Origin of the sequence: Roseococcus pinisoli (assembly GCF_018413645.1) — a bacterium.
Classification (GTDB): Bacteria; Pseudomonadota; Alphaproteobacteria; order Acetobacterales; family Acetobacteraceae; genus Roseococcus; species Roseococcus pinisoli.
The window spans coordinates 272,399-723,294 of sequence record NZ_JAHCDA010000002.1; the positions used below are offsets into that span (position 1 = coordinate 272,399).

A 450,896-nucleotide genomic window follows, 5' to 3' on the forward strand; every position below is an offset into this window, starting at 1 on the left:
GGGCATCGGGCTGGCCTGGCTGCGGGCCCAGAGCCCCCGTTGCGCGCGGCGCGTCGTCGTCGTCATCGGCACCAACGACCTGCGCGGCATCGATCCCTATTCGGCGGAGGCCTATCCGGCGCGTCTCGCCGCCATCATGAGCCGCTGGCAGACGCAGCAGATCATCTGGGCGACGCCCGGCTGCTTCCCCTACGATCAGAGCCTCGAGCGCGGCAGCGAGGCGCTTGATCGCGCGCTGACGCGGGAGCCGCTGGTCCGCGTGGGCTCGGGGCGCGACTACATGCGGGTGCATTCCGGCCGGACCGCCCGCTGCAGCTATCTTTCCGGCGACGGCATCCATCCCACGGGCGCGGGCTACCGCGCCTGGTGGGCGGGCCTGTCCCACACGATCGGGCCGGCGCCCGAGGGCGAGACCGCTCCGGAGGCCCGGACGCTGCAGGTGGCTTCGGCGAGGCCCAGCCGGGCCCGGACGACGCCGCGCCTTGTGTGGCAGGGGAGCGCCACGCCGCCGCGTGCCGGCACGCGGGAGGCTCGGACCACCCGGCAAGGCAGGGCGGTGCAGCAGGCCCGGACGACGGGCCAGCGGCAGGCGGCGCGCCAGGCCCAGGCGACACGCCCCACCCGGACGGTGCGTCAGGCGCAGACAACCCGCCGGACAGCTGCTGTGGGGCAGGCCCGTGCCGTCCAGCAGACGCGACCCGTGCGGCTGGCCCGTCCCGCATCTTCGGCGCATGGCGCCCGAGAGGCGCGGACGGCCGCCCAGCTCCGCGCGACGCGTGATGCGCAGGCCATTCGGCGGCCGGCGACGCGCCTGACCGCCGCGACGCCCACCCGGCGGACCTGAGGGGCCGCGCCCCTTTCATCTCGCCTCCGGATCGGACAGGCTTCGCGGAACCGCGCGCGCAGACGCCCGGCCGAGGAGATGCCGCCATGAAACTCGCCCGCCGACAGTCCTTGGCGCTGGCCGCGCTGACGCCCGTCGCCCTGGGCGCACCCGCGCTGGCCCAGGCGCCATGGCCCGCCCGCCCCATCCGGATGGTCATCCCCTATCCGCCCGGCGGCGCCAGCGACATCATCGCGCGCCTGCTCGCCCCGCACCTGACCGAGCTGCTGGGCCAGACTCTGGTGGTCGAGAACCGGCCCGGCGCCAACGGCTTCATCGCCGCCGAGCATGTCGCGCGCAGCGCGCCCGACGGATACACGCTGCTCATGGGCAATGCGGGCCCGAACGGGACGGGGCCGGCGCTCTACGGCAGCCGCACGCCCTATGATCCGGTGCGCGACTTCTCGGCGATCATGGCGGTCTCGGTGGTGCCGCTGATCATGGGCGTCCATCCTTCGGTGCCGGCGCGCAACTTTCAGGAATTCCTGGTCCATGCGCGGGAGAAGGGCGAGGGGTTCAGCTACGGCACCGCAGGCGTGGGCTCGGCGGGGCATATGGGCATGGAGCTGTTGAAGTCGCTGACCGGCCTCACGATGCAGCACGTGCCTTATCGCGGCAGCGCGCCGCTCACTTCGGACCTCATCGCCGGCGTCCTGCCGCTGAGCTGCGACACCGCGCCGGTGCTCCTGCCGCATGCGGCGGCGGGGCGGGTGCGGGCGGTCGCCGCGACATCGGCGCGGCGCATCGCCGAGGCGCCGGAGCTGGGCGCGGTGGCCGAGACGGTGCCGGGTTTCGAATCCGTCAGCTGGGGCGGGGTGATGGGGCCGGCCCAGCTTCCGCCGGCCGTCGTGGCGCGCCTCAACACGGCGCTGCGGACCTCGATGGAACGTATTGGGCCGCAGTTGTCGAGCCAGGGCATCCAGCCGCAGAGCGGCACGCCCGAGGAATTCGCCGCCTATGTGGCGGCGGAGGTCGGCAAGTGGACCGAGGTCGTGCGGAAGATGGAGCTGCGGCCCGAATAGGCCGCAGCTTCCGATATCAGCGCGGCGGGCTGTGCTCGTCGCGCATATGGCCGTGCTTCTGCATGTCCGGCATGAAGAGCACCGCGATCAGCGCCACCGCCATCATGGCCACCACATACCAGGCGAAGCCGCCTTCGTTGCCGGCCGCCTTGAAGCGCAGCGCCACGTATTCCGCCGTGCCGCCGAACAGCGCATTGGCGATGGCGTAGGAGAGGCCGACGCCCAGCGCGCGGATCTCGGCCGGGAAGAGCTCGGCCTTCAGCACGCCGCTGATCGAGGTGTAGCAGCTCACGATCGCGAGCGCGCAGAGTAACAGAATGCCTGCCATCGTGGCACTCGAGGCCGTGCCCAGCGCGGCCAGCAGCGGTACCGTCGTCAGGATGCCGCCGATGCAGAAGACGAAGAGCAGGTTGCGCCGCCCGAAGCGGTCGGAGATCGCGCCGAGGATGGGCTGCATGCCCATGTAGATCAGCAGCACCACGGCCATCAGGATGCTGACCGTCTTCACCGGCAGGCCGGCCGTATTGACCAGGTATTTCTGCATGTAGGTCGTGAAGGTGTAGAAGGCGAGCGAGCCGCCGGCCGTCAGTCCCATCACGGTCAGCAGCGCACGCGGATGCTTCATCAGCGCGCGCATGGTGCCGGCTTCCTTGTTCGCGCGGCTCTCGGCCGTCGTCGTCTCGTGCAGCGAACGCCGCAGATAGAGCGCCACCACCGCCGCCAGCGCGCCGATCGCGAAGGGGATGCGCCAGCCCCAGGCGCGCATCTCCGCCTCGGTCAGCGTGAATTCCAGGATGACGATGACCAGCACGGCGAGGAGCTGGCCGCCGATCAGCGTCACATACTGGAAAGAGGCGTAGAAGCCGCGGTTCTTGGAGGTCGCGACCTCGCTCATATAGGTCGCGGATGTGCCGTACTCGCCGCCGACCGACAGGCCCTGCGCCATGCGCGCCACCAGCAGCACGATCGGCGCCGCGATGCCGATGGTCTCGTAGGTCGGGATGATCGCGATGAGGAGGGAGCCGCCGCACATCAGGATGACGGAGGCGAGCATCGAGAACTTCCGCCCCATCCGGTCGCCGAGCCGGCCGAAGAGCCAGCCGCCGAGCGGCCGCATCAGGAAGCCAATGGCGAAGACCGCGGCAGTGTTCAGGAGCTGAACGGTGCTGTCCCCGGCGGGGAAGAAGGCATGCGCGAAATAGAGCGCGGTGAAGGCATAGGCGTAGAAGTCGTACCACTCCACGAGATTGCCGGAAGCCGCGCCGACGATGGCGCGGATGCGCTGGCGCATCTCGTGGGGACTGCCGGCAACGATGCCGCTGTTGCTCATGGGAAAATCTCCGTGGGGCGGGCCCTTCTTCCCAATACGTTACGATCCCTGAAGTTGCGCGCAAGAAACAGATCGGCGTCGCAACGCTTGCGCAGGCGGCGGCGGTAAGAAGCGTTACCGGAAAAGAAATGGACCGGGGCTGGGAATCACGCGAGCACGCGCCTCTGATTACAAGACGTTAGTATGACGGGAGGAAAGCGCGCATGCGCAAGTTGAGGATGACCGCGGGCCTGGTGGCCTTCGGCATGGTGATGGGAATCGCAGGGCCTGGCCCGCTCACCCAGGTGGCGCAGGCGCAGTCGCCCGTCACGATGATCGTGCCCTATCCGCCGGGTGGTGCGACGGACCTGATGGCGCGCCTCGTGCAGCCTGAGCTTTCTGCGGCGCTCGGCGCCACGGTGGTCATCAAGAATTCGGCCGGCGCCAATGGCACCGTGGGCGCGATGGAGATGGCGCGCTCCCGCCCCGACGGGACGACGATCCTGTTCACCACCGGCACCTCGCTGGTGCTGACGCCGCACACCCGTGGCGCGCCCTTCCGGCAGGACCAGTTCATCCCGGTCTGCCAGACCTCCGCGGCCCTCGTGGTCATGATGACGCCGCAGAATTCCGGGCTGCGGACCCTGCAGGACGTCGTGGCGCGCGCGCGCCAGGATGCGGGCGCCTTCCCCTATGCCAGCACCGGTCCGGGCGGCACGCCGCACATCACCATGGTGTCGCTGGAGCGGATGACCGGGATCTCGATGAACCACATCCCGTTCCGCGGTTCGGGCGAGGTGATGCAGGCTCTGGCGGCGAACCAGGTGCAGCTCTTCACCGACCAGGGCAACCTCGTTCGCCAGTATCACCTCCACCCGATCGCCGTCTTCAGCGAGACCCGGCGGCCGGAATTCCCGGACACGCCCACGATGCGTGAGCTGGGCCACGACCTCGTCTTCACGATCTGGTCCGGCATCTACCTGCCGGCCGGCACGCCGGATGCGATTGTCGACCGCATTTCCGAAGGCTGCCTCAGGACGATGGCCGCGCCGGCCGTGGTCGAGGGGCTGCGGCGCATGGACATGCCCATCCAGGCCCGCGGCCGCGCCGAGTTCAGCGCCTTCCACGCCGCGGAATACGAGCGCTTCGGCCGCCTCGTGGAACAGTTCAACCTGCGGGTGAACTGAACGTCCGCTAAAGGGACTCCGCGACGGCGAGCAATGGCACCAGCGCGGGGTTCTCCGCCGACTTCCTCCAGACCAGGCCGTGGCGCAGCCCGGGCCGGTCCGGGGGAAGCGGCCTGAAGACGACGCCCTGGAATTCCAGCCGCTCGTCCTGGCGCGGCATGATGGCCACGCCGGTGCCACCCGCGACGAGGCAAAGCAGCGTCTTGGGCTCGGTCGATTCCTCCACGATGTTCGGAATGAAGCCCGCGTGCCGGCATTCGAGATCCATCGCCTTGCGCAGGTAGAAGCCCTGATCGCGCGGAAGCGCGACGAAGGGCTCGCCGGCCAGGTCCGCGACCGTCAGGTTGGCCGCCTGGGCGAGGGGATGCAGATCGGACAGCACGATCGCGAGCTCGCTTTCCACGAAGTCACGGCATTCCAGGTCATCGCCCTCGACGGGCAGGAAGCACAGCGCCGCATCGAGGCGGCGCGAACGCAATTCCTTCAGCAAGTCGCCCTGGACGCCGGGGCCGTGGATATCGACGCGCACTTCCGGCCGGGACTGGCGGAAGGCGCGGATCAGGCGCGGCAGACTATGGGCGCTGGCATGGCCGGTATAGCCGATCGCCAGCGTGCCCGCGTCGCCGCGGGCATGGCGCCGCGCCGCCCTGATGCCCTCATCGAGTGCCGCGAAGACGGCGGGCAGGGCCTCCTGCAGCGCGCGCCCCGCGGGCGTCAGCTCGACGTGGCGCGTGGTGCGCAGGAAGAGCGCGGCGCCGATCTCGGCCTCGAGCTCCTGGATGCGGCGCGTGAGGGGCGGGGCCGCGATATTCAGGCGATGGGCGGCACGCGCGAAATTGCCTTCCTCGGCCACTGCGAGGAAGCTTCTCAACTGCTTCAGGTCCAACGTCTCTTTCCCCCGGCCCGCTTCGCCCGCTTCCGCCGCCGGGGCGGAGATCGTATGGCAATTTCAGAACACGAGCCGCGATTCTGACGGCCGGAAAGGAGATGTCCATGCCCGACGCCCATGAGGGCCTGCGTCCTGCGGCGCAGCTTCCGCCCGTGCCGGCGCTGGACGAGGCCGGGCTGCGCCTGCGCCGGCTCTTCCCGCATTACGACGTCATGGAGCAGCGGGCGCGGCAGCGCGTGCCGCGCTTCGCCTATGACTATGCCGCCGGCGGCGTCGGCCACGGCGCGCCCAACGTGGTGCGCAACCGCGAGGCGATGGATGCGGTGCAGATCCTGCCGCGCTACGGCCTGGACGTCTCGGCCATCGACACGCGCGTCACGCTCTTCGGCCAGGATTACGCCATGCCGGTCGGCGTCGCGCCCATGGGCAATCCCGGCGTGGTCTGGCCCGGCACGGGCGATATCCTGGCCCGCGCGGCGCAGAAGGCGGGGCTGGCCTATATCGGCTCCACCGTCGCGAATGAGAGCATCGAGACCTTCGGCCGGATCGCGCCCGACGCCTATTGGTTCCAGCTCTACCCCATGCCGGCCGAGGAACACCGGCGCTCCTTCGACATGGTGCGGCGCGCGGAGGCCGTGGGGGCGAAGGTGCTGGTGGTGACGCTGGACGTGCCCTGCCGCCCGAAGCGCGTGGGCGACATCGCCAACGGCCTGGAGGTGCCCTTCCGCTGGCGCGCCCGCACGCTGCGCGACATCGCGCTCTCGCCGCAATGGGCGATCGAGACGCTGCGGCGCGGCCGCCCCGCCTTCGAGACGCTGCGGCAATACGTGCCCGAGGGCTCGTCGATCTTCGACATCGCGGCCTTCGGGCAGCGGCAGATGGGCCAGGCCATCACCTGGGAATGGATCGCGCGGCTGCGCGAGATCTGGCCGCGCGCGATGGTGGTGAAGGGGATCATGCACCCCGATGACGCCGAGCGCGCGGTGGAGATCGGCTGCGACGGCGTGCTGGTCTCCAACCATGGCGGCCGCCAGTTCGATGCGGCCCCAGCCTCCATCGACGTGCTGCCCGCGATCGTGGAGCGCGTGGGTGGGCGGGCCAAGGTCCTCTACGACGGATCGATCCGCTCGGGGCTCGACGTGTTGCGGGCGCTGGCGAGCGGTGCCGACTTCACCTTCGCCGCGCGGGCCTTCCTGTGGTCGGTGGCCGCGATCGGCGAGGCGGGCGGCGACCATGCGACCGCCTCCTTCCGGGAGGAGCTGCGCAGCTCGATGGGGCAGGCGGGGCTGACGACGATCGAGGAAGCGAAGCGGGCGCCTCTCTTCCGGTAATCGCCGAAGCCGCCGAAGGGGAGTATGTCCTGGGCCGGCCGCGATGGGACGGCGAAGGATTCCAGGATGCTCAGATCCATCGGGCTCGCGGGCTTCGGCCTCGCGATCCTTTCGGCGCCGCCGGCGCAGGCCCTGGAAGCGAGCTATTGCGGCGGGCGCATCGTGGCCGAGCGCTTCGCCACCCGGGTCGTGCCGGGTCCTGGCGGCAGGGCCAGCTATTCGGTGCTGCTGCGGAACACGCAGGAGCGCAGCCAGGACTTCCGGCTGGTCGTCACCGGCAGCTTCATCGGCCGCCCGGCCCCGGCGACGCAGACGCTCCTGGCCGGCGGAAGCAGGACCGTCGCCCTGGGCTACACGCCGAACATGCCCGGCGTCGCGCCGATGCGGGGCGATCAGATCGCGCAGATGACCCGCCTGGCCTGCCTCTGAGGCGGGTCGGTCGTGAAGATTGTTTCACCATGCGGGAGCTTCCGGCGAGGATGAACCGACCTTAGGAACGCGGCTCGAATTCAGCCGCCATGGTCCGCTTCTTCCGGGAATCCCCATCGATGTTCCGCTTCGTCGTCCTGGCCGGATCGGTGCTTGCCGCAGCGATGCCGGCGCATGCGCAGGTGGCGACCTATTGTGCCGGCGCGCTGCAGGCCGTGCAGTTCCACACGCAGCCGGACCCTGACGGCACGGGACGCGCCGTCCATTCGGTCAGGCTCCGCAACAGGTCGGGGCGGGACCAGAGCTTCTCGATCGTGGTGACGGCGCCCTTCCTCGGCCGCCCGACGCCCAGGCTCCGTCACCTGCCGCCGGGCGCGATGGTGGTGGTCCCTCTCGGCCAGCAGGTGATCCAGCCGAACCAGACGCCGCTGCGCGGCAACGAACTGGCCGAGGTGGTGCGGGTTACCTGCCGCTAGGCAGAACGCATTTCCTGATGCCGGGCGTTTCCGTCCGGCCGGAAAACGCTCCGAGGGTCAGTCAGCCTGCATGCCGATGCGCTGGATGACCGGTGCCCAGCGCTCGGCATCCTCGCGGATCTTCACGGCCAGCGCATTGGCATCCGCGATGACGGGATCAATCCCCAGCGCCGACAGGCGCTCGCGCACCTCAGCCTGGGCCAGGACCTGGCTGACGGCCTGGTTGATGCGGGTGACGATTTCGGTGGGCGTGCCCTTGGGCGCGACGATCCCGTGCCAGCCCGCCACATCCACGCCGCTGAGCCCGGCCTCGATCAGCGTCGGCACCTCGGGTAGCGCCTGGGTGCGGCTGCCCGTCGAGACGGCGAGGCCCCGGAGCCGGCCGGCCTGCACATGCTGCGCCACCGCGCCGATATTGATCATGACGCCCTGCAGCGAGCCGCCCAGCAGGTCGTTCACGGCCAGCGCGCCGCCGCGATAGGGGGCATGGGTCCAGTTGGTCTCCGTCGCCTGCTTGGCCAATTCGGTCAGCAGGTGGGAGAGGCTGCCATTGCCTGGCGTGCCGATCGCGGTGGGCGCGTTGCGGCTCAGCTCGACGAACTGGGCGAAGGTGGTGGCCGGGAAATCCGCGCGCACCACCAGGATCTGCGGCACCGAGGTCGCCTGGGCGATGGGCGCGAAATCCTCCACCGGGTCGAAGGACAGGCGACGGAAGAGCGACTTGTTGATCGAGAGGCTGTCCGACCCGCCCAGCAGCGTCAGCCCATCCGCCCGCGAGCGGGCGACGAGCTCGTAGCCGATATTGCTGCCGGCGCCGGGATGGTTCTCGACGACGATCTGCGTGCCCAGCAGCGGGCCCAGATGGCGCGCGACCAGACGGCCGACAACGTCCTGGCTGCCGCCCGCGGCGACGGGGACGACCAGGCGGATGGGGCGCTCGCTTTGCGCCAGGGCAGGGGTGGCGAGGGCGGTGGCAGCGGGGGCGGCAAGAAATTGACGGCGATTCATCGTGGTATTCTCCAAGGCTATTGTTCAGACCGGGGCGCAAATATCCCCGCGACATCGCGCATGACTGCCTTGTTGAAATACGATCATGTATGGTGATATGAATTGATCGATTCGAAACGTCAATGTAGAATTGGCGTGGATGCCCCGCGGCATTTTGCATTGTCCCTCTGCGCGGCACGCATTGCTGCGGACAAGCTATCTGTTTCACGTTTTCGTGGGGCTGATATCCTGGCGACATGAACGCGATCCACAGCTCTCCCGCCCGCGGCCTGCTCGGCTCCATCGGCGAAACGCCCCTCATCCGCCTGGCGCGCGCGAGCGCGGCCACGGGCTGTGAGATCCTGGGCAAAGCGGAATTCATGAACCCCGGCGGTTCCGTGAAGGACCGCGCCGGCCTCGCCATCATCGAGGGCGCCATCGCCAAGGGGCAGCTGAAGCCTGGAGGGGTCATCGTGGAGGGCACGGCCGGCAATACGGGCATCGGCCTCACGCTGGTGGGCAATGCGCTCGGCTATCGCAGCATCATCGTGATGCCGGAGACCCAGAGCCAAGAGAAGATCGACTTCCTGCGCATGATCGGCGCGGACCTTCGGCTCATCCCGGCCAAGCCGTACAAGGACCCGGGCAACTACGTGCATGTCTCGCGCCGCCTCGCCGAGGAGCTGAATGCCGAGAAGCCCGGCAGCGCCGTCTGGGCGAACCAGTTCGACAATCTCGACAATCGCGAGGGCCACCGGCAGACCACGGGCGCCGAGATCCTGCGCCAGGCCGGCGGCCGGGTGGACGCCTTCACCTGCGCCTGCGGCACCGGCGGCACGCTGGCCGGCGTCGCCTTCGCGCTGAAGGAGGCCGATCCCACCACGCGCATCGTGCTGGCCGATCCGCTCGGTTCCGCGCTGTATTCCTGGAAGAAGACCGGCACGCCGGTGATGAGCGAGGGCGGCTCCGTCACCGAGGGCATCGGCCAGTCCCGCGTGCCGGAGAACCTGCTGGGCGCGCCGATCGACGATGCGCTGCAGGTGACGGACGAGGAAGCGCTCGAGCAGATCTTCGACCTGACGCTGAACGAAGGCCTCTGCGTCGGCGGCAGCGCCGGCATCAACGTGGCGGCGGCCGTGAAGCTGGCGCGCGAGCTGGGCCCTGGCCACCGCATCGTGACCATCCTTTGCGACGGCGGCGCGCGCTATCAGTCGAAGCTGTTCAATCCGGAGTTCCTGCGCGGCAAGGGCCTGCCCGTTCCGCCCTGGCTGGCGTGAGCCTGGAGATCGTCGAGCTGGGCCGCTCCATCCGGGAGCGTGACCCGGCGCGGCCCTCCTGGCCCGAGGTGATCTTCTCCTATCCCGGCCTGCATGCCGTGCTTTGGCATCGGGTGGCGCATCGGCTCTGGAGCTGGGGCCTGCGCGGATGGGGGCGCTTCTTCTCCCATCTCGGGCGCATGCTGACGGGGATCGAGATCCACCCGGGCGCGCGCATCGGGCGGCGGCTCTTCATCGACCATGGCATGGGCGTGGTGATCGGCGAGACCGCGACCGTCGGCGACGACGTGACCATCTATCACGGCGTGACGCTGGGCGGCCTCTCGCTGAAGCCCGGCAAGCGCCATCCGGACGTGCTGGACGGCGCGGTGATCGGCGCGGGCGCGCAGGTGCTGGGGCCGATCACGGTCGGTCGCGGGGCGCGGGTCGGGGCCAATGCGGTGGCGGTGGCCTCGGTGCCCGACGGCGTGACGGTGACCGGCATCCCCGCGCGGCCGAGCGGGCCCGGGGCACCGCGCACGGCGGGCTATGGCCTGCCGGCGACCCTGGTCGACCCGGTGGGCGAGCGGCTGGCGGCGCTGGAGGCGGAGACGCGCGCGCTGCGCGAGGCCCTGTCGGCGCGTCGGCCGGGTTGAGGCCCGCCCTTCAGCGCCGGAGGAAACGGCAGAGGCGCGACAGTAGGCCGGTCTTCTCCGGCAGGGGGAAGGGATCCCAGGCGCTGTAGCCGCGCAAGCTTTCGGGCAGCGTCGCGATGACCTCGTCCGGTCCTTCGATGTCCCAGATGAGGACGCAGCAGCCGCAGCCCAGCTGATCCGAGACATGGGTAAGGCGGCCTTCCGCCGCCGCCAGCCAGGCTTCCGCGGCCTTGGCCTCGCCGGGCTCGTTCACGTCGGCGATGATGGTGGCGCGCCGCACCCTCAGGGGCCATTCGGCTTGTGATGGCCGCCGGATTCCGGAAAGTAGGGAAGGCGGGATCCAGGCATGCCGGCAGGCTAGGCCGCGCCGGCGCTACGGGGGAAGACAGGATGGCGGGTCATATCGGAATCGTGGGCTGCTCGGCCGAGGGCGCGGCGCTCTGCTACCGCACCATCTGCGTCGAGGGCGCCGAGTTCTTCGGGCCGCATGGGCATCCCGAGGTCTCCCTGCACACGCATTCCCTGGCCGATTACGTGACGGCGCTGGAGGCCGGCGACCTCGAGGGCGTGGGGCGGCTGATGCTCTCCTCGGCGGAGAAGCTGGCGCGCGCGGGCGCCGATTTCCTCATCTGCCCGGACAACACCATCCATCAGGCGATGGGCTTCGTTCGGCCACGCTCCCCGCTGCCCTGGCTGCACATCGCCGAGGTCGTGGCCGAGGAAGCGGCGCGGCGCGAATTCTCCCGCATCGGCATCACCGGGACGACCTGGCTGGTCGACAGCGCGGTCTATCCCGAGGCGTTTTCCGCGCGCGGGCTGGAGTATCGGCGCCCCCTCGACGCGGAGCGCGACGAGATCGGCCGGATCATCATGGAGGAGCTGGTGCGCTCGCGCTTCACGGCCGGGCAGGTTCCGTATTTCCAGCAGGTGATGGCGCGCATGAAGGGCGAGGGCTGCGACGCGGTGGTGCTGGGCTGCACGGAGATTCCGCTCATCATGGACGATACGAACTCGCCGCTGCCGACACTGGATTCCACGCGGCTGCTGGCCCGGGCCGCGCTGCGCCGGGCGACCGCGGCATGAGCGACGCCCTGGCCCGGCTGCGCGAATTGCCCCGTGTGCCCCTCGCGCATCTGCCGACGCGGATGGAGGCCATGCCGCGCCTCGGCGCCCATCTCGGCCTCGCCGGGCTGCACGTGAAGCGCGACGACACCACGGGCCTCGGCCTCGGCGGCAACAAGGTGCGCAAGCTGGAATTCGATCTCGCGGCGGCGCTGGCGGCCGAGGCGGATTGCGTCGTCTGCGGCGGGGTCGTGCAGTCCAACACGGCGCGGCAGGTGGCGGCGGCCTGCGCGAAGCTCGGCATCGAATGCCATCTCGGCATCATGCGCGGGCGCCTCGCGCGCACGGAGCCGGGTTACGAGGAAACCGGCAATATCCTGCTGGACCGGCTTTACGGCGCCGTCATCCACGACATTCCCTGGGACGAGGACCGCAACCGGCGGCTGCGCCTGATCGTCGAGGAGCTGCGCGCGGCGGGGCGCCGGCCCTACCTCGTGCCCTATGGCGCCTCGGACGCGCTAGGAGCGATGGGCTATGTCCTCGCCGCCGAGGAGATCGTGCGCGACTGCCCCGACGTCGCCTGGATCGTCCATGGCAGCGGCAGCGCCGGCACCCAGGCCGGGCTCGTGGCCGGCCTGCTGGCGCTGGGCCATCCGGCGCGCGTCATCGGCATCGACGTGGACGCCCAGCCGGAGCGCGTGGAGGCAGACGTCTGCCGCGTGGGGCGCGAGGCGGCGGGGCTGCTCGGCGTGGGGGATCGCTGGTCGGACGAGCTGGTCGAGGTGGCGGTGGGCTGGAGCGCCGGCGCCTATGGCCAGGCCGATGCGACGACCGAGGAGGCGATCCGCCTCGCCGCGCGGCTGGAAGCGCTGGCCCTCGACCCCGTCTATTCGGGCAAGGGCATGGCCGGGCTGATCGGCCTGGCGCGGGCAGGGCGCTTCGCGGCCGGCGGTCCCGTCGTGTGGATCCATACCGGGGGCAGCCCCGGCATCTTCGCCTATCCGGAAACGATGGCGCGGCTCTCGGCCTGAGGCCGGGGCCGCGCCGCCGGCTCAGTCGATGGCGATGACGAGCTTGCCGAAGTTCTTCCCCTTCAGCAGGCCGATGAAGGCTTCCGGCGCGTTCGGGAGACCCTGCACCACGTCCTCCTTCCAGACGAGCTTCTTGCTCTTCATCAGCCCCAGCACCTCGGCGCGGAACTGCGGGTAGAGCTGCCAGCCCTTGTCGCTGACGATGAAGCCCTGGATGCGCAGCCGCTTGCGCACCACGGGGCCGAGATTCGGCCCGGCAGGCGCGCCCTTCGCGTCGGCGCCCGGGGCCTGGTTGTACTGCGCGATCATGCCGCACATCACCATGCGCCCGAAGTCGCGGAAGCGCGGGAAGACCGCTTCCTGCACATGGCCGCCGACATTCTCCCAATAGACGTCGATGCCCTCGGGGCAGGCAGCGTCGAGCTGCGCATCGAGGTCGCCGCGATGGTCGAGGCAGGCGTCGAAGCCGAGCTCGTCCTTCACGAAGGCGCATTTCGCCGCGCCGCCGGCGATGCCGATCACGCGCGCGCCGCGCGCCTTGGCGATCTGGCCGGCCACCTGGCCCACCGCGCCGGAGGCCGCGCTGATGACGACCGTCTCGCCCGCCTTCGGCTCGCCGATCTCCTCCAGCCCGTACCAGGCCGTCAGCCCCGGCATGCCGAGCACGCCGAGATTGGCCGAGAGCGGCGCCTCCGCCGGATCCACCTTGCGCAGGCGCGCGGCCTCGACGGCGCAGAAGCGCTGCCAGCCATAGCCGCCCATCACCGTGTCGCCGGCCTTGAAGTCCGGATGGTTGGAGGCCACGACCTCGCCGACCGTCATGCCCTCCATCACCGCGCCGAGCTCGACGGGCTTTGAATAGCTCTTCGCGTCGCTCATCCGGCCGCGCATATAGGGGTCGAGGCTGAGGAAGCGCGCGCGCACCAGCACCTCACCCGGGCCGGGGGACGGCACGGCCGTCTCCACGATCTCGAAATCGTCGGCCACCGGTTCGCCCACGGGGCGCCGGCGCAGCAGGACCTGGAGATTCTTTTCGCTCATGGGGCGCATCCTTCGTCGGTGAGCAGCGTGCGGACCATCTCTTCGGACACCCCGCTCTCGGTGAATACATCGCCGGGCGCGCGCAGCAGCACGAAGCGCATCGCGCCGTCCCGGGCCTTCTTGTCCGCGCGCATGCGCGCCATCAGCCGGCCGATGGAGAAGCGGCGAGGCAGGTCGGCGATCCGCACCGGCAGGCCGACCTCGCGCAGATGCTCGCGCACCCGGCCCGGCATCTCCTGCGAGCAGAGCCCGAGGCGCGCGGAAAGCTCGGTCGCGAGACCGAGGCCGATCGCCACCGCCTCGCCATGCAGCAGCTGGCCGCTATAGCCGCACTCAGCCTCCAGCGCGTGGCCGAAGGTGTGGCCCAGGTTGAGCAGGGCCCGGCCGCCCTCGGCCTTGGTCTCGAACTCGTCCTCGGTAACGACGGCGGATTTCAGCTTGCAGCTTTCCAGCACCGCATGGGCCAGCGCCTCGGGATCGCCCTTCATCGCGCGCGGCCCGTCCGTCTCGCACCAGTCCCAGAGCGGGCCCTGCAGCAGTCCATGCTTAGCGACCTCGGCCCAGCCGGCGCGCAGCTCGCGGATCGGCAGCGTGCGCAGCACGGAGGTATCGGCCAGCACCAGCTTCGGCTGATGGAAGGCGCCGACCAGGTTCTTGCCCTGCGAGGTGTTGATGCCCGTCTTGCCGCCGACCGAGCTGTCGACCTGGGCGAGCAGGGTGGTCGGGCACTGCACGAAGGGCAGGCCGCGCAGCACCGAGGCGGCCGCGTAGCCCGCCAGGTCGCCGACGACGCCGCCGCCCAGCGCCAGCACCGCCAGCCGCCGATCGGCCTTGGCGGAAAGGGTCTGGTCCACCACGCGCTCGAAATGCTGGAAGGATTTACTGGCCTCGCCCGGCGGCACGAGGATTTCCGCCGCCACGGTGAAGCCCGCATCGGCCAGTGATTCGCGCAGCGTGGGCAGGTGCAGCGGCGCCACGGACTGGTCGCTGACGATGACGACGCGCCGGCCCTCCAGCCGCTGCGCCATCTCGGCGCCGGCGCGTCGCAGCACGCCCTCGCCGATCACGATGTCGTAGGCCTTCTGCGAGAGCGCGACGCGCAGGCGCTCGGGCGGCCGATGGGCCGCGATGGCGTCGGCCGCGCGGCGGGTGGTCACGTCGGGATGTTCGTCGGAACAGAGAAGGGTCACATCGGCCTCAGCATAGGCGGGGTGGCGCGCGGTCATCAGGCGCTCCAGCACCTCGCGCGGATCGGCATTCACGAACATCGGCCGGTGGTCCCGGCCGACGACACGGCGCAGGAGAGTGGAAAGCCGGCATTTCAGCCAAACGGAGGTCGCCCCCGATTCGCGCACGACGCAGCGCGTGCTCGAATCGGCGAAGGCGCCGCCGCCGGTGGCCAGCACCAGCGGCTCGGACCCGTTCAGCAGGCGCGAAATGACGCGCCTTTCCCCCTCGCGGAAATGCGCCTCGCCGTAGCGTGCGAAGATCTCGGAGATGGGAATGCCCGCGGCCGCCTCGATCTCGGTATCGGCGTCGCGGAAGGGGATGCCCCAATGGGCGGCCAGGCGGCGGCCGATGGAGGACTTTCCGGCGCCGGGCATGCCGACGAGCACGACGCTGCCCTTCGGCTGGCGTTGCGGGATGCTGGAAGCGGTTTCGGGCTGGGCGAGGTTGCGTGACACGGTCCGCAAAGGTAGCACAGCCTCCCATCAGCGCGAGGGGACGCCTTACTCCATGTTCCGACGGCCGCTTCTCACTCTTCTCTTCATCCTTGTCGTGATCGGCGGGCTCGGGCTGCTGGCGCTCGGCGCCTTCCCGCCCGCGGTGAACACGGTGCCGGTTGAACGGACCCTGCCCAACGACCGCTTCCAGGTGCGGTGAGCCCCTATCTCGAATCCTTCCTGGAGATGATGTCCGCCGAACGCGGCGCCTCTCCCAATACCCTGCTCGCCTATCGGGCCGACCTGGTCGACGCGCTCGGATATCTCGGCGCGGGGGCCGAGAAGGCGGGGCCCGACGAGCTGCGCGCCTGGCTCGCGACCCAGGCGGGCTTCTCGGCGCGCACCCAGGCGCGGCGGCTTTCGTCGCTGCGGCAATTCTATCGCTTCATCGCCCGCGAGGGCCTGCGCACCGACGACCCGACCGAGCTGCTCGACAGCCCCAAGGCGCCGGCCTCGCTTCCCAAGGCGTTGAGCGAGGCCGACATCGCGCAGCTCATCGAGGGCGCGTCGAAGCTGCCCACGGCGCAATCCGCCATCGCGACCGCCGCCATCGAGCTGCTTTACGCTTCGGGTCTGCGCGTGACGGAGCTGGTCACGCTGCCGGCCGGCATGCTGCGCGCGGAGGAGCCGCTGGTGACCGTGCGCGGCAAGGGCCAGAAGGAGCGACTGGTTCCGATCTCGCGCCGGGCGCGGGAGGCGGCCGCCGCGGCACAGGCCACGCTGAAGCCGCTGGGGAAGGGCAGGGTGACCGCGCGGAAATGGCTGCTGCCCTCGCGCGGCGCCAATGGCCATCTGACGCGCCAGGGCGTGGGGCTGCTGCTGAAGCAGGCGGCGCTGGCCGGGGGGCTGGACCCCGCCAAGGTGAGCCCGCACGTGCTGCGCCATTCCTTCGCGACGCATCTCCTTTCGCGGGGCGCCGACCTGCGGGCGCTGCAGACCCTGCTTGGCCACGCCGATATCGCGACGACGCAGATCTACACGCGCGTCCTCGAGGAGCGGCTGCGCGCGGTGGTCGAGGAGCACCATCCGCTGGCGCGAGGCTGAGCCCGCCGGCCGATCCGATACCGCCCCACGTGTTTCGGCTTGCGCCCCGGCTTTCCCGGGAGGCAGGCTTCGCCTGATGCTGCTTCCCGTGCTCCTGGCCATCGGCGCCATTGTCTTTGCCGCTGGCCTCGGCGTCGCGATCTACCGCCTGTCGCACCGTTTCTGGCCGGCCACCGACCGGGACGGGATGGACCTCACCTCGGTCATCATCGTCCGCATCGGCATCCTGCACGCGCTGATCGTGGCGCTCGCCTTCACCGAGGTGAAGCAGAACGAGATGCATGCGCGCCAGCTCGTGGCCGAGGAGGCCGTGACGGTGGCCAATGTCTTCTACGACCTGGAGCGGTTCAACGAGGCAGTGACCTTGCCGGCGCGGCAGCTCGTGGTCCGCTATGCGCGCGACGTCGTCCATGGCGACTGGCCGGAGCTCGCGGCGCGCGGGCGGCTCAGCGAGCAGGCCTGGACCAGCTGGCGCGTGCTGCTCGAATCCGTGCTGGCCCTGGAGCCGCGGGACCGGCGGCAGAACCTCATCCATGCGCGAATGCTGGAAAACACCTGGAAGCTGGAGGAGCAGCGGCAGCGGCGAGGCTCGGACGCCCATGCCGCGCCGCATCCGGTCTTCTGGTTCACCTCGATCGCCGGGCTGATGGTCATCTGCGCCTGCCTCGCGCCCTATCCGGCGCGCCGCTCGACCGAGCTGCTGGTCGCGGCCTTCTCCGGCTTCACCGGCGTGGTGGTCTATTTCGCCTACGACGTGACGACGCCGTTCAACGGGCTATGGCCCCTGACGCCGGCCGGCCTGCTGGATTTCCTTCAGCAGGCCCGACCCGCCGCGGTGCTGGCGGGGCTCTGAGCCCCGCGCCGGCTCAGCCGAGGCTGGCGCTGATCAGCTCCCGCACGCGCGCGGCCGCTTCCGCGCCCTTGATGGAATCGCGCCACATGGCCTCGGCCACGCGCTGGTGGATGGCGACGGCTTCCTCGGCGGCGGTGATGCCGGCGACGCCCGAGGAGACGGAAGGAGGCGTGTCGGCCGGTATGGGCGCCGTCACGACATGCGCGCGCTCCCGCCCGCGCAGGACCATGAACGGCGCGGAAGGCTGGGGGCCGGTCGCCAAGCCGAGCTGGAGGCCGATCGGCACGCTTTCCATCAACACGGCCATTGCCTCCGCCTCCTGCTGGGCGGCTATGCGGGCCCGGGCGCGCGTCGCCTCCGGGACGGGAAGGCCGGCGCCCACGCCCTCGGTCAGCAGGGTCCGCAGGGCGGCCTCGCCCAGCACGGCGATGATGGTCGGCCGCTTCTGGGCATAGAGCCGCTTGCGCGAGGTCAGGGCGCCAAGACCCTGTTCGACCTGGGAGATGGCGGCGGCGCGCTCGGGGCCGGCCGGGACGGACTGAGTCCAGGCTTCCGCCACGGCGCCCTCCATCGCTTCGCCCGTCAGGGGCCAGCAATAGGCGCCGCCGACGAGGAGGATCTGGTCGGCCTGCTCCTCGAGGCCGCGCAGGCGTTCCTGGAAGGCGGCGGGTCGGGCGAAATACTCGATGCCGATGCCGAGCAATGACAGCGGCGAGACCTTGAGGAGTTCGGCGAGACGGCGAATGGTCTCGAGCTTGATGACCTCGCCCTTCTCGTAGCGGTACAGGGCAGCCCGCGAAACGCCGAGTCGCGCGGCGATTTCTTCGGCGCGCATCCCCGATTCCATCCGATAGGCCCGCAATTGCTGCCCGATATCGGCGAATTTCATATATTCAGCCCCGTTGCCTGCCTCAATACTGCGAAGATACAACCCTGAGGCGGTACATCTATCGACACGACATCATAGTATCGAGATCGATCCTCGCCCCACAAGACTTGGATCAAAAATCGTCACGCCGATTGGATACCCCACCGATTCAATTCGTCCTAGGCTCCCCAGCCATGGATCAAGACCTTCATACAACCGTCACCGGTTGGCGCCGCCACCTCCACGCAAACCCCGGCCTCACGCTGGATGAGGGCGAGACAGCCGCCTTCGTGGTCGAGAAGCTGAAGTCTCTCGGCGTCACCGAGATCGCGACCGATGTGGGCGGCCACGGCGTCGTCGCCACGCTGCGGCGGGAGGCCAGCGGCGTCGGCGGCAACCGGAGCGTCGGCCTGCGCGCCGACATGGACGCCCTGCCGATCCAGGAGGCGGACGAGACCCTGCCGCATCGCAGCCGCAAGCCGGGCGTGATGCATGCCTGCGGGCATGACGGCCACACGGCCGCCCTGCTGGGTGCCGCGGCGCTGCTCCAGGCCGACAAGTCCTGGGCGGGCACGGTCCAGCTGGTCTTCCAGCCGGCGGAAGAGGGCGGCAACGGCGCCCGCAAGATGATCGCCGACGGGCTGTTCAAGCGCTTCCCGATGGATCGCATCTTTGGCTGGCACAACTGGCCGAGCCTCGAGGCCGGCACGATCGCCGTGCATGAAAGCGCCGTGATGGCCGCCGGTGCGCGCTTCGACATCACCTTCGACGGCCATGCCGGCCACGCCGCCCTGCCGCACATGACCAAGGACCCCATGCTGGGCGCCGGTCATGCCATCGTCGCCCTGCAGTCGATCATCGGCCGCAACGTCGATCCGATGAAGGCCGGCGTGGTCAGCGTCACCATGGCCGCCGTCGGCGAGGCGCAGAACCAGGTGCCGGCCCGCGCGATCCTGAAGGGCACGGCCCGCTGGCTGGACGCCGCGGTGGGCGACCTGATCGAGGCGCGCATGAACGAGATCGCGCAGGGCATCGCCCTGGCCTTCGGCCTGACGGCCAAGGTCAACTTCAACCGGGGCGTGCCCGTCACGGCCAATCATCCGGCCGAGCGCGAGACCGCGGCGGAAGCGGCGGCGACCGTGACCCGCGTCACCCGCGACCTCCTGCCGGCCATGACCGGCGAGGACTTCTCCTGGTTCCTGCACGAGGTGCCCGGCGCCTTCGTCTGGATCGGCAATGGCCCCGCAGAGGGCGGCCGCGAGCTTCACCACCCGTCGTATGACTTCAACGACGCAATATTGCCCGCCGCCTCCGGCTTCCTCGCTGCCGTGGCGAAGCGGGCGCTTGGAGACGGCCCAACATGACGAACATCTCCCGCCTTCGCGGCTTCATCCAGGACATGACCAGGCTGGCCGGCGAAAACCCGGCCGAGGAGCGCTGGCTGGAGGAGGGGGCCGCGCTGCTGCGCGGCCTCGTCTCGCATGACGACTGGCTGCCGGCGGCCCTTGCCGAGCCCGGTCCGAGCTACCGGCAGTACCTCCTGCACTGCGACCCGCTCGAGCGCTTCAGCGTCGTCAGCTTCGTCTGGGGCATCGGCCAGCGCACGCCGGTTCATAACCACAAGGTCTGGGGCCTGGTCGGCATGCTGCGCGGCTCCGAGGTCAGCGTGACGATGCATCCGGAGCCGGGTGGCCCCATGCGGACGGGCGAGGTGGATCACCTCAAGCCCGGCGAGGTGGTGGGTGTCGGCTCCGGCGAGGAGGACATCCACTGGGTGGAGAATGCGGTGGCCGACAAGCCGTCCATCTCCATCCATGTCTATGGCGGCAATATCGGCGCGATCGAGCGCCATACCTTCAATCCCGAGACGAGCGCGCGGAAGCGCTTCGTCTCCGGCTATACGAATGCCGAGGTCCCCAATCTCTGGGACCGTTCGGCCGAGATGGCCTGAGCGATCGCTCGCGGGACCGGATGGTTCAGGCCGTCCGGTCCCGCTGCCTTGGCCATCCGATCTGGGCAGCCCCTGTTCCCGTCTTCAGCACGAATCAAAAACGCGATCGTCGCCCGACGATCGCGTTTTGAAACCGTGGATGCGGTTGATCGTTAACGAGGCGAGCGGGGCGCCTGGGCCACGCGGACCGGCTGGCCGGTGCGGGCAGAGACGGCGGTGCCCTGGGTGCGACGGGCGGCGGTGCGGTTGGCGGTCTGGGTGCGCGCCGGGCGGGCGGCCTGGGCCTGGCGGGACGTGCCGCGGGCGCCGTGGCTGATGGTGGTGCGGGTCGAATAGGTGACGGGGCGGACCATGTCGTCCACGCCAGCCATATAGCTGCTGGCCGGGCGGTTATGGATGAAGCCGTCGGTCGGATACTCGCGGCCGAAATTCTCCGAGGTCCAGCCCACCTGCACGCGCACGCGGGTCCAGGAATTGTCGTCCGAGACGTCCATCACGCGGACATTGCGCATCACGGTGCCGCGGCGGATGCCGGGGCCGCCCCAGTTGGCGTGGTCGATCTCGATCATGCGGGGCTGGACGATGCGGGAGACGACCGCCACGTGGCCCATGCGCATGCCGCCCGAGCTGCGGAAGGAAAGCACCGAGCCGACCTGCGGGCGCTGGCCGCGGGCATACTGGCCGGCCGAATTAGCCCACCAGTCACCGCCGTTGCCGGAGATCTGCATGCCGGTGATCGAGCGGGCGTAGGGAACGCAGGAGATCCCGCCACCGCCGCCAGCGCGGGCACGGGACTGACGGGTGTTGCGGGCGGCGCCGCGCGGGGACTGATTGGCGGAGCTGCGCGCTTCGGAGCGGGTGTCACCACGGGCGGCTTCGGCTTGCGGAACGAAAGGAGCAGCAACAAGCAGGAGGCCCATGGCGATCACGGTGATCCGAAGTCGCATGCAGTCGTCTCCTGGTGCGGTGCCCAAAAAAGAAAATCGGCGGGGCGTGCAACCGGGTATCCAGGCCCCCGGCGCAGGTCGCAACCACGGAAAGCGATACATGGCGAAACCTGCCGTGATTCGTTGATATAGACCCTGACCTAAACGAAAAATCAGGACGAAAATCCCAGTTTCGACCCCGGATCGATACTGGGCCACAGTGTTGCGGCAAATCTGCCACAGGGGATTCCCAGGTGATTCTCGGATGCCGCCAGCAACATTCCGGAACGACGGGCGGGGTGGCGAGGCAAGCCGCAACGAAAAAGGGCGCCGGGCAGTGATGCCCGGCGCCCCTCATTCGTCATATTCGCAGATTACTGTTCTGTGAATACCGATTACTTGCAGGCGGTGACCATAATCTCGACCAGGTGGCGCGGATCGGCCATGTTGGCCTGCACGCAGGCGCGCGCCGGACGGCCGGCATCGCCCAGCCACTCCACCCACACCTTGTTCATCGCCTCGCGGTCGCGGATGTCCTTCAGCCAGATCTGGGCCTGGAGGAGGCGCGTCGTGTCGGTGCCGTTCGCCTCGAGCAGGGCGTTGATCTTGGCGACGACCTGCTTGGTCTGGCCGGTGATGTCCTGGCTCAGGTCATCGGCGGTGATGCCGGCACAGAAGACGAAGTTGTGGTACTCGACCGCGCTGCTGAGGATCTGGTTGCTGCCGGTACGGTTGATCTTGCTCATCGCTTCCTTCTTCTCCTGCTTTAGGATGGTCAGTGGTGTAGCGGCTCAGGCCGGGACCGCATAGGCGCTGCCCGAGGCGGCGGCCCCGATCATCGTCTCGAAAACGGCCACGCCATGGATCGCCTCGTCGAGGGGCAGGGGGTATTCCGGCCCGCCGGCCACGGCCGCCGCGAAGGCCTCCAGCTCGGCCCGCTCGATATCGGTGACGGGATAGTCGCGCGTCCATTCCTCCCCGCCCTCGCGGGCGCGGAAGAAGAGCTGCTCGTGGCCGCGCAGCTCCACCAGCCCGTCCGAGCCGAAGAGCGCGCAGCGCCAGTAGCGCGTCGCGGCGCCGAGCGTCGCGAAGGTGCAGGTGGCGCCGCTCTCTAGCGTGGCGAGCATCGCCGTCGTGTCGTCGATCGTGTCCAGCACGCGGGCCTTGCTCAGCACCCGCACATCCTGGAAGCGGCCGGCCAGGCTGATGATCAGGTCGATCATGTGGATGCCCATGCCGCCCATGCCGCCGAGCGGGCTTTCCGCACGATCCGCACGCCAGCCGCCCGGCTGGAAGGTGAAGCCGCCGGGGCCGCTGAACTGGCCCTCGACATGCAGCAGCGTGCCGAGCTTGCCGGAGGCGAGGATGGACTTCATCTCGGCCACCGCCGGCAGGAAGCGGCGGTTGTGGCCGAGCGCCATCACCACGCCCGCCTTCCGGCAGGCGTCGACCGCGGCCTGGGCACTGGCCTGGGTGAGCGTGAAGGGCTTCTCGACGAAGACGTGCTTGCCGGCCGCGGCGGCGGCGATCACCTGCTCGGCATGCTGCGCGTGCGGCGTGGCCAGCACGATCGCGCCGATGGAGCGATCGGCCAGGATGGGCTCCAGCCCGTCATGCAGGGTGATGCCCTTCTCTGCCGCGTAGCCGCGGGCCTTGTCCGGCGTTCCGGTGCAGCCGGCGACGAAGCGGATGCCGCTGCCGTTCTTTCCCTGCACGCTGTCGACCAGCGTGCGGCCCCAGCGGCCCATTCCGATAATCGCGGCGTCGAGCATCACGTACCTCCGGCTTCAGATGGATGTTCAAGATGTTTGGCCCAGGCGCGCATATGCATCAGGCCCCAGACGGAAACCCCCATGGCGAGGAAGGCGACGGCGAGCGTGGGCAGCCGCATGCCGAAGGCCTCGCCCGACAGGCCCAGGACGAGCGCGCCGAGGGCAGGGCAAGCCCGGGTGATCAGGCCCCAGAGTGCCAGCGTCCTGCCGCGCATGCGGGTCAGCGCGGCCGATTGCACGAGCGTCTGCGTCGAGATGCCATGCGCGCTCGAACAGGCGCCGTAAAGCGCGCCGCAGAGCACCGCGAAGGGGAAGTAGCTCGTCGCCACGAAGGCCACGAGCACCACCGCCTGCGCGGCCGCCGCCATGACGGCGATGCGCGTCGTGCCCGTCAGCCGCCCGCGCGAGGCGACCATGATGCCGCTCATCAGCGCGCCCACCCCGATCGCGCCCGTCAGCAGGGCAAGGCCGCCGGGGCCCTGGTGGAACAGCCGCTCGACGAAGGGCGGCAGCACTTCCTGGACGCCACGCAATAGGATGGCGGTGATGCCGGCGAAGGTCAGGATGGGGCCGATCCCGGGATGGGCCGCGGCATACCGGATGCCCTCCAGCATCTCGGAGAGCAGCGAACCCTCCGGCGGATGGCCGCGCCGGTGGATGGGATTGATCCGGAGCATCGGCAGCGTCAGCGTCGCGACCGTATAGGCCACGACGTTGCAGAGGATGGCGGGCACCACGCCCCAGACCGCGACCATCGGCCCCGCGACGGCGGGCCCGAGGAAGCGGGCCACGTTGAAGCAGAGCGAGTTGCAGGCGACGGCGGCCGGCAGGTCCGCCCGGGGAACCAGGCCGGGCATGACGGCCTGCCGCGCGGGCTGGGCGAAGCTCTGGGCGATGCCGCCCATCAGTTCGAAGGCGATCAGCGCCATCACGCTGATATGGCCCGTCGCCGTCAGGGTGGCGGTGCACAGGGCGGCGGCCGCGACCGCCAGCTGGGCGATCATGGTCAGCTTCACGCGGTCCATGCGGTCGGCGACGGCACCGGCGATGGGGCTGAAGATGACGGCCGGCGCCAGGTCCGCGAAGGCGACCATGCCGACCCAGAAGGCGGAGCCGCTGAGCTCCCAGGCGAGCCACATCACCGCGATGCGGTGCATCCACAGCCCGCTCCAGGCTGTCAGGCTCGCGGTGAAGAAGATCCTGGCGTCGCGATGGGAAAGGGCGCGAGTGATCGCGCCGAAAGGTCCCAGGTCAGGACCTCGGCCGGGTTCCGGCGGGGGGCGGGGCGCTGCGGGGGGCAGGCTGCGGCATGCTGGCCTGGGTATTGGCGCGGATGCATTCCTGCACCTCGCGGTCGAACTGGAAGCGGCGGCCCAGGCGGTCGGTCTGCATGGCCTGGCTGGCCGAGACGGTTTCCGAGCCGAGGCGGCTGTCGCGTTCGTCCTCGCGCATCAGCTGGCCGCGATCCTGGCGCTGGATGCGCCGCGCCGTTTCCTCCCGGCAGGCCTGCGCGACCTGCGGATTGGTGCGGATGGAGTCGCCGGGATCCGCCTGGCGGATGAGCGGCGTGTTGTTACAGGCGGACAGGAGGAGAAGGGGTAGGAGAAGGGCTGCGGCGCGCGACATGGTTCGGCTTTCGTCAGGCGGGCGGGACGGCCCTGGGAAGACTGCGCGCCAACATGGCACGCATCGCCGCTTCGTCGAAGCGTCCCGTCGCATCGAGAGGTGCACAGGCTGCCGCGGCGAGCAGCGCCGGCTGGAATTCCGCCCCATCCGGGCCGATCGTGAACATCCCCCGCGTCCAGGAAGCACGGCCCAGAAGCTCCACCAGCGCGAGGAGCCGGAGGCAGAGCGCCAGCCCCGGCAGCGAATCGACTCCGGAATGACGCGACATGGCTTCCGCCCAGCTCGCCGCATCGGGGTCGTTCAGCGCGATCTCGACGCCGTCGGCGAAGGCCAGCAGCCGCGCGGGGCCCCACAGCCCGGCCGCGGCGGCCGAGCGCGCGACCTCCCAGGCGATCTCCAGCGCCGCCGGCGCCACGGCCGGCAGGCTTTCGGCCGCGACGTCGATCTCATGGCGCAGGGCGCCGGTCGGAAGTTCGATGGTGGTGATGCTCACCCCCTGAATGTCGTGCTTCGACCCGCGGCTGGACAGGGCCTCAATGTCCCGGTCCGGGAATGGCGCCCGGCTTGTCGTGCAGGCCCAGCCGGTCGACCAGGCTGCGGCTCGCCTCGTTCAGCCCGATGATCTCGACCGGCACGCCATGGTGGCGGAACTTCAGCACCACGCGGTCCAGCGCATTCACCGCCGTCAGGTCCCAGAAATGCGCGGCATGCACATCGATCACGACGCGCGACGGTTCCTCGCGGAAGTCGAAGCCGGCGATGAAGGCCTCGGCCGTCGCGAAGAAGATCTGGCCGGTGACGCGATAGCGCCGCGCGCCCTCCCGCAGCTCCGAGCTCACGGAGAAGAAGCGCGACACCTTCTGCGCGAAGAACAGGCCGCTCAAGACCACGCCGACCAGCACGCCCTGCGCGAGGTCATGCGTCCAGACGACGGTGGCGACGGTCGCGACCATGACGATGCTGGAACTGGTCGGATGCGTCACGAGGCTCTTCAAGGAGGCCCAGCGGAAGGTGTTGATCGAGACCATGACCATCACGGCGACCAGCGCGCCCATCGGGATCCGCGCGACCCAGGGGCCCAGCACCACGCAGAGGAAGAGCAGCAGCGCCCCCGCCCAAAGGCAGGACAGCCGGCCCCGCCCGCCGGAGGAAACGTTGATCACCGACTGGCCGATCATGGCGCAGCCGGCCATGCCGCCGAAGAAGCCGGTGACGAAGTTCGCGATGCCCTGGCCGCGGCATTCGCGGTTCTTGTCGGAGCCCGTATCGGTCATCTCGTCGACGATGGCCGCCGTCATCAGGCTCTCCAGCAGGCCGACCATGGCGAGGGTGAGCGAATAGGGCAGGATGATGCGCAGCGTCTCGAGGGTGAGCGGCACGTCGGGCAGGGCGAAGGCGGGGAATTCCGAGGGCAGCGCGCCCATGTCGCCGACCGTCCGCAGATCGAGGCCGAAGCCCAGGCACAGCGCCGTCATCGCCACGATGGCGACGAGCGGCGAGGGGACCGCCTTCGTCAGCCGCGGCAGGAGGTAGATGATGGCGAGGCTGCCCGCGACCATGGCGTAGGTGCCCCAGCCGCGGCCGATGAGCTCAGGCAGCTGCGCCATGAAGATCAGGATGGCGAGCGCGTTCACGAAGCCCGTGATCACCGAGCGCGAGACGAAGCGCATGAAGTCGCCCAGCCGCAAGAGGCCAGCGGCGAACTGGATCACGCCCGTCAGCACCGTCGCGGCCAGCATGAAGCCGATGCCGTGATCGCGCACGAGCGAGACGAGGACCACCGCCATCGCCGCCGTCGCGGCCGAGATCATGGCCGGGCGGCCGCCGGCGATGGCCGTGATCACCGCGATGCAGAAGGAGGCGTAGAGGCCGAACTTCGGATCGACGCCGGCGATGATGGAGAAGGCGATGGCTTCCGGGATCAGGGCGAGCGCGACGACGGTGCCGGCCAGGAGGTCGCGCGTGATATGCGGCGACCACTCGGCGCGAAGGCGGGAGAGGGACATGTGTGAAATTTCGGGAAGGAGCCGATCGGGCGAGACAGGTCGGGCCCACGTCGCCTGGGGACGCGCGGGCGGGGTCTTGCGGTCGGCGCCCCTCAGGGCGGCGTGGGCCGGGTGTGGTTCACGATCACGCAACGACCCTAGGCGCCGCAGGTCCATGCCGCAACCTCGCGCGGCGCCGGGGAGAGAGTATATGAACCGCGCGGAGCGCCCGCGCCCGGGCGGCCTGCGACGACCGCGGCAAAGGGGAAGCACCCGATGAACCATTCGACGACGCGCCGGCTATTGACGGCCGGGCTGGCCGGTCTGGCCGCGACGCCGGCACTGGCGGCCGGAAATCCCCTGGCCGCGCTGGAGCGCCGCGACGGCGGGCGGCTGCATGTCTTCGCGCTGGACACCGGCTCGGGCCGCAACCTGGCGCACCGCTCCACGGATCGCGTGCTGATGTGCAGCACCTTCAAGGCCCTGCTGGCCGCCGCTGTTCTGGCGCGCGTCGATGCGGGGCAGGAGGCGCTGAACCGCCGCGTGCCCATCCGCCCGGAGGATCTGCTGGAATACGCTCCCGTCGCGCGGGCGCATGCCGCCGCGGGTGGGGCCTCGGTCGAGGTGCTGGCCGAGGGGATGGTCGGGCTCAGCGACAACACGGCCGCGAACCTGCTGCTGCCCTCGGTCGGTGATCCGGCCGGGCTGACGCGCTGGCTGCGAGGCATCGGCGATCCCCTCACGCGGCTGGATCGCAACGAGCCGGGGCTGAACCATCCCTCCGGCGAGCTCGACACCACGACGCCACGCCGGATGGCGGAGACGCTGGGCGCGATCCTGCTGGGGCCGGTGCTGGCCGCGCCCTCGCGTGAGCGGCTGGAAGGCTGGATGGCCGCGAGCCCGACCGGCCGTGCCCGTCTGCGCGCGGGAATGCCGGAGGGATGGCGCGTGGCGGACAAGACGGGCACCGGCGGCAGCTGGGCCAATGTGGTGGCGCTGGTGCGGCCGCCGGGCCGCGCGCCGGTCCTCGTATCGTCCTTCTACGACGTTTCGAACGTCCCGGCCGCGAAGCGCGACGGCGTGCATCGCGAGGTGGGGCGGATCGTCGCGGAATGGCTGGGCTGACGGGCCTCCGGCCGGTTCCCGCGCCGGAGATTTGGTCCTAGCCTCCGCGGCCATGACCGATCCCACGACGCTCTCCGCCTCCGAAGCCGCCGCGCGCGTCGCCGCCGGCAAGCTCAGCGCCACGGCCCTCGCCGAGGCCATGCTGGACCGCATCGCCGCGCGCGAGCCGGTCGTGCGCGCCTTCACGCATCTCGATCCCACGCTGATGCGCCAGCAGGCGGCCAGCGTGGACGCGGCCATCAAGGCGGGGCGGAAGCCGCGGCTGGCCGGGCTCTTCCTCGGCGTGAAGGACGTGCTCGATACCTGGGACCAGCCCTCGGAATACGGCTCGCCCATCTGGGCCGGCCATCGCCCGAAGAGCGATGCGTCCTGCGTCGCCCTCGCGCGGCGCGCCGGCGCGGTGCTGGCCAAGACCGTCACGACGGAATTCGCGACGCGCCGCCCGGGCCCGACCACCAATCCGCACAATCCCGGCCACACGCCCGGCGGCTCCTCCTCCGGCTCGGCCGCGGGCGTGGGCGCGGGGATGCTGCACCTGGCCTTTGCCACGCAGACGGCCGGCTCGATCATCCGGCCCGCGGCCTTCTGCGGCGTCGTGGGCTTCAAGCCGAGCTGGGGCACGCTCCAGCGCATCGGCATGAAGGTGATGAGCGAGAGCCTGGACACCATCGGCCTCATGGGGCGCAGCGTGGCCGACGTGGCGCTGGGCATGACGGCGTTGACGGGGCTGGACCACGGCCCCGCCCGGCCCGGCAAGCCGCCGCGCCTCGCGCTGATCCTCGGCCCGACCGCGCATCTGGCCGCGCCCGAGACGCTGGCGCTGATGGACCGCGTGGTGGAGGCCGCCCGTGCCAAGGGGGCGACGGTCACGCCCGTCGAGCTCGGCGAGCCCTTCAAGGAAGCGCTGGCGCTGCATCCGCACGTCATGAACATGGAAAGCGCCGAGGCGCTGGGCTGGGAGCTGGACCATGCGCGGGACGGGCTCAGCCCCATCCTGAACGAGCGCATGAGCTGGGCGCAGGGCGAGCCCCACGCGAAGCTGGCCGAGGGCCGTGCCGCCTTCGCCGCCGCGCAGGCGGCCTTCGCCGCGGCGGTCGCGGGCTACGACGCCGTGCTGACGCCCTCCGCCCCCGGCGAGGCGCCGGCGGGCATCGCCGCCACGGGCGAGCCGCACTTCAACACCCTCTGGACGCTGCTGCACACGCCGGCCGTGACGGTGCCGGCCGGCACGGGTCCCAAGGGCCTGCCGCTCGGCGCGCAGATCGTGGCGCCGCGCGGGCAGGACCTCGCGGCGCTCACCTGGGCGGAATGGTTGCATGAGGCCATCCATGCCTAGGATCCTCATCGCCGGCGGCGGGATCGGCGGGCTGACGACGGCGCTCGCCCTCCAGGCCGCGGGCTTCGAGCCCCATGTCTTCGAGGCGGTGGCCGAGCTGCGGCCGCTGGGCGTCGGCATCAACCTGCTGCCCCATGCCGTGCGCGAGCTGACCGAGCTCGGCCTCGACGAGGCGCTGGCCGGCATCGGCGTCGCGACGCGGGAGCTGCGCTACGTCAGCGCCCATGGGCAGGAAATCTGGCGCGAGGATCGCGGCCGCGCGGCGGGCTATCGCTGGCCGCAATACAGCGTGCATCGCGGCGCCCTGCAGATGCTGCTGGCCGAGGTGTGCCGCGCGCGCGGCATCCCCGTCCTCGCCGGTCATCGCGTCACGCATTTCAAGCAGGATGCCGACCGGGTCACGGCGCATTTCGAGGGCGGCGCCAGTGCGGAAGGCGCGGCGCTGATCGGGGCGGACGGCATTCATTCCGCCGTGCGCGCGCATTTCGCCCCGGGCGAGGGCGCGCCGTCCTGGCAGGGGGCCATCCTCTGGCGCGGGACGACGGTGGCCGCGCCCTTCCTGACGGGCGCGACCATGGTCCAGGCCGGGCATCACGACCAGAAGTTCGTCTGCTACCCGATCCGCCACCTGCCCGACGGGCGGGTGCTGACCAACTGGATCGCGGAGCGGCGCGTCGATCCCTCGCAGGGCTTCCAGCGCGAGGACTGGAACCGCGAGGCGGATCGCGGTCGCTTCCTGCCGCATTACGAATCCTGGAATTGGGGCTGGCTCGACGTGCCGGGCCTGATCCGCGGCGCCGAGCGCGTGCTGGAATACCCGATGGTGGACCGCGACCCGCTGGACCGCTGGACCGACGGTCGCGTCACGCTGCTGGGCGACGCGGCGCATCCCATGTACCCGATCGGCTCCAACGGCGCGTCCCAGGCGATCCTGGATGCCCGGCAGCTGGCGCTGCACCTGGCGCGGGAGGGGCTCCCGGATGGGTTGCTGGCCTACGAGGAGGCGCGGCGCCCGCCCACGGCGAAGCTGACCCTGGCCAATCGTGCGCTCGGCCCGGATCTCATCCTCGAGGAGGTGCATCGCCGCGCGCCGGGCGGCTTCGCCGACCTGGATGCGGTGATCAGCCGCCAGGAGCTCGAGGAGACCTCGGCCAACTACAAGAAGCTCGCCGGCTTCGATCCCGCGCTGCTCAACGAGCGGGAGAGCTGGTCGGTGCGCTGAGCCAGTTCCGCGCGGCCGCCAGATCCTCGCGGAAACGGATCGTCTCCTGCTCGCGCGCCCGGGCATCGGGCAGGCGCAGCAGGTAGGAGGGGTGGACGGTCGCGAGCATGGCCGGGCCGGCGGGCAGGGCCTGCACGCGCCCGCGCAGATCGGCCAGCTTCTGCGCGCGCCCCGTGAGCGCCAGGACGGCAGTGCGGCCCATCGCGACGACCAGCCGCGGCCGTACCAGCGCCATCTCCTGTCCGAGCCACCAGCGGCACTGCTCCACCTCCGCGCTGTTCGGCGACTGGTGGAGGCGGCGCTTGCCGCGCAGCTCGTATTTGAAGTGCTTCACCGCATTGGTGACATAGGCCGTTCCACGATCGATCCCGGCGTGGCGCATCGCCTCGTCGAAGACCTGACCGGCGGGGCCGACGAAGGGGCGGCCCTGGAGATCCTCGTGATCGCCCGGCTGCTCGCCCACGATCATGAGCTCCGCCCGGTCCGGCCCTTCGCCGAAGACGGTCTGGGTCGCGTGGCAATGCAGCGGGCAGCGCGTGCAGCTGCGCGCTTCCTCCCGGAGGCCGGCGAGGCCTTCGGCGGTGGAGGTCGGCTCGGCCGTGGCCCGGGCCTGGAGACGCTCGTGGAAGAGCGGCGGCCGCCGCATTTCCTGCTCCGCCATCGCCGCCACCCGCGCCGGGGTCTGAGCGATGAGGTCGGGGATCAGCGCGGCCTCCGGCAGGTTGGCCCAGTACTTCTTCGGCATCTCCGACAGCATCGCCTTCACCTTCAGCCGGGCCGGATTGAAGATGTTCGCGTAGTAGGTAAGCCACAGCTCGTCGGTCGGGTCGGCGAGGTCCGGCTTGCGCGCCGGCTCCTCGCTGACGCTGAGGGTGCCGTCGGTCAGTGAGGCCGAGCCCCGCGGCGTCAGGATCATCCAGTCCATGTCGCCGAAGCGCCGCGCGAAGAAGGGCGCGGTATGCGCGACGATGTGATGCTCCGGCTCGAACCAGGCGATGAAGCGCCGGCGCGCGCCTTCCGCCTGCGGCGCCTCGCGGAAGCGGACGAAGGCCGTCATCTTATGCGCGTCGCGCCGAACGGCTTTCTCAAGTCGCCGCGCCGCCACGACGTCGGCATCCATTGCGTCCGAGAGGAGATGCCGCTCGGCCTGCAGCCGCGCGATGAGGCGATAGAGCAGCCCGAAGCGCGCCGGATCGGAATGGCAGATCACGGCTTCCGCCAGTTCGAGGAAGGCGGGCGGGACGCGGGGCGGCGGCATGACGGGCGGGGGAGGCGCCGTGTTCTCCTCCAGCAGCGAGGCTCCGGCATCGCCGGCCCGCCAATCCACCTCCTGCGGCGGGATGCCGCCCAGCAGCAGGTCTCGCGCCGCGTCCCGCCATCCGGCGAAATCGGCAGCGCCGCCGAGCCGGACCGTGTGCCTCACAGCAGGGTCAGCTGCTCAGGGGGTGGACGCAGAAGGGCGCCGAGATCGTCGCGGTCGATGAGCGTGAGCGGCGTCCAATCCGCCGTCACGATGAAGGGCCGCACCTTGGCCAGGGAGACGCGCAGCCGGCCCAGATCCTCCAGTCGGATGCGCCGATGCCGCCGGGTCGCGAGGATGGCCGCCACCGCCTTGGTGCCGAAGCCGGGCACGCGCAGCAGCATCTCGCGCGCCGCCCGGTTCACGTCGACCGGGAAGTCCTCGCGATGGGCCAGCGCCCAGGCCAGCTTGGGATCGAGGTCGAGGTCCAGCATGCCGTCCGGGCGTGCCGCCGTGATCTCCTCGATCCCGAAGCCGTAGAAGCGGAAGAGCCAATCGGCCTGGTACAGCCGGTGCTCGCGCATCAAGGGCGGCTTCTGCGGCGGCAGGCGCGAGGAGGCGTCGGGGATGGGGCTGAAGCCCGAATAGTAGACGCGCCTGAGGCCGTAGCTCCCGTAGAGCCGTCCGCTGGTGGCGAGGATGGTCGCGTCGTTCGCCTCGTCGGCGCCCACGATCATCTGCGTGGACTGGCCGGCCGGCGCGAAGCGCTGGCGCTTCCTCGTGCGCATCGTCGGCTCGCTCGCTTCCTCGATCTTCGTGCGCAGCGCCGCCATGGCGCGGCGGATGCCCTGGGGGCGCTTCTCCGGCGCGAGGCTCGCGAGCCCCGCATCGGTCGGCATCTCGACATTGATCGAGAGGCGGTCGGCGTAAAGGCCGGCCTCCTCAATGAGGGCGGGCGAGGCCTCGGGGATGGATTTGAGGTGGATGTAGCCGCGGAAGCCGTGCGTCGTGCGGAGCTCGCGCACCACCCGCACCATCTCCTCCATCGTGTGGTCGGAGGAGCGGATGATCCCGGAGGAAAGGAACAGCCCCTCGATGTAGTTGCGCCGGTAGAATTCCAGCGTCAGCCAGACGACCTCCTCCGGCGTGAAGCGCGCGCGCTCCACATTGCTGGAGGAGCGGTTGATGCAATAGGCGCAGTCGTAGATGCAGAAGTTGGTCAGCAGGACCTTCAGCAGCGAGATGCAGCGGCCGTCCGGCGCATAGGCGTGGCAGATGCCCGATCCCTCGGTCGAGCCCAGGCCGCCGGATTTCGAGGAATCGCGCCGCTCGGTGCCGCTGGAGGCACAGGAGGCGTCGTACTTTGCCGCGTCCGAAAGGATCGCGAGCCGTTCCCGCAGCGAGCGTGGCATGATCGATGTTTACTATATGTTCTGCGCCGCGCCGGCAAGAATCATCTCACTTCGGCGAGATCCTGCCGGGGCGGGGAGGCGCGCTTGGCATGCCCCGTCGATAGGCGATGCCGAGCTCGGCGAGCTGGCCGGGGCGCAGGCTGTTCAGCTCCAGCATGCGGCCGGGCGAAGCCTCGGTGAGGACGCCGATCTGGAAGTCGTTCAGGCCAAGCTGGCCGAGATAGGCGCCGACCAGCGCATTGCCTGAACTGCTGACGCGCCCGGCGCCGCGCCCGCGCGGCGGCGCTGTGGATGCGGCGTGGAATCCGACCCGCGCTCCCTCGCCAAGCCAGCGCTCCTCGCCGGCGAGCCAGATGAGGCCGCAGGCGGAAAAGCAGATGGACCGGTTCGGTACGACGGTCTGGAGCCCTCGCGCGCGGATCAGCCGGCCGATGGCAACGCCCGACTGGATGATGCCGCCGGGGCTGTCGAGAAAGACCAGCGGCCTTGCGCCCGCCTGGGCCAGCGCCAGGGGAAAGGCGGCCTCGGTCTCCTCCATGATGGGCCCGGAGATGACGATGATGTTGCGGCCCGCGAAGCGCTCGATCGAGACGCGGGGCGCCTCCGGCGGCGGCGAGGGCGGCACGGCGCCGGCCACCTTCGGCAGGACGAGCAGGAGGAGCGCGACGGCGAGACGCATGGCGGCAGGATAGAGCAGGCCGGTGTGCGCCGCACACCCTCCCTTTTGGCGGACCCGTAGGGGGTGGATTGGCTATCGGCGCCGCATGGTGAGCGGCGCGCATTCCTCCGGCCCGGAAACCCGGGCGGCGAAGGTGTCGCCGGAGACGGTGCCCGTCATCGACACCGGCTGGCCGCGCTGCGGCGTGGCAGTGGCGCCGTCCGAGGCGAGGCGGATGGAGCCGTTCTGCTGCCGCTCCCCGCGCAGGCGGTAACGGCTGCGCGGGTTCGCGGGCGCGCCGGGCGAAGGGGTGACGTCGAATTTCACCAGGAAGCGATTGCCCTCGTCGCGCACGGACATGCGGGCGTTGACGCTGGGGAAGCCCTTGCCGCACTGGATCTGACCGACCCAGATACCGCCGAAGCCCCCCGGCGCGCCGACGGCCGCCGTGCTGGCGGGTGCTGTGCCCGGGGAGGAGGGCAGGGCCATGGCGGTTTGGCGGACCGAAACGCCGTTCTGCTCGAACTGGTTCGGCTTCACCACGACCATCTGGTTGGGCGGGGCGGAGGTGAAGAGGCGAATAGCGCCGTCATTATAGCCGAGGCGGCTGAGATAGGCGCCGATCACCGCATTGCCCGCGCTGCTGACCATGCCCGGGCCGCCCTGCTGCGCCACATAGGCGGCGTGGAAGCCGATGGCGGCGCGCTGCCCGATATGCCGCTCGGTGCCGGCGAGCCAGATCAGCGAACAGGCGGAGAAGCAGCGGGCGCGGTCCGGCACATAGGTCTGGAGCCGGTTCTCCCGGATGAGACGGCCGATGCTCAGGGCCGGCACCAGGGAGCCGCCATCGCTGCTCAGCACCACGCGGGCCCCGCGATTGGCCGAGACGGCCGACCTGAAGGCGCTTTCCGTCTCGGGCGCGATGCGGCCGGAGACCACGATGCTGGCAACATTGCCCGCGCGCGCGACGTAGACCTGGGCCGGGGGCGTCTGGGCCTGGGTGGTCTGGGCCTGGGTACTCTGGGCAAGGGTCACGGTGGGCGCCAAGCTGGCCAGCAGGCCGCCCAGGACGAGGCGAGGCATTTGCATGCCTCAAAAGGTATGTCCTTGACGGCGGATGGAGCAAGGGGTGGGAAGGATTCGGCGATGAAATGCGCGGTGATTGGGCTCGGCAGCATGGGCGGCGGGGCTGCGGCCAGCGCGCTGCGGGCGGGCCTCGACGTGACGGGCGTGGACCCGAGCGAGGCGGCGCGGGGAGCCTTCGGCAACCGGGCCGTGGCCCGCGGCGCCGACCTCGAGGAGGGTCAGGCGGCGGTGCTGGTGCTGACGGTGAATGCGGCGCAGGCGCGGGCGGCGCTGTTCGGCGAAAGCGGTGCTGCGCAGCGCCTCGCGCCGGGCGGCGTCGTGGTGTGCTCGGCGACCATGGCGCCGGCGGAGGCGCGGCTGCTGGCGGCGGAAGCGGCGGAGCGCGGGCTGCTCTACCTCGATGCCCCGGTCTCGGGCGGCGCCGTGGCGGCGCGCGAGGGGCGGATGACGGTGATGGCCAGCGGTTCCGACGCCGCCTTTGCCGCGGCCAGGCCTCTGCTCGATGCGGTGGCGGGAAAGGTGTGGAGCCTCGGCGCGGAACCGGGGCAGGGGGCGGCGATGAAGGTCGTGCACCAGCTCCTGGCCGGCGTGCACATCGCCGCGGCGGCGGAGGCCATGGCGCTGGCCCTGCGCGCCGGGCTGGATCCGCACACGGTCTATGACGTGGTGAACGGGGCGGCGGGCGCTTCCTGGATGTTCAAGAACCGCATGGCGCATGTGCTGGCCGGCGACGACACGCCGCTCTCGGCTGGGGACATCTTCGTGAAGGACCTTGGCCTGGTCGAGACGATGGCCCGCGAGGCGTCCCTGCCGGTGCCGCTGGCGGCGCAGGCGCTGCAGCTCTTCGTGGCGCAGCGGGCGATCGGGCAGGGCGGCCGCGACGACGCCTTCGTGCTGCGCGTCTGGCAGGCGATCGCCGGCTTCGCGCTGCCTGGCGAGGAAGGGGGCGCCGCGCCAAGGACCGATCCGCAGGCCTGAGGCGAGCGGGCTGGGTGCGCGGGCAGGCATCCTGCTCGGCGCCTTGGCCCGTCGAGGGGGCGGCTCACAGGGCTGCGGGGAAGCGTTCCGGGCTCTCCCGGAGAAGAGAACAAAACATGAAAAACCGCTTGTGGACGGCAGATGTTCGTGTTTTGATCTCTCCTATGAGCACGACATTCTCCTATGATGACCTGCACATCCAGCCGAGGCCGCGGCTCACCCGCATGGCGGCACGGCGGCCGCTATCCCTGGTGATACAACTCCCTCTGGCGGCCGCTGCGGGCTTCATTCTCGCCTGGGCCTTGGCGCGCTTCCTCATCGGTTGATCCGCGCGAAGCGCGCAGGTGCTCGAGGAAGCGCGGGGGGCTTGCTGGGCGCACAGCTTTGTCAGCGCTGAAGCGCTTTGTGCACCGTGATGAGGCCGATCCCAGCCTTGTCGTGATAACGCGATCCGACGATACGCCTCGCTTGGCGGGGCTTTGCGCCCGGACCATCTAGGTCAGCGGCGGAGCGGCTCAATCCCGTCGCTGTGCTAACAGGCTGATCTCGTTCCGTTTCCTCGACACATGCCTGATTTTATGGAAGTTGCGCGTCACGTCGGCAGCTCTGCGTGAGTGGTGCGGAGAGCGCCGGCACCACACGCGGTACTTCTTCTGATGATTCGATCTTTCGGCGGGGCTGATCGGGACGCGAGGCGTCCCGCACCGCGTTCAGCGGCAGCCCAGCTCACCACCATGGCAGGCGAAGCGGCCGCTCGCCATCAGTGTCGATTCCTCGATGTCCTTGTCGACCAGGACGAAACCGACGCCCATGGCGGGGCCGGAGGGGTCGGCCAGGCCCGGAACCTCGTCGGCCTCGCTCTCCGAGGTCGCCATGACCTCCAGGAAGACGCCCTCGCGCGTGTCGGGGCGCCAGCGACGGCGCCAGACATTGCGCGGCATGCCGCGGATCTGTTCCGCCCAGCTCTCCGTCTGCAGGGGCGGGCCCAGGCCCAGCGCTACCGTGCGGAAGATCTCCGTCACGCTGCTCCGGCCGGGCAGCCGCTCGAAGGCTTCGATACGGCTCACCCGCCCGCCGCGCATCGGGTCGCTGGTGAAGACCACGCGAATCGCGCTGCAGACCATGGAAGCCGCGCGGGGCAGGCAATCATCATCCTCGGGCACGGCGATGACCACGCGGCTCATCCCATTGGGCAGCGGCTGCGCGGCTTCAACGTGAAGGCCGCCGGCAGAGATCAGCACCGCCATCGCATCAGGTTCCGGGCCATCGAGTTCCAGGCGCCGCGCGATCTCGAAGAGACGCAGCGAGGGCAGGCCCGACACCGCGGAACTGCCCGTGACCGCCGGGCTCGTGGCCGTCTGGGCGGTAGCCAGGGCGGGCAGAAGGCCCAGCGCACCCATGACGGTGAATTCCGCCAGCCGAAGCGTTCTGGAAAGCGTTCTCATGCTCATCCTCTGAGACTAGGGGAAAGCCGCGGCGATTTCACGGCAGGGGCCGCTTCTGGCTCCCATGCGCCGATATACGGGCTCGCCTGATGCGTCATCTGCGGCGCCGGAGCGTGGTGGGCGGCGGCCTGGGGGCTGTGGCCGGGCTTTCGGCGGCTTCCCTGAATGCGGCCATCGAGCAGGATTGGGCCGCCTTCGAGCGCCGCTTCGTACTGCCCGAGGGACGCGTGGTGGACACCGGCAACCGCAATGTCTCCCATTCGGAAGGCCAGGGCTACGGCCTCTACGCCGCTGCCCGGGCGAATGACCGGAACAGCTTCGAGCGGATCCTCACCTGGACGCTCTCGAATCTTCGCCGGTCGCGGGACGCCCTCTTCGCCTGGCGCTGGCAGCCGGACACCACGCCGCATGTCACCGACCTCAACAACGCGACCGATGGCGATCTCTTCATCGCCTGGGCCCTGCTGACGGCGGCGGAGCGCTGGAACAGCTCGACCTATCGCGACATGGGCCGCGCGGTGGCGCGCGACGTGCTGCGGCTCTGCGTGGAGCAGGTCGGGCCGCGGCGAATCCTGCTGCCTGGGGTCTATGGCTTCAAGAGCCAGCGGCGGGTGGTGGTGAACCCCTCCTACTACTCCTTCCGCGCCCTGCAGGACCTCGCGCGTCATATGCCGGACCCTGCCTGGGCGCAGCTCGAACTGGATGGGCTGGAGCTCCTGCGGGACAGCCGGTTCGGCATGTGGCAGCTGCCGCCGGACTGGCTGGAACTGCCGCGCGCTGGCGGCCGGCCGCTCATGGCCGACGGTTGGCCGAAGCGGTTCTCCTACGATGCCATCCGCATCCCGCTGCATCTCTGCTGGGGTGGCCACAGGCAGGAGGCCACGCTCGCCGCCTCGGCCGATTTCTGGTTCAGCCGTCGCCATCGCGAGATCCCGGCCTGGACGGATCTGATGACCAACGTCGTGGCCCCCTATCCGGCCCCGCCTGGCACGCGCGCGATCGCGCGGCTGGTGGCGGCGGCGCTCGCGGGCCGGGGGGATATCGCCCTCCTCCCTTCGGTCGCCAGCGCGCCCGATTACTATTCCGCCGCCCTGGTCAGCCAGGCGCGCCTGGCCTGGCAGGATGTCGAGCTGGGAGGCGAGGGGCCCTAAAGTTCCCCCGCCGGCACTCAGTCGGCCAGCTCGATCCAGACGGGCGCGTGGTCGGAAGGGCTCTCCTCCGATCGCGCCGCCAGGTCCACGCCAGAGGTCACGAGCCGTTCCGCGAGCTCCGCCGAAAGCAGCGCATGGTCGATGCGCAGGCCGCGATTCTGCTCGAAGGCAGCGCCGTAGTCCCAATAGGTGAAAGGTGCGTCCTTGGGATGCAGCGCGTGCAGCGCGTCCGTCAGGCCGAGATGGGTGAGGGCCCGCCAGCGCGCGCGCGATTCCGGGTGGACCAGCGCGTCGGTCGGCGGCAGCGCGCCGGGCGCGAGATCGTGATCGGTGGGACAGACATTGTAGTCGCCGAGGATCGCCAACGGCTCGAAGGCGTCCAGATGCTCGCTGGCCCAGCCGCGCAGCCGGTCCATCCAGCGCCATTTATAGGCCATGCCCTCGGCGCCGCCGCTATTGCCGTTGGGCAGGTAGATGCCGGCAGCGACCATGCCCTCCTTCCGGACGGCGACGAAGCGAGCATGCGTGTCCTCGTCCTCGCCGGGAAGCGCCTCGGCGAGCAACTCGAAGGGCCCGCGCGAGACAACGGCCACGCCGTTGCGCCCGCCATGCTGGCCGATGGCCTTGTAGCTGTATCCCTCGACCTCGAGTGCCGGGAATTCCTCGTCCTTGCATTTCGTCTCCTGCAGGAAGACGAGGTCCGGTTCGTGCCGCTCGAGGAAGCGGCGCAGATGCGGCATCCGGCGGCGGATGGAATTCACGTTGAAGGTGGCGAGGCGCATGGCCCCTTGTGGCGTCCGGTCAGGCCGAGGGCAAGCGCGCCCTCGGGGTCAGACCGCGAAGCTGACGCCGCAGCCGCAGCCGCTCGTCGCCTGCGGGTTGCGGACGACGAAATGCGAGCCGATCAGCGCCTCGTGCCAGTCGAGCTCCGAACCGGCGAGGAAATCGAGCGAGACGGCGTCCACGAATACGTTCGTGCCCTCGACCGTGACCACGAGGTCGTCCTCGGCGGCGCTGTCCGCCAGGTCGAAGCCATATTGCAGGCCCGAGCATCCGCCCGCCGAGACGCTGACCCGGAGGCCTGCCTCCGGCCGGCCCTGGCGGTCGGCTATGGCGGCGATCTCCTCGGCTGCGCGGGGCGTGACGTGGAAGGCGCGAGTCTGCTGGGTGCCGTCGGGCATGGGGGTCTCCTTACCTCGCAATGTAGGGCCGCCCTTTCAGGATTTCCACCGGCGCCCGCGCCTGATACCCCGTGAGGCATGCCATCGACTCCCGAGCGCCCGCAGTCCCGCCCCCTGGCCCCCTGGGCCGTGAGCACCACCCGGGGCCGTCTGTATCCCGAGCCGGAGGATCCCACGCGCAGCCCCTGGCAGCGCGACCGGGACCGGATCATCCATTCCCGGGCCTTCCGCCGCCTGCAGTACAAGACGCAGGTCTTCGTCTTCCATGAGGGCGACCATTTCCGCACCCGGCTGACCCACAGCATCGAGGTGGCCCAGATCGCCCGCAGCCTGGCGCGCCGGATGATGCTGGACGAGGACCTGGCCGAGGCCCTGGCCCTGGCGCATGACGTGGGCCACCCGCCCTTCGGCCATGCCGGCGAGGAGGCGCTCGACACCGCCATGCGCCCCAAGGGCCGCTTCGACCACAATGCCCAGAGCCTCAAGCAGGTGACGCTGCTGGAGCGCCGCTACGCCGCCTTCGACGGGCTGAACCTCACCTGGGAAACCCTGGAAGGGCTGGCCAAGCACAACGGCCCGGTGCGCCGCCCGGGCGCCTATCTGGTGCAGTACAACGCGCTCCACGACCTCGAGCTCTCGACGCATGCCAGCGTGGAGGCCCAGGTCGCGGCGCTCGCGGACGACATCGCCTATAACAACCACGACCTCGAGGACGGCATCCGCGCCGGGCTCTTCCGGCTGGAGGAGGTGGCGGAGCTCTCGCTGCCGGGCCGGGCGCTGGCGCGGGCGCGGGCCGCCCATCCGGACATGCCCGCGGGACGCGCTGCCCCGGAGATGGTGCGCCGCGTCATCTCCGAGATGGTCGACGACGTCGCGGTCGAGTCGGAGCGGCGCCTCGCGGTCCTGGCGCCGCGCTCGGCACAGGATGTCCGCATGGCGTCGCAGCCGGTCGTGGCCTTTAGCGAGGGGATGACGAAGGACAATGCCGATGTCCGGGCCTTCCTGCGGGAACGCATGTACCGGCATTTCCGCGTGAACCGCGCCACCCAGAAGTCGAAGCGCGCCTTGCAGATCGTCTTCCAGCTTCTGCATGGCGGGCCGCAGATGCTGCCCGACGAATGGCGGGCCCGGGCTGGCGACGCCGGGACGCCCCAGGCGGCCGAGACGGTCTGCGACTATATCGCCGGCATGACCGATCGTTTCGCGCTGGAAGAATATCGCCGGCTCACTGACCCGCATGTCGGGGGGTGAGAAGCGGCGGGCCTGAAACGGAAAGGGGCTGAAACAAAAACCGCCCGCGTGCCGGTTGGCAGCGGGCGGTTCAGGCGTGGTCGCGCCCCTTGCGGGGCGCGTCCGGCTTAGCGGTTCGGCTGGACGACCGGGTTGACGCCCGGGGCGAGCGTGCCCGGAGCCGTCGGGGCCACGTTGCGCTGGCCGCGGCGGCCGGCGACGGCACCCTGCGGCGCCTGCTGGCCGGGCTGCACATAGGTGATGATCGGGCGGCCATTGGTGTCCGTGCCCGTGATGACCGGCGTGCCGGCGGGGGCGAGGTCACCCTGGCCCTGGCCGATATGGGCCACGACGGGACGGCCATTATCGGTGCCGATGATGACCGGCGTGCCGGCCGAGGTCGCCGGGCTGATACGCGGGCCAAGCGTCACGAGCTGATCCGTGCCGTTGATGTTCATGCGGATCGCCGTGCCCGGGGGCGTATTGCGGACGGCCGACGCCGGCGCGTAAGCGACGACCCGACCCGTGTTGTCCAGCAGGGGGTGCATCTCCGTAAAGCCCTGCTGGCCCGTCGTCGTTTCACATGCCGCGAGAGCAAGCATGGCGCCCATCGCGAGAAGCGGCTTCATTTTCGACATCAGTTCGGCTCCCAAACCCTGCACAGCAGCGGACGTGACGGCTGCAGGCTCACACCGCCCATCCATAATAACCTACCCCTGGAGGGTAACATCAACATTGCACTAGGGAATAGCAGTGTTAACCCAAGGCTGTGCTTCGCGTGCCAATGATGTGTCTATCTTGCCCCATGTGATATTATAGGCACAGTCGGCCTGTCGATAACGCGCGGGCTACTCCCGTCGCAGGACCTTGTCGGTGAACCAACTCGCCACCGGCTGCGGCCGGAAGGAGGCCCGCAACGCCGTCTCGTCATACTCGGTCGTGAGCCAGGTCTCGAAGTCGATGCCCCGGGCCTCGGCCTCCGCATAAAGCTCGAAGAAGGCGTCCAGGATGCCGGTCCGTGCCGCGGCGACATGGCCGTGGCGCAGAGTGAGCTCACGGGCGGCCGTCGCGGCGTCTCGCCCTTCCAGGAGATGCCAGATGCCGGCGGCGAGGCCCGTCCGGTCGGCGCCGGACTTGCAATGGATCAGGATCGGCTGCGGCAGGGAGCGGTAGAGCTGGATCAGCCGCAGCAGGCGGTCCTTATGCGGGGCGCCCCGGCTTTCGAAGGGCTGGTCCGCATGGACGAGGCCCAGCCGCGCGGCCTCCTCGCGGCCTAGGGAGTCCGAGCCGCAATCCTGCCGGTGGCCACGCAGGTTGATGACGCTCTTGATCCCATGCCGCCGCACCGCCTCGGCGAGCTGCCAGGGCAGGGGGTGGTTGGAGCGGTAGAGCCGGCCGCTCTCCACCACGCCCCAGTTGCGCCAGGGAATGCGCAGGAAGGCGTGGTCGACGAAGAGCGAGTTGAGCCAGGTGGTCATGCCCCGCGATGTGGACGCCCGGGCTCCGGATGGCAACGGTTCAGGCAAGTGGGCTGCGTCCCGAAAGCCGGGGACCCTTGGAAGGCTTAGGCCGAGGGACGCTTCGACCAAAAGGCGGTCGGCGCCCCCTGGCGACCCTCAGGGCCCGGTGGCCCGGCATCCTGGCGACGCCAGGCACGCGGAGTGCGGGCCTGGCGTCCGAGGAAATCAAAAAACCACCACGCTCCGGATGCTCTCGCCCGAATGCATCAGGTCGAAGCCCTCGTTGATCTTCTCGAGGGGCATCACATGGGTGATGAGCGGATCGATCTGGATCTTCCCCTCCATGTACCAGTCGACGATCTTCGGCACCTCGGTGCGGCCACGCACGCCGCCGAAGGCCGTGCCGCGCCAGTTGCGGCCCGTGACCAGCTGGAAGGGCCGCGTCGAGATCTCCTGCCCGGCCGCCGCCACGCCGATGATGATGGAGGTGCCCCAGCCGCGATGGGTGCATTCCAGCGCCTGGCGCATGACGTTGGTGTTGCCGATGCATTCGAAGCTGAAATCGGCCCCGCCATCGGTGAGGTCCTGGATGGCCTGCACCACCTTGTCGCGCCCGACCTCGTCGGGGTTCACGAAATGGGTCATGCCGAAGCGGCGCGCCATCTCCTGCCGGGCGGGGTTGATGTCCACGCCGATGATCTTGTCGGCGCCGACCATGCGGGCGCCCTGGATCACGTTGAGGCCGATGCCGCCCAGCCCGAAGACCACGACGCTGGCGCCCGGCCAGACCTTGGCGGTGTTGGTGACGGCGCCGATGCCCGTCGTCACGCCGCAGCCGATGTAGCAGATCTTCTCGAAGGGCGCGTCCTCGCGGACCTTGGCGAGCGCGATCTCGGGCAGGACCGTGAAGTTCGCGAAGGTCGAGCAGCCCATGTAGTGCATGACCTGGGCACCATCGCAGCTGAAGCGGCTGGTGCCGTCCGGCATCACGCCCTTGCCCTGGGTGGCGCGGATCGAGGTGCAGAGGTTGCTGCGCTGGCTGAGGCAGGTTTTGCACTGCCGGCATTCCGGCGTGTAGAGCGGGATCACGTGGTCGCCGGGCTTGAGCGAGGTCACGCCCGCGCCGATCTCGCGCACGATGCCCGCGCCCTCATGGCCGAGGATGGCGGGGAACACGCCCTCGGGGTCGAGGCCCGAAAGCGTATAGGCGTCGGTGTGGCAAAGGCCCGTGGCCATGACCTCGACGAGGACCTCGCCGGGCCGCGGCCCGGAGATATCGACCTCGCCGATGGTGAGGGGCTTGCCGGCCTCGAAGGCGATGGCGGCACGGGTCTTCATGGCATGGCTTCCGTCTTCATGCCGGGGAACCTGCCGTCAAAAGCGTAGCGTCTCAAGCCCGTGGTCCGGATCGGGCCGCCGGTGTCGATTCGCCCGCCGGGGCGGGCGAATCGCGAACAGGATCAATCGAGGCGAGCGCCGGCGATGCGGACCATCTCCTGCCAGAGCGGCCGCTCGCGCCGTGCCCGCTCCCAGACGCCGTCGGGAGCCGAGCCGAGCGCGATGGCACCGGTCCGCAGGAAGCGGGCCTTCACGTCCGGATCGTTGGCGATCTGCTGCATGGCCTGCGAGGCCTTCTCCACGATCGCCGCCGGCACGCCCGCCGGGAAGGCCATGGCGCACCAGGAGTTCACGACGAAGTCGGGCACGCCCGCCTCTGCCATGGTCGGAACATCGGGCAGCGCCGGGTGGCGTTCGGCACCCGTGACCGCGAAGGCGCGCATGCGGCCCTCCTGCACGACGGGCACATAGCTCGCGAGGTTGTCGATCGCGAAGGTGAGGTCGCCCGAGAGCATGGCCGGGATGATCTGCGCCGCGCCGCGGAACGGCACGTGCTGGCCGTCGATGCGCTGGCGGTCGCAGAAGAGCGCGCCGCAGAGCTGCGCGGTGGTGCCCACGCCCGGGCTGCCGAAGCTGACGCCCTGGGGACGCGCCCGGGCCCATTCGATGAACTCCCTCAGATTCGTGGAGGGCACGTACTGGCTGGGGGCCACCACCACATTGGGCAGCTGCCAGTGCATGGAGATCGGCTGGAAGTCCTTGTCCCAGTCGAAGGGCAGGCGGCTGTAGAGGTAGTTGGCGATGGACCAGACGCCGAGCGTCAGCGGACCCATGGTGTAGCCGTCCGCCGGCGACTTCGCGATCGCCTCGGCGCCGATGTTCCCGCCGGCGCCCGGGCGATTCTCGATGACGAAGGACTGGCCGAGGCGCGTGGAGAGCTGCTCGCAGAGAAGGCGGCACAGGACGTCGGTGCTGCCGCCCGGGGGCCAGGGCACGATCACGCGAACCGGACGGTCGGGCCACTGGGACTGGGCGCGGGCGGTGGAGATAAGGGTGGGGGCGGCGAGGCCGGCGGCCAGAACATGGCGGCGAGTGGTCATTCTAGATCATTTCCCTGGACGTTTTCGTATTCCAGGCACGATGCCGCAACTATGACGGGAGGGCGAGAGGGCAAATGGAATCGTTGCGCGCCCCCGGGCCCGCCCCGCCGGCGCACGCCTGTGGGCGCCTGACGGGCCCTCGTCGTTGCCACAAATTTGCCCCGGAGCGGGCCAAGGCCTGCCTCAAGGCAGGCCCAGAAGGACATGCCTTCAAGGAGTAATCAGGTGATGTTCGCTCGGCTTATGCAACGGCTCAGGCACTGGATCGGGTACCGTCCCGAGCGGCGCTACATGCGCGGCTCCGCGCGCTGAGCTTTTTGCGCCGGGCCGCTACCAAGCGGCTTCCGGCGGCAGCGACATCAGGATCGCCTCGACATTGCCCCCCGTCTTGAGGCCGAAGACCGTTCCGCGGTCGTGCAGCAAATTGAATTCTGCGTAACGGCCGCGCCGCAGGAGCTGGTGCTGCCGCTCCTCGGGGGTCCAGGCCTCGTGCATCCGCTTCGCGACGATGGCCGGGTAGGCATCGAGGAAGGCAAGCCCGACATCCTTGGTAAAGGCGAAATCCGCCTCGATTCCGTGCCCGGGCGTGCGGTCACCCAGCCAGTCGTAGAAGATGCCGCCCAGGCCCCGGGTTTCCTTACGGTGCGGGAGGTAGAAGTACTCGTCGCACCACTGCTTGAAGCGTGGGTAGTAGGTGGGATCGTGCGCATCGCAGGCGCGCTGGAAGGCCGCGTGGAAGAAGGCGGCGTCCTCCAGGCTCTCCGGCGCCGTCACGTTCATCGGCGTGATGTCGCCCCCGCCACCGAACCAGGCCTTCCGCGTGACGATGAAGCGCGTGTTCATGTGGGCCGTGGGCACCCGGGGCGAGCGGGGATGGGCCACGAGCGAGACGCCGGTGGCCATGAAGCGCGGATCCTCGTCCGCCCCCGGGATATGACTCCGGAACTCGGGGGAGAATTCGCCGTGGACGGTCGAGATATTCACGCCGACCTTCTCGAACACGCGGCCGCGCATCACGCCCATCGTGCCGCCGCCACCTTCGGGCCGCTTCCAGCTCGTATAGGTGAACCGGCCGGCGGGCAGATCGGCATGGGGGCCGGAGGCCAGGGCGTCCTCGTTCGATTCGAACGCCGCGCAGAGCCGGTCGCGAAGCTGGGTGAACCAGGCCTCCGCGGTCGAGGCGAGGGGATGATCCAGGGGGAGGGGGGCGGCTTCTGTCATGGTTCCCCAGCATCGCACCGTGCGCCGCCGGCCGCGAGAGGGGTGGATCGGCCGGGAGAATCCGGGCGTCCGGCCGGGACGTCGGCGCCGGGGTCCCTGGAGGGCCTTGAATAGCCAAGCCACGGAGCCAATTGCGCGTTCTGAAGCGTGAGCGCGGTTGCCACATTCCCAAACCGACCGTAATAGGCACGGAAGCCTCCGGGGACCTGGGCGACGTGTGCCCAAAGCCCCGGGGATCAAGGGTTTCATCCGAAACTTCGACGGATGGGCAGAGAGGTGACCTGAATGGCTGACGCGCTGGCAACGCCTGGGACGCACGGGGACCACCCGGGCGCCACCAAGCGGGATTTCCTCAAGCTCTCGGCGGCGGCCTTCGCCGCTGTGGGCACCGGTGCCATCGTTTGGCCCTTCATCTCCCAGCTTGCCCCGGCCCGCGACGTTCTCGCGCTGGCCAGCACGGATGTCGACATCGGGCCGATCACGGTCGGTCAGGCCGTCACCGTGATGTGGCGCGGCAAGCCGGTCTTCGTGCGTCATCGCACGGAAGAGGAAGTGGCCGCCGCCCGCGCTGTGCCGATGAGCGACCTGAAGGATCCCGCCACGGACGAATCCCGCGTGCAGCGCGGGCCCTGGCTGATCGTCGTTGGCGTGTGCACGCATCTGGGCTGCATCCCGCTGGGCCAGAAGCCGACCGACCCGAAGGGTGACTACGGCGGCTGGTTCTGCCCCTGCCACGGCAGCCACTACGATACCTCCGCGCGCATCCGGAAGGGGCCTGCTCCCCTCAACCTGCCGGTGCCCGCCTATGCGTTCACCTCCGACAGCGCCATTCGCATCGGCTGAACCGGTCCGGGCGGCCGGCATGACGCCGCGCCGCCCACGTCGCAACTTCTAGAGGACGAGCAACATGGCCGGCGGCCTGCACGACTCTCAGTTCACAAACCCGGTAGTCCGCTGGATCGACCAGCGCATGCCGGTGTTCACCATGGTGCAGAAGGAATACGGCGTTTTCCCGACGCCGCGTAACTTCAACTACTTCTGGAACTTCGGCGCGCTCGCCATGATCAATCTCGTGATCATGATCGTGACCGGCATCGTCCTCGCGATGCATTACACGCCGCATGTGACCATGGCCTTCGACAGCGTCGAGCGCATCATGCGCGACGTGAACTTCGGCTGGCTGATCCGCTACGCCCATGCGAACGGCGCCTCGATGTTCTTCATCGTGGTCTACGTCCACATCTGGCGCGGCATGTACTACGGCTCCTTCAAGGCGCCGCGCGAGCTGCTGTGGATGCTGGGCGTCGCGATCTTCCTGCTGATGATGGCGACGGCGTTCATGGGCTACGTGCTGCCCTGGGGCCAGATGTCCTTCTGGGGCGCCACCGTCATCACGAACCTGTTCAGCGCCATACCCGTGGTCGGCGACACCATCGTGACCTACCTGTGGGGCGGCTTCTCGGTCGACAACCCGACGCTGAATCGCTTCTTCTCGCTGCACTACCTGCTGCCCTTCGTGATCACGGGCGTGGTGTTCCTGCACATCGCGGCCCTGCACATCACGGGCTCGAACAACCCGCTCGGCATCGAGCCGAAGGGTCCGCAGGACACGCTTCCGTTCCACCCGTACTACACGATCAAGGACAGCGTCGGCATCGTCGTCTACCTCATGGTCTTCGCCGCGCTGGTGTTCTTCGCGCCGAACTACCTGGGCCACGCGGACAACTACATCCCCGCGAACCCGATGGTGACGCCGCCGCACATCGTGCCGGAGTGGTACTTCCTGCCCTTCTACGCGATCCTTCGCGCGGTGCCGGATAAGCTCGGCGGCGTGCTGCTGATGGGCGGCTCGATCGTGCTGCTGTTCTTCCTGCCCTGGCTCGACTCTTCCAAGGTGCGGTCGCTGCGGTTCCGTCCGATCTCGCGGATCCTGTTCCTTCTCTGGACGGTGAACTTCTTCGTCCTGATGTGGTGCGGCGGTAAGCCGGCCGAGCAGCCCTACGTGCTGATCAGCCAGATCTCGACCCTGCTCTACTTCGCCTACTTCCTGGTGGCGCTCCCGCTGCTCGGTCGCTTCGAGCGCACGCTGCCGCTGCCGGAGAGCATCTCCGTCGCGGTCCTGGGCAAGAAGGCCCATGGCGGCGGCCATTCGGGCGGCGGACCCCTCCCGGGCGGTGCCACCGCCAAGCCGATGGAAAAGGCCTGAACCATGTTCAAGATCCAGGTCGCCTCCCTAAAGGCCGCTGCCGTCGCCGCGACGCTGCTCTTCGCCGGTCCGGCGTTGGCGGCGGAGGGCCACGGCCCGCAGATCCCCGATGCGGGCTTCAGCTTCGCCCGCCTCTTCGGCACCTATGACCGGGCGGCCGCGCAGCGCGGCTTCCAGGTCTACAAGGAGGTCTGCTCGAACTGCCACTCCATGCGGCAGATGTATTACCGTAACCTGACCGAGCTCGGCCTGAGCGCGGACCAGGTGCGCAACATCGCGGCGAGCTTCCAGATCACGGATGGCCCGAACGACGAGGGCGCGATGTTCGAGCGCGCCGGCCGCGTCTCGGACCACTTCCGCCGGCCCTTCCCGAACGACAACGCCGCGCGTTCCGCCAATGGCGGCGCGCTGCCGCCCGACCTGTCGGTCATCACCAAGGCCCGCGAGAACGGCGCGAACTACCTCTACGCGCTGCTGACCGGCTACCGCGACGCGCCGGCCGGAGTCACGGTGATGGAGGGGATGCACTACAACGAGTACTTCCCAGGCCATCAGATCGCCATGGGCCCGCCGCTCAGCGACGGGCAGGTGGATTTCGGTGCCGGCGTCCCGAACACCGTCGAGGCGATGGCACGCGACGTGACGACGTTCATGGCCTGGGCTTCCGAGCCCGAGCTGGAGACGCGGCGCGCGATGGGCGTGAAGATCCTGATCTTCCTCAGCATCCTGGGCGTCCTCGCCTATCTGACGAAGCGCCGGATCTGGGCCGACGCGCACTGAGCGTCGCCGGACTGTCATCGCCGGGGCGATTTGAACCGGCGGCCAGCTGATCTAGACCCTGGGGGGCGCCATGCAGCGCCCCCTTTTCGCATTTTGGAGATTGCAGCGTGAGCGAGATCGTCGAACCCGTGATCGGCCTCATCGGCGGTTCCGGCCTCTATGACATCGAGGGGCTCGAGGACCGTCAGTGGCGCCGCGTGGCCACGCCCTGGGGCGAGCCCTCGGACGAGCTGCTTTTCGGCCGGCTGGCCGGGATCAGCTGCGTCTTTCTGCCCCGCCACGGCCGCGGCCACCCCACGCCGCCCTCCGCCCTGAACTTCCGGGCGAACATCGACGCGCTGAAGCGCTCGGGCGTGACGGACATCATCTCACTCTCGGCCGTCGGTTCCCTGCAGGAGAACCTGCCGCCGGGCCATTTCGTGATCGTCGACCAGTTCATCGACCGCACCTTCGCGCGGGAGAAGTCCTTCTTCGGCCCGGGCTGCGTGGCGCATGTCAGCCTGGCCCATCCGACCTGCCCACGCCTGTCCGACGCCATCGAGGCCTCGGGCCGCGAGCTCGGCCTCGAGATGACGCGCGGCGGCACCTACCTGGCGATGGAAGGGCCGCAGTTCAGCACCAAGGCCGAGAGCCTGCTCTACCGGCAGTGGGGCTGCCACGTGATCGGCATGACCAACATGCCGGAGGCCAAGCTCGCCCGCGAGGCCGAGATTTGCTACGCGAGCGTCGCCATGGTGACCGACTTCGACTGCTGGCACCCGGACCATGACCACGTCACGGTCGACCAGGTGGTGAAGGTCCTCTTCTCCAATGCCGACAAGGCGAAGAGCCTGGTGAAGGCGCTGATCCCGCGTGTCGGCGTCGCGCGCGGCCCGTGCCCTGCGGGCTGTGACCGCGCGCTGGACCACGCCCTCATCACGGCGCCCGACAGCCGCGATCCCGAGATGCTGCGCAAGCTGGACGCGGTCGCGGGCCGCATCCTGAAGGCGGCCTGAGGCAAGGCCTCCCTTGGCGTCGTGCTCCACTTCGGAGCACGGCGTCGGCTAGGTCGGTGACAGGATTTTCCGAAGCTGACGAAGAGGCCGGGTGAGGCGCCAGGATCGGCTGTTCCGAAGCGCGAGGAGCTCGTCCGAAAGCTCGATGTTCTTCAGCTGTGCGGAGCTGAGAAGGGATTCCGTTTTCCCAACCGCGGCTAATTGCCGTTCGAGATCCGCGATCCGGCCTCGGCTCTGATCCAGCTCGGCGGCGCGAAGTTCCAAGAGGGGCCTGATTTCCTCAGCCGCGGTCAATTGACGCTCGAGATCTGCGACGCGCCCATGATTTTCATTCAGTTCGGCGAGGCGAAGTTCCAAGAGAGCCTTGGTTTCAGACGTTTCGGCGCGGCGAAGTTCCAAGAGAGCCTTGGTTTCAGACATTTCGGCGACCGAGGCGACGTAGTGCGCCTTCCATTTCTCGATTTCGCCCGCCATCCATTCCTGTTCTTCCTGCCAAAACCACCGCTTGTCATAAGGCAAACGCGGCAGGGCTGCCTTGAGGAACTTCCGCAGCGCGCCCTGATGCGCGGTGGCGGAGACCGGTGAATCAGCAGATTCCTGCAGAATATCCCCGTAAATCTCTTCGAACCGATCGAGCTGTGCATCGAGCGAGGCGACCTCGCGCACCCTGGCGCTGACCTGGGCGACCTCTGCCGGGTCGCAGGCCTGTATCTCCTTGATGAGATCATCGGTCGAGACCGGTCGGGTGAAGGCTGGGCCTGCGAAGTTGCACCGTCTGAACCAGTCAAAGTTCCGGGGCGTGACAAGGCCGGCCATTCCGGCTTCTCCGCAGAGAATGACCGCGCAACCGCAGGCCATGGCCTCGAGCGCCGATCGTCCGGTCGCGAAGACGATGTCGTGCGCGAGAAGCTCGACCTCCGGCGTGTCTGTCATGCGGTCGCCGCCACGGCCCAGGGAGGTCAGGGGAAGGCCGAGATTGGAGGCCGCCTCACGAATGAAGGGCTGGTGGAGACCGCCGCCATGAAACGCCAACAGGCGGGGAGCCATATCGGGCCAGGGTCGCTGCCTCGGGCCGAAGCGCCGCAGATCGACCGCGTTGGGGATGAGGGCAACCCGCTCCGCCGGCAGGCCGTTCTGCGATACCAATTGACTGACGATGGTTTCGTTGACGCCGGCGTGAAGCCGAATCTGCGGAAAAACCGGAGGTTGCTCCACCCAAAAGCGCCAGGAGTGGCACACATACAGCGCAGCGGTGCCGGGAAAGCGGATGATGGCTTCGGCCGTCGGGATGAAGTGGTGGCCGTGGATGATGTCGGGAACCTCGGTCACCGCCTCCAGGTCATCGACGACGGTGATGCCGCTTTCCCGGATCGTCCGGGCAAAGTCGCCCAGCCGGGGAGAGTAGACGATCGGGCGATGTCCTCTGGCCAGCAGCCCCTGGGCCACCTCCCGCACGACACACTCCGTGCCGCCGGGACCGTCCAGCCAGACATTTGTCAGCAGAACGGTGAGCGGTGGGTTGCCGGCGCTTCGCCTCTCGGCATTCGAATTGTGCAACATTATTGCTCTTAAGTATTGGTCAATAAATCCCTGCGCAATCCATGCGATGCCATTTTTGGATCGTTATAATCGCTTTGTCCGATATGCATTCGTGGTCACCGTCGTTCCGGCAACGCCGCAAGGATGGCTTGCGCCATCGGCGTCACGAGAAGATCGTCCGTTTCCACGCTCAGCCGCCGGCGCCAATTCGGGCGCTCCCGATCCGTACCGGGCAGGTTCACGGCGATGCGCTCACCGGCCAGGTCTTCGGCTTGGACAAGCAGCATCAGGCTGGGCGTCGCCGCCACGAAGGCATGGATGGCGCCAGCCAGCTCAGGAGGCAGGGGACCTTCCCCTGGGGCCGGGAGTTCGATGCCGGCGGCATGCAGGGCCGCGAAAAGCCGCTGGCGCTCCGCGTCGCGTTCCTGGCGGGCGGCTTCGGCCCAATCCCGATCCACCATGCCCAGCGCTTCGCGCTCGGCGATGTCGGTCATCTCCCACCAGCCGGCCAGCGTGGGCAGGTCATGGGTGGAGACGCAGGCGGCGGCCAGGGCTGGATACCGCGACGGGGGTGTGAAGGCAGCACCTTCGCGCTCGAACCAGAGAACGCGGTAGGAGAGAGCGCGCGCATCGTGCAGCGCCTCGCGCAGGCCTGCAGGCACGGTGCCCAGATCCTCGCCGACCACCGTGCAGCTGGCCCGATGCGATTCCAGTGCGATCTCCCCCAGCCACGCCTGGAAGGGCTGATCAAGATAGCAGCCCTCGGCCGCGGTGGCCCCGTCCGGAACCAGGAAGAGGCGCTTCAGCCCCAGCACATGGTCGATCCGCAGGGCCGTCGCGTGGCGCATATTGGCGCGAATGAGCGCGCCGAAGGCCGCGTGCCCCTGCGCCTCGGAAGCGAGCGGATCCGGCGGCGGCACGCCCCAGACCTGCCCGGCCGGGCCGAGCGGGTCCGGCGGTGCCCCGATGGAGAGGTCGGGCAGGAAGGCCATCTCGCCCGACCAGAGCTCGGCCCCATCCGGCGCGGTGCCGACGGCGAGGTCGCGATATAGGCCAGCGCCGGCAGAGGCAGCCTCGGCCAGCTGGCGGTCGGCCACGAATTGCAGCCAGGCGTGGAAGCCGACGGCCTCCGCCTCCGCCGCGCAGAAGGCTTCCACCCCGCTGTCGTGGCCATGGCGCAGGCCGGCGGGCCAGCGGCGGGCATCCCCATGTCCCAGCCGCTCCGCCAGGGCGCCGAAGGCGGCGAAGCGCTCCAGCGCTGCACCACCCTCAAGGCGGAAGGCGGCGAAGGCCGGGTCGGTGCGATCGAAGCGTGCCCAGGCAGCCTGCAGCGCAGCGCGCTTGGCGCGCCAGACGGCGGGGTAGTCGATCCAGGGTGAGGCCCGCAGCGCGGCGAAATCATCCGCACCGCCGAGCCGCGACACATCGATCAGCATCGGCTCGAGGAAGCGGCGGTCCGAGGGCTGGTAGGGGCTGGCACGCTCCCGATCCGTGAGGGGAAGGGCATGCGGCGGGCTGATGCCCAGCCACAGCGCGCTCTCCCGGTCCGCCCGCCGCGCGAGCTCGGCGATGGCGGTGAAGTCGCCCATGCCCTGGTCGGCGGCGTGGCGCAGGGAATAGCTCTGCGCGGTGACGCCGAAATGGCGCTGGCCGGCTTCCATCGACGGCGGCAGGAAGCAGGCTGGCGGCGCTACGGTGATCCGGCAAAGCGCCTCCCCAAGCCGCAGCTCATGTCGCCCCGTGGGCAGGATCGGAAGGGGGACACGCCCGCCTTCCGCCTCGGCGCTCCATTCGATCCGGCCGCCATCCTCCAGCGTCAGCCCGAATTCGAGCCGCGCTGGAATACTCTCGCCGAGGGCGATCTCCGCAGGCGATCCGACCCGAACGGCGAGATGGGCGGGAAGCGAGGGGCGTTGCTGGCGGCGGACGAGGCTGTCGCGCGCCTGGCTCGATGTCTCGGCCGGCAGGCCCAGCGTGCCCAGGATATGGCGCAGCGTGCCCTCGGGCACCTGATGCTCGCGGCTTTCCAGATCGCGCCAGACAGGCGCCAACCCGGCGGCCCTGGCGAGCCGGGCGAGCAGTTCGGGATCGGGGGCCGAAGCGCTGCGCGGCGCGACCGGTACCTCTGCCAGCAGTGCCACCGAACGCGGCGCCAGATCGCTGATCGCCGCGGCCTCGGGACGAGCGCTATCGGCCAGGAGCTGCCAGCGGAAACCCCATCGGGGCGAGGGCATGCGCAGGGCCAGCGCATCATCGCCCCCGTTGACGGCAACGAGCACCCGGTCGCCGGCGCTATGAAGCAGCGCCACGAGTGCGCGTGAGCCATCCCAGTCCTCGGGGGCGATAGGGTGGCCGGCGGGATGCAGCCAGGCCACGTCGGGCAGGCTGCTCTCCTCCGTCGCGCGGCCGGTGAGCGCGACCGTTGCGTGCAGGGCCGGATGCGCCCGCCTGGCCGCGATCAGCCGCGCGGTGAAGTCGACGAGGCCCTGGTCCATCCCCTCCCAGTCGAACCAGGACAAAGCATTGTCCTGGACATAGGCATTGTTGTTGCCGCCCTGGCTGCGCCCGGCCTCGTCGCCCATCGAGATCATGGGCAGGCCCCTCGCGGCGAGCAGCGTGGCGAGCAGTGCCCTGACGTCCTGCCTGCGTCCGGTCTCGATCGCGGGATCGTCGCTCGGACCCTCGACGCCGCGGTTCCAGGAATGGTTGTCGGTGGTGCCGTCCCGGTTCTCCTCGCCATTGGCGAGGTTGTGGCGCTGCTCGTGGCTCACGAGGTCGCGCAGCGTGAAGCCGTCATGCGCGGTGACGTAGTTCAGGCTGTCGGCCACGCGATCGCCGAAGATGTCGTCCGAGCCGGCGAGCCTCGTCCCCAGCGGACCCAGGCCGCCGCTTTCCGCCCCGCGCCAGAAGCGGCGGACGTCGTCGCGGAAGCGGTCGTTCCATTCGGGCCAGCCGGGCGGAAACTGGCCGAGCTGATAACCGCCCGGCCCCGGATCCCAGGGCTCGGCAATGAGGCGGCGGGTCCGCAGGATGGGATCCTGTCGCATCGCGGCCAGCAGCGGCGCATGCGGGTCGAAGCCCGCCGGCCGACGCCCCAGCGTCGTCGCCAGATCGAGGCGGAAGCCGTCCACGCCCGCCTGCTCGGCCCAATGGCGCAGCGCATCCATGGCGAGGCGCAACGGCCAGGGGCGGTCCAGTGCCAGCGTGTTGCCGCAGCCGGTGTCGTCGACGTAATGGCCGTCATGCAGCCGGTACCAGGCTTCGTGACCGAGGCCGCGAAGCGAGAGGGTGGGCCCCAGCGCGTCGCCCTCGCCGCTGTGGTTCAGCACGATGTCGAGCACGACGCCGATCCCCGCCGCCCGCAGCGCGGTCACGGCGGCACGGACCTCGGCCATGCCGCCCGGCGCCAGGCGTGGGTCGGGCGCGAGCCAGCAGATGGAGTTGTAGCCCCAGTAATTCGTCAGCCCGAGCGGGCCGAGATGCCGCTCATCCACCCAGGCGGCGGTGGGCATCAGCTCCACCGTGGTGACGCCAAGCCGGAGCAGATGCGCGATGGCGGCCGGATGCGCGAGGCCGGCGAAGGTGCCTCTTATCGCCTCGGGGATATCCGGATGGCGCACGGTGAAGCCACGCACATGCAGCTCGTAGATCACCTCGGGGCGGGGCGGGAAGGGTTGCCAGTCCTGTACGGGCAAGGGCGCCTGGACCACCGCGTGGACGAGGTGTGGGCCGCTATCGGCCGTATCGGGTTCACCGGCCGTGTCGAAGGCGCTGGGATGGAGCCTAAGCGGGGCTTCCAGAGCGCGCGCCCAGGGGTCGAGCAGGAGCTTGGCCGGGTTGAAGCGCGCGGCCCACGGGCCCTCCGCCCGCAGCCCATAGCGCGTGCCTTCACGCAGGCCGGGGATGTGCCCGTGGAAGACGTCGCCTTGCCGATGCGGCAGAGGGTGGCGCGCGACCTCGCGGTCCCCCTCGAAGACGCAAAAGGTCAGGCGCGTGGCGCCGGGGGCGGGGATGGCGACCTCCACCCCCTTCGGGCCGGGCGTGACGCCTAGGGCGCGCATCGGCCCGCCGCCTCAGCCACGCCCTGCCACCATCTCGCGGAAGATGGCCGCGTACTTCGTCGCTGAGCGTGTCCAGGACACGTCCTGTGCCATGGCATTGGCCTGGACCTGCCGCATCAGCGCGGGCTCGCGGTAGACGCCGATGGCCCGCTCGATCGCGGCCGACAGCATCTCGTGGCCGACGGGCGCGAAGTTGAAGCCGGTCCCCACGCCCGAAGCGAGCGCCATCTCATTCGCATCCACCACGCTGTCCGCAAGGCCGCCCACATGCGCGACAACCGGCGGCGCGCCGTAGCGCAGTGCACAGAGCTGACCCAGGCCACAGGGCTCGAAGCGCGACGGCATCAGGACGAAGTCCGCCCCGCCGTAGCAGAGGCGGGCGAGGCCCTCGTCGAAGCCGACATAGCTGCCGACGCGGCCGGTCTGCGCGGCGGTGGCGCCATGCACGCGGTTCTCCAGCGCCCGCTCCCCGCTGCCGAGGACGGCGAGCTGCCCACCCTGGTCGAGAATGGCCGGCAGCGCCTCCAGGATGAGGTCGACGCCCTTCTGCCAGGCAAGCCGGCCGATGAAGACGAAGAGCGGCGCGTCGGGCGCAGCGGCGAGGCCCATGCGCTTCTGCAGCTCGGCCTTGTTCCGGGCACGCGCGGCGGCAGCGGTCTTTGCCTCGAAGCGCGCCGGCAGATGGGCGTCGGCGGAGGGGTCCCATTCGGCGGTGTCGAGGCCGTTGAGGATGCCGCTCAGCGCGCCGCCGCGGCCGCGCAGCAGCCCGTCGAGCCCCATGCCCCATTGCGGCGTGCGGATCTCGGCCGCGTAGCCAGGCGAGACGGTCGAGACGCGATCGGCGAACCAGATGCCGGATTTGAGGTAGCCGACCATGCCGAAATACTCGAGGCCTTCCGTCCGGAAGGCCGCCGCCGGCAGGCCCAGCAGCCCGAAGACATCGGCCGGGAACTGCCCCTGGAAGGCGAGGTTGTGGATGGTGAAGAGCGTCGGGACATTGGAGCCCGAGAAGCGGAGATAGGCGGGCGCCAGGCCGGCCTGCCAGTCATGCGCATGGACGGCGTCGAACCCCGCCATCGCGCCCAGCCCCGGCACCGCCTGCGCGACCGCGCGGCCGAGTGCGGCGAAGCGCATGGCGTTGTCCGGCCAGTCGCCGCCCGTGGGCGAGAGATAGGGCGAGCCGGAGCGCGCGAAGAAATGCGGCGCGTCGAGCACCAGCAGGTCCCGCCCCGCGGCTTGCGCGCGCACGAGCCGCGCCGGCGCGCCGAAGAGGTCGGCCACCGTCTCGCTGGCCTCCACCGGGCCGAGCGCGGCCATGACGGCGGGATAGCCGGGCAGCATGGTCGTGACCGCGATGCCCTCCGGCGCCAGCGCGCCGGGCAGGGCGCCGACCACATCGGCCAGCCCCCCCGTCTTCACGAAGGGAAAGCCCTCCGAGGCCACGGCCAGCACGCGCAGCGGTGCGGAGGGCGCCGCCGCGGCCTTCTTCGGCGCTACGCTCATGCCAGCCGGTCGAGCATCGCCTGGGTGATCAGGCACACGCCTTTTTCCGAGACGCGGAAGCGGCGGGAATCCTCTGCGGGATCCTCGCCGATCACCATGCCTTCGGGGATGCGCACGCCGCGGTCCACCACGACCTTCGTCAGCCGCGCGCCGCGCCCGACATCCACATTCGGCAGCAGCACCGCGCCATCGACCTTGGCGTAGGAATGCAGGTGCACGCCCGTGAAGAGCAGCGAGCGATGCGCCGAGGCGCCCGAGACGATGCAGCCGCCCGAGACCAGCGAGGAGATGGTCTCGCCGCGCCGGCCCGCCTCGTCATGGACGAACTTCGCCGGCGGCACGACCTCGCCATAGGTCCAGATGGGCCAGCTCTTATCGAAGAGATCGAGCGGCGGGATGATGTCGGTGAGGTCGATATTCGCCTCCCAATAGGCATCGACCGTGCCGACGTCGCGCCAGTAGGGCGCCTCCTCCATGCTGGAGCGCACGCAGCTCCGCTCGAAGCGATGGGCCGCGACGCGGCCGTTCTGCACCAGCCAGGGGATGATGTCCTTGCCGAAGTCGCGGCTGGAATTCGGGTCCGCCGCGTCGCGCTTCAGCTGCTCGATCAGGAACTTCGTCTCGAAGACGTAGATGCCCATGGAGGCGAGCGCGAGATCGGGGCGGTCCGGAATGCCGGGCGGGTCCTTGGGCTTCTCGACGAAGTCCACCACCCAGCTCGACGCATCGACATGAATGACGCCGAAGCCCGTGGCCTCCATGCGCGGCACCGCCATGCAGGAGACGGTGCAATCCGCCCCCTGATCGACATGCTGCTGGAGCATGCGCTCGTAGTCCATCTTGTAGATGTGGTCGCCCGCCAGGATGACCATGTGCTTCGGCGCCAGGTCCTCGATGATGTCGATGTTCTGGAACACCGCATCGGCTGTGCCGAGGTACCAGGACTGCTCTGATACGCGCTGGCTGGCGGGCAGGATGTCGAAGCTCTCGTTCCGCTCGTGCCGGAGGAAGTTCCAACCGCGCTGGAGATGGCGGATGAGGCTGTGCGCTTTGTACTGGGTCGCGACGGCCACGCGGCGGATGCCGGAATTGATGGCGTTGGACAGCGCGAAGTCGATGATGCGCGACTTGCCGCCGAAGAAGACGGCGGGCTTGGCGCGCTTGTCGGTGAGTTCCATGAGGCGGGAACCTCGCCCTCCCGCCAGCACGAAGGCCATGGCGGTGCGGGCGAGGGGAGCGGGCGCAAGGGCGCTGTCAGGCATGCGATTCCTCCGGGAGGACGTTCCGGGCCTCCCCTGGCTGGGGGACGAGATAGACGGTGGCAAGCGGCGGCAAAAGGACCCGCGCCGAAGCGGGCTGACCGAAGGCAGGCTCGGCGGCGGCCATCACGACACCGCCGTTTCCAAGGCCGGATCCTCCGTATTCCTGGGCGTCCGTATTGAGCACCTCCCGCCAGGGCCCGGCATGGGGCAGGCCGATCAGCGTCTCAACCCGGGGCACGGGCGTGAAGTTGCAGAGTACCGCAACAGGCGGGCCACCCCGCTCATCGAAGCGCAGCCAGGTGAGGACGGAGCGCTGCGTGTCGTCGGCATCGATCCAGGCGAAGCCGCTGGCCTCGCCGTCGAGCTCGTGCAGCGCCGCGATCTGCCGGTGCAGGCGATTGAGGTCGCGCACCAGGGAGCGGACGCCCTGGTGGCGCGGGTATTGCAGCAGCCGCCAGTCGAGCTCGCGCGTCTCGGACCATTCGCGCCATTGCCCGAACTCCTGGCCCATGAAAAGCAGCTTCTTGCCGGGATGCCCCCACATGAAGCCGAAATAGGCGCGCAGATTGGCGAAGCGCTGCCAGTCGTCGCCGGGCATGCGGCCCAGGATGGTCCCCTTCCCGTGCACGACCTCGTCATGGCTGAGCGGCAGCACGAAATTCTCGTTGAAGGCATAGACCAGCCCGAAATTCATGAGCCGATGATGCCAGCGCCGGTGCAGCGGGTCCTTGGCGACGTAGCGCAGGGTGTCGTTCATCCACCCCATGTTCCACTTGAAGCCGAAGCCCAGGCCGCCCTCGGCCACGGGCGCGGAGACGCCCGTCCAGTCCGTGGCTTCCTCGGCGATCATCAGCGCGCCCGGCGCCCTCTCCGCGATCATCGCATTGGTGCGGCGCAGGAAGCCCACGGCGTCGCGGTTGTCGTTGCCGCCATCCTCGTTGGGCGCCCATTCGCCGGGGGCGCGCGAATAGTCGAGATGGATCATCGAGGAGACGGCATCCACCCGCAGCGCATCCGCGTGGAAGCGGTCGAGCCAGAAGAGGGCGTTGGAAGCGAGGAAGGCCTCCACCTCCTTGCGCCCGTAGTCATAGATCGCGGTCTTCCAGTCCGGATGATAGCCGCGCCGCGGATCGGGATGCTCGTAGAGCGCGGTGCCGTCGAAATGCGCCAGGCCGTGCGCATCTTCGGGGAAATGCGCGGGCACCCAGTCGAGGATGACGCCGATGCCGGCGGTATGGGCGGCGTCGATGAAGCGGGCGAGGCCCAGCGGGTCACCCAGCCGCGCGGTGACCGCGAACATGCCGATGGGCTGATAGCCCCAGGAGCCGTCCAGCGGATGCTCCATCACCGGCATGAACTCGATATGCGTGAAGCCCATCTCCTTCACGTAGGGGATGAGGTCGGCGGCGAGCTCGTCCCAATGCCAGAAGCGGCCGTCGGGATGGCGCTTCCAGGAAGGGGCGTGGACCTCGTAGATCGCCATCGGCTCGCGGCGGAAATCCTTCGCTGCCCTTGCCTCCATCCAGGCGGCATCGGTCCATTCGAAGCCGTCGATCCGGGCGACGATGCTGGCATTGGCGGGCCGCAGCTCGGCCGCGAAGCCGACCGGATCGGCCTTGAGCGGCAGGACCGTGCCCTGGGCGCCCAGGATCTCGTATTTGTAGGCCGCGCCCTCGCCGAGGCCGGGCAGGAAGAGCTCCCAGATCCCGGAATCCACGCGGCGGCGCATGGGATGGAGGCGGCCATCCCAGCGATTGAAGGCGCCCACCACCGAGACGCGTCGTGCATCGGGTGCCCAGACGGCGAAGCGCACGCCCTCGGCGCCCTCATGCTCCAGCAGATGTGCGCCCAGCCGCTCATGCAGGTGCCGATGCGTGCCCTCGATCAGCAGATGATCGTCGAGCGGGCCGAGCGAAGGGCCGAAGGCGTAGGGATCGAGGATGTCCATCTGGCCGCCGCCTTCGCGGAGGCGCAGCCGGTAGGGGGCGGGCAGGGCGGTGCCAGGCCGCCGTCCCTCGAAGAAGGCGGTGGCGCCGCGCCGTTCCAGGGGAAGGACCTTGCCGTCGTCGAAGACGGCCTCCACGGCCTCGGCGCCGGGCCGAAGGGCGCGGATGGCAAGGCCACCCTCAACCTCGTGCGGGCCCAGCACCGCGAAGGGATCGCCATGGCGGGCTTCCAGCAGGGCCGCCGCGTCCTCCTCGCTTGTTCGCCAGGCCTCGGGCATCGGGCTATCCCGGCACCGGTACTTGCCAGATCTCCTGCGCGTATTCCGCGATGGTGCGATCGGACGAGAACCAGCCCATCCCGGCCGTGTTCAGGATGGCGGAGCGGCCCCATTCGGCCGGCCGTGCCCAGCGCTGCGCGACCTTGCGCTGCATGTCGTAGTAGCTGTCGAAATCCGCGGTCACCATGAAGTGATCATTGTCGCGCAGCATCTGGACGAGATCGCGGTAGCGGCCGGGATCGTCGGGCGAGAAGACGCCGGAAGACAGGGCTTCCAGCGCCTGCTGCAGCCGCGGCGACTGGTCGATGGAATCCTGGCCGCGCCAGCCTTCAGCCCGGCGCTGCGCCACCTGGTCGGTGGTGAGGCCGAAGATGAAGATGTTCTCGTCGCCCACATGCTCGTGGATCTCGACATTGGCGCCGTCCATCGTGCCGATGGTGAGCGCGCCGTTGAGCGCCAGCTTCATGTTGCCGGTGCCCGACGCCTCCATGCCCGCCGTCGAGATCTGCTCGGACAGGTCGCAGGCGGGCACGATCATCTCCGCCAGGGAGACGTTGTAGTTCGGCAGGAAGGCCACCTTCAGCCGGTCGCGGATCGCGGGATCGCGATTGACCCGGCGCGCAATGTCGTGCGCGAGCTTGATGATCAGCTTGGCGCGGTGATAGCTCGCCGCCGCCTTGCCGGCGAAGATCTTCACGCGCGGCACGTAATCGCGCTGCGGCTGGGCGTGCATCTCGTTGTAGAGCGCCACCGTCTCCAGCAGGTTCAGCAGCTGGCGCTTGTATTCGTGGATACGCTTGATCTGCACGTCGAAGAGCGCGCCGGGATCCACGCGGAGGTTGATCTCGCGGCGGATCAGCGCGGCGAGCGCCTCCTTGTTCGTCCGCTTCACGGCGGCGAAGCGCTGCTGGAAGGTGGTGTCGGTGGCGAGGGGGCGCAGCGCGGAAAGCGCCGCGGGGCGGTCGAGGAAATCGGGCCCGATGCTCTCCACCAGCAGTTCCGTCAGGCACGGGTTGCACTGCTGCAGCCAGCGCCGGAAGGTGATGCCGTTGGTCTTGTTGGTGATGCGCCCCGGGAAGAGCGTGTCGAAGTCGTGGAAGACCGTCTTCTTCAGCAGGTCCGAATGGAGCGCTGAGACGCCGTTCACCTTGTGCGAGCCGACGAAGGCGAGGTTGCCCATGCGCACACGCCGGCCATGCCCTTCCTCGATGAGCGACACCGAGGCCAGCAGGCCGAGGTCGCCCGGATGCGACGCGGCGACCGTGTCCAGATGGATGGCGTTGATCAGGTAGATGATCTGCATGTGGCGCGGCAGCAACCGCTCCATCAGCGAGACCGGCCAGGTCTCCAGCGCCTCGGGCAGGAGGGTATGGTTCGTGTAGGAGATGGTGGCCTGCGTGACGCGCCAGGCGTCGTTCCACTCCATGCCATGATCGTCGAGCAGCAGGCGCATCAGCTCCGCCACGACGATCGCCGGGTGGGTGTCGTTGAGCTGGATGGCGACGCGGTCGGGCAGTGTCTCGAGGCTGCCATAGACGCGGACATGGCGGCGGATGAGGTCCTGCAGCGCGGCGGAGCTGAAGAAGAACTCCTGCCGCAGCCGCAGCTCCTGCCCGGCGGGCGTGTCGTCCGAAGGATAGAGCAGCCGGGAGATGGCCTCCGCGCGCACGCGGTCGGACAGCGCGCCGATATGGTCGCCGCGGTTGAAGGCCTCGATCTGCAGCGGATCGGCCGCGCGGGCGGACCAGAGGCGCAGCGTGTTCACGTGCTTGCCGCGCCAGCCGACGACCGGCGTGTCATAGGCCACGGCAAGGACCGTCTCGGCCGGCTTCCAGACGTGATGCGGCTCGCCATCCTCGCCATTCACCTGCTCGACGGAGCCGCCGAAGCCGATGGGATGGGCGATCTCGGGCCGGGCGAATTCCCAGGGGTTGCCGAATTCTAGCCAGTTCTCGGGATATTCCTCCTGCCAGCCCTGCCGGATCACCTGGCGGAAGAGCCCGTGATCGTAGCGGATGCCGTAGCCGAAGGCGGGAATCTGCAGGCTGGCCAGACTCTCCATGAAGCAGGCGGCGAGGCGGCCGAGGCCGCCATTGCCCAGCGCCGCGTCGGGCTCGCTGGCGAAGACCTTCGCCGCGTCGACATCGAGCGAGGCAAGCGCCGCCTTCACCTCCGTCGTCAGCAGGAGGTTGGAGATATTCTCGCGCAGCAGCCGCCCGATCAGGAACTCCAGGGAGAGGTAGTAGACCTGCTTCTGGCCGTGCTCGTAGGTGGACCGCATGTCCTTGAGCCAGGGGGCGACGATCTGGTCGCGCACCGCCAGCGCCGTCGCGATGAACCAGTCGCGGTCCAGCGCGCCGGCCCGGCTCTTGCCGAGATCGTAGGTCAGCTTGCGCAGGATGGTGTCGTGCAGTGCCTCGCCGTCATGCGGGGAGGGCGGGATGTCGCCATGCAGGGCAGGGATGGGGGGCTTGTCGGCTTCGTTCACGGAAGTACCTCGGCTCTGTCCCGGCAATCTATCGGGCGAATGTGGCACGGTTTGCGCGGCGATCGAAGGATTCGGGCCGCCGCGCCGCCCTTGGGCTATCCGGAGAACTCCCGGAGGAATTCCTCCAGCTCCGGCCGGTGGGCGGTGGCGCCGTCACGCGCGCGGAGCGCGCCCGCGGCGCTGCTGAAGCGGATGGCCTGTTCCATCTCCATCCCCTCCGCCATCGCCAGCGCGAAGGCGCCGTGGAAGACGTCGCCGGCGCCCGTCGTGTCGCGCGGCTCGATGCGGAAGATGGGCGTCTCGCGGATCGTGTCCTCGCCGCGCAGGATCCAGAGGGTGCTCTTCTCGCCGCGGGTGACGGCGGCCATGCGCGTGGCGCCCTCGGAGACCGCCTTGCGCAGGGCATCGGGCGGGCGCGCGCCGGAGCCGTAATTGGTGAGGCCGGGGACGGAGAAGATCGCGTAGCGGACGCGCGGCACGAGGTCGAGCAGCAGGCGGGTCTCGCTGCGCTCGCCGTCCAGCACGGTCGGGATGTCGCGCTTCTCGGCCTCCTCCAGCGCCACATGGGCGCCTTCCGGCCAGCGCGGATCGCAGAGAACGGCCTTGGCCTCGGCCAGCATGCCGAGCGGCAGCCAGGACGGGTCGGTGCCCAGGCCGTCGCCGCGATAGCCCATGATGGCGCGCTCGCCGTAGCGGTCCACCAACACGGCGGAGACCGGGCTACGCGCCCCGGCGATCTGCCTCATTCCCGTGAGGTCGATCTCCTCGCTCCTGAGACCGTCGATCAGCAGATCCGCATTGGAATCGCCGCCAACGCGGCCCCAGAAGGCGGCGCGGCCGCCGAGGCGGGTCACCGCGATCGCCGCATTGGCGGCCATGCCGCCGACATTGAGGTGATAGGCCTTGGCCTGGGACTTTGAAGGGGGTTGGGGAACCTCATCCACCCGGAAGACGTGATCCGCGACGACATTCCCGAGGCAGACCACAAGGGGCTTGGATGTCTTCATCGGGTGGAGGGTAACCCATTTCTCCGTCGCGTTGAAACCGCGTCGGCTCTCCGCAGGCGGAGAGATCTGCTTCAATTTGAAGACATTGCGGGGATTTCCCGAAGCGCAACCTTCAATATTCGGCCAGGGCGGTGGAGTTGCCGGCCGCACGGCCGTGGCCAAAGATGCCGGAGACGGATGAAACCAAGAGAAGAGGAGCCCAGATGGCCGCGCCGCTGCACCCCGATTGCCAGGCCTTCCTGAACTTCGTCGCCGAGCTGGGCCGGCCCCGCTTCGAGGACATGGCCGCGCTGGACACACGAACCCTCTATGCCGCCGGCCGAAAGGTGCTGCAGCCGGCCTCACCGGATGTGGCCGAGGCACGCGATCTCGTCCTGCCCAGCGGCGTCGCGGCCCGCCTCTACCGGCCGATGGGCAGCACGGCGGGCGAGGCGTTGCCCTGCCTCGTCTTCGCGCATGGCGGCGGCTGGGTGGTCGGCGACCTCGACACGCACGACCACCCGGCACGGACGATCGCGAACCTCTCCGGCTGCGCGGTGCTGAGCGTCGACTACCGCCTGGCGCCGGAGCATCGCTTCCCCGCCGCGGTCGAAGATTTCGGCGAGGCGGTGCGCTATGCTGCCGCGAATGCCGTCGCGCTCGGCATCGATCCGGATCGCCTGGCCGTGGGCGGCGACAGCGCGGGCGGCAATCTCGCGGCGGTCGCGGCGCTCATGTCCCGCGACGGGAGCCTGCCGCCGCTGCGCTTCCAGATGCTCATCTACCCCGTCACCGAGATGGCGCAGACCCATGAGAGCTATGTGCGCTTCACCTCGGCCTCGGGCCTGCCGCTCACCGACGCCACCATGCGCTGGTTCCGCGACCACTATGCGCCGGAGTCCGCGAGCTGGAACGACTGGCGGGCCTCACCGCTGCGCGCGGCCAGCCTCTCGGGCACGGCGCCCGCCTTCGTGCTGACGGTGGGCCACGACCCGCTTTGCGACGAGGGGCGCGACTATGCCGCCCGGCTCGAGCGCGAGGGCGTGCGCGTCACGCATGTGCACGCGGCCGACATGCTGCACGGGGTGATGACCATGAGCGCGATCGTGAAGCCCGCGCTCGGCTACATGGAGATGGCCGCGCGCGCGCTGCGCGACGCCATGGGGTGACAACAACAAAGAAGGGAGACGACATGCGCTTCGAAGGAAAGGTCGCCGTGGTGACCGGTGCCGCCAACGGCATCGGGCTGGAGGCCGCGCAGGCCTTTGCGCGCGAGGGGGCGAAGGTGCTGCTGGTCGATCGCGACCAGGCCGGCGAAGCGCGGGCCGCCGAGCTCAGGGCCGAAGGGCTCAAGGCGCGCTTCCAGCAGGCCGACGTGACGAAGTCCGACGAGGTGCGCGCCTATGTTGAGGCCGCCGTCGCGGCCTGGGGCGGCATCCACTGCTTCTTCAACAATGCCGGTATCGAGGGGAAGGTCGCCGCCATCCATGAGCAGGACGAGGCGGATTTTGACCGGGTGATCGCCGTGAATGTCCGCGGCGTTTTCCTCGGCCTCAAATACGTGCTGCCGGTGATGATCCGCCAGGGTGGCGGCGCGGTGGTGAACACGGCCTCGACGGCGGCGCTGGTCGGCTCGGCCGGCATCTCGCCCTACACGGCGTCCAAGCATGCGGTGCTGGGGCTCACGCGCAGCGTCTCGGGCGAGGTGGCGCGCCAGGGGGTGCGGGTGAACGCCCTCTGCCCGGGCCCGACCGACACGCGGATGATCCATTCGCTGGAGGACCAGGCGACCGCGCGTGGCGCCAACGACGCCGCGGAGCGCTACCGCTCGGCCATCCCCCTCGGCCGCTACGCCACGGTGGAGGAGGTGGTGGCGATGGTGCTGTTCCTCTGCTCCGACGCGGCCACGGCCATCACGGGCGGGCAGTTCCAGGTCGATGGCGGACGTACCGCCTGTCCGGGCGGCAGCGCGCTGCGCTGAACCCGCCCGAGGCGGCAGGAGAGGGGGGTCGGCCCCTCTCCCCGTAACTCAGGGCTGCGGCACCTTTTCCAGGTAGCTCTGGAAGACGCCGACATGGTTGAAGGCCTCGTCGCTGCTGTCCGGCCAGAGCTCCGTGGAGCGGAAGCGCACGTCGTAGGTCGGCTCCATGGTCGCCTGCATCTGGTGGGCGCTGGCGTCAGGGAAGGGATAGGGCGGCGAGATTCCGACCACCACGCCCGTCTTGCCGCGGATATAGCCCGGCATGCGGTGGTGCCCCGAAACGAACTCGTACTTCACGCGCACCGTCTCGCCGATCTCGAAGGTCTGCGGCGGCGCGGCCATGCGCCCCGGGCCGATCGGCAAAGCGAGCGGAAAGCTGCCCTCGACCAGCGCCTCCAGCTCCTCCTTCGTGGTGATGCCCTTTTCCACGGCGAGGGTGGCGGCCGCCGTCAGCACGCGCTCGTAATAGGGCGCACTCATATAGTGGATCGGCGCCATGCGCTCGATGGCGTGGCGGTACTCGTCCATGTTGTAGATGTGGGTCTTCACCGAGATGGCCGAGAGCGCCCGGGCCAGCGGCTCCCAGGTTTCGTCATGGGGTTGCGCCGGGTAGGCGATGGTCCCGAAGCCCTGCTTGCCGCCGAGGTCGTGCATGCTGTCCATGGTTCAGCCCTTCACCTCGTCGAGGCGCGAGGCCCCGATCATGGAATCCTGCGTGACGATCGGCGCCAGCTTTTCGGCCGGCCATCCCGCGGTCGCCGGCGGCTGCACGGGCAGCACCATGTAGCGGGTGTCCGCCGTCGTGTCCCAGACGCGGATCTCGGTCGTGGCCGGCAGGTCGAGGCCCATCTCGCGCAGCGCCGTGCGGGACTCGCGGACCACGCGGGCGCGGTACTCCATGTCCTTGTACCAGTCGGGCGCGGCGCCGATGATCGTATAGGCGGTGCAGGAGCACAGCGTGCAGACGATCAGGTTGTGGATGTCCGGCGTGTTCTCCAGCACCACGAGCTGGCGGTGATGCTCCGGGAAGTCGAAGCCCATCTCGCGCGCGGCGGCAGTGCCGTCCTTCAGCATGCGTTCGCGGTATTCGGGATCGGTCCAGGCGCGGGCGACCATCTGCCCGCCATTGGAGGTGACCCACTCATCCTCGGCGTGCTCGGTGAATTCCTCGACGAAGCCGTCGGGAAGGATGCCCTTGCCCTTCAGCACGATCTCGAGGGCCGCGGTACGCTGCTCGATCGGGGCGGGCGGTTTGGGGGCGGTGGCGACCATGGCAGTTTCTCCTCTTTTATCGTTCGTATCCAGCAGGCTGGGTGAATCGCACAGCAAGGCGGCCGGGCCGAGGGCTGGCGAAGGCTTCAGCCAGGAAATGCACATCCCGAATACCTTGCCCCGGTGCACCCCGCCCGGATCCTGAAGGGGTTGCGACGGCGCCCGGGGCGCATCGGCAAGGGCAGGTCTCCTGGCTCGCGGGTCGTCGAGGCTGGCCCACCTTCCCGCGGCATCCGCCGCAGTGGCCCGCCCCAGAACCTGGGAGCGGAGGGGCCAGCGTCTCGCCGCTGACAGTTGCGGGGGCAGCTGCCGACTTGCCCGGGCGGAGGAGCATTCCTCCGGCGGACGCACGGCATTCCCTTTTCACCCGCTCGCGCGGGACCATTGCGCTCCCATGCTGGCAAGGCGGCGCCCGGGGCGCAAGGGCTCAGAGCGCGTGGCCGTCCCGCAGCACGGCGTGGCTGGCGGGGGTGGCCGCGCCGTCTGCCTCGTGCAGCACGAGGCCCGGCAGCACCTCGTCGGCGCCGCGGCCGCCCTTGCGGGCGCGGAGGAGGATGCGCTTGGCCGGAACGCCGGCCCGCGGCCAGAGCGGCAGCAGCCGCACCGAACCGCAGCCGGCCTCCCGCAGGCCCGCGACCGCCTCGGCCAGCCGCGCGGCGGGCAGCACCAGCGAGACCGTCCCCTTGTGCCGGACGGGGCGGGCGAGGGCGGCGATCCAGGCCGAAAGCGGCGCGTCCTCATGGGCCGCCTGCCGCCGCCCCGCATCCGGAGAGGCCGTGCCCGCGCTCCAGTAGGGAGGATTGGAGAGGGCATGGTGCATGGGCGGCAAGGCGGGCAGGGCGCGGCAATCCCCGGCCAGGATCCGGGCGTCCACACCGTTCAGGCCGGCATTCCGCTCGGCCAGGGCCGCCAGTTCGGGATCGCGCTCCACGGCGGTGACGGCGATGCCGGGCAGGCGCGCCGCGAGGCACAGGAAGGCCGCCCCGGTCCCGGCGCCGAATTCCAGCACCGATTCGCCGGCTCGCGCCGGAACGAAGGCCGCCAGCAGCACCGGGTCGATGGCCGCGCGGAAGCCATGGCGTGGCTGGAGCAGCCGCACCCGTCCCCCAAGCAGGGCATCCTCGGTGAGGTCGTCAGACACCCGCGTCCCGCAGCAGGCGTCGCGCCCGGCCGGCATGCTCGGCGGCGACGGCCAGCCGGCGCGGGAAGATCGACAGGCCAAGGCCTACGACATTGTGGTCGAGCTGCACCGCCTCGATCCCCGCATCCCGCAGCAAGGCCGCCAGGAATTGGATTCGAATGGGATCGGCGTCCTCGGCGACCACGTTCATCGCGGGAAATCCTTGATTTGCCTCGCCTTGCGGCCACATCTGCTGCTCGGGTATCCTGCATCGTCCCGGGCCGGGTCAAGTAGGCCGGACCCAAGGCGGACATGAACTTCAGGGGTTAGAGCGAGTGGCTGGTGCGATCGACGCGAAACGGGACGGCGCGCGGCAGAAGGATCATGGGGAAGGGGCCCTTACCCGACTCATGGACCTCGTCGCCGAGGACCTGTCCGCCTGCAACACGCTCATCGTCGAGCGCATGCACAGCCATGTCGCCCTCATCCCGCAGCTGGCGGCGCATATCGTCGCGGCCGGCGGGAAGCGGCTGCGGCCGCTGCTGACGCTCGCGGCTTCCCGCCTCTGCGGCTACGAGGGGGTTCGTCACGTCTCGCTCGCCGCCTGCGTGGAATTCATCCACACCGCGACGCTGCTGCATGACGACGTGGTGGACGAGAGCGAGCTGCGGCGGGGCCAGGCCAGCGCCAATGCGCTCTTCGGCAACAAGCCCTCCGTCCTCGTCGGCGATTTCCTCTTCGCCCGCGCCTTCCAGCTGATGATCGAGGATAAGAGCCTCGAGACACTGCGCATCCTGGCCGCGGCCTCGGCGACGCTGGCCGAGGGCGAGGTGCTGCAGCTCATCACCCAGAACGACCTCTCCACCACCGAGGCCCAGTATCTTGAGGTCATCGAGGGCAAGACGGCGGCGCTCTTCGCGGCCGCGACCCGCCTCGGCGCCGTGGTGGCCGACCGTCCGCAGGCCGAGGCGGAGGCGCTGGACGCCTATGGTCACAACCTCGGCATCGCCTTCCAGCTGGTGGACGACGCCCTCGACTACTCGGCCGAGCAGGCGAGCCTCGGCAAGACCGTGGGCGACGACTTCCGCGAGGGGAAGATGACCCTTCCGGTGCTGCTGGCCTTCCACGACGGCGACACGGCCGAGCAGGCCTTCTGGCGCCGGACCCTGGAGGAAGGCGAGCAGGGCGAGGCTGATCTTGGAGAGGCGCAGCGGCTGCTGGAGCGGCACAACGGTATCGGCCGCACGATCGACCGCGCCGAGACCTACGGCGAGGCGGCGATCCGGGCCCTCGACATCTTCCCGGCGAACGAGGCGAAGCTCGCGCTGATCGACGTTGTCCGCTTCTGCATCGACCGCGCGAGGTAGAGCCGTGCTCGTGGACCCCGATTGGCTGGCGGCGCGGCTCGGGGATCCTTCGGTCCGCGTCATCGACTGCAGCGTGGGGCTGGTGCCGCAGCCGGTCGGCGCCTCGCTGGTCACCAGCGGCCGCGATGCCTGGCGGGAGGGGCATGTCCCCGGGGCCGCCTATCTCCACATGACGGAAGACCTCTCCGCGCCGCGCGAGGGCCTGCCCTACAACCTGCCTCCGGCCGAGCGGATGACCGCGCTGTTGCAGGGTATCGGCATCAACCAGGACACGACCGTCGTGCTCTACGGCACGGGCTATCCGCCCGCCGTGACCCGCGCCTGGTGGGTGCTGAGGGCCTCCGGCGTGCGGGACGTCCGCATCCTGGACGGCGGGTGGCGGCGCTGGGTGAGCGAGGGCCATCCGGTCTCGACCGAGGCGCCGGTCTTCTCGCGCGGGGATTTCGTGGCCGGCACGGACCACCGCCTCCTCGCCGACCGGGAGACGGTCCGGCAGGCGCTCGGTGCCGCGGATGTGCTGCTGGTCAATGCGCTGTCGCCCCAGCAGTTCCAGGGCACGGGCGGCGCGCATTACGGCCGGCCGGGCCGCATTCCGGGCAGCGTGAACCTGCCGAGCGCCGAGTTGGTCGATCCCGCCACCCGGCGCTACCGGACGCCGGAGGAACTGCGGAAGATCTTCGTGGAGCTCGGCGCCTTCGATCATGGGCGCGTCATCGCCTATTGCGGCGGAGGCATCGCGGCCAGCGCCACAGTCTTCGCGCTGGCGCTCCTCGGCCACCCGGACGTGGCGCTCTACGACGCCTCGCTGCTGGAATGGTCCGCCGACGAGACCCTGCCGATGGAGGCCGGCTGAGGCCGGCCTCCGGCGCGCGGGTCAGTCCGCGCGGATATTGACGGCCTGGATGACGCGCAGCCAGTTCTCGCGATCGGCGGTCATGCGGCGCTGGAAGGTCGCCGTATCCTCGAAATGCGGCGTCATGCCGCCGGCCACGATGCGTTCGCGGACCGTCTCGTCGGCCAGCGCCTGGCGGATGCCGTCGGTCCACCGCGCCAGCGCCTCGGCGGGGATGTCGCGCCGCGCGCAGATGCCGAACCAGCCGACGACCTCGAGCCCGGGGACGCTCTCCGCCAGCGGCCGTGCCTCGGGGAAAATCGGCGAAGGCGTGCCATCAGCGATGCCCAGCAGGCGCAGGCGCCCACCCTGGATATGCCCTACCGCGTCGCCGAGGTTGGTCATGCTGAAGTCGATGCGGCCGGCGAGGATCTCCAGCATGGCCGGCGCCGCGCCGCGAAAGGAGATGTGCGAGATGTCCGTCCGGGTCAGCTGCTTCAGCAGCTCGCCCCCCAGGTGCTGCGCCGAGCCCACGCCGGGGCTCGCATAGGTGAGCTCGCCGGGGCGCCGCCGCGCCGCCTCCACGATGTCGTTGAGGCTGCGATAAGGGCTCTCCGCCCGGACCACGAGGCCGTAGCTGGACATGGTGACCACCGCGACGGGGCCCAGATCCGTGCCGGGGTCGACCGGCATCCGGGCGCCGAGGAGCTGCGGCGTGATGGTGGCCGTGCTCATCGGGCAGACAAAGGTCGTGTAGCCGTCGGCCGGGCTGTTCACCACGGCCTCGGCGCCCAGGACGCCGTTCACGCCCGTGCGGTTCTCCACGACGATGCGCTGGCCGAAGATCGTGCCGACGGCATCCGCCACTACGCGGCCCACGAAGTCGCTCGACCCGCCGGCGGCCGAGCCGCTGACGATGCGAAGAGGGCGATCGGGGAAGGCGGCGGCAGCGGGCGCCAGGCTCGCGGCGAGGACCGCCGCCGAGCAGATGAGAGTCTTGAACATTGTTTCCTCCGGTTGAGTGGGGACGCAGGACGTCCCGATGGCATGGCCCGAGCGACGCGGGTCGATCGGGCCTCAAGGCATGCCCGCCAGGGTGATTCGGCGCGCAAGCGCGCGATTCGCCTGACTGGGCAATAAGTTACCAGAGGAGCGGCGCGGGGTCGCATCGGGGGGCAGCCGTGGCGTCCGGAGAGCGCCAAGTTCCGCACGGTTGCATCGATTGCTGCATGTGGGACGGCCCGCCAAGGCTCGGGACACCCGACGCATCCATCCGTTGAACTGAGTCGATAGCCTTCCCAGAGGGCGGGAGCGACGTTGCGGTGCAAAGGTGCCCGGGACAGCTTCGCGCAGAAGTTCCTCCGGAGGCCCCATGACTCAGCTCGACCAGGTTCTCGCGCATATCGATGCCGATCTCGACGCCGCGCTCGATCGGCTTTTCGCCACGCTGCGCATCAAGTCCATCTCCACCGATCCCGCCTTTGCCGGCGATTGCCAGGCCTGCGCCGATTGGCACGTCGCCGACCTGGCCAGCATCGGCTTCGAGGCCAGCGCCCGGCCGACGCCGGGCCACCCCATCGTCGTGGCGCATGACCGCAAGACCGCGGGCCCCTCGGCGCTCTTCTACGGCCATTACGACGTCCAGCCGGTGGATCCGCTGGAGCTCTGGACGAAGGATCCCTTCGAGCCGGTGATCGAGACGCGCGAGGACGGCACCAAGGTCATCCGCGGCCGCGGCACCGCCGACGACAAGGGCCAGCTCATGACCTTCGTCGAGGCCTGCCGCGCCTGGAAGGCCGTCACCGGCAAGCTGCCCATCCCCGTCTCCATCATCCTGGAGGGCGAGGAGGAGAGCGGCGGCGTGAACCTGCCGCCCTTCCTGAAGTCCAACGCCGACGAGCTGAAGGCCGATATCGGCCTGATCTGCGACACCAACATGTGGGACGCGCAGACGCCCGCCATCACCACCATGCTGCGCGGCCTCTGCGGCGAGGAGGTGATCATCCACGCCGCCGACCGCGACCTGCATTCGGGCTTCTACGGCTCGGCCGCCGCCAATCCGAACCGGGTCCTGGCGAAGATCATCGCCGGCCTGCATGACGAGAACGACCGCGTGACGCTGCCGGGCTTCTATGACGGCGTGCCCGAGCTGCCCAACGCCCTGCGCGAGCAGTGGGACACGCTGGGCTTCGACGCCGGGCAGTTCCTGGGCGCCGTCGGCCTCTCGGTCCCGGCCGGCGAGAAGGGGCGGACGGCCCTGGAGATGGTCTGGTCGCGCCCGACCTGCGAGATCAACGGCATGGGCGGCGGCTATCAGGGCGCGGGCTTCAAGACCGTGATCCCGTCCATCGCCTCGGCGAAGATCTCCTTCCGCCTCGTCTTCGACCAGGACCCGCACGCCATCCGCAAGGCTTTCCGCGAGTACGTCCAGGCGAACCTGCCGGCGGATTGCCGCGCCGAGTTCCTCGAGCATGGGTCGGGCCAGGCCATCCGCTTCCCGATCGACGCGCCCGAGTTCGAAAAGGCCCGCCAGGCGCTGACCGACGAGTGGAACAAGCCCGGCGTCTTCATCGGCGGCGGCGGCTCCATCCCCGTGACGCACGAGCTCAAGAAGGCCCTGGGGATGGACGTGATCCTGGCCGGCTTCGGCCTGGAGGACGACCGCATCCACAGCCCCAACGAGAAGTACGACCTGGAGTGCTTCCGCAAGGGCATCCGCTCCTGGGCCCGCATCCTCGACGCCCTCTCGCGCTGATCCGCAACAAGACCCGAAACAAGAAGAAGACAGACCGATGAGCGACGCCGCCGCATCCAAGACCGCGATGCAGAAGATGCTTGATGTGGTGGAGCGCGTTGGGAACCGGGTGCCGCACCCGGTTCTCATCTTCGTGATCCTGATCGGGCTGGTGATCGGCCTTTCGGCGATCCTGGGGGGCATGGGGGTCAGCGTCTCCTACCCCCAGGTGAACCTGGAGACCGACCAGATTGAATACCTGACCACCTCGGCGCGGAGCCTGCTCACCGTCGAGGGCATCCGGTTCATGTTCACCGGGATCGTCCAGAACTTCATGAATTTCAACGCGGTGGGCGTCATCATCATCGCGATGGTGGGCGTCGGCGTCGCCGAGGAGGCGGGGCTCGTCAAGGCGCTGATCCGCAAGCTGGTCGTGGTCGCGCCGCCCAAGGCGCTGACCTATATCCTCGTCTTCGTCGGCATCGTCTCCAGCATCGCGGCCGATGCGGGCTACCTGGTGCTGATCCCGCTGGCGGCGGCGGCCTTCCTGAGCGTGGGCCGGCATCCGCTGGCCGGTCTGGCCGCGGCCTTCGCCGCCGTGGCCTCCGCCTTCCTGGTGAACGTGCTGATCGTCCCGGTGGACGGCATCCTGACCGAGATCACCAACGACGCCATCGCGCTGGTGAACCCGAACATCAAGATCGACCTCGCGGCCAATGTCTGGTTCTCCATCGCCTCGGTGGTGATGCTGACCGTGCTCATCGCCGTGATCACCGAGCGCGTGATCGAGCCGCGCCTGGGCACCTATACGGGCGACTACAAGCTGGAGGGCGATACCGGCCTTTCGGATGACGAAGGCCGCGGGCTGCGCTGGGCGCTCTACGGGCTGATCGGCGTCTTCGCCTTCCTGGCCCTGCTGACGCTCCCGCCCGGCGCGCCGCTGCGCAACCCGACGACGGGCGCGATCATCGGCAACTCGCCCTTCATGAACAGCCTGATCGTCTCGATCGCGCTGGTCTTCCTGGTCTGCGGCGTCGCCTACGGCAAGGGCGCGCGGACGATGAACACGACCAACGACGTGATCGGGGCCATGCAGAAGGCCATCGCGAGCCTCTCCGGCCTGATCCTGCTGCTGCTGGTCATCAGCCAGTTCATCGCCTTCTTCAACTACACCAACATGGCGACCCTGGCCGCCGTCTCGCTGGCCGAGGTGCTGACGCGGGCCAACCTCAACGCCATCTGGCTGCTGGTGGGCTTCGTCGTGGTGGTCTTCCTGCTCGACCTGATCATCACGGCGGCCATCGCCAAATGGGCCATCTTCGCGCCGATCTTCGTGCCGCTGCTCATGCAGCTCGGCATGTCGCCGGAGGCGGTGCTGGCGGCCTATCGCGTGGGCGATTCGCCGATGAACGCCATCACGCCGCTGAACGCCTATTTCGCGATGATCGTGACCTTCGCCATCAAGTATCAGAAGGACGCCGGCGTCGGCACCGTGATCGCGCTGATGCTGCCCTATGTGGTGGTGCTGAGCGTGGTCTGGACCTTCTTCCTGGTGGGTTGGTATCTGCTGGGCCTGCCTTGGGGATTGGGAGCCTGACCTCCGGCCCCGCCGGAGCGCCAGGTGGCGCGCCATGAGCGATATCACCATCACCTTCACCATCATCGGCGTGATGGTTCTGCTCTTCGTCTCCAACCGGGCGCCCATCGGCCCGGTGGCGCTGGCGGCCGCGCTGACGCTCTACTTCACCGGCATCCTCGACCATCATGAGGCGCTGGCGGGCTTCGGCGACACGACGGTGCTCTTCATCGCCTCCCTTTTCGTGGTGAGCGCCAGCCTGGACGCGACGGGCGTCACCGCCTGGGCCGGTAAGCTGCTGATCGCCCAGGCGGGGAAGAGCCGCCGGCGGCTGCTGATCCTCGCCATGCTCCTTGTGGGCTTCCTGACGGCGCTGATCGGCTCCAGCGGCGCGGTCTCGGCGCTCCTGCCGGTGCTCGTGCTGGTGGCGGTGCGACTGGGCTGGTCGCCCTCGCAGCTCATGATGCCGCTGGCCTTTGCCTCCTATTCGGGATCCATGCTCGTGCTGACGGGCAGCCTGGTGAACGTGCTGGTCTCGGACGCCGCCACGGAGGCCGGCATGCCTCCCTTTGGCTATTTCGAGGTGACGGCCGTCGGGCTGCCGCTGCTGGCCGGGACGATCGTCATCGTGGTCTTCCTCGGCGAGAAGCTGCTGCCGATGCGGGCAGGGCGGGGCATCCCGCAGGATCTCAGCCGGCATTCCGGCACGCTGGCCGAGCAGTACCAGGTCTTCGAGAGCATCCACCGCCTGGTGATCACGCCGGATTCGCCCTTCGTCGGCCAGCCGAGCCCGGCCATCGAGGCCGAGAACCGCCCGGGCCTCAGTCTCATCGCGGTCCGTCCCGGCGGGGGGCGGCCGCCCATCGCCAATCCGGTCCTTGCCGCGGGCGACGTCCTCTTCATGCGCGGCGAGGCCCAGACCATCGCCGACTTCGCCGCCGATAAGCGTCTCGAGAATGCCGAGCCCGCCCGGCACGCCGAGATCAGCGCCTCGCTCTTCAACCAGACGCACGGTTTTACCGAGGTGGTGCTGCCGCCGCGCTCCAACCTGATCGGCGATACGGTCTTCCCCGGAATGGTCACGCCGGCGGGTGACCTCATCATCCTCGGCATTCAGCGCCGCGGCGAAAATCAGGGCCCGGGCAAGGTCGTGCTGGCGGTCGGCGACACGCTGCTTATCCAGGGCCGCTGGGAAGCGCTGGAGAAGCATTCGGGCGATCACGACGTGCTGGTGGTGGCGGCACCTGAGGCCATCCGTGGCCAGGCCATCCCCCTCGGGACAGGGGCGGCGCGCGCCGTCACGATCCTGGTGATGATGGTCGTGGCCCTGGCGACGGGCGTCGTACCGAGCGTCGTCGCTGGCGTCACGGCCGCCTGCGCGGCCGTGCTGCTCGGCGTGCTGAAGGTCGAGCGCGCCTATCGCGCGATCAACTGGACGGCGCTGATCATGATCGCCTCGCTGATCCCGCTCTCCACCGCCATGCGCAAGACCGGCGCGGCCGAACTCATCGCCGATACGCTGGTCGGCCTGCTGGGCGAGGCGAGTCCCTACAAGATGCTGGCGGCCCTCTTCGTGCTGACGGCGCTCCTCGGCCAGCTCATCAGCAGCACGGCGACGGCGCTGATCCTCATCCCTGTCGCCATCGCGGCGGCGACGGAGATCGGCATCTCGCCTCGCACGGCGCTGGTCACGGTGGCCATCGCCGCCGCAGCTTCCTTCCTCACGCCCATCGCCTCCTCGGCCAGCCTGATGGTCCAGGGGCCAGGCGGCTATCGCTTCGGGGACTACTGGAAGCTCGGCCTGCCGCTCCTTGGCTGGTCCTTCCTGATCGCGACCTTCCTGGTCCCGGTCTTCTGGCCTTTCTGAACCCGGTTTCTTGAACAAGGGGCTGCCACATGGGCACCGACCTGATTCTCGTCCTTCTCCTCCTCGGCGCCGCAGTCGTCATGTTCGTGATGAACCGGCCGCGGATGGATGCCGTCGCCCTCATCATGATCGCGGTGCTGCCCTTCACGGGCGTCCTCACGATCAACGAGGCGCTGGCCGGATTCTCGGACGCCAATATCGTGCTGATCGCGGCCCTCTTCGTGATCGGCGAGGGCCTGGTGCGGACCGGCGTCGCCCGCCACATGGGGGACTGGCTGAACGCCAAGGCGGGTGACAGCCAGACCAAGATGCTGGTGCTGCTGATGCTGGCCTCGGGCGTCCTCGGCGCCTTCATGAGCTCGACGGCCGTGGTGGCCATCTTCATCCCGGTGGTGCTGCGGATCTGCCAGAACACCGGCACGGCCCCCAGCCAGCTCATGATGCCGCTCAGCATCGCGGCGCTCATGAGCGGCATGATGACGCTGGTGGCGACGGCGCCGAACCTCGTGGTGAATGCCGAGCTGATGCGCCAGGGCGGGACGGGCTTTGGCTTCTTCAGCTTCACGCCCTTTGGCCTGCCGATGCTGGTGATCGCCATCCTCTACATGCTCTTCGCACGCCGGCTGCTGCCGCGGGGGACCGTGCTCACGGGCGTGCTGGGGCAGGCGAACCTGCAGACCTGGGTGGCGCAGTATGGCCTGGCGCAGCGCGCCTACCGGGTGCGGATCATGGCGGACTCGCCGCTGATCGGCCAGAAGCTGGACGACCTGTCGCTGCGGAGCAGCGGCGTGAACCTGCTGGCCATCGAGATCGGCGGGCGCTTCTCCACCGAGGTCATCCGGCCGACCGCCTATACCGTGCTGGAGGCGGGGCAGATCATGCTGCTCGACGTCATCCTGCCGGATGTCGAGATCGAGGCCCTGCGCGAGAAGTTCGGCCTGCAGATCCTCCCGCTGGGCGACGGCGCCTATCTGACGGAGAGCTCGCAGGAGATCGGCATGGCGGAGGCCATCATCCCCGCCGATTCGCCGCTGCTGGGCCAGACGGTGCTGGATGCCCGGGTGCGCTCGGAATCGGGGCTCACGGTCATCGGCCTGCGGCGAGGCAAGCGGGTCTTCGACCAGGACCTGCTGGAGGAGAAGCTCAAGATCGGCGACACACTGCTGGTGACGGGCTTCTGGTCGGATATCCGCCGCCTGCAGTCCGGCACGGCGGAGCTGGTGCTGCTCAACCTCCCGGCCGAGATGGAAGAGGTCCTGCCGGCGGCCAGCAAGGCGCCCCATGCGGTGGCGATCCTGGCGCTGACGGTCGGCCTCATGATCAGCGGGCTGGTGCCCAACGTCCATGCGGCGCTGCTCGGCTGCCTGCTCATGGGCGCGCTCGGCTGCATCGACATGAACGCCGCCTATCGCAGCATCAGCTGGAAGAGCCTGATCCTGATCGTCGGCATGCTGCCCTTCTCCCTGGCCCTGCAGCGGACGGGGGGCGTGGAGCTCGCGGCGGATGCGGTGACGGCCATCGCCGGCAATGCCTCCCCGCGCATGGTGCTGGGGGTGCTGTTCCTGATCACGGCCATGCTGGGCCTGTTCATCTCCAACACGGCGACGGCGGTGCTGATGGCACCCGTGGCGCTGGCGGTGGCGCGGGACATGGGGGCCTCGCCCTATCCATTCGCCATGACGATCGCCCTGGCGGCCTCCACGGCCTTCATGACGCCCATCTCGTCGCCGGTGAATACGCTGGTGGTGGGGCCCGGCAACTACGGCTTCGGCGATTTCGTGAAGGTGGGCGTGCCGCTCAGCCTGATCGTGATGGCGGTCAGCCTGGTGCTGGTTCCCATCATCCTGCCGCTCTGATCGTCATGTCGGGAGGGGGGTGGAGGTCCGAGGCGGAATTGAACCGCCGTAGCAGGTTTTGCAGACCTGTGCCTAACCACTCGGCCATCGGACCATACCTGTCGCGGTGTATCGGGCTACTCGACGCATCGGTCAAGGCATGCCGCTTTCCGCTCCCGCTCCTGGGGCCTATAAACCGCCCCATCAGGATTAGGGTGAGTGAAGATGGCGCATAGCCTGGTGACCGAAACGCCGCTGGCGGAGATGCCGCGTGTGGAAGAGGACTTCGCGCTGGCGCGGCGCTTCATGCTGGACTGCCAGCTGACGCCCAACGGCATCACCGACCCGCTGCTGCTGGGCGCGATGGGCGAGATCCCGCGCGAGGCCTTCGTTCCCGAGGCGCTGCGCGCCCGGGTCTACGCCGATGACGCGGTTCCCCTGGGCGAGGGCCGTACCCTTCTGGCGCCGATGGTGCTGGCGAAGATGATCCAGCTGGCCCTGGTCCAGCCCGGCGAGCGCGCGCTCGTCCTCGCGGCCGGCACGGGTTACGGCGCGGCGGTGCTCGCGCGGATGGGCCTCATCGTCACCGGCGTCGAATCCGAGGCGGGCTTCGTCGAGGCGGCCAGGCAGGCCGTGGATTTCGCCCTGGAAGGCAACCGGCCGACCCTGGTGGAGGGCGATGCCAAGGCGGGCCAGCCCGCCGGGGCGCCCTATCGGGTCATCCTCATCGAGGGCGCGGTCGAGTCGCTGCCGAGGGAGCTGGCGTCCCAGCTCGGCGAGGGGGGGCGGCTGGTCGTCATCCTGCGCCGGCGCGGCGAGCCCGGCCGGATCGTGATGCTGCGCAAGCTGGGGGGTGGCCTCACCGAGGTGGTGGGGCCGGACGCCGTCGGTCCTCTGCTGCCCGATTTCGCGCCGCCGCCCGGTTTCGTGTTCTGACGACTTGCCGTCCCGGAGGCGCCTCCCATTTGCGGCGTGGCGCGACCTCCCGGGAGGTGGCTATAATCCCCCAAGCGGGAACGGAGTTAGACAAATGCACAAGGGCATGAGGTTCGCTCTCCTGTCGGCCACGGCGGTTTGTGGTGTGGCGAGCGCCATCCTGGCAGCCGCTCCGGCCTCCGCGCAGACGATGCAGGAGTCCCTGGCCTTCACCTACAACAACAACCCGACGCTGCTCGCCGCGCGCGCGCAGCTCCGGGCGGTGGATGAAGGCGTGCCCCAGGCCCTGGCGGGCTGGCGGCCGACCGTGGTGATGGCCGGCAATGCCGGCGCCGCCGACGTGCGGACCCGCAGCCAGCAACAGGTCTTCCGCCCCGACGGCAGCTTCTTCTGGCGCGACCCGGCCGGCCAGCTGTCGAACGGCGTCATCGGGCCCATCCCGAACACCATCCGCCAGGAGCGGACCTCGGCCTCGGCCACGGTCACGCTGACCCAGCCGATCTATCGCGGCGGCCGGACCGTGGCGCAGACCCGTCAGGCGGAGAACACGGTCCTGGCCCAACGGGCCCGCCTGCTCGCCGTCGAGCAGCAGGTGCTGGGCGATGCCGTCCAGGCCTATATCGGCGTGATCCAGAACGGCGAGCTGCTGCGCCTAAACATCAACAACGAGCAGGTGCTGGTGCGCCAGCTCCAGGCGACCAACGAGCGCTTCCGCGTCGGCGAGATCACCCGCACGGACGTCGCCCAGGCCGAGAGCCGCCTGGCCGGCGCCCGCGCCACGCGCACCAACTCCGAGGGCACGCTGCAGATCGCCCGCGCCACCTTCGAGCGCGTGGTGGGCGCGGCGCCCCAGCGGCTGACCAATCCCCAGCCGCTCGCGGTGCCGATCCGCAGCGCCGCCGAGGCGCAGGCCGTGGCCATCGCGAACAACCCGAACGTGGTGTCGGCCCTCTTCAACGCCGCCTCGGCGCGCGACAACATCGATGTCCAGATGTCGGTGCTGCTGCCCCAGGTCTCCGCCAATGCGCAGGCCTTCCGGCAGGACAACCAGGTATCCCCGCACACCCGCCAGACCGGCGGCCAGGCGACGATCAACCTCTCGGTGCCCATCTTCCAGGGCGGCGCGGAGCATTCGGCCGTTCGCCAGGCGCGGCAGCAGGCGCAGCAGAACATCACCCTGGTGGACGAGCAGCGCCGGCTCGCGGCCCAGAACGCCTCCCAGTCGTGGGAGAATCTGCGCAGCAACCGCTCGCAGGTCGACAGCGTCCGTGCCCAGATCCGTGCGGCCGAGATCGCCCTGGACGGCGTGCAGCGCGAGGCCATCGTCGGCAGCCGCACCACGCTGGACGTGCTGAACGCCGAGCAGGAGTTGCTGAACGCGCGCACGAGCCTCGTGAACGCCCTGGCCTCGGTGGTGACGGGCTCCTACGCCCTGGCGGCCTCGATCGGGCGCCTCACGGCCCAGGACCTTGGCCTCCCCGTCGAGCTCTACGACATGCGCGCCTACTACAACGCCGTGCGCAACCGCTGGGTGGGCCTGGGCGACTACTCCACCGTGGCCGTGCGGCGCTGACATGTCCGGCGCGAGCTCCCCGGGTGGGTCGGATCCGTCGATGGACGACATCCTGGCCTCGATCCGCAAGATCCTGAACGAGGACGAGGCGCCCGCGTCTCCCCTCGCGCCGGGGGCGGAGCCGCCGATCCAGCTTACCACCGAGATGATGATCTCGGCGCCGGAACAATTTCCGGCGGCGGCCCCTGCGGCCGCCCTGCCTATCCTCGAGATCAGCCCTGCTCCCCCGGCCGCGCAGCCGCCCCAGACGGAGGCGTCCTTCATGTCCCTGGCACCCGAGCCGCCGGCCTCTGGCCTCGTCGATCCTCTGGCCGCCGCTGCCGCCGCCTCCGCCTTCGGCCAGCTTTCCCGCCTCGCGCAGGATCGCGGCGCAGCCGTGACGCGGAATGGGCCCACGATCGAGGACGTGGTGCGGGAGGAGCTCCGGCCCATGCTGAAGGCCTGGCTGGACGCCCATCTGCCCGCCACGGTCGAGCGGCTGGTGCGCGCCGAGATCGAGCGGGTGATGTCCCGCCAGGGCTGATCTTGGCGACTTCGCGGAGCTGATTCGCGTCTTCCGGCCCCCAGGACCGGGAGGCGAGGGGCTTTGGGGACTTGACGCGCCGCTCGCCGCGTTCGACCTCTGGGCGATGCTCGACAAGGCCTTCGACCCCGCCTCCATGGAAGCCCGGCTCTATGCCGCTTCCGAAGCCTCCGGCGCCTTTGGTGCGCATCCGGAGAGCAATGCTCAGCCCTTCACCGTCGTGATTCCGCCGCCCAATGTCACGGGCAGCCTCCATATCGGACACGCGCTGAACAACACGTTGCAGGACGTGATGGTGCGCTACCGGCGCATGCAGGGGCGAGACGCCCTCTGGATGCCCGGTACCGACCATGCCGGCATCGCCACCCAGATGGTGGTCGAGCGCCTGCTCGGCACCCAGGGCAAGACCCGCAAGGAATTGGGCCGCGAGGCCTTCGTGGACCGCATCTGGGAATGGAAGGCCGAGAGCGGCGGCACCATCACCCGCCAGCTTCGTCGCCTGGGCGCCTCGCTCGACTGGCCGCGCGAGCGCTTCACCATGGATGCCGGCCTCTCCAAGGCCGTGGTCGAGGTCTTCGTGCGTTTGCACAAGGAAGGCCTGATCTACCGCGACACGCGCCTGGTGAACTGGGACCCCGTCTTCCAGACCGCGATCAGCGACCTCGAGGTCGAGAGCCGCGAGACCAAGGGCCAGATCTGGACGCTCCGCTATCCCGTCGAGGGCGAGCCGGGCCGCTACATCCTGGTCGCCACCACGCGTCCCGAGACCATGCTGGGTGACACGGCCGTGGCTGTGCACCCCGAGGACGAGCGCTTCAAGGACCTGATCGGCAAGAAGGCCATCGTGCCCCTGGTCGGCCGCGCCATCCCCATCGTGGCCGATACCTACAGTGACCCCGAGAAGGGCACGGGCGCGGTGAAGATCACCCCCGCGCACGACTTCAACGACTATGAGGTCGGCCGTCGGCACGACCTGCCCATGCCCTCCGTGCTGGATGCCGAGGCGCGCATCTGGCTCGACGAGATCGCGGGCGACCTGCGCGCCCTCGACGGTGTGGCCGAGCCGGACTTCGTGCGCTCCCTGGCGGGCGTGGACCGCTTCGAGGCGCGCAAGCGCATCGTGGCCGAGCTGGAGCGCCTCGAGCTCTTCGAGAAGGCTGAGGCCCACAGCAACACCGTCCCGCATGGCGACCGTTCGGGCGTGCCGATCGAGCCGCGGCTGACGCTGCAGTGGTATTGCGACGCCGCGACGCTGGCCAAGCCCGCCATCGAGGCGGTGGAGACCGGCAAGACCGAGTTCGTGCCCAAGCAGTGGGAGAACACCTTCTTCGCCTGGATGCGCGACATCCAGCCCTGGTGCATCTCGCGCCAGCTTTGGTGGGGCCATCGGATCCCGGCCTGGTACGGCCCGGAGGGCAGCATCTTCGTCGAGAAGGACGAAGAAACCGCCAAGGCCGCGGCCAAGGCGCAGTTTGGCCGCGACGTGGAGCTGACGCGCGACGAGGACGTGCTGGACACCTGGTTCAGCAGCGGCCTCTGGCCCTTCTCGACCCTGGGCTGGCCGGAGCAGACGCCGGAACTGGCGAAGTACTACCCGACCGACGTGCTGGTGACGGGCTTCGACATCATCTTCTTCTGGGTCGCCCGGATGATGATGTTCGGCATCCACATTATGGGCGAGGTCCCCTTCAAGCACGTGGTCATCCACGGCCTCGTGCGGGACGAGAAGGGCGCCAAGATGAGCAAGTCGAAGGGCAATGTCCTCGACCCGCTTGAGCTCATCGACGCCTATGGCGCCGACCCGGTGCGCTTCACGCTCTGCGCCCTGGCCTCGCCCGGACGCGACATCAAGCTCGCGAAGACGCGGATGGAGGGCTACCGCGCCTTCGCCACCAAGCTGTGGAACGCCGCGCGCTTCTGCGAGATGAACGAGATCGCAGCGCGCCCCGGCTGGGATCCGGCGACGGCGAAGAGCCCGCTGGCGCGCTGGATCCTCGACGGCGCCAATGCGGCCATCGCCGAGGCGACGGCGGCGCTCGACGCCTTCCGCTACGACGATTACGCGAACGCGCTCTACCGCTTCACCTGGAACAGCTTCTGCGACTGGTTCCTGGAATTCGCCAAGCCTGTCCTGAACGGGCCCGACGGCCCGGAGAAGGAGGAGGTGAGGGGAGCCGCGCAGCATGTGCTGGGCGTGATTCTGCGCCTGCTGCACCCGGTGATGCCCTTCATCACCGAGGAGCTCTGGACGCATCTGGGCTATGGCGGCGAGGCCAGCCTCATCACCGCGCCCTGGCCCGAGGCGACGGCCGTGAACGGCGCCGCCGAGGCGCGGGCCGAGCTGGACGGTGTGGTGCGCCTCATCTCCGAGGTGCGTGCCGTGCGCGCCGAGGTGAATGTGCCGCCCTCGATCAAGACCAAGCTGCTCGTGCAGGGCGCCTCGGCCGAGACGCTGGCCCGTGCCAACCGCTGGATCGACGCCATCGGGCGCCTCGCGCGCGTGACGGAGATCGAGGTGCTGGAGGGCGCGCCGCCCAAGGGCGTGGTCCAGGCCGTGGTGGGTGAGGCGACGCTGATGCTGCCGCTGGCCGAGGTGATCGATCTCGGTGCCGAACGCGCGCGCCTGAACAAGGACCGCGTGAAGGCCGAGGGCGAGGTCAAGAAGATCAACGCCAAGCTCGGCAACGCCGAGTTCATCGCCAAGGCAAAGCCGGAAGTGATCGAGGAGAACCGCGAGCGCCTCGCCGATGCGGAGGCCGAGATCGCACGGCTGGATGCGGCGTTGGCGCGTATCGCCGGCTGAGGCAAAGGGACGGCCCCCTCGCTTTCGGGGCCGTCCTGCGCTTTCCTCTGTGCCAACATAGAGGATGACGCCATGACCACCTGGGACAAGTCGCGCCTGCCGAGCCGCCATGTCAGCGTCGGTCCGGAGCGCGCGCCGCATCGCAGCTACTATTTCGCGATGGGCATGACGCGCGAGGAGATCGAGAGCCCTCTGGTCGGCGTCGCCTCCTGCTGGAATGAGGCGGCGCCCTGCAACATCGCACTCAGCCGCCAGGCGCAGGCGGCCAAGCGCGGCGTCACGGCCGCCGGCGCCGCGCCGCGCGAATTCACGACCATCACCGTCACCGACGGCATCGCCATGGGCCACCAGGGCATGAAGGCCTCGCTGGTCTCGCGCGAAGTCATCGCGGATTCCGTCGAGCTCACGATGCGCGGCCATTGCTACGACGCGCTGGTGGGCATCGCGGGCTGCGACAAGACGCTACCGGCCATGATGATGGTCATGCTGCGGCTGAACGTGCCGAGCGTCTTCCTCTATGGCGGCTCCATCATGCCCGGCCGCCATCACGGCCGCGACGTGACGGTCCTCGACGTCTTCGAGGCGGTGGGCCAGCACGGCGCCGGCAATATGTCCGACGAGGAGCTGCGGGAGCTCGAGGAGCATGCCTGCCCCGGGGCGGGCGCCTGCGGTGGGCAGTTCACCGCCAACACCATGGCCTGCATCTCCGAAGTGATCGGCCTGGCGCTGCCCTATTCGGCCGGCGCGCCCGCGCCCGACACGGAGCGTGACGAATACGCCTATCGCAGCGGCTATGCGGTGGTGGACCTCATCCGCAACCAGCTCCGTCCGCGCGACATCGTGACGCGCAAGGCACTGGAGAATGCGGCGGCGATCGTGGGCGCCACCGGCGGCTCCACCAATGCCGGCCTGCATCTGCCGGCGATCGCCAACGAGGTAGGCATCGACTTCCCGCTGGAAGAGGTCGCCTCGATCATGCGCAAGACACCACACATCGCCGACCTGAAACCGGGCGGGAAGTACGTGGCGCTGGACGTGCACCGTATCGGCGGCGTGCCGGTGATCATCAAGGCGCTGCTGGAAGGCGGGCTGCTGCACGGCGACTGCATGACCGTGACCGGCAAGACGCTGGCCGAAAACCATCGGGAAGTCGTCTTTCCGAAGGGGCAAGACGTGGTGCGCCCGGTCTCCAATCCGATCTCCCCGATCGGCGGCGTGGTGGCACTGAAGGGCAACCTCGCGGAAGAGGGCGCCATCGTGAAGATCGCCGGTATGGAGCGGCTGCGCTTCGAGGGCACGGCGCTCTGCTTCGACGGTGAGGAGGAGGCCTTCGCCGCCGTGGAGGCCCGCGCCTACAAGCCCGGCGACGTCATCGTCATTCGCTACGAGGGGCCAAAGGGCGGTCCGGGCATGCGCGAGATGCTGAGCACCACCAGCGCCATCTACGGCCAGGGCATGGGCGAGAAGGTGGCGCTCATTACCGACGGGCGCTTCTCGGGCGCTACGCGCGGCTTCTGCATCGGCCATGTCGGGCCGGAGGCGGCGGTGGGCGGCATGATCGGCCTGCTGAAGAATGGCGACCGCATCATCATCGATGCCGAGGCCGGGACGATCGACGTCGAACTGGACGAGGCCGAGATCGCGCGCCGCCGGGCCGAATGGAAGCCGCGCGGCCATAACTTCAATTCGGGCGCGCTGTGGAAATACGCGCAGACTGTGGGTCCCGCGCGAACGGGGGCCGTGACGCAGCCGGGCGCCCGGGCCGAGACGCATATCTACGCGGATATCTGAGCGCGCCTTAGCCGTGCATTAACCTTCGCGGATCCATCCTGACGGCAGATCAGGATTGGACCCGCAAAATGCTGGACGCGATCGCTCCTCTCGCCGGGCTGACCCCGGCCATGTCCCCCGCTGAACAACGGCTTCTGCGCGAGGCGGCGGCTGGCGCCGCCTCGGCCGTGGAATTTGGCTGCGGCGGCAGTACCGGATTGCTCCTCCAGGAGGTGCTCGGCCCGGTGGTCTCGGTGGAATCCGATCCGCGCTGGCTGTCCCGGTTGCGCGGTGAGCCCGATTGCGTCGAGGCCGCGGCCTCGGGCCGGTGGCATGGGCTCCATGCCGATCTCGGGCCGGTCGGCGCCTGGGGCTGGCCCCGCGACGCCGCCCGCCGGGCCGATGGAACCGTCTATTGGAACGCACCCTGGTCCCTCAGCCCGGCGCCCGCCTTCGTCCTGGTGGATGGCCGGTATCGCGTGGCCTGCGCGCTGGCTGCGCTACAGCGCCTGGCGCCCGAAGGGATCGTCGCCGTGCATGATTTCTGGGGGCGGGAGCATTACCGGCCCCTCCTGGATTTTGCCGAGCTGATCGGCACCACGGCGAGCCTCGTGCTGCTGGCCCCGAAACGGGGCGTGGAGCTGCCCGATCCGGCAGCCTTCTCCGGCGACGCGCGCTGAGCGCGGAAACGCGCTGGCCCTAAACCTTCCTTAACCTTCCGACGGCAAGGATGCGCATGCCCCCGGAATGCGGGGGTGGCCAAGAGGCAAAGGAAAAACCCCATGTCGCTGAATTCCGTGAACACCAATCTGGGCGCGATGGTGGCGCTCCAGTCGCTCAACAAGACCAGCGCCGAGCTTGAGGCGACGCAGAAGCGCATCTCGACCGGCTATCGCGTGGCCGATGCGCGGGACGACGGCGCGGCCTATGCGGTGGCTGAGCGCATCCGCGGCGACCTCGCCGCAACGACTTCGGCGAACCAGCAGCTCGGCGGCATCAAGGGCCTGCTCGACACGACGCGCACGGGCCTCGAGAACATCTCGAACGCGCTGAAGGATGTGAAGGCCACCATTGTGGCGCTGTCCGACGCCAATATCACCCCGAGCCAGCGCAGCCAGTACATGGCCTCCCTCAAGGAGAAGTTCAGCCAGATCGCGAACTTCGTGACGGACACGACCTATAACGGCCAGTCCATGCTGAACACGACCGCCGACGTCACGGCCACCGGCACCACGCTCGGCGAGATCAGGACGGTACGGAACGGGGAAGGGGCGTCCTACTCCTTCGCCAAGATCGCCTCCAAGGGCATCAACGGGCAGGCGGGCTTCAGCGCGCTGACGGGCCTGGGAATGACGACGAGCGGCGTCGCGGCGGGCGGGACCCTGGCGGCGGCGATCAGCAGTTTCGGGGCAGCCCTGACCACGGGCGGCGCCGTGAACATCGCCATCAACAACACGCTGACCGCGATGAACAACCTCGGCAGCTACAGCAAGTATGTCGACAGTCAGATCAACTTCAACAAGGCGAAGATGGACGCCCAGGAGGCGGGCATGGGTGCCTTGATCGACGCCGATCTGGCGAAGGAATCGGCGCGGCTGCAGTCGCTGCAGATCCGCCAGCAGCTGAGCAGCCAGGCCCTGGGGATCGCGAACCAGGCGCCGCAGGTCCTGCTGTCGCTCTTCCGCTGATCGATGGAAGCCGGGCTGGCAGAAGGCCGCCCGACCTCGCCGCGGAATTCAGAAGGCCGCTGATAGGCCCCCACCATGGAGGAGAGCCGAGCCATGTCGTTCGCCACGAATTCCGATGCGGCCGGAAGCTACCGTCGCCAACTGACGCCCAAGCAGATGGAGGCCGAGGTCTATGGCCGCACCACGCGCGCCCTGCGCGAGGCGGCGGGCACCGAGAACACGCTCGTCCGCGCCCGGGCCCTGGCCGATAATCGCCGTCTCTGGGACGCGGTGCTGAGCGCCGTGATCGATCCCGGCAATCGCCTTCCCGTGGCGCTTCGTGCGCAGATCGCGTCGCTGGCGCGCTCCGTTCTGCGTGAATGCGACCTGGAGGCGCCCGACATGGATCACCTCATCGACGTCAACGAGCAAATCGCCGCCGCGCTCTGGGCCTGAGGGCAGTTGGATGTCCACGCTCCCCACGACCAGGACGGCCGCAGATCCCGGTATCCTGGCCCGGCTCATCGACCGAAGCCGACGCGCGCTGGATGCGCGGCGGGCGCCGGAGGCCGTTCTCATGCTCGAGCGCGCGGTGGTGATGCCTGATGCCCCACCTGAGGCCTACGGCCTTCTGGCGGAAGCCTTGCTGCAGACCGGCCGCTCGGAGGAGGCGCTGCGGGCCGCCGATACGGCGCTCACCGCCCAGGCAGAAGATCCCGCGCTGCGCCTGCTGCGCGCACGGATCCGGCGCGAGGGAGGCGATATGCGAGGGGGGATGGACGATGCCGCCGCGGCGGTGATGAGCCAGCCCTCCAGCCTCGAAGCCAGAACGCTTCTTGCGATCTGCCTCTCGGAAGCCGGCTTGCATGATGAGGCGCTGCTCCTCTTCCATCAGGTGCTGACGGCGCAGCCGGCGAACGCTCTCGCGGCCGCGATGCTGGCCATGGCGCTGATGCGCTCCAACCGGCACGACGCGGCCGAGGAGGTCTACGCCCTGGCGGAATCCCTCTCCGGCAAGCCGCGCGGCCTCGTCGTGCTGCGGGCGCAGAATGCGATCCTCGGTGGTGAGGCGCAGTGCGCGGTGGTGATGCTGGAACAGGCGGTGGTCGCCGCGCCGGATAGCGGCATCTGGGCCATGCTGGGTCAGGCCTATCACCGGCTCGGCCTCATCGACGAAGCGGGTCACGCCTATGCGGAGGCCTCCGCGCTGGAGAAGGACAACGCCTATCTGCGCCATCTGGCAGTCGCCGTCGGCGGGCTTCCGCCCGAGGGCGACCGCGCGAGCGAGCGATACGTTATCGAGGTCTTCGATGGCTTCGCTGGAAGGTTTGAGGAATCGCTTTTCTCCCTCGGCTATCGGATTCCCGGCGTCATGCTTCGCATGCTTGAAGCACGCCATGAGCAAACCGGCCGGGGATCGGCGAAGCTCGGCGACGTGCTGGATCTCGGATGCGGAACGGGGCTGATGGGCGCCGCTCTTCATGACCTTCTGGGGGGACGTCTGGTCGGGATCGACCTCTCACCTCGGATGCTGGAAGTGGCGGGCGGGAAGGGCATCTATACCGAGCTGCGATGCGAAGATGTGGTCGCTGCCCTGCGATGGGACCGGACGACCTATCAGATCATCCTGATGGCCGACCTGCTTTGCTATTTCGGGGCGCTGGAGGAGGTATTCACCGCGGCTCGTTCCTGCCTCTCGCCTGACGGCATCCTTCTCTTCAGCATCGAGGCCGCCGAACCTGGGGCACGCTGGAGCCTCACGCGCAGCGGCCGATATCAGCAAAGCGAGGACTACATGCGTTCGGCGCTGATGCAGTCCGGCATGGTCCTGCTCGAATGCCGCGAGGAGATCCTGCGCTTCGAGAGTGGCGAGCCGGTGAGGGGCTTCGTCGTGCTGGCCGCGATGGCGCATTGAGATGAGCGCCCTGGCGGAATTCGATGCCGGGTTGGACGCACTCCGAGCGGGTCGGACGGAAGCCGCGATCCCGCTACTGGCCTCGGCGCTGGTCCAAGAGCCGGTGCATGCCCTGGCCGCCCTTAATCTCGGCATGGCGCTGATGGATCTGGGGCGTCTCGAAGATGCCGCGCCGCATTTGCGGCAGGCTGCTGCGGCATTGCCCCATGTGCCGGAAGTGCATTTCCGGCTTGGCCGCCTCGCGCATCTGCGTGGCGACGGTGAGGTTGCCCGAAAGGGCTACGACGCCGCGCTGGCGCGCGAGCCCGGCCATGTCGCGTCGCTGGCCGGCCTTGCCGTGCTGGAGCGCAGGGCGGGGGCCAAGGCGCGAGCGGAAGCCTTGATGGCCGAAGCGCTGCTGCATGCGCCGGAGGATAGCGGCCTGGAGCTCGAATACGCCCAGATCCTGCGCGAGACTGGTGCCGAAGACCGCGCGGCCGCGGTGGCGGAAGCGGTGATGGCGCGGGAGCCCGGACTAGGGCAGGCGGGTCTCGTCTGGGTCGATGCCTTGGTGGCCTCGCAGGGCGCAGCGGAGGCACGGCTACGCATCGAGGCAGCGTTGGCGCTGGACCCGCTTTCCGCCGCGCGCGTGGCCGGCTTGGCAAGCCTGATCGAAACCATGGAAGGCGGCGTCGCCGCCCTGCCGCACTGGCGCCTGGCCGAGGCGCTGGCCCCGGAGGACGGCCAGATCCTCAGCGGCCTCGGCCATTGCCTATGGCGCCAGCGCCTGCATCCGGAAGCCCTGGACCTCTTTCAGCGGGCGGTGCGGCTGCTGCCCAACGAGAGGAAGCTGCGTGTCGCGCTGGGGGACCAGCTGTTCCGTGTTCATCGTTTTGCCGAGGCGGCGACAACGCTGCAGGGCGCCATGAGGGATTGGGGAAGCGACTATCGCGCCCAGGCGACGCTGGGCCTCGTTCAGGTCTCGCAGGGCCTCCATGACGAGGCCATCGCCGCCGCGACGGCGGCAGGTGGCGAGAATGAGATGCTGCTGCGGCTCTGCGGTATCGGGCCATATCACCCGGAGCTGGCGGATGCGGCCATCCTGCGCGAGGTCGCGGATCACCTGCATGATGCCCTTTCCGGCGATCTGCCGCCGGCCGTTCTCCCGCCGCGTGAGCCACGGCCTCGATTGAGGGTCGGCTTCCTCTCCCCGCATTTCGGCACCCATCCGGTGGGATGGTTCACCCTGGCAGGTATCGAGCATCTGCCGCGAGACGGGTTCGAGGTCATCCTCCTGTCGCTCGGCGAAAGGGCAGGGCCTCACGCTCAACGCTTCCGCGACAGGGCCGATCGCTGGGTGGTGCTCGACCCTTCCCTGGGCGATCTGCCGCTGGTGGAGCGTCTGCGCGCCGAGGAGCTCGACGTTCTGGTCGAGCTGGGCGGCCATGGATTGGGGGGAAGGGTCCGCGCCTTGCGGCACCGTTGCGCGCCCGTGCAGATCAAATGGGTCGGCTCGCAATCGGCGAGCACCGGGGTGCCCAATATCGACTGGATGCTGACCGACCGGTGGGAGACGCCCGAAGGGTTCGAGCCGTACTACCTGGAGCGCCTCCTGCGCCTGCCTGACGGCTACGTCTGCTACGATCCGCCGGCCGCTGCGCCCGAGATCGCGCCGGCCCCCTGGCAGCGGCGGGGGTATGTCACCTTCGGCTGCTACAACAATCTGGCGAAGGTCACCTCGCGCGTCCTGGCCTGCTGGGCACGCATCCTTGAAGCCGTGCCGAGCAGCCGCCTGGTTCTCCGCACCCATGCGCTCGGCGATGCGCCGACACGGGAGGCCTTCGTCGCCAGAGCGGAGGCGCTGGGCCTGCCGCGGGAGCGGATGGATCTCCATGGCGCCATTCCGCATGCCGAGCTGCTGGCGGCCTATGGCGATATCGACATTTCCCTCGACCCCTTTCCGTACAATGGCGGCCTGACGGTCTGCGAATCCCTCTGGATGGGTGTTCCGGTCCTGACCCTGGTCGGCGGAAGCTTCGCGGCGCGCCACGCGCTCTCGCATCTTTCCAATGTCGGCCTGCCGGACTGGGTTACCTTCGACGAGCAGGAATATGTCGCGCAGGCCGTGGCCCGGGCCGCTGCGCCGGAAAAGCTGGCGACGCTGCGCGCCAGCTTGCGTGGGCGGGTCGCGGCGTCGCCTTTGTGCGATGCGCCCCGCTTCGGCCGAGGCCTCGCCGACGCTCTGCGCCGGGCCGCGCAAGCGGCTTTTGCTTGACCGGAGCCCGGCTTCGGGAAACTGCTGGGGGATGAGCAGAACCGAGATCGCCAGCCATCGCGGCGGCGCCTTCCTCTGGCCGGAGAACAGCCTCCTGGCCTTTCGCCATGCGCTGGGCTTGGCGGCCGAGCAGGTGGAGTTCGATGTGCACGCCAGCCGGGATGGCGAGCCCTTCGTGATCCACGATGCGACGCTGGACCGGACGAGTGACGGCGCCGGTCCGGTCGCCGCGCTGGAGGGCGCGGCATTGCGCCGCCATCGCCTGCGCGGCACGGGCGGCGAGGCGGTGCCGAGCCTGGAGGATGTCGTCGCCCTGATCGGCCCGTCTCCCCAGCGGCTGCGCATGGAAATCAAGGCCGGCGCGGACGGACGGCCCTATCCCGGCCTCGTCCGGCGCTGCGCCGAGGTGCTGGGCGACCGGGTGGCACGCACGGTCTTCATGAGCTTCGAGGCGGCGACGGTCGCGGAAGCGGCGGCACTGGGCGGTTTCGAGCAGCTGGTCTTCCTGGTCGAGACGCGGCCCCTACGCGGCATGCGACCGGTCGATCTCGTGGCGCTGAGCCGAAGCTGTGGCGCGACGGAGGTGGGTGTCCATGAAGGCATGGCCGACGAGGCGCTGCGGGACGCGCTTCGCGCGGCGGGCCTTCGGCTCTCCGTCTGGGGCGCCAATCACGCGCCGAGCATCGCGAGGGCCTTGGCCCTCGGCGTGGATGTGCTGGCGACGGATGATCCGCCCCTCGCCATCCAGATGCGGGAAGGCGCAATTTCATTGCGTTGACGGGTTCGGCCCGCCTAGCCTCCCGGTAACGAAAGAAACCGGGGAGGTCGCGCATTGCAGGAGGTGATCCTGGCCGTGGAGGGCGTGTCGCTTCGCTTCGGCGGCGTCCGCGCGCTCACCGATGTGAGCTTCGAGGTCCGGCGCGGCGAGGTCTTCTCCATCATCGGTCCGAACGGGGCCGGCAAGACCTCCATGGTCAATTGCATCTCTGGCCGCTACCGCCCGACGGAAGGCCGCATCTCCTTCGATGGCCAGGACATCACGCGGCTGCCTCCGAGCCGTCGCGCGCCGCTGGGCATCGGCCGGACCTTCCAGAACCTGGCGCTGTTCGGGCACATGACGGTGCTCGACAACATCATGGTCGGCCGCCACCACTTGCTGAAATCCGGCTTCCTGCGCGGGATGGTCTACTGGCTCGGCGGCGCGCAGACGGAGGAGATCGCACATCGCCGCGAAGTCGAGGACATCATCGACTTCCTGGAGATCCAGCACATCCGCAAGGAGCCGGCGGGCACGCTCTCCTACGGGTTGCGCAAACGGGTAGAACTGGCTCGCGCCATCGCCCTCAAGCCCCGGCTGATCCTGCTGGACGAGCCCATGGCCGGCATGAACCTCGAGGAGAAGGAGGACATGGCGCGCTTCATCCTCGAACTGAACCAGGAATGGGGCATGACGGTGCTCATGATCGAGCACGACATGGGCGTGGTGATGGACATCTCCTCGCGCGTGATGGTGCTCGATTTCGGTAAAAAAATCGCCGACGGCACGCCGGACGAGGTGCTGGCCCATCCGCAGGTTCGCCGCGCCTATCTCGGCGAGGATCTGGATGAAAGCGTGGAGGCCGCCGCGTGATGGCGCCGGATACCCTGCCACGGCTGCTCGCGCATAATGCGGAACGCTACGGCAGCGAGGTGGCGCTGCGCGAGAAGCGCTACGGCATCTGGCACAGCGTGACCTGGGCGCAGTACCAGGCGCGCACGCGCCTCTTCGCGCTGGGGCTACGACGGCTCGGCATGCAGCCGGGCGAGGTCATCGGCCTCATCGGCGACAATCGGCCGGACTGGGTGATGGGAGAGGTCGCGGCCCATGCGATCGGCTGTCGCAGCCTAGGCCTCTATCGGGACGCGCTGGAGGATGAGGTCGCCTGGCTGCTGGAGCATTCCGGTGCCAGCATCGTCTTCGCCGAGGATGAGGAGCAGGTGGACAAGCTGCTCGGCGCCTCGAACCGCCTGCCGGCGCTGCGCTATATTGTCTTCAGCGACCCGCGCGGGATGCGCAAGCTGGATGATCCACGGCTGCTCTCGGCGCAAGAGCTGGCGAAGATCGGCGCCTCGGAAGACCCCGCCGACTACGATGCGCTGCTGGCGGCCCAGGACCCCCAGGCCGTCGCCATTCTTTGCACCACCTCGGGCACCACGGCCCGGCCAAAGCTCGCCATGCTGAGCTCAGCCGCGCTGGTGGGGCATTGCCGCGCCTATCTGCGGGCCGACCCCAAGGGGCCGCAGGACGAATACGTCTCCGTGCTGCCGCTGCCCTGGATCATGGAGCAGATCTACGCGCTGGGCTGGAACCTCATCGCGCGCATGAAGGTCAACTTCGTCGAGGAGCCCGAGACGATGATGGCCGATTTCCGCGAGATCGGTCCCAGCTTCGTTCTCTTCGCCCCCCGCACCTGGGAGGCCCTGGCCGCGGAGGTGCGCGCGCGTGTGCTGGATGCGAGCCCGCTGAAGCGCCGGCTCTACGACGCCGGCATGAAGATGGGCCTCGCCGCGCTGGATAAGGGCGGCCGAAGTGCTGCGGCGGACCAGATCCTGTTCCGGGCGCTGCGCGATCGGCTCGGCTTCTCCAACCTCACCTCCGCCTCGACGGGCGGCGCGGCCCTGGGGCCGGAAACCTTCCGCTTTTTCCTCGCGCTCGGCGTGCCGCTGCGGCAGCTCTACGGCCAGACGGAGCTGCTCGGCGCCTATACGCTGCAGGAGAAGGGCAGGGGCGACTTCGACACCGTCGGCGTGCCCTTCGGCCCGGAGGTCGAGCTGCGGGTGAACGAGCCGGACGCCAATGGCGTGGGTGAGATCGTCACGCGGCACCCGCACATGTTCCAGGGCTATTTCGGCACGGCGGAGGTCGCCGATATGCGTGACGGCTGGATGCACACGGGCGATGCCGGATATTTCGACCGGCAGGGCCGCCTGGTCGTGATCGACCGCATCAAGGATATCGCGAGCACCTCCGGCGGCACGCGCTTCAGCCCACAATACATCGAGAACAAGCTGAAGTTCAGCCCCTATATCGCCGAGGCCGTGGTGCTGGGCGACGGCCGGCCGCACCTCGCAGCCATGATCTGCATCCGCTTCCCGATCGTCAGCAAATGGGCCGAGCGGCAGCGTATCGCCTTCACCACCTATACGGATCTCGCGGCGCGGCCGCAGGTCCAGGCGCTGCTTGCGGCCGAGGTCGCGCGGGTGAACGCCACCCTGCCGGAAGCCCAGCGCATCCGTGACTTCCTCCTTCTCTACAAGGAGCTGGACGCCGACGACGATGAGCTGACGCGCACGCGAAAGGTCCGGCGCGGCGTCATCAACCAGAAGTACGGCGACATCATCGAGGCCATCTACCGGGGCGAGGCCGCCATTCCGGTGGACACCACCATCAGCTTCCAGGACGGCACCAAGAGCCGCATCCGTACCACCCTCCTGGTCCAGCGCACCGAGAAGGAGGCCGCCTGATGGAATGGGCCCTGCTGCTGCAGCTGGTGTTGAACGGGCTGATCGTGGGCGCGCTCTACGGCGTTGTCGCGATGAGCTTTGTGCTGATCTACAAGGCCAGCCAGGTGGTGAACTTCGCCCAGGGCGAGTTCATGCTCATCGGCGCCTGGGTCTGCTGGTGGCTGCTGACGAAGTGGCAGCTGCCCTTTTGGATCGGCTTCCCGGTCTGCCTGGCCTTCATGACCATTTTCGGTGTCATCGTGCAGGTGGTGGTGCTGCGGCCCCTGATCGGCGAGCCGGTGATCAGCGTCATCATGGCGACCGTGGGCCTCTCCATCTTCTTCCAGGCGCTGATGAAGTGGATGTTCGGCGTCTTCGCGCAGCCTTTCCCGCCGATCTTCCCGGCCGAGCGCCTCTCACTCTTCGGCCTGCAGATCCAGAGCGTCTACCTGCTGTCCCTGGCGCTCTCGGCCGTGATCATGCTGGGCTTCTGGTGGTTCTTCACCTTCAGCAAGCACGGGCTGGCCATGCGGGCTACGGCCTTCGACCAGCAGGTGGCGCAGTCGCTGGGTGTGTCCGTCCCGAAGGTCTTCGCCATGTCCTGGGCGATCTCGGCGGTGGTGTCCGCGGTCGCCGGCGTCGTGGTGGGCGTGGTCTCCGGCGTGAGCTCCGGCCTCAGCTTCTACGGCATCAAGGTCTTTCCGGCGGTGATCCTGGGCGGGCTGGATTCCATCGTCGGCGGGATGCTGGGCGGGCTCATTGTCGGCGTGCTCGAGAATCTGGCGCAATATGTGGACGCCCAGTGGCTCAACTGGGGGAACATGACCAATATCGCGCCCTTCTACGCGCTGGTGCTGATCCTGCTGATCAAGCCCTATGGGCTCTTCGGCACCAAGAACATCGAGCGCGTCTGATGAGCATGACGCCGTCCGGCGACTTCCGCACCAGCTACGCGGCGGACATGACCATCTTCCCTACGCGTAACTCGCGCTTGGCGCTGCTGATCGGGCTGGCGGTGCTGCTCTGCGCGCCGCTGGTCCTCGGGCGCTACGAGCTTTCGCTGATGATCCAGATCGGCTTTCTGGGCATCGCCGCGCTGGGGCTGAACATCCTGGTGGGCTTCACCGGGCAGATCAGCATCGGCCATGCGGCCTTCTTCGGCTTCGGCGCCTTCGCTTCGGCCTGGCTGGTCGAGCACGGGGTGCCGGTGCCGCTGGCCATTCCGCTCGCGGGGGTGGCGACGGCGCTGGTCGGCCTCGTCTTCGGCCTGCCGGCGGCGCGGTTGAAGGGGCTCTACCTCGCCATCGCCACGCTGGCCGCTCAGTTCATCCTTGAGGACTTCTTCGCCCGGGCAAGATGGTTCACCGGCGGGGTGGCCGGCCGCATCACCGAACCCTTCACGCTGCTCGGCCTGCGCTTCGACCATGACGAGACCTATTTCTACGTGGTGGTCTTCTGGGTGGTGGTGATGTTCGTGGCCGCCGCCAACCTCATGCGCAGCCGCGACGGCCGGGCGCTGGTGGCGGTGCGCGACCACTACCTCAGCGCCGAGCTGATGGGCATCAACCTGGCCTATTACCGCACGCTCTCCTTCGGGATCGCAAGCTTCTATGCCGGCGTCGGCGGGGCGCTCTACGCGCACTACCTGCTTTTCGTGAGCGTCGAGGCCTTCAACATCCTCTTCTCCATCCAGTTCCTGGCGATGGTCATCATCGGCGGGCTGGGCTCCGTCATGGGCAGCCTGATGGGCGCGGCCTTTATGGTGCTGATGCCCGAGCTGGTGCAGAGCGCAGCCCAGGCGCTGGAGGGCGGGGCGATCGACCGCGCGCTGTCGCTCGGCGCCTCGATCAACTTCCTGCGGGAGATGGCGATAGGCGCCGCCATCATCCTCTTCCTGATCTTCGAGCCGGACGGCCTTGCCCGAAGATGGCGGCTGATGAAGGCCTATTGGAAGCTGTACCCCTACTCGCACTAAGAAAAACAAAACGGAGGCAACGGAAATGAGGACAACGATCCTTGCGGGCGCGGCGGCGCTGCTGATGACAGCGCCAGCCTTCGCACAGGCACCCTATCCCATCGGCCATATCGCGGATTACAGCGGCGCGACCTCCGATGTCGGCGTGCCCTATGGCCGTGGCGTCCAGGACGCGCTGGCCTGGGTGAACGCCAACCGCCGCATCGGCGGGCGCACCATGAACGTCATGACCATGGATTACGGTTATCAGGCGCAGAGGGCCATCGCGCAGTATCAGGCCTGGATGAGCCGCGAGCGCCCGGTCGCGATCCAGGGCTGGGGCACGGCGGACACCGAGGCGCTGACCACCTTCGTCACGCGCGACCGCGTGCCCTATATCTCCGGCTCCTACTCGGCCGCGCTGACGGATCCCACCGGCCGTGCGCCGCGCGCCGAGAAGGCGGCCCCATTCAACTTCTTCTACGGCCCGTCCTATTCGGACTCGCTGCGCGCCATGCTGATCTGGGCACAGCAGGACTGGCGGGCCCGCGGCCAGACGGGCCGCCCGCGCTATGTCCATATGGGGGCCAACCATCCCTATCCGAACTCGCCCAAGGCGGCAGGCGAGGCGCTGGCGACGGAACTCGGTTTCGACGTGATCCCCGCCATCCAATTCGCCCTGACGCCCGGCGACTACACGGCGCAGTGCCTGACCCTGAAGAACCAGGGCGCCAACTACGCCTATCTCGGCAACACGGCGGGCTCGAACATCTCCGTGCTGCGCGCCTGCCAGACGGTGGGGGTACAGGTGCAGTTCCTCGGCAATGTCTGGGGGATGGACGAGAATGCGATGAAGGCGGCGGGGGCGGCGGCCAATGGTGTCGTCTTCCCGGTTCGCACCTCGGCGGTCTGGGGCCAGGATGCGCCCGGCATGGCCAATATCCGCGCCATCTCGCGCATCAGCGACCAGGCGGGAACGGCCTATCGGCCCGTGCACTACCTGGCGGGCGTCTGTGCGGCGATGCTCATGGTGGAAGCCATGGAGACGGCGGCCGAGCGCGGGCAGGTCAACGGCGTCAGCATTCGAGATGGTTTCTACACCCGCCAGAACTGGGTGCCGAACGGTTTCGACGGCGTCTGCGCCCCGTCCAATTTCACGGCCGAGGACCATCGCGGCACGTTGTCCGTCGCCCTCTACCGCGCTGTCGTGAACGGCGACACGACGCAGGGCAGCGTGGATGACCTCATGCGCGCAGGTACCATGCGGCTGGAGCCGGTGACCACGATCAACCTCGACCGCCGGCGCGACTGGCTCGGCTGGTGAGCCAGGCGCAGCCCGCGCAGGAGGCGTCTGCGGCAGCCGGGGAGCTGCTGCTGCAGGTGAACAACATCGAGGTCGTCTACAATGACGTCATCCTCGTGCTGCGCGGGTTGTCGCTGGAGGTACCGAAGGGGCGGATCGTGGCCCTTCTCGGGGCCAATGGCGCGGGGAAGTCCACCACGCTCAAGGCCATCTCGGGCCTGCTGAAGACGGAGGAGGGCGAGGTCACGCGCGGCGAGATCCGCTTCGCCGGCGATCGCATCGACGGGATCGACCCGCACCTCATCGTCCGGCGCGGCATCTTCCAGGTGATGGAGGGGCGGCGGATCATCTCGGACATGACCTCCATCGAGAACCTGCGGCTCGGCGCCTTCACCCGCTCGGACGGAGAGGTGAAGCGCGATATCGAGATGGTCTTCGAGTATTTCCCGCGATTGAAGGAACGCACGGGCCTCGCCGGCTACCTCTCCGGTGGCGAGCAGCAGATGCTGGCGATCGGCCGCGCGCTGATGGCACGGCCCAAGCTCATCCTGATGGACGAGCCTTCCATGGGCCTCTCGCCGCTGCTGGTGAAGGAGGTCTTCTCCATCATCCGGCGGCTGAACCGTGACCTCGGCATCACCATCCTGCTGGTGGAGCAGAATGCGCGCATGGCGCTCTCCGTCGCCGATTACGGCTATGTGATGGAGCAGGGGAAGGTCGTGCTGGACGGCACGGCCTCCGCGCTGATGGACAATGAGGATGTGAAGGAATTCTACCTCGGCGGCCACGGCACCGAGCGGAAGAGCTTTCGCGACATCAAGAGCTACAAGCGGCGCAAGCGCTGGCTTTGAGGCGAGAGGGCGCCGCCCCCTCGCGCTCGATCAATAAACCCTCGGACCTTCGTCAGTCGCGGTAGTCCAGCCCGATATCCAGCACCGTCGCGCTGTGCGTGAGCCAGCCGATCGAGATCAGGTCCACCCCCGTCGCCGCCACGTCCGGCGCCGTCTCGGGCGTGATCCGGCCGGACGCCTCGGTGATCATGCGGCCGTCGACCAGCGCCACCGCCTCGCGCAGCATCGCCGGTCCCATATTGTCGAGCAGCACCGCGTCCAGCTTCAAGGTCAGCGCCTCCTCGAGTTGCGCCAGGCTGTCCACTTCCAGCTCGATCTTCACCATATGGCCGACATGCGCGCGGACGCGCTCCACTGCGGGCCGAATGCCACCGGCCATGGCGACGTGGTTGTCCTTGATCAGCACGGCGTCATCCAGGCCGAAGCGATGGTTGGAGCCACCGCCGACGCGCACCGCGTATTTCTGCACGGCCCGCAGGCCTGGCATGGTCTTGCGCGTGCAGCAGATGCTGGCCTTGGTGCCCTTCACCGCCGCGACGATGCGCGCGGTGGCGCTGGCGATGCCGCTGAGGTGGCAGAGGAAGTTGAGCGCCGTGCGCTCGGCGGTAAGCAATCCGCGCGCCGGACCGGACAGCGTGGCGATGACGTCGCCGGGGGCGAGGGGGCTGCCATCCGGCCGCTCGACCACCGCTTCGATGCGCGGATCGATCAGGCGGAAGGCCAGCAGGGCCAGATCGAGCCCCGCGATGACGCCCGGCTGCCGCGCGACCAGCGCGACGGTGGATCGCGCCTCGGCCGGAATCACGGCTTCCGTCGTCACATCGCCGGCGCGGCCGAGATCCTCGAGCAGCGCCATGCGCACGAGAGGTTCCAGCATGACCTGGGGCAGGGAAGAAAACGTCATGTCCGGGACCTCAGATGGCGAGCATGCGCTCGACGGCGCGGCGCGCGCGGTCGGCGATCTCGGGGGCGATGGTGACCTCGTGGCGCATTTCCTGCAGCGCGGCGCGGATGCCGGGCAGCGTGATGCGCTTCATGTGCGGGCAGAGATTGCAGGGCCGCACGAAGCCCACCTCGGGATACTGCGCGGCCAGGTTGTCGCTCATCGAGCATTCGGTGATGAGAGCGACGCTCGCGGGCCGCTTCTGCGCGACGAAGTCGTTCATCATCGCGGTCGAGCCGGCGAAGTCCGCCTCGGCCACCACGTCGGGCGGGCATTCCGGATGGGCGAGCACGATGACGCCCGGATGCCCTTCGCGCAGCTGGCGGATATCGGCCGGGGTGAAGCGCTCATGCACTTCGCAATGGCCGTTCCAGGTGATGACCTCGACGCCTGTCTCGCGTGCCACGTTCTGCGCCAGGTATTCATCCGGCAGCAGGATCACGCGCGGGACGCCCAGACCCTCCACAATCTTCCGGACATTCCCCGAGGTGCAGCAGATGTCGGACTCCGCCTTCACGGCGGCCGAGGTGTTCACGTAGGTCACGACCGGCACGCCGGGATGGGCCGCGCGCAGCCCCCGGATATCGGCCGGCGTGATGCTCTCGGCGAGCGAGCAGCCGGCCTCGGTATCGGGGATCAGCACGGTCTTGCTGGGGTTCAGCAGCTTCGCCGTCTCGGCCATGAAGTGAACGCCGGCCAGCAGGATGACATCGGCCTCGACCGACATCGCCTCGCGCGCCAGGGCCAGGCTGTCGCCCACGATGTCGGCGACGCAGTGGAAGATCTCCGGCGTCTGGTAGTTATGCGCGAGGATGACCGCGCGCCGTTGGCGCTTCAGCTCCAGGATGGCGTCGATCTCCTCGGCGAAGGAGGGCCATTCGATCGGTGGGATGACGTGGCGTACCCGCTCGTATAGCGGCGCCGTGCGCGCCTGCAGGGCGTTCATGGGCATGACTCCTCATTATGCTCTTTTAGAGCATTTCTGGGCCGCAGGACGGCCGGACGGGCGATCATCACCGCCTGCCAGTTATGCTAGAAGTGAGCATAAGATTGTCAAGGGATCGTCAAACGGCCGACGGGCGGCCGTTCAAACCATGCGTGAGATCGGCAGCGTGGTGCCGGTGATGGCGCGCTCCTGGAGCACACGCTCGCGGAAGCGGAAGAGCTTGGCCGGGCGGCCGCCCGTCTCGCTCGTGACCTCGCCGGTCTCCTCGACGAGCGACTGCTGCTCGACCAGGCGGCGGAAGTTCTGCTTGTGCAGCATCTGGCCGGCCAGCGCCTCCACCGCGCGCTGGAGTTGCAGCAGCGTGAAGCTCTCGGCCATCAGCTCGAAGACCACGGGCCGGTATTTGATCTTGGCCCGCAGACGCGCGATGCCGGTCGCAAGGATGCGGCGGTGGTCGTGCAGCATCTCCTCGCCCGGCAGGGCCTCGGCCATGTCGCCGCCACGCCGGCGGATCGCCTCCGCCACCAGCCCGGCCTCGAAGAGCAGCTCGTAGCGCTGGAGCACCATCTCCTCGTTCCAGGGCAGGTCGCCCACGCCGAAGGTGATGCGGAAGCGCTGCTGGCGGGCGCGCCGTATCGCGGCTTCGGCCGGCTCCGCCGCCCAGCTCCGCAGCCGGGGCAGGATCGCCTTGGCGATCAGCGGCGGCGCGCCGTCCCGCCAGTCCTCCCAGGGAAAGTAGCGGTACCAGACGCGCCAGCCGGGCTGGTCGCGGCCGGAGGCACGGGATTGCCGCGTCAGGCCGAGATAGCTGATCGAGATCACCCGCCGGCCGGTATCCTCGGCCGAGCGGTCGCGGTCGGCGAAGGTATAGAGCTGCTCGACATAGCCCAGCGGATGATGCGTCTGCTGCTCCACCCAGCCGCGGAGGCCCGCCTGGAGGGTGCGGTGGCCGGAGGCGAAGGGGCCCGACGGCAGCAGGCTGCCCTCGCGGATAGTCAGCACGCGCGGCTCGCCGTCGGTCACGGCCACCACCACGGCGGTCAGCTCGGCTTCGATGGCGCCATCCTGCAAGGCGGTCACGGTCCTTCCGCTGCGCCGGCGAATCGCGTCCGGCCTTCCCGATTTCGGGGCCGTCATGCCATGCTCGCGTGGCGCCCGCCAATGCCGGAGAACCCGGGGGGAGACGGGCGAACAGGGAGGTCGCATGCCGCAGGACGCCGCGGGTCACGGGCCGGAGATCGGCAGCGACGGGCGGCCCCTGCCTTGGCGGTGACCTCCTATGAGCAGTGGCGCCGCGAATTCCGCTGGGACGTCCCGGACCGCTTCAACATCGCCCGCGCCTGCTGCGACCGCTGGGCGGATGGAACTGGCCGGCCGGCGCTGCTGCGCGAGGCGGGCGACGGCCTGGCGAGCCTGAGCTTCGACCAGCTCCATGAGATGAGCTGCCGTTTTGCCAATCTGCTCCTGGCCCAGGGCATCCGTGCGGGGGATCGGGTGGCGATCCTGCTGCCGCAATCCTGGGAGGTCGCGGTCGCGCATCTGGCGATCTACCGGATGGGGGCCATCGCGGTGCCCCTCTTCGCGCTCTTCGGCGCCGACGCCATCGCCTACCGGCTGGCCGATTGCGATGCGCGGGCCATCGTCACGAATGCGGAGAGCCTGCCGAAGCTTCCCGACGGGCCTCTGGTCATCCTGACGGAGGGGAGCGCGCCCGGCGCCGTCGACTTCCACGCCGGCATGGCGCGCGCCAGCCCCGATCATGCCTGCCTGGACACGCAGGCGGACGACCCGGCGCTGATCATCTACACCAGCGGCACGACGGGCGCGCCGAAGGGGGCGCTGCACGCGCATCGCGTGCTGCTCGGCCATCTGCCGGGCGTCGAGATGCCGCAGGACCTCTTCCCCCAGCCCGGTGACCGCTTCTGGACGCCCGCCGACTGGGCCTGGATCGGCGGGCTGCTGGACGTGCTGCTGCCCTCCCTCTTCCACCGTGTGCCGGTGCTGGCCCTGCGCATGGAGAAGTTCGACCCGGAGCGCGCCTTCCACACCATCGAGCGGCATCGCCTGCGCAACCTCTTCCTGCCGCCCACGGCGCTGCGACTGATGCGCCAGGTGCCCGGCGGTCGGGCAGGTCCGCGCTCCATCGGTTCCGGCGGCGAGACGCTGGGCGCGGAGATGCTGGAATGGGGGCGCGAGGCCTTCGGGGTCACCATCAACGAGTTCTACGGCCAGACGGAATGCAACCTGGTCGTCTCCTCCTGCGGGGCGCTGTTTCCGCCCCGGCCCGGCTGGGCCGGCCGCGCCGTGCCGGGGCACGAGGTGGCCATCGTCGATGGCGAGATCGCGGTGAAGTCCCCCGATCCGGTGATGTTCCTGCGCTACTGGAACCGCCCGGACGCGACGGCCGAGAAGTATCGCGACGGTTGGTTGATGACGGGCGATGCCGGCAAGATGGATGGCGACGGCTTCATCCGCTTCCTCGGCCGGGCCGATGACGTCATCACCTCCGCCGGCTACCGCATCGGCCCGGCCGAGGTGGAGGATTGCCTGATGCGCCATCCCGCCGTCGCGGCGGCGGCGGTGGTGGGCCTGCCCGATCCGTTGCGCACGGAGGTGGTGGCGGCCGCCATCGTGCTGCGCGCGGGCGAAACGGCCTCGGAGGACTTGGCGCGTCGCCTGCAGGAGCATGTGCGCGCGCGCCTCGCCGGTCATCTTTATCCCCGTCACGTCCGCTTCGTGGCAGAATTGCCCCAGACGGCGACGGGCAAGATCATGCGCCGGGTGATACGCCAGGACTGGGGGAAGCTGAGATGATCCCGAACGGGCCTTCAGGCCTCGATTTCGCCCTGGGCGAGGAGATCGACGCGCTGCGCGACGCCACGCGCCGCTTCGCGGCCGACCGGGTGGCGCCCATCGCCGCCGAGATCGACCGCACCGACGAGTTCCCCCGCCACCTCTGGCCGGAGATGGGCGCGCTCGGCCTGCACGGCATCACGGCGGATGAGGAATATGGCGGATCGGGCATGGGCTACCTGGCCCATTGCATCGCCATGGAGGAGGTGAGCCGCGCCTCGGCCAGCGTGGGCCTGAGCTACGGCGCGCATTCCAACCTCTGCGTGAATCAGCTCACGCGCAACGGCAACACGGCGCAGAAGGCGCGGTACCTGCCGAAGCTCATCAGCGGCGAGCACCTGGGAGCGCTGGCCATGAGCGAGCCCAATGCCGGCAGCGACGTGGTGAGCATGAAGCTTCGCGCCGAGAAGCGCGGCGACCGCTACGTGCTGAACGGCACCAAGCTCTGGATCACCAATGCCCATTACGCCGAGACGCTGATCGTCTACGCCAAGACCGATCCGGAGGCCGGGCCGAAGGGCATCACCGCCTTCATCGTCGAGCGCGGCATGAAGGGGTTCACCCCGGCGCAGAAGCTCGACAAGCTTGGCATGCGCGGCTCTCCCACCTCAGAGCTCGTCTTCGAGGATTGCGAGGTCCCGGAGGAGAATGTGCTTGGTGCCGTGAACGGCGGCGTGCGGGTGCTGATGTCAGGCCTGGACTATGAGCGCGCGGTGCTCGCCGCAGGCCCGCTCGGCATCCTGCAGGCCTGCCTGGACGTGGTCGTCCCCTATATCCACGAGCGGAAGCAATTCGGCCAGGCGATCGGCGAGTTCCAGTTCATTCAGGGCAAGGTTGCCGACATGTACACGCAGCTCAACGCGGCGCGGGCCTATGTCTACGCCGTGGCGCGCGCCTGCGACGCGGGGAAGACGACGCGCAAGGATGCGGCGGGCGCGATCCTCTTCACGGCCGAGGCGGCGACGAAGGCCGCGCTGGACGCGATCCAGATCCTGGGCGGCAACGGCTATATCAACGACTATCCGACCGGCCGCCTGCTGCGCGACGCGAAGCTCTATGAGATCGGCGCCGGTACCAGCGAGATCCGGCGCCTCTTGATCGGCCGCGAGCTCTTCCGTGAGACCGCCTGAATGGCGCTGACGTCGAATGTGAACCCGCGAAGCAGCGAGTTCCGCGAGAACGCCGCCGCCATGCAGGTGCTGCTGGATCAGCTGGCCGAGCGCACGGCCAAGGCCGCGCAAGGCGGAAGCGAGCAGGCGAGGGCGCGCCACACCAGTCGGGGAAAATTGCTGCCGCGGCAGCGGGTGGAGCGCCTGCTCGATCCGGGCGCGCCCTTCCTCGAGCTTTCGCCGCTGGCGGCGAACGGCATGTATGGCGAGGATATTCCGGGCGCGGGCCTCATTACCGGCATCGGCATGGTCAGTGGTCGCGCCTGCGTCATCGTCGCCAATGACGCGACGGTGAAGGGCGGCAGCTACTACCCGCTCACGGTGAAGAAGCACCTGCGCGCGCAGGAGGTGGCGGCGCAGAATAAGCTGCCCTGCCTCTACCTCGTGGACAGCGGCGGCGCGAACCTGCCCAACCAGGACGAGATCTTCCCCGACCGGGAGCATTTCGGCCGCATCTTCTTCAACCAGGCGAATATGTCGGCCGCCGGCATCCCGCAGATCGCGGCCGTTATGGGCAGTTGCACGGCCGGCGGCGCCTATGTGCCCGCCATGTGCGACGAGGCGGTGATCGTCCGTAACCAGGGCACCATCTTCCTCGGCGGTCCGCCGCTGGTGAAGGCGGCGACGGGGGAGATCGTGACCGCGGAGGATCTCGGCGGTGGCGACGTTCACACGCGCCTTTCCGGCGTCGCCGACCACCTCGCGGCGGACGACATGGACGCGCTCGGCCGGTTGCGCCGGATCGTGGCCAACCTGAACGCGGCGCCGCCGCCCGCGCCGCCACATGCGCCCGCCATGCCGCTCTTCGCGCCGGAGGAGCTGCACGGCGTCCTGCCCCACGACCTACGCCAGCCCTATGACGTGCGCGAGGTGATCGCCCGCATCGTGGACGGCAGCGAGCTCGACGAGTTCAAGCCGCGCTACGGTGCCACGCTGGTCACGGGCTTTGCGCGCATCTGGGGCCATCCCGTCGGCGTGATCGCCAATAACGGCATCCTCTTCAGCGAGAGCGCGCAGAAGGGCGCGCATTTCATCGAGCTCTGCTGCCAGCGGAAAATTCCGCTGCTCTTCCTGCAGAATATCTCGGGCTTCATGGTCGGCCGGAAATACGAGACCGGCGGCATCGCGAAGGATGGCGCGAAGCTCGTCACGGCCGTGGCGACGGCGCAGGTGCCCAAGCTCACGGTCATCATCGGCGGCAGCTTCGGCGCGGGGAATTACGGCATGTGCGGCCGCGCCTATTCGCCGCGCTTCCTCTTTGCCTGGCCCAATGCGCGCATCAGCGTGATGGGCGGCGAGCAGGCGGCAAGCGTGCTGGCGACGCTCCGCCGGGACAATATCGAAACCTCCGGAAAAACCTGGAGCACCGCGGAGGAGGAGGCCTTCAAGGCGCCCATCCGGGAGAAGTACGAGCGGGAAGGGGACCCCTATTACGCCACCGCGCGACTCTGGGACGACGGCATCATCCCGCCGGCCATGACGCGCGACGTGCTGGGCCTCGCGCTCAACGCCGCGCTGCACGCGCCGATCCCCGACACGAAGTTCGGCCTGTTCAGGATGTAGGCGGATATGTTCCAGAAAATCCTGATCGCGAACCGGGGCGAGATCGCCTGCCGCGTCATCCGCACCGCCCGACGGCTCGGGATCGCGACCGTCGCCGTCTTCAGCGAGGCCGATGCCCAGGCGCTGCATGTGCGCGAGGCAGATGAGGCCCACCCCATCGGGCCCGCCCCGGCCGCCCAATCCTATCTGCGCGGCGACGCCATCCTCGAGGTCGCGCGGCGAACCGGCGCGCAGGCCATCCATCCGGGCTACGGCTTCCTCTCAGAGAACGCGGATTTCGCCGATGCTTGTGCCGCGGCGGGCATCGCTTTCATCGGTCCCGGGCCCGCCGCCATCCGTGCCATGGGCAGCAAGGCGGAGAGCAAGCGCCTCATGGTCGCGGCCGGCGTGCCCACCGTGCCCGGCTATCACGGCGCGGCGCAGGAGGAGGCGCTCCTCGCCGCCGAGGCCGCACGCATCGGCTTTCCGGTCCTCATCAAGGCCAGCGCCGGTGGGGGCGGGAAGGGGATGCGCCCCGTCCTGACGGCCGAGGCCTTCGCCGAGGAGCTGGAAGGCGCGCGGCGCGAGGCGCGCTCGGCCTTCGGTGACGACCGCGTGCTGCTGGAGAAGTACCTCCAGCGGCCGCGCCATGTGGAAGTCCAGGTCTTCGGGGACGCACAGGGCCGTGTCGTCCATCTCCATACGCGCGATTGCTCCGTCCAGCGCCGTCATCAGAAGGTCCTGGAGGAGGCGCCGGCCCCCGGCCTGCCGGAGGCCCTGCGCGAACGCCTACATGAGGCCGCGATCGCGGCCGCACGTGCCGTGGGCTACGTGAACGCCGGCACCGTCGAGTTCATCGTGGAGGGCGACGAAGCCTATTTCCTGGAGATGAACACCCGCCTGCAGGTGGAGCATCCCGTCACCGAGGCCGTCACCGGGCTGGACCTCGTGGAGTGGCAGCTCCGGATCGCGGCCGGTCAGGCCATCCCCACGGCGTGGCCGCCGCCCGCGCGGGGCCATGCGGTGGAGGTGCGGCTCTATGCGGAGGACCCCGCTCAGAACTTCCAACCCTCCGCCGGCCGGCTCGACCGGCTGATCCTGCCTGAAACGGCCCGTGTCGATGCCGGTGTGGCGGAGGGCGATGCCGTCACCGCCTTCTACGACCCCATGATCGCGAAGATCGTCGGCACGGGTGCCGATCGGGACGCCGCTCTGGCCGCCCTGGAGGGCGCGCTGCGCCGGACGGCGGTGGATGGCCCCAAGACCAACCTCGTCTTCCTGCGCCGCTTGGTTGCGCACCCCGCCCTGCGCGGCGCCGAGCTCGATACCGGCTTCATCGCGGCCCATGCGGCGGATTTGCTGGGACCGCCCGAGCCCGCCCCGCCCGCCGCCCTGGCGCGCGCGGCCGCGCCGCCGGCCCCCGGCCCCTCCGTTTGGGAGAGACGGGATTCCTGGCGGCTCCAGGGCGAGGCCGAGAGGGTCGCGCTGCTGGACGATGCCGGCGTTGAGCGGCGCATCACGCTGCATGCCTCTCCACGCGGTACGCGTTTCGATGACGGTACGATCCCGCCGGGGGGCATCGGCACCGATGCCGTTCTCGAAGGTGGCACGCTTTGGTTGCTTCCCGCCCTGGACCCCTATCGTCCTGCCGGGGACGAGGCGTCGAAGGAAAGCCGCCTTTCCGCGCCGATTCCGGGGCGGGTGGTGCGCCTGCTGGTGACGGTGGGGGACGCGGTGAAGAAGGGCCAGCTCCTGGCCGTGCTGGAGGCCATGAAGACCGAGATCCGGATCGCCGCGCCGCGCGACGGCGTGATCGAGCATCTGGGCTGCGCCGAGGGCGACAGCATCGAGGAGGGGACGGAGGTCGCGACGCTGAAGGCTTAGGCCAAAAATCCGTCGCGCCCGATTCCCGGTCATGGGCGCCGGGGCGCCGCCGATGGCCACCTTCGGGGCCGGGGCCGAAACGTCTTAACCCTTTGCCGATCCCGGTTTTGGCTATAAATTGCCGATCATGGATCGTCGCCAATTTCTCGCGGGAGTAGCGGCGCTCGCCGCTCCCGCCGCTTCCGCTCGTGCCCAGGGTCCCGGGACCGCACCCCGCACCATGGTTGCCTCGCCGGAAGCGATGCAACGCCTGGGCGAGCGCCTGACCCGCCTGGAGGCCGATGGCCTCGACCCGCGCTGGTACGGGCTGACGGCCGAGGTCCCGCGGGACCCGGGCCTCATCGCCCGCGCCACCAGCGCCGTGATGGCCGACCTGGTGCAGGGGCGCGTCGCCGCGATCCGTGGCCGGACCGATCTTCAGCGCGACCTTCCGCCCAATACGCTCAACAATTGGATGCAGCAGGTCGCCGACGCGGCCGAGCCCGCCGAGGTCCTGAACCGCGCCTCGGCGCCCACGCCTGAGCTGACCCTCCTCAAGAGCGGTCTGGCCGCTGCCCAGGCGCGTGCCGCGGCGGGATGGCCTTCCTTCCCCGTCGGCGGACGCGTGCTTGAGCCCGGCGCGACGGACGAGACCCGCGTCGAGGCGCTGCGCGCCCGGCTGGTGGCGACCGACGCCGAGCTCGCCGCCAATCCCGGCAGCGGTCCCGTCTACGACGAGAACCTCCAGGCGGCGGTTCGCCGCTTCCAGGCGGCCGTCGGCACGGATGTGGATGCCCGCATCGGTCGGTCGACCATGACGGCGCTCAATCGCTCGCCACAGGACCTGGTCAACCAGCTCCGCGTCGCGATGGACATGCACCGCGGTGCACCGCCCCGCCCGCGGGACCGCCGCGTCGAGGTGAACATCCCCGATTACCGCCTGAAGGTGTACGATTCGGGTCGCATCATCATGGATATGGCGGTCGTGGTCGGCTCCGTCGCCCGCCAGACGCCCATGATCCAGACGCGCCTGACGGCCGTGCAGTTCAACCCGCCCTGGGGCGTGCCCGCACGCAACGCCAAGGAGGACGTGCTGCCGCGCCTGCGGCGGGATCCGGCCGCGGTCGTCGCGCGAGGCTTCCGGATCTTCCAGCGCGTGGATGGCGAGATGGTCGAGGTCGACGCGACGACGGTCGACTGGCGCGCCGTGAACCCGGACCGCTTCCCCTATATCATCCGCCAGGATGCCGGGGATTCCAGTGCCTTGGGGCGGCTGAAGTTCATCATGCCGAACGGTGACGATATCTACATGCACGACACCCCCGATCGGCAGTATTTCCCTCTCGCGGAGAGAGCTCGCTCCTCGGGCTGCATCCGTTTGGAGAAGCCGATGGATTTCCTCATGCTCGTTCTCGATGGCATGCCCGGCTGGGACCGCGCGCGCGCCGATCGCGTCGTGGCGGGCCGCGCCACCTCGGTCAGCGCGATCCGGCGGCAGCTGCCGGTCCGGCTCCACTACAACACCGTCACGGCGGAGGCTGGGGAGCTTCGGATCCGCCAGGACGTCTACGGGCTCGATGCCGCCTATATGCGCGCGATGGACACCCGCCAGCGCGTGCCCGGCATCCCCATGGCCGCGGCGTTCTGACGATGCGTCTGTTCCAGCACTCCTGCCCCGCCTGCGATGGTCTCGACTCCGCCGAATGCGGCGGCGTCTCGCGCCGTGGTGCCCTGGGCGCCATCGTCGGTCTGGGCTTCGCGGCTATGGCCCCGCAGGCGATCGCGCAGCGCCTCGGCAATGGGGGGATGCGCAGCATCTCCATCCGCCGGATGCAGACGGGCGAGGCTTTCGAGGGCGTCTATTGGCGTGACGGCCGTTATGACCGCGATGCGCTCCAGCGCCTCGACTGGGTGCTGCGTGATCCCGGCATGACCGAGGCGACGCCGATGGATCCGCGTCTCTTCGACGTGCTGAACCTGGTCCGCTCGCACCTCGAATCCACCGACGCCTGGGAGGTCATCAGCGGCTATCGCGCGCCGGAGACCAATGCCGCGCGGGCGCGCCAGTCGCGCCGCGTGAGCCGCGCCTCGCTGCACATGTCCGGCATGGCCTGCGACTGCCGGCTGCCGGGGCGCAACTCCCTGGGGATTGCTCGCCTGGCGGCGGATATGCAGACGGGCGGCGTCGGCCTGTATCGGCGCGACGGCTTCGTGCACCTCGATTGCGGGCCTTCGCGGCGCTGGTAGCCGCTACGCGCCGGGGAGCGACATGCTCCCTGGCGGCGAACCGCCTGATCCCGACGGATCCTCCTGCGCCATGGGCTGGTAAGCGTGGGAACCTCGCGCCAAGATCGCGGCTGATCAGGAGCATCCCATGTCCGACAGCAGGCTCGCCCTTCCTCTCATGGATTCGATTCAGCGCTGGCAGGGGATCGACGCCCCCAATGCGGCCGCGCGGCACGGGATGAAGGATTTCGAAGGGCTGATCGCGGCGCTGGAGAAGCTGCGGGGCGAGCTGGTCTTCGAGGACGAGCCCTCGAGCTTCGAGGCGGCGCTGACGGCCTGCAAGGAGCGCGAGGCATGAGTTCGGATACGCTCGCCGCGCTCTCCATGACGGAGGCGGCCGATGCCTTCGCGCGGGGAGAGGTGACGGCCGCCGCCCTCCTCGAGGCGACGTTGGATCGCCTGGACCGACACGGGGCTAAGGTGAACGCCGTCGTTCGGCTGGATCGCGACGAGGCTCGCCAGGCCGCGGTCGGCCTGGATCAGGCGCGCAAGGCCGGCGCCACCCTGGGGCGCCTGGCGGGCGTGCCCATGATGCACAAGGACATGTATTACCGGGCCGGCAAGGTCACCACCTGCGGCAGCAAGATCCGCCGGGACTTCGTGCCGGGGGTGACCGCGACGGTGCTCCAGCGGCTGGACGCTGCGGGCGCCGTCGATGCCGGCACGCTGAACATGGCCGAGTTCGCGCAGAACGCGACCGGCCATAACGCGCATTTCGGCGATGCGATGAACCCCTGGGACGCGGCCTATTGCACGGGCGGTTCCTCCTCCGGCTCGGGCGCCGCCGTGGCCGGCCGCATCGTCACCGCCGCGCTCGGATCGGACACCGGGGGCTCCATCCGGCTTCCCGCCGCCATGTGCGGCGTGACCGGCCTCAAGCCGACCCAGACGCGCGTGCCGCGGACCGGGGTGATGCCGCTCTCCTTCTCGGCCGACAATGTGGGGCCGCTCGGCCGGACGGCGCGCGACGCGGCGCGCTTCCTCGGCGTGGTGGCAGGGGCCTGTGCGGGCGATCCGACCAGCTCGCGCGAGCCCGTGCCGGATTACGAGGCCGGGCTGGACGGCGATATCCGCGGCCTGCGCGTGGCGGTCTGCGAGCCCTGGTTCTTCGACGACATCGACGCCTCGGTCCTGCGGGGCTTCGAGGCTGCGATGGCGGGGCTGAAGGATCTCGGCGCGACGGTCGAGACGGTGCGGCCGGAATCCCTGGTCGCGGTGAACACCTACATCTCCATCGTTTCGCGCGTGGAGGGCGCCACCATCCATCAGCAGTGGATGCGCGAATGCCCGGCCGATTATGCGATCCATCTCTCGGCCCGCCTCTATGGCGGCAACGCCATTCCCGCCACCGCCTATCTGGAGGCGCTGTCCCGCCGTGGACCGCTGCTGCGGCGCTTCTGCGACGAGGCGCTGGGCCGCTTCGACGTCGTGGCCACGCCGCCCCTGCGCGTCCGCGTCCCGACCCGGGCCGAGACCGATGTCGATGCCGACCCGGCCAATTGGGACCGCCTCATGGACCTTTCGCGCAACACGCGCCCCTTCAACTATCTGGGCCTGCCCACCATCAGCATCCCCGTCGGCTTCGATGACCGGGGCCTGCCGATCGGTCTGCAGCTCGCCGCGCGGCCCTTCGCCGAGGCCCGCGTGCTGAAGGTGGCCGACGCCTATCAGCGCGCGACCGACTGGCATGGGCGGGCCCCTTTCTGATGAGCGGTGTTCCTGCCCTCGGCCTCCTCTGCCGGCCGCCGCGCGTGGCCCGGACGCGGCTGGAGCCGATCATCGGCGAAGAGCGCGCCCTCGATCTCGCGCGCGTCTTCCTCCAGGACAGCGTGGCCCTATGTCGGGAGGTCGCCTGGCGCGCCTCCGGGCGGTTCAAGGTTTTCCACACGCCCGCCGCTGGCGCCGCCGAGGTGGCGGAACTGGTGCCGGGTGCCGATCTGGTCCCTCTCACGCAGGAGGACCAGTGCCTGCGACGCGAGTTGGCCGCCGCGCATCTGTTCGCGGAGGGGGCGGGGGAGGTCGTTCTCCTCGACTACGACACGCCGACCCTGCCGCCGGCCTTGATCGAGCTGCTGTTCGATGCGCTGCGCTCAGGCGCCGATGCGGCCTGCATTCCGTCGCTGGATGGCGGTGTCTGTGCGATCGGCCTGGCGCGGCCCTTGCCGGTGCTGTTCCGCGGCATGCCTTGGAACACGCCCGAATTGCTGGGCGCGATACGGGCCAAGGCGCGTGCGGAGGGGCTGGACTTCCGCGAGCTGCAGTTCTGGCATGACGTCGACCATGCCGATGACCTCAAGCTCTTGCAGGCGGGCCTCGATGGGCTGGCCCCGCCCCATTGCTCGCCGCTGCCGCCGTTTGCCGCGACGGCCACGAGGCGATTGCTGGGCGGATGATGCCAAAAGGGGCGACAACTCATGCCTGGGTATTTTTGTTGACCTGAGACGGCGGCCGTCACAATAATATGCCAGCGGATCGGTTTTAATACCTTTCATTGAGGTAAATCCCCACTTCTTCTGCGTGCTTTTCTTTCTCAGCGCCGATCCGCCGAGGATTCATCGGAATGATGAGCGGCAAGCCGGGAAGCGATCGCGCGTCCGACGACGGGGGAGCCGTCTCCCGGGAAGGCTTCGGCGAAGCGGGATGGGAACTGCTGACCCTGGACGAGGCGGGGGAAGGTAGCCTGCCGCCCGTCGATGTCGGCTTCGCCCTGGCGCATCCGCATCTCGGCGTTGCCCTGGTGGACCTCCTGCGTCCCAGGGCCGGCGATTCCGTACATCATCTTCGCACTCGGCTGGAGGCCGCGGGCTTCCCGCAGCATTTTCCCGGCTACCTGCCGATCGTCCACCGCGTCCTGGAGGTGAGAGAGATGTGGCGCCTCTCCCAGGCGTTGGGGCCGGCTTTCCTGTCGGAACCGCCGCTGGGCGTGAGGGAGGGCTGGATCGAACTCGTCCAGCGAGCCTTGCTGCTGAAGGAGGGGGAGGTGCCCGATCCCCGGTCCGAGGCACCGCACCTGGATCGCGAAGACACGGACCGGCTGTCCGTGCCTGTCAGGATGGAAGCGCTGGCGCCGTTCCGTGAGAGGGTCGAAGCCTCCGCGATCCCGGCCGCGTCTCCTATCGTCGAGCCTCAGCCTCAGCCTCAGCCTCAGCCGCCGGAAGTTCGGCAGGAGGAAGAGGTGGCTCCCGGCCCGGCCTTGGAGCCGCTACCGCTTCAACAGGAGCCGATCCCGGCGCCGCGTCGCGCCAGGCCTGGCTTATGGTTCGCCGTGGCAGCGGCGCTGCTCGCCGCCATCGGCCTGTCGCACCACCTGGTCCTGCCGGACGGCCTGGCCGCCCGGCTGCACCTTGGCACGTCGTCCATCTCTCCTTAGGGAGGACTGCCCGGATCAGTGGATCTCGGGTTCCGGCGTCGGCGCGCCGTGCTCCAGGAAGTCAAGGTCGCAGCCGGTATCGGCCTGTCGGACGGTGCGCTGGTAGAGGCCCGTCCATCCCCGCTCCTGGATCGGCTTGCGCGGCTGCCAGGCGGCGCGGCGCGTGGCCAGCTCCGCCTCATCCACCAGCAGGTCGATGCGCCGGTTGGGCACGTCCAGGCTGATGAGGTCGCCGTCCCGCACCAAGGCGAGGGGGCCGCCGAGCGCCGCTTCCGGTGCCACGTGCAGCACACAGGTGCCGTAGCTGGTGCCGGACATACGGGCATCGGAGACGCGCACCATGTCGCGCACGCCCTCCTTCAGCAGCTTCTTGGGGATGGGCAGCATGCCCCATTCGGGGAAGCCCGGCGCGCCGATCGGGCCGCCGCCGCGCAGGACCAGCACGCTATCGGCCGTCACATCCAGGTCGGGATCGTCCAGCCGGGCGTCCATGTCGTCGTAATCCTCGAAGACCACGGCCGGGCCCGTATGGACCAGCTTCTCCGGGCTCGCGGCGCTGTGCTTGATGACCGCGCCTTCCGGCGCCAGCGAGCCGCGCAGCACGGCCACGCCACCTTCCGGCTGCAGGGGATTGTCGAGCGGGCGGATGACGTCCGTGTCGAAAATCTCGGCGCCCTGGATCTGCTCGCCCATCGTGCCGTTCACCGTCACGGCGTCGAGTGCGAGATGCGGGGCCAGCGTGGCCAGGAAGGCCCGGCTGCCGCCGGCGTAGAAGAAGTCTTCCATCAGATGCGTGTCGCCATTGGGGCGCAGGTTCGCGATGAGGGGCACGCGCGCGCTGATCCGGTCGAAACGCTCCAGGTCCATCTCGATGCCCGCGCGCCGCGCAATGGCGATGAGGTGCGGGATCGCGTTGGTCGAGCCGCCGAAGGCCATGGTGGCCGCGACGGCATTGTCGAGGCTGCGCTGGTCCAGCAGCTTCGCGATGGTCAGGTCCTCCCACACCATGCCGACGATGCGCGAGCCGGCGCCCGACGCCATGCGCGGATGTGCGGAATCCACCGCGGGGATGCTGGCCGCGCCGGGCAAGGTCAGGCCCATCGCCTCGGCCGCCAGTGCCATGGTGCTGGCCGTGCCCGCCGTCATGCAGGTGCCGGCGGAACGGGACAGGCCCGCCTCCATGTCGTTCCAGTCCTGCTGGCTGATATTGCCGGCGCGGAGCTCGGCGTAATACTTCCAGACGTCGCTGCCCGAGCCGAGCTTCTTGCCGCGCCAGTTGCCGCGCAGCATCGGGCCGGCGGGGATGTAGATCGTGGGCAGGCCCATGCTGACCGCGCCCATGAGCAGGCCCGGGCCCGTCTTGTCGCAGCCGCCCATCAGCACGAGGCCGTCGATCGGCAGCGAGCGCGCGAGCTCCTCCGTCTCCATCGAGAGGAAGTTGCGGTAGAGCATGGTGGAGGGCTTCTGGAACACCTCCGGCAGCGCCATCGCCGGCAGTTCGATCGGCACGCCGCCCGCCTGCCAGACGCCGCGCTTCACGTCCTGCGCGCGTTCGCGGAAATGGCCGTGGCAGTGCATCAGGTCCGACCAGGTGTTGATGATCCCGATCAGCGGCTTTCCGCGGAACTCGGGATAGTCATAGCCCAGCTGCAGCAGGCGCGAGCGGTGGTTGGCCGAGCGCATGGTCTCGACCCCAAACCAGCGGTGGCTGCGGAGGTCTTCCGGCTTCTTCGTCATGGTCAGCGCGGCGCCATGCGGAGCGCGCCGTCGAGACGGATGGTCTCGCCGTTCAGGTAGGCGTTGTCGATGATGGTCATGGCCAGTTTTCCGTATTCGTCGGGATCGCCGAGGCGGTGAGGGTTAGGGACGCCCTGCGCCAGCGAGGCCTTCACGGCATCGGGCAGGCGCTGGAGCATGGGGGTATCGAAGATGCCGGGCGCGATGGTGCAGACGCGGATGCCCCGGCTGGCGAGGTCGCGTGCCGCCACGACCGTCATGCCGATGACGCCGGCCTTGGAGGAGGCGTAGGGGATCTGGCCGATCTGGCCCTCGATGCCGGCGATGGAGGCGGTGAGGATGCAGACCCCGCGCTCGCCCTCGACGGCGTCGGTCTTCGCCATGGCCGCGGCCGCAAGGCGCAGCGCGTTGAAGGAGCCGGTGAGGTTCACGCGGATGATCTCGGCATAGTGGGCGAGGCTGCCGGGCGTGCCGTCTCGCTCGAGGATGCGCAGCGCGCCGCCGCGGCCCGCGCAATGCACCAGAACGCGCACGGGCCCGAGGGCCTCGGCCTGTGCGACCGCCGCCTGCATGCTGGCCTCGTCCGCGACATCGGCGACGGCGAAGGCTCCGCCGAGTTCCTGCGCCACCTCGGCCCCGCGGGAGGTCGCCTGGTCCACGATGAGGACCTTGGCGCCGGCGGCGGCGAGGCGCTTCGCGGTCGCATATCCGAGGCCCGAGGCCCCACCCGTCACGATGGCGACGGCACCTTCGACATTCATGGATTGTTCCTCCGTTCGGGCACAAGGCACCATGCGGGCTGGGTTGGCGCAACCCGCATGACCGGCAACCCTGGGCTGAGGAAGCCTCGCTTCCTCAGAGATCGACCTGGATATTGGCGGCACGGATCACTTCGGCCCACTTGGCCCTCTCCCGCGCCAGCCGCTCGTCGCCCTCGGCCGGCGAGGAGCCGACATAGTCGAAGCCCAGCTCCGCGAAGCGCGCGGCCACCGAGGGGAAGCGGGCGGCCTGCAGCACGGCGTCGTTCAGGCGCATGACCGGCCCGTCCGGCGTGGCCTTGGGCGCGACCAGCATGGCCCAGGTATAGACGTCGTAGTCGCGCAGCCGCGGGTCGCTCTCGGCCAGGGTCGGCACGTCGGGAAGCTGGGCGATGCGGTTCGCGACCATGGTGCCGAGCGGGCGGATGGCGCCGTTGCGGATATGCGGGGTCGCGCCCGGCACGTCGCAGAACAACACGTCCACCTCGCCGGCCATCAGCGCGACGAGGGCAGGGCCCGTGCCGCGATAGGCGATATGCGTCATGTCGACGCCCATCTTCAGCTTGTAGAGCTCGGCGCCCAGGTGGAAGGGCGTGCCGTTGCCGGCCGAGCCGTAGTTCATCCGCGCGCCGCGCTCACGCGCCAAAGCGTGGAAGCCCGCGATGTCGCGCGCCGGGCTGTCCGCCCGCACCACCACGACATAGGGCGAGGTGGAGACGAGGCTGACCACGCGCAACGTCTCCACGGGGTCGAAGGGCATGGGCTGCTGCGTCAGCGGCGCCGTGAGGAAGGAGATGGACCCCATCAGCACCGTATGGCCGTCCGGCCGCGCCTGGACGACGGCGCGTGTGCCGATGGTGGAGCCGGCGCCGGCGCGATTCTCGATGGTGACGGGCTGGCCCAGAACCTCGCTCATCTTCGGTGAGACGAGCCGCGCGCCGATATCCGGCGTGCCGCCGGGCGCGAAGGGGACGATCATGTTCACCGGACGATCGGGCCAGTTCGCCTGGGCGAGCGCGGGCGCGGCCAGGCCGGCGAGGGGAAGGGCAAGCGCGGCACGGCGCGTGAGCGGGTGGGCCATGGACAGTTTCTCCCAAGTGTTGGCCGCGTTTTAGCCGAAGCGCGCCGAGGGGGCGAGGCATCAGCGCGAGTGACATTCGTGATCGCGACCGCGTAGGCTTCTTCCGCGCGGGAGTTCTGGCCCCGGGCCAAAGAACATAGACAAGGGGACTTCAGGACGATGACAGTGCGACGTCGTGGACTGATGGGTGGCGCCCTGCTGGGCGCAGGGGCAGCCTCGAATTTCCTGCGCGCCGGGGATGCGCTGGCACAGGGCGTGCAGCCGCGGCGCGGCGGCACGCTGCAATCGATCCTCACGCCCGAGCCGCCGATCCTGCAGATCGGCGTGAACAACCAGGGCCCGACGCTGATCGTGGCGCCGAAGATGTTCGAGGGCCTGCTCACCTTCACGCCGACGCTCGAGCCCATCCCGGTACTGGCCACGAGCTGGACGATCAGCCCCGACAACAAGGAATTCGTCTTCAAGCTGCGGGAGAACGTCACCTGGCATGACGGCCGGCCCTTCACGGCCGAGGACGTCATCTTCTCGGTGATGAAGTTCCACATGGAGGTGGCGCCCCGCGCGCGCGCCATCTTCTCGCTCATCGAGACCGCCGAGGCGCCCGACCCGCACACGGTGCGCTTCGTGCTGAAGCAGTCCTTCCAGCCCTTCCTGCTGATGTTCGACGCCACAGCCTGCGCCATGGTGGCCAAGCACCTCTTCGACGGGCAGGACTACCGCACGGCGCCGGCGGTGCAGCGGCCGGTGGGCACGGGGCCCTTCCGCTTCGCGGAATGGCAGCGCGGCAACTTCATCCGCCTGGAGCGCAACCCGACCTACTGGCAGGAGGGCAAGCCCTACCTGGACAACATCATCTACCGCATCGTGCCCGACAGCCAGAGCCGCCGCCTCGCCCTGGAATCGGGCCAGGTGCAGCTCACCTCCGCGAGCGACATCGAGCCCTTCGACGTGCCCGCGATGCGCAGCCGGCCCAACCTCGAGGTGAGTACCCAGGGCTGGGAATACTTCTCCCCTCTCTCCTGGGTGGAGCTGAACCACCGCGTGGCGCCGCTCGGCGATGCGCGCGTGCGGCAGGCCATGAGTCTGGCGATCGACCGCAACTTCATCGCCCAGCGCCTGTGGTTCGGCATCGGCAAGCCCGCGACCAACCCGGTCGCCTCTACGACGCGCTTCTTCGACCGTAGCGTGGCCCTGCCGGCCCATAATATCCGGGAGGCCAATGCGCTGCTGGACGCGGCGGGCCACCGGCCGAATGCGCAGGGCGTCCGCTTCACCCTGAAGCATCTGGTCCTGCCCTATGGCGAGGTCTGGTCGCGGCTCGCCGAATACCTCCGCCAGTCGCTGCGGCAGGTCGGCATCGCGCTGGAGCTGGAGAGCACCGATGCCGGCAGCTGGGCGCGGCGCATCGGCAACTGGGAGTACGAGACGAGCGTGAACTTCGTCTACCAGTTCGGCGATCCGACGCTCGGCGTCGAGCGTACCTATGTCAGCTCCAATATCCAGAAGGTGACCTTCACCAATACGGGCGGCTACTCCAACCCCGAGGTGGATGAGCTCTTCGCCCAGGCGCGGACGGCCAGTACGGCGGCGGAGCGGCAGACGGCCTTCACGGCCGTCCAACGCATCCTGGTGCGGGACGTCCCGCAGATCTGGCTGATGGAGATGGCCTTCCCGACGATCTCCGACAAACGCCTGCGTAACGTGATCACCACGGGGCTCGGCGTGCATACCAACTTCGCCGACGTCTTCCTCGCTTCCTGATGGAGGCGTCGCGTCTGCCCGGCTTCCTCGCGCGCCGGGTGGTGAAGTCGGTGCTCGTCGTGCTGGCGATCGTCGTCTGCAACTTCCTGCTCGTCCACGCCGCGCCGGGTGACCCGGCGAGCGTGATGGCCGGGCAGTCGGGGGCGGCGGATCCGCTCTTTCTCGAGCAGCTTCGGCGGCAATTCGGGCTGGACCAGCCGTTCCATATCCAGCTCTGGGTCTATCTGAAGAGCGTGCTGTCGCTCGACCTCGGCTTCAGCCACCGGCAGCAGGCGCCGGTGGCGCAGCTCATCGCGGAGCGCCTGCCCGCGACGCTGCTGCTCACGGGCGCCGCCTTCATCTTCGCAGTGGGCGGCGGCGTGGCGCTGGGCGCGCTTGCGGCGCGGCGGGTGGGAAGCTGGGCGGACAGCGCGATCACCGCGCTGGCGCTCACCTTCTATGCGACGCCGCTCTTCTGGGTCGGCCTGATGCTGGTGCTGGTCTTCTCGGTCTGGCTGGAATGGCTGCCGAGCTTCGGCATGTCCTCCGTCGGCGTGGAGCTGCATGGGATGGCCGTGGTCTGGGACGTGGCGCAGCACCTGCTGCTGCCGGCGCTGACGCTCGGCCTCTTCTACCTCGCCGTCTATGCGCGGCTGACCCGCGCCACGATGCTCGAGGTCGCGGACCAGGATTTCGTGAAGACGGCGCGGGCGAAGGGCGTGCCGGAGGGGCGGATCACTCGCGCCCATATCCTGCGCAACGCGCTGCTGCCGGTCATCACCTTTGCCGGCATCCAGGCGGGTCAGCTCGTGGGCGGCTCCATCCTGGTGGAGACCGTCTTCGCCTGGCCGGGCATCGGGCGCTTGGCCTTCGAGGCGCTGTTGGCGCGCGACTATCCCGTCCTGCTCGGCGTCTTCTTCTGCACGAGCGTGATCGTGGTGCTCTTCAACCTGGCGACGGACCTGCTCTACGCGGTCATCGATCCGCGCGTGGAGGTCGGCTGATGCGGGACTTCTGGAGGCGCTACCGGCGCAACAAGGGCGCGGTGGTGGGGCTGGCGCTGCTGCTGCTGGTCTTCGCCTTGGCGGCCGCCGCGCCGCTCCTCTTCCCCGGCAGCCCCTGGGACATGGCCGGCGCGCCCTTCCTGCCGCCGGGTGAGATGGGGATGCTGCTGGGCACCGACAGCCTGGGCCGTGACGTCGCCGCGGGCATCGCCCATGGGGCGCGGATCTCCCTGATGGTGGGCGCCGTCTCCACGATTTTCGCGCTGGGGGTCGGCGTCTCGCTCGGCGCCATCGCGGGCTATCTCGGCGGCTTCGCGGATGACCTGGTGATGCGCTTCACAGAGTTTTTCCAGACGATCCCGAGCTTCGTGCTCGCCATCCTGCTGGTCGCGATTTTCACACCTTCGATCACCAGCGTCATTGCGGCCATCGCCATCGTCTCCTGGCCGCCGGTGGCGCGTGTGGTCCGCGCGGAGTTCCTGTCGCTGCGGGGGCGGGAATTCGTCCAGGCGGCGGAGGTGCTGGGCAAGTCGCGGCTCTCCATCGTGGTGGGGGACATCCTGCCCAATGCGCTCTCGCCCATCATCGTGCTGGCCTCGCTGATGGTGGCCTCGGCCATCCTGCTGGAAAGCGCGCTCTCCTTCCTCGGCCTCGGCGATCCGAACCTGATGACCTGGGGTTTCCTTATCGGTTCGGGCCGTAGCGTCATCCGGCTGGCCTGGTGGATGAGCGTCTTTCCCGGCCTTGCGATCTTCGTCACGGTGCTGTCACTGAACCTGGTGGGCGAGGGGCTTTCCGATGCACTCAACCCCCGGCTGGCGCGGCAGCGGGGAGGCGCGGCATGAGGCTTCTCAGCGTCGAAGGCCTCACCGTGGCCCTGCCGCCCGGCGCGGATCGGGCGAATGCGGTGCAGGACATCTCCTTCAGCGTGGATCCGGGTGAGATCCTCTGCGTCGTCGGCGAAAGCGGCTCCGGGAAATCCATCACCGCCAATGCCGTGATGGGTCTGCTGCCCAAGGGCCTGCCCATCACGGGCGGCCAGCTGGTCCTGGAGGGGCGGGACCTGCGGGCCACCACGCCGGAGGCTATGCGCCAGCTTCGCGGCCAGCGGATGGCGATGATCTTCCAGGAGCCGATGACGGCGCTGAACCCGCTGATGCGCGTCGGCAACCAGATCGCCGAGGCCATGCAGGTGCACGGCGAAGGCGTCCAGGCAGCTCGCCGCGTGCAGGAGCTGCTGGCCGCCGTGAACTTGCCGGACCCCGCGGCGATCGCGCGCAGCCATCCCTTCCGGCTCTCGGGCGGGCAGCGGCAGCGGGTGATGATCGCCATGGCGCTGGCGCTGGAGCCCGCGCTGCTCATCGCCGACGAGCCGACCACCGCGCTCGACGTCACGACGCAGATGCAGATCCTCAGGCTCATCCGTGAGATCCAGTCGCGGCGCGGAACGGGCGTGCTGTTCATCACCCATGATTTCGGCGTGGTGGCCGAGATCGCGGACCGTGTGGCGGTGATGCAGCACGGCCGGATCGTGGAGCAGGGGAATGCTGCGGAGGTGCTGAACAATCCGCAGCATGCCTATACGCGCGCGCTGATCGCGGCCGTGCCGCATGGGCGCGCGACCGCGCCGGCCACGCAGGTGGGGCAGACCGTGCTGGAGGTGAGGGGCGTCCGGAAGACCTATCGGCGCGGCGGCTGGTTCGGCGGCAGCGTGAGCGTCTCCGCGGTTAAGGAAGCCGACTTCACGCTGGCCCGGGGCGAGACGCTCGGCCTCGTCGGCGAGAGTGGATCGGGCAAGTCGACCCTGGCCCGCTGCGTGGTGAACCTGGTGGAGCCCGAGACGGGCGAGATCCTCTTCCACGGCACCGATCTGCGACCCCTCAACCGGTCCCAACGCAAGCCATACCGCCAGCGCGTGCAGATGATCTTCCAGGATCCCTATGCCTCGCTGAATCCGCGCCGCACGGTCGGCGACGCCATCGCCGAAGGGCCGATCACCCACGGCACGCCGCGGGCCGAGGCCCTGGCCCGCGCGCGGGAGCTGCTGGCGCTGGTGCATCTCGATCCCGGCGCGATCGACCGCTATCCGCACGAGTTCTCCGGCGGCCAGCGACAGCGCATCGGCATCGCCCGGGCCCTCGCGATGGGGCCGGAGCTGTTGATCGCCGACGAGCCGGTGAGCGCGCTGGACGTCTCGGTCCAGGCGCAGGTGCTGGCGCTGCTGGCGGAGCTTCGGGCCCGGCTCGGGCTGACGATGCTGTTCATCACGCATGACCTGCGCGTCGCGGCGCAGATCTGCGACCGGGTGGCGGTGATGCAGCGGGGCACGATCGTGGAGATGGGCGAGACGGCCCAAGTCTTCGGCGCGCCCGCCCATCCCTATACGCGCGAGCTGCTCGACAGCATCCCTGGCCGTGGATGGACGCCGCCCGCGACAGGAGGGTGACGGGCGATGACAGCTATCACCCCCTCCCTTGTCGCCGGGCCTCCTGCTGGAGTGAGGGGCGGGCACCGACCGGCCTTCCGGATTCGCATTCCGATTCATTCCAATTTCCGATTCCCGCCTCCGGGCAGGGATAGGGCTTGGCCAGATGGGATAACGGGACCGCTCTTGGGACGAGCATGCCGAGGTTGCCAACAATCTGCGCGGCGGCGGGGCCGAATGTAGGGAGGTCGGGTGTCCTTGCTTCGGTCGAGATGAAGAAGGAATGCTTGTTCCGTAGAGAAAATGTTGACGATTAGAAGTGTGATCATAAAAAAATGATCATATTGCCTCGTCCGCACGTAATGGGGGATGAATTCGCCCCATCAGCGAGCCCTGGGTGAATTGATGATGTCTTGTGTGCTTCCATAATCCGGGAAAGAAGGGTCTTCGAAACTCCGGGATCAGGCGTGCGAAAGTTCTTCAATCCTTACCCTAAATATCTTCACATCCGTCGAATCCTCCTCGATCGCATCGAGAGCAGCATGCGCCTGGGGGATCAGCTGCCCACCGAACACGCGCTCAGCGCGGAATTCTCCGTGAGCCGGGAAACCATCCGCACCGCGCTGGCCGCGCTGGAGCAGGACGGCATCATCGAGCGCACCCCGGGGCGTGGGACCTTCGTCTCCGGCCTCCCGCGCCGGCGCCCGGAACGGCGCCTGACCGGCATGGTCGAGGATTTTCTCGCGCTCAATCTCGATACGGAAACGAAGACCCTGCAGGCCGGGCCGGGCCGCATTCCCCCCGCGCTGGCCGAGGAATTAGGCATCGATCCGGAGATGCCGCTCTTTCGCCTGACCCGCCTGCGCTACTTCGAGCGTCGCCCCTTCGCCTGGCATGACGGCTGGATGCTTCCCGCCATCGGGGAGCGTCTCCGGGCCATCGACCTCCGCCGGACCACGGTCGAGCGCGAGCTGCGTGACACGCTGAAGCTGACGACCTGGGAGGACCAGCAGTCCATCGAGGCGGTCGCCGCGGATATCCCTTCGGCGGAACTGCTGGACGTGCCGATCGGCGCGCCGCTTCTCTGCATGACCCGGCTCTACCTGCTCGAGGATGAGAGCTTCGGGCTGTACTTCCGCACGCTCTACCGGTCGGACCGCTACTACTACACGGTGAAGCTTGCGCATCCGCCGGCCGTCGGTCCGCGCCCGATGGCCCGGGGCTTTCCGATCCGCAGGCCCCCGGCTGCGCGCAAGTCGCCGGAGGCCTGAGCAGTCCGGCCCGATCTACGGGCGCAGGACCTGTCTCGCTTCCGCCTCGGCTTCCAGCAACTCCCAGCCGTAGCGCATGGGTGTCATCCTCGCCGCGGCCCAGGTCTTGTGCTGGTCCGTATAGTGCCTGCTTCCCGGATGACCCGAGGTGCCATGGAACACGGTCCAGAGGCTGTTCTCCCAGTCGCCGACGTCGAAGGCGTAGCGCGAGAGCGCGGCATAGGCCGTGCGCGGCCCGACCGGTGCGATCAGGCCATTGGCGAGGACGCAGTCGCCGTCGCCCCCCAGCGGCTCCGCCACCGGATCGAGCACGGAGGCTGCTTCGGGAAACAGCGCCGAAAGCGGGTGGGCCAGCTTGGGCCGGTGAACCTCGCCCCAGCTTTCCGGGACCGGGCCTTCGGCCACCTCGTCGAGGGCGGCCTGGATCGGGCCGTCCCAGCTTTCGCCCTTGAGGAGCCGGGTGTCGTTCTCCCGCAGCAGCGCCGGCAGGGTCCACCAGAGCTGCGCGAGCGGCGCCACGCCCGGCGCCGGCTGCAGGTAGGGATGCCGGCCCAGCGCACCGAGCCCGCTGACCGTCGCGAGGCGCCGGGTCAGCGCCAGGCGGAAGGCGATGTAGCGCGCCGCCGTGACCGAGGAGGCCGCCATCCTTCCGTCCCATCCGGCGATCTCCTGCCGGAAGGCCTCGGCCGCGCCGGAACAGCCCTTCAGGGCCTTCAGCCGGGCGACGAATTCGCCGGCCGGCTGGGACAGGGTGTCGCCATGGATGGTGGCGGAGCCAGCGGGGCTGCGCGTCGCGGGATCGCCGGTGAGCAAGGCCGCCACGCGGCGTGCCCGGTAGGGGGGATGACTGTCGGTGAGCAGGTAGTCGGGGTGATCCTCATCCGCGATGCGGTTGTTGGCGGTGACGATGATCCCGCCCGCGGGGTCGTGCAGCACCGGCATTTCCTCCGGCGGGATCCAGCCCTTCCATTCGTGCTCGCCGGTCCAGCCGGGCATGGGCAGCCAGCCACATTCGCGGCCGCGCCGGGGCAGGCTCGCGCGCAGCAGCCAGCCGATATGGCCATCGGTGTCTCCCGCCACGAGGTTGTGGTCGATGAGGCCCCAGCCCCGCGCAGCCTGGTAGAGCGACTTCACGCTTCCCGCCCGCAGCATGCGCGGCAGGCAGTCGAAGGAGAGGTCGGTCTCGGCGAACTGCACGCTCTTCAGCGCGAGCGCGTGGCCCGATGCCGGATCGCCCGCGATGACCGGGCCGTGCCGCGTCTCGACGACCTCAACTGCGCGCGGTGCCTCACCGCGGATCGCGACGTGTTCGACGCGCCGCGCCACCGGCTCCCACATGCCGCGGAACATCGCGTGCTGGGCGCCCGCGTCGAAGCGCTCGACATAGAGGTCGTGGATATCGGCGAAGCCGTGCGTGACGCACCAGGCGACCTTTCCGTTATGGGCGAAGTGCGGAAAGCCCGGCACGCCCGGCACGGTCAGGCCGATCGCATCGAATTCAGGGCAGGCGAGGTGGCCCTGGGCGTACATGTTGGGCAGCTCAAGCACGCGATGCGGATCACCGGCGAGCAGCGGCCGCCCCGTCGCGCTGAGCTCGGCGGAAACGGCCCAGTTGTTGCTGCCGCCGCCCGTCGCATCCGCCTCGGCGGCTTCCATCAGCGCGGTCACCGCCGGCGCCAGATCGGAGAGCGCGGCCGTCCAGCGTTCGGCTTCCGCGCCCTGGGGCAGGATGAGCAGGTCCTTGCCGCCATCGTCGTAGCGCAGGCTGCTCACGGCCTCGCCCACCAGCGGCAGCGCCGCCGCGCGCCAGAGCTTGAACCACACCGAGCCCATCAGCAGACCGAGCCGCCGCATCACCGCGATGGTGTGCCAGCCTTCCCAGGGCTCGGGCGTGGCATCGAGCAGGCGATATTCGATCGGCACGGGGGCGCCCGAGGCCAGGAAGGCGTTCACGCCGGCCGCATAGGCCTCGATCATCGTCTTCGCCTCGTCGCCGAGGGCCGCGGCGTCACGCCGGCTGGCAGCCTCGACGCCGAGCCGGCGCGAGAGCGCGTCGGCCGTGAAGGCGGAAGGGCCGAGCCATTCCGCGCTGCGCCCCAGCGCGCGGCGGCGATTGAGCTCCATCTGGAAGAGGCGGTCCTGCGCGTGGCAGAAGCCCTGCGCGAAGAAGGCATCGCGCATCGAGCCGGCGCGGATATGCGGAACGCCCAGTGAATCGCGCAACACCGTCACCGGGGCCTGCAGCCCGTCGAGTACGATCTCGCCGGTGAGGTCCGGTACCGCACGGCGCGCGGCTTCCCGCAGCTCTTCCTGATCCATGGTATTCCTTGTCCTCCCTGGACGCATCTCTCTGAGATGAAATACCCTTCCGCTCAAAGCGAACAGGGACGGAAATCGATGAAAGTTGCAAAAGTCACCCGACGTGACGCCTTGCTCGCCTCGGGAGGGCTGGCGCTTCCATGGATGGCGCGTCCGGCCCGGGCGGCCGGGACGGCGAACGTGGTGCTGGAGAGCGAGGCCGTGATCCTCGATCCGCACGCCACCACCGCCGCCATCACCCGCACCTTCGCCTATCACGTCTTCGACACGCTCTTCGCCATGGACGGGCAGGGCATGATCCGGCCCCAGATGGTGGGCGCCTGGGAGACCAGCGCCGACGGTCTCGTCTGGAACTTCCACCTGCGGGACGGCCTGCGCTGGCATGACGGCGCGCCCGTCACCGCCGCCGACTGCGTCGCGAGCCTGGAGCGCTGGGCGCCGAAGGATGCGCAGGGCCGCATGCTATGGGCGGCGAAGGCGGAGCTGGTGGCGGTCGACGCGAAGTCCTTCCGCCTGACGCTGTCGCGACCCTTTCCGCTGGTGCTGGACGTCCTGGGCAAGCCCAACGCGCCGCTACCCGTCATGCTGCCCGAGCGCCTGGCGCAGATCCCGGTCGAGACCCGCATCCGCGAGATCATCGGCAGCGGTCCCTTCCGCTTCCGCGCGGCCGACTGGCGCCCCGGCAACTACATGGTCCTCGAGCGCTTCGAGGGCTACGTCCCGCGCGAGGAACCGAACGACTTCCTCGCCGGCGGCAAGCGCGTGCATCTCGACAGCGTCACCTTGCGCGTCATGCCGGACCAGGCCACGGGCGCGACGGCCTTGATGGTGGGCGAGGTCGACTACATGCAATATCTGCCCTTCGACCTGCTGCCGCGGCTGGAGCGCGCGCGTGGGGTGCGGCTGATGGGCCTCGGCGGCATCCACATGTTCCAGGGCAATTTCCGGCTGAATCATGCGGCCGCGCCGATGGACGATCCGGCCATCCGTCGCGTGCTCTGGCACTGCGTGGACCAGTCCTCCACCCTGACAGCCATCGGCGTGCCGGAGCGGTTCCGGGCACCGCCCTGTCCCTCCTTCTTCATGTGCGGCGGGCCATTGGATAGCCGCGCGGGCGCCGAGGCGATGGGCTTCGACGTGGAAGGCGCGAAGCGCATGCTCGCGCAGACGGCCTATAACGGGCAGCAGATCGTCTGCCTGACGGTTGCCGGCAGCATCAGCCAGACGGCGGCGCAGGTGATGATCCAGAACATGAAGCTCGCGGGCTTCAACGTCGAGGAGCAGCAGATGGACTGGGGCACGGTGCTGGCCCGCCGCGCGCGGCGCGAGGGCTGGCACATGTTCGGCGTCTATTCGAACGGCACCGATATGTTCTCGCCGCTCACGCATTTCTACGTGTCCAACACCTGCGCCGATTATCCGGGCTGGGACTGCGACCGCGGCGTGGAACGCCTGCTCGGCGAATTCGCCCTGGCCGCGACGCCCGAGGACCGCAAGCGCATCGCGGGCGAGATCCAGGCGGCCGAGGCGCTCAATGTGCCCAACGTGATGTGGGGGCAGTTCACCATTCCCGCGGGTTACCGCGACCGGCTGCGCGACGTGCCGCAGGCGGCCTATCCGATGTTCTGGGGAGTTCGGATTTGAGTCAGGATTCAGCGCTGCGGGCCCGTGCGGCTCGCGTCATCCCCGGCGGCATGTGGGGCCATCTCGACGCAAAGAAGCTGCCGGAAGGCTATCCGCAGTTCTTTGCGCGCGGTGAGGGCGGCCATGTCTGGGACGTGGATGGCCGCCGCTACGTCGACCTCATGTGCAGCTGGGGGCCCATCGTGCTCGGGCATCACGACCCGGCGGTGGATGCCGCCGCGCGCAAGCAGGCCGAGATGGGCGACTGCCTGAACGGCCCGGGCCCGGTGTTGGTGGAGCTCGCCGAACGGCTGGTGGACCGCATCCCCGCTGCCGACTGGGCGATGTTCCAGAAGAACGGCACCGACGCGACGACGGCCTGCGTCACCATCGCGCGCGCGGCCACCGGCCGCAGCACCATCCTGATGGCGCGCGGCTCCTATCACGGGGCGGCGCCCTGGTGCACGCCGGTTCCCGCGGGCACGACGGAGGCGGACCGGGCGCACCAGCTCCGCTTCGAATACAATGACGTGGCAAGCCTGGAGGCCGCCGCCGCTGCGGTCGGCGACGACTTGGCGGCGATCCTCGTGACCGGCTTCCGGCACGACAACATCGTGGATCAGGAGCTTCCGACGCCGGAATTCGCCCAGGCGGCCCGCGCGATCTGCGACCGCAAGGGCGCGGCGCTCATCGTGGATGACGTCCGCGCGGGCTTCCGCCTGCATGCCGGCGGCTCCTGGGAGACGGTGGGCGTGCGGCCGGACCTCTCGGCCTGGAGCAAGGCCATCGCCAACGGCCATACGCTCGCGGCCGTGACGGGGCGGGATTCGCTGCGCGACGCGGCGACGCGCATCTTCGTCACGGGATCCTTCTGGTGCTCCTCGGTCGCGATGGCGGCCGCGATCGCGACGCTCGAGGAGTTGGAGCGGCGCGATGTCGTCGGCCATATCGCCGCCCTGGGCCAGCGCCTACGCGACGGGCTCGCGGAGCGCGCGCGGGGCGCCAATGTCGGGTTGCGGCAATCGGGCCCGGTGAGCATGCCGCTCTTCCTCTTCGACGGCGATACGGATTTCGCGATCGGCCGCGCCTTCTGCCAGGCGACGCTGGAGGAGGGCGCCTTCCTGCATCCGCGGCACAACATGTTCCTGTGCGCGGCGCATACGGAGGCGGATATCGATGCGGTGCTCGCGGCCTCGGAGGCTGGCTTCGCGGCGATCAAGGGCCTGCGGTAAACGCCGCAGGCCGGGGTCGGGGAGGGGCGGTGCCCCTCCCGTCTGTCAGAACCGGAACGCCACGGCGACCGAGCCGTATTGCAGTCCGTTGCCCTGCGCCTCGAACTCGCGGCTGCGGATGGTGTAGGTGGCTGTGAGCCGCGTCCGCTGCCACATCAGCGCGAAGCCCAGGTTGACGTCCCCCACCATGGGGATGCGATCCACCCGCGGCCCGTCGCGCCAGGTATTGCCGTCGAGGAAGATGTTGCGCGCGACCGCGCGACCCTCGACGCCGGCGAAGATGTACCAGCCGAAGCCATCGCTCTCGGGCTGAAAGAAGGCGGAACCCGACTGTGCCGGGCGCGTGCGCGGCGGCCCGAAATCCGCATTCAGGTTGCTGCCGAGCCGTACCATCATGCCGGCACTGGCATAGGTGTAGACATTGCCGAGGCTCGCGGTGAGGTTCGGCACGAAGCCGTATTGCAGGCCGGAGATGCCTGTCTCGTAGTTCCAGCGCCATTGCCGCGCCAGGATGAGGTTGACGCCGAACTCGTCCTTCAGCTGGTGGTCCCAGCCATAGGCGCGGTCGATGTTCAGCAACCGATGGACGCCGTTCTGTGTCTCCCGGCCCAGCGCACCCGGGCCGACGATGCCCATCTGCAGCTCGATCGCGCCGTAGGAGGTCGCCGTGTAGGAGGCCAGCGAGATGGAGCCGAAGAGCCAGCCCGCATAGGGGCGGTCCTTCGGGTCCGGATTGCGGCGCAGCGTGTCCGACGGCGTGAAGATGTTCTGGCCGAGCGACAGGCCCCAGCGCGGCGTCCCGCCCTCGGGGAAGATCAGGCTCATCCGGCCGGTGACGGCCGAAAGCCAGCGCGGCGGATCATAGGAGGGCGAACGCCAGTCCAGCTGGAAGCCGCTGGTGTAGTTCTTGTCCGTACCGGCGAAGAGGTCGTTGTCGACCATCAGGGAGATGGTGCCCCGCGGGTCCGGCGTCCGGACCGCGGGGACAGGAGTGCCGCGGACCGGCGACAGCCCCGTCTGATCGGCTGCCAGACCTGTGGTCTGGGCAGCCGCCGGAAGGGCCAGCGTCGCTCCGAGGCAGGCGAGCGAGAAAACGGCGCCGAAGCGCATGCGAGGCACCCTTCCTGTCAGGTGGTGGGCGAGGCGGCCGCGGCCGCCTGGGCGCCGGCCAGGGCTTCGCGCAGGGATTCTTCCTTCGTCTCGTCGAAGGAGCTGCGCAGGATCGTGCCGCCCGTGCCGTGCAGCTCGGCCATCACCTTGTCCGTGGTCATCTTGCGGATCAGCAGGAAGAGCGCGGCGTGGCCGGAATCCAGCGTCTTCGCCGCGTCCTTCATGAACTGGTCGTTGATGCCGAGGTCGGTGAGCTTGCCGCCCAGCGCGCCCGAGGCCGCGCCGATCGCAGCGCCCACCAGCGGCATAAGCAGCACGAGGCCGATGAGCGAGCCCCAGAGGGCGCCCGAGGCCGCGCCGGCCGCGACCGGCTGGAAGAGCTGGTTGAGCTTCACCTGGCCATCGGGCTGCTTCACGGCGACGACGGCGTCACCCAGCTCGATCAGGTATTCGCGCTGGAGGCCAAGCAGCTTGGCGCGGACCTCCTCGGCCTGGGCTTCGGTGGGGAAGGCGATGACGAGCAGATCAGACATCTCGGAATTCCTTGTTTGTTGCGGGTCTTGCCCGCGGTCTCAACGCCCGGGGCCTATTGATAGTTCGCGAAGGCCGCGGCGGCGGTGCTCTGGCCGCCCCCTCCGCGCAGGATCAGGCCCAGCAGCAGCCGGGCCTTGAGGCCGGAGAGGATGCCGGCCGGGATCAGCCCCCGGCCCAGCAGGTCGATCTCCGATCCCGCATAGCCGTAGGTGCGCGTGAAGACCGGCCCGGCGGCAACGCGCGTCGCCAGGACGACCGGCATGCGCCTCCCCAGCTCGCCCAGATGCGGCGCGGCCTCGGCAGGGACATGGCCCGCGCCCATGCCTTCGATCACGGCGCCGGCGTAGCCGAGGCCCGGCAGGGCCGCGAGCAGCCGGCCGTCATCGCCCATGGTCCATTTCAGCAGGGCCACGGGGCGAGGCGGGCCGCCATAGCTCGGCACGGTCGGCATCCGCGGCACCCGTGCGTGGAAGCGCGGCCGGCCTTCCGCCACCAGACCGATGGGGGCCAGCGAAGGCGAGACGAAGGCGGAGGTGAGGGCGGTGTGCGCCTTCTGGACGAAGCGTGCCGCATGGATCTCGTCGTTCAGCACCACGAGCGTCCCGAGGCCCCGCGCCTCCGCCGAGGCTGCGACGCGCGCCGCGGCGAGGAGGTTGGCCGGCCCATCCGCGCCCGCCGTCTCCGGCCCGCGCATGGCGCCGGTGACGACGACCGGCTTGTCGTCGGCCACCAGCAGGTCGAGGAGGAAGGCGGATTCCTCGATCGTATCGGTGCCCTGGATCACCACGGCGCCGTCGATACCGGCCGCGAAGGCATCCTCGATGGCCTTGGCGACCTCGACCAGCTGACCGGGCTCCAGCGAGGGGCTTGGCAGCCGGTAGGGCGAATGGGCCTCGATCTCGGCGACATCCGCGAGTTCCGGAACCGAGGCCACGAGCTCGGCGGCGCCGAGCTTCGGCGTGATCCCGCCGCCCGCATCCGGCACCATGGTGATGGTGCCGCCGAGCGACAGGAAGAGGAGCCGGGGACGCTTCGTCACGCGGTTTCGCCCTCTTCCTCGCGCCGGACGGTCCTGCGCGGCGTCGGCCCGTCGGGGATCTCACCGGGGCGGTAGGCGGGCAGGCGGCTGGCCGGGATCATGGCCAGCGCGGCGAAGGCGGCCATGAGCAGCAGGCCGATCTTCAGCGCCCGCAGCCGCGCCTCGCTGTTCACGCGAACCGCTTCCGCGGCCTGGGCCGGGGTGGCGGAGGTGCGTGCCATGATGGTGGCCAGCTGGTCGTTGCTGACGAAGTTGATGCTGTCGAGATCGAGCTGCGACTGGAGCTCGACCGGGAGGTAGGTGTTCTCCGTGACGCGATACATGATGCCCGCGGAGAGCAGGCCCACCAGCAGCGCGCCGGCCACCGCCGTGCCGACGCCGGCGGCGAGGTTCTGCGTGGTGCCGCGCAGCGCGCCGACGTCGCCGGCGAGCTCCTTCGGCGCCGAGGTCACGAGCACGTTGAAGACGAGCGTCACCAGCGCGCCCTGGCCGATGCCGAAGGTGATCAGGCCGAGCATGACGGGAACCGCCGTCCAGTCGTTGCGCACCACCCAGGCGAGCCAGAGCAGACCGAGGATGCAGAGCGTGAATCCACCCTGCGCGATGCGCCGCGGCGTCACCTTGTCGTAGAGCTTCACCACCAGCATCGCCGTGAAGAAGACGGTGAGGTTGAAGGGCATCATCGCGATCGTGGTCTCGATCGGCGTGCGGCCCTGCACGATCTGGATGTAGAGGGGCACGGTGAAGTTCAGCATGGCCTCGAGGCCGACCACGGTGAACATGGCGTAGACCGCTGCGCGCTCCTGGCCCGAGGAGATGATGCTGAGGTCCAGCAGCGGCGTGCCGCCGCGCGCCTGAACACGCTTCGACCAGGCGATGAAGATCTGCAGCAGGATGATGCCGGCGACGATCATGATCGGCGCGGGCGACATGCCCAGGATGTCGAAGGGCGCGGCGGGGCTGGCGACGCCGAGGCCCCAGCGGTTGAGGTTGTTGAAGCCGAAGACGATCATGATGATCGAGGCCGCGGCGAGGACCACGCCCACCGCGTCGATCTTGACCTCGGGGCGTGCGGCCTGGGGCTTCAGCCTGAAGCTCAGGAAGAACACGATCACCGACAGGGCCACGAGGATGCCGAAGACGGGCCGCCAGCCGATGAAGGTGCCGAGAAGGCCGCCGATCAGGAAGGCCGAGACGCCGGCCGCGGCGCGGGCCGAGCCCAGCGCGCCCACGGCGGTTGCCTGCTGCTGGCCGTGGTAGTGATGGGCGATCAGCGCCACCAGGGCCGGCACGATCACCGCGGCCGCGAGGCCCGCGAGGAGCTGCGCCGTCAGCATGAAGATCGCAGTCGGCGCGATCACCATCAGTACCTGGGCGATGGCGAAGAGGCCGATCACCACGCGGAAGACCTGGGTGGAGCCGAAGCGCTGCACCAGCTTGCCGCCCAGCATGACGAAGCCCGCGACGGCGAGCGAATACATGACGATGCCGGTCGCGATGGTCGTCGGCGGCACGCCGAAGCTGGCCACCATGCCGGAAAGCGAGACGGGCAGGGCGGCGACGTTGAAGGACATCAGCACCTGGGCGAGGGCGATGGCGATCATGGGGATCCAGGATTCCCGGACCTCGGAGGCAGTCGTGCTCATGGGGTGGGTTTCCTCACTGTTCTGGTTGGGAGGCGAAGAGATTGAGGCCGAGCCGCTCCGACAGGAACTTCGTGACCAGCTGGCCGCGCACGCTGTTGCCCGCGCCGTCCAGAGGCGGCGAGAAGGTGCCGAGGCCCCCCTTGCCGGGCGCGATGGTGACGAGGCCGCCGGCCACGCCGCTCTTGCCCGGCAGGCCCACCTCGTAGAGCCAGTCGCCCGACTGCTCGTAGAGGCCCGCGGTCGCCATCACGGCCAGCACCCGGGCGCAGCGGTCGGCATCCATCACGCGCTCGCGGGTGACGGGGTTCACGCCGCCATCGGCCAGCGTCGCGCCCATCACCGCCATGTCACGCGCCGTCACGTTCAGCGCGCATTGCTTCGTGTAGATGTCTGTCGCCTCGTCGGGGTCCGAATACAGCCGGCCGTAGCCGAGCAGCAGGCGCGCGATGCCCTGGTTGCGCTGGTTGGTCGCGGCCTCGGAGGCATAGACCTCCTCGTCCAGCTGCAACTCCCGGCCGGCGAAGCGCGAGAGGCCCTCGCGGATGAACTTCCACTTCTCCTCGGCATTGGCGCCGGGGGCGAGGCTCGTGGTCGCGATGGCGCCGGCATTCACCATGGGGTTCACGGTGCGGTCGGCATTGAGTTCGATGGCCATGACGGAGTTGAAGGCGAGGCCCGACGCATTCACGCCGACCTTCTCGCGCGTCTGGCCGCCGCCCAGCGCCTGGCAGACCAGCGCGAAGACGAAGGGCTTGGACATGCTCTGGATGGAAAAGGGGCGCTCGGCATCGCCGACGGAGAAGAGCGCGCCGTCCACGCCGGCCACGCAGATGCCGAAGAGATCGGGCGAGGCCTGGGCGAGGGCGGGGATATAATCCGCTACCTTGCCTTCGGAGATGGGGCCGTAGCGGCGATGGGCCTCCTCGACCAGGGAAGTCACGGTCGCCGGGTCAGGCATCCGCCCGGTGGAAACGGTTCCCGACCGGGCTGTGTCGTCGAGGTGGAGCCTGTAGTCCATTGATTGAAAGCCCTTCTTCCCTGGGTTTCCCCTGACGGCAGCATTCACGCACGCGGAATGCCGCGCGGGAGGCGGTATTCCGGCGTCGTGGCGATGACCTTTAGGCTAGGCATTTGCGGGAGGGGGCAGATGGGCCGACAATCCGACGAGTATCCCTTGCGTCCCGATATTCTTCCGCTTCCGGTCAAACCGCTGGCCGGAGGGGCGCTCAAGGCATGATTATATTGTCGTTGAAACACCGTTTCGAACGGGAAGGGCGACCCTGGGGATGCGTGAGGCGGAGGCCCATCTGGAAGACGACATCTCGCCACCGGTTGGCCGCAGCCGCGGGCCGCTGGCGCCGCTGGTTTTCTCGACGACGGAGCTTCCGCCCGAAGATCAGTTCGAGGCCTGGCGCGACCATTGCCGCTCGGTGATCGAGATGACCGAGGCCCTCGGCCCTGGGGCAGGGTTCGAGGCGCGCTTCCGGATGTGGAGCTTCGGCCACTTCGCGCTGGCCGTCATCGAGGCGCCGCCCTGCCGCTTCCAGCGGACGCGCAGCCAGATCCGCCGGGACTCGTTGGATCTCTGGCAGATTCATGTCCCGCGCACGGGCTCGCTGCGGCTGCGGACCGAGGCCGCGCAGATCGCGGTGCCGACCGGCCATCCGCATATCCTTTCCCTCGACCGGGCCTTCGACGGCGACCGGACGGGGGGCGAATGGCTCTGGCTCTTCGTGTCGCGCGACGCCTTTCCCGGCCTTGGCCCGACCATCGACGCCTGCCGCGACACGCCGCTGGGATCGGCCATGGGCCGCCTCCTCGGCAACTACATCGAGAGCCTGGCAGATAGCCTGGAGACCATGACGGAGGCCGAGCTGCCGCGCGCCGCGGAGGCGACCCGGGCGTTGCTCTCGGCCTGCATCGCGCCGTCCTCGCCGCTCAACCTGGACGCCGATGCCCATGTGGAGCGCGCGCGGCTCGGCCGCATCCGGCAGACCATCCGCCAGAACCTGCGGTCGACCCGGCTGGGCCCGGAGCGCCTGTGCAAGCTGGCCGGCGTGTCGCGGTCCCAGCTCTACCGGCTGTTCGAGCCCTTCGGCGGCGTCGCGCGCTATATCCAGAGCGAGCGGCTGCGTCAGGCACACCAGGCGCTATCGGATCCTTCGAACACCCGCGACATCATCAAGGTGGCCGAGGATTTCGGCTTCTTCGATCCCTCTGCCTTCAGTCGGGCCTTCCGCCGCGAGTTCGACTATTCGCCGACCCAGCTTCGCCAGGCCGCGCAAAGCGGCTGGGTGGCCGCGCCCATCCGCAAGCGCGCCGGCCCCGCCGGTGGCCACGACTTCGCGAGCGCTCTTCGCCTGATCTGATCCGCGATTGGGACGCAGGGAACGGGCAAGGCACTGCCGGACTATGGATGTGGCATTCCCCTCGACCTAGCGTTGACCTTGCGATGAGGCGGTTCCGAACGCCCGCCCACGCACCGGATCCGGCCCGCGACGTTGCGATAGGCCGGCGGGGAGAGGAGTCCTGCTCATGCGCTTCGTCACGACCCTGGCAGGCAGCCTCGCGCTGCTGGCCGTCACCATCGGGGGGGCGCCGGCCCAGACGGGTGCCGCCGCGCCGGCTCCGACCGGTCCGGTCACCACCGGCAACCTCGCCACGCTCTGCGCCGCGTCGCTGAACGAGGAAGTCGGGCACGCCTCGCAGGCCTTCTGCCGCGGCTTCATCGTCGGCGTCGGCCAGTACCACACCGAGATCTCGCGCCCCGGTGGCCGCCCCGCGATCTTCTGCCTGCCCACGCCCGCGCCGACGCTCGAGGCCGCGCAGGCCTCCTTCGTTGCCTGGTCGGGCGCCAATCCGCAACATGCCAGCGAGCTCGCCGTCGACGGTCTGCTCCGCTGGGCCGCCGCCACCTATCCCTGCCCGACCGCGCCCGCGCGCGGTGCGCGGCGCTGATCCGGGAGGAACACGACATGCGCAAGACGCTCATCCTTCCGGCCGCCCTCATCCTGGGCCTCGGCGCCTGCGCCGATGAGACCCTGAACGTGCCCCTCAGCCCGACGACCCAGCGTGTGGGCGGCGGTGCGGCGGCGGGCGCGCTGACCGGCCTCGCCATCGGCTCCTTCTCGGGCAATGCGGGCCTGGGCGCGCTGATCGGCGCCGGCGTGGGCGCGGGCGGCGGCTTCGCCTACGACCAGCACCGGCGCAGCCGCCAGCGTGCGTTCAATGACGGCGTCGCGGCGGGCCGCGCGTCGCAATGAAGCGCGTGATCGCTGCATCGCCGGGGGAGGGCGATGCAGCGGAACGGCCGGTGGCGGGCATCACGGCAGGGGCCCGCAAGAGGCTCGCCGTTCCGCTGGCCACCGCCCTCGGCCTGGCCGCCACCATGGCGCCGGCCCTCGCCCAGGGAACCGGCGACGCCGCGACGATCGCCGAGCTGCGCCGCCAGCTGAATGACATGCAGCGCCAGCTGTCGCGCTTCGAGGCCATGCAGGCCCGGCTGGATCAGCTGGAGGCCCGGGTGGCACGCCAGCCGGCCGCAAGGGCCCCGGCCGTGGCGCCCGTGCCGGTCCCGCAGTCGCGCTCCGCCACCCGCAACGATGTCCGGGCCGCGCAGGAAGCCGCCCGTGAGGCCCGGGCGGCCGCCGACGAGGCCCAGGCCGTCTCGCGCGGCTTCGCCCAGGCTACCGCTGCCCTGCCTGCCGCCACGGCCGCTGCCGCGCTGTCCGAACGGACCGTGGCGGGCCTCGAGCCGCCCGAGCCCATGGGCCGTTCCTTCGAGGACGCGCTGCGTGCGGACCTGCCCGGCGTCGCCTTCCGCGTGCCGGGCACGGACACCCAGGTCCGCCTCTACGGCTTCGCCAAGGTGACCGGCCATCTCGACCTCAACGGCCGCAACCAGAGCGATGCGCCGCTGCCCGGCGGCATCCCGCTGCGCGGCAGCCCGGCCGACCAGCAGGGCGGCGAGTTCACGGCCTCCGCCCGGTTCAGCCGCTTCGGCGTCGACACGCGGACCCTGACGAGCTGGGGCACCCTCGAGACACGCATCGAGGGCGATTTCGGCGGCGGCACCTCCGCCAACGCGACCTTCCGGCTGCGTCAGGCCTGGGCCGAACTCGGCACGGAACGCTTCGCGGTCCTGGCCGGTCAGGCCAACAGCCTCTGGAACGAGGGTCTCTTCGAGACCATCATCGACGCGACGAACCTCAACCAGTCCTTTATCCGGCAGGCGCAGATTCGCGTGACGGCACGGCTGGGCAAGGGCCTGACCGGGCAATTCTCCATCGAGGCGCCGGAGACGCAGTACACGGCGGCGGCGGGCGTCTTCAATCCGTCCAGCACGCTGGATGGCGGCGCGAGCCCGGCCTTCAACGTCATGCCCGACTTCCTGGCGCGCCTGACCTATCGCTCCAACGGCATCGAGCTCGGCGCGCGCGGCATGGTGCGCCAGCTGCAGATCCGCCCGGCCGGCACCGCCGCCGGCGCGCCCTCGGGCGCCACCTCGACGACCGGTTGGGGCCTGGCGGCACATGCCCGGTTGCCGATGCGCCTGATCTCCGAGAGCTTCGGTCCAGACGAGCTGGTGGGGATGGCCTATTATGGCGAGGGCATCGGCCGCTACTTCGCGGGCAGCACCAACGGGCAGGACGCGCTGTCGAATATCGGCATGGCCAATGTCCAGGGCCGCGTCAGCCTCGACGCTACCCCGGCCTGGGGCGCGACGCTGGCCTATCGCCGCTTCTGGAACACGCAGTTCCGCAGCAACTTCGCCTATTCCTACGCACGGCAGGACTTCCCGAGCTACGCGCTCGACTTCACGCCGGGCTCGGCCGCGGCGCTCTCGCTGAACCGCGAGGTCCAGCAGGGCTTCGCGAATCTGATCTGGAGCCCCTTCGCGGAGGTCCGGAACGGGGTGTTCGGCAGCGGCTGGCTCGATGTGGGGCTGGAATACCTCTATACGCGACGTGATATCGCGGGCGGAGCAGCGGCGGCGGGTGCGGGCAAGTCCGGATACGGCGTCGCCAATCGCTTCCTCTTCGGCGCCGTGGCGCGATTCTGAGTTGGCGGCCGGCCGCCTGGCGCGGCCGGCTGAGACCGGGATCGGGAATGTCACGACAAAAGGCCGTGACGACAGCCCGTCCCTGCAATACGGACGGCCCGGGATGGTATCGATGAAGCAGTTTTCCGGGTCTGTGCGGGTTTTCACGGCGTTCCTTGCCCTTGGCCTTCTGGCGGGCTGCGGCAGCATTCTGCGCAAACCCCCGCCACCGGCGGAGGCCGCCGAGGAACTGGCCGTCCTCGGCATCCCGAATGCCCGGTTCTGGATCGACGGCCAGCCGGATGCGCTGATCGCCGAGGGCCGCAGCATGGTGGTGCGCGACGTAGCCACGCGGCCAGCCGGCACGCCGCGTCCGCCCACGACATTCCTGGCGATCTCGGGCGGCGCCGATAACGGGGCCTTCGGTGCCGGGCTCCTCACGGGTTGGACAGCCCAGGGGAATCGCCCGGTCTTCAATGTCGTGACGGGCATCTCGGCCGGCGCGCTGATCGCGCCCTTCGCCTTCCTCGGCTCGGACTACGACCCGCAGCTGCGCGAGGTCTTCACCCAGGTCGCGCCGCGGGACGTACTGCTGCTGCCGCGCCAGGTCTTCGCGGTCTTCCCGCTGCTCTTCGGCGAGGCGCTCGCCGATACCTCGCCGCTGGCCCGCCTCATTAACCGCCACGCCAACCAGGAGATGCTGGACGCCATCGCGCGCGAGTACATGCGTGGTCGGTTGCTGCTGGTTGGCACCACCAACCTCGACCTGCAGCGCCCGGTGGTGTGGAACATCGGCGCCATCGCGGCCAGCGGCCATCCGGAGGCGCTGCAGCTGTTCCGCAGCATCCTGCTGGCCTCGGCTTCCATCCCCGGGGCCTTCCCGCCCGTCCTGGTGCCCGTCGATTATGACGGGCGTAGCTTCGAGGAGATGCATGTGGATGGCGGTGCGGCCATGCAGGTCTTCCTCTACCCGCCCTCGCTGCCGCTGCGCGAACGCGTGGGCGAGCGCGAGCGCACGGCCTATGTGATCCGCAACGGCCGCATCAATGTGGAGGCGAGCGCCACCTCGCGAGGCGTCTTCAGCATCGCCCGGCGCTCGGCCGCAACGCTGCTTCATTTCAGCGGCATCAGCGACATCAACCGCATCTATCTCACCACGCAGCGCGATGGCGTGGCCTTCCGGCTGGCCTTCATCGGGTCGGAGTTCCAGGCCGATCGCCGCGAGCCCTTCGATCCTCCCTTCATGCAGGCGCTGTTCGACTACGGCTACGCGCTGGCCAGCCAGCCCTGGCACACGGTGCCTCCTGGCGTGAGCTCCACGCAGGCGCCGGCCGCTCGCTGAGACGCGGCGCCGGTCTCCGGCAGGCGAGGGCGCGACAGGCCTTCCGGACGATCCCAATAAAAAACCCGGCCTCCCTGAGGGAGGCCGGGCCTGAAGCCTTACAGGGCGTCGCGGCTCAGCCGCGGGTCTTGATCGCCTGGTAGTCGCGGGTGTCGGCGCCCGTGTAGATCTGGCGGGGACGGCCGATGCGCTGGCTCGGATCCTCGATCATCTCCTTCCACTGGCTCACCCAGCCGACGGTGCGGGCGACGGCGAAGATGACGGTGAACATCGAGGTCGGGATGCCCATCGCCTTGAGGATGATGCCCGAATAGAAATCGACGTTCGGGTAGAGCTTGCGCGAGATGAAGTACTCGTCGGTCAGCGCGATGCGCTCCATCTCCATCGCCATGTCGAGGAGCGGCTCGTCCTTGATGCCGAGCTCGGCGAGGACCTCGTGGCAGGTCTCCTTCATGATCTTCGCGCGCGGGTCGAAGTTCTTGTAGACCCGGTGCCCGAAGCCCATGAGCTTCACGCCGCTGTTCTTGTCCTTCACCTGCTCGATGAAGGCCGGGATCTTATCCTTGGTGCCGATCTCGCCGAGCATCTTCAGCACGGCCTCGTTAGCGCCGCCATGCGCGGGGCCCCACAGCGCCGCGATGCCGGCGGCGATACAGGCGAAGGGATTGGCGCCCGTTGAGCCCGCGAGGCGGACGGTCGAGGTCGAGGCGTTCTGCTCGTGGTCGGCGTGCAGGATCAGGATGAGATCCATGGCGCGCGCCAGGACGGGCGAGACCTCGTAGGGCTCGGCCGGAACCGAGTTCAGCATGTAGAGGAAGTTCGCCGCGTAGCTCAGGTCGTTGCGCGGGTACACGAAGGGCTGGCCGAGCGCGTACTTGTAGGCCATCGCCGCGATGGTCGGCACCTTGGCGATCAGGCGGAAGGCCGCGACCTCGCGCTGGCGCTCGTCGTTGATGTCGAGGTTGTCATGGTAGAAGGCGGCCATCGCGCCGACCACGCCGCACATGATCGCCATCGGATGGGCGTCGCGGCGGAAGCCGTCGTAGAAGCGGCGGAGCTGCTCGTGAACCATCGTGTGGTTCGTGACCGCCTTGCGGTACTCCTCGAGCTGCTTCGCCGTCGGCAGCTCGCCGTGCATCAGCAGGTAGCAGACCTCGATGAAGTCGCTCTTCTCGGCCAGCTGCTCGATGGGATAGCCGCGGTAGAGCAGTACGCCCTCGTCGCCGTCGATGTAGGTGATCTTGCTCTCGCAGCTGGCGGTTTCGCCATAGCCGGGATCGTAGGTGAAGATTCCGAGCTGCGAATAGAGCTTGCGGATATCGGCGACCTGCGGCCCCAGCGTGCCGCCGAGCAACGGCATCGAAGCACTGGCATTACTGTCGTCGAGCGTGATGGTAATCGAGCCGTTCTTGCTCATGTCAGCAGCCTTCCTCACTCACTGTTTCGTGCGCCTGATTGGCTCGGGCGCCCATGCTGCAATGCAAGATAGGCGCAATGACAGCCTTGTCTATCGGGGCGATCGCAGAAGCCTTGGTCAACCAGGTGAAATCGTTGTCAGTAGCCGCGGCGCCAATGCGCCGGCGGTTCGAAGCCGCCGACCCAGAGGCCGCGCTGCGCCGAACGGGCCGCGGCCTCGACCGGGACCAAAGCGGGCAGGGAACCGCCATCGGCCAGCGCCCAACCGGAAGCGACCAGGGAGGTGTTCAGCTCGACGTCGCCGGCCTGGCAGACGCCCAGCGCGCGGCCGAACCGGTCCCGTCCCTGGACGCGGCAGTCGACGCCGCGGTCGCCGACCAGGCGGGCGAGCTCAGCCGCCGCGGCGGTGCCGCAGTCGTAGAGCGCGCCCTGCTCATTGGTGCAGAACTGACCCCGCTCGGGCGCTTCTACGCCATAGAGGCGCAGCGTGCGGTCGCCGAGGCGGATGGTGTCGCCATCGACAATGCGGATCTGTGCGGCCGGCGAGGACCATTCCTGGTTGCGCGGGGCGGAGCCCATCAGCTGCGTGGGAAGCGCGAAAACGACCAGCGAAACGCCCAGGATGGCACTGGTCGTGACGGCCAGCGCACGCCCCCAGCGTTGCGGCGTGCGGGCGGTCTGGAAGAGGCGGCGGCGGCGCATGACGCACTGGTTAACCCAGGGGGAAGCCGACTGGCAACCCGGTTATTTCCGGATGTTACGTGTCGGCCGCAGCGGGCTGCTTCCAGAACGGTCCAACTTTTTTCAGGGCTTTCCAGGCGATGATCGAGGCAATGCGGCTGCCTTCCGCGCGGCCGGCGGCAAAGCCCGTCACGGTTCCTATGGCGAAGCCGCCGGCCCCACGCCCGGTCAGGCGCGCGGCCAGCTGGCGCGCCACCGTCGCGTCGTTGGCGAGGCCCAGCGCCTCCTGCAACTCGGCGAGGCGCTTCGTGAAGCGCTTCGAGGCACGGCCGGGCCAGAGGGGGGAGAAGGGCTCGGCCGCATAGCGCAGCCGCTTGGCGTCGAGCCGCATGTCATGCAGGGCCGTCGCGTCGAGATCGTTCATGGCTTGCCCCGCGCGCTTGAGGCGGCGCCAGCGCTTGCGCAGCAGCTCTGCGGCGAAGGGAGCCAGTGGCTGCTCCGCCACCAGGGTCGGGCGGACGAGGGCGAGTTGCAGCCCAAGCCAGATGGTGCGCCGGAAGCCGTCGCTGGCGAGCAGGTGGCCGAGCGCCTCATAGGCCGCATCGCGCTCGCGCGACGCGGCGGCCATCAGGCGCTTCAGGCGGATGTCGCCATCCAGCGCGACTACCGTCCCGGCGCCGATCCCGCCGAGGAAGACGTCCCAGTCCCGGGCCGAGCCCAGCGCGCGGGCCAGGTCGCCGAGCTGCGCGTCCCAGGCACGCCAGTCCGGGCCGTCCACGGCGGGGCGGAACAGCTTCAGGATCGAGCGCAGGCGGCGGATCGCGACGCGCGACTGGTGGACGCCGCGCGGGCCGAGCTCGAGCCGGCACTGGGGCGTCTCGCAGAGCAGCACGTCCTGCAGATGGGCCAGTGCCGCGAGGAAAGCGGGTTCGACGGCCACGGCGCCGGCCATGCTCGGCGGGCCGGAGCGGCGGGGGCGGAGAGGCCGGCCCTCGGCCAGGGAAAGCGCTTCCTCGGCCAGCGAGGCGAAGGCGGGCAGCAGGGGCAGGGAGCGCGCGAGCTCCGCGGCGAGGCGAAGGATCTCCGGCGCCTCGCCTTCCAGGATCAGGCGGCCGACGCGGCGGCGCAGGCCGGCGGCCTCGATGCGGCCCTCCACCCAGGTCACCCCTTCGGCCAGCACGGCGCGACGGCCGACGAAGCGCGCGATGGGCAGCGCGGCGAGGTCGGGCTCGGCGGGCTCGGCCGCGGGCCAGGTGCCGGGCCAGCAGAGCTCGCCCTCGGGCGGCATGGGCTGGACGGTTTCCCAGATGCGGCGGCGGCGCTGCAGTAAGGGTGCGCCTTCGGCTTCGGCCCTGAACCAGGTCAGGGTCTCCGCCTGCCAGCTCGGCTTGGCTGCCAGCAATGGATGAGACGGCAGGCGTGGGGGCGTGCCGAGGGCAAGTTCGAGAATCAGGCGGCCACCTCCGGCAGGTCCCGCGGCGCCAAAAAGCGCACGAGCCTGCCGCTGCCTTCGGTGAGCTGCGACCAGGCGGCCGCCACCGTGAATTCGGCCAGTGCGCCGGTCGGATATCCTTCCGCCAGGCGGCGGGCATGGGGGCTGCCCGTCGTGACGCCGGCAGGGCCCATCAGCGCGAGGCCGAGCTCATGCATGCCGGGATTATGGCCGACGAGCAGGACGGAACGCGCCGTTTCCGGCACGTGCTGCAGCGCTTCCAGCAGGCGCGGCCAGGGCGCGAGGTAGAGGGCGTCCATCACCTCGACGATCGGGCTGCCCTCGATGGGCTGCAGGGCCTCCAGCGTCTGAAGGGTTCGGCGGGAGGAGGAGACGAGCACGACATCCGGCACGAGGCCGAGCTCGCGCATCTGTTCCGCCATCACGGCCGCGGCCATCCGGCCACGGGCATTGAGGGGCCGCGAATGGTCGGACAGGCTTGGATCGTCCCAGGAGGACTTGGCGTGACGAAGCAGCAGGAGCTGGCGCATGGCGGAATCCATCATGGCATGCCTTGGGCGATCTGTCCTGTCCCTGCAGGTGACAGGTTGCGGGATGAGCCGGCTGCCCCGATCTTGCTGCCATGACCACCGTTTCGCCGGCCATTTCGCGCCGTCTCCTTCCCCTGCTGGTCGCGACGCCCGCCTTCGCCCAGCCCTTGCCCACCCCCCGGGACTACCGCTGGCGCGTGACGCGCAACGGGACCGCCATCGGGTATCACCATGTCGGCTTCTCGCGCCGCGGCGACGATCTCGTGACTTCGTCCGAGGTGGTGGTGACGCCGCGCGTCCTCGGCGTCGTCGTCTATCGCTTCGAGCATCGCTACACCGAGGTGACCCGGGGCAGCCAGTTCGTCTCCGTCTCCTCGCGGCAGAACCGCAACGGCCGGATCGTCGAGGTGGAGGCCGAGCGGACACCCCGCGGCGTCGCCATCCACGGAAGCGAGGGGGAGCGGCTTCTGCCTCCCGATGCCGCGCCTTTGTCCTGGTGGCAGCCGCAGCGCTTCGGCGGCGCCGTCCCGGTCTTCGGAACGACGACGGGCAAGCTGATGGAGCTGCGCTGGACGCGCGAGGCGCTCGGTGCCGGCGGCTCGCGGTGGCATGTCACGGGCGAGGTGGAGGCCACGCTCGACTTCGCGGCGGACGGCCGATGGACGGCCTATCAGGTCAAGGGCGACGACGGCAGCATGGTCGTCTACGAGGCGGAGTAGCGCGCGTCTGGGCAAGTTTCCTTGATGGCAGGGCTGGCCGGGGGCGGATTTCATGCCAACCTCCATGCCTCAGGCAAAAGACCTGCAACGAGGGAACTCCAAGACATGACCCCGCCTCTTCGGCGTCGCCTGCTGCTGGGCAGCCTCTCGGCCCCCCTGCTGGCCGCGCCCGCCTTGGCCCAGGGCTGGCAGCCCTCCCGCCCCGTGCGGATCATCGTTCCCATCGCGCCCGGCGGTGCCACTGACCTCATGGCCCGCATGATCGGCGAGCGCCTTTCCCCTGTCCTCGGGCAACCGGTGGTCGTCGAGAACCGGCCCGGCGCCGGCGGCAATATCGGCGCGCAGGCGGCGCTCCAGGCGGAGAAGGACGGGCTGACCTGGCTCTTCACCGCGGCCAATGTGCTGACCGCCAACACGGCGCTCTATGGCAGCCGCATGCCCTTCGTACCGCTGCGGGACTTCGCGCCGGTCTCGCGGGTGGGCGTGGGCACGCTTCTCTGGGTGGTGAATTCCCAGCGGCCCTGGCGGACATTCCAGGAGCAGATCGACTTCGCGAGGCAGAATCCCGGTCGCGTCACCATGGGCAGCAGCGGCACCGGCACCAGCGCTCATCTCTTCTTCGAGAAGGTGAAGCGCGAGACGGGCGCCGATATTGTCCACGTTCCGTATCGAGGCGGCGGGCCTGCCATCCAGGATCTGGTCGCCGGCAATATCGACATGATGTTCGACGTCATTCCCGTGCTCCTGCCGCATGTGCGGGAGGGGCGGTTCCGTGCCCTGGCGGCGGGTTCGGCGAAGCGCATCGACTATGTGCCGGAACTCACGAGCGTGCCCGGGATGGATGAGCTGCTGCCGGGCAGGGGCGTGGACGCGCTGAACTGGTGGTCCATCGTCTGCGCGACGGGCACGCCCGAGGCGGCGATCGCCGGGATGCATGCCGCGCTTCGGCGCGTCCTGACGCAGGAGGAGGTGCGGCGGCGCCTGCTCGACCTCACCATCCTGCCGACGGTGGACGAGACGCCCGAGGCCTTCGGTGCCTTCTGGCGCGCCCAGGTGCCGATCTGGCAGCAGCTGGTCGAGGTATCGGGCGCGACCGCGGAATAGTGATTCGTCACGAAGACCCGCCATCCTGACGGCGGCGGGTCGGAGGGGCGAAGGTGCCGCTATCTGCGAGCCGATCGATCTGCGATTGCTTGCCGAAGCGTCATCCTCGTGCCCGGAGCTTCGTTTTCCCCCCTTTCGCCGGCTGGCCTGCCCGCGATTTCGTCTCCAATTTCTTCGGATCAGGCTTGGTGCCTGACGACCAGGAGCCTTGCCCATGATTGCGACTTCCCGACGCCGACTTCTGCTCGGCGGCCTTTCGGCGCCCTTGCTGGCCGCGCCCGCCTTGGCCCAGGGCTGGCAGCCCTCCCGCCCCGTGCGGATCATCGTTCCCATTGCGCCCGGCGGCGCCAACGACATGATCGCCCGCCTGATCGGCGAGCGCCTCTCGCCCATTCTCGGCCAGCCGGTGATCATCGAGAACCGGCCCGGCGCCGGCGGCAATATCGGCGCGCAGGCCACGCTCCAGGCGGAGAAGGACGGGCTGACCTGGCTCTTCACCTCGGCCAATGTGCTGACGGCCAATACCTTCCTCTACGGCAGCCGGATGCCCTTCGTGCCGCTGCGCGATTTCGCGCCGGTCTCGCGGGTGGGCGTGGGTACGCTGCTCTGGGTGGTGAATTCCCAGCGGTCCTGGCGGACCTTCCAGGAGCAGATCGACTTTGCGAAGCAGAATCCCAGCCGCGTCACCATGGGCAGCAGCGGCACCGGCGCCATCAGCCATCTCTTCTTCGAGAAGGTGAAGCGCGAGACGGGCGCCGACATGGTCCACGTCCCGTACCGCGGCGGCGGTCCCGCCATCCAGGACCTGATCGCCGGCAATATCGACATGATGTTCGACGCCATTCCGGCCCTGATGCCGCATGTGCGGGAAGGGCGGTTCCGCCCGCTGGCCGTGGGTTCGGCGAAGCGCATCGACTATGTGCCGGAACTTGCCAGCGTGCCCGGGATGGACGAGCTGCTGCCGGGTAAGGGCGTGGATGCGCTGAACTGGTGGTCCTTTGTCTGCGCGACCGGCACGCCGGCGCCTGCGATCGCCGGCATGCACGCCGCGCTTCTGCGCGCCCTCTCGCAGGAGGAGCTGAAGCAGCGTCTGCTCGGCCTCACAGTCCTGCCGATGGTGGACGAGACGCCCGAGGCCTTCGGCGCCTTCTGGCGCTCTCAGATGCCGGTCTGGCAACAGCTGGTCGAGGTATCGGGCGCGACCGCCGAATAGCGGCCAGGCCGCGAAGACCCACGACCAGGACAGCCTCCGCGGCGGCGCCTGGTCGAGAACGCCCGCGGAAGGATGGAATGGACATGGCGAAGAAACCCAAATCGGCGGGCCGCGCGCCCAGCCTCGAATGGATGAAGCTGACCGCGGCAGAGATCCAGGCCGAGGCCACGGCCGATGCTCTCGTCATCATACCGGTGGCTTCCATGGAGCAGCACGGGCCGCATCTCGCAACAGGTGTGGACATGGTGCTGGGCGGGACGGTCGCGCTGGAGACGGCGCGCCGCCTCGCCGAGGCCGGGGAGCGCGTGATCGTGACGCCGGTCTGCTGGGCGGGCCTGGCCGAGCATCACATGGCCTTCGGCGGCACCGTGACGCTCGATCACGCGACCTTCCAGGCCGTGCTGCGCCACGTCGTGCGCTCGGCCGTGCGGCATGGCTTCCGGCGAATCTTCCTGATGAACGGCCATGGCGGCAATGCCGAGGCGATCGGGACGGCGGCGACGGATCTCGCGGCGGAATTCGGCGTGAGGGTCGGCGGCGGCACCTATTGGCACATGGTGCCGGAGGTGATCGAGCCGTTGCTGGAGCGGCAGCCCACGCTCATGCATGCCTGCGAGGCCGAGACCTCGATGATGATGCACCTCTCGCCGGACAGCCTGCGGCCGGACCAGCTGTCCAAGGCGCATGGGCCGTCCTCCTCGCGCGTGCCGGGGCAGCCGCCGGGGTTGCTCATGCGGCGCCCCTTCCGCGAATTCACCAAGACCGGTGTCGTGGGCGATGCGCGCGTGGCCAGCGCGGAGAAGGGCGCGAAGCTTGTCGAGGCGATCTCGGCGAAATGCGCGGAGCTGCTGGCCAACCCCGAGCTCTGGAAAGAGCGCTGAGCAGCGCGGGCTGAAGCGAAGGCCCGCGCCTTCGCGTCAGGGCAGCGGCAGGTCGAGCCAGGAGAGATGGCCGCCCTTGCCCGAGCCCGTGTCCATGAAGACGGCCTCGCCACCGGCGCGTCCATGCGTCGTCCAAGGGCGTCCGTTGGTCGAGCGCTGATCGTGCCCGCAATAGACGGTGAGGCCGGTGGGGATGGAATCCACCCAGTGCAGCAGGCGCTCGGGATAGCCGTCGCCCTGCGTGCGCCCGGTGACCTGCCCGAAGAGCGCGCGCGAGACGATGTTGTCCGGCCGGCGCGAGCCGCCCTCGCGCGGCGCGGGCTCGAGCATCATGCCCGGATGGAAGGCGGCATGGACGAAGAGCCAGGGGCCGAGCCGGCACCAGGCCGGCGCCCGGCCGATCTCCAGGATGGCGCGCCGCGCGATCTCGTCGCCATCGGGCGCGGCGGCGATCTGCTCCAGCGTGCGGGGCGTGGCCTCGGCCGGGCTGCGCACCCGGTTGCCCATCAGCGCGCGGCGCAGCTTGTGATCGTGGTTGCCCAGCAGGAAGATCCCGGCCTGCGCGTCCAGCATCGTGAAGATGTCGCGCAGCACGCCCGGAGAGTCCGGTCCGTAATCGGTCAGGTCGCCGAGCTGAAGGACGAAGAGGTCGGCATTACAGGCGCCGATGATCGCGGATTCCAGCGCGGCAGCCTCGCCATGGACGTCGCCCACCACGCGCAGGCCGCGAAAGCCGCGACGGCGGAGCTCGGCGGTCGAGAGCGTCACGACAGCCTCTTGGAGGCGAGCGGCCAGCCTCCGCCGGTCCGGACATGCCTCAAGGCGCGGCCCGCGTGGCAGACGGGCGGATCGATATGTTCGATGGAAGCGGGATCACGAGGACGACGCGGAGTGTGACGGAACTGGGACAGGGCAGGGGGCATCCTCGCAATGTGGGGCGATTGTGGCTTTCGCGCAAAGCCGCGCATTGCAACCGGAATTTCATGCCAGCGTTGCATCTGCATAGCCGGCGGGCATCCCGATACCGGCGCCTTTCCAGAATGAGGAGCTCTCCCCCCATGACCTCTCGCCGCCACCTGCTCGTCGGAGCCGCCGTCGCCGCCTTCCCGCTTCCCCTGCTCGCGCAAACCCCGCTGAACACGCCGGGCGTGGTGGGCGGCAGCGTCGTCGCCCCCCAGGCCAATGTGATCGATACCCTCTCCGCGGCCGGCGGGTTCAACAGCTTCATCGAATATGCCCGCCTGGCCGGCGCGGTGGAGACGCTGCGCGGCGCGGGGCCCTTCACGCTCTTCGCCCTGCCGGATCCGGTGGTGGACATGATCCCCGCCTCGCTGCGGGAGAGCATGGCGCCGAGCACGGGCGGCTCGGGCCCCGATCGTCAGCAGGGCGACCAGGTGCGCCTGCAGGCCTTCATCAACATGCATATCGTCCAGGGCCGCTACACCATGGCCGACTTCGCCCAGCGCACCGTCGAGCTGCGGACGCGCAACGGCAATGTGCTCCAGGTCGCGTCGAACCCGCAGGGGCAGCTGCAGATCCAGATCGTCGGCGATGCCGGCTTCGGGGTGGGTGGCGCCAACGCCTATCCGCCGGCCTCGCTGGCCGGCCCTCAGATCATCGCCAGCAACGGCGTGGTCCTGCCGGTGAACCGGCCGCTGATCCAGTAACGGATCAGGCGCGCAGCGCCTCGAAGGAGGCGCTGTGAAGGCGTTCGCGGCCCAGCAGGAACACCCGCTGGGCCGCCTTCGCGACCACCGCCATGGCCGGGTCCCGGACGTCGAGCCCGCCGGTGAAGGCGCCGAAGGCCGGCAGGACCAGCCGTTGGCCGGAGGCCAGGAAGCAGGGCCGGGTGATGCCGCCGATGCGCGTGGGCAGCGTGGCCTTGGGGTGGTAGTGCCCGCTGAGCTCCGCCTCCTGCCGCGTGAGTGGGGCGATACCGCCGATATGGCGGAAGCGCAGGCGCTTCTCGCTCCATTCCGGCACGCTGATGCCCGGCAGTTCCGGCTGCGGCGACGGATCGTGATTGCCCGCGACCCAGATCACCTCGAGCGGCGCCAGCAGGCGGCGGAGGGCCGACAGGTCCGAAGGCGCCATGCGGGCCAGCGCGCGGTCGTCATGCAGTGCGTCGCCCAGCACCAACAGGCGCTTCGGCGCATGGCGGCGCACGGCGAAGGCGAGCCGCGTCATGGTCTCGCGCGTGTCGTAGGGCGGCACATGGGCGCCTCGGACGGCCATCGCGCTGCCCTTCTCGAAATGCAGGTCCGAGACGATGAGCGTGCGCGTTTCCGACCAGAAGGCGACGCCGGTCGGGCAGAGCATCAGCCGCTCGCCGGCGAGGTGCAGCGGGGCGGCCATCATCGCACGGCTTCCTTCGGCACCTTCCGATGGAAACGAGATTTTCGGCGGGCCCGCTCTCGCGGCGGGCCCGGCGTCTCGACAACGTCGGAGAGGGTCAGGTTGCCGTAGAAGGTCTCGGCCCCCTCGGTCGCCTCCTCCACCAGGGCGGTCGCTTCGGCGAGCACAGCCTCCTCGGCATCGCCCGGCACCCATTCATGGCCGATCTCGATCAGCGCCGGCACGGCCAGCGGTGAGACATGGTCCAGCCGGCGGTGGCGGATATGCCCCTTGGCGCGCGCCAGCAGCTGGCCGATGCGTGCCACGTCGGTCAGGCCCCAGGCCGCCTCGGCCCGTGTGGCGCGCAGCAGCACGTGGTCGGGCTCGTGGCGGCGAAGGACGTCGTAGATCAGGTCGGAATTCACGCTCATCTGCTTCCGGGATTTTTCCGCATCGGGGTGGTTCTTCTGGATCAGGCCCGCGATCGTGGCGATGTTGCGGAAGGTGCGGCGGAGCATGGAGCTCTCCGCGATCCATTCCTCCAGCTCCTCGCCGAGCAGGTCCTCGGTGAAAAGGGCGTCGGGATCGGTCGGCTCGAAGGCCGACCAGGTGGCCAGCACATAGTCCGTCGAGACGAAGCCCAGCGGCCCCCAGCCCAGCCGCTCCATCCGACGCGTCGCCAGCATGCCCAGCGTCTGATGGGCGAGCCGCCCCTCGAAGGTATAGGCGACCATGAACCAGCGGCCACCGCGTGGGAATGTCTCCACCAGCAGGCCCTCGGATTTAGGCAGCTCGCTGATGTGACGCTGCATGTCGAGCCATTCCTGCACGCTTTCCGGCAGCAGGGCCCAGTGCGAGGGATCGGCCAGGATGTCGCGCACGCGGCCGGCGAGATGGGTCGACAGCGGCATGCGCGCTCCGGCATAGGCGGGCACGCGCGGCTCGCCCTCGCCGCCGCGCGAGACCTGCGCGACCATGCCCACCATCCCCTCGAAGCGCAGGACCTGGCCGGCGAAGAGGAAGGTATCGCCGGCCGTCAGCGTGGAGATGAACCACTCCTCCACCTCGCCGAGCACGGGCCCGCCGCGCAGCTTCACCTTGAGCAGCGGCGTCTCCACGATGGTGCCGAGATTGAGCCGCAGCTGCAGCGCCACCTGATTGCCGCGGACATGGATCATGCCTTCGGAATCGCGGAACAGCTTGCGGTAGCGCTCGTAGGAGGAGAGGGCGTAGCCGCCATCCTCGACGAAGCGCAGCGTATCGTCGAAATCACGGCGGGAGAGCTCCGAATAGGCGCCGGCGCGCTTCACCTGGGCGAACAGGTCGTCCGGATGGAAGGGGCCGTGGCAGGCCATGGCGAGGATGTGCTGCGCCAGCACGTCCAGCCCACCCTGGCGCGGCGGCTCGCCATCGAGCTCGCCCGCCTCGACGCTCTCGATGGCGGCGGCGCATTCGATAACCTCGAAGCGGTTGGCCGGCACCAGCCAGGCGGCGCTGGCCTCGTCCATGCGATGATTGGCGCGGCCCACGCGCTGCAGCAGTCGCGAGACGCCCTTGGGTGCGCCGACCTGGATCACCTGGTCCACGCCGCCCCAGTCGATGCCGAGGTCGAGCGAGGAGGTGGCCACCACGCCGCGCAGCTTGCCCGCCGCCATCGCGGCCTCGACCTTGCGGCGCTGCTCGACGGTGAGGCTGCCGTGATGCAGTGCGATGGGCAGGGCCTCCTCATTGAGCTTCCAGAGCGCGGCGAAGATCAGCTCGGCCTGGGCGCGGGTATTGACGAAGACGATGGTCACCCCCGCGGCGGTGATGCGCGCGAGGATGTCGGGTGCGGAGGCGAGGCCCATGTGGCCGCCCCAGGGCAGCCGCCCCTCCGGCAGCTGCACGCCGATCACGGGCGGCGCACCGGGTGCGGCGCGGATCAGCTCGACGCCCTCGGCGCGGGCGGTGGGCGAGAGCCAGGCGCGCAGGGCCTCGGGGTGGTTCACCGTGGCGGAGAGGCCGACATGGCGGCACGCCGGGGCCAGCGCGGAGAGCCGCGAGAGGCAAAGGGAAAGCTGGTCGCCGCGCTTGGTGCCGGCCAGCGCATGTGCCTCGTCCACCACGATACAGGCGAGGTCACCGAAAAGGCTGCCGGCATCGGGCAGGGAGAGCAGGAGGGTCAGGCTCTCCGGCGTGGTCAGCAGGATATTGGGTGGATTCTGTCGCTGCCGGGCGCGCCGGTTGGCCGGCGTGTCGCCCGTGCGGGTCTCGACGGTGATGTCGAGGCCCATCTCCGCGATGGGTGCCTCGAGGTTGCGGGCGATGTCCACGGCCAGCGCCTTCAGCGGCGAAACGTAGAGCGTGTGCAACCCGGCGCGCGGTGCTTCGTAGAGTTGGATGAGGCTGGGGAGGAAGCCCGCCAGCGTCTTGCCGCCGCCGGTCGGCGCGATGAGCAGGGCCGAGTGCCCGGCTCGTGCCGCCACCAGCATGTCCAGCTGGTGGGGGCGGGGGGACCATCCACGCCCGGCGAACCAGCCGGCAAAAAGTTCTGGCAATGTTCTCATTCCGGACCCAGATATATGCGACGTGACGTGCCGCGTGAAGGAGCCTGATGCCACCCCATCCCAAGACCTGGCTGAGCGTCACGCCGGCCGGGCTATTCTGCGAGCCCGGCGGTTTCTATGTGGACCCTCAACGCCCGGTGGACCGGGCCGTCATCACCCACGGCCACAGCGACCACGCCCGGCCGGGGCATGAGCGCGTGCTGGCGACCTCCGAGACGCTGGCCATCATGCGCGAACGCATGGGGGTGGAGAGGGCCGGCCAGATCCAGCAGCCGCTCCGCTACGGCGAGGTGCTGCACATCAACGGCGTGAAGCTCTGGCTGCGGCCGGCCGGGCACGTGCTGGGCAGTGCGCAGGTCTGCCTGGAGTGGCAGGGCGCGCGCGCCGTCTTCAGCGGCGACTACAAGCGCCGCCCCGACCCGACCTGCGCGCCCTTCGAGCTGGAGCGTTGCGACGTCTTCGTCACCGAGGCCACTTTCGCGCTGCCCGTCTTTCATCATCCGCCGGCGGAGCTCGAGATTGCGCGGCTGCTGCGCAGCGTGCGGCTGTTTCCGGAGCGGACGCATGTCATCGGCTGCTACGCCTTGGGCAAGGCGCAGCGGCTGATCGCGCTGCTGCGGCAGGCGGGCTGGGATGCGCCGATCCCACTGCACGGTGCGCTGATGCGCCTGTGCCGGCTTTACCAGGAGCTCGGCGTCGACCTCGGCGAGCTGGTTCCGGCGACGGTGCAGGGCCGGGAGAAATTCGCGGGCGCCATCGTGCTGGCGCCGCCCTCGGAGATCGGGGAGCGCTGGGCGCGGCGGCTCAACGACCCTCTGCCGTGCCTGGCCTCGGGCTGGATGCGCGTGCGGCAGCGGGCGCGGCAGGGCGGTGTAGAGCTGCCGCTGATCGTCTCCGACCATGCCGATTGGCCGGAGCTCCTCGCCACCTGCGCCGAGGTCGAGGCCCAGGAGATCTGGATCACGCATGGGCGGGAGGATGCGCTGATCCATGCGCTGGGCCTGCGCGGCATCAAGGGGAGGGCGCTCCACCTCATCGGCATGGGCGAGGAAGGCGAGGAGGACGAATGATGCGCCCCGTCTCCAAAGGAACTGTCCGCGCAGCGGCCGGCGCCGCCCGACTTCCCTTCCCACCCGGTGCCCCCGGAGTGCGGCGAAGCCAAGCCGCCGGAGGCGGCGCCCGGCGTCTGGGGGGCAAAAGACAATGAGCGTTCCTGCCTTTGCGGAGTTGCTGGAACGGCTCGTCTTCTCGCCGGGACGCAACGCCAAGCTGGCACTGATTCGGCAGTGGTTCGAGACGCAGGGCGATCCTGATCGCGGCATCGGCCTCGCCGCGCTGGCCGGCGAGCTGGTTTTCCGGACGGCCAAGCCCGCCATCCTGCGCGAGCTCATCGCCGAGCGCACGGACCCCACGCTCTTTGCCATCAGCTACGACTATGTGGGCGACCTCGCGGAGACCATCGCCCTGATGTGGCCGGCGGATGCGGCCAGCAACCGGCCCCCGTTGAGCCTGACCGAGGTCGTGGAGACGCTGGAGACTGCCCCCAAATCCGCCCTGCCGACGATCATTGCCGCCTGGCTGGATGCGCTCGACCCCGGCGCGCGGCTGGCGCTGCTGAAGCTGGTGACGGGCGGGCTGCGCGTGGGTGCCTCGGCGCGGCTCGCCAAGACCGCGCTGGCCGAATGGGCGAAGATCGAGGTGGGCGAGATCGAGGAGGTCTGGCACGGCGTCGCGCCGCCCTATCGGCCGCTCTTCGCCTGGCTGGAGGGCAGGGGCCCGCGGCCCGACCCGATGGGCCTGCCCGTCTTTCGCCCGCTGATGCTGGCCCATCCGCTCGACGAGAAGGATGTGGCGAACCTGGAAGCTGTGGAATGGCGCGCGGAGTGGAAGTGGGATGGCATCCGCGTCCAGCTCACCGCCGGGCCCGGCGGCGCGCGCCTCTGGTCGCGCTCGGGCGAGGATGTGTCCGGCTCGTTCCCGGAGATCCTGGAGGCCATGACCTTCCATGCCGTCGCCGACGGGGAACTGCTGGTCGTGCGTGACGGCCAGGTGGCGCCTTTCTCGGACCTCCAGCAGCGGCTCAATCGCAAGGTGGTCACCCAGAAGATGCGGCGCGAGCATCCGGTCGCGGTGCGCCTCTACGACCTGCTCTTCGACGGCGAGGAGGATCTGCGCGGCCTGCCTTTCGACCAGCGCCGCAAGCGGCTGGAGACCTGGTACGAGCGCGTCCGGCCGGAGAGGATGGACCTTTCGCCGCTCATCCCCTTTTCCTCGATCGGGGAGCTGGCGGAAATCCGCGCGGGCGCGCGGGCGGCCTCCATCGAGGGGCTGATGCTGAAGCGCGGCGACAGCATCTATTCGCCCGGGCGCATCAAGGGCCCGTGGTGGAAGTGGAAGCGCAATCCGCTCTCGGTGGATGCGGTGCTGATGTACGCCCAGCGCGGCCACGGCAAGCGCAGCAGCTTCTACTCCGACTACACCTTCGGGCTGTGGCGGGGTGACGAGCTGGTGCCCATCGGCAAGGCCTATTCCGGCTATACCGACGAGGAGCTGCTCTGGCTCGACAAATGGATCCGCAACCACACCACCAACCGCTTCGGCCCGGTGCGCGAGGTGGAGCGTGGCCTGGTGCTGGAAGTCGAGTTCGATGCTGCCCAATATTCTACCCGGCACAAGTCCGGCGTGGCGCTGCGCTTCCCTCGGATCGCGCGCCTGCGCCGCGACAAGCCGCCCGAGGAGGCAGACCAGCTGGAGACGTTGACGGCCCTCATCGTCCCGGGTTCGCAGGAGGCGGTGGAGGGTTAGCCGCAGCCCGCCGTCATTTGCTTCCCCGCGCCCGGTGGCCCAACATCGGGCCTCGCCCCATTCATCGGCCATGACACAGGAAGACGACAAAAAGATGAGTTCTATCAATGGCAAGCAAATGGCTTCGCCATCCTTCCGCCTCCCCGCGCTCGACCAGGATTTCCTTCTCGGCGACAGCATGCGGGGCGTGCGCTTCCTGCTCGAATACGCCAAGGCGGAGGAAGCGCTGCGCGCCTGGGCCATCCGTTCGACCATCGTCGTTTTCGGCAGCGCGCGGGTGCGCGAGGACGGGCCTGGCCCGCAGCCCCACTGGTATGCGGAGGCGCGGAACTTCGGGCGCATCGCCTCCGAAAGGGGAGGCGCGTTGGAAGTGCGCGACGGCCTTCGGGACAATGTCATCGCGACCGGCGGCGGCGACGGCATCATGGGCGCGGCCAATCGCGGCGCGGCGGAGGCGGGAGCGCCTTCCATCGGCTTCAACATCACCCTGCCGCATGAGCAGGAGCCCAATGCCTATTCGACGCCGGACCTGACCTTCCGCTTCCACTACTTCGCCATGCGGAAGATGCATCTGGCGATGCGGGCCAATGCCCTGCTGGTCTTCCCGGGCGGCTTCGGCACCTTCGACGAGCTCTTCGAGCTCCTCACCCTCTGCCAGACCGGCAAGTCGCGCGCGCTGCCCATCGTGCTCTTCGACAGGGCCTTCTGGAGCAAGGTCGTGAACATGGAGGCGCTGGCCGAATACGGGTTGATCGGGCCTTCGGACACCAGCCTCGTCACCTATGCGGACAGCGCCGAGGAGGCCTGGAGCCGGATGGTCGAGATCGGTCTCGACGCCTACAGCCACGGCGCGCCGGGCCAGGACAACGGCGACGAGACGGCCGGCCCCGCGCCGGTCTCCATCTGAGGCGCGCGCAGGCCTACAAGGGAGCGGGGAGGAAAAATCCTCCCCGCGATCGATCAGGCGTCGAGGAGCGGCGCGAAGCCGCCGATGATCATGCGCTTGCCGTCGAAGGGCATGTCGCCCCCCATGCGGGTATCGGCCATGATCTTCCGCCAGCCCTCGTCCCGCGCGGCCTTGGAGGGCCACTCGATCCAGGAATAGACGATGGTTTCGCCGGGCGTGGCCTTCACCGCGCGGCGGCAATCGGTGAGCTTGCCTTCCGGGACGTCGACGCCCCAGGCGTCCATGACGCGGGTCGCGCCATGCTCCCGGAAGAGTGTGGCCATGCGGGCGGCCATCTCGACATAGGCGTCCTTCTTGTCCGTCTCGACGGGCACCAGCGCGCTGTCGATGTAGCTCATCCGCGTCGCCGCGCCCTCGTCGACGACCGGGGCGAAGCCGCCATAAATGACCCGCGCGCCGTCGAAGGGCCGGGCGGTCGCCATCAGGGCCTTCATGCGCGGATCCGTCATCATCCGGCCGTAGGCCTGTTGGGCGGCCTCGTGGCTCGGGTATTCGTGCCAGGAGATGACGACCGTCTCCTCCGGCTTCGCCTGCACGGCACCGTTGAAGTCCGTGACCTTGCCCTCCGGCACGTCGTCGCCCCAGGCATGGACGACCCGGCTGGCACCGAACTCCTTGAACAGCGGCGTATGGCTGGCCGCCATCTTCCGATAGGCCTCCTTGTTCGCCGCGGGAACGGCGAGGACGAATCCCTGAACGTAGCTCATGGCTTGGCTCCTGCTCGGTCCGGTGGAGGGCGGGACGCCCCCCGATCCGGCTTGCCTTATAAGTTGATATCAACTCAAATAGCCAAGAAATTGTCGAGCCGGTGTCGCCGATGACCGTTCCCTTCGAGACCACGCTGCATGTTCGCCACCATTGCCTGTGCCTCGCGGCGCAGCGCACGGCACGGGCTCTTGCGCGACGGTTCGACGAGGCGCTGCGGCCGCTCGGGCTGACGAGCGGGCAGTTCTCGCTCCTGATGTCGTTGAACCGGCCCAGCCCGCCCACCATCAGCTCGGTGGCGGGGCTGCTGGCGATGGATCGCACCACCCTGACCGCCAATCTCAAGCCGCTGGAACGCCGCGGCCTCGTGGACGCGGCCGTCGATCCGTCCGACCGCCGCAGCCGGCGCCTGTCGCTCACCCCGGCCGGGCAAGCTCTGCTGCAGTCGGCTGTGCCGATCTGGACCAGGGAGCACGCGGCGGTCGACGCGCTTCTTCCGCACGATGAGCTCGAGAGCCTCCGAGCGGGATTGCGGGCGCTGTCCTGAAGGGAGGGCGTCCCAGGGCGCCCAAGCGCCCTGGAGGAGGGGCTCAGCCTCCCCGGGCGACGACCTTCTGCGCGGCGGCGCGCCACGCCGTCCAGGCACCATCCGCCGCCGTACCGAGGCGCGAGGCCTCGATCGAAGCGGTGTTCAGCTGCTGGCGGGCCGCTTCCTTGGCGGAGCCGGTCCGGTCTTCCAGGGCGCGGCGCGCGCGCTCAAGGCTGGCCTCGGCGGCGATATAGGCCCGTGCCGCGGTCCGGAAGGCGTCCATGAGCTCCCGCGCCTGGCCGTAATCGGCGATCAGGGCCGTGAGGTCGGCGCGGCCCGGCGCGCCCGCCGGCAGGCCGGCGAGCAGGCGCCGCAGCACCTCGAGCCGGTCCGTGCCGCCGGGCAGGCGGATCACGTCGCGCTCCAGGTTCATATCGCGCCAGGCGGAGGGAACGGGATCGGGCAGCGCGGGCTCCCAGAGCGGCACCACCTGCTGCTGCTCGCGCTCCCAGCTCCATTCGACGTCCTGTTGGCGCCCGTCGAGCATGGTTTCCACGCGCAGGCCGAAATCGCCCTCCGCGGCGGGGACGAAGCGCGGTGTCTCGCCCGGCCGGCGCGGCAGGTCGACGACGAAGCGGCCGCGCCCGCCGCGCGGGTCGATCGCGAAGGCGACGGTATGCACGGCCCGCAGCGTGGCGACCACGGCACCCCGGCGGAACTCGGCGCGCAGGGGCGTCGAGGCGGAGCGCTGGGCGGCCGTGTACTGGACCTCGCGGTCCCGGGCGAAGGCCAGCAGGCGCGCTTCGCCGGGCGGCATGCCGAGAAGCTGCGCGTCGCCGAGGAAGGCGCCGGCCTCGGCACCCGAGCTGCCGTAGATCGTCGTCAGACCGCCGGGCAGGGCATGCTGGCTCTCATTGCGGAGGCGCACCGCCTGGAGCGGATAGCGGTCGCGCAGGCCCTGCGCCCACCACACGCGCTCGGCCGAGAGGCGGAGGTCGGCGAAGGGGATATTGGCGGTCTCGCCCGAGCGGATGGTGACCGGGTCGGAAAGATTGAAGGCGACGCGGCCGAGCGAGGCGGCGGCGACGGCTTCGGCGGCGGGCGCCGGCGCGTCGGCCATGGCGGGGGCGGGCATGACGGCCCCCGCCGCCCTCTCCCTCATCATGATGCCCGGCCTGGCAAGCGGAGCCGCGGGGGGCGGGGGCGCCGCCATTACGGGGCGGGCGCCGCTATCGGCCAGGGCATCGACCTGCCCGCTGCCTTCGATCGGCAGTTCGCGCCGAGGCAGGATCACCGGGGTGTAGAGCGCCTGGCGGAAGGCGGCCGCCTCGCCGGAGACCAGGGACAGGCGGATGCCGTTCCAGTCGGCGCCGCTGCGATTCTCGACGACGGCCCAGCCCATCAGCCGCGCACGGCCGTCCGATGCCCCGAACTCCGGCACCGCGAGGCGCCAGGACGGCTTCCAGAGCGGCGCGCCGGCGACATAGGCCAGGGCGATCTCCCGCTCCGCGCTCGCGCCGGATCGCAGCGCCACGGAAAGCTGGCGCGTGTCGGCCGCGCGCGTGGCGGCGACGGCCTCGGCCGCACGGGCCAAGCGGGCCGCCAGACCGGGGTCGAGCCAGCGCAGCTCCTCCTCCGTGGAGAGCGACACGCTACGCAGGCCTGTATCGGTGATGAGCGAGACGCGGAGGCCGCTGCGGGCCTCGGTGGCCTCTGCGATGCGGCCCTCGACGCCGGCGATGGCGACGCGCTCGCCGCGCAGGGCGTTCAGCAGGGCCGCGCGGCTCTCGAAATCCTCGGCGCGGACGGGCAGGCCCCGGAAGGCCTCGACGGCGAGGTCCTGGGCCGGCAGACGCAGCCCTTCCACCCGCCCGGCCGGGTCGGCCACGACGAGCGAGCGCAGGATGTCGTCCACATCCTCGAGCGGCACGCGGAAGGTGAGGGCGCCCTCGGTGGCCGCGACCGGCCCGCCGCGCTCGATCTGCGCAAGGCCGGCGGAGGAGAGGGTGACGGCCCGGACGGGCAGTTCGGCAGCGGAAAGCGAGGTCGTCGCCAGCAGGACGACCGCGAATGAGAGGCGGGAAAGCATGGCCGAATCCTTCCGGGAATGTTCACGCGGCATCATCTTACCATTCCGGGCGGGAATGCGGCAGGACAGGGGCCCGGACGGATCAGCGCGACAGGTGCGGCGTGGTGGCGGCAGGCCGCCAGCCCGGCAGCAGATCGGGCCGCTGGCCCGGCGAGAGCAGGACGGCGGTTTCGACCACCAGCCCCGCCTCGTCCAGGCAGCGAATGGGATGCAGCGCGAACTGCTCGCCGGTGTCGCGCAGGATGAGGATCGGGCCATGATCCCAGGGCAGCTGCGCCTGGCCGAGAAGGCGACGATGACCCTCCCGGCCGTCATACACGTTCATGGCCGTGGCCTCACTCCGGTTGTGAATCGGGCCGCGGCTTCTTGGGAGCGCCGCCCAGGCCCCGGTTCGGATCGGTGAGCTGGACCGGATCGCTTCCCGGGAAGCTGTCCTTCAGTGCCTGGTCGAGCTCCTTGTCGACCTCGATCCGGCTCTTGTCCTTCTTCTCCTCGGTCATCGCGATTTCCTTTCTGTGGACAGTCAGGGAACGCGAAGCAGCAGAAGGGGTTTCTCCAGGTTCCGCCTGCGGATTGACCCTGCGCTCATCGCATGATGCCCTCCGCCCGAACAAAGGAGGATCGCCCCATGGCCATCGTGAAAAATCTGGCGAAGCAGCGGCTGCTGGAAGGAAAGCTCTCCATCGGCTTCGGCGTGCATCACCTGCGGGGCTCGGCCGTCGGTGCGCTCGGTGCCGCGACAGGATTTGACTGGCTCTTCATCGACATGGAGCACGGCGCGATGAGCGTCGACGCCGCCTCGCAGATCTGCATGGCCGCGCTGAACCAGGGCTGCACGCCGATCGTGCGCTGCTGCAAGGACGCGCTCTTCGAAGGCACGCGCTGCCTCGACAATGGCGCGATGGGCGTCGTCGTGCCGCATGTGGACACCGCCGAGGAGGCGAAGGAGGTCGTGAAGGCCTTCCGCTTCCCGCCGCTGGGCATGCGCAGCTGGGGCGGCCCGCCCGTCCTCTACGGCTTCGCGCCGCCCGACGTCGCGACGGCGCAGAAGGAGAGCAATGAGGAAGTGCTGATCGCCTGCATGCTCGAGACCGAGGAAGCGGTCGAGAATTGCGAGGCGATCGCCGCGGTGGAAGGCGTGGACGTGCTGAAGTTCGGCACCAGCGACCTGACGGCGACCATGGGCATTCCCGGGCAGATCGGCCATCCCCGCGTGCGCGCCGCCTACGAGAAGGTCGCGGCGGCGTGCAAGAAGCACGGCAAGGTCATGGGCATGGGCGGCGTCTACGACGAGGTCGTGGCGAAGGACTACGTCGCCCTGGGCGCGCGCTTCATCCTCGGCGGCTCGGACCACGCCTTCGTGATGGCCGGCGCCTCCGCCCGGGCGAAGTTCCTCCGCACCCTCGCCGGCTGAAGGTCTTCCTGGCGTCCGGAGCAAAGATCCGGGCGCCAAGGGCTGCACGCCTCCGGAACATTGCGGTTGCGAGGCCTTCGCAAAGCTATCTTGCGAACGCCTCGCAATTGCCCTAGGTAGTCAGCCCTACGCCAGTCGCAGAGGGTTGCATGCAACGACGGGTTATTCTCGCCGCCACCGCCGCAGGGCTTTTCGCCCCGGCCGTCCTCCGTGCGCAGGAGCGTGTGGTCAGCCTTTATTCGGCGCGTCACTACGACGCCGATAAGCTGGTCAACGAGGCCTTCACCCGCGCCACGGGCATCCGGGTCCGGGTGATCGAGGCCAATGCGGACCAGCTCCTGGAGCGCATCCGCGCCGAGGGCGCCAACAGCCCGGCCGACGTCTTCATGACCGTGGATGCGAGCCGCCTCAGCCGCGCCGTGGAGCTCGGCCTGACGCAGCCCCATGGCGTGCCCGTGATCGACAGCCGCGTCCCCGCGAGCCTGCGCGAGCCGGGCGGCCATTGGTTCTCGGTCTCCCGCCGCGCGCGCGTCCTCATGTACGACAAGGCCAAGGGCCCGCCGGCCGGCCTCGCGCGCTACGAGGACCTGTCGAACGATCGCTATAAGGGGCAGATCGCTGTCCGCTCCTCGGGCAACGGGTACAACGTGGCCCTGGCCGCCAGCTTCCTGGCCGCGAACGGGGCCGAGGCGACGGAGGCCTGGGCGCGCGGAATCGCGGCGAACCTCGCCCGTCCGCCCGCCGGCGGCGACCGCGACCAGATCCGCGCCATCATGGCCGGGCAGGGGACCATCGCGATCTCCAACACCTACTACCTCGGCCTGATGTCGGTCTCGCCGCAGGCGGATGTGCGGGAGATGGCCGAGCGAGTCGGCGTGATCTTCCCGAACCAGGCCGCCGGTGACCGCGGCACGCATGTGAACATCTCGGGCGCGGCGATGATCAAGACCTCGCCCAACACGGCCGAGGCGCGCGCCTTCCTGGAGTTCCTGACGGGAGCCGAGGCGCAGAAGACCTTCGGTCTCGTGAACATGGAATATCCGGTTGTCCCGGATTCGGACGTGCCGCCCTTCCTGACGGCGCTGGGTGACTTCCGGCAGGAGGCCCCCGACGGGCCGAAGATGCTCGCCAATGCCCCCGAGGCGCTTCGCCTCATGCAGCGCGCCGGCTGGCGCTGACGGAACGAGGCCTCGAAGATGGTCATCTGCCTGTGCAACGGGATGAGCGACGGTGACGTCCGCACCGCCGCCGCCAATGGCGCTGCCCGACCCAAGGAAGTCTACGAAGGCTGCGGCTGCCGCGCGCAATGCGGCACCTGCACGGCCACAATCCTGAGCATTCTCCGTGAGATGCCGGGGGACAAGGCCCGCGCCTGAGGCGGGTGCGAATCAGACGCAGAACCATCTGGACCCTGCGAACGACTATCAGTCTGATTCGCGATAAGTCCTTTTTTTTCAGATGCTTGATTTTGGTCCCCGGCTTGTGACATCCATGGCGGAACACAAGCCGGAGTGAGCCACCATGCCCAAGGGCGATCCCAAGGTCATCGAGCATCTGAACACCCAGCTCACGAACGAGCTGACCGCGATCAACCAGTACTTCCTGCATGCGCGCATGCTGGACGACTGGGGCGTGACGAAGCTCGCCAAGCACGAGATGGCCGAGAGCATCGAGGAGATGAAGCACGCCGACGAGCTCATCAAGCGCATCCTCTATCTCAACGGCCTCCCCAACGTTCAGCGCCTCAACCCGATCCTGATCGGGCAGAACGTGAAGGAGGTCCTGGAATGCGACCTCAAGCTCGAGCAGAAGGCGATCGACGATCTGCGCGAAGGCATCGCCTATTCGGAAGGCGTGCGCGACTTCGTCAGTCGTGACCTGCTGAAGTCCATCCTCGCCAATGAGGAGGAGCACCAGGACTTCCTGGAGACCCAGTTCGACATGATCGAGCAGATGGGGCTTCCGAACTACATCCAGCTCAACAGCGCCGCGGCGCCCGAGCAGCATCAGGACTGAGTTGCGAGCGGCCTTCCTCCCACGCCTCAGCCCATGTGGCAGAGGCGTGGGGAAGGGCGGCCGCTCAGTCCTGCCGGTGCATGGCCCGCGCCAGCACCGCCACGGGCAATAGTCCGACCAGCAGGATGAGCAGCGCCGAGGTGCTGGCCTCGGACAACCGCTCGTCCGCGGCGAGGTTGTAGACGCGGACGGCCAGCGTATCGAAGTCGAAAGGCCGGACGATCAGCGTCGCCGGCAGCTCCTTCATCGTGTCCACGAAGACCAGGATCGCTGCTGTCATGAGCGCGCCGCGCGACAGCGGCAGCTCCACCCGCCAGACCGCACCCCCCGGGCCCGCGCCGAGCGAGCGCGCCGCTGCCTGCAGCGAGGGTTTGAGCCGCGCCAGCCCGCTCTCCACCGCCGCCAGCGCCACGCCCAGGAAGCGCACCAGATAGGCGAAGATCAGCGCCGCCACCGTCCCCGACAGCAGCAGGCCCGAGCTGACGCCGAGATTCGCGCGCAACCAGGCGTCCAGCGCATTGTCCAGCAGGCCGAAGGGCACCAGCGTGCCCACCGCGATCACTGAGCCCGGGATCGCATAGCCCAGCGCCACGGCGCGATTGGCGAACCGGCCCGGCCTGCTCGGGTGCATCCGCACGGCCCAGGCGAGCCAGCAGGCCAGCACCACGGCGATCGCCGCCGTGATCGCGGCCAGCGTCAGCGAGTTGAGGAGGTAGGAGAGGAACCGGTCGGGCGACAGCGGATCACCGGCTTCGATTGCCAGCCGGAGCATGGTTCCCGCCGGGATGACAAAGCCGAGGAGCAGCGGCAACGAACAGGCGAGCAGTGCCAGCCCCGCCTTCGCGGGATGAAGGACGATGGGCCGCACCGGCGACTGCCGCGTCGTCATCGGATGGAAGCGCCGCCCACCCCGGCTCGCATGCTCGAGCGCCAGCAGCAGCCCCACGCAGAGGAGCAAGGCGGTCGCGAGTTGGGAGGCCGCGCCTCGGTCCGCCATGGCGAACCAGGCCTCGTAGATGCCGGTGGTGAAGGTGCGCAGGCCGAAATGCTGCACCGTCCCGAAATCGGCCAGGACCTCCATCGTCACCAGTGCCACGCCAGCCGCCAGCGCCGGCCGCGCGAGCGGCAGGGCGACGTGCAGGAAGGTGCGCGCGGGCGAGTAGCCGAGTGTGCGCGACACCTCCACCAGGCAAGTGGACTGCGCGAGGAAAGCCGCGCGGCAAAGGAGATAGACGTAGGGGTAGAGCACCATCGCCATCACCAGCGCGGCGCCGGGGAGGCTGCGGATCTCCGGGAACCAGTAGCCGCCGTAGGACCAGCCCATGGCGCTGCGCAGCCCGCTCTGCACCGGGCCCGCCACGTCCATCAGCCAGACCCAGGCATAGCCGTTGACATAGGCCGGCATGGCGAGCGGCAGCAGCAGCGCCCATTGCAGAATGTTCCGGCCTGGAAAATGGAAGGCGGTCACCAACCAGGCCGTGATCGCGCCGGCGCTGCCCGCCATCAGCGCGACAAGCACGGCCAGCATTGCCGTGTCGCCCAGCAGCTCCGGAAGCGAGGTCTGCCAGATATGCCACCACACCGCGCCCGCCGGCACCATCGCGGCGACCAGCACGGAGGCCAGCGGCAGGCCGATCAGCATCACCCCGGGCCAGGTGAGCCTGACCCAGAGCGGCGAGCGACGCGACGGCACGGCGGAAGAACCGGCGCTCATCAGGAGATCAGCTCTTCTTCTTGGCTTCCCAGTCGGCGACGCTGATGCGTGGCATTTCCACCCGGTCGCGCGTCGAGGTGTACCAGCCGCGGCCATGCATGCGGCCCACGAGGTCGAGCTTCGGCGTGTCGATGTAGTTCTTGGCCGGGTCCATCACCGCCTCGTCGCGCACATGCATCGCCAGCACCTTGCCGAGGACGATGGTGTGATGGCCGACGGGAATGAGCTGGAAGGTCTCGCATTCCATGGCGACCGGGCTTTCGCCGATCCGCGGCACCTTGATCTTGCTGGAGGCGACCTTGGTCAGGCCTGCCTCGTCCAGCTCGTCGATCTCGGCGCCGAAGTCGATCGCCGTCGCGTTCATCTGCTGCATATGGGACTGCGGCACGAGGCAGACGACGAACTGGCCGGTGGCCTTGATGTTCGACAGCGTGTCCTTGGTCGTGCCGCCGGGCGTGGGGCCGATGCCGATGCCCAGCACGACGGGGCTGTCGGTGAAGACGTTGAAGAAGGAGAAGGGCGCGGTGTTCACCACGCCGGCGGCATCCTGGCTCACCACCCAGGCAATGGGGCGCGGCACCACGGTCGAGACGACGAGCTTGTAGCGCTCGGATGCGGGAAGAGTCTCGAAATCGAAGAACATCGGTTGCCTCACATTTTGCCGGGGAAAATTGGCGGCGGGGGCCGGAAGAGTCGAGGGGCCCGATTCACCGGCTCTTAACGTGGACCGCTTAGGACAGAGCCGGAAAAGGAGATAGGTCCATGCGCTTCTTCCGCGATCTGTCGGTCGGCCGGAAACTGGCCACGAGTGCGGGCCTCGCCGCGCTGCTGCTGGCGGGCCTCGTGCTGCTCGTGACCCTGGAGAGCCGGCGGGTCAACGAGGAAAACCAGGCCGAGCGCCAGGCTATCGTTGCCCGCACGGCCGCCGATGCCGCGCTGCGCTATGCGGGAGAGGCCTATAGCGCGCAGCGCGGGGTCCTGCTCGCCAACGACACGGGCCGCCTGCAACGGGACGCGGAATCCATGCGCGAGGGGCTCGATCGGGCCGCGCAATCCGTTCAGGCCGCGCAACGGGCCGCGACCGCGCCCGCCGCGTCTCAGCCGTTGCAGGCGCTGGCCGCCGAGCTGGCCCGCTTCCGCGCGGGCTTCGACGATACCGCAGCGGCGCGCATCGAACTTCTCGAGAAGCGCGATCGGAATTTCTTTCCCCACTCCGCTGAATTCGATCAGGTGCTGGAGTCGGTGACCTCGAACCTTCAATTCGGTGCGGAGGGCGGCGCGCGGGAGGAGTTGCGCGATGTCCTGAACACCTATGTCGCCGCGGTGAACGAGGTGCGGATCGGCATCCAGCGCTACCTGGCGACGGAGGATACCGCCTCGGGCGAGCGCGTGCGCCGTGCCGCGGCCCAGGCGCGCGTGCATGCGCGCCGTCTCGCCGCTGCCGCGCCTGACAGCCTGAAGCAGGAGATGACGCGCCTGACCACGATCGGCCAGCAGCTCACCGACGAGGCCGAGGGGCTGATGGCCATCGCCGAGCGCATCCTCGACATCCGCATGAGCCGGACGGCACCCATCCGCGAGCGCATCATGGCCAGCTTCGCCGAGGCGACGACCGCGCTGGCCGAGGATGCGAGCCACCGGGCGCAAACCGCCGAGGAAGAGATGACGACGCTGTCGCGCAGCGTCTGGATCATCGGGGGCGTGGTCGCGCTGATCCAGATCCTCTCGGGCTTTGTCACGGCCCGTGCGATCGGCACGCCGCTGCGCCGCATCGCGGAGGCCGTGCGCCGCATCGCCGGCGGCGAGACGGCCGAGCCGGTGCCGGACCGTGACCGTCGCGACGAGATCGGCCAGATCGCGACCGCGCTGGAGGAGCTGCGCGAGGGTGTCGAAAAGGCCTTCGCGCAACAGCAGATGCTGGAGCAGATGCCGCTGGGCGTCATGATGGCCGACCCCAAGGACAATTACCGCATCCGCTACCTCAATCCCGAGGCCAGCCGCCTGATGGGCCTCGTCGAGACGAGCCTGCCCGTGAAGGCCGAGGCCCTGATGGGCCAGAGCGTGGACATCTTCCACGCCCATCCGCGCCAGCAGCGCGAGATCATGGCCGAGGCCTCCCGCCTGCCGCACCGCGCCCGCTTCCCGTTGGGCGATGAGGTGATGGACCTCAACGTCACCGCCATCCGCGACCGGCGCGGTGACTATGTCGCGCCCATGCTGGTCTGGAGCCTCGCCACCTCGCAGTCGCGGCTGGCGGATAATTTCGAGCAAGAGATCGGCGGCGTCGTGGATGCGGTGGCGACTGCGGCGGGGCAGATGCAGCAATCCGCCAACGTGCTCTCCGGCTCGGCCGCAACCTCGGGCCGGGAGGCGGAGGCGGTGGCCGAGGCGTCGGGCCGCGCGGAGGCGGATGTCCAGGCGGTGGCCGCCAGCGCCGAGGAACTCGCTGCCAGCGTGGCCGAGATCACGCGTCAGGTGGCAGAAGGGGCCCAGGTGGCGCGCTCGGCGGCCGACGAGGCGCGCGCGACCGACGGGACGGTGCAGGGCCTCGCCCAGGCCGCGACCCGCATCGGCGACGTGGTGCGCCTCATCAGCGACATCGCTGGGCAGACCAACCTGCTGGCCCTGAACGCCACGATCGAGGCGGCGCGGGCGGGCGAAGCCGGTAAGGGCTTCGCGGTGGTGGCCAGCGAGGTGAAGAACCTCGCGGCGCAGACCGCCAAGGCGACCGAGGAAATCGCCGCCCAGATCGGCGGCATCCAGGGCACCACGGAGCAGGCCGTGACGGCGCTGCGTTCGATCAGCCTGACCATCGAGCGGATGAACGAGGTCACGACCGCCATCGCCGCGGCCGTGGAAGAACAGGGCTCGGCGACGCGCGAGATCGCCCGCAGCGCGGCCCTGGTCGCCGAGGGGACCGGCGCCGTCACGCGGCGCATCAATGACGTGCGCAGCGCTTCGGGTGAGACGGGGCGCTCGGCGGGCGAGGTGCTGGTCGCCTCCAACGATCTGGCGCTGCAGGCCGGCGTGCTGCGCGACAAGGCGTCCGAGTTCCTGAAGCAGGTCCGGGCGCAGTAGCGCGGCGTGCCGCCGGCCTGGGGATCAGATCCTCAGGCCGAGCCGCGTGACCCGCGCCTCCTCCTCGTCGGCCGAATGGGCGATGAAGCGGCCGTAGTCGGCGCTGTTGAGATATTCCAGCGGCTGGTCGAGCCGCTCGAGCGTCGCGAGATGGGCCGGATCATGTGCGGCAATGCGGAAGCCGTCATGCAGCCGCTGGACGGTCTCCGGGTCCATGCCGAGAGGACCCACGACGCCGTAGGGCGAGGTCACCACCATGCCGGGATAGCCCAGCTCGATGAGGGTCGGGACCTCCGGTAGCTTGGGCGATCGGTTGCGAACCCAGACATTGAGCGCGCGCAGCTTGCCCTCCGCAATGATCTGCAGCGCGCCGGAGCCGCAGGCCATCGCCTCGATGTGCCCACCCAGCAGGTTCGGCGTCCCGTCGCTCTCGCCGCGGAAGGGAACATGGGTGAGCTGGATGCCCTCCTTTTCCGCCAGGTCGATATTGGTCAGGTGGGGCGTGCCGTTCGCACCGGTGTTCCCGATGCGGATGGCGTTGGGCCGGGCGCGCGCATCCGCCACGAAATCCGCCCAGCTTCGATAGGGGCTCTCGGCGCGGACGACGATCATGAAGAGGTAGCCCGTCAGATGGATGATGGGCGTGAAATCGGTGCGCGGGTTGAAGGCCATGCGTTGCATGAGGGGAAGGCGGATGGCCGGCAGCGAGAGCTGCGCCAGCGTGTAGCCGTCCGGCCGTGCGCCGCGCATGTTCGCGGCGGGCAATGTGCCGCCGCCGCCCGGCCGGTTCTCGATGATCACCTGCTGGCCGAAGGCCCGCGTGGCCGCCTCGGCGAAGCTTCGCATCTGCACGTCGGTGGCACCGCCGGGCGGGAAGGAGATCTGGATGGTGATCGGCCGGTTCGGAAAGGACTGGGCCCGGGCGAAAGCGGGCAGCAGCGCGGGCGCGGCAAGGCCACCCGCCAGGATCTGGCGTCTTTTCATGTTTCTCTCCCTGTAGCCTGCCCAGCCTAACAGGGCCGGGCCATGGGCGGGGGAGAGAAAGCCTCGTTCAGGTCCCGCGCAGGGCGCGCGGCGCGCTCACGGAGCACCGAAGGCGGGTCATCTCGGCCAACAGTGCGGCGGCCTCGGCATGGCGAGGCATGCCCGGCCTGAATTCCCCCGCGCGGATGCGCGCGGCGAAGGTTGCCGCATCGCCGGCGAGTGTCCGGAGGCGCGCCTCGGCCGGTGCCGGATCGGCCGCCGTGGCACGGGAGGCGATGGCGATGGCATTGGCCGCCATCCTCGCCTCGTAATGCAGCGCTGGCGGCAAGGCGGGGAGCAGCTTCTCCAGCAGCGCCTCGCGCGCGGTGGCGAGAAGGTCGGTCGCGTCAGGCGCTTCCAGCACCGAGGGCCTCCACCTGGCGAAGAATGTCGAGCTCCAGCTCGGGGATGATATGGGCGGTCAGCGCCAGCTCCAGCCCGCGCTCCTGGCCGGAAAGGTGCCGAGCGCCTTGGTCGGCCGCGATGACGGCCCAGCGGATGGTGCCGGCCAGCTCCCAAAAGGGCAGCCGCGCGGGATCGGCGCCGGGCCCATAGCCTTCCAGCAGTGGGGCGCGCGGGCCGAGACCGCCCGCCTCCAGCGCGAGGTTGCCGAAACGCCAGCAGGGCGCGCAAAGCCAGCCGAGATCGGCATGCGGATCGCCCCAGGCGGCGAATTCCCAGTCGAGCACGGCGGTGATGGCATGGCCCTGCACCATCAGGTTCCCGGTCCGGAAATCATTGTGGCAGAGGACGGGCGGCAGCGGGGGCAGGAGGTTCCGCTCAAGGGCCGAGAGGCCCCATTCCAAGACAGGCCGCGGCGTGCCGGCGGCGTCCAGGCGCTCGCGCATCGCGCGGATGAACTCGATGCCCGCATCGGCCGGCGGGGTGCCGAGGAAGGCCAGGTCCCCGCGCGGCGGCGCGATGCTGTGAATGCGCGCCATCTCGCGGCCCGCATGGCGGACGAGTTCGGCATTGCCACCCATCGCCGCCGCCTGCTTGGCGAGGCGGAAGGCCGTCGCCGTGCCGGCCACGCGGCGCATGACGAAGAAGGGCGCGCCGATGATCGTCGCGTCGTCGCAGCAGAAGAGCGGCTCCGGCACCGTCACGCCGGCCGCGAAGACCGCGCGCAGCAGCGCGTATTCCTCGCTGCGCGACAGCGAGACGGCGAGCGTGGCCGCGTTATCCGTCCGCAGCACCCATTCTTCGGCGCCGCCGCCCCGCGTGACGGAGAGCGCCCAGTTCTGCTGGATCGCGCCGCCTGAGAGCAGCGACGCCCCGCCGATCTCGACCGCGGCGCCGGCGGCCTGCGACAGCCAGGCGTTCAGCGCCGTGCGGCGGGTCTCATCCATGGTGGCCCCAGGCGAAGAAGTCGCCGCCCTCCCGACGCAGGAAGTTGGCGAGCACCATGCGATGCACCTCGGAAGCGCCGTCCACCAGCCGCGCCTGGCGCGCGTAGCGGTACATCCACTCGACCGGCGTGTCCTTGGAATAGCCCTTGGCGCCGAGCAGCTGGATTGCCGTGTCGGCCGCCTTATGGAGCGCATCGGCGGCGACGATCTTCGCCATGCTGACCTCCTTGCGCGCGAAGTCGCCCTGGTCGAGCTTCCAGGCGGCGCGCATGGTCAGCAGCCGGCTGATGTCGAGCTGCATGGCGGCCTCGCCTACCATCATCTGCACGCTCTCCCGGTCCGCGAGCTTCACGCCGAAGGTGGAGCGCTGCTCGGTATGCGCCTGCGCGATCTCCAGCGCGCGGCGGCCGAGGCCGGTCCAGCGCATGCAGTGCGTGAGGCGCGCGGGGCCGAGCCGGATCTGGGTCAGCTTCAGCCCGTCACCCACGCCCATCAGGCGGTTCTCGTCGGGAATCTCCAGCCCATCGAAGGTGATCTCGCAATGCCCGCCATGTTCCTCAGGCCCCATGATCGGGATGCGGCGCTCGATCTTCCAGCCGGGCTGGTCGGCGTGGAAGAGGAAGGCGGTGAGGCCCTTGCGCGGATCGTCGCTCGTCTTGGCCATCAGGATGAAGTGCTTGGACTCGCCCGCGCCCGTGATGAACCACTTGCGGCCGGTGATGCGCCAGCGGTCGTTGCCGATGCGCTCGGCGGCCGTATAGGTCATGCCCGGGTCGCTGCCGGCGCCGCCCGGCTCGGTCATGGCGAAGCTCGACTGGACCTCGCCGCGCACGACCGGCATGAGCCACCAGTCCTTCTGCGCCTGCGTGGCGACCTTGTTCATCACCATCATGTTGCCGTCGTCGGGCGCGGCCGAGTTGAAGCAGACGGGCCCGAAGATGGAGCGGTTCATCTCCTCGTAGCAGGCCGCCATGCCGGTGAAGGGCAGGCCCTGGCCGCCGATGTCTTCCGGCAGCTGCAGGCACCACAGGCCGGCTGCCTTCACCTCGGCGCGCAGCGTCTGAAGCAGCGCGGGGGCAATATTCTCGTGCTCGTCATAGCTCGCGCGGTCGGCCTCGAGCGGAATCAGCCGGTCGTTCACGAAGGCGCGGACGGCCTGGCGCTTGGCTTCGCTCTTGGGGTCGAGGGTGAAGTCCATGTCAGAAACTCTTTCAGATCGCGTTGATCGAATGGCCGCCATCGACCGTGAGGACCGAGCCCGTCATATGCGCGCCGGCCTGCGAGGCCAGCAGCAGCAGCGCGCCGTCAAGGTCCTCCGGCTTGCCGAGGCGGCGCTGCGGGATGCGGCGGATCATGGCCTGACCGCCTTCGGAGGCGAAGAATTCGGCATTGAGGTCGGAGGCGATGTAGCCGGGCGCGATGGCGTTCACGCGGATGGAATGCCGCGCGAGCTCGACCGCCATCTGCTTGGTGAGCTGGATCAGCCCGGCCTTGGCCGCCGTGTAGCCCGCGACGCCCGGGATCACGCGCAGGCCGAGGATGGAGGCGATGTTGATGATGGAACCGCCCGACTTGGCCGCGACCATCCGCTTCGCCGCCGCCTGGCCCACCAGGAAGGCGCCGCGCAGGTTGATGTCCAGCACGCTGTCCCAATCCTCGGCCGTCTGGTCGAGGAAGCCGCGCGTGGCGGCGATGCCGGCATTGTTGATCAGGATGTCGCAGACAGGGCCCGCGTCCAGCGCGGCGGCGATGCTCGCCTCGTCCTGCACGTCGAGCTTCGCGGCGCTGGCGCGCGACCCGAGCTCGGCGGCCAACTTTTCGCAGGCCTCGATGCGGCGGGCGGCGAGCACGACCTCGGCGCCGGCGCGATGGAGCACCCGGGCAAAATGGCCGCCCAGCAGCCCCGAGGCGCCGGTGATGAAGGCCTTCCGCCCCTCGAGTGAAAACATTTGTTGCGCTGCCTCCGTCATTGGCCGGAAGGATTGGAGGGCGGGGCCTGGATGGTCAACCCGGCGCGCCGGCCGGCCCGGTTGGCAGCGGCGCGCCTCCCTTGGCGAGGGTCGATCCTGGGTTCAGGATGCCGCGGTCGCGCTGTCGGCACAGGACAGGCGAAGGAACGGCCGTAAGGGCCCGAGCAAAAAGGGAACGCCCATGTCGGGCACCATGTTCGACCGCATCTGGGACAGCCACGCCATCGCCGATCTCGGCGAGGGATGGTCGCTGCTCTATCTCGATCGCCTGCTGGTGCACGATCTCAGCGGCGGGCGGGCCATGCGGGAGCTGGCCGAGAAGGGCCGTCGCGTGGCTGAGCCCAACAAGGTCTTCGCCGTGCCGGACCACGCCATCTCCAGCGCACCGGGCCGGACCGAGCACACCTATCCCAAGGGGGCGGCGCTGCTCGCCTCGCTGCGTGAGCGCAGCAAGGCCGAGGGCGTGCGGATCTTCGACATCGGCACGCCCGGCAACGGCATCGTCCACGTCGTGGGGCCGGAGCAGGGGATCGTGCTGCCCGGGCTGACGCTGGCCTGCGGCGACAGCCACACCTGCACCAATGGCGGCATGGGTGCCCTGGCCTTCGGCATCGGCTCGAGCGAGCTGGTGCATGCGCTGGCGACGCAGACCGTGCCGCAGCGCCGCCCGGGGACCTTCCGCATCCGCTACGAGGGCGTGCGCCCCGCCGGCGTCACGGCGAAGGACATGATCCTGGCCGCCATCGGCCGCTTCGGCGCGGCGGCAGGCACGGGCATGGCGATGGAATATGCGGGGAGCGCCGTGCGCGCGATGAGCGTCGAGGAGCGGCTGACCCTCTGCAACCTTTCCATCGAGATGGGCGCGAAGACCGGCATGGTCGCGCCGGACGACACCACCTTCGAATACCTCGCCGGCCGCCCCTTCGCGCCGAAGGGCGCCACCTGGGATGCGGCACTGGCCGACTGGCGCAAGGTACCTTCGGACCCCGGCGCGCGCTTCACGCGGGACGAGGCGATCGACATGGCGGAGCTCGCGCCGCAGATCACCTGGGGCACCAGCCCGGAGATGGTCTCGGACGTGACCGGCCATGTCCCGACGCTGGAGGACACGGTCCCAAGCCGCCGCGCCGGGCTCGAGGCTGCGTTGCGCTACATGGGGCTGGAGCCGGGCCAGAAGATTGCCGGGACGAAGGTGGACTGGGTCTTCATCGGCAGCTGTACGAATTCCCGCCTGTCGGATCTGCGCGCCGCGGCCGAGGTGCTGAAGGGCCGCAAGAAGGCCGAGCACGTCACCGCCTGGGTCGTGCCCGGCAGCGAGCAGGTGAAGGCCGATGCGGAGGCGGAGGGGCTTCACCATCGGTTCCGGGAGGCCGGCTTCGAGTGGCGCGAGCCCGGCTGCGCACTCTGCGTCGCGGCCAATGGCGAGACGGTGCCGAGCGGCGCGCGCTGCGTCTCCACGTCGAACCGCAACTTCGTGGGCCGGCAGGGCACCGGCGCGCGCACGCATCTCGCGTCGCCGGCCATGGCCGCGGCGGCCGCGCTGGCGGGCGCCATCGTCGACGTCAGGAGCTACTGAGATGGAAGCCTTCCGGATCGTCGAGGGCACCGCCATTCCGCTGATGGAAGCGAATGTCGATACCGATGTGATCATCCCGATCCAGCGCCTGGTCGGCTCCGGCCGGGAGGGGCTCGGCGAATTCGCCTTCGAGCGGCGGCGCTACCTGCCGGACCGCAGCGACAATCCGGACTTCATCCCCAACCAGGGGCCCTACAAGGGCAGCGGCATCCTGCTCGCCGACGAGAATTTCGGTTGCGGCTCCTCGCGGGAGGGGGCGGTCTGGGCGCTGATGGGCATGGGCGTGCGCTGCGTCATCGCGCCGAGCTTCGGCGACATCTTCTTCTCGAACTGCTTCCAGAACGGGCTGCTGCCGGTGCGCCTGCCGATCGAGGCCATCCGACGGATCGCCGAGCAGACCGAGGAAAGCCCCGGCAATGCCCGCACGACGGTGGACCTGGAGCGCAAGGTGGTGATCACGCCGCGCGGCGAGACCATTCCCTTCGCCGTGGACGACCGCAAGCGCGAGGCCATGCTGGACGGGCTCGACGACATCTCGCTCACGCTGAAGCAGGCGGATGCCATCGCCGCCTGGCGTGAGCAGGACAGGACGGAACGCAATTGGGCGTGGGAGAGTGTGGTTTGAAGATTCTGGTTCTTGCCGGTGACGGCGTCGGCCCCGAGGTGACGGGCCAGGCCGTGCGCGTGCTGCAGTGGTTCGCGCAGAACCGCAACCTCGATCTCCGCCTCACCGAGCGCGACTTCGGCATGACCAACTGGCAGAAGCACGGCACCCTGATGCCGGACGAGACCTGGGAGCAGATCCAGGCGGCCGACGCCATTCTCTTCGGCGCCACCGGCAGTCTCGATCAGGCCGCGGTCATCCCGCCGGAAGAGCGCCGCAAGGGCTCGCTGCTGCGCATGCGCAAGGGGCTCGACGTCTTCGCCAATATGCGCCCGGTGAAGATGCAGCCCGCGCTGGCCGAGGGCAGCCCCTACAAGCCCCGCGTGACCGAGGGCGTCGACCTCATCTTCGTGCGCGAGCTGACGGCCGGCATGTATTTCGGTACGCCGCGCGGCGTCGAGACCCTGCCCGACGGCACCCGCCGGGGCGTGAACACCCATACCTATACCGAGGCCGAGATCCGGCGCGCCGTGCGCTTTGCCTTCGAGCTGGCGCGCAGCCGGCGCAACCACGTGACCAGCGTGGACAAGGCCAATGTGATGGAGGCCGGTGCGCTGTGGCGCGAGATCGCGGGGGCGATCCACAAGGAGGAATTCCCCGATGTCGGCTTCGAGCACATGCTGGCCGACAATTGCGCCATCCAGCTGGCCCGCAACCCCACGCGCTTCGACGTGCTGGTGACCGACAACCTCTTCGGAGACCTGCTGAGCGACGCGGCCGGGGCCATCATCGGTTCGCTCGGCATGCTGCCCTCGGCCTCGCTCTCCGCGCCCGATGCCCAGGGGCGCCGACGCGCGCTCTACGAGCCGATCCATGGCTCGGCGCCCGACATCGCGGGGAAGGGGATTGCGAACCCGTTGGGCTCCATCCTCTCGGTCGCGATGATGCTGCGCTGGAGCGCGAACCGGCCGGAGGATGCGGCACTCCTGGAGAAGGCCGTGGAAGGCGCGCTGGCGAAAGGCGCGCGCACGGCCGATATCGCTTCGCCCGGCGAGGCGGTCGTCTCCACGAGCGGCATGGGCGATGCCGTGATCGCGGCGCTGGAGAACGCGGCGCGCTGAACCGGCGCCCGCTCGCCGCGCCGGTTCAGGCGGCGGCGAGCGGGAAGCGCAGGTCCCAGGTCACGCCGTGCTCGGGGAAGGCCAGCGTCACCGAGCCTTCCACGGCCTGCGCAACGGCCCATTCCAGGACGTCGCGCCCGAAGCCGCGGCGGCTGCTTGGCCGCACCTCGGGGCCGCCGGTCTCGCGCCAGGAAACCAGGCATTCCTCGGCCGTGGTCTCCCAGGACAGCCGCACCCGGCCATCCGGCACCGAGAGGGCGCCATATTTCGCGGCATTGGTCGCCAGTTCGTGCAGCGCCATGCCGATGTGCAGCACCGCCGGGTTGTGGAGATGCACCGGGGGGCCGGAGACCTCGATCCGGTCGTTCTGGAACGGGGCCAGCTGCACCTCCGCAACCTCGCCCAGTGTCGAGACCTGCCCATCCTCGCGCACCAGCAGCTGCTGCGCCTCGGACAACGAATGCAGCCGGTCGGAAAGGCGCTCCGCCAGTTCCTCCTGCGTCGCGGCGCCGGCTGCGGTCTGGCGCAGCAGGGCCTGCACGACCGCGAGCAGATTGCCGACGCGATGCTTCACCTCGTTATGGAGGAAGCGGATGCGGTCCTCGCTGGCCCTACGGGCGGTGATGTCGACGGCGCCCCCGATCAGGCCCGGCCCCTCACGCATCGGCTCCAGGATGATGTCGAACCAGCGCTCGCCCACCTGGACCTGCGCCCGCGCCTGCTGGCCGGTCTCGAGCACGCCGTGCTCCAGGCCGACGATCTCGCTCAGGGCCGGCTCCGGCAGCACCTCCTGCACGCTGCGACCGACGACGTCCCGGCCGGGCTGGCCGAGATCCCCCTTGCTCATCCAGGTGAAGGTGAGGTTCTCGTCCTGCGAGAAGACGGTGACGCCGGAGGCAGCGAGCGCCGTCTCGAACCGCCGGTTCACGGCCGCCAGCGTCTCCGTCCGATCGGCGACGCGGCGTTCGAGCGTGGCGGCGAGCTCCGTCAGCTCCGCTTCGCGCCGCTGCAGTGCCTGGACCAGCGTGTTGCGCTCCACGATCCGCCTCTCCAGCGCGGCATTGGCCTCGCTCAGGGTGGAGGGAGCGGGAAGGGCGATCAGCCTGGGCAGCAGTGGCCAGAGGAGGACGGCCGTCACGACCGAGACGCCAGCGGTGGCGACCTTCACCAGCCCCTCGAGCCAGTAATAGGGCAGCCAGAGCGTCAGAATCCCGAAGAAGTGCGACAGGCTGCAGAACAGCATGAAGCCGGCGAAAAGCCAGCCGAGCCAGGGGAAGGCGACGTCGGGCCGGCGGCGCAGGAAGGCGACGGTCGCCACGGCAATGGAGATGTAGGAGAGGGCGATCAGCACGTCCGAGGCCGAGTGCAGCCAGATCAGGCCCGGTTCCCAGAGGAGGCAGAAGCCGTGGGGCGTCAGGACCGACGGCTCGAAGAGGCTGCTCATCAGGCTGCTCATGAAGTCCCCCCGGGCCGGCCCGCCTACTCCACTACAAAACCGCCAGCCGCATGGATCGGGACGATTACTAGGTCACGGGGCCGGCGCCCAGGACCACGGAAACGTTCTGTCCGCCGAAGCCGAAGGAGTTCGACAGCGCCGCCGTGAAGCGGTGCGGGCGTGACACCGGAACCGTGTCCAGGCCCAGCGCGGTGTCCACGTCGTCCTGGTTGATGGTGGGCGGAAGCACCTGGTGCCGCAGCGCCAGCAGGCAGATGGCTGCCTCGATGGCGCCGGCGGCGGAAAGCGTGTGGCCGATCATCGACTTGGTGGAGCTGACGGGCGGCGGCGCCTCGCCGAACAGCATCCGGATGGCCTGGGCCTCCATCTTGTCGTTCTCGGGCGTGGAGGTGCCGTGGGCGTTGATGTAGCCGATATCGGCCGGCGTCAGGCCGGCATCGTCCAGGGCGCGCTGCATGCAGCGCACGATGGCCGACCCGTCCGGCGTGGAGCGGGTGCGGTGGAAGGTATCGGCGGCCTCGCCGGCGCCAAGCACGTAGCCCAGGATGGTCGCGCCGCGCTCCAGCGCATGCGCCTCCTCCTCAAGGATGAGCGCGCCCGCGCCGTCGCCCATCACGAAGCCGTCGCGCGTCAGGGTGAAGGGACGGGAGGCGGATTCAGGCGGGTCGTTGCGCGTGGAAAGGGCCTGCAGCAGGCCGAAGCGGATCAGCGTCTCGGGCTGGAGGCTGGCGTCGCTGCCGGCGGCGATGGCCTTGCGCGCCTCGCCTCGGCGGATCGCCTCGACGGCAAGCTGGATGGCCGAGCCGCCGGAGGCGCAGGCCGTGGTCACGACCTGCGGGACGCCCGTCGTGCCGAAGCGCTCGGCAAGGCGCGTCGAGGCCCCGCCGAAGAGGAACTCCTCGTAGAGAGGCATCGCCGTAGGGGCGGCGGCCATCAGCTCGGGATAGGTGTTCACGCCGAAGGAGAGGCGCTGCGGCCATTCGACCTCGACCGGCGGCATGCCGATGGCCAGCGGGCCGCCGAAGGGGCCCTCCAGGCCGGCCTGAGCCAGGGCCTCGCCGATCACCATCTCGCCCAGGCGTTCGACGCGGGCGGCGGTGGTGAAGGCGCGCCCTTCATCCTCGGGGAAGTCGACGCAGGCGGCGATCGTCGCGCGCATGCCCGTCGTGTCGAAGCGCGTGATGTGGCGGATGCCCGAGCGGCCGGTCGACAGCGCGCCCCAGTTCGCCTCGGCTCCCGCGCCGAGCGCGGTGACCAGGCCGATGCCGGTGACGGCGATCCTCATGCGGGCTTCTCCAGAAGGGCGACCGCCTCGCCGCGCCATTGGCCCGTCCCGGTCACGAGCACCTGAGGCGCGCCGGCCGCGATGGCCAGGGCGCCGAGGGCGAGGCCCATCGGGAAGGCAGCCTCCACGGCATGGCCGACCAGGTCGGCCGTGAAGAGGTCGGGCGTGGTGCCGAGGGCCGCCAGTTCGTCCCGCGTGGGGCCGGGAGCGCCGCAGGCGGTCGAGATGGTGAGGCAGCCGGGGCTGCGCTCCGGCAGCCCCGCGAAGAGGGCGGCAAGGCGATCGGGCCGGCCGGCTGCGGGGCCCTGGTCGGTCGCGATATGGGACAGCACAGCCAGGGGCGAGGCTGCCGTCGTGGCCGGTTCCAGCGTCAGGAAGGCCGCCGCGCTGCCGAAGACCATGCCCGGGCGCCCGGGCAGCGGCTGCCAGGGGCCGGCCTGCAGGGCGCCGCCGAAGGCATAGAGCAGCAGCTGGTCGAACCGCTCGCCCGCGAAGGCGCCGCCGACCAGGCCGAGCTCGGAAGTTCCCGCCGCGATGCGCGCGGCCTGGACACGAATGGCCTCGGCGCCCGCGATCTCCTCGCCGAGCAGCGTGCGCGAGGAGCCCGCGACGTTGTGGACGATGGAGATGGAGCCCGCGAGGAGATTGGAGAGCTGGGCAAGGAACAGCGTCGGGCGCAGCCCGTCCATCAGCATGCGATGGCGCCCGGCCTCGTCGGGCCTGACGGCCAGGATCTGCTCGTCCAGCGCCGTGTCGCGCTCGCCGCCGCCGGCGGCCACGATGAGATCCACCTCGGCCACGCGGTCGCGCAGGCCCGCATCGTCGAGGGCGAGGCCGGCCGCATAGACGCCCAGCCGCTGCCAGGTCTCCATCTGCCGCATCTCGCGGCGGGGGATGGTGGTGTCGAAGGGAAGGGGTGCGAGCGGATGGACCGGGTAAGGGGCGAAACGCACCTCGTCCAGGACGGGCGCGGCACCCTTCAGGAGTGCGGCATGCGCCGATCGGCCCTCGCCCTGCGAGGAGGCGAGGCCGACGCCGGTAATCGCGACAGGGCGCTTCATGCCGCAAGCCCGATCGCGGCCGCGCGGGTCCGGACGGCCTGCTCGAGGTCCGGGGAGGGGAAGGTCATGGTGCGCAAGGTCAGCTCCGCCTCGGCCACGCGGGTGTTTCCGTCGGCCAGGATGCCCTTCAGAACGGCATAGCCCGAGCCGTCATGGATCAGCTCGGCCGTGACGGTCAGGATGGCGCCGGGCTTCACCATGCCGCGCATCTTCGCCTCGCCGACCTTGGCCAACAGCGCCATGCGGGTGAAGCCGCTGCGGGCGAGCATGAGCCAGCCGCAGGCCTGGGCCATGGTCTCGACCATCAGCACGCCCGGCAGAAGGGGAAAGCCCGGAAAATGCCCCTCGAAGACGGGGCTTGCCTCGGGCACACGGGCTTCGGCGACGAGCCGGGCCTCCTCGCGGGAGGTGACCCGGTCGATCATCTCGAAATATTCCAGGCGCAAGCTTCAGGCCTGCTTGGCGGCCACGAGTTCCTCGATGCGCTCGGCGAGGGGGCCCATGACGAAGAACTGCTCGGCCGGGGCCTTGCCGCTGTTCACCTGCTCGGTCCAGGCCTCGACCGGCACCTTGATGCCGAAGCGCTTGTCGATCTCGAAGACGATGTCGAGGAAATCGAGGCTGTCGATGCCGAGGTCGTTGATGACGTGAGCCTCCGGCGTGATCTTCGCGCGGTCCACATTGGCCGTTTCCGCGATGATATCGGCGATGGTCTCGAAGGTCTGGTCAGGCGCGGCCTGGCTCACGGCGGCGGACTCCGGGTCGAATGAGGGGGTGGCAGGGTTTGGCGCGGATGGGCCGCCATGTCCAGCCGCCGCGCAGCCCGACGGGTCCGCGGCCGCAGCCCGGCGCTGATCCGCTCCCTCCCGCTGGACGGAACGGGCGGCGTCGGTGAAGAGAGCGCGCGCGGCATCTTCATGAGCATACCCGAGAATATGATGGATTCGTTCATCTCGTCTGAAAATGTGAAGACGATCCATGTCGTCGTCTATGGAGTTCATTCCCAGGACTGGACGAATGCTTTCGCCCCGGAGAGCGAGCTCTGGCACAGTCTGCCGCAGGTCGGTCAGGTATCCTGCATCGAGGCCGATCCCGGCGAGCTCGAGCGCCTGATGGCCGATAGCTCCCTGGAGGTCGTGGCGATTCCCCTCATGGAGGAGCATGCCGACCGGCTGCCTCCGCGGGTTGCCCGGTTCCATCCGTCCCGGCCGGTTTCCGACCTGCTGCGGAACAAGCGGCAGACGCTGGACTACGCGGCGGCGCAGGGCTTCGGGCATTGGTGCCCGGAGGTCTATGCCGAGGTCAGCCAGATCAGGTTTCCCTGCATCATCAAGCGGGTGGACCTCAATGCCAGCGCGGGGGTGGATATCGCCCATTCGCGCCGCGGGCTCGCGGCCCGGCTCGGCTCGGCGCTGGAGCTGCCGCCGGATGTGGTCGTCCAGGCCTTCGTCTATGGCTCCGAGGAATACGCGACCTACCTCGTGATGGAGGAGGGCGAGATCCTCTGGGATGCCACCTTCTGCTACGAGATGGAGTTCAGCGACGTGGTCCGGCGCCCGGGCACCGCGCCCGCGCAGCGAGTCGCGACACCGGGCCGCATCCTCGCGCAGTTCCGCGATTTCCTGGTGCCCTTGCGATATTCCGGCCCCTGCAACGTCGACTACAAGATCCGGCCCAATGGCGAGGCCGCGATCTTCGAGGTGAACCCCCGCCTGGGCGGCTCGCTGATGAAGCACGAGAACCTCGACCTGCGGCGCGAGGCCGTGGCGCTCATCCTGGATCGTGCCCGCTGTCCCTAGTTGGCTGGGTCGCTGGCCTGGGACAGCGGGCGCGCCACGTCTTCCAGCGAGCGGCCCTCGGCGGCGAAGCCCAGTTTCCATTCGGTGCCCGCGGCCACCAGCATCAGGCTCGCGCCAAGCAGATAGCCCCACATGATGTCCTGGCGTTGCCCGCCCTCGATGAGCCAGCCGAACAGCGCGGGGCCGGCGACGCCGCCCACCGCCGTGCCCAGCGCGTAGAAGAGCGCGATGCCGAGGGCGCGCATCTCCAGCGGGAAGCTCTCGCCGACCGTGAGATAGGCCGCCGATGCGGCGGCGGAGGCGAAGAAGAAGATGACGGTCCAGGCCGCCGTCTGCTCCCAGGCGGAGAGCCAGCCCTGCGCGAAGGCGAGGCCGGTGGCCGCCATCAGTAGCCCCGCGATCGCATAGGTCGCCGTGATCATGATGCGGCGGCCGATGCTGTCGAAGAAGTGCCCGAGCGTCAGCGGCCCGGCCAGGTTGCCCAATGCGAAGGCCAGCATGAACCAGCCGATGTGCTGGGCCTCGATCCCGTAGAACTTCGTCAGGATCAGCGCATAGGTGAAGAAGACCGCATTGTAGCAGAAGGCCTGGCACGACATGAGGACGAGGCCGAGGATCGCCCGTTCGGGATAGGTTCGGAACAGGGTCCGCGCCACCTCGCCGAGGCCGGTATGCCGGCGCGGGTTGATGGAGATGGGCTTGCCCTGGACCTTCGGCAGGGGGCCTGCCTCAACCTCCACCCAGGCTTCGATCTCGCCGACGACCTTCTCGGCCTCTTCCCGGCGGCCATGGGTCATGAGCCATCGCGGGCTTTCCGGGATCCAGCGGCGCAGGAAGAGCACCACGATCGACAGCGCGCCGCCGATCCCGAAGGCCAGCCGCCATCCGAGATCCGGATCGATCACCGCCGGGTCGAGCAGCACGACCGAGGCGAGCGCGCCGATGGAGGCCCCGCCCCAGAAGGTGCCGTTGATCGCGATATCGGTGACGCCGCGCCTACGGGCCGGGATGAGCTCCTGGATCGCGGAATTCACGGCGGAGTACTCGCCGCCGATGCCCGCCCCGGTGAGGAAGCGGAAGATGGCGAAGGACCAGAAATCCCAGGAAAAGCCGGTGGCGATCGTCGCGGAAAGATAGAGCAGGACGGTCAGGGTGAAGAGCTTCTTCCGCCCCAGCCGGTCGGCCAGCCAGCCGAAGAACAGCGCTCCGCAGACCGCGCCGAGCAGATAGGCCGAAGCCGTGAAGCCGATCTGCGTGCTGCTGAGGCGCAGGCTCGGCGAGTTGTGGATGGCGCCGGCCAGGGCGCCCACCAGCGTGACCTCGAGCCCGTCCAGCGTCCAGGTCACGCCGAGGGCGATCACCACCAGCCAGTGGAAGCGACTCCAGGGAAGACGATCGAGGCGGTGCGGGATGAGGGTGTTGAAGGGCGCGGCCATCCGGGAAACAAGCTCCCGGAGGGCCGCGAGGTTGCGTCGGACCGTTACCGGCTCAGGGCTGCGCGGGGTCCGACCGCACCCGCATCGCGGCGAGCGAACCCGCCGAGAGAAGGAAGACCGCCCCGCCGAAGACATGGGTGGTGGGCACGAGGCCGATGGTCTGCACCATCAGCCCAGCGAGCAGAGCGGGCAGGCTGAAAGCCAGGTAGCTCTGCACGTAGAAGGCGGCCAGAAGCCCGGCCCGCTCCTGCGGGGCAGCCAGCGGCAGCAGGCTGCGCGAGGCGCCGAAGAACCCTCCGCCCAGCCCACCGCCGATGAGCACGGCGGCCGCGATCAGCAGCGGCACCGAGCCGGTCTGCGCGCCGAGCAGCAGCGCCAGCACGCCGAACGAGAGGGAGCCGGCGCCGGCCGCGAGGGCACGCTGCGGCGGCAGGCCGCGCCACACCAGCACGGCAGCGGCCGCGCTCAGCGTCATCAGGGCCACCACGGCCCCGCCGATGAGCGGCGAGGAGACGCCCGTCACGGCCCGCAGCAGCGAGGGCATCAGCGAAAGGTAGAAGCCGCCCGCGGCCCAGGCCGCCAGGTTCATCGGCGTGATGGCGAGCAAGGTGCGCCGGGCTTGCGGTGGCACCTCCACATGCGGCCGCAGGGAGGCGAGGGCGCCCGGCCGCCGTGCGGCGGTCTCGGGGATCCACCAGATCAGCGCCGCCTGCGTCAGGAAGGCCGCCAGCAGCAGCAGGTAGACGAGCTGGTGCGGCAGCGGCGCATAGGCGGCCAGCAGGCTTGCGCCCAGCGCGCCGGCGGCCATCCCGGCGAAGGGGGCGATGCTGTTGACCATGGGCGCGCGGGCACGGTCGGCATCGAGCAATGCCGCGCCCAGAGCGGCCGCGCCCATGCCGGCCGAGAGGCCCTGGACGACCCGGGCCGCCACGAGCATCGCGGGTGTCTCCGCGGTGGCGAAGAGGACCATGGCGCCGGCCGCCAGCAGCAGCGCCGCCGAGATCACCGGCCGCCGCCCGATATGGTCGGAGAGGGAGCCCGCGGTCAGCAGCGCGACCAGCAGGGCCAGCGCATAGGCCGCGAAGATCAGGGTGAGGATGAGGGGCGGGAAACCCATCTCCTCCTGGTAGAGCCGGTAGAGCGGCGTGGGCGCGCTCGATCCGGCGAGGATGGTGCCGAGGGCGACGGCGCCGAAGCTGAGCATGGCGCGGGAGGGAATGGCTTCCCCGACCGCCATGCAGGGGTTGGTGCTGGACATCGGAGCTTGCGATCCCTTAATGCCAAGAATTGGCGTTAAGCGGATGATGGCCCTCGCCGGGATTAATGCAAATTTTTTGCGTTAGTGGCAGCCATGCGTGCACCGCAACGCGGAGAAGGGATGTGGTCGTCAAGGAAAGGGTACGCCCCGGCGGGCGCAGCGCGCGGATCCAGGCCTCGGTGCATGCGGCGGTGGATGCCCTGCTGGAGCAGATGGACCGGGCGGAGCTCACCATCCCCGTCATCGCGGAGCGTGCGGGCGTCACGCCCTCCACCATCTACCGGCGCTGGGGCAATCTCGGCGAACTGCTTTCCGACGTCGCGGTGAAGCGCCTGCGCCCCGCCGCCGAGCCCGCCGATACCGGCACGGCGAAGTCGGACCTGCTGGCCTGGGCGGAGCAATATGCGGAGGAGATGTCCTCCGAAGTGGGGCGGGCGATGATCCGCGACGTGATGGCGAGCCCCACCGAGAACAATGCCGAACGCTGCTGCGGCTATACCTACGAGCAGCTGCAGGCGATCTCAGACCGGGCGGAGGCCCGCGGCGAGGCCGGCCTCGACGTCGAGGCGGTGCTGGACCTCGTCGTCGCGCCGATCATGTATCGCATCCTCTTCCTCGCGCCGCCGGATGTGGCGCATTGCCGTGCGCTGGTGGAGCGGGCGCTGCCCGGGCAGGGCCAGAAGCGCGGGGGTTAGAACCGCTCCGGCCGATAGGGCGCCGGATCCAGGAAGGGTACCTCGCCCGTCATCATCTCGGCGACCAGGCGGCCGGTCGTCGGCCCCAGAGTCAGGCCCTGATGGCCGTGGCCGAAGGCGCACCAGACGCTCTGACGGCGCGGCAAGGGCCCGATCACCGGCATCATGTCGGGCATACAAGGCCGGATGCCCATCCATGGCTCGGCCTCGACCCGGTCCGCCAGGGGCAGCAGGCGCCGCGCCAGCGGCTCCGCGCGCTCGAGCTGGATGGGTGTCTTGGCGCCGTCGGTGAAGGCGAACTCGGCCCCGCTGGTGAGGCGGATGCCCGCGCGCATGGGCATGAGGGTGAAGCCCGCATTCGCGTCGAGGATGGGGCGGTTCAGCACCGCATTGCCCTGCATGCCGTAGTGGTAATGGTAGCCGCGCTTGCCGAAGAGCGGCGGCGAGTAGCCCAGCGGCCCGGTCACTTTCGGCGCCCAGGCCCCGAGCGCGACGACGACCCGCGCGGCCTCCACCGGCCCTTCCTGCGTATGCACCTTCCAGCCCGCCCCCTGGGCGGCGAGCGTCGTCGCGTCGCCCAGGACGAAGCGGCCGCCGGCATCCAGGAACTGCCGGCAATAGGCGAGGGTGAGCCCATGCGGATCGGTGACCGAGAGAGGGTCCGTCCAGTTCAGGGCGCCCACGCGCCGGACCAGCAGATGCGGCTCGGCCGCCGCGACGCCGTCGCCGTCCAGCACGTCGAAGCCCACGGCGTGGTCGCGCTTGCCGACCTCGGCCGCGGCGATGGCGGCTTCGAGCGCGACGGGATCGTTGTAGAGCCGCAGGAAGCCGACGGAGCGGATCAGCTCCATCGCCTCCGTGCCTTTCGCGAGCGCCAGGTGCTCGTCGCAGCAGGTGCGGATCAGCTCCGACCAGGCGAGGACGATCTGCGCATAGCGCGCCGGCTCCGAATGCCACCAGTAGCGCAGCAGCGGCGAGGCGTAGGAGGGCAGCGCGAGCGGATGGTAATAGGCATCCACGGAATTGTTCCGCGCGATGCGCAGCAGCTCCGAGATGGTGCGCGGGAAGGCGTGCGGATAGACGGCCTCGCGCTGGATCAGCCCGGCATTGCCGAAGGAAGCGCCTTCGCCGGGGCCCTGGCGGTCCACCAGCACCACGTCGCACCCCCTCCGCCGCAGGTGGAGGGCGACGGACACGCCCACCATTCCTGCGCCGAGCACCACCACCGATCCACGCATGCCTTGCCCCCGGCTCCCGGCACGACGCCGTGCCGCGATCAGCATGCGCGACGTCTTGGGGGGTGGCAACGCGGCGGCGGGTGCCCAACACTGAAATCGCCGCCCGTTGCATCCCGGCAGCGGCGCGGCCACATCATCCGGCGAACCGACGAAGGAATCTCCCATGACCGAGCGTGCCATCCTTGCTGGCGGCTGCTTCTGGGGAATGCAGGACCTGATCCGGCGGCTGGACGGCGTGGTCTCCACGCGGGTCGGCTATTCGGGCGGCGACGTCCCGAACGCGACCTACCGGAACCACGGCACCCATGCCGAGGCGATCGAGATCGTCTTCGACCCCACGCGCATCAGCTACCGGCGGCTCCTGGAATTCTTCTTCCAGATCCATGACCCGACGACGCCCAACCGTCAGGGCAACGACCGGGGCCTCAGCTACCGTTCGGGCATCTTCTATGCGGATGACGAGCAGAAGCGCGTTGCCCTCGACACCATCGCCGACGTGGAGGCTTCGGGCCTCTGGCCGGGCAAGGTGGTGACGGAAGTCGCCGCGGCAGGCCCCTTCTGGGAGGCCGAGCCCGAGCACCAGGATTACCTGGAGCGGATTCCGAACGGCTATACCTGCCACTTCGTGCGGCCGAACTGGCGCCTGCCCGTGCGGGCCAGCGCGGCGGAATAGCCATCATCGGAAGGTCCGCGGCGGCTCGGGGTCTGGCCAGATGGTGCGGGTGGCCGGACTCGAACCGGCAAGGTCTTGCGACCGGGAGATTTTGAGTCTCCTGCGTGGACCAATTCCGCCACACCCGCGTGCGCGTCATGACGCAGCGAACCGTCTTTACTCCGCATCCCGTCGACCCCGCAATCCGACTGGTGCAGTTCCGGCGAGGGGCTAGCCCAGTCGTCGACGCCGAGATCACGATGGCGGACGGGGTGAAAAAGCTCGTCTCGACGAAGAAAATCGAAATTACCCAAGCAGCTTTTGCGGCCGTCTCGCTGAAAGACAAGCTGTTTGGGATAGCCGCCACGGGCGCGTCCGTGGTGCTACGCAAGGCGGTCAACCCACCTTCAGCCATGCGACCGACGCGATCGTTGACGAGCTTGATGCGAAAGCGCTTGGCGAGAAGCGGGCACACGCCCACGAGCCAGAACGCATTCAGCGTCGGAAAGGCGCAATGTTCGCCGGCAATCGGACCATCATCAACACCGGCCTGAAACCCGTTATCGGAGGATTGACCTATAGCGATATCACCCGGAGCGCGGTCGATCGTCTCCTCTTAATGACTGTTTGAGAACGGGTTGGCGCGTCGTGGATGAGGTGATTCAAGCTCGGAATATGGACCCGAGAGACGCGCCGCCGGATGGCCGAGATTGCCCGCAAGACGAAGCGCTGCCCGTCTGATCTTCGGGTGAGCAGGGGGCGCAGGTCGAGCCGCCAAGCTACCGGGACGGGGCAGGAAGCCATCGGTGGACCTGCGCGAGCTGTTGAACGCGATCCGCTATCTGGCGCGCTCGGGCGGTGGCTGGCGGATGCTGGATCGCGGGGCGGCGGGGCGGGAGGCAAGCCCAGCGGCGGGGTTCTCGACAGCCAGACGGTGAAAGCCCCCTTCGCCGAGGTGCGCGGCTATGACGGCGGCAAGCGGATCGTCGGACGCAAACGCCATGTCGCCGTGGACACCGATGGGCGGCTGCTCATGGTCCATCTCACCCCGGCCGATGTGTCGGACAGTGCCGGCGCCCAGGCAATCCTGCCCGCCATCCGCAAGCGCTGGCCGTGGCTCAGGCACCTATTGGCGGAGGCGGGCTACGATCGAACGAGACTGATGGACAAGGCGGCCTCCTCGACTTCGTTGTCGAGATCGTGAGGCGCTCAGATCCAAAGGGATTTCACATCCTCCCACGACGCTGGGGGGTGGAGCGGATCTTCGGCTGGATGATCCGATGGCGCTGCCTCATCCGAGATTACGAGCAACGCTTCGACGTCTCAGAAGCCGTGATTCATCTCGTCATGAGCGCCCTCCTCCTGCGTAGGATCACCCATCGCTGAATTCTCAACAGTCATTGAGGAGGAAAAGTATTAGCCGAGGACAGATATTGGCATGCCAAATACCAATGGCCGAGAACCCACATATCGGCGCCAAGTCAGTCAGACTTAATCCCACCATGGGGGGAGGCAGTGGCAAAAAGGATAGGCTGTTCGCCACTGGACGGGGCACGGATAGGTGCCGCTAGGGGGAGGTGCGGCCAGGCAGGAGAGCCCGTCTACGGTTATTGCTTTGATGATGCAGTGCTAATCCTAACTACTTCGATGCAGATTAAGTCATTAACTTTATTTGCATATAATTTTATTGCAAAAAGATTTTAAAGGTAATTTTTTATAGAACATTCAACCTAGGGTTGATAGCATGCATGCCGAAAAATGTCGGGGAGTGTGTCGTGGACCTTAAGTATATATATAAAGTTACGCCGAACTATAAGATTACTTCACTTATCCGGGATCGGTTTTTCACGACCCCAACCACGCCGTCAGTAGGAAATTTAGAAGCTGGCGATATACTTGTAAAAATGGCGGACGGTACTTTGGTTAATAACGCAATAAATATTGGGCAGAGTATTTTGGCTGGAGATCATAGTCTCTGGACGCATGCCGGGTTAGCCACTTCGAGCACCATGATCGCCGAAATGAACGGGAAAGGCCTACAGCAACACAGCCTTTCTGGGGAAAATTCGACATATACATATGCAGTTTTCCGCTGCAATTACAGACAAGTTGCAATGGCCGCCGATGAGGTAAATTCTAAATTAACATTTCTAGGCAATAAAATAGTATATAATGGAAAAGGTGCAGTGTCTTCTTTATTTCCATCTATTGTTGAAAGTAAAAATAAAAATAGATTGAACGCGGTTATAGAAAAAACATTAAGTGGAGGAGAATTTGGCTTATTCTGCTCTGAACACGTGGTCTTTTGTTATCTTGCTGCACTGGAAGAAGAGAATGCTATTCAACTTATTGAAAATGATTTCAAATTTGCGAAATTAAAAATGCAAGATTTCTTTAATAAAGAACCTGCGTATTATAGTCCTGGTTACCTTTATGGGATGTTGATGTCCAATAAACTTTTTAAATATCTAGGAAAGTGGAGCGGCATGAAATGGATTGGTTGATAATGTTGCCTGGCTATTTATTTTCATCACGGCCTGTGCTGCTCATGAGATTTCCGCTGCCGAACGATTGCAGCCTATGAGCCAGACCGCGCATCAGTTCGATGGTTACGCCGGCTTTCAGAAAATCTGAGCTACAGTGCCGACGCATTGGTTAGTGACTGTTTGAGAATGGGTTGGTGCGTCGTGGATGAGGTTATTCAAACTCGGATGTGGACCCGAGAGGGAAACGCTACCCATCTGATCTGACGGATGAGGAGTGGGCGCAGGTCAAGCCGTTGATGCCCAAGCCACCGAGACGGGGCAGGAAGCCATCGGTGGACCTGCGCGATATGCGACGGTCACTGAGGAGGGCGGAAACGGTACGGGTTGTTACAATTGGCCACCCAATGAAATCCGGGGCAGTTGTAACATGATGCGTATGGAACCTGCCCCCCACATCCTTGTTGTCGACGACGATCGCGAGATCCGCGAGCTCCTCGGGCGCTTCCTGGAGAAGCAGGGCCTGCGGGTGACGCTGGCCCGCGACGCTCGTGATGCGCGGCGGGTCTGGCCGCTCGCGCGCTACAGCCTGGTGGTGCTCGACCTCATGCTGCCCGGCGAATCCGGCCTCGACGTTGCGCGCTGGCTGCGCAGCCAGTCCAACGTGCCCATCGTCATGCTCACGGCCATGGGCGAGGAGACCGATCGCATCGTCGGCCTCGAGCTCGGGGCCGACGACTACATGGCCAAGCCCTTCAACCCCCGCGAGCTCCTGGCGCGGATTCGCGCCGTGCTGCGCCGGGCCCAGAATGGCGGCGAGGCTGCGGGACCTGCCGAGGATTCCGGCGCCAATCTCCGCTTCGCCGGCTGGCTGCTGGAAACCTCCCGTCGGCGTCTGCTGAACCCGCAGGGCGCGGAGGTGCCGCTGACAGGCGGCGAATACGAGCTGCTGACCACGCTGCTCGAGCGCGCCAACCGCGTGCTGACGCGGGACATGCTCATGGACCTGCTGCACAACCGGCAGCCTGGGCCCTTCGACCGCGCGATCGACGTCGCGGTCTCCCGCCTGCGCCGCAAGTTGGAGGATGACGGGCGGAACCCCTCGGTCATCAAGACGGTGCGCGGCGGCGGCTACGTGCTCTCCGCGACCGTCGAGCGCGCCTGAGTGCTGTCCGGCCTCGCGCGGCGCTTCTGGCCGGCCAGCCTGGGGGGGCGCACGGCCCTGGTGCTCCTGCTGGGCCTGATGGCCGTGCAGGCGCTGGGCCTCACCATCCATGCCTTCGACCGCGTCGAGCTGCAGCGGGCCTCGGAGGCACGCGAGAATGCGGTGCGGTCCTTCAACCTCTGGCGCGCGCTGATCATCTCGCCGCCCGAGCGCCGCGCGACGATCATCGCCGAGGCCGACCTGCCTTCGACGCTGATCGCCTCCTACGACGCCCAGGCGACCACGCCGCGCAACCTGCGCCCGATCCCGATCGAGATGGCGCGGCATTTCCGGCTGGACACCGCAGCGCCCGGGACGCTGCCCGCGCCGCCCAGGCGCTACCGGGCAACAGAGATCCATTCCGGCCAGCTCGGGCCGCACAGCTTCGCCGTCTCCATGCGCTTCCCGGACCAGGGCTGGCTGAACCTGACCTTCCGGCATCCGCATCCGCGGCCCTGGCATTCGGACACCTTCCTGATCGCCTTCATCGCCATGTCGGTGACGGCGGCGCTGCTGGTCTGGTGGGGCGTGCGGCGGCTGACGCGGCCGGTGGCGGATCTGGCGGCTGCGGCCGAGAGGCTGGGCCGCGATGTGAATGCGCCGGCGCTGCCCGAAACCGGGCCGGAGGAGATCGCCACCGCGGCGGCGGCCTTCAACACCATGGCCGCCAATATCCGGCGCTTCGTGGCCGACCGTACGCAGATGCTAGCCGCCATCAGCCACGACCTGCGCACGCCCATCACCCGGCTGCGCCTGCGTGCCGAGTTCCTGGACGACGACGAGCAGCGGGCCAAGATGCTGGCCGACCTCGCGGAGATGGAGGCGATGATCGCCTCTACCCTGGCCTTCGCACGGGACGATGCGGCCAATGAGCCGGCCAGCTCCGTCGACCTCGCGAGCCTGGCCCGCACCGTGCTGGATGAGGCGGCCGATGCCAGCCCGGAGCACGCCGAGGAAATCGCCTTCGAGGGGCCCGAGCATCTGGTGCTGCGCGTCCGGCCCATGGCGCTGAAGCGGGCGCTCTCCAACCTCGTCGGCAACGCCCTGAAGTATGGCGATGCCGCGCGGCTGACCCTGGATCGCCGGGGCGAGAGCGTGGTCATGCTGCTGGACGATACGGGCCCCGGCATCCCCGAGGCCGCGCACGAGAAGGTCTTCCAGCCCTTCCAGCGGATCGAGGGAAGCCGCAACCGCGAGACGGGCGGCACCGGCCTCGGCCTTACAATCGCGCGCAGCATCCTGCGCGCCCATGGGGGGGAGGTGACGCTGCACAATCGCGAGGAAGGCGGGCTGAGGGTGGCGATCCGGCTGCCCGGGTGATAACCGGGAGTCCGGCGTTTCCGGAGCACCCCATGGCCCTCAAGGCTGGAATCATCCCCGTGACCCCCTTCCAGCAGAACTGCACGCTGGTCTGGGACGACACGACCAAGGAAGCGACCGTCATCGATCCGGGCGGCGATGTCGGCCAGATCCTGGCGCAGGTCGACAAGCTCGGCCTGAAGCTGGTGCAGATCCTGCTGACCCACGGCCATATCGATCATGCCGGCGGCGCCGACGAACTGCGCGAGCGGACCGGTATCGAGGTCATCGGCCCGCAGCTCGGTGACAAGATGCTGCTCGACCATCTGGAGCAGCAGGGCCGCGCCTATGGGCTCGACGGCTCGCGCAACCTCGTGCCCGACCGTTGGCTCGACGAAGGCGATACCGTCACCATCGGCGGTGCGGAATTCGCGGTGCTGCATTGCCCGGGCCATTCGCCGGGCAGCCTCGTCTATGTGAGCACGGCGCTGCGCGTGGCCTTCGTCGGCGACGTGCTGTTCCAGGGCTCGATCGGCCGGACCGACTTTCCCTATGGCGACCACGACGCGTTGATCAACGCCATCAAGACGAAGCTCCTGCCGCTCGGCGACGAGATCGGCTTCGTCTGCGGCCATGGGCCGAGCTCTGACTTCGGCACCGAGCGGCGGACCAACCCCTTCCTGCAGGGGTAGGTCGGCTCAGGAGGCGACGGCGCGGCGCGGGACCAACCGCGCCCGCAGCGGCCAAAGCACCGCGACCAGGGTCATGACCCAGAGCGCGATGGAAACCGGTGAGACCAGGAGCTCCGCTACGTTGCCGTCGGAAAGCGACAGCGCGCGGCGCAGATTGTCCTCCAGCATGCGGCCCAGCACGAAGCCCAGCACGATGGGCACCAGCGGCACGTCCAGCTTGCGGAACAGCCAGCCCATGACGCCGAAGCCGATGGCCATCAGCAGGTCGAAAGCCGAATTGCTGACCGCATAGACGCCGGCGAAGCTGAGCGCGAGGACGCCCGGGTAGAGCACCCAGGCCGGGACCGTCAGCAGCCGCGCGAAGATCCCCACCAGCGGCAGGTTCAACAGCAGCAGCATCGCATTGCCGATATACATCGAGGCGATGAGGCCCCAGGCCACATCCGGCCGCTGCGTGAAGAGCAGGGGGCCCGGCGTGATGTTGTACATGAGCAGCGCGCCCAACAGCACGGCCGTCGTCCCGGATCCCGGGATGCCGAGCGAGAGCATGGGCACGAGGTTGCCGATCTGCGCCGCATTATCCGCCGTCTCCGGCGACGCCACGCCGCGGAGGTCGCCCTTGCCGAAGGTACCCTCGCTTTCGTGCAGGCGCTTTTCCGCCGTGTAGGAGAGGGCGGAGGCCACCGAGGCGCCGGCGCCCGGCAGCACGCCGATGACGAAGCCGATGCCCGTCGCGCGCAGCATGGCGGGCAGGCAGAAGACCAGCTCCCGGAAGGTCAGCCGCTGGCCCTTGCCGAGCTTCGCGGCCTCGGTCCGGAGCTTCGTTTCGATCAGCAGCAGGATCTCGCCGATCGCGAAAAGCCCGACCGCGAGGACCGTGAAGTCGATGCCGCCCAGCAGCTCGATGGAGCCCGCGGTGAAGCGCTCCACCCCCGTGCCTGAATCCACGCCGACAAGCGCCAGCAGGATGCCGAGGCAACCCGCGGCCCAGGCCTTGGGCGCCGAGGCCCCGCCGACGGCGCCCAGCAGCGACAGCGCGAAGGCGATCAGCGCGACATAGTCGGCCGGCGAGAAGGAGACGGCGATCCGCGCCAGCGGCACCGAAAGGAAGCTCATCAGGATCACGGAGAGCGTGGCGCCCACGAAGCTGCCGATGCCCGAGATGGCCAGCGCCGCGCTGCCGCGGCCCTGCTTGGCGAGCGGATGCCCGTCCAGCGTCGTCAGCACGGCAGAGGGCTCGCCTGGCATGTTCAGCAGGATCGCGGTGATGCGGCCGCCATAGCCCGAGCCGTAATAGACCGCGGCCAGCAGGATCAGCGCGCTTTCGGGCGGCAAGCGCAGGGCGAGGCAGAACGGCAGCAGCAGCGCGATGGCATTCAGCGGCCCGATGCCGGGCAGCACGCCGATCGCCGTGCCGATGATGCAGCCGAGGAAGGCGAGCGCCAGGTTCATCGGCGTCAACGCCACGGTGAAGCCGCCGCCGAGGGCGGAGAAGGTCTCCATCATGCGCCGAGGATTCCCTTGGGCAGTGGCAGGTCCAGCAGCTTGTCGAACAGCGCCCAGAGCGCGGCGCTCGTCGCGGCGCTGGTGAGCAGGGCCATCCAGAGGCGCGCGCCGAAGAGCAGCGCCACGCCGAGGGCGAGGCCGGCAGTGGCAAGGAGGAAGCCCAGCGGCTCGAGCAGCAGGGCATAGGCGGCCATGACAACCAGCAGCAGGAAGGGCGCCGCCCGCCGCTCAGGCCAGGCGAAGGGTAGCCCGCGACCAAACAGCAGCAAGGCCCCGCAGACCGCGAGGATCGTGGCGACGGCGGAAGGAAATCCCTTGGGCCCCAGCGGATCGGCCGCGAAGGCCACGACCAGTGACTGGGCGGACCACAGCGTCAGCCCGGCGATGACGATCAGCGCCACGCCCAGCAGGCGATCGGCCGAGAGACGCGGACCCTCCGGGCTCACTGGCTGACGAGGCCCACATCCCGCGCGAGCTGCCGGAACTCCGCGGTCCGGCGCTTCGCCAGCGCCTCGTATTCGGCGCCCACCAGGTTGAATTCGAAGAGGCCCTGCGCGGCCCGCTGGTCCGGCCAGTCGGGATGCGCGGTGAGGCGGCGCAGCGCGTTGACCCAGAAATTATAGGCCGCGTCGGGCATTTGCGGCGGGCCGTAGAAACCGCGCACGATGGGCCATTCGGCGTCGAAACCCTGTTCCTTGGCCGTCGGCACGCTGGACAGCGTGCCCGGCAGCCGCTCGGCGGCGAGGACGGCGAGCAGACGGATCTCGCCCGCCTCGAACTGCCCGCGCGCCTCGGAGGCATCGACGGGCGCCATCTGGATATGGCCGCCGAGCAGCGCGGCGAGCGCCTGGCCGCCGCCCTCGAAGGGCACGTAGCGCATGCGGCGCGGATCGACCCCGGCGGCGCGGGCGACGAGGGCGGCCTTCGTCCAGTCCTGGCTGCCCACCGCGCCGCCCGCGCCCATCGGCACGCCGCCCGGATTCGCGCGCAGTGCCGTCACCAGATCGGTCAAGGTGGCGTAGGGGCTGTCCTTCTTCACGGCGATGACGCCGTAATCCGCACCGATCGCGCCGATCCAGCGCACGTCGTTCTCGCCGAAGCGGCCGAAGCGCCCGGTCGCCATATTGACCCACGAACCGGTGGAGACGGCCACGATCACATTCGGATCGGTGCGCCGCTGTGCATTGATGTGATTGATCGCCACCGCACCGATTCCGCCCGGCATGTTTTGAGTCCGGATCGAAGGGCCGACGATGCCCGTCTCGTTCAACATCCGCGCCGTCAGCCGGCAGGAAATGTCGAAGCCGCCGCCCGGTGCCGCGCCGGCGATGCATTCCGGATTTTGCGGTGTGAAGCCGCCCGCATTCTGGGCCTGTGCGGCGGCCGGCAGAAGGGCGGAGGCGGCGAGAAGCGCGCGGCGATACATGGCGTTTCGTTTTCCTGTTCTTGATGCGAGTGCCGAATGCCCGGTCTGCCCAAGCGGACGGCAAGACGCTCTCCCGGTTGCCCAAGAAGCCTGCCACGCGGGACATCGCCGTGTCGAAGGTTCCATTGTCGCGGTTGACGCGCGGAGGAGGGCACACGACGATCCTCCCCAACAGGAAACGGGAACCAAAAATTGATCGTAGAGACGATCTTCACCGGCGGAACGGTTTTCCGTGGCCTCGCCGGCGGCGTAGCCGAAGCGATGGCGATTGGCGGCGGCAAGGTCCTCGCCGTGGGCCGGCGCTGGGAGATCGAGGCGCTGGCGGGCCCTGACACGCGACGCGTGGATCTCGGGGGCCGTGCCGCCATTCCCGCCTTCAACGAAGCGCATATGCATCTGCTGCCCTTCGGGCTCGGCCTCTCGATGGTGAATCTGCGTGCCGAGGAAGTCCGCTCGCTGGACGAGGTCCGGACCCGGCTGCGCGCCGCCGCCGCCACGCGGCCCAAGGGCGAATGGGTGGTGGGCCGTGGCTACGATCACGCGGCGCTCGACATTGGCCGGCATCCCACGGTGGGAGAGCTCGACGCCGCGGTACCGGACCATCCCGTCTTCATCGTGCGGACCTGCGGTCATATGGGCGTCGCCAACACGGCGGCGCTGCGGGCGGCAGGCATCGGCCACAACACGCCCGAGCCCGAGGGCGGCGTGATCGAGAAGCGCGACGGCGCGCTGACCGGCCTCATCCAGGAGCGCGCGCTCAGCCTCATCAAGGCGGCGATGCCCGAGCCGAGCGAAGACCGGATGGTCGACGCGATCGAGGCTGCCGGCCGTCACCTGGCCGCCCTCGGCTTCGCCTCGGCGACCGACATGAATGTCGGCATGACGGCCGACCTTGCCGAGGTAGCCGCTTTCGAGCGCGCGGCGCGCGACAACCGCTGCCTGCAGCGCATGTGGCTCGTGCTGGCCGGCAATCCCGAGGGGATCGGCGACAAGGCCTGGGAGGCCGGCATGCGCCCCTGGCAGACCGGCGGCGACCCTGACGCGCTGCTGCGCTGGGGTGCTGCGAAGGTCTTTGCCGATGGCAGCGCGGGCGGCCTCACGGCGGCGTTCTTCGAGCCTTACCTCGCGAGCGCAGGCGGCGGCACGGGCGTCTTCACCTTCCCGACCGATACCATCCACGCCCTGCTGAAGAAGTATCACGAGCAGGGCTGGCAGCTCGATATCCACGCCATCGGCGACGCGGCGATCGAGCAGGTCCTGACCGGCATGGAGGAGGCGGGTGCCACGCCCGAGCGCCGCCACCGGATCGAGCATTGCGGCTTCATCACCAAGGATCAGCGACGGCGGATGAAGGCGCGCGGCATCCTGCCCGTGCCGCAGCCGGTCTTCATGTACGAATTCGGCGATCTCTACGTGAAGAACCTCGGCCTTGCCCGCACCGAGGCGGCCTACCCGATGCGGACCTGGCTGGAGGAGGGGCATCACCCGGCCGCCTCGTCCGACTCCCCCGTCTCCACGGTCGATCCCTTCGCCAACCTCTTCACCATGGTCACGCGCAAGACGAACCGGGGGACGGTCCTGGGTGCCGAAGAGAGGCTGTCCCTCCAGCAGGCGCTGCATTGCTACACGTGGTGCGGCGCCCATTCGACCTTCGCCGAGGGCGTGCGCGGCACGCTCGAGCCCGGCATGGATGCGGATATCGCCGTCCTCTCGCGCGACATCACTGAAGTCGCGCCGGAGGAGTACCTGCAGATCGAGACGGACCTCACGCTGCGTGGCGGCGTTCCCATCTTCGACCGTCACGGGGCCTTCGCCTGATGCTGCGCCATGCTTTGCATCGCATCGGCCTCGCGATCCCGGTGCTCTTCGGTGTGCTGCTGATCGGCTTCCTGCTGATGCAGGTGGTTCCCACGGATCCGGCGACGGTCCGTGCGGGGCCGCAGGCGTCGGCAGAGGTGATCGCGGAGATCCGCGCGGAGCTCGGCCTCGACCAGCCGATCTATCTCCAGTTCCTGAAATATCTCGGGCGGCTCGCGCAGGGTGACCTGGGCGTGTCGATCATCAACAACGTCGCGGTGACGGAGGAGCTCGGCAACACGATCGGCCCGACGCTGGAACTCATGCTGGCGGCGCTCATCTGGTCGATCCCGACGGGCATCCTGCTGGGTACGCTTGGTGCCTATTGGCGCGGCTCGCTGCTCGACAAGGCGATCATGGCGGTGAGCATCGTCGGCGTTTCGGTGCCGGTCTTCTTCCTGGGCCTGGTGCTGATCTGGTTCGCCGGCTTTCAGTGGAACCTGCTGCCCTTCACCGGGCGGGGAGGACCCTTGTGGACGCTGGATGGGCTGCTCGCCGTGATCCTGCCGGCCATCACCCTGGGCGGCGTCTTCATAGGGCCGGTGGCCCGCATGACGCGCACCGCGGTGGTGGACACGCTCTCGGCCGAGCATGTCCGCACGGCGCGCGCCAAGGGCCTGCCCGAACACCTGGTGGTGAGCCGGCACGCGCTGCGCAACGCGCTCATCCCCGTGGTCACGCTGATCGGCCTGCAGATCGGCTTCCTGCTGGGCGGCGCGGTGGTGACGGAGACCATCTTCTCCTGGCCCGGCGTCGGCCGCCTGGCGGTGGGGGCCATCCTCTCGGCCGATTTCCCCATGGCCCAGGGCACCATCATCGTGCTGAGCGCGGGCTTCATCCTCGTGAACCTCGTTGTCGACCTGCTCTACGCGGTCCTCGATCCTCGCGTGAGGCAGTCATGAGCGCCACGACCATTCCCGCCGCCAGCCAGGCGCCGCGCCGGCCTTCCGTCTTCCGCATGCTGATGCGGGACACGGGCGGGGCCATCAGCCTCGTCTTCGTGGTGCTGATCCTGCTGGCGGCGATCTTCGCGCCGCTGATCGCCCCGCGTGATCCCTTCGACACCGACCTGATGGAGATCATGTCGCCCCCTTCGGCCGCCTATTGGTTCGGCACGGACGGGCAGGGCAGGGACATGCTGTCGCGCATGCTCTACGGGTTGCGTGTCACGCTCGGCATGGGCCTCGCCTCGCTGGTCATCGGCGGCACGATCGGCGCCGTGATCGGCTTCATCGCGGCCTTCTACCGCCGGGTGGACGGGCTGCTGATGCGCCTGATGGACATCCTGCTCAGCTTCCCGGCGATCCTCTTCGGCCTCGCGCTGGCGGCGATCTTCGGGCCGGGGCTGACCTCGGTCATCATCGCGCTCTCCATCGCCACCGTGCCGCTGATGGCGCGCATCGTGCGCGGCTCCGCCCTGGTGGTGATGGGGCTCGACTACATCGAGGCCGCGCGGGCCATCGGCATGAGCGATACCCGGCTGATCTTCCGGCACCTCGCGCCCAACTGCCTTTCGGCGATCTTCGTCTTCTCCACGCTGCGGCTGGGGCAGGTGATCCTGCTGGGTTCCGCACTGTCGTTCCTCGGGCTGGGCGCGCAGCCGCCGATGGCCGAGCTCGGCGCCATGGCGGCACAGGGCCGCAACTTCCTCTTCATCGCGCCGCATATCAGCGTGATCCCCTCGCTCGGGATCTTCGCCATCGTGCTGGCCTTCAACCTGCTGGGAGACTCGCTGCGCGACGCACTCGACCCGCGCCTGCGGATCTGAACCGCCGGACCTGAGGGTTCGGAAATTTACTGGGAGACAGGAAATATGCTCAAGAATTGGCGACGTGTAGCGATGGGCGGTCTGGCCGCCCTGGGTGTCACCGTGACGGCGCAGGCGCAGACGCAGCCGCGCAACCAGATCACGATCATGCGCGAGATCGACAGCGATCGTTACGATCCGCATCGCTCGACGGCGCTGGCCGGCGGCGAGGTCGTCTCCATGATGTCCGACACGCTGGTCAACATGGACTTCGACATGCGGACGGTTCAGCCCGGCCTCGCCGAGCGCTGGGAAGTGAGCCCCGACGGCAAGACCTATACCTTCCATCTGCGCCGCGACGTCACCTTCTGCGACGGCAAGCCGCTCACCTCCGATGACGTGGTGTTCAGCATCAACCGCTGGATTGGCCGGACCACGCCGCGCGTCGCCTCGCCCGTCGCCTGGCGCGCGGGCAATGTGAAGGAGGTTCGCGCGGTCGACCCCTACACGGTCGAGTACGAGCTGAACGAGCCCTTCGGCGAGCTGCTTCCCCAGCTCAGCCAGTTCTTCGGCTCGATCCTCGACCGCGCGACGGTGGAGCGCCTGGGCGACAATTTCGGCGTTCAGGGCTTCAACGGCACGGGACCTTTCTGCTGGTCCAGCTGGACGCCCCGCACCGAAATGGTGCTGACGCGCCACCCCAACTACCGCTGGGGTCCGCCGTCCCTCGAGAACCGCGGCCCGGCCCATGTCGAGCGCATCGTCTGGCGCGTGATCCCGGAAGCCGCCGCGCGCGTCGCGGCGCTGCAGGCCGGTCAGGCCGATATCACCCAGTATATCCCGGAAGCCTTCTGGGCGACGCTTCGCCGCGTTCCGACCATCCGCGTGGCGACGCAGCCCAACTACTTCTGGGATGCCTTCATGGGGTTCAAGGTCGATCAGCCCGTGGTGAGCGATCCTGCCATCCGTCGCGCCGCGCATATGGCGGTGGATCGTGCCGGCCTCGTCCGCGCCGTCTGGTCGGGCAATGCCATGCCGGCACGCAACCTGATCAACCCGAACGCGCTGGACTATGATGCGCAGTCCGACGCGATGGTGCCGAACTATGATCCCGCGGCCGCCCGGCGCACGCTCGACGAGGCGGGCTGGCGTGTCGGTTCCGACGGTGTCCGAGTGAAGGACGGCCAGCGCGCCACCTTCCTCTTCTATGCGATCAACAACCTCGCCAATCAGCGCTCCGCTGAGATCATTCAGCAGGGTCTGCGCCAGGTCGGCATCGAGATGCGGGTGCAGCTGTTTGATGCGACCGTGGCCTGGGGCCGTCTCGCGACCCAGGAGTTCGGGGCGTTCATGATGAGCTACCCGTACATCTCCACCACGGATGCGCTGTCCCTCTACTGGCACAGCGCCAGCCGGCCCACGCCCAACCGCATGAACTGGAACAGCCCGCAGACCGATGGCTGGCTCGAGGAAGCCCGGCGCGGCACGGATCCGGCGGCGCGCACGGCGGCGGTGGCCAATGTCCAGCGGCAGATGGCCGAGGAGGCGCCCTGGCTGACGCTGGCGCGCCTGCAACTCTCCGTCTTCTCGACCAATCGCGTCGAGGGCGTGCGGGCGCACGGCCTCTACGGAATCGGAATCTACAAGGGCCTCGACCTGCGCGTCGTTCGCTGAACTAAGGGAGTCGCTGCCATGACCGTCACGCTCATCAAAGGCGCCGATCTCGTCGTCGCCTGGGACGCCGCTGAGAAGCGCCACGCCTATCTTCCGGGGGGCGACGTCGCCTTCGAAGGCGGGGTATTGCGCTTCGTCGGCCGAGGCTACGAGGGCGTGGCGGACGAAGTGATCTCGGGTAGTGGCCTCATGGTCATGCCCGGGCTCGTGAACATCCACTCGCATCCGAGCAGCGAGCCGATGAACAAGGGGCTGATCGACGAGATCGGCAGTCCCGGCCTCTATAATTCCTCGCTCTACGAATACATGCCGATCTTCCGGACCGATGCCGAGGCGGTGCCTGATTGCGTGCGCGTGGCGCTGTCCGAGCTGTTGCTGAGCGGCGTCACGACGCTGGCGGACCTCTCCATGGCGCATCCGGGCTGGCTCGACCTGCTGGCCGATTCCGGCATGCGCGTCTGCATCGCGCCGATGTTCAAGTCGGCGCGGTGGTTCACGAAGAACGGCCACGTCGTCGAATACGAATGGGACGAGGCCGCCGGCGTGAAGGCGATGGAGGAGGCCTTCACCCTCATCCAGCGCGCCGAGCAGCATCCCTCCGGCCGCCTCTTCGGCATGGCCTGCCCCGCGCAGATCGACACCTGTGCGCCGGAGCTCCTGCGGGACAGCCGGGCCGAGGCCAAGGCCCGCGGCATTTCCTGGCAGATCCACGCGGCGCAATCCGTCGTGGAATTCCACGAGATCACGCGCCGCCATGGCTTCACGCCCATCCAGTGGCTGCACGAGATGGGCCTGCTCGACGAGAAGGCGATCATCGGCCACGGCATCTTCCTCGACGACCATCCGAGCACGCCGTGGCACACGAAGCGGGACATCTCGATCCTCGCCGAGACGGGGACCACGGTCGCGCATTGCCCGACGGTCTTCGCGCGGCGCGGTATCACGCTGCGCGACTTCGGCCGCTATCGCCGCAGCGGCGTGAACATGGGCGTGGGCACGGACACCTATCCGCACAACATGGTGGATGAGCTCCGGCTGGTCGCCTATCTCGCCCGTACCCAGGCGAATGATCCGCGGACCACCACGACCTCCGAGATCTTCGATGCCGCCACCATCGGCGGCGCGCGGGCCCTCGGGCGCGACGATATCGGGCGTCTCGCGCCCGGCTGCCGCGCCGATTTCGTGCTGGTGGATGCGCAGCATCCGCGCATGCAGCCCAACCATGATCCGGTGCGCGCGCTGATCTACGCCGCCGGCGATCGTGCCATCCGCGATGTCTATGTGGATGGGTTGAAGGTTGTGGGCGACGGCAAGGTGCTGACCATGGACTTCCAGGCCGCGGCGTTGGCGCTCTCCGAGGCGCAGAAGCGCGTCGTGGCCAAGGCGCCGCAGCAGGACTGGGCGCATCGACCGGTCGACAAGATCGCGGCGCCGACGTTCAAGTGGCTGTGATGTCGCAGGCAGCGCCGGGGGGCGGCGGCCAGCCGCTGCTCCAGGTCCAGGATCTCCGCACCGTCTTCCGCACTTCGGGCGGCGACGTGACCGCCGTCGATGGCGTGTCGATCGAGGTCGAGCACGGCAAGACGCTCGGCATCGTGGGGGAGAGCGGCTGCGGCAAGTCGGTGCTGTCGTTGTCGATCATGCGGCTGATCGCCCATCCAGGCCGCATCGCCTCCGGGCGGGTGCTGCTGGAGGGAAGGGACCTCGCCGGCCTCTCCAACAACGAGATGCGCAAGGTGCGTGGCCGCGACATCGGCATGATCTTCCAGGAGCCGATGACCTCGCTGAACCCCGTGCACACGGTGGGCTTCCAGATCACCGAGGGCATCCGGGTCCATGAGCCCAAGGCCAGCAAGGCGGAACTGCGCGAGCGCGGGATCGCGGCGCTGGAGCGGGTGCGCATCCCCTCGCCGGAGCGGCGGTTCGACGAATATCCCCACCAGCTCTCCGGCGGCATGCGTCAGCGCGTGATGATCGCCATGGCGCTGGCCTGCTCCCCGCGCCTGCTCATCGCCGACGAGCCGACCACGGCCCTGGACGTGACGGTGCAGGCGCAGATCCTGGACCTGCTGCGAGACCTGCAGGCCGAGACGGGAATGTCCATCATCCTCATCACCCATGACCTCGGCGTGATCGCCGAAATGGCCGATGACGTCGCCGTGATGTATGCGGGCCGCGTCGTCGAGCGCACCACGGCGCGCGCGCTCTTCGAGGATCCGCAGCACCCCTATGCGCTGGGACTGCTGGGCAGCATCCCGCGCCTGGATGAGGATCGCGAGCGGCTGCTGGCCATTCAGGGCACGGTTCCACCCCCCTTCGCGCTACCGCCCGGCTGCCGCTTCAATCCCCGCTGTCCCTTCGCCATCGATGCCTGTCGCGCTGAGGTGCCGCTGCTGCGTGAGATCACCGCCGGCCACGAGGCCGCCTGCCTCCGCGCCCCCGTCGAAGAGAGCGTTGCGGCATGAGCGGCGTGAACCGGTCGGGCGACGGCGGAACGCTCCTCGAGGTCGAGAACCTCGCCAAGCACTATCCCGTCCGCAAGGGCCTGATCCGCGCGAAGCAGGTCGGCGTGGTGCGTGCGGTCGACGGCGTCTCCTTCACGCTGAAGCGCGGCGAGACCCTGGCGCTGGTCGGCGAAAGCGGCTGCGGCAAGTCGACCACCGCACGGCTGGTGCTGCGGCTGATCGAGCCCAGCACGGGCAGCGTCAGCTTCGAGGGCACGGACATCACGAAGCTGGGCGGCGCCACGCTGAAGGCGTTCCGGCGCCGTGCGCAGATCGTCTTCCAGGATCCCTACGCCTCGCTCAACCCGCGGCTGACGGTGGGTCAGACCATCATGGAGCCGATGGAGGTCCACAATATCGGCGACGCCGCCTCCCGCCGCGCACGCGTCGAGGAGTTGCTGAAGCTGGTCGGCCTCGCGCCCTATCACGCGCAACGCTACGCGCATGAATTCTCGGGCGGGCAGCGGCAGCGCATCGGCATCGCGCGGGCCCTGGCGGTCGAGCCCGACCTGGTGGTCTGCGACGAGCCGGTTTCGGCGCTGGACGTGTCCATCCAGGCGCAGGTGGTGAACCTGCTGCGCGACCTGCAGCAGCGGCTCGGCCTTTCCTATCTTTTCATCGCCCATGACCTCGCGGTCGTGAAGCACGTCGCGGACCGGATCGCGGTGATGTATCTGGGCCGGATCGTGGAGGTCGCGGAAAAGCGCGAGCTCTTCGACAATCCGCGGCATCCCTATACGCGCGCGCTGCTGGCGGCGATTCCGCATCCGGATCCGGCGCGGCGGGGCAGGGTGCAACCCCTGGGCGGCGACCTGCCGAGCCCGCTGAACCCGCCTTCCGGCTGCCGGTTCCACACGCGTTGCCCCTTCACACAGCAGATCTGCAAGGAGAAGGATCCGCCGCTGACCGACGGCGTCGCCTGCCATTTCGCGGGACAGCTGCCGCCCGCGGGGCTGGATTTCAGCGGCGGGCTCACGGAAAAGGCCGCGCAGCGAATGGCCCTCTATGCCGCGGCGGCGGGCGGCGTCTAACCTCCCCGCCATGATCCAGTCCATCGTTGCGCCCCGCCAGATGATCATCGGCGGCGGCAGCCTCTCCCGCCTGGGCGACCTGCTGAAGCAGTTCGGCCTTTCCCGCCCGCTGGTCGTGACCGACCCCTGGATGGTCAGCTCCGGCACGGTGGAGAAATGCCTGGAGCCGTTGCGTGCGGCCGGCATGTCGCCCGGCGTCTTCCATGAGACCGTGCCGGACCCGACCGATACTGTCGTGGCGCAGGGCGTGGCGGTGCTGCAGGCCGGCGATTTCGACGTGCTGGTGGGCTTCGGCGGCGGCAGCCCGATGGACACGGCCAAGGCCATGGCGATCCTGGCCGCAGCGCCGTCCGGCACGCCCATGAGCACGTTCAAGGTGCCCTACGCCGCCGATCAGGGCGCGCTGCCGGTCATCTGCGTGCCGACGACCGCCGGTACGGGCAGCGAGGCGACGCGCTTCACGGTCATCACCGATGTCGCGCGCGACGAGAAGATGCTCATCGCAGGCCTGGGCGCGCTGCCCCTCGCGGCGCTCGTGGACCATGAGCTCACGAAGACGGTGCCCGCGCGCACCAAGGCCGATACCGGCATCGACAGCCTGACCCATGCGCTCGAGGCCTATGTCAGCAAGCGCGCCAATTCGGTGTCGGACATGTATGCCGAGCGCGCGATGCGGCTCATCGGTCCGCATCTGCGCCGCGTCTATAAGGATCCTGAGGACGCGGCAGCGCGCGAGGCGATGATGCTGGGGGCGACGCTGGCCGGCTTGGCCTTCTCCAATGCCTCGGTGGCGCTGGTGCACGGCATGTCGCGCCCGATCGGCGCGCATTTCCACGTGCCGCACGGGCTTTCCAACGCGATGCTGCTGCCGGCCGTGACGCGCTTCGGCCTGAACCATGCGCTTCCGCGCTATGCGGAGGCCGCCCGCTGCATCGGCTGCGCGGCCCCTGGCGATGCCGACCAAGTCGCCGGCGCGAAACTGCTGGAGGAGCTGACCGCCCTCAATACCGAGCTGGAGGTCCCCACGCCGGCCGCCTATGGCATCGGCGCCGACAAGTGGAACGGACTGCTGCCGGTGATGGCAGAACAGGCGCTGGCTTCCGGCAGCCCGGGCAACAACCCTCGCATCCCCGATGCCGAGGAGATCATGGTGCTCTACGGCGAGGCTTATCGCTGAGGCCAGGGAGGCCTGGCACTCCAGCCGGGCCTATTCCTTCAGGCTGTTGAGCGGAACCTTCCGCCATCGGTTGTTCCAGGCCTGCAGCGCCTCGATGGGCAGCGGCCGCCCGACGAGAAAGCCCTGGGCGCGCGTCACGCCCAGATTCTTCAGAAGCCGGAACAGCATGGGGCTGGAGACGCCCTCTGCCGTGAGTTGCAGGCCCCGGCGTGCCAGACGCCGCACCTGCTCCCTGGCTCGGGCCGAATGCGGCAGGGACTGCACCAGCGAGCGATCCAGCTTGATGCCGGCGAAGGGCAGATGGAGCAGGTTCTGCCGGGGATCGTCGAGCAGGAAATCGTCCAGCATGACGCCATGCCCTGCGGCATTGAGGCGGCGCATCGAGCGGGCCAGATGGGCACGATCCTTCACCGGCGCGGTCTCGGTGAGTTCGACGAACATGCGCCGGCGTGGCAGCCGGGACGCGCGGATCTGCGTGCCGAGCCACGCGGCGATGTCGCGCTTCTCCATCTCCGGAACCGAGAGATTGACCGAGACGGCGATGGGTAGCCTGCCGGGCAGGCGCGAAAGGTCGCGGGCCGCGAGCCGCGTCACGGCCGCCCCCAGCATCCTGGACAGCCCCATTTCCTCCATGGCGGGAACGAAGTTCACGGGTGTGAGCGCGACCGGATCGCTGCGCCAGCGCGCCAGCGCCTCCACCATGACCAGGCGGCGGCTGTGCGTGTCGACGATCGGCTGGTAGCGGAGCAGGAGGGAATCGCCGGAGAGGCCCGCCTGCATGGCGCTGGTGATGCGATGCGCGCGCAGGCTCGTATGCTCGGTCGGTCGTGTGCCATCGAGAAGTCCCCGGAGGAAATCACCATTCTCCGAGAGCGCCGCCAGCGGGGTGAGGGGGGAGACGACGGCGCGGGGCGAGGCCTCGGCCAGCGCATCCACCAAGGCACGTTGGATGGGAAGCTCCGCATCCTCGAGGAGGATGTGGGTGAAGCCCGTGGTGTTGCCCACGACCGCGCTCATCACCTCGGCCTGCGAGCGCAGGATGGTGGGCATCGGGCCGCGCAGGCGGTGGATGGTTTGGGAGGCGGCTTGGATCAGCCCTTCGTCCTGGGCAAGAATCAGGACGCGCCCCAGCGGGGGCCCACCTCCGATGGCGGAGGACGGCCAGCTCTGAAACGTCTCAAAACCTGACACAGTCCGTGGCCGCGATCATAGATAAGAGATTACACGCAATACTGTGCGATCTCAAACATAGGATGATCATTTTGGAAAGCTAAACGCTGGGCGTGCGCAACCGTCGCGGCGACCGCAAAAATAAAGCCTGAAGCTTAAAATTTTATAAATAAGCGAGGCAGATTCCCGGCGAAAAACTCCGCCGGGAATCCAGGAACCTCAGCGAATGGCCGTCTGGCCCTTGGGAGCCACCGGATCCGCCTCGCCGCGCCGCAGCGTGCCGCGGCCCGTGTAGAGCACGATCGGCGCCGCGATGAAGACGGAGGACGACGCCGACACCACGATGCCGAAGACCATGACCCAGGCGAAGCCGGCCAGGGTATCGCCGCCGAACAGCGCCAGTGGCAGGGCGGAGAGCAGCAGGGTCATCGAGGTGCCCAGGCTGCGGTTCAGGGTCTCGTTGATGGAAAGATCGACAAGGTCCTGCAGCGGCATCGTTTTGAACTTCCGCAGGTTTTCGCGCATCCGGTCGAAGACCACCACCTTGTCGTTCGCGCTGAAGCCAATGACGGTGAGGATGCCGGCAATGGTCGTCAGATTGAACTCGACCTGGAACAGAACCATGAAGCCGATGGTTTTCGTCGTATCCAGGATCAGCGTGATGATGGCCGCGACACCGAACTGCCACTCGAACCGCACCCAGATGTAGATGAGCATCGCGATGAGGCTGAGGCCCAGCGCCATCATGCCGCCCATGAAGAGCTCATCCGAGACGCGATTGCCGACGGCCTCGACCCGCATGATCCGCAGGCCTGGCGAGGCCTGCTCCAGAGCGGTGCGCACGCGCGACACCACGGCCTGGGTCTGCGCCTCGTCCTCGGGGGCCGGCAGGCGGACGAGAAGCGTGCTGTCGTCGCCAAACTGCTGCAGCCCCACATCGCCGAGGCCAAGGCTGCCCGTGGCCGACCTCAGCACGTTCAGGTCCGCCGGGCCCTGGGTGCGCACCTCCATGAGGACGCCGCCCTTGAAGTCGATGCCCTTCTCCAGGCCGGGATAGAAGGCGCCGATCAGCGAGGCGGTGGACAGCACGGCCGAGACAGCCAGGCCGATCAGGGCACCGCGCATGAAGCGGATCTTCGTGACGTCCGGGCAGATGCGGAAGAGCGGGCGGGCCAACCGCTGCAGTAGGCTCAGACCGGGGCGCTCGATCACCGGCAGCTCGCGCGGCTTGGTCGCACGGTACCACCAGACCACCATCAGGCGGGTGAGCACCGTCGCCGTCCACATCTGCACGATGGTGCCGATCGCCACCGTCACGGCGAAGCCCTTCACCGGGCCGGAGCCGAAGGCATAGAGGCAGGCCATGGCGATCAGGTTGGTCAGGTTCGAGTCCAGAATCGTGCCGGAGGCCTTGGTGTAGCCGGCCTCCAGCGCGCTGATCGGCGTTCGGCCGACCTTCACTTCCTCGCGGATTCGCTCGTTGATGAGGATGTTCGCGTCCAGCGCCGTTCCCAGCGTCAGCACGATGCCCGCGATGCCCGGCAGCGTCAGCGTCGCTTCCAGCAGGGAGAGGAAGGCGATCATGAGGATGACGTTGACGGCCAGCGCGACGTTCGCGAACCAGCCGAAGAGCCCGTAGGCGAAGCCCATGTAGAGGAAGACGAAGGCGGTGCCCACGGCAAGGCTGATCATGCCGGCCCGGATGGCGTCGGCACCCAGCTCGGGCCCGACCGACCGCTCTTCCACCACCGTCAGCGGTGCGGGCAGGGCGCCGGCCCGCAGCAGCACCGCGAGGTCATTGGCGGTGCGGACGGTGAAGTTGCCGCTGATCTGGCCGCGTCCGCCCGTGATGGCTTCACGGATGTTCGGGGCCGTGATGACCTTTTCGTCGAGCACGATGGCGAAGGGCCGCCCGACATTGGCCCGCGTGATCTCGCTGAAGCGGCGCGTGCCGACGCTGTCGAAGGTGAAGTTCACCACCCATTCGCCGGTCCGCGTGTCCTGGCTCGCGCGCGCATCGGTCAGATTCGCGCCATCGACCTCGACGCGGCGCCGCACGGCGTAGCGCTCGCCGGTCTGCTCACCCGGAAGGAACAGTACGCCGGGGGGCGGCGTGGCCGCCTGAAGGTTGGCCGTGTCGTCCACCAGGTGGAAGGTCATGCGGGCGGTGCGGCCCAGCAGCTCCTTGATGCGGCCCGGATCCTCGACGCCCGGAAGCTGGACGAGGATGCGGTTCTGGCCCTGGCGCGCGATGAGCGCGTCCACGACACCGGTCTCGTCGATGCGGCGGCGGACGATCTCAATGGACTGCTCCACCGCGCCGGTCGCCTTGGCGCGCAGGCCGGCCTCGGTCACGGTCGCGGTCAGCAGGCCGTCGGGCGCCACGGTCACGTCGATATCCGGCGCCTGGGCGCCGCCGCCGACATTCACCGAATTGGCGAGCTCTCGCACGATGCGGGCCGCGGCGTCGCGCTGCGCCGAATCCGTGACGCGGAGGGACATGCGCCGCTGGTCGGGCTGCGCGCTCAGCCCGGTATAGGCGATGCGCGGATTGGCCTGGGTCATGCCGCGGCGCGTCGATTCGACGAGGCCCTCCAGCCTTTCCCGCAGCAGGACCGAGGTATCGACCTCCAGCAGAAGGTAGGAGCCGCCCCTCAGATCGAGGCCGAGCGCGATCTGGCGCACCGGCATCCAGCCTGGGAAAGCGGAGCGCGGCAGCAGGTTGGGCAGGCTGACGAGGACACCCACCAGGCAAACCAGGAGGATGGCGACCGTCTTCCAGCGCGCGAAGTACATCATGAGGGCAAGACACCTCGAACAGCGATTCGGCCGGAACATGACGAGCGGGAGGGGGGGATGCAAGCCTTGGCAGGAACCGTTAGGGATCAGGGATGGATTCCACCCGGATCGGCGTCTTCGGCGCGGGCCATTTCGGCCGCTTCCATACCCTCAAGCTGAGCGGCTCTCCGCGCGCGACCCTGGCCGGGTTGCACGATGCCGACCCGGCCAGAGCCGCGCAGGTGGCGGCCGAGGCCGGCTGCCCGGCGCTCTCTGCCGAGGCGCTGCTCGAGGCTTGTGATGCGGTGGTCATTGCCACGCCCACCATGTTCCACGCCCGGCTGGCCGAGGCCGCGCTGCGGGCCGGCAAGCATGTCTTTGTCGAAAAGCCCATCACGGCGACGCTGGCCGAGGCGGATGCGCTGATCGCCCTGGCGGCCGAGCGGGGGCTCGTCCTGATGGTTGGTCAGATCGAGCGCCATTCGGCCGCGATCCGGACCCTGCGGGAGAGCTCGAAGGGCCGGCGCCTCGTGTCGCTGGAGGCGACGCGCGTAGCGCCGTTCCGGCCGCGCAGCCTGGACGTCTCGGTCGTGCTGGACCTCATGATCCATGACCTGGACCTCATTCTGTCCCTGGTCCGGTCTCCGTTGGCGGAGGTCCGGGCCGTGGGCGGCAGCGTGATGACGGAATTGCCCGACTGGGCGGTGGCCCAGCTCCGCTTCGAGGACGGGACCCAGGCCCAGGTCACCGCAAGCCGGGTGGCGGTGAGCCTGGAGCGGAAGCTCCGGCTGCTTGGGCCGGAGGGCGAGATGCGGGTGGATTTCTTGGCACGAAGCCTCGAATTCCTGGCGCCGGGCGGCGAGGAGCCGGTGGAGAACATGCCCGGCTGGGGGCTGACCCGCCGCAGCTGGGTCGATTACGACAGCCTGGAGGCCGAGCAGTCGGCCTTCATTGCCGCGATCCGCGATGGCGTCCCGCACGAGGCCAATGGTCAACAGGGTCGCGCCGCATTGGATGCCGCGCTTCGGGTGGAAGCCGCCCTCCGCTGAGGCGCGAAAGGCGGCGGCACCTGTGACCGCCGCCCTCGCAGATGTGCTTCAGACGCGCCCGCGGCGCAGCAGCTTCCCGGGAAGGGCGCCCGTGGCCACGCCGTCGCGATAGGTCACCACGCCGCGCTTGATCGTGGCGCGATAGCCGGTCGAGCCCTGCATCAACCGCTTCCCGCCGGCCGGCAGGTCATGAAGCATGCGCGGCGCCTCCAGCCCCAGCTCGTTCATGGCGATCACGTTGAGGTCGGCCAGCATGCCCGGCGCGAGGACGCCGCGGTCCCGCAGGCCCATGGCGCGCGCGGTGTCGCTGGTCTGCCGGCGCACCAGCTCCTCCACTTGGAAGCCGTTGCGGCTCCAGTGCTGCAGCACGAAGGTCGGGAAGCTGCCGTCGGAGATGAAGCCGACATGCGCGCCACCGTCGGACAACCCGATAATCGCGTTGCGATGGCGCAGGCATTCTGCTGATGCATCAAGGGTATAATCGGCGAAGTTCGTGAGCGGCGCGAAGATGAATTTGGTCCCATCGCCCTCGGTCAGATAGTCGTAGGTGAATTCCTCCGGCTTCTGGCCCGCGCGCTGGGCCTGCGCCTCCAGGCTCTTCTCCCGCGGCGGCGCGTAGTCGGGTGGTGCTCCGAAGGGGAACATCCGGGCCCAGCTCAATCTTGTGATGAGAGGGAAATTGGAGCCCTCAACCCTATCTTCCGAAAGGATTTTCGTGCGGCGTTCCGGGTCTCGGAGGGCTGCGGCGCGCTCGGCCGGCGACAGGTGCGCCACTTCCTTATAGGAGGGGCAGCCCGAGAAGGGGTTTTGGCTGCCGACCAGGCCGAGCAGGATGCCGATGGGCCGCGGCGGAAAGACGGGGCGGATGTCCAAGCCGTTGGCCGCCGCGTCGTCGGAGAGAGAGAGTAGCTCCTTCCAGGCCTCGGTCCGGTCGTGCCGTGCCGTCAGCGAGAAGACGACGGGGCGCCCGGAGGCCGCCGCCACGCGGCGGATCATGGCGAATTCCGTGGCGGGGTCGGGCGTGTTCCAGTCCGAGACCAGCTCCAGCAGGCCGCCGCCGCCCTCCGTCAGGCCTGCGGCGAGGCCGATTAACTCCTCCTCCTGGGCCTTGAGGGTGGGCGTCGGATCGCCGGCCAGGGTCTTGTGGCTGATGGTGCGGCTGGTGCTCGCCCCGAAGGCGCCGGCCGCCGCGGCCTCGGCGGTCAGGGCGCGCATGGCTGCGATCTCGTCCGCGGTGGCGTTCTCCAGGTTCAGCGCCCGGTCGGCCATGACATGGACGCGCAGCGCGCCATGCGGGAGGAGGGCGCCAATGTCGATGTCGCGCGCCTTGCGGTCCAGCGCGTCCAGATATTCCGGGAAGCTCTCCCAGGCCCAGTTCAGCCCTTCGTGCAGGACGGGCCCGGGAATGTCCTCCACGCCCTCCATCAGGGCGATCAGCGTGTTGCGGTCACCGGCGCGGCAGGGCGCGAAGCCCACGCCGCAATTGCCCATCAGCGCCGTGGTCACGCCATGAATGGCCGAGGGGGCGAGGTGGCTGTCCCATACGGCCTGGCCGTCATAATGGGTGTGGATGTCGACAAAGCCCGGCGTGACCAGCAGGCCTCGGGCGTCGATCTCCTCCTTTCCCGAGCCGGTCACGGCGCCGACCTGGACGATCTGCCCGTCCTGAATGGCGACATCGGCCTCGAAGCCAGGGGCGCCGGTGCCGTCGATGACCTGCCCGCCGCGGATAACCAGATCGTGTCTCATGCTTTCGCTCCCCGAATGAGGCGCCCGGGCAGTGCCTCGGTCATCTCGCCGTTTCGTTGTGTGACCTGCCCCGAGCAGATCGTCGCGCTATAGCCCTGGGCGCCCTGGACCAGGCGCTTCCCTCCGGCCGGAAGGTCGTAGCGCATGTCCGGACGCTCGATCTTCAATGCTTCAAAATCAATGACATTGATATCAGACTTCCTACCTGAGGCGAGGATTCCGCGATCCTTCAACCCCAGCGCATGGGCGTTGTCCGCCGAAAGTCGCTTCACCACGAACTCGATCGGGAGCTTCTGCCCCCGGGCGCGATCGCGGGCCCAATGGGTCATCATATGGGTCGTGTAGGAGGCGTCGCAGATGTAGCCGACATGGGCGCCGCCATCACCGAGGCCCATCAGCGTGTGGGGATGCGTCACCATCTCGCGGATCGCATCGAGGTTGCCGTCGGCGTAGTTGAGCAGGGGACGGTTGAGGATGGCGCGGCCGCCTTCCTCCAGCATCCAGTCGTAGCAGAGGTCCTCGGGATCGCGTCCGAGGGCCCGGGCCTGCTCCAGCACGCTGGCCTCCGGCGGCGGCTCGTAATCCGGCGTGAGCTTGTAGATGCGCGCATAGTTATTGAGCCGGGCCTTCAGCGCCGGGTCGGAGGTCGGCTCGGCCAGGATGCGGGCGCGGCGCTCGGGATCGCTGAGGGCGGCAGCGCGCTCGGCGATGGGCAGATGCGCCACTTCCCGGAAGCCGGAGCGGGTGAGGAAGGGATGCTGGGACAGTTCCCAGCCGAACATCAGCCCCACCGGGCGGCCCATCACCTGGCCGGTGATGCGGATACCCTCGGCATTGGCGTCGCTCACGCGATCCAGCAGCCAGCGCCAGAATTCCGGGCGGGATTCCCGCTGGAGGAGCGAGAAGGTCATCGGGCGCCTGGCGATGCGCGCGATGCGCATCAGCCGCTCCCATTCCTCCTCGGCCGGATCATCGAAGTCGGAAATGAGCTGCATCCAGCCGCCGCCCAGGCCGCCGGCGATCTCCGCCAGCTCGATCTCGGCGGCGCCCAGGGTCGGCGTGGGCTCGCCGGCCAAGGTCTTGTGGGCAATGGCGCGAGAGGTCGAGAAGCCGAGGGCGCCGGCCGCGATCCCCTCCCGCGCCAGCCGCGCCATCTCGGCCCGGTCCTCGGCCGTGGCGGGCTCGCGCTCGAAGCCGCGGCGGCCCATGACATGCACGCGCAGCGCCGCATGCGGCACCTGGGTCGCGATATCCATGTCGTAGGGACGCGAGTCCAGCGCGTCGAGATATTCGGGGAAGGTCTGCCAATTCCAAGGAAGTCCTTCCGTTAGAACAACTTCTGGGAGGTCTTCAACACCTTCCATTAACTTGATGAGCATGTCCCGGCTCTCCGGCCGGCACGGCGCGAAGCCCACCCCGCAATTGCCGAGCAGCGCGGTCGTGACCCCATGCAGCGAGGAGGAGAGGATCCGCGAGGTCCAGGTCGCCTGCGCGTCGTAATGGGTGTGGATGTCGACGAAGCCCGGCGTGACGAGCTTGCCTCGGGCGTCGATCTCCTCCGTCCCGCGGGGGACGGACAGGTTCCGGCCGATCGCGGCGATGCGAGCGCCGTCGAGGGCGATGTCGGCCTCGTAGGGCGCCGATCCGCTGCCGTCGACGACCGTCCCGCCCCGGATAACCAGGCTGGGGTCGTTCATGGACATGTTTCCCTTTATTTGTTTCAGGATGCCATAGCATCCGCGAGGGGGCGAGGGCCCGTTGTCGTCCACCGCGCCGACTGGCATGACGTTGAATGGCCCTGGGGCCGCATCCACCCCAGAAAACCAGGGGGTTGAGCTTGAGGCGCCGGACCATTGCCATCCTTGCCGCGGTCTCCCTGATCGTGGGCATCCTGCCGGCCGCCCTTTTGGCGGCGTGGTTCATCCTCCCCGGCGTGGAGCTGGCTCCCTATGTCGTCGACCGCGCCTCCGCGGCCGCGGGGCGACGCGTCGCGATCGACAGCCTGCGCGTCACGCCGGGCCGACAGGTGGCCGTCGCACTGCGCGGCGTCCGGCTCGCGAATATGGAGGGCGGGACGCAGCCCGACATGGCCAGTCTCGGCTCGCTCGATCTGGAGGTCGAGCTCTGGCCGCTCCTCATGCGGCGAGAGGTGATCGTTAACAGCGCGGCGGTCGACGGCCTTTCCGTCCTGCTGGAGCGCGACGCTGCCGGGCAGCGCAACTGGCGCCTGAACGAGACCCCGCCGCAGGCGCCCAGCGCCCCTGGGCCTGATCCGGAATCGCGCCGCGGCTTTCCCCTGATCCGCGAGCTGCGCATCTCGGGCAGCGACATCACCATCCGTACCGGCAGCGGCCAGGCCCTGCGCGTCCGCCTCGACACGGCGAGCCTTCTCGCACCGGAGACCGACCAGCCGGTCCGGCTGATGGCGGAGGGCGCCTATAACGACGTCACCCTCGCGCTGGACACCACGCTCGGCACCTATCTCGAGTTTTGGGACGTGCCGAAGCCGTTTCCGCTGAACATGCGCGTCACCGCCGGCGGCGACACGGTGCTGACCCTGCGCGGCACGGCGACCGACCCGCTGAACTTCGATGGCATCGAGGCCGACCTCGTGCTGGAAGCGCCCAGCCCGGCGACGCTCCTCGCGATCGGCGGCGCCGAGGGCGGCCCGTCGGTGCCGGTCCGCCTCGGGGGACGGATGGTGCGGCAGGACAACCTCTGGCGCCTTACCTCCGTGACGGGCGAGCTGGACGGCGCTGCGCTTTCGGGCCCGCTGCTCGAGATGACCGAGGGCGCGAGCGGCCAGCCGGACCGCCTGAAGGTGCAGCTCGACTTCACCCGCCTCGACATGAATCGCCTGCTGGGATCCTCGTCGCGGGAAGGGGGCGCGTCCTCGGAGGATGCCGACCTGCCGCTGATGGTGGAGGAGCGGCCCGACCCGATGATCGAGACGAGGCTCACCGCCGAGGATCTCCGCTACGGACAGGTGCGCGCGACGAATGCCCTGCTGCAGGCCGCCGTCGTGGAGGACCGCATCGTGGTCGACGAGCTGCATCTGAGGTCCTTCGGCTCCCGGATCCAGGCCAAGGGCCAGCTGGAACGGCGGGGCGAGGAGGTCGCCATCCAGGCGGAGGTCGCAATGCGGGAGGGTAACCTCGAGACGCTGCGCCGCGCCTTCGGCCTCCGCCCGCTGCCCCTCAGCGGCCATCTGGAAGCCCGCGTGATCGCCCGGGGCCAGGGCCGCACCCTCAACGCCGCGAGCCGGACCGCGAGCCTCTCGGCGGTGGTGGCGATGAACAACGGCCAGATCCAGCGCGAGATCATCGAGATGGCCTCGACCGACATCCGCTCACTCTTCCGCACGCCGCGCGGGACGACGCCGGTCACCTGCCTGCTGGCCGTGGCGGAAGTCCGCCGCGGCATCGGCGAGGTCGCGCCGCTACGGATCACGGCCGGCACCGGGACCATTGCCGGTATCGCGACCTTCGATCTGGGGCGCCGGCAGCTCGACCTCGTGATCGGCAGCCAGCGCGACACCACGAATTTCTTCGCCCTCGACATCCCGATGAGGGTGAGCGGCAGCTTCGCCAGCCCCAGCATCCGGCCGGCGAACTGGTCGCCGGAGGGGCGCGCGCGCCTGGCGGCAGGCGACACGGTCGCGGCCGTGCCTGCGGAGCTGCGGGACTTTGCGCGAGGCAATCGCTGCTATCGGGTGGGGGCGAACACCATCCGGCCGACGCCGGCCGCGCCGAGGTCAAGGCAGGCGCGCAATCAGACTCGGCCGGCCCGTCAGCAAAGCGCGGCACAGACGCGACGAAACCCGCGATAAAAGCATTACTGATCCGTATTAATAAATATCCCTACGGAAGGCGATCGGCTTCGGATCGGATCCGCCTCTTGTCAGTATATTCTTTAATATTTCCAATCGTTTCTTTTTGCAGGGCGAGGCTGATGAGTCTCGTCCGAATGAAGGGAGACGTCGGCCAAAAACAGGGAGATCAAAATGGCGGGTCTTTCAACCGTCGGTTACGCCGCATTGGCGGCGTCCGTCTACAATGATGGACAATCCCGCGTCGGGCCTTACGCCCGGCAGATGCTCCGACGAGAAGACAATTGCGGCTTCCACGCCGCCCTCTACATGCGGTCCATCGGCGGACAGATCGAGTACGTGCTTTCCTTCGCCGGCTCCGAGCTCTCGGAGGGTGCCGTGGACTGGAAGGCCGATGTCGCCTTCGGTGGCAGCACGGCGGGCGCGATCGGTGCCGGCATGCAGGCGGTGGGAGCGATCGTGCCGGGCCTCGGGCTTATGGGAGCAGGCCTCTCCTCCCTGGCGGCGGAGGCTAGCCAGATCCTGGCGCAGCAGAAGGGTTGGGCCATCTCCTTCACCGAACTCGCGCAGCGGTCGGTCCAGAACTGGCCGCTGACGCTCACCGGTCATTCGCTGGGCGGTGGCCTTGCGCAGATGGCGGCGGCTTACACCGGCGTTGCGGCAGTGAGCTTCTCGGCACCGGCGGTGAGTGCGGTACCGGGCGTGTCGCCCGCCTATGCCAGGCGGAGGCCCACCATCGTGAACTTCCGTGTCCAGAACGACCCGGTGAACGTCTCGGAGAAGGCCGGCCGCCGCCTGGGCGTAGTGGTGAACCTGATGAGCCCGCGCAGCGTCGCGCAGGCACACCAGATGGGGAACACCGTCGTTGAGCTGATGCCCCAGGGGCAATTCTCGGTGACCGGCGGGAAAGACCCTTTCTCGTTTAGCAACGACGTGTCGGTGAACAGCTGAGGCAGCTGCTCAGGCGGTGCGCACCAGCACGTGCTTCTTCCGCCCGGCCGAGAGCTTCGCCGCGCCGTCCAGCAGATCCTCCGCCGTCACCGCGCGCTGCGCATCGCTCACGACGTTGTCGTTCACGCGGATGCCGTTCTGCGCCACCAGGCGCCGCGCCTCGCCCTTGCTGGCGGCAAGGCCGGCGCTGACCAGCAGGTCGGCCAGCGGGGCGGGCAGGGCGGCGGTGATGGAGGGGAGCGTCTCGGCGGCCGCGCCGTGCTCGAAGGCGAGGCGGGCGGTCTCGGCGGCCTCGTCGGCCGCGGCGCGGCCGTGCAGCAGGGCGGTGGCTTCCGTGGCCAGGATCTTCTTCGCCTCGTTGATCTCCGAGCCCTGCAGCGCGCCGAGGCGCCGGACCTCGTCCATCGGCAGGTCGGTGAAAAGGGCCAGGAACTTCCCGACATCGGCATCCTCGGCATTCCGCCAGAACTGCCAGTAGTCGTAGGGCGTCAGCCGGTCGGGGTTCAGCCAGACGGCGCCGGCCGCGGTCTTGCCCATCTTCGCGCCCGAGGCGGTGGTGATGAGCGGCGCGGTGATGCCGAAGGCCTCCTTCTGGTCCATGCGGCGGACGAGGTCCGCGCCCATGACGATGTTGCCCCACTGGTCGCTGCCGCCCATCTGCAGCACGACGTTGTGGCGCCGGCGCAGCTCCACGAAGTCGTAGCTCTGCAGCAGCATGTAGTTGAACTCGATGAAGGTGAGCGGCTGGTCGCGCTCCAGGCGGAGGCGGACGCTGTCCATGCTCAGCATGCGGTTCACGCTGAAGTGGCGGCCGACCTCACGCAGGAACGGGATGTAGCCGAGCGGCGCCAGCCATTCGTCGTTGTCGAGCATGATGGCGGTGCCCGGCGCATCGCCGAAGTCCAGGAAGTTCGTGAAGGCGCGGCGGATGCTGGCCTTGTTCTCCTCGATGCGCTCCTCCGTGAGGATCATGCGCGTCTCGTCGCGGCCCGAGGGATCGCCGATCTTGGTCGTTCCGCCGCCCATCAGCACGACGGGCCTGTTGCCGGTCTTCGCCAGCCAGCGCAGCAGCATGATCTGCACGAGATGGCCGACATGCAGGCTGTCGGCCGTCGCGTCGAAGCCGATGTAACCCGCCACGGGCCCGGCCTGGAACGCCGCCTTCAGCGCGGCTTCGTCGGTGATCTGGTGGACGAAGCCGCGTTCGCGGATGACGTCGAGGAAATCGGACATAGGAAGATGACCCAGATGGCGTTTGGCCGTGCGGCGTAGCACAATCGGTCGATGTTGAGAATCGTGGGGCTGATGAGCGGCACGTCGCTGGACGGCGTCGATGCGGCCTGGGTCGAGACCGATGGAGAGCGCGTGGGCCAGATGGGCCCGACGCTCACGCTGCCTTACGAGCCGGCGCTCCGCCGCGACCTCCGGCGCCTGCTCGAGCTCGCGCCCACCATCGCGGCCGAGGATCCCTTCCTGATCAGCTGCACCGCCCGGCTGACGGACCGCCACGCGGAGGCCGTCAACCGCATCGCCGCCGAGGCGGCGCGCGCCGGGCTGCCGGAGGCCGAGCTCGTGGGCTTCCATGGCCAGACGATTCTGCACCGCCCCATCCGGCCGGGGGATGGGGTCAATGCGCGTGGCTATACGTGGCAGATCGGCGATGCGCGGGCCCTGGCGCAGAGCACCGGCCTCTCCGTCGCCTATGACTTCCGCACGACGGATGTGGAGGCGGGCGGCCAGGGCGCGCCGCTGGTGCCCATCGCCCATGCGGCTTTCGCGGCAGGACTGCCCAAGCCCCTCGCAGTGCTGAACCTCGGCGGCGTCGGCAACGTCACCTGGCTGGGCCCGGATGGCGATCTGCTCGCCTTCGACACCGGCCCGGCCAACGGTCCGCTGGACGACTGGGCCAAGCGGTCGCTCGGCCGGGATTACGACAAGGACGGCAACCTCGCCTTGGCGGGGCAGGCCGATGGCGCGGTGCTCGGCCGGCTGATGGCCCATCCCTATCTGGCGCAGAAGCCCCCCAAGTCGCTGGACCGGCTGGATTTCGACCGCGCGCTGCGGGAGGCCGGCGCCCATAACCTCTCGCCGCAGGATGGCGCGGCGACGCTGGTGACCTTCGCCGCCGTCTGCGTGGCGGCCGCGGCCCGGCACTTCCCCGAGCCGCCGCTGCAATGGCTGGTGGCAGGCGGTGGCCGTCGGAATCCCGCGATGATGCGGGCGCTTGCCGCGACGCTCAGCGAGCCGGTGCGCCCCGTGGAGGTCGCCGGCTGGAACGGCGATGCGCTGGAGGCGCAGTCCTTCGCGATCCTCGCCGCGCGTACGGCGCGCGGCCTGCCCATCAGTTTCCCCGGCACGACGGGAGTTTCCCGGCCCATGCGGGGCGGGCTGGTTCTCGGCGGGCTTCTTTAGCGGATTTCCCGATCAGGCGAGCCGCAGGATTGGGATAAGGACGCTCAGAACTCCGGGACGAGCTCCAGCGTCTCGATCGTCCAGCTGCCGGCGCCATCGGGCTTCACCATCAGCGGCAGCGCGTTGGGCGTGCGCACATTGGCCGGCAGGCCGGCCTCGTAGCGGAAGGCGCGCCAGAGCGCGCCATGCGCGACCACCAGCACCGGGCCGGGCAGCGCCGTCGCGCGGTTGATCGCGCGGACGGCCCGCGCCCGGAGCTCCGCGAAGGTCTCGGCACCCTCGGGGGTGTACTTGTCGGCGATCCAGTCGTCGTACCAGTCGCCCATGGGCAGGCCTTCCTGGACGCCGAAGCTCACCTCGCGCAGTTCCTCGTCCACCAGCACGGGCAGGCCGAGCTGCTCGGCCGCCATATTGGCGGTGTCCTTGGCGCGGCTGAGCGGCGAGGAGACGATCGTCTTGATCGGCACGGCCCGCAGCGTCCTGGCCGCGCGCTTGGCCTGCATCACGCCGACGTGGTTCAGCGGGATGTCGACATTGCCCTGGCTCAGCCCCTCGGCGTTCCAGTCGGTCTCGCCGTGGCGGAGGTACCAGAAGGGGATGGGGTTGAGGCTCATGCGGAGAACCCTTCGGCTGCGAGTGCGTCGGCAAGGACGGGGAGGGAGAAGATACGCCGGCGGTGGTCCATCAGCGCATCCGGCGGGATGACGCCAAGGAAACCGGCGAAGACGGTGATCATGGCAATGTAGAGATCCGCCGCGCTGACCGCATCGCCCACGATCCAGTCGTTGCCCTCGAGCCTGCTGTCGATGAAGGCCAAGGCCTCCTCGACCCGGCCGACGGCCTGGGTGCGGATCTCGTTCTCGGCGGGGGCAGGACCGAAGCGGTCTGGCGCGAAGCCCGGGCCGAAATTTCGCGCCAGCTGCCAGGAGCCCCAGCTGATCCACTCCATCACCCGCCAGCGCGCCATTTGCTCGCCGGGGATGAGGCCGCTCTCGGGCGCCATCTCGCCGAGCGCCAGCAGGACGGCCGGCGTCTCGGTGATGACCTGGCCGTCGTCGAGCAGGAGGGCAGGGACCTGCCCCTTGGGATTGAGCGCGAGGTATTCCGGCGTGCGGCCCTCGCCCTGGCGCAGGCTGATCTCCTGCACGTCCCCCGGCAGCCCCGACAGCGCGAAGGCGAGCCTCGCGGCCAGGCTGGAGCTGCGCGTGGAGACGTAGAGGATCAAGCCGCCACCAGCCCTTCGGCGGCCATCACCTTCTTCACGGCTGGCCGCGCCAGCATGCGGGCATAGAAGGCGGCGACGTTGGGCGGCAGGTCGAGCTTCAGGCGCTCCTTGGCCCAGAAGGTGACGTAGAAGGGCGCGGCGTCGCCGAAAGAGAAGTCGCCGGCCACGTAGTCCTTGCCCTCGAGCGCCTTGTCGAGCCAGGCGAGGCCCTTGGTGAACAGCTCCTTGCCCCGGTCCTTCACCGCCTCGTGGTCGCCCTCGCTGGGCGCGAAGTTGACCGGGCGGAACATGCGCGAGAAGCCCTGCATGTGGATGGTGGCGACGGCATAGTCGGTCGCCTCCAGCGCGCGGGCCTGGCCGTCCACCGTGGCGGGCATGAGCTTGGCCTGCGGATAGCTGGCCGCGATCCAGAAGGCGATGGCCGGGAATTCCGTGATGACGGCGCCGTCGTCCTTCTGCAGGGTCGGCACCTTCGACTTGGAGTTGATGGCGACGAATTCCGGCTTGAACTGCGCGCCTTCGCGGATGTTCAGCAGCTCCGGCGTATAGGCCGCGCCGCTCTCCTCCAGCAGGACATGGATGCCCAGGGAGCAGGCGCCGGGGGTGTAGAAGAGCTTCATGGGACGTTCCTTCTGGCGAGGTTTCAGGCGGTTTCGCGCGCCACGGCGCGCTGGACGGCGGGGCGGGCCTTCATGGCCTCGTAGTGCTTCGCGATCTTCGGCGGCAGGGCGATTCCCAAGGGACCGACGCACCACCGGGCGAGGAAGAAGAGCGCGGCATCGGCCACCGAATAGCCGGAGGCCAGCAGCCAGGGATCGCCGGCGATCCTGCCCTCGATCAGCGCGAGGTATTTCTCGGACATGGCCTTGCCCTGGGCGACGACGCGCGGATGGTCCGCCTCGTCCTTCCCGAAATTCCCGGGGCGGAACTGCCGGGTGAAGCCCTGCGGATGCACGGTGCCGCAGAGGTAGTCCAGCCATTCCAGCGTGCGGGCCTCGCCCTCGAGATCGGTGGGGATCAGCTTTGCTTCGGGATGGGACTTCGCGAGCCACCACGCGATGACCGGAAACTCGGTCAGCACGGTGCCGTCGTCGCGCAGCAGCGCCGGCACCTTGGCCTTGGGGTTGATCGCGAGGTAGTCCGGCTTGTGGACCGAGCCGTCGCGGGTCGAGACGGCTTGCGTCTCGAAGGGGATGCCCAGCTCCTCCAGGATCAGGTGGATGCCGATGGAACAAGCACCGGGTCCATAGAAGAGCTTCATCCGCGTTTCCTCATCTTCTCCAGGGGATGATTCACGTCTCCGGCGATTCCGCCGGCGACGATCATGCCCTCAGCAGAACAGCGACGAGACCGAACGCTCCTCGCTGATGCGGCGCATAGCTTCGGCGAGAAGCGGGGCGATGGGAAGCTGGCGGATGTTCGTCGCCTCCTGCACCGCCTGGGTCGCCGCGATGCTGTCGGTGACGATCATGGTCTCGATCGGCGACTTCTCCACGCGCGCCACTGCGCCGCCCGAGAAGACGCCGTGCGTCACATAGGCGCTGACCGAGCGTGCGCCGTGGTCCATCAGGGCCTGGGCCGCGTTGCAGTGGGTGCCGCCGCTGTCGATGATGTCGTCGATGATGATGCAGTCGCGGCCCGTCACATCGCCGATGACGTTCATCACCTCGGAGACGCCGGCCTGCGGGCGCCGCTTGTCGATGATGGCGAGGTCGGAATGGATCTGCTGCGCGATGGTCCGCGCGCGGACGACGCCGCCCACATCCGGGCTCACCACCATCAGGTCGCGACCGGCGAATCGGGTCTGGATGTCGCGCGAGAAGAGGGGGGCGGCGTAGAGGTTGTCGACCGGGATGTCGAAGAAGCCCTGGATCTGGCCGGCGTGCAGATCCATGGTCAGCACGCGGTCGGCGCCGGCCTGGGTGATCAGGTTCGCCACCAGCTTCGCCGAGATGGGCGAGCGCGGGCTGCTCTTCCGGTCCTGACGGGCATAGCCGAAATAGGGCATCACCGCCGTCACGCGGCGCGCCGAGGAGCGGCGCAGCGCGTCGAGCGTGATCAGCAGCTCCATCAGGTTGTCGTTGGCTGGAAAGCTGGTGGACTGGATCACGAAGACATCCTCACCGCGGATGTTCTCATGAATCTCGACGAAGACCTCCATGTCCGCGAAACGGCGGACCGAGGCATTGGTCAGAGGCATACCTAATTTGTCGGCTACAGCTTTTGCCAAGGGCAGGTTGCTATTGCACGCGACGATCTTCATCGGCCCGGATATCCCTGGTTCGGCTGGCGGGGCGTCGATACCCCCCCCGGGCTCAAGTGTAAACTTGCCCCATCAAGGAAAACCGGCTTCAGCCGGGCGTCGACGCGTTGCGGATGATCGTCTGCACCCCGCCGGCCGCCTGTTCGGCGGCCACATAGGCGACGTCGCCCCAGAAGGGTGAGAGCGATCCGGCCGGGATTTCGTTGAGCTGGACGACGCGGCCCAGCTCATGCCCGTCCCGCCGCGAGACGATCCACTGGATCTCGACCCGCTGCGTCGTCGGATTGACCGGGACGACGCTGACCGCGGCCGTGACGGCGAAGGCGGCGCCCTCGGCCGTGTCCTGGATGACGTAGCCCTGGTTGCCCAGGAAGTTCCGCAGCCGCGCGATGAGGGCAGTGTTGCCGTCGCCGGGGGCGCCGGTGGCGGGCAGCACCCGCAGCCGCGTGGGGCCGGCGCTGATCGCGTCCGTGCTCGCCGAGGCCCGTGCAGCCTGGACGGAGAGCAGCATCTGGGTGACCCGCGGCGCCGCCTGGGCGGCCACGGCCTGGATCGTCTCGGGTGTGGCCTCCGACCAGCCGCGGGCGGGCACCGGCGTCGTCTCGACGGCGCCCTGTTCGCGGCCATCGGCATTGCGGATCACGAAGCGCGGCTGGACGACGGCGCCGTTCACGGCCGCCGTGATGTCGAGCTTCCAGTCCAGCGGCAGCGGCGCGAGAGTCGCGATGGCGGGCACGTCGGCGGCCTGCAGGTTTTCGGCGACGGCGTCTGCGAGCTGGCGGGCGGCAGTGTCGTCGAGCAGCGCCTCGGCCGGCGGCGCCACGGCGAGGCGGACCGCAAGTGGAATGGCCAGCTGGCGCGAGGCCCCGCCCGGGTTGCCCCAATGCGGGGTGATGCTGTTGCCGCAAGCGCTGAGCAGAAGCATCAGCGCGAGGAGGAGGGGGCTACGCCAGGACACAGGAAACCATCGCCCCCAGGATCAGCATCAGCAGGAAAATGAAGAGGTAGGGCATCGGGCGCTCATAGCACGATCGCGGAAATCTGATGCCCCAGCGGTCCGCCGCCCGCGAGGGTCCGCCGGCGGTGGCTGAAGAACCGGGCATCGTCGGCCAGCGTGTCGAGGCCGATGGACGTGGCCTTCACCCCCGCCGCCGTCAGGCGGGCGACGCCGTAGCCGGCGAGGTCGAAATGGAAATGCTCGGCGTCACGGCCCGGAGAAAAGAAGCGCGGGTCGGCCACAGCGTCGCGCAGATCGGCGCGCACCTCGTAGCTGGCCTGGCTGATGCAGGGGCCGATGACGGCCTGGATCCGGTCCCGTGCTGCGCCCAGCGCCAGCATGGCCTCGACCGTCGCCTCGAGCACGCCCGAGACCGCGCCCCGCCAACCGGCATGGGCGCCGCCAATCACGCCGGCCTCAGGGTCATGGAAGAGGGCGGGCGCGCAATCGGCGGTGATGATGCCCAGGACCACGCCGGGCGCGCGCGTCACCATGCCGTCGGCCTCAGGCAGTTCGCCCCAGGGCTCATCCGCGACGACGACACAGGGACCATGCACCTGGCGGAGCGAGCGGAGCGCGCCGGGCTCCCCGCCCAGGGCGCGGGCCACGCGGGCGCGGTTCTCCGTCACATTCGCCGGGGGGTCGTCGCCCCGCAGGCCGCAATTGAGCTCGGCATACGCGCCCGTCGAGACGCCGCCGCGCCGGGTGAAGAAGCCATGCCGCGCGGCGAGCGCCGGGTGGGTGAGGAACTCCGCCATCAGATCTCGAATCCGGCCGGTGTGGGGAGGGCAGGGTGGGCGAGGACCAGCGCTTTGAACAGCCGCCCCATGCCTTCCGGCGCGACGAGTCGCTGAGCCGAGGCCAGGATCGTGCCGGCGGAGGCGGGGCGGCTGCGGGCGAGCATGGCACTGCGCGCCATCAGGCCGAGGCGCTGGAGAAACAGGCCCATGGGCAGCGGGCCATGGGCGGCGGCGCCGGCCTTGCGGCCCGCCTCGGCCAGGGCCGCGAAATCCACATGGGCGGTGATATCGGCCTCGCCGGGGTCAGCAAGGGGATCGGCGGCCGCGTTGCCGCGCAGCGCCTGGAGCGAGTCGCCGAAGCCGCTGGCCTCCGGGCCGTAGTCGAGCATGAGGAGCGCCCCGCCCTGGGCGGCCAGCCGGGCGGCCAGTCCCCCGGCGATGGACCGCGCTGGCTCGCAAATCTCGCGGATCGCGCCTTCCGGCGCTTCCTCGGCATGGTCGCTGTCGCGCTCGACGAAGGCGCCATCCTGCACGAAGCGCTCCCGCCACCCTTCGGCCCGCCTCACGAACTGGCGGATCGGCAGCGCGTCGAAGAACTCGTTGGCGAAGATGAGCGCGGGGCCGGGCGGCAGCGAACCGGCCTCATCGTGCCAGGCCGCGACGTGGGTCCCCAGCCGCCGCGCCTGCTCGGCCCTCAGGCCGGGGGAGGTCTCGACCAGGTGGACCTCCGCCGCGCTGGCGAAGGCCGGAACCATCTCCCCCACGGCGCGCAGGGCGTCGGCCATCAGCGTGCCGCGCCCCGGGCCGAGCTCGGCCAGCACCACGCGCTCCGGCGCGCCCATGGCCTGCCAGGTCACGGCGGCCCAAAGGCCCAGGCATTCGCCGAAGGCCTGGCTCATCTCCGGAGCCGTGGTGAAGTCGCGGCCGATGCCCTCGCCGCGGGCGTAATAGGCGCCGGCGGCCCGCGCCATGAAGGCGTCGAGGCGTTCCATCAGGAGGGGCGCCGGCTTCGCCAGATCAGGAAGGCGCCGATCAGGACCATCGGCAGTGAGAGCAGCTGGCCCATGGTGGCTCCGGCGAAGAGGAAGCCGAGATTGGCGTCCGGCTCGCGGAAGAACTCGCCGATGATGCGGGCCACGCCATAACCGGCGGCCATCGCCCCCAGGAGCAGGCCGGGCTTCGATCGGTTGGAGCGCACGCTCCAGAGGGCCAGCATCAGGATGAAGAGGATGAGCCCCTCCATACCCGCCTGGTAAAGCTGGCTCGGATGGCGCGGGAGCTGCAGCCGGTCGCCCGGGAAGACCATGGCCCAGGGCACGTCGGAGGCGCGGCCCCAGAGCTCGCCGTTGATGAAGTTCGCGAGACGCCCGAAGAAAAGGCCGATCGGCGCCACCACGGCGACGCGATCCCCGAAGCCCAGGGTGCTGATCTTCTGCTGCCGGCAGAACAGGACGGTCGCGATCACGACGCCGAGCAGTCCGCCATGGAAGGACATGCCGCCCTGCCAGACCATCAGCGCCTCGAGCGGATGGAAGAGGTAGTGCCCCGGCCGGTAGAACAGCACGTAGCCCAGCCGCCCGCCCAGGATGATGCCGAGCGTGGCCCAGGTGACGAAATCGTCGACCTGCTCGGCCGTGGCGACCTTGGGATCGGCCACCACCAGCCGGCGCATGAGGCGCCAGCCGAGCACGATCCCCGCGATATAGGCGAGGGCATACCAGCGGATGGCCAGCGGGCCGATCTGGATCGCGACGGGGTCGATCTGCGGGAATTCCATGGCGGAGGCGTAGCCCGCCCCCGGCCGTCAGGGAAGCCGTCGCCCCGGGTGCGTGGAGTGCTCGCTCAGGGGGCGCGGAGCACCGCCGCGCAGGCCGCGGGAAGCTGCGGCCGCGGGGGCGGTGGGCCGGGCGGACGCAGCCGGGGGCGCCGCGCGTCCTCGCTCATCCACCAGTCTAGGCTGGCGTCGCAGCCGTCGCCGGCGGGAATGGCCGCACCCTCCCGGCAATCGGAAGAGCCGGCCGGGCAGCGCAGGCGGACGTGCATATGGCTGTCATGGCCGCGCCAGGGCCGCACGCGGTGCAGCCAGGCCTCGCCCCGATGCATCGCGCAGAGGCTGCGCTTGATGCCGTGATTCACCAGCACGCGGTCCACGCCCGGCGTCTCGGCGGCGAGGCGGATCAGCCGCGCATGGGCCTCGGTGAAGCGCGCCGGGTCCACGCCGGACTGGTCGGGGAGGACGAGCGAGGTCTCGGGGATGTTCTCCCGCGCCGTGCGGCTGGAGGCCGGCTTGCGCCGCAGGTCCAGCCAGATGTCCACGTCCAGCCCCACCTGGTGGCTGAGATGGCCGCTGGACATCGGGCCGCCCCGCGGCTGGGCGAGGTCGCCGATCCAGAGGTCCTGGCCCGAGCGCCCGGCGAAGGACTGGATGAAGCGGATCAGGTCCGGATGGCCCCAGTTCCGGTTCCGCGACAGCCGGACCACCTGGTAGCCCGCGCCTTCCGGCGGCAGCGCCACCGCGCCCGCGATGCAGCCGAGCCCGGTGGTGCCGATGACGCGCGCCGGGCCGGATGACGGCGCTTGAACGGTCGACCAGCCCTGGGCCGAGGCGGGGCCGGCCAGGAAAAGGGCCATTGCCCCCGCCAGGGTGCGCAGGAACGTAAGGCGGGTCTCAGCCACGGGCGCGCTCCAGGAGGCCGGTCGTCGACCGGCCGGGCAACAGGTCCAGCAATTCCGTGCGCCCGCCCCAGGAAGCGACTTCCTTCGCGCCGACGACCTGGTCGATCCGGTAGTCGGCCCCCTTGAAGAGCCGGTCGGGCCGTAAGGCCAGGATCGCCTCCAGAGGCGTGTCCTCCTCGAAGGCGATGACGCCATCCACGGCAGCCAGCGCGGCGATTACCGCGGCGCGGTCGTCCAGGGGGTTCATCGGCCGGGTCGGGCCCTTCAGCCGCTTCACGGAGGCATCGGCATTCAGGGCGACGATCAGCCGGTCGCAATGCCCCCGTGCGGCGCGCAGCATTCGCGTATGGCCGGCATGCAGCACGTCGAAGACGCCATTGGCGAAACCGACGACGAGGCCCTGGTCCCGCCAGGATTGCACCAGGCGCTGCGCGGCGGGCCAGCTCAGCACCTCACCGGTGGCGCCCTCCGCCTCGCGAAGCGCATGGTCCAGCTCGGCGGCCGAGCAGGTCGCGGTGCCGAGCTTGCCGACCACGACGCCGGCGGCGGCATTGGCCGCGCGCATGGCGACCTCCAGGTCGAGGCCGGCGGCGACTGAGAGGGCGAGGGTGGCGATGACGGTATCGCCGGCGCCCGAGACGTCGAAGACCTCGCGGGCCATGGTCGGCAGAGTGACGGCCGGCGCGTCGCGCCGCACCAGCATCATGCCCTTCTCGCTGCGGGTAGCCAGCACGGCCTCGACCGCCGTCTGCGCGAGGACGGTGCGGGCCGCGGCCTCGCACTGGGCGTCGGTGCCGGCGGGCATCCCCGCGGCTTCCGAAAGCTCGCGCGCATTGGGCGTGAGGCAGGCCGCCCCGGCATAGCGGGTGAAGTCGCGGCCCTTGGGATCGGCGATGACCGGGATGCCGCGCGCCCTGGCCGCGGCCATGGCCCCGGCGATCACCTCGGGCGTCAGCACACCCTTGCCGTAGTCGGAGAGAATCAGCGCCTCGGCCCCCGGCAGCGCCTGGGCAAGGATGGCGGCGATCGAGGCGGCCTCATCGGGCCTCGCCTCCGCCAGGACCTCGTCGTCCACCCGCACGATCTGCTGGCGGCCGGCGATGACGCGCAGCTTCACGGTGGTGCGGCGGGCAGGGTGCCGGAGCAGCCGCGCCGCACCGCCGAGCAGCGTCTCGAGCTCCTCGGCCTCGTCATCCTCGCCGACCAGGCCGATCAGCGCGGGGAGACCGCCGAGGGCGGCGATGTTGCGCGCCACGTTCCCCGCGCCGCCCGCCATGGACTGTGTGCGGCCGAGCCGCACGACAGGAACCGGCGCCTCAGGGGAAAGCCGGCTGGCATCCCCATAGAGAAAGCGGTCAAGCATGACGTCGCCGAGACAGACGATCCGGCGGCCGGAGAGATCGAGCATCGGACGCTTCTATACCCGGTCGTCCGGGGATCGAAGAGCCAAGGATCGACGCCGTGTCAGTTCAGCGTCTCCCGAAGCCGAGTGACGGCGGCGGCCAGCGGCATGGGATCGATCCGGGGCGTCGTCGGCAGCGTGGCCGTCTGATAGGCCGGGGCCAGGGCCGCGAGGACCGCCTCGATCGCCGTCAGGACGGGGCCGAGCTGCGCATCGCGCAGGGCAGGCGCCACGCGCGCGGTACGATCGGCCGCCGCCCGATAGAGGCCGTAGCCGTCGAGATAGGGCTCCAGGCGGTCGGGCTCGGCCGAGGCCAGGACATACTGCTCCACCGCGCGGTCCGCCATGGCGGCGATGACCAGGGCCTGGACCTTCGGGATGGCGCCGGCGCCCGGCGCATGGGCCTCGGCGGCCAGCACCGCAGCCAGGACGGTGGCGACCGCCTGCTCGACCTCAGGGGTGGGCGCGCGATCGAGGGCGAGGGTGGAGGCCCGCTCCATCTGCTCCCGGAAGCCCGTGACGCGGAGGCGGGCCAGCACCTCCTCCAATTCGGCATAGACCTCGGAGATGGGGTGGGCGAACATCTCGCCGGCCGCCTGCGCCTCGCCGAGACGATAGATATCGCGCCCGGCGGCGTAATGCGCGGCGATGACGTCCATGGCCACGAGGAATTCCACGGGGTCGCGGGCCGCGAGTTCGGGATCGATGCCGCCTTCACCGCCGCCGCCTTCGCCACCCTGGGCCACCGGCACCGCCGGAATCGCCGTCGCGGAGGGCGCCGGCTGCGCGCATGCCGCGCCACCGGCCAGCGTGAACACGCCCAGGCCAAGCCACATCCTGTTAGAAACCCGCCGCCCGATCATCCGCGCTCTCCTCATTGATAATGCGTTGCATTAGCATGTGTACATGATTCTCTGTTTATCCCAAGTCGTCGGCCCGGCGCAGCGCGCCCAGATCGAGACCCTCCTGGCGGAGGCCGAGTTCGTGGACGGCGCTTCGACCGCCGGCTGGCACGCCAAGCTCGTGAAGACGAACCGGCAGGCGACCGCCAGCCATCCCGCCGCTCGCCAGGCCGCAGCAATGGTCTCGGCCGCCCTGCGCGAGCATGCGGTCTTCCGTGCCGCGGTGCAGCCGCGCCGCATCGCGCCGCCGCTCCTGGCCCGCTATGGCACGGGCGAATCCTACGGCACCCATGTGGACGACGCGCTGATGGGCAGCGACCCGCTGCGCAGCGACGTCTCGGTGACGGTCTTCCTGGCCGATCCGGAGAGCTACGAGGGCGGCGAGCTGGTGATCGAGGATTCGTCGGGCGAGCAGGCCTTCAAGCTGGGGGCGGGCGATGCCATCGCCTATCCGGCGACCAGCTTGCATCGCGTGGCGCCCGTGACCTCGGGCGAGCGGCGCGTGGCCGTCACCTGGGTGCAGAGCCTGGTGCGCGACGCTGCCAAGCGCGAGATCCTCTTCGATCTCGACACCGCCCGGCAGCAGATCTTCGCCCGCGAGGGCAAGAGCCCCACCTTCGACCTGCTGGCCAAGAGCCACGCCAACCTGCTCCGCCGTTGGGCCGAGCCCTGAGGCCGGGTCAGCGCGGGGGATATAGATAGTTGGCGGGAAGGCCGAGCCGAAGGCAGGACTGAACGGCCGGGCTGGCGGGCAGCAGCAGGCCCTCGGCCAGGCGGGCGGCGGCCCGCACTACCGGCGCTTCCCACCGCCTCAACCCGTGCCGGCCGCCCAGGCCGAGCAGCCCGCGCACGCCATCCGGCAGGAGCTCGACCGCCGCACGCAGCAGCGCGCCCTGGATCAGCCGGAGCGGGCCGGGGAGAAGCGGGGCGCGGCGGAGGATATCCAGGAATTCGAAGACGATGGGGGAAGGCTCCAGCCGGCCGCGCATGTCGTCGAACAGGTCTTTCATCTCCGCCATCGAGCCAGGCGCATCCAAGGCGCCGTAGAGCCGCGCCGCCGGCCGGGCCTCGGCCAGGAAACGGTCGACCTCCTCCAGCGACAGAGGAGAGGCATAGCGCCGGTAGGCTTCTATGAAGCCGAAACTCGCCGTGACCTGGACCCAGTTCAGCAGGGCCAGGTCGTTGGCGCGATAGGGCTGGCCCGCCGGTGTACGGCCCTCGACCGCCTCATGCCGACGCACGACACCGGCGATCATCGGCTCGGCCAGGCTGCGCGCTCCATAGACGGTGACCATGGCCGCGAGCCCCGTCCGTCGCAGCCGGAGCACCGGGTCGCCGCGAAAGGAGGAATGCTCCCAGACGCCCGTGCGCACGCGGGGCTCCGCCAGTTCGAGGAGCACGGCCGTCACGCCGCCGATGAAGAGGGTGACGGGGTTCTTGAAGACCCGCCAGGACATGGAATCGGCCGGAACCAGCGCCGGCTCGCCGGGCGGTCGCGAGAAATCGATGGCGGGCCGGCCAGGCACCCGAAGCATCTCGCCGGCCGCGATGTCCAGGCGGCGCTGCACCGGGCGGAGCAGCGGCCACCGTGTGGCGAGGTCCGTCATTCGCTCGGCTGTGGCCGGCCGATACCTTCGGCCTCACGCGTTTCCATGGTCGTTCCAACGGGGCGGGAACCGCCCCGTTGCATGCGACGTCAGCGCGCCCGCGCCAGTACCTTCCGCGCGCGTTCCACGACCGGCAGGTCGATCATCGCGCCCTCGAAGGCCACGGCACCGAGGCCCTGGATCAAGGCCTCGTCGAAGGCCTGGATCAGGCGTCGGGCGCGATCCACCTCGGCCGGCGAGGGGCCGTATTCCTCGTTGATGATGGGCACGTGCAGCGGATGGATGCAGGCGGTGCAGCCGAAGCCCAGCTGGCGGGACCGCTTCAGCGAGGCCCGGTAGCCCTCGAGATCCGAGAAATCGGCGAAGGCGCCCACGGAACCGAGCGGCAGGATGCCGGCACCGCGGGCAGCGGCCACCACCATCATGCCGAAGACATACATGCTGTCGGCGCCCGGCACGGCCTCCAGCTCGGTGGAGAGGTCCTCGCTGCCGATGCCGATCGCCGCCATCCGGGGATCGGCCAGCGCGATGGCCTGGAGCTGGCCCAGGGCCTGGGGTGTCTCCACCATGCCGATGAAGCGCGTATGGCCGCGCGGCAGGTCGAGCAGCACCTCGCGGGCGGCGACGATCTCGCTCAGCAGCTTCACATGCTCCGGGCCCATGAGCTTGGGGAGCATGAGGGACGAGACTTCCGGCATCACGGCCGCGGCGATGTCGATGACGGACATCTCCATGGGCCGGTTGATGCGCACGCAGACCTCGACGCCGGCCTGCTTCAGCGTCCGCGCGGCGGCGGGCAGGGCGTCGCGCGCCGCCTGCTTCTCGCCCGGCGGGATGCTGTCCTCGAGGTCGAGGATGATGACGTCCGCCCCACGGGTATGCGCCTTGGCGACAAAGCGCTCGGAGGTCGTGGGGACGAAGAGCAGGGAACGCCAGTTGGGCGCGGACATCTATTTCACTCCTTCGAAGGCGGCGCCGGAATCGAGCATGGCCGCGATGCGCGCCTCGTCCCAGCCGAGCTCGGCGAGGACCTCACGGGTATTCCGGCCGAGCTGCGGCGCGGGCAGGGTCTCCTCGCGCATGCCGCCGCTGAACCGGTTGGCGACGCTGGTGCGACGGATCCGGCCTTCGGTCGGATGCTCGTCGAAATTCCAGAAGCCGACCTCCTGCAGATGCGGGTCGTCCAGCAGGTCGTCGATGGTGCTGTAGGGCGCGACCGGCACGTCGGCGGCGGTGAAGATCTCGACCCATTCGGCCGTGGTCTTCGCCTTCAGCGCCTCGCAGCGGAGCTCGAAGAACTCGGCGGCATGGTGCGTGCGCGCGATGGGCGAGCAGAAGCGCGGATCTTCCTTGAGCTCCGGCCGGCCGATGGCGTCCAGGAAGGCGAAGGCCTGGGCGTTGTTGTTCGGATGGGCCGTGATGTAGCCGTCCTTGGTGGGAAGGGGACGGTAATAGGGGCTGAGCAGGCGTCCATCGCCGGTCGGCCCCTCGGGCGGCTCGAAGGTGGCGGCGCCGAGGTGCTCCGTCATGACGAAGCTCGCCATGTTCTCGAACATGGGCACCTCGATGGCCTCGCCCAGGCCGGTCTTCTCGCGGCGGTAAAGGGCGAAGCCGATGCTCTGCGCGGCGATGAGGCCGGTCGTGTGGTCGGTCATCACCATGGGCACGAAGCGAGGCTCGCCGGTCGCGCGCTCGAAGGTGGCGGCCACGCCCGACATGGACTGGATCACGGGGTCGTAGGCAGGCCGGTTGAAGTAGCGGCCGCCGCGCCCGAAGGCGAGGATGCTGCAATGGATCAGCCGGGGATTGGCCGCCTGCAGCGAGGCGAAGTCCAGCCCCGCGCGCACCAGCCCCGAGGGGCGGACGTTGCTCACGAACACGTCCGCCTCGGCGATGAGGGCCTTCATCGCGGCCAGCCCCTCGGGCTGCTTGAAGTCGAGGCCGATGCTGCGCTTGTTGCGGTTGAAGTTGATGAACTTGCCGCTCATGGCCGGGGTGCGGCTGCCGGCCGCCAGGTAGCGCAGGATGTCGCCGCCCGGCGCCTCGACCTTGATGACCTCGGCGCCCTGGTCGGCCAGGGTCCGCGTGCAGATGGGGCCGACGACGACGGTGGTGAGGTCCACCACCTTCACGCCGGCAAGGGGGCCGCTCATGTGAACTCCAGATCCATCTGCGCGCAGAGCTTACCCTCGCGATCCGCCACCCAGACGTTCATGCGGCAATCCTCGGTCAGGGCGTGGCCGGAGAGGGTGATGGTGTCGCCGACATAGATCGGCCGCGTCAGCCGCGCATCGACGGAGACCAGCCGATGCGCCGGCGCGTTCTGGACGGCGGCGTCCAGCAGCAGCTGCATCGTCAGCCCGCCATTCTGCACCGTGTTGGGGTAGCCCTCCTCGGTGCGGGAATAGTCGGCATCGTAATGGATGCGATGGGCGTTCCAGGTCACGGCCGAGTAGCGGAAGACCAGCGGGCTCGGCAGGTGCTTCTCCACGGTCCAGGCCGCATCGGTCGGCGCGGGCGTGCCGGGATTGACCGGCGAGGTCGTGCCCGCCGGCACCGCCTCGCGATAGACGGCGTCGAACTCGTCGATCGCGATCACCTGGTTCCCCACCTCATAGGTGTTGCGCATGGTGAGGACGCAGATGATGCCGGTGCGCGCCCGCTTGGGCTCGATGGCCGCGACCTCGGCCTTCTTCACCAGCGTGTCGCCCACATGCAGCCGGCCGGGCATGCGGACCCGGCGGCCGGCACCCATGCGGCGGGGCAGGGGGATGGGCGGCAGGATCACGCCCTTGTTCGGGTGTCCATCGGGGCCGATGTCGCTCTGCATCGCGCTTTCGCAGCAGAACATGCTGAACCAGTGCGGCGGCAGGTTCGTGCCGCGCGGGAAGGAGTCGGGATCGTAGTCCAGCATGGCCGCGATCCGGCGCAGCATGCTGGGCGAGACGTCGTCCTCCGAGACGCGGACATGGCCCAGCCAGTCGCGCTTCACGGCCTCGATTGCTTCGAAGAAATCCATGTTCAGTCGGCCACCAGGTTGAGACGTTGGATGAGGCTGCCCCAGCGGGCGGCATCGGCGCGGGTCACGCGGTAGAAGTCCTCGGGCGTGTTGCGGGGGGCGATGTCGGCGCCGACGCGCTCATATCCGGCCTTCACGCGAGGATCGTCCAGCGCATCGTTCAGCGCGGCCGAGATGCGCGCGACGGCTTCGGGCGGCGTGCCGGTGCGGACGGTGATACCGAAATGCGCCAGGCCGGTGAAGCCGGGCAGTGTCTCGGCGACCGTCGGCACGCCCGGCCAGGCGTCGCGCCGCTCGGCGCTGGTGATGCCCAGCGCGCGGACGCTGGCCACGTTCCGGACCGTCTCGGCCTCGGGCAGGCCCATGCAGCGGGCATGGATGCGGCCGGAGAGGAGGTCCGTCATGGCCTGGGTGCTCTGGCGGTAGGGCACGTGCACCATGTCGAGGCCGAGGCGCCCGCCGATATCCTCCATCAGCAGATGCGTGCTGGCGCCGACGCCGGCCGAGGCGAAGTTGAACTTGCCCGGGTTCTGACGGATCCAGCCGACGAGGGAGGGGAAGTCCTCGGCCGGGATGGAGCGGTGCACGACCAGCGCATGCGCCGTGGAGCAGAACTGGCCGATCGGCAGGAAGTCCTTCTCCCAATCATAGGTGAGGTTGCGGTAGAGCAGCGCGTTCAGCCCGCTATTCGTCCCCATCGTCGCGGTCATCATGGTGTAGCCGTCGGCCGGCGAGCGCACGAGCGCCTCGGCCGCGACATTGCCCGCGCCGCCGGGCCGGTTGTCCACGACCACCGCCTGGCCGAGACGCTGCTGCAGGGCATCGGCCGTGACGCGGGAGACGATGTCGGTCTGCCCGCCGCCGCCATAGGGGACCAGCAGGCGAAGGGCGCGATCCGGGAAGGGGGCGGCGCGGCCGATTCGTGGTGTCGCCAGCAGGAGCGAGCCGCCCAGGGCGGCTCGGCGCGTGAGCGCCGTATCACGTTGGTTCATCGGACCGTTTCCTGAAATTATCTTTGCAAACAATCTGTGCCGGAATGCCATTGCGGTCAAAGCGCACGGGCCGTCTGTTCAATCCCCGGGCGAGCCCGCAGGCTGCGGGCAAGAACCCAAGGAGGACGCCCCATGGCCCGACTGCCCTATCTCAACCCGGAGGATCTGGCCGAGGCCGACCGGCCGCTGCTGAAGCGCATGATCACGCTGCACCGCTGCCTGGTGAACAGCCCCGGCGCGGCGCGGGCCTTCAGCGGGCTCGGCCAGTACATCCGCTACGGCATGAAGCTTGATCCGCGGCTGCGCGAGCTCGCGATCCTGCAGGTGGGCTGGCTGGCGCGCTCGCCCTACGAATGGTCGCATCACGTGAAGATCGGCCACGACTTCGGCGTCACGGACGAGGATGTCACGGCCCTCATCGCCGAGACGGACGGCAAGCCCAACGGGTTGGAGCCTCTGGCGAAACTGGTGCTGAAGGGCGCGCGCGAGGTCTATGCCGGCGGCATGTCGGCCGGGACCTTCGCCGAGCTGCAGCAGCATTTCGACAACGAGGCGATGGTGGACCTGACGGTCACGGCCGCCTTCTACTGCGCAGTGGTGCGCACCCTGGCGAGCCTCGCGATCGACGTGGAGCCCGAATACCAGCCCTATCTCGACAAGTTCCCTTTCCCGGCCTGAGCGGAGCGATCCGCCGCCCGGTCATTCCATGGCGGCGGATCGCGCTCTAAACCTTCCGGCCATGGATCACCCCCGCCTCGCCGAAGCCGACCGGCTCCATCTTTCCGGCCGCCACGCCGAGGCGATCGGCGGCTATGAGGAGGTCCTCGCCGCCGATCCGGACTGCTTCGAGGCCTGGAACGGTCTGGGCCATGCCGCCGCCTCGCGCCAGGAGTATGGGCAGGCCATCCCCGCACTGCGGCGCGCGCTCAAGCTCCGTGGCGAAGAGGCGACGCTGCGGGTCAACCTCGGAAAGGCGCTCTTCGCGCTGGGTCATGTGACCGAGGCGGTGCGCGAATATGCCCGCGCCTGGCGCGAGGGCGACGAGGCGACGCGCGCCGCGGCGCTCCGGAACCTCGCGGTGATCGCGCCGGGCGATCCGGTGCTGGGCAATGCCGCCATCCGGGAGATCCGGCGCTACTGGGCCGAGGCGGAGGCGGCGGCCGTCACGCCTCTCGCACCGGCGCGGCGGCCGGGCGCAAAGCTGCGGCTTGCCTATTACGGCGCCTTCTTCCACGAGAAGAACTGGATGAAGATGTATATGGGCGTCCTCAACGCCCATGACCGCGATCGCTTCGAGCTGCACCTTATCGCCGACGGCGCGCCGCCCAGCGTGGAGGCCGGCTATCGCGACCATCCCGAGGATCGGATCTGGGAGGTGGGCGGCCTGCCCAATGCGGAGCTGGCGGGGCACATCGCGGAAGCCGGGATCGACGTGCTCGTCGACCTGAACGGCTACAGCCACCAGGCACGACTGCCACTGCTGCTGCACCGCGCGGCCCCGGTGCAGATCGCCTGGAACGGCATGTACGGCACCACGGGATTTCCCGGCCTCGATGCCCTGATCGGCGACGGCTGGAGCATTCCGCCGGAGGAGGAGCAGTTCTGCAGCGAGCCCGTCCGCCGCGTTGCACACACCTATCTGCCCTTTGACTTCTTCTACTCCACGCCGCCCGTCACTCCGCCGCCCTGCCTGGAGGCAGGGCACGTCACCTTCGGCAGCCTCAACTCGGCCTACAAGCTGACCGACCCCACGATCGAGGCGTGGTCGGCCGTGCTGCGGGCCGTGCCGTCGGCGCGGCTTCTTATGCGCAACCGGGCGCTGGACCATGCCTCCAATCGGGCCGACCTGCTGGCGCGCTTTGCCATCCACGGGGTCCCGGCCGAGCGGATCGCGCTCGAGGGCAGCGGCACGCATGACGAATTCCTGGCGACCTACGGGCGGATCGACCTGGCGCTCGACAGCTTCCCCTATAACGGCGGCACCACCACGGCCGAGGCGCTGTGGCAGGGCGTCCCGGTGCTGACCATCAACGGCGATCGCTGGGCCGGGCGCACCAGCCGTTCGATCCTGATGGCCGCCGGGCTCGGCCGATACGTGGCGCCGGACATCGCCTCCTTCGTGGAGACGGCAGTGGCACTGACGCAGGATCCCCAGGGCCTGGCCGAACGCCGCGCGGGACAGCGGGCGGCGCTGGCGGCCAGCCCCGCCTGCGATCCAGCCTCGCTCTGCCGGGAACTGGAGACCATCTACCTGGAGCTCGCCACCCGGTAGCTGAGGTTCCGCCTCAGCCGACGGTGATCCTGGCCTCGCGCACGACGGTGCCCCAGCGCTGCATCTCGGCCGCGAGGAAGCTGCGGAACTCCTCGGGCGTGTTGCGGCGGGTGGCCATGTTCATGCCGTCCAGCCGTTCGACGAAATGCGGGTCGCCGAGCATGCCGTTCAGCTCGGTATTCAGGCGCCGGATCACCGGTTCCGGCGTGCCGGCCGGGGCGATCAGCCCGTTCCACACCACGGCCTCGAAATCCGGGATGAATTCCGACATGGCCGGCAGATTGGGGAGGGCAGCCAGACGGCCGGTGCCGTTATGCGCCAGCGCGCGCACCTGGCCGGCACGGAGGAAGGGCAGGATCGCCGCCCCATCCACAAAGGCATATTTGATCTGCCCGCCGATGAGGTCGCTCACCGCCGGCGCACCACCGCGATAGGGAACATGGTTGAGGGGCGCGCCGGTCCGCAGGCGGAAGAGCTCAAGCCCCAGATGCTGCATGGTGCCGTTGCCGGCGCTGGCGCATTCGACGCCCCCGGGCGTGCGCTTCACCAGCTCGATCAGCTCCGGGACCGTGCGTGCCTCCACCGAGGGATGGACGGTCAGCATGGTCGGCACCGTGGCCGCGAGGAAGATCGGCGTGAAATCCCGCACGGCGTCATAGGGAAGGCTGGGCAGGAGGAAGGGGTTCACCGCGAAGGCGGAAGTATCGTGCAGCAGCGTGTAGCCGTCATTGGCCGCGCGGGCGACGGCGTTGGCGCCGATCGTCCCACCTCCGCCACCGCGGTTCTCGATGACGATGGGCTGGCCCAGTGCCTCGGAAAGGCGGGCATAGAAGAGCCGGCCCACGGAATCCGAGCCGCCGCCCGCCGCATAGGGGATCACGATGCGGATCGGGCGTGTCGGATAGGATTGGGCGGTGGCCAGGCGCGGCGCGGCGAGGCTGGCGAGGCTCCCGAGGGCCGCTCGACGGCGGGTGATGTTCATGGGCGCGTTCCTGAAACCCGCTCTTGGCGGCGGGGCTGGGAAGCGATGCTCCGTGTCCGGGGGAGGGAGTGTCAACGAAGAACGAAGTAGCCGCGATATTATTAAGTATCCGAAAGGCCAATGCTGCCTGAGATACATGGGCTTGGTGGCGCGCATCTTGAGGCATGGCGGGCGCGGCACTCGGAAGGGCTAGCCAGGTCGGGAGGGCATTGACCTCAACCGGAGTTGAGGTTCTAGGAGGCATGTCGGCTTGCCCGTGCAGGCTCTCGCCTGGGTCAAGGGCGAGAATGTAAGTGGAGCTGACATGAGTATTCCCAACGCCCAGGCCGATCGACATCCTGCCTCTTCTCCCGGGATGGGCTGGGGAGCGCTGCTGTCCGGGACAAACGGTGTGCGTTCGCTGGCGCTGGCCGGCGGCGTCGTCCTCCACGCGATCAATATCTATATCGCGACCACCATCCTTCCCTCCGTCGTCCAGGATATCGGCGGACTGGACCTCTACGCCTGGAACACGACGGTGTTCGTGGTGGCCTCCATCCTGGGCTCCGCGCTTTCGGCGAAGCTGCTTCAGGTGGCCGGGCCCCGGGGCGCCTATGCGACCGGGGCCGTGATCTTTGCCCTGGGCGCGCTGATCTGCGCGGTCTCGCCCTCGATGCCCGTCATGCTGTTCGGCCGGCTCATCCAGGGCCTCGGCGGAGGTTTCCTCTTCGCGCTGGCCTACGCGATGATCCGCGTCGTCTTCGAGCCGACGCTGTGGCCGCGCGCCATGGCGCTTGTCTCGGGCATGTGGGGCGTCGCGACGCTGGTCGGGCCGGCGGTCGGCGGCATCTTCGCCGAGCTCGGCATCTGGCGGGCCGCCTTCTGGTCGCTGGCGCCGGCGGCCTTGCTCTTTGCCCTGCTGGCCGCAGCGGTGCTGCCAGGGCGCGACGCCGAGCCGGGCCGGAAGTCCTCGATACCCTTTCCGCAGATCCTCCTGCTGGTGGCGGCCGTCCTCGCCATCTCGGCCGGCAGCACCTCGCCGGATCTGCTGCGGAACGTTGCCGGGATCGTCGCGGCGGGCCTTCTCTCCGCGCTGCTGGTCCTGGTGGAACGCCGTGCCGGGAAGAAGCTGCTGCCGCATGGCTCCCTCACGCCGGGCACGTCCATCGCCGCGCTTTATGCGACCATGTGCCTGCTGGCCGTGACGGTCACGAGCGGCGAGATCTTCGTGCCGCTTTTCCTGCAGGTGCTGCATCAGCAACCGCCGCTGATGGCGGGCTATCTGGCCGCGCTGATGGCCGCGGGCTGGACCATCGGCTCGGTCACCAGCTCGGGCGTCGGGGGACGGAGCGTGGGCCGCATGATCCTGGCCGCGCCGATCCTGCAGGTCACGGGCATGCTCGTCCTGGCCATTCTTGCCCCGCGGGCGGGCAGCGGTTCCTGGGTGGAGCTGGCGCCGATCTGCGTGGCGCTTGTCGCCATCGGCCTGGGCGTGGGCCTGGCCTGGCCGCATCTGCTGACCGGCGTGCTGAAGGCGGCGCGGCCGAGCGAGCAGGAGCTTGCCGGGGCATCGATCACGACGGTTCAGCTCTTCGCGACCGCGATCGGCGCGGCGCTGGCGGGCATGGTGGTGAATGCCGGCGGGCTGATCGAGCCGGGGGGCGTGGCCGGCACGGCCAATGCCGCGCTTTGGCTCTTCGGCGCCTTCGCGCTCCCGCCCGCGATAGGCCTGTTCACCGCGCGGCGTGCCGCGCGGTTGTGACGATCAGGAGCAGGGCAGCGACGCTGCCGGGAGCTGTCGAGCGGCGCGCTGCGCACTGCTCCGCGCCGCCTTCGTGTACTTCGGTCCTATTCCTAAGTGAGCCACGGCACGCTCCTATAGTCGGCCGTCGCACCGAGCGGCGGTCAGCCGCCGGCTAAGGCCAGGCAACGAACAAGCCAAGGCGTGCTCCCTACGAGCTCGGCCGATGCTCGCGGAAGCCGGTGGCCAGGGCGCGCAAGGCCTCTCGGGATGAAGCATCGGTGAGCGTGGAGAACATCACGATCTCGGTGGACGGCAGCGGCGGCAGGCCGAAGCGCTGGCTCACCTCGATCGTGCCGGGCGGGGCCAGACGGCAGGAGAAGGCCGAGATGGCGAGGCCCGCTGAAACGGCGGCCGACACCATCGATGACGTACCCCCCAGGAAAACCTCCACCCAGGGGATGGAAGCCGTGTCGAGCGCGCGGGCGGCGATGTCGCGCACGCCGCAGGCGGGGGCGAGTGCGGCCAGCCGCAACGGCTCGCCCTGGCGGTGATCGAATTGCGGGGCAGCGAACCAGCCGAAATGCTCTGCCCCTAGCACCTCGCCATCCCGCCGGTCGTCCTCGCGCCTGATGATGGCGGCGTCGAGCTCGCCCCGATCGAAGGCGTCCAGCAGCACGCGCGAATTGTCCATCTGCACCTCGATGGTCAGGCCGGGATCGTGGGCATTGAGCCGGGCCAGGAGGGTAGGGACCTCCGGCCCCGCGACATGGGCGGCGATGCCGAGGCTGAAGCGGCGGCGCCCTTCGGAAAGACCGGCGACGGCCCGGTCGTGAGCGGCAAGGAATTCGCGCGCGCCCACGAGGAACTGGGCGCCTGACGCCGAAAGGCGCACGGAGCGCGGCGTCCGTTCGATGAGCCGCTGGCCGAGCCGATCTTCAAGCCGCTTCAGCTTCACGCTGATGGCGCCCTGCGTCGTCCCGAGCGCCTCCGCGGCACGGGTGAAGCTCTGCAGATCGGCGATGGTGACGAAGGCCTGAACCGCCTCAACGTCCAGGGTGGCCATGCAATCATCCGAATTTGTTGTCTTTGAAATAGACAAGCATCCAATTCAGTTGTGGTCAAGGCATCGCTATCTCCCGGTCCATCGAGCCAGCAGCGCGCCACGACCAGGTTTCGCTGTTGCCGTCCTCCATGGCGAAAGACCGGACCATGACCTTGGCCGCAGCTACATCCACCGATCACCGGAGCGCCCTGGCGCTTGCGGCCGTTTGCCTCTCGGCGCTGATGTTCGGGCTGGAAATCTCCAGCGTACCGGCGATCCTGCCGACATTGGAGCAGGTGCTGCACGCGGATTTCAGGCAGCTTCAATGGATCATGAACGCCTACACCATCGGCGTGACGATGGTGCTGATGGCGACAGGCGCGCTGGCCGACCGCTTTGGGCGCAAAGCCGTCTTCGTCGTCAGTATCATCGCCTTCGGATTGGCGTCGCTGGCCTGCGGCATCACCGAAAGCGTCCCCGTGTTGATCGGCGCCCGCTTCCTTCAGGGTCTGAGCGGCGGCGCCATGCTGGTGTGCCAGATCGCCATTCTCTCGCATCAGTTCCGCACGGCCGGCGAGCGCGGCATGGCCTTCGGCTGGTGGGGTGTCGTTTCGGGCGTGGGGCTGGGGTTTGGCCCCATCATCGGAGGCGCCATCGTCGCGCTGTGGAGCTGGGAATGGGTGTTCCTCGTCCATGTGGCGCTCAGCCTCGTGACCTTGCTGCTGACGCTCGGAGGAGTGCGTGAATCACGCGATCCGGAAGCGACCCGTCTCGACCTCATGGGGATGGTCACGCTGTCGGTGGCGGTTTTCTGCCTCGCCTTCTTCATCACCCAGGGGCCGGAGCTCGGCTTCGATAGCCCAACGGCCCTTTCGATCCTGGCTGTCGCGGCTGTGAGTTTCGGGGCCTTCATCATCGCGGAGAAAGTCACCTCGAGGCCCATGTTCGACTTCTCGGTGTTCCGCATCCGCTTGTTTTCCGGTGCGATTATCGGCTCGGTGGCGATGAACATCAGCTTCTGGCCCTTCATGATCTACCTGCCGATCTGGTTCCAGGCGGGGCTTGGCTATGACAGCGTCGCCGCCGGCCTGGGGCTGCTCGCCTACACCTTGCCGGCGCTGGTCGTGCCGCCGCTGGCTGAGCGCCTGTCGCTGCGCTATCAGCCTCGCCTCGTGATTCCGGCCGGATTGTTCACGATCGGCCTCGGCTTCATGCTGATGAAGCTCGGCAGCGGCGCCGAGAATGCGAACTGGCTGACCATGCTGCCGGGCTGCATCCTGGCAGGTATCGGGCTTGGGCTGACCAACACGCCGGTCACCAATACGACCACGGGCGCGGTTCCCGCCGCGCGTTCCGGCATGGCCTCGGGCATCGATATGAGTGCGCGCATGATCTCGCTGGCCCTCAACATCCCGGTCATGGGCTTCATCCTCGTCGAGGGCGTGCTGTCTTCGCTCCGGGCGAACCTTCCCCCCGATACGGATGCCTCCACCCTTCGCTTCCTCGCGGAGAGGATCGCCGCCGGTACGGCCGGCTCGTCGGGACAGGAGGTATCGGACGCGGTCGTCCATCACGCCCTGGCTGACGGCTTCGGCCAGGTGATGCTCTATGGCGGCGTCAGCGTCTGGCTGCTGGCGGCGGTCAGCTTCGTGGTGTTCGGGCAGGGGAGAAAGGTCTCCCGCGATTGCACCGCCTGAGAACCGACGAAGGGGCCGGCGTTCCATCGCTGACCCCCAATGGGCCAATCATGGATGGCGGAGGAGGTGCGACCGGTTACAAACGGTCGCTCGCGTCTCGTAGTGATGCGACCCTGCGGCACGCGAGGGTCGAACGAGACTTTCGCGCTAGCGTGAGGTGGATATTGCCTAGATTGACTGAAAGGTAGCGCTCTGAGGGGACCGCGAGGTCGACGTCAAAGAGACGTGCTTGCTAACGACAAATGGAGGCGGCGCAATCACTGGTCCTTGACGAGCACCGGCGCCACTACGGAGAACGCCATAGCTAAGAACCCCCACGCCGCTTGGGGGAGCGCCCAAATCAACGGGCCACCGTCGCTGATCGCGTGCGCCCAACAGCCGGTCTCGGGGTCGTGAGCTAGCGACGTCGCCCTCGTTGTGTGGCGGACGTGCAACCGCCGCTTTGACCAATTTGGAGCGGCCCCCAATTCGACCGGACAGGCGGCATAGCCTGGAGGGCCTAGGTTCAAGCCTAGGCATGCGCCTATGTCGAAGCCCATCGAGCGCGTTGAAATCATCACCGGCATCCAGCGCCGCCGACGCTACACTGCCGAGGAAAAGGTGCGGTGGTCGAGCAGACCATGCAGCCCGGCATGACGGTCTCCACCGTCGCTCGGCTCCATGGCGTCTCCCCCAGCCTGCTGTTCCAATGGAGGCGGCACATGGCCGAGGGTGGTCAGGAGGCGGTCAGGGCCGACGAGGAGGTTGTCCCGATCAGTCGCGTCCGGGAACTCGAGAACCGCGTCCGCGAGCTCGAGCGCCTGCTCGGCCGCAAGACCATGGAAACCGAGATCCTGCGCGAGGCCCTCGAACAGGCACGCCCAAAAAAACTCGCGTTGCGCTTGCCGTCGCCGCCACCAGGCGGTTCCCGGTGAAGGCCGTGGCCAACACGATCGGCGTCGCCAGGTCGAACCTGGCCGACCAGCTCCGGCATCCCGAGCGGCCGCGGCGCGGCCCCTATCACCGCGCCGAGGACGAGGCCGTCCTGGCCGAGATCCGCACCATTACCGACGCGCGCCCGACCTACGGCTATCGCCGCGTCACGGCGCTGCTCAACCGCGCGAGGCGCAGCTCCGGCGAACCACCGCTCAATCACAAGCGCATCTTCCGCCTCATGCGCCTCTCTTCAATGCTTCTTCAGCCCCACACCGGCAGGCGGCCGATCCGCGCCCACGAGGGCACCGTCGTCGCCCCCACCTCCAATCAGCGCTGGGCTTCCGACAGCCTTGAGATCCCCTGCTGGAACGCCGAGGTCGTCCGCGTCGCCTTCGCCATCGACACCCATGACCGCGAGATCATCGCCTGGGTCGCCACCTCCGGGGGCGGCATCTCCGGCGAGATGATCCGCGACATGATGCTCGACTGCGTCGAACGGCGCTTCGATGCACTCCGCGCCCCCCAGCCGGTCCAGTGGCTCGCCGACAACGGCTCCGCCTACACCGCTGGCGAGACCACCGACTTCGCCGCCGCGCTGAACCTCGTTCCATGCTTCACGCCGATCCACAGCCCCGAAAGCAACGGCGTCTGCGAAGCCTTCGTCAAAACCCTCAAGCGCGACTATGCCCGCGTGAACCCCAGGCCGGACGCCATCTCCGTCCTGCAGCAGATCCCCACCTGGTTCGAGGACTACAACACCATCCACCCCCACTCCGGCTTGCGCATGCGCTCGCCGCGTGAGTTCATCGCTCAGCAGTCCACCAACCAAGCCCCATGTCCGGTTTGATGGGGGCCACTCCAGGGCAGCGCACCCACATTCGGGAGCTCACTCATCCAATCCGAAACCCGAGATAGGGCCGTTCCGAAGTACGATTGAGCACCCAAACGGCACTCGAATGCCGGGAATCAAGCCTTCGGCCTTCCACCCCGCTCAAACTCCGCATACAAATACTTTGCTTCAAGGGGGAGATGTTCGCCCAACCCTAGCCGTTGCGATCCAGCGTCGTTCGAGCGCCTGTGACCGAATTGCAGCCGGGCGGTGTGGGGTCGCACGTCCTCCAGGGCGGCACCAGTCGGGTGAGGGAGAGCAGGTTGGGGTCGTCTGAAATTGATTTTGACTGGCTACTGAAGCTGCGCGTCGCCGTCGCCCGGTGCGGCGAAATGGACCTTGCCCGCTGGTGGAACACGGAACGCCAACTCGGGACCGCCGGTGCAGCCGTACTCGCGAGAGGTTTCCCTCGTACCCACGACTTTGCGCAGGCGCGAAGCGTAATTGCAGTAGCACGCTCCCGGTGTGCCCAGGTGTTTGCGTCCCACGAAGCCGCAACCCTCTGGGACCTTCCGGAGGCCCTGGAGGATGCTTTTGACGCGAAGTGGGAAGGCTGGCTGGAGGACGCGACTTCCTGGAAGCCGTTCTTCGCAAGCGTTGCCGCCATTTCCTCTCCAGATCTGGTTGCAGCTCTACGGCAGCTAGACCTCGTTGAGACATCGGACGTGGTGGCTTTGAATGCCGTATTGCCCATCGCTGGTGGTCGTGCAGTCGCTGTGCCGGGCCGCTTTTCCGGCGACCGCCGGGTTGTCGCTCAACTGGCGCTTGGCTTCTCTAAGGGGGCTCAGGGTTCGCCCGTGGTCCCGTACGCCAGGATCACAGACTGATGCCCTGGACGACCGCCTGGTCCAAGCGCCTGTTGAACAATCCCTTAGTCGAGGAGTTCTACGAGCTTTTCCTCGGCTGGTCCTTCGAGGGAACACTGGAGCAGAACCTCGAGAAGGGGCTCGCCGGCCGTTATGGAAATCTGGGCAAGCTGCGCGACGTCAGCGCCACGCTCTCCAGCCGCCTCCGTTCAGTGGAATCTGCTCGGGCATTGATAGTTCTGGCAAAGGCGGGCCAGCCGTTCACCGATTGGCGCGACTGCTACAGGCTCTGGGTCGGGGCCAGTGAAGAGCCATTTCGATCATTTGCTGTGGAGTGGCTATACGCCCAGCGTGCGGAAGGGCGCTATGCAGTCCGCGTTGAGGATGTTCAGCCATTCGTTGCAGAAATCTGGAAGGCGCGGCGTGCGTCGCGTTCACTCAACGACTATGGCCTGACCCGCACGGCGCGCGATCTGATCCGAACCGCTACAAGCCTCGGGATGCTCGTTGGTGGCGGGCCCGCAAGGACCTTCGCTACCGTCGTGCTGTCTGACACGTCGCTCCTCTTCCATGCACACCTCATCACCGAAATCGAGGGCTCCACGGCAAGACTCGTCGACAGCCCGCTCTGGCGGCTCTCGTACATGTCGCCGGCCGACGTCCACGCAGCACTCCTTCGTCTGCATCAGTTCAAGCGGCTTCGGTACGACGTGGCAGGCAGCCTACAACAGGTCAGCCTGCCTCATCAGAGCACGCTCAAATTCGCCGAAGGTTTGGCAGCATGATCGAGTTGGAGAGGCGTCTGCGGGATAGCCTTGAGCCCATCCTAGCGATGTCTGACCCGCGGGAGCGCATCAGCGCATACCACGATATGCCTTACGCCATCTTCCGATACGACCCTGAGTTCGAGTTTGAACTTCGTGGGGCAGTCGCCCGTCTGCGCACTCGCCTGGAGAACGGCGGCAAGCGAGTTACGTCCATCTCGCTTGCTCAGTGCCTGCACACTGCCATGGCGGCAGCTAGGCCACTAGAAGACTGGTTTGCAGTCGAGCGGGAAGCCGGCGTCGATGAAACCGTTCAAACCATCACGAACCTTCTCGAAGATTATCAACCGCTTGTTAATATTGTCGCAGAGCGAATGCCGGAAAATGCCGATCCGACGAAAGATGTAGTCTTCATCGTTAGGACTGGGGCACTTTTTCCTGCATATCGGACATTCTCTCTACTTGAACAGCTAAAGGGCAGAGTAGCTGCCCCGACTGTGCTGTTCTACCCGGGAGACCTCGACGGAGCAGCCGGCCTTCGCTTCATGGGGGTTTTGGATGCAGAACATAATTATCGCCCCAAGATCTTCTGACGGATATCCAGCGCATGAGCCAAATCTCGAGCCTGTTCGCCAGTGACATCGGTCGTCGTATCGAGGAAGTGATTAAGGTCGACCAGGACGCCGCCGAAGTAGTGGCCGGGGAGATTGAAGACTATATTGCAACGGATGCGATCAAGCGACACTTCCGCGACATTCTCGAACGCTATCTTGAAACACCACAGAAGCCCCACGAGGGAATAGCGATCTGGGTTTCGGGATTTTTCGGATCGGGAAAGTCTAGCTTCGCAAAAATGCTGGGCCTGTCTATCGGCAACAGGGATGTTCTCGGACTCGGAGCAGCCGAGCGCTTATCCAAGCGCGTTGGCGACAACAAGCTTACCGTGGTCTTGAAAGGCATCAACGAGCATATTCCAACTCATACGGTAATTTTCGACGTCTCTACCGACCGGGGAATCCGGTCCGGCAACCAGATGATGACGGAGATCATGTACCGTCTCTTCTTGGAAAGTCTTGGCTATGCAAAGGATCTTGACCTGGCAGAGCTAGAGATTGACCTCGAGGCAAAGGGACGTCTCACCGAGTTTGAGGCGGCCTTCCAGAAGCTGCATGGAAAAGCGTGGAGCGCCGAAAAGGGGATGCTCGCGTTTGCGCTGGGTCAGGCAAGCGCAACGCTCAATCTGATGATGCCCGAAGTCTTTCCGCAGAAGGACTCTTGGGCTCGCGGTCGCCCAAAACTCGACATTACTCCCGGCCGCCTCGCTGACCGCATCGTCGAGCTAATGAAGCGGCGTAAGCCGGGCAACTCGTTGATGTTCGTCGTGGACGAGGTCGGCCAGTTTGTCGCGCGCGACGTGCAGAAGATGCTCGACCTGCAGGCGATTGTGCAGCAGCTCGGTGTGAAAGGGCGCGGCAAACACTGGATCGTGGTCACGTCACAGGAGAAGCTCAACGAGCTCGTCGGTGGCCTCGACGATAAGCGGATCGAGCTGGCCCGGCTAATGGATCGGTTCCCGCAGGAGCTGCAGGTTCACCTCGAGCCGTCAGACATCTCTGAGGTGACCAGTCAGCGGGTGCTGCGCAAGAACGCTGCGGCGGAAGCTGAGCTGGGGAGCCTCTTCGACGAGCACCGCGCCAGGCTCGCCCTACACTCGAGGCTCACCGCCGACATTACCCTTCCGGACCTGGGGCGGCAGGCTTTTGTGGACCTGTACCCGCTCCTGCCGTACCAAATTGTCCTAATCATCGACATCGTCTCTGGTCTCCGCACACAGGGCGGCGCCAGCAAGCACGTAGGCGGTGCGAACCGAACGATCATCAAGCTCGCACAGCAGCTTCTCATCAACCCATCAACAAAGCTTGCCGAAAAGCCAACCGGCACCCTCGTTCGGCTGGATCACGTCTATGATCTGATCGACGGCAACATTGCGTCCGACATCCGCGCCAAGATCGCATCCATTCCGCAGCGGGTTTCGCACCCAGACGCGCAGGCGGTGGCGAAGGTCGTCTGTCTGCTTCAGTTCGTGAAGACAGTTCATCGCACACCCGAGAATATTGCCGCCGCCTTGCTTGATAAGGTCGACGGAGAATCTCGCCTGACCGCGGTCAAAGAGGCTCTAGCCGAGCTCGAGAAGGCGCTGATGGTGCGTCTGGGTGAGGGCGGCTATCGCATACCGACGCCCGCCGAAGATGATTGGGATCAGACGCGTACCGGGATCGACCTAAGGGGCGCAGATCGGAAGCGAATCCTCACCGAGATCTTGAGTGGCTTTTGGACTCCACAACCAGTTTTCAGCCTGGGTGATACCAAACAGTTTCGTGCTGGTTTGATGGTCAACGGCACGGAAGCCATTGCGGGCGATATCACCTTTAACTTGCAACTCGCCGACGATGCAGCGGAGGCCGCGAAGCTCGCGGACGAGCTTCGGCGCCGCAGTCAGCTCGAACAGAAGAGCGTCTTCTGGGTCGCGACGCTCGACGAAGATATCGAGCGTGAGGCGCGCGAGGCGTATCGCTCGTCCCAAATGATCGAGCGAAAGTCGCGCGGCGCGGTGACGGCGAACGAGACCACGCTGATCGCCGAAGAGAAGGTTCGCCAGAAGCGCCATCAGGACGAGTTGAGACGGCGCCTCCGGACAGCGTGTCTATCTGGCCAGGTCTTCTTCCGAGGCAACGACCGCTCCCCCGAACCGACAGTGACCGATGTCGGGAGGGCTGCATCGGCCGTACTCGGCCAGGCACTTCCAACAGTCTACGACCGTTTCCAGGAGGCCTCTGCCAAGGCTCCAGAAATCCGAAAGGGCCTGGACGCGCTGCTTACCGCGGCAAATCTCTCCGGCCTCCCCCCTGTCTTCGCGCAGCTCAATCTGCTGCGTGACGAGAGGGGAAAGCCTGTGTTCCGTACTGACTTCGCGCCGTTATCGGAGATCATGGGACAGATCGAAGCCAAGGCGAACTACGGCGAGCAGGCGACCGGCAAGTTTCTTGAGGATGAGTTCGCCAAGGCGCCGTTTGGCTGGGACCTCGAGGCTGTTCGTCTCTTTGCCATTTGCCTGCTGCGGGCCGGCCGTGTGGAGGCGGTGAGTAAGGGTCAGACGATCGAATCAGCAACCACCGTCCAGGCCAAAGAGTGCTTCACCAACAACAACCTGTTCCGCTCGGCTAACTTCCGCCCCAAAAAGGGTATCGACTTTGCTGTCCTTGCCGAAGCCGCGACGCATTTCAGCGACACCTTCGGCAACGAGATTCGGGAGCTGAGCGCCTCGACTCTCGCGGCTCAGCTTCGCACCGAAGTGGAGCGCCACGAGGAGCCGCTCGGCCGCGTCCTCGGGGTCCTGCGAGAGGCGCGCTTGCCCGGTACGGAGATGCTGGACAATGCGCTGAGCCAGATGCGGGCGATCCGAAAGGCAGGCGATGAAAGTGCAATCTCGACCTTCCTTGCCGGCCACCGATCCATCAAGGACGCCATCCACCGGGGGGCTGAGCTCGACAAGGTGCTGACCGAGCCAGCACTGCGCGATATCGAGCGGGCGAGAGCTGCACTCGCCCGGATGCCGGCACTCCGTGGAGAAGCCGACCTCGATCCCATGATCGCCACCCGCGGAACCGACCTGGCAGACCTCATCCAGCGTGAGACCTTCTTTCGCGACCTGGCCACCATCGATCAGTCGGCCGCCGTGATCGATGCGGAGTTCCAACGCCGGCTCAGCGAAGCACTGGATGCTCGGGTTGGCGCGCACCTCACCGCACTCGAAGTGCTGCATGCGACTCCGGGTTGGGAGCGTCTGGATGTGGCACAGCAAGAGGAAGTCTCGCGGTCCTTGCGCCTGGGTGCGGAGCGGGCCGGGGCACCCGAGAATCTGGCTCATCTACGGTCGGAAACCGAGGCCTGCGCCGGGCGCCTGTCTGCGGCTATCTCAAGGGTCCATGAGCTGCTCGAAGGGGAGCGGCTGGCCTCGGTTTCCGTTGCGCCCTTCTTCGCGGGCGGCATCGAGACGGAAGAGCAACTTGACCAGGCCATCGCCGGATTGCGGGACGCATTCTCTCGGCTGATAGGCGAAGGCAAGAGGATCATCGTTCGATGAGCCGCAACTAGTGGACAAAGATACCAGGGGCGCGCTTCAGACCGCCACCCAGAGGGCCCGCAGGCTGCTTGAGGAGGAGTTCCGCGCGCAGCTTGAGGGCGACCACGATATCATGGCGAATGGGCAGGTGCCGCCGCGTGGCGGTCCGCATCTGTCGGCACGGCAGCAGACCCTGCGCGACCGCATCGTGGCTGCCATAGACCATAAGCGTGCAGCGGGCATGAAGCCTACAGAGGCAGTGGCGGACTACCTCCGCGACGCAGCCTTCACGACGCTGAACCGCTTTGTCGCACTCAAGATGCTGGAAGCGCGTCGGCTCGTGCAGGAGTGTGTCACGCGCGGTGATGCCTCATCTGGTTTTGCCGAATTCTGCGGGCTAGCGCCGGGCATGCGTCTGACGGATGGCGGGGGATACCGCCTCTATCTGGAGTGTGTGTTCGACGAGCTTTCGACCGAGGTGAAGGTTCTGTTCGACCGGCGCGATCCAGCTTCGGCGCTTTGGCCCAGGCGCCAAACCCTTGATGCGCTGTTGGCTGTGCTCAATGCAGAGGATCTAGCTGGCGTCTGGACTGAGGATGAGACGATCGGCTGGGTGTACCAGTATTTCAACGGCCAGGACGAACGCAGGCAGATGCGTGACGAGAGTCAGGCACCGCGCAACAGCCGCGAGCTTGCAGTCCGGAATCAGTTCTTTACGCCCCGCTATGTGGTGCAATTCCTCGTAGACAACACCCTTGGCCGCATGTGGCTAGAGATGAGAGGTGGCACCTCACGGCTGGTGGGACGCTGCGAGTACCTCGTTCGGCCAGAGGGCGATGGCTTCCGTGCCCGTCCGAAGAAGGATCCGCGCGATCTGCGGATCCTCGACCCTGCCTGCGGCTCCGGACATTTCCTCCTCTACGCCTTCGACCTCCTGTTGGAGATCTACGAAGAGGCCTGGGAGGAGCCGCAGGACGCACCCAGAAGCATCACCACTGGGCGGACGCTGCGCGAGGATTACGCGACGGTCGATGATCTCCAGCGCGCGCTGCCAACATTGATCCTTGAGCACAACCTCCACGGCGTGGACATAGATCCACGCTGCGCCCAGATCGCCGCACTTGCGCTTTGGCTTCGGGCACAGCGGGCATGGGGCAATGTTGGCCTGCGAGCAGCGGCACGTCCACGCGTGCGTCGGACACACATCGTAGTGGCAGAGCCAATGCCAGGCGATCGGGTCATGATGGATGAATTTGCCGCACGCCTCGAGCCGCCGCTGTTGCGCGATTTGTTTCGTAGGATGGTGGGCGAAATGCGTCTGGCCGGGGAGTTGGGCGCGCTGCTGCGGGTGGAGGACGCGATTGCCGAGGACCTACGGCAAGCGCGCTCAGCCTTCGTTTCGCAACAGCAAGCGCCGAGCGTGTTTCTTCCTGGCCTAGAGCCGACACAGCGGCAGCCCTCGTTGAATCTCTCCGGGATCGATGACGACGATTTCTTCCATGAGGCTGAGGCCCGCATGGCGGATGCGCTCCAGGCTTTTGCGGAGGTCGCAACTGGTGCCGCAGCGACACGCCGGCGCCTCTTCGCCGATGACGCGACACAGGGGGTCGCGCTTATCGAACTGCTTCGGGGACGGTTCGACGTGGTGTTGATGAACCCCCCCTTTGGCTCTGGCAGCCTTCCTGCGAAAGCGGCGTTCGATCGAGCCTATCCGCGAACCAAAATCGACATGTATGCAGCTTTTGTCGAGCGAGGCATTCAACTTCTGCAGCCACGCGGCTTACTCGGCGCCATAACGTCGCGCACTGGATTTTTCCTGTCGACCTTTCAGCGGTGGCGGGAAGAAGTATTGCTTCGCGATGCAACACCGACCGTTTTTGCCGATCTCGGCTTTGGCGTGCTCGATAACGCAATGGTCGAAGTGGCGGCATACTGCCTCGAAAGACGCGGGGAGACCGCGCCATGAAAACGATCTTTCTTCGTGCCCTCGAGGCTGATGACAAAGCTACTGCCTTGCGCGCGGCGATCGATGCGCCTCGCGTCGGAACCGCGCGGTTTGAGATGGCCACCGAGAGTTTCTCGGCTGTGCCAGGCTCCCCGTTTTCGTACTGGGTTAGCGACGAAGTTCGGGGGTGTTTCACTAAATTTCCAGCTTTTGAGAATGAGAGACGGTTCGCACGGCAAGGCGGCGTCAACGGCGACGACTTCCGGTGGCTACGCCTTTGGTTCGAAGCTGGCGCCGCGCAGAAGCGAGGCAAGTTTTTCCCTATCGCCAAGGGCGGTAAGTTCTCGCCGTTTTACGCGGATCTTCTGCTTCAGGGTTGGTGGGATCCGAGACGAAACACTTTCTGGGCGTTCACCGGGCTTCCTCATAGGCCATCTCTCAAGCCAGCGTCGTTCGAGTTTTACTTTCGTGCCGGCCTCACCTGGCCGCGGAGGACAGATGGCCTTTCGCTAAGAGTAATGCCCCTGGGATGCCTCTTTGCAGACAAGGGTCCTGCTGCGTTCGTCGACGGCGACGACGTTGATGAACTGTTGGCGCTTGCAGCCATCACTAACAGTCAGGCGTTTTCTCTGCTCGTGTCGATGCAGCTTGCTCGCACGGAGCTTGCACAGTCGTTTGAGGTCGGCCTTATCCAGAACACGCCTGTTCCTGTTCTTAACTCAGATGAGCGCTCTCAGCTGGCATCGCTTGCCAAACGCTCATGGTCTCTTACGCGGGCCGTGGACGCTCGTGCAGAGACATCGCACGCGTTCATCGTGCCCGCGTTGCTGCAAGTTAGCGGTAGTGATTTAGATGCCCGCGCGAGGGCTTATGCTGATCGTCTCGGCGACATTGAGGTCGAGCTTAAATCGAACCAAGCGCAGATCGATGCAATATGCTTTCGAATATACGAAATCGACAAAGCTGACCGAGGCGCCGTGAAGACCGGCATTGTCGCGCGCGCTGAAGTGGCAGGCGATGCTGTCGACGGCGACGTTGATGAAGACGCGCTTGATGCGGACAGTGAAGCGGACGCTGGCACTGGTACCTCGGCCCTCATCATCGAGTTGATGTCATGGGCGATGGGTGTCGCACTTGGTCGATTTGACCTTCGTCTCGCAACCGGCGTGCGTCCGCTTCCCATCGAGCCTGAGCCATTTGACCCACTTCCGACGGGTTCGCCCGGGATGCTGGTGCGCGAGGACGGATTGCCTTGCGAGCGGGCCCCTCAGGGTTACCCAATCAACCCAGCGTTTGGTGAGATCCTGGTCGACGATGCGGGCCACCCGCGTGATCTGACAGCGGCCCTACAGGCTGTTTTCCGTCAGGTCTTTGCCACAGAGGCCGAAGCGCGATGGGAGGAGGCGGTTCAGTTTCTCACCCTAAACGGCCAGGGCTTCCAACGATGGCTTGCCGTCGATTTCTTTGACTGCCACCTGAAGCGTTACTCGAAGAGCCGGCGGAGGGCGCCGATTTACTGGCAGCTCAGCGTTCCCTCAGGGCAGTACAGCGTCTGGCTTTACGCACACCAGGTCACGCGAAATACCTTGTTCGATCTGCAGAAGGACGTGGTTGCGCCGAAGCTTGCCCACGAGGAAAATCGGCTGGCCGACCTGCGCGCGGAGGCTGTGACGGACCTCTCTGCTGCAAAGCGCCGCAAAGTTGAGGCGCAAGAGCGGCATGTCGAGGAATTGCGCGTCATTCTCGAAGAAGTTCGTCGAGTGGCTCCGCTATGGAGCCCGTTCCTTGATGACGGTGTAGCTCTGGCGATGGCGCCGCTGTGGCGGCTGGTTCCACAGCACAGAGCCTGGCAGCGCGAGCTCAAATCCCGATGGGATGATCTCATCGACGAGAAATACGAATGGGCGCGAATGGCCATGCATCTTTGGCCAGAGCGTGTGGTGCCGAAATGCACGACGGATCGCAGCCTCGCTATTGCACATGAGCTTGAGGATGCCTTCTGGGTCGAAGGTCTCGATCGCCGCTGGCGGCAGCGAGGCTCTATCGATTCGACAATACGATACCTGGAGGAGGGCCTCCTCTCGGAATCCCTTCGCGCTACAGTGATGGACCTCCAGCGTTTCGCGCGGCAGCACATCGCCACGCAGAGCGAAGCAGGATGGTGGATGGACCTGAAGTCAGGTCGGCACGACGACACTCCGCTGGCGCTGGCCCTGTGGCCAGAACGTGTCCTGCAGAGGGCTCGCACTCAGCCAAGCTTGCTTAGCGGCCTTGGACTCCCGCTCCCGGCACGCGGCTTCGATGACCGCGCTCTCGCCGCTCTGCTCAGGCGGTACCGGCCTCGGCATAGCGAGGTAGACCTGGAAGTGCTCGAGGCCTTCTGTGCCACCTTCGGGAACGCCGCGGCCTGGGAAACGCGGTGGGCTGATTTCGACATCGGTCGACTGGACGAGCAGCCCCTTGCACGCTTCCTGTACCCGCGTCGCGTCCTGGCCCGGGCGCTCACCGACCATGCCTTTGCCGCGGGCCATGACCTGGCGCGATGGTTCTGGCTCAACGCGCCTGCTGGTCCACGCCGACTCAAAGAACCCGAGGAAGAGGTCAGGATCGCTCTTGCGGAGCGTGATAGGCCCGCGATGAAGGCTGCGCTCAAGGCCTTCCTTGAAGCACCCGTGGCGCCGGGCTCGGCGCGGCGGGAACGGAGGGCAAGATCAGCATGATGGCCGCACCAGTCACGCCCCCATCACATCCTTTGCATGCCTACATCGCTGGGCAGATCGCAGGGTACCTGAAGGATCGCCGCATCGTGGTCATCTACGACCCGCGCGAGGAGTTGCGGCCTTTCTTTTCCGAGCTCTCGGGCAACGCCCCGCCAGGGATCCTCGTGGCAGTGCTGGTCGGCACACGCCCTGCGAAGCTCTGCGTGTTCGACGGCTCCTTCTTTCAGGTTCGCCTGGCTGTCGAGCCGATCACCGAAGGCGAGACACCGGAAGAGACCGTCATCTACGTCCCTGGTTGCGATCGGGATGACGATGGATCACTGCTCATGGAACTGGAAAAGGCGGGTACCTGTTACCGCCCGCCCGCGCTGCGGCAGTTTGCCCGCAACGTGCTGCGCCGGCGCACAACCGATGTGGCCATCGACGCGATGCTCCGGGCTGAGACGCTTACCTATTCAGATCTGGCGCGCATGGCAGCCGATGAAGGTGAGGTCGGCCTGCCACCGCTTCTCAGGGGCATGTTTGGCGGAGCCGATAGCCAGACGATCCTGGCCAGCTGGATTGCGGAAACGGGACGCGACGCTGAGATCGAGACGAAGGGCGCCGTGGGCGAACTGCGCGACATCATCCGCGCGAAGATTGGCTTGGTGGTGCCTGACGACGCTGCACTTCCTCGCATGAGGGCAATCACGGCACGCCACCTTCTTGCCAACGAGTTCCGTCTCGATCTGGCGGGCGAAGCGCCTTCCGGGGGCCCGCTAGGGCAGGTTCAGGGGCTTGAGTCGAAAGACCAGGAGAAGACCGTCCGGGAGGTGGCGCGACGCCTTCGTGAGCGGCACCCAGAAACCTACATTGGGCTCGCCGACCGAGTTGAAGGGGAACTCGGGCTGCTCGCAGAGACATTCCAGGGCGCGGCTCTGGGCGCTATCGACACGTTCCGCTTTGAAGAGCGATCCGTCCTTGCCGCCTGCTTCGCGCTGGTCGCTTCTGATCGGTTCGAGGAGGCGCGCGCTCTTTTGGACGGCCGCGAGCACAGTTTCTGGATCGATCGCGATGTGCTGCGGAAAACGCTCTGGGAAGCGTGTCGGTTGATGATCGAGCTCGGCCTCGCCGCCATGCGGGCCGGGGTGACAATTGCAGCGACGAACGATCGATCTGCCGACTGGGTCCAGCGGTATGTGGAGGCCGACCAGGGCTGGTATCGCCTGGACCGCGCGCAGCGACGCCTCGAAACCATCGCTCCCGAGGTGGAGGAGGAGATGGACGAACGCGCATTGGCTCGTGTCCGGGCGATCTATGACGACGTTGTCCGCCGCATGGCAGAGGGTTTCCTCAAGGCGCTCGATAAAGACGGATGGATGGTTCCCGACACCCTGCACCAGACCCGCATCTGGTCTGAGGTCGTCGTGTCCTGCGCGCGCCCGGTCGCCTACGTTCTGGTTGACGCGATGCGCTACGAGATCGGCATTGAGCTGTTCGAGCGCATCGAGCGGTTCGGAGAAGTACGAATCCGGCCAGCGATCGCGGCGCTTCCTTCCATTACCCCTGTTGGAATGGCGGCCCTTCTGCCGGGCGCTTCTGCAGATTTTTCGATCGTTACGCAGGGTGCCAGGTTTGGCGCCAAGGTGGGCGGATCATTTTTGCCGGACCTTTCCTCGCGGCAGGCATTAGCCCGAGCTCAGGTCCCATGCTTGGTCGATCTGTCGCTCGATGAGGCGCTGTCGGGCAACGCGAAGAGCCTCCAGAAGAAGATCGCCGACGCCAAGGTGGTCATCATACGCTCGGCCGAGATCGACGGCGCTGGCGAGAACTCGAGCACTCTCTACGCACGCGCCATTATGGAGCGTGCCGTCGAGGACATCGCGCGATGCCTCCAGCGTCTCGCCGCATCCGGCATCCAGGATGTGGTGGTTGCCGCGGACCACGGCCACCTGTTCTTCGCTGCCGACCGTGAGGCGGCCATGCGTCTGGAAGCGCCGGGCGGCGACACTGTTGACCTACACCGCCGCTGTTGGATCGGTCGTGGCGGCGCCACACCTCCAGGCAGCATCCGAGTTCAGGGCGCCAGGCTGGGCTACGCGACCGACCTCGACGTCGTGGTGCCCGCGAGCACGTCGGTCTTCAAGGCGGGCGGCAGCCTTGCCTACCATCATGGGGGTGCATCGCTGCAGGAGCTGGTCATTCCCGTTCTAACCGTGAAGCTGAAGGCCCGTGCACCAGCGTTGACCGAGAAGAACGCAGTGACCGTCACGCACGACTTTGATGCGGTAACAAACCGGATTTTCTCTCTCCACATTGAGCTCGGAAGCGGAGGCAAGGGTCTATTCGACGCCGCGCGGACCGTTAGACCAGTGGTGCTGGCAGGTGAACGTATCGTCGCTAAGGCGGGAGTCGCGGTTGGTGCGGTGCTTGAAGATGGACGTCTCACCCTTGAGCCCGGGAAGCGTGCGAACGTCGGCTTCATCCTGACCGACGACACCGTCACCTCGGTACGCATCCAAATACTAGACGCCGAAACAGACGCGGTTCTTTACACGTCTGCCAAGGAAGTTCCCGTACGGCTTGGAGTTTGATGAATGAGTACGCCAATAAGGGACGAGCTCGACAACAAGGTCAATCGCATCTTCGCCGGGAAGGTGGTGCGGAAGGATCTGGTTCGGCGCGTCAAGGTCGGCGCCAACGTCCCGGTTTTCGTCCTCGAATTTCTACTTGGAAAATATTGTGCCTCATCGGATGAGCTAGCCATCCAGATGGGTTTACAGGTCGTCAATCAGACACTAGCCGAGAACTATATTCGGCCTGACGAATCGATGAAGGCGCAAAGCAAAGTCAAGGAAAAGGGGCGCTGGACATTTATCGATAAGGTCAAGGTTCGACTGACCGATTCCGACTATTGGGCGGATGTGACAAATTTTGGGAACCGGAACGTCCATATTCCTGACCAGTATGTCCGGGATTATGAACGCCTGCTCACCGGTGGCATCTGGGCGCAGGTCGATATGCGCTTCGAGTACGATGAGGAAGGCAAGGGGAAGAATCCCTTTTGGATCGACAAGCTGACGCCCATTCAGGTCGCCACCTTCGCCCTTGAGGACTACCAGCGGCTGCGTCGCGAGTTCACCACCGACGAGTGGATCGACCTGATGCTGCGCAGCATGGGTTACGAGCCCAATGGCATGACGCGAAGGCTCAAGTTCTTGTTTCTGACCAGGCTGATTCCGCTGTGTGAGCGCAACTATAACCTAGTGGAGCTCGGGCCTCGTGGGACAGGCAAGAGCTACGTGATTCAGGAAGTATCTCCCTACGCGGCACTCATGACCGGCCCCACTACGGTGGCCAATCTATTCGGTCATATGGGTGGTCGGACCAAGGGGCTGGTGCAAATCTGGGACGTCGTCGGTTTTGATGAGGTCGCTGACCTGGAGAAGATGCCGAAGGAAGTCATCACGACGATGAAGACCTACTGCGAGTCTGGGTCTTTTCAGCGAGGTCAGGAGGCAGCTTCCGGCGAGGCAAGTGTTGCGATGTTTGGCAACACCAATCAACCCATCGAAGTGATGGTTCAATCCGGTCATCTTTTTGAGCCAATGCCGTCTGTCATCCGAGACGACATGGCGTTCATCGACCGCCTACATTTCTATCTCCCAGGATGGGAGATCCCGAAAATGCGGAACGATCTGTTCACAGATCACTACGGCTTTGTAGTCGACTACCTCGCTGAGGCGCTTCGAGATCTTCGCAAGCATAACTTCACGGAGGTGGTTGACCGACACTTCGGGATGGGATCTCACCTGGTCACCCGCGACCGCAAGGCCGTCAAGAAGACCGTTTCGGGTTTGATGAAAATCCTTCATCCGCATGGGGATGCCACAAAGGACGAGATCGCAGAGCTACTCGAATTCGCGATGGAGGGCCGGCGCAGGGTGAAAGAGCAGCTCAAAAAGATGGGCTCGTTCGAATATTACCATACTTCGTTCAGCTACACGGATAGCGACACGGGCGAAGAGCGATTCGTGGGTGTCCCCGAGCAAGGCGGGCGCAATCTCATATCTTCAGAGCCGATGCCACCGGGCACCGTTTACACGGCGAGCGTCGGTCAAGATGGGACCGTCGGTATGTTTCGCGTTGAAGTGTCAGTCGCAGCGGGTGGGGGCAAGTTGCGCACTGCCGGCGGAGTAAACGGAGCCACCAAGGAATCGGTCAGCCGAGCGTTCGGGTACATGCTTGCGAGGAAAAACGAACTGGGAATCGGCAAGGAAATCGATGTGTCGGACCTTCACGTGGAGGTCATCGATTTGCTGAACAATCGAGTTGAGGGGGAGATCGGGCTAGCCTTCCTCATCGCGGCCTTCTCCGCACTCAAGAAGGCGCCCGTCACCGCGGCGTTGCTAGTTCTCGGCGACCTCAGCATCCAAGGGAACATCAAGGGCGTGAGGTCCTTGGTAGAGCCGCTCCAAGTCGCCATGGACAATGGGGCGAAGCGCGCCCTGATCCCGATCGAGAACAAGAGAAGCTATCTCGAGGTCAGCGGCGATGTGATGGAGCACGTCGATCCAATTTTTTTCGGGGATCCAAAGACAGCTGCCTTCAAGGCTTTGGGCTTGAACTGACCGGCTATGCAATCAGCAGGTTAGAATCGACGCTGGCGCATATCCGATTCGTGCTCCGGCCGCTCTTGGGAACCACTCGAATATTCGAACCGGGGCAAGTTCCGATCGCGCGGAAACCGGCCTATTACCTAGGTTTTTGAGTTCCGTACTAAAGCGCCCAAGTCAGGAGGTCCGGAGAGAAAGGGCCTCGGGAGAGCGATTTTCGGCCGTCTCCGCGTCCGGCCAGTCAACAGCTCTGCCCAGAAAACCCCAGGAAACCTGCCGCTCAGCGCGGCGTCCGATCAGGCGGAGAGTGCGGCTCGTAGGGGAACTGGCGGACAGGGTGGGATTCGAACCCACGGTGGGGTCACCCCCACGCCGGTTTTCAAGACCGGAGCCTTAAACCGCTCGGCCACCTGTCCCCGTCATCCAGCATGTCGCGAAACATTGCGTCGGGCGCAAGCCCTTGGGGGACGGCAGCGCGTCCCCCAGGGGTCGTTACTCGCCGGCCAGGCGGGTTTCCGTGCGAGGCACGCCCAGGCGCATCAGGGCGTTCACGTCGGCCGCGCCCGCCAGGCTGACCACGGCATCGGCGAGCTGCGTCGCCTGGGCCGTGCCCAGCACCGCATCGGCCAGGCCGTGGAACTTGGCGCGCAGCTCGTCCTCGGTGAGGAAGTTCGCCGGCTCGCCCTTGGGCACCACCACCATCTTCGTGAAGACCTGACCGCGCGCGCGGATCGTCAGCTTGCCGGACATATAGGCCGGGAACTCGGCCTGCACCTCCGGGTCCTCCACGCAATCGACCTTGGGCATGAGGGCGCGCAGCTCCGGCGCGTTCATTTTCGGATAGCTGTCCCAGCCGAAATGCCCATGCGCCAGGGCGCAGGCCACCACGAAGGGCCCGCTGAACTGCCCGTCGACCACGTTCTGGGGGTTCTGCTTATAGGCGAGGGGGGCACCCACGAGCAGCATACCCTTGTTGGGCAGGCCCATCGTGACCGATTCGATCTCCTCGGCCTTCAGGCCGTGCTCGGCCCGCAGCGCTAGCGCGGCATCCACATTGGCATGACCGTAGCGGCAGGAGGGATAGGGCTTCACCGCCGTCTCCATCAGCTCGAACTCGGTGCCGAGATTGCGGACCGCGCGCTCCGGCACCGGGTTCGGCGCATAGGCGCGCAGGAAGCCGGCCTTGCCCTCCAGCGCCTCGGCCGCGCCCCGGAAGCCCTCTCGCGCCAGCAGCGCGGCCGAGAGGCCGGCCATGGCCGCCCAGCCCACCTGGAAGCGCTTCGTCCAGGCGCCGTTCTTCAGGAACTGCAGGCTGCCGGCCGACTGGCTGAGCGCGATGCCGAAGGCGTCCTCGATCTGCGCGGCCGTGAGGCCGAAGATCCGCCCCGCGGCGGCAGCACCGCCGAAGACGCCGCAGGTCGCAGTCGGGTGGTAGCCGCGGTCGTAATGATCGCCGCCCGGCAGGGCGACGGCGAGGCGGTTGGTGACCTCGTAGCCGGCGACGATCGCCGCGATCACATCCTTGCCCGAGGCGCCGGTCATCTCGGCGGCGGCCAGCGCGGCCGGGATCACGGGCGCGCCCGGATGCAGCGTGCCGGCCGCATGGGTGTCGTCGAAATCGAGGCTATGGGCGAAGGCGCCGTTCAGGAGGGCCGCGCCCATGGGGGACCAGCGGCTGGCCTCGCCGAAGACGGCGTGGTTGCCGTGCGAGAGGCCCATGCTGCGCGCCGCCGCCATGAGCGGCTGGCTGCTCTCCGCATCGTGCCGTCCGCGGACGATGTTGCCGAGGAGGTCCAGGATCAGGAATCGCGTGCGAGTCTCGACGTCGGACGGCAGGTCCTCGTGGCGAATCGTCGCGGCGTAGCGGGCGAACTGGGCGGTGACATCGGTCATGACGCGACCTCCTTCGAATTTGATTTTCGGCAGTAAATCAGAGGCGACGGCCGCACACCAGCGCGTCTCCGGTTCTTCCGCGTTGCAGCGACGGGCGGGAAGTGCCACTTAGGCCGGCATGTTCACGCGACGTTTCCTGCCAGCCTGTTCCCTGGGACTGGCGGCGACCCCGGCCCTGGTCCGGAACGCACGAGGGCAGGGGAGCTTCTCCTCTTTCCTGGACGGCGTCAGAACCGAAGCCCGCCGCAACGGCGTCAGCGCCAATATCCTGAACCAGGCCTTTGCCAACCTGCAGCCGAATGATCGCGTGCTGGAGCTGGACCGCCGTCAGGCCGAGTTCACGCAGACCTGGCCGCAGTATCGGGACGCGCGCCTCTCCCAGACCCGGATCGATGCCGGTCGCCGCGCCTATGCCGAGAATCGCGCGCTGCTCCAGGCCATCGAGGCGCGCTTCCGAGTGTCGTCCCGCATCGTCGTCGCCATCTGGGGCATGGAGACGAACTACGGCAGCTTCACCGGCAACTTCAACGTCATCGAGGCGCTGGCCACCCTCGCCTGGGAGGGCCGCCGCGCCACCTTCTTCCGGGCCGAGCTGATGGCCGCCCTGCGGATCCTCGACGCCGGGCATGTCCGCGTCGACCGCATGCGCGGCAGCTATGCCGGCGCCATGGGCCAGCCCCAGTTCATGCCGACCAGCTTCGAGCGGATGGCCGTCGACTTCGACGGCGATGGCCGCCGCGACATCTGGGACAACAAGGCCGACGCGCTTGGCTCTATCGCCAACTATCTGGCGCGGTCCGGCTCCGGATGGCGCGAGGGCGAGATCTGGGGCTTCGAGGTCCAGCTGCCCGGGCGCTTTGACACCACCCAGGCCGATCATCGCCAGATGCGCGCCGTCGCCGAATGGGCACGGATGGGCGTTACCAGGACGCGCGGCAGCCTGCCCCAGGGTGGGGACTGGGCGATCGTGATCCCCGGCCTGTCCCGCGGCGACACCCAGGCCTTCATGGTGGGCCAGAACTTCATGCAGATCCGGCGCTACAACCCGTCGAACTTCTACGCGACGGCGGTCGGTCTGCTGTCGGACAGGGTGGCGTGAAGCACGCCTTTCTGGCGATCCTCCTGCTGGCCGGATGCTCGCGCACGCCGGCCGAGGCTCCTCAACCGCGTTACAATCTGGGCGAGCCCTACCGCGCCGGGGGCCTCTGGTCCTATCCGCGCGAGGAGTTCGATCGCCAGGAGACGGGAATCGCCGCCGTCCTGCCCACGGGGGCCCGCGGGCTCACGGCGAATGGCGAGCTCCGCGACGACCGCGGGATGCTGGCCGCGCATCGTACCTTGCAGCTGCCGGCCATCGTCACCGTCACCAATCTGGAGAATGGCCGCTCCCTGCGGCTGCGCGTGAACGATCGCGGCCCGACGATGGTAGGCCGGGTGATCGGCGTCACGCCGCGCGCCGCCGAGCTGCTGGGCGCCCGCGGGCCGTTCCGTGTCCGCGTCGTCGTGGACGGCCAGGCCTCCCGCGCCGCCATCGACGGGCTGGCCGGCCAGCATGTCCTGCCGATCCAGGCCGCCCCCGTGGGGCGGGTGGATCGGGAAGGACTCGCGCCGCCCCCTGGCGCCCGCGGCTCCGCCGGGCCCGCCATCGCCGTGCGCGCCGCGGCCGAGGAAGCGGCGCCCACCGCGCGGCCGCCGGAACGCCTGCCGGAACAGGTCGTCCAGGGGCCGGTCTATTCGGCCGGCTCCATCTGGCTGGAGGCCGGGCAGTTCTTCCGGCGCGATCTGGCCCAGGCCCAGGCCGCCCGCATCGGCGGCCGTGCCGAGCCTTTCGGTCCTCCGGGCCGCCAGCAGCAATGGCGGGTGCGCTCCGGTCCTTATTCCACCATCGCCGAGGGCGACGCCGCCCTGGCACGGGCGCTCGCCGCCGGACAGCCTGACCTTCGGCTTGCCGTCGACTAGGCCTCCGGCGTATGGCCTTCCCGTGCCCGCTTCCAAGAGGGATTCCCACATGCTCCGCCGTACCCTGATCGGGGCTTCCGCGACCTTCGGACTCGCTGCACCCGCTCTCGCCCAACCCCGCCACAACGCCGCGCCGGCGAACCGCGCCCAGCCTCGCCAGCCGCCCGCCCCGTCCGCGCCGCCTGCCAATTCGCCCATCGGGCCCGTCGACACCATCGCGCGCAACGTGGTGCTGATCGATTTCGAGACGGGGGCAACCCTGCTCAGCAAGGGCGGGGACGAGCGCATGCCGCCCGCCTCCATGTCCAAGCTCATGACCATGTATGTGGTCTTCGAGTACATCAAGGCGGGCCGGATCCGTGCCGACCAGCTCATGCATGTCAGCGACAACGCCTGGCGCATGGGCGGTTCGCGCATGTTCCTCGAGCGTGCTTCCTCGGTCTCGGTGGATGACCTGTCGCGCGGCGTCATCATCCAGTCGGGCAACGACGCCTGCGTCACGCTGGCCGAGGGCATCTCGGGGTCGGAGCGCGCCTTCGTCGATGTCATGCAGACCATGGCCGGCAATATCGGGCTGACCTCCAGCACCTTCCGCAACGCCACCGGCTGGCCCGACCCCGAGCACCGGATGACGCCGCGGGACCTCGCGACGCTGGCGCGGCGGGTCATCCTGGATCATCCCGAATCCTACCGCCTCTACGGCGAGCGCAGCTTCCGCTGGAACAACATCACCCAGGAGAACCGGAATCCGATGCTCGGCCGCGTGAACGGCGCCGACGGGCTGAAGACCGGCCACACGGAGGAGGCGGGCTACTGCCTGACCGCCAGTGTGAAGCGGGGGGACCGGCGGCTGATCCTGGTCGTCGGCGGCCTGCCGACGATGCGGGCGCGCCAGGAGGAGTCGGAGCGGCTGGTGGAATGGGGCTTCCGGGAGTTCGACAACGTCGTGCTCTTCCGGGCGGCGGACACGATCGACCAGGTACCGGTCTATCTCGGCGACAGCGCCACGGTGCCGCTGGTCGGCGGGCGTGAGGTGGTGGCCACCGTGCCACGCGGCTGGCGCGAGACGCTGGAGGCCAAGATCCATTTCGACGCCCCGGTACCCGCGCCGGTGGTGAAGGGGCAGGAGCTCGGCCGGCTCGACATCTCGGGCCGCGGCGTGCCGCCGATGACGTTGCCGCTCTATGCGGGAGCGGATGTGGATCGCCTGGGCGTGGTGTCGCGCATCCCGGCCGTGATCGCGCGCATGATCGGCGGCGGGACTTGATTCCCAAGTTTGTCAGCCTAGAGGGTGGCGAAGGCTCAGGAAAATCGACCCAGGTAAAAATTCTTAGTAATTTCTTGGCCAGCAATGGGTATTCCGTACTAAGAACGCGCGAGCCGGGCGGATCGTCCGGCGCCGAGGCGGTGCGAACGCTGCTCCTCTCGCGTTCCTGGGATCCGCTGGCCGAGATGGCGCTGCATTTCGCCGCCCGCCGCGAACACTGGTCCCGCAGCATTCGCCCCAGCCTGGAGGCCGGGAGCTGGGTGGTGTGCGATCGCTTCTTCGACAGCACCCTGGCCTATCAGGTGGGCGGGCAGGGCGCCCCGCGCGAGGTCTGGGATCAGCTGCGCGCCGCCCTGCTGGGCAAGGTCGCGCCCGACCTGACCCTGCTGCTGGACGTCCCTGTCGAGGTCGGCCTCGCCCGCGCCACAGCCCGAGGGGACACCAATCGCTACGAGACGCTGGGGAGCGAGTTCCACCGCCGCGTCAGGCAGACATTCCTCGATCAGGCGAAGGCGGAGCCCGGCCGCTTCGCCGTCATCGACGCGACCCAGCCCCTGGCGAAGGTCAGTGCGGATATCCGCGACACCTGCCGGGCAAGGCTCGGCCTGCCGTGATCCCGCCGCCGCCCCGCGCCAACCCGACCCTTTTCGGTCATGCAGAGGCCGCCGCGAGCCTGGCGGCCGCAGCACGTTCCGGCCGGCTGGCCCATGCCTGGCTCTTCACCGGCCCGCCTGGCATCGGCAAGGCGACGTTGGCCTATCGCTTCGCCCGCTGGCTGCTCGCGGGGCAACCGCGCGAGGCCCAGGGTGCGCCGCCGCTGCAGCTGGCGGAAGATCATCCCATCCTCCGCCGCGTCGCCGCCGGCAGCCATGCCGACCTGATGGTGCTGGAGCCGCAGCAGGAGCCGGGCAAGCGCCACATCATCAAGGTGGAGGAAGCCAGGGCGGCGCGCTCCTTCCTCAACTTCACCGCGGCCGAGGGCGGCTGGCGCGTCGTGGTAATGGACGAGGTGGAGGCCATGGAGGCCGCCTCGGCCAATACGATCCTGAAGACGCTCGAGGAGCCGCCGCCGCGGACCGTCCTTCTCCTGGTCACCTCAGCGCCGGGCCGCCTACTGCCGACCATTCGCAGCCGCTGCCGCCGGCTGGAGCTGACCGGCCTCCCGAATCCGATCATGGACACGCTCCTCGCCGATTGGCTCCCCGAGATGCCGCGGGCCGAGCGGGATGCGCTGGCCGTCCTGGCCGAGGGATCGCCCGGGCGGGCGCTAGAGCTCGCGGCGGGCGAGGGGGTTGAACTGGCCCGTCTCGCCGAGGCGACCTTGAGCAGCATCCCGGCGGGCGAGCGCGCCCATGCGCTCGCCGACCGCATCGCCGGACGCGAGGCGGCCCTGGCCTTTCCGGCCTTTTTCAACCTCCTGCTGCGGCACCTTTCCCAGGCGGTGCGCGAAGCGGCCCGGGGCGGATCCGCGCCGGCCTGGCTGGGCGCGCGGCCGCTCGCGGCCTGGGCGGAAGCCTCCGAGGCCGTCCGGAAGCTCATCCAGGACACGGAGCGCCTCTCGCTCGATCGCCGGCAGGCCGTTCTGGTGGCCATGGACACCTTGCGAGGTCGCTAGAGCCGGCCCATAGGTCGGCTCATGCCGATCTATCTCACCACGCCCATCTATTATGTGAACGACAAGCCGCATATCGGCCACGCCTACACCAGCCTGGCGACCGACGTGCTGGCCCGCTGGCACCGGATGTCCGGGCGCGAGGTCTATTTCCTCACCGGCACCGATGAGCATGGGCAGAAGGTCGAGAAGGCCGCCCGGGATGCCGGTCAGGATCCGCAGGAATTCACCGACCGCGTGAGCCAGGCCTTCCGGGACCTGACCGTCACCATGGGCTTCTCCAACGACGCCTTCATCCGCACCACCGAGAAGCGGCACTACGAGGCCTGCCAGGCGCTCTGGAAGCGGCTGCAGGAGCGCGGCCATATCTATCTCGGCGCCTATGAGGGCTGGTACGCCGTCCGCGACGAGGCCTTCTACGGCCCGGACGAGCTGGTCGAGCGCGATGGCGTGAAATACGCGCCCTCCGGCGCGCCGGTGGAGTGGGTGAGGGAGCCTTCCTACTTCTTCAAGCTCTCCGAATGGACCGATAAGCTCCTGGAGTTCTACGAGGCCAATCCCGACTTCATCGCGCCGCCGAGCCGGCGGAACGAGGTGATCAGCTTCGTGAAGTCGGGCCTTGCCGACCTTTCGATCTCGCGCACCTCCTTCAAGTGGGGCGTGCCGGTGCCCGGCGACGACGACCACGTGATGTATGTCTGGCTGGATGCGCTGACCAACTACATCACCGCCGTCGGCTACCCCGACGAGAAGGCCGAGCTCTGGCGCTTCTGGCCCGCCAACGTGCATTTCGTCGGCAAGGATATCCTGCGCTTCCATGCCATCTACTGGCCGGCCTTCCTGATGGCGGCCGGGCTTCAGCCCCCGGCGCGCGTCTTCGCCCATGGCTGGTGGACCAACGAAGGCCAGAAGATCAGCAAGTCTCTGGGCAATGTGATCGACCCCATCGCCCTGGTGGAGGAATACGGGCTCGACCCGATCCGTTACTTCCTGCTGCGCGAGGTGCCCTTCGGCCAGGACGGCGATTTCTCCCGCACGGCGCTGGGCCACCGCCTGAATGGCGAGCTGGCCGACGTGCTGGGCAATCTGGCGAACCGCACGCTGTCGCTCATCCAGCGGAACTGCGAGGGCAAGCTGCCGACGCTTCCGCCCGTCCGCGACGTCGACACGACGCTGATCGCGCCCCTGGCCGATCTTCCGGTTTCGGTCGGCAAGCTGCTGGAAGCGCAGGAATATCATTTGGCGCTGGAAGAGATCTTCCGCCAGATCCGCGGCGCCAACGGCTATATCACCGTCCAGGCCCCCTGGGCGCTGAAGAAGACGGACCCCACCCGCATGACCGAGGTGCTGCGGCACCTCCACACGGCGCTTCGCGCCTATGCGACGATCCTCCAGCCCTTCATGCCGGCGACCATGGGGGCGCTGCTGGACCAGCTCGGCGTGCCTTCCGACGCCCGCGGCCTCGAGGCACTGGCGACGCCGCTGCCGGACGGCATCGACCTGCCGCCGCCGTCGCCGCTGTTCCGGAAGATCGAGATCGCTGCCTGAGCCGACCGATGATCATCGATAGCCACTGCCATCTCGACTATTTCAGCGACACCGAGGTCGAGGAGATCCTGGCGCGCGCCGAAGCCGCCGGCGTCGGCCGCATGGTGACCATCGGCACCTCGATGCCGCAGTCGGAGGCCGTGCTGCGGCTCGTCGACCGGTTCCCGCAGGTCTGGGGCACCATCGGCGTCCACCCGCACCAGGCCAGCCAGGAGCCCATGCCCACGGTCGAGGAGCTGGTTGCCCTGGCGCGGCACCCGCGCATCATCGGCATCGGCGAGAGCGGGCTCGACTACTTCTACGACAAGTCGCCGCGCGACGTTCAGCAGGAGGGCTTCCGCCGCCACTGCCGCGCCGCGCGCGAGGCCGGCCTGCCGCTGGCCATTCACGCCCGGGATGCCGATACCGATATCGCGTCGATCCTGGCCGAGGAGCGGGAAGGGGGCGACTTCTCCTTCCTCCTGCACTGCTTCAGCTCCTCCGCCTGGCTGGCCGACCGCGCGATCGAGATGGGCGGCTATATCTCCTTCTCCGGAATCCTGACCTTCCCGAAGTCGACGGAGCTTCGGGACGTCGCGGCCCGACTGCCGGAGGATCGGCTGCTGCTGGAGACGGATTCGCCCTATCTCGCGCCCGTGCCGCTGCGCGGCAAGCGCTGCGAGCCCGCCTATACGGCCCATACCGCCAAGGTGCTGGCCGATTGCCGCGGCGTCAGCCTCGAGCGCATCGGCGAGATCACCACCGCCAATTTTCATCGTCTGTTCACCAAGGCCGCATGAGCCTGCGGATCAGGCTTCTCGGCACCGGTCCGTCCCAGGGCGTGCCGGCGGTCGGGGGCGCGGATGGCGCGGGGAACTGGGGCGACTGCGACCCGGCCGAGCCGCGCAACCGGCGCCGCCGCACCTCGGCGCTGATCGAGGCGCCGGACGGCACGCGGCTGCTGGTCGATGCCGGCCCCGATCTGCGTGGGCAGCTTCTTGATAACCGAATCAGTGGCTTCGACGCCGTCCTGCTGACGCATGCCCATGCGGATCACATCGCCGGCATCGACGAATTGCGGGCGGTGAACCGCTCCATCGGCCGGATCCTGCCGGTTTTCGGGACGGAAAAGACGCTGGGCGAGGCGCGGCAGCGCTTCGACTACGCCTTCCGGCCGGCCACCACGGGCTTCTTCCGGCCGGCGCTGGAAGGCCGGATCGTCGCGCCAGGCGAGACATTCCGGCTCGGTCCGATGGATATCGAGCTCTTCGACCAGGACCACACCGTCATGCGGACGCTGGGCCTGCGCATCGGCAGCTTCGCCTATACGACCGACGTGATCCGCTTTCCGGCCGAGAGCTTCGAGCGGCTGCGCGGGCTCGACACCTGGGTGGTGGGCTGCCTCACGACCGGAACCAATCCCGTGCACGCCAATCTCGACCAGGTGCTGGAATGGGTCGCGGAGCTGCGGCCGCGCCGGACGATCCTGACGCATCAGGGCGACCGGATGGACTTCGCGACCGTCACGGCCAGGCTGCCGGCCGGTGTCGAGATGGGCATCGATGGCCTCGTCCTGGAGCTGCCTTGACGTTCTTTCCCCAGAGACCGCTTAGAAATCCACAGCTTTTTCCCCATCTCTGATTTTTCCATAATAAATCTTATGCGGTAATTAGGCCTGTGGAAAACTCACTGGACAACTTGGAGACTTCCATGACCGACGCCCCCTCCATCGACGCCCTTCTCTCGGTCATGGTGCAGCTGCGCGATCCGGAGACCGGCTGCCCCTGGGACGTGGCGCAGGATTTCTCGACGATCGCGCCCTTCACGGTGGAGGAAGCCTACGAGGTCGCGGACGCGATCCGTCGTGGGCCGGAGCCGTCCATGCTGGTGGACGAGCTCGGCGACCTGCTCCTCCAGGTCGTCTATCATTCCCGCCTGGCCGAAGAGCGCGGCTGGTTCCGCTTCGAGGATGTGGCGGCCGCGGTCACGGCCAAGATGATCCGTCGGCACCCCCACGTCTTCGGCGACGCGGATGCCTCGCAGGCCACGGATATCTGGGAGGGTCAGAAGGCAGCTGAGCGCGCCGCCCGGGCCGAGACCGGCGCGCTGGCCGGCATCGCCACCGGCCTGCCCAGCCTCACCCGGGCCAGCAAGATCGCCAAGCGCGCCGCGCGCGTGGGCTTCGATTGGCCGGACGCCGCCTCCGTGCTGGGCAAGCTCGACGAGGAAACCGCCGAACTGCGGGCCGAGCTGGAGGAGGCCAACCCTGCCCGGCTGGCGGACGAGGTCGGAGATCTGCTTTTCGTCCTGGCCAACCTCGCCCGGAAGCTGGATCTGGACCCGGAGGTCTGCCTCGAGGGCGCCAACCGCAAGTTCGAGCGCCGCTTCGGCGCGGTCGAGGCCTCGCTGGCGACGCAGGGCCGCGCACCCGCGGATGCGACGCTGGAGGAGATGGAGGAGGCCTGGCGCGAAGCCAAGCGGAAAGGACTTTGATCCTTTAGGCTAATTTTCCAGAATTGACAGCACCGGATAATTATCCTAAATCCGCGGCAGTGGTATAAATTCCTTGTCGTCGCCAGGGACCGGGCCGAAACGGCCAGCCTCCCAATCGTCCTTCGCCTGGTTGATCCGGTCGCGGCTGGAAGACACGAAATTCCAGAAGATGTGGCGGGGACCGTCCATCACCGCCCCGCCCAGGAGAAGGAGGCGCGCCCCCTGCCCGCCGCCCTCGGCCGCCTCCAGGGCGCGGATCGCCAGCGCGTCGCCGGCGCGGAAGACGAGCATCCGCCCGGCTTCGAAACACTGGCCCGCGACCTCGACCGTGCCGGAGACGACATAGGCGCCGCGCTCCTCATGCCCGTCCGGCAGTGGCCAGGCGGCGCCTGGCCGGAGCTCCACATCGGCGTAGAAGAGCGGCCACCAGGTCTCGACCGGCGCCCGCGCGCCCCAGGCCTCCCCGGCCACGAGGCGGACCCGGGCGCCGGCCTCTTCCAGCACCGGCAGGCCTTCAGCCGGGTAATGGGTGAAGGTCGGGCCCATCTCCTCCCGGTCCTTGGGCAGCGCCGCCCAGGACTGGATGCCAAACAGCTTGTTCGGATGGGAGCGCAGCTCGGTCGCCGTCCGCTCCGAATGGGCGATCCCCTGCCCGGCCGTCATCCAGTTCAGCGCCCCTGGCCGGATGGCCTGTGCGCTGCCGAGGGTATCGCGGTGGAAGACCTCGCCCTCGAAGAGATAGGTCACCGTCGAAAGGCCGATATGAGGGTGCGGCCGCACGTCCAGGCCCCGACCGGTCAGGAACTCGCCCGGCCCCATCTGATCGAAGAAGATGAAGGGGCCGATCATCTGCCGCTCCTTCGTCGGCAGGGCACGGCGGACCTCGAAGCCGCCCACGTCATGCGAACGCGGGAGGATCAGGGTCTCGATCGAGGGCGGGAGGGCGGCGTTTTCCATGCCCTCAGCATGAGAGGTCGGGCCGCCGAATTCCAGTGACCCAGGAGCCCTGGCTGCTATCTGGCCGCCGGTGCGCTCTGTCCGGGCCAGAGGCCGCCCGAGGCGGGCCGGTCCTTCGCGGGGAAGAGGTCAGCACCATAGCCTGCCGCCAGCGGGATCCGCAGATTGACGCCGCCGGCGCCGTCCGGCTCCGGCTGGGGCGTCACGGTCACGATCGGCGTGATGCGGGCGGCGGCGATGGCCTCGGCGACAGTGCCGGAGCGTGCCAGGCGCAGCAGGTTGAGGCGTGTCGCGAAGACCAGGGTGCGGCGGCCGGAATCGGCCTCCTCGACCGCCTCGCCCGGCCGCATCCAGACCGCTTCCACGGCCTCGTGCCCGTCATGCACGGCGATCTGGCCCTCCGGCGCCTCGGCGACGAAGAAATGGGTGTCGAAGCGCTTGGGGCTGTGGGCCGGCGTGATCCAATGCGCGAAATGGGTCAGCAGGCCATGGGCGGGCGCCACGCCCCGGTCCCGCAGAAGGGCGTGGAACTCCGTCTCAGCCGTCGTGACGGGCGCGGGGGGATGGGCGAGCAGCACCCCCGTCTCCTCCCAGGCCTCGCGGATGGCGCCCACGCGGAAGGCGCCGAGCGGATCGCCCGGCGGGGCCAGCAGCGCATCCGCCTCCTCGACCCGGCCGCCCGGGAAGACCAGGGCGCCGGAGGCGAAGGCCACTTCCCGCGCCCGGCAGATCAGCAGGACCTCCAGCCCGGCCGCGCCGTCGCGCAGGAGGATGATGGTCGCGGCGGGGCGGGGAATCGCGGGGGTGCTGGCCGGTGTGCTCATGAACCGCAATGAAGCGCAGACCGGCCGCTCCGGCTACTGCGAGCGGATATTCCCCTCGCTGATGATCGGCGCCCAGGTCTCATGGTCGCGGCGGATGAAGTCGGCGAAGTTCTCCGGCGAGCCGCCCACCATGCGCCCGGCCTGCTGGCGGAAGACGGCCTCCGCCACTTCGGGCATGGCCGCGATCTTGCCGAAGACCTCGTTGATCCGCAGCACCATGCCGCGCTCCATGCCGGCCGGCGCCACGATCCCGTGCCAGACCGAGCAGTTGAAGCCCGGCAGTTCGGCCGCCAGCGGCGGGATGCCGGGCAGCAGCGGCGTGCCGTCGGGCCAGCTGACCGCGACTGCCCTCGCCCGCCCGTCCCGCACCATGTTCAGTGCGGAGGAGACCGTCGGGAAGCCGAACTGCGCATCGCCCCGCACCAGGGCCGTCACCATCTCGGCGCCCGAGCGATAGGGCACGTGCACCATCCGGATGCCGGCCCGCTTCAGGAAGAGCTCCATGAAGAGGTGGCTGCCATTGCCGTTGCCCGCCGAGGAAAAGGTGAAGCCTTCCGGCCGCTCCTTCGCCGCGGCGATGATCTCGGCCGCGCTGCGATAGGGAACGTCGGGATGGGCGATCAGCGCCCCCGGGAGGCTGACCAGGTGGATGATGGGGGCGAAGGCCGTCATCGGGTCGTAGCCCAGGCCGGGGTTCATCTCCTTGGCGATGCAGTTTGCGCCCACATCGGCCATCATCAGCGTCAGCCCGTCGGGCCGCTGCTGGGCCGTGAAGGCGCCGGCGATGGCCCCGCCCGCGCCGGGCCGGTTCTCCACCACCAGCGACTGGCCATTGGCGTGATCGGGGAAACGGGCGGCGACGGTGCGGCTCAGCGTGTCGATCGCGCCGCCCGCGCCGAAGGGTACGATCAGCCTGATGGGGCGGTCGGGCCAGCCCGGCTGCGCCAGGGCGGGTGCGGCCAGTACCGCTGCGCCACCTGCCAGGGCGGCGCGGCGCGTCATGGAATTCGGCCTCATGGAACGTCTCCCTTATCCTTGTTATTGCCCTTGGCTTTGCCCCTGCCCGGCGTCCCGTGCAAGTTTCGGCTGTACGCGTCGCGCCGCTCGAATCGGAAAGGACCCGCCTTGACCTGGTCGCTGCTCGCCCACGAGCCTGAAACCGGCACCTTCGCCGTCGCCGTCACCACCTGCGCCCTGGCCGTCGGTGCCTCCTGCCCCTTCGTTCGAAGGGGCGTCGGCGCCGTCTCCACCCAGTCGATCACGAACCGCTACCTGGGCCCCGCCGTGCTCGACGCCATGGCGCGCGGCCTCTCGCCCAGCGCCGCGATCGAGGGCGCGCTGGTGGGGGATGACGGCAAGCACATGCGCCAGGTTCATGCGATCGATAGCCACGGGCGCAGCGCGGCCTGGACGGGCAACAACTGCGTGGAATGGTGCGGCTCGCGCTCCGGCTCCGGCTGGTCGGTGGCGGGCAACATGCTCGCGGGGCCGGAAGTGGTCTCCGACACGGCTGCGAGCTTCATCGCCCGTCAGGACCTGGCGCTCCCGGAGCGGATGCTGAACGCCCTGCAGGCCGGCGAGACCCTGGGCGGCGACAAGCGAGGCCGGCAGTCGGCCGCGCTGAAGCTCATCACCAATGAGGATTTCCCGGACATCGACCTGCGGGTCGACGACCATGGCGCGCCGCTGGACGAGCTGGAGCGCCTGCTGAAGGTGTGGCGCATCTCCCGCGCGCCCATGCTGCGGCTGTCCCCGCGCCGCTCGCACCCCTCGGGCAGCACCGATCTCGATGCGATCGAGGCCGGTTGGCAGCGCCAGGGGCTGGACATCAAGTTCCGCCGCTGAGGCTCTGCCGGGGCGGTCAGGAAAAGGCGGGAGGCTGAGCTTCCCGCCGGAGAGCCGAGGGGCTTCGCCCCTCGATGCCATCTCCCGCGAAAGGTGAAGGGATATCCCGGCCCCCAATGCGGGGCCGGGCGGCGCCTCAGCGGCGCTTCTTCTTCTCGGCGATTCGCGCGTCGCGCTCCGCCTTCTGGGCCGCGAGCATCGCGGCGGTGCGCCGGCGCGCCTCCTGGGCGGCATTGGCAGCGGCGGCCAGGGCGGCGGCCTTCTTCGCGGCCTCCTCGGCGGCCTTCTCGGCGGCGAGGGCCTCGGCCTTCTCCACCGCGCGCTGGGCCGCGGCGGCCTCGCGCTGGCGGCGTTGTTCGCCGAGGGCCTTCTGGGCCTCCAGGCGGGCAATCACCGCGGGGTCATCGGCCGGCGGACGGGCCTTGAACCGGTCGAGGAGCTTCTGACGCGCGGTGCTGGCGTCGTTGCGGCGTTCGTTGAACGTATCTTTTCGGGCGGGCATGCGGCGCGTCCTAGCAAAGCTGATCGAGGGTCGCGAGATGGAGGAAATGCATGGCGTCTCTTGACGCGGAGCATGGCGCCGGACGACTTCACGCGGATGCTGCGCCTCCATGAAATACGCCTGCCGCTCGATCACCCCCCGGAAGCGCTCGACGCGGCGCTGGCGGAGCGTCTCGGCGCGCCCGCCCAAGGCTTCACGATCGTTCGCCGCGGGTATGACGCCCGGAATCCGAAGCGAATCGTCCTGTCCTACACGCTCGACGTGGAGGTACCCGGGGAAGAGGCGCTGCTCGCCCGCGGCAGCCCCACGATCCGCCCGGCGCCGGACATGCGCTACCGCTTCGTGGCCGAGGCAGCCGGACGGATGGAGGAACGGCCGGTCGTCATCGGCACCGGTCCCTGCGGTCTCTTCGCCGGGCTGATCCTGGCGCAATCCGGCTTCCGCCCGATCATCCTCGACCGCGGCAAACAGGTCCGCGAGCGGACCAAGGACACCTGGGACCTCTGGCGCCGTGGGGTCCTGCACCCGGAGAGCAACGTCCAATTCGGCGAGGGCGGCGCCGGCACCTTCTCCGACGGCAAGCTCCATTCCCAGATCCGCGACCCCTTCCACTTCGGCCGCAAGGTGCTCGAGGAATTCGTGAAGGCCGGCGCACCGGAGGAGATCCTCTACGTCAGCAAGCCGCATATCGGCACCTTCCGCCTCGTGCAGATGGTCGAGGCCATGCGGGAGACCATTGAGGGCCTGGGCGGCGAGTACCGATTCGGCCAGCGCGTGGACGGCCTGGAGATCGAGGCCGGATCGGACGGGGCCCGCCGCCTCGCCGGCGTCGTCCTGCATACCGGCGAGCGCATCGCGACGCGCCATGCCGTGCTGGCCATCGGCCATTCGGCACGCGACACCTTCGCCATGCTGCACGAGCGGGGCGTCGCGATGACGGCCAAGCCCTTCTCCATCGGCGTGCGCATCGAGCATCCCCAGTCGCTGATTGACCGCCAGCGCTTCGGGCCCCATGCCGGCCACCCGTTGCTCGGCGCGGCGGATTACCGGCTGGTACATCACGCGAGCAACGGCCGCTCGGTCTATTCCTTCTGCATGTGCCCGGGCGGGACGGTCGTCGCCGCTGCCTCTGAGGCAGGGCGGCTCGTGACCAATGGCATGAGCCAGTATTCGCGCAACGAACGGAATGCCAATGCGGGCATCGTCGTCGGCATCACGCCGGAGGACTATCCGGGCGGCCCGCTGGCCGGCGTCGCCTTCCAGCGCCATTGGGAGGAGCGTGCCTTCGTGGCCGGCGGCAGCAGCTATGCCGCGCCCGCCCAGCGCGTGGGCGATTTCCTCGCCGGGCGGGCCTCGACCCATCTCGGGGATGTCGCGCCCTCCTATCGACCGGGCGTGACGCCGACCGACCTTTCGACCTGCCTGCCCGACTTCGTCGCCGAGGCCATCCGGGAGGCCCTGCCCGCCTTCGACCGCGACCTGCCGGGTTTTGCCCTGGCCGACGCCGTCATGACGGGCGTGGAAACCCGCACCTCCTCGCCCGTGCGCATCGAGCGGGGCGAGGATTGCCAGAGCCTGAGCCTCCGCGGCCTGTTTCCCGCCGGCGAAGGCGCGGGTTATGCGGGCGGCATCCTCTCGGCCGGGGTGGACGGGATCCGCGTGGCGGAAGCGGTCGCGCTGGCGATGACCGATGGCGGTCCCGTGCGCAGCAGCGGGCGGCCCGCCGAAAGCAGCGTGCCTTACGGCTGAGGAGCCCTTACGGGCGGGCCTCGTCGCGCCGCCAGGCGACCAGGCCGAAGAGCCCGACCAGGATCTCGCGCGTGCGGCGGATCAGCGCGGCATTGAGCGCGGTGGCCGGCGGCACGCCGATCAGGGCGCAGGCGGCGACGATGGCTCCCTCCTGCACCAGGGCGGCGCCGGGCAGCAGGAAGCCCGCGCTGCGCACCACCTGGGCGAAGCTCTCGATGACCAGCGCCTCCGCGAAGCTCACCGGGAAGCCGATGATCCACAGGAGCAGGAACATCTCGACGCTGCCCATCATCCAGTTGCCGAGATGCACCAGGGTGGAGAGAGCCAGGGCCTTCCGGTCTTCATGCAGGCGCAGGATGGTGGCCTGGAAGCGGTCCAGCCAATCGGGCTGCAGCCGTGGCCACCGCTTCGCGAGGCGCTCCAGCACGCGGCGCAGCAGGCCCAGCGCCCAGGGCCGCTGAAGCGCCACCAGCGCGCAGGCCATCAGGGCGGCGACCGCGGTTCCGATCCAGAAGCCTGTCGCCTCCGAGGCGCGTCCCAACGCGAGGAAGGTCCCGAGGCCGATCAGGGTGAAGAGCGTCTGCGAGACCGCCTCGAGCGTGATGCCGAGTGTCGCCGTCCCGGCCGCGAGGCCCGAGGGAATGCCGTCGCGGATCATCAACCGGGTCACGGCCGCCTGTCCGACCACGACCCCTGCCGGGAGCAGGGAATCGCACGCCTCCCGGTACCAGCGGAGCAGGAACATCCGCCGGAAGGTCGGGCGCACGGCTCGCGGCAAAAGGATCATCCAGCCGAGGCTGGTGAAGGCCAACTGCGGAATATGCGAGGCGAGCGAGGCCGCCAGGGCCAGCGGAAAAGCCGCCAGGACCGTCCAGAGGCTCGCGAGGTCGCGGGCGTTGAGAGCCACGATGGCGGCCAGCACGACCCCGCCCAGGATGAGCCCATTGCGCAGCCCGCTCCGCACGGAGGGCGCTTCCTTGGCCGCATCTGAAGGCGGCGTCAGTCGTTGATCGTCGGGAATTTCAGGAACCTGGCTTTTCGTCGGGCGGCATATAGGCGCTTTGGGAGGGGCGCGCCATGTCGGGCGCGCCACGCCTCAGGCCCCGGAATGCAGCTTCAGAAATCCAGGTCCGCGTAGTGGGCCGGCGGCTCCATGCCGGTCACCCGGTCGACGAGCAGCGTGCGGAAGGACGGGCGCGACTTCACCCGGCTGTACCAGTCGCGCGCGGCCGTGTTCAGCGACCAGTCGATGTCGTTCGCATAGTCGAGCGCGGAAAGATGCGCCGCCGCTGCGAAATCGGCGAGGCTGAGATGCGGCCCAGCGAGCCAGGTCCGCCGCTCAGCGAGCCAGCCGATCACTTCCATGTGCGTCTTGAGATTGGCGTAGCCGGCGCGGATCGCGGCACCGTCCGGATTGCCGTGGCCGAGCTGGCGCTTCATGTGCCGCTCCCACAGCAAGTTGCGGTAGACCTGCTGGCCGAAATGATTGTCGAACCAGCCGAGGAGCCGACGCACCTCCGCGCGCTCGGACAGGGTCCGGCCGAAGAGCGGAACGTCGGGATAGGCTTCGTCCAGATACTCGCAGATGGCGTAGCTCTCGGCGAGGACGAGCCCGTTCTCCTCCACCAGCACCGGCACGGTGCAGGCGGGATTCATAGCAAGGAATTCGGGCCTTCGTTCCCATACCCGTTCGACGCGGAGTTCGAAGGGAATCCGCTTCTCGGTCAGAGCAAGGCGAACCTTTCGCGAAAAGGGCGAAAGCGGCAGATGGTATAGGATTCTCACGCTGCCCCTATGCCATCCGCCGGCGATTCACGGAAGCCGAGGCCGGCCCGCGAAGTCCCTGCATGGCCGTGTTTTCATCGGTCGCCCACGAGCGATCGCCGAGCCTCATGAAGAGGCAATACGTCATGCGCGAGGGGTGGCCCGCTCCGCCCTGGATCAGGACGGGGCGGGCCCTTCCCTCACTCCGCCGCCGCCGCGACTTCCGTCATCGGCCGTGCCAGGTACTTCGCGTATTCCTTCGGCACGACGTGCCAGAAGGCCTCCCGCTCCGTGTCCCAGTCATTGAGGATACGGGCCGCATGACGGCTTCCGGTTTCCGTCACGTGGCGCTGGATCAGCGCCCGCAGCTCACCTTCCCAATGAGCCGAGGCCAGGCGCTGCCATTGCAGCGTCTCGGGATTCACCCGGACCTCGAAGGTGCGGGCCGGATCGTAGACGAAGGCCGCGCCGCCGGTGAAACCGGCGCCGAAATTGTCGCCGACCTCGCCCAGGATCACCACCGTGCCGCCGGTCATATACTCGCAGGCATTCGTCCCCACGCCCTCGACGACGGTGATCGCGCCCGAATTGCGAACGGCGAAGCGCTCGCCGGCCCGACCCGCGGCGAAGAGCGCGCCGGCCGTCGCGCCGTAGAGGCAGGTGTTGCCGATGATGGAATTCTCGTTCCAGACCAGGCCCGACGACGGCGCGGGACGCACGACGATGGTCGCGCCCGACAGGCCCTTGCCGACATAGTCGTTGCTGTCGCCATAGACCTCGAGCTTCAGCCCCTTCACGCCGAAGGCGCCCAGCGACTGCCCGGCGCTGCCGCGCAGGCGGACGGTCAGATGCCCTTCCTGCAGGCCGGTCATCCCGTACTGCCGGACGATGCGCGAGGAGACCTTCGTGCCGATGGCCCGGTGCGTGTTGCGGATGTTGTAGGCAAGCTGGATCTTCTCGCCCCGGTCGAAGAGCGGCGCCGCGTCGCGGATCATGTCCGCGTCCAGCGTCTCCGGCACCTCGTTGCGGCCCTCCAGCGTGCAGTAGGGCTTGTGCGGTCCGGCATCGGCCTTCACCAGCAGCTGGTTGAGGTCGAGGTCGTCCAGGTCGTCGGCGCCACGGCTGACCTGCTTGAGCAGATCGGTACGGCCGATGATCTCCTCGATCTTGCGGAAGCCCAGCGAGGCCAGGATCTCGCGTACTTCCTCCGCCACGAAGCTGAAGAGGGTGATGACCTTCTCGGGCGAGCCCGTGAACTTCTCCCGCAGCGCCTCGTCCTGCGTGCAGACGCCGACCGGGCAGGTATTGGCGTGGCACTGCCGCACCATGATGCAGCCCATCGCCACCAGCGAGGCCGTGCCGATGCCGAATTCCTCGGCGCCCAGCATGGCCGCGACCACAATGTCGCGCCCGGTCTTGAGGCCGCCATCGGTGCGCAGCTTCACCCGATGCCGCAGCCGGTTCAGCATCAGCACCTGATGCGTCTCGGTCAGCCCCATCTCCCAGGGCAGACCCACATATTTGATGGAGCTGACCGGCGAGGCGCCCGTGCCGCCCGAATGGCCGGAGACGAGGATCGCATCGGCCTTCGCCTTGGCGACGCCGGCCGCGATGGTGCCGATGCCCGATCGGGCCACCAGCTTCACGCAGACCGTCGCATCCGGGTTGATCTGCTTCAGGTCGTAGATGAGCTGCGCGAGATCCTCGATGGAGTAGATGTCGTGATGCGGCGGAGGCGAGATCAGCGTGACGCCCGGCGTCGAATGCCGCAGCTTCGCGATCAGCGCCGTCACCTTGAAGCCCGGCAGCTGGCCGCCCTCACCCGGCTTGGCGCCCTGGGCCACCTTGATCTCGATCTCACGGCAATTGTTCAGGTACTCGGCCGTGACTCCGAAGCGGCCCGAAGCGATCTGCTTCACCGCGGAATTCGCGTTGTCGCCATTCGGGCGCGGCTTCGCGCGCTCCGGATCCTCGCCGCCCTCGCCGCTGTCGCTGCGCGCGCCGATGCGGTTCATGGCGATCGACAGCGTCTCATGCGCCTCGGGGCTGAGGGCGCCGAGCGAAATGCCGGGCGCCAGCAGGCGCTTGCGGATCTCCGTGATGCTCTCGACCTCCTCGAGCGGAACCGGCTTCACGTTCTCCATGCGGAAATCGAGCAGGTCGCGCAGCGCCACCGGCGGCTGCTTGCGCACGGCCTCGGTGTAGCGCTTGAAGGTCTGGTAGCTGTCGGTGTCCACGGCCTTCTGGAGCGTGTGGATCAGCGTGCCGCCGAAGGCATGCGCCTCGCCGCGATGGCGCAGCTTGTAGAGGCCGCCGATGGGCAGTGTCATGACCTCGGTGTTGAAGGCGCGCGAGTGCAGCGCGAGGATGCGCCGCGACAGGCCCGCCAGGCCGATGCCCGAGATGCGCGAGGCGATACCCGGGAAGAACTCGGCCACCAGCGCGCGGGAAAGGCCGATCGCCTCGAAGTTCATGCCGCCGCGATAGGAGGAGATGACCGAGATGCCCATCTTGGACATCACCTTCAGCAGGCCCTTGTCCACCGCCTTCTTGTAGCGGGCGATGGCCGCATCCAGCGTCATGTCGCCGAAGAGGCCGCGGCGCTGGCGGTCGGCGATGGAGGCTTCGGCCAGATAGGCGTTGACCGTCGTGGCGCCGGCACCGACCAGCACGGCGAAGTAATGCACGTCGAGGCATTCCGCGCAGCGCACGTTGAGGCTGGTGAAGGTGCGCAGCGAGGTCTTCACGAGATGCGTATGCACCGCCGCGACGGCCAGGATCATCGGGATGTCGCAGCGGTCGCGATCCAGCGCCTCATCAGTCAGGATGACGTGCTGGCAGCCGCTGCGGACACCGTCCTCCGCCTCGCGCCGGATGCGCGCCAGGGCCTTGCGGAGCCCCGCCTCGCCCTCGGCGGCGTCGAAGGTGCAATCCACCTCGCAGACGCTGTCGCCCATGTAGTCGCGCATCGCCGCGAACTGGGCGGTCGAGAGCACGGGGCTATCCAGCATCAGCATGTCGCACTGGGTCGGATCCTCGTCGAGGATATTCCCGAGGTTGCCGAGCCGCGTCTTGAGCGACATCACCCGCGTCTCGCGCAGGCTGTCGATCGGCGGGTTGGTCACCTGGCTGAAGCTCTGCCGGAAATAGTGATGCAGCGCGCGGTACTGGCTGGAGAGCACGGCGAGCGGCGTGTCGTCGCCCATGCTGCCGATGGCCTCCTGCGCCTCCTCCACCATGGGGTGCAGGATCTGCTCCAGCTCCTCGAGCGTGTAGCCCATGGCGAGCTGGGCGCGGCGCAGCCCCTCGCCCGTCAGGGCCTCCTGCTCTGCCGCGCGCGACTTCACGATGTCGTCGATGCGCGTCGTGCGGCCGACCCACTGGCCGAAGGGGTGGCGGGCGGAGAGCGTGTCCTTGAGCTCCGCGTCGCCGTAGAAGCGGCCCTCGTCGAGGTCGACGCCGATGCATTCGCCCGGGCCGACGCGGCCCTTCGCGGCGATCGCATCCTCGGCGATCTTCACCATGCCCGTCTCGGAGCCGACGAAGAGCAGGCCGGTATGCGTGACCGTGTAGCGCAGCGGGCGCAGGCCGTTGCGGTCGAGGCCGGCCACCACCCAGCGGCCGTCCGTCGCGCAGAGGCCGGCCGGGCCGTCCCAGGGCTCCATCACGGCGTTGCAATAGAGGAACAGGTCGTGATGCGCGGCCGGCATGGTCGCGTTGCTGCCGAGGGATTCGGGGATCAGCATGGCCTTGGCCATGGGCGCGTCGCGTCCACCGCGCACCATCAGCTCGAAGACATTGTCGAGGCAGGCGGTGTCGCTGTTGCCGGCCTGGATGACGGGCTTGATCTCGTCGAGATGCGCATCGAGCAACGGATGGGACAGGCGCGTCTCATGCGCCTTCATCCAGTTCACGTTGCCGGAGAGCGTGTTGATCTCGCCGTTATGCGCGATCATGCGGAAAGGCTGCGCCAGGCGCCAGGTCGGGAAGGTGTTGGTGCTGTAGCGCTGGTGGAAGATGGCGAAGCGCGAGACGAATCGCGGATCCAGCAGGTCCGGATAGAATTCGGTCAGTGCCTCTGCCAGGAACATGCCCTTGTAGACGATGCTGCGGGCGGACAGGGAGCAGAGGTAGAGCTCCGGGATCTGCGCCGCGATGGCCTCCTTCTCGATGCGCCGGCGAATAACATAGAGGTCGCGCTCCATCGTCTCGCCGTCGCGCTGCTCCGGATCGTAGATCAGGATCTGCTCGATCTCGGGGCGGGTCGCATTGGCCTTCTCGCCGATCACCGAGACGTCGATCGGCACCTGGCGCCAGCCGTAGATGCCGTAGTTGCTCGCGAGGATCTCGGTCTCGACGATCTGGCGGCAGCGCTCCTGCGCGCCGAAATCGGTCTTCGGCAGGAAGACCTGGCCGACCGCGATGCGGCCGGGCCGCAGCTTGTCGCCGCCGTCCCGCACGGCCTGGGCGAAGAATTCCTGCGGGATCTCGAGGTTGATGCCCGCGCCGTCGCCGGTCTTGCCGTCGGCATCCACGGCGCCGCGGTGCCAGACCGCCTTGAGCGCGTCGATGCCCGCCTCGACCACTGCGCGCGACGGCTTGCCGTCCAGCGCCGCGACGAGGCCGACGCCGCAGGCGTCATGCTCCATCGTGTCGATGCCGGCGCTCTCGAGGAGCGCCTTGTTGGCCTCATAGGCCTCGACGAATTGCTTGCCGCTTTCCATGGGGATCACTCCGCCGCCTGGGCCAGCTGGGCCTTGGACTTGATATAGGTCTCGATCTGCTCCGCTGCATCGCGCCCGTCCCGGATGCCCCAGACGACGAGCGAGGCGCCGCGCACGATGTCACCGCCGGCGAAGACGCCCGGCAGGTCGGTCATGAAGGTCCGATGATGGACCTTCAGCGTACCCCAGCGCGAAACCGGCAGTTCCGGCTCGCCGAAGGCTCGCGGCAGATCCTCGGGATCGAAGCCGAGCGCCTTGATGACCAGGCTCGCGGGCTCGACGAAATGGCTACCCTCGATGGGCGCGACCTGCTGGCGGCCGGTGGCGTCCGGCAGGCCGAGATGCATCTTCACGGTCCGCACGCCGGTGACTTCCTCGCCGCCGAGGAAGGCCTCGGGCGCGGAAAGCCAGAGGAAGCGCACGCCCTCCTCCTCGGCATTGTGCACCTCGCGCATGGAGCCGGGCATGTTCGCCCGGTCACGGCGGTAGAGGCAGGTGACGGACTTGGCACCCTGTCGGACCGCCGTGCGCACGCAATCCATGGCCGTGTCGCCGCCGCCGATGACCACGACCTCGCGGTCGGCCGCGTCCAGCGCGCCGCCGTCGAATTCCGGCACGGCATCGCCCAGGCCCTTGCGGTTCGAGGCGGTGAGATAGTCGAGCGCGGGCACGACGCCACGCAGCTCCGCGCCCGGAAGATCGATGTCGCGGGCCTTGTAGACGCCGGTCGCGATGAAGACGGCGTCATGGCGGGCGCGCAGTTCGGCGAGGCTCACATCCTGGCCGACCGCGACGTTGAGGTGGAACTGGATGCCGCCGGCCGCGTACTGCTCCCAGCGGCGCAGCACGATCTCCTTCTCCAGCTTGAAGTTGGGGATGCCGTAGATCATCAGGCCGCCGACCCGGTCGTAGCGGTCGTAGACATGGACCTGGAAGCCGCGCACGCGCAGCCGTTCGGCCGCCGCGAGGCCGGCCGGGCCGGCGCCGATGATGCCGACGCTATAGGGCAGCTCCCGCGTCGGCGTGGGGGGCTTCACCCAGCCCTGCTCCCACGCCGTATCGACGATGAAGCGCTCCACCGAGCCGATGGTGACGCTCTCGAAGCCCTTCTCGATGACGCAATTGCCTTCGCAGAGACGGTCCTGCGGGCAGACGCGGCCGCAGATCTCCGGGAAGGTGTTGGTGGCGGCGGCGACCTCATAGGCCTCCTCCATCCGCCCCTCGGCGGTGAGCTTCAGCCAGTCGGGGATGTTGTTGTTGAGCGGGCAATGCACCTGGCAGAAGGGCACGCCGCACTGGCTGCAGCGGCTGGCCTGCTCGGAGGCCTTGGCCGGCTCGAAGCGGGCATAGATTTCGTCGAAATCCTCGCGTCGCCGGGAAGCGGATCGCTTCTCCGGCGTCTGCTGCTGAAGGCGGACGAATTGCAACATGCGTTCAGCCATGAGGGCACCTCGACAGTTCGACAGCCTCCGCGAGGCGTCGCTGAACTGCACCTAACGGAGGTTTTCGGCCTCCGCCAGCCCAAAAACGGCATTAATGACAGTTTTGCTGACCTATATTTTCATCTTTCGCTTCTAGTTGAGAGTCGTTCGCGACTTCGTGTGAAAATTAAGGTCCGTATTGGACCTTCACATCGCCGGGCGCACCCGACGCGACCCGCCCGGCTTGAAGTGAGCCAGGTAGAAGGGCACCAGCGCCTCCACCGCCGAAGGCGCGATTCCGAGGTCCTTCAGCGTCAGCGCATCCGGCGACACGACGTTGTCGCGTCCCAGCAGCCGGAGCTGGTCGCGCGTCAGCGGCGGATTGGGTAGGAACTCGCCGATCCGCGCCTGGATCGCCGCCACGCAGGAGGGGATGTTCACCAGGCGCCGATTGCGCCCCGTCTCCTTCGCGACGAAGGCCATCAGTTCGCGGAAGGTCCAGACCTTGGGCCCGCCGAGCTCGTAGACCTTCCCTTCCGTCGAGGGATCGGCCAGCGCGGCCATCACCGCATCCGCGACGTCGCCCACGAAGACCGGCTGGAACTTCGTCGTGCCGTGGATCACCGGCATGAAGGGCAGGACCATCGACAGCTGGGCGAAGCGGTTGAAGAAGTGATCGGCCTCGCCGAAGACGACGGAAGGCCGCAGGATCGTGGCCCCGGGATAGGCCGCCAGCAGCTCGGCCTCGCCTTCGGCCTTGCTGCGCGCATAGGCGCTGGCGCTCGAGGCATCGGCGCCGATCGCGGAGAGATGCACCAGTCGTTCGACGCCGGCTGCGGCCGCGAGGCGACCGATGCGGCCCGGCGCCGCCGCCTGAACCGCCGCGAAGTCACCATGCAGGAGGCCGACGCAGTTCACGACGATCGACGCGCCTTCGACGGCACGGGCCACGGCGGCCTCATCCGTCACATCCGCGGCCAGCCCCGCGATCTGGCCCACCCGGCCCATCGTGTGCATGCCCTGCGCGCCCATGGGGTCGCGCGTCGCGACGCGCACCACGTAGTCCTCGCGGGCCAGCCTCTGCACCACCTGGCGGCCGATGAAGCCATTGCCGCCGAACACCGTCGCCACCTTGCGCATCACAAAAGTCCCTCCGTCCGCCGGATGACATACGTGGCCGGCGGTGCCCCGCCAAGCGCCTGAAATAAAACCTTGCTACCCCCGGGTTGACGACCCGCCGAGGCACCGGTAATTCCCCACTCACTTCGCCGCTAGTGATTGCCCAGGTGGTGGAATGGTAGACGCGCTGGCTTCAGGTGCCAGTGACCGCAAGGTCGTGGAGGTTCGAGTCCTCTCCTGGGCACCATCTGCTTGATCGCAGATGGTACAGTAAAAAGAGAGAGGCGATTTTCTCAGATCCGAATTTATCTTGAGAAGATGCCTGCCCGGCGGCGGGATAGCCGCGTACGCCCCCTCCCCTTCAGATGCAGCCTATTGCCGTCAGCGGCTTGCAGCGACCCATGTCGGCCGATTCGAACTCACGGCGTGCCGCATGAGTTCGGGGACGCGGGGCCGAAATCGCACCTGCCTGCATTCACGACTCGCGGGCTGCGCATATTTGCCTGCCGCCGGGCCATTGCCCGGCTCCCCCTAAATCCATCCCGCGGCCGAGGCCTTATGTCACGGCGTGCGAAGTCAGTTCACCACACGGCGCCATAGCCGCGTGGCGCGGCTCGGCTGATGGATCGTCCAGGATTTGCGTACGTATTGCGGCACGGTCCAGGTCGCGTTGGTGCCGGCACGGAAGAACACGGTGTCGCCCGGGCGTGCGGTGAAGGTGCTGCCCATGTAGTCCAGCGTGACCTCGCCCTCGTGGATATAGATGGCTTCGTCCACGGCGAAGCGCCAATTGAACGTGGAGGGACCGTGCGCGGCGAAGATGCCCGACTGCACGCTGCCATTGGCCGTCGTCGAATAAGCGACGGCCTCAAATCGCGGGTCGCCGCTCATCACGGTGGCTGGCGCCGCCAGGTCTCGCACCAGCGGCCGCGCCACTGCCTCTGTGGAGGCTGCGGGCATATGCGCGACGTAATGCCAGGCCGATGCGGCGTGCCCCGCGACCCAAGCGGTTGCCAACCCCGCCGCGAACGCAGCCACCGCCACAGTCTTTATGCCGAATTTACCTGCTGCCAACGCGCCTCTCCCTAAATGATGCTGTGGTTCGCCCCCCCCCTACGGACACCGCGCGAACAACGCCGTCGCGCTGCCGCCGATAATCACCCCCGCGCCTATGCTGGCCACAATGATTGCCGCGCCACGTCGTCAAGGAACGAGGAAGACGATGGCAGGACATTCGAAATGTACCGGAACTGCAGACCAGAACCTGGTCTGCTTGGCGCTGGGATCATGAGAAGAACAAATCAGCGAATCTGTGTAGCTGACCTCAAACATCACGATCAAGATCGCAGGCAAAGTCCTTCTCCGTCACGATCAACAGCTGCATGTGGACCTGAACGTCGCAGATACGGATTGAATGGGGGGTGGATTTGTCGCGCCACCGCGAGGCGGAGAATTACGATGGTCGCCCTTCCAAGGAGGCTTTTATCGAGGGAGCTGCAGCAATCTTGGAATTGATTTCCTGAAGTTGGCCTCGTAAGCACCTGAAAATGCTATCCCGCCTTTCCTGGGCACCATTCTCTAAACGGTCGAGGTTCCCGACATGGCGAAGACCCTGTTCACCCCCTCCGGGGCCATCCACCTGCATGTCCAGGATCTCCCCCCGGATGTGAGCCTCGGCCCGGTCGTGGCCGTCGATACCGAGACGATGGGCCTGGACCCTCGCCGCGACCGCCTCTGCCTGGTCCAGCTCTCCTCGGGCGATGGCGTGGCGCATCTCGTCCAGATCGTCCCCGGCGGCGGGCCTTCGCCCAACCTCAAGGCACTGCTTGAGGATTCGGAGGTGGTGAAGCTCTTCCACTTCGCCCGGTTCGACGTCGCCGCCCTGTACCGCGGAATCGGCGCGACTGTGGCACCCGTCCGCTGCACCAAGATCGCCTCCAAGCTGGTCCGCACCTATACGGACCGGCACGGGCTCAAGGATCTCTGCCGGGACCTGCTCGGCGTCGACATCAGCAAGCAGCAGCAGACCAGCGATTGGGGCGCGCCGAACCTCACGCCCGAGCAATGCGCCTATGCCGCCAGCGATGTCCTGCATCTCCACGCCCTCTGGGCGCGGCTGGAGGGGCTGCTGCAGCGCGAGGGGCGGCTCGAACTGGCAGAGGATTGCTTCCGCTTCCTGCCGGCGCGCGGGAAGCTGGATCTGATGGGCTACGTCGACCCCGATATCTTCTCCCACTGAAAACGCGCTGCGCGGGGCCGCGCCCCGTTCACATCGCCTTCACCGCGAACCGGACCTTATTCTCCTCCGAGACGTTGATCATGCTTTCCTCGCCGTACCTGGTCTGAAGCTGCTTATGGCCGCCATTGGCCTTCAGGCGGCCGACGTTCAGGAAAACGAGCTGGGTGTAGCCCACCACTTCGATCGAGGTCCTTCCGGCCGCCTTCAGGCCGGAAGCGACGCGAAGGGCGAAGCTGCGCCGGTCGCCGTCGCCTGTAGCCACGCCATCCCGGTCCTCTTCCCGCTTGCCGCCACCCCAGCAGGTCCAGAGGCGCAGGCTGATGGACTTGTTGGCCAGGCCAAGTCTGACGAGGTCCCGGGCCAGGTTCTCGCCCACGACCTCATGCCGAACCGGGGCACCGGTGGCGATGGGGCCGAACATGCCCTCTTGCGTCGGGGTGATGTGATAGACGCCAACCCCGGCCCGGCGGCTCGCGCCATGGATGCAGACGTAGAGCCGGTCCTTCACACCGACGACTGAAAGCGGCGTCGCACTGGTGTTTCCCTGGTCGGCTCGTCCGATGAGCGTGTGGTGGCCGAAGAACCGGTTGTGGCGATTCTTCTCCTTCACCAGGGCGGCGGCAAATTCGTCCATCAAACCGTCCTCATAGGGGACGTAGACGTAGTGCTCGTACGTGAAAGGGCTCCCGTTCCGATTGACGTCGGAACGGGAGCACCCCAACAAGATTTCAGCTATGGGAAGCTTCCGATGGCAGCGATCGGCACGGCCGATCCGGCCGTGCCGCCGCCCTCACGAACAAATCAGGCTGAGGCTGGGTCTATCCAGCCCACATGGCCGTCACCGCGCCGGTAGACGACGTTGATCGTTCCGCTCGCGCTGTTCCGGAAGACGATGACCGGACTTCCCGCGAGGTCCAGGCGCATCGTGGCCTCGCTCACGGTCAGGAAGTGCAGCTCGCTGAGCGGCTCAGCCACCACGGCCGGGTGCTCCGCACCATTCATCTCGACGGCCTCGTCGCCCTCCTCGTCGATCGGCAAGCGGTATTCACGGAGAACATCCCCGTCGCGGGACGGCGCCTGGCTGCGCGCGTGTTCGTTCACCCTTCGACGGTAGCGCCTGAGGCGCTTTCCCACATGTTCCGCCGCGATGTCGAAGGCGCGCATCGCATCCGGCCCCTGCCCCTCCCCGCGCATGGTCAGTCCGCGCCCGGCGTGCAGGTTGATGTCGCAGGCGAAATGCCCCCCATTGCTGCCCTTGGCATCCTTCCGGAAAGTGACCCGCGCCTCGAGCGCATGGTCGAAGTACTTCCCAGTGATATTGCCGAGGCCGGTTTCGACATGGGAACGCAGCGAATCGCTAGTGGCGACCTGCTTGCCGGCGACAGTGATTTGCATCTGGTCTTTCCCTTTCGAGAAGCCGCGCCCGATATTCGGTTGGCCAGGGCAACGGAGAGGATTCCGTGTGAGCGGAAGCAGCCAACCCTTTGATTCAACGCGAATCGATGGCGCTGGATGCGTGACCTGTCCGAAAAAACCTGAATGCCCCGACATCGACACCGGCTTCCTCTGCCCGGCCGTCATCCGGCCATCAGGGAGGTGCCCTTCAGGCCGTGACGGCCTTCTCGCGCCTGCGCTGAACCGAGGACGGAATGCGCATCGCTTCCCGATATTTGGCCACCGTCCGCCGGGCGATGTCCACACCTTCTTCACGCAGGCGTAACACGATGGCGTCGTCGGAAAGGACGGCTTCGGCTGTCTCGCCCTGCACCATGCCGCGGATGCGATGGCGCACGGCCTCGGCGCTGACGCTGTCCCCGCCGGCGGTGCCCTGGATCGCCGTGGTGAAGAAGTATTTCAGCTCCAGCATCCCGCGCGGCGTCGCGATGTACTTGTTCGCGGTGACGCGGCTGACGGTGCTCTCATGCATCTCCACGGCCTCGGCCACGTCCCGCAGAATCAGGGGGCGAAGGAAGGCCACGCCATGGCGGAAGAAGGCGTCCTGCCGGCGCACGATCTCGGAGGCGACCTTCAGGATCGTGTTCGCCCGTTGCTCAAGGCTCTTCACCAGCCAGTTGGCGGTCTGCAGCTGCTCGGCGATGAAGCTGCGCTGTTCCCGATCGCGAAGACTCACGGTGGCCCGCGCCGCGAAGCCGCGATTGACCAGCACGCGGGGCAAGGTGTCTGGATTGAGCTCCAGCACCCAGGCACCGTCGGGCGCGGCCCGCATCAGCACATCCGGCTGGATGGTGTTGAGCGGCGCGTCGTCGCCTCCGGAACCAGGCTTGGGGTCCAGGCGCTTCACCTCGGCGATCATCTCCGCGAGGTCCTCGGAATCGACACCGCAGACCTCCATCAGGCCCCGGAGATCCCGGCGCGCGAGCATCGGCAGATTGTCGAGCAGAAGCGCCATGAAAGGGTCGTAGCGGCCCGCCTCCTCCAGCTGGACGGCCAAGCATTCCCGCAGGTCGGCACAGAACATGCCGGTCGGCTCGAAGCGCTGCATGGCGCGGCGCACGCGCTCCACCACCGCGACGTCGCAGCCGAGCCTGGCAGCCAACGCCGCCGCGTCGAGCGTCAGCCGGCCGGAGGGCTCCAGCATGGCGAGCAAGGCGGAGCCGATCAGCCGGTCGCGCGCTTCCTCGAAGTTTAGGCGGATCTGCTCGGCCAGGCGCTCGCGCAGCGTGGGCCCCTGCCCGGCCATTTCCTCGATGCCGCTGAGGTCGTCGCTGAAATCGGCGCGGCCGCCGGCGCCCATGCTGGGCGTGTAGGCCTCGCCGTCGTCGATGACATTGGAATAGTCGGCATCGAGCGCCGAAGCCTCGCCGATGGCGAGGGTGTCGCCGGCGGCGACTTCGGCCGAATCCGTGGCGGGGGCGACGGGCTCGGCGGCAGCGGTACGGGTCTCTTCCCGCTCGAGCAGCGGGTTGCGCTCCAGCTCCTCCTCGACGAAGGCGAGGACCTCCATGTTGGAGGAGTGCAGCAGCTTGATCGCCTGCCGCAGCTGCGGCGTCATCACCAGCGATTGCGACTGCCGCAGGTCGAGGCGAGGACCCATGGCCATGCTAGGGCGCCAGGCTATGGAAAGGCGATGAACGAAGGGTGAAGGCCGCTCCGTGCATCGCCGCCATCAGAGGCTGAACTTCTCGCCGAGATAGACGCGGCGGACACCCTCATGGGCCACGATCTCATGCGGCAGGCCCTCCATCAGGACCTGGCCGTCATGCATGATGTAGGCGCGATCGATGATCTCGAGCGTCTCGCGCACATTGTGATCGGTGATCAGCACGCCGATCCCGCGATCCTTCAGGTGCTTCACCAGGTCGCGAATCTCCGAGACGGCGATCGGGTCGATGCCCGCCAGCGGCTCGTCGAGCAGGATGTAGGAGGGGTGCGTCGCCAGAGCGCGTGCGATCTCGCAGCGTCGCCGCTCGCCGCCGGACAGGGCCAGGGCCGGGGCGCGCCGAAGATGTGCGATGCCGAATTCCGCCAGGAGGCTGTCGAGCATCTGCTCGCGCCGGTCGCGCTTCGGCTCCACGACCTCGAGCGCCGCGCGGATATTCTCCTCGACGCTGAGGCCACGGAAGATCGAGGCTTCCTGCGGCAGATAGCCCAGGCCCAGCCGCGCGCGGCGGTACATGGGCAGGCGTGTGACGTCGGCGCCGTCCATCGTCACCGTGCCTTCGTCGGGCTGAACCAGGCCGGTGATCATGTAGAAGGTCGTGGTCTTGCCGGCGCCGTTGGGGCCGAGCAGACCGACCGCTTCGCCCCGCTTCAGCGAGATCGAGACGTTCCGCACCACGGGCCGCTTCTTGTAGCGCTTGCCTAGGCCGGTCGCGACCAGGCCACCGGATCCCTCGACAGCGACGAAATCCCGCTTCGTGGCGACAAGGGGGGTGCCGGCCTCGTTCAACGCGGCGCTCCCTGCGTGGCGCCGGGTGCCGGCGTGGCCGGGCGGCTGGCACGCGGCGTCGCGCTCGGAACACCGCCGGGGAGAGGCGCCTGCTGGTCGGCCTGGGTACCCGGAACGATGAGACCCTGCACGCGCGTTCCAGGCTGGGAGATGATGCGGGAGACGCCGGTATTGAGGTTCACAAGGGCCTCCCGGCCATTCACATGATTGTCGCCGCGGGTGATGCGGACCGTGCCGAGGAGACGCGCGAGGCCGGTCGCCGCCGAATAGATGCCCCGGTCGCCGCGGATGACCTCGGCCTCGGTGCGGATCTCGACATTGCCGAAAAGCTCGACCCGGTCGAGCCGGCCCTGGCCGGGTGGCGGCCCCTGGGTGCCCTCGGTGCCGGGGCGCGCCTCGCTCGGCACGCGGACGGCAACCGCCTGCCCTGGCGCGCCGGCCGCGGTCGGCGCCGTGCCCGGCGGCGGGTCCTCCAGCATATAGGCGACGAGCGTGTCGGCGGTGATCCGCCGCCCGTCCTGCGTGACCACGAGCGCGCTGCCGCGGCCCACGGCCATGCGGCGCTGGCTCCAGTATTCCAGGCTGTCCCGCGCGGAGATGACGTTCTGCGGCGTGGTGTAGCTGATGTTGCGGCCGGTCAGGACGAGGACGGCCTGATCCATGTCATAGACGGCGCGATCGCCGACTGCGACGTCCGTCGCGGTGGAGATGCGGACGTTCTGCTCCGCTTCCATCCGCCAGATCTCGCTGCCGCCGGTCAGCGGGCTCTCGCCCGGCTGCGCGGGTTGCGCCGGGGCCGGCCGGCCGGCGGTGCCGCCCTGCGGGCGATAGCGCGCGAGGAGGCGGGCCGCGTCCACGGTGGTGCCGTCGCGCACCGCGCGTGCATTGCCGCGTGCGATGACGACCTGTTCGTTCTGCCGCCACTCGATGCCGTCATCGGCGGTGATATCGACAGGGCCGCCCTGCGACATGTCGATGCCCTGGGCCGCGGCCAGCCCCGGCGCGAGCAGCAGAACGGCGAGCAGCGCCCTCATTGCTGGCGTCCCTCCAGCACGGCATGGGCCTTGCCCGTGAAGATCATCACCGCGCCGCGATCACGCAACTCGAAGCCCTCTGATTCGATGGTGCCGAAGGAGCCCTGCGCCCGCGTCGGCCGGTTGCCGTCGGCGCTGCCCTGGTCGATCTGGACGGAGGCCGCCTCGGTACGGAAGAGCAGCCCCGTATCATGGAAGATCCGCACGTTGCCCTCGAGGTCCAGGTGCTGGGCCGGCTTGTCATAGCGGCCGTTATCGGCCTCGATATACACCCAGGCGCCGTCATTCAGCAGAATATCGGCCTGCGGCCGGTCGAGGAGCATCAGCTCCTCCTGCCCAACCTGGCGCGCCACGCGCGCGGTGATCGTGTAGGGGCGCCCCAGATCGTCGATGCCCTGGAACCGCGGCGCCACAAGCTGCAGCGCCTCCGGCACCATGGCGGGACCGCGCCGGAAGGAAAGACGGCCGTCATTTCCCTCGAACTCCGGCCAGAGCAGCAGAAGCCCGAGCAGCCCGGCCGCGGCCAGCGGCAGCAGGAGCTTCATCGCCTGGACCAGGCGGTGGCGGCGGTCGATCGATCCGGCCGTGGGCACGTGGCGCTGACGCGAGGGCGTCAGTACCCGCCGCCGCTCATGGAGCGGCGCTCCGAAATCCGTGCGATGGACCTTTTCGCTCATTGTCGGTCGCCGCCCATCACGCCACGCCCAGCCGCAGCAGGTCGTGGATATGGAGCATGCCGACGGGACGGCGATCGTCGTCGACGACGAAGAGGGCCGTGATCGGCCCCTCGTTCATGATCCGCAGCGCCTCGGCCGCGAGGGCGTCGGGCCGGATGGTGCGCGGATGGGTCGTCATGACCTCGGAAACCGGGCGCTTCAGCAGGCCGTCGCCGAGGCCCGCACGCAGGGTGCGCCGAAGGTCGCCGTCGGTGATGACGCCGATCAGCCGGCCAGTGGCATCGGCGATGCCGAGGCAGCCGAAGTGCCGTGCCGTCATGGTGACGAGGCCCTCGGCCATCGGCAGGTCGGGAGGGGCCAGGGGCACCTGGTCAGCGCCATGCATGACGTCGCCCACGCGCTGCAGCCGGGCGCCCAGCTTGCCGCCGGGATGGAAAACGCGGAAATCCTCGGGGCCGAAGCCGCGCCGCTCCAGAAGGGCGACGGCCAGGGCATCCCCCATGGCCATCTGCATGGTGGTGGAGGTGGTGGGTGCCAGGCCGTTCGGGCACCCTTCCTCGGCGGGCGGCAGCACCAGGGCGATATCGGCATCGCGGCCGAGTGTGCTGCCTCCCCGGCCGACGATCACGACCAGCGGGATGCCGAAGCGGCGCGTATGCGCGACGAGATCGCCGAGCTCGGCCGTCTCGCCGGAATTGGAGATGGCCAGGACAGCATCGCCGGGCACGATCATGCCGAGGTCGCCATGGCTCGCCTCGCCCGGATGGACGAATTGCGCCGGCGTGCCGGTGGACGCCATCGTGGCCGCGATCTTCCGGCCCACATGGCCCGACTTGCCCATGCCGGAGACGACGACGCGGCCGGTCGCACCCGCCAGCACGAGCACGGCGCGGTCGAAGCCGTCATCGAGCCCAGCGGCCATGGCGGCCAGTGCCTGGGCCTCGAGGTTCAGGACGCGGCGGGCGGATTCGAGGCTGGAGGGGGAGAGAGCTTGATCCACCTCGCTTCTATGGGGGCCACCCCCCCGAGGGTCAAGGCAAGGATCGTGCCAAACCGTAACGTAAACCGTCAAGTAAACAGGCGTTTGGCGACTTCAGACTTTCTCGGCCACCTTGATCGCGACCTTGCAGCCGGCCTTGATCACGGCGGAAAGCAACCGGTAGGCGGGCGTCAGCTCGGCCTCGTTTTCGATCCCGATGTCACGATGCTCCAGCTCCTCGGCACGGAAGCGGGCGATGTCGGCCTTGAGGGCCTTCTCGTCGTCGCCGAGGGTGGCTTCCTGCTCCTGGTAATGCTCGTCGATCGCCTCCTCCACCGCGACGGTGCAGGCCATGGCGGCGCGATATCCCATCGCGGCCGTGGCAGCGCCGAGCGCGAAGCCGGCGACGTGCCAGAGAGGCAGCAGCGCCGTGGGCCGCACGCGGCGTTCGGCGATCAGGCGGGAGAAAGCATCGAGATGGACCTGCTCCTGTTCCTGCATGTGCTCGATGATCGGCCCGTGCCGGGTGCCACGCAGCACGGCGAGCTGGCCCTGATAGATCCGCTTGGCGCCGTATTCGCCGGCGTGATCCACCCGGATCACCTCTTCGAGGTAGCGACGTGGCGTGGGCCGGGTCATGCGCGGGACTCCTTGCGGGCGAAGCTCCAGGCCAGCAGCGCGACCACGAGCCCGTAGATGGCGTTCATGCCGGCCATGGAGATCGGAAGGCCGGGGATCAGATGGACTGGAAGGTCACAGGGCTTGGACGGCGTGGGCGACAGCGACCGCATCAGATCATCGACCGACGCGCCCCCCTGCGAGCTCGGCGCCTGGCATCCCGCCAGCGGCGAGGGCCACCAGCTCCACTCCACCCCAAGATGGAACAGCGCCACCGCCACCGAGGCCAGGGCGGCGAGGCCGGCCAGGCGCAGCATGGTGCGGCGCGCGACGAAGAGGGAAAGGGCGGCAAGACCCGCCGCGACCCAATAGGGCCAGCGCTGCCACAGGCAGAGCTCGCAGGGGGCGAGGCCGAACCATCCCTCCGATCCCCTGGCAAAGAGCGGGGCTGCCAGGGACAGCACCAGGATCAGGAGGGAGCCTTGCATATCGCTTTGTCCCGCGTTGCATGATCTTTCGCAACTGGCCCCGACCAATGGAAGATCAATGCCGGGATGCGCAGAAGGCCAGCCATGCGTGGGTACGGCCCGAGGCCAGGGCTCCCGCGAAGTAGCGAGGCCAGGATTCGTCGCCTGATACCGCCGCTGAACTTCCGATCCGGCGTTCGGACAAAAAAAATGGCGACCCATTGCTGGGCCGCCAAGTTTAGGGAGGAAACGTCCAAGAAAGCAGGCAAGAACCGTAGTTCCTGCCGCCGAAGAGACATATAGGCCCAAGGTCGCACGCATGCAAGCGATATTTTGCATTGCAGCATTCCTGGGATGCAGAGCTCGCGACCAGCCCCGCGTTGGCACGCCGCTTGCGATGGTCTTGCCATGTCCTGCCACCCTGCCTTCGCCCTCCTTCTTTGGCTGGCCTTCACGAGCCTATGGCCCGTCCCGGCCAAGGCACAGGCTCCCGATCCCATAGCGCAATGCCGCGCCGCGATCGCGCTCGCCGAAAGGGAAGCGCAGATCCCCGCTGGCCTCCTGCAGGCTATCGCCCGGGTGGAATCAGGACGGCGCCATCCGGAATCCGGTCTCTTCGGCCCTTGGCCCTGGACGTTGAACGCCGAGGGGCGCGGGCAATTCTTCCCTACCCGGGAGGCAGCGATTGCCGCGGTGCGGGACATGCAGAACCGGGGCGTCCGCATCATCGACGTGGGCTGCATGCAGGTGAACCTCCATCATCACCCCCGCGCCTTCGCCAGCCTCGAGGAGGCTTTCGACCCCGGCGCGAATGCCCGCTACGCGGCCCGCTTTCTCACCGAGCTTCAATCCAGCCGTGGAGACTGGATGGTCGCGGCGGGCCACTACCATTCCCAGACGCCGGAACTCGCCCAGGCCTATCGCGCGCGGGTTCAGGCCGCCTGGCCGGCCGAGCAGGCCCGGGCGCTCGCCGCAGGGCCGCCGTTGCTCTCCAATGGGGCGGAGCGTGCCCCGACACTGATGGCATCAAGCCGCGGCCGGGGCCTCGAAGCCTATCGTGCGGCCCCCATCCCCATCACAGGGCGCCGCCTGGCGATGGTGCCGGCGAGCCTGACCCGGCGCTAGCTGCGGGTCGCGATCCATTCCAGCAGGCCCTTCGCGGCGGCCACGCCCGTCGAGAAGCAGGCCTGGAGGAGATAGCCGCCGGTCGGCGCCTCCCAGTCCAGCATCTCGCCCGCGGCGAAGACGCCGTGCCGGTCGCGCAGCATGAAGCGGTCATCGACGGCATCGAAGCGAAGGCCGCCGGCGGAGGAGATGGCACGATCCAGGCCCTGCGCCGCCGTCACGCGGAGCGGCAGCGACTTCATCAGCCGCTCCGCCGGCGTCGTATCGCCGCCATGGCGCGCCTCCTGGACGAGGCCGATCGCCACCGGCGACAGCCCGGCCCGGCGCAGCTGATTGGTGAGGGACAGGCCCCGGCCGCCCATCTTCCCGAGCAGCGTGCCGGCATCCAGGTCCGGCCGGAGGTCCAGGCGCAGCGTGGCCTCCCCGTCCTGGGCGAGGGCCTCGCGAAGGGGCGACGCCAGCGCATAGACCGCGCCGCCCTCGAGGCCCGCGGCGGTCACCATGGCCTCCCCCCTCACCCGCTGCCCCTGGAATTCGAGGGCGATGCGCTTGAGCGGCTGCCCCGCGAAGCGCTCGCGGAAATGCTCCGACCAAGCGAGGCGGAAGCCCATATTGGCGGGCCGCAGCGGCGCCACACCCTCCAGCAGCGGGGCCCAGGCGCCATCCGATCCCAGACGCGGCCAGGAGGCTCCGCCGAGACCCAGGATCGTGGCCGCGGCCTCGAAGCGGACCGCGCCTTCCGGCGCCTCGAAGCGAAGGGCCGCGCCGTCCCAGCCCGTCCAGCGATGCCGGGCCTTCAGGGTGACCCCCAGCCCTTGCAGACGCCCCAGCCAGGCCCGCAGCAGGGGCGAAGCCTTCATCGTCCGGGGGAAGACGCGACCGCTGCTGCCGACGAAGGTCTCCTGCCCCAGCCCCTCGCACCAGGCGATCAGCGCCTCGGGCGGAAAGGCGCGGATCGCTGGCTCCAGGGCGGCGCGCGCGGACCCGTAGCGGCCGAGCAGCGCCTCCAACGGCTCCGAATGCGTGAGGTTCAGGCCGCCGCGCCCGGCGATGAGCAGCTTGCGGGCCGGCGACGGCATGTGGTCGAAGACCGTGACGCGGTGCCCGGCCTGGACCAGGGTCTCCGCGGCGATAAGTCCGGCCGGCCCGGCCCCGATGACGGCGATTTCTTGCATGGGCGCCTTCATAGAGCGCCATCAGGCTTGGCGGTACCAGCGCGGTCAGCGCGCGGCCTGAAAGCCCCGGCCTGGCACGGCAGCCAGCAGCGACCGCGTATAGGGATGCTCGGGCGCCTCGAAGACGCGGCCGATGGGCCCGCTCTCCACCACCTCGCCCTCCTTCATCACGGCCACGAGGTCGCAGACCTGCACGGCCACGCGCAGATCGTGGGTGATGAGGACGATGGATAGGCCGAGCCGTTCCCGGAGCTCGGCCAGCAGCCGCAGCACCTGGGCCTGCACGGAGACGTCCAGCGCCGATACCGGCTCGTCCGCCACCAGCACCTCCGGCTCGAGCGCCAGGGCCCGGGCGATGCCGATGCGCTGCCGCTGGCCGCCGGAGAATTCATGCGGGTAGCGATCCGTGGCGGCGGGATCGAGACCGACCAGCGCGAAGAGCTCCTTCGCCCGGGCCAGGGCCGTGTTGCGCGGCGTGCCGTGGATGATCGGGCCCTGGGCCACCAGCTCGCCCACGCGGCGGCGCGGATTGAGCGAGGCATAGGGGTCCTGGAAGACCATCTGCATCCGCTTCGCGCTCGCCCGGTGCTGGGAGGGCGACTGGGTGGCGAGGTCGGTGCCGTCCAGGCGGATCGCGCCGGCATCGGGCTTGATCAGCCGCATGATGCAGCGGGCCAGCGTGGATTTTCCCGAGCCGGACTCGCCCACGATGCCGAGCGTGCCGCCGCGTGGCAGCGCCAGCGAGACGTCCCGCACGGCGCGAGTCACGCGCTTGTTGCGGCCGAGGAAGCCGCCGGTGCGATAGGTTTTGCTGACGCCTTCCAGCTTCAGGATGGCCTCGTCCGAGAACGGCCGGGGCGGCGGCGCGGCGAGCGGCGGCACGGCGGCGATCAGTGCCTTGGTATAGGGATGCTGCGGCGCGTTCAGCACCGCAGCCGCCTCGCCCTGCTCGACGACGACGCCGTGCTGCATGACGGCGACCCGGTCGGCGATCTCGGCCACCACGCCGAAGTCATGGGTGATGAAGAGCACGCCCGTGCCCAGCCGCCGCTGCAGGTCGCGGATGAGGGAGAGGATCTGCGCCTGGGTGGTGACGTCCAGCGCCGTGGTGGGCTCGTCGGCGATGAGCACGCGCGGGCTCAGGGCCAGGGCCATGGCGATCATGGCGCGCTGCCGCTGGCCGCCCGAGAGCTCGTGCGGATAGGCGCGCATCGCGAGCTTCGGGTCCGGGATGCGAACCTCCTCAAGCAAGGCAAGGGTGCGCGCCCTGATCTGATCGGCGGAGAGATCCGTGTGGATCGAGAACATCTCGCCGATCTGGTCGCCGACGGGGCGCAGCGGGTTCAGCGCCGTCATCGGCTCCTGGAAGATCATGGCGATGCCGGCGCCGCGGATGGCGCGCATCTCGACCTCGGTCGCCGTCGCCAGGTCCTTTCCCTCGAAGAGGATGCGGCCCGCCGTGATCCCGACCCGCGGCGGGAGAAGGCGCATGACGGCGCTGGCCGTCATGGACTTGCCCGACCCGGATTCGCCCACAACGCAGAGAATTTCTCCCGCGCGCAGCTCCAGCGTCACGGCGTCGAGCGCATGGGGCCGGTCGGCACCCGGCGGCAGGGCGACGGTCACGCCCTCGATGGAGAGGATCGCGCTCATCGGCCGCGCAGCCTCGGGTTCAGGGCGTCGTTGAGCCCCTGCCCCACCAGCGATACCGCCAGCACCGTCACCAGGATCGCGACGCCCGGAATGGCCGAGACGTACCATTGCACCCGCAGCACATCGCGTCCGAGGCCGATGAGGTTGCCCCAGGAGGAGACGTTGGGGTCCGAGAGACGCAGGAAAGCCAGCGCGCTCTCCAACAGGATCGCGACGGCCATCACCACGCTGGCATAGACGATCACCGGCGGCAGGGCGTTGGGCAGGATTTCCCGGAAGATGATCTGGGCATCGCGCATGCCCAGCGTCCGGCAGGCCTCGACGAATTCACGCGAGCGCAGCGAGAGGAACTCCGCCCGCGTCAGCCGCGCCGGCGCGGGCCAGGAGACGAGGCCGATGGCCACCACCACCGTCGAGATCTCCGAGCCGAAGACCGAGACGAGGACCAGCAGGAGAAGAAAGTTCGGCAGCGTCTGGAAGGCCTCGGTCACGCGCATCAGCACATCGTCCACGATCCCGCCGTAGAAGCCGGCCACCGCGCCGATGACGATGCCGATGGCCACGGCGATGGACGTCGCCACCAGCCCGATCAGCAGCGCCACGCGGGCGCCATGGAAGATCTGCGCCGCGATGTCCCGGCCGGAATTGTCGGTGCCGAGCCAGAAGCGCGCATTGGCGCCCGGCCATTGCAGCGGCCGTCCGGCCAGCGCCAGGGGATCGCGCGGGAAGAGCCAGTCGGCCGACACCGCCATGCCGATCACGAGCAGCAGCAGCAACAGGCCGACCACCGCGGCGGGGCTGCGGGCATAGTCGCGCAGGAACCTCACCCGCCCGTCTCCTTCCCGATCCGGGGATCGAGCCGCGCATAGAGGAGGTCAACGCAGAAATTCACGAAGATCACCAGCAGGGCCGAGATGAAAACGATGCCCAGCAAGGTGTTCAGGTCGCGCTGCACCACCGCCTCATAGGCGAGCCGCCCCAGCCCGGGCAGCGAGAAGACGCTTTCCACCACCACCGAGCCGCCGAGCATGGTGCCCGCCTGCAGGCCGATCAGCGTCACCATGGGCAGCATGGCATTGCGCAGCACGTGGCGGGTAATGACGCGCGTCTCGTCCAGCCCCTTGGCGCGCGCGGTCCGCACGAAGTCGAGCGTCAGCACCTCCAGCATGGAGGCGCGCATGATGCGCAGATAGATGGCCAGGAAGATCAGCCCCAGCGTCAGCGTCGGCAGCACGAAATGCGCCGCGATGTCGAGCACGCGATGGATCCCCGTGAAGCCCTCGCCGATGCTCTCCATGCCGCCGGCCGGCAGCCATTGCAGGTGCACGGAGAAGAGCACGATCGCCATCAGCCCGAACCAGAAGGACGGCGTGGCATAGAAGACCAGGCCGAGCGTCGAGATCACGCTGTCCGGCCAGCGATTCACGTTGCGGGCCGCGATCACGCCGAAAAGCAGGCCGAAGAAGAAAGCGAAGGAGAGCGAGGCCGTCATGAGGAACAGCGTTGCCGGCAGGCGCTCCAGGATCACGGTCGCGACGGGCTTGCCGTAGATCGCGGAGAAGCCGAGGTCGAGCTGCACCAGCCGCCAGAGGTAGTTCAGCAGCCGTGCCGGCACCGAGAGGTCGAGCCCGTAGAAGGCCCGCAGCTCGGCCATCAGCTGGGCGTCGCCGCCGCCGCCCATCTGCGCCATCAGCGCGTCCACGGTATCGCCGGGCGCGAGCTGCAGCAGCAGGAACATGCCGACCAGGATGATCAGCAGGGACGGGATGGAGGCGGCCAGTCTGCGGCCGGCCAAGGCAAGCATCAGCTTGGGTTCCGAGGGGGCTTTGCCCCCTCAAGCTCTCCCAGCAAGAACCTCAGGTTCTTGCCTCTCCGGTCACTCACGGCGCGATCCAGAGGTCGTGCCAGCTGGACGAGCCCCAGCGCGGCATGTTCGCGTAGTTGCGCAGCCGCCGGTTGAAGGCGCTGAGGAAGAGCTGCTCCACCGGATTCCACATCAAGAGCTCGCCATTCCCGCGCCGGACGAAATCGGCATAGAGGGCCTTGCGCTTGTCGTGATCGAGCTCGGTCGCGGCCGCGTCGATGATGCCGTCGATCACCGTGTCGGAAAAGCCGAACTGGTTCGTCCAGGGGGCGCCGCGCGGCGAGCCGGTGCGGTACCAGACCGTGGTCGAGACCGCCGGGTCGTTGCGATACTGGTGCCAGCCGGTCGCCAGGTCGAAGTTCCAGTCGTTGTAGACCGTCCGCAGGAAGCCGGCGGCATCGAGCCGCACGATCTCCACGCGCACGCCCACCTCCTGCAGCGACTGCTGGATGAAGGTGGAGAAGAGCGCGATGTCCTCGCCCCAGGGTGCCGGTGTCAGGCGCAGATTGAAGCGCACGCCGCCCGCCCCGCGCCGATGCCCCGCCTCGTCGAGCAGGCGCATCGCGAGCGCCTTGTCGTAGGGGTACTGGGGCATGGGCCCGGACGGGTAGAAGTCCGTCGAGACAGTCGGGATCGGCCCTGTCCCCGGCTTGGCGTAGTCGGTGTTGAGGAAATTCTCGATGAAGAAGGGAATGTTGATAGCGTGCGCCAGCGCCTTGCGCACGCGGATATCGGCCAGCAGCGGGTTGCGGAAGTTGAACTCCAGCGTGTTGGTGCGCGGATTGCCCTCATTGCCGCGCGTCGTCACCTCGAAGCGCGGGTCGCGGCCAAGCCGCGCGAGGTCCGACAGCGCCAGCGCCGAGAAGGGGCTAAAGAGGATCTGCCCCGCCTCCATCTGCGCCGCCGCCGCCGAGCGGTCGTTGATCACGCGCCACACCACGCGGTCCAGATAGGGAAGGTTGTTGCGCCAGTAGTTGGGGTTGCGCTCGGCGATGATGAACTGCCCGCGCTCGTACTGGACGAACTTGAAGGGGCCGGTGCCGATCGGCGCGGTATTCGCCGGATTCTGGCGGATATCCGTGCCCTCATAGATATGCCGGGGCGAGACGTAGCCGAGGTCCGGCAGCGCGCGCAGCAGCAGGCCGAGGGGCATGGGCCGCGAGTAGCGGAACACCGCCGTATGGGCGTCCGGCGTGTCGACGGCCTCGAGGAAGAGCTGAACGGCGGTGCCGTAGTTCAGGATCTTCTTCCACATCTCCATCGCGGTGAACTGCACGTCCGCCGAGGTGAAGGGCTTGCCGTCATGCCAGGTGACGCCCTGGCGCAGCCGGAAGGTGATGGCGAGGCCATCCGGCGAGGATTCCCAGGATTCGGCCAGGCAGGCAGTGGGTTGCCCGTTGGCGTCGAGATCGACCAGCGGCTCCTGGATCTTGCCGCCGACGATATAGACGCCGGTGGAGGCCTGCAGGCTCGGGTTCAGGATGCGCTGCTCGGTGGCGAAATGCACCGTCATGACGCCGCCGCGGCGCGGAGTTTCCTGGGCCAGGGCCTGTTCGGGCGCGTTGACGCTGGCCGCGATCGCGGCGGAGGTCATCAACGCGGCGCGGCGGGAGAAATCCATGCCAGGCTCCTGATTTAATGCGACGCAGCATGGCGGCCGCGAACGGCCGCGGTCAATCTTGCTCTTCAGGCCTCAGTCTTCGGCGACGAAGCGCAGGATCGCCCCCGTCGCGCGGGATGCCGGCACGGCGACGGTCGCGCCCGGCGCGGTGCCGAGCGCCTGCGCGGCCTTCTCCAGGCTGCGCGTCGTCAGCACCAGCGCGGCGGCACCTTCCTCCGGCAGGCCGTCGAGCGAGATGCCCGGATGGCGGGCGGCCAGCCGGTCCCGATCGAGGAAGACGATCTCCGCCCGGCCCCTGCCCGTCGGCACAGCCACGGCGCCATCCGCCGCGGTGGAGACGGTGCTGTCGATAAGGCCGGCCATCTCGCCGGCCGCCGCCTTAGGATCCCGGGCCAGGACCTCCACCCGGGCGATGCCGGTGGCGCCATTGGCATGGGACTGGAGCTCCGGAATCCAGACGGCGTCGCGCGTGAAGTGCTGGCAGGCGAAGATGCGCATCCCGCCCGGCCGCAGCGTGACGGGCCAGTGGAAGACCTCGAACCGTGCCTCGGACATGGAGCCGTCCGGCATGGGGACGGGGCGGCCGAAGGCGATGGGGCCGGTCGCCGCCACGCCCCGGCGCTGCACCTCGGCCACGCCGGCAGCTGCGTCGTCGGTCGTGAAGGCGCAGCGCTCGATGCCCTCGCGGGTCTCGAGCCAGCGGCGAACCGGCTCGTTGTGCGGCGTGGGCGCCAGGATGCCCAGCAGCTCCATGTAGTCGTCGCCGAACATGATCGTGTAGTTGCCCGAGCCCATCTGCGGGCTGTGCGTGCCGCGCGGCGAGAGGGTGAAGCCCAGCCCTTCCCAGTCCTTCGCCGCCGCGTCGAGGTCGCGCACCGCGAAAACCATGTGGTCGACGCCGAGGATGTGCCTGAGGGTCATGGAAGCCTCCTGATTTGCCACGCAGGGCAGCAGATGCGGCGGCGCTCGGCAAGGCGGGATACTTTTGGCGCGCATTCCGCGTTAACACGGTCACATGCCGGTCTCGCCCCCCTTCTCCCCCTCACGCGCGCATCTCGACCTCGGTGAGGCGCTCTACGACGTCGTTGCCCCCGCCGAGTTCCCAAAGCTCACGCTGCGCCACCGCGACCAGCGCTGGGCCGGGCGCATCGGCCTGGACACGCTGAGCGATGAGGAATGGGTCGCCCATTTCGGCCGGTTCGAGCCCCTGCCCGGCAGCTTCGAGGCGCCGCTGGCACTGCGCTACCACGGCCATCAGTTCCGCCATTACAACGCCGACCTCGGCGATGGGCGGGGCTTCCTCTTCGCCCAGATGCACGACCTGCAGGACGGCCGTCTGCTCGACCTCGGCACCAAGGGCAGCGGCCGGACGCCCTGGTCGCGCGGGGCGGACGGCCGGCTGACCCTGAAGGGCGGCGTGCGCGAGATCCTCGCGACCAGCCAGCTCGAGGCGCTGGGCGTCGAGACCTCGAAAAGCTTCAGCCTGATCGAGACCGGCGAGGAGCTTTTCCGCAACGACGAGCCCTCGCCCACCCGCGCCGCGGTGCTGGTGCGGCTGAGCCACTCGCACCTGCGCATCGGCACCTTCCAGCGGCTGGCCTTCCACCAGGACGCGGAGACCATGCGGCGGCTGCTGAGCCACATCGTCCTGCGCTACCTGCCCGAAGCCGAGGCGCCGACGGAGGCCCAGCGCATCGCCCGTTTCTTCACCGTCACCAGCCGCCGCGTGGCGCGGATGGGCGCGCAATGGATGGCGGCCGGCTTCGTCCACGGCGTGCTGAACACCGACAACATCAACGTCACCGGCGAGAGCTTCGACTACGGCCCCTGGCGCTTCCTGCCGAAATACGACCCGGCCTTCACGGCCGCCTATTTCGACCATGGCGGGCTCTACGCCTATGGCCGCCAGCCGGAGACGCTGCAGTGGAACCTGGCGCGCCTCGGCGGCAGCCTGCTGCTGCTGGAGGGCAATGCCGACCTCAAGACGCCGCTGCAGGAGGAGCTGAACGCCTTCGGCCCCATCTTCCAGAAGGAATTCGCGACCGCCGTGCTGTGGCGGCTGGGCCTGGCCCCACGCGCGCCGGATCGCGACGCCGATCTGGCTGCGGCCTTCTTCGGCGCGCTCCAGGCCAGCGAGGCACCCTTCGACCAGTGCTTCTTCGACTGGCGCGGCGGGCGAGAGCGCCCCGGCTACGAGGGTGCGGCCTTCCAGCCGTTCCGGGATGCCCTGGCCGGCTACGAGCCCGCCGGGCCCTTGCATCCCTATTTCGAGGGCGCCGCGCCCTGCACGCTCCTCATCGACGAGGTCGAGGCCCTCTGGGCCCCGATCGCCGAGCGCGACGACTGGAAGCCGCTCACGGACAAGCTCGCGCAGATCGAGACCGCGCGGCTGGCCCATGCGGGGCTCAGCGGGTGAAGGTCAGCTCCGCCTCGCCCAGCCCCTCGAAGACGACGCGGAAGTGGTCGCCCGGGTTGAAGTAGAGCAGCCCGGTATAGGACCCGCAGGTCACGTACTGCCCCGCCTTCACGCCGCCGGCCTGGCGCATCATCTCGACCAGCGCCACCGCGACGGCCAGCGGATCGTCGATGGGATGGCCGCCGACCTTCTCCACGATCGGCTCGCCATTCACCTCGAGGCGGACCTTGATGCGGGCGAGGTCCAGCCCCGTCCAATCCGGTTGCGCCGCCCCGGGGACGAAGCCCGCGTTGCTGACGTTATCCGCCAGCTTGTCCCGCACGGTCGCCGCGCCCGGGTCGGCATAGCGGCTGCTCACCACCTCGATCGCGGCGCACGCGTCGAGGGCGGCGATGATCTCCTCCCGCGCATAGGGTGCTGCCCGGGCGGGCAGGTCGCGGCGGAAACGGAAGGCGACCTCGCCCTCGATGCCGCATTGCGGCGCCTCGGCCACCGGGAAGGTGGCCGGCGAGACGCGCAGCCCGGAGGCGAAGATCAGCCCGCGCACGCCCTCCGAGGTCGCGGTCGGCGCATTCGCCTTGTAGGCGCCGATGGTGGCGCCCAGGCGCTTCGCGACCTCATCCTGGATCGCATGCGCCTCGCGCACGCTTTCCGGCGCCGCGCTGACCGGCAGTACCGGGATGCGCGTGCCCGACTGTCGAGCGTCCACGAGGAGGCCCGCGGCTTCGTCGATGCGTTTCGGATCCATGGCACCCTATCTCCTGGAAGAGAGGGAAGAATGCGCCGGATGCCCTCGCCGCCCAAGCCCCTTGGCCTGGGCCGCAGGGCAGGTTTCCGCTAGCCCGCCTGGGCGCCCGAAATGCGCACCATTTCGGCCCAGCGCGGCTTCTCCCGCTCCAGCCGGGCGCCGAGCTCGGCGGGGGTGGAGCCCGTCAGAATCGCGCCCATGCCGATCACGCGCTGCTGCAGCGCCGGGTCGGCCCAGGCCGTGCGGATCTCGTTCGACAGGCGCTCGGCGATCTCGCGCGGCATGCCGGCCGGCCCAGCCCATAGATGCCAGGGGCTGACGTTGAAATTGTCGACGCCCGCCTCGGCCATGGTCGGCACGTCGGGCATGGTCGGCCAGCGCTGCCCCATGGTGACCGCGAGCGCGCGCATCCGCCCCTCGCCCACGACGCCGACATAACTGGCGAGGTTGTCGATCGCCAGCTGGACGTCGCCCGAGAGCATCGCCGGGATCGTCTGCGCCGCGCCGCGGAACGGGACATGGACGCCGGGGATTCCGGCCCGGGCCAGGAAATACGCGCCGGAGAGATGGATGGAGGTGCCAACCCCGGCGGAGCCGTAGCTCACGCCCCCCGGCCGCTCCCGTCCCCAGGCGATGAATTCCTGCACCGTGCGGGCGGGCACGTATTGCGAGGGCACCGCCATCACGTTCGGCATGTCCCACATGGCGCTGATCCACTGGAAGTCCTTCGACATGTCGAAGGGCACCGAGGGGAAGACCATCGGGTTGATGACCACCGTGTGCATGCTGACGGTGCCGAGCGTGTAGCCGTCCGGCGTGGCGCGGGCGAGCGCCTCGGCCGCGATGTTGCCCGAGGCGCCGCTGCGCGTTTCGACCACGAAGGTCTGGCCGAGGCGCTGGCCCAGCACCTCGCAGGCCAGCCGCGTCAGCACGTCGAGCGAGCCGCCCGGCGGAAAGCCCACCAGGACGCGGACCGGGCGATTGGGCCAGGTCCCCTGCGCGAGCGCGGGCGCGGCCAGCGCCAGCGGCGGAACCGCCAGCAGCGAACGACGAGTGATCATGGTCTTCCTTCCCTTGCAGGCCACTGACGGGCCCATGCGGGAAGCTTAGGACGCGTTCGATCCGAACGATATCGCGAAGCGCCGAGGCGGCATCACGTCGCCGCTTGCCGTGGCGCACCGGGCGGCGTGTGATCGGCGCCACAAAGAACGACAATAAGGATGCAGGGAATGAAACGCCGGACCGCCTTGACGCTTCCCCTCGCCCTGCCGGCGGTAGCCCTGGCCCAGAGCGCCTATCCCAGCCGGCCTGTTCGCCTCGTGGTCGGCTTTGCGGCCGGTGGCCCGACCGACGTGATCGGCCGGCTCATCGCCCAGGACATGTCCGCCACCCTCGGCCAGCCCGTGATGGTCGAGAACCGGACGGGCGCCAATGCGCTGATCGCGACGCAGTTCGTCGCGCGCGAGGCGCCCGACGGCTATACGCTGCTGCTGGCGACGCTCTCGCATAGCGTGAATGCCATCCTGCTGCCGGGAAACAGCTACCGCCCTCTCGAGGATTTCACGCCGGTCGGCCTCGTCGCCATGCTGCCGCTGATCGCGGTGACGGGCGCCGGCAGCCCCTTCCGGGACCTCCAGCAGCTGGTGGCCGCCGCCCGGGAGGCGCCGGGCACCATCTCCTACGGCTCGGCCGGCCATGGCGGTTCGGCGCATCTCGCCGCCGCGCTGTTGGCCACCCGGTCCGGGACCGAGATGACGCATGTCACCTTCCGCGGCAACGCGCCCGCGCTGACCGAGGTGATGGCCGGCCGCGTCTCCTTCATGTTCTATCCGATGATCGGCATCGGCGAGTATGTCGCCAAGGGCCAGCTCCGGCCGCTGGCCATCTCGACCGCGGAGCGCAGCGCCGATTATCCGGAAGTGCCGACGATGCGGGAGATCGGTTATCCCGGCTTCGAGGACTACACGCAGGGCCTTGGCGTGCTGGCGCCGGCCCATGCGCCCGCGCCGGTCGTGGCCCGGCTCAACGCGGCGGTGCGCGCCTCGCTGGCCCGATCAGAGACGGCCGCACGGCTGCTAACGCTGGGCGGCATCGCGGCCGCCTCCTCGCCCGAGGAATACGGCACCTTCCTGCGCGAGGATCTGGAGCGCTGGCGGCGGGTGATCACCGCCGCCCGGATCAGCGCCGAACCCTAGACCAGCCTGCGCCGGCGCGAGCGTGCCGGCGGGTCCTTCGGGAGCATCAGCCCGCTGGCGTCGAGGCCGAGGCGGGCCAGCAGCTTCGCCTGCTCGATCGCGCAGCGGTACCCTTCCAGGACGGGGATGTCCCAACCGGCCTCGTTCAGGCGCCTCTGGAGGAAGGGCTGCATCCAATAGGCCGCCGAGCAGCCCAGCATCAGCACCTCGGCACCGTCCTCCTGGATCGCCGCCTCGGCGGCGGTGAAGGCGGCCTCCAGCATGCTGCAGGTCTCGCCGGCCAGGGCCTTTGCCTTTTCGCTCGCGATGGACGGCCGGTCGCTCCGGGTCGGGCGGGGCAGCGGGTAGTCGAGGTTGCGGATGCCGGTGCAGCGCTCCGTGAAGCGATACTCCACCACCAGCCGCGCCATCTGGACATTGTGCTTCTCGGAGATGTCGATGATCCCGAAGCGGTGACCCACCATGCTGGCCACATGCATCTGCGCGTGGCCGCAGGAGGTCACGGGAATGCCGTGGCGCCGGCCGATCTCGCGGGCCTCGGCGAAACCCGGATCGCCGCCGCCGAGCAGGACGATGGCGTCGTACCTGCCGCTCTCGCAGCCCTCGCGCACCAGGGGCAGCCGGTTGGCGCCCACGATCATGAACTCCTCCAGCGTCTCCACCCCCCAGTCGCCATGGGTGGCCGGCGCGCCGGGATGCACGTCCCACTCCACCTCCGCCAGCAGGGACGCGACGTTGTCGTAGTCCATCACCATCTGCTCCCGCGTGCCCTCGGTCGGGCGCAGCGCATAGGAACCGCCGGCGTGGCGGAGGGCGTTGATCAGCAGCAGGCGAGGCTTGGCGGACATCCGGACGTTCCTTCTTTGGCGCGGCGTCGAGGCAGCCCGCGAGCGGGCAGAAACCTCGGCGACCGCCGCCGCCGGATTGCAGCACGATCCCGCTCGGCTGGCAGCCCGGTGCCCGGGAAGCGGATCATTCTTGCCACACCGGCGAAATTTTCTTTGAAGGTCGCGGTTTTTCAGGCGATCCGCAGCTTAGCATGACGCCGCATTTGCCGAGCCCGTCGATCGCATGATTCCCCCCCGCCGTTCCTTTGCCGCTTCCCTCCTCCTGGGCGGGCTGCCACTGCTCCTCGGCCGCGCGGCCTCCGCGCAGACGCGGCCGACGCCGGTCTCCGCGCGCCAGCCGGCCCCGCCGCTGCCCAGGCCGCCCCTGACCCTGGCCGACATCCGGGCGCAGCTCGAGATCGCGCGGGCCGCCCTGCCCCCCGGCCACCGCAACCGCGTCGCCGTGGAGCGCACCCTCGGCCGGCTAGACGAGATGGGGCTGGACCTCGCCTCCGGCCGCACGATCCTGGTGAACATCGCCGCCGCCGAGGTCATGGCCTATGAGGACGGCATCGAGGTTCTCCGCTCCCGCGCCGTGGTCGGCGCCGCGCGGACGCGCACGCCGCAGATGACCACCTTCGTGACGACGGCGCGCTTCAACCCGCCCTGGTACGTGCCCGCCAGCCTGACGGCCGAGATCCGCGCCGCCGGCGCCGTGGGCTACCAGCAGATCGGCGGTCGCTTCATCCAGCCGCCCGGCCCGAACAACGCGCTGGGCCCGATGCGCATCGGCCTCGAGAATTCGGACGGCATCTTCTTGCACGGCACCAACCGGCCCAGCCTCTTCAACCAGGGCATGCGGTCGCTGTCGCATGGTTGCGTGCGGGTGGAGAGGGTGCGGGACTTCACCGCCTGGCTGCTCGACATGCCCGTCGCCACGGTGGACACGATGCTGGCCTCGGGCCGCACGCAGGACGTCCATCCGCTGCGGGAGGTGCAGGTGGCCCTTGCCTATCTCACGATCTGGCCGGATCGCACCGGGCAGTTCGTCGTGCATCCGGACCGCTACGGCATGGACGCGCCGGGCGTGCGGCAGGTGGGCTTCCGGCGCGTGCTGCGGCCGTTGCCGATGACGACCGAGCAGATGGAGGCGGCGGCCCGGCAGCCGCCTCCGGAGGACGATCCCCTCTGACGAGGGGCTAGGGCCCTTTCCTCAGCCGGCCCGGATATTCGCCCGGCGGATCGTCTCGCCCCACATGGCGCGCTCGCGGGCGATGCGGGCGGCGAAGGCCTCGGGTCCCTCGAAGCTCGGGGTCAGCCCGTTCTCCAGCATGCGCCGACGGATGGTGGCATCCGTCAGGGCCCGCTCGGCCGCCTGGGCCCATTGGCGGGCGCTTTCCGCGCTCATGTTCTTCGGGCCGCACAGGCCGAACCAGCCCACCACCTCCAGCCCCGGGACGATGTCCGGCAGCCGCGGTGCCTGGGCGAATTCCGGCACGCCCTCGCGATCCGCCAGGGCCAGCAGCCGCAGCTCGCCGCCCTGGATCTGCCGCACGACGTCGCCGAGGTTGGTGATCATCAGATCCGCGCGGCCGGCAATGACATCCAGCGCCGCGGGCGCCGCACCGCGATAGGGAACGTGCACCAGGTCGATGCCGGCCATCGAGGCCAGCCGCGCCCCGGTCAGGTGCTGCGCCGACCCCACCCCAGCGCTGCCATAGGAGATGGTGCCCGGCCGCGCCCGCGCCGCGGCGATCACCTGGGCGAGCGTCTGGTAGGGCCCGCGGGCACCGGTCACCACCCCGTAGGAGGAGATTGCGACATTCGCCACGGGCACCAGGTCCGTCCCCGGGTCGATCGGCAGCACCGCGCCCGGCAGCTCAGGGCTGATCGTCATGCCGCCCATCGCGCATTGCAGCACCGTCGATCCGTCGGCCGGCCCGCGCGAGACCGCTTCGGCGGCGATGAAGCCATTGGCGCCCGTGCGGTTCTCCACCACGGGCCGCTGGCCCAGCGCGGTGCCGATCCCCTCGGCCAGCAGGCGTGAGACGAGGTCCGAGGTGCCGCCCGGCGCGAAGCCCGAGACGATTCGCGGCTGCCGGTCCTGCGCCGATGCGGTCACCGGCAGGGCCAGGCACAGGCCGGCGAGAAGGAGGAGGCGTCTCATGCGGTCGTTTCCCATTCTTGTCGTTCTTCTTGGCAGTCCCGATGCGCGGGGCGAGGCCTCGCCGCCCCTGTCATTCGACGCGGATATTCGCCCCCTGGATGACCTCGCGCCACGTGACCCGGTCGGCGGCGATGGTGCGGCTGAACTCCGCCGGCGCCTCGTACCGCGCGACGAGCCCATTCTCGGCGAAGCGCCGCAGCGTGACGGGATCGGAAGCCGCGACGCGGATCGCCTCGGCCCAACGGCCGACGATCGCCTCGGGCGTTCCACGGCCGGCGCAATAGCCGAACCAGCCGCTGACCGCGTAGCCCGGCACGGTGGCGCCGATCTGCGGCGTGTCCGGGAAGGCCGGCGAGCCGATGCCGTCGGCAAAGGCCAGCAGCCGCATCTCACCGGCACGGATCTGCTGCGCCGCATCGCCGAGATTGGTGATGATGAGGTCGGCCCGCCCGGCCAGGACGTCCAGCACGCCCAGAGCCGCGCCGCGGTAGGGAACGTGCAGCATCCGCACCTGGGCCAGCTGCTCAAGGCGCGCGCCGGAAAGGTGCGAGACGGCGCCGATGCCGGCACTGGCGTAGCTGACCTCGCCCGGCCGCGCGCGGGCGGCGGCCAGCACATCCGCCACCGTGCGGAACGGCGACTGCTGGCGCACCACCATGACCTGGGAGGAATGCGCGAAATTCGCGATCGGGATCAGGTCCCGCGCGGGATCGATCGCCATATTGGCGCCCGGCAGCTCCGGCGAGATGGTCATCACCCCGGTCGCGCATTGCACGATGGTGTAGCCGTCCGCCCCGCTGCGCGCCGCCTCGGCGGCCGCGATGAAGCCGTTGGCCCCGGTGCGGACTTCCACCACCGGCCGATGGCCCAGCGTCGCAAACACGCCCTCGGCCAGGATGCGGTTGATCAGGTCGCTCGTCCCGCCGGCGGCGAAGCCGCCGAGGATGCGCGGCGGGCGGTCCGGGAAGGTCTGCGCCAAAGCCGTGCCCGACAGCAGCAGCGCGGCGAGCAGGAGGCGCTTCATGGCCGCATTCTCAGGGCCGCGGGCGTGGGCGAGAGCAGCGGCTGCGCGAGATCGGCGAAATCGCAGAGCAGGCGGCGGGTCTCACGCGGGTCGATGACGTCCTCGACCCAGAAGGTCTCCGCCGTGCGGAAGGGCGACCGCAGCTTGTTCAGCCGATCCTCGATGCGCCCCAGCTCGGCCGCCGGGTCCTCGGCACCGGCAAGGTCGGCTGCATAGGCCGCCTCGATCCCGCCTTCCAGCGGCAGCGAGCCCCAGCGCGCGGAGAGCCAGGCGTAGCGCAGCGAAAGGCGCCCAGCCGGCTGATGCACCACCCCCGCCACGCCGAAGGCATTGCGGATGATCATCGTGCACCAGGGCACCGTTGTCTGGTTCACCGCCGCCATGGCGCGCACGCCCAGGCGGATGGTCGCGGCTTTCTCGGCGTCCAGCCCGACCATGAAGCCTGGGCAGTCCTGCAGATAGACGATGGGGAGGTGGAAGGTCTCGGCCAGGTCGACGAAGCGGATGATCTTGGCGCAGGCATCGGCCGTCCAGGAGCCGCCGTAGAAGAACGGGTCGCTCGCCATCAGGGCCACAGGCTTGCCGTTCAGCCGGGCGAAGCCGGTGATGATGCTGCGGCCGAACATCTTCCCCATCTCGAAGAAGCTGCCCTTGTCGACCACCGTCTCGATGATGGGCCGCATCTGGTAGACGCGGCGCCGGTCGCGCGGGATGTGGGTGAAGAGCTTCTCGTCGCGGCGGTTCGGATCGTCGGCGCACTCGGTGACCGGCGGCGTGCCGTAGACCGAGCTCGGCAGGTAGGAGAGGAAGCGCCGCGCGGCCTCGAAGGCCTCCTCCTCGGTCTCCGTCGCATGGTCGACGGCGCCCGACTTGGTCTGGATCTCCCAGCCGCCCAGCTCCGTCTTCGAGAGGTCCTGCCCGAGGCGCTTCACCACCGGCGGGCCGGCCACGAACATGGCCGACTTCTTGGTCATCACCGAGTAATGGCTGGCCGCCAGCCGCGCGGCGCCGAGCCCCGCGACCGAGCCGAGGCCCAGCGCCACGACCGGCACCATGCTGAGATTGGCGCCCGTATAGTGATAGAGGGCGCCGCCGCCCACGCCGCCCGGCAGATTGGCGCGGCCCGTGGTCTCGATGGTCTTCACGGAGCCGCCGCCGCCCGAGCCCTCGATGATGCGGATCAGCGGCAGGCGGAACTCATAGGCCATCCGCTCGGCCATGATCGGCTTTTCGCGGATCGTGGCATCGGCGGAGCCGCCGCGGACGGTGAAGTCGTCGCCCAGGAGCACGACCGTGCGGCCATCCACCTTGCCGCGGCCCATCACGCAGTTGGACGGCGTGAGCCGCTTGAGGTTGCCCTCCTCGTCGTACTCGGCCTTGCCGGCGGTGGCGCCGATCTCGTGGAAGGTGCCGGGATCGGCCATGCCGTCGATGCGCTCGCGGACCGTGAGGCGCCCGCCCGCATGCTGGCGGGCGACCTTGTCGGCGCCGCCCAGCTCCTTGGCGTGGGACTGGCGCAGGCGCAGTTCATCGAGCTCGGGTTGCCAGGTCATGCTAAACGGGCTCCTTCACGGCAGCTTCCAGCAGGGTCTTGCGGGCGGCTTCCAGGAAGCCGGTGTCCATTCGGGCCTCGCGCATCTCCGCACTGCGGAGCGCCGCCGCGAGGAAGGCGGCATTCAGCTTCACGCCCTCGGCCCGGCATTCGTCGAGCGCTGAGGCCAGCTTTTCCAGCGCCTCCGCCCGCGTCGGCGCATGCGCGATGACCTTGGCCAGCATGGAATCGTAATAGGGGGTGACGGCGTCGCCGGCGCGGACGCCGGCATCGACGCGGATCCCCTCCCCCTCGGCCGGCAGCTCAAATGCCGCGAGCTTGCCCGGCGAGGGAAAGAACTGCTTAGCGGGGTCCTCGGCGCAGAGCCGGGCCTCGACGGCGTGGCCCTCCAGCCGGATGTCCGACTGCGCGAAGGGCAGCTCCTCGCCCGCTGCGACGCGGAGTTGCCACTCCACGAGGTCGAGGCCGGTGACCATCTCGGTGACCGGGTGCTCGACCTGAAGGCGGGTGTTCATCTCCATGAACCAGATGCTGTCCGGCGTCAGCGGCGGGGCCGCGATGAACTCCACGGTCCCGGCCCCGACATAGCCGACGGCCCGCGCCAGCGTGCAGGCACGGCGGCCGAGCTCGGCGCGCAGCTCGACGCTCATGCCCGGAGCGGGGCATTCCTCGACCAGCTTCTGATGCCGGCGCTGAAGGGTGCAGTCGCGCTCGTGCAGGTGCAGCACGTTGCCGTGGCTATCCGCGAGGATCTGCACCTCGATGTGGCGCGCCTTCTCGACCAGCTTCTCCAGCATCACGCGCTCGTTGCCGAAGATGGCGGCCTCGCGCCGCGCTGCCGCCAGCGCGGCCGGCAGTTCCTCGGCCGAGCGGACGCGGCGCATGCCCCGCCCGCCGCCGCCGCCGAGGGCCTTGATCATCACCGGATAGCCGATGCGCTCCGCGGCCGCCAAAAGGCCCGGCTCGGACTGGTCGCCGCCCGGGTCGCCGGGCAGGCAGGGCACGCCCGCCTTCTCGGCGATCAACCGCGCCGCGGCCTTGCCGCCCATGGCGCGGATCGCCTCCGGCGAGGGACCGATGAACACGAGGCCGGCACGCCGGCAGGCCTCGGCGAATTCCGCATTCTCGGAGAGGAAGCCGTAGCCGGGATGGACGTAGCGGGCACCGCTGCGCTCGGCCGCGGCGATGATGGCGGGGATGCTGAGATAGCTCTCGCGCGGATGGGCGGGCCCGATGCGCTCGCCGCGATCGGCCGCACGGACGTGCAGCGCCCCCGCATCGGCATCGGAATAGACGGCGATGCTCTTGATGCCGAGCCGCCGGCAGGTGCGCGCGATCCGCACGGCGATCTCGCCGCGGTTCGCGATCAGGACGGGGGGCATGGACTCAGCGCCGCAGGGTGGCGACGGCCTGGCCTTCCTCGACCTGCTCGCCCTCGGCGACGAGGACCTCCACCACCGTCCCGGCATGCGGCGCGCTGACGGGGATCTCCATCTTCATGGATTCGAGGATCAGGATGGGCTCGTCCTCACCTACCGCGGCGCCGGCAGCAGCCGTGATCTTCCAGACGGAGGCGCCGATTTCGGCGCGGACGGTGGTCGTTTCTGCCATGGACTTTTCCTCGCGGACGACATTTGGAAGTCGTCCTTATTTGTGATCAAAATCGCCGAATGATCGCTCCTGTCAACCTCGCTCCGGAAGAGAGCGTCGCCGCCCAGGTCCATCAGCGCCTGCGCCTCGCCCTCATGCGCAGCCGTTTCCGCCCCGGCGAAAAGCTCAAGCTGCGCGTGCTGGCCGAGGAGATGGGCGTCAGCTCGATGCCCGTGCGCGCCGCCCTCGCCCGCCTCGTGACGGAGGGCGCACTGGAGCAGGTCGACCGCCGCTCGGTCCGGGTGCCCGTGCTTTCCGACGCCAGGCTGCGCGAGGTGGTGGAGCTCCGGCTGGATCTGGAAGGCAAGGCCGCCTCCCGCGCCGCCGAGCGCGCCACGCCGCCGGAGATCGACGCGCTGGCCGCCATCCATGCGGAAATGACCGAGCTGCGCCTCTCCGGCCGGATGGAGGAGATGATGGTGGCCAATGAGCGCTTCCACCGGACCCTCTGGTCGCTCGCGGAGATGCCGGTCCTGGCCCGGATCATCGAGGGGCTGTGGCTGCAATGCGGACCGCTGAATGCGGGCCTCAAGGCCATCCGCTTCCTCCATCAGCCGGAGGAGCATCCGCATCACGAGGTCATCCGCGCGCTCCGGCAGCATGACAGCGCGCTGGCCCGCCTCGCCATCCAGCGCGACATCTCGGTCTATGCCGACGCGCTGCTGCGTCGCCTGCCGGCGATCAACGCCGCCCGTCCCAATCCCGAAGCCGCCTGAATTCCTCCCCGCCTCCTGGCCTGCCTGGAACTTGACGGTTCCGGGCGGGGCTAATTTTATGATCACAAATCAGGGCGAATACGCCCCGGGAGGAAAAGATGGCCGAAGCCCTGGCGGGAATCCGCGTGCTCGAGGTCGGGCAAGGCGCCGCGTTGGCCTATGCCGGCAAGCTCTTCGCCGATTTCGGCGCGGAGGTGCGGAAGATTGCCGAGGAGGCGGATCCCCTTGCCTCCGCCTGGCCAAGGCTGGAGGGGCGCTCGGCGCTCCAGGCCTGGCTGAACACGAACAAGCACCTGGTCGAGGGCGATGTCGCGGCCCTGGCCGCCTCCTGCCACGTCCTGCTGGATGCGCGCCCGACCGCCCGGGAGGCGCTGCCGCCTCACCTCGTCCATACGCGCATCTCGTGGTTCGGCGCCGAAGGTCCCTATGCGGGCTTCGCCGCCACCGACGTCACCTGCCGCGCCCTGGCCGGCGTCTTCGCCTGCATCGGCCCGGTCGAGGGACCACCCTCCATGCTGGGTGGCATCGCCGGGCAGGTGATGGGCGGCATCGCGGCCTATATCGCCAGCACCTCCGCCCTCTGGGGCGGCGGCGGGCGGGAGATGGAGGCCAGCATCCATGAGGCGAATATCGCCATCGCCGAATACCAGGCGGCGCAGGCCGTCACCAATCCGGAGGTCGAGCAGCGGCGGGGCGTGAACCGCTTCGCGCCCACCAGCCCCCTCGGCGTCTATCGCTGCCGGGAGGGATGGCTCGGCGTCACCATCGTGACCCCCGCGCAGTGGCGCGCCTTCTGCGAGATGGTCGGCCTGGACGAGCTGGCGCGGGACCCGGCCTTCGCCGTCTGGCCCGAGCGCCTGGCCCATGCCGAGCGGCTGGAAAAGCTCTTCGCCGAGCGCCTGGTCGCCCGCACCGCCGAGGAGTGGTTCGCCGAGGCCCTCGAGCGCCGTCTGCCCTTCGCCGTCGTGCCGGAGATGGACACCCTGCTCGCCACGCCCACGCATCGGGCGCGGGATGCCTTCCAGCGGGTGAAGCTCGGCGCCCTGGAATTCGAGGGGCCGACCCTGCCCCAGCGCCTCACCCGCACGTCCCCGCGCGCCCACGGCATCGCGCCGCTCGAGCCCATGGCACCGCCGCCGGCCCCCGCCGTGGCTGGCGATAAGGCCAAGGCGGCGCTGCCGCTGGAGGGTCTGCGCGTCCTCGACCTGTCGATGGGCTGGGCCGGGCCGGTCTGCACGCGGACGCTGGGCGATCTCGGCGCCGAGATCATCAAGGTGGAGGCCATCCAGTACCCGGACTGGTGGCGGGGGGTCGATCCGCGACAGTCCTTCTTCGACCAGAAGCTCTACGAGAAGGATGTGCGCTTCGCCTTCCAGAACCGCAATAAGCGCGGGATCACGCTGGACCTCAGCCGGCCGGAGGGTGCGGCGCTGCTCAAGCGGCTCGTCGCCCAATGCGATGCCGTGGTGGAAAACTACGCCCGCGACGTGCTGCCGAAGCTCGGCCTCGACTATGCGGTACTCCGCCATTCGCGGCCCGACCTCGTGATGCTCTCCATGCCCGCCTTCGGGGCGACCGGCCCCTGGCGCGATGCGCGGGCCTATGGCTCGACGCTGGAGCATGCCTCGGGCCTGCCCACCGTCTCGGGTCCGGCGGACGGGCCGCCGCTCACGAACCAGCTCGCCTACGGCGACCCCGTGGGCGGCATGAATGCGGCGGCCGCGCTGCTGACGGCGCTGCTGCACCGCAAATCCACCGGCGAAGGGCAGCACATCGACCTCGCGCAGGTCGAGTGCATGTTCCCGCTCGCCGCGCCCTGGATCATCGCGCAATCGGCGCTCGGCGATCCCGGCCCGCGTCGCGGCAATCGCCATCCCGACCAGGTGCCGCATGGCGCTTTCCCTTGCGAGAACGAGGGATGGGTCGCCATCGCCGTCACCGACAACGGCGCCTGGGCGCGGCTTTGCTCCCTGCTGGACCGCGCCGATCTGGCCGGGCTCGACCTCGCGGCGCGGCGCGCGCGTGAGGGCGAGTTGGAGGCGCTGCTCTCCACCTGGACCCGCAGCCGCAACGCCGATGCGGCCATGGACGCCCTGCAGGCGAAGGGCGTCGCCGCCGGCGTCCTGCGCTGGCCGACCGAGCTTCGGCAGGACACGCATCTGCGCGCGCGCGGCTTCTGGCAGGAGGTGGACCGCCCCTTCCTCGGCCGGCACGAGCTGCCCTCCGCCCCGATCCGCCTCGCGGGCGGGCCGCCCTTGAAGATCTTCCGGGCGGCGCCGACGCTGGGCGAGGAGAATTCGGCCGTGCTGTCGGAGCTGCTGGGGCTGTCCGCGGCCGAGCTCGCCGCGCTGGAGCAGGACGGCATCATCGGCACCGACGCCGTACCGGTCACGGCGCGCAAGCCGCGCAGCAGCCCGCAGGCCAAGCCTCAGCCAGCGAGCGCCTGAGGGAAAGGCGGCGCGGACAACCGGTCCGCGCCCGCCGGAGGGTCATTCCGCGGCGGAGGAGACCGCCGGCCGGGGAACCAGGTGCCGCACGCGCGGCGCGACCTCTTCCTGCAGCAGACGCAGGGAGTTCTTCCACGCCCCCGGATTCTCCGAATAGTCGAAGCCGAAGACCAGGATGGAGCCGAAGCCGCCCACCTCCTCGTAGACACGCTCCAGCTTCTCGGCGACGGTCTTCGGCGAGCCGATGAGCCAGTTCCGCTGCGCGCAATAGGCGGCCGTCACGTCGCTGTCGGGTACCTCGGGGCTGTGCTTGAGGTAGTCGAGGAAGCCGAAATTCGCGAGCAGCGGCAGGAAGTACTCGTCCATCATCCGGCCCATCATGCCGCCGACGGAAAGGCGCCAGGCCTCCTCATCCGTGTCCGCGACGAAGACCTCGCGCACCAGCCGCCAGTCGCGGCGGTCCGGCGTGCGGCCGGTGCGCCGGGCGCCCGCTTCCACCGAATCCCAGTGGCTCGCGACATAGGCGGGGTTGAGGTTGAGGCTCATCGGGAGGAAGCCGCGCTCGCCCGCCAGCTTCAGCGTGTCCGAATTCTTGCTGAGGCCCGCGACGGCGATCGGCGGATGCGGGGCCTGGAGCGGCTTGATGTGCGGCTTGAGGAAGCCGAACATCGTCTCGATCTTGCTGACGGTCCAGTACTTGCCCTCGTGCTTCCAGGGGCCGTCCTCGGTCCAGGTGCGCAGGATGATCTCCAGCGCCTCGCGGGTCATATCGCGGTTCTGGCCGGACATGCCGTCCACGTTGAAGGTGGCCCAGTCGCTCGGCAGGCCCGAGGCGGCCACGCCGAAGTTCAGCCGCCCGCCCGAGATATGGTCGAGCATCGCCACGCGGTTCGCGAGCTCCACGGGGTGGTGGTAGGGCAGCAGGAAGCCACCCGGGCCGAGGCGGATGTTCTTGGTCTCGCGAAAGGCCTGGGCGATCAGCAGATCCGGTGCGGGATGCGGTTCCCAGGGGGCGGTGTGGTGCTCGCCCACCCAGGCCTCGTGATAGCCCATCTCGTCGAGCCAGCGCAGGACCTGGAGATCCCATTCATGTCCGTCGCGCAGCGATCGCTCCGGCGGGTGGGACGGCATCGTGAAGAACCCGAATTCCATCGTGCTTCCTCCGTCGTTCTTATGGGGAGCCTGCGCCGGGGCGCCGCTCCGTCGTCAGCTTACCCCCCTGACCCGTCTTGCCAACCGAAAGCTCAGCTCCTCACCATCGGGCAGCCGCCCTGGCTCAGCGGGCGCATCGCCTGCTCGGCCTCGATGGTGCCGGCGAGCTTGTAGAGGTCCCAGCCGGTCCGCACCTCGGCCGGCGTCTTCACCTCGAAGAGGTAGACTTGGTGGATCTTCCGCCCATCCTCGCGCACCCGCCCGACGCCCAGGCAATCGTCATCCGTGGGGATGGCCTTCATGCGCTCGATCGCCGCGCGGCCCGACGCCTTGGCCTGCGCCACGCCCATCGCTGCGGCCGCCTTCAGGTAATGCGTGACCGCCGAATAGGCGCCGGCATGATTGGTGCTGGGGTAGATATTGGTCGGCATGCGCGGCAGCACGCGCTGCGTGAAGCCGCGCGTGCGGTCGTTGAGGTCCCAATAGAAGGGCTCCGTCGTCAGCAGGCCCTGCGCGGCCTCGGCGCCCATGGCGCGCACATCGCCGAGGAGGCAGAGCAGGCCCACCATCCTCATGCGCCGGGTCAGCCCGAACTCATGCGCCTGCTTCACGCAATTGACCGTGTCCGTGCCTGCATTCGCCAGGCCCAGCACCTTGGCGCGCGAGGCCTGGGCCTGCAGCAGGAAGGACGAATAATCCGTCGTCGCGGGGAAAGGATAACGAGCCTGGCCGAGCACGCGCCCGCCCGCGGCCTCCACCGCCTGCGCCGTGTCGCGCTGGAGCGCGTGGCCGAAGGCATAGTCGGCCGTCAGGAAGAACCAGCTGTCACCGCCGGCGCGCACCGTGGCGCTGCCCGCGCCATGCGCCAGCATCCAGGTGTCGTAGGTCCAATGGACGTGGTTCGGGCTGCAGCGCGGGCCGTGCAGGTCGGCCGTGGCGGGGCCGGTCGCCAGGAAGACCTTGTCCTTCTCACGCGCGAGATCGGCGACGGCGAGCGCAATGGCCGAGTTGTTCACCTCGAGGATCGCATCCACGCCCTGGTCGTACCATTGCCGCGCGAGCGCCGAGCCCACATCGGCGCGATGCTGATGGTCGGCCTGCACCACCTCCACCTGCACCGACGTCCCGGCCCGGGCGAGGTCCTCGATGGCCTGCCGCACACACGCCAGGGTGCCGAGGCCGGAGAGGTCGCGATACGGGCCGGTGAGGTCGCCGAGAATACCGAGGCGAAGGGTCGGCGTGGCCTGCGCCCTGGCGCGGGGAATGATTCCATTCGCGACGAGAGCGCCGCCTGCCGCCAGGAATGTCCTGCGATGACCCAACATGTCCGAATGCTCCCTGCAGGTCTGTTCTTGGACCCTTCGCGCCAAATCTGACCCGCCGCCGCCCGCCGCACAACTGGCCGCGGTTCCGGTCCTCGTCCCGGTCGCGCTGCGCGGTGGTTTACCTCTCCGTCGCAAATGGGGTCATGATCTGGGGCCGCCGCGCGGAGCCGCTGACCAATCGCGGCTCGCGCGGAAAAAACCCTCGCCGGCCTGACAAGGCGGGGACCAAACATCAGGCGGAAAATGTCGCGCAGACGGCATCGAGGCCAAGGGACGTCTAAAGCCGATCGAGGGGCTGAGCCTTGAGGTCGGGAATGGGAGCAGGCATGAAAAGAAGCATCCGCCACCCCTGGACGGGCGCCCTCCTGGCGAGCGCCCTCGCGCTCGCTTCAGGGAGTGCCCAAGCCCAGGCCCCGAGCCAGAACCTGACGATCGGCGTCGGCGGGGCCTTCAACACAATGGACCCGCATTTCTACAACACCTCGCCCAATGCCAGCCTGTCCTCGCATTTCTTCGAGCCGCTGGTGGTGCGCGATGCCCGGGCGGTACCGCGACCCGGCCTCGCGCAATCCTGGAGCCGGATCTCCGACACGATCTGGGAATTCCGGCTGCGGCCGGGCGTGAAGTGGCATGACGGGCGCGACTTCACGGCCGACGACGTGGTCTTCACCTTCGGCCGGGTGCCCAACGTCCCCAATACGGCCGGCAGCTTTGCCGGCTATATCCGCGCGGTCAGCCGGATCGAGGTGGTGGACCCGCTGACGATTCGCCTCCATACCGCCGCCCCGCATCCCCTGTTGCTGGTCGAGCTCGCCTCGATTTTCATCGTCTCCCGCCATGCCGGCGAAGGCGCCGCGACCGAGGATTACAACAGCGGCCGCGCCGCGATCGGCACCGGCCCCTATCGCCTTGCTTCCTATGACCAGGGCAGCCGGGTGGAGATGACGCGCAACGATCAGCACTGGGACACGCCGCAGCCCTGGGCCCGCGTCAGCTACCGCCTGATCGGCAATGACGCGGCGCGCAGCGCGGCGCTGCTGGCGGGCGATGCGGACGTGATCGATCAGGTCCCCTCCTCCGATCTCGCACGGCTACGCCGGGATCGCCGCGTCACCATCAGCGAGATCGAGAGCCTGCGGATGATCCATGTCGCGCCCGACTGGTCGCGGCGGGAGAATCCCATTTTCGTCAGCGATGTCGCGGGGCGTCCGCTGGCGACCAATCCCTTCCAGGATCGTCGCGTCCGGCGCGCGCTCAGCGTCGCCATCAATCGCGCCGCCCTGGCCGAGCGGGTGATGGAGGGCACCGCCATCCCCAATGGGCAATGGCTGCCGCCCGGCCTTTCCACCTACAACCCCGATGTGCCCGTGCCGGCCTTCGACCCGGAGGCGGCCAAGCGGCTTCTCGCGGAGGCCGGCTTCCCGCAGGGTTTCCGCCTCACCCTGCACACGCCGAACGACCGCTACCCGAACGATTCCCGCGTGGCCCAGGCGGTAGCGCAGATGTGGTCACGCATCGGCGTGCAGACGACGGTGGAGGCCCTGCCCTGGGCCAGCTTCAGCGCGCGCGCCGCGCGTCAGGAATTCGGCATGCGGCTCGCCGGTTGGGGAAGTACGACGGGCGAGGCCTCGATCGCGCTGGTCAATGTCTACGGCACCTATGACCGCGAGGCACGGACCGGTTCGGCCAATTCCAGCCGCTATTCCAATCCGACGCTGGACGCGCTGGTCCGCCGCGCCGTCAGCACCGTGGACGACGCGAGCCGCGAGGCCATGCTGCGCGAGGCGGTGAAGCTGACGATGGAGGATCAGGCCAGCATCATCCTCTTCCAGCTGATCAACTTCTGGGCGGTGCGCACCGGGCTGGCCTACGAGGCGCGGATGGACGAGCGCACCACGGCGATGTCGGTCCGGCCAGCTGCGAACTGAGAAGGGCGGGGGTGCGCGGCGCCCCCTTCCCCGCTTACTCCGGCCGGAGGCCCCGGCGACGGATGAACTCGCCCCAGACCTGGCTGTCGCTGGCCATGCGGGCCTGCAGGTCGGCCGGCGAGCCGGACCAGGCGATCAGCAGATTATCCGCCAGACGCTTCTGCACCGTCTCGTCCGCGAGCGCCGTCCGCACCGCGGCATTGAGCTGGTTCACGACGGGCGCCGGCATGCCGGCCGGACCCACAATGGCGAACCAGCCCGGCATGACCGGCGCATCGATTCCCGCCTCGGCCTGCGTGGGAACGTCCGGCAGGACCGGCAGGCGCTGCGCCGACACCATGGCCAGCGGCGTCACCGCGCCGGCCCGCACCTGGGCCAGCGCCACGGCCAGCACCAGGATCATCACATCCGTCTCGCCGGTGATGACGCTGGTGAGCGCCGCGGCCGTGCCGCCATAGGGCACGTGGGTGAAGCTGACGCCGGCGCGGTCGGCCAGCATCTCCATGGAAAGATGGGTCGAATTGCCGATGCCCGCGCTGGCATAGGTCAGGCGGCCGGGCTCGGCCCGCGCGCGGCGCAGCAGCTCCGCCACACTCGTGATGCCCGACTTCTTGCTGGCCAGCAGGATGAAGGGCGCGTCCGAGGCGGGGGCAACGAAGGTGAAGTCCGTCGCCGCATCATAGGTCAGGTTCGGATAGAGGAACGGATTGAACGAGAGCTGGGACACGCCCGGCATCAGCAGCGTGTAGCCGTCGGGCGCCTGCTGCTTCAGCCCGTTGATCGCGACCATGCCATTGGCGCCGGGGCGGTTGTCCACCACCACCGGCTGGCCGAGTGCGCGGCCCATCGGCTCGGAGATGATGCGCGCCACCACGTCGTTGGCCGAGCCCGGGGGCTGCGGCAGCAGCAGGCGGATGGGGCGCGTCGGGAATGCCTGCGCCGGCGCCTGGGCCTGGGCCGCACCGGCGGAGAGGAAGGGGATGGCGGCGAGGCCGCGGCGGGAGATCATCATGCGGTCAATCCTGGAAGGGCCGGAGCGGAAGCTCGAGCGCCGAGGGGCCGTGATGTAGCGTCAGGACGGGCGGGCGGCCATGCGGGATTTGCTTGACGTGATCGGCGTCGGTGCCGGCCAGCGAGAAGCGCAGGCGACTGCCCTTCTTGAAGACCCAGGATACGGGCAGCATCACCACCCGCATGCGCTCGGCGACGCCCGGCACCAGCGGCTTCGCGTCGTCGCGGTGATAGGTGCGGAAGGGCCAGGGCGACTGGTATTCCGGCGGATGCGGCGATTCCTTGCGGTGCAGCGCCCGCAGCAGCCCCTCGGTGACGTAGCGCACCGTGCCGTCCGCCTCGACCTCGGACAGATAACAGATGATCGACGCATCCGGCTCGCTGGAAGAGAGCGTCAGGTCGGCGATCGTGTTGCCGGTGAGCTCGGTGTCCTGCTCGAAGGGGGCGCTGTCATAGGCGGGCAGTGGCGCCTGCCTCTCCTGCCAGTCGGTGTAGTAGTCGAGGGCGTTGATCGCGGCGATCCGCTCGTAGCGCGTGCCGTGGCCCGAGCTGAAGGAGAAGTCGGTCGCATGCGCCGCCTCCCCGCCTTCGGCGGGCGCGATCTGCAGGGTGGAAGGCGCGAAGTGCAGGCGCGTGGCCGCGGGCACCGGCGGCCAGCTCGCCGCCTCCTGCCATTCTTCCGCATGCATGGAGAAGAAGTGGATGGGCGCTTCGTCGCGGAGGCCGGTGGTGCGGCCCATCAGGTATTCGTCGAAGAAGCGCAGCACCTCGCCCAGCAAGGCGAATTCCGGATCGACGCGGCCGCGCCAGGGCGAGGTGTTGCAGCGCGCGCCGTGATCCCAGGGCCCGAGCAGCAGGTGGGTCGGGTTGCCCTGCATGGTCAGGTAGCGGGCGATGGCGCCGTTGGCGTAGCCGACGCCGTCGGTCCAACCGGAGACGGCATAGATCGCAACGTCCTTCGGGATCGACTTGCAGACCGAATAGGGGCTGATATTCGCGGAGGAGAAGCCCGGGTCGTAGGGCAGCTTCTGCTCGCGGAAATTCAGGTCGGTGATGAAATCGGGCATCCGGAAATTGCCGAGATGCTGCCGCACCGCCTCCTGCACCAGCGCGCCTTCCGGATCCTCGTCGATGGGCGCGGGGCCCGCGAAATCCGGGTTGGAGAAATAGGAGATCCCGCCCAACAGGTCCCGGCGGTCATGGTCCATGGCCACCATGAGCTCGTCATAGACTTGCGCCAGCCGGTTCAGGAAAACGCCGCCGGGATAATAGTGGTCCGACCAGGTGTCCCAGACCGCGAAGAGCGGCACGATCGCCTTCACGGCCGGATGGCCAGTGCTGGCCAGGAAGTCCGAGGCCGCGCCCGGATAGGAGATGCCCGTCGCGCCGATGCGCCCGTTCGACCAGGGCTGGTCCACGATCCAGTCGGCGATCTCGCGCGCATCCTCGCGCTCGCGCGGGGAGCGGAAGCTGTCGCGCGTGCCGAAGCTGGCGCCAGTGCCGCGGATGTCCACCACGACCAGCGCGTAGCCGCGCGGGACCAGAATGTCCCTGAACTTTGCCGCATTGGGGCAGGCTTCCCCCTGCCCGCCCGGCTTCATGGCGAAGCGGCGGTAATAGGGCGTGTGGATCAGCACGGCCGGCACCTTGCCGCTGGCGCCTTCCGGAACCCAGACATCGACGGCGAGGCGGCAGCCATCGGCCATGGTGACGTAGCGCGAGATCGGCTTCGCCGGGATGCCAAGCTCCGCCGGCCGACCGGCGAGGTAGCTGGAAGGTGTCACGCGCCAGGCGGTGCTGTGCAGATCAGTGTCGGCCACGTCGAGTTACTCCAAAGTGCAACGAATGCGCGGCGCACCTTGCAACGCCGCGCAACGCCCGCCTAGGCTGCACATCGATGGTGAAGTTCCTCCTACGCCGCCTGACCGTTGCGATCCTCGTCGCCCTCACGGTGCTGACGTTGAGCTTCCTTCTCACGCGGCTTTCGGGCGACCTCGCGATCTCCATTGCGGGCCCGAGCGCCACGGCCCAGGACGTGGAGATCATCCGCCAGGCCTATGGGCTGAACCGCCCCGTCTACGTGCAGTACCTCGACTGGCTGTTCCGCGCGGTGCAGGGCGATTTCGGCGACAGCTACTTCTTCCGCGACCGCGTCTCGAACCTCATCGGCTCCCGGCTTCCGATCACCCTGACGCTCGGGCTCATCGGGCTTGGCCTCGCGCTGATCGTGGCGCTTCCGCTCGGCATCATCGCCGCCGTGCGGGAGAATACCTGGATCGATCGCAGCGTGATGATGGTGGCGCTGATCGGCCAGGCCATGCCTTCCTTCTGGCTCGGCCTGCTGCTGATGGTGTGGCTCGGGCTGAACCTCGGACTGCTGCCCATCTCGGGCACGGGCGGGCCGGAATACTATGTGATGCCGGGCATCGTCCTGGCCTTCTCGGCCATTCCCTCGCTCATGCGGCTCACGCGCAGCGGCATGATCGAGGCCCTGTCCTCCGACTATATCCGCACCGCGCGCGCGAAGGGGCTGAGCCGCCTCTCCATCCTCGTGAAGCACGGCTTCCGCAACGCGGCGATCCCGGTGGTCTCCATCGCCGCCGTCCAACTCGGCTTCATGCTGGGAGGCTCGATCGTGATCGAGACCGTCTTCGCGATGCATGGCGTGGGCTACCTGGCCTGGGAAAGCATCAGCAAGAATGACTATCCCGTCGTCCAGGCGGTCGTGCTGGTGCTGGCGCTGATCTACATCGCGCTGACCCTGCTGTCAGACCTGCTGAACGCCGTGCTCGACCCGCGGCTGCGCACGGCATGAGCACGGCCATTCTCCCTGGCCAGGGCGCTACGCGCCGGCTGATGCGCAACGCCGGCTTCGCCATCGGCGCGCTCATCGTTGGCACGGTCTTCATCGTCGCCATCCTGGCGCCCTGGATCACGCCCTACGATCCCTTCGCGGTGAATCTCGACAACCGGCTGATCCCGCCCTCCTTCATGGAAGGGGGTTCGGCCGCGCATTTCCTTGGTACCGACCAACTCGGGCGCGACTACTTCTCGAGGCTGATCTACGGCGCGCGGATCTCGATGATCATCGGCATCGCGACCGTCATCACCTCCGGCCTGATCGGCACGACGATCGGCATCCTCGGCGGCTTCTACGGCGGGCGCGTGGATGATGTGGTGATGTTCCTCATCACCGCGCGCCTCTCCATTCCCGTGGTGCTGGTGGCACTGGCGGTGGCCGGGCTGCTCGGCAGCAGCTTCATCCTTGTGATCCTTGTCCTAGGCCTGCTGCTCTGGGATCGCTTCGCCGTGGTCGCGCGCTCGACGACGATGCAGCTGCGCACACTGGACTATGTCAGCGCGGCCTGGTGCGCAGGCTCCTCGCAGATGAGCGTGCTGCTGCGCGAGATCCTGCCCAATATCGCGACGCACCTCGCCGTGGTCGCGACGCTGGAGATGGCGCTGGCCATCCTGCTGGAGGCCGCACTCTCCTTCCTCGGCCTCGGCGTGCCGGCGCCCCTGCCCTCCTGGGGCCTGATGATCGCGGAGGCCAAGGAATACATGTTCTTCACGCCCTGGGTGATCCTCGTCCCCGGCATCGCGCTCTTCGTCCTGGTGCTGGGCGTGAACCTGCTGGGCGACGCGCTGCGCGACATGCTGGGCACGGATCTCAGCCGATGAGCGCACTGCTGGACGTCCGGGACCTGCGCGTCACCTTCGGCGGAACCGCAGCGGTTCGCGGCATTTCGCTGACGGTCGAGAAAGGCGAGACGCATTGCCTCGTCGGCGAGAGCGGCTGCGGCAAGTCGGTGACCTCGCTCGCGGTCATGGGGCTGCTGGCGCGTGGCGGCCGGCGCGAAGCTGGGCTTCTTTCCTTCGCCGGCACGGATATCCGGAACTACGGCGAGCGCGAGATGTCGCGGCTGCGCGGCGACCGCATGGCCATGATCTTCCAGGAACCGATGACGAGCCTCAACCCGGCCTACACCGTCGGCTCGCAGATGACCGAGGTGCTGCGCCGGCATCGCGGCACGCCGCGCGCCCAGGCCGTGGACCGGGCCGCCGAGTTGCTGGGCCGCGTCGGCATCACCGCCCCGGGGCTCCGCCTCGGCCAGTATCCGCATCAGCTTTCCGGCGGCCTGCGCCAGCGCGTGATGATCGCGATGGCACTGATGTGCGACCCAGAACTCCTCATCGCCGACGAGCCCACCACGGCGCTCGACGTCACCGTCCAGGCGCAGATCCTGCGCCTCCTCGCCGGAATCCAGAAGGAGCTCGGGCTCGGCATCCTGCTCATCACGCATGATCTGGGCGTGGTGGCGCGGATCGCCGACCGCGTGTCCGTCATGTATGCCGGCGAGGTGGTGGAAAGCGCGCCGACCGCGCAGCTCTTCGCCGATCCGCAGCATCCCTATACGCGCGGCCTGCTGACCTGCGTGCCCGTCCCCGGCAAGGTGCGGCGCGACGAGCCGCTGGGCAGCATCCCGGGCATGGTGCCGCGCATTCCACCCGGCTATTCCGGCTGTGCCTTCCGCGACCGATGTCCGCATACCCATGCCGAATGCCAGGGGGACATTCCGCGCCGCGCCGCGGGACCCGGCCATGAGGTCCTCTGCACCCTGCCCGCCGGCTGGTTCGCGCGGCAGGCCGCATGAGCGCCGTTCCCGCCATCGAGGTTCGCGGCCTGCGCCGCATCTTCAACGTGCGCCAGGGCCTTTTCGCGCCGCCGCGCCAGGTCGTCGCGGTGGATGACGTGTCCTTCGCCGTCCCCGCCGGCAGCGTGCTCGGCGTCGTGGGCGAGAGCGGCTGCGGCAAGTCCACCCTCGCCCGCATGATCCTGGGGCTGCTGCCGCCCAGCGCCGGCGACGTGCTGGTGGATGGCCAACGGCTCTCCGACATGGACCGCCGCGCCCGCGCGCGGCTGATCCAGCCCGTCTTCCAGGACCCCTTTTCGTCGCTCAATCCGCGGCGACGCGTGCGCGACATCGTCGCCATGCCGCTCATGGCCCAGGGCAATATCTCGCGCACTGAGATGGACCGCCGGGTGGAAGAGGCGCTGAGCAGGGTCGGCCTTTCCGTCGAGCAGGGAAGCCGCTTCCCCTCGCAGCTCTCGGGCGGCCAGCGCCAGCGGGTGGCCATCGCGCGCGCCCTGGTGCTGCGCCCGCGCATCGTCGTCTGTGACGAGCCGACCAGCGCGCTCGACGTCTCGGTGCAGGCGCAGATCCTGAACCTGCTCGCTGAGCTGCGGCGGGAGCTCGGCCTCACCTACCTCTTCATCAGCCATAACCTCGCCGTGGTGGAGCACGTCGCGAGCGAGGTGGCCGTCATGTATCTCGGCCGCATCGTGGAGACGAATGAGAGCGAGGCCCTCTTCGCCGATCCGCGCCATCCCTATACGCGCGCGCTGCTCGCCAGCGTGCTGACGCCCGAGCCCGGCCTCGGCGTGCCCGATGTCGGCCTGGGCGACACGATGCCGGACCCCGCCAACGTCCCCTCGGGTTGCCGCTTCCATCCGCGCTGCCCGCTGGCCTTCGAACGCTGCCCCATCGAGGCGCCGAAGCGCACACCCTATGGAGCCGGCTTCGTGGAATGCCACTTGGCGGAGACGGCCGCCGCGAATTAGGCGATCAGGGCGGCGGCTTTTCCGCCCGTCGCTTCGAGCGCCACCTTCGGATCCAGGCGGACCTGCAGGCCGCGCTGCCCCCCGTTGAGGAAGACGAATTCCTCGGCCAGCGCCGTTTCCTCCATCAGCGTCGGCACCTCCCGTCGCTGACCGAAGGGACTTATCCCGCCGACCATGTAGCCGGTCACACGCTCGGCATCCGGGGGCTTCATCATCTGCGCCGACTTCCCGCCGAAGGCCGCCGCGACCTTCTTCATGGAGGCTTCGCGGTCCGAGGGCAGGATGATGCAGACCGGCTTGCCGTCCACCAGGGCCATCAGGGTCTTGAGCACGCGGCTCGCCGGCTCGCCCAGCGCCTCGGCAGCCTGCAGCCCCACCCGGTCGGCGCCGGGATCGTAGTCGTAGCGATGCACGGTGAAGGCGACGCCCCGCTTCTCCAGCATTTGCGTGGCGCGCGTCTGCTTCGACATGGGTCTCCCTCCATCGGCGGCGGGAGATATGGCGAGGCGGGGTGATCCCGCCTCGCCGCCCAGGCCGCCGCTATTTCCACTTGGCCAGATAGAACCTCGGCAGCTCGTCCGGGAAGGCCTTGAACTCGAGCTGGCGCGAGAAGGCGTAGGTGTTCACATAGGTATGGAGGGGCAGGAAATAGGCCTGCTCCGTGATGCGCCGGATGGCGGCCGAATAGGCACGCTTGCGCGTATCCGCATCCGAGCTCGCGCCGCCCTCGGCGAGGAGGCGATGCACCTCGGGGTCGCGCGAATAGTCGTCGAGGCTGCCCTCCCCGAACCAGTTGGGCAGGAATGCGGAGACGTCGTTGATCGAGTAGCTGCCCCAGCTTCCCATCGACATGGCAAGCTCGCCTCGCCAGGCCCGCTGGATGAGGGCCGAGACCTGCAGCATGTTGAGGCGCGCCCGGATGCCGACGGCCTGGAGGTAGCTCTGCACCGCCTCGGACCACTGGCGCGGCTGCACGTAGCTCGTCAGCTCGATATCGAAGCCGTTGGGATAGCCGGCTTCCGCCAGCAGCTCCCGCGCCCGGGCCGGGTTGTAGTCGTAGCGGACCGCCGCATCGCCATCGCAGCCGAACTGCGAGGGGAAGCAGGGCGCGGGCGGCACGCGCGAGCCGCCGCCCACCAGGCGCTCGGCCATGCTCTCCCGGTTGATGGCGTGGCTGACGGCCTGCCGGACCTTGAGCTTGGTCATCGGGTTGTCGGCGCCGCTGCGCCCCACGGCGTCGAGCATGAGGTAGCCGACGCGCATGGATTCCTGCCGCAGCGTCTGCAGCGTGGGCAGGCGGCTGACGTTGGGGATCTGGTCCGGATTCATGTTCCAGATCCAGTCCACGCGCTGGGCCAGCAGCTCCGTCAGCTCGGTCGCCGCATCGGTGACGAAGCGCGCCGTGATCTTGCGGATGGCCGGGCGCCCCTTCGGGCCGCCCTCGTAATATCCGTCGAAGCGCTCGTATTCGACGATGGAGGCGGAATCCACGCGGGTGATGCGATAGGGCCCAGTGCCGATCGGCGCGCGCGCATAGCCTTCCAGGCCCACGCGCTCGCGATACGCCTTCGGCCAGATCGGGCCGACCAGGGCCAGGTACTCCAGCGCCGCCGGCGTCGGGCGCTTCATGCGCAGGCGCACGCCGAAGTCGCCGGTCTTCTCGACGTTGTCGATCCAGGAATAGTTGCTGGGCGTCGCGACGCGTGCTTCGGGCTTGCTCACCGTATTGAGCGTGTAGACCACGTCGTCGGCCGAGAAATCGCTGCCGTCATGGAACTTCACGCCGCGTCGCAGGGTGAAGTCGATCGTCGTGCTGTCGACCTGCGTCCATTCGGTGGCCAGCGCCGGTACGATGTTGAAGGTCTCGGGATCGCGATGCACGAGGCCGTCCCAGGCCTGGTGCGCAAGGATCAGGCCGGTGCGCTGGTTGTTGTAGTAGGCATCGATGTTGGGCACGGAATCGCGGAAGACGACGCGCAGCGTATCGGCATTGCGCTGAGCTTCCGCGGCGCCGGAGACGAGGGCGGGAAGGCCGAAGCCGCCGACCGCGGCGATCCCCTTCCCGAAATGGCGACGACCGATATTCATGTCCGAGGCTCCCGATTTCTTGTGACGGGAGCCTAGAACAGGTTTTCGCGGTATTGAACCTTCGAAGCGCGATCGCCCTTCTATTCCGCCGCGCGCGCCTGCCTCGGGAAGAAGCGGTTCTCCGGCCGCGGCAGGCCGAGATGCTCGCGCAGGGTCGTACCCTCATATTCGCGGCGGAAGAGACCGCGGCGCTGCAGCTCCGGTACGACCCGGTCGACGAACTCGTCGAGACCGCCGGGCACGTAGGGGAACATCACGTTGAAGCCGTCGCAGGCGCGGCCCTCCAGCCATTCCTCCATCGTATCGGCGATGGTGGCCGGCGTGCCGACGATGGCCGCGCCGGCATAGCCGCCGATCCGCTGCGCCAGTTCGCGCACCGTCAGGTTCTCGCGTCGGCCGAGGTTGATGGCACGCTCGCGGCCGGACTTGCTGGCCTCCGTCTCCGGGATCTCGGGCAACGGCGCGTCGGGGTCGAAGGCGCGCGCATCCACGCCGAGGATGCTGGAGAGCGAGCCGATCGCGCTCTCATAATGCACCAGACTGTCGAGATGGGCGCGCTTGGCCCGCGCCTCCTCATCCGTGTCGCCGACGACGACGAGCGCGCCGGGCAGGATCTTCAGATGATCGGGGTTGCGGCCGGCCTTCGCGGCCCTGCCCTTCACGTCGGCGTAGAAGGCCTGCGCATCGGCGATGGGGCCACCGGCCGCGAAGATCATCTCGGCGGTCTCCGCGCCGATCTGCCGGCCGGCCTCCGAGGCGCCCGCCTGCACGATCACGGGCCAGCCCTGGACCGGACGCGCGACATTGAGCGGCCCGCGCACCGAAAGCTCCGGCCCCTTGTGGTTCAGCACATGCATGCGCGCCGGATCCCAGAAGATCCCACTCTCGACGTCGCGGATGAAGGCATCGTCCGCGAAGCTGTCCCACAGGCCGGTGACGACGTCGTAGAACTCCCGGGCGCGCTTGTAGCGCTCGCCATGGGCCATGTGCTCGTCATGGCCGAAGTTGAGCGCGGCATCGGGATTGGCGGTGGTGACGAGGTTCCAGCCCGCTCGCCCGTTCGAGATATGGTCGAGCGACGCGAATTTCCGGGCGACATGGTAGGGGTCATTATAGGTCGTCGAGGCCGTGGCGATCAGGCCGATGCGCTCGGTCACGGCCGCCAGCGCAGGCAGCAGGGTCAGCGGATCGAAGCTCGTCACCGTGTGGCTGCGCCGCAGGGATTCGATCGGCATGTTCAGCAGGGCCAGGTGGTCGGCCATGAAGAAGGCGTCGAACTTGCCGCGCTCCAGCGTCTGCACGAGCCGTACGAGGCGCGGGAAGTTGAAGTTCGCGTCGGGCCAGGCGCCGGGATATCGCCAGGCGCCGGTGTGGATGGAGACGGGGCGCATGAAGGCGCCGAGGTGAAGCTGTCTGCGTTCGGCCATGGGCGCCTCCTTGGCGCGTGCTTGGATCGGAATTCGCCGGCCGACGCCGGCGAATCAGCCGTCCCGGAAGCTAGAAGGCAGGCACGACGGCCCCCTGGAAGGTGGAACTCACGAAGTCCTTCACCTCCTGGGACTGGTAGATCTCGACGAGCCGCTTGGCCCAGGCGGCCTCGCGGTCCTGCTGCCGCACCACGATCAGATTGGCGTAGGGGCTGTCCGGGCTCTCGAGCGCGATGGCATCGCGGACAGGGTTGAGCGCCGCGGGGATGGCGAAGTTGGAGTTGATGGCCGCCGCCTCCACCTCGTCCAGCGCGCGCGGCAGCTGCGCCGCCTCAAGCTCCACGATGCGCAGGCGGCGCGGATTGGCGGCGATATCGGCCACGGTGGCGCGGAAGTCGGCGCCCTCGCGCAGGGTGAAGGCCCCGTTTGCCGCCAGCAGCACCAGCGCGCGGCCGCCATTGGTCGGGTCGTTCGGAATCGCGACGCGGCCGCCCTGCGGCACATCGGCGAGGCTGCGGTGCTTCCGCGAATAGATGCCCATCGGGAAGATGAGCGTCTTGCCCACCGCCACGAGCGGCAGGCGGCGGTCGCGCACCTGCTGATCCAGGAAGGGCTGGTGCTGGTAGCTGTTGGCGTCGAGGTCGCCGGCAGCCAGCGCGGCATTGGGCTGGATGTAGTCCTGGAACTCGACGATGCGGAGGGTGAGGCCGCTGCGGGCGGCGATCTCGCGCACCTTCTCCATCACCTGGGCATGCGGGCCGGCGGTGACGCCGATGCGCAGCGGCCGCTGGGCGGAACCGATCTCCTGGGCCAGGGCCGCGGTGGGCAGGGCAAGGCCGGCGAGAAGCAGGGGACGACGAGAGATCATGGCGAAAGCTCCGGGATCAACGGTGGGACACGCGCCGGACCAGCCAGTCGCCCAGCGACTGCAGCCCCTGCACGAAGACGATGAGGAGGATCACGACCGTCGCCATGACCTCTGGCATGAAGCGCTGGTAGCCGAAGCGGATGCCCAGATCGCCGAGGCCGCCGCCGCCGATCGCCCCGGCCATGGCCGAGAAGCCGACCAGCGAGACGAGCGCCACGGTCGTGGCCGCGATGATGCCGGGCAGCGCCTCGGGCACCAGCACCTTGAGCACGATCTGCAGGCGTGTGGCGCCCATGGCGCGCGCCGCCTCGATGACGCCCTTGTCGACCTCGCGCAGCGCATTCTCGAAGAGGCGGGCGAGGAAGGCCGTGGCGGCCAGCGCCAGCGGCACGACGGCCGCGCCCGTGCCGATGGAGGTGCCGGCCACCAGGCGCGTGAAGGGGATGATCGCCACCATCAGGATGATGAAGGGCGTCGAGCGCGCGGCGTTCACGGTCAGCCCGATCGGCTTGTTGATCCAGGCGCGCGGGCTCAGCCCGTCCCGGTCGGTGACGTGCAGCAGCAGCGCGATCGGCAGGCCGAGCGCGACCGCAATGGCCGCCGCGGCGCCGACCATGATCAGCGTCTCCCAGAAGGCTTCGAGCAGGAGGTCCTGCATCGTGGGGGTGAGCCAGCTCATCTCGCCTCCGATCGCTGAAGGGCGTCGGCCCGAAGGCCTGAATCGGCGGCGCTCATGCCGGCAGCTCCTGAACCGTCAGGCCCAGCCTGCGCATCCAGGCCAGGGAGGCGCGGACCTTCTCCTCCGGCCCATAGGCGGCCAGCGCCATGACGCCGAAGGGCTCGCCGGCGATCTCGTCGATGCGGCCGGAGACGATGTTGATGTCGATGCCAAAGTCGCGACTGGCCTCGCTGACCACGGCGCGCGTGCTGTTCGGCCCGGCGAAGATCACCTGGGCCAGCTGCCGCACCTCGCCCGGCCCGGGCTCGGGCAGGCGCGCCAGGGTCGCTTCCGGCACGGAATGGCCCACGACCTCCGAGACGAAGTGACGCGTGGTGGCCTGCTCCGGGCGCGTAAAGACGTCGAAGACACGGCCCTGCTCGATGATGCGGCCGGCCTCCATCACCGCCACGCGGTCGCAGATGGCCTTCACCACGCCCATCTCGTGGGTGATGAGCAACACCGTCAGGTCCAGGCGGCTACGCAGCCCGCGGATCAGCGCCAGGATCTCCTGCGTGGTCTCGGGGTCGAGCGCGCTGGTCGCCTCGTCGCAGAGCAGGATGCCGGGCCGGGACGCCAGGGCGCGGGCAATGCCCACACGCTGCTTCTGCCCGCCCGAGAGCTGCGCCGGATAGGCGTCGCGCTTGCCCTCGAGGCCCACCAGCGGAAGGATCTCGTCCACCCGCGCCCGTCGCTCGGCGGAGGAAAGTCCGGCGACCTCCAGCGGGAAGGCCACGTTCTGGGCCACCGTCCGCCGGCTGTGCAGGTTGAAATGCTGGAAGACCATGCCGATGCCCCGCCGCGCCGCGCGCAGACCCGCATCGTCCAGCGCCAGCATGTCCTGCCCCAGCACCGAGATGCTGCCCGCATCCGGACGCTCCAGCAGGTTCACGGTGCGGATCAGCGTCGACTTGCCGGCGCCGGAACGCCCGACGATGCCGAAGATCTCCCCCGCCCGCACCTCGAGCGAGACGTCGTCCAACGCCACCGTGCCGCCGGCGGCAAAGCGCTTGCGCAGGCCCGTCAGGACGATGGCCGTCAATTCCGAGGCTCCGGCGATATCACGCATGATGATTGTAATATGACATGCAACCCGCCCGCGTGAAGTGATTTCGCGAGCGGGACAGCCATGCCGGAAGCTGAGCCTAGAGCTTCTTCACCCGGCCAGATGATCCCATCGGGTCGGGTGATCCTCCATAGGATTATTCCGGCTGCACCCCGGCGAGCCTCAACAGCTGCTGGGCACGGTCGAAGTCGCGCTGGATGTAATCGTCCAGCTCGGCGCCCTTCTGGAAGAGCGGCACGATGGCCAGGCCTTCGAGCCGGGCCTTCACCGCCGGCTCGGCCATGATCGCCTCGACTTCTTCGGCGATCCGCGCGGTGATGGTGTCCGGCGTGCGCGGCGGCGCCCAGACCACCCACCAGGACTGTGCGTCGACCTCGGGGAAGCCGGATTCGGCCGTCGTCGCCAGCTCCGGCGCAGCGGCGTTGCGCCGGGGCGCCGTCAGCGCCAGGCCGCGCAGGTTGCCGGCGCGGACCGGCGGCAGCATCGCCAGCATCGGGTCAATCTGCACGCCGATGCTGCCGCCCATCAGATCGGCCAGCGCGGGCGTCGTGCCGCGATAGGGCACAAGCGTGACGTCGGCGCCGATGGCCCGGGTAAACTGGATCGTGGAAAGATGGCCCGCCGATCCGAGCGCCGAGACGCCGAAGGACCAGTCGCGCGGATTGGCCCGGGCGGCGTCCTTCACTTCGGCCATGGTCCGCTGCGGACGGTTCGGGTTGCTGGCGATGAGGCAGGGCCCCTCGCCGGTCCGCGCGATGGGCTTCAGGTCGGTAAGCGGGTCATAGCCCGGATTGCGCATCACCAGCCGAGCGATGGTCTGCACGCTGGCCGAGATCAGCAGCGTGTAGCCATCCGGCGTCGCGGTCGACACCGCGATGCCGCCGATCGTGCCATTCGCGCCCGCGCGGTTGTCGACGGTGAAGGCCTGGCCTGTCCGCTCCTGCAGCCGCATCGCGACCACCCGCGCCATGACGTCCACCGAGCCACCGGCCGCGAAGGGGACGACGATGCGCACGGGGCGCTGGGGCCAGACCGACTGCCCGAGCACCGGGGGAGCGGCCAGCGGCACGGCGGCCGCCGCGGTGAAGAGAGCTCGGCGCGTCGTCATCAGAAAGTCTCCTTGTAGGGGCGCAGGTCGAGTTCCAACGTCCAGGCCGAGCGGTGCTGGCGATGGAGCTGCCAATAGGCCTCTGCGATGGCGTCGGTGTTCAGCAGCCCGTCCTCGCCGGCCGCCGCCACGCGCTCCGGCCGGCGCTGGCGCAGCCGCTCGCCGTCGATGCCGCCATCGATGACCGCATGCGCGACGTGCAGACCGAGGGGCCCGAGCTCACGCGCCGCCGATTGGGCGATGGCGCGCAGGCCCGCCTTGGCCGAGGCGAAGGCCGCGAAATTCGCCGCGCCCCGCAGGCTGGCGGTCGCGCCGGTGAAGATCAGTGTTCCGCGCCCCTTCGGAACCAGGCGCCGCGCAGCCTCCCGCCCCACCACGAAGCCACCCAGCGTGTTTGTGCGCCAGGCCTCTTCGAAGGTCTCGACGGAGATGTCGCGGAACGGCGTGCGAATGTTCACACCGGCGTTGAAGACCACGATCTCTGGGTCTGCGGCGCGGTCGAAAAGCCTGGCGATCTCGAGGGAATCCGTCGCATCGGCGACGATGGCCTCGGCTGTCCCGCCAGCGGCCGTGATGCCCTCCACGACGGCGGCAAGCTTGTCCATCGTGCGGCCGGCAACGAGGACGCGATGGCCCTCGCGAGCAAAGCGGCGGGCGACGGCCGCGCCCAGCCCTTGTTCGGCGCCGACGCCGACGATGATCGCTTCGGTAACCATGTTGCAATGCAGCCTGCCCGGCATCGGGAGCTGATTCAAGTAACCCCCGACGGCATGACGTGGATTTTCCCAGGCATTGCCTTCACCGGCGCAAAATCCAGGCGTGCGCAGCTTTCTAGGCTACCGCTTCGGCCTCCGGCTCCAGGTCGACGCTGACCTCCAACTGATGCTCCCCGCCGCCCAGCAGCACGCCGCGCAAGGGGGATATGTCGGAGAAGTCCCGGCCCCAGGCCAACACGACATGCTCGTCCCGCACGACGATGCCGTTGGTGGGGTCGAGCTGCACCCATTCATCGCCGATCCAGGCAGAGACCCAGGCATGGGACTGGTCCGCCCCGCGCCGCCGCGCCTGGCCGGGCGGCGGCCGTGTCCGGACGTAGCCGGAGACATAGCGTGCCGGCAGGCCGAGCCCCCGCAGCCCTGCCAGCATGACCTGGCTGAAATCCTGGCAGACGCCGCGCCGCGTCCGCAGCACCTCGGAGATGGGCGTGGTGATGCTGGTCACGCCGGAGCGGAAGGCGAAGTCGCGCCCGAAGCGCGCATTGAGATCCAGCAGCCCCTCGAGCACCGGGCGGCCGGGAGGGAAGCTGGCGCCGGCATAGGCCGTCGCCTCGGCGATCAGCGGGATGGAAGGCGTGGGCAGCAGGAAATCCGCCGTGCCCGCGCAGGCCGTGGCCGTGGCGATCCATTCCCACGGCCTCGTATTCGCCGAAGCCGGCGGCGCGGGGAAATCCACCTCCACCAGCGATTCGGCCGTCACCTCGAAGCTGTTATGGGGCGCCACGAGAAAGAGGCGCGCCGCGACATTGCCGAAATGGTCGTGCGTCTCGGTATGGTGGTCCGGCGCCGGCAGGCAAGCCAGGCGCGCCCAATGCACCCGCTGCCCGGGAAGGCTGCGCGGCTTGAGGTGCAGGAGATGGGAGGCGAGGTCCACCGGCTGGGCGTAGTCGTAGGCCGTCCGGTGGCGGAGACGGTAGATCATGCCCCACCATGCCGGATGCACGGCCGTGGCGCCACGCCGCGCGGCCGGTTCATGCCTCCAGGACGGCCGGTTCCCGCGTGTCCACGCCCACCGCATGCGTCTCGGAGAGCAGCGCGAAGTAGCGGCGGGCCAGACTGTCCGAGAGGTCGCCAATGCCGGCCGCCATCTCGCGCAACAGGGGCGGAAGGTCCCGCGCCGCGGCCGCGGCCTGGTCCGGCGCGGCCAGGAGCAGGGCCGTGATGCCCTCGGCCTGGCCGAGCAGGCGCCCGGCTTCCTGGGCCGGCCCCTCCTCTTCCGCGAAGCCCGACACCTCGGCCAGGGCCGCGCGGATGCCGGCGAGCTGGAAGGCCAGCCCGCGCGGATTGGCCGGGTCCGCCAAGACGAGGTCCAGCGCCGGCGCCGGCTGCAGGACGGCGAGGTAGCGGCTGCGATAGGTGATGACGCTGTCGCAGAGCTCCAGCACCAGCCGCAATCCGGCCTCGATGCGGGCGGGCGGGCCGTCCAGCGCGACCGCGACCTCTGCCGCCACCGCCTGGGCGCGCTCCACACGACGCCCCAGCTCGAGGAAGAGCCGGGCGCCGCCCCGCACCATGTTCTCGGCAGCGATCCCGGCCACCGCATTGGCGAAACGCAGCGAGGGGATCAGCGCGCGGGCGAGTTCCGGCAGCTCGGCCGCCGGGGCACGCAGCGCTTCTTGCGCCTCACGCAGCGTCTGCTTGAGGGTCGCGTGCATATCGGCGGTCAGTCGGTCGCGGACGGCTTCCACCAAACCGCCGATACGCTCCAGCAGCCGCCGGACGGCCGGTCGCGCGGTGCGCTCCAGGCCATTGGCCAAGGGCATCAGGCTTCCCGCGCTGGGGCGCGCCTCCTCGTCGAGGAGATAGGCCTCCCGCAGGCAGGTCGTCAGCGTGGAGAGCTCGGCCAGCTCGCGCGCCAGCAGCGAGCCACGGCGGAGGCGCTGGATCGCGGCGCGCATCAACCGGGCCGCGCGGTCCAGGCGCTCGACGTAGCGGCCGAGCCAGAAGAGGTTATCCGCCACCCGCGACGGAATGGTGCCCGAGGTGCGCCGGATGGCCAGCGGCGGGCCGCTCCGCGCCGCGGGACCGATGATCGCCTCGGAAGGATCCGCCGGCACCCAGACGTCCTTGCACCAGCCGGCCGCCGGCAGCCGCCCCGTGAGCGCCATCCCCTCTGTCGCGACGCGCGCCACGCCGCCGGGCAGGACCTGCCATTGCGTCCCGTCCGAGACCGCAAAGAGGCGCAGCACAAAGGGGGTCGGCGTCAGGGTTGAGCCGACGAGGGAGGGCGCCACCGGCAGGAAGGGCAACGCGATCGCGGCCAGGCCGGCCGGCGGGCTCTCGGACGGGGGAAAGGCCGTCTCTGACGCACCTCCCTGCCCCGCCGGCCGAAAGCGCCAACTGCCGTAGCCCTCGGGCAGCGGCGGCACGGGCGCGCCCTGGGGCAGCCAATGCGTTGGCAGGGAGGGAAGCCGCAGGTTCTCGCCCAGCAGTTGGGGGCAAAGCCGCTCGAGAAAGGCGGCCAGCGCCGGGGCCTCGCCGAAGCCGCTGCCCGGCGCGTTCAGCAGCGTCAGGGCGCCATGCCGCACCGCGTCCAAAATGCCGGGGATGCCGCCGGCCGCATCGGCTTCCGGCTGGTCGAGGGGGTCGAGCGTCCCGGCATCGACGCGGGAAAGCACGAGGTCGACCGGCTGGAGCCCGGCCAGGGTCTTCAGGAAGAGCCTGCCCCCACGCATGGTGAGGTCGCCGGTCTCGACCAGCGCGCAGCCCAGCTCGCGGGAGAGGACCACATGCTCGAACCAATGCGGATCACGCGTGCCGGGCGAGAGCAGCGCCATGGCGGGGTCGCGGCGCTCCTGCGGCGCCAGGCGGATCAGGGCCTCCTGCCAGAGCTCGAAGAAAGGGGAGAGGCCGCGCGGCTGGGCCGCGCCGAAGGCCTCGGCCATGGCCATGCTGTGCAGACGCCGGTTCTCCAGCAAGCGCCCGAGGCCTGAGCAGCGGCTCGTCCGGTCCTGCAGCACGGCCCAGCTGCCGTCGGGCCGGCGCAGCACGTCGGCGGCGTAGAGATGCAGCATGGGGCGGCGAGCCGGGCTCGAGCTGCGGCGCGCGCTGCGCAGGAAGGCGGGGCTGCCGAAGACCAGCGGCGCGGGAATATGGCCCGCGGCGAGCAGTTCCTGCGGGCCGTAGATATCGGCCAGGACCGCATCGATCAGCCGCGCGCGCTGGGCCAGGCCGGCGGCCAGCTCGTCGAACTCCTCGGCCATGATCGGCAGGGGGACTGGGTCGAGCTTCCACGTCGCATCCGCGGCGCCGGGCAGCAGCGAGGCCACGCCGTCATCGGCCATCGCCCGCGCGAGCCGCTCGCCGCGCTCGGCCAGCGCCGGCCGCCCCAGGCTGCCGATGATACCCATGAGCGCGCGCCAGTGCCCGCGGATGCGGCCGGCGCCCGAGACCATCTCGTCCGGCCCGCCGACCAGGAGGTCAGTCATCATGCCGTGCCTGGCCGGCGAAGGCCCGCAGATCGAGCGTGCAGGGATGTTCGAGACTGCGCTCCGGCTCTGCCAGGGACTGCGGCCCGGCCCGGTGGCCGAAGGGGATGAAGCGTGAGCGACGGCGCGCCTCGGCCGCATTGGCGTTCACTGGGAAGCTGTCATAGGCCATGCCGCCGGGATGCACGACCTCATGGGTGAGGCCGCCCAGGGAACGGCCGGACCATCGGTCATGCACGTCGAGAATTAGGGGCCCCTGGGCCCGGATCGTCGGATGCAGGGCGGAGGGCGGGTCCCAGGCCTTGAAGCGGATGCCGGCCACGAACTCTCCGGCGCGGCCGGTGGGCTGCAGGGGCACCGCGACGCCGTTGGCGGCCAGAAGGAAGCGCTCGGGCACCCAGTTGGTCACCTTCGCCTGAACGCGCTCGATGCTGCTGTCGACATAGCGGACCGTGCCGCCCGAGGTCTGCTCCTCGCCGAGAACGTGCCAGGGTTCCAGCGCCGCGCGCAGCTCGACCTCCATGGAGCCCAGGGAGATCTGGCCGATCTGCGGGAAGCGGAACTCCAGATGCGGCGCGAACCATTCGCGCTCCAGCGGGAAACCAAGCTGGCCGAGCTCCTCGAGCGCGCCGAAGAAATCCTCGGCGACGTGGTGCGGCAGCATGAAGCGGTCATGCAGGCTCGTGCCCCAGCGCGTCAGCGGCCGGCGATAGGGCGCCTTCCAGAAGGCGGCGAGCGCCGAGCGCATGAGCAGCATCTGCGCAAGGCTCATCTGCGGATGCGGCGGCATCTCGAAGGCCCGGAACTCGACCAGGCCGCGGCGGCCGCTGGACGAGCCGGGATCGTACATCTTGTCGATGCAGAATTCCGTCCGGTGCGTATTGCCCGTCATGTCGGCCAGGAGGTTGCGGAACAGCCGGTCGGTCATCCAGGGCGGCGGCGTGCCCTCCACCCGATCGAGCTCCCCGAAGGCGATCTCCAATTCACGCAGCGCGTCCATCCGGGCCTCGTCCACGCGCGGATGCTGGCTGGTCGGGCCGATGAAGAGTCCGCTGAAGAGGAAGCTGAGCGACGGGTGGTTGTGCCAGAAGGAGACCAGGCTGCGCAGCAGGTCCGGCCGCCGGAGAAAGGGGCTGTCCTCCGCGCGGGCGGCGCCCATGACGACATGGTTGCCCCCGCCCGTGCCGACATGCCGGCCGTCGAGCATGAACTTTTCCGTGGCGAGGCCGATCTGCCGTGCCTCCTCGTAGAGCTGGCCGGTGCGCTCCACCATCTGCGGCCAGGAATGCGCGGGATGGACGTTCACCTCGATCACCCCGGGATCGGGCGTGACGGAGAAGCTCGGCAGGCGCGGATCCTCGGGCGGCGGATAGCCTTCCAGGATCACCTTCTGGCCCGTCGCCTCGGCCGTGTCCTCCACGGCTGCGACGAGGGAAAGCCAATCCTCCAGATGGGTGAGCGGCGGGAAGAAGACGTGGATATGCCCTCCCCGCGGCTCCACGCAGAGCGCGGTGCGGGGCGAGACGGGATCTTCCTTGGCGGCTGGCGGGGCGGCGGGAGACAGCTGCCGCTGCGCGCCCGCGATGTCCTTCACGATCGGCGGGACCGGGCGAAGCTGCTCCCTTGTCGGGAGCGGCCCCTCCGTCTCCTTCGTAAAGGGGTCGGGCTCGGGCTGGGCCTCCTTCGCGCGCTCGGCCGGATCGATCCAGGGCAGCGAAGCGAGCGGCAGGCGCAGGCCCATGGGCGCATCGCCTGGCGTCAGGAACAGCGTATCCTCGCGGAGGAACCAGCGCCCGGACTGCCAGCGGCGCTCGCCGGCCCGGGCTACGCGATGGAGCGGCAGCACCCATCCGACAGCCCCGGCCAGCCCCTCGCGGTACAGGCGCGCGAAGCGGGCGCGCTCCAACGGATCGCCCAGCCTGCTCTCCTCGGCGACGACATTGGCCGGCAGCCGGCCCTCCCGCCAGAGGTAATAATGGACATCCTCATGGGCGGGCCGCAACAGCTCCGCCGGCACCTGGAGGCGCTGGGCCAAGCCTTTGCCGAAGGCCTCGGCTTCCGCCGCGGTGGCCCGGCCCTCGTCATCGTCCGAGGCGAGCAGGGCGGGGTTGCGCCACACCGCCTCGCCATCCGTGCGCCAATGGGCGGATAGCGCGAAGCGGGGCAGCGGTTCGCCGGGATATTGCTTGCCCTGGCCGGTATGAAGGGCGGCGCCCTTGGCCCAGAGCGGCAGCAGACGGCGCAGCAACCGCCCGGCATAGGCGCGCTTGGTCGGCCCCAGGGCGTCGGTGTTCCATTCGGCCGCATCCGGATCCGCCGCGGCGACGAAGGTGGGCTCCCCACCCATGGTCAGGCGCATGTCCTGCGCGCGGATGGCCTCGTCCACGCGGGTACCGGCGGCCTCGATCGCCTCCCAGACCGCGGGGGCATAGGGCTTGGTGACACGCGGCGTCTCACGCAGGCGCGTCACCGTCATCTCGAAGCCGAATTCAGTCTCCGCCTTCTCGACGAGACCCGAGATGGGCGCGGCCGATTGCGGCTCCGGCGTCGCGGCGAGCGGGATATGCCCCTCGCCCGCCATCATGCCGGAGGTCGCGTCGAGCCCGACCCAGCCGGCGCCGGGCAGATAGACCTCGGCCCAGGCGTGCAGGTCGGTGAAATCGGTCGTCGGGCCCTCGGCGCCGCCGTCGACCGGCTTCTGGTCGGCCACCAGCTGGATGAGGTAGCCCGAGCAGAAGCGCGCGGCCAGGCCCAGATGGCGCAGCGCCTGGACCAGCAGCCAGGCGGAATCCCGGCAGGAGCCCCTGCCCTCGTTCAGCGTGTGCTCCGGCTCCCAGACGCCAGGCTCCAGCCGCACGATATAGGCGATGCGCGACTGCACGAGCTGGTTGACCGCCACCAGCATGTCCACCACGCGCTGCCTGTGCCGCGGGATCTGCGCGAGCAGCGCCTGGAGCAGCGGCCCCGTGGGCTCGAGGCGGCGAAAGGGCGCGAGCTCCTGGTCCAGGACGGGATCGTAGGCAAAGGGATAGTGCTCGGCCTCGGGCTCCAGGAAGAAGTCGAAGGGGTTGATGGCCGCCATGTCGGCGACGAGATCAACCGTCACCTCGAAACGCGTGACCCGCTCGGGAAAGACCACGCGGGCCTGAAAATTGCCCTGCGGGTCCTGCTGCCAGTTGATGAAGTTCGGCCGGGGCTCGACCTTCAGCGAATAGGCAAGGACCGGCGTGCGCGCATGGGGCGCGGGTCGGAGCCGGATGGTCTGTGGCCCCAGGGTTACGGCGCGGTCGTAGGAATAGCTGGTCTTGTGCGTGAGGGCGACGTGGATGGACATGCGCGGCCGATATCCCTGCAGCAAGGTTCCGCCGACTATAGGCACGTTCTTGCTGCACTGCACCGACCGGATTGCCTGATTCCGGCGGCAGCCCCCATGCTGGCGGCATGCAGCCCCTCTTCCCCCTCGACGACTTCCACATCACCCCCGGCGTCGCGCATCTCTGCGCGGGCGGGAAGACGCCGGCCCTGCGCAGCGCGGCCGATGCCGTCGTCCGCTACCTTGCCGACAAATCGGAGGGGCCGACCGGCGACGTCCGGCAGGAGGAGGAGATCCTCGGCCTGCGCCGGCGGCTCGCGGCCTCCTGGCGCTGCGGCGTGGAGGATATCGGCCTCGTCTCCTCGGTGGCCGAGGGCGTGGCCATGCTCGCCGGAAGCCTCGACTGGCGTGAGGGCGACGAGGTCGTGGTGCCCGACATCGAATACCCCTCCCTGGCCGCCCCCTTCGCCCTGCAACCGGGCGTGACGCTGCGCGTGGCGGAGGGCGCCGGCGGGATCGCCGCTGTCGTGACGCCGCGCACGCGGGTCATCGCCGTCAGCAGCACCAGCTTCCTCAATGCCGAGCGCGCGGACCTGCCGGCCCTGCGCGCCCTGGCCGATCGCACGGGCGCGCTGCTCGTGGTGGACCACACGCAGTCGGCCGGCTGGATGCCCATCGAGGCCTCCCTCGCCGACTTCGCCTTCGCCGCGAGCTACAAGTGGCTGCTCGGCATCTCGGGCATCGCCGTCGCCTACTGGAATCGCGCGCGGCAGCCGGGCTGGGCGCCGCGCAGCGCCGGCTGGTACTCCATGGCGAGCCAGGCCCGGCCCGACTGGCGCGAGCCCATCGGTCTCGTGCCTTCGGCGATGCGCTTCTGCCGCGGCAATCCCAATCACGCCGGCGTCTACGTGCTGAACGCCGCGCTCGACTACCTGGAGGCGCATCCCGGGGTGGAAGCGCATGTGACGGGCCTCGCCCGGGAGCTTCGGCGTCGGTGCCTGGAGGCGCAGCTGCCGATGATGACGCCCGAGCGGCACGGCGCCAGCGTCTGCCTGCCGCATCCCAGGGCGGCGGAAGCGGTGCGCGCGCTGGAGAGCCAGGGCATCCTGACCTGGAACGGCCGAGGCCGCATCCGGGTGAGCTTCCACGGCTACAATGACGGGCGCGACGTAGAGCGCGCCTTCGAGGGGCTGCTCGCCGTTTTCTGACCGCTGCCCGCCTTCCATTTCGCTGGCGGAATGCCGAACCCTCTTTCGGCATTCGCGGTTTGCCTGCGTCGCTCATCCGGCTATGACCGCGCCACGTTCACGAACGGCCGGCGGCAAGGTCTGGTCGAAGCATCAAAATGGGGAGTGGGAAACGTATGGCGGAGGCGCGCCCGACGGATGAAGTAAATACCGCAGTCGACGACATGGAATTCGCCAATGCGCGGCGGGAATTACCGGGAATTGCCGGCTTCGTCTGGCGTGCCGCAGCGGTCGCCTTCGTCGCGTTCCATCTGTGGTTTCTTCTGGTCCAGCCGGTGGACCCGACCATCACGCGCGCAATTCATGTTTTCTTCGGCGCGGCGCTCGGCTTCGCTCTCTTCGCGCCCCGCGCCAGCGCCACGGCGGAACGAAGCATCCCGATCTACGACTGGGTGCTGATCCTCGCCTCCCTCGCCATCCCTTTCCACTACATCCTGGATGCCGACGGCATCGAGATGCGCAGCTTCATGGGCCCGAATTCGACGGACCTCTGGGTCGCGGGGATCGGCATGCTGCTCGTGCTGGAATTCGCGCGCCGCACCGCGGGCCTCGTGATGCCGATGATCGCGATCATCTTCATCACCTACTGCTTCGTCGGCCCCTGGCTGCCGGGCATCCTCTTCCACCGCGGCGTCTCCTTCGACCAGGCGCTGGTGGAGCTCTTCGGCAATAACGGCGTCCTCGGCACGATCGTGCAGGTCAGCGCCAGCTTCATTATCATGTTCGTGGTCTTCGCGACCTTCCTGCAGACCTCCAAGGCCGGCGACTACTTCAATGACGTCGCGCTGGCGGCCGTGGGCCGGTTGCGGGGCGGCCCGGCGAAGGTGACGGTGCTGTCGGGCATCATGTTCGGGGCCGTCTCGGGCTCGGCCGTGGCGAATGTGGTCGCTTCCGGCGCCTTCACCATCCCGATGATGCGGCGTGTGGGCTACGACCGCCCCACAGCAGCCGCGATCGAGGCCACCAGCTCGACGGGCGGGCAGATCACGCCGCCCGTCATGGGCGCCGGCGCCTTCATCATGGCGGAGGTGCTGGGCATCCCCTACATGGACATCGCGCTGGCCGGCCTCATCCCTGCCCTGCTCTTCTACGTCGCGAACTACATTCACTGCGACCTCAATGCCCGCAAGCTCGGCATCCGCGGCCTGCCGCGCAACGAGCTGCCGCGTTGGACCAACCTGCTGCGGCGCGTCTACATGGCCGCGCCCCTGGTGCTGCTGATCTATATGCTGGTCCAGGGCTTCTCGCCCTTCCGCGCAGCCGCCTGGGGCATCGCCGCGACGCTGGTCATCATGGCCTTCACCGCGCTCACCCATCGCCTGACCATCCAGCGCGAAGGCCTGGTCACGGCCGTCCTCGGCTCCGTGAAGGAGACAGCAGAGGCCATCTACGAGACGCTGCACGGCAGCATGCGCGAGGTCATGCAGCTCATCGCCGTCTGCGCGGCGGCGGGCGTGGTGGCCGGCGTCATCGGCGTGACCGGCGTGGGCGGGCGCTTCGCCAACATGCTGCTCGAGGTCGCCGGAACCTCGTCCTTCCTGGCCATGATCTTCGCCATGGTCGTCGCCATCGTCCTGGGCATGGGCGTCCCCACGACGGCGGCCTATGCCATCGCGGGCGCCGTGGTGGCGCCGGGCCTGATCCGCATCGGTGTCGAGCCGCTGGTGGCCCATATGTTCATCTTCTACTACGCCATCCTCTCGGCCATCACGCCGCCCGTGGCATTGGCCTCCTTTGCCGCTGCCTCGATGGCACGGGCGGATATGTGGCGCACCAGCGTGATCGCGCTGAAGCTCGGCCTCGCGACCTTCATTGTGCCCTTCATGTTCTGGCTTTCGCCTGCCCTGCTCGCTCAGGGCGAGCTCAGCACTATCCTGATCGCCTTCGTGACGGCGGCCTGCGGCGTCTATCTGCTGGCCTGCGCGACCGAGGGCTGGATGCAGACCGGACCGCTGACCCTGCCGCTGCGGCTGCTCTCGGCCGGAGCGGGCCTGATGATGATGGTTCCGGAGCACTACACGGATCTGATCGGCCTCGCGATCGGGGTGCTGCTGCTGCTGCGCCAGCGCCGTGTCTATCCGACCGATTACATTGTCGGCCGCGGGGCCGGGGTGACGGCCGGCGGATAAGGCTCCGCGCTGAGAAAAACCCGGTCACGCGGCGGCGCGTGACCGGAAAGCATGGCGCCGTGGTCCGGATGGACCACGGCGCCGGTCGTCTTACCCGAAGGCCATCAGGCCAGGATGAGGTTGTCCGGGATCGTCTGGCCGGCCTCGCGGAGGTAGCGCGCCGCGCCGGGGTGATAGGGCAGGAAGGTGTTCTTGCCCGCATTGGCCGCGACCGTCTCCGACGCGGCGGAGATCGCCTGCCGCAGACGCGGCTGCGTGCCGAGCACCGCCTTCAGCATCTCGTAGACCAGGTCCTCGGGCAGCGAGCGATGGCCGATGGCGAAGTTGTACATGCCCACCACCCGCAGCTCGCGGCCTGCCGTGCGATAGGTGCTGGCCGGCAGGGTGCTGGGCGAGAGCTCGGGGAAGTTGCTCGTCAGCCTCGTCACCTCCTCGGGCGTGAAGTCGAGGAAATTGATCTCACCCGAGGTCTCGGCTTCCGAGAAGGCCGGGACCGGCACACCCGACGCGAAGAGGAAGGCATCCAGCAGGCCGTCCTGCAGCTGGCCCGACATGTCGCTTCCCGAACCGAAGCGGACGGAGCCCGGACGATGGCCGAGGGTGTTCAGGATCAGCGGGAAATAGGTGCCGGGCGTGCCGCCGCGCGGCCCCACGCCGACATTCTTGCCCGCGAGCAGCGCCATCGAGGTGATGCCGCTGCGCTTCAGCGCGATGCCGTGGAACGGCGTGTCATACATCGGGAAGAGGGCGCGGATGTCCCGGAAGCGATTGCCCTGCGTCCAGTCCCCCTGCCCGTTCCAGGCCTGCAGCGCGACGCCCATGGTCGTCATGCCGATCTCGACCTCGCGGCGCTGCACCAGGATGATGTTCTGGTTCGGCCCCTGGGTCGTGCGGAAGGAGACGTTGATGCCCGTCGCTTCCTGGACGAGCTGGCCCCAGGCGGGTCCGTATAGGGCATAGGTACCGCCCGGCGCCGCCGTTCCCATATTGAGGGCCCGAGGCCAGGCGGCATTGCGGGGCTGCGCAAAGGCCTGGCTCACGAGGGCGGGCGCGGCGATCGCCAGCGCCGAGCTGGCAAGAAGAGTGCGGCGTTGCATGAGAGCTCTTTCCTCCGGTTTATGGCCGGAAGAATGCCCCACTCGGCCGCCGGAGGAAATCCGTATTAACACGGCGTAACGCTGGCCGCCCCGGAAAGCTCCTCGGCCGCGACGAGTTACCGCCCCTTGAAGACCGGCGCGCGCTTCTCGCGGAAGGCCGTCAGCCCCTCGCGCAGATCCTCACTCTTCTGGCTGGCCCGCGCGCGCTCGATGGCGCCGGCCTCGTCGAAATCCTGCCGCGCGATTTCGTTGAGGCTGCGCTTCACGCCCTGCACCGCGAGCGGCGCGAGCGAGGCGATCCGCGTCGCCAGCGCATCCACCCGCGCATCGAGCTGGTCGGCCGAAACCACCTCGGTCAGGTAGCCGATGGCCAGCATCTCGGACGCGAAGATCTTTTCGGCGGTCAGAAACAGCTTCTTTGCCGCATTAAGGCCAAGCCGGCTGACATAGCGCTTCATGCCGGCGGGATAGTAATGGAGGCCGATCCGCGCGGCAGGCATGAACATCTCGGCCTGCTCAGTGCCGATCCGGAAATCGCAGCACAGGGCGAAATCCGTCGAGCCGCCATAGACGCCGCCATTGAGCCGGCAGATCACGGGAACCTTCAGGTTTTCCAGCGCCGTGCCCACGCTTTCGAAGGAAGGGCCGCCGTCCGCCGCGGTCACCTCGGCATCGGGCCGGTTCGCCATGTCGCCCAGGTGGTAGCCGGACGAGAAGGACTTGCCCGTTCCCGTCAGGATGACCACGCGGATGGCGGGATCGGCCTCGATGGTCTCGAAATGCTCGAGAAGCTTCAGCAGATCGGGCGGCTCGATGCGGTTATGCACCGCCGGCCGGTTCAGCCGGATGGTGGCGCGCGCGCCGTCGATCGTGAGCAGCGGCGTCGTGGCCTCGGCCTGCATGCCGTCCATGGGGGCTCTCCTGGTTCGTTGGCGCGCAAGATACGCGAATCATCCGCTTAAGATAGGCAAGGCGCCGCATGGCGCAGGCCGTCAGGCGAGTGCCCAGCCGAAGGCCAGCAGCAGAAGAACCAGCGCCAGGCCGGCCTGCGGCCAGCAGTTCAGCACCCGCTCCAACCCATCCGCCGCGCGGCCCAGCGGGCCCGCGGCGCGATGGAAGGCGCGCTCGGCCGGGATCAGCACGTCGCCCTCCGGCACGGCCGGCAGACGGCCCAACAGTGGCACCAGCGCGGCGCCGATCGCCATGGGCCAGACCGCCTTCCATATGGCGGCCGGGGTCAACGCCTCGGCGAAGCTGCCCACCTGCGCGAAGAGCACCCAGGGGATCGCCATGGCGGACAGGGTCAGGCCCAGCCAGGGCAGCCAGAGCCCGGCGGCGGGCCAGGTGCCTCCCTCCTCCATTCCGGCGGCCAGGCGGCGTGCGAAATGCAGCATGAGCAGCGTCGTGCCGCCGGCCGAAATGGCCGAAAGCGTTCCCAGCAGGCCGTAGCCGAGCTGATCCTTCACCGCGGCCTTGGCCAGCGCGCCGCCCGTCAGTGGGAATCCGCCGAAGCTCAGGACGAGGAGCAGGACCGGAACCATCACCCAGGCCATCCCTCGCCGCCCCGCCGCATAACCCACGCCGACGGCGAGGAAGCAGGCCCCCTTCGCCAGCACGTGGTGCGAGGCATAGAAGGCCGCATCCATGGGCGCCGCCGCCTGCCCCGCCGCGAGCCCGGCGCCGAGGGCTGCCATCACCACGCCCATCTGGCTCACGCTGGAATAGGCGAGCACCGTCTTGGGATTGGCCTGGGTGACGCCGATCGCGACGCCGTAGAAGGCCGTGGCGAAGCCCATCACCACCAGCGCCTCCCCCAGGACCGGACCGCCGGCATCCCAGGGGAGAAAGCGGATCAGCCCGATGATGCCGGCCTTCACGATGGCGCCGCTGAGCACGGCCGAGGCCGGCATGGGCGCCGCCGGGTGGGCCAACGGCAGCCAGACGTGCAACGGCACCATGCCCGCCTTCAGCCCGAAGCCCAGGATGAGCAGCGCAATGGTCGCGCCATGCCAGGGCGAGACCGGCAAGGCCGCCGTGACCTCCGCAATGGCGATGCTGTCGCCGGGCGAAGCCACGGCCAGCACCGCGAAGCCGAGGAGGAGGAAGATCTCTCCCAGCACGGCCAGCAGCAGGTAGATCGAGCCCGCCCGCCAGGCGCGAGCCGTGCGATCGTGGATCACGAGCCCATAGGCGGAAAGGCTCACCATCGCGAAGGCCAGGTAGAAGGTGACAAGGTCCCCCGCGGCGAAGACGCCGAGGCTCCCGGCCATGGTCAGCAGCCACCAGCAGGCGAAGCGCTCCGTCGCCAATCCACGATCGAGATAGGCCGCGGCATAGGCCCCCGCGGCGCTCCAAAGCAGCGCGGCCACACCGAGCAGCAGGGCCGCGGGCCGACCCAGCTCCAGGGTGAAGCGCAGACGATTCGGATCCAGCACCACCGGCGGCATGTCGATGGCGAACAGCGCCGCCGCGACGCCCGGCAGCGGCGCCAGCCAGAGCAGGCGCGGCATCGCGCGCCGTGCCCCGGCGGAGAGGCAGGCCGCCAGCATCAGCAGCGGCACGAGCATGGTCGCGAGGAGCAGGACCCCGCTCACGGCTGCCCCACCTGCACGAGGCCGAAGGAATAGAGCGGCAGCAGCCCCATCCCGAGGGAAACCAGGGCCAGGGCCAGCACCACCTTCTCCTGCACGCCCAGGCGCGGCACGGGAACCGGCGTGGCCCCGCTGCGCATGGCCGCGACCAGGACCCGAAAGACGTAGCCGCCCGTCAGCAGCCCGCCGGCCAGCATCACCACGGCCCACCACCATTGCCCGGTCTGAAGCGCCGATTGCAGCAGGAGCCACTTCGCCGTGAAGCCGCCGCTCGGCGGGATGCCCATCAGCGAGAGGCCCGCAAGGCCGAAGGCGATCACCGGCACTGGCATGGCGCGCGCGACGCCCCCGAGATCCGCGATGCGGTCATGCCCCAGGGCCTTGGAGATCACGCCGGCCGCCAGGAACATCGAGGCCTTGGCGAAGGCGTGGGAGACGGCCTGCAGCACACCGCCCAGCCAGGCGCCCGAGCCCCCCGCCAGCACGAGGGGAAACATGAAGTAGAGGTAGCCGATCTGCGCGATGGTCGAATAGGCGATCAGCAGCTTCAACCGCGACTGGCGCAGGGCGACGAGGCTTCCCAACAGGATCGCCCCCGCCCCCAGCCCGGCCAGGAGCTGCAGCGCCGCCCAGGCGGATTCCGGCGGCATCACCTGCAGCCAGAGCCGCGCCAGCAGGTAGAAGGAGGCCTTCACGACCAGGGCCGAGAGCACGGCGCTCGCCGCCGCGGGCGCGCCCGCATGGGCCGGCGGCAGCCAGAGATGCAGGGGGAAAAGTGCGGATTTCGCGATCAGCCCAACCGTGATCAGCGCCACGGCGAGAAGCGTGGGCGCCCCGCCCTGCAGGCCTGTCGAGAGGAGCCCGATATCGAGCGTGCCGTGGCTGCCATAGAGCAGCGCCACGCCGAGCAGATAGAGGACCGAGCCCAGCAGCGCGAACATCAGGTAGCGCAGCGCGGCCGACAGGGTCTCGGCCTTGCCGTCGAGGGCCGCCAGCGGCACGGCCGCGAAGGTCAGCAGTTCCAGCCCGACGAAGAGATTGAACAGGTCGTTGCTCAGCAGCACGCAAGCCATCGCTGTCCAGATCGACAGCAGGAGGCACCAGAACATCAGCTTGCGGCGTGTCTCCGCCTCGCCAGGCGCCGTACCGAACTCCGCGCGCGCGAAGATCGCGGTGGCACCGATGATGACCGTGGTGGTGAGCAGAAGGGCGGCCGAGAGCCCGTCCATGCGGAGCGCGAGGCCGAGCGGCGGCGTCCAACCTCCCAGCATGTAGGTCAGCGGCTCGCCGCCCCGCAGCAGCGCGGCCGAGATCATGAGGGCGATGACCAGGCCGATCGGCGGCGTCAGGAGCGTCAGCCGCTCGGCCACTCGCGCTCCGCCGGCGAAGGCGATCGACATGGCCACCACCGGCAGCATCGCCGACAGCGGCAGGAGGAAGGCCGCGTCAGTCATCCGTGCCGTCCTGACGCAGCTCGGCGATCCGCAGCAGCAGTGCGATGGCGAGCGTGGTGGCCGCGAAGGCGACGACGATGCCCGTGATGATAATGGCCTGCGGCACCGGATCGCCGTCGAAGCCCGCCCCCGCGCCGCGACGCGCCACGACGCCGAAGACGAGGAACACCCCGCCGCCGAGCAGATTGAAGGACAGGATGCGCCGCAGCGGCGCGGCATGGGTCAGCACGCCGTAGAGGCCGAGACCCACCAGCGCCGCGGCCAGCAGGCCGAAGATGGTGACTTCGTTCATGGCGCGGCCTTCGGCGGGCCCACCAGCAGCAGCACCAGCGCCACCGCGATGGAGAAGGTCAGCGCCGCCTCCACCAGCAGGATCAGCGGCTTGGTGAAAGCCGCCGGATAGGCGAGGAAGCCGTCGGCCAGGAAGCTGCCCAGCAGCCCGATGGCGATGAAGACGATGGGGCCCAGGATCACCCAGACCCGCAGCCGGCGCGAGCTCACAGCCGGCGGGCGGACGAGCCCGGCCATCCAGGCCAGCACCCACATTGCGGCCAGCACCGTCCCGCCCTGGAAGGCGCCGCCCGGCGCCTCCGCGCCGGTCCAGACGAGATGCACGCCGATGACCACACCGATGGGCGGGATGATCTGCGCGGCAAGGCGCAGGGCCGGATCGCGGCGTGGCGGCTGAATATCGCCGGGGATGCCGCCCCAGGCGCCGTCGGGCGCCACCGACCAGACGCCGATCACCGCCAGCACCAGCACCACCGCCTCCAGCAGCGTATCCAGTGCGCGCCAGGCGAGCAGCACGCCGGAGACCGGGTTGCCGAGCTCGGTCGCCGCGAGGTTGGCCGCGGCCAAGGGGGCGAGGCTCGGCGCGGGATCGCCGAGGTTTAGGAGAGTCCAGCCCAGGGCCACGGCCAGGAGGGCGCAGAAGAAGCCGGTCGCGATCCGCAGGGCCATGGCGGGCTGGTCGCGGACCTCGGCCAGGGTCTGCGCGCCGAGGCGGGCCGTCGCCCCCAGCAGCAGCACGCCGCTGGCCCCCGCCCCGACCGCCGCCTCGGTGAGCGCCACATCCACCGTGCCGAGCCTGACCCAGGCCAGGGACAGCACCAGGCCGAAGGCGACGAAGCCCACCACCGCCTCGAAGGCCCGCCGCGCCGCGACGGTCCAGAGCGCCGCCGCCAGGACCGAAAAGGCCAGCGCCAGGTCGATGAGGAGCGTCGCGCTCACTGGGATTCCCGCCGAGCGATCCGGGCGATCATCTGGCCTACGGTGGCGCCCGCCAGCATCGCCAGCGCCCAGACGAGCAGGAGCTTGAGTGCGCCGAGCAGGCTTCCCGCCTGCGGCATCAGGCCCAGGACGATGAGGCCGAGGCCCAGCCCATCTGCCTTGGTCAGCGCGTGCAGGCGGCTCAGCGTGTCGGGGAAGCGCAGCAGGCCGAGCGTGCCCGCGGCAAGGAAGAACAGCCCCGCCAGCACGGCGAGCACAGTGAAGGCATCGGCCAGCAGGCTCATCGACGTCGGCCCGGCACGGCCAGCGCGAAGGCGACCGAGGCAAAGGCCGCGAGAACCGAGAGCGAGAGCGCCGCATCCACGATGGCGCCATTGCCCATCCCGGCCGCGAGAAGCAGCAGGGCCGCGATGCCCCCGGTGCCAAGCAGCTGCGCCGCCATCATCCGGTCGGCATCCGTTGGCCCGCGCAGCACGCGCCAGAGACCGGCCACCACCGTCAGCATCACGCCGCCGGAAGCAAGGAGCAGGAACTCAGCCACGAAAGATTCGCGCGAAGCGCGCCTCCTCGGCCGCCATGGAGGCCGCGACCGGCTGCGTCACATCCAGCGCATGGATCGCGACGGCGCCCGAAACCTCGTCCTCCCCGGCCGGCAGCGTGCCCGGCTGCAGGCTCGACCAGGTGAGGAAGGCGTCGCGCTGCACCGAGGGCGCGGTCACCGGCGCGTAGGGGACGAAGCCGGGCGACAGCCGAAGGTCGAAAGCCCGGCACGCCACCTCGGTCCCGGCCCGAAGGGCCTGGAGGGGATAGCGCAGCAGCAGGCCCAATAGAGGCAGCGGGCGCAGCTGAAGGACGCCGGCCGGCAGCAATCGCAGGCTGAACCAGGTGGCGATGGCGGCCGTGGCGGCGCCGACCGCCAGCCCCTTGAGGTCGGCGCCCCCGATCACGACCCAGACCGCCAGCAGCCCCACGAACCTCGGAAGCGCCGCGAGCGGGGGCATCTCAGTCCCCCTGCCTCGCCGCCTGCCCTATCGCCTGGGGCTCGCGCGCCCGGAACCAGGCGACATAGAGCGTCGGCAGGAAGACCAGGGTCAGCAGCGTCGCGACCAGCAGGCCGCCCATGATGGCGAAGGCCATGGGGCCCCAGAACACCGTGGGCGCGATCGGAATCATGCCCAGCACGGTCGAGATCGCCGTCAGCATCATCGGGCGGAAGCGCGAGGTGCTGGCGGCCACCACAGCCTCCCATATCCCCATGCCTTCCGCGCGGTCCGCCTCGATCTGCACGATCAGGATGACCGCGTTCTTCGCGATCATGCCCAGCAGCGCGAGGATGCCGAGGATCGCCACGAAGCCCAGCGGCTGGCGGAAGATCAGCAGCGCCGCAACCACGCCGATCATGCCCAGCGGCAGCACCGCCACCACCATGGTCAGGCGCTGGAAGCTCTGCAGCTGGAACATCAGCGCCGTCAGCATCAGCACGATCATGAGCGGCACGACGGCGGCGACCGAGGCGCTGGATTCGGCGCTCTCCTCGGCGATGCCGCCCGTGTCCACCCGATAGCCGGCCGGCAGCGTGGCATTCAGCTCCGCGATGCGCGGCGCGATCTCGTTCACCACCGTCTCCGGCAGCACGCCGATGCGCACATCGGCCTGCACCGTCAGCGTCGGCACACGGTCCCGACGCCAGACCAGCGGGTATTCCTGCTCGTATTCGAAGGTCACGAACTGGCCGAGCGGCACGGAGCGCCCGCCCGGCAGCGAGACCTGCATGGAGCGCAGGTTGGAGAGCGACAGCCGCTCATCCGCCGTGGCGCGCGCCACCACGTTGATGAGGTAGATGTCGTCCCGCAGCTGGGTCACGACGGTGCCGGTCACCGCCGCGTTCAGGGCGGCCGAGACCTGCGCCGAGCTGAGGCCGAGGAGCCGCGCCTGGTCCTGGTCCACCCGCACGCGCAACTGGCGCGAGGGCTCCATCCAGTCGAAGTTCACGTGCCGGGCGCCGGCGCTGGTCGAGACGACCTGGGCCACACGCAGCGCGATCTCGCGCACCTGCTCGAGGTCGGCGCCGTTCACGCGGTACTGGATGGGCCAGCCGACGGGCGGGCCGAGCTCCAGCGGCGAGACGCGGGCGACGACGTTGGGGAATTCCTCCGCGAGCTTGCGCTCCAGCCGGTCCCGCAGGCGATCGCGGCCCGGCAGGTCCTTCGCCACGACGACGAGTTGCGCGAAGAAGGGATTGGCCAGCTGCACGTTCAGCGGCAGGTAGAAGCGAATGGCGCCGCGGCCGACATAGGTGCTCCAGCGCTCCACGTCGGGATCTTCCTTCAGCGCGGCGTCCAGCCGGGCCGAGAGGTCGGCGCTCGCGAAGATCGAGGCGTTCTGCGGCAGGGTGAGGTCCACCATCAGCTCGGTACGGTCCGAAGCCGGGAAGAACTGCTGCGGTACGAAGCGGATCGCAAAGATCGCCAGCGCGAAGATCGCGAAGGTGAGCGGGATGGTGAGGAACTTGCGGCGCATCGCCCCTAGCAGCAGCCCGGTATAGAGGCGCATCAGCAGCCCGACCTTCTCCGGCCCCGCATTCAGCTTGGGCTTCGGCGCCTTCAGGATCGCCATGCCGATCAGCGGTGCGAAGAGCACGGCCACGAACCAGGAGACGATCAGCGCGATGCCCACCACCGCGAAAATCGAGAAGGTGTACTCGCCGGCCGAGCTCGCCGCGAAGCCGATGGGGACGAAGCCCGCGATGGTGACCAGCGTGCCGGTGAGCATGGGCGCGGCCAGGGTGCGATAGGCGAAGGTCGCCGCCTGCTCCTTGCTGTCGCCCTTGCCGAGGCGGCGGATCATGGCGTCCACCGTCGTCATCGCGTCGTCCACCAGCAGCGTCAGCGCGATGATGAGCGCGCCCAGCGAGATGCGCTGCAGATCGATCCCCGCCAGGGACATCATCGGGAAGACGATGGCCAGCGTCAGCGGGATGGAGAGCGCCACCACCGAGCCCGGCCGCACGCCGAGGCTCACGAAGCTCGCGACCACGATGATCAGGATTGCCTGCCACAGGCTGTCCGTGAAGTCGTTGATGGCCGTGTCCACCGTCACCGCCTGGTCGGCGACGAGGTGCGGCTCGATGCCGATGGGCAGCTCGGCCGTGATGCTGCGCATGGCAGCCTGGATGTTGCGCCCGAGCGCCAGGATGTCACCCGAATCCCGCATCGCAATGGCGACGCCGATGGCCGCCCGGCCGTTCACACGGAACATGGGCTGCGGCGGGTCGGAATAGGCGCGATGGACCTCGGCGATGTCGCCGAGCCGGATGATCCGGTCGCCGACCACGAAGTTCACGGCCAGGATGTCGGCCTCGTTCTCGAAGGCGCCGGAGACGCGGATGGTCAACCGCTCATCGCCGGTCTGCACCGTGCCCGCGGGCCGCACCACGTTCTGCGCCTGCAGGGCACCGATCAGCGCCTGGAAATTGAGGCCGAGGCCCGCCAGCCGCTCGGTCGAGAATTCGATGAAGACCTGCTCGTCCTGCGCGCCGAGGATCTCGATCTTGGAGACGTCGGGCACCAGCAGCAGGCGCGAGCGCACAGCCTCCACCTGGTCGCGCAGCTCGCGATGAGTGAAGCCGTCCGCGGTGAAGCCGTAGATGATGCCGAAGGTGTCGCCGAAATCATCGTTGAAGCCCGGCCCCACGACGCCGGCCGGCAGCTGGCTGCGCATGTCGCTGACGCGCTTGCGCACCTCGTACCACATGTCGGGCACGACGGAGGGCGGGGTCGACCCGCGCAGGTTCACGAAGATCGTGGTGAGGCCGGCACTGGTATAGCTGCGGACGTCGTCGATATTCGGCGTTTCCTGCAGCGTGCGCTCGATGCGCTCGGTCACCTGCTGCAGCGTTTCTTCCAGCGTCGCCCCCGGCCAGGCTGCCTGAACGATCATGGTGCGGAAGGTGAAGGCCGGGTCCTCGTTACGACCCAGCTTCATGAAGACGATGCTGCCCGCGATGACCGCGACTAGCATGAAGTAGACCATCAGCGAGCGACGGCCGATGGACCATTCGGAGAGGTTCGGACCGATCACGACGCGGCGCCCAGCAGGCGGACCTTCTGGCCCGGGCGCAGCGCCTGCACCCCGGCGGTGACGATCACATCACCCGGAACGAGGCCGCCGGAGACCACGACCCCGGCCGGATCGAAGCGCGCGACCTCGACGGACCGCAGCGAGACCGTCTGCGTGGCGGTATCGACGATCCAGACCGCGGGATTGCCCTGGATCCGCGTCAGCGCGCTGGCCGGGATCTCATAACCGTCCCCGCCGCCGATGCGCATGCGCCCGGTCACGGTGGAGCCCAGGCGCAGCCCGGCCGGCGGCTCGGCCAGGCCCACGCGCACGGCGAAGGTGCCGGTCACGGGATCGGCGCGCGGGGAGACCTCTCGCACGCGCCCGGTGGCGCGGATGGTGGGATCGGTCGTCAGGAAGACGTCGATGACCGGATTCTCCGGCGCACGGTCCTTCACGGAGGCCGGCACGCCGAAGACCGCGTCCCGCCCGCCATCCTGGGCGATCTGCAGGATCATGCGGCCGGGCTGGACCACCTCGCCGGGCTCGGCGCCTCGGGCGGTGACGGTACCGTTGGAATCCGCAACCAGCTCCGTATAGCCGAGGCGGTTTTCGGCGATATTCACCTGGGCCTGAGCGGAGTCGGCCGTCGAGCGCGCCGATTGCAGCTGCTGCGTCGCCTCGTCGTAGCGGACGCGGGTGGCGAAGCCGCTCGCCAGCAGCTGGCGCTGGCGGTTGTAGTTGTTGCGCGTCTCGACCACGCGCGCGTTGGCAGCCGCCAGGGCGGCGCGGGCGGCGCGCAGGTTGCTTTCCTCGTTGTCGCGGTTGAGGCGGGCCACGACCTGGCCGGCCGTCACGCGGTCACCCACATTGACCGAGCGCTCGATCATGCGGCCGTCGATCCGGAAGGCGAGGTTGACGTCCGTCTCCGCCTGGATGGTGCCGGTGAGGGAGACGAGCTCGCCCCCTGCCCGCCCATCCACCGACATGACCCGGACCGGCCTGATGTCAGGTGCCGCGGCCGGCGCGCCATCGTCACAGGCGGCCAGCCCCGCGAGGAGCAGCAGTCCGGCGGTCCGGACGCGTGCGGCTGACAGCATGGGCATTCCCCGAGGATTCAGATTCACATCCTCGTTAGCGCCTGGGTGTCCGGCTGGGACCGGCACTGTGTCCCAGGTCTGCGCCTGGCGTCCCAAACTCCAATCGTCATGAAACCTAAGGGGCCTGGGCGGCCCCCGCGGGAATCACCTCGCTGATGCGGCCCATCAGATAGCCATAGAAGGGGTTCCAGGAGATCCGCACCAGGGAATCCAGCGCCAGGATCAGCACGCCCACCTCGCCATGGGCCGCGAGCGCCCCAAGGCTGACGCCGAATTCCGGCTCGGGACCGGGCTGGTTGCCATAGAGCGAATCATCCGGCGGAAAGGGCAGCGCCACGTGCGAGAGCGAATAGACGTTGCGCGGATATAGGAGCCCGAGGCTCTGCTCCTGCTCCTCCGTCGCCCCCGCCGCCACGGTGCGCGCCACCACCTCGGCCCGGTCTTCGTTGGCATTGGTGATGAAGGTCAGCCGCCAGTTGCGCGGCGCCGGCGGCACCATGCGCGCCAGCACGGCGTCGAAGGCCGGGCGCAGCAGCGGGCCCAGCTTGGTATTGCGGTTGCGGTCGAAGAGAACCAGCTCGCTGCCATTCGCGGGCAGGAATTCGTAGAGGGCCGAGATCACCGCCCGGGTGCTGACGGTGAAGTCCATTACCGACTGGAAGGTGAGCACGGGCGCCAGCTGATCGAGCCGCCCGGCGCGGGACAGGGTGCGGATCTGCTGCTGCAGCGCCTGGGTCAGCCGGTGGGACTGCCGCGCGCCATTCACAGGAAAAGAGTTGTATTTGAAGGGGTTGAATTCAGGTATGCGGCTCAGCCAGGCTGCCTTGGCGAAGGACGGCAGCAGGGCGGGCAGCCCGGCCAACCCCGCGAAGCGCGCGAAGGAGGTGATGCCGATCATGGGCGAGATGAGCACCAGGCGGTCCGGCCGCACGACGCGGGGGTCCTCGATGGCGTCCAGCGCCTGCTTCAGCGCCAAGGCGCCGCCGTTCGAGAAGCCCACGATGTGGATGGGTCCGTCCGGGCCCGCGCGGCGCCGGGCCTCGCGCATGGCGAGCCGCGTGGCCGCCGCCCAATCCTCCCAGACCGTGTCGGTCAGCGCGGCAGGGACGGTGCCATGCGCCGGGTTCCGGATGCCGATGGCCACGAAGCCGGCCTCGCGATAGCGGCGGGCGATGTGGCGGAGGCTGTAGGGCGCATCGGTCAGGCCATGCAGCAGGACGACGGCGCCCCGCGGCGTGCCGCCCTGCGCGACGATGTCCGGCTCCATGACGTAGGAGCGGTTCCAGTCCTGCTCGAAGCGCCCGGGATAGATCGGGGCCCCGGCGAAATAGCGGTTGGCGTCCGTCCGGGCCTCGGGCGGCAGGCGATCGGTGACTTCCCGCCGCAGCTCGGCGAAGAGCGCCTCCTCGGCCGCCATATACCCGCCCCAGTCGAGCTGATCGAGGCGTTCGGCATGCAGGTCGTGCGGCACGTAGCTGTGCCACAGCTCGAGCGGCGGGCCACGCTGGCTGTCCACCGCCCGGATGACGATGAAGGCGCAGAAGGCGCCGACGGCCAGCAGCGCCAGCCGCTTCGACCATTTGTAAGTCCAGCGCCCCATGATCCGCGCGATCCCGCCTGCCTGAAGCTGTGTGTCCAGAGCATTTTCCGCTCACAAAAAGCTTGCGGAAAACGCTACATCATTTTGTTTTTAAAGTATATTTACCCGACCAGATGATCGCACCTGATCGGGTAACGCCCTAGCCGCGCGCGTCGCGCCCGGCCTGGGAGTTCCGGCCCTGCTGCGAGACGCTGCCGATGCGCCCGCCGGTCACGATGCCACGGCGGCGGTTGCTCGGAAGCGCGCGCATGCCGTCACGGGCCGTCGATCCGGCAGACGGGTGATGGACATCGGCGCCTTCGCGGCGGGCCAGTGCGTCGCGCAGGGCGGCGCTGGCCTTCGCCCGCTTTTCCTCCGCACGGATCTTGCCGAGCCGGCCGTTCACGCGCTTCAGACCGCGCGCGAAGACCTGCTTCTTCTCCGCCAGCGACCGCTCGCCCGCGCTTTCCGTCGTGCTGCCGCGCGGGTCTGCCTTGCCGCGATGGATGCGCCGTCGGCCGCGCAGGATGTCGCGCAGCCGGCCATGCTGCGACCGGAGCCAGCGGGCCAGGGTCACCAGTTCGTCGCGGGGGATCCCCTCGAGCTCCGGATAATGGCTGCGGACCACCTGACCGATCTCATCCTCGGCCAGCAGGCGGCGTTCGGCCGCAAAGGGAGCACCCATGACGTATCCTTTCCTTCCAAAAGAGGGATGGCAGAGGACAAACTGCCCTCTTTCCATCCCGAGCGCGACCCGCCGGGCGCTGAAACAGCCCGGCGCGGCCTAGAATGATCCCACCAGACTTCCGAGCAGGATGACCGCCGCGAGCGCGATCAGCGCGCCCACGATGCAGGCCATGACGATGTCCAGATAACTCTGGCGATGCGTGCAGCCGCAGACGGCAAGCAGCGTCACCACCGCGCCGTTATGCGGCAGGCTGTCCAGCGTGCCCGCGCCGATGACGGCCACCCGGTGCAGAAGGCCGGGGTCGATCCCCTGCTCGGCCGCGATCTGCATGTAGGTCGGCCCCAGCGCGTCCAGGGCGATGGTCAGGCCGCCGGAGGCCGAGCCGGTCAGCGCCGCCAGCACATTGGTCGCGACGGCGAGCGAGACCAGCGGCCCGCCGCCGATGCCCAGCACCCAGCTGCGCACCAGCTCGAAGGCCGGCATCGCCGCGACGACGGCGCCGAAGCCAACGAGGCTCGCCACGGCGAAGATCGGCAGCACCGCGGCATTGGCACCCGCATCCATGGTGGCGCGCAGCGAAGGCAGCCGGTGCGCGCTGAGCAGCAGGATCACCAGGATCGCCGCCGCCAGCGCCACGGCCACCGACCAGACGCCGGCCACCGCCGAAAGGCTGGTGCCACCCCAGCGCGGCTCCGCCAGGAAGGCGGCGTCGAAGCGCGGCAGGACGAAGAAGGACATCGCCAGGTTGGTCAGCACCACCACGACCAACGGCAGGGCGGCGATCCAGATCGGCGGCTCGCCGCCCGCATCGGCGCTGCGATGGATCTCGGAGGGGTCAAATTCGCGGGAGACGGTGGCGCGCTCACGCAGGACGGGGTCGTCGGCCGCCTCGTGGACGGGCGCCGGCGTGGGGTCGCCGAAGCCCTCGCCGGCCGCACGCGCCCTCCCCTCGGCCCGGTTCAGCCACCACAGGCCAAAGGCCAGCATGATGGCCGAGGCAAGGAGGCCGAGCCCCGGCGCCGCGAAGGGCGTCGTGCCGAAGAAAGGCATGGGGATGGCGTTCTGGATCGCCGGGGTCCCCGGCAGGGCCGACATCGTGAAGGTGGAGGTGCCGAGCGCGATGGCCGCCGGCATCAGCCGCCTCGGCACGCCGGCCGACTGGAACAGCGCCTGGGCCATCGGCGTCAGCACGAAGATCGCGACGAAGAGGCTGACGCCGCCATAGGTGACCGCCGCCCCCGCGAGCACGACGGCCAGAACCGCCCGCCGCGCGCCGAGCTTCTCCGTCATCCAGCGCGCGATGGCGGAAACCGCGCCGCTATCCTCCATCAGCTTCCCGAAGAGCGCGCCCAGGAGGAAGAGCGGAAAGAACTGTGCGATGAAGGCGGACGCGCTGCCCATGAAGGTCTGCGTCCAATGGGCCAGCAGCGGCTCGCCGGCGAAGATCGCCGCCACAAGCGCCGCCAGCGGGGCCAGGAGCAGCACGCTCCAGCCCCGGAAGGCCAGAAGGACCAGCAGCGCCAGTCCCGCCAGGATGCCAAGGAGGCCCATGGCGTCAGCCTCCGGCCAGAAGCTGATCGATATCCAGCGTGGAGCTGATCCCCAGCCGGTCGCCCTTCTCGGCCAGGAAGGCCTCGGCCGCGCGCCGCCCCTCGTCGCGCAGCATGGTCAGGAAATCCCACTCCGCGTTCAGCTTCGAGGAAGCACCGAGATCGGTCAGGAGGTCGCTGCGCACGAGGTGGACCCGCATCTTGGCCCAATGCGCCACCTCGGCATTGCCGGGGTCGGCCACCTTCCGCAGCAGCGCGATCATCCGCAGTTCCTTCAGCAGCACGGCGTTGAAGGAGACCTCGTTGAGCCGGTTCAGGATGTCGCGCGCCCCCCGGGGCGTTCCCGCCCGCTCAACCGGGTTGATGCCGACGATGATGGTGTCATCGGAGACGCATTCGTCCATCAGCGGCGTCATCGTCGGATTGCCGGAATAGCCGCCGTCCCAATAGGCCTCGCCGTCGATTTCGACGGCCTGGAACATGGTCGGCAGGCAGGCGGAGGCCAGCAACGCATCGGGCGAGAGATCCGCGTTGCGGAAGACGCGGCCGCGGCCGGTGCGAACATTGGTCGCCGTGATGAACAGCTTGATCGGCGAGGCCGCCAAGCGTTCGAAATCCACGCATTGGGCCAGGATGTCGCGCAGCGGATTGGTGTCGCCGAAGGGGAAGTCGTAGGGCGAGAAAAGCCGGCTCATCATGTCCATCGCCACGTAGCCGGGCGAATGGTCGAGGGTCCAACGGTTAAGCAGCACGTCGATCGGGCCCCGGCGGAAGGGGCTCATCGCCGCGCCCTTGGAGACGGTGTGCCAGAAACGCTCCAGCGCCGCGCGGGCACCCTGGGCGCCGCCCTGCGCATGGCCATCAACCAGCACGGCCGCATTCATGGCGCCGGCCGAGGTGCCCGAGATGGCCTCAATCTCCAGCCACTCCTCCTCGAGCAGCCTGTCCAGCACACCCCAGGTGAAGGCGCCGTGCGAGCCGCCGCCCTGCAGGGCGAGGTCGACCAGCAGCGGCGCGCGGGCGGGCACGGCCCCCTCTGCCTCTGATCCGGAATCGGTCGGTGCCGAAGGGATGGAAGTGCTGCGTTTCGCCATGGCCGCTGAACTCCTGGGCGGAAGTGGCGCGCCGTCCACGGATCGAGACGAGGCCGGCCCGGGCGGCGCCATGAGGCGGCATCCGGACACCGGCCGTCGATCCGCCTCGCTCCCAAGCTTCCAGCGTCCTTCTAGCCCCCGGCGCCTGGAATGCGAGCGGCCTATTGTCCCAGCCCTGCTCATGGCGTCCCAAAATCCTGGCGGGGAATGGCCCGAGGTTGCCGGAACGGAGGGGCCCATGCGAGCGTCCGGGGCCCGGAGACGTGGGACCGGGCCAACTGGGAAAAGCCTTCGCATGATGATCGGTCTCTGCGCGGCCATTCTGGTGGCCGCGGCGCTTCACCTTGCGCAATCCATTGTGGCCCCGGTGGCTTTCGCGCTCTTCCTCATGGCCCTCGTCTGGCCGGTGCAGCGCCGGCTATCGGCCTTCGTGCCGGCGGGCCTCGCCATGCTGGCCTCGATGCTCGCGGCGCTGCTGACGGTGGTGACACTCGCCTTGCTCATTACCTGGGCCTTCGGTGGGGTCGGGCAATGGATCCTTACCAATTCGGGACAGATCCAGCTGCTCTATGCGCGCAAGATCGCCTGGTTCGAGGAACAGGGAATCGGCGTCGCCGCCCTGCTTTCGGACGGCATCAGCTCCCGCTGGCTGATCGTGATCGCGCAGGAGGTGTCCGGGCGGCTGCACAGCATCCTCGCCTTCTCGATCGTGACGGTGGTCTTCCTGGTCCTGGGGCTGCTGGAGGTGAAGGTCGTGGACCGGCAGCTCCAGCGCATTCCGGGTGACGTGGCCCCGCGACTCCGCCAGGCCGCGATCGACACCGCCGTGAAGTTTCGTAGCTACATGGCGGTCCGCACGCTGATGAGCGTCGTCACCGGCATCGCCGTCTGGGGATTCGCCCGGCTGATGGGCCTCGATCTGGCGGCGGAATGGGGCGTGATCGCCTTCGTCCTGAACTACATCCCCTTCATCGGCCCGCTGATCGCGACGCTCTTTCCCACCATCTTCGCGATTCTCCAGTTCGAATCGTGGCAGACGGCGGTGGTGGTGTTCCTGTGCCTGAACGTCATCCAGTCGGTCTCGGGCAGCTACATCGAGCCGCTGCTGGCCGGAAAGCGGCTGGCGGTCTCGCCCTTCATGGTGCTGCTGGCGGTCTTCTTCGGCGGCTTCCTCTGGGGCGCGCCGGGCGCCTTCATCGGCGTGCCCGTGCTCATCGCCGCGGTGACGATCTGCCTGCAATTCGAGGGCGGCAAATGGGTCGCGGCGCTGCTCTCCGGGCAGGACGGCGACTGACTATTCGCGCCCTTATCGTCAGGAATACGTCATACGGGCGGAGGGTGGTGTTGCGCATCTCCCGAACCGCTGCTAGAGGCTCCTCCAGGTGATCCGGCGTGGCGCAGCGGTAGCGCAGCGGACTGTTAATCCGTTGGTCGTAGGTTCGAATCCTACCGCCGGAGCCATCATTTCCAGAGAAAATTCAGCATTCAGGGCGGCGCGGCATGCAGCCCGCAAAAACGTCCATAAAGGGCTTGGATATAGCGGCTGATCTTAGGCTGCTGGCAAACGGCCTCCCCGGTGTGACGACCTGATTGCAGCTTTCGAAAAGCGCCGGGTCAGAAGCACCAGCGCCCTTCCCTATTTTGGCGATGATCCGTCTCACCGACGCGGATACTGACCACTCCGCCCGACACCTCAGTGGGGCGCTGCGCCTTGGTCTGGGACGCATCTTGGATCCCATGGTGGTCGGCTCGGATCTGCGTTCTCAATTTTCTGATCGTTCCCCCCACCCCCAAAAATAGTCGCCCCCCATGTGATCCGGCCTTTGGCCTCGCAACGCCCGATTTGCCGAGCGTTGGCGCGCCGCCTCGCATGTTTGCGGAGTGCAAAGGGGCGGGTCTTCGCTACAAATGTCGCCATGCAAACTGACCGCCTCACTTCGGCGCTTCCCGTCATCGCTGCCCTGCTCGCGGGTTTCGGTCTGCTTCAATTGGGCAACACCCTCCAGGGGACGCTTCTGGCCGTGCGCGGCGGTATGGAAGGCTTCTCGCCCACCGTCATCGGCATGATCGGCGGCGCCTTCTTCGCGGGTCTGATGGCCGGCTCGCTGGTGACCGGGCGGCTGATTCGCCGCGTCGGCAAGACGCGCAGCTTTGCGGCCCTTGCTTCCATGGCCTCCATGGTGCCGATCTTGCACCTCCTCTGGATCGATCCTGTGGTCTGGATCGTCGCCCGGATGCTGACAGGTTTCTGCTTTGCCGGCCTCTTCGTCGTGGTCGAGAGCTGGCTAAACGCCGCCGCCATCAACCAGATGCGGGGGCAGATTCTGTCGATCTACGGCATGACCGGGCTGGTCGCCGGCGTGATGGGCCAGCTTCTGTTGCCGGTCGCTGATCCCGGCGGATATGTCCTTTTCGCGGTGGTATCGCTCATCCTGACCGGCGCGGTCCTGCCGCTCACATTGTCACAGGCCGATCCGCCTCCCCTGCCGACCGGAACGCTGCGGATCGATCTGCGCCGTCTTTACGCACAAGCCCCGTTTGGGCTTGCCGCGGCATTCCTGTGTGGCGTCAGCACCGGCGCCTTCTTCTCGCTGGCCCCTGTCCTGGCGCAGTCCATCGGGCTGCAGCATCAGGGGGTCGCGGTCTTCATGGCGACGGGAGCCATCGGGGCCGCCGCCATGATTTGGCCGCTTGGCGCGCTATCCGACCGAATGGACCGACGGCTGCTCGTGGTAGCCACAGCGACGGTCGCGGCTATCGCCCTTGCCGGCATGACGCAATTCACACCCTCCGGCGCCTCGACATGGATTTACTTTGTCCTGGTGTTTCTCTTCGGCGGGCTTGTCGTGCCGATCTACAGCGTGGTGCTGGCTCATGTGAATGATTCCGTTCCTCCTTCGGAGTTCGTCGCGGCCTCCGGCGGCATGCTGATAGCCCAGGGGGCCGGCGCGGCTTTGGGTCCACTTGTAATCGGCGCGGCCATGACGGCCTTCGGTCCACGAGCCCTGCCTGCACTGACAGTCGTGGCGCAGATCCTCATTGTCCTGTTGGGATTCTGGCAGATCAGGCGTCACGCTGCCCCTGCACGGACCGAGGAGTTTCAGCCTCAGCCGCCCACGCCTGTGGGCACGGAACTGATCGCGGTGTCTCAGGAGAAGACAGCCCCGCCGCGATAGGCGCGAACGGGCCTTGGCGTCGGCTTCGCCGAATGGTCTCGTCAGCACCGGCCGCTAGGCTGGAGGCCGCGCCATCACAGAAATTCGCGCAGGCCTGTATTCCGCAAAATCAACGAAGAGTCCAAAAATCTTCAGCTGCGATCGCGAAGCCGAGCGACCGAACCTCCCGGGCACGGAAAGCGACGACGCCGATCAAATTGCCCCGAGCGTCGAACAACGCGCCTCCACTCGAGCCCAGCGACATCGGCGCAGTGGTTTGGATGATGGAGAGCGTTGGGCTGGGATGGAGCGACGAGACCAAGCCTTCGCCCAGAGTGAGCTCACGCCCTGCGGGGGCGCTCACCGTATAGACGCGCTCCCCAACTCCGAGTTGCCGAAAGGGCCGCACCGCACGGACGGGCCGCAGGGTCGGCTCAGCGACCGCAAGGATGCATCGATCCGTCCGTTGATCACGCAGCACGACGGACACGGCTCGCCGGGCCGAGCCCTGAGAGATTTCGGCGGAATCGGTGGTTGAAACGAGATGGCACGTCGTCAGCAGATGCCGCGACGAAACTGCGATGGCGGAGCCCTGCAAAACCGTACCTCCGGGCGCCATGGCACGAAGCATCCAGACGCTGGTCCGCGCGCTGGCAAAGACATCGCGAGCCGAGATCTCGTTCATCCCGATCGCGGAAGGCATGGTCGCAAACGGTGCCGTTGGCCCAGGGGCTGGGACTGATCTGGAAGAAGAAGGGCCTGCAGCTGCCCGCATCGCGCCTGGCAGAGAAGAGGTTTGCCCTCCCCCCACAGCCAGGCTTGATGTCGCCAGCCTCCAGGATGGGCCGCGCTGCAAATCTTCCAGGCAACTCCCGCTAGGGGCGGTCAGGCTTCGTCCATCGGAATTGACGACGTCGACGCACGCTGCCTGTGCTTGTGCCGGCCGAACCAAGCTGAGCAAAAGAAGCACTACGGCTGTAATCATCCTCTGCACCTCTCCCATCGCGTAGAGAATGCGGAAGTCTCGATCGTCAGTCGACGACTAAGCGCCTCGGGCGAGATCGCCCCTAGGGCCTCCAGCTATGGCGTTTCCCTGAAATATGGCGCTTCGCGGCGTCCCACTCTGAGCTTGAAGCGCACGATCGAACGCTTTCAGCTTTGTATACGGCGGCGCCGCGCGCTGCCGCCAGAGAAGGCGACGGGCCGGCAGCATCAGCCCCAAAAGTAAAGCGCCGCCCCTTTGACGGGACGGCGCTTCCATTGTCCTGCCTAGGCGGACAGCTCAGCCGAGCTCGATCCCCGTGGCGGGGGTCGGGCTCATGAGATCCGTCATATGCGGCATGTGACAATGAGACATCGGACCACCTCCTTTCAGTTGTTGAATGAAGATATGTAGGTTGGGCCAGGCGGGCGACTTTCAATCCTTCCGCATGATGATGTCTGCCAGGGCAGCATCATGGCTTTGGCACCAGCACCACGAAGCGCCGATAAACCCAGCCCAGCGCGATCAGGGCGAGGCCCAGCCCGAAGAAGCTGAGCGCCCGCCACAACCCTACCAGCCCGCTCATATCCACGAGGAAAGCCTTGCCCACCGTCACCGCCATGACCGCCAGCGCCGCCAGCCGCAATGCCCGAACGCCGTAACGGATGCCGAGCGCCAGCAGGCAGCCCGCCAGCAGCAGCCAGGCGCCGGTATAGGCGTAGAGCTCAGGCTCGCCAGGTGCGGCCAGCATCAGCGCCATGGTTTCGGGGTTGAAGACGTGGCGCACCTCCAGCGTCACCCAGGCGAAGACCGCCAGCACCGCATAGGCGCCGAGCGCCTGGCGGAAGCCCGGCATCCAGCCGGCCTCCGGCGCGCGCATCGCCAGCCCCGCAAGCAGCGCCGGAAACGCATAGGCCAGCAGGAGCTCGTTCAGCACCGGCGCGCGCATGAGCAACGCACCCGGATCGAGGGCGGGATTGGCCAGCAGCAGTAGGACGCCGAGGACCAAGGCTGCGATCTGATGCAGTCGCCAGCCCCAGCGCAGCACGGGCCGATCCCCCAGCCGCCGGTTGGCGAGCCGCAGAAACGTTGCCATCGCCGCTAGGCTGAAGACCTGCAAGGCCTGTTCGCGAAACACCGAGCGGGTCACATCTTCGGCGAGCGCGCCGCCGGTGACCGCGTGGCGGATCTCCAGCATGAGCAGGGCGGTGGTGAAGGCGATGGCGCCGGCCTCCAGGACCGCGACGGCCAGGTCATCACCGCGCCGCCGGAACATCACGGCCGCAAGCGCGAAGGCGGCAGCGGGCACGCCATAGGCGGGGATCAGGCCGTTCAGCACTGGCAGGCTGCCGAGATCGTAGCTCGCCACTTCCTCGTTCAGCAGCAGCCGCGCCAGGACCACGCCGGCCACGGCGATGGCCACCTTGCGCAAGGCCGGCAGCTGCGCCCTCACCTCGACCCAGGCCAGTGCCGGCAGGAACAGAGCCACCGCCAGCGTCAGCCATTGATCCGACAGCACCATCGCGACGCCCAGCGCCAGGGCCGCGACGGCGCCTGCCGCATGCACCCCGGCGCGCTGCAAGGCCCCCTCCCGGCGCGCCAGCGCCGCCAGGCCAACCAGCGCGCCGGCGAGCGCCAGCGCGACCAGTGCCCAGCGGACATCCAGCGCGAAGCCGCGCACCCGGGCGAAGGCGATCAGCAGCACCAGCACCGGCACCGCTGCGGGCAGCGCCGCCCAGCGCGTCGGGTTCGGCGCGCGGCGTTCCAGCCAGGCGCCGGCAGCGGCGTGCATGGCCGCAAGGGCAAGGGCGGCGATCAGGAAGGCCTGCAAGGCCTCCGGCGCCCAGGCCTGGCCCGGCAGAATGGCGACCACCACACCCGCGGCCGTCACCGCCTCGTCACCGGTGCTCCAGGCGCCGATCGGCCAGGCCAGCAGCAACAGCAGCCCCGCCAGCGCGGCCAGCCATGGCAGCCGGTCCAACCGAGGCTCCAGACCGCCCTTGGCCACGGCCACTGGGGTGAGCAGCAGGATCGCCACAGCCGGCGCACTGACGCCCTGGACAAGCAGGAACAGGCCCGTCGCGGCGAGAACGGCAAAGGGGATCCAGGCGAGCCGGCGGCCGATCGCGCCGTCCAGCGCCACGCCGGGCAGCAGGCCCAGATGCAGCGCCGCCGCCGCGGGGATGAACAGCGCCGGCGGCCAGAGATCGGCCGGGCCCTGTGCCATGAGCCCGCCCATGACGATCCAGGCCGCAGCCGCCAGAATAGCGAGCCAACCCAGCCAGACAGCGCCCACCTGCCGGACCACCGCCAGGGCTGCCGCCGTGACGATCAGCAGATAGGCGAAGAGCCCGGGCATCCAGGGAACGTCCGTCTGGACCAGGGCCGGCGTCACATAGGCGCCCGCGATGCCGACGGCAGCCACCAGCGGCCCCTGCCGCAATGCCAGCGCCAGTCCGGCCAGGGCCGCCGCCGCCATCATCACGAAGCCGATCAGCGGAGGCACCAGCGCGTACATGATGGCCGTCGCATAGGCGGCGCCAAACAGCAGCGCCACGCCACCCGCCGCCAGGGCGGACGGCGCCTGATCCGGCCATGGGATGCTCGGACGGTCAGGCAGCGGCCGGCGGCGCAGCCACTCCGCCCCGCCGATCAGGACCAGGGCCAGCAGTGCCGCCAGGGCGCAGCGTGCCTCGGGGCCGAGCCACCCCTCCTCGATCGCGGTGCGCAGCAGGAAGACGCCAGCCAGCAGCAGGACCGCCGCGCCCAGCCAGGTGCCCCAGCGCAGCGTCAGCAGCTCCTCGAGCCCGGGACGTTGGGGGCGTGGCGGCGGCGGCGGTGGAACTGTGGCAATCGGTTCAATGACGGGCACTACCGTCGGCTCGGGCGCGATCTGCGGCTGTGGCTGCGGCACCGAATGACCAGGATAAGGAAGACCGGGGCTCAGCCTGTCCGGTATCGAAATACCCGCTGCCTGCAAGGCGGCCCGCAACAGAGCGATCTCCGCCCGCGCCCGACGCGCCTGGCGCCAGCCCGAAATACCCAGCAGCCAACCGATGAAGAGCCCGAGAGGAACCAGCGCGAGCAAGGCGAAAAGGTCATCCATAAGAAATGTTGGGTCCCGCAATGCCGACGGTCAATCGCCGTAGCAGGGTGGTTCCTGATCCCAGACGCCTCCATCATCCGCTGAGACTCCTGGTCACTCAGGTTATGGGGCTTATTTTGGAGAACACGGCAGATCGCTGCCGGCAGCTGGGCCATTGCGGCTAATGCCGAACCGCTTCTGATCCGCTATGATCGAGTACAGTCACCTCCGAGGGCGATCAAAATGAGAGTGACGTGGGACGAAGCCGAACGCGTCGAGGCGCTACACAACTATGGCGTGCTTGATAGCGATCTCGATTTTGATGGCATCGTCAAAATAGCGTCTCATATCTGCAGGACTCCTATCGCCGTCGTGAATTTCGTCGATGCGACGAGACAGTGGTTCGGGGCGGAGTGCGGCCTCGGTGTCCGCGAGACTCCGCTCGATGTTTCCATCTGCGCTCACGCGATCCTGCAGCCAGACATCTTCGTGATTCCCGATCTGGCGAAGGACCCCAGGTTCGGTTGCAACCCCCTGGTCGCTGGCGATCCCAATCTGCGCTTTTACGGTGGCGCCCTCCTGACCTCCTCCAACGGCTTGCCGCTGGGGACGGTCTGCGTCCTGGACTACCAGCCCCGGCCGATGGGCCTGACCGACGAGGAAGAGGACACGCTGCGGGCCCTCGCCCGGCAGGTGATGAACCAGCTCGAACTTCGGCTTGCCATCCGGGAGAAGGAAGCCCTGGTCCGGGAGAAGGAATTGCTGGTGGCCGAGGCTCACCACCGGGTCTCCAACAGCCTGCAGATGGTGCAGAGCCTGCTCACCCTCCAGTCCCGCCAGACGATCGACCCCGAAGCGTCGCAGCAACTCCAGGCCAGTGCCCAAAGGGTCAATACGTTTGGTCTGATGCACGAGCACCTCTACCGATCAGGGGCCGGGATAGAGGTCGATCTGGCTGTCTATCTCGCCACATTGATCGAGGACCAGAACAAGGCGCTCGCTTCGACGCTGGGGCATCGGCGGATCGCGCTGCATGCCGAAGCGATACAATGGCCGACGAGCGAGGTGGCGACGGTCGGATTGATCGTCTTCGAGCTGGCCACGAACGCGCTGAAATACGGCGAAGGCCTTGTGACCGTGAGGGTCTCGAAAGTGGAAGGATTGCTGTTCATCGTCGTCGAGGATGAAGGCGCCGGCATCCCGATCAGCTTTGAACCCGAAGAAAGCAGGGGATTGGGCATGCGCCTGATCCGTGGACTGGTATCCACTCGCGGGGGGCAAGTTGCCGTGGACAGGAGCAAGCGCCACACCGCCTTCGTCGTGACCATGGAGATGCCGGAGGCTCGCTAGGTAGCGAGATTCCCGACCGTCGGGTATCTTATATGGGGTCCGGTTTTGATCCTTTCGCGCCACCAGCAAAGGCTCTGCTGCGCCCCGCAACCTTCGCCGATGTGCCAGGCATTGCCCCACTGAAGGCAGCGGATAGCGCCCCTACTCCGCAAGAAGCCTGCGCACTCGGACTGCCTTTCCCTCGACGTATGCATCTCTGGCGGTTAGGCAGCCATGTGGTCGCCCAATGCGGGGGGCCGCCAAGGAGAAACCTGCATGCCCGGCAGTTCGGAAGAGCCGCCACGTCGACCTCGGCATCGGCGATTCCGTCTGCTGTCCTTTCTGCTGCTGGTCGTGGCGGCCCTCCTCGTCCTCGACGCCACTGGAAATCTGCCGCCCAGCATTCAGCGGGTCTGTGCAGCCGCCCACCTCTGCGGTCACGATCTGCTGCCCGGCCCGGCCCGGATGACGCGGCTGGAATTTCCGGTGACGGAAAATCCCTCGTCCCGTCAGCCGACCCATGCCCGGATCCTTGCCCAGCGGTCGGGCGATGATTGGATCATGACGCTGCAGATCGACGCCCTTCGCGGCGCGGCGCGCTACTCGCTGATCCAGGTGATCGCCACGCGGGAACCGCCGCTGGCCGGTGCTCGGACGGTCCTCACGCTCCATGACCAGAACCGCCAGCCCGTCCTGAACGGCCGATGGGAGATGACCGTCAGCGTGCCCAACGAGGTCTTCCGCAACCCGGAATGGGTGCTGCACTACCGGGCCGACACGATCGACGCGCTGGCCGTCAGCGAAGACATCGCGCCCTACATCCGCCGCCGCGGGGCCATCCGCTGAGCCCCCTGCCCTCGTTTCGCCCCGCCCTGGCCGCGACCTTGTCGCAAGGCGCGCGTTAGGCTCCCGACGACGACAAGAGGTTCCGTATGCCGCCCCATTCGACACGCCGTGCGCTTTTCATCTTGGCCACGGTCGCCGCCACCATGGCCGCCCCTGCCGCCTTCGCGCAGGATCGGCGCTGGGAAGAGGAGCGCCGCCGCGGCGAGGAAGCACGGCGCCGGGAAGAAGAGATGCGCCGCCGCCACCGGGAGGAAGCGCGGCGTCGCGAGGAAGAAGCGCGACGACGCCAGGAGGAGGCGCGGCGGCGCCAGGAGGAGGCCCGGCGCCGCGAGCAGGAAATGCGCCGCCATCAGGCCGAGGACAGCCAGCGCCGGCGCGAGGTCGAGCGGCAGCGCTGGCAGGTCGAGCAGGACCGTCACCGGGTGGAACAGGAGCGCCGCCGGATCGAAGAGATGCGGCGCTACTGAGCCCCTGACCGGCAGCACCGGAGGGCGGGCGGCATCTAGTCGCCGTCTTCGGGGTGCCGCATGCTCCGCCCCGTAGAGGAGCAGATTCCATGGTCAATTACGTCTTCGATCACATCCACCTGCGGACCCCGGACATCGAGGCGACCGCCGCGTGGTACGAGAAAATCCTGGGCGCGCAGATCAATCGCTCGATGCAGAATGGCGCCCCGCGGGTCGATATGAAGGTCGGCGGCGCCAACATCTTCCTCATCGCCACGGACGAGAACTCCGCCCCGGCGCCGGTCGCACCCTATACGGGCATCGATCATTTCGGGATGATCGTCGAGGATCTGGATGCGGCCTATGCCGATCTGAAGGCCAAGGGCGTGCACTTCACGATGGAGCCGAAGCAGCTCCGCCCCGGTATCCGCATCAGCTTCATTCGCGGGCCGGAGAACGTGTCGATCGAGATTCTCGAGCGCAAGAAGGTCGCCTGAGCGGCGACAAGGGATCGCGGGAGACCGCGATCCTCCAAGCCCGCTCCACCGGTCAGCGGAGCGGCGGGAGCGCCAGATAGGCCAGCCGCTTCAGCTCCCGGCGACTGTGTGTCACCGCCTCCAGCACCAGCCCGACGGCGAAGGACAGCAGCGCGGAGAGCATGACGGCCGCGGAAAGCACCGCCGTCGGAAGGCGCGGCACCAAGCCCGTCTCCCAGAAATCAAGCACGACCGGCAGACCGAGCAGCAGCGAGAACGCCACCAGCACGAGCGCCGCGATGCCGAAGAATTCGAGCGGCCGCTCGCGCCGGACGAGCTGGCCGATCATGCGGAGGATGCGGAAGCCGTCGCGCCAGGTCTGCAGCTTGCTCGCCGAATCCTCGGGCCGCTCGCCATAGGGCGCCGAGATCTCCCCGATCGGGATGCCGAGCTCCAGCGCGTGGATCATGATCTCCGTCTCGATCTCGAAGCCCGCGCTCACGGCCGGGAAACTCTTCACGAAACGGCGCGAGAAGATCTTGTAGCCGGAAAGCATGTCGGTCGTGCGCGTGCCGAAGACCCAGCCCACAAGGCCGGTCAGCAGGCGGTTGCCGAAGCGGTGGCCGGGCCGATAGGCCTTCTCCGCCGTCTCGACGCGCGCGACATTGACCATGTCATAACCGCCATCCATGGCCGTGGCGATGAGTCGCGGCGCGGCCGCGGCATCGTAGGTCGCGTCGCCATCGACCATGATGTAGAGATCGGCCTCGACGTCCGCGAACATCCGGCGGACGACATTGCCTTTCCCCTTTCTCTCCTCACGATGAACCAGGGCACCGGCGGCGCGCGCAATCTCCCCCGTCCCGTCGGTGGAATTATTGTCGAAAACGTGGATCTCGGCGTCCGGCAACGCGGCGCGGAAATCCTGCACCACCTGCGCGACCGTCGCGGCCTCGTTGTAGCAGGGCACCAAAACGGCGATTCGACGGGCGGTGGACGGATGGGGGGTCATTCCGGCGCGCCACTACTGGAGGCCAGCAGACGACGCAAGCTTTGACTTGACGCTCGCCCCTGCCCTGCTAGGCCTCCGGCCGCCGCAACACCAGGAGATCAAGGCATGAACACGTCGTGGCGTGGCCTTCGCGCCTGGGTTGAACGAGGCGGCTGGGGGCCGCAGACCCTCCTACTTGCAGTGTTGTGCGGGCTTACCGGTCTCTATTCGGTCCGCCTTGGCACCGATTCCAATTGGGATCTGCGAAATTACCATCTCTACGCGGCCTTCTCCTTCCTGCACGGAAGGCTCGGTTTCGATGTGGTGCCGGCGCAGTTCCAGACCTTCTTCAATCCGCTGCCGAACCTTCCCTACTATTTCCTCGTCCGGACCCTCAACGACCACCCGCGACTGATTGCTTTCCTGATGGGCCTGCCTGCCGGGCTCTATGCTTTCGCCCTCGCCCGCATCGCCATGATGATGGCAAGCCGAACGTTGGGACGGGGTTGGCCGTCGATGTCGGTGGCGGCGGTGGTCACCCTGATGGGCATGACCGGGGCAGCGACCATCACCGCCATCGGGAGCACCACAAACGATGTGTCTGTCGGCGCCCTGGTGATGGTGGCGCTGTGGCTCACCCTCCGCGCGGCCGACGCGCCGGGGCTCGAGCGACGCGATCTCGCTCTCCAGATGCTGCTCGCGGGCTTCGTCTGCGGGGCGGCTGTCGGTTTGAAACTCACCAATATCATCTATGCCGCGCCGCTCGGCCTTCTGATCCTGGCGCTGCTTGGCCTTCGTGCCGCGATCGCCGCCGGTCTCGCGATGGCCATCGGCTTCCTGCTCTTCTGGGCTCCCTTCGCCTGGATGCTGTGGCGCGAATATGCGAGCCCCGTCTTCCCCATGTACAACGACCTCTTCCAATCCGCCGACTACCCTTCGGTTCGGATCGGGGACACGCGTTTCCTGCCGCGCGATTGGATGCAGGCGCTCTTCTATCCCTTCTACTGGCTGCGGCCGAACGCCGGGCTGGTGACGGAACTGATCATGCGCGACCCGCGGGTCGCCATCGCCTATCTCTCCTCCCTCGTGCTGGGCCTGGGCTTTTTGCTTCGCGGGAGCTGGCGCGAGACCCTCCGCACGCAGCGGTCGACGGTCCTGCTGGTCGTCTTCTGTATCGCCACTTACGCGATCTGGGCCAAGATCTTCGGGATCTATCGCTACCTGCTGGTGGTGGAGAGTCTTGCCGGCGTGCTGCTGGTGCTGGCCCTCGGGCGGCTAATGCCGCAAGAGGCTTGGCGCAAAGCGGCGGCCACCGGCATCGTGGCTCTGGCGGCCATGCTCATGACGATCGCGCCCAATTGGGGTCATGTCCGTCATGGCGCACAGGCGGTTCGTCTGGACCCACTGCCAATCCCGCCCGACGGCCTGTTGCTCATCGCCGGCGATGACGGGCTAGCCTATGTGGCGACGTTCCTGCCCGCCGGCGTCAGGGCCGTCGGCATCTACAACAACATTGTCCGCCCCGGGGAGGAGACCGGCATCACGCGCCGTGTCCACGCTACCGTTGCGCAGCATCACGGCCCCTTCCGCCTCCTCCTCGGCGAAGACGTCACGGCGGAGCGCGCGGCCGCCCTGCTGGCCCCTTATGATCTCCGCCTCGGAAGCTGCGGCATCATCAGGAGCAATCTGCAGCCGGGCGGCCACGCCTTCTGCGAGGTGGCGAGGGCGAGTCCCCCCGCCGCCGGCTAGCTACCCCAGACGCCCCGCCGCCTCCGGTGACACCCAGGCCAGCGTCCCGCTCGCGAAGACCGCCGCCAGCGCGCCCTCGGGTGTCACCAGCGTCAGGTCGCCACGCAGGCCGGGCGCGATGCGGCCGCGGTCCTTCAGGCCCAGCGCGTCGGCCGGGTTGGTGGAGACCAGGGCCCAGGCCTGGGCCAGGTTCATCACGCCGCGCGCCGCCATGCGGAAGGGCGCCGCGAGCATCGCCGGCCAGTGATAGTCGCTGGCCAGCACCGTCACGAGACCGCGCTCGGCGAGCGGTGCGGCACTGGCCCAGCCGAGATGGCTGCCGCCGCGCACCACATTGGGTGAGCCCATGACCACCGCCTCGCCGGCCGCCCGCGCATTCTCGGCGACGGGTTCGTTCATCGGGAACTCGCAGATGCTGGCGCCGAGCCCGCGGAACAGGGCGCGGTCCTCGAGCTTCGCATCGTCATGGCTGAGCATGGGAATCCCGGCGGCCTGAGCGGCGCCGGCCATGCGGGCGCGGGATTCGGGGATCTCTCCGCGCCGTGCATAGGCGGCCTCGGCCAGGGTCTTGAACTGCTCCTCGCTCACGCCCGCCCGGCCGGCATATTTGCCGAGCTCCTTGGAGTTGCCGAGCTTCTTCCGGATGCCCGGCGTGTGATCGTTGAAGCCGAGGAGATGGACCTCGCCCGCCTCGATCGCGGCGAGCGCGGCCGGCTCTGCGTCGAAATTATCGGCCTCGAAGCGCAGATGCACCCGGAAGTCAGGGCCCGGAGGCGGGTTGCGCAGCGCACCGAGCGTGGACTCGAAAGCCTGCAGCGAACGAAGGCCCGGCTCCCAAGAGAGGGTGATGCCGAGATAGGCCGTGGTGATGCCGGAAGCCAGCAGCTGGGCGGCGGCATCGCGCATCGCGAAGTCGGCGGGGAAGTCCACATTGGGGCGCGGCTGCAGCGCGCGCTCATGCGCGTCGCCATGGATGTCGATCAGCCCCGGCATCACCAGCAGCCCGGTCGCATCCAGGTGGCGATCGGCGCCGTTGCCCTCCGCGATCCGGCCCTCGGCCAGCGTGACGTCGCCCGCCACCAGTTCACCCTCGCGCAGGACCTGCCCGCCCGAAACACTCCACGACATGATCAGGACTCCACCACGAGTTGCGCGCGCCCGGCCGCGTAACGCGTCAGCGTCGCGTCCACGGGTTTTCCATCGGCATCGATATTGACCGCCTCGGCGACAATGACCGGGCGGGATCGTGATTGCTGCAAGACTTCGGCCTCCTCCGCCGTGGGCATACGGGCGGTGATGCGGGTGATGCGGCGGCGGTAGTCCGGGACACCGGACTCCGCCAACGCGCGGGTGATGGACGGATCCTCGCGCAGCAGCGCCAGGATCCGCGGGAAGCGCTGGGCGGGAAAGTGGTGCGAGCCCAGCGCAACGGGTCGGCCATCGGCCATGGCGATACGCTCCGCCAGGACCACGTGGCGGCCCGAGCGTATCTCCAGCAATTCGGCGATGCGCGCATCGGCCGGGATTTCGGCGAGTCGCAGCAGGCGGCCCGCGGGCTCGCGGTTCTGGCTGCGTATGATCTCGCTGAAGCGCGTCCGGGGACCGAGCGGATAGTCCAGCACATCCTCGGCGACGAAGCTGCCGCGCCCCTGCTCGATGCGCACCATGCCGCGCCCCTCCAGCTCCTCCATGGCGCGGCGGATCGTGTGCCTGTTCACGCGGAAGCGCGCGGACAGCTCGGCTTCGGTGGGCAGGCGCTCACCTGGGGCGTGCTGGCCGGCCTTGATAGCCGCCTCGATGACGGCGCCGATCTGGCGCCACAGCGCGACGCCCGCCCCCCGATCCAGCATCGGGAGGTCTGACGTCATGGAAGTTTCAACCAACTCGCAACTCCGGACTGGCAGTTTCGGCTTGACCTTACACGGTCGGATGTTTAGTCGTCTATACAAATGATAGACCGTTCCGCATGGATGTCTATCCTCGCCCGAGCCTCGGCCGAGGATATGGAAAGCAAGCTCTCAGGGGCCCCGCCCTTGCCAGCGCATCGCATCATTCGTGGGCCGGAGATCGGCCTTTCGATGCTGCGGGGGCGCGCCGGCGGCGACGGCGCGGCCTTCAACCTCGGCGAGGCCACGGTCACGCGCTGCTCGGTGAGCCTGCCGGACGGCACGCTCGGCCATTGCTGGCGCCTCGGGCGCGACAAGCGTGCCGCCGAACTGGCCGCCTCGCTCGACGCCGCCCTGCAGCAGGACGCCCTGCGGCCGACCCTGATCGAAACCGTCATCGAGCCGCTGCGCCAGGCGCAGGCCGAAGCCGCCTCCCTCACCGCGCGGCGTGCCGCCGCCACCGAAGTCCGCTTCTCAACCCTGGCAGCCATGCGATGAAACCCGCCTTCAACGATCCCGTCTTCGGCGCCCAGGAAACCTTCCGGGCCCTGATGGACGCCATGGCCCGGCCGGGCCGCCTCCAGCGCTGCGACACGCTGCCCGACCTGCCGGAGGCGCTGGCCCCGGCCGCCGCCGCCGCGCTGCTGGCGCTAGCCGATGCGGAAACGCCCGTCTGGACCGACGCCACGGGCGAGGCGCGCGAATGGATCGCCTTCCACACCGGCGCACCGCTGGTGGCCGAGGCTGGCAAGGCGCAGTTCCTGCTCGCGACCGGCGCCATGCCGCGGCTTTCCACGCTGGATCCCGGCACCGACGAAACGCCGCAGGACAGCGCCACGCTGATCCTTCAGCTCGAAGCCCTGAATGAGGATGCCGGCTGGCGCCTCACCGGCCCGGGCATCGAGCACGAGCACCGGCTCGCCGCCTCGGGCCTGCCCGAGAATTTCGCCGCGCAATGGGCGGCCAATCGCAAGGGCTTCCCCTGCGGCGTGGATCTCGTCCTTTGCGCGGGGGCACGCCTGGCCGCGCTTCCGCGCACCACCCTGATCGAGGAGGCCCGCTGATGTATGTGGCCGTGAAAGGCGGCGATGCCGCCATCTCCGCCGCCCATGCCTGGCTCGGCCAGCGTCGCCGCGGCGACGAAGCCCTGCCGGAGCTCTCCGCCGACCAGATCGACGAGCAGCTCGGCCTCGCGGTGGACCGCGTGATGGCCGAGGGCTCCTGCCATGACCGGGGCCTCGCCGCGCTGGCCATCAAGCAAGCGCGCGGCGACCTGATAGAGGCCGCCTTCCTGCTGCGCGCCTACCGCAACACCCTCTCGCGCTTCGCCGCCTGCGAACCGATCGACACGGGCGCCATGCGCGTTCAGCGCCGCATCAGCGCCACCTACAAGGACCTGCCCGGCGGCCAGGTGCTGGGCCCGACCTTCGACTATACCCACCGCCTGCTCGACTTCGCCCTCGCCGCCGAGGGCGTACCGCCGCCCGAGCCGGAGGAGGCCGAGGCCGCGGAAGGCACCATGCCCCGCGTGACGGAGCTGCTGGCCCGCGAGGGGCTGATGGCCCGCGACATGCCCGGCGGCGACGAAGCCCCGCCAGACCTGACGCGCGAGCCCCTGCCCTTCCCGACGCCGCGTCCGCTGCGGTTGCAGTCCCTCGCCCGCGGCGACGAGGGCTTCCTGCTCGGCCTCGGCTATTCCACGCAGCGCGGCTACGGCAACGCGCATCCCTTCGTGGCGGAGCTGCGCATGGGCGAGGTAGAGGTCTTTCTCGCCCCCTCCGAGCTCGGCTTCGCCATCTCGATCGGCGATATCGCGGTCACCGAATGCCAGATGGTGAACCAGTTCGCCGGCAGCGCGCAGAACCCGCCGCAATTCACGCGCGGCTACGGCCTCGCCATGGGCCATGGGGAGCGCCGCGCCATGTCCATGGCGCTGGTGGATCGCGCCCTCATGTCGAAGGAGATGGGCGAGGAAGCGACCGCCCCCGCGCAGGACGCCGAATTCGTCCTGCTCCATGCCGACAATGTCGAGGCCACCGGCTTCGTCGAGCACCTCAAGCTGCCGCACCACGTCGACTTCCAGAGCGAGCTCGAAAAGCTCCGCAGCATCCGCGCGCGCTGGCAGGCCGATCGCGAAGCCGCCCCCGTTCAGGAAGCCGCCGAATGAACGCCATCACGCCCCGGAACGCGCCGGAGAACGCCTACAACTTCGCCTATCTGGACGAGGCGACGAAGCGGATGATCCGCCGCGCCATCCTCAAGGCCATCGCTATCCCCGGCCACCAGATCCCCTTCGGCGCACGCGAGATGCCGCTGCCCTATGGCTGGGGCACGGGCGGCATCCAGGTGACGGCGGCCATCCTTGGACCCCGCGACGTGCTCAAGGTCATCGACCAGGGCGCGGACGACACGACCAATGCCGTGTCCATCCGCCGCTTCTTCGCCCGTGTCGCGAATGTGCAGACCACGACGCGCACGGGCGAGGCCACCATCATCCAGACCCGCCACCGCATCCCCGAGCGCCCGCTGACGGAGGGTCAGGTGATGGTCTTCCAGGTGCCGATGCCCGAGCCGCTCTTCCGGCTGGAGCCGCGCCTGGCGGAGACGCGCCGCCTGCATGCGCTGGGCGACTATTCGCTCGCCCAGGTGAAGCTCTACGAGGACATCGCGAAGCAGGGCGAGAGCGGCAGCAGCTACAACCATCCCGTGATGGTGGGCGGCCGCTACCTCATGTCGCCCTCGCCCATCCCGGGCTTCGACAACCCGAAGCTGCACAATTCGCCCGCGCTGATGCTCTTCGGCGCGGGGCGCGAGAAGAAGATCTACGCCGTGCCGCCCTACACCACGGTGGAGAGCCTCGATTTCGAGGATCATCCCTTCCGGCCCGTGCGCGCACCGCAGCGCTGCTCGGCCTGCGGGAGCGCCACGAGCTACCTCGACGAGATCATCGCCGACGACAAGGGCGGACGCATCTTCGTCTGCTCCGACACCGACCATTGCGCGGAGACCCAGGGGTTATGAGCATGGAACCTATGGGCGCGCCCCTTCTGGAAGCCGCCAACCTGCAGCTGCGCTTCGGCGCGGTGCGCGCGCTGGACGGCGTCGATGTCGAGATCTTCCCGGGCGAGGTCGTCGCCATCGTGGGCGAGAGCGGCTCGGGCAAGTCCACCCTGCTGCGCGTGCTCGCGGGCGCCATGGAGCCCGATGCCGGCCGCGTGCTCTACCGCGATGCCGCGGGCGAGGCGCATGACGTACAGGCGCTGTCTGAGGCCGGCCGCCGCCGGCTGATGCGCAGCGACTGGGGCTTCGTGCACCAGAATGCGCGCGACGGGCTGCGCATGGGCATCTCCGCCGGCGGCAATATCGGCGAGCGGCTGATGGCCGCCGGGGACCGCAACTACGCGCATATCCGCGCCGAGGCCGCCGATTGGATGGGCCGCGTGGAGATGAACCCCGAGCGCATCGACGAGCCGCCGAAGAACTTCTCCGGCGGCATGCAGCAGCGCCTGCAGATCGCGCGCTGCCTGGTGACCAACCCGCGGCTGGTCTTCATGGACGAACCGACGGGCGGCCTCGACGTCAGCGTGCAGGCGCGCCTGCTCGACCTGATCCGCGGGCTGGTCGCGCAGCTCGGCCTCGCCGTCTTCTTCGTCACGCATGACATCGGCGCCGCGCGGCTGCTCGCGCACCGCATCGTGGTGATGCGCCATGGCCGCATCGTGGAGGAAGGCCTCGCCGACCGCGTGCTGGACGATCCGCGCCACGCCTATACCCAGCTCCTCGTTTCCTCGGTGCTTGCCGCATGAACGCCGCCCTCGAAGTCCAGGCCCTGAACAAGGGCTTCACCCTCCACCTCCAGGGCGGCATCGGCTTTCAGGTGCTGCGCGGCGAGGCGCTGACCGTGATGCCGGGCGAATGCGTCGCCCTCACCGGCCCCTCGGGCGCCGGCAAGTCGACGCTGATGCGCTGCCTGCAGGGCAATTACGGTGCCGATGCCGGGCGGATCATGGTGGCCCATCGCGGCGGCCTGGCCGATCTCGCCGCCGCCGATGCGCGGCTGGTCCGCGAGATCCGGCGCGAGACATTGGGCTATGTCTCGCAGTTCCTGCGGGTCATCCCCCGCGTTTCCGCCCGCGACGTCGTGGCCGAACCGCTGATCGACCGCGGCATGGATCCCGAGGCGGCCCGCGAGCACGCCACCACCCTGCTCACCCGGCTCAACCTGCCGCCGCGCCTGCATGGCCTGCCGCCCGCCACCTTCTCGGGCGGCGAGCAGCAGCGCGTGAACCTCGCCCGGGGCTTCGCGCCGGATTACCCGATCCTGCTGCTGGACGAGCCCACGGCCAGCCTGGATGCCGGCAACCGGGAGGTGGTCATCGGCCTGATCCACGAAGCCAAGGCACGCGGGGCGGCGCTTGTGGGAATCTTCCATGACATCGAGGTGCGCGACCGCGTCGCGGATCGCCTGCACGAAATCCTTCCCGTAGAAGATGCCGCATGACTGAAATCATCTGGACCAATGCCCGCCTCGTCCTGCCCGAGGCGGTGATCGACGGAACCCTCACGCTCCGCGACGGGCGCATCGCCGAGATCCAGCCCGGGAATTGCGCGCATCCCTCCGCCATCGACTGCGGCGGCGACATCGTGATCCCCGGCGTGGTGGACGTGCACACGGACAATCTGGAGCGCCAGGTCCTGCCGCGCGCCAATGCGCGCTGGCCTTCGCGCTCGGCCTTCGTCTCGCATGACGCGCAATGCGCGGCCGCCGGCGTGACCACGGTGCTGGATGCCCTCTGCCTGGGCGACCTCGGCTTCGACCAGGGCCGGGATCAGACCTTCCGGGACGGCGTCGACGACCTGACCGCCATGGCGGATTCCGGCCTCATGAAGTCGGAGCACCTGCTGCACCTGCGCTGCGAGCTGCCGGCCCGCGACATGCCGGGTGCGCTGGAGCCCGTCGCCCATCACCCGCTGATCGCGATGGTGAGCCTGATGGACCACTCGCCGGGCGTGGGCCAGTACCGGGACCTTCAGCGCTACCGCGCCATGCGCATCCGCCAGACGCGCATGACCGAGGACGAGGTGGAGCGCCGCATCCAGGCGCTCCACGCGCAGCGCGACGAACTGCGCGAGAAGCAGCGCGCCTGGGTGCTTTCGCTCTTTGCCGGGCGCGACATCCCGCTTGCCAGCCATGACGACGAGGAGCCTGAGCAGGTCCGCCGCAACGCCGAGGACGGCATCCGCGTCGCCGAGTTCCCGGTGACGATGGAAGCGGCCATCGAGGCCGGGCGCATCGGCGTCGGCGTGATCGGCGGCGCGCCCAATATCGTCCGGGGCGGCAGCCATTCGGGCAACGTCTCCATCATGGAGCTGGTGCGGGCGGGCGCGATGGACGTGCTGGCCAGCGACTACGTGCCGCCGGCCATGATCGAGGCCGCCTTCATGGTCGCCAAGGAGGTCGGGCTGCCGAAGGCGATCGCGATGATCACCTCCGCGCCCGCCGCCATGTGCCGGCTGGACGACCGCGGCGCGCTGGTGCCGAGCCTGCGCGCAGACCTCGTGCGGGTGACGCAGCGCGACGACATGGCGGTGGTGCGCCAGGTCTGGCGCGGCGGCGAGCGAGTAGCGTGAATCCCCACCGCGCGGCGATCTACTACGCACCGGAGCTGGACGACCCGCTGCATGATGCAGCGAGCGCCTGGCTCGGGCGCGACGCCGTTTCCGGCAAGGCACGGGCCCAACCCGGGCTGCCCGAGGTGGAGGCGATCACCGCCGAACCGCGCGGCTACGGCTTCCATGCGACGCTGAAGCCGCCCTTCCGGCTGGCGCAGGGCTATGAAGCCTTGCTGGCGGAAACCCGTCGCTGGGCCTCCACCATGGCGCCCTTTGAGCTGCCGCCGCTCTCGGTGCAGGACCTCAAGGGCTTTCTCGCCCTGCGGGAGACGGAGACCTGCCCGCCCCTGCACGCCTTGGCGGATTCGGCCGTGGAGGCGCTCGACGCCCATCGCACGCCGCCCACCGAGGAGGAGCTGGCCCGCCGCCGCAAGGCGAAGCTCAGCGCGGCGCATGAGGAACTGCTGGGCCGCTGGGGCTATCCCTATGTCATGGGCGAGTGGCAGTTCCACATGACGCTGACCCGCCGACTGACGCCGGAGGAGCGGGACATCTACCGGCCGGCGGCCGAGGCGCATTTCGCGGGGATCGCGGGCGTGCCGCGCAAGGTCGAGGCGGTCTGCGTCTACACGCAGGCCGCCCCAGGCGCGCCCTTCCTGATCGGGGAGAGGATCAGGCTGGGCGGCTAGTGGTGGAAGCCGCGGGGCCCGCCGAAGTGGCGATGCCCCGCGGCCCCGTCGTCAGCGGGCCGGAGCCGGCGTGGCTGGCGTTGCCGGCGTGGCGGGCGTCGCAGGCTCGCCATGGCGGCGATGGTGGCCGCGGTGGTCATGATCGCGGCCCTCCCGCCCACGCCACTGCGGCAGTTCGTCGCGCGTGATCGCGTTGTCGCCATTCGCGTCCAGCGCACGGAAGCGCGCCTCGGCGAAGGGCCGGATCTCGTCCAGCGTCACGACGCCGTCGCGATTGGCGTCGAGGCTGCGGAACATGGCCGCCCGCATGCGATCCATGCGCTCGGCCCGCTCCGGCCGCGCCGCGCGGCGTGCCCCGTCGGTGCCGTCCCGCAGGCGCAGCGTCGCGAATTCCTGCAAGGTCAGGCCGCCGCTGCGATCGGCATCCGCGGCGTTGAAGCGCGTGGTCGCGAAGGCCCAGGCCTCGTCCCAGGTCACGCGCCCATCGTGGTTCGCGTCCATCTGCTCGAAAATCCGCAGCATGGGCGACGGCCGTTCCGCTGCCTGGGCCGCGGGGCGAGCCGCCGCGGGGGGCGCCGCTGCCGGGGCCGGGGCGGCAGTCTGAGCCAGCACTGCACCGCTGCCGAGCAGCACCGCACCGAACACCAGGGTCTGAGCCAGTTTCATGGGTTTCTCCGTCGGCGGTGACGCGGGATGCGCCTCCGTTAATCAGCAAGGTGACAGGTCGATGTAACGGGCGCGTGCCGATCCGAGACCATTCTCGTGAGAAAATGTGACGGGATTTCCGTGCCTTAATTCCGCCTTCTCGGCGCGTTGATTCGAGTTCGATATGAAGTTGGCTGTGGTTGGTTAGCATCGTTCAAATCTGACGTGGAAAAATTCCGCAGAAGTTAAATGACGGATCTAAGGTAATTTCTAAGGATAGAATTTTAACGATAGGATGCGTCTTATCTCCTCCAGCCTGCCGATCCGACTGCGCCCGGAGTTACTCTGATGCTGTTCAGCCTAGCGATCTCCCCGGAGACCCTCGAAGGGTGGCAGCCGAGCCTGGACACTCTGGCGGAATGGATGGAGGCGCGCGTCACACGCCTCGTGCAGGCCCATCCGGATGGGCACCGAGTTCTGCTCACGAGCACCGCTCCGGTGGGCGAGTTCGGTGACATTCGGGCCGATCACCTTGCCTCTGCCGTCATGCGCGACCGGCGGCCGCTTCATTCGTCCATGACTTTGACAGACCTCGAGAAGCCGGGGCCGGCGGAAGGCTCGGACGGTTACACGGGTCATCCCCTCGCTTGGCCCGATGGCTCCCTCTTCGGCGTTCTCGACGCGATCGGCGGCGGTTCATCCCTGAACGAAGGGCGATGCCTGCGCCTCATGGCCCAATTCGCCCGCGCTATCGAGGACCAGCTCTCCCTGCTCTGGAGCCAGAGCGAGGTCGCCCGACTGGAGACGGAGCTCAATGCTCAGGAGGAGCGCATTGCCCTCGCCAACGAGGTCAGCGGCGTCGGCGTCTGGGACTACAATATCGATACCGATTTCCTCCACTGCGACCGGACCTGCCACGAGATCTATGGCGTGCCCCATGAGCCCGGGCGCATGGCCAGCATCGCCGATTTCAGGGCCCTGGTGCATCCGCAGGACGTCAACAGGATCACCTTCGAGCGCATCTCCGACCTGTCGGTGCGCGGACAGGACCGCCAGATCGAGTTCCGCCTGATCCGGCCATCGGGCGAGGAACGCTGGATCACCTCCGCCGCCTGCATGCTGCCGGCGACGCCGCGGACGCCCAACCGCCTGCTGGGCGTCGTCGTGGATATCACGGAGGCACGACGGGCGGCCGAGACGCTTCAGGCGAGCTACGACGCGCTACGCCGGGCGGAACGCGTCGCGAAGATGGGAAGCTGGACGCTGGACCTCGCGACGGGCGCCTTCACGACCTCCGACATGCTCTTCGAAATCAACGGCGCCGATCCCAACGGGCCGCCCCTGACGCCCGATGACCTCAAGCGGATGCTGGCGCCCGAGAGCTTCCAGAAGGTATCCGACGCCATCGCCCGCTGCGCGGCGACAGGCGAAGCCTATGGGCTGGACGTGATCCATTACCGGCCGGACGGAATGCCCTTCGCGGCCTATATCCGGGGCGAGGCCCAGCGCGATGCGACGGGCAAGATCGTGGCGCTAAGCGGCACCGTCCAGGACATCTCCGATCGGGAGGAGCCGCGGGCCCAGCTCCTCGCTCTGGCGGACAATCTGCCGAATGGCGCAATCTATCGCCTCGAGCTCGACGCGGTCGCCGAATATCGCCTGACCTATATCAGCGCCGGGATCGAGAAACTGATCGGCGTGCCGCCCGAGAAGGTCGTGGCCAATCGCGGCGCCTTTCTCAACGCCATCCACCGCGACGACGTCGCGCGATATCTGCTGGAGGTCGAGCGGTCCCGCACTTCGGGTGCCGTGTTCGATTGCGAGTTCCGGGCCTGCAAGCCCGACGGCTCCGTCATCTGGATGCGCTGCCGTTCCGCGCCTCGTTCGGCGGAGGCCGGCACGGTCTGGGACGGCATCATGCTGGACATCACCCGCGAGCGGGATGTCGCGCAGCAGCTACAGCTCGCGAAGGAGGCCGCCGAGGCCGGTGAGCGGGCGAAATCCGACTTCCTGGCGACGATGAGCCACGAGATCCGCACCCCCATGAACACCGTGATCGGCATGGCGCGGCTGGTTCAGCAGACCGACCTTTCCCCGAAGCAGCGCAACTACCTCGAGAAGATCGACGTCTCGGCCAAGGCGCTGCTCGGCATCATCAACGACGTCCTGGACTACTCCAAGATCGAGGCCGGGATGCTGGCGCTCGACTTCAGCGATTTCGACCTGGATGAGGTCCTGCAGACCGTTTCCGCCGTCACCTCCACCCGGGCAGAAGAAAAGGGCATCGAGATCGCCTATGCGATCGCGCCCGACGTGCCGCGGCGCTTGCGCGGCGATCCTTTCCGGCTTGGTCAGGTGCTGACCAACCTGGTCGGCAACGCCGTGAAGTTCACGAATATCGGCGAGATCGTCATCAGCGCCGACCTCGTGCCGCCTTCCCCGCAGACGCAGGAAGGGGAGATGGTCGCCTTCTCGGTGCGCGATACCGGGATCGGCATCCAGCCCGAACAGATCGGCTATCTTTTCCGCCCCTTTTCCCAGGCCGAGGCCCGGACCTCGCGGCGCTATGGGGGCACCGGGCTTGGCCTCGCGATCTGCCACCGCCTCGTTACCCTGATGGGCGGGCGCATCAGCGTGGAAAGCGTCCCTGGCGAGGGGAGCACCTTCCGCTTCCTCCTGCCCAACAGGCTTGCCCTGCTGCGTGACCATGCGACGGCCCAGGCGTTGCGGCATTCGGCCCTCGTCGGGGCGCGGGTGCTCATCGTCGACGACAATGCCAGCGCCCGGGAAATCCTGTCCGATATCCTGCGGGAGTTCGGCATGCAGGTGAATGCGGCCGCCTCCGGGATCGAGGGCCTCCATGCCCTTCGGGAAGGATGCCGATTGGGCAGGCCCTATGAGATCGTCCTCATGGATTGGCGCATGCCGGGCATGGACGGCCTCGAGGTCGCGCGGCGCATCCGCGAGGAGGAGCACCTCGCCCAGATGCCGGCGGTGCTGATGGTGACCGCCTATGGCCGCGAGGAGGTGCTGAAACGCGCCGAGGAGCTCAGCCTCCAGGGGCTGCTGATCAAGCCCATCACCGAATCCGTGATGTTCAATACCCTGATCCAGATCCTGCGCCCCCTCGCGCCGCCGGCTGGCGCGGAGACCGCGCCGATGCCCCGGATCGCCACGGGGGGCGGCCATGTCCTGTCCGGGCGGCGCGTGCTGGTCGTGGACGACAATGCCCTCAACCGCGAGGTCGCGACGGATTTCCTCGAGCTCGCCGGGGTGATCGTCTCCACCGCGAATAACGGCCGGGAAGCCCTGGAAAGTCTGGAGCAAAGCACCTTCGACGCCGTGCTGATGGACGTCCACATGCCGGAGATGGACGGGCTGGAAGCCACGCGCGCCATCCGCCGGCGGCCCGAATGGGCGGGCCTGCCGATCATAGCCCTCACGGCACAGGCCCGGGCGGAGGACCGCTCGATCGTCTCGGATGCCGGGATGAATGCCCATCTGGCCAAGCCCATCGACGAGGAGGCCCTCTATAACGTCCTCGCCCATGCGATCGCGGCACGCCCGGCCCCTGCACCGGTTTCCCTTGTCGAGAGCCCGGAAGCCATTCTGGAGCAACCCGCCGCGGCCACATCGCGGATCGACCTCTCCGCCATCGAGGCGCGCTTCGGCATCCGCTCCCGGCGCATGGTCCGGCTGCTGGACGGCTTTCTGCGCGACTTCTCCGGCGCGCCGGCGCAATGCGAAGCCCTGGCCATCGGAAGCGACCTGACCGAAGCCGCCATGCTGACCCACATGCTCAAAGGGTCGCTCGGCTATCTCGGCGCGGACCGCCTCGGCACGGAGGCCGAGAGGATCGAGCACGCCGCGCGCTTCGGCGAGACGGAGACGGTCCGGCAGGCCCTTCCCGTCTTCGCCCAGGAGCTGCGCCTGCTTCTCGACGAAGTGCGGGCAACCCGGGCAGGCATCCCGGAAGAGGACGGCCTCTTCGAGCCGCTTCCCGCCGCGGTACTGGACCTCCTTCCCGATCTTCACGCCCTGATTTCAACCGGCGACTACGCGGCCGTGGCCATCCTGGAGCGTCTCGCCGGCCATCTGCGCCACCCGGTGCAGGCATCCTTGCTGGCCCGTATCCGCGAGGAAGTCGACGACCTCCGCCTCGACGAGGCGTTGGTCTCGCTCGCGCGGCTATCCGCCACCCTTCCCCGCCAGGGTTCGAGCGCCGCGCGATGAGCAACGATGACCGCCCCACGATCCTCATCGCGGATGACGAGCGCCTGAACCGCAACATGCTCGCGGAGCTGCTGCAGAACGACTACCGGATCCTGCTGGCCCGGGACGGCGCGGATACCCTGGAGCGCGCGAGGCAGGATGCGGATCGCATCGCGCTCATCCTCCTCGACGTCTCGATGCCGGGGGTGAGCGGCTACGAGGTCCTGGCAGCGCTGCGTTCGCAGGAGCAGACCGCCGGGATCTCCGTCATCTTCATCACCGGCCAGAATTCGGAGGCCGATGAGGAGTTCGGCCTGCGTCTCGGCGCGGCGGACTACATCCATAAGCCCATCCGCCCCGCCATCCTGATCGCCCGCGTCCGGAATCTCGTGAATCTGGCGCTGCAGAAGCGCGAGCTGGAGCGGGTCGCGCAGCGTGATGGGCTGACCGGCATCGCCAATCGCCGCCATTTCGACGAGGCGTTGGATCGTGCCTGCCGCCATGCGGCGCGGTCCTTCACCACGATCGGCCTTGCCCTCATCGATATCGACCATTTCAAGCTCTACAATGACCGCTACGGCCATGTCGTCGGCGACCAGGCGTTGCGCCAGGTGGCCCAGTTGCTGGCTCGGCATGCCCGGCGGCCTTACGACGTCGCGGCGCGCTACGGCGGCGAGGAATTCGCGCTGCTGGCCCCGGAGGGGCACGGCATCACCGAACTCGCGGAACAGTTCCGGCGCAGCGTTGTCGATCTGCGCATCCCGCATGCGGCTTCGACGACGGCGCCCGTCCTGACCGTCAGCATCGGCGCTGCCATGATCGCCGGAACCAGCCACGACGACTTCAGGCTGACGCTTCTCGAACAGGCTGATCGCCTGCTTTACGAGGCAAAGCTACGGGGAAGAAATCAGCTCGCGCACAGTGCCTTCGCCCTGGCTGGGGAGCGTGGCAAGCAGGGTGTCTGATGCGCGAAGTGTTGCCCCTCGGCCAAGGTTGGGCCTCAGGCGACGATCCTTCGCAGAATAGCGATCCGTAGCTCTTCGAGCGTCGCCGCAAAATCCGCCTTGTCGGTATCCAGGATGAGATCACTGAAGGGCCGCTCGCCGTAGCCCTCGGCGATCATGACCCTTATTCGCCGGCGCTCGTCCTCGTCGAAGGCCCGGCCGCGCCGATCCGAGATGATCGAGGCATAGGATGCCCGCAGGCTCACGAAATGAGGCCGGATACCGGCATCACCGAATTTTCGGCGGAAGTAGATCCAGTTGGCGCAACTCAGCGGATAGGCGACCACCAGCAAGGGCCTTTCCTCGAGGCGCTCCAGGCCGGTCCGGATGATCGCGCGACTGGTCTGCAGGATGGAGCAGTACCAGGGGCGCGAAGGATCCGCATGATCGTCGCCATCGATGAAATGGCCTTGCAGTTGTTCGGCGAGGGCCTGTCCGAGGGTGGTCTTCCCCGTTCCGATCGGGCCGCTCAGGAATACGACGTGCTTCATCAGGCTCCGACCTTACTTCATTCCCCATAGGCTTTCGGAACTTCCCGCATGGCGTTGGCCGACCTGCATCGAGGCCTCCCCTGAACAGCCAGCGGGTGTGGTGACCTTCGAAAGCCGCGGACCACCGGCCTCTGGATCACTGCCCGGCATGAGGTCTAAAGGACAGAAATGAAGCGTATTTGCGTGTTTTCCGGCTCCAGCCCGGGACAGGTCCCTGAATACCGGGAGGCGGCTCAGGCCCTTGGTACCCTCCTGGCCCAACAGAATATCGGCCTGGTCTATGGCGGCGCCGCCGTCGGCCTGATGGGTGCGGTGGCCGATGCGGCGCAAGCCGCGGGCGGCGAGGTGATCGGCGTCATCCCGCACGCCCTTGTCGACCGGGAGGTGGCGCATACCGGCCTGAAGGACCTGCGGATCGTGAGCTCGATGCATGAGCGCAAAGCGCTGATGGCCGAGCTGTCCGATGCCTTCATCGCCCTGCCCGGGGGCATCGGAACCTTCGAGGAAATCTTCGAGGTCTGGACGTGGACGAAGCTCGGCAGCCACGCGAAACCCTGCGCGCTGCTGAACGTCCACGGCTTCTATGATTCGCTCCTGACCTTTCTCGATCATGTCGTCGCGGAGGGTTTCCTGGCGCCGGTGCATCGGGAGATGCTGCTTGTCGCCGACCGCGCCGACACGCTGCTCGACCGGCTTTCCACCTATCGCGTTCCGAGCCAGCCGAAGTGGATCGGCCGGGATGAGCGCTGAGCCGATCCTTCCACGGGTCGGTTGCGGGGCGGCCATCCTGGTGGATGGCAAGCTCCTCCTCGTGCGGCGCCGGCGCGATCCGGAGGCCGGTCATTGGGGGCTTCCCGGCGGCAAGGTCGACGCGTTCGAGACCGTTCCCGAAGCCGTTGCCCGGGAAATATCGGAGGAGCTCGGCATCAGGATCACGCCTGAGACCCTGCTTTGCGTCGTCGACCAGATCGATCGCGAAGGGCATCAGCACTGGGTCGCGCCCGTCTATCTGATCGAGGCTTATGAAGGGCACGCGAGGGTCATGGAGCCCGAAGCCTTGTCGGATCTGGGCTGGTTCCCGCTGCACGCCCTGCCCGCCCCGCTGACGGAGGCGACCAGGCAGGCCGTTCGGATGCTCGCGCGGCGCCCGTAACCGGAAACCAACGCCGATAGGCCGGAGAGCAGCGCGGAATAGTTCGCCCTGTCCGGGTGGCACCCCGGCGCCTTCTCCAGGCGGTCTCCCGGGAATATGCTCCCGGCCGCAGAGCGGAGCAGAAATCATTGTGCGCAGATCAGCCCTGGCGTGCCGCGACGCCGCTGGACCTCCCCGTCATCGTCGCCATGGCCGAGCAGGTACATCCCTCATTTCCTGAGGACCCGGCCGTCTTCACCGAGAGAATGCAGCTTTATCCGGACGGGATGCACCTGTTGGAGCGCGATGGCCGCGCCTGCGGCTACCTCGTCAGCCATCCCTGGCACTCGGGTACGGCGCCGGCGCTCAACGCCCTGCTCCAGCGCATGCCGCCGGAGGCTGATACCTTTTATCTCCACGACCTCGCGCTGCTTCCCGCGGCGCGAGGCCTCGGTGCGGCACGTCTGATCGTGGAAGCGATGGCGGAACACGCGCGCAGCCGCGGCCTTGCCTCCATGAGCCTCGTCGCGGTGAACGGCTCGATCCCGTTCTGGGAACGCCTGGGTTTCGCCGTCGAGAACAATCCGGCGCTGACGGAAAAGCTCAACAGCTACGAGCAGGCCGCCCGCTTCATGGTCCGCAAGCTGGCGTGAGGCTGATGCGCCCCGGGGTTACGAGACGCGACCGGTCGTCTCAGATCCGGCCCAGATCACGCCGCATCAACACAACCGGCTTCCCATGGTCCTGCTCGGTGCCGACCCTCTCCCAACCCAGGCGCCCGTAGAGCCCCTCCGCTGCCGCCGTGTGGAGCCAAAGGACGGGAACCGAAGCCGCCGCCGCGAAGCCCTCGGCGTGCCGGACCAGTTCGCTCGCGCAGTTCTGGCCACGAAAGGCGGGATCGACAAACACCCAGGCGAGCCACGGCCCGAGGTCCGGTCGGGCGTCCAGGTCATCCCCCACGATGGCGGCCGTCCCCGCCGGTCGGCCGTCCCGGAACACCACGAAGGTTTCCTCGAGACCCTGAGGGGGCGACAAGATAGAGGCCGTCATCTCCTCCACCGTCGGGCCACCGGGCCGGCCGAAGGCCTCCATTCGCCATCCCGCCACCAAGGGAGCGAGTTCCGGATGGGCCGACACGGCGGCGATCTGCGTCTGCATGGGCAAGTTCTTCCGGTGATGTCGAGCCAGCGTCTAACAGACAGGTTCCTGCGTGGTCTTGCCTCCCGTGTCGGACGGGTCTGGCTCAGATAGCGAGATATGGATTGGTTCGGGCGAGGCGTTCCTCCACGAGGAAGCTCAATACGGCGTCACACAAGGGCTGCTTTAGCTCCTCGGGAAGCTCGATGGCGGGCTGCGGCATGCCCCCAGCGTCCTTGTAGGTCGGCAGATGGATCGAGGTGCCGCCGGAAGGCAAATGCCTTGCCTGGACGCCGCGGATCATGAAGCAAACCCCATCCACATCCAGATGCACGTCTACCAGGGCGAAGACGTGTTTGCTGGCGCAAGGCTGCGCGTTGCTCACGGTGCAGGTGATGATGGCCGAGTCACTCATTCAGCTTAGGTTAAGCTTTCGGCATGAGATGCCAAGGGGTTTCTGCCGCCTCACCTGAGATGCGCGAGGCACGGCAGGTGCCCAAATCCTTTTGGCGGCAAGGCTTCCGCTATCGGGCGATGGGCGTGATCGTCGGATCACCCGCTGAAGGCCGCGACGGCGCCGGCGAGCATGTTCCCGGCCCACGATGATGCTTAATCGGGGCAATGCGAGATATGGATGAGACACCTTCGCCGCAGGCATTCCGTGGACAGGGCGTATTTAGTCCGAGGCAAGATCGCGCCCGCGCCTTGGTAAGCCCCCTACGAACCGGATCTCAAACGCGACCTTCTCGTCGTCGCCCCATTCCCGCCAAGGCGGCAGGCCTTTTTCGCCGATCCATGCATGGACTTTGTCGGTGATATCTTGGCCCCATAGCCACCACCACTCGGCACCATCCGAATGGATGACGGCAGGACCGTCGACGCGATGCAGCTTGTTGCGCTGCCACCATTCCTGCGAGCCATTCGGGTGGTGGGCCGCCGGACCGTCATCGCGGTGAAGCTCGCCGTTCCGGTCGAACCACAACTGAGTACCATCGGGGAGTGTCGTGAGAGTGCTGCTCGTCATCGTCCGGCTCCGAACCGCGGTTTGAAAGCCCCTGCTGGTGATCGCGGCATCCCGACCAAGGTGGGTGATCTCACTGCACCGGATGCAGAAAGGGCGTGCCTGGATCAGCGACGTAGAAGATGACGACCCGGGCTGGCTCGGTCACGCTGCGGTTGTGCCCGGTCATCGGCACGTTCGGAGGCTCGATCATCGACTGCCCGGCCGGAACCACCGCCGTCCCGCGCCCCTGCAAATCCAGCGTGAAGGTGCCTTCCAGCACGAACACGGTCACCGGAAAGGAATGGGTGTGGAACACGGTACTCTGGCCAGGAGCGATGGTCGCGGTGAGCACCTGGACTTCCTGCCGCTCGCCCCGCGGCATGCCGGCGATGGTTTCACGCAGAAGCAGCGTCGGCCTGGCCGGTTCCTGCGCTCCCGCCGGGACCGAGGCGATCAGGAGCGGCGCAGCGAGGTATGGCAGGAGGCGCATTGGCTCACTCTCCGAGCGGGCGGAGAAGCTATGGCCAGTGGCGTCACGCCACCTACGGAATTTTCGCGCGAAGGGATAAGGTGCTCCCTTCCGGGTCCCTTTTCCCAGCATCCAATTGCGACATGGGCGAGGACTGCCCAGGCCGTGTGTACCACCGGACGCCATGTAAGCCGTTGATTTGGCTGAAACCCTTGGAATAACCCAGGGTTCCTGGTATGCACATGCCGGGTGTCGGGATTGAACCGACGACCTACCGCTTACAAGGCGGTTGCTCTACCGCTGAGCTAACCCGGCGCGCCGGAGCCTTCTAAAGCAGGCCGCGACCGCTTGCCAGCTTGGCCCGCCCGCGCTTCATGACGGAATGCGCCAACACCGCCGCCCCCGCCATCGCTCCACGCCGGATGCCGCTTCCAATGCCGAAGTCGGAACCTGGCTCTACGGCCTGCACGCCGTTTCCGCGGCGCTCGCCAATCCGGAACGGCGGCTGCGCCGGCTTCTCGTGACGCGCGGCGCCGAGCAGGAATTGGCCGAGCGCTTTTCGCCGCCCTGGCGCGTGGTGCCCGAGATCGTGGAGCGGCCCCGGCTCGATGGCCTTCTGCCGCCCGATTCCATCCATCAGGGCGCGGCGCTTCTGGCCGATCCGCTGGAGCCCCCCTCCATGGAGCAGGTGCTCGAGCAATCGACCGGCCCGGTCCTGGTGCTCGACCAGGTGACGGATGCCCGCAACGTGGGCGCCATCCTGCGCTCGGCTGCCGCCTTCGGCGCGGCAGCGATCGTCGTGCAGGACCGCCATGCGCCGCATGAGACTGGCCTGCTGGCCCGCGCCGCCTCCGGCGCGATCGAGACCGTGCCCGTCCTGCGCGAGGTGAACCTCGCCCGCGCGCTCGACCTCCTCAAGAAGGCCGGCCTTTGGGTGGTGGGGCTGGAAGCCGCCGGCCCGGTGACGCTGGCGCAGTCCGGCCTGAAGGGCCGCCGCGTGGCCCTCGTGCTCGGGGCCGAGGGCGAGGGCATGCGCCGCTTGACGCGCGAAAACTGCGACGAGTTGGTGCGGCTGCCGATCCGCCCCGCCATGGAGAGCCTGAACGTCTCCGCCGCCGCCGCCGTCGCCCTCTACGAACTGGCAAGGGAGTAATCGCATGAGTGAAGCGGCAAACCTCATCGTCAAGGCGAGGACGTCGAAGCAGATCCTGGCGCCGCTCGAGGCCCGGGCCCCGAAAAGCCTAGCCGAGGGCTACGCCCTCCAGCGGCAGGTCGCGGAGCTGCTGGGTGCGGAGGCACCCGCCGGCTTCAAGATCGGCGCCACCACCAAGCAGATGCAGGACTATCTCGGCCTTCCGCATCCGGCCGCGGGCTTCGTGCCCGCCAGCAGTCTCAAGGCCAACGGGGTCACCCTGCCCTTCCAGGACTTCCTGAACGTGGGCGTCGAATGCGAGGTGGGCGTGCGCCTGGGCGCCGATCTGCCCTTCGGCCCCACCACCCGGGAGCAGGCCACGGCGGCCGTCGCCGAGGTCTTTCCCGCCATCGAGATCGTCGAGAAGCGTTATGGCGACCTCGCCATTCTCGGCACGCCCACGCTCATCGCCGACCAGGTGTTCCATGCCGCAGGCGTCCTGGGCACGCCGCATGCCGACTGGCGGAGTCTGGACCTGGGCGCCATGCGCGGCGAGCTGACGGTGGACGGGGTCTCCAAGGGCGCCGGCCATGGGCGCGACCTGCTGGGCCACCCGATGGAGGCGCTGGCCTGGCTGGCCAATTCGGGCGCAGCCGAGGTCTTCGGCGGGCTACGCAAGGGCCAGGTCGTCTGGCTCGGCTCCGTCACGCCGCCGATCTGGCTCGATGGCCCCTGCGAGGTCGTCGTGGCTTTCGAAGGACTTGGGAAGGTCTTGGTCCGCTTTTCCTGAAAGCCTTTGTTAAGGCCAGCCAGCTAGGCCTACGGCGTCCGACGCGCCGTTGGGCTTGGTGACCACCGCCAGAAGGGCGGGCAAAGCGATGGAACATCCGATGCCGCCCGACTGGAAGCAGATGCCGGACGATCTGCAGCTCGTCCTCGCCCGGGAGGCGTTGCGCCGCGCGGCCGAGATGCTGGCCGAGCATGCCGAGCTCCTGGCCCTGGAAATGGAAGACGGCGCCCTGCGGGACCGCGGCGGGCCCGATGCCTTGCGGCTCTTCGCGTCGGTCGTCCGGGCCACGAATCTCGAGAGCCTGGGCCCCGTCGGCCACGCCTGACTTCCCATTCCGCACGCCCGCCCTCATCCTCCGGGAATGCGGAGCTTCGACATCCTGGTGGTCGGCGGCGGCGTCAATGGCGCGGGGATCGCCCGCGACCTGAGCGGACGCGGCCATACCGTCCTCCTCGCTGAGCAGGGGGACCTGGCCCAGGCTACCTCCTCCGCCTCCTCCAAGCTGATCCATGGTGGGCTGCGCTACCTCGAGCATTACGAGTTCCGGCTCGTGCGCGAGGCGCTGGGGGAGCGCGAGGTGCTGATGCGCATGGCGCCCCATATCATGTGGCCCCTGCGCTTCGTCCTGCCGCACCGGCCGGAGATGCGGCCGCGCTGGATGATCCGGGCGGGCCTTTTCCTCTACGACCACCTCGCCCGGCGGACCTCGCTGCCTGGCGCTGAATCCTTCCGTACGGCCAGCAATCCGATGGGCACGGCGCTGAAGCCCGCGATCACCCACGCCTTCGCCTATTCGGACGGCTGGGTGGAGGACAGCCGGCTTGTCCTCCTGAACGCCCGGGACGCGGCTTCGCGCGGGGCCGATATCCGCCCGCGCACGCGCTTCGAGGGCGCGACCCGCCATGCCGACCATTGGGAGGTCACGCTTCGGGGCCCTGACGGATCGGAGGAGCATGTCCGCGCGCGCGGCCTCGTGAACGCCGCCGGGCCCTGGGTACAGCAGGCGCTGGACCTGGCGCATGCGCGCAAGCCCGGCGCGGTTCGGCTGATCCGGGGCAGCCACATCATCTTGCCTCGCCTTTATGACGGCGAGCACGCCTTCATCCTGCAGAATGACGACCGGCGGGTGGTCTTCGTCATCCCCTATGAGGACCAGTTCAGCCTCGTCGGCACAACCGACGTGCCGCACCAAGGCGACCCCGCCCATCCGCTCTGCACGCCGGAGGAGGCCGCCTATCTCTGTGCCGCCGTCTCGGCGCAGTTCAGGCGGACGATCACGCCGGCCGAGATCGTGTGGACCTATTCCGGCGTCCGCCCCCTCTTCGACGACGGCGCGGCAGATCCCTCCTCCGTGACCCGCGACTATGTCCTGAAGCTCGACGAGGAGGCCGCGCCGCTGCTGAGCGTCTATGGCGGCAAGATCACCACCTACCGCCGACTGGCCGAGGAGGCCGCGGGCAAGATCGGCCATGCCCTCGGCCATGCTGGCGCAGGCTGGACGGCCGGCGCCGTGCTGCCGGGCGGCGATCTGGGCGGCCTCGGCCGCGCGGAATTCGCCCGCGAGATGGCGCGGGCCCTGCCCCTCCTCGACCCCGCCACCCTGCCCCGCCTGGTGCGGACCCATGGCAGCGATCTGCCCCGTGTCTTCGCCCAAGGGCCGGGCGAGACCCTGGCCGCCGGCCTCACCGAGGCGGAGCTGGACTGGATGCGGCGCGAGGAGTGGGCCTTCACCGCCGAGGATGTGCTCTGGCGCCGCACCAAGCTCGGGCTGCACATGACGCGAGGCGAACGGGATCTCGTCGGCACCGCCATGGGCGGCTGACGCCCGCATGCCCGACCTTTCCGCGTTTCGCCCGAGCCTCGTCATTCTCGATTTCGACGGGACGCTCGCGGATAGCGCGCCGTGGTTCGCCCAGGAGCTCAACCAGGTCGCGCGGCGCTTCGAGTTCCGCGAGGTCGATGAGGCTGAAATGGAGCGGCTGCGGCGGATGGATACGGCCTCCATCCTGCGCTTCCTGGGCGTCGCGCGCTGGAAGCTTCCCTTCATCGCCCGGCACCTGCGCCGGCGCGTGGCGGAGGATGCGGCGCTCATCCCGCTCTTCCCCGGCACCCCGGCGCTGCTCCGGCGGATGGCCGCACGGGCGCCGCTGGCCGTCGCGAGCTCCAATTCCGAGGCGAATATCCGCCGCATCCTCGGCGAAAGCGCGATGCATGTTCGCCACTTCGAGGGCGGCGCCGCGCTCTTCGGCAAGGCGCGCAAGCTTCGGCGACTGATCCGGCAGGCCGGCGCGGAGCCGGGCCGGACGCTCTGCGTGGGCGACGAATTACGGGATATCGAGGCCGCCCGCGCCGTGGGCGCGCGCGCTGTCGCCGTCACCTGGGGCTATGCCGCACGGGAAACCCTCGCCGCGGCGCAGCCGGACTTCCTGGTCGATCGCATGGAAGACCTGCTGAGCGAGCCTTGAGGCAGGCGATCCCGGGGCCTCACGCGGCCCCGGGGGAACGCCGTCAGGCGCCGTAGAGGCGCTTCGCCTCGGCCGGGCTGATCAACCCGTCCGCCACGTCGCGCGCCACAAGTGCCGGGTCGCGCTGCTTCGGATCACCCATGCCGCCGCCGCCCGGCAGCAGGAGCAGCAGGTGCCGCCCCTTCGGGACCACCTGGAAGCCCTTGGAACGAAGGACGGTACCGTTGTCATCGTCCAGCCCGACCCAGCCATTGGCACCCACCCCGCCGCCGAAGCGGCCCTTGGGCGGATTGGCCACGCGGTCGAAGATCGCGTTCACGGCGAATTCCGCGTTCTTCTTCGCGCCGATCTCCATGATCTGGCCGAAGCCGCCCCGCGTCTTGCCAGCGCCGGCGCTGTCGGGCCGCAGCTCCTTCTTCCAGAAGATCACGGGCGCGACATTCTCCGTCGCCTCGACCGGCATGGTCCGCACGCCCGAGGGGAAGGCGATGCCGTCGAGGCCGTCCTTCGTCGGGCGCGCACCGGTGCCGCCCGAATTGAAGGTGATGATCTCGAAGTCCTCGACCTCGGCGTCCTGCCCGCTGACCTGCGCACCGCCACGCAGCGGCGGGTTCCACAGGGCCGAGCTGCCCTCGGCATTCACGCGATCGGGCACCGCCTGGGCGAGGCAGCCCATCATGAGGTCGGGCAGCAGCTGGCCCACCACATGCCGCACGCTGACCGGATAGGGGCGCGGCGCGTTCAGGATGGTGCCCTCGGGGATCTCCATCACGAAGGGCGAAAGGCTGGCCCAGTTGTTCGGGATCTCGGGCGCCACGACGCACTTGATGCCGAAGCAGGAATAGGCGCGGCAATAGGCCGGCGGCACGTTGATGCCGCGCGTCGAAAGGCCCGATGTGCCGGCATAGTCGACGATGATCTTGTCGCCCTCGACGCGCATGGCCGCCTTGAGGGTGACCGGCGCCTCGTAGCCGTCCGACCGGATCTCCGCCTGCCAGACCTGGCCCTTAGGGAGCTTCGCGATCTCCGCCTCGGTGGCGGCGAGGCTGCTGTCGAAGATGAAGCCGGCCAGGTCGTCCAGGCCCTCCATCTGATACTCGTCCATCATCTCGACGAGCCGCTTGGCGCCGGCGTCGTTGCAGGCGCAGAGCGAATAGATGTCGCCCTCGAGCTCCACCGGCGTACGCGAGCCGACGCGGATAAAGTCGAAGAAGGTCTCGTTGGGCTGCCCCTGGTCGAAGCACTTCACGATGGGGATGTAGAGGCCTTCCTCGAAGACCGAGCGCCCCTCCGGCCCCATGCCGAGACCGCCGATATCGATGATATGGGCGGTATTGGCGAAGAGGCCGACGATCTTGCCGTTGCGGAAGGCTGGGGTGACGACGGTGAGATCGTGCAGGTGCCCGGTGCCGAGCCAGGGATCGTTGGTGATGTAGTGGTCGCCCGGCTTCATGCCGGCCGCCGGGAACTTCTTCAGGAAGTGCCCGACGCTCTCCATCATGGAGTTGACGTGGCCCGGCGTGCCGGTGACGGCCTGTGCCAGCATCCGCGCCTCAAGATCGAAGATGCCGGCCGAAAGATCGCCCGCCTCACGCACCGTGGTGCTGAAGGCGGTGCGGATCATCGTCTGCGCCTGTTCCTCGACCACCGCGATGAGGCGGTTCCACTGGATCTGGCGCTGGATCTTTTCGAGGGCATTCATCACGCATCTCCCCGCGTCAGTTCCAGGTATCCCAGGCCGTCCATCCGGCAGCTCCAGCCGGGGCCGACCAGCGTGCTCGTCTCGTCCTCGGCCACGATGCAGGGGCCAGGCACGGTGGCGCCCGGGTTCATCGCCGTCCGGTCGTAGACATTCCAGGGCGCGACGATACCCGTCGCCGTGTCGCGCACCTGCTGCACCCGGATGGGCGCGGGGGCGGGCGCATCGGCGACCTCGGCCGCGGGCTCGACCCCCTCCAGCACCGTCGCGACCGTGACCGCGAAGCTGAGCACCTCGACATCCGAGCCGGGGACCGGGCGGTCGTAGAAGCGCGTGTACTCCGCGTCATAGGCCGCGCGGATCTCCGCGACATCGGCGTCGGTAAGCGGGCGCACGGGCAGGACGACGGCGATCTCATGTCCCTGCCCCACATAGCGCATGTAGCCGATGCGATGCTCGGCCGTGGGAGCGCCGAAGCTGCCCTCGGCCACGACCCTCGACGCTTCCTCGCTCATGGAGGCCAGCAGCGCGTTCACGCCCACCACATCGAAGCTGCCGAAGCGGGTGTAGAGGCTCTTCACCACCTCGTAGCCGACGGGGGCGCGGAGGAAGCCGATGGCCGAGCCCACGCCGGCGCCGCTCGGCACCAGCAGGCGCTTCACGCCGATCTTCTCCGCCACGCGATAGCCATGCACCGGCCCGCCGCCGCCAAAGGCGATGACGGCACGGCCGTCATAGGACTTGGCGCTCTCGATGGCATGGACGCGGGCCGCATTGGCCATGTTCTCGTCCACCATCTCGACCACGCCGAGCGCGGCCATGCCGGCCTCGAGGCCCAGCCCCTTGCCGACATGCTCGACCAGTGCCGCCTCGGCGGGCGCGGTCTTCAGGGCGAGCGAGCCGCCCGCGAAGGCCGCCGCGTCATAGCGCCCGAGGGTGAGGTTCGCGTCCGTCACCGCCGGATGGGTGCCGCCGCGGCCGTAGCAGGCCGGGCCCGGATCGGCGCCGGCGGATTCCGGCCCCACCTGGATGCGCCCCATGCTGTCGAGATGCGCGAGCGAGCCGCCGCCGGCGCCGATCTCCACCATCTCGATGACGGGGATGCGCAGCGGCAGGCCCGAGCCCTTGCGGAAGCGGCCGACGCGCGCGACTTCGAAGGTACGGCTCGCCTGGGGGGCGAAGTCGTCGATGAGGCAGACCTTGGCGGTGGTGCCGCCCATGTCGAAGCTCAACACCTTCTCGAAGCCACGCTGGCGCGCGACATAGGCCGAGAAGATGGCGCCGCCCGCCGGGCCGCTTTCCACCAGACGGATCGGGAAGCGCGAGGCCGTCTCGATCGTGGTCAGCCCGCCGCCCGAGAGCATCAGGAAGATGGGTGCCGCCAGACCGCCAGCGCGCAGCCCCTTCTCCAGCCGCGCGAGATAGCTCGCCATCAGCGGCTGCACATAGGCATTGGCGACGGTGGTGCTGAAGCGCTCCCACTCGCGCATCTCGGGGCTCACCTCGGAGCTCAGCGAGATGGGCAGGTCGGCCCATTCCGAACGGATGATCTCCGCCGCGCGCTTCTCATGAGCGGGGTTCACGAAGCCGTGCAGGAAGCCGATGGCGAGGCTCTCGATCCCCTCGGCCTTCAGGAAGGGCACATGCGCACGGACCGCCGCCTCGTCGAGAGGCAGCAGGACCTTGCCGGTGTTGTCCAGGCGCTCGGGCACCGGCAGGCGCCAGCGGCGCGGAACCAGGGGCTGCGGCAGCTCGATGTTGAGGTCGTACTGGTCGTATCGGCTCTCGTTGCCCAGGGCGAGGACGTCGCGGAAGCCCTCGGTGGTCAGCAGCGCCGTCTTCGCGCCCTTGCGCTCGATGAGCGCATTGGTCGCCAGCGTGGTGCCATGGATGAGCAGCACGATGTCCGAGGGCTGCAGGCCGGCCTTGGCCAGCACGGTCCGCACGCCCTCCAGCACGCCGAGTTCCGGCGCGTGCGGCGTGGTCAGGACCTTCGCAGTCCAGCGGGAGACATGATCCTCGTCGGTGACGGCCTCGACGGCGACGTCGGTGAAGGTGCCGCCGATGTCGACGGCCAGGCGGGCGTTGCTTACCATCCGCGCACCATGCCGCCGTCGATGCGGAAGATCTCGCCCGTGATGTAGGCGGCCTGCGCGCTGCACAGGAAGGCGACCAGCGGGCCGTATTCGCTCGGCAGGCCGTAGCGGCCCGCGGGGATGGTCTTGCTGCGCTCGGCGATCACGTCGTCCACCGTCTTGCCCGCGCGCTTGGCGAGGCCGGCCGCCGTCTCGAGGCTGCGGTCGGTGCGGATCGCGCCGGGGGCCACGATGTTGCAGGTGATCCCCTCATGCGCGACCTCGGCCGAGAGGGTCTTCATCCAGCCCATCACGCTCGCCCGCAGCGCGTTGCTGAGCACGAGGTTGGGAATCGGCTGGAACATGCCCGTGCTGCCGACATTGATGATGCGGCCGAACTTCTGCTCGCGCATGCCGGGGAGCAGGCGGTTCGTGATGCGCAGCGGGGCCAGCACGATGCGCGGGAACCAGGTGGCCATCGCCTCCTCGGTCAGCTCCAGCGCGGGGCCCGGCGGCGGGCCGCCGTGGTTCTGGACCAGGATGTCCACGCCGCCCATCGCCTTCACCGCGCCATCGGCCAGCGCGTCGATCTGCGCGCCCTCGGCCACGTCGGCCGGAATGCCCACGCAGGAGGCCGCGCCGAGCGACACCAGCTCGCGCGCCGCGACGTCGAGGCTCGCCTGGTCGCGCCCGCTGATGACCAGGGCCGCGCCTTCCGCCGCCAGCGCATTCGCGATCGATCGCCCGAGGCCCTTCGAGGCCCCCATCACCAGTGCGCGCTTGCCCTTGAGACCGAGATCCATACCGCCAACACCCTTCGAAGAAATCGTTCCGGACCCTGCCGCGACCGATCCCCCCTGGCAAGCCGGCCTATGGACGTTATGCTGACGTTGAATTTCAGAATGACCAGGAAAACGTCATGCCAAAGCCCGTTCTGCTCATCACGCGCAAGCTTCCCGAAGCCATCGAGGCCCGGGCCGCCCAGGATTTCGATGCGCGGCTGAACACGAAGGACGATCCCTGGTTCCGCAGCGGGGCCGAGATCGCCAAGCGCGCCAATGAGGCGAAGGCCGAGGGCGTGCTGATCGCCGCCGGCGACCCGATGAACGCCGAGGCCATCGCGGCCCTGCCCGCCTCGGTGAAGATCATCACGACCTTCAGCGTGGGTTACGACCACATCGACGTGAAGGCGGCCAAGGCGCGCGGCATCACGGTGACCAACACGCCGGACGTGCTGAGCTTCGCCACCGCCGAGACGGCCATGACGCTCATGCTGATGGCGGCGCGCCGCGCCGGTGAGGGCGAGCGCCTTGTCCGCGCCGGCAAGTGGGAAGGTTGGGCGCCGACCCAGCTCATGGGCGTGACGCTCGAGAAGAAGAAGCTGGGCATCCTCGGCATGGGCCGCATCGGGCGCGAGCTGGCGCAGATGGCGCGCGGCTTCTCGATGGAGATCCACTATCGCGACATCAACAAGCTGCCGCCGGAGCTGGAGCTCGGCGCCGTCTATCACGACGACGACGACAAGTTCCTTTCCACGATCGACGTGATCTCCATGCACGTCCCGGGCGGCGATGCGACGCGCAAGTGGCTGAACGCGGAGCGGCTGGCCAAGATGAAGAAGGGCAGCCTGGTCGTGAATTCCGGCCGCGGCGGCAGCGTGGATGACGAGGCGCTGATCGCGGCCCTCGCCTCCGGCCATATCCGCGCCGCGGGCCTCGACGTCTATGACGGCGAGCCGGTCGTGAACCCCGGCTATTTCAAGCTGGAGAACGTGGCCCTGCTGCCGCATCTGGGCAGCGCCACCATCGAGACGCGCGACGCCATGGGCCGCCGCGCGCTGGACAACCTCTTCGCGCTGCTGGTCGAGGGCAAGGAGCCCCCGCACGCCGTCAAGTAAGCGACCGGGAAGGCCGGCCCACGCAGGGGCCGGCCTTTTCCATCATTGCTGCCGGGCGCCCGAGCGCCGGACCACCTCGGCCCAATGCGGGATATCGGCGGCGAGACGCGCGCGCATCTCCTCCGGGCCACCCAGCATCATCGTAAAGCCCATGCCTTCCAGGCGCGCCCGTATCTCGGGCGTGTCCGTCACCTTGCGGATGGCGGCGTGCAGGCGGTCGATGATGGGACGAGGCGTCGCGGCGGCCACCACCACGCCGTACCAGGTGGTGCTGACGAAGCCCGGCATGTCGCAGGCCTCCGCGATGGTCGGAATCTCGGGAAGGCTCGGCATCCGCTGGGCGGAGGTGATGCCCAGCAGCCGCACCCGGCCGTTCCGCCAGTCATCCAGCACGGGGCCGGACTGGTAGAAGAAGAGGTCCGCATCGCCCTGGTAGAGCGCGGTCATCGCGAAGGGGCCGCCCCGATAGGGCACATGCGTGACGTCGATATTGGCGGCGGTCGCGAACTGCGCGGCGGCGAGATGCGTCGAGGCGCCGATGCCGCTGCTGGCATAGTTCAGGCGGCCGGGCGCCGCCCGCGCGGCGGAAATCAACGCCTGGCAATTGGTGAACTGCGGCCGCTTCTCGGCGCTCACCACCAGCACGTTCGGGGCCTCGAAGAGCGTCATGACCGGCGCCAGATCCGTCTGGGTGTCGATCGGCATCGAGGGCATCACGGCCCGGTTGATGGCCAGCATGGCCGAGGTCGCGGCCAGGACCACCGTGCCGTCGGGTGCCGCCCTCGCCGTCGCCTCGAGGGCGATGTTGCCCGAAGCGCCGGTGCGCGCCTCGACCGCCGTGGGCGACCCCAGCTCGGCGGCAAGGGGCTGCTGGATCAGCCGCCAGTAGATGTCGGCCTGCGTTCCGGCAGGAAAGCCGCCCATCAGCAGGATGGGCCGCCCGCCAGTCATGGAGGGCTGAGGCTGCGCCAGAGCGGCGTGACCGGCCATGAGGCCGGCCATCGTGGCAACAAGAAGTGGAATTCGCATCGACCTAAGGCTCCCAGACCGTTTCTTCGCCGGTTATGAAAGTCGTTTCCCGCTTCTTTCTACACGAAGACTGCCGCCGCGCTCTTCCTTTCTTCCTGGTCGGCCCGCCTCAGTTGCCGGGATGACTTTCGCCATCGCCGGGCAGCCCGGCCGTCGTGGCCGCCGACGCGGCGCCCTTCAGCGTGGCGATCTCCGCCTCCAGGGCCGCGACGCGGATTTCCAGCGCCTCGGCCTGGGTCCGTGCCCGCCGCGCCACTTCCATCACCGCTTCGAGATCCTCGGCGCGCGCCAGCTCCAGCTTGCGAACGATCGCCTCGGTCTGGGCCTTGGCCATGGCCTCCATCTCCGCGCGCAGGCCGCTCAGCAGGGAAAAGGCGCCCCCGGCGACCCCTGCCAGATCGTCCAGCCGCTGCCTGCCATCCTTGAACATCTGAACTCTCCTTGCTGCATGCGCCCCGGCGATATAACGGGCACATATGATCCTCGTCACCGGCGGCGCCGGATTCATCGGCTCGAACCTTGTCGCAGCTCTCACCGCCCGTGGCGATGAGGTGGTGGTTCTGGACGAGCTCGGCAACGAGGAGAAGTGGCGCAACCTCTCCGAAGCCGTGCTGGCCGGGCTGCTGCCGCCCTCTGGCCTCGACGCGGCACTCGCGATGCGCCCGCGGGCGATCGTGCATATGGGCGCCATCAGCGCGACCACCGTCCGAGACGGCGACCTCGTGGCCGAGACCAACTTCACCCTCTCGCTGAAGCTCTGGGACTGGTGCGCGGCGCAGGGTGTCCCCTTCATCTACGCCTCCTCGGCCGCCACCTATGGCGACGGCGACAAGGGCTTCGTGGACGAGGAGACGCCCGAGGAGCTCGCGCGGCTGCAACCGCTGAACCTCTATGGCTGGTCCAAGCACCTCTTCGACCGCCGGGTGGCGCAGATGCTCCAGCTCGGCCGGCCGCGCCCGCCGCAATGGGCCGGGCTGAAGTTCTTCAACGTCTACGGGCCCCGCGAAGGCCATAAGGGCCGCATGGCGAGCGTCGCCCTGCACAAGTATCGCGAGATCCTGTCCGGCCAACCCGCCCGCCTCTTCGCCTCCGACCGCGAGGGCGTGGCCGATGGCATGCAGTCGCGCGATTTCGTGAACGTGAACGACTGCGTGAACGTGATGCTCTGGCTGCTGGACAATCCCGGTGTCTCGGGCCTGTTCAACTGCGGCAGCGGCCAGGCGCGCAGCTTCCTGGACCTGACCAAGGCGGTCTACGCCGCGCTCGAGGTGCCCGAGCGCATCGAATTCATGCCCATGCCCGAGGATCTGCGCGGCAAGTACCAGTACTTCACCGAGGCACCGATGGCGAAGCTGCGCCAGGCCGGCTACCCCCACCCGCCGACGCCGCTCGAAAAGGGCGTCGGCGACTACGTGGCCTGGCTGCGCGCGAATGCCTGATCGGCATCGTTGACCGGCCGATTCACGCCTCCGGGCTACGCCCTGTGGCGATCGGTCGTTACCGTCCTTTGAAGACCGGCTTCCGCTTCTCGTTGAAGCTGCGGATGCCCTCGATCCGGTCTTCCGTCGGCACCATGCGGTTATAGGCCTCGATCTCGAAGCGCATGCCGCTGCGCAGGTCCATCTGCAGCCCGTAATGGATGCTGCGCTTGGCCTGCCGCACCGAGATGGGGGCGTTGCCGGCGATGCGCTCGGCCGTGGCGAGCGCGGCCGGCAGCAGTTCCTCGGCCGAGTAGACGGCGTTCAGGATGCCCCAGTCCAGCGCCTGCTGGGCGTTGAAGGGCGTGCCGGTCAGGATGATCTCCTTCGCGCGCCGCTCGCCCACGATGCGCGGCAGGGTCTGGGTGCCGCCGGCGCCGGGCATGATGCCGATCGTCACCTCGGTCAGCGCGAAGCGGGCCGTGTCCACGCCATAGGCGAAGTCCGAAGACAGGACCATTTCCAGCCCGCCCGCATAGGCATGGCCGTTCACGGCGGCGATCACCGGCACCGGGCAGTCCAGCAACGCCTGGAAGGCCCGCTCGAAGATCTCATGCTGGGCGACCCATTGCGCATCGGTCATGCCGTTGCGCTCCTTCAGGTCGCCACCAGCGCAGAAGACGCGCCCGCCGGTGGCGGTGAAGACGACGCAGCGGATGTCGCCGGGCTCGGCGGTCAGCGTGGTCCAGAGCGCCAGCAGGTCGCGCCCCATCTGCGTGTTCAGCGCATTCGCGACCTCAGGGCGATTGAGCCGCGCCACCAGCACATGCGGCGAAGGGGTTTCGAGGGCGATGGTCTCGAAGCTCGGAAGCGGGTTCATCGAGGATTATTCTCTCCCATAGGTAGATATGACCGGTTGGCGAACGAGCGCCGATCCCGCAATCTCCCCCGCAAGGCCGTGGCTCACAATCCATGGCATCGGGAGAGAGACCATGTTCCAACGTCGTGGCCTGCTGGCCGCCCCCTTCCTTCTTGGCGCGGCGCCGGCCGCGCTGGCGCAGAGCGGTGCCTTCCCGCAGCGCCCCGTCCGGGTCGTGATCCCCTGGCCGCCGGGCCAGGCCACCGACCTCGCCGCGCGAATCGTCATGCAGCGCCTGTCGGAGACGATGGGCCAGGCCTTCGTCGCCGAGAACCGGGCCGGTGCCGGCGGCATGATCGGCACCGACGTCGCCGCCAAATCCCCGCCCGACGGATATACCCTGCTGGCCGGCTCGACGGGCCCGATCGTCACCTCCCCGCTCGTCCAGCGCACGCCCTATGACACCACCCGGGACTTCACCTATCTCGGCATCACCGGGCTTTCTTCCTACCTGCTGGTCGTCGAGCCGAACTTCCCGGCCCGGACGGCGGCGGAATTCGTCGCGCTGGTGCGCGCCAATCCCGGCAAATACACCTTCTCCTCCTCCGGCACCGGGGCAACGGCCCATGTCATCGCCGCCTGGTTCAACGCCCTCGCGGGCCTCGACGTGGTGCATGTCCCCTTCGCCGGCAGCGGCCCGGCGCTGACGGCGGTGGCCGGCGGCCATGTGAACTTCTCGGTCGAGACCCTGGCCGGGACCGGCCCGCTGATCCGCAACGGCCAGCTTCGCGCGCTGGGCATTTCGCTCAAGGACGGCTCGGTGCTCGCGCCGGACGTGCCGCCGCTGGCCCGCCTGCCGGGCTGCGAGAACTTCGATGCCGGCGCCTGGATCGGACTGATGGGCCCGGCCGGCCTTCCACGGCCCGTCATCGAGCGGATCGACACCGAGATCGGCAACGCGATGCGGCAGCAGGAAGTGCGCGACCGGATGGCCGCGGCCGGCCTGGAGCCGCAGCACCACAGCGCGGCAGCGATGGACCAGTACGTCCTTCGCCAGCAGGCCGCCTTCAGGGACGCGATCCAGCGCGCCAATATCCGCATCGAGGGCTGAGACGGGTTCCCCGGGGCGCCTCGCCTCGGGCCCGAAGGGAGGAAACGATGCTTCGCCGCCATTTCCTGGTCGCCGGGGGGCTGCTGGCCGCCCCGCGCTTCGCCCATGCCGCCGGCGTCTCCCTCCATGTCATGACTTCGGGCGCCTTCACGGCGCCCTATCGGCTTCTCGGGCCGAGCTTCGAGGCGGCTTCGGGAAACAAGCTCGAATCCGCCTATGGCGCCTCCATGGGCAATGCGCCCGACGCCATCCCGCAGCGCCTTTCGCGCGGCGAGCCGGCCGACGTGGTCATCCTCGCCCGCGAGGCGCTGGATGCGCTGGTGCGGAACGGCCAGGTCCGGCCGGGCAGCGAGGTGGATCTCGTGGAATCGCGCATCGCCCTGGCCGTGCGTGCCGGCACGCCGCATCCGCGCATCGGCACCGTCGAGGAGTTTCGCCAAGCGATGCTGAACGCGCGCAGCATCGGCTATTCGGCCAGCGCCAGCGGCGTCTACTTCGCGACCGAGCTGCTGCAGCGCCTCGGCATCGCCGACCAGGTCCTGCCAAAGACCCGCCGCATCCTGAGCGAGCGCGTGGGCAGCGTCGTGGCCCGCGGCGAGCTGGAGCTCGGCCTGCAGCAGGTGAGCGAGCTGCTGCCCATCCCCGGCATCGAGATGGTGGGGCCCCTGCCCGACCCGATCCAGCGCGTGACCACCTTCTCGGCCGGGATCGGCGCGCGCTCGGCCCAGCCCGAGGCAGCGCGGGCGCTGATCGCCTTCTTCGCCTCGCCCGCCGCGCACGACGTCATCCGGCGAACGGGGCTGGACCCGGTGCGCCAGCCCGCCCTCGCCAACTGATCCTCAGCCCATATGGTGCAGGCCGCCATCGACATAGATGGTGTCGCCCGTCATGCCCGAGGCCGCGCCGCTGACCAGGAAGGCGACGACCCGCCCGACCTCGGCGATGTCCACCAGCCGCTGCGCCGGGGCGCGGGCGATGGCGCTATCCACCAGCTCGTCGAACTGGGCGATCCCGCTCGCCGCCCGCGTGCGCAGCGGGCCCGGAGAGACGGCGTAGACGCGGATATTCCGCGGCGCGAGCTCGTTCGCCGCATACCGCGTCGCGGCCTCCAGCGCCGCCTTCACCGGCCCCATCAGGTTGTAGTTGTCCACGACCTTGTCGGCGCCGTGATAACTCATGGTGATGAGCGACCCGCCCTCGGTCATCAGCGGCTCGGCCAGCTTCGCCATCCGCAGGAACGACCAGCAGGAGACCTGCATCGCCTGCGCGAAGCCTGGCCAGGAGCAGTCCACGACGCGGCCATGCAGGTCGTCGCGAGGCGCGTAGGCGATGGAATGCACGAGGAAGTCCAGCTTGCCCCATTTGTCTGCGATCGTGGCGAAGACCTCCTCCATCGCCCCTTCCCGCTCGACGTCGAGTGGAAGAAAAAGCGAGGCCTCGAGCGTCTCGGCCAGCGGGCGGACATAGGGCTCCGCCTTCTCGTTCAGGTAGGTGACGGCGAGTTCCGCGCCCAGGTTGCGCAGCGTGGCGGCGCAGCCATGGGCGATGCTGTGCCGGTTCGCGATGCCGACGACGAGGCCGCGCTTGCCCTTCAGCATGTCCCCCACGCGGTCTTCCGGCCGCCAGATGGTCGAAGGCGGGGTGGTCGGGCTCATGGCAAAGGCTCCTCGAAGAGAATGTGCAGATATCGCAGCGACGGCAGCGCGGGGATGATGTTGCGGTGACGCGGCTTAGCCCGGCCAGTCGGCCTCCAATACGGCGCCGGTCGAGGATTCGGTGATGAAGGCCTTGCCGTCGCGCAGCGCGATATTGGTCACCGTGGCCCCCCGGCACGACTTCAGCCGTGCCACCACCTCCCCTTGCGGGCTGAGCACGAAGACGCAGCCAAGCGAGGCGTGGCAAACCATCAGCCGGCCCTGCCCGTCCAGCGCCAGGCCGTCGGGTCCGCTGGTGCCATGGAAGCTCGCGAAGCGGCCGACCTTCGAGGTGGTGCCGTCGAGCAGCAGCGGCACGCGCCAGATGGAATTGTCGCGCGTCATGCCAACGAAGAGCACCTCCTCGTCGGCCGAGAGCGCCAGGCCATTGGGGCTCGGCCCATTGGCGATCAGCAGGTCGAGCCCACCATTGGCGCGCCAACGATAGACGCGCCCCGTCGGGTCGTGCAGGCCGGTCTGGCCCTGGTCGGTGAAGTAGAGATCGCCGTTCCGGGCGAAGACTAGGTCATTCGGTCCCTTGAAGCGCTCGCTGTTCCGGCGGGGGAGCGCCGGCGTGACGGCACCCGTCGCGAGGTCGAGAGCGAGGATGCCCTGCTTGTAGTCGGCGATGAACATCCGCCGGCCATCCGGATGCAGCGCGAGGCCATTGGGCTCACCGTCGTATTCTGCGACCGACGTCCACTCGCCCGGCGCGTCGAGCCGGAAGATGCGGCCGTGCGGGATGTCGGTAACATGGAGCCGCCCCTCCGCATCGAAGCACGGGCCTTCCAGGAAGCAGTCCACCGGATCGCCGCGCTTGTTGGCGCGCGACCAGTCGGTGACGACGGGGCGCCGCTGCGCGGGGGGCATCTCGGCGTGGAGGGTCGTGAGGGTTTCCATGAAGGAAAGCCTAACCGCATCAGCCGAAGGCGCCCACCTCTTCGCTGACCGCGGCCGAACAGCCGAGCACCAGCGCGAAGATCCGGCGCATGGGCTCGAAGATCTCCTCATGCTCGCGGGCATAGCTGGTGCGGCTGTCGCGCGTCGCGGGCTCATGGAAGTCGAGATGCGACACGGCATCCGGCGCCGCCGGGAAGACCTCGCCCAGGAGGTCGAGGGCCGGCGGGACGTCCAGGGCGAGGATACGCTGAATCACCGCCTCTCGCGTCACGCCATGCCGCGGGCTGAACTCCGGCACCTCGATGGCCAGCAGCCAGAGCCGGTGGATCAACGACAGCCGCAGCGCGTGCAGCAGCACCAGGCGCTCGGGCATCGCCGGCAGCTCCGGCCAGGCGGCGCGCAGCTCGAGATGATCGGCCTGGAGGCGCCGGAACATCCGCCAGAGCGGCGCCTGGAGGCCGAGCGCGTCCAGCGGCGAGGCGACGGCCAGCAGCTTCTCCCGCCGGCCCGGCCGCGCCGTGGCCGCTGCCCGGTCGAGCCAGGTTCCGGGATCGAGCGTGCCCACGACCGCCCGCACCACGCCGATGTCCGAGCATTCGGCGGCGCGGGCCGCCATGGCCAGAGCGCGTGCGAAGCGCGGCGACCTCTCGCGCAGTTCCGCGAAGAGCTCCGGATTGGCCGCCGCCGCGCGGCCGAGCCCGTGCAGCGAATTCGCCAGCCAGCCGACCTGATGCAGGATCGCATTGTTCGGGATGGCGCGCAGCTGCGAGGGATGGGTGATGCGCACCGGCCCGCCGAGATCCGACTGCCGTGCCGAGGGTCGCGAGCCGGTCTTCTCCAGAAGGCCCGGACCGAAACCGCCGAGCAGCGCGGCATAGCCGGGATCCTCGACCAGCTGGCCGAATTCGCGGCGCACCGTCGCGAAGAAATCGGCGCCGTAATCGGCCTCGGCATAGATGGGGTCGTTGGTGTCCTTGGGTCGGCGGAAGGCATGCTCGGCGATGCGCGCGATGGTGCATTGCGCCAGCGCCGCCGTGCCGAAGAGCAGATAGCCATCGCCGCCCTGGAAGCTGGATTCCTCGCGCACCGCGAAGCCGGCCTTGCTCAGCGCATGGCGGGCCTGGGGCGGGAAGAGATAGTCGAGGCGATCGGCCAGGCTCTGCGGATGGGCGCCCCGGCCGATGCTCTCGCCATGCGTGTCGAAGAGCACGAGCTCGATATCCGACATGCCGTGCCTCTTCAGGAGGTCGGCAAGGCGCAGCTTCAACCGCTCGATGAGGTAGGAGGCCGCCAGCTGCCCGACATATCGGCCGCTGTCGGAATAGCCGAATTGCAGGCAGAGGCGGCCGTGCTGACGCAGATAGTCGCGGAAATGCGGGCTGCGCAGCGCCTCGTCCAGCACACGCTCGCCGCGCTCCAACGCCGTCGCGGTCTCGAAGAGCGGCGAGATCTCGATATGGCGGTCGACGCCGAAGTGCCGGGCGAGCCAGAGCGCGGCCAGCAGCGTGTAGCCCGTCTCGGTCTCGGCGATCAGGAAGCGAATGGGGATGGAGCCGTCCACGTGCTTCACGATCTGGGCAATGCTCATCATCAGCTTCGCCGCCGAGGACTGCTCGGCGAAGAGGCCGCCGAAATCGACCGGCTGCGTCTCCATGCCCGTCAGCGCCGCGTTGATCTGCCCCAGCAGGCCGCGCCGCTGGGAGAGGTCGTCGGGCGAGGTGACGATCTCCAGCCGCTGGCGCATCGCATTGTGCAGCTGCGCCGCATTCAGCCGGAAATGCGTGTGCGCGAGCGAGAGGCCGTTCGCCACCAGCCCTGCCCGCGCGACGACGAGCGTCATCCGCGCCGCCTCATCCGGGGCCGCCGCCAGCGCTGCGTCGAAGAGCGGCAGCAGCGCCGAGAGATCGGTCATCGCCGCCTCCCGGTTCAGGACCATCTCGCCGGACAGCTTCTGGACCGATTCCGGATCGGGGCGTGACGGCACGGCCGCCGCCTGGCGGGCGACGGCTTCCAGCGCTTCCGCGAGGCGTGCGCGGAGGGGCTGGGCGATCTCGCCCAACGGCTCGACCTGGCCCGAAAGCCGCTCGAGCTGATAGCGCTTCATGTCGAGGCGCAGCCGCAGCGTGTCCCACCAGCCGATATCGGTGCGGCCATCCGTGTCATAGCCGACCCAGGAGGTCAGCACGACCGGCCGCGGCGCGACCAGGTGCCAGCGGTCCGGCCAGATGGCCTTCGCCGCGCTGAACAGCGCCTCGGCCAGGCGGTCCAGCGCATCGCGGCCGCGCAGGATGGCCGCATTGGCCTGGTTGAATTCCTCGCGCAGGTCCACCGGCGCCGGCCGGTGCGGCAGGCCGCGGGGCGGCGGCTCGCCGGTCGTGGCGGCCTCGGCCAGCTTCGCGCCCGTCGAAGCCGGCAGCGAAAAGGTCGGATGCGCGGTGAAGACGGCGGCGAAGCAGGTGCGCTCGACGGAGGATTTGAAGGCCGCGAAGGGGACCGGGCTGTCGAAGGGATCGGGGCGCACCAGCCGGGCAGCAACGGCTTCCAGCGCCCGTTCGGCCGGCGTGCCTGGTACGTGGCCGAGATAGGCCGCCAGCCGCCTCGCGCGCCCCGCGGCCGCGTCGTCCGACAGGTCCTGGACCAGGCCCTCCAGCCCGCCCATGTCCAGCGAGCCGTCATCCAGCCGCCGGCTGATGGCCAGCGCCAGCAGCAGGACCGGGTCGCCAAAGGGATCCTGCGACGAGGCAAGCCGCGCGGCCTGGAGCCGGGCCAGGAGGTCGTCGAGAAGCGAAGGCGGGGGCGTCGCATCGGGCATCCCGCGATGCTGCACCTGCGAAGAAATGGATGCCAGCGAAAACAACCGGCTGGTGGGCTAACCCCGGATCACCGCGCGGATCGCAAAGCTCGAATGGATCCGCGAGACGCCGGGCATGCGGCTGAGCTGTTCCTTGTGGATGCGCTCGTAATCCGCGGCATCGCGCGCCTCCACGCGCAGCAGGTAGTCGGCCACGCCGGTCATCAGGAAGCACTGCCGCACCTCCGGGCAGCGGCGCACCGCCTCCTCGAAACGGCGGAGGTGCTGGTCGGTCTGCCGGTCGAGGGTGATCTGCACGATGACGGTGACCAGCCCTGGCTCCGCCTGCTCCTCCAGCAGGACCGTGTAGCCGCGGATGACGCCGCGGCTTTCCATCAGTCGCAGGCGCCTCAGGCAGGCCGAGGAGGAAAGGCCCACGGCCTGGGCCAGCGCGGCATTGGTGATGCGCGCGTCCTCCCGCAGGTGGCGCAGCATGGCCAGGTCGATCTCGTCGAGTGCGTGCATCCGCTTATTTTGCGGTTTCTTCGCAGAATCTTGCAAGACAGGGCACGGAACTCGGCGAATCCGTCATTCTTCGCACGGAAACGCGCGATGCTGCGGCCCTATCCTCAAGCTTTCCCCTTCTGGAGTGTCTCCATGCGCATCGTGGTCCTGGGCAGCGGCGTGGTCGGCGTGACCAGCGCCTGGTACCTGGCGCGCGCCGGTCATGAGGTGACGGTGATCGACCGTCAGCCCGCCCCCGGCATGGAGACGAGCTTCGCCAATGCGGGCCAGGTCTCGCCCGGCTATTCGGCGCCCTGGGCCGGCCCCGGCGTACCGGTGAAGGCGGTCAAGTGGCTGCTGATGAAGCATCGCCCGCTGGTCATCCGCCCGCAGATCGATCTCGCCTTCTGCTCCTGGCTCGTGCGGATGCTCGCGAACTGCACCGAGGCCGCCTATGCCGTGAACAAGCGCCGCATGGTGCGCGTCGCGGAATACAGCCGCGACATGCTGCGTGACCTGCGGGCCGAGACCGATATTCAGTACGACCAGCGCATGCAGGGCACCCTGCAGCTCTTCCGCACGCAGAAGCAGCTGGACCATGTGGGCTCCGACACGGCCGTCCTCGAGAAGGAGGGCGTGCCCTACGAGCTGCTGGACGCCGCCGGCTGCGTCCGCGCCGAGCCCGCCCTCGCCCGCGTCCCCGGCAAGTTCCTGGGCGGACTGCGCCTACCGGGCGACGAGACGGGCGACGCGCATGTCTTCACCCAGAACCTCGCCAAGCTCGCGACGGCCGCTGGCGTCACCTTCCGCCAGGGCGTGACCGTACGGCGCCTCCTCACGGAGGGCGGCGCGATCAGCGGCATCGAGACCGACCAGGGCACCTTCACCGCCGATCGCTACGTGGTCGCGGCCGGCAGCTACTCCACCGCCCTGGTGAAGCCGCTGGGCATCTCGATCCCCGTCTATCCGGTCAAGGGCTACTCGATCACCGTTCCCATCACCAATCCGGAGGCCGCGCCGGTGTCGACCGTGATGGACGAGACCTACAAGGTCGCGATCACGCGCCTCGGCGACCGCATCCGCGTGGGCGGCACGGCCGAGCTCTCGGGCTTCTCGCTCGCCCTGCGGCAGGCGCGACGCGACACGCTGGAATATTCGGTGGGCGACCTCTTCCCCCAGGGCGGCGACATCCCCCGCGCCACCTTCTGGACCGGGCTGCGGCCGATGACGCCGGACGGCACGCCGATCATCGGCGCGACGAAGTACCCGAACCTGTTCCTCAACACCGGCCATGGCACCTTGGGCTGGACCATGGCCTGCGGCTCCGGCCGCGTCCTGGCCGATCTCGTCTCCGGCCAGAAGCCGGAAATCGAGACGGCCGACCTCGCGGTGTCCCGCTACGGCTGAGCCTTCCCGCAGGCGCCGGCCTGCCAGCGCGCGCCATCCGTGCCAGGATGGGCGCGCATGACCGAGCCCCTCGCCGTCCGCAGCCGCAACGTCGCCTCGCTGCGCATGATCCTGCCCTATCTCAGACCCTATACGGGGCGGGTGGTCGGCGCGGCGGTGGCCCTGCTACTGGCGGCCGGCCTGCTGCTGATGATCGGCCAGGGCGTACGGCACCTCGTCGACGAAGGCTTCTCCGAGGCCAGCCCCGAGGGCCTGAACCGCTCCGCGCTGCTGATGTTCGCCGTCGTGGCGGCGCTGGCGGTCACTTCCTCGGCGCGCTTCTACCTCGTCTCGTGGCTGGGCGAGCGCGTGGGCGCGGATCTCCGCCGCACCGTCTATGACCATGTGCTGAGCCTCTCGCCCGCCTATTTCGAGACGGCCCGCACGGGCGACATCCTGAGCCGCATGACGGCCGATGTCGGGCTGCTGCAATCGCTCATCGGTTCGGCCATCTCCATGGGGCTGCGCTCGGCCCTGACGGCGGCCGGGGCGCTGGCGATGCTGGTGATGACAAGCCCGCGCCTTGCCGGCGTCGTCGTCGTCATCCTGCCCTTCGTGCTCGTTCCCCTGATCCTCTTCGGCCGGCGGGAGCGCCGCCTCTCCCGCACCGCGCAGGAGCGCATCGCCGACCTCGCCGCGACGGCGGAGGAGACGCTGAACGGCCTGCGCGTCGTGCAGGCCTTCACCCACGAGCCCAGCGAGCGCCGGCGCTATTCGGCACAGGTGGAGGAATCGGTCGCGGCCGCGCTGCGCCGCGTGGGCTCCCGGGCCGTGCTGATCCTGAGCGTCGTGCTGCTGGGCTTCGGCGCCATCACGCTCAGCCTCTGGATCGGCGGCCACGACGTCATCAGCGGGCGCATGTCCGGCGGCGAGCTTTCCGCCTTCGTCTTCTATGCCGTGCTGCTGGCCAATAACGGCGCGATGATGAGCGAGCTCTGGGGCGAGATCCAGCGGGCCGCCGCGGCGGCCGACCGCCTCGTCGAGGTGATCGAGACAAGGCCCTCCATCACCGCGCCGCCCAGCCCTGCCCTCCTGCCTCGGCAGCCGCAGGGACGCTTCGCCTTCGAGGAGGTGACCTTCCACTACCCGACCCGTCCCGATACGCCGGCACTCGAGAAGTTCTCCCTGAGCGTGGAGCCGGGTGAGACGGTCGCCCTGGTCGGCCCTTCGGGTGGCGGCAAGACGACGGTGCTGCAGCTGCTGCTGCGCTTCTACGACCCCACGGAAGGCCGCGTGACGATGGATGGCGTGGACATCCGCACGCTCGACCCCGCCGACCTCCGCCGCCGTCTCGGACTGGTTCCGCAGGAGCCGGTCATCTTCAGCGCGAGTGCCGCGGAGAACATCCGCTACGGCCGCCCCGACGCCTCCGAGGCCGAGGTCGAGGCTGCGGCCCGTGCGGCCTCGGCACATGACTTCATCGCCGCCCTGCCCCAGGGCTATGCGAGCCCGCTCGGTGCGCGCGGCGTCATGCTCTCCGGCGGTCAACGCCAGCGCGTCGCCATTGCCCGCGCCATCCTGCGCGACCCGCCGGTGCTGCTGCTGGACGAGGCCACCAGCGCGCTCGATGCGGAATCCGAGCAGGCGGTGCAGAAGGCGCTCGCGCATCTCTCACAGGACCGCACGACGCTGGTGATCGCGCATCGCCTGGCGACCGTGCGGCGTGCCGACCGGATCGTGGTGCTGGAGGCGGGGCGCATCACGGCCCAGGGCCGGCACGAGGACCTCGTCGCGCAGGGCGGGCTCTATGCCCGCCTGGCGACGCTGCAGTTCACGCTCGATCTGTAGCTGACGTCACGGCGCCCGCATGCGGACGCCCCGGAGCTCCAGATCCTCGCTGACCCGCATCTGGAACGCCGCCACCGTCTCCCGCACGCCGAACATCTGCGGCTCCTGGTGCAGCGGAATCAGCGGCAGCAGCTCGCGGAAGCGGGCCCAGTAGGCGCGCGAAAGCTCCTGGCGCTTCGCCGGATCCGTCTCCACGCCGATCTGCCCCAGCAGCTGCTCCATCCGGGGATCCGAGAAGCCCCCCCAGTTGAAGGACCCCTCGCCCAGCAATTCGCGGCCCGGATTGGTGATGTCGAAATTGCCCGCAGTCCAGCCCAGCATCCAGAACTGGAACTCCTTGTTCGCGCCGCGCTGCAGGAAGCGGCCCAGGGGCATCGCGTCCAGCCGCGCCTGGATGCCGACGCGCTGGAGCATGGCGACCACGGACTGGCAGATCGCCTCGTCGTTCACGTAGCGGTTGTTGGGACAACCGAGCGTGAGCCGGAAATTGGCCACGCCGGCCTCTGCCAGCAGGCGGCGCGACGCCGGCGGATCGAAGCGCAGCCGCTCATTGGCCGCCGGGTCGAAGCCGGTCACCGCCGGCCCGATCGGCAGGCCGGAGGCGGTGGTGGAGTTGCGCAGCACCACCCGGCCGATCGTCTCCATGTCGATCGCCTGGTACATGGCCCGGCGGACGCGCACGTCCCGCATCGGATTGGGCGTGCCCGGCTGGTCGAGGAGCTCGGCCCGCGCCACGTCCATGCCGAGGTAGATGGTGCGCGCGGTGGCCCCCTGCATGAGCCGGATGCCCGGCGTGCTCTGGATGCGCGGAATGTCCTGCAGCGGCACGTGGTACATCAGGTCGAGCTCGCGCGAGAGCAGCGCCGCCACGCGCGTCGGTGCGCTGGCGACAGGCCGGAAGACCGCGCGGGTGATGCCCGTATTGTAGTTCTCGCGGTAGTCGGGGTTGGGAACGAGCACGGTGCGCTCGTCGGGCAGCCGCTCCAGGATCCGGAAAGGGCCGGTCCCGTTGGCGTTCCGCTGCACGAAGGTGGAAGTGGCACCCGGCTGGCCGGACCGCGCCACCGCGAAGGCATTATTGGCCTCGATCCAATCCCGGCTCATGACGAAGAAGAGCGTCAGATCCTGCAGCAGAACCGGATTGGGCCCGCGCGTCTCGAGCTCGAGCGTGTGGTCGTCCACCACGCGCGCGGCGGCGACGGACTGGACCGTGTAGGCCATGTCGTTCTGCCGCACCCGCTCCAGGCTATGAACCACGTCGGCGGCCGTGAAGGCTTCGCCGCCGTGGAAGCGCACGCCATGGCGCAGATGGAAGCGCCAGACGGTCGGGCTCGTCATCTCCCACCGCTCGGCCAGCGCGGGCGCCAGCGAGCCATCGGCCTCCCGGCGGACCAGGGGCTCGTAGATGTTGCTCTTCATGGCGTTGGTCACGCCATGGTTGTTGGCATGCGGGTCGAGGCCGAGGATGTCGTTCGCCGTGGACCAGGTGAAGGTCGTCGCGCCGGCGGAGGCCATCGCGCCGGCAAGGGTCAGCGCGACGAGGCCCGCGCGGGCGGCGCGGGCAGTCCGGAACCACATGTCATTCTCCGAAGGATGGGCCCCAAAGAATGACAATCCGGCAAGGTCAGTGTCCAGCCCTACCGCTGCGGGTCAGATCTCCGTCCAGCGCCGCAGCAGATTGTGGTAGCCGCCGGTCAGCGTCAGCACGCTGGGATGATTGTCGGGGAGCTCCTGGCGGAGCCGGATGATCGCGAGGTCCATCTCGTGGAGGAAGCTCCGCTGCCCGTCATCCTTCACCATCGACTGCGACCAGAAGAAGCAGGACCAGCGGCTGCCGCGCGTGATCTCTGTCACATGGTGCAGGCTCGTCGCCGGATAGACCACCATGGAGCCCGCCTCGAGCTTCACCGTCTGGCTGCCGTAGGTGTCCTCGACCACCAGCTCGCCGCCATCATATTCCGAGGGATCGGTGAGAAAGAGCGTGGAGGAGATGTCGGCCCGCATGCGGAAGCCGCCGGCGTTCGGGACCACGCGGATGGCATTGTCCACATGCGCGCCGAACTTCATGCCGAGGTCATAGCGGTTGAACATCGGCGGATAGACGCGGAAGGGCAGCGCGGCCGAGGTGAACATGGCGTTGCGGCCAAGGGCGCGCAGGACGACGTCGCCGAGCTCGCGTGCCGCCGGGCTGGCCTCGGGTATCTGCAGGTTGAACTTCACCTGGGCGGATTGCTCGCCCGCGGTGGCGCGACCATCGGCCCAGGCGGCGGCCTCGAGGATCTGCCGGCAATGCGCGACCTCTTCCCGCGAGAGAACTTGGGGGATCGTGACGAGCATCCGTGACTTCCTCTGTGGCTGGCCCGACCAGGCGCCCCAGTCTACGCCAGGAAGGTCCCATTTACAGGGGGCCGCCATGGTGCGGGATATCCCCCCACGCCCGGATACGGCCGGGGCTAGTTCTGCCCGAGCGCGTCGAGGGCCGATGCCAACCCGTTCGGCGAGAATGGCAGCGTCGTCTCGCGCCGCGCGGAATCGGCGAAGATCAGGCGCCCCGGTTCAGTCTGGGCCCGGAGCTGCGCGATCAGCGGAGCCGTCACCTCGACATCGGCCAGGCAGCCGCCGGCAAAGCAACGGCGCCAGGCCAGCTCCATCAAGGGATCGGTTCCGCTGGGCGGCATGAGGCGCGGCAGCGCTTCCAGCGAAAGGTTCGGCATCACGACGAAGGTCAGGCGCAGGGCCTCCCCCGCCGCCGGACGCCCGATCGCGAATTGCGCGACGGGCCGGCCGGAGGAAAGCAGGGTCTGCCCGATCTCGCAGGTTTGCGGCTGCCCTTCCGGGCGCTGGCATCGGAGCGTCCAGTCGCCGAAGCTGGCGGTGGTGCTCTGCGGTTCGGCGGGTGTCGTCGCCGCCGGCGCCGGCCTGGATGGCGTGGGCCGCTGGGCCAGGGCCGGGCTGATGAAGGTCGCCGCCAGGGTGACCGCGAGAATGGCGCGCATCGCCACAGGAACCGATGCCGCCGAAGCGAGGGGCGGGCAGCAGGATGACAAGGACATCGGCACGGCCTTCTGAGGGAGCGCACGCAGCCTGCCACAACCGCCGCTGTGCGCCAGCCGACGGATTTGGACCGGGCATTGGCGGTCACGGGCAGCAGCGGCTGGGTGTCCGCCGCTCCGCCTTATCCGTCGGTCGACAGGCCCCCGGTGTAGCTGCGCAGCCGCGGCGGCGCGCCCAGAGGCAGGCCCCGCGCCCGCTCTCCCGTCTCGGCGAAGATCCAGGCCCCGCGCAGACTGATCCGGCAAGGCGCACCACGATCCAGCTGATCGGCGCCGGGGGCCGTCTCGGCCTCCAGGCTGCGGCCACCCACCTCGACCAGCAGCCGGGTGCCCCCGCCCCCGAGGCGCGCACGGACCACCGCGCTCACACCGGCTTCGGCCCGGACGTCGGCAGGCCGGACGAAGGCATGGGCAGGCCCATCCGGAAGAGCCGCATGCAAGAGATCAAAGCCAGGCTCGGCGAAGCGGGCGATGCCGCTCTCGACGATGCAGGGTATGCGCGTCGCCTCGCCCACGAAGCCGGCGACGAAAGCACTGGCCGGCGCATCCAGCAGGTCTCGCGGCGAAGCGAATTGCGCGATCCTGCCGCGGTCCATGACGGCGATGCGGTCAGCCATCTCCATCGCCTCCTCCTGATCGTGGGTGACCAGGAGCGAGGTGATGCCCAGCTGTTCGTGCAGCCCCCGCAGCCAGCGGCGCACATCCTTCCGGACGACGGCATCGAGCGCGCCGAAGGGCTCGTCCAGCAGCAGCAGCTCCGGCTCGATCGCCAGTGCGCGCGCCAAAGCCGCGCGCTGCCGCTGGCCACCTGAAATCTGCTCGGGATATCGGTTCGCCAGGTCAGGGATCTGCACGAGCTCGAGCAGCCGAAGTACGCGCGCCTTGAGCTCCGCCTCGTAGGGCCGTTCCGCGCGTGGCCGGACGCGCAGGCCGAAGGCCACATTCTCGAAGACCGTCATGTGACGGAACAGGGCGTAGTTCTGGAAAACGACACCGATCCGGCGATGGCGGGCCGGCACGCCGGCCATGTCCCGGCCGCCGATCCGCACCGTCCCCGCATCCGCCGTATCGAGGCCCGCCAGGATGCGCAGCAGCGTCGTCTTGCCCGAGCCGGAAGGGCCCAGCAGCGCGACGAATTCGCCCGGCTGCAGCCGAACCGAAATGCCCTGGAGCGCCGCCATCGGCCCGAAGCGGCGTTCGACGTCCTTCGCCTCGACGGTCATCGTCCCTCCCGCATCCGGCAGCCCGAGACGCGCTCCAGTGCCGTTTTGGCCAGAAGCGTCACCACGCCCAGCAAGGCCAGCGCCGCCGCAACCGCGAAGGCGCCGGCGAACTGATATTCGTTGTAGAGGATCTCAACATGCAAGGGCATGGTATTGGTCTCCCCCCGGATATGGCCGGACACCACCGATACGGCTCCGAACTCACCCATGGCCCGCGCGTTGCAGAGCAGCACGCCGGCCAGCAGGGCCCATTTCACATTGGGCAGCGTCACGCGCACGAAGGTCTGCAGCCCGTTGGCGCCGAGCGTGGCGGCGGCTTCCTCCTCCTCCCGCCCCTGTTCCATCATCAGCGGCAGCACGGTGCGGGCGACGAAGGGAAAGGTGACGAAGACGGTCGCGAGCACGAGGCCGGGCAGCGCGAAGATGATCTGGATGTCGCGCGCCTGCAGCCAGGTGCCGAACCAACCCTGGGCGCCGAACATCAGCACGAAGACGAGGCCCGCGATCACCGGGGAGACCGAAAAGGGAAGTTCGATCAGCGTCACCATCAGGCGCTTTCCCGGGAAGTCATGCTTGGCGACGCACCAGGCGGCGGCGAGGCCACCCACCAGGTTCACGGGCACGGTGATGGCGGCGACGAGAAGCGTGAGGCGAATGGCCGCGATCGTGTCCGGGTCGGAAAGCGTTGACTGCACGACCGGCCAGCCGCGGCGCAGCGCCTCGACGAAGACGGCGGCGAGCGGCAGCCCCAGCAACAGCACCGCGACGGCAATGGCGGCGCCGCCGACGAGCCAGTCGATCCAGCGCGCATCCTGCCCCGCCCGCCGGAAGGCCCGCGCGCTCATTGCCGCCCCCGGCGCAGGCGGCGCTGCACGAGATTGAGCGCGAGCAGGATGGCAAAGGAGATCACCAGCATCGCCAAACCAACGGCGGCCGCACCGGCATAGTCGAACTGCTCCAGCCGGATGACGATGAGCAGCGGCGCGATCTCGCTCACCATCGGCAGGTTGCCCGCGATGAAGATCACACTGCCGTATTCACCGACCGCGCGGGCGAAGGCCAAAGCGAAGCCGGTGAGCAGCGCGGGCAGGAGCGCCGGCAGAACCACGCGGAGCAGCGTCTGCGGTCGCGTGGCGCCGAGCGTCGCCGCGGCCTCCTCGGCCTCGTCGCCCATGTCGCGCAGGACCGGCTCCACCGTGCGGACGATGAAGGGCAGCCCCACGAAGACCAGTGCCACCACCACCCCGGCGGGCGTGAAGGCCACCTTCCAGCCGAAGAGCTCGGCGAGCGGCGTCCCCAGCCAGCCATTCGGTGCGAAGAGGGCGGTCAGGGCGATGCCGGCGACGGCGGTGGGCAGGGCAAAGGGCAGATCCATCGCCGCGTCCAGCAAACCGCGCCCGGGAAAACGCAGGCGGACGAGCGCCCAGGCCAGCAACAACCCCAGCGGCAGGCAGATCGCCGCAGCCGCGAGCGCCGCCGAGAAGGAGAGCGTCAACGCGGCGACGACCCGCTCGTCGGCCAGGGACCGCCAGACGCCCATCACGCCGAGCTCCCAGGGCCGCAGCGCGAGGGCGGAGAGCGGGATGAGCACCACGATCCCCAGCCAGGCCAAAGTCACGCCCAGCGAAAGCCGGAAACCCGGGATGGCGGTATTGGCGGGCCGCCACCCCGTGAGCAGCATCGCGCTCACCGGACAGCCCGGCCGATGCGGTCGAAGGTCCCGCCGTCGCTGAAGTGAATACGCTGGGCCTGCGCCCAGCCGCTGAATTCCCGATCCACGGTCACGAGCTCCATCGCCGGGAATCGCGTGGCATTGGCGGCGAGGACAGCCTCGTCTCGCGGCCGGTAGAAGTGTTTCGCGACGAGGGCCTGGCCTTCGGCAGCGAACAGCCCCTGGAGATAGGCCTCCGCCGCGGCCCGGGTGCCGCGCCGGTCCACGTTGCGGTCGACCACCGCGACCGAGGGTTCCGCCAGGATGGAAAGCGGGGGGTAGACGATCTCGAACCGGTCGGTCCCGAATTCCTGAAAGGCGAGATGCGCCTCGTTCTCCCAGGCGAGCAGGACGTCGCCCTGCGTGCGCTGTGCGAAAGTCGTGAGGGAGCCGCGCGCGCCGGTGTCGAGCACCGGCACGTTGCGGAAGAGCCGTGTCAGGGCCTCCTCGGCCGTGGCATCACTGCCGCCGGGCTGCCGCTTCGCCCAGGCCCAGGCGGCCAGGTAGTTCCACCGCGCTCCGCCGGAGGTCTTCGGATTGGGCGTGATGACCGAGACGCCCTCGCGCATCAGATCCGGCCAGTCGCGCAGGTTCTTCGGGTTCCCTTTGCGGGCGAGGAAGACGATGGTGCTGGTGTAAGGGGCGCTGTTATGCGGCAGCCGCCCGATCCAGTCGGCGGCGATGAGGCCGCGCGCAGCGATCTCATCCACATCGTAAGCCAGGGCCAGGGTCACGACATCCGCCTGCAGCCCATCGATGACGGACCGGGCCTGCCGGCCGGAGCCGCCATGGGAGGAATTGACCCGTAGGGTCTGGCCGGTCCGCGTGCGCCACGAGGCGGCGAAGAGCGTGTTGTACTCGCGATACAGTTCGCGCGTCGGATCGTAGGAGACATTCAGGAGGGTCTGCGCGGACTGGGCGGTTGCGCCCTTCGCCAGGAAGGCAATTGGAAGCGCCAGCGCCGCGCGGCGACCGAGATCAAGGGGAGCGGAGGCGGTCCGGCGGTGTTCGAGAAGGGGCATGTGTCACCTCTCCAAGGCCGTCGCAGCCCTTGGCTGCCCGATCGTTGCTTTACTGATTAGTGGACGTGGTCCGTCCTGCCCTCCATCACAAGGCCCGGCTAGCCTGTGGCACCGAGGAGCCTGCGCTCCCCGGCATTATCATTTACAGATCAGTAGGATACCGACTGACCACCCCCCGAAAACGGGTCAGCCCCAGCCCTTCACCAGCGCGTCGATGGCCTGCAGCCGCCCGACCAGCGCCTCGAAATCCTTTAGCGGCACCATGTTGGGCCCGTCGGAGGGGGCGTTGTCCGGGTCCTCGTGGGTCTCGATGAAGACGGCGGCGACGCCCACGGCCACGGCCGCGCGCGCCAGGGTCTCCACGAATTCGCGCTGCCCGCCCGAGGAAGTCCCCTGCCCGCCCGGCTGCTGCACCGAATGCGTGGCGTCAAAGACGATGGGCAGGCCCGTGTCGCGCGCCATGATGGGCAGCGCGCGCATGTCGCTGACCAGGGTGTTGTAGCCGAAGGAAGCGCCACGCTCGGTCAGGAGCACGCGCGGGTTGCCCGCGCCCGTCACCTTGGCCGCAGCATTCTTCATGTCCCACGGCGCGAGGAACTGGCCCTTCTTGATGTTCACCACGCGCCCCGTGGCCGCGGCAGCCAGCAGCAGGTCCGTCTGGCGGCACAGGAAGGCCGGGATCTGCAGGACGTCCACCGCCTCGGCCACGGGTGCGCATTGCGCGGCATCGTGCACGTCGGTCAGCACCGGCAGGCCGAGCGTCTCGCGGATCTCGGCGAAGACCTCCAGCGCCTTGTCGAGGCCGATACCGCGCGCCGCCTTGGCCGAGGTGCGGTTCGCCTTGTCGTAGGAGGTTTTGTAGATCAGCCCGAGCCCACGGCGCACCGCGATCTCCTTCAGGGCCGAGGCCGTCTCCAGCGCATGGGCGCGGCTTTCCATCTGGCAGGGGCCGGCGATGAGCGCGAGCGGCCGGCGGTTGCCGAGAGTGACAGGGCCGATGGCGACGTCGACGTCTTGCATGCGGAAATCCTCAAGAGAGGCCTGCTGTGTAGGGGCAGCCGCGCCCGGCGCCAACCGCGACATGGCACCTCTCCCATGGCGGCATGACGGCCGCTCACCTCGGCCCACTCCGCCCGCCCTCGCGGCCCATTTCTTGACCCACCCCACAAAGGCGGTTAACCGCCGATGTTTGCAGGCCAATGCTTTCGGGGGCACCTTGACGCTTCTTATCACGGGTGGGTTTGGCTTCATCGGCTCCGCCGTCGTGCGCCGTCTTCTGACGGCGACCGACCATGCGGTCGTCAATATCGACAAGATGACCTACGCGGCCACGCCGGCCACGCTCGGCATGCATGCGGGCGATCCGCGCCATGTCCACATTAAGGCCGATATCTGCGACGTGGAGGCGATGCGCGCGGCCTTCGCCACGCACCGGCCGAGGGCAGTGATGCATCTTGCGGCCGAGAGCCATGTGGATCGTTCCATCGATGGGCCGGCGGAGTTCATTCGGACGAACGTCGTCGGCACGCAGGTGCTGCTGGAAGCCGCGCGCGAGTACTGGAACACGCTGGAGGGAGAGGCCAAGGCCGCCTTCCGCTTCCACCACGTCTCCACCGACGAGGTCTTCGGCTCGCTCTACCCGGGCGACGCCCCCTTCACGCCCGAGACGCCCTACGACCCGCGCAGCCCTTACTCGGCCAGCAAGGCAGCCTCGGATCATCTGGTCCGCGCCTGGAACCACACCTACGGGTTTCCGTCCTTCGTCTCCAACACGACGAACAATTACGGCCCCTGGCAGTTCCCCGAGAAGCTGATCCCGCTCGTCACGCTGAACGCGCTGGAGGGCAAGCCGCTCCCCGTCTACGGCGAGGGCACCAATGTCCGCGACTGGCTGCATGTCGAGGATCATGCCGAGGCACTGGTGCTGGCACTTCTGAACGGCACGCCGGGCGCCACCTATTGCATTGGCCCCCGGCAGGAGCGCACGAACCTCGAGGTGGTGAAGGGCATCTGCGCCGTGCTCGACCGCCTGCGCCCCGATCCCGCCGGCCCGCGCGAACGCCTCATCACCTATGTCCGTGACCGGCCAGGCCACGACTTTCGCTATGCGATGGACCCATCGGGTGCGGAAGACGCCCTCGGTTGGAGACCTCGCCATGGCTTTGAGGACGGGCTGGAGCACACCATCCGCTGGTATCTCGACAACGAGGCGTGGTGGCGGCCCATCCGCGACAAGGCCTATGCAGGACAAAGGCTGGGGAACAGCAAATGAAGGGCATCATCCTCGCCGGCGGCTCCGGCACCCGGCTGCACCCGATGACCCTGGCGGCGAGCAAGCAGCTCCTTCCGGTCTACGACAAGCCGATGGTCTATTATCCGCTGGGCACGCTGATGCTCGCCGGCATCCGCGACATCCTGCTGATCTCGACGCCGGCCGATCTGCCGAGCTTCAAGCGCCTGCTGGGTGACGGCAGCGCCTTCGGCGTGAAGCTTTCCTACGCCGAGCAGCCCTCGCCTGATGGCCTGGCCCAGGCCTTCGTAATCGGCGCCGACTGGATCGGCGGCGAGGCCTGCGCCTTGGCGCTGGGCGACAACATCATCTACGGCGAGGGCCTCTCGGAACGCCTGCTGAGCGCCGCGGCCCGCGCCCATGAGGGCGAGGCCACCGTCTTCGGCTATCGCGTCGCCGACCCGGAGCGATATGGCGTGGCGGAGTTCGATGAAACCGGCCGCGTCATTTCGCTGGAGGAGAAGCCCACCGCCCCCAAGTCCGACTGGGCGGTGATCGGCGTCTACTTCTACGACAAGCGCGTCACCGAGCTGGCCCGCCAGGTCGTGCCTTCGGCACGCGGCGAATTGGAGATCACCGACCTCAACGCGATCTATATGCGCGATGGCACGCTGCGGGCGGAACAGCTGGGCCGCGGCTGCGCCTGGCTCGATGCCGGCACGCCCGCGAGCCTGCTCCAGGCCGCGACTTTCGTGCAGACGGTGCAGGAGCGGCAGGGCCTGCAGGTCGGCTGTCCCGAGGAGATCGGTTTCCGCCGCGGCTTCCTCACCGCCAACGAACTGCGCGCGCGCGGCAAGGCGCTCGGCAAAACAGCCTATGGCCAATACCTCACTGAGTTGGCCGACGGAGAATTCGCTTGAAGGTCACGCCCCAATCCATCCCCGAGGTGCTGCTGATCGAGCCGAAGCGCTTCGGTGACGCGCGGGGCTTCTTCTCCGAGGTCTGGAAGCGCAGCGCACTCAAGGGCCAGGGCTTCGACGTGGAGTTCGTGCAGGACAACCACAGCCTCTCGCGCGAGGTTGGCGTGCTGCGCGGACTGCATTTCCAGCGGCCGCCCTCGGCCCAGGGCAAGCTGGTGCGCGTGGTGCGCGGGCGCATCCTCGACGTCGCGGTCGATATCCGCCTGGGCAGCCCGACCTACGGCCAGCACGTTGCCTGCGAGCTTTCCGCGGAGAACTGGCAGCAGCTCTGGGTGCCGCGCGGCTTCGCGCACGGGTTCCTGACGCTCGAGCCTGACACCGAGGTTCTCTATAAGGTCGATGCCGAGTACGATGCGGCGGCCGATGGCGGCATCGCCTGGGACGATCCGGCCCTGGGCATCAACTGGTCCCTGCCGGCCGGCGGTCCCGTCCTGTCCGACAAGGATCGCGTGGCACCTCGCCTCGCCGAAATCGCCCCGCCCTTCCCCGAAGGATCGGTCTGATGCGACGCATCCTGGTCACCGGCAAGGGCGGCCAGCTTGCTACCGGCCTGGCCGACAGCCTGCCTGCCAAGGGCTTTGAGGCATTGCTGGTCGGGCAGCCGGAATTCGAATTCGACAAGCCCGGGACGGTCGCCGCGCATTTTGCGGAGCTCAAGCCCGATGCGGTGGTGAACTGCGCCGCCTGGACCGCCGTCGATGCTGCCGAGGATGACGAGGCCGGCGCCTTCCGCGCCAACGCCCTGGGCCCTGCCCTCCTCGCGAAGCTTTGCGCCGAGGCCTCGATCCCGCTCGTCCAGATCAGCACGGACTATGTCTATGACGGGCTGAAGGGCTCGCCCTACGTCGAGACCGATGCACCCAACCCGCTCGGCGCCTATGGCCGCACGAAGCTTGCCGGGGAATGGGCCGCGCTGGCCGGCAACCCGCAGACCACGGTGCTGCGCACGGCCTGGGTCTTCGCGCCGGTCGGCAAGAACTTCGTGAAGACCATGCTAGCGGTGGGCGCCACGCGCCCGGAGCTGCGCGTGGTGGCCGACCAGCATGGCCATCCCACCGCGGCACCTGATCTTGCGGATGCGATCGCCGGCGTGCTCGGCCGCCTTCGCGCGACCGGCTGGCAGCCCCAGTATCGCGGCGTCTTCCACGCCATGGCGTCGGGATCGGTGACCTGGCATGGCTTTGCGGAAGCCATCTTCGCGGCGGCTCAGCCCTATGGCGGGCCGCAGCCGAAGGTCCATCCGATCGCCACGCACGAATACCCCGTGAAGGCCGTGCGCCCGACGGATGGGCGCACCGAGGGGAGCAAGCTGCGGGAGACCTTCGGCGTTGCGCTGCCCAGCTGGCAGCAAGGGCTGGATCGCGTGATGAAGGCGCTGCACGCCTGACCCGGCGCCTCGGCGCCGAGGACCTCAGAACTGACGCCCGGTAACCGCGAGGTCACCGGGCTCTCCAGATCAGACGCCAAACGGGCGCCTGTCGCGATGGCCATTCTCCCGTTCCAGGGCATGTCCGGCGGCCAGCACGAAGCTGTCCGACCAGGGATGCCCCACAAGCTGAGCGGCCACCGGCAGCCCGCCCTCACCGAAGCCCGTGCACACCGTCACGCCGGGCCAGCCGGTGAGATTGAACGGGATGGTGAAGCCCGGCCTCTCGATGCTCGCCCACTTCGACACTTCGCGGATTTTCGGTGCCTCGCCGGGCTGGGCCGCGGTGATCAGCAGGTCGATGCCCGACGTCGCGGCGAAGCTCCGCTCGATGAGCGAGCGGCGCTTGCGCTGTGCCTGGATATAGTCCCCGGCGGAAAGCAGGCCGCCGAGCGCGAGACGACCGCGCAGGCCCTCGCTATACTTCATCGGACGCTCGCGCATCCATTTCTCGTGGATCGCCCAGGCCTCGGCCATCAGGATGAGCCAGCCGGCGGCATTGAACTCCTGCAGGCTCGGCAGCTTCACGTCCACGATCTCGGCGCCCAGCCGGCGGAAGATCGCGCAGCTCTCCTCGATGCCGCGCAGCGTGGCGTCGGAGACGCGGTGGTCCGTCTCATGGAAATGCCGGATCACGCCGATGCGGCGTCCGCGCATGTCCTGCTCGATATCGAGCTTCAGCGCCGGGCGGTCGACGCTGCCGGGATCGGCGGGATCGTGCCCGGCCATCGCCTCCAGCAGGATCGCGCAATCCTCCGTGGTCCAGGCGAGCGGCCCCGCATGATCCAGCGTCTGCGCGAGCGGAAGAATGCCGCGGCGTGAGCAGAGGCCGTAGGTCGGCTTGATGCCCGCGATGCCACAGAGCGCCGCCGGCCCGCGGATCGATCCGCCCGTATCGGATCCCGTGCCGCCCAGCACCAGGCCGGCCGCCACCGCCGCCGCCGTTCCGGAGGAGGAGCCGGCCGTGAAGCGCTCCGTGTCCCAGGGGTTGCGTGCGGGCGGCCAGGGCAGGTCGAAGCTTGGGCCGCCGAAGGCGAATTCGTGGGTGGCGAGTTTGCCCAGCAGCACCACGCCGGCCTCGCGCCATTTCGTGACGGTGACCGCGTCGCTGTCGGGCACATGGTCCTGCATCTGCGCGGAATGGCCCGTCGTGGCGATGCCGGCGGTCGTGTAGATGTCCTTGTGGCCGATGGGGATGCCGTCGAGCCTGCCCTTCAGCGTCCCGGCCATCTGCCGTTCCTCGGCCGCCCGCGCATCCGCCATCGCGCGTTCCTCGGTCACGAGGATGAAGGCGGCGAGCTCCTCGTTCCGCTTGGCGATTCGAGACAGGCAGTCCCGGGTGAGCTCGACGGGGGAGACTTTCTTAGCAGCAATAAGACGCGCAGCCTCCGCAATGGTCGGGATCATGCCTCTTCTCCCGTCGCGAAGGTGAAGGCCGGCTCGGCGGCCAACGGCACCGCCGGCTCGCGCAACAGGGCGGCCATCGCCAGCACCTTGGCATGGGCCTGACGCAGATCCTCCACCTCCGCCGGCGGCAGCGAGATGCCCGCCTGTGCCAGCAGCACGGCCAGGTGCTCGGGGGAAAGCATATCGGGCATGGAACGTCCTAAGCTGTTTTGCCAAAATAGAGTGCCACGCTTGCAGCATGTGCGAAGCGGAGAGTAGCTTCGAGATCAGAAAATTTCTTGGGAGTAGAGTGCTACAATGAAAGTCGGCGACGCGATCGCGGAAATCATGAAGCGCGAGGGCATCGAAGTGCTCACGGGCTATCCGGTCAATCACCTCATCGAGAACTGCGCGGCGATCGATATCCGCCCCGTCATGGTGCGCCAGGAACGCATCGGCCTGCACATGGCGGACGCCATCAGCCGCGTGACCAGCGCCGACAAGCTGGGCGCCTTCTGCATGCAGCACGGCCCGGGCGCTGAGAACGCCTATGGCGGCGTCGCCCAGTGCTTCGGCGAGAGCATTCCCGTGCTCGTCCTGCCGATGGGCTATCCGCGCCGCATCGCGCATGTGCCGCCGAACTACAACAGCTCCATCCAGATGCGCGGCATCACCAAGTCGGCCGAGCCGATCATGAGCGCGGCCGAGGTGCCGGCCATCATGCGCCGCGCCTTCGCGCGCCTGCGCAACGGCCGCGGCGGCCCCGTGGTCGTCGAGATCCCGACGGACATGTTCAACGAGGAGATGCCCGCGGACTGGACCTATGAGCCCGTCCTCAAGACGCGCTCCGGCCCGGACCCGATCGACGTGAAGCGCGCGGCCGAGATGCTGGCCAAGGCGCGCCGCCCGGTGATCTACGCCGGCACGGGCGTGCATTGGGCGAAGGCCTGGCCGCAGCTGCGCGAGCTGGCCGAACTGCTGGGCGCGGCCGTGACGTCGAGCCTCGGCGGCAAGTCCTCCTTCCCCGAGGATCACCCGCTGGCGCTGGGCTCCTGCGGCCTCGCCATCTCGAAGCCGGTCCGCCACTTCCTCGACAATGCGGACGTGATCTTCGGCATCGGCTGCTCCTTCACGGAGACCAATTTCGGCACGAAGATGCCGAAGGGCCCCAAGATCATCCACTCCACGCTGGACCCCGATCACCTCGAGAAGGACCAGCCCTGCGAGATCGGCCTGATCGGCGACGCCGCCCTGGTGATGGATGCGCTGCTGGTCGAGCTGAAGGGCCTCATCAAGGAGGCGCGCCCGCACAAGCCCGTGCAGGACGAGATCGAGGCCGTTCGCGCGCCCTGGCTCGCCGAATGGGCGCCCAAGCGTGACTGCAATGACTCGCCGCTGAACCCCTATCGCGTGCTGCGCGACCTGTGGAACACGGTCGATGTCGACAACACGATCATCACGCATGACGCCGGCTCGCCGCGCGATCAGCTCACGCCGTTCTGGGTGTCACGCACGCCGCTCTCCTACCTGGGCTGGGGCAAGACGACGCAGCTCGGCTACGGCCTCGGCCTCGCGATGGGCGCCAAGCTCGCCGCGCCGGACAAACTCTGCATCAACGTGTGGGGCGACGCGGCCATCGGCTTCACGGGCATGGACTTCGAAACGGCGGTGCGCGAGCGCATCCCCATCATGTCCATCCTTCTGAACAACTTCTCCATGGCGATCGAGCTGAAGGTGATGCCTGTCAGCACCGAGAAGTACCGCAGCACGGACATCAGCGGTGACTATGCCGCGATGGCCCGCGCCTTCGGTGGCTACGGCGAGCGCGTGGAGAAGGTGGAAGACATCATCCCCGCCATCCAGCGTGGCATTGCCAAGACCAAGGAGGGTATCCCGGTGCTGCTCGAATTCATCACCTGCAAAGAAACACAGGTTTCGAGACTCTGATGGCGAGCGTCGAGATCCGCGACGTACGTAAGGCTTTCGGCAGCACCGCGGTGCTGCATGGTGTTTCTGTCGATATCGAGGACGGCGAATTCGTCGTCCTCGTCGGGCCCTCGGGCTGCGGCAAATCCACGTTGCTGCGCATGCTTGCAGGTCTCGAGAACATCTCCGGAGGCGAAATCGCCATCGGCGGGAAGGTGGTCAACACCGTCCCGCCGAAAGACCGGGACATCGCGATGGTGTTCCAGAACTACGCGCTCTACCCGCACATGACCGTCTTCGAGAACATGGCTTTCTCGATGAAGCTGGCCAAGGCCTCGAAGGAGGTCATGCAACGGGAGGTGGAGCGCGCGGCGAAGATCCTGGGCCTCGAGCAGCTGCTGGACCGCTATCCCCGGCAGCTCTCGGGCGGGCAGCGCCAGCGCGTCGCCATGGGTCGCGCGATCGTGCGCGATCCGCAGGTCTTCCTCTTCGACGAGCCGCTGTCCAACCTGGACGCCAAGCTCCGCGTGCAGATGCGGTCCGAGATCCGGGAGCTGCATCAGCGGCTGCGGGTCACGACCGTCTATGTGACGCACGACCAGATCGAGGCCATGACCATGGCCGACAAGATCGTGGTCATGGAGCTCGGCCATATCCGCCAGGCGGGTCCGCCGCTCGAGCTCTACGACAGGCCGGCGAATGTCTTCGTCGCGGGCTTCATCGGCAGTCCGGCGATGAACCTGCTTGAAGGGCGCATCGAGAATGGTGCCTTCCTCACGCCCGACGGCGTGAGCTGGCCCCTGCCCGCGCAGCCGGCGCCCGACGGCCCGGCCATCTACGGTATCCGCCCCGAGCATTTCCGCCTCGCGGGTGATGGCATGCCGGCGCGCGTGGTTCTCGTGGAGCCCATGGGCAGCGAGACCCAGGTGATGATGCGCATCGGCGAGACCGCCGTGAACGGCGTCTTCCGCGAGCGCATCTCGGCCAGGCCTGGCGACATCATGCCCGTCCTGCCGGCCGCGGCACTGACGCACCTCTTCGACAAGGGGACCGGACTCCGCATGTAACTGCTCAGATCGCATCACAGGGAGGTATAAAAAAATGAACACGAACGTCACCCGCCGCGAACTGGCGGCAATCGGCGCCACGACTCTCGCATCCACCCAGGCTTTGGCCCAGATTCCGACCGCCAATGTTCCGCCGCTGGAACTCCGTCCGGAAGCGGGCGCCAGCCTGCGCATGCTCCGTCCCGTCCGCTTCGTGCAGCCCGACGAGGACGTCTTCCGCGCGAATTGCGCGCGCTTCACCGCCGCGACCGGCGTCCAGGTCCGGGTCGACTTCGTCGGCTGGGAGGATATCGCGCAGCAGACCGCCGTCACCGCCAATACGGGCGCGGGGCCGGATCTCATCATCGGCTTCAATGAATCGCCGCACGTCTATGCGGATAAGCTGGTCGATCTTACCGACATCGCGAATTACCTCGGCAGCAAGTATGGCGGCTGGAAGCCGCTAGCCGAACGGTATGGCCGCCGCAATGCCAGCACGTCCTGGATCGGCATTCCCTTCGGGGCATCCGGCGGCCCGCTCGTCTGGCGGAAATCCGCGGTGAACGAGGCCGGCTTCGAATCCATCCCCGACGACCATGCCGGCTATCTGCGCCTCTGCCAGAGCCTGAAGCGCATCGGCAAGCCGGCCGGCTTCGCGCTCGGCAATGCGGTGGGCGACGGCAACGGCTTCGCCAATTGGCTCGTCTGGTCGCATGGCGGCAAGCTCGTGAACGAGGACGGCAGCGTCGGCATCAACAGCCGCGAGACAATCGCGGCGCTGAACTACCTGCGGGAGCTCTACCCGACCTTCATCCCGGGCACGCTGGCCTGGGGCGACATCAGCAACAATCGCGCCTATGCCTCCAACGAGTGCTTCCTCACCGCGAACGGTGTCTCTTTGTATTTCGCGTTGAAGAACGATCCCGCTACGGCGGCCATCGCGGCCGATACCGAGCATTCGCTGCTGCCCAAGGGCATCGCCAGCACCTCGCCGATGGCGGGCCTCACGCTCAACGGGATGGTCTTCAAGCACAGCCGCTTCCCGAATGCCTCGAAGGCACTCCTCGCCTTCCTGATGGAGGCGGAGCAGTACGACCCGTGGCTGCAGGCCAATCTCGGCTACTGGGCGCAGCCGCTGAACGCCTACAATGACAGCGCGACCTGGAAGGGCGACCCCAAGGTCTCGATCTTCCGAAACACCATGGATAGCGGCTTCTGGCTTGGCTACCAGGGCCCGATCAGCGAGGCCTCTGCGGCCGCGACGGCGGATTACGTCATGGTCCAGATGTGCGCTTCCGTCGCTTCGGGCCAGGCCACGCCCGAAGCCGCGGCCCGTGAGGCGGAGCGGCGCGCGGCGCGGTTCTTCCGTCGACGCTGAGCGCCCCGGCGCCAGCCCACACCCAGACCCGCGCGGCCTCCGCCGCGCGGGAACAGGCCAGACGGAGCCCTTCGACCATGGATGCCACCCTCACAACGCCGCATTGGTCCAAGAACCGGCCCGAGCCGGGTCTGCTGGTGCGCGTTTTCGACAACAAAGCCTTCCTGATCTTCGCCTGCCTGCTGCCGGCATTGGGCCTCCTGACGGTCTTCCTGACCTATCCACTTGGCCTCGGCATCTATCTGGCCTTCACCGACACGACGATCGGGCGCCGCGGCGTCTTCGTCGGGCTCGAGAATTTCACCTTCCTGTTCACCGATCCGATCTTCTGGGGCGCCGTTTTCTTCAGCGTCTTCTACACGGCGGTGGCCACGATCGGGAAATTCGGGCTGGGCCTCTGGCTCGCGCTGCTGCTCAACCAGCACCTGCCGTTCAAGTCGATCCTGCGGGCGATCATCCTCCTGCCCTGGATTGTGCCCACGGTGCTTTCCGCCATCGCCTTCTGGTGGATCTACGATCCGCAGTTCTCGATCATCAGCTACGTGTTCAAGGAACTGGGCTGGCGCACGACGAACATCGACTTCATCGGCAGCGAATGGCCGGCGCGCTTCTCCCTCATCGCCGCCAATATCTGGCGCGGCATTCCCTTCGTCGCGATCTCCCTGCTGGCCGGGCTGCAGACGATCTCGCCCTCGCTCTACGAGGCTGCGCTGCTGGACGGCGCCACGCCCTGGCAGCGGTTCCGCTTCATCACTTTCCCGATGCTGCTGCCGATCCTCGCGATCGTGATGACCTTCTCGATCATCTTCACCTTCACGGACTTCCAGCTGGTCTACGCCATCACGCGCGGCGGCCCGGTGAATTCCACGCACCTGCTGGCCACGCTCGCCTTCCAGCGCGGCATCCCCGGCGGCGAGCTCGGCGAGGGCGCGGCGATCGCGGTATCGATGATCCCCTTCCTCGTTTTCGCGACGCTCTTCAGCTACTTCGCGCTCGCACGCCGCAAGTGGCAGCAGGGAGAAGGCAATGACTGATCACGCCCGCTCCTTCGCCCCCGACGCCCCCTTCCCTCTGACCGTTCCCGCGAGGACCGCGCCATGAGCAATGCATCCACCGCCGCGCCGGAGACCATGCAGTGGGACAGCCGTGCGCGGCGCATGGTCGTCCTCTACCTGCCGCTGGCCTGCTTCCTGATCATCCTCCTCTTTCCGTTCTATTGGATGGCGATCACCGCTTTCAAACCGGACGGCGAGCTCTACGACTTCGCCACCCACAATCCTTTCTGGATCACCTCGCCCACGCTGCAGCACATCCGCAAGCTGCTGTTCGAGACGGCCTATCCGCGCTGGCTCATGACGACGATGGGCGTGTCGATCGGCGCGACCATCATCTCGCTCTTCGCCAGCACGCTGGCGGCCTATGCGATCCAGCGCCTGCGGTTCCGGGGAAGCCAGTATGTGGGCCTGGCCATCTATCTGGCCTATCTCGTCCCGTCGTCGATCCTGTTCATTCCGCTGGCGACCATCGTCGTGCAGCTGGGCCTGTTCGACAGCCCCTTCGCCCTGATCCTGGTCTACCCGACCTTCCTCATTCCCTTCTGCACCTGGCTGCTGATCGGCTATTTCAAGTCGATCCCCTACGAGCTGGAGGAATGCGCGCTGATCGACGGCGCGACGCGCCTGCAGATCCTGCGCCAAATCACACTGCCGCTGGCGGTACCGGGGCTCATCAGCGCGGGCATCTTCTCCTTCACCCTGAGCTGGAACGAGTTCATCTACGCGCTCGCCTTCATCCAGAGCAGCCAGAACAAGACCGTCCCGGTCGCGATCCTCACCGAGCTCGTGACGGGCGACGTCTATCAGTGGGGCGCGCTCATGGCGGGATCGCTGCTGGGATCGCTGCCGGTCGCGATCTTCTATTCGTTCTTCGTGGACTACTACGTCAGCAGCCTTACCGGCGCGGTGAAGGAGTGACGCTGACGGGCGCGGCAACGGTTTTAGTGGTGCGGGACATGACGACCAGCCTGCACCACTACCGTGACGTGCTCGGCTTCGAGATCAGCTTCGAATGCGGCGAGCCCCCCTTCTATGCGGGGCTCTGCCGCGACCAGGTGGAACTGCACCTCATCTCGGCAGACCGGGCGACACGTCGGCCCGGCGCCGGTGCCGTCGCGATCTTCGTCGATGAGGTGGATGCGCTGCAGGCCGGGTTCGCGGCCAAGGGTGCACGAATTCCGGTGCCGGTTCAGGACCGTCCCTATGGGATGCGCGATTTCTCGGTCGTGGATCCTGACGGCAACCAGCTCACCTTCGGCATGGGCACCGGGACGGCGGCCCGCTGAAGCGGGGCCGCCGCAGTCAAATCAACGCGACTGATGTTCCGCCAGGGCGAGGCGCGTCTGGCGCTCCGCCGTGGCGAGATGCGCCGCGCCGTTGCGCCGCGTGCGCTCGGCCTGCGAGGAATCGCACTGATAGTCGTCGAACAGCGTGCTGCGCGGGTTGGTCACTTCCATCTTCGCCCGCACACGGCACACGAGGCGGCGCGTGGAGGCCGGGCTGCCGCCGTGCCAGCGGCGCAGCGCCTCCGACCAGCTTCCCGTCTCGGCCGCCCAGCGCGCCATGATGCCGCCGGCCCAATCCGCCGAGCGGACCGGGTCGAGCGGCCAGTAGGAATTGCGCGCATGGACGCGGGCATTCACCTGGACGCAGCCGGCCATGATGCTGCGGCCCGCGGGCGCGCCGGAATAGAGCGCCCGGGCAGCACTTTCCGTCTCGGGGAAATGCGCGCGGCCGCCGATCGAAAGCGCATAGGCGTGAAGCCCGCTCTCGGCGAGGGCAATGGCGGTGAGAAGGCCCTGCGGCAGGCCATGGACCTCCTCCGCACGGCGAGTGGCCGCGAGGCAGGCGGCGCGCGGCGAGGTGTCGCCCGAGGGCATGCCGGCGCGCATATCCGGGCCGATGACGGGGATCAACTCGTGCGGGGCGTCCCGCATCCGGGGCTGCGCCTGGATCCGGGCGACCGAAGTCCGCTGATGGGTCCGGCTGGCCACGCGCACCCGGGCCTGGGAATTGCGGTTCGTTTGGGTGGCCGAGGCCCGGCGGTCCTGGGGCGGCGTGGCGCGGACGGTCGATCGGGCCGGCGCCGAGACGTTACGATGCGCTGGTGCGCTACGTGCAGCCGGGTTGCGCTCGGCTGCCTGGCCGGCGGACATGGAGAAGCCCATCGCGCCCATCAGGCATGCGGCGAGGGCCCCGAGGGCAAGAAGGCGGCGGAACCTCCGGCGTTTCCAAGGCCGCCGCGTTCCGAAAAGCTTCGAAACGCGGGGCGTGTGCCGGGGCGTCGGGAGGGGGTAACCTCTCCCTTTCGGGCCAATCTCGGTCAACATGCAACACGCGGTAGCATGCGGTGAAGGAGATGGGCAACCCTGACCCCTCCGCCCGGTTGATGCCTCGGGCTACATTGCTCGTTCGACGGGGAGTGGGTGATGTTCACGCGCCGAAGCATGCGCATGGTTGCGGCAGGAATGTGGCCGAGCTTGTCCTGGGCCCAGCCCGCGGCACGAACGACGACGCTCGTCGCCCCCTTCACGCCTGGCGGCGCGGCCGATCTCGCAGCGCGTACTTTCGCTACCTATGCCGTGAAGCATATGGGCGGAACGCCGACCGCCATCGTCGTCGAGAACCGCGCCGGCGCCTCGGGCGCCATCGGCACGCAATATGTCGCGAGGGCGCGGCCTGACGGCGAAACGCTGCTTCTCGCCCGCGTCGCCGCCTCGGCGATCCTGCCCGCGATTGATCCGCGCACACCCTATCAGATCGACGATTTCACCTGGATCGGGCTGCTGGATCTCAATCCGTACGTGATCTGCGTGCGTGCGGACTCGCCCTATCGCGATCTGGCTTCGCTGCTGAATGCGATCCGCAACGCGCCGGGCACGCTCAATTTCTCGACGAGCGGCCCCGCGACCATCCTCGATCTCGGCGTGCGCCACCTGCTGGCGACGGCCGGACTGCCGATCGATGCGGCGCAGGCCGTGCCCTATCGCGGTGGTGGCGAAGCGCTGGCCGCGCTGCTCAGTGGCGACGCGCAGTTCGGCGGCAATAATCTCGGCGACATGATGGGTGCCATCCGCAACCGGCAGGTGCGCGCGCTGGTCGTGACCGGCGAAGCGAGGCTGCCCGAGTTGCCGGGTGTGCCGACGGCGGCCGAAGCCGGTGTTGGCGATCTGTCGCAGATCGCGGGGTGGAACGCCCTCGCGGGACCCGCGGGCATGACCGCCGAGATCACGGCCTTCTGGTCCGAGGTCCTGGCCGCGACGGGGCGCGACCGGGAATGGCTGACCGCCACGCGCCGCCTGGGCAGCGTACCCCACGTCACCGACGGCGCGGCGGCCCGGGCGCATGTCGAGACACAGATCGAGCTGTACAGAAGAATCGCGCGCCAACTGAACCTGGGATGATTCGCAAGCCTTTCCAGCAGCATGTCGACTTCGCCCGACCGACCGGTTGACTGATCGGCCCGTCGCGGCGAGGCTGCGGCCGTCGCCTCATGAGATGGCGGCCCACTCATCCGGGAGGATGCGATGATCGCCAGGAAAGGGCAGTGCCGCCCATGAAGAACCCCGCCTACATCGTGGGCGCTTTCGAGCACCCGACGCGCAAGGCCGAGGATAAGTCCACCGCGCAGCTCCATGCGGAGGTCGCCTACGGCGCGCTGCAGGATGCGGGCCTCTCCGCCTCCGACATCGACGGCTACTTCTGCGCGGGCGACGCCCCGGGCATGGGCGGTCTCTCGATGCTCGACTACATGGGGCTGAACAAGATCCGTCACTACGACACGACGGAAAGCGGCGGCTCCTCCTACGTGATCCATGTCGGCCATGCGGTCGAGGCGATCATCGCGGGCAAGTGCAACGTCGCGCTGATCACGCTCGCCGGCCGTCCGCGCGCCGAGGGCATGCAGACCGGCACCGCCGTTCGCAGCTCGGGCGTCGGCGTTCCCGACGAGCCTTTCGAGCTTCCCTATGCGCGCACGATCGCGACGATGCACGCCAACGTCGCCTCGCGCCACATGTACGAGTACGGCACGACCTCCGAGCAGCTCGCCTGGGTGAAGGTCGCGGCGTCCACGCACGCGCAGTACAACCCGCATGCGATGCTGCCCAAGGTCGTCACCGTCGAGGACGTGGTCAACTCACCGATGGTGGCCGACCCGCTGCACCGGCTTGACTGCTGCGTCATCTCCGATGGCGGCGGCGCGCTGATCGTCGCGCGTCCCGAGATCGCTGCTCAGCTGAATCGCCCGAAGGTGGGTGTGAAGGGCTGGGGCGAAGCCTACAAGCACCAGAATGCCGGTGGCATCGACCTCACCTACTCCGCCGCGCGCTTCTCGGGCCCGATGGCGTTCGACAAGGCGAAGGTGAAGCCCTCCGACATCAAGTACGCCTCGATCTACGACAGCTTCACCATCTCGGTGATCCTGCAGCTCGAGGATCTTGGCTTCTGCGAGAAGGGCAAGGCTGGCGCCTTCGTGCAGGACGGCGGTCTCATCTCCGGCGTCGGCAAGCTGCCCTTCAACACGGATGGCGGCGGTCTCTGCAACAACCATCCGTCCAACCGCGGCGGCATGACCAAGGTCATCGAGGCCGTGCGTCAGGCCCGTGGCGAAGCGCATCCGAAGGTACAGGTCCCGAACCCGGACCTCGTGCTGGCCAACGGCAAGGGCGGCAGCCTCGGCACGCGCCACGGCTGCGGCACCGTCATCCTGGAGAGGGAGTGAACAACATGGCGACTCAAGCCTTCGACCGCGTCCCCCAGGCTCCCGGCGAGACCCCGGACAACAAGGTCATCCTCGACGGCTTCCGCGCCGGCAAGCTGCTGCTCGGCAAGTGCCTGGATACGGGGAAGCTCTTCCACTATCCGCGCCACGTCTCGCCCTTCACCCTCTCGAACAACGTCGAGTTCGTCGAGGCCAAGGGCACGGGCGAGATCTACAGCTACAGCGTGGCGCGCGGGAAGGAGCCCTTCTCCGTCGCCTATGTGAAGCTGGATGAGGGCCCCATCGTCCTCTCGAACATCATCGAATGCGACCTCGACAGCCTGAAGATCGGCCTCAAGGTGAAGGTGAAGTTCAAGGACAGCGACGGCGGCGCCCCGGTGCCGATGTTCGTCCTCGCCTGATTTCTTTTCGGGTATCCGGCGGCAGCCTCGAAAGAGGGCTGCCGCTTTTTTGTGTCCGCCCGATACCGCGAAAACCTGCGGCGCCCCATGGCGAAGGCAGCCGCGTGGGTCGATACTGGCGGCGAGGCGCCTCTTCGTGCGGATCACGGGCGCTTCCCCAACGGAGCGAGACCCCATGAAGATCCCCGAACTGCCCTTCACCGTCACCGACTGGTCGAAGGTGCCGCGCACCGAGCATCCCGGCGAAACGGGGATGGGCCATTGGCGCACGATCAATATCGGCGACATCCGCATCCGCCTGGTGGAGTACGGCCCCGGCTACCTCGCCGACCATTGGTGCGACCGCGGGCACATCATCTACGTGCTGGAGGGCGAGCTGGATTCCGAACTGAAGGACGGACGGAAGAACAAGCTGACGGCGGGCATGAGCTACCAGGTTTCCGACTTCGGCGACTCCCCTCACCGCTCCTCGACGCAGACGGGCGTGAAGCTCTTCATCGTCGACTGACATGGCGCAGAACATCTACGACCGCGAGGAGTTCCTGGCCGGCTACAGCCAGCTTCCGCGCTCGCGGATGGGTCTGGCCGGCGCGCCGGAATGGCCCGCGCTGCGCGCCCTGCTGCCGGATTTGCAGGGCAAGCGCGTGCTCGATCTCGGATGCGGCTTCGGCTGGTTCTCCCGCCATGCCGCCGAACACGGCGCGGCACGGGTGCTGGGCCTGGAGCTCTCCGAGAAGATGCTCGAGCGGGCACGCTCCATGGGCGCGAGCTCCGTTATCGAATACCGCCGCGCGGACCTCGAGACGGTCGAGCTGCCGGAAGCCGCCTTCGACCTCGTCTTCAGCTCGCTCGCGCTGCACTACATCGCCGATCTGGGCGCGCTGCTCGGCAAGGTATCGCGTGCTCTGGTGCCCGGCGGCTCGGTGGTCGTGTCCATGGAGCATCCCATCTTCATGGCGCCCTCCCAGCCTCGCTGGGAGGGGCATGTCTGGCCGCTCGACGGTTATTTCCACGAAGGCGAGCGCGTCACCGACTGGTTCACCAAGGGTGTGGTGAAGCAGCACCGCACGCTCGGCACCACGCTGAACCTGTTGATCGGCGCCGGCCTGCGCCTGACCCACGTGGAGGATTGGCGCCCGACGGAGGCGCAGATCGCCACCGAGCCATCCTGGGCGAAGGAGCTCGAGCGGCCGATGTTCCTGCTCCTGGCCGCGCGGAAGGACGAGGCGCCGGCAGGCTAGTCCGCCTGGATGTTGCCGCGCCGGATCACGCCGTTCCACTTCTCGTTCTCCACGCGCAGGAAGTTGCCGAAAGCCTCACGCGTGTTGCCGCCCGGCACCGCGCCCTGGTCGTGCAGCACGCGCGCGATCTCCGGATCCTGCAATGCGCCGGCGACGGCGCGGTGCAGCGCCGTCATCACCGGCTCGGGCACGCGGGCAGATGCCACGAAGCCATGCCAGTTGCTGGCGTCCACGCCGGGCAGGCCGAGCTCGGCCATGGTCGGCACCTCGGGGATCCAGGACAGGCGCTGCGTCGCGCCCACCGCCAGCGGCCGCAGCGTGCCCGCGCGGATATGCGGCAGCAGCACGGGCAGGTCCGCGAAGCCGAGTTGGACCTCCCCCTGCAGGATCGCCGTCGCGAGCAGGCCGCCGCTGCGATAGGACACCTGGGTCAACTGGATGCCGGCGGCGGCCTGCAGTTGCTCCGCCGCGAGATGCGGCATGCTGCCCGGCCCCGTGGTGCCGAAGTTCAACCGCCCCGGCTGGGCCTTCGCCGCCGCGATCAGCTCGGCCAGGGTCCGGTAAGGCAGCGCGGCCGGCACGACGATGGGTTCGGGGACCGAGACGCCCAGGGTGATCGGCGCAAAATCCCGCAGCGAATCATAGGGCGTCCCGCGGCCAAGATGCGGCGCGATGGCGAGGCCGCCCGCGCTGCCGAGCCCGAAGACGTAGCCGTCCGGCGCCGATCGGGCCACGACCTCGAGGCCGGTGATGCCACCGCCGCCCGCGCGGTTGTCCACCACCACCGGCTGGCCCAAAGCCGCCGTGAGCCGGGGAGACAACACCCGAGCGACGATGTCGCTCGGCCCACCGGGAGCGAAGGGCACGACCAACCGCATGGGGCGAGAAGGCCAGGCCTCCTGCGCCGAGGCCGTGGCCGCGAAGCCGAACGGCAGCGCCAGCACCGTACGTCTGATCATGGACGTCCCTTCCCCGTCGGCTTCAACGAGCCGTTCATGGGTGCAACTATCGATCAGCGGCAGCGCGGCCGGAAGGGGAAACGGAACGTCATGAAGATCACGAAGGTCGAAAGCCACATTCATCGCAGCAGCTTCACCTACGGCGCGGGCGAAAGCGGCGTTGGCGGCAACCTGCATCTGCGCGGCATGGACACGCTGCTGGTGCGCGTGGAAACCGAGGACGGCCGCCACGGCTGGGGGGAAGGCTTCGGCTTCAACCTGGTGGACACGACGAAGGATGCGCTGGATCGGTTGCTCGCGCCCGCCGCCATCGGTCAGGACGCCGAGGATATTGCGGGCCTGGGAAGGATGCTGTCCCGCCGCTTCCACAATTTCGGCCGCAACGGGCCCGTGACCTTCGGCATCTCGGGAATCGACATCGCGCTGTGGGATCTGAAGGCGCAGCGCGCGGGCGTGCCGCTGCACAGCCTGCTTGGCCAGGCCGACCGCCGGCGCGTGCCCGCCTATGCCAGCCTGCTGCGCTACGGCGTGCCGGAGGATGTGGCGCGCAATGTGAGAGAGGCGGTCCGGCGCGGCTATCGCCAGATCAAGCTGCACGAGGTGGACCTTGACTGCATCCGCGCGGCGCGCGCGGCAGCGCCGGCCGAGATCCCGCTTATGCTCGACATCAACTGCGCCTGGGACACGGTGGAGCAGGCCCTCGCCTTCTGCCGTGCGGTGGAAGGCATGAACATCCGCTGGGTCGAGGAGCCCACCTGGCCGCCCGAGGATTTTGCCGCGACGGCCGCCGTCCGCGCGGCGGCGCAGTGCGGCATCTCGGCCGGCGAGAATGCCGGCGGCCCGCAGGATTTCTGGCATCTCCTGGAGGCGAAGGCGCTGGACGTCGCGCAGCCCTCCGTCACCAAGGTCGGCGGCGTCAGCGCGATGCTGGAGGTTGCCGCGCTGACGAAGGCAGCGGGTGTGGAGCTCGTGCCGCACTGCCCCTATTTCGGCCCCGGCCTGCTGGCCTCGCTGCACTTCCTCTCGGCCTGCGAGCAGGAACAACCGATCGAGATCTACTTCGCCGACATCGCCTCGCCGCCCTATGGCGAGGCGCTGGATGTGAAGGACGGCTTCATCGAGGTGCCGACCGCGCCGGGCCTCGGCCTTCAGCCGATGCTGGGCAGCCGGTAGAAGCGCGTGGCGGAGCGCCAGAAGAGATCCGCCTTCTCCTCGACGCTCGCGCCAGCCGCGATCCGCTTGAAGGCGTTCCAGCCTTCGGCATAGCCGTAGCCGCCCTTGTCCACGGGGAAATTGCTCTCGAACATGCAGCGGTCCGTGCCGAAGAGCTCAATGCAGCGCTCCATATAAGGTTTCCAGTGCTGCGCGAGCGTCTCGGACGAAGGCGCCTTGGGCTGCTGCTCGAGGCCGAAGCCCGGTAGCCGCATGCCGAGGCCACCCAGCTTCACCATCACATTGGGACAGGTGGCGAGCTCCGCCATCGCCTTCGACCACTCGGCGAAGACCTCCGAACGTTGTCCTTCGAAGCGGCCGATGCCGAGCACGCCGCCGCAATGGTCCAGCACGATCGGCGTCTGCGGAAAGGCACGCGCCAGCGCGGTCAGCCGCGGAATCTGCAGGAAATACAGCCAGGCGTCGTAGGAGAGGCCGAGGGGTGCCAGTTGCGCGAAGCCCGCGCGGAACTCCGCGCTGTCCAGCATGTCCTCGGCCGGCTGATAGGCCGGGTTCATCAGCTGCGGATCGGTGTCCCAGGTGGCGATGTGGCGGATGCCGCGAACGCGGTCGCCGCCGGCACGAAGATGCGCCTCCAGCACCGGCTTCACGGCCTCTCCCAGCCTGAGATCGGCGAAGCCCACGATGCCGGCGCAGACCTGCACCTTGCCATAGCCGCCGCTGGCGCACATGGCCGCGACGCCATTGGCGAATTCCGTCTCGCCGACCGGCTTCATCTCCTCCGGCCCCTCGGCGCGATGCATGGCGCGCGCCTGCACGAGCACCGTGGCGCGCACGTCATGGCCGGTGCGGATATCGGCGAGGATTTCGTCCAGCAGGTAGCGCCAGCCCGGGCGCTCCCAGAGGTGATGGTGCGGATCGACGATGAGCTGCCCCGGGTCGAGGATCTCCTCGCGGTTCGTCGCCAGCCAGTCCTCGCGGACGGGAAGATAGTGCTGATGCGCGGCGGTGCTCATGGACGCTCCCGATTGTTCTTCTCCGGGAAGACTAGGCCGGTTGTCGGCGGCGGCGAAGCAGGCCTAGGCTGGCTGCGGGAACGGAAACGTCAGGACGCGCATGCGGATCACGCGGCGACAGGCGGCATCGATGCGCGAGGCGAGAAGCTCATGATGCGGCGGCGCCTGTTGCTCGGTGCGCTGGCAGGTCCGGTGCTGGCAGCCCCTGCCCTCGCCCAGCCGGAATGGCCCGCGCGGCCTGTCCGGCTCATTGTTCCCTTTCCGCCTGGTGGCAGCAATGACGCGCTGGCGCGGCCGCTCGCCGATACGCTGGGCCGCCTGCTGGGCCAGCCCTTCGTCATCGAGAACCGGGGCGGCGCGGGCAGCACCATCGGCACGACGGAGCTCACGCGCTCACCCACGGACGGCTACGGCGTGATGCTCACCTCCTCCACCTTCGCGACTTCGGCGGCGACGCAGCGCACGCCCTACGATGCGTCGCGCGACCTCGAGACCATCGCCGTCCTGGCCACCTCGCCGCTCTGCATGCTGGCCTCGCCGAGCTTCGCGCCGAACAGCATGGCGGAGGCCGTGGCCTATATCCGCGCGCATCCGGGGGATGTGCATTACGGCTCCTCCGGCCCCGGCAGCATCGGTCATCTGTCCGGCGCGCTCTTCGCGCTGCGCGCTGGCCGGCTCGACATGGTCCATGTCCCCTATCGCGGCACGGGGGCGGTGCTGAACGACATGGTGGCGGGCACCATCGCGCTGACCTTCACGACCGTGACGGCCGCTGCCGGGCTGATCGCGGACCGGCGCATCAAGCTCCTCGGCTGGACGATGGACCAGCTGCCGGCCAATGCACCGCCCGCGCCCACGCCCTCGCAATCCGGCCTGCCGGATTACGAGGCCAGCATCTGGTGGGCGCTGATGGCCCGCCGCGGCATTCCCGCGCCGATCGCGGCACGGCTGCATCACGCCGTCCAGGAAGCGCTCGGCGAGGGCCGGCTCGCGGCCAATATGCAACAGGAGGGCGCGACGCCATCGCGGCTCTCGCGCGATGAGAGCGAGCGCTTCATTCAGGCCGATCTCACGCGCTGGCGCGACCTCGCCACCAGCGAAAACATCCGAGTGGAGTAAGCCCATGGGACCGAGATTCTCCGGCAAGATCGTGCTCATCACGGGCGCCGGCTCCGTGGGGCCCGGCTGGGGCAACGGCCGCGCGGCCGCCGTGGGCTTCGCACGCGAGGGCGCCACCGTCATCGGCGCCGATCGCGACCTCGGCCCCATGCGCGAGACCGAGGAGCGCATCGAGGATCAGGGCGGCCGGTTCATCCCCGTCACCTGCGACGTCACCGATGGCGCGGCCGTGGCGGAGATGGTCGCCGAGGCGAAGGAGCGCTTCGGCCGCATCGACATCCTTGTGAACAATGTCGGCGGTTCGGCCGCCGGCGGGCCGGTGGAGATGCCCGAGGAGGTCTGGGACGTCCAGATCGACACCAACCTCAAGAGCGTCTTCCTCACCTGCAAGCACGTGATCCCGATCATGGAGGCGCAGGGCGGCGGCGCGATCGTGAACCTGGCCTCCACCTCCGGCATCCGCTTCACGGGCTCGGCGCAGGTGGCCTATGCGGCGTCCAAGGCGGCGGTGATCCAGTTCTCCAAGGTCGTCGCCGTGCAATACGCGGCGCGCGGCATCCGGGTGAACACGGTGGTGCCGGGGCAGATGCACACGCCGATGGTGGAGGCGCGGCTCGCCGGCCAGCGCTCGGGCGGCGACGTGGAGGCGCTGATCAAGCAACGCCTCGCGCGCATTCCCATGGGCTGGGCGGGCGACGGCCGCGACACGGCGAATGCGGTGATGTTCCTGGCCTCGGACGAGGCGCGCTTCATCACCGGCACGGAGCTGGTGGTGGATGGCGGCATGTCCGTGCGCTGCGGCTGAGGCAACGCCGGCCCCAGGGCTACTCGGTGCCGAAGAGCCGGTGGATCACGCGGTCGCCCACCCGCAGGTTCAGCCGCTCGGCCGTGCCGCCCTGCACTTCCAGCGTGGCGCGGACCGGACCGCGGCTGCTGATCGTGGCCAGGCTCTGCGGCACCGCGCGCTCATGGATGTGATGGATGCGGCCCTCGGCAGTGATGAAGATCATGTCCAGCGGGATCAGCGTGTTGCGCATCCACATGGCGCTCTCGCGCGGTTGGCCCCAGTCGAAGAGCATCGCATCATCCGGCGCCATGCTGGTGCGGAACATCATGCCGACCGTCTGTTCGTTGGGATCGAGGGCCATCTCCGTGTGGAACAGGTGGCGGGTGCCGTCCCGTCCGACGATGGTCAGGTCCTCGATCCGCAGCTTCGGCTGGGGCTGGTTCACGCCGGGCTGGGCGCGGGCCGCCAGAGGGGCCAGGAGGGAGCCGAGGAGGAAGATGCGTCGCTTCATGCCCGCGATCATGCCACAGCTCCGAGGAGTTCGGGCAGGGTGTCGCGGATGAGATCGGCGACAGCTTTTCCGACCGGTCCCTCGCGCGGTACGTCCGCCATCGTGGTGAACCAATGCTCGGGCGGGTTGCGGCCGGCGGCGCGGTTGAAGGTGAGCCGTCGCAACACCTCCTCGGCCTCCGGCGGCAGGCGGTCGGGAACGTCCAGGCCGTTCATGACCGCCCAGTTCCGCGCCCAGCAGCGGGCGACCGTCCAGGGGTTGTAGCCGCCTCCCCCCAGCAGCAGGAAGCGCGGCGCCGCGCGGCAGACGGCGCCGACGAAGCCCGCATGGGCATTGTTGGAGAGGGAAAGCTTTGCCAGCGGATCCTCTTCCAGCGCATCGGCGCCGCATTGCAGCATGATGGCCTCCGGGCGGAGGCGATCGATCAGCGGCAGCACCACGCCCTCCAGCAGTGCGCGCATCTCCGTGTCGTTGAAGCCCTGCGACACGGGCAGGTTCAGCGCATGCGGCGCGACATGGGCCCGGCCGGAGAAGGGCCAGCGCCCGGCCTCATGGATCGAGAGGGTGGTGACGCGCGGCTCCTCGGCGAAGGCGATCTCGACCCCGTCGCCGTGATGCGCGTCGATGTCCAGGTACAGGATCCGGGTCAGCCCGGCATCGAGCCAGGCCAGCAGGCCAAGCACGGCGTCGTTCACGTAGCAGAAGCCGCTGGCCCGGGCGCGCTGGCCGTGATGCGTGCCGCCGCCCGGCACGTGGATGACGCCGCCCTCCTGCGCCGTTTTGCGGGCGGCAAGCATCACGCCGCCGGCGCTGGTGGCCGGGCGCCGGAACACCTCGCGATAGACGGGATTGCCGTCGGCGCCGATGCGGTAGCGCTCACGGTCCTCCGGCGGCACGGATTGCGTCGCCTCTGCCCGGTGCAGCGCGGCGATGTAGTCCCGATCGTGGAAGCGGCAGAGCTCTTCCGGGCTGGCCATCGGGCTGTCGAGGTAGCGCGCGGGATCGAGCCAGCCCATGGCGCGGATAAGGTCGAGCGTGGTGGAGACGCGCGGAATGGCCAGCGGGTGCTTGGGCCCGTAGGTGGAGCCGCGATAGATCTCCGATCCGATCAGCAGGGGGTCGGCCAAGACGCCTCCATGAACAAATGCCAAACCGGCAACCGCAGCGCCTGGCCGCACTTCTGTTCGATATGGAAATAAGCCGCGTCTTCGCAAGAATAGCCCAGCGCTCCGCTTCCGAGGCCGGGCGCCCCTGGGCCTTCATCGCGGCACTGAGCGTGGTGATCGTCTGGGCCGTCTCGGGCCCCATCTTCGCCTATAGCGACACCTGGCAGCTGGTGATCAACACCGGCACAACCGTGGTCACCTTCCTGATGGTCTTCCTCATCCAGAATGCCCAGAACCGCGACACGCAGGCGATCCAGCTCAAGCTGGACGAGCTGATCCGCGCCACGGAAGGCGCGCATAACCGGCTCATGGCGCTGGAGAATCAAAGCGAGGAGACCCTCCAGCAGGTGAAGGAGGAGCTGGCCACGGCCTGCGAGGAACCCATCCTGGCCGTGGCAGTGCCGCCTCAGGAGCGCTGAGGCATTGCCGTCGGGATGACGG

The 450,896-nt window shown here is 68.8% G+C and carries 402 protein-coding genes, 6 tRNA genes, 2 pseudogenes and 1 riboswitch (2 of these 411 running past the window's edge); of the genes and pseudogenes, 202 read left to right on the forward strand and 208 right to left on the reverse strand.

Annotation, left to right across the window (positions count from 1 at the left end):
* Window positions 1-844, forward strand: partial view of an SGNH/GDSL hydrolase family protein gene (locus KHU32_RS10115; RefSeq protein ID WP_213669981.1) — the 3' portion only. It extends 167 nt beyond the left edge of the window; only the last 844 of its 1,011 coding nucleotides appear in the window; the start codon falls outside the window, past its left edge; the stop codon is at window positions 842-844.
* Between the two features lie 86 nt (window positions 845-930).
* Window positions 931-1,905, forward strand: a complete 975-nt coding sequence (locus tag KHU32_RS10120) for a Bug family tripartite tricarboxylate transporter substrate binding protein (protein ID WP_213669982.1) — start codon at window positions 931-933, stop codon at window positions 1,903-1,905.
* 16 nt (window positions 1,906-1,921) lie between these two features.
* On the opposite strand, the gene KHU32_RS10125 is transcribed toward KHU32_RS10120, so the two are convergent.
* Window positions 1,922-3,235, reverse strand: coding sequence for an MFS family transporter (locus KHU32_RS10125; protein ID WP_213669983.1), 1,314 nt, complete (start codon window positions 3,233-3,235; stop codon window positions 1,922-1,924).
* 203 nt (window positions 3,236-3,438) lie between these two features.
* On the opposite strand from KHU32_RS10125, the gene KHU32_RS10130 reads away from it, so the two are divergent.
* A complete protein-coding gene (locus KHU32_RS10130; protein WP_213669984.1) occupies window positions 3,439-4,401 on the forward strand; it encodes a Bug family tripartite tricarboxylate transporter substrate binding protein in 963 nt (320 codons plus the stop codon).
* Window positions 4,402-4,408: 7 nt separating this feature from the next.
* Here KHU32_RS10130 and KHU32_RS10135 read toward each other — a convergent pair whose 3' ends face one another.
* The gene (locus KHU32_RS10135) at window positions 4,409-5,287 is read right to left on the reverse strand and encodes a LysR substrate-binding domain-containing protein (RefSeq protein ID WP_213669985.1); all 879 of its coding nucleotides are present in this window, start codon (window positions 5,285-5,287) and stop codon (window positions 4,409-4,411) included.
* A 107-nt stretch (window positions 5,288-5,394) separates the two neighbouring features.
* On the opposite strand from KHU32_RS10135, the gene KHU32_RS10140 reads away from it, so the two are divergent.
* The 3 genes from KHU32_RS10140 (at window position 5,395) to KHU32_RS10150 (ending at window position 7,526) form a co-directional block, all read left to right on the forward strand.
* The gene (locus tag KHU32_RS10140) at window positions 5,395-6,621 is read left to right on the forward strand and encodes an alpha-hydroxy acid oxidase (RefSeq protein WP_213669986.1); all 1,227 of its coding nucleotides are present in this window, start codon (window positions 5,395-5,397) and stop codon (window positions 6,619-6,621) included.
* A gap of 66 nt (window positions 6,622-6,687) precedes the next feature.
* Window positions 6,688-7,050 (forward strand): hypothetical protein, encoded by a 363-nt coding sequence (locus tag KHU32_RS10145; protein ID WP_213669987.1) that lies wholly within the window; start codon window positions 6,688-6,690, stop codon window positions 7,048-7,050.
* Window positions 7,051-7,169: 119 nt separating this feature from the next.
* Window positions 7,170-7,526 (forward strand): hypothetical protein, encoded by a 357-nt coding sequence (locus KHU32_RS10150; protein ID WP_213669988.1) that lies wholly within the window; start codon window positions 7,170-7,172, stop codon window positions 7,524-7,526.
* A gap of 57 nt (window positions 7,527-7,583) precedes the next feature.
* Here the strand turns inward: KHU32_RS10150 and KHU32_RS10155 are convergent, their stop codons facing one another.
* Window positions 7,584-8,534, reverse strand: coding sequence for a Bug family tripartite tricarboxylate transporter substrate binding protein (locus tag KHU32_RS10155; RefSeq protein WP_213669989.1), 951 nt, complete (start codon window positions 8,532-8,534; stop codon window positions 7,584-7,586).
* A gap of 236 nt (window positions 8,535-8,770) precedes the next feature.
* On the opposite strand from KHU32_RS10155, the gene KHU32_RS10160 reads away from it, so the two are divergent.
* Window positions 8,771-9,790, forward strand: a complete 1,020-nt coding sequence (locus tag KHU32_RS10160) for a cysteine synthase A (protein WP_213669990.1) — start codon at window positions 8,771-8,773, stop codon at window positions 9,788-9,790.
* Entirely contained in the window at window positions 9,787-10,425 is a 639-nt protein-coding gene (gene cysE, locus KHU32_RS10165) for a serine O-acetyltransferase (RefSeq protein WP_213669991.1), read from the forward strand. Before KHU32_RS10160 ends, cysE begins: the two co-directional genes overlap by 4 nt.
* 10 nt (window positions 10,426-10,435) lie before the next feature.
* Here the strand turns inward: cysE and KHU32_RS10170 are convergent, their stop codons facing one another.
* Complete coding sequence (locus KHU32_RS10170) at window positions 10,436-10,705, reverse strand: hypothetical protein (protein ID WP_213669993.1); 270 nt, start codon at window positions 10,703-10,705, stop codon at window positions 10,436-10,438.
* Window positions 10,706-10,815: 110 nt separating this feature from the next.
* Here KHU32_RS10170 and KHU32_RS10175 point away from each other — a divergent pair, with 110 nt between their 5' ends.
* On the forward strand, window positions 10,816-11,508 hold the full coding sequence (locus tag KHU32_RS10175) for an aspartate/glutamate racemase family protein (RefSeq protein WP_213669994.1): 693 nt from the start codon (window positions 10,816-10,818) through the stop codon (window positions 11,506-11,508).
* Window positions 11,505-12,518 carry a pyridoxal-phosphate dependent enzyme gene (locus tag KHU32_RS10180; protein WP_213669995.1) on the forward strand — a complete coding sequence of 338 codons (1,014 nt, stop codon included), beginning with the start codon at window positions 11,505-11,507 and terminating at the stop codon, window positions 12,516-12,518. The genes KHU32_RS10175 and KHU32_RS10180 overlap by 4 nt, the downstream gene beginning before the upstream one ends.
* A gap of 21 nt (window positions 12,519-12,539) precedes the next feature.
* Here the strand turns inward: KHU32_RS10180 and KHU32_RS10185 are convergent, their stop codons facing one another.
* Window positions 12,540-13,559, reverse strand: a complete 1,020-nt coding sequence (locus KHU32_RS10185; protein WP_213669997.1) for an NADP-dependent oxidoreductase — start codon at window positions 13,557-13,559, stop codon at window positions 12,540-12,542.
* A complete protein-coding gene (gene aroB, locus KHU32_RS10190) occupies window positions 13,556-15,244 on the reverse strand; it encodes a 3-dehydroquinate synthase (RefSeq protein ID WP_408887845.1) in 1,689 nt (562 codons plus the stop codon). The genes KHU32_RS10185 and aroB overlap by 4 nt, the downstream gene beginning before the upstream one ends.
* Before the next feature lie 52 nt (window positions 15,245-15,296).
* Here aroB and KHU32_RS10195 point away from each other — a divergent pair, with 52 nt between their 5' ends.
* From KHU32_RS10195 to KHU32_RS10205, 3 genes are all read left to right on the forward strand, one after another.
* A complete protein-coding gene (locus KHU32_RS10195; RefSeq protein WP_213669999.1) occupies window positions 15,297-15,443 on the forward strand; it encodes a hypothetical protein in 147 nt (48 codons plus the stop codon).
* A complete protein-coding gene (locus KHU32_RS10200) occupies window positions 15,440-16,327 on the forward strand; it encodes a tyrosine recombinase (protein WP_213670000.1) in 888 nt (295 codons plus the stop codon). The genes KHU32_RS10195 and KHU32_RS10200 overlap by 4 nt, the downstream gene beginning before the upstream one ends.
* Window positions 16,328-16,403: 76 nt before the next feature.
* Window positions 16,404-17,180 carry a bestrophin-like domain gene (locus tag KHU32_RS10205; RefSeq protein ID WP_213670001.1) on the forward strand — a complete coding sequence of 259 codons (777 nt, stop codon included), beginning with the start codon at window positions 16,404-16,406 and terminating at the stop codon, window positions 17,178-17,180.
* A 13-nt stretch (window positions 17,181-17,193) separates the two neighbouring features.
* Here the strand turns inward: KHU32_RS10205 and KHU32_RS10210 are convergent, their stop codons facing one another.
* The gene (locus tag KHU32_RS10210) at window positions 17,194-18,069 is read right to left on the reverse strand and encodes a helix-turn-helix domain-containing protein (RefSeq protein WP_213670002.1); all 876 of its coding nucleotides are present in this window, start codon (window positions 18,067-18,069) and stop codon (window positions 17,194-17,196) included.
* Between the two features lie 173 nt (window positions 18,070-18,242).
* On the opposite strand from KHU32_RS10210, the gene KHU32_RS10215 reads away from it, so the two are divergent.
* Both KHU32_RS10215 and KHU32_RS10220 read left to right on the forward strand, forming a co-directional pair.
* Window positions 18,243-19,412, forward strand: a complete 1,170-nt coding sequence (locus KHU32_RS10215) for an amidohydrolase (protein WP_213670003.1) — start codon at window positions 18,243-18,245, stop codon at window positions 19,410-19,412.
* Complete coding sequence (locus KHU32_RS10220) at window positions 19,409-19,999, forward strand: cysteine dioxygenase family protein (protein WP_213670004.1); 591 nt, start codon at window positions 19,409-19,411, stop codon at window positions 19,997-19,999. The genes KHU32_RS10215 and KHU32_RS10220 overlap by 4 nt, the downstream gene beginning before the upstream one ends.
* A 152-nt stretch (window positions 20,000-20,151) precedes the next feature.
* On the opposite strand, the gene KHU32_RS10225 is transcribed toward KHU32_RS10220, so the two are convergent.
* The 7 genes from KHU32_RS10225 to KHU32_RS10255 all read right to left on the reverse strand — a co-directional run bounded on the left by KHU32_RS10225 (window position 20,152) and on the right by KHU32_RS10255 (window position 26,329).
* On the reverse strand, window positions 20,152-20,946 hold the full coding sequence (locus KHU32_RS10225) for a CHAP domain-containing protein (protein ID WP_213670005.1): 795 nt from the start codon (window positions 20,944-20,946) through the stop codon (window positions 20,152-20,154).
* A gap of 374 nt (window positions 20,947-21,320) precedes the next feature.
* Complete coding sequence (locus KHU32_RS10230) at window positions 21,321-21,671, reverse strand: RidA family protein (RefSeq protein ID WP_213670006.1); 351 nt, start codon at window positions 21,669-21,671, stop codon at window positions 21,321-21,323.
* A 45-nt stretch (window positions 21,672-21,716) separates the two neighbouring features.
* Window positions 21,717-22,697, reverse strand: a complete 981-nt coding sequence (locus KHU32_RS10235; protein ID WP_249680936.1) for a Gfo/Idh/MocA family protein — start codon at window positions 22,695-22,697, stop codon at window positions 21,717-21,719.
* The gene (locus KHU32_RS10240) at window positions 22,697-23,998 is read right to left on the reverse strand and encodes an MFS transporter (RefSeq protein WP_213670865.1); all 1,302 of its coding nucleotides are present in this window, start codon (window positions 23,996-23,998) and stop codon (window positions 22,697-22,699) included. The genes KHU32_RS10235 and KHU32_RS10240 overlap by 1 nt, the downstream gene beginning before the upstream one ends.
* The gene (locus tag KHU32_RS10245) at window positions 23,949-24,323 is read right to left on the reverse strand and encodes a hypothetical protein (RefSeq protein WP_213670008.1); all 375 of its coding nucleotides are present in this window, start codon (window positions 24,321-24,323) and stop codon (window positions 23,949-23,951) included. The genes KHU32_RS10240 and KHU32_RS10245 overlap by 50 nt, the downstream gene beginning before the upstream one ends.
* Before the next feature lie 13 nt (window positions 24,324-24,336).
* Window positions 24,337-24,816, reverse strand: coding sequence for a hypothetical protein (locus KHU32_RS10250; protein ID WP_347265537.1), 480 nt, complete (start codon window positions 24,814-24,816; stop codon window positions 24,337-24,339).
* A 40-nt stretch (window positions 24,817-24,856) separates the two neighbouring features.
* Window positions 24,857-26,329, reverse strand: a complete 1,473-nt coding sequence (locus tag KHU32_RS10255; RefSeq protein ID WP_213670009.1) for a SulP family inorganic anion transporter — start codon at window positions 26,327-26,329, stop codon at window positions 24,857-24,859.
* Between the two features lie 255 nt (window positions 26,330-26,584).
* Between KHU32_RS10255 and bla the strand changes: the two genes are divergently transcribed.
* The 3 genes from bla to KHU32_RS10270 are packed head-to-tail and all read left to right on the forward strand — an operon-like array spanning window position 26,585 to window position 29,991.
* Window positions 26,585-27,433 (forward strand): class A beta-lactamase, encoded by an 849-nt coding sequence (gene bla, locus KHU32_RS10260; RefSeq protein ID WP_213670010.1) that lies wholly within the window; start codon window positions 26,585-26,587, stop codon window positions 27,431-27,433.
* 52 nt (window positions 27,434-27,485) lie between these two features.
* On the forward strand, window positions 27,486-28,769 hold the full coding sequence (locus tag KHU32_RS10265; RefSeq protein ID WP_213670011.1) for an amidase: 1,284 nt from the start codon (window positions 27,486-27,488) through the stop codon (window positions 28,767-28,769).
* On the forward strand, window positions 28,762-29,991 hold the full coding sequence (locus KHU32_RS10270; RefSeq protein WP_213670012.1) for a flavin-dependent oxidoreductase: 1,230 nt from the start codon (window positions 28,762-28,764) through the stop codon (window positions 29,989-29,991). Before KHU32_RS10265 ends, KHU32_RS10270 begins: the two co-directional genes overlap by 8 nt.
* Here KHU32_RS10270 and KHU32_RS23455 read toward each other — a convergent pair.
* The 4 genes from KHU32_RS23455 to KHU32_RS10290 all read right to left on the reverse strand — a co-directional run bounded on the left by KHU32_RS23455 (window position 29,960) and on the right by KHU32_RS10290 (window position 34,384).
* Complete coding sequence (locus KHU32_RS23455; protein WP_213670013.1) at window positions 29,960-31,414, reverse strand: UdgX family uracil-DNA binding protein; 1,455 nt, start codon at window positions 31,412-31,414, stop codon at window positions 29,960-29,962. The two genes, KHU32_RS10270 and KHU32_RS23455, sit on opposite strands and share 32 nt — an antisense overlap.
* On the reverse strand, window positions 31,411-32,643 hold the full coding sequence (locus KHU32_RS10280) for a putative DNA modification/repair radical SAM protein (RefSeq protein ID WP_213670014.1): 1,233 nt from the start codon (window positions 32,641-32,643) through the stop codon (window positions 31,411-31,413). Before KHU32_RS10280 ends, KHU32_RS23455 begins: the two co-directional genes overlap by 4 nt.
* Window positions 32,644-32,689: 46 nt before the next feature.
* Window positions 32,690-33,322, reverse strand: coding sequence for a hypothetical protein (locus tag KHU32_RS10285; protein ID WP_213670015.1), 633 nt, complete (start codon window positions 33,320-33,322; stop codon window positions 32,690-32,692).
* A 72-nt stretch (window positions 33,323-33,394) separates the two neighbouring features.
* Window positions 33,395-34,384, reverse strand: coding sequence for a COG3904 family protein (locus tag KHU32_RS10290; RefSeq protein WP_213670016.1), 990 nt, complete (start codon window positions 34,382-34,384; stop codon window positions 33,395-33,397).
* Window positions 34,385-34,459: 75 nt separating this feature from the next.
* On the opposite strand from KHU32_RS10290, the gene ltnD reads away from it, so the two are divergent.
* Together ltnD and KHU32_RS10300 are read left to right on the forward strand one after the other, a co-directional pair.
* Window positions 34,460-35,365, forward strand: a complete 906-nt coding sequence (gene ltnD, locus KHU32_RS10295; RefSeq protein ID WP_456315941.1) for an L-threonate dehydrogenase — start codon at window positions 34,460-34,462, stop codon at window positions 35,363-35,365.
* 116 nt (window positions 35,366-35,481) lie between these two features.
* Entirely contained in the window at window positions 35,482-35,691 is a 210-nt protein-coding gene (locus KHU32_RS10300; protein ID WP_213670018.1) for a hypothetical protein, read from the forward strand.
* A gap of 384 nt (window positions 35,692-36,075) precedes the next feature.
* Here KHU32_RS10300 and KHU32_RS10305 read toward each other — a convergent pair whose 3' ends face one another.
* Entirely contained in the window at window positions 36,076-36,810 is a 735-nt protein-coding gene (locus KHU32_RS10305; RefSeq protein ID WP_213670019.1) for a hypothetical protein, read from the reverse strand.
* A gap of 89 nt (window positions 36,811-36,899) precedes the next feature.
* On the opposite strand from KHU32_RS10305, the gene KHU32_RS10310 reads away from it, so the two are divergent.
* Window positions 36,900-37,961, forward strand: coding sequence for a glycosyl hydrolase family 8 (locus tag KHU32_RS10310; protein ID WP_213670020.1), 1,062 nt, complete (start codon window positions 36,900-36,902; stop codon window positions 37,959-37,961).
* Between the two features lie 17 nt (window positions 37,962-37,978).
* On the opposite strand, the gene KHU32_RS10315 is transcribed toward KHU32_RS10310, so the two are convergent.
* On the reverse strand, window positions 37,979-38,743 hold the full coding sequence (locus tag KHU32_RS10315) for an exodeoxyribonuclease III (RefSeq protein ID WP_213670021.1): 765 nt from the start codon (window positions 38,741-38,743) through the stop codon (window positions 37,979-37,981).
* 48 nt (window positions 38,744-38,791) lie between these two features.
* A complete protein-coding gene (locus tag KHU32_RS10320) occupies window positions 38,792-39,142 on the reverse strand; it encodes a HesB/IscA family protein (RefSeq protein ID WP_213670022.1) in 351 nt (116 codons plus the stop codon).
* 78 nt (window positions 39,143-39,220) lie between these two features.
* On the opposite strand from KHU32_RS10320, the gene KHU32_RS10325 reads away from it, so the two are divergent.
* Window positions 39,221-40,393: a deoxyguanosinetriphosphate triphosphohydrolase gene (locus KHU32_RS10325; RefSeq protein WP_213670023.1), complete on the forward strand. Its 1,173-nt coding sequence runs from the start codon at window positions 39,221-39,223 to the stop codon at window positions 40,391-40,393.
* 107 nt (window positions 40,394-40,500) lie between these two features.
* Here the strand turns inward: KHU32_RS10325 and KHU32_RS10330 are convergent, their stop codons facing one another.
* The 5 genes from KHU32_RS10330 to hemF form a co-directional block, all read right to left on the reverse strand.
* A complete protein-coding gene (locus tag KHU32_RS10330) occupies window positions 40,501-41,001 on the reverse strand; it encodes a hypothetical protein (protein WP_213670024.1) in 501 nt (166 codons plus the stop codon).
* Window positions 41,002-41,220: 219 nt separating this feature from the next.
* Window positions 41,221-41,850 (reverse strand): tyrosine-protein phosphatase, encoded by a 630-nt coding sequence (locus KHU32_RS10335; RefSeq protein WP_213670025.1) that lies wholly within the window; start codon window positions 41,848-41,850, stop codon window positions 41,221-41,223.
* Window positions 41,851-42,057: 207 nt separating this feature from the next.
* Window positions 42,058-43,170 (reverse strand): S-(hydroxymethyl)glutathione dehydrogenase/class III alcohol dehydrogenase, encoded by a 1,113-nt coding sequence (locus tag KHU32_RS10340; RefSeq protein ID WP_213670026.1) that lies wholly within the window; start codon window positions 43,168-43,170, stop codon window positions 42,058-42,060.
* A 122-nt stretch (window positions 43,171-43,292) separates the two neighbouring features.
* Window positions 43,293-44,270, reverse strand: coding sequence for a Bug family tripartite tricarboxylate transporter substrate binding protein (locus KHU32_RS10345; RefSeq protein ID WP_213670027.1), 978 nt, complete (start codon window positions 44,268-44,270; stop codon window positions 43,293-43,295).
* 330 nt (window positions 44,271-44,600) lie between these two features.
* Entirely contained in the window at window positions 44,601-45,491 is an 891-nt protein-coding gene (hemF, locus tag KHU32_RS10350; protein WP_213670028.1) for an oxygen-dependent coproporphyrinogen oxidase, read from the reverse strand.
* 285 nt (window positions 45,492-45,776) lie between these two features.
* On the opposite strand from hemF, the gene petA reads away from it, so the two are divergent.
* The 4 genes from petA (at window position 45,777) to KHU32_RS10370 (ending at window position 49,472) form a co-directional block, all read left to right on the forward strand.
* Window positions 45,777-46,334, forward strand: a complete 558-nt coding sequence (gene petA, locus KHU32_RS10355) for a ubiquinol-cytochrome c reductase iron-sulfur subunit (protein ID WP_213670029.1) — start codon at window positions 45,777-45,779, stop codon at window positions 46,332-46,334.
* Window positions 46,335-46,398: 64 nt separating this feature from the next.
* Entirely contained in the window at window positions 46,399-47,697 is a 1,299-nt protein-coding gene (locus KHU32_RS10360; RefSeq protein WP_213670030.1) for a cytochrome b, read from the forward strand.
* 3 nt (window positions 47,698-47,700) lie between these two features.
* Window positions 47,701-48,477, forward strand: coding sequence for a cytochrome c1 (locus tag KHU32_RS10365; RefSeq protein ID WP_213670031.1), 777 nt, complete (start codon window positions 47,701-47,703; stop codon window positions 48,475-48,477).
* A gap of 107 nt (window positions 48,478-48,584) precedes the next feature.
* Window positions 48,585-49,472 (forward strand): S-methyl-5'-thioadenosine phosphorylase, encoded by an 888-nt coding sequence (locus tag KHU32_RS10370; RefSeq protein ID WP_213670032.1) that lies wholly within the window; start codon window positions 48,585-48,587, stop codon window positions 49,470-49,472.
* A 48-nt stretch (window positions 49,473-49,520) separates the two neighbouring features.
* Here the strand turns inward: KHU32_RS10370 and KHU32_RS10375 are convergent, their stop codons facing one another.
* The 7 genes from KHU32_RS10375 to KHU32_RS10405 all read right to left on the reverse strand — a co-directional run bounded on the left by KHU32_RS10375 (window position 49,521) and on the right by KHU32_RS10405 (window position 63,556).
* The gene (locus KHU32_RS10375) at window positions 49,521-51,032 is read right to left on the reverse strand and encodes a glycosyltransferase (RefSeq protein WP_213670033.1); all 1,512 of its coding nucleotides are present in this window, start codon (window positions 51,030-51,032) and stop codon (window positions 49,521-49,523) included.
* Window positions 51,033-51,127: 95 nt separating this feature from the next.
* Window positions 51,128-55,072 carry a glycogen debranching protein GlgX gene (gene glgX, locus KHU32_RS10380; protein ID WP_213670034.1) on the reverse strand — a complete coding sequence of 1,315 codons (3,945 nt, stop codon included), beginning with the start codon at window positions 55,070-55,072 and terminating at the stop codon, window positions 51,128-51,130.
* Between the two features lie 12 nt (window positions 55,073-55,084).
* On the reverse strand, window positions 55,085-56,530 hold the full coding sequence (gene glgA / locus KHU32_RS10385; protein WP_213670867.1) for a glycogen synthase GlgA: 1,446 nt from the start codon (window positions 56,528-56,530) through the stop codon (window positions 55,085-55,087).
* Between the two features lie 41 nt (window positions 56,531-56,571).
* Window positions 56,572-57,837 (reverse strand): glucose-1-phosphate adenylyltransferase, encoded by a 1,266-nt coding sequence (gene glgC, locus KHU32_RS10390; protein WP_213670035.1) that lies wholly within the window; start codon window positions 57,835-57,837, stop codon window positions 56,572-56,574.
* Window positions 57,830-60,061 (reverse strand): 1,4-alpha-glucan branching protein GlgB, encoded by a 2,232-nt coding sequence (gene glgB, locus KHU32_RS10395; protein WP_213670036.1) that lies wholly within the window; start codon window positions 60,059-60,061, stop codon window positions 57,830-57,832. The genes glgC and glgB overlap by 8 nt, the downstream gene beginning before the upstream one ends.
* A gap of 4 nt (window positions 60,062-60,065) precedes the next feature.
* Window positions 60,066-62,549: a glycogen/starch/alpha-glucan phosphorylase gene (locus KHU32_RS10400; protein ID WP_314069781.1), complete on the reverse strand. Its 2,484-nt coding sequence runs from the start codon at window positions 62,547-62,549 to the stop codon at window positions 60,066-60,068.
* A gap of 95 nt (window positions 62,550-62,644) precedes the next feature.
* Complete coding sequence (locus tag KHU32_RS10405) at window positions 62,645-63,556, reverse strand: PfkB family carbohydrate kinase (protein WP_213670037.1); 912 nt, start codon at window positions 63,554-63,556, stop codon at window positions 62,645-62,647.
* Window positions 63,557-63,759: 203 nt separating this feature from the next.
* On the opposite strand from KHU32_RS10405, the gene KHU32_RS10410 reads away from it, so the two are divergent.
* Together KHU32_RS10410 and KHU32_RS10415 are read left to right on the forward strand one after the other, a co-directional pair.
* Complete coding sequence (locus KHU32_RS10410) at window positions 63,760-64,704, forward strand: alpha/beta hydrolase (RefSeq protein WP_213670038.1); 945 nt, start codon at window positions 63,760-63,762, stop codon at window positions 64,702-64,704.
* Window positions 64,705-64,727: 23 nt separating this feature from the next.
* The gene (locus KHU32_RS10415; RefSeq protein ID WP_213670039.1) at window positions 64,728-65,516 is read left to right on the forward strand and encodes an SDR family NAD(P)-dependent oxidoreductase; all 789 of its coding nucleotides are present in this window, start codon (window positions 64,728-64,730) and stop codon (window positions 65,514-65,516) included.
* Between the two features lie 48 nt (window positions 65,517-65,564).
* On the opposite strand, the gene KHU32_RS10420 is transcribed toward KHU32_RS10415, so the two are convergent.
* The 4 genes from KHU32_RS10420 to KHU32_RS10435 all read right to left on the reverse strand — a co-directional run bounded on the left by KHU32_RS10420 (window position 65,565) and on the right by KHU32_RS10435 (window position 68,119).
* Window positions 65,565-66,179, reverse strand: coding sequence for an SH3-like domain-containing protein (locus KHU32_RS10420; protein ID WP_213670040.1), 615 nt, complete (start codon window positions 66,177-66,179; stop codon window positions 65,565-65,567).
* Between the two features lie 3 nt (window positions 66,180-66,182).
* Window positions 66,183-66,788, reverse strand: a complete 606-nt coding sequence (locus KHU32_RS10425) for a nitrile hydratase subunit alpha (RefSeq protein ID WP_213670041.1) — start codon at window positions 66,786-66,788, stop codon at window positions 66,183-66,185.
* A gap of 163 nt (window positions 66,789-66,951) precedes the next feature.
* A riboswitch (cobalamin riboswitch) is annotated at window positions 66,952-67,189 on the reverse strand.
* Between the two features lie 26 nt (window positions 67,190-67,215).
* The gene (locus KHU32_RS10430) at window positions 67,216-67,929 is read right to left on the reverse strand and encodes a tRNA1(Val) (adenine(37)-N6)-methyltransferase (protein WP_314069794.1); all 714 of its coding nucleotides are present in this window, start codon (window positions 67,927-67,929) and stop codon (window positions 67,216-67,218) included.
* Entirely contained in the window at window positions 67,922-68,119 is a 198-nt protein-coding gene (locus KHU32_RS10435; protein ID WP_213670043.1) for a putative signal transducing protein, read from the reverse strand. The genes KHU32_RS10430 and KHU32_RS10435 overlap by 8 nt, the downstream gene beginning before the upstream one ends.
* A 199-nt stretch (window positions 68,120-68,318) precedes the next feature.
* Here KHU32_RS10435 and KHU32_RS10440 point away from each other — a divergent pair, with 199 nt between their 5' ends.
* Window positions 68,319-69,275, forward strand: coding sequence for a polyprenyl synthetase family protein (locus KHU32_RS10440; protein ID WP_213670869.1), 957 nt, complete (start codon window positions 68,319-68,321; stop codon window positions 69,273-69,275).
* 4 nt (window positions 69,276-69,279) lie between these two features.
* A complete protein-coding gene (locus tag KHU32_RS10445) occupies window positions 69,280-70,128 on the forward strand; it encodes a sulfurtransferase (protein ID WP_213670044.1) in 849 nt (282 codons plus the stop codon).
* Window positions 70,129-70,149: 21 nt separating this feature from the next.
* Here KHU32_RS10445 and KHU32_RS10450 read toward each other — a convergent pair whose 3' ends face one another.
* On the reverse strand, window positions 70,150-71,112 hold the full coding sequence (locus KHU32_RS10450) for a Bug family tripartite tricarboxylate transporter substrate binding protein (protein WP_213670045.1): 963 nt from the start codon (window positions 71,110-71,112) through the stop codon (window positions 70,150-70,152).
* Between the two features lie 367 nt (window positions 71,113-71,479).
* On the opposite strand from KHU32_RS10450, the gene KHU32_RS10455 reads away from it, so the two are divergent.
* The 4 genes from KHU32_RS10455 to KHU32_RS10470 are packed head-to-tail and all read left to right on the forward strand — an operon-like array spanning window position 71,480 to window position 78,140.
* Window positions 71,480-72,862 carry a M20/M25/M40 family metallo-hydrolase gene (locus KHU32_RS10455; protein WP_213670047.1) on the forward strand — a complete coding sequence of 461 codons (1,383 nt, stop codon included), beginning with the start codon at window positions 71,480-71,482 and terminating at the stop codon, window positions 72,860-72,862.
* Between the two features lie 37 nt (window positions 72,863-72,899).
* Window positions 72,900-74,438 (forward strand): AbgT family transporter, encoded by a 1,539-nt coding sequence (locus KHU32_RS10460; protein ID WP_213670048.1) that lies wholly within the window; start codon window positions 72,900-72,902, stop codon window positions 74,436-74,438.
* Between the two features lie 34 nt (window positions 74,439-74,472).
* On the forward strand, window positions 74,473-76,284 hold the full coding sequence (locus tag KHU32_RS10465; protein ID WP_213670049.1) for an SLC13 family permease: 1,812 nt from the start codon (window positions 74,473-74,475) through the stop codon (window positions 76,282-76,284).
* Window positions 76,285-76,313: 29 nt separating this feature from the next.
* Window positions 76,314-78,140, forward strand: a complete 1,827-nt coding sequence (locus KHU32_RS10470; protein WP_213670050.1) for an SLC13 family permease — start codon at window positions 76,314-76,316, stop codon at window positions 78,138-78,140.
* A 20-nt stretch (window positions 78,141-78,160) separates the two neighbouring features.
* On the opposite strand, the gene KHU32_RS10475 is transcribed toward KHU32_RS10470, so the two are convergent.
* Window positions 78,161-78,234 (reverse strand) — tRNA-Cys (locus KHU32_RS10475).
* 110 nt (window positions 78,235-78,344) lie between these two features.
* Between KHU32_RS10475 and KHU32_RS10480 the strand changes: the two genes are divergently transcribed.
* The 17 genes from KHU32_RS10480 (at window position 78,345) to KHU32_RS10560 (ending at window position 99,151) form a co-directional block, all read left to right on the forward strand.
* Window positions 78,345-79,055 carry a protein-L-isoaspartate O-methyltransferase family protein gene (locus KHU32_RS10480; RefSeq protein WP_249681099.1) on the forward strand — a complete coding sequence of 237 codons (711 nt, stop codon included), beginning with the start codon at window positions 78,345-78,347 and terminating at the stop codon, window positions 79,053-79,055.
* A 106-nt stretch (window positions 79,056-79,161) separates the two neighbouring features.
* Window positions 79,162-80,628: a TolC family outer membrane protein gene (locus tag KHU32_RS10485; protein ID WP_249680939.1), complete on the forward strand. Its 1,467-nt coding sequence runs from the start codon at window positions 79,162-79,164 to the stop codon at window positions 80,626-80,628.
* Between the two features lie 40 nt (window positions 80,629-80,668).
* Complete coding sequence (locus KHU32_RS10490; protein WP_213670053.1) at window positions 80,669-81,151, forward strand: DUF2497 domain-containing protein; 483 nt, start codon at window positions 80,669-80,671, stop codon at window positions 81,149-81,151.
* 106 nt (window positions 81,152-81,257) lie between these two features.
* Window positions 81,258-83,954, forward strand: coding sequence for a valine--tRNA ligase (locus KHU32_RS10495; protein WP_213670054.1), 2,697 nt, complete (start codon window positions 81,258-81,260; stop codon window positions 83,952-83,954).
* Window positions 83,955-84,026: 72 nt separating this feature from the next.
* Window positions 84,027-85,745: a dihydroxy-acid dehydratase gene (gene ilvD / locus KHU32_RS10500; protein ID WP_213670055.1), complete on the forward strand. Its 1,719-nt coding sequence runs from the start codon at window positions 84,027-84,029 to the stop codon at window positions 85,743-85,745.
* 68 nt (window positions 85,746-85,813) lie between these two features.
* On the forward strand, window positions 85,814-86,404 hold the full coding sequence (locus KHU32_RS10505; protein WP_213670057.1) for a hypothetical protein: 591 nt from the start codon (window positions 85,814-85,816) through the stop codon (window positions 86,402-86,404).
* Between the two features lie 102 nt (window positions 86,405-86,506).
* Window positions 86,507-87,412, forward strand: a complete 906-nt coding sequence (locus KHU32_RS23075; protein WP_249680942.1) for a flagellin N-terminal helical domain-containing protein — start codon at window positions 86,507-86,509, stop codon at window positions 87,410-87,412.
* 93 nt (window positions 87,413-87,505) lie between these two features.
* Window positions 87,506-87,847 carry a flagellar biosynthesis regulator FlaF gene (locus KHU32_RS10515; RefSeq protein WP_213670058.1) on the forward strand — a complete coding sequence of 114 codons (342 nt, stop codon included), beginning with the start codon at window positions 87,506-87,508 and terminating at the stop codon, window positions 87,845-87,847.
* A 10-nt stretch (window positions 87,848-87,857) separates the two neighbouring features.
* Entirely contained in the window at window positions 87,858-89,306 is a 1,449-nt protein-coding gene (locus tag KHU32_RS10520; RefSeq protein WP_213670059.1) for a tetratricopeptide repeat protein, read from the forward strand.
* 1 nt (window position 89,307) lies between these two features.
* Entirely contained in the window at window positions 89,308-91,560 is a 2,253-nt protein-coding gene (locus KHU32_RS10525) for a tetratricopeptide repeat protein (protein ID WP_213670060.1), read from the forward strand.
* A gap of 31 nt (window positions 91,561-91,591) precedes the next feature.
* Window positions 91,592-92,338, forward strand: a complete 747-nt coding sequence (locus KHU32_RS10530; protein ID WP_213670061.1) for a glycerophosphodiester phosphodiesterase family protein — start codon at window positions 91,592-91,594, stop codon at window positions 92,336-92,338.
* Window positions 92,339-92,401: 63 nt separating this feature from the next.
* Window positions 92,402-93,190, forward strand: a complete 789-nt coding sequence (locus KHU32_RS10535) for an ABC transporter ATP-binding protein (protein WP_456315946.1) — start codon at window positions 92,402-92,404, stop codon at window positions 93,188-93,190.
* Window positions 93,190-95,064, forward strand: coding sequence for an AMP-binding protein (locus KHU32_RS10540; protein WP_213670062.1), 1,875 nt, complete (start codon window positions 93,190-93,192; stop codon window positions 95,062-95,064). Before KHU32_RS10535 ends, KHU32_RS10540 begins: the two co-directional genes overlap by 1 nt.
* Window positions 95,064-95,957, forward strand: a complete 894-nt coding sequence (locus KHU32_RS10545; protein WP_213670063.1) for a branched-chain amino acid ABC transporter permease — start codon at window positions 95,064-95,066, stop codon at window positions 95,955-95,957. The genes KHU32_RS10540 and KHU32_RS10545 overlap by 1 nt, the downstream gene beginning before the upstream one ends.
* Entirely contained in the window at window positions 95,957-97,018 is a 1,062-nt protein-coding gene (locus KHU32_RS10550; RefSeq protein WP_213670064.1) for a branched-chain amino acid ABC transporter permease, read from the forward strand. Before KHU32_RS10545 ends, KHU32_RS10550 begins: the two co-directional genes overlap by 1 nt.
* Before the next feature lie 25 nt (window positions 97,019-97,043).
* Window positions 97,044-98,321 carry an ABC transporter substrate-binding protein gene (locus tag KHU32_RS10555; RefSeq protein WP_213670065.1) on the forward strand — a complete coding sequence of 426 codons (1,278 nt, stop codon included), beginning with the start codon at window positions 97,044-97,046 and terminating at the stop codon, window positions 98,319-98,321.
* A complete protein-coding gene (locus KHU32_RS10560; RefSeq protein ID WP_347265538.1) occupies window positions 98,318-99,151 on the forward strand; it encodes an ABC transporter ATP-binding protein in 834 nt (277 codons plus the stop codon). Before KHU32_RS10555 ends, KHU32_RS10560 begins: the two co-directional genes overlap by 4 nt.
* A 52-nt stretch (window positions 99,152-99,203) precedes the next feature.
* Here KHU32_RS10560 and nadC read toward each other — a convergent pair whose 3' ends face one another.
* The 3 genes from nadC to KHU32_RS10575 all read right to left on the reverse strand — a co-directional run bounded on the left by nadC (window position 99,204) and on the right by KHU32_RS10575 (window position 102,111).
* Window positions 99,204-100,055 carry a carboxylating nicotinate-nucleotide diphosphorylase gene (nadC, locus tag KHU32_RS10565; RefSeq protein WP_213670066.1) on the reverse strand — a complete coding sequence of 284 codons (852 nt, stop codon included), beginning with the start codon at window positions 100,053-100,055 and terminating at the stop codon, window positions 99,204-99,206.
* Window positions 100,056-100,065: 10 nt separating this feature from the next.
* Window positions 100,066-101,040 (reverse strand): quinolinate synthase NadA, encoded by a 975-nt coding sequence (nadA, locus tag KHU32_RS10570; protein WP_249680944.1) that lies wholly within the window; start codon window positions 101,038-101,040, stop codon window positions 100,066-100,068.
* A gap of 141 nt (window positions 101,041-101,181) precedes the next feature.
* A complete protein-coding gene (locus KHU32_RS10575) occupies window positions 101,182-102,111 on the reverse strand; it encodes an NUDIX hydrolase (protein ID WP_249681102.1) in 930 nt (309 codons plus the stop codon).
* A 198-nt stretch (window positions 102,112-102,309) separates the two neighbouring features.
* Here KHU32_RS10575 and KHU32_RS10580 point away from each other — a divergent pair, with 198 nt between their 5' ends.
* The 10 genes from KHU32_RS10580 to KHU32_RS10625 all read left to right on the forward strand — a co-directional run bounded on the left by KHU32_RS10580 (window position 102,310) and on the right by KHU32_RS10625 (window position 114,123).
* Window positions 102,310-103,854, forward strand: a complete 1,545-nt coding sequence (locus KHU32_RS10580; RefSeq protein WP_347265556.1) for an AMP-binding protein — start codon at window positions 102,310-102,312, stop codon at window positions 103,852-103,854.
* Window positions 103,851-105,023 (forward strand): isovaleryl-CoA dehydrogenase, encoded by a 1,173-nt coding sequence (locus KHU32_RS10585; protein ID WP_213670069.1) that lies wholly within the window; start codon window positions 103,851-103,853, stop codon window positions 105,021-105,023. Before KHU32_RS10580 ends, KHU32_RS10585 begins: the two co-directional genes overlap by 4 nt.
* Window positions 105,024-106,625, forward strand: coding sequence for a carboxyl transferase domain-containing protein (locus tag KHU32_RS10590; protein ID WP_213670070.1), 1,602 nt, complete (start codon window positions 105,024-105,026; stop codon window positions 106,623-106,625).
* A gap of 6 nt (window positions 106,626-106,631) precedes the next feature.
* Window positions 106,632-108,488, forward strand: a complete 1,857-nt coding sequence (locus KHU32_RS10595) for an ATP-binding protein (RefSeq protein WP_213670071.1) — start codon at window positions 106,632-106,634, stop codon at window positions 108,486-108,488.
* 127 nt (window positions 108,489-108,615) lie between these two features.
* Window positions 108,616-110,115 carry a L,D-transpeptidase family protein gene (locus KHU32_RS10600; protein WP_213670072.1) on the forward strand — a complete coding sequence of 500 codons (1,500 nt, stop codon included), beginning with the start codon at window positions 108,616-108,618 and terminating at the stop codon, window positions 110,113-110,115.
* Between the two features lie 2 nt (window positions 110,116-110,117).
* Window positions 110,118-110,714 (forward strand): DUF882 domain-containing protein, encoded by a 597-nt coding sequence (locus KHU32_RS10605; RefSeq protein ID WP_213670073.1) that lies wholly within the window; start codon window positions 110,118-110,120, stop codon window positions 110,712-110,714.
* A gap of 127 nt (window positions 110,715-110,841) precedes the next feature.
* On the forward strand, window positions 110,842-111,051 hold the full coding sequence (locus KHU32_RS10610) for a hypothetical protein (RefSeq protein ID WP_213670074.1): 210 nt from the start codon (window positions 110,842-110,844) through the stop codon (window positions 111,049-111,051).
* Complete coding sequence (locus tag KHU32_RS10615; protein WP_213670075.1) at window positions 111,048-112,460, forward strand: amidase; 1,413 nt, start codon at window positions 111,048-111,050, stop codon at window positions 112,458-112,460. The genes KHU32_RS10610 and KHU32_RS10615 overlap by 4 nt, the downstream gene beginning before the upstream one ends.
* Complete coding sequence (locus KHU32_RS10620) at window positions 112,460-113,146, forward strand: TIGR04282 family arsenosugar biosynthesis glycosyltransferase (RefSeq protein WP_213670076.1); 687 nt, start codon at window positions 112,460-112,462, stop codon at window positions 113,144-113,146. Before KHU32_RS10615 ends, KHU32_RS10620 begins: the two co-directional genes overlap by 1 nt.
* Before the next feature lie 167 nt (window positions 113,147-113,313).
* Window positions 113,314-114,123: a hypothetical protein gene (locus KHU32_RS10625; protein ID WP_213670077.1), complete on the forward strand. Its 810-nt coding sequence runs from the start codon at window positions 113,314-113,316 to the stop codon at window positions 114,121-114,123.
* Between the two features lie 15 nt (window positions 114,124-114,138).
* Here KHU32_RS10625 and araD read toward each other — a convergent pair whose 3' ends face one another.
* The 3 genes from araD to KHU32_RS10640 form a co-directional block, all read right to left on the reverse strand.
* Window positions 114,139-115,860, reverse strand: coding sequence for an L-arabinonate dehydratase (gene araD / locus KHU32_RS10630; RefSeq protein ID WP_213670078.1), 1,722 nt, complete (start codon window positions 115,858-115,860; stop codon window positions 114,139-114,141).
* A gap of 2 nt (window positions 115,861-115,862) precedes the next feature.
* Complete coding sequence (locus KHU32_RS10635; RefSeq protein WP_213670079.1) at window positions 115,863-116,621, reverse strand: SDR family NAD(P)-dependent oxidoreductase; 759 nt, start codon at window positions 116,619-116,621, stop codon at window positions 115,863-115,865.
* A 94-nt stretch (window positions 116,622-116,715) separates the two neighbouring features.
* Window positions 116,716-117,699: a Bug family tripartite tricarboxylate transporter substrate binding protein gene (locus KHU32_RS10640; RefSeq protein ID WP_213670080.1), complete on the reverse strand. Its 984-nt coding sequence runs from the start codon at window positions 117,697-117,699 to the stop codon at window positions 116,716-116,718.
* 159 nt (window positions 117,700-117,858) lie between these two features.
* On the opposite strand from KHU32_RS10640, the gene KHU32_RS10645 reads away from it, so the two are divergent.
* The 5 genes from KHU32_RS10645 (at window position 117,859) to KHU32_RS10665 (ending at window position 124,139) form a co-directional block, all read left to right on the forward strand.
* Window positions 117,859-119,460, forward strand: coding sequence for an ABC transporter substrate-binding protein (locus KHU32_RS10645; protein ID WP_408887840.1), 1,602 nt, complete (start codon window positions 117,859-117,861; stop codon window positions 119,458-119,460).
* Window positions 119,460-120,443, forward strand: a complete 984-nt coding sequence (locus KHU32_RS10650; RefSeq protein ID WP_213670081.1) for an ABC transporter permease — start codon at window positions 119,460-119,462, stop codon at window positions 120,441-120,443. The genes KHU32_RS10645 and KHU32_RS10650 overlap by 1 nt, the downstream gene beginning before the upstream one ends.
* On the forward strand, window positions 120,443-121,288 hold the full coding sequence (locus tag KHU32_RS10655; protein ID WP_213670082.1) for an ABC transporter permease: 846 nt from the start codon (window positions 120,443-120,445) through the stop codon (window positions 121,286-121,288). The genes KHU32_RS10650 and KHU32_RS10655 overlap by 1 nt, the downstream gene beginning before the upstream one ends.
* Complete coding sequence (locus KHU32_RS10660; protein ID WP_213670083.1) at window positions 121,285-122,889, forward strand: ABC transporter ATP-binding protein; 1,605 nt, start codon at window positions 121,285-121,287, stop codon at window positions 122,887-122,889. The genes KHU32_RS10655 and KHU32_RS10660 overlap by 4 nt, the downstream gene beginning before the upstream one ends.
* A 446-nt stretch (window positions 122,890-123,335) precedes the next feature.
* Window positions 123,336-124,139, forward strand: a complete 804-nt coding sequence (locus KHU32_RS10665; RefSeq protein WP_213670084.1) for a GntR family transcriptional regulator — start codon at window positions 123,336-123,338, stop codon at window positions 124,137-124,139.
* Window positions 124,140-124,154: 15 nt separating this feature from the next.
* Here the strand turns inward: KHU32_RS10665 and KHU32_RS10670 are convergent, their stop codons facing one another.
* Window positions 124,155-126,458, reverse strand: coding sequence for a penicillin acylase family protein (locus KHU32_RS10670; RefSeq protein WP_213670085.1), 2,304 nt, complete (start codon window positions 126,456-126,458; stop codon window positions 124,155-124,157).
* A gap of 144 nt (window positions 126,459-126,602) precedes the next feature.
* On the opposite strand from KHU32_RS10670, the gene KHU32_RS10675 reads away from it, so the two are divergent.
* Both KHU32_RS10675 and KHU32_RS10680 read left to right on the forward strand, forming a co-directional pair.
* Entirely contained in the window at window positions 126,603-128,102 is a 1,500-nt protein-coding gene (locus tag KHU32_RS10675; protein ID WP_249680950.1) for an ABC transporter substrate-binding protein, read from the forward strand.
* Window positions 128,099-129,313: an aminotransferase class III-fold pyridoxal phosphate-dependent enzyme gene (locus KHU32_RS10680; RefSeq protein ID WP_249680951.1), complete on the forward strand. Its 1,215-nt coding sequence runs from the start codon at window positions 128,099-128,101 to the stop codon at window positions 129,311-129,313. The genes KHU32_RS10675 and KHU32_RS10680 overlap by 4 nt, the downstream gene beginning before the upstream one ends.
* A gap of 45 nt (window positions 129,314-129,358) precedes the next feature.
* Here the strand turns inward: KHU32_RS10680 and KHU32_RS10685 are convergent, their stop codons facing one another.
* Genes KHU32_RS10685 through glsA form a run of 5 tightly spaced genes read right to left on the reverse strand, consistent with a single transcriptional unit; the run spans window position 129,359 to window position 134,660 of the window.
* Entirely contained in the window at window positions 129,359-130,423 is a 1,065-nt protein-coding gene (locus tag KHU32_RS10685; protein WP_213670087.1) for a lipid A deacylase LpxR family protein, read from the reverse strand.
* Window positions 130,424-130,440: 17 nt separating this feature from the next.
* Window positions 130,441-130,956, reverse strand: a complete 516-nt coding sequence (locus KHU32_RS10690; RefSeq protein ID WP_213670088.1) for a DUF1269 domain-containing protein — start codon at window positions 130,954-130,956, stop codon at window positions 130,441-130,443.
* Between the two features lie 53 nt (window positions 130,957-131,009).
* Entirely contained in the window at window positions 131,010-131,996 is a 987-nt protein-coding gene (locus KHU32_RS10695) for an asparaginase (RefSeq protein ID WP_213670089.1), read from the reverse strand.
* Complete coding sequence (locus KHU32_RS10700) at window positions 131,993-133,642, reverse strand: MFS transporter (protein WP_249680952.1); 1,650 nt, start codon at window positions 133,640-133,642, stop codon at window positions 131,993-131,995. The genes KHU32_RS10695 and KHU32_RS10700 overlap by 4 nt, the downstream gene beginning before the upstream one ends.
* 13 nt (window positions 133,643-133,655) lie before the next feature.
* On the reverse strand, window positions 133,656-134,660 hold the full coding sequence (gene glsA, locus KHU32_RS10705; protein ID WP_213670090.1) for a glutaminase A: 1,005 nt from the start codon (window positions 134,658-134,660) through the stop codon (window positions 133,656-133,658).
* A 268-nt stretch (window positions 134,661-134,928) separates the two neighbouring features.
* Here glsA and KHU32_RS10710 point away from each other — a divergent pair, with 268 nt between their 5' ends.
* From KHU32_RS10710 to KHU32_RS10730, 5 genes are all read left to right on the forward strand, one after another.
* A complete protein-coding gene (locus KHU32_RS10710; protein ID WP_213670091.1) occupies window positions 134,929-136,011 on the forward strand; it encodes a helix-turn-helix domain-containing protein in 1,083 nt (360 codons plus the stop codon).
* Between the two features lie 166 nt (window positions 136,012-136,177).
* A complete protein-coding gene (locus KHU32_RS10715; RefSeq protein WP_213670092.1) occupies window positions 136,178-136,600 on the forward strand; it encodes a Rap1a/Tai family immunity protein in 423 nt (140 codons plus the stop codon).
* Between the two features lie 17 nt (window positions 136,601-136,617).
* A complete protein-coding gene (locus KHU32_RS10720; RefSeq protein ID WP_213670093.1) occupies window positions 136,618-136,905 on the forward strand; it encodes a glycine zipper domain-containing protein in 288 nt (95 codons plus the stop codon).
* Window positions 136,906-136,910: 5 nt separating this feature from the next.
* Entirely contained in the window at window positions 136,911-138,704 is a 1,794-nt protein-coding gene (locus KHU32_RS10725) for a DcaP family trimeric outer membrane transporter (RefSeq protein WP_213670094.1), read from the forward strand.
* A 112-nt stretch (window positions 138,705-138,816) separates the two neighbouring features.
* Window positions 138,817-140,025 (forward strand): patatin-like phospholipase family protein, encoded by a 1,209-nt coding sequence (locus KHU32_RS10730; RefSeq protein ID WP_213670095.1) that lies wholly within the window; start codon window positions 138,817-138,819, stop codon window positions 140,023-140,025.
* A gap of 115 nt (window positions 140,026-140,140) precedes the next feature.
* Here KHU32_RS10730 and KHU32_RS10735 read toward each other — a convergent pair whose 3' ends face one another.
* The 4 genes from KHU32_RS10735 to KHU32_RS10750 form a co-directional block, all read right to left on the reverse strand.
* Window positions 140,141-141,442, reverse strand: a complete 1,302-nt coding sequence (locus KHU32_RS10735) for a citrate synthase (RefSeq protein ID WP_213670096.1) — start codon at window positions 141,440-141,442, stop codon at window positions 140,141-140,143.
* A gap of 137 nt (window positions 141,443-141,579) precedes the next feature.
* On the reverse strand, window positions 141,580-142,143 hold the full coding sequence (locus KHU32_RS10740) for a thermonuclease family protein (RefSeq protein ID WP_213670097.1): 564 nt from the start codon (window positions 142,141-142,143) through the stop codon (window positions 141,580-141,582).
* Window positions 142,144-142,198: 55 nt separating this feature from the next.
* Window positions 142,199-143,410, reverse strand: coding sequence for a CYTH and CHAD domain-containing protein (locus tag KHU32_RS10745; protein ID WP_213670098.1), 1,212 nt, complete (start codon window positions 143,408-143,410; stop codon window positions 142,199-142,201).
* A 161-nt stretch (window positions 143,411-143,571) separates the two neighbouring features.
* The gene (locus KHU32_RS10750) at window positions 143,572-144,105 is read right to left on the reverse strand and encodes a SixA phosphatase family protein (protein ID WP_213670099.1); all 534 of its coding nucleotides are present in this window, start codon (window positions 144,103-144,105) and stop codon (window positions 143,572-143,574) included.
* 92 nt (window positions 144,106-144,197) lie between these two features.
* On the opposite strand from KHU32_RS10750, the gene KHU32_RS10755 reads away from it, so the two are divergent.
* From KHU32_RS10755 to KHU32_RS10770, 4 genes are all read left to right on the forward strand, one after another.
* Complete coding sequence (locus KHU32_RS10755) at window positions 144,198-144,824, forward strand: DUF6134 family protein (RefSeq protein ID WP_213670100.1); 627 nt, start codon at window positions 144,198-144,200, stop codon at window positions 144,822-144,824.
* Between the two features lie 105 nt (window positions 144,825-144,929).
* On the forward strand, window positions 144,930-145,928 hold the full coding sequence (locus tag KHU32_RS10760) for a Bug family tripartite tricarboxylate transporter substrate binding protein (RefSeq protein ID WP_213670101.1): 999 nt from the start codon (window positions 144,930-144,932) through the stop codon (window positions 145,926-145,928).
* A 214-nt stretch (window positions 145,929-146,142) separates the two neighbouring features.
* Complete coding sequence (locus KHU32_RS10765; protein WP_213670102.1) at window positions 146,143-147,141, forward strand: Bug family tripartite tricarboxylate transporter substrate binding protein; 999 nt, start codon at window positions 146,143-146,145, stop codon at window positions 147,139-147,141.
* A gap of 83 nt (window positions 147,142-147,224) precedes the next feature.
* On the forward strand, window positions 147,225-148,022 hold the full coding sequence (locus tag KHU32_RS10770; RefSeq protein ID WP_213670103.1) for a creatininase family protein: 798 nt from the start codon (window positions 147,225-147,227) through the stop codon (window positions 148,020-148,022).
* A 36-nt stretch (window positions 148,023-148,058) separates the two neighbouring features.
* On the opposite strand, the gene KHU32_RS10775 is transcribed toward KHU32_RS10770, so the two are convergent.
* Window positions 148,059-148,790 carry a metallophosphoesterase gene (locus KHU32_RS10775; RefSeq protein WP_213670104.1) on the reverse strand — a complete coding sequence of 244 codons (732 nt, stop codon included), beginning with the start codon at window positions 148,788-148,790 and terminating at the stop codon, window positions 148,059-148,061.
* Between the two features lie 290 nt (window positions 148,791-149,080).
* On the opposite strand from KHU32_RS10775, the gene KHU32_RS10780 reads away from it, so the two are divergent.
* Complete coding sequence (locus tag KHU32_RS10780; RefSeq protein WP_213670105.1) at window positions 149,081-149,689, forward strand: fasciclin domain-containing protein; 609 nt, start codon at window positions 149,081-149,083, stop codon at window positions 149,687-149,689.
* 4 nt (window positions 149,690-149,693) lie between these two features.
* On the opposite strand, the gene pdeM is transcribed toward KHU32_RS10780, so the two are convergent.
* Complete coding sequence (gene pdeM / locus KHU32_RS10785) at window positions 149,694-150,380, reverse strand: ligase-associated DNA damage response endonuclease PdeM (RefSeq protein WP_213670106.1); 687 nt, start codon at window positions 150,378-150,380, stop codon at window positions 149,694-149,696.
* Window positions 150,377-152,902, reverse strand: a complete 2,526-nt coding sequence (locus KHU32_RS10790) for a ligase-associated DNA damage response DEXH box helicase (protein WP_213670107.1) — start codon at window positions 152,900-152,902, stop codon at window positions 150,377-150,379. Before KHU32_RS10790 ends, pdeM begins: the two co-directional genes overlap by 4 nt.
* Before the next feature lie 47 nt (window positions 152,903-152,949).
* Between KHU32_RS10790 and KHU32_RS10795 the strand changes: the two genes are divergently transcribed.
* From KHU32_RS10795 to KHU32_RS10805, 3 genes are all read left to right on the forward strand, one after another.
* Complete coding sequence (locus tag KHU32_RS10795) at window positions 152,950-153,972, forward strand: ligase-associated DNA damage response exonuclease (protein ID WP_213670108.1); 1,023 nt, start codon at window positions 152,950-152,952, stop codon at window positions 153,970-153,972.
* 133 nt (window positions 153,973-154,105) lie between these two features.
* The gene (locus KHU32_RS10800) at window positions 154,106-155,707 is read left to right on the forward strand and encodes a cisplatin damage response ATP-dependent DNA ligase (RefSeq protein ID WP_213670109.1); all 1,602 of its coding nucleotides are present in this window, start codon (window positions 154,106-154,108) and stop codon (window positions 155,705-155,707) included.
* Window positions 155,708-155,825: 118 nt separating this feature from the next.
* A complete protein-coding gene (locus tag KHU32_RS10805) occupies window positions 155,826-156,614 on the forward strand; it encodes an LOG family protein (RefSeq protein WP_249680953.1) in 789 nt (262 codons plus the stop codon).
* Window positions 156,615-156,667: 53 nt separating this feature from the next.
* Here the strand turns inward: KHU32_RS10805 and KHU32_RS23080 are convergent, their stop codons facing one another.
* The gene (locus KHU32_RS23080; protein ID WP_249680954.1) at window positions 156,668-157,381 is read right to left on the reverse strand and encodes a DUF1428 domain-containing protein; all 714 of its coding nucleotides are present in this window, start codon (window positions 157,379-157,381) and stop codon (window positions 156,668-156,670) included.
* 110 nt (window positions 157,382-157,491) lie between these two features.
* Here KHU32_RS23080 and KHU32_RS10820 point away from each other — a divergent pair, with 110 nt between their 5' ends.
* Complete coding sequence (locus KHU32_RS10820; protein ID WP_213670111.1) at window positions 157,492-157,926, forward strand: MarR family winged helix-turn-helix transcriptional regulator; 435 nt, start codon at window positions 157,492-157,494, stop codon at window positions 157,924-157,926.
* Between the two features lie 43 nt (window positions 157,927-157,969).
* On the opposite strand, the gene KHU32_RS10825 is transcribed toward KHU32_RS10820, so the two are convergent.
* The 3 genes from KHU32_RS10825 to KHU32_RS10835 all read right to left on the reverse strand — a co-directional run bounded on the left by KHU32_RS10825 (window position 157,970) and on the right by KHU32_RS10835 (window position 160,497).
* Complete coding sequence (locus KHU32_RS10825; protein WP_213670112.1) at window positions 157,970-159,997, reverse strand: hypothetical protein; 2,028 nt, start codon at window positions 159,995-159,997, stop codon at window positions 157,970-157,972.
* An 82-nt stretch (window positions 159,998-160,079) separates the two neighbouring features.
* On the reverse strand, window positions 160,080-160,322 hold the full coding sequence (locus tag KHU32_RS10830; RefSeq protein WP_213670113.1) for a hypothetical protein: 243 nt from the start codon (window positions 160,320-160,322) through the stop codon (window positions 160,080-160,082).
* A gap of 10 nt (window positions 160,323-160,332) precedes the next feature.
* Window positions 160,333-160,497, reverse strand: coding sequence for a hypothetical protein (locus KHU32_RS10835; protein WP_213670114.1), 165 nt, complete (start codon window positions 160,495-160,497; stop codon window positions 160,333-160,335).
* Between the two features lie 128 nt (window positions 160,498-160,625).
* Between KHU32_RS10835 and KHU32_RS10840 the strand changes: the two genes are divergently transcribed.
* The 4 genes from KHU32_RS10840 (at window position 160,626) to bfr (ending at window position 163,427) form a co-directional block, all read left to right on the forward strand.
* On the forward strand, window positions 160,626-161,411 hold the full coding sequence (locus tag KHU32_RS10840) for an HpcH/HpaI aldolase family protein (protein ID WP_249680955.1): 786 nt from the start codon (window positions 160,626-160,628) through the stop codon (window positions 161,409-161,411).
* A 149-nt stretch (window positions 161,412-161,560) separates the two neighbouring features.
* Complete coding sequence (locus tag KHU32_RS10845) at window positions 161,561-162,589, forward strand: extracellular solute-binding protein (RefSeq protein ID WP_213670115.1); 1,029 nt, start codon at window positions 161,561-161,563, stop codon at window positions 162,587-162,589.
* 18 nt (window positions 162,590-162,607) lie between these two features.
* The gene (locus tag KHU32_RS10850; protein WP_213670116.1) at window positions 162,608-162,787 is read left to right on the forward strand and encodes a (2Fe-2S)-binding protein; all 180 of its coding nucleotides are present in this window, start codon (window positions 162,608-162,610) and stop codon (window positions 162,785-162,787) included.
* Window positions 162,788-162,932: 145 nt separating this feature from the next.
* Window positions 162,933-163,427 (forward strand): bacterioferritin, encoded by a 495-nt coding sequence (bfr, locus tag KHU32_RS10855; RefSeq protein ID WP_213670117.1) that lies wholly within the window; start codon window positions 162,933-162,935, stop codon window positions 163,425-163,427.
* Window positions 163,428-163,491: 64 nt separating this feature from the next.
* On the opposite strand, the gene KHU32_RS10860 is transcribed toward bfr, so the two are convergent.
* Both KHU32_RS10860 and KHU32_RS10865 read right to left on the reverse strand, forming a co-directional pair.
* Complete coding sequence (locus tag KHU32_RS10860) at window positions 163,492-165,141, reverse strand: ABC transporter permease (protein WP_213670118.1); 1,650 nt, start codon at window positions 165,139-165,141, stop codon at window positions 163,492-163,494.
* A 7-nt stretch (window positions 165,142-165,148) separates the two neighbouring features.
* Window positions 165,149-165,784, reverse strand: coding sequence for a flavin reductase family protein (locus KHU32_RS10865; RefSeq protein WP_213670119.1), 636 nt, complete (start codon window positions 165,782-165,784; stop codon window positions 165,149-165,151).
* Window positions 165,785-165,903: 119 nt separating this feature from the next.
* Between KHU32_RS10865 and KHU32_RS10870 the strand changes: the two genes are divergently transcribed.
* Window positions 165,904-168,219 carry a methyl-accepting chemotaxis protein gene (locus KHU32_RS10870; protein ID WP_213670120.1) on the forward strand — a complete coding sequence of 772 codons (2,316 nt, stop codon included), beginning with the start codon at window positions 165,904-165,906 and terminating at the stop codon, window positions 168,217-168,219.
* Between the two features lie 24 nt (window positions 168,220-168,243).
* On the opposite strand, the gene KHU32_RS10875 is transcribed toward KHU32_RS10870, so the two are convergent.
* From KHU32_RS10875 to KHU32_RS10895, 5 genes are all read right to left on the reverse strand, one after another.
* Window positions 168,244-169,203, reverse strand: a complete 960-nt coding sequence (locus KHU32_RS10875) for a tripartite tricarboxylate transporter substrate binding protein (protein ID WP_213670121.1) — start codon at window positions 169,201-169,203, stop codon at window positions 168,244-168,246.
* Between the two features lie 67 nt (window positions 169,204-169,270).
* Window positions 169,271-169,606, reverse strand: a complete 336-nt coding sequence (locus KHU32_RS10880; protein WP_213670122.1) for a DUF6285 domain-containing protein — start codon at window positions 169,604-169,606, stop codon at window positions 169,271-169,273.
* On the reverse strand, window positions 169,590-170,591 hold the full coding sequence (locus KHU32_RS10885; RefSeq protein ID WP_213670123.1) for a phosphotransferase family protein: 1,002 nt from the start codon (window positions 170,589-170,591) through the stop codon (window positions 169,590-169,592). Before KHU32_RS10885 ends, KHU32_RS10880 begins: the two co-directional genes overlap by 17 nt.
* Window positions 170,584-171,789 carry an acyl-CoA dehydrogenase family protein gene (locus KHU32_RS10890; RefSeq protein ID WP_213670124.1) on the reverse strand — a complete coding sequence of 402 codons (1,206 nt, stop codon included), beginning with the start codon at window positions 171,787-171,789 and terminating at the stop codon, window positions 170,584-170,586. The genes KHU32_RS10885 and KHU32_RS10890 overlap by 8 nt, the downstream gene beginning before the upstream one ends.
* Window positions 171,790-171,802: 13 nt before the next feature.
* Window positions 171,803-172,540 (reverse strand): SDR family NAD(P)-dependent oxidoreductase, encoded by a 738-nt coding sequence (locus KHU32_RS10895; protein WP_249680956.1) that lies wholly within the window; start codon window positions 172,538-172,540, stop codon window positions 171,803-171,805.
* A 202-nt stretch (window positions 172,541-172,742) separates the two neighbouring features.
* Between KHU32_RS10895 and leuC the strand changes: the two genes are divergently transcribed.
* The 3 genes from leuC to leuB are packed head-to-tail and all read left to right on the forward strand — an operon-like array spanning window position 172,743 to window position 175,862.
* Entirely contained in the window at window positions 172,743-174,137 is a 1,395-nt protein-coding gene (leuC, locus tag KHU32_RS10900) for a 3-isopropylmalate dehydratase large subunit (RefSeq protein WP_213670126.1), read from the forward strand.
* 1 nt (window position 174,138) lies between these two features.
* Window positions 174,139-174,762, forward strand: a complete 624-nt coding sequence (leuD, locus tag KHU32_RS10905) for a 3-isopropylmalate dehydratase small subunit (protein WP_213670127.1) — start codon at window positions 174,139-174,141, stop codon at window positions 174,760-174,762.
* A complete protein-coding gene (gene leuB / locus KHU32_RS10910) occupies window positions 174,759-175,862 on the forward strand; it encodes a 3-isopropylmalate dehydrogenase (protein WP_213670128.1) in 1,104 nt (367 codons plus the stop codon). The genes leuD and leuB overlap by 4 nt, the downstream gene beginning before the upstream one ends.
* 25 nt (window positions 175,863-175,887) lie before the next feature.
* Here leuB and KHU32_RS10915 read toward each other — a convergent pair whose 3' ends face one another.
* From KHU32_RS10915 to KHU32_RS23085, 5 genes are all read right to left on the reverse strand, one after another.
* Window positions 175,888-177,306 (reverse strand): sensor histidine kinase, encoded by a 1,419-nt coding sequence (locus tag KHU32_RS10915; RefSeq protein WP_213670129.1) that lies wholly within the window; start codon window positions 177,304-177,306, stop codon window positions 175,888-175,890.
* A 79-nt stretch (window positions 177,307-177,385) separates the two neighbouring features.
* Window positions 177,386-178,603 carry a beta-ketoacyl synthase N-terminal-like domain-containing protein gene (locus tag KHU32_RS10920; protein WP_213670130.1) on the reverse strand — a complete coding sequence of 406 codons (1,218 nt, stop codon included), beginning with the start codon at window positions 178,601-178,603 and terminating at the stop codon, window positions 177,386-177,388.
* The gene (locus KHU32_RS10925; protein WP_213670131.1) at window positions 178,600-179,664 is read right to left on the reverse strand and encodes a beta-ketoacyl-ACP synthase; all 1,065 of its coding nucleotides are present in this window, start codon (window positions 179,662-179,664) and stop codon (window positions 178,600-178,602) included. Before KHU32_RS10925 ends, KHU32_RS10920 begins: the two co-directional genes overlap by 4 nt.
* Complete coding sequence (locus KHU32_RS10930) at window positions 179,661-180,110, reverse strand: 3-hydroxyacyl-ACP dehydratase FabZ family protein (protein ID WP_213670132.1); 450 nt, start codon at window positions 180,108-180,110, stop codon at window positions 179,661-179,663. The genes KHU32_RS10925 and KHU32_RS10930 overlap by 4 nt, the downstream gene beginning before the upstream one ends.
* Before the next feature lie 3 nt (window positions 180,111-180,113).
* Window positions 180,114-180,410 (reverse strand): acyl carrier protein, encoded by a 297-nt coding sequence (locus KHU32_RS23085; RefSeq protein ID WP_314070051.1) that lies wholly within the window; start codon window positions 180,408-180,410, stop codon window positions 180,114-180,116.
* Between the two features lie 57 nt (window positions 180,411-180,467).
* On the opposite strand from KHU32_RS23085, the gene KHU32_RS10940 reads away from it, so the two are divergent.
* Complete coding sequence (locus KHU32_RS10940) at window positions 180,468-181,463, forward strand: ATP-binding protein (RefSeq protein WP_249680958.1); 996 nt, start codon at window positions 180,468-180,470, stop codon at window positions 181,461-181,463.
* On the opposite strand, the gene KHU32_RS10945 is transcribed toward KHU32_RS10940, so the two are convergent.
* Together KHU32_RS10945 and KHU32_RS10950 are read right to left on the reverse strand one after the other, a co-directional pair.
* Window positions 181,460-182,899, reverse strand: coding sequence for an MFS transporter (locus KHU32_RS10945; RefSeq protein ID WP_213670135.1), 1,440 nt, complete (start codon window positions 182,897-182,899; stop codon window positions 181,460-181,462). The two genes, KHU32_RS10940 and KHU32_RS10945, sit on opposite strands and share 4 nt — an antisense overlap.
* A 52-nt stretch (window positions 182,900-182,951) precedes the next feature.
* Entirely contained in the window at window positions 182,952-184,157 is a 1,206-nt protein-coding gene (locus tag KHU32_RS10950) for an MFS transporter (RefSeq protein ID WP_213670136.1), read from the reverse strand.
* Between the two features lie 122 nt (window positions 184,158-184,279).
* On the opposite strand from KHU32_RS10950, the gene KHU32_RS10955 reads away from it, so the two are divergent.
* The gene (locus tag KHU32_RS10955; protein WP_213670137.1) at window positions 184,280-184,852 is read left to right on the forward strand and encodes a TetR/AcrR family transcriptional regulator; all 573 of its coding nucleotides are present in this window, start codon (window positions 184,280-184,282) and stop codon (window positions 184,850-184,852) included.
* Here KHU32_RS10955 and KHU32_RS10960 read toward each other — a convergent pair.
* Window positions 184,849-186,135 carry an NAD(P)/FAD-dependent oxidoreductase gene (locus KHU32_RS10960; RefSeq protein ID WP_347265539.1) on the reverse strand — a complete coding sequence of 429 codons (1,287 nt, stop codon included), beginning with the start codon at window positions 186,133-186,135 and terminating at the stop codon, window positions 184,849-184,851. The two genes, KHU32_RS10955 and KHU32_RS10960, sit on opposite strands and share 4 nt — an antisense overlap.
* 118 nt (window positions 186,136-186,253) lie before the next feature.
* Between KHU32_RS10960 and msrA the strand changes: the two genes are divergently transcribed.
* Entirely contained in the window at window positions 186,254-186,763 is a 510-nt protein-coding gene (gene msrA, locus KHU32_RS10965) for a peptide-methionine (S)-S-oxide reductase MsrA (RefSeq protein ID WP_213670139.1), read from the forward strand.
* Window positions 186,764-186,804: 41 nt separating this feature from the next.
* On the opposite strand, the gene KHU32_RS10970 is transcribed toward msrA, so the two are convergent.
* Window positions 186,805-186,891, reverse strand: a tRNA-Leu gene (locus KHU32_RS10970).
* On the opposite strand from KHU32_RS10970, the gene KHU32_RS10975 reads away from it, so the two are divergent.
* The 6 genes and pseudogenes from KHU32_RS10975 (at window position 186,868) to KHU32_RS11000 (ending at window position 192,420) form a co-directional block, all read left to right on the forward strand.
* On the forward strand, window positions 186,868-187,296 hold the full coding sequence (locus KHU32_RS10975; protein ID WP_213670140.1) for a hypothetical protein: 429 nt from the start codon (window positions 186,868-186,870) through the stop codon (window positions 187,294-187,296). The two genes, KHU32_RS10970 and KHU32_RS10975, sit on opposite strands and share 24 nt — an antisense overlap.
* Before the next feature lie 119 nt (window positions 187,297-187,415).
* Window positions 187,416-188,128: pseudogene (locus tag KHU32_RS10980) on the forward strand (IS5 family transposase).
* Between the two features lie 389 nt (window positions 188,129-188,517).
* Window positions 188,518-189,246, forward strand: coding sequence for a hypothetical protein (locus KHU32_RS10985; RefSeq protein WP_213670141.1), 729 nt, complete (start codon window positions 188,518-188,520; stop codon window positions 189,244-189,246).
* 418 nt (window positions 189,247-189,664) lie between these two features.
* Window positions 189,665-190,390, forward strand: coding sequence for a response regulator (locus tag KHU32_RS10990; protein WP_213670142.1), 726 nt, complete (start codon window positions 189,665-189,667; stop codon window positions 190,388-190,390).
* Entirely contained in the window at window positions 190,391-191,749 is a 1,359-nt protein-coding gene (locus KHU32_RS10995) for an ATP-binding protein (RefSeq protein ID WP_347265540.1), read from the forward strand.
* A 32-nt stretch (window positions 191,750-191,781) separates the two neighbouring features.
* Entirely contained in the window at window positions 191,782-192,420 is a 639-nt protein-coding gene (locus KHU32_RS11000; RefSeq protein WP_213670143.1) for an MBL fold metallo-hydrolase, read from the forward strand.
* 6 nt (window positions 192,421-192,426) lie between these two features.
* On the opposite strand, the gene KHU32_RS11005 is transcribed toward KHU32_RS11000, so the two are convergent.
* The 3 genes from KHU32_RS11005 to KHU32_RS11015 are packed head-to-tail and all read right to left on the reverse strand — an operon-like array spanning window position 192,427 to window position 195,352.
* Window positions 192,427-193,926 carry a tripartite tricarboxylate transporter permease gene (locus KHU32_RS11005; protein ID WP_249680960.1) on the reverse strand — a complete coding sequence of 500 codons (1,500 nt, stop codon included), beginning with the start codon at window positions 193,924-193,926 and terminating at the stop codon, window positions 192,427-192,429.
* Window positions 193,923-194,372, reverse strand: a complete 450-nt coding sequence (locus tag KHU32_RS11010) for a tripartite tricarboxylate transporter TctB family protein (RefSeq protein ID WP_213670144.1) — start codon at window positions 194,370-194,372, stop codon at window positions 193,923-193,925. Before KHU32_RS11010 ends, KHU32_RS11005 begins: the two co-directional genes overlap by 4 nt.
* Entirely contained in the window at window positions 194,369-195,352 is a 984-nt protein-coding gene (locus tag KHU32_RS11015) for a tripartite tricarboxylate transporter substrate binding protein (protein WP_213670145.1), read from the reverse strand. Before KHU32_RS11015 ends, KHU32_RS11010 begins: the two co-directional genes overlap by 4 nt.
* 192 nt (window positions 195,353-195,544) lie before the next feature.
* Between KHU32_RS11015 and KHU32_RS11020 the strand changes: the two genes are divergently transcribed.
* The 8 genes from KHU32_RS11020 to KHU32_RS11055 are packed head-to-tail and all read left to right on the forward strand — an operon-like array spanning window position 195,545 to window position 205,342.
* Window positions 195,545-197,170 (forward strand): amidohydrolase, encoded by a 1,626-nt coding sequence (locus KHU32_RS11020; protein WP_249680962.1) that lies wholly within the window; start codon window positions 195,545-195,547, stop codon window positions 197,168-197,170.
* Complete coding sequence (locus tag KHU32_RS11025) at window positions 197,170-198,111, forward strand: ABC transporter permease (protein WP_213670146.1); 942 nt, start codon at window positions 197,170-197,172, stop codon at window positions 198,109-198,111. Before KHU32_RS11020 ends, KHU32_RS11025 begins: the two co-directional genes overlap by 1 nt.
* Window positions 198,108-198,977, forward strand: a complete 870-nt coding sequence (locus tag KHU32_RS11030; protein WP_213670147.1) for an ABC transporter permease — start codon at window positions 198,108-198,110, stop codon at window positions 198,975-198,977. The genes KHU32_RS11025 and KHU32_RS11030 overlap by 4 nt, the downstream gene beginning before the upstream one ends.
* 45 nt (window positions 198,978-199,022) lie before the next feature.
* Window positions 199,023-200,630, forward strand: coding sequence for an ABC transporter substrate-binding protein (locus KHU32_RS11035; RefSeq protein ID WP_249680963.1), 1,608 nt, complete (start codon window positions 199,023-199,025; stop codon window positions 200,628-200,630).
* An 18-nt stretch (window positions 200,631-200,648) separates the two neighbouring features.
* On the forward strand, window positions 200,649-202,082 hold the full coding sequence (locus tag KHU32_RS11040; RefSeq protein ID WP_213670148.1) for an amidohydrolase family protein: 1,434 nt from the start codon (window positions 200,649-200,651) through the stop codon (window positions 202,080-202,082).
* Window positions 202,082-203,095 carry an ABC transporter ATP-binding protein gene (locus KHU32_RS11045; RefSeq protein WP_213670149.1) on the forward strand — a complete coding sequence of 338 codons (1,014 nt, stop codon included), beginning with the start codon at window positions 202,082-202,084 and terminating at the stop codon, window positions 203,093-203,095. The genes KHU32_RS11040 and KHU32_RS11045 overlap by 1 nt, the downstream gene beginning before the upstream one ends.
* Window positions 203,092-204,165 carry an ABC transporter ATP-binding protein gene (locus KHU32_RS11050; protein ID WP_213670150.1) on the forward strand — a complete coding sequence of 358 codons (1,074 nt, stop codon included), beginning with the start codon at window positions 203,092-203,094 and terminating at the stop codon, window positions 204,163-204,165. The genes KHU32_RS11045 and KHU32_RS11050 overlap by 4 nt, the downstream gene beginning before the upstream one ends.
* 10 nt (window positions 204,166-204,175) lie before the next feature.
* Window positions 204,176-205,342, forward strand: coding sequence for an iron-containing alcohol dehydrogenase (locus tag KHU32_RS11055; RefSeq protein WP_213670151.1), 1,167 nt, complete (start codon window positions 204,176-204,178; stop codon window positions 205,340-205,342).
* Window positions 205,343-205,372: 30 nt separating this feature from the next.
* On the opposite strand, the gene KHU32_RS11060 is transcribed toward KHU32_RS11055, so the two are convergent.
* Both KHU32_RS11060 and secD read right to left on the reverse strand, forming a co-directional pair.
* Window positions 205,373-206,392 (reverse strand): EAL domain-containing protein, encoded by a 1,020-nt coding sequence (locus KHU32_RS11060; RefSeq protein WP_213670152.1) that lies wholly within the window; start codon window positions 206,390-206,392, stop codon window positions 205,373-205,375.
* Window positions 206,393-206,731: 339 nt separating this feature from the next.
* The gene (gene secD / locus KHU32_RS11065; RefSeq protein WP_213670153.1) at window positions 206,732-209,311 is read right to left on the reverse strand and encodes a protein translocase subunit SecD; all 2,580 of its coding nucleotides are present in this window, start codon (window positions 209,309-209,311) and stop codon (window positions 206,732-206,734) included.
* A 92-nt stretch (window positions 209,312-209,403) separates the two neighbouring features.
* Between secD and KHU32_RS11070 the strand changes: the two genes are divergently transcribed.
* A complete protein-coding gene (locus tag KHU32_RS11070) occupies window positions 209,404-210,339 on the forward strand; it encodes a Gfo/Idh/MocA family protein (RefSeq protein WP_213670154.1) in 936 nt (311 codons plus the stop codon).
* 48 nt (window positions 210,340-210,387) lie between these two features.
* On the opposite strand, the gene KHU32_RS11075 is transcribed toward KHU32_RS11070, so the two are convergent.
* The gene (locus KHU32_RS11075) at window positions 210,388-212,088 is read right to left on the reverse strand and encodes an N-acyl-D-amino-acid deacylase family protein (protein ID WP_213670155.1); all 1,701 of its coding nucleotides are present in this window, start codon (window positions 212,086-212,088) and stop codon (window positions 210,388-210,390) included.
* Window positions 212,085-213,785, reverse strand: coding sequence for an N-acyl-D-amino-acid deacylase family protein (locus KHU32_RS11080; protein WP_213670156.1), 1,701 nt, complete (start codon window positions 213,783-213,785; stop codon window positions 212,085-212,087). Before KHU32_RS11080 ends, KHU32_RS11075 begins: the two co-directional genes overlap by 4 nt.
* Window positions 213,786-213,925: 140 nt before the next feature.
* On the opposite strand from KHU32_RS11080, the gene KHU32_RS11085 reads away from it, so the two are divergent.
* Window positions 213,926-215,917 (forward strand): AsmA family protein, encoded by a 1,992-nt coding sequence (locus KHU32_RS11085; protein ID WP_213670157.1) that lies wholly within the window; start codon window positions 213,926-213,928, stop codon window positions 215,915-215,917.
* A 264-nt stretch (window positions 215,918-216,181) separates the two neighbouring features.
* Window positions 216,182-216,868, forward strand: coding sequence for a lipase family protein (locus KHU32_RS11090; protein WP_213670158.1), 687 nt, complete (start codon window positions 216,182-216,184; stop codon window positions 216,866-216,868).
* A 9-nt stretch (window positions 216,869-216,877) separates the two neighbouring features.
* Here the strand turns inward: KHU32_RS11090 and tyrS are convergent, their stop codons facing one another.
* Window positions 216,878-218,101, reverse strand: a complete 1,224-nt coding sequence (gene tyrS / locus KHU32_RS11095) for a tyrosine--tRNA ligase (protein WP_213670159.1) — start codon at window positions 218,099-218,101, stop codon at window positions 216,878-216,880.
* A gap of 54 nt (window positions 218,102-218,155) precedes the next feature.
* Here tyrS and KHU32_RS11100 point away from each other — a divergent pair, with 54 nt between their 5' ends.
* Window positions 218,156-219,280 carry an anhydro-N-acetylmuramic acid kinase gene (locus tag KHU32_RS11100; protein ID WP_213670883.1) on the forward strand — a complete coding sequence of 375 codons (1,125 nt, stop codon included), beginning with the start codon at window positions 218,156-218,158 and terminating at the stop codon, window positions 219,278-219,280.
* 44 nt (window positions 219,281-219,324) lie between these two features.
* Here KHU32_RS11100 and KHU32_RS11105 read toward each other — a convergent pair whose 3' ends face one another.
* The 12 genes from KHU32_RS11105 to KHU32_RS11160 all read right to left on the reverse strand — a co-directional run bounded on the left by KHU32_RS11105 (window position 219,325) and on the right by KHU32_RS11160 (window position 229,419).
* Window positions 219,325-219,894, reverse strand: a complete 570-nt coding sequence (locus tag KHU32_RS11105) for a histidine phosphatase family protein (protein ID WP_213670160.1) — start codon at window positions 219,892-219,894, stop codon at window positions 219,325-219,327.
* Window positions 219,891-220,505: a glutathione S-transferase family protein gene (locus KHU32_RS11110; protein WP_213670161.1), complete on the reverse strand. Its 615-nt coding sequence runs from the start codon at window positions 220,503-220,505 to the stop codon at window positions 219,891-219,893. Before KHU32_RS11110 ends, KHU32_RS11105 begins: the two co-directional genes overlap by 4 nt.
* Window positions 220,502-221,125, reverse strand: a complete 624-nt coding sequence (locus KHU32_RS11115) for a glutathione S-transferase family protein (RefSeq protein ID WP_213670162.1) — start codon at window positions 221,123-221,125, stop codon at window positions 220,502-220,504. Before KHU32_RS11115 ends, KHU32_RS11110 begins: the two co-directional genes overlap by 4 nt.
* Window positions 221,126-221,148: 23 nt before the next feature.
* Window positions 221,149-221,766 carry a glutathione S-transferase family protein gene (locus KHU32_RS11120; protein WP_213670163.1) on the reverse strand — a complete coding sequence of 206 codons (618 nt, stop codon included), beginning with the start codon at window positions 221,764-221,766 and terminating at the stop codon, window positions 221,149-221,151.
* 69 nt (window positions 221,767-221,835) lie between these two features.
* Window positions 221,836-222,768, reverse strand: coding sequence for a ribose-phosphate pyrophosphokinase (locus KHU32_RS11125; protein WP_213670164.1), 933 nt, complete (start codon window positions 222,766-222,768; stop codon window positions 221,836-221,838).
* 88 nt (window positions 222,769-222,856) lie between these two features.
* A complete protein-coding gene (locus KHU32_RS11130; RefSeq protein ID WP_213670165.1) occupies window positions 222,857-223,726 on the reverse strand; it encodes a hypothetical protein in 870 nt (289 codons plus the stop codon).
* A 62-nt stretch (window positions 223,727-223,788) separates the two neighbouring features.
* Complete coding sequence (gene pgeF, locus KHU32_RS11135) at window positions 223,789-224,523, reverse strand: peptidoglycan editing factor PgeF (RefSeq protein ID WP_213670166.1); 735 nt, start codon at window positions 224,521-224,523, stop codon at window positions 223,789-223,791.
* Entirely contained in the window at window positions 224,523-225,497 is a 975-nt protein-coding gene (locus KHU32_RS11140; RefSeq protein ID WP_213670167.1) for a class I SAM-dependent methyltransferase, read from the reverse strand. Before KHU32_RS11140 ends, pgeF begins: the two co-directional genes overlap by 1 nt.
* The gene (lgt, locus tag KHU32_RS11145; RefSeq protein ID WP_213670168.1) at window positions 225,497-226,282 is read right to left on the reverse strand and encodes a prolipoprotein diacylglyceryl transferase; all 786 of its coding nucleotides are present in this window, start codon (window positions 226,280-226,282) and stop codon (window positions 225,497-225,499) included. The genes KHU32_RS11140 and lgt overlap by 1 nt, the downstream gene beginning before the upstream one ends.
* Window positions 226,283-226,347: 65 nt before the next feature.
* Window positions 226,348-227,181 carry a penicillin-insensitive murein endopeptidase gene (mepA, locus tag KHU32_RS11150; protein ID WP_347265541.1) on the reverse strand — a complete coding sequence of 278 codons (834 nt, stop codon included), beginning with the start codon at window positions 227,179-227,181 and terminating at the stop codon, window positions 226,348-226,350.
* Window positions 227,174-228,589 carry a D-glycero-beta-D-manno-heptose-7-phosphate kinase gene (gene rfaE1, locus KHU32_RS11155; RefSeq protein ID WP_213670169.1) on the reverse strand — a complete coding sequence of 472 codons (1,416 nt, stop codon included), beginning with the start codon at window positions 228,587-228,589 and terminating at the stop codon, window positions 227,174-227,176. Before rfaE1 ends, mepA begins: the two co-directional genes overlap by 8 nt.
* A gap of 56 nt (window positions 228,590-228,645) precedes the next feature.
* Entirely contained in the window at window positions 228,646-229,419 is a 774-nt protein-coding gene (locus KHU32_RS11160; protein WP_213670170.1) for a hypothetical protein, read from the reverse strand.
* 70 nt (window positions 229,420-229,489) lie between these two features.
* On the opposite strand from KHU32_RS11160, the gene KHU32_RS11165 reads away from it, so the two are divergent.
* Entirely contained in the window at window positions 229,490-230,158 is a 669-nt protein-coding gene (locus tag KHU32_RS11165) for a Fe2+-dependent dioxygenase (protein WP_213670171.1), read from the forward strand.
* Between the two features lie 7 nt (window positions 230,159-230,165).
* On the opposite strand, the gene KHU32_RS11170 is transcribed toward KHU32_RS11165, so the two are convergent.
* From KHU32_RS11170 to KHU32_RS11190, 5 genes are all read right to left on the reverse strand, one after another.
* A complete protein-coding gene (locus tag KHU32_RS11170; RefSeq protein WP_213670172.1) occupies window positions 230,166-231,092 on the reverse strand; it encodes an oxygenase MpaB family protein in 927 nt (308 codons plus the stop codon).
* A gap of 89 nt (window positions 231,093-231,181) precedes the next feature.
* Window positions 231,182-232,042, reverse strand: a complete 861-nt coding sequence (locus KHU32_RS11175; protein WP_213670173.1) for an HpcH/HpaI aldolase/citrate lyase family protein — start codon at window positions 232,040-232,042, stop codon at window positions 231,182-231,184.
* Window positions 232,043-233,245, reverse strand: a complete 1,203-nt coding sequence (locus KHU32_RS11180) for a CaiB/BaiF CoA transferase family protein (RefSeq protein ID WP_213670174.1) — start codon at window positions 233,243-233,245, stop codon at window positions 232,043-232,045. It lies immediately after the preceding gene.
* A complete protein-coding gene (locus KHU32_RS11185) occupies window positions 233,242-234,111 on the reverse strand; it encodes an FAS1-like dehydratase domain-containing protein (RefSeq protein ID WP_213670175.1) in 870 nt (289 codons plus the stop codon). Before KHU32_RS11185 ends, KHU32_RS11180 begins: the two co-directional genes overlap by 4 nt.
* A gap of 2 nt (window positions 234,112-234,113) precedes the next feature.
* Window positions 234,114-235,103: a Bug family tripartite tricarboxylate transporter substrate binding protein gene (locus KHU32_RS11190; protein WP_213670176.1), complete on the reverse strand. Its 990-nt coding sequence runs from the start codon at window positions 235,101-235,103 to the stop codon at window positions 234,114-234,116.
* Between the two features lie 132 nt (window positions 235,104-235,235).
* Between KHU32_RS11190 and KHU32_RS11195 the strand changes: the two genes are divergently transcribed.
* Window positions 235,236-235,781, forward strand: a complete 546-nt coding sequence (locus tag KHU32_RS11195) for a carboxymuconolactone decarboxylase family protein (protein WP_213670177.1) — start codon at window positions 235,236-235,238, stop codon at window positions 235,779-235,781.
* Window positions 235,782-235,842: 61 nt separating this feature from the next.
* Entirely contained in the window at window positions 235,843-237,375 is a 1,533-nt protein-coding gene (locus tag KHU32_RS11200; protein WP_213670178.1) for an O-linked N-acetylglucosamine transferase, SPINDLY family protein, read from the forward strand.
* Between the two features lie 13 nt (window positions 237,376-237,388).
* Here KHU32_RS11200 and KHU32_RS11205 read toward each other — a convergent pair whose 3' ends face one another.
* On the reverse strand, window positions 237,389-238,357 hold the full coding sequence (locus KHU32_RS11205) for a Bug family tripartite tricarboxylate transporter substrate binding protein (protein WP_213670179.1): 969 nt from the start codon (window positions 238,355-238,357) through the stop codon (window positions 237,389-237,391).
* Between the two features lie 304 nt (window positions 238,358-238,661).
* Here KHU32_RS11205 and KHU32_RS11210 point away from each other — a divergent pair, with 304 nt between their 5' ends.
* The gene (locus tag KHU32_RS11210; RefSeq protein ID WP_213670180.1) at window positions 238,662-240,098 is read left to right on the forward strand and encodes an MFS transporter; all 1,437 of its coding nucleotides are present in this window, start codon (window positions 238,662-238,664) and stop codon (window positions 240,096-240,098) included.
* A gap of 190 nt (window positions 240,099-240,288) precedes the next feature.
* Here KHU32_RS11210 and KHU32_RS11215 read toward each other — a convergent pair whose 3' ends face one another.
* Window positions 240,289-241,143 carry a LysR family transcriptional regulator gene (locus tag KHU32_RS11215; RefSeq protein WP_213670181.1) on the reverse strand — a complete coding sequence of 285 codons (855 nt, stop codon included), beginning with the start codon at window positions 241,141-241,143 and terminating at the stop codon, window positions 240,289-240,291.
* A 146-nt stretch (window positions 241,144-241,289) separates the two neighbouring features.
* Here KHU32_RS11215 and KHU32_RS11220 point away from each other — a divergent pair, with 146 nt between their 5' ends.
* From KHU32_RS11220 to brxL, 10 genes and pseudogenes are all read left to right on the forward strand, one after another.
* Window positions 241,290-242,819, forward strand: coding sequence for an MFS transporter (locus KHU32_RS11220; protein WP_213670182.1), 1,530 nt, complete (start codon window positions 241,290-241,292; stop codon window positions 242,817-242,819).
* A gap of 525 nt (window positions 242,820-243,344) precedes the next feature.
* A pseudogene (locus KHU32_RS11225) lies at window positions 243,345-244,581 on the forward strand (IS3 family transposase).
* A 230-nt stretch (window positions 244,582-244,811) separates the two neighbouring features.
* The gene (locus KHU32_RS11230) at window positions 244,812-245,450 is read left to right on the forward strand and encodes a BrxE family protein (protein WP_213670183.1); all 639 of its coding nucleotides are present in this window, start codon (window positions 244,812-244,814) and stop codon (window positions 245,448-245,450) included.
* Window positions 245,450-246,214: a hypothetical protein gene (locus tag KHU32_RS11235; protein ID WP_213670184.1), complete on the forward strand. Its 765-nt coding sequence runs from the start codon at window positions 245,450-245,452 to the stop codon at window positions 246,212-246,214. The genes KHU32_RS11230 and KHU32_RS11235 overlap by 1 nt, the downstream gene beginning before the upstream one ends.
* Window positions 246,211-246,786 (forward strand): BREX protein BrxB domain-containing protein, encoded by a 576-nt coding sequence (locus tag KHU32_RS11240; protein ID WP_213670185.1) that lies wholly within the window; start codon window positions 246,211-246,213, stop codon window positions 246,784-246,786. The genes KHU32_RS11235 and KHU32_RS11240 overlap by 4 nt, the downstream gene beginning before the upstream one ends.
* Window positions 246,787-246,800: 14 nt before the next feature.
* Window positions 246,801-250,337 (forward strand): BREX system P-loop protein BrxC, encoded by a 3,537-nt coding sequence (gene brxC / locus KHU32_RS11245; RefSeq protein WP_213670186.1) that lies wholly within the window; start codon window positions 246,801-246,803, stop codon window positions 250,335-250,337.
* A gap of 10 nt (window positions 250,338-250,347) precedes the next feature.
* On the forward strand, window positions 250,348-252,282 hold the full coding sequence (locus KHU32_RS11250; RefSeq protein WP_213670187.1) for an Eco57I restriction-modification methylase domain-containing protein: 1,935 nt from the start codon (window positions 250,348-250,350) through the stop codon (window positions 252,280-252,282).
* Window positions 252,279-254,981 (forward strand): hypothetical protein, encoded by a 2,703-nt coding sequence (locus KHU32_RS11255; RefSeq protein ID WP_213670188.1) that lies wholly within the window; start codon window positions 252,279-252,281, stop codon window positions 254,979-254,981. The genes KHU32_RS11250 and KHU32_RS11255 overlap by 4 nt, the downstream gene beginning before the upstream one ends.
* Window positions 254,978-257,554: a PglZ domain-containing protein gene (locus tag KHU32_RS11260; protein ID WP_213670189.1), complete on the forward strand. Its 2,577-nt coding sequence runs from the start codon at window positions 254,978-254,980 to the stop codon at window positions 257,552-257,554. Before KHU32_RS11255 ends, KHU32_RS11260 begins: the two co-directional genes overlap by 4 nt.
* A 3-nt stretch (window positions 257,555-257,557) precedes the next feature.
* A complete protein-coding gene (gene brxL / locus KHU32_RS11265; protein WP_213670190.1) occupies window positions 257,558-259,591 on the forward strand; it encodes a protease Lon-related BREX system protein BrxL in 2,034 nt (677 codons plus the stop codon).
* Window positions 259,592-259,902: 311 nt separating this feature from the next.
* Here brxL and KHU32_RS11270 read toward each other — a convergent pair.
* Window positions 259,903-259,992, reverse strand: a tRNA-Ser gene (locus KHU32_RS11270).
* Window positions 259,993-260,068: 76 nt separating this feature from the next.
* A complete protein-coding gene (locus tag KHU32_RS11275) occupies window positions 260,069-261,469 on the reverse strand; it encodes an MmgE/PrpD family protein (protein ID WP_213670191.1) in 1,401 nt (466 codons plus the stop codon).
* 118 nt (window positions 261,470-261,587) lie between these two features.
* On the opposite strand from KHU32_RS11275, the gene KHU32_RS11280 reads away from it, so the two are divergent.
* The 9 genes from KHU32_RS11280 to mazG all read left to right on the forward strand — a co-directional run bounded on the left by KHU32_RS11280 (window position 261,588) and on the right by mazG (window position 270,327).
* A complete protein-coding gene (locus KHU32_RS11280; RefSeq protein ID WP_213670192.1) occupies window positions 261,588-262,568 on the forward strand; it encodes a lytic murein transglycosylase in 981 nt (326 codons plus the stop codon).
* The gene (locus KHU32_RS11285) at window positions 262,565-263,428 is read left to right on the forward strand and encodes a septal ring lytic transglycosylase RlpA family protein (protein WP_213670193.1); all 864 of its coding nucleotides are present in this window, start codon (window positions 262,565-262,567) and stop codon (window positions 263,426-263,428) included. The genes KHU32_RS11280 and KHU32_RS11285 overlap by 4 nt, the downstream gene beginning before the upstream one ends.
* A gap of 49 nt (window positions 263,429-263,477) precedes the next feature.
* Complete coding sequence (locus tag KHU32_RS11290; protein ID WP_213670194.1) at window positions 263,478-264,695, forward strand: D-alanyl-D-alanine carboxypeptidase family protein; 1,218 nt, start codon at window positions 263,478-263,480, stop codon at window positions 264,693-264,695.
* A complete protein-coding gene (gene tmk / locus KHU32_RS11295; protein ID WP_213670195.1) occupies window positions 264,692-265,309 on the forward strand; it encodes a dTMP kinase in 618 nt (205 codons plus the stop codon). The genes KHU32_RS11290 and tmk overlap by 4 nt, the downstream gene beginning before the upstream one ends.
* Window positions 265,306-266,310 carry a DNA polymerase III subunit delta' gene (locus tag KHU32_RS11300; RefSeq protein WP_213670196.1) on the forward strand — a complete coding sequence of 335 codons (1,005 nt, stop codon included), beginning with the start codon at window positions 265,306-265,308 and terminating at the stop codon, window positions 266,308-266,310. The genes tmk and KHU32_RS11300 overlap by 4 nt, the downstream gene beginning before the upstream one ends.
* A gap of 21 nt (window positions 266,311-266,331) precedes the next feature.
* Entirely contained in the window at window positions 266,332-267,855 is a 1,524-nt protein-coding gene (metG, locus tag KHU32_RS11305; RefSeq protein WP_213670197.1) for a methionine--tRNA ligase, read from the forward strand.
* An 8-nt stretch (window positions 267,856-267,863) separates the two neighbouring features.
* The gene (locus KHU32_RS11310) at window positions 267,864-268,634 is read left to right on the forward strand and encodes a TatD family hydrolase (RefSeq protein ID WP_213670198.1); all 771 of its coding nucleotides are present in this window, start codon (window positions 267,864-267,866) and stop codon (window positions 268,632-268,634) included.
* On the forward strand, window positions 268,631-269,422 hold the full coding sequence (locus KHU32_RS11315) for an MBL fold metallo-hydrolase (RefSeq protein WP_213670199.1): 792 nt from the start codon (window positions 268,631-268,633) through the stop codon (window positions 269,420-269,422). Before KHU32_RS11310 ends, KHU32_RS11315 begins: the two co-directional genes overlap by 4 nt.
* A 122-nt stretch (window positions 269,423-269,544) precedes the next feature.
* Window positions 269,545-270,327 carry a nucleoside triphosphate pyrophosphohydrolase gene (gene mazG / locus KHU32_RS11320; RefSeq protein ID WP_213670200.1) on the forward strand — a complete coding sequence of 261 codons (783 nt, stop codon included), beginning with the start codon at window positions 269,545-269,547 and terminating at the stop codon, window positions 270,325-270,327.
* Window positions 270,328-270,372: 45 nt separating this feature from the next.
* On the opposite strand, the gene KHU32_RS11325 is transcribed toward mazG, so the two are convergent.
* From KHU32_RS11325 to KHU32_RS11335, 3 genes are read right to left on the reverse strand one after another with little or no spacing between them, the layout of a single operon-like run.
* Window positions 270,373-271,284 carry a pirin family protein gene (locus KHU32_RS11325; RefSeq protein WP_213670201.1) on the reverse strand — a complete coding sequence of 304 codons (912 nt, stop codon included), beginning with the start codon at window positions 271,282-271,284 and terminating at the stop codon, window positions 270,373-270,375.
* A 56-nt stretch (window positions 271,285-271,340) separates the two neighbouring features.
* On the reverse strand, window positions 271,341-272,108 hold the full coding sequence (locus tag KHU32_RS11330) for an NUDIX hydrolase (RefSeq protein WP_213670202.1): 768 nt from the start codon (window positions 272,106-272,108) through the stop codon (window positions 271,341-271,343).
* Window positions 272,109-272,141: 33 nt separating this feature from the next.
* Window positions 272,142-273,125 carry a Bug family tripartite tricarboxylate transporter substrate binding protein gene (locus tag KHU32_RS11335; protein ID WP_249680965.1) on the reverse strand — a complete coding sequence of 328 codons (984 nt, stop codon included), beginning with the start codon at window positions 273,123-273,125 and terminating at the stop codon, window positions 272,142-272,144.
* Window positions 273,126-273,233: 108 nt separating this feature from the next.
* Here KHU32_RS11335 and KHU32_RS11340 point away from each other — a divergent pair, with 108 nt between their 5' ends.
* On the forward strand, window positions 273,234-273,953 hold the full coding sequence (locus KHU32_RS11340) for a DUF1028 domain-containing protein (RefSeq protein WP_213670203.1): 720 nt from the start codon (window positions 273,234-273,236) through the stop codon (window positions 273,951-273,953).
* 136 nt (window positions 273,954-274,089) lie between these two features.
* On the opposite strand, the gene KHU32_RS11345 is transcribed toward KHU32_RS11340, so the two are convergent.
* On the reverse strand, window positions 274,090-274,455 hold the full coding sequence (locus tag KHU32_RS11345; protein ID WP_213670204.1) for a DUF6481 family protein: 366 nt from the start codon (window positions 274,453-274,455) through the stop codon (window positions 274,090-274,092).
* A 96-nt stretch (window positions 274,456-274,551) separates the two neighbouring features.
* Between KHU32_RS11345 and KHU32_RS11350 the strand changes: the two genes are divergently transcribed.
* Complete coding sequence (locus KHU32_RS11350) at window positions 274,552-276,204, forward strand: NAD(P)/FAD-dependent oxidoreductase (RefSeq protein ID WP_213670886.1); 1,653 nt, start codon at window positions 274,552-274,554, stop codon at window positions 276,202-276,204.
* Window positions 276,205-276,211: 7 nt separating this feature from the next.
* Here KHU32_RS11350 and KHU32_RS11355 read toward each other — a convergent pair whose 3' ends face one another.
* The 5 genes from KHU32_RS11355 to KHU32_RS11375 form a co-directional block, all read right to left on the reverse strand.
* A complete protein-coding gene (locus KHU32_RS11355) occupies window positions 276,212-277,168 on the reverse strand; it encodes a lysylphosphatidylglycerol synthase domain-containing protein (protein ID WP_213670205.1) in 957 nt (318 codons plus the stop codon).
* A 152-nt stretch (window positions 277,169-277,320) separates the two neighbouring features.
* A complete protein-coding gene (locus tag KHU32_RS11360) occupies window positions 277,321-277,989 on the reverse strand; it encodes a glutathione S-transferase family protein (RefSeq protein ID WP_213670206.1) in 669 nt (222 codons plus the stop codon).
* A gap of 179 nt (window positions 277,990-278,168) precedes the next feature.
* A complete protein-coding gene (gene gltB, locus KHU32_RS11365) occupies window positions 278,169-282,692 on the reverse strand; it encodes a glutamate synthase large subunit (RefSeq protein WP_213670207.1) in 4,524 nt (1,507 codons plus the stop codon).
* Window positions 282,693-282,697: 5 nt separating this feature from the next.
* The gene (locus tag KHU32_RS11370) at window positions 282,698-284,134 is read right to left on the reverse strand and encodes an NAD(P)-dependent oxidoreductase (RefSeq protein ID WP_213670208.1); all 1,437 of its coding nucleotides are present in this window, start codon (window positions 284,132-284,134) and stop codon (window positions 282,698-282,700) included.
* Between the two features lie 186 nt (window positions 284,135-284,320).
* On the reverse strand, window positions 284,321-285,253 hold the full coding sequence (locus tag KHU32_RS11375) for a complex I NDUFA9 subunit family protein (RefSeq protein WP_213670209.1): 933 nt from the start codon (window positions 285,251-285,253) through the stop codon (window positions 284,321-284,323).
* Between the two features lie 140 nt (window positions 285,254-285,393).
* Here KHU32_RS11375 and KHU32_RS11380 point away from each other — a divergent pair.
* Window positions 285,394-285,479: transfer RNA gene (locus tag KHU32_RS11380), tRNA-Leu, on the forward strand.
* 329 nt (window positions 285,480-285,808) lie between these two features.
* Here KHU32_RS11380 and KHU32_RS11385 read toward each other — a convergent pair.
* Window positions 285,809-286,192: a cupin domain-containing protein gene (locus KHU32_RS11385; protein WP_213670210.1), complete on the reverse strand. Its 384-nt coding sequence runs from the start codon at window positions 286,190-286,192 to the stop codon at window positions 285,809-285,811.
* 640 nt (window positions 286,193-286,832) lie between these two features.
* Here KHU32_RS11385 and KHU32_RS11390 point away from each other — a divergent pair.
* On the forward strand, window positions 286,833-287,471 hold the full coding sequence (locus KHU32_RS11390) for a ribonuclease D (RefSeq protein WP_213670211.1): 639 nt from the start codon (window positions 286,833-286,835) through the stop codon (window positions 287,469-287,471).
* Between the two features lie 28 nt (window positions 287,472-287,499).
* On the opposite strand, the gene KHU32_RS11395 is transcribed toward KHU32_RS11390, so the two are convergent.
* The 9 genes from KHU32_RS11395 to KHU32_RS11435 form a co-directional block, all read right to left on the reverse strand.
* Window positions 287,500-288,105, reverse strand: coding sequence for a hypothetical protein (locus tag KHU32_RS11395; protein ID WP_213670212.1), 606 nt, complete (start codon window positions 288,103-288,105; stop codon window positions 287,500-287,502).
* A gap of 167 nt (window positions 288,106-288,272) precedes the next feature.
* Window positions 288,273-289,052: a ribosome hibernation-promoting factor, HPF/YfiA family gene (gene hpf, locus KHU32_RS11400; RefSeq protein ID WP_347265542.1), complete on the reverse strand. Its 780-nt coding sequence runs from the start codon at window positions 289,050-289,052 to the stop codon at window positions 288,273-288,275.
* Window positions 289,053-289,074: 22 nt separating this feature from the next.
* Entirely contained in the window at window positions 289,075-290,532 is a 1,458-nt protein-coding gene (gene rpoN, locus KHU32_RS11405; RefSeq protein ID WP_213670213.1) for an RNA polymerase factor sigma-54, read from the reverse strand.
* Between the two features lie 66 nt (window positions 290,533-290,598).
* Window positions 290,599-291,312, reverse strand: coding sequence for an LPS export ABC transporter ATP-binding protein (lptB, locus tag KHU32_RS11410; protein ID WP_213670888.1), 714 nt, complete (start codon window positions 291,310-291,312; stop codon window positions 290,599-290,601).
* Between the two features lie 65 nt (window positions 291,313-291,377).
* Window positions 291,378-292,415, reverse strand: a complete 1,038-nt coding sequence (locus KHU32_RS11415) for an LptA/OstA family protein (RefSeq protein WP_213670214.1) — start codon at window positions 292,413-292,415, stop codon at window positions 291,378-291,380.
* Window positions 292,412-293,092: an LPS export ABC transporter periplasmic protein LptC gene (gene lptC, locus KHU32_RS11420; RefSeq protein ID WP_213670215.1), complete on the reverse strand. Its 681-nt coding sequence runs from the start codon at window positions 293,090-293,092 to the stop codon at window positions 292,412-292,414. The genes KHU32_RS11415 and lptC overlap by 4 nt, the downstream gene beginning before the upstream one ends.
* 16 nt (window positions 293,093-293,108) lie before the next feature.
* Window positions 293,109-294,092: a KpsF/GutQ family sugar-phosphate isomerase gene (locus KHU32_RS11425; protein ID WP_314070267.1), complete on the reverse strand. Its 984-nt coding sequence runs from the start codon at window positions 294,090-294,092 to the stop codon at window positions 293,109-293,111.
* A gap of 93 nt (window positions 294,093-294,185) precedes the next feature.
* A complete protein-coding gene (locus KHU32_RS11430; RefSeq protein WP_213670216.1) occupies window positions 294,186-294,710 on the reverse strand; it encodes a demethoxyubiquinone hydroxylase family protein in 525 nt (174 codons plus the stop codon).
* The gene (locus tag KHU32_RS11435; RefSeq protein ID WP_213670217.1) at window positions 294,707-295,177 is read right to left on the reverse strand and encodes a disulfide bond formation protein B; all 471 of its coding nucleotides are present in this window, start codon (window positions 295,175-295,177) and stop codon (window positions 294,707-294,709) included. The genes KHU32_RS11430 and KHU32_RS11435 overlap by 4 nt, the downstream gene beginning before the upstream one ends.
* Before the next feature lie 387 nt (window positions 295,178-295,564).
* Here KHU32_RS11435 and KHU32_RS11440 point away from each other — a divergent pair, with 387 nt between their 5' ends.
* Entirely contained in the window at window positions 295,565-296,281 is a 717-nt protein-coding gene (locus KHU32_RS11440) for a lytic transglycosylase domain-containing protein (RefSeq protein ID WP_213670218.1), read from the forward strand.
* On the opposite strand, the gene KHU32_RS11445 is transcribed toward KHU32_RS11440, so the two are convergent.
* The 6 genes from KHU32_RS11445 to KHU32_RS11470 form a co-directional block, all read right to left on the reverse strand.
* Window positions 296,278-297,456, reverse strand: a complete 1,179-nt coding sequence (locus KHU32_RS11445; RefSeq protein WP_213670219.1) for a BaiN/RdsA family NAD(P)/FAD-dependent oxidoreductase — start codon at window positions 297,454-297,456, stop codon at window positions 296,278-296,280. The two genes, KHU32_RS11440 and KHU32_RS11445, sit on opposite strands and share 4 nt — an antisense overlap.
* A gap of 45 nt (window positions 297,457-297,501) precedes the next feature.
* Window positions 297,502-299,109 (reverse strand): ABC transporter ATP-binding protein, encoded by a 1,608-nt coding sequence (locus KHU32_RS11450; protein ID WP_213670220.1) that lies wholly within the window; start codon window positions 299,107-299,109, stop codon window positions 297,502-297,504.
* Window positions 299,106-299,936 (reverse strand): ABC transporter permease, encoded by an 831-nt coding sequence (locus KHU32_RS11455; RefSeq protein ID WP_213670221.1) that lies wholly within the window; start codon window positions 299,934-299,936, stop codon window positions 299,106-299,108. The genes KHU32_RS11450 and KHU32_RS11455 overlap by 4 nt, the downstream gene beginning before the upstream one ends.
* Window positions 299,933-300,913 (reverse strand): ABC transporter permease, encoded by a 981-nt coding sequence (locus KHU32_RS11460; protein ID WP_213670222.1) that lies wholly within the window; start codon window positions 300,911-300,913, stop codon window positions 299,933-299,935. Before KHU32_RS11460 ends, KHU32_RS11455 begins: the two co-directional genes overlap by 4 nt.
* 76 nt (window positions 300,914-300,989) lie before the next feature.
* Window positions 300,990-302,594: an ABC transporter substrate-binding protein gene (locus KHU32_RS11465; protein ID WP_213670223.1), complete on the reverse strand. Its 1,605-nt coding sequence runs from the start codon at window positions 302,592-302,594 to the stop codon at window positions 300,990-300,992.
* A gap of 72 nt (window positions 302,595-302,666) precedes the next feature.
* Window positions 302,667-303,515 (reverse strand): VOC family protein, encoded by an 849-nt coding sequence (locus KHU32_RS11470; RefSeq protein ID WP_213670224.1) that lies wholly within the window; start codon window positions 303,513-303,515, stop codon window positions 302,667-302,669.
* A 94-nt stretch (window positions 303,516-303,609) separates the two neighbouring features.
* Here KHU32_RS11470 and KHU32_RS11475 point away from each other — a divergent pair, with 94 nt between their 5' ends.
* Window positions 303,610-305,010: a protein adenylyltransferase SelO family protein gene (locus KHU32_RS11475; protein WP_213670225.1), complete on the forward strand. Its 1,401-nt coding sequence runs from the start codon at window positions 303,610-303,612 to the stop codon at window positions 305,008-305,010.
* On the opposite strand, the gene KHU32_RS11480 is transcribed toward KHU32_RS11475, so the two are convergent.
* A complete protein-coding gene (locus tag KHU32_RS11480) occupies window positions 305,000-305,758 on the reverse strand; it encodes a 2-keto-4-pentenoate hydratase (protein ID WP_213670226.1) in 759 nt (252 codons plus the stop codon). The genes KHU32_RS11475 and KHU32_RS11480 overlap by 11 nt on opposite strands.
* An 89-nt stretch (window positions 305,759-305,847) precedes the next feature.
* Window positions 305,848-306,819, reverse strand: coding sequence for a Bug family tripartite tricarboxylate transporter substrate binding protein (locus KHU32_RS11485; RefSeq protein ID WP_213670227.1), 972 nt, complete (start codon window positions 306,817-306,819; stop codon window positions 305,848-305,850).
* A 168-nt stretch (window positions 306,820-306,987) separates the two neighbouring features.
* Here KHU32_RS11485 and KHU32_RS11490 point away from each other — a divergent pair, with 168 nt between their 5' ends.
* Window positions 306,988-307,953 (forward strand): Bug family tripartite tricarboxylate transporter substrate binding protein, encoded by a 966-nt coding sequence (locus KHU32_RS11490; RefSeq protein WP_213670228.1) that lies wholly within the window; start codon window positions 306,988-306,990, stop codon window positions 307,951-307,953.
* Here the strand turns inward: KHU32_RS11490 and KHU32_RS11495 are convergent.
* A complete protein-coding gene (locus KHU32_RS11495) occupies window positions 307,950-308,801 on the reverse strand; it encodes an aspartate/glutamate racemase family protein (RefSeq protein ID WP_213670229.1) in 852 nt (283 codons plus the stop codon). The genes KHU32_RS11490 and KHU32_RS11495 overlap by 4 nt on opposite strands.
* A gap of 223 nt (window positions 308,802-309,024) precedes the next feature.
* Between KHU32_RS11495 and KHU32_RS11500 the strand changes: the two genes are divergently transcribed.
* A complete protein-coding gene (locus tag KHU32_RS11500; RefSeq protein ID WP_213670230.1) occupies window positions 309,025-309,972 on the forward strand; it encodes a L,D-transpeptidase family protein in 948 nt (315 codons plus the stop codon).
* 21 nt (window positions 309,973-309,993) lie between these two features.
* Here KHU32_RS11500 and KHU32_RS11505 read toward each other — a convergent pair whose 3' ends face one another.
* The 5 genes from KHU32_RS11505 to KHU32_RS11525 form a co-directional block, all read right to left on the reverse strand.
* Window positions 309,994-310,947, reverse strand: coding sequence for a Bug family tripartite tricarboxylate transporter substrate binding protein (locus KHU32_RS11505; protein WP_213670231.1), 954 nt, complete (start codon window positions 310,945-310,947; stop codon window positions 309,994-309,996).
* Between the two features lie 70 nt (window positions 310,948-311,017).
* On the reverse strand, window positions 311,018-311,971 hold the full coding sequence (locus KHU32_RS11510; RefSeq protein WP_213670232.1) for a Bug family tripartite tricarboxylate transporter substrate binding protein: 954 nt from the start codon (window positions 311,969-311,971) through the stop codon (window positions 311,018-311,020).
* Window positions 311,968-313,524, reverse strand: a complete 1,557-nt coding sequence (locus KHU32_RS11515; protein WP_213670233.1) for an acyl-CoA carboxylase subunit beta — start codon at window positions 313,522-313,524, stop codon at window positions 311,968-311,970. The genes KHU32_RS11510 and KHU32_RS11515 overlap by 4 nt, the downstream gene beginning before the upstream one ends.
* 1 nt (window position 313,525) lies before the next feature.
* The gene (locus tag KHU32_RS11520; protein WP_213670234.1) at window positions 313,526-314,905 is read right to left on the reverse strand and encodes an acetyl-CoA carboxylase biotin carboxylase subunit; all 1,380 of its coding nucleotides are present in this window, start codon (window positions 314,903-314,905) and stop codon (window positions 313,526-313,528) included.
* A 4-nt stretch (window positions 314,906-314,909) separates the two neighbouring features.
* The gene (locus KHU32_RS11525; protein ID WP_213670235.1) at window positions 314,910-315,134 is read right to left on the reverse strand and encodes a biotin/lipoyl-binding carrier protein; all 225 of its coding nucleotides are present in this window, start codon (window positions 315,132-315,134) and stop codon (window positions 314,910-314,912) included.
* A 59-nt stretch (window positions 315,135-315,193) separates the two neighbouring features.
* On the opposite strand from KHU32_RS11525, the gene KHU32_RS11530 reads away from it, so the two are divergent.
* On the forward strand, window positions 315,194-315,889 hold the full coding sequence (locus KHU32_RS11530) for a GntR family transcriptional regulator (RefSeq protein WP_213670236.1): 696 nt from the start codon (window positions 315,194-315,196) through the stop codon (window positions 315,887-315,889).
* 98 nt (window positions 315,890-315,987) lie between these two features.
* Window positions 315,988-318,336, forward strand: a complete 2,349-nt coding sequence (locus KHU32_RS11535) for a CaiB/BaiF CoA-transferase family protein (RefSeq protein ID WP_213670237.1) — start codon at window positions 315,988-315,990, stop codon at window positions 318,334-318,336.
* A 42-nt stretch (window positions 318,337-318,378) separates the two neighbouring features.
* Here KHU32_RS11535 and KHU32_RS11540 read toward each other — a convergent pair whose 3' ends face one another.
* Window positions 318,379-319,488 (reverse strand): LLM class flavin-dependent oxidoreductase, encoded by a 1,110-nt coding sequence (locus KHU32_RS11540; RefSeq protein ID WP_213670238.1) that lies wholly within the window; start codon window positions 319,486-319,488, stop codon window positions 318,379-318,381.
* A 92-nt stretch (window positions 319,489-319,580) separates the two neighbouring features.
* Window positions 319,581-320,813: an ABC transporter substrate-binding protein gene (locus KHU32_RS11545; protein ID WP_213670239.1), complete on the reverse strand. Its 1,233-nt coding sequence runs from the start codon at window positions 320,811-320,813 to the stop codon at window positions 319,581-319,583.
* A gap of 326 nt (window positions 320,814-321,139) precedes the next feature.
* Between KHU32_RS11545 and KHU32_RS11550 the strand changes: the two genes are divergently transcribed.
* Window positions 321,140-322,741: an ABC transporter substrate-binding protein gene (locus tag KHU32_RS11550; RefSeq protein WP_213670240.1), complete on the forward strand. Its 1,602-nt coding sequence runs from the start codon at window positions 321,140-321,142 to the stop codon at window positions 322,739-322,741.
* A gap of 34 nt (window positions 322,742-322,775) precedes the next feature.
* Here KHU32_RS11550 and KHU32_RS11555 read toward each other — a convergent pair whose 3' ends face one another.
* Window positions 322,776-323,753: a Bug family tripartite tricarboxylate transporter substrate binding protein gene (locus KHU32_RS11555; protein ID WP_213670241.1), complete on the reverse strand. Its 978-nt coding sequence runs from the start codon at window positions 323,751-323,753 to the stop codon at window positions 322,776-322,778.
* 4 nt (window positions 323,754-323,757) lie between these two features.
* On the reverse strand, window positions 323,758-325,572 hold the full coding sequence (locus KHU32_RS11560) for a CocE/NonD family hydrolase (protein WP_213670242.1): 1,815 nt from the start codon (window positions 325,570-325,572) through the stop codon (window positions 323,758-323,760).
* Between the two features lie 77 nt (window positions 325,573-325,649).
* Here KHU32_RS11560 and KHU32_RS11565 point away from each other — a divergent pair, with 77 nt between their 5' ends.
* Genes KHU32_RS11565 through KHU32_RS11580 form a run of 4 tightly spaced genes read left to right on the forward strand, consistent with a single transcriptional unit; the run spans window position 325,650 to window position 329,375 of the window.
* Window positions 325,650-326,567, forward strand: coding sequence for an ABC transporter permease (locus KHU32_RS11565; RefSeq protein WP_213670243.1), 918 nt, complete (start codon window positions 325,650-325,652; stop codon window positions 326,565-326,567).
* Window positions 326,564-327,433, forward strand: a complete 870-nt coding sequence (locus tag KHU32_RS11570; RefSeq protein ID WP_213670244.1) for an ABC transporter permease — start codon at window positions 326,564-326,566, stop codon at window positions 327,431-327,433. The genes KHU32_RS11565 and KHU32_RS11570 overlap by 4 nt, the downstream gene beginning before the upstream one ends.
* Window positions 327,430-328,407 carry an ABC transporter ATP-binding protein gene (locus KHU32_RS11575; protein WP_213670245.1) on the forward strand — a complete coding sequence of 326 codons (978 nt, stop codon included), beginning with the start codon at window positions 327,430-327,432 and terminating at the stop codon, window positions 328,405-328,407. The genes KHU32_RS11570 and KHU32_RS11575 overlap by 4 nt, the downstream gene beginning before the upstream one ends.
* Entirely contained in the window at window positions 328,404-329,375 is a 972-nt protein-coding gene (locus tag KHU32_RS11580; RefSeq protein ID WP_213670246.1) for an ABC transporter ATP-binding protein, read from the forward strand. Before KHU32_RS11575 ends, KHU32_RS11580 begins: the two co-directional genes overlap by 4 nt.
* On the opposite strand, the gene ybaK is transcribed toward KHU32_RS11580, so the two are convergent.
* From ybaK to KHU32_RS11635, 11 genes are all read right to left on the reverse strand, one after another.
* Entirely contained in the window at window positions 329,372-329,845 is a 474-nt protein-coding gene (ybaK, locus tag KHU32_RS11585) for a Cys-tRNA(Pro) deacylase (protein ID WP_213670247.1), read from the reverse strand. The two genes, KHU32_RS11580 and ybaK, sit on opposite strands and share 4 nt — an antisense overlap.
* Before the next feature lie 70 nt (window positions 329,846-329,915).
* Window positions 329,916-331,463: an ABC transporter substrate-binding protein gene (locus KHU32_RS11590; protein ID WP_213670248.1), complete on the reverse strand. Its 1,548-nt coding sequence runs from the start codon at window positions 331,461-331,463 to the stop codon at window positions 329,916-329,918.
* 80 nt (window positions 331,464-331,543) lie between these two features.
* Window positions 331,544-332,890 carry an LLM class flavin-dependent oxidoreductase gene (locus KHU32_RS11595; protein ID WP_213670249.1) on the reverse strand — a complete coding sequence of 449 codons (1,347 nt, stop codon included), beginning with the start codon at window positions 332,888-332,890 and terminating at the stop codon, window positions 331,544-331,546.
* A gap of 70 nt (window positions 332,891-332,960) precedes the next feature.
* Window positions 332,961-333,758: a MetQ/NlpA family ABC transporter substrate-binding protein gene (locus KHU32_RS11600; protein WP_213670250.1), complete on the reverse strand. Its 798-nt coding sequence runs from the start codon at window positions 333,756-333,758 to the stop codon at window positions 332,961-332,963.
* A 16-nt stretch (window positions 333,759-333,774) separates the two neighbouring features.
* The gene (locus KHU32_RS11605) at window positions 333,775-334,437 is read right to left on the reverse strand and encodes a methionine ABC transporter permease (protein ID WP_213670251.1); all 663 of its coding nucleotides are present in this window, start codon (window positions 334,435-334,437) and stop codon (window positions 333,775-333,777) included.
* Window positions 334,438-334,489: 52 nt separating this feature from the next.
* Complete coding sequence (locus KHU32_RS11610) at window positions 334,490-335,518, reverse strand: methionine ABC transporter ATP-binding protein (RefSeq protein WP_249680967.1); 1,029 nt, start codon at window positions 335,516-335,518, stop codon at window positions 334,490-334,492.
* Between the two features lie 160 nt (window positions 335,519-335,678).
* On the reverse strand, window positions 335,679-336,650 hold the full coding sequence (locus tag KHU32_RS11615; RefSeq protein WP_213670253.1) for a Bug family tripartite tricarboxylate transporter substrate binding protein: 972 nt from the start codon (window positions 336,648-336,650) through the stop codon (window positions 335,679-335,681).
* Complete coding sequence (locus KHU32_RS11620; protein ID WP_249680969.1) at window positions 336,650-337,366, reverse strand: SDR family NAD(P)-dependent oxidoreductase; 717 nt, start codon at window positions 337,364-337,366, stop codon at window positions 336,650-336,652. Before KHU32_RS11620 ends, KHU32_RS11615 begins: the two co-directional genes overlap by 1 nt.
* Before the next feature lie 115 nt (window positions 337,367-337,481).
* A complete protein-coding gene (locus KHU32_RS11625) occupies window positions 337,482-338,348 on the reverse strand; it encodes a transglutaminase family protein (protein WP_213670255.1) in 867 nt (288 codons plus the stop codon).
* Between the two features lie 49 nt (window positions 338,349-338,397).
* Window positions 338,398-340,857: a circularly permuted type 2 ATP-grasp protein gene (locus KHU32_RS11630; protein ID WP_213670256.1), complete on the reverse strand. Its 2,460-nt coding sequence runs from the start codon at window positions 340,855-340,857 to the stop codon at window positions 338,398-338,400.
* Window positions 340,847-344,188, reverse strand: coding sequence for a transglutaminase family protein (locus KHU32_RS11635; protein WP_213670257.1), 3,342 nt, complete (start codon window positions 344,186-344,188; stop codon window positions 340,847-340,849). Before KHU32_RS11635 ends, KHU32_RS11630 begins: the two co-directional genes overlap by 11 nt.
* A gap of 107 nt (window positions 344,189-344,295) precedes the next feature.
* Here KHU32_RS11635 and KHU32_RS11640 point away from each other — a divergent pair, with 107 nt between their 5' ends.
* Both KHU32_RS11640 and KHU32_RS11645 read left to right on the forward strand, forming a co-directional pair.
* Window positions 344,296-345,375, forward strand: coding sequence for an aminotransferase class V-fold PLP-dependent enzyme (locus KHU32_RS11640; protein ID WP_213670258.1), 1,080 nt, complete (start codon window positions 344,296-344,298; stop codon window positions 345,373-345,375).
* A gap of 155 nt (window positions 345,376-345,530) precedes the next feature.
* Complete coding sequence (locus KHU32_RS11645) at window positions 345,531-347,543, forward strand: TRAP transporter permease (RefSeq protein WP_213670259.1); 2,013 nt, start codon at window positions 345,531-345,533, stop codon at window positions 347,541-347,543.
* A 104-nt stretch (window positions 347,544-347,647) separates the two neighbouring features.
* On the opposite strand, the gene KHU32_RS11650 is transcribed toward KHU32_RS11645, so the two are convergent.
* The 15 genes from KHU32_RS11650 to KHU32_RS11720 form a co-directional block, all read right to left on the reverse strand.
* Complete coding sequence (locus KHU32_RS11650; protein WP_213670260.1) at window positions 347,648-348,640, reverse strand: TAXI family TRAP transporter solute-binding subunit; 993 nt, start codon at window positions 348,638-348,640, stop codon at window positions 347,648-347,650.
* Window positions 348,641-348,756: 116 nt separating this feature from the next.
* A complete protein-coding gene (locus tag KHU32_RS11655) occupies window positions 348,757-349,551 on the reverse strand; it encodes an enoyl-CoA hydratase/isomerase family protein (RefSeq protein ID WP_213670261.1) in 795 nt (264 codons plus the stop codon).
* A gap of 81 nt (window positions 349,552-349,632) precedes the next feature.
* Entirely contained in the window at window positions 349,633-351,234 is a 1,602-nt protein-coding gene (locus tag KHU32_RS11660; RefSeq protein WP_213670262.1) for a complex I subunit 5 family protein, read from the reverse strand.
* Window positions 351,231-352,685, reverse strand: coding sequence for a complex I subunit 5 family protein (locus KHU32_RS11665; RefSeq protein ID WP_213670263.1), 1,455 nt, complete (start codon window positions 352,683-352,685; stop codon window positions 351,231-351,233). The genes KHU32_RS11660 and KHU32_RS11665 overlap by 4 nt, the downstream gene beginning before the upstream one ends.
* Window positions 352,678-352,977, reverse strand: coding sequence for an NADH-quinone oxidoreductase subunit K (locus KHU32_RS11670; RefSeq protein WP_213670264.1), 300 nt, complete (start codon window positions 352,975-352,977; stop codon window positions 352,678-352,680). The genes KHU32_RS11665 and KHU32_RS11670 overlap by 8 nt, the downstream gene beginning before the upstream one ends.
* On the reverse strand, window positions 352,974-353,915 hold the full coding sequence (locus KHU32_RS11675) for a hydrogenase subunit MbhD domain-containing protein (protein ID WP_213670265.1): 942 nt from the start codon (window positions 353,913-353,915) through the stop codon (window positions 352,974-352,976). Before KHU32_RS11675 ends, KHU32_RS11670 begins: the two co-directional genes overlap by 4 nt.
* A complete protein-coding gene (locus KHU32_RS11680) occupies window positions 353,912-354,199 on the reverse strand; it encodes a cation:proton antiporter (RefSeq protein ID WP_213670266.1) in 288 nt (95 codons plus the stop codon). Before KHU32_RS11680 ends, KHU32_RS11675 begins: the two co-directional genes overlap by 4 nt.
* Window positions 354,196-354,456, reverse strand: coding sequence for a monovalent cation/H+ antiporter complex subunit F (locus KHU32_RS11685; protein WP_314070401.1), 261 nt, complete (start codon window positions 354,454-354,456; stop codon window positions 354,196-354,198). The genes KHU32_RS11680 and KHU32_RS11685 overlap by 4 nt, the downstream gene beginning before the upstream one ends.
* Window positions 354,449-354,916, reverse strand: a complete 468-nt coding sequence (locus KHU32_RS11690) for a Na+/H+ antiporter subunit E (RefSeq protein WP_213670267.1) — start codon at window positions 354,914-354,916, stop codon at window positions 354,449-354,451. The genes KHU32_RS11685 and KHU32_RS11690 overlap by 8 nt, the downstream gene beginning before the upstream one ends.
* Before the next feature lies 1 nt (window position 354,917).
* Complete coding sequence (locus tag KHU32_RS11695; protein WP_347265543.1) at window positions 354,918-357,995, reverse strand: efflux RND transporter permease subunit; 3,078 nt, start codon at window positions 357,993-357,995, stop codon at window positions 354,918-354,920.
* On the reverse strand, window positions 357,992-359,074 hold the full coding sequence (locus KHU32_RS11700; RefSeq protein WP_213670268.1) for an efflux RND transporter periplasmic adaptor subunit: 1,083 nt from the start codon (window positions 359,072-359,074) through the stop codon (window positions 357,992-357,994). The genes KHU32_RS11695 and KHU32_RS11700 overlap by 4 nt, the downstream gene beginning before the upstream one ends.
* Window positions 359,075-359,189: 115 nt before the next feature.
* On the reverse strand, window positions 359,190-360,674 hold the full coding sequence (locus KHU32_RS11705; protein ID WP_213670269.1) for an alpha/beta hydrolase: 1,485 nt from the start codon (window positions 360,672-360,674) through the stop codon (window positions 359,190-359,192).
* Between the two features lie 139 nt (window positions 360,675-360,813).
* Complete coding sequence (locus KHU32_RS11710) at window positions 360,814-361,338, reverse strand: hypothetical protein (protein ID WP_213670270.1); 525 nt, start codon at window positions 361,336-361,338, stop codon at window positions 360,814-360,816.
* Window positions 361,339-361,437: 99 nt separating this feature from the next.
* Complete coding sequence (locus KHU32_RS11715; RefSeq protein ID WP_213670271.1) at window positions 361,438-362,892, reverse strand: GntP family permease; 1,455 nt, start codon at window positions 362,890-362,892, stop codon at window positions 361,438-361,440.
* A 4-nt stretch (window positions 362,893-362,896) separates the two neighbouring features.
* Window positions 362,897-363,985 (reverse strand): patatin-like phospholipase family protein, encoded by a 1,089-nt coding sequence (locus tag KHU32_RS11720; RefSeq protein WP_213670272.1) that lies wholly within the window; start codon window positions 363,983-363,985, stop codon window positions 362,897-362,899.
* Between the two features lie 295 nt (window positions 363,986-364,280).
* On the opposite strand from KHU32_RS11720, the gene KHU32_RS11725 reads away from it, so the two are divergent.
* The 3 genes from KHU32_RS11725 to KHU32_RS11735 all read left to right on the forward strand — a co-directional run bounded on the left by KHU32_RS11725 (window position 364,281) and on the right by KHU32_RS11735 (window position 367,161).
* Window positions 364,281-365,279 (forward strand): AI-2E family transporter, encoded by a 999-nt coding sequence (locus KHU32_RS11725; RefSeq protein ID WP_249680971.1) that lies wholly within the window; start codon window positions 364,281-364,283, stop codon window positions 365,277-365,279.
* Between the two features lie 92 nt (window positions 365,280-365,371).
* Window positions 365,372-365,446: transfer RNA gene (locus KHU32_RS11730), tRNA-Asn, on the forward strand.
* A gap of 455 nt (window positions 365,447-365,901) precedes the next feature.
* Entirely contained in the window at window positions 365,902-367,161 is a 1,260-nt protein-coding gene (locus tag KHU32_RS11735) for an MFS transporter (RefSeq protein WP_213670274.1), read from the forward strand.
* A gap of 109 nt (window positions 367,162-367,270) precedes the next feature.
* Here the strand turns inward: KHU32_RS11735 and KHU32_RS11740 are convergent, their stop codons facing one another.
* Window positions 367,271-367,825: a S1 family peptidase gene (locus KHU32_RS11740; protein WP_213670275.1), complete on the reverse strand. Its 555-nt coding sequence runs from the start codon at window positions 367,823-367,825 to the stop codon at window positions 367,271-367,273.
* Window positions 367,826-368,594: 769 nt separating this feature from the next.
* On the reverse strand, window positions 368,595-370,994 hold the full coding sequence (locus KHU32_RS11745) for a DUF2339 domain-containing protein (RefSeq protein WP_213670276.1): 2,400 nt from the start codon (window positions 370,992-370,994) through the stop codon (window positions 368,595-368,597).
* A 462-nt stretch (window positions 370,995-371,456) separates the two neighbouring features.
* On the opposite strand from KHU32_RS11745, the gene KHU32_RS11750 reads away from it, so the two are divergent.
* The 4 genes from KHU32_RS11750 (at window position 371,457) to KHU32_RS11765 (ending at window position 374,325) form a co-directional block, all read left to right on the forward strand.
* Window positions 371,457-372,557: a histidine kinase dimerization/phosphoacceptor domain -containing protein gene (locus KHU32_RS11750; RefSeq protein ID WP_213670277.1), complete on the forward strand. Its 1,101-nt coding sequence runs from the start codon at window positions 371,457-371,459 to the stop codon at window positions 372,555-372,557.
* Window positions 372,558-372,812: 255 nt separating this feature from the next.
* Complete coding sequence (locus KHU32_RS11755) at window positions 372,813-373,382, forward strand: hypothetical protein (RefSeq protein ID WP_213670278.1); 570 nt, start codon at window positions 372,813-372,815, stop codon at window positions 373,380-373,382.
* Between the two features lie 122 nt (window positions 373,383-373,504).
* Entirely contained in the window at window positions 373,505-373,849 is a 345-nt protein-coding gene (locus KHU32_RS11760) for a hypothetical protein (RefSeq protein ID WP_213670279.1), read from the forward strand.
* 89 nt (window positions 373,850-373,938) lie between these two features.
* Window positions 373,939-374,325: a VOC family protein gene (locus tag KHU32_RS11765; RefSeq protein ID WP_213670280.1), complete on the forward strand. Its 387-nt coding sequence runs from the start codon at window positions 373,939-373,941 to the stop codon at window positions 374,323-374,325.
* Window positions 374,326-374,377: 52 nt separating this feature from the next.
* On the opposite strand, the gene KHU32_RS11770 is transcribed toward KHU32_RS11765, so the two are convergent.
* Window positions 374,378-375,316 carry a glycosyltransferase family 2 protein gene (locus KHU32_RS11770; RefSeq protein WP_213670281.1) on the reverse strand — a complete coding sequence of 313 codons (939 nt, stop codon included), beginning with the start codon at window positions 375,314-375,316 and terminating at the stop codon, window positions 374,378-374,380.
* A 105-nt stretch (window positions 375,317-375,421) separates the two neighbouring features.
* Here KHU32_RS11770 and KHU32_RS11775 point away from each other — a divergent pair, with 105 nt between their 5' ends.
* Window positions 375,422-377,044, forward strand: coding sequence for a hypothetical protein (locus tag KHU32_RS11775; RefSeq protein ID WP_213670282.1), 1,623 nt, complete (start codon window positions 375,422-375,424; stop codon window positions 377,042-377,044).
* Here KHU32_RS11775 and KHU32_RS11780 read toward each other — a convergent pair whose 3' ends face one another.
* Both KHU32_RS11780 and phnF read right to left on the reverse strand, forming a co-directional pair.
* Window positions 377,045-378,172 carry an alpha-D-ribose 1-methylphosphonate 5-triphosphate diphosphatase gene (locus KHU32_RS11780; RefSeq protein WP_213670283.1) on the reverse strand — a complete coding sequence of 376 codons (1,128 nt, stop codon included), beginning with the start codon at window positions 378,170-378,172 and terminating at the stop codon, window positions 377,045-377,047. It abuts the gene before it with no gap.
* Window positions 378,173-378,174: 2 nt separating this feature from the next.
* Entirely contained in the window at window positions 378,175-378,912 is a 738-nt protein-coding gene (gene phnF / locus KHU32_RS11785; protein WP_213670284.1) for a phosphonate metabolism transcriptional regulator PhnF, read from the reverse strand.
* Between the two features lie 81 nt (window positions 378,913-378,993).
* Here phnF and phnG point away from each other — a divergent pair, with 81 nt between their 5' ends.
* The 8 genes from phnG to KHU32_RS11825 are packed head-to-tail and all read left to right on the forward strand — an operon-like array spanning window position 378,994 to window position 385,232.
* On the forward strand, window positions 378,994-379,428 hold the full coding sequence (phnG, locus tag KHU32_RS11790) for a phosphonate C-P lyase system protein PhnG (protein ID WP_283771045.1): 435 nt from the start codon (window positions 378,994-378,996) through the stop codon (window positions 379,426-379,428).
* Complete coding sequence (gene phnH, locus KHU32_RS11795) at window positions 379,425-379,994, forward strand: phosphonate C-P lyase system protein PhnH (protein WP_213670286.1); 570 nt, start codon at window positions 379,425-379,427, stop codon at window positions 379,992-379,994. Before phnG ends, phnH begins: the two co-directional genes overlap by 4 nt.
* Window positions 379,994-381,097: a carbon-phosphorus lyase complex subunit PhnI gene (locus tag KHU32_RS11800; RefSeq protein ID WP_213670287.1), complete on the forward strand. Its 1,104-nt coding sequence runs from the start codon at window positions 379,994-379,996 to the stop codon at window positions 381,095-381,097. The genes phnH and KHU32_RS11800 overlap by 1 nt, the downstream gene beginning before the upstream one ends.
* A complete protein-coding gene (locus KHU32_RS11805; protein WP_213670288.1) occupies window positions 381,094-381,951 on the forward strand; it encodes an alpha-D-ribose 1-methylphosphonate 5-phosphate C-P-lyase PhnJ in 858 nt (285 codons plus the stop codon). Before KHU32_RS11800 ends, KHU32_RS11805 begins: the two co-directional genes overlap by 4 nt.
* Window positions 381,948-382,736, forward strand: coding sequence for a phosphonate C-P lyase system protein PhnK (phnK, locus tag KHU32_RS11810; protein ID WP_249680979.1), 789 nt, complete (start codon window positions 381,948-381,950; stop codon window positions 382,734-382,736). Before KHU32_RS11805 ends, phnK begins: the two co-directional genes overlap by 4 nt.
* Window positions 382,733-383,431, forward strand: coding sequence for a phosphonate C-P lyase system protein PhnL (gene phnL / locus KHU32_RS11815; RefSeq protein ID WP_213670289.1), 699 nt, complete (start codon window positions 382,733-382,735; stop codon window positions 383,429-383,431). Before phnK ends, phnL begins: the two co-directional genes overlap by 4 nt.
* Window positions 383,428-384,561 carry an alpha-D-ribose 1-methylphosphonate 5-triphosphate diphosphatase gene (locus tag KHU32_RS11820; RefSeq protein WP_213670290.1) on the forward strand — a complete coding sequence of 378 codons (1,134 nt, stop codon included), beginning with the start codon at window positions 383,428-383,430 and terminating at the stop codon, window positions 384,559-384,561. The genes phnL and KHU32_RS11820 overlap by 4 nt, the downstream gene beginning before the upstream one ends.
* Window positions 384,558-385,232, forward strand: a complete 675-nt coding sequence (locus KHU32_RS11825) for a DUF1045 domain-containing protein (RefSeq protein WP_347265544.1) — start codon at window positions 384,558-384,560, stop codon at window positions 385,230-385,232. The genes KHU32_RS11820 and KHU32_RS11825 overlap by 4 nt, the downstream gene beginning before the upstream one ends.
* 51 nt (window positions 385,233-385,283) lie before the next feature.
* Here the strand turns inward: KHU32_RS11825 and KHU32_RS11830 are convergent, their stop codons facing one another.
* The gene (locus KHU32_RS11830; protein ID WP_213670291.1) at window positions 385,284-385,898 is read right to left on the reverse strand and encodes an EF-hand domain-containing protein; all 615 of its coding nucleotides are present in this window, start codon (window positions 385,896-385,898) and stop codon (window positions 385,284-385,286) included.
* A gap of 327 nt (window positions 385,899-386,225) precedes the next feature.
* On the opposite strand from KHU32_RS11830, the gene KHU32_RS11835 reads away from it, so the two are divergent.
* Window positions 386,226-390,110 carry a hybrid sensor histidine kinase/response regulator gene (locus tag KHU32_RS11835; RefSeq protein ID WP_213670292.1) on the forward strand — a complete coding sequence of 1,295 codons (3,885 nt, stop codon included), beginning with the start codon at window positions 386,226-386,228 and terminating at the stop codon, window positions 390,108-390,110.
* Complete coding sequence (locus KHU32_RS11840; protein WP_213670293.1) at window positions 390,107-391,054, forward strand: GGDEF domain-containing protein; 948 nt, start codon at window positions 390,107-390,109, stop codon at window positions 391,052-391,054. The genes KHU32_RS11835 and KHU32_RS11840 overlap by 4 nt, the downstream gene beginning before the upstream one ends.
* Before the next feature lie 35 nt (window positions 391,055-391,089).
* Here the strand turns inward: KHU32_RS11840 and KHU32_RS11845 are convergent, their stop codons facing one another.
* Complete coding sequence (locus tag KHU32_RS11845; protein ID WP_213670294.1) at window positions 391,090-391,584, reverse strand: ATP-binding protein; 495 nt, start codon at window positions 391,582-391,584, stop codon at window positions 391,090-391,092.
* 168 nt (window positions 391,585-391,752) lie between these two features.
* On the opposite strand from KHU32_RS11845, the gene KHU32_RS11850 reads away from it, so the two are divergent.
* From KHU32_RS11850 to KHU32_RS11860, 3 genes are all read left to right on the forward strand, one after another.
* The gene (locus KHU32_RS11850; protein WP_213670295.1) at window positions 391,753-392,334 is read left to right on the forward strand and encodes an LOG family protein; all 582 of its coding nucleotides are present in this window, start codon (window positions 391,753-391,755) and stop codon (window positions 392,332-392,334) included.
* Complete coding sequence (locus KHU32_RS11855) at window positions 392,324-392,737, forward strand: NUDIX hydrolase (protein ID WP_213670296.1); 414 nt, start codon at window positions 392,324-392,326, stop codon at window positions 392,735-392,737. Before KHU32_RS11850 ends, KHU32_RS11855 begins: the two co-directional genes overlap by 11 nt.
* Window positions 392,738-392,865: 128 nt before the next feature.
* Entirely contained in the window at window positions 392,866-393,369 is a 504-nt protein-coding gene (locus tag KHU32_RS11860) for a GNAT family N-acetyltransferase (RefSeq protein WP_249680980.1), read from the forward strand.
* Between the two features lie 40 nt (window positions 393,370-393,409).
* On the opposite strand, the gene KHU32_RS11865 is transcribed toward KHU32_RS11860, so the two are convergent.
* The 5 genes from KHU32_RS11865 to KHU32_RS11885 all read right to left on the reverse strand — a co-directional run bounded on the left by KHU32_RS11865 (window position 393,410) and on the right by KHU32_RS11885 (window position 395,640).
* Window positions 393,410-393,874 carry a GNAT family N-acetyltransferase gene (locus KHU32_RS11865; RefSeq protein WP_213670297.1) on the reverse strand — a complete coding sequence of 155 codons (465 nt, stop codon included), beginning with the start codon at window positions 393,872-393,874 and terminating at the stop codon, window positions 393,410-393,412.
* Window positions 393,875-393,959: 85 nt separating this feature from the next.
* Window positions 393,960-394,268 carry a hypothetical protein gene (locus KHU32_RS11870; protein WP_213670298.1) on the reverse strand — a complete coding sequence of 103 codons (309 nt, stop codon included), beginning with the start codon at window positions 394,266-394,268 and terminating at the stop codon, window positions 393,960-393,962.
* A gap of 261 nt (window positions 394,269-394,529) precedes the next feature.
* Complete coding sequence (locus KHU32_RS11875; RefSeq protein WP_213670299.1) at window positions 394,530-394,877, reverse strand: hypothetical protein; 348 nt, start codon at window positions 394,875-394,877, stop codon at window positions 394,530-394,532.
* Between the two features lie 70 nt (window positions 394,878-394,947).
* On the reverse strand, window positions 394,948-395,346 hold the full coding sequence (locus tag KHU32_RS11880; protein WP_213670300.1) for a cupin domain-containing protein: 399 nt from the start codon (window positions 395,344-395,346) through the stop codon (window positions 394,948-394,950).
* A gap of 222 nt (window positions 395,347-395,568) precedes the next feature.
* Window positions 395,569-395,640: transfer RNA gene (locus KHU32_RS11885), tRNA-Thr, on the reverse strand.
* Between the two features lie 67 nt (window positions 395,641-395,707).
* Here KHU32_RS11885 and rlmB point away from each other — a divergent pair.
* The 5 genes from rlmB (at window position 395,708) to KHU32_RS11910 (ending at window position 399,712) form a co-directional block, all read left to right on the forward strand.
* Window positions 395,708-396,478 carry a 23S rRNA (guanosine(2251)-2'-O)-methyltransferase RlmB gene (gene rlmB / locus KHU32_RS11890; protein WP_213670301.1) on the forward strand — a complete coding sequence of 257 codons (771 nt, stop codon included), beginning with the start codon at window positions 395,708-395,710 and terminating at the stop codon, window positions 396,476-396,478.
* Window positions 396,479-396,482: 4 nt separating this feature from the next.
* On the forward strand, window positions 396,483-397,247 hold the full coding sequence (locus tag KHU32_RS11895; RefSeq protein ID WP_213670302.1) for a 2-keto-4-pentenoate hydratase: 765 nt from the start codon (window positions 396,483-396,485) through the stop codon (window positions 397,245-397,247).
* Window positions 397,248-397,347: 100 nt separating this feature from the next.
* Window positions 397,348-397,572 carry a hypothetical protein gene (locus tag KHU32_RS11900; RefSeq protein WP_213670303.1) on the forward strand — a complete coding sequence of 75 codons (225 nt, stop codon included), beginning with the start codon at window positions 397,348-397,350 and terminating at the stop codon, window positions 397,570-397,572.
* A gap of 36 nt (window positions 397,573-397,608) precedes the next feature.
* Window positions 397,609-399,069 carry a glycerol-3-phosphate dehydrogenase gene (gene glpD, locus KHU32_RS11905; RefSeq protein ID WP_213670304.1) on the forward strand — a complete coding sequence of 487 codons (1,461 nt, stop codon included), beginning with the start codon at window positions 397,609-397,611 and terminating at the stop codon, window positions 399,067-399,069.
* Window positions 399,070-399,076: 7 nt separating this feature from the next.
* Window positions 399,077-399,712: an HAD hydrolase-like protein gene (locus KHU32_RS11910; protein ID WP_213670305.1), complete on the forward strand. Its 636-nt coding sequence runs from the start codon at window positions 399,077-399,079 to the stop codon at window positions 399,710-399,712.
* 43 nt (window positions 399,713-399,755) lie between these two features.
* On the opposite strand, the gene KHU32_RS11915 is transcribed toward KHU32_RS11910, so the two are convergent.
* From KHU32_RS11915 to KHU32_RS11925, 3 genes are read right to left on the reverse strand one after another with little or no spacing between them, the layout of a single operon-like run.
* On the reverse strand, window positions 399,756-401,414 hold the full coding sequence (locus KHU32_RS11915) for a hydantoinase B/oxoprolinase family protein (protein WP_213670306.1): 1,659 nt from the start codon (window positions 401,412-401,414) through the stop codon (window positions 399,756-399,758).
* On the reverse strand, window positions 401,414-403,507 hold the full coding sequence (locus KHU32_RS11920; protein ID WP_213670307.1) for a hydantoinase/oxoprolinase family protein: 2,094 nt from the start codon (window positions 403,505-403,507) through the stop codon (window positions 401,414-401,416). The genes KHU32_RS11915 and KHU32_RS11920 overlap by 1 nt, the downstream gene beginning before the upstream one ends.
* The gene (locus KHU32_RS11925) at window positions 403,501-404,289 is read right to left on the reverse strand and encodes an SDR family oxidoreductase (protein ID WP_213670308.1); all 789 of its coding nucleotides are present in this window, start codon (window positions 404,287-404,289) and stop codon (window positions 403,501-403,503) included. Before KHU32_RS11925 ends, KHU32_RS11920 begins: the two co-directional genes overlap by 7 nt.
* A 116-nt stretch (window positions 404,290-404,405) precedes the next feature.
* On the opposite strand from KHU32_RS11925, the gene KHU32_RS11930 reads away from it, so the two are divergent.
* On the forward strand, window positions 404,406-405,383 hold the full coding sequence (locus KHU32_RS11930) for a 2-hydroxyacid dehydrogenase (RefSeq protein WP_213670309.1): 978 nt from the start codon (window positions 404,406-404,408) through the stop codon (window positions 405,381-405,383).
* Between the two features lie 42 nt (window positions 405,384-405,425).
* Here the strand turns inward: KHU32_RS11930 and KHU32_RS11935 are convergent, their stop codons facing one another.
* Both KHU32_RS11935 and KHU32_RS11940 read right to left on the reverse strand, forming a co-directional pair.
* The gene (locus tag KHU32_RS11935; RefSeq protein ID WP_249680981.1) at window positions 405,426-406,373 is read right to left on the reverse strand and encodes a Bug family tripartite tricarboxylate transporter substrate binding protein; all 948 of its coding nucleotides are present in this window, start codon (window positions 406,371-406,373) and stop codon (window positions 405,426-405,428) included.
* Between the two features lie 148 nt (window positions 406,374-406,521).
* The gene (locus KHU32_RS11940; RefSeq protein ID WP_213670311.1) at window positions 406,522-406,842 is read right to left on the reverse strand and encodes an accessory factor UbiK family protein; all 321 of its coding nucleotides are present in this window, start codon (window positions 406,840-406,842) and stop codon (window positions 406,522-406,524) included.
* A 46-nt stretch (window positions 406,843-406,888) separates the two neighbouring features.
* Here KHU32_RS11940 and rfaD point away from each other — a divergent pair, with 46 nt between their 5' ends.
* The gene (gene rfaD, locus KHU32_RS11945) at window positions 406,889-407,851 is read left to right on the forward strand and encodes an ADP-glyceromanno-heptose 6-epimerase (protein WP_213670312.1); all 963 of its coding nucleotides are present in this window, start codon (window positions 406,889-406,891) and stop codon (window positions 407,849-407,851) included.
* A 58-nt stretch (window positions 407,852-407,909) separates the two neighbouring features.
* On the opposite strand, the gene KHU32_RS11950 is transcribed toward rfaD, so the two are convergent.
* On the reverse strand, window positions 407,910-408,710 hold the full coding sequence (locus KHU32_RS11950; protein WP_213670313.1) for an enoyl-CoA hydratase/isomerase family protein: 801 nt from the start codon (window positions 408,708-408,710) through the stop codon (window positions 407,910-407,912).
* A gap of 112 nt (window positions 408,711-408,822) precedes the next feature.
* Between KHU32_RS11950 and KHU32_RS11955 the strand changes: the two genes are divergently transcribed.
* Window positions 408,823-409,800, forward strand: a complete 978-nt coding sequence (locus tag KHU32_RS11955) for a Bug family tripartite tricarboxylate transporter substrate binding protein (protein ID WP_213670314.1) — start codon at window positions 408,823-408,825, stop codon at window positions 409,798-409,800.
* A gap of 47 nt (window positions 409,801-409,847) precedes the next feature.
* Window positions 409,848-410,636 carry a substrate-binding domain-containing protein gene (locus tag KHU32_RS11960; protein ID WP_213670315.1) on the forward strand — a complete coding sequence of 263 codons (789 nt, stop codon included), beginning with the start codon at window positions 409,848-409,850 and terminating at the stop codon, window positions 410,634-410,636.
* A gap of 3 nt (window positions 410,637-410,639) precedes the next feature.
* Here the strand turns inward: KHU32_RS11960 and fabI are convergent, their stop codons facing one another.
* From fabI to KHU32_RS11980, 4 genes are all read right to left on the reverse strand, one after another.
* Window positions 410,640-411,455, reverse strand: coding sequence for an enoyl-ACP reductase FabI (gene fabI / locus KHU32_RS11965; protein WP_249680982.1), 816 nt, complete (start codon window positions 411,453-411,455; stop codon window positions 410,640-410,642).
* Between the two features lie 75 nt (window positions 411,456-411,530).
* Window positions 411,531-412,394, reverse strand: coding sequence for an SMP-30/gluconolactonase/LRE family protein (locus KHU32_RS11970; protein ID WP_213670316.1), 864 nt, complete (start codon window positions 412,392-412,394; stop codon window positions 411,531-411,533).
* Window positions 412,395-412,413: 19 nt separating this feature from the next.
* Entirely contained in the window at window positions 412,414-415,206 is a 2,793-nt protein-coding gene (locus tag KHU32_RS11975) for a phosphoenolpyruvate carboxylase (RefSeq protein WP_213670317.1), read from the reverse strand.
* A 57-nt stretch (window positions 415,207-415,263) separates the two neighbouring features.
* On the reverse strand, window positions 415,264-415,710 hold the full coding sequence (locus KHU32_RS11980; RefSeq protein WP_213670318.1) for an Lrp/AsnC family transcriptional regulator: 447 nt from the start codon (window positions 415,708-415,710) through the stop codon (window positions 415,264-415,266).
* A 132-nt stretch (window positions 415,711-415,842) separates the two neighbouring features.
* On the opposite strand from KHU32_RS11980, the gene KHU32_RS11985 reads away from it, so the two are divergent.
* Together KHU32_RS11985 and KHU32_RS11990 are read left to right on the forward strand one after the other, a co-directional pair.
* Window positions 415,843-417,096 (forward strand): D-amino acid dehydrogenase, encoded by a 1,254-nt coding sequence (locus KHU32_RS11985; protein ID WP_213670319.1) that lies wholly within the window; start codon window positions 415,843-415,845, stop codon window positions 417,094-417,096.
* A gap of 57 nt (window positions 417,097-417,153) precedes the next feature.
* Window positions 417,154-418,923 (forward strand): ABC transporter transmembrane domain-containing protein, encoded by a 1,770-nt coding sequence (locus KHU32_RS11990; protein ID WP_213670320.1) that lies wholly within the window; start codon window positions 417,154-417,156, stop codon window positions 418,921-418,923.
* Window positions 418,924-418,929: 6 nt separating this feature from the next.
* On the opposite strand, the gene KHU32_RS11995 is transcribed toward KHU32_RS11990, so the two are convergent.
* From KHU32_RS11995 to kdsA, 8 genes are all read right to left on the reverse strand, one after another.
* Window positions 418,930-420,501, reverse strand: a complete 1,572-nt coding sequence (locus KHU32_RS11995) for an ABC transporter substrate-binding protein (RefSeq protein WP_213670321.1) — start codon at window positions 420,499-420,501, stop codon at window positions 418,930-418,932.
* A 72-nt stretch (window positions 420,502-420,573) separates the two neighbouring features.
* Entirely contained in the window at window positions 420,574-421,260 is a 687-nt protein-coding gene (locus tag KHU32_RS12000) for a Fe2+-dependent dioxygenase (protein ID WP_213670322.1), read from the reverse strand.
* A gap of 116 nt (window positions 421,261-421,376) precedes the next feature.
* Window positions 421,377-421,919, reverse strand: a complete 543-nt coding sequence (locus KHU32_RS12005) for an invasion associated locus B family protein (RefSeq protein WP_213670323.1) — start codon at window positions 421,917-421,919, stop codon at window positions 421,377-421,379.
* Between the two features lie 179 nt (window positions 421,920-422,098).
* Entirely contained in the window at window positions 422,099-423,199 is a 1,101-nt protein-coding gene (locus KHU32_RS12010) for a sulfate/molybdate ABC transporter ATP-binding protein (RefSeq protein WP_213670324.1), read from the reverse strand.
* Window positions 423,196-424,044, reverse strand: coding sequence for a sulfate ABC transporter permease subunit CysW (gene cysW, locus KHU32_RS12015; RefSeq protein ID WP_213670325.1), 849 nt, complete (start codon window positions 424,042-424,044; stop codon window positions 423,196-423,198). Before cysW ends, KHU32_RS12010 begins: the two co-directional genes overlap by 4 nt.
* Window positions 424,041-424,880, reverse strand: coding sequence for a sulfate ABC transporter permease subunit CysT (cysT, locus tag KHU32_RS12020; RefSeq protein WP_213670896.1), 840 nt, complete (start codon window positions 424,878-424,880; stop codon window positions 424,041-424,043). Before cysT ends, cysW begins: the two co-directional genes overlap by 4 nt.
* A gap of 5 nt (window positions 424,881-424,885) precedes the next feature.
* Window positions 424,886-425,932, reverse strand: coding sequence for a sulfate ABC transporter substrate-binding protein (locus KHU32_RS12025; RefSeq protein ID WP_213670326.1), 1,047 nt, complete (start codon window positions 425,930-425,932; stop codon window positions 424,886-424,888).
* 186 nt (window positions 425,933-426,118) lie between these two features.
* Window positions 426,119-426,952, reverse strand: coding sequence for a 3-deoxy-8-phosphooctulonate synthase (kdsA, locus tag KHU32_RS12030; RefSeq protein WP_213670327.1), 834 nt, complete (start codon window positions 426,950-426,952; stop codon window positions 426,119-426,121).
* A 196-nt stretch (window positions 426,953-427,148) separates the two neighbouring features.
* Between kdsA and rfbB the strand changes: the two genes are divergently transcribed.
* Genes rfbB through rfbD form a run of 4 tightly spaced genes read left to right on the forward strand, consistent with a single transcriptional unit; the run spans window position 427,149 to window position 430,529 of the window.
* Entirely contained in the window at window positions 427,149-428,204 is a 1,056-nt protein-coding gene (gene rfbB, locus KHU32_RS12035) for a dTDP-glucose 4,6-dehydratase (protein WP_213670328.1), read from the forward strand.
* Window positions 428,201-429,082 carry a glucose-1-phosphate thymidylyltransferase RfbA gene (gene rfbA, locus KHU32_RS12040; protein WP_213670329.1) on the forward strand — a complete coding sequence of 294 codons (882 nt, stop codon included), beginning with the start codon at window positions 428,201-428,203 and terminating at the stop codon, window positions 429,080-429,082. Before rfbB ends, rfbA begins: the two co-directional genes overlap by 4 nt.
* Window positions 429,079-429,645 (forward strand): dTDP-4-dehydrorhamnose 3,5-epimerase, encoded by a 567-nt coding sequence (gene rfbC / locus KHU32_RS12045; RefSeq protein ID WP_249680983.1) that lies wholly within the window; start codon window positions 429,079-429,081, stop codon window positions 429,643-429,645. Before rfbA ends, rfbC begins: the two co-directional genes overlap by 4 nt.
* Complete coding sequence (gene rfbD / locus KHU32_RS12050) at window positions 429,645-430,529, forward strand: dTDP-4-dehydrorhamnose reductase (protein WP_213670330.1); 885 nt, start codon at window positions 429,645-429,647, stop codon at window positions 430,527-430,529. Before rfbC ends, rfbD begins: the two co-directional genes overlap by 1 nt.
* Window positions 430,530-430,598: 69 nt before the next feature.
* On the opposite strand, the gene KHU32_RS12055 is transcribed toward rfbD, so the two are convergent.
* On the reverse strand, window positions 430,599-431,975 hold the full coding sequence (locus KHU32_RS12055; protein WP_213670331.1) for an amidase: 1,377 nt from the start codon (window positions 431,973-431,975) through the stop codon (window positions 430,599-430,601).
* Entirely contained in the window at window positions 431,972-432,166 is a 195-nt protein-coding gene (locus tag KHU32_RS12060) for a hypothetical protein (RefSeq protein WP_213670332.1), read from the reverse strand. The genes KHU32_RS12055 and KHU32_RS12060 overlap by 4 nt, the downstream gene beginning before the upstream one ends.
* 106 nt (window positions 432,167-432,272) lie before the next feature.
* On the opposite strand from KHU32_RS12060, the gene KHU32_RS12065 reads away from it, so the two are divergent.
* The 6 genes from KHU32_RS12065 to KHU32_RS12090 all read left to right on the forward strand — a co-directional run bounded on the left by KHU32_RS12065 (window position 432,273) and on the right by KHU32_RS12090 (window position 438,645).
* Entirely contained in the window at window positions 432,273-433,901 is a 1,629-nt protein-coding gene (locus KHU32_RS12065; RefSeq protein ID WP_213670333.1) for a thiamine pyrophosphate-requiring protein, read from the forward strand.
* Window positions 433,901-434,947 (forward strand): ABC transporter ATP-binding protein, encoded by a 1,047-nt coding sequence (locus KHU32_RS12070; RefSeq protein WP_213670334.1) that lies wholly within the window; start codon window positions 433,901-433,903, stop codon window positions 434,945-434,947. The genes KHU32_RS12065 and KHU32_RS12070 overlap by 1 nt, the downstream gene beginning before the upstream one ends.
* Before the next feature lie 34 nt (window positions 434,948-434,981).
* Window positions 434,982-436,304 (forward strand): ABC transporter substrate-binding protein, encoded by a 1,323-nt coding sequence (locus KHU32_RS12075; RefSeq protein WP_213670335.1) that lies wholly within the window; start codon window positions 434,982-434,984, stop codon window positions 436,302-436,304.
* Between the two features lie 77 nt (window positions 436,305-436,381).
* A complete protein-coding gene (locus tag KHU32_RS12080; RefSeq protein WP_213670336.1) occupies window positions 436,382-437,338 on the forward strand; it encodes a carbohydrate ABC transporter permease in 957 nt (318 codons plus the stop codon).
* A gap of 63 nt (window positions 437,339-437,401) precedes the next feature.
* Complete coding sequence (locus KHU32_RS12085; protein ID WP_213670337.1) at window positions 437,402-438,277, forward strand: carbohydrate ABC transporter permease; 876 nt, start codon at window positions 437,402-437,404, stop codon at window positions 438,275-438,277.
* Between the two features lie 29 nt (window positions 438,278-438,306).
* On the forward strand, window positions 438,307-438,645 hold the full coding sequence (locus KHU32_RS12090; protein ID WP_347265557.1) for a bleomycin resistance protein: 339 nt from the start codon (window positions 438,307-438,309) through the stop codon (window positions 438,643-438,645).
* A 21-nt stretch (window positions 438,646-438,666) separates the two neighbouring features.
* Here the strand turns inward: KHU32_RS12090 and KHU32_RS12095 are convergent, their stop codons facing one another.
* Complete coding sequence (locus KHU32_RS12095) at window positions 438,667-439,515, reverse strand: hypothetical protein (protein WP_213670339.1); 849 nt, start codon at window positions 439,513-439,515, stop codon at window positions 438,667-438,669.
* A gap of 324 nt (window positions 439,516-439,839) precedes the next feature.
* On the opposite strand from KHU32_RS12095, the gene KHU32_RS12100 reads away from it, so the two are divergent.
* The 5 genes from KHU32_RS12100 to KHU32_RS12120 all read left to right on the forward strand — a co-directional run bounded on the left by KHU32_RS12100 (window position 439,840) and on the right by KHU32_RS12120 (window position 443,724).
* Window positions 439,840-440,763 (forward strand): tripartite tricarboxylate transporter substrate binding protein, encoded by a 924-nt coding sequence (locus KHU32_RS12100; RefSeq protein ID WP_213670340.1) that lies wholly within the window; start codon window positions 439,840-439,842, stop codon window positions 440,761-440,763.
* Window positions 440,764-440,915: 152 nt separating this feature from the next.
* Window positions 440,916-442,082, forward strand: coding sequence for a thiolase domain-containing protein (locus tag KHU32_RS12105; RefSeq protein WP_213670341.1), 1,167 nt, complete (start codon window positions 440,916-440,918; stop codon window positions 442,080-442,082).
* Window positions 442,083-442,087: 5 nt separating this feature from the next.
* Window positions 442,088-442,483: a Zn-ribbon domain-containing OB-fold protein gene (locus KHU32_RS12110; protein ID WP_213670342.1), complete on the forward strand. Its 396-nt coding sequence runs from the start codon at window positions 442,088-442,090 to the stop codon at window positions 442,481-442,483.
* Window positions 442,484-442,658: 175 nt separating this feature from the next.
* Window positions 442,659-442,991, forward strand: a complete 333-nt coding sequence (locus KHU32_RS12115; RefSeq protein ID WP_213670343.1) for a DHCW motif cupin fold protein — start codon at window positions 442,659-442,661, stop codon at window positions 442,989-442,991.
* A 1-nt stretch (window position 442,992) separates the two neighbouring features.
* Window positions 442,993-443,724, forward strand: coding sequence for a class I SAM-dependent methyltransferase (locus tag KHU32_RS12120; RefSeq protein ID WP_213670344.1), 732 nt, complete (start codon window positions 442,993-442,995; stop codon window positions 443,722-443,724).
* On the opposite strand, the gene KHU32_RS12125 is transcribed toward KHU32_RS12120, so the two are convergent.
* Window positions 443,721-444,683, reverse strand: coding sequence for a Bug family tripartite tricarboxylate transporter substrate binding protein (locus KHU32_RS12125; RefSeq protein ID WP_213670345.1), 963 nt, complete (start codon window positions 444,681-444,683; stop codon window positions 443,721-443,723). The two genes, KHU32_RS12120 and KHU32_RS12125, sit on opposite strands and share 4 nt — an antisense overlap.
* A 90-nt stretch (window positions 444,684-444,773) precedes the next feature.
* Between KHU32_RS12125 and KHU32_RS12130 the strand changes: the two genes are divergently transcribed.
* Window positions 444,774-445,856: a mandelate racemase/muconate lactonizing enzyme family protein gene (locus tag KHU32_RS12130; protein ID WP_213670346.1), complete on the forward strand. Its 1,083-nt coding sequence runs from the start codon at window positions 444,774-444,776 to the stop codon at window positions 445,854-445,856.
* Here the strand turns inward: KHU32_RS12130 and KHU32_RS12135 are convergent.
* The gene (locus tag KHU32_RS12135) at window positions 445,832-446,872 is read right to left on the reverse strand and encodes an amidohydrolase family protein (protein ID WP_249680984.1); all 1,041 of its coding nucleotides are present in this window, start codon (window positions 446,870-446,872) and stop codon (window positions 445,832-445,834) included. The two genes, KHU32_RS12130 and KHU32_RS12135, sit on opposite strands and share 25 nt — an antisense overlap.
* Before the next feature lie 150 nt (window positions 446,873-447,022).
* On the opposite strand from KHU32_RS12135, the gene KHU32_RS12140 reads away from it, so the two are divergent.
* Both KHU32_RS12140 and KHU32_RS12145 read left to right on the forward strand, forming a co-directional pair.
* A complete protein-coding gene (locus KHU32_RS12140; protein WP_213670347.1) occupies window positions 447,023-447,991 on the forward strand; it encodes a Bug family tripartite tricarboxylate transporter substrate binding protein in 969 nt (322 codons plus the stop codon).
* A gap of 4 nt (window positions 447,992-447,995) precedes the next feature.
* Complete coding sequence (locus tag KHU32_RS12145) at window positions 447,996-448,796, forward strand: SDR family NAD(P)-dependent oxidoreductase (RefSeq protein ID WP_213670348.1); 801 nt, start codon at window positions 447,996-447,998, stop codon at window positions 448,794-448,796.
* 19 nt (window positions 448,797-448,815) lie between these two features.
* Here the strand turns inward: KHU32_RS12145 and KHU32_RS12150 are convergent, their stop codons facing one another.
* On the reverse strand, window positions 448,816-449,289 hold the full coding sequence (locus KHU32_RS12150; RefSeq protein ID WP_213670349.1) for a DUF192 domain-containing protein: 474 nt from the start codon (window positions 449,287-449,289) through the stop codon (window positions 448,816-448,818).
* Between the two features lie 8 nt (window positions 449,290-449,297).
* Entirely contained in the window at window positions 449,298-450,416 is a 1,119-nt protein-coding gene (locus KHU32_RS12155; protein ID WP_249680985.1) for an acetoin utilization protein AcuC, read from the reverse strand.
* A 17-nt stretch (window positions 450,417-450,433) separates the two neighbouring features.
* Here KHU32_RS12155 and KHU32_RS12160 point away from each other — a divergent pair, with 17 nt between their 5' ends.
* Window positions 450,434-450,874 carry a low affinity iron permease family protein gene (locus KHU32_RS12160; RefSeq protein ID WP_249680987.1) on the forward strand — a complete coding sequence of 147 codons (441 nt, stop codon included), beginning with the start codon at window positions 450,434-450,436 and terminating at the stop codon, window positions 450,872-450,874.
* Here KHU32_RS12160 and prpB read toward each other — a convergent pair.
* Window positions 450,862-450,896 carry the end of a methylisocitrate lyase gene (gene prpB, locus KHU32_RS12165; RefSeq protein WP_213670351.1) on the reverse strand. 889 nt of this gene lie beyond the right edge of the window, so 35 of the gene's 924 nt are visible here — the last part of the coding sequence; its start codon lies beyond the right edge, outside the window — the gene reads right to left on this strand; the stop codon is at window positions 450,862-450,864. The genes KHU32_RS12160 and prpB overlap by 13 nt on opposite strands.

Coding starts and splice junctions, on each gene's coding strand:
- KHU32_RS10120 (WP_213669982.1), top strand. CDS start 931: ATGAAACTCGCCCGCCGACAGTCCTTGGCGCTGGCCGCGCTGACGCCC.
- KHU32_RS10125 (WP_213669983.1), bottom strand. CDS start 3,235: ATGAGCAACAGCGGCATCGTTGCCGGCAGTCCCCACGAGATGCGCCAG.
- KHU32_RS10130 (WP_213669984.1), top strand. CDS start 3,439: ATGCGCAAGTTGAGGATGACCGCGGGCCTGGTGGCCTTCGGCATGGTG.
- KHU32_RS10140 (WP_213669986.1), top strand. CDS start 5,395: ATGCCCGACGCCCATGAGGGCCTGCGTCCTGCGGCGCAGCTTCCGCCC.
- KHU32_RS10145 (WP_213669987.1), top strand. CDS start 6,688: ATGCTCAGATCCATCGGGCTCGCGGGCTTCGGCCTCGCGATCCTTTCG.
- KHU32_RS10150 (WP_213669988.1), top strand. CDS start 7,170: ATGTTCCGCTTCGTCGTCCTGGCCGGATCGGTGCTTGCCGCAGCGATG.
- KHU32_RS10155 (WP_213669989.1), bottom strand. CDS start 8,534: ATGAATCGCCGTCAATTTCTTGCCGCCCCCGCTGCCACCGCCCTCGCC.
- KHU32_RS10160 (WP_213669990.1), top strand. CDS start 8,771: ATGAACGCGATCCACAGCTCTCCCGCCCGCGGCCTGCTCGGCTCCATC.
- KHU32_RS10175 (WP_213669994.1), top strand. CDS start 10,816: ATGGCGGGTCATATCGGAATCGTGGGCTGCTCGGCCGAGGGCGCGGCG.
- KHU32_RS10180 (WP_213669995.1), top strand. CDS start 11,505: ATGAGCGACGCCCTGGCCCGGCTGCGCGAATTGCCCCGTGTGCCCCTC.
- KHU32_RS10185 (WP_213669997.1), bottom strand. CDS start 13,559: ATGAGCGAAAAGAATCTCCAGGTCCTGCTGCGCCGGCGCCCCGTGGGC.
- KHU32_RS10195 (WP_213669999.1), top strand. CDS start 15,297: ATGTTCCGACGGCCGCTTCTCACTCTTCTCTTCATCCTTGTCGTGATC.
- KHU32_RS10205 (WP_213670001.1), top strand. CDS start 16,404: ATGCTGCTTCCCGTGCTCCTGGCCATCGGCGCCATTGTCTTTGCCGCT.
- KHU32_RS10210 (WP_213670002.1), bottom strand. CDS start 18,069: ATGAAATTCGCCGATATCGGGCAGCAATTGCGGGCCTATCGGATGGAA.
- KHU32_RS10215 (WP_213670003.1), top strand. CDS start 18,243: ATGGATCAAGACCTTCATACAACCGTCACCGGTTGGCGCCGCCACCTC.
- KHU32_RS10220 (WP_213670004.1), top strand. CDS start 19,409: ATGACGAACATCTCCCGCCTTCGCGGCTTCATCCAGGACATGACCAGG.
- KHU32_RS10225 (WP_213670005.1), bottom strand. CDS start 20,946: ATGCGACTTCGGATCACCGTGATCGCCATGGGCCTCCTGCTTGTTGCT.
- KHU32_RS10230 (WP_213670006.1), bottom strand. CDS start 21,671: ATGAGCAAGATCAACCGTACCGGCAGCAACCAGATCCTCAGCAGCGCG.
- KHU32_RS10235 (WP_249680936.1), bottom strand. CDS start 22,697: ATGCTCGACGCCGCGATTATCGGAATGGGCCGCTGGGGCCGCACGCTG.
- KHU32_RS10245 (WP_213670008.1), bottom strand. CDS start 24,323: ATGTCGCGCGCCGCAGCCCTTCTCCTACCCCTTCTCCTCCTGTCCGCC.
- KHU32_RS10255 (WP_213670009.1), bottom strand. CDS start 26,329: ATGTCCCTCTCCCGCCTTCGCGCCGAGTGGTCGCCGCATATCACGCGC.
- bla (WP_213670010.1), top strand. CDS start 26,585: ATGAACCATTCGACGACGCGCCGGCTATTGACGGCCGGGCTGGCCGGT.
- KHU32_RS10265 (WP_213670011.1), top strand. CDS start 27,486: ATGACCGATCCCACGACGCTCTCCGCCTCCGAAGCCGCCGCGCGCGTC.
- KHU32_RS10270 (WP_213670012.1), top strand. CDS start 28,762: ATGCCTAGGATCCTCATCGCCGGCGGCGGGATCGGCGGGCTGACGACG.
- KHU32_RS10280 (WP_213670014.1), bottom strand. CDS start 32,643: ATGCCACGCTCGCTGCGGGAACGGCTCGCGATCCTTTCGGACGCGGCA.
- KHU32_RS10285 (WP_213670015.1), bottom strand. CDS start 33,322: ATGCGTCTCGCCGTCGCGCTCCTCCTGCTCGTCCTGCCGAAGGTGGCC.
- KHU32_RS10290 (WP_213670016.1), bottom strand. CDS start 34,384: ATGCCTCGCCTCGTCCTGGGCGGCCTGCTGGCCAGCTTGGCGCCCACC.
- KHU32_RS10300 (WP_213670018.1), top strand. CDS start 35,482: ATGAAAAACCGCTTGTGGACGGCAGATGTTCGTGTTTTGATCTCTCCT.
- KHU32_RS10305 (WP_213670019.1), bottom strand. CDS start 36,810: ATGAGAACGCTTTCCAGAACGCTTCGGCTGGCGGAATTCACCGTCATG.
- KHU32_RS10310 (WP_213670020.1), top strand. CDS start 36,900: ATGCGTCATCTGCGGCGCCGGAGCGTGGTGGGCGGCGGCCTGGGGGCT.
- KHU32_RS10315 (WP_213670021.1), bottom strand. CDS start 38,743: ATGCGCCTCGCCACCTTCAACGTGAATTCCATCCGCCGCCGGATGCCG.
- KHU32_RS10320 (WP_213670022.1), bottom strand. CDS start 39,142: ATGCCCGACGGCACCCAGCAGACTCGCGCCTTCCACGTCACGCCCCGC.
- KHU32_RS10325 (WP_213670023.1), top strand. CDS start 39,221: ATGCCATCGACTCCCGAGCGCCCGCAGTCCCGCCCCCTGGCCCCCTGG.
- KHU32_RS10330 (WP_213670024.1), bottom strand. CDS start 41,001: ATGAAGCCGCTTCTCGCGATGGGCGCCATGCTTGCTCTCGCGGCATGT.
- KHU32_RS10335 (WP_213670025.1), bottom strand. CDS start 41,850: ATGACCACCTGGCTCAACTCGCTCTTCGTCGACCACGCCTTCCTGCGC.
- KHU32_RS10340 (WP_213670026.1), bottom strand. CDS start 43,170: ATGAAGACCCGTGCCGCCATCGCCTTCGAGGCCGGCAAGCCCCTCACC.
- KHU32_RS10345 (WP_213670027.1), bottom strand. CDS start 44,270: ATGACCACTCGCCGCCATGTTCTGGCCGCCGGCCTCGCCGCCCCCACC.
- hemF (WP_213670028.1), bottom strand. CDS start 45,491: ATGACAGAAGCCGCCCCCCTCCCCCTGGATCATCCCCTCGCCTCGACC.
- petA (WP_213670029.1), top strand. CDS start 45,777: ATGGCTGACGCGCTGGCAACGCCTGGGACGCACGGGGACCACCCGGGC.
- KHU32_RS10360 (WP_213670030.1), top strand. CDS start 46,399: ATGGCCGGCGGCCTGCACGACTCTCAGTTCACAAACCCGGTAGTCCGC.
- KHU32_RS10365 (WP_213670031.1), top strand. CDS start 47,701: ATGTTCAAGATCCAGGTCGCCTCCCTAAAGGCCGCTGCCGTCGCCGCG.
- KHU32_RS10375 (WP_213670033.1), bottom strand. CDS start 51,032: ATGTTGCACAATTCGAATGCCGAGAGGCGAAGCGCCGGCAACCCACCG.
- glgX (WP_213670034.1), bottom strand. CDS start 55,072: ATGCGCGCCCTAGGCGTCACGCCCGGCCCGAAGGGGGTGGAGGTCGCC.
- glgC (WP_213670035.1), bottom strand. CDS start 57,837: ATGCCTGACAGCGCCCTTGCGCCCGCTCCCCTCGCCCGCACCGCCATG.
- glgB (WP_213670036.1), bottom strand. CDS start 60,061: ATGCCCGAGGCCTGGCGAACAAGCGAGGAGGACGCGGCGGCCCTGCTG.
- KHU32_RS10405 (WP_213670037.1), bottom strand. CDS start 63,556: ATGAAGACATCCAAGCCCCTTGTGGTCTGCCTCGGGAATGTCGTCGCG.
- KHU32_RS10410 (WP_213670038.1), top strand. CDS start 63,760: ATGGCCGCGCCGCTGCACCCCGATTGCCAGGCCTTCCTGAACTTCGTC.
- KHU32_RS10415 (WP_213670039.1), top strand. CDS start 64,728: ATGCGCTTCGAAGGAAAGGTCGCCGTGGTGACCGGTGCCGCCAACGGC.
- KHU32_RS10420 (WP_213670040.1), bottom strand. CDS start 66,179: ATGGACAGCATGCACGACCTCGGCGGCAAGCAGGGCTTCGGGACCATC.
- KHU32_RS10425 (WP_213670041.1), bottom strand. CDS start 66,788: ATGGTCGCCACCGCCCCCAAACCGCCCGCCCCGATCGAGCAGCGTACC.
- KHU32_RS10435 (WP_213670043.1), bottom strand. CDS start 68,119: ATGAACGTGGTCGCCGAGGACGCCGATCCCATTCGAATCCAATTCCTG.
- KHU32_RS10440 (WP_213670869.1), top strand. CDS start 68,319: ATGGACCTCGTCGCCGAGGACCTGTCCGCCTGCAACACGCTCATCGTC.
- KHU32_RS10450 (WP_213670045.1), bottom strand. CDS start 71,112: ATGTTCAAGACTCTCATCTGCTCGGCGGCGGTCCTCGCCGCGAGCCTG.
- KHU32_RS10455 (WP_213670047.1), top strand. CDS start 71,480: ATGACTCAGCTCGACCAGGTTCTCGCGCATATCGATGCCGATCTCGAC.
- KHU32_RS10460 (WP_213670048.1), top strand. CDS start 72,900: ATGAGCGACGCCGCCGCATCCAAGACCGCGATGCAGAAGATGCTTGAT.
- KHU32_RS10465 (WP_213670049.1), top strand. CDS start 74,473: ATGAGCGATATCACCATCACCTTCACCATCATCGGCGTGATGGTTCTG.
- KHU32_RS10470 (WP_213670050.1), top strand. CDS start 76,314: ATGGGCACCGACCTGATTCTCGTCCTTCTCCTCCTCGGCGCCGCAGTC.
- KHU32_RS10480 (WP_249681099.1), top strand. CDS start 78,345: ATGGCGCATAGCCTGGTGACCGAAACGCCGCTGGCGGAGATGCCGCGT.
- KHU32_RS10485 (WP_249680939.1), top strand. CDS start 79,162: ATGAGGTTCGCTCTCCTGTCGGCCACGGCGGTTTGTGGTGTGGCGAGC.
- KHU32_RS10490 (WP_213670053.1), top strand. CDS start 80,669: ATGGACGACATCCTGGCCTCGATCCGCAAGATCCTGAACGAGGACGAG.
- KHU32_RS10495 (WP_213670054.1), top strand. CDS start 81,258: ATGCTCGACAAGGCCTTCGACCCCGCCTCCATGGAAGCCCGGCTCTAT.
- ilvD (WP_213670055.1), top strand. CDS start 84,027: ATGACCACCTGGGACAAGTCGCGCCTGCCGAGCCGCCATGTCAGCGTC.
- KHU32_RS10505 (WP_213670057.1), top strand. CDS start 85,814: ATGCTGGACGCGATCGCTCCTCTCGCCGGGCTGACCCCGGCCATGTCC.
- KHU32_RS23075 (WP_249680942.1), top strand. CDS start 86,507: ATGTCGCTGAATTCCGTGAACACCAATCTGGGCGCGATGGTGGCGCTC.
- KHU32_RS10515 (WP_213670058.1), top strand. CDS start 87,506: ATGTCGTTCGCCACGAATTCCGATGCGGCCGGAAGCTACCGTCGCCAA.
- KHU32_RS10520 (WP_213670059.1), top strand. CDS start 87,858: ATGTCCACGCTCCCCACGACCAGGACGGCCGCAGATCCCGGTATCCTG.
- KHU32_RS10525 (WP_213670060.1), top strand. CDS start 89,308: ATGAGCGCCCTGGCGGAATTCGATGCCGGGTTGGACGCACTCCGAGCG.
- KHU32_RS10530 (WP_213670061.1), top strand. CDS start 91,592: ATGAGCAGAACCGAGATCGCCAGCCATCGCGGCGGCGCCTTCCTCTGG.
- KHU32_RS10540 (WP_213670062.1), top strand. CDS start 93,190: ATGGCGCCGGATACCCTGCCACGGCTGCTCGCGCATAATGCGGAACGC.
- KHU32_RS10545 (WP_213670063.1), top strand. CDS start 95,064: ATGGAATGGGCCCTGCTGCTGCAGCTGGTGTTGAACGGGCTGATCGTG.
- KHU32_RS10550 (WP_213670064.1), top strand. CDS start 95,957: ATGAGCATGACGCCGTCCGGCGACTTCCGCACCAGCTACGCGGCGGAC.
- KHU32_RS10555 (WP_213670065.1), top strand. CDS start 97,044: ATGAGGACAACGATCCTTGCGGGCGCGGCGGCGCTGCTGATGACAGCG.
- nadC (WP_213670066.1), bottom strand. CDS start 100,055: ATGACGTTTTCTTCCCTGCCCCAGGTCATGCTGGAACCTCTCGTGCGC.
- nadA (WP_249680944.1), bottom strand. CDS start 101,040: ATGAACGCCCTGCAGGCGCGCACGGCGCCGCTATACGAGCGGGTACGC.
- KHU32_RS10585 (WP_213670069.1), top strand. CDS start 103,851: ATGATCCCGAACGGGCCTTCAGGCCTCGATTTCGCCCTGGGCGAGGAG.
- KHU32_RS10590 (WP_213670070.1), top strand. CDS start 105,024: ATGGCGCTGACGTCGAATGTGAACCCGCGAAGCAGCGAGTTCCGCGAG.
- KHU32_RS10595 (WP_213670071.1), top strand. CDS start 106,632: ATGTTCCAGAAAATCCTGATCGCGAACCGGGGCGAGATCGCCTGCCGC.
- KHU32_RS10600 (WP_213670072.1), top strand. CDS start 108,616: ATGGATCGTCGCCAATTTCTCGCGGGAGTAGCGGCGCTCGCCGCTCCC.
- KHU32_RS10605 (WP_213670073.1), top strand. CDS start 110,118: ATGCGTCTGTTCCAGCACTCCTGCCCCGCCTGCGATGGTCTCGACTCC.
- KHU32_RS10610 (WP_213670074.1), top strand. CDS start 110,842: ATGTCCGACAGCAGGCTCGCCCTTCCTCTCATGGATTCGATTCAGCGC.
- KHU32_RS10615 (WP_213670075.1), top strand. CDS start 111,048: ATGAGTTCGGATACGCTCGCCGCGCTCTCCATGACGGAGGCGGCCGAT.
- KHU32_RS10620 (WP_213670076.1), top strand. CDS start 112,460: ATGAGCGGTGTTCCTGCCCTCGGCCTCCTCTGCCGGCCGCCGCGCGTG.
- KHU32_RS10625 (WP_213670077.1), top strand. CDS start 113,314: ATGATGAGCGGCAAGCCGGGAAGCGATCGCGCGTCCGACGACGGGGGA.
- araD (WP_213670078.1), bottom strand. CDS start 115,860: ATGACGAAGAAGCCGGAAGACCTCCGCAGCCACCGCTGGTTTGGGGTC.
- KHU32_RS10635 (WP_213670079.1), bottom strand. CDS start 116,621: ATGAATGTCGAAGGTGCCGTCGCCATCGTGACGGGTGGGGCCTCGGGC.
- KHU32_RS10640 (WP_213670080.1), bottom strand. CDS start 117,699: ATGGCCCACCCGCTCACGCGCCGTGCCGCGCTTGCCCTTCCCCTCGCC.
- KHU32_RS10645 (WP_408887840.1), top strand. CDS start 117,859: ATGACAGTGCGACGTCGTGGACTGATGGGTGGCGCCCTGCTGGGCGCA.
- KHU32_RS10650 (WP_213670081.1), top strand. CDS start 119,460: ATGGAGGCGTCGCGTCTGCCCGGCTTCCTCGCGCGCCGGGTGGTGAAG.
- KHU32_RS10655 (WP_213670082.1), top strand. CDS start 120,443: ATGCGGGACTTCTGGAGGCGCTACCGGCGCAACAAGGGCGCGGTGGTG.
- KHU32_RS10660 (WP_213670083.1), top strand. CDS start 121,285: ATGAGGCTTCTCAGCGTCGAAGGCCTCACCGTGGCCCTGCCGCCCGGC.
- KHU32_RS10670 (WP_213670085.1), bottom strand. CDS start 126,458: ATGGATCAGGAAGAGCTGCGGGAAGCCGCGCGCCGTGCGGTACCGGAC.
- KHU32_RS10675 (WP_249680950.1), top strand. CDS start 126,603: ATGGCGCGTCCGGCCCGGGCGGCCGGGACGGCGAACGTGGTGCTGGAG.
- KHU32_RS10685 (WP_213670087.1), bottom strand. CDS start 130,423: ATGCGCTTCGGCGCCGTTTTCTCGCTCGCCTGCCTCGGAGCGACGCTG.
- KHU32_RS10690 (WP_213670088.1), bottom strand. CDS start 130,956: ATGTCTGATCTGCTCGTCATCGCCTTCCCCACCGAAGCCCAGGCCGAG.
- KHU32_RS10700 (WP_249680952.1), bottom strand. CDS start 133,642: ATGAGCACGACTGCCTCCGAGGTCCGGGAATCCTGGATCCCCATGATC.
- glsA (WP_213670090.1), bottom strand. CDS start 134,660: ATGGACTACAGGCTCCACCTCGACGACACAGCCCGGTCGGGAACCGTT.
- KHU32_RS10710 (WP_213670091.1), top strand. CDS start 134,929: ATGCGTGAGGCGGAGGCCCATCTGGAAGACGACATCTCGCCACCGGTT.
- KHU32_RS10715 (WP_213670092.1), top strand. CDS start 136,178: ATGCGCTTCGTCACGACCCTGGCAGGCAGCCTCGCGCTGCTGGCCGTC.
- KHU32_RS10720 (WP_213670093.1), top strand. CDS start 136,618: ATGCGCAAGACGCTCATCCTTCCGGCCGCCCTCATCCTGGGCCTCGGC.
- KHU32_RS10730 (WP_213670095.1), top strand. CDS start 138,817: ATGAAGCAGTTTTCCGGGTCTGTGCGGGTTTTCACGGCGTTCCTTGCC.
- KHU32_RS10735 (WP_213670096.1), bottom strand. CDS start 141,442: ATGAGCAAGAACGGCTCGATTACCATCACGCTCGACGACAGTAATGCC.
- KHU32_RS10740 (WP_213670097.1), bottom strand. CDS start 142,143: ATGCGCCGCCGCCGCCTCTTCCAGACCGCCCGCACGCCGCAACGCTGG.
- KHU32_RS10745 (WP_213670098.1), bottom strand. CDS start 143,410: ATGCCGCCCGAGGGCGAGCTCTGCTGGCCCGGCACCTGGCCCGCGGCC.
- KHU32_RS10750 (WP_213670099.1), bottom strand. CDS start 144,105: ATGCGCCAGCTCCTGCTGCTTCGTCACGCCAAGTCCTCCTGGGACGAT.
- KHU32_RS10755 (WP_213670100.1), top strand. CDS start 144,198: ATGACCACCGTTTCGCCGGCCATTTCGCGCCGTCTCCTTCCCCTGCTG.
- KHU32_RS10760 (WP_213670101.1), top strand. CDS start 144,930: ATGACCCCGCCTCTTCGGCGTCGCCTGCTGCTGGGCAGCCTCTCGGCC.
- KHU32_RS10765 (WP_213670102.1), top strand. CDS start 146,143: ATGATTGCGACTTCCCGACGCCGACTTCTGCTCGGCGGCCTTTCGGCG.
- KHU32_RS10770 (WP_213670103.1), top strand. CDS start 147,225: ATGGCGAAGAAACCCAAATCGGCGGGCCGCGCGCCCAGCCTCGAATGG.
- KHU32_RS10780 (WP_213670105.1), top strand. CDS start 149,081: ATGACCTCTCGCCGCCACCTGCTCGTCGGAGCCGCCGTCGCCGCCTTC.
- pdeM (WP_213670106.1), bottom strand. CDS start 150,380: ATGATGGCCGCCCCGCTGCACCTCGCCGGCGAGCGGCTGATGCTCTGC.
- KHU32_RS10790 (WP_213670107.1), bottom strand. CDS start 152,902: ATGAGAACATTGCCAGAACTTTTTGCCGGCTGGTTCGCCGGGCGTGGA.
- KHU32_RS10795 (WP_213670108.1), top strand. CDS start 152,950: ATGCCACCCCATCCCAAGACCTGGCTGAGCGTCACGCCGGCCGGGCTA.
- KHU32_RS10800 (WP_213670109.1), top strand. CDS start 154,106: ATGAGCGTTCCTGCCTTTGCGGAGTTGCTGGAACGGCTCGTCTTCTCG.
- KHU32_RS10805 (WP_249680953.1), top strand. CDS start 155,826: ATGGCTTCGCCATCCTTCCGCCTCCCCGCGCTCGACCAGGATTTCCTT.
- KHU32_RS23080 (WP_249680954.1), bottom strand. CDS start 157,381: ATGAGCTACGTTCAGGGATTCGTCCTCGCCGTTCCCGCGGCGAACAAG.
- KHU32_RS10820 (WP_213670111.1), top strand. CDS start 157,492: ATGACCGTTCCCTTCGAGACCACGCTGCATGTTCGCCACCATTGCCTG.
- KHU32_RS10825 (WP_213670112.1), bottom strand. CDS start 159,997: ATGCTTTCCCGCCTCTCATTCGCGGTCGTCCTGCTGGCGACGACCTCG.
- KHU32_RS10830 (WP_213670113.1), bottom strand. CDS start 160,322: ATGAACGTGTATGACGGCCGGGAGGGTCATCGTCGCCTTCTCGGCCAG.
- KHU32_RS10835 (WP_213670114.1), bottom strand. CDS start 160,497: ATGACCGAGGAGAAGAAGGACAAGAGCCGGATCGAGGTCGACAAGGAG.
- KHU32_RS10840 (WP_249680955.1), top strand. CDS start 160,626: ATGGCCATCGTGAAAAATCTGGCGAAGCAGCGGCTGCTGGAAGGAAAG.
- KHU32_RS10845 (WP_213670115.1), top strand. CDS start 161,561: ATGCAACGACGGGTTATTCTCGCCGCCACCGCCGCAGGGCTTTTCGCC.
- KHU32_RS10850 (WP_213670116.1), top strand. CDS start 162,608: ATGGTCATCTGCCTGTGCAACGGGATGAGCGACGGTGACGTCCGCACC.
- bfr (WP_213670117.1), top strand. CDS start 162,933: ATGCCCAAGGGCGATCCCAAGGTCATCGAGCATCTGAACACCCAGCTC.
- KHU32_RS10860 (WP_213670118.1), bottom strand. CDS start 165,141: ATGAGCGCCGGTTCTTCCGCCGTGCCGTCGCGTCGCTCGCCGCTCTGG.
- KHU32_RS10865 (WP_213670119.1), bottom strand. CDS start 165,784: ATGTTCTTCGATTTCGAGACTCTTCCCGCATCCGAGCGCTACAAGCTC.
- KHU32_RS10870 (WP_213670120.1), top strand. CDS start 165,904: ATGCGCTTCTTCCGCGATCTGTCGGTCGGCCGGAAACTGGCCACGAGT.
- KHU32_RS10875 (WP_213670121.1), bottom strand. CDS start 169,203: ATGAAAAGACGCCAGATCCTGGCGGGTGGCCTTGCCGCGCCCGCGCTG.
- KHU32_RS10885 (WP_213670123.1), bottom strand. CDS start 170,591: ATGGATGAGACCCGCCGCACGGCGCTGAACGCCTGGCTGTCGCAGGCC.
- KHU32_RS10890 (WP_213670124.1), bottom strand. CDS start 171,789: ATGGACTTCACCCTCGACCCCAAGAGCGAAGCCAAGCGCCAGGCCGTC.
- KHU32_RS10895 (WP_249680956.1), bottom strand. CDS start 172,540: ATGTTTTCACTCGAGGGGCGGAAGGCCTTCATCACCGGCGCCTCGGGG.
- leuC (WP_213670126.1), top strand. CDS start 172,743: ATGTCGGGCACCATGTTCGACCGCATCTGGGACAGCCACGCCATCGCC.
- leuD (WP_213670127.1), top strand. CDS start 174,139: ATGGAAGCCTTCCGGATCGTCGAGGGCACCGCCATTCCGCTGATGGAA.
- KHU32_RS10915 (WP_213670129.1), bottom strand. CDS start 177,306: ATGAGCAGCCTCTTCGAGCCGTCGGTCCTGACGCCCCACGGCTTCTGC.
- KHU32_RS10920 (WP_213670130.1), bottom strand. CDS start 178,603: ATGAGGATCGCCGTCACCGGCATCGGCCTGGTCACCGCGCTCGGCGCG.
- KHU32_RS10925 (WP_213670131.1), bottom strand. CDS start 179,664: ATGAAGCGCCCTGTCGCGATTACCGGCGTCGGCCTCGCCTCCTCGCAG.
- KHU32_RS10940 (WP_249680958.1), top strand. CDS start 180,468: ATGTCCAGCCGCCGCGCAGCCCGACGGGTCCGCGGCCGCAGCCCGGCG.
- KHU32_RS10945 (WP_213670135.1), bottom strand. CDS start 182,899: ATGGCCGCGCCCTTCAACACCCTCATCCCGCACCGCCTCGATCGTCTT.
- KHU32_RS10950 (WP_213670136.1), bottom strand. CDS start 184,157: ATGTCCAGCACCAACCCCTGCATGGCGGTCGGGGAAGCCATTCCCTCC.
- KHU32_RS10960 (WP_347265539.1), bottom strand. CDS start 186,135: ATGCTGATCGCGGCACGGCGTCGTGCCGGGAGCCGGGGGCAAGGCATG.
- msrA (WP_213670139.1), top strand. CDS start 186,254: ATGACCGAGCGTGCCATCCTTGCTGGCGGCTGCTTCTGGGGAATGCAG.
- KHU32_RS10990 (WP_213670142.1), top strand. CDS start 189,665: ATGGAACCTGCCCCCCACATCCTTGTTGTCGACGACGATCGCGAGATC.
- KHU32_RS11000 (WP_213670143.1), top strand. CDS start 191,782: ATGGCCCTCAAGGCTGGAATCATCCCCGTGACCCCCTTCCAGCAGAAC.
- KHU32_RS11005 (WP_249680960.1), bottom strand. CDS start 193,926: ATGATGGAGACCTTCTCCGCCCTCGGCGGCGGCTTCACCGTGGCGTTG.
- KHU32_RS11015 (WP_213670145.1), bottom strand. CDS start 195,352: ATGTATCGCCGCGCGCTTCTCGCCGCCTCCGCCCTTCTGCCGGCCGCC.
- KHU32_RS11025 (WP_213670146.1), top strand. CDS start 197,170: ATGCTGCGCCATGCTTTGCATCGCATCGGCCTCGCGATCCCGGTGCTC.
- KHU32_RS11030 (WP_213670147.1), top strand. CDS start 198,108: ATGAGCGCCACGACCATTCCCGCCGCCAGCCAGGCGCCGCGCCGGCCT.
- KHU32_RS11035 (WP_249680963.1), top strand. CDS start 199,023: ATGCTCAAGAATTGGCGACGTGTAGCGATGGGCGGTCTGGCCGCCCTG.
- KHU32_RS11040 (WP_213670148.1), top strand. CDS start 200,649: ATGACCGTCACGCTCATCAAAGGCGCCGATCTCGTCGTCGCCTGGGAC.
- KHU32_RS11045 (WP_213670149.1), top strand. CDS start 202,082: ATGTCGCAGGCAGCGCCGGGGGGCGGCGGCCAGCCGCTGCTCCAGGTC.
- KHU32_RS11050 (WP_213670150.1), top strand. CDS start 203,092: ATGAGCGGCGTGAACCGGTCGGGCGACGGCGGAACGCTCCTCGAGGTC.
- KHU32_RS11055 (WP_213670151.1), top strand. CDS start 204,176: ATGATCCAGTCCATCGTTGCGCCCCGCCAGATGATCATCGGCGGCGGC.
- KHU32_RS11060 (WP_213670152.1), bottom strand. CDS start 206,392: ATGCCCACCATCCTGCGCTCGCAGGCCGAGGTGATGAGCGCGGTCGTG.
- secD (WP_213670153.1), bottom strand. CDS start 209,311: ATGATGTACTTCGCGCGCTGGAAGACGGTCGCCATCCTCCTGGTTTGC.
- KHU32_RS11070 (WP_213670154.1), top strand. CDS start 209,404: ATGGATTCCACCCGGATCGGCGTCTTCGGCGCGGGCCATTTCGGCCGC.
- KHU32_RS11075 (WP_213670155.1), bottom strand. CDS start 212,088: ATGAGACACGATCTGGTTATCCGCGGCGGGCAGGTCATCGACGGCACC.
- KHU32_RS11080 (WP_213670156.1), bottom strand. CDS start 213,785: ATGAACGACCCCAGCCTGGTTATCCGGGGCGGGACGGTCGTCGACGGC.
- KHU32_RS11090 (WP_213670158.1), top strand. CDS start 216,182: ATGCTCCGACGAGAAGACAATTGCGGCTTCCACGCCGCCCTCTACATG.
- tyrS (WP_213670159.1), bottom strand. CDS start 218,101: ATGTCCGATTTCCTCGACGTCATCCGCGAACGCGGCTTCGTCCACCAG.
- KHU32_RS11105 (WP_213670160.1), bottom strand. CDS start 219,894: ATGAGCCTCAACCCCATCCCCTTCTGGTACCTCCGCCACGGCGAGACC.
- KHU32_RS11115 (WP_213670162.1), bottom strand. CDS start 221,125: ATGAAGCTCTTCTACACCCCCGGCGCCTGCTCCCTGGGCATCCATGTC.
- KHU32_RS11120 (WP_213670163.1), bottom strand. CDS start 221,766: ATGAAGCTCTTCTATGGACCCGGTGCTTGTTCCATCGGCATCCACCTG.
- KHU32_RS11125 (WP_213670164.1), bottom strand. CDS start 222,768: ATGAAGATCGTCGCGTGCAATAGCAACCTGCCCTTGGCAAAAGCTGTA.
- pgeF (WP_213670166.1), bottom strand. CDS start 224,523: ATGGCGGAGTTCCTCACCCACCCGGCGCTCGCCGCGCGGCATGGCTTC.
- KHU32_RS11140 (WP_213670167.1), bottom strand. CDS start 225,497: ATGGAACGCCTCGACGCCTTCATGGCGCGGGCCGCCGGCGCCTATTAC.
- lgt (WP_213670168.1), bottom strand. CDS start 226,282: ATGGAATTCCCGCAGATCGACCCCGTCGCGATCCAGATCGGCCCGCTG.
- rfaE1 (WP_213670169.1), bottom strand. CDS start 228,589: ATGCTCGATCTCTCCGGCCGCCGGATCGTCTGTCTCGGCGACGTCATG.
- KHU32_RS11160 (WP_213670170.1), bottom strand. CDS start 229,419: ATGTGGCTTGGCCTGGGCGTGTTCACGCTGGCCGGTGGCGCGGCATGC.
- KHU32_RS11165 (WP_213670171.1), top strand. CDS start 229,490: ATGATTCTCTGTTTATCCCAAGTCGTCGGCCCGGCGCAGCGCGCCCAG.
- KHU32_RS11170 (WP_213670172.1), bottom strand. CDS start 231,092: ATGACGGACCTCGCCACACGGTGGCCGCTGCTCCGCCCGGTGCAGCGC.
- KHU32_RS11175 (WP_213670173.1), bottom strand. CDS start 232,042: ATGTCCGCGCCCAACTGGCGTTCCCTGCTCTTCGTCCCCACGACCTCC.
- KHU32_RS11180 (WP_213670174.1), bottom strand. CDS start 233,245: ATGAGCGGCCCCCTTGCCGGCGTGAAGGTGGTGGACCTCACCACCGTC.
- KHU32_RS11185 (WP_213670175.1), bottom strand. CDS start 234,111: ATGGATTTCTTCGAAGCAATCGAGGCCGTGAAGCGCGACTGGCTGGGC.
- KHU32_RS11190 (WP_213670176.1), bottom strand. CDS start 235,103: ATGAACCAACGTGATACGGCGCTCACGCGCCGAGCCGCCCTGGGCGGC.
- KHU32_RS11195 (WP_213670177.1), top strand. CDS start 235,236: ATGGCCCGACTGCCCTATCTCAACCCGGAGGATCTGGCCGAGGCCGAC.
- KHU32_RS11200 (WP_213670178.1), top strand. CDS start 235,843: ATGGATCACCCCCGCCTCGCCGAAGCCGACCGGCTCCATCTTTCCGGC.
- KHU32_RS11205 (WP_213670179.1), bottom strand. CDS start 238,357: ATGAACATCACCCGCCGTCGAGCGGCCCTCGGGAGCCTCGCCAGCCTC.
- KHU32_RS11210 (WP_213670180.1), top strand. CDS start 238,662: ATGAGTATTCCCAACGCCCAGGCCGATCGACATCCTGCCTCTTCTCCC.
- KHU32_RS11215 (WP_213670181.1), bottom strand. CDS start 241,143: ATGGCCACCCTGGACGTTGAGGCGGTTCAGGCCTTCGTCACCATCGCC.
- KHU32_RS11220 (WP_213670182.1), top strand. CDS start 241,290: ATGACCTTGGCCGCAGCTACATCCACCGATCACCGGAGCGCCCTGGCG.
- KHU32_RS11235 (WP_213670184.1), top strand. CDS start 245,450: ATGCCCTGGACGACCGCCTGGTCCAAGCGCCTGTTGAACAATCCCTTA.
- KHU32_RS11240 (WP_213670185.1), top strand. CDS start 246,211: ATGATCGAGTTGGAGAGGCGTCTGCGGGATAGCCTTGAGCCCATCCTA.
- brxC (WP_213670186.1), top strand. CDS start 246,801: ATGAGCCAAATCTCGAGCCTGTTCGCCAGTGACATCGGTCGTCGTATC.
- KHU32_RS11255 (WP_213670188.1), top strand. CDS start 252,279: ATGAAAACGATCTTTCTTCGTGCCCTCGAGGCTGATGACAAAGCTACT.
- KHU32_RS11260 (WP_213670189.1), top strand. CDS start 254,978: ATGATGGCCGCACCAGTCACGCCCCCATCACATCCTTTGCATGCCTAC.
- brxL (WP_213670190.1), top strand. CDS start 257,558: ATGAGTACGCCAATAAGGGACGAGCTCGACAACAAGGTCAATCGCATC.
- KHU32_RS11275 (WP_213670191.1), bottom strand. CDS start 261,469: ATGACCGATGTCACCGCCCAGTTCGCCCGCTACGCCGCGACGATTCGC.
- KHU32_RS11280 (WP_213670192.1), top strand. CDS start 261,588: ATGTTCACGCGACGTTTCCTGCCAGCCTGTTCCCTGGGACTGGCGGCG.
- KHU32_RS11290 (WP_213670194.1), top strand. CDS start 263,478: ATGCTCCGCCGTACCCTGATCGGGGCTTCCGCGACCTTCGGACTCGCT.
- metG (WP_213670197.1), top strand. CDS start 266,332: ATGCCGATCTATCTCACCACGCCCATCTATTATGTGAACGACAAGCCG.
- KHU32_RS11310 (WP_213670198.1), top strand. CDS start 267,864: ATGATCATCGATAGCCACTGCCATCTCGACTATTTCAGCGACACCGAG.
- KHU32_RS11315 (WP_213670199.1), top strand. CDS start 268,631: ATGAGCCTGCGGATCAGGCTTCTCGGCACCGGTCCGTCCCAGGGCGTG.
- mazG (WP_213670200.1), top strand. CDS start 269,545: ATGACCGACGCCCCCTCCATCGACGCCCTTCTCTCGGTCATGGTGCAG.
- KHU32_RS11325 (WP_213670201.1), bottom strand. CDS start 271,284: ATGGAAAACGCCGCCCTCCCGCCCTCGATCGAGACCCTGATCCTCCCG.
- KHU32_RS11330 (WP_213670202.1), bottom strand. CDS start 272,108: ATGAGCACACCGGCCAGCACCCCCGCGATTCCCCGCCCCGCCGCGACC.
- KHU32_RS11335 (WP_249680965.1), bottom strand. CDS start 273,125: ATGAGGCCGAATTCCATGACGCGCCGCGCCGCCCTGGCAGGTGGCGCA.
- KHU32_RS11345 (WP_213670204.1), bottom strand. CDS start 274,455: ATGCCCGCCCGAAAAGATACGTTCAACGAACGCCGCAACGACGCCAGC.
- KHU32_RS11350 (WP_213670886.1), top strand. CDS start 274,552: ATGCTGCGCCTCCATGAAATACGCCTGCCGCTCGATCACCCCCCGGAA.
- gltB (WP_213670207.1), bottom strand. CDS start 282,692: ATGGAAAGCGGCAAGCAATTCGTCGAGGCCTATGAGGCCAACAAGGCG.
- KHU32_RS11370 (WP_213670208.1), bottom strand. CDS start 284,134: ATGGCTGAACGCATGTTGCAATTCGTCCGCCTTCAGCAGCAGACGCCG.
- KHU32_RS11375 (WP_213670209.1), bottom strand. CDS start 285,253: ATGCGCAAGGTGGCGACGGTGTTCGGCGGCAATGGCTTCATCGGCCGC.
- KHU32_RS11385 (WP_213670210.1), bottom strand. CDS start 286,192: ATGCCCGCAGCCTCCACAGAGGCAGTGGCGCGGCCGCTGGTGCGAGAC.
- KHU32_RS11390 (WP_213670211.1), top strand. CDS start 286,833: ATGGCGAAGACCCTGTTCACCCCCTCCGGGGCCATCCACCTGCATGTC.
- KHU32_RS11395 (WP_213670212.1), bottom strand. CDS start 288,105: ATGGACGAATTTGCCGCCGCCCTGGTGAAGGAGAAGAATCGCCACAAC.
- hpf (WP_347265542.1), bottom strand. CDS start 289,052: ATGACGGCCGGGCAGAGGAAGCCGGTGTCGATGTCGGGGCATTCAGGT.
- rpoN (WP_213670213.1), bottom strand. CDS start 290,532: ATGGCCATGGGTCCTCGCCTCGACCTGCGGCAGTCGCAATCGCTGGTG.
- KHU32_RS11415 (WP_213670214.1), bottom strand. CDS start 292,415: ATGAGGGCGCTGCTCGCCGTTCTGCTGCTCGCGCCGGGGCTGGCCGCG.
- lptC (WP_213670215.1), bottom strand. CDS start 293,092: ATGAGCGAAAAGGTCCATCGCACGGATTTCGGAGCGCCGCTCCATGAG.
- KHU32_RS11430 (WP_213670216.1), bottom strand. CDS start 294,710: ATGACCCGGCCCACGCCACGTCGCTACCTCGAAGAGGTGATCCGGGTG.
- KHU32_RS11435 (WP_213670217.1), bottom strand. CDS start 295,177: ATGCAAGGCTCCCTCCTGATCCTGGTGCTGTCCCTGGCAGCCCCGCTC.
- KHU32_RS11440 (WP_213670218.1), top strand. CDS start 295,565: ATGTCCTGCCACCCTGCCTTCGCCCTCCTTCTTTGGCTGGCCTTCACG.
- KHU32_RS11445 (WP_213670219.1), bottom strand. CDS start 297,456: ATGCAAGAAATCGCCGTCATCGGGGCCGGGCCGGCCGGACTTATCGCC.
- KHU32_RS11450 (WP_213670220.1), bottom strand. CDS start 299,109: ATGAGCGCGATCCTCTCCATCGAGGGCGTGACCGTCGCCCTGCCGCCG.
- KHU32_RS11460 (WP_213670222.1), bottom strand. CDS start 300,913: ATGCTTGCCTTGGCCGGCCGCAGACTGGCCGCCTCCATCCCGTCCCTG.
- KHU32_RS11465 (WP_213670223.1), bottom strand. CDS start 302,594: ATGGATTTCTCCCGCCGCGCCGCGTTGATGACCTCCGCCGCGATCGCG.
- KHU32_RS11470 (WP_213670224.1), bottom strand. CDS start 303,515: ATGACCCTCAGGCACATCCTCGGCGTCGACCACATGGTTTTCGCGGTG.
- KHU32_RS11475 (WP_213670225.1), top strand. CDS start 303,610: ATGCCGGTCTCGCCCCCCTTCTCCCCCTCACGCGCGCATCTCGACCTC.
- KHU32_RS11480 (WP_213670226.1), bottom strand. CDS start 305,758: ATGGATCCGAAACGCATCGACGAAGCCGCGGGCCTCCTCGTGGACGCT.
- KHU32_RS11485 (WP_213670227.1), bottom strand. CDS start 306,819: ATGATCACTCGTCGTTCGCTGCTGGCGGTTCCGCCGCTGGCGCTGGCC.
- KHU32_RS11490 (WP_213670228.1), top strand. CDS start 306,988: ATGAAACGCCGGACCGCCTTGACGCTTCCCCTCGCCCTGCCGGCGGTA.
- KHU32_RS11495 (WP_213670229.1), bottom strand. CDS start 308,801: ATGTCCGCCAAGCCTCGCCTGCTGCTGATCAACGCCCTCCGCCACGCC.
- KHU32_RS11500 (WP_213670230.1), top strand. CDS start 309,025: ATGATTCCCCCCCGCCGTTCCTTTGCCGCTTCCCTCCTCCTGGGCGGG.
- KHU32_RS11505 (WP_213670231.1), bottom strand. CDS start 310,947: ATGAGACGCCTCCTCCTTCTCGCCGGCCTGTGCCTGGCCCTGCCGGTG.
- KHU32_RS11510 (WP_213670232.1), bottom strand. CDS start 311,971: ATGAAGCGCCTCCTGCTCGCCGCGCTGCTGCTGTCGGGCACGGCTTTG.
- KHU32_RS11515 (WP_213670233.1), bottom strand. CDS start 313,524: ATGACCTGGCAACCCGAGCTCGATGAACTGCGCCTGCGCCAGTCCCAC.
- KHU32_RS11520 (WP_213670234.1), bottom strand. CDS start 314,905: ATGCCCCCCGTCCTGATCGCGAACCGCGGCGAGATCGCCGTGCGGATC.
- KHU32_RS11525 (WP_213670235.1), bottom strand. CDS start 315,134: ATGGCAGAAACGACCACCGTCCGCGCCGAAATCGGCGCCTCCGTCTGG.
- KHU32_RS11530 (WP_213670236.1), top strand. CDS start 315,194: ATGATCGCTCCTGTCAACCTCGCTCCGGAAGAGAGCGTCGCCGCCCAG.
- KHU32_RS11535 (WP_213670237.1), top strand. CDS start 315,988: ATGGCCGAAGCCCTGGCGGGAATCCGCGTGCTCGAGGTCGGGCAAGGC.
- KHU32_RS11540 (WP_213670238.1), bottom strand. CDS start 319,488: ATGGAATTCGGGTTCTTCACGATGCCGTCCCACCCGCCGGAGCGATCG.
- KHU32_RS11545 (WP_213670239.1), bottom strand. CDS start 320,813: ATGTTGGGTCATCGCAGGACATTCCTGGCGGCAGGCGGCGCTCTCGTC.
- KHU32_RS11550 (WP_213670240.1), top strand. CDS start 321,140: ATGAAAAGAAGCATCCGCCACCCCTGGACGGGCGCCCTCCTGGCGAGC.
- KHU32_RS11555 (WP_213670241.1), bottom strand. CDS start 323,753: ATGATGATCTCCCGCCGCGGCCTCGCCGCCATCCCCTTCCTCTCCGCC.
- KHU32_RS11565 (WP_213670243.1), top strand. CDS start 325,650: ATGGTGAAGTTCCTCCTACGCCGCCTGACCGTTGCGATCCTCGTCGCC.
- KHU32_RS11570 (WP_213670244.1), top strand. CDS start 326,564: ATGAGCACGGCCATTCTCCCTGGCCAGGGCGCTACGCGCCGGCTGATG.
- KHU32_RS11575 (WP_213670245.1), top strand. CDS start 327,430: ATGAGCGCACTGCTGGACGTCCGGGACCTGCGCGTCACCTTCGGCGGA.
- KHU32_RS11580 (WP_213670246.1), top strand. CDS start 328,404: ATGAGCGCCGTTCCCGCCATCGAGGTTCGCGGCCTGCGCCGCATCTTC.
- ybaK (WP_213670247.1), bottom strand. CDS start 329,845: ATGTCGAAGCAGACGCGCGCCACGCAAATGCTGGAGAAGCGGGGCGTC.
- KHU32_RS11590 (WP_213670248.1), bottom strand. CDS start 331,463: ATGAATATCGGTCGTCGCCATTTCGGGAAGGGGATCGCCGCGGTCGGC.
- KHU32_RS11595 (WP_213670249.1), bottom strand. CDS start 332,890: ATGGCCGAACGCAGACAGCTTCACCTCGGCGCCTTCATGCGCCCCGTC.
- KHU32_RS11600 (WP_213670250.1), bottom strand. CDS start 333,758: ATGATCTCTCGTCGTCCCCTGCTTCTCGCCGGCCTTGCCCTGCCCACC.
- KHU32_RS11605 (WP_213670251.1), bottom strand. CDS start 334,437: ATGAGCTGGCTCACCCCCACGATGCAGGACCTCCTGCTCGAAGCCTTC.
- KHU32_RS11615 (WP_213670253.1), bottom strand. CDS start 336,650: ATGACGACGCGCCGAGCTCTCTTCACCGCGGCGGCCGCCGTGCCGCTG.
- KHU32_RS11620 (WP_249680969.1), bottom strand. CDS start 337,366: ATGGTTACCGAAGCGATCATCGTCGGCGTCGGCGCCGAACAAGGGCTG.
- KHU32_RS11625 (WP_213670255.1), bottom strand. CDS start 338,348: ATGATCTACCGTCTCCGCCACCGGACGGCCTACGACTACGCCCAGCCG.
- KHU32_RS11630 (WP_213670256.1), bottom strand. CDS start 340,857: ATGATGACTGACCTCCTGGTCGGCGGGCCGGACGAGATGGTCTCGGGC.
- KHU32_RS11635 (WP_213670257.1), bottom strand. CDS start 344,188: ATGTCCATCCACGTCGCCCTCACGCACAAGACCAGCTATTCCTACGAC.
- KHU32_RS11640 (WP_213670258.1), top strand. CDS start 344,296: ATGCAGCCCCTCTTCCCCCTCGACGACTTCCACATCACCCCCGGCGTC.
- KHU32_RS11645 (WP_213670259.1), top strand. CDS start 345,531: ATGGCGGAGGCGCGCCCGACGGATGAAGTAAATACCGCAGTCGACGAC.
- KHU32_RS11650 (WP_213670260.1), bottom strand. CDS start 348,640: ATGCAACGCCGCACTCTTCTTGCCAGCTCGGCGCTGGCGATCGCCGCG.
- KHU32_RS11655 (WP_213670261.1), bottom strand. CDS start 349,551: ATGGACGGCATGCAGGCCGAGGCCACGACGCCGCTGCTCACGATCGAC.
- KHU32_RS11665 (WP_213670263.1), bottom strand. CDS start 352,685: ATGACTGACGCGGCCTTCCTCCTGCCGCTGTCGGCGATGCTGCCGGTG.
- KHU32_RS11670 (WP_213670264.1), bottom strand. CDS start 352,977: ATGAACGAAGTCACCATCTTCGGCCTGCTGGCCGCGGCGCTGGTGGGT.
- KHU32_RS11680 (WP_213670266.1), bottom strand. CDS start 354,199: ATGAGCCTGCTGGCCGATGCCTTCACTGTGCTCGCCGTGCTGGCGGGG.
- KHU32_RS11690 (WP_213670267.1), bottom strand. CDS start 354,916: ATGCCCCCGCTCGCGGCGCTTCCGAGGTTCGTGGGGCTGCTGGCGGTC.
- KHU32_RS11700 (WP_213670268.1), bottom strand. CDS start 359,074: ATGCTGTCAGCCGCACGCGTCCGGACCGCCGGACTGCTGCTCCTCGCG.
- KHU32_RS11705 (WP_213670269.1), bottom strand. CDS start 360,674: ATGGGGCGCTGGACTTACAAATGGTCGAAGCGGCTGGCGCTGCTGGCC.
- KHU32_RS11710 (WP_213670270.1), bottom strand. CDS start 361,338: ATGGGTGCTCCCTTTGCGGCCGAACGCCGCCTGCTGGCCGAGGATGAG.
- KHU32_RS11715 (WP_213670271.1), bottom strand. CDS start 362,892: ATGGGCCTCCTTGGCATCCTGGCGGGACTGGCGCTGCTGGTCCTTCTG.
- KHU32_RS11720 (WP_213670272.1), bottom strand. CDS start 363,985: ATGGCGAAACGCAGCACTTCCATCCCTTCGGCACCGACCGATTCCGGA.
- KHU32_RS11725 (WP_249680971.1), top strand. CDS start 364,281: ATGATGATCGGTCTCTGCGCGGCCATTCTGGTGGCCGCGGCGCTTCAC.
- KHU32_RS11735 (WP_213670274.1), top strand. CDS start 365,902: ATGCAAACTGACCGCCTCACTTCGGCGCTTCCCGTCATCGCTGCCCTG.
- KHU32_RS11740 (WP_213670275.1), bottom strand. CDS start 367,825: ATGAACGAGATCTCGGCTCGCGATGTCTTTGCCAGCGCGCGGACCAGC.
- KHU32_RS11755 (WP_213670278.1), top strand. CDS start 372,813: ATGCCCGGCAGTTCGGAAGAGCCGCCACGTCGACCTCGGCATCGGCGA.
- KHU32_RS11765 (WP_213670280.1), top strand. CDS start 373,939: ATGGTCAATTACGTCTTCGATCACATCCACCTGCGGACCCCGGACATC.
- KHU32_RS11770 (WP_213670281.1), bottom strand. CDS start 375,316: ATGACCCCCCATCCGTCCACCGCCCGTCGAATCGCCGTTTTGGTGCCC.
- KHU32_RS11775 (WP_213670282.1), top strand. CDS start 375,422: ATGAACACGTCGTGGCGTGGCCTTCGCGCCTGGGTTGAACGAGGCGGC.
- KHU32_RS11780 (WP_213670283.1), bottom strand. CDS start 378,172: ATGTCGTGGAGTGTTTCGGGCGGGCAGGTCCTGCGCGAGGGTGAACTG.
- phnF (WP_213670284.1), bottom strand. CDS start 378,912: ATGACGTCAGACCTCCCGATGCTGGATCGGGGGGCGGGCGTCGCGCTG.
- phnG (WP_283771045.1), top strand. CDS start 378,994: ATGATAGACCGTTCCGCATGGATGTCTATCCTCGCCCGAGCCTCGGCC.
- phnH (WP_213670286.1), top strand. CDS start 379,425: ATGAAACCCGCCTTCAACGATCCCGTCTTCGGCGCCCAGGAAACCTTC.
- KHU32_RS11800 (WP_213670287.1), top strand. CDS start 379,994: ATGTATGTGGCCGTGAAAGGCGGCGATGCCGCCATCTCCGCCGCCCAT.
- KHU32_RS11805 (WP_213670288.1), top strand. CDS start 381,094: ATGAACGCCATCACGCCCCGGAACGCGCCGGAGAACGCCTACAACTTC.
- phnK (WP_249680979.1), top strand. CDS start 381,948: ATGAGCATGGAACCTATGGGCGCGCCCCTTCTGGAAGCCGCCAACCTG.
- phnL (WP_213670289.1), top strand. CDS start 382,733: ATGAACGCCGCCCTCGAAGTCCAGGCCCTGAACAAGGGCTTCACCCTC.
- KHU32_RS11820 (WP_213670290.1), top strand. CDS start 383,428: ATGACTGAAATCATCTGGACCAATGCCCGCCTCGTCCTGCCCGAGGCG.
- KHU32_RS11830 (WP_213670291.1), bottom strand. CDS start 385,898: ATGAAACTGGCTCAGACCCTGGTGTTCGGTGCGGTGCTGCTCGGCAGC.
- KHU32_RS11835 (WP_213670292.1), top strand. CDS start 386,226: ATGCTGTTCAGCCTAGCGATCTCCCCGGAGACCCTCGAAGGGTGGCAG.
- KHU32_RS11840 (WP_213670293.1), top strand. CDS start 390,107: ATGAGCAACGATGACCGCCCCACGATCCTCATCGCGGATGACGAGCGC.
- KHU32_RS11845 (WP_213670294.1), bottom strand. CDS start 391,584: ATGAAGCACGTCGTATTCCTGAGCGGCCCGATCGGAACGGGGAAGACC.
- KHU32_RS11850 (WP_213670295.1), top strand. CDS start 391,753: ATGAAGCGTATTTGCGTGTTTTCCGGCTCCAGCCCGGGACAGGTCCCT.
- KHU32_RS11855 (WP_213670296.1), top strand. CDS start 392,324: ATGAGCGCTGAGCCGATCCTTCCACGGGTCGGTTGCGGGGCGGCCATC.
- KHU32_RS11865 (WP_213670297.1), bottom strand. CDS start 393,874: ATGCAGACGCAGATCGCCGCCGTGTCGGCCCATCCGGAACTCGCTCCC.
- KHU32_RS11870 (WP_213670298.1), bottom strand. CDS start 394,268: ATGAGTGACTCGGCCATCATCACCTGCACCGTGAGCAACGCGCAGCCT.
- KHU32_RS11875 (WP_213670299.1), bottom strand. CDS start 394,877: ATGACGAGCAGCACTCTCACGACACTCCCCGATGGTACTCAGTTGTGG.
- KHU32_RS11880 (WP_213670300.1), bottom strand. CDS start 395,346: ATGCGCCTCCTGCCATACCTCGCTGCGCCGCTCCTGATCGCCTCGGTC.
- rlmB (WP_213670301.1), top strand. CDS start 395,708: ATGCGCCAACACCGCCGCCCCCGCCATCGCTCCACGCCGGATGCCGCT.
- KHU32_RS11895 (WP_213670302.1), top strand. CDS start 396,483: ATGAGTGAAGCGGCAAACCTCATCGTCAAGGCGAGGACGTCGAAGCAG.
- KHU32_RS11900 (WP_213670303.1), top strand. CDS start 397,348: ATGCCGCCCGACTGGAAGCAGATGCCGGACGATCTGCAGCTCGTCCTC.
- glpD (WP_213670304.1), top strand. CDS start 397,609: ATGCGGAGCTTCGACATCCTGGTGGTCGGCGGCGGCGTCAATGGCGCG.
- KHU32_RS11910 (WP_213670305.1), top strand. CDS start 399,077: ATGCCCGACCTTTCCGCGTTTCGCCCGAGCCTCGTCATTCTCGATTTC.
- KHU32_RS11915 (WP_213670306.1), bottom strand. CDS start 401,414: ATGAATGCCCTCGAAAAGATCCAGCGCCAGATCCAGTGGAACCGCCTC.
- KHU32_RS11920 (WP_213670307.1), bottom strand. CDS start 403,507: ATGGTAAGCAACGCCCGCCTGGCCGTCGACATCGGCGGCACCTTCACC.
- KHU32_RS11925 (WP_213670308.1), bottom strand. CDS start 404,289: ATGGATCTCGGTCTCAAGGGCAAGCGCGCACTGGTGATGGGGGCCTCG.
- KHU32_RS11930 (WP_213670309.1), top strand. CDS start 404,406: ATGCCAAAGCCCGTTCTGCTCATCACGCGCAAGCTTCCCGAAGCCATC.
- KHU32_RS11935 (WP_249680981.1), bottom strand. CDS start 406,373: ATGGCCGGTCACGCCGCTCTGGCGCAGCCTCAGCCCTCCATGACTGGC.
- KHU32_RS11940 (WP_213670311.1), bottom strand. CDS start 406,842: ATGTTCAAGGATGGCAGGCAGCGGCTGGACGATCTGGCAGGGGTCGCC.
- rfaD (WP_213670312.1), top strand. CDS start 406,889: ATGATCCTCGTCACCGGCGGCGCCGGATTCATCGGCTCGAACCTTGTC.
- KHU32_RS11950 (WP_213670313.1), bottom strand. CDS start 408,710: ATGAACCCGCTTCCGAGCTTCGAGACCATCGCCCTCGAAACCCCTTCG.
- KHU32_RS11955 (WP_213670314.1), top strand. CDS start 408,823: ATGTTCCAACGTCGTGGCCTGCTGGCCGCCCCCTTCCTTCTTGGCGCG.
- KHU32_RS11960 (WP_213670315.1), top strand. CDS start 409,848: ATGCTTCGCCGCCATTTCCTGGTCGCCGGGGGGCTGCTGGCCGCCCCG.
- fabI (WP_249680982.1), bottom strand. CDS start 411,455: ATGAGCCCGACCACCCCGCCTTCGACCATCTGGCGGCCGGAAGACCGC.
- KHU32_RS11970 (WP_213670316.1), bottom strand. CDS start 412,394: ATGGAAACCCTCACGACCCTCCACGCCGAGATGCCCCCCGCGCAGCGG.
- KHU32_RS11975 (WP_213670317.1), bottom strand. CDS start 415,206: ATGCCCGATGCGACGCCCCCGCCTTCGCTTCTCGACGACCTCCTGGCC.
- KHU32_RS11980 (WP_213670318.1), bottom strand. CDS start 415,710: ATGCACGCACTCGACGAGATCGACCTGGCCATGCTGCGCCACCTGCGG.
- KHU32_RS11985 (WP_213670319.1), top strand. CDS start 415,843: ATGCGCATCGTGGTCCTGGGCAGCGGCGTGGTCGGCGTGACCAGCGCC.
- KHU32_RS11990 (WP_213670320.1), top strand. CDS start 417,154: ATGACCGAGCCCCTCGCCGTCCGCAGCCGCAACGTCGCCTCGCTGCGC.
- KHU32_RS11995 (WP_213670321.1), bottom strand. CDS start 420,501: ATGTGGTTCCGGACTGCCCGCGCCGCCCGCGCGGGCCTCGTCGCGCTG.
- KHU32_RS12000 (WP_213670322.1), bottom strand. CDS start 421,260: ATGCTCGTCACGATCCCCCAAGTTCTCTCGCGGGAAGAGGTCGCGCAT.
- KHU32_RS12005 (WP_213670323.1), bottom strand. CDS start 421,919: ATGCGCGCCATTCTCGCGGTCACCCTGGCGGCGACCTTCATCAGCCCG.
- KHU32_RS12010 (WP_213670324.1), bottom strand. CDS start 423,199: ATGACCGTCGAGGCGAAGGACGTCGAACGCCGCTTCGGGCCGATGGCG.
- cysW (WP_213670325.1), bottom strand. CDS start 424,044: ATGAGCGCGCGGGCCTTCCGGCGGGCGGGGCAGGATGCGCGCTGGATC.
- cysT (WP_213670896.1), bottom strand. CDS start 424,880: ATGCTGCTCACGGGGTGGCGGCCCGCCAATACCGCCATCCCGGGTTTC.
- KHU32_RS12025 (WP_213670326.1), bottom strand. CDS start 425,932: ATGCCCCTTCTCGAACACCGCCGGACCGCCTCCGCTCCCCTTGATCTC.
- kdsA (WP_213670327.1), bottom strand. CDS start 426,952: ATGCAAGACGTCGACGTCGCCATCGGCCCTGTCACTCTCGGCAACCGC.
- rfbA (WP_213670329.1), top strand. CDS start 428,201: ATGAAGGGCATCATCCTCGCCGGCGGCTCCGGCACCCGGCTGCACCCG.
- rfbD (WP_213670330.1), top strand. CDS start 429,645: ATGCGACGCATCCTGGTCACCGGCAAGGGCGGCCAGCTTGCTACCGGC.
- KHU32_RS12055 (WP_213670331.1), bottom strand. CDS start 431,975: ATGATCCCGACCATTGCGGAGGCTGCGCGTCTTATTGCTGCTAAGAAA.
- KHU32_RS12060 (WP_213670332.1), bottom strand. CDS start 432,166: ATGCCCGATATGCTTTCCCCCGAGCACCTGGCCGTGCTGCTGGCACAG.
- KHU32_RS12065 (WP_213670333.1), top strand. CDS start 432,273: ATGAAAGTCGGCGACGCGATCGCGGAAATCATGAAGCGCGAGGGCATC.
- KHU32_RS12070 (WP_213670334.1), top strand. CDS start 433,901: ATGGCGAGCGTCGAGATCCGCGACGTACGTAAGGCTTTCGGCAGCACC.
- KHU32_RS12075 (WP_213670335.1), top strand. CDS start 434,982: ATGAACACGAACGTCACCCGCCGCGAACTGGCGGCAATCGGCGCCACG.
- KHU32_RS12080 (WP_213670336.1), top strand. CDS start 436,382: ATGGATGCCACCCTCACAACGCCGCATTGGTCCAAGAACCGGCCCGAG.
- KHU32_RS12085 (WP_213670337.1), top strand. CDS start 437,402: ATGAGCAATGCATCCACCGCCGCGCCGGAGACCATGCAGTGGGACAGC.
- KHU32_RS12095 (WP_213670339.1), bottom strand. CDS start 439,515: ATGTCCGCCGGCCAGGCAGCCGAGCGCAACCCGGCTGCACGTAGCGCA.
- KHU32_RS12105 (WP_213670341.1), top strand. CDS start 440,916: ATGAAGAACCCCGCCTACATCGTGGGCGCTTTCGAGCACCCGACGCGC.
- KHU32_RS12110 (WP_213670342.1), top strand. CDS start 442,088: ATGGCGACTCAAGCCTTCGACCGCGTCCCCCAGGCTCCCGGCGAGACC.
- KHU32_RS12115 (WP_213670343.1), top strand. CDS start 442,659: ATGAAGATCCCCGAACTGCCCTTCACCGTCACCGACTGGTCGAAGGTG.
- KHU32_RS12120 (WP_213670344.1), top strand. CDS start 442,993: ATGGCGCAGAACATCTACGACCGCGAGGAGTTCCTGGCCGGCTACAGC.
- KHU32_RS12125 (WP_213670345.1), bottom strand. CDS start 444,683: ATGATCAGACGTACGGTGCTGGCGCTGCCGTTCGGCTTCGCGGCCACG.
- KHU32_RS12130 (WP_213670346.1), top strand. CDS start 444,774: ATGAAGATCACGAAGGTCGAAAGCCACATTCATCGCAGCAGCTTCACC.
- KHU32_RS12135 (WP_249680984.1), bottom strand. CDS start 446,872: ATGAGCACCGCCGCGCATCAGCACTATCTTCCCGTCCGCGAGGACTGG.
- KHU32_RS12140 (WP_213670347.1), top strand. CDS start 447,023: ATGATGCGGCGGCGCCTGTTGCTCGGTGCGCTGGCAGGTCCGGTGCTG.
- KHU32_RS12145 (WP_213670348.1), top strand. CDS start 447,996: ATGGGACCGAGATTCTCCGGCAAGATCGTGCTCATCACGGGCGCCGGC.
- KHU32_RS12150 (WP_213670349.1), bottom strand. CDS start 449,289: ATGAAGCGACGCATCTTCCTCCTCGGCTCCCTCCTGGCCCCTCTGGCG.
- KHU32_RS12160 (WP_249680987.1), top strand. CDS start 450,434: ATGCCAAACCGGCAACCGCAGCGCCTGGCCGCACTTCTGTTCGATATG.